General features: G+C 42.7%; 402 protein-coding genes, 2 tRNA genes, 1 other RNA gene and 1 pseudogene (2 of these 406 running past the window's edge). 218 read left to right on the forward strand and 188 right to left on the reverse strand.

Annotation, left to right across the window (positions count from 1 at the left end; all coding sequences use genetic code 11):
- A protein-coding gene (locus N6H18_RS10005; protein ID WP_262308133.1) for an AI-2E family transporter crosses the window boundary here: on the forward strand, window positions 1–833 show its 3' portion. It extends 283 nt beyond the left edge of the window; the window shows 833 of its 1,116 coding nt (coding positions 284–1,116); the start codon falls outside the window, past its left edge; it ends in the stop codon at window positions 831–833.
- Window positions 834–1,036: 203 nt separating this feature from the next.
- Here the strand turns inward: N6H18_RS10005 and N6H18_RS10010 are convergent, their stop codons facing one another.
- From N6H18_RS10010 to N6H18_RS10040, 7 genes are all read right to left on the reverse strand, one after another.
- On the reverse strand, window positions 1,037–1,561 hold the full coding sequence (locus N6H18_RS10010; RefSeq protein WP_262308134.1) for a DUF7738 domain-containing protein: 525 nt from the start codon (window positions 1,559–1,561) through the stop codon (window positions 1,037–1,039).
- Window positions 1,562–1,723: 162 nt separating this feature from the next.
- Window positions 1,724–2,461: an alpha/beta hydrolase gene (locus tag N6H18_RS10015; RefSeq protein WP_262308135.1), complete on the reverse strand. Its 738-nt coding sequence runs from the start codon at window positions 2,459–2,461 to the stop codon at window positions 1,724–1,726.
- 390 nt (window positions 2,462–2,851) lie between these two features.
- The gene (locus N6H18_RS10020) at window positions 2,852–3,613 is read right to left on the reverse strand and encodes a hypothetical protein (RefSeq protein WP_262308136.1); all 762 of its coding nucleotides are present in this window, start codon (window positions 3,611–3,613) and stop codon (window positions 2,852–2,854) included.
- Between the two features lie 46 nt (window positions 3,614–3,659).
- A complete protein-coding gene (locus N6H18_RS10025) occupies window positions 3,660–4,370 on the reverse strand; it encodes a tyrosine-type recombinase/integrase (RefSeq protein ID WP_262308137.1) in 711 nt (236 codons plus the stop codon).
- A 91-nt stretch (window positions 4,371–4,461) separates the two neighbouring features.
- On the reverse strand, window positions 4,462–5,322 hold the full coding sequence (locus N6H18_RS10030; RefSeq protein ID WP_262308138.1) for an IS3 family transposase: 861 nt from the start codon (window positions 5,320–5,322) through the stop codon (window positions 4,462–4,464).
- Window positions 5,319–5,633 (reverse strand): transposase, encoded by a 315-nt coding sequence (locus N6H18_RS10035; protein ID WP_262308139.1) that lies wholly within the window; start codon window positions 5,631–5,633, stop codon window positions 5,319–5,321. The genes N6H18_RS10030 and N6H18_RS10035 overlap by 4 nt, the downstream gene beginning before the upstream one ends.
- A gap of 266 nt (window positions 5,634–5,899) precedes the next feature.
- Window positions 5,900–6,631, reverse strand: a complete 732-nt coding sequence (locus N6H18_RS10040; protein ID WP_262308140.1) for an NUDIX hydrolase — start codon at window positions 6,629–6,631, stop codon at window positions 5,900–5,902.
- An 85-nt stretch (window positions 6,632–6,716) separates the two neighbouring features.
- Between N6H18_RS10040 and galE the strand changes: the two genes are divergently transcribed.
- From galE to N6H18_RS10060, 4 genes are read left to right on the forward strand one after another with little or no spacing between them, the layout of a single operon-like run.
- The gene (galE, locus tag N6H18_RS10045; RefSeq protein ID WP_262308141.1) at window positions 6,717–7,739 is read left to right on the forward strand and encodes a UDP-glucose 4-epimerase GalE; all 1,023 of its coding nucleotides are present in this window, start codon (window positions 6,717–6,719) and stop codon (window positions 7,737–7,739) included.
- Between the two features lie 10 nt (window positions 7,740–7,749).
- Window positions 7,750–8,916 (forward strand): galactokinase, encoded by a 1,167-nt coding sequence (gene galK, locus N6H18_RS10050; RefSeq protein WP_262308142.1) that lies wholly within the window; start codon window positions 7,750–7,752, stop codon window positions 8,914–8,916.
- 18 nt (window positions 8,917–8,934) lie between these two features.
- Window positions 8,935–10,548, forward strand: coding sequence for a sodium/sugar symporter (locus N6H18_RS10055; RefSeq protein WP_262308143.1), 1,614 nt, complete (start codon window positions 8,935–8,937; stop codon window positions 10,546–10,548).
- A 21-nt stretch (window positions 10,549–10,569) separates the two neighbouring features.
- Window positions 10,570–11,613 carry a UDP-glucose--hexose-1-phosphate uridylyltransferase gene (locus tag N6H18_RS10060; protein ID WP_262308144.1) on the forward strand — a complete coding sequence of 348 codons (1,044 nt, stop codon included), beginning with the start codon at window positions 10,570–10,572 and terminating at the stop codon, window positions 11,611–11,613.
- Between the two features lie 176 nt (window positions 11,614–11,789).
- Here N6H18_RS10060 and N6H18_RS10065 read toward each other — a convergent pair whose 3' ends face one another.
- The 4 genes from N6H18_RS10065 to N6H18_RS10080 form a co-directional block, all read right to left on the reverse strand.
- Window positions 11,790–13,937, reverse strand: coding sequence for a DUF7151 family protein (locus N6H18_RS10065; protein WP_262308145.1), 2,148 nt, complete (start codon window positions 13,935–13,937; stop codon window positions 11,790–11,792).
- A 330-nt stretch (window positions 13,938–14,267) separates the two neighbouring features.
- Window positions 14,268–14,939: a bifunctional 4-hydroxy-2-oxoglutarate aldolase/2-dehydro-3-deoxy-phosphogluconate aldolase gene (locus N6H18_RS10070; RefSeq protein ID WP_262308146.1), complete on the reverse strand. Its 672-nt coding sequence runs from the start codon at window positions 14,937–14,939 to the stop codon at window positions 14,268–14,270.
- A gap of 4 nt (window positions 14,940–14,943) precedes the next feature.
- Complete coding sequence (locus N6H18_RS10075; RefSeq protein ID WP_262308147.1) at window positions 14,944–16,161, reverse strand: 6-phosphofructokinase; 1,218 nt, start codon at window positions 16,159–16,161, stop codon at window positions 14,944–14,946.
- Window positions 16,162–16,251: 90 nt separating this feature from the next.
- Window positions 16,252–17,292: a sugar kinase gene (locus N6H18_RS10080; RefSeq protein WP_262308148.1), complete on the reverse strand. Its 1,041-nt coding sequence runs from the start codon at window positions 17,290–17,292 to the stop codon at window positions 16,252–16,254.
- 164 nt (window positions 17,293–17,456) lie between these two features.
- Here N6H18_RS10080 and N6H18_RS10085 point away from each other — a divergent pair, with 164 nt between their 5' ends.
- Window positions 17,457–18,503: a LacI family DNA-binding transcriptional regulator gene (locus tag N6H18_RS10085; RefSeq protein ID WP_262308149.1), complete on the forward strand. Its 1,047-nt coding sequence runs from the start codon at window positions 17,457–17,459 to the stop codon at window positions 18,501–18,503.
- Window positions 18,504–19,009: 506 nt separating this feature from the next.
- Window positions 19,010–20,959 (forward strand): YgiQ family radical SAM protein, encoded by a 1,950-nt coding sequence (locus N6H18_RS10090; RefSeq protein WP_323131503.1) that lies wholly within the window; start codon window positions 19,010–19,012, stop codon window positions 20,957–20,959.
- Window positions 20,960–21,032: 73 nt separating this feature from the next.
- Here N6H18_RS10090 and N6H18_RS10095 read toward each other — a convergent pair whose 3' ends face one another.
- A complete protein-coding gene (locus tag N6H18_RS10095) occupies window positions 21,033–21,671 on the reverse strand; it encodes a response regulator (protein WP_262308150.1) in 639 nt (212 codons plus the stop codon).
- The gene (locus N6H18_RS10100) at window positions 21,668–22,450 is read right to left on the reverse strand and encodes a sensor histidine kinase (RefSeq protein WP_262308151.1); all 783 of its coding nucleotides are present in this window, start codon (window positions 22,448–22,450) and stop codon (window positions 21,668–21,670) included. Before N6H18_RS10100 ends, N6H18_RS10095 begins: the two co-directional genes overlap by 4 nt.
- 268 nt (window positions 22,451–22,718) lie before the next feature.
- Here N6H18_RS10100 and N6H18_RS10105 point away from each other — a divergent pair, with 268 nt between their 5' ends.
- The 6 genes from N6H18_RS10105 to N6H18_RS10130 all read left to right on the forward strand — a co-directional run bounded on the left by N6H18_RS10105 (window position 22,719) and on the right by N6H18_RS10130 (window position 28,191).
- Entirely contained in the window at window positions 22,719–23,822 is a 1,104-nt protein-coding gene (locus N6H18_RS10105; RefSeq protein ID WP_262308152.1) for an NAD(P) transhydrogenase subunit alpha, read from the forward strand.
- A 24-nt stretch (window positions 23,823–23,846) separates the two neighbouring features.
- The gene (locus tag N6H18_RS10110) at window positions 23,847–24,152 is read left to right on the forward strand and encodes an NAD(P) transhydrogenase subunit alpha (protein WP_262308153.1); all 306 of its coding nucleotides are present in this window, start codon (window positions 23,847–23,849) and stop codon (window positions 24,150–24,152) included.
- Window position 24,153: 1 nt separating this feature from the next.
- The gene (locus N6H18_RS10115; protein WP_262308154.1) at window positions 24,154–25,530 is read left to right on the forward strand and encodes an NAD(P)(+) transhydrogenase (Re/Si-specific) subunit beta; all 1,377 of its coding nucleotides are present in this window, start codon (window positions 24,154–24,156) and stop codon (window positions 25,528–25,530) included.
- 265 nt (window positions 25,531–25,795) lie between these two features.
- Complete coding sequence (locus N6H18_RS10120; protein ID WP_262308155.1) at window positions 25,796–25,963, forward strand: DUF1328 family protein; 168 nt, start codon at window positions 25,796–25,798, stop codon at window positions 25,961–25,963.
- Window positions 25,964–26,031: 68 nt separating this feature from the next.
- On the forward strand, window positions 26,032–26,652 hold the full coding sequence (locus N6H18_RS10125; protein WP_262308156.1) for a porin family protein: 621 nt from the start codon (window positions 26,032–26,034) through the stop codon (window positions 26,650–26,652).
- A 27-nt stretch (window positions 26,653–26,679) separates the two neighbouring features.
- On the forward strand, window positions 26,680–28,191 hold the full coding sequence (locus N6H18_RS10130) for a DUF748 domain-containing protein (RefSeq protein ID WP_262308157.1): 1,512 nt from the start codon (window positions 26,680–26,682) through the stop codon (window positions 28,189–28,191).
- 108 nt (window positions 28,192–28,299) lie between these two features.
- On the opposite strand, the gene N6H18_RS10135 is transcribed toward N6H18_RS10130, so the two are convergent.
- The 6 genes from N6H18_RS10135 to N6H18_RS10160 all read right to left on the reverse strand — a co-directional run bounded on the left by N6H18_RS10135 (window position 28,300) and on the right by N6H18_RS10160 (window position 37,766).
- Window positions 28,300–29,769: a potassium/proton antiporter gene (locus N6H18_RS10135; RefSeq protein WP_262308158.1), complete on the reverse strand. Its 1,470-nt coding sequence runs from the start codon at window positions 29,767–29,769 to the stop codon at window positions 28,300–28,302.
- 228 nt (window positions 29,770–29,997) lie between these two features.
- Complete coding sequence (locus N6H18_RS10140) at window positions 29,998–31,227, reverse strand: outer membrane protein assembly factor (protein ID WP_262308159.1); 1,230 nt, start codon at window positions 31,225–31,227, stop codon at window positions 29,998–30,000.
- 20 nt (window positions 31,228–31,247) lie between these two features.
- The gene (locus N6H18_RS10145) at window positions 31,248–32,090 is read right to left on the reverse strand and encodes a hypothetical protein (protein WP_262308160.1); all 843 of its coding nucleotides are present in this window, start codon (window positions 32,088–32,090) and stop codon (window positions 31,248–31,250) included.
- Between the two features lie 112 nt (window positions 32,091–32,202).
- Window positions 32,203–33,696 (reverse strand): arylsulfatase, encoded by a 1,494-nt coding sequence (locus tag N6H18_RS10150; RefSeq protein ID WP_316044795.1) that lies wholly within the window; start codon window positions 33,694–33,696, stop codon window positions 32,203–32,205.
- An 82-nt stretch (window positions 33,697–33,778) separates the two neighbouring features.
- Window positions 33,779–35,329, reverse strand: a complete 1,551-nt coding sequence (locus N6H18_RS10155; RefSeq protein ID WP_262308161.1) for a DUF1254 domain-containing protein — start codon at window positions 35,327–35,329, stop codon at window positions 33,779–33,781.
- A 391-nt stretch (window positions 35,330–35,720) separates the two neighbouring features.
- Window positions 35,721–37,766, reverse strand: a complete 2,046-nt coding sequence (locus N6H18_RS10160; protein ID WP_262308162.1) for an OmpA family protein — start codon at window positions 37,764–37,766, stop codon at window positions 35,721–35,723.
- Between the two features lie 219 nt (window positions 37,767–37,985).
- Between N6H18_RS10160 and lon the strand changes: the two genes are divergently transcribed.
- From lon to N6H18_RS10185, 5 genes are all read left to right on the forward strand, one after another.
- Window positions 37,986–40,442 (forward strand): endopeptidase La, encoded by a 2,457-nt coding sequence (lon, locus tag N6H18_RS10165; RefSeq protein WP_262308163.1) that lies wholly within the window; start codon window positions 37,986–37,988, stop codon window positions 40,440–40,442.
- 16 nt (window positions 40,443–40,458) lie between these two features.
- On the forward strand, window positions 40,459–41,475 hold the full coding sequence (porQ, locus tag N6H18_RS10170) for a type IX secretion system protein PorQ (RefSeq protein ID WP_262308164.1): 1,017 nt from the start codon (window positions 40,459–40,461) through the stop codon (window positions 41,473–41,475).
- Window position 41,476: 1 nt separating this feature from the next.
- A complete protein-coding gene (gene hslU / locus N6H18_RS10175; RefSeq protein WP_262308165.1) occupies window positions 41,477–42,868 on the forward strand; it encodes an ATP-dependent protease ATPase subunit HslU in 1,392 nt (463 codons plus the stop codon).
- Between the two features lie 135 nt (window positions 42,869–43,003).
- On the forward strand, window positions 43,004–43,891 hold the full coding sequence (locus N6H18_RS10180; protein WP_262308166.1) for a bestrophin family protein: 888 nt from the start codon (window positions 43,004–43,006) through the stop codon (window positions 43,889–43,891).
- Between the two features lie 157 nt (window positions 43,892–44,048).
- Window positions 44,049–44,591: a dihydrofolate reductase family protein gene (locus tag N6H18_RS10185; RefSeq protein WP_262308167.1), complete on the forward strand. Its 543-nt coding sequence runs from the start codon at window positions 44,049–44,051 to the stop codon at window positions 44,589–44,591.
- 16 nt (window positions 44,592–44,607) lie between these two features.
- Here the strand turns inward: N6H18_RS10185 and rsmG are convergent, their stop codons facing one another.
- From rsmG to N6H18_RS10200, 3 genes are read right to left on the reverse strand one after another with little or no spacing between them, the layout of a single operon-like run.
- Complete coding sequence (rsmG, locus tag N6H18_RS10190) at window positions 44,608–45,234, reverse strand: 16S rRNA (guanine(527)-N(7))-methyltransferase RsmG (protein ID WP_262308168.1); 627 nt, start codon at window positions 45,232–45,234, stop codon at window positions 44,608–44,610.
- Between the two features lie 4 nt (window positions 45,235–45,238).
- A complete protein-coding gene (locus N6H18_RS10195) occupies window positions 45,239–45,847 on the reverse strand; it encodes an RNA polymerase sigma factor (protein ID WP_262308169.1) in 609 nt (202 codons plus the stop codon).
- Window positions 45,838–46,932, reverse strand: coding sequence for a glycosyltransferase (locus N6H18_RS10200; RefSeq protein ID WP_262308170.1), 1,095 nt, complete (start codon window positions 46,930–46,932; stop codon window positions 45,838–45,840). The genes N6H18_RS10195 and N6H18_RS10200 overlap by 10 nt, the downstream gene beginning before the upstream one ends.
- 81 nt (window positions 46,933–47,013) lie before the next feature.
- On the opposite strand from N6H18_RS10200, the gene tgt reads away from it, so the two are divergent.
- From tgt to N6H18_RS10215, 3 genes are read left to right on the forward strand one after another with little or no spacing between them, the layout of a single operon-like run.
- Window positions 47,014–48,144 carry a tRNA guanosine(34) transglycosylase Tgt gene (gene tgt / locus N6H18_RS10205; protein ID WP_262308171.1) on the forward strand — a complete coding sequence of 377 codons (1,131 nt, stop codon included), beginning with the start codon at window positions 47,014–47,016 and terminating at the stop codon, window positions 48,142–48,144.
- 6 nt (window positions 48,145–48,150) lie between these two features.
- Entirely contained in the window at window positions 48,151–49,233 is a 1,083-nt protein-coding gene (locus N6H18_RS10210; protein WP_316044796.1) for an LptF/LptG family permease, read from the forward strand.
- Window positions 49,233–50,156 (forward strand): DMT family transporter, encoded by a 924-nt coding sequence (locus N6H18_RS10215; protein WP_262308172.1) that lies wholly within the window; start codon window positions 49,233–49,235, stop codon window positions 50,154–50,156. The genes N6H18_RS10210 and N6H18_RS10215 overlap by 1 nt, the downstream gene beginning before the upstream one ends.
- Window positions 50,157–50,471: 315 nt before the next feature.
- On the opposite strand, the gene N6H18_RS10220 is transcribed toward N6H18_RS10215, so the two are convergent.
- The 4 genes from N6H18_RS10220 to N6H18_RS10235 all read right to left on the reverse strand — a co-directional run bounded on the left by N6H18_RS10220 (window position 50,472) and on the right by N6H18_RS10235 (window position 53,843).
- Window positions 50,472–50,633, reverse strand: a complete 162-nt coding sequence (locus tag N6H18_RS10220) for a hypothetical protein (RefSeq protein ID WP_262308173.1) — start codon at window positions 50,631–50,633, stop codon at window positions 50,472–50,474.
- Window positions 50,634–50,852: 219 nt separating this feature from the next.
- Entirely contained in the window at window positions 50,853–52,763 is a 1,911-nt protein-coding gene (locus tag N6H18_RS10225) for a CocE/NonD family hydrolase (protein ID WP_262308174.1), read from the reverse strand.
- A 55-nt stretch (window positions 52,764–52,818) separates the two neighbouring features.
- Complete coding sequence (locus N6H18_RS10230; protein ID WP_262308175.1) at window positions 52,819–53,256, reverse strand: hypothetical protein; 438 nt, start codon at window positions 53,254–53,256, stop codon at window positions 52,819–52,821.
- The gene (locus N6H18_RS10235) at window positions 53,253–53,843 is read right to left on the reverse strand and encodes an acyl carrier protein phosphodiesterase (RefSeq protein ID WP_262308176.1); all 591 of its coding nucleotides are present in this window, start codon (window positions 53,841–53,843) and stop codon (window positions 53,253–53,255) included. Before N6H18_RS10235 ends, N6H18_RS10230 begins: the two co-directional genes overlap by 4 nt.
- Before the next feature lie 67 nt (window positions 53,844–53,910).
- On the opposite strand from N6H18_RS10235, the gene N6H18_RS10240 reads away from it, so the two are divergent.
- A complete protein-coding gene (locus tag N6H18_RS10240; protein ID WP_262308177.1) occupies window positions 53,911–54,312 on the forward strand; it encodes a tellurite resistance TerB family protein in 402 nt (133 codons plus the stop codon).
- Here the strand turns inward: N6H18_RS10240 and N6H18_RS10245 are convergent.
- Both N6H18_RS10245 and N6H18_RS10250 read right to left on the reverse strand, forming a co-directional pair.
- Entirely contained in the window at window positions 54,302–56,392 is a 2,091-nt protein-coding gene (locus tag N6H18_RS10245) for a ComEC/Rec2 family competence protein (protein ID WP_262308178.1), read from the reverse strand. The two genes, N6H18_RS10240 and N6H18_RS10245, sit on opposite strands and share 11 nt — an antisense overlap.
- 54 nt (window positions 56,393–56,446) lie before the next feature.
- Window positions 56,447–57,391, reverse strand: a complete 945-nt coding sequence (locus tag N6H18_RS10250) for a PhoH family protein (RefSeq protein ID WP_262308179.1) — start codon at window positions 57,389–57,391, stop codon at window positions 56,447–56,449.
- A gap of 73 nt (window positions 57,392–57,464) precedes the next feature.
- On the opposite strand from N6H18_RS10250, the gene N6H18_RS10255 reads away from it, so the two are divergent.
- The 3 genes from N6H18_RS10255 to N6H18_RS10265 all read left to right on the forward strand — a co-directional run bounded on the left by N6H18_RS10255 (window position 57,465) and on the right by N6H18_RS10265 (window position 58,730).
- Entirely contained in the window at window positions 57,465–58,247 is a 783-nt protein-coding gene (locus N6H18_RS10255) for an SAM hydrolase/SAM-dependent halogenase family protein (protein WP_262308180.1), read from the forward strand.
- On the forward strand, window positions 58,244–58,528 hold the full coding sequence (locus N6H18_RS10260) for a putative quinol monooxygenase (RefSeq protein WP_262308181.1): 285 nt from the start codon (window positions 58,244–58,246) through the stop codon (window positions 58,526–58,528). Before N6H18_RS10255 ends, N6H18_RS10260 begins: the two co-directional genes overlap by 4 nt.
- A gap of 120 nt (window positions 58,529–58,648) precedes the next feature.
- Window positions 58,649–58,730: transfer RNA gene (locus N6H18_RS10265), tRNA-Leu, on the forward strand.
- A 130-nt stretch (window positions 58,731–58,860) separates the two neighbouring features.
- Here N6H18_RS10265 and N6H18_RS18805 read toward each other — a convergent pair.
- A pseudogene (locus N6H18_RS18805) lies at window positions 58,861–59,327 on the reverse strand (JAB domain-containing protein).
- Between the two features lie 644 nt (window positions 59,328–59,971).
- On the opposite strand from N6H18_RS18805, the gene mraZ reads away from it, so the two are divergent.
- The 14 genes from mraZ to N6H18_RS10335 all read left to right on the forward strand — a co-directional run bounded on the left by mraZ (window position 59,972) and on the right by N6H18_RS10335 (window position 76,377).
- The gene (mraZ, locus tag N6H18_RS10270) at window positions 59,972–60,415 is read left to right on the forward strand and encodes a division/cell wall cluster transcriptional repressor MraZ (protein ID WP_262308182.1); all 444 of its coding nucleotides are present in this window, start codon (window positions 59,972–59,974) and stop codon (window positions 60,413–60,415) included.
- Window positions 60,412–61,320 (forward strand): 16S rRNA (cytosine(1402)-N(4))-methyltransferase RsmH, encoded by a 909-nt coding sequence (gene rsmH / locus N6H18_RS10275; RefSeq protein WP_262308183.1) that lies wholly within the window; start codon window positions 60,412–60,414, stop codon window positions 61,318–61,320. The genes mraZ and rsmH overlap by 4 nt, the downstream gene beginning before the upstream one ends.
- A 2-nt stretch (window positions 61,321–61,322) precedes the next feature.
- A complete protein-coding gene (locus N6H18_RS10280; protein WP_262308184.1) occupies window positions 61,323–61,700 on the forward strand; it encodes an FtsL-like putative cell division protein in 378 nt (125 codons plus the stop codon).
- Complete coding sequence (locus N6H18_RS10285) at window positions 61,693–63,792, forward strand: penicillin-binding protein (protein WP_262308185.1); 2,100 nt, start codon at window positions 61,693–61,695, stop codon at window positions 63,790–63,792. The genes N6H18_RS10280 and N6H18_RS10285 overlap by 8 nt, the downstream gene beginning before the upstream one ends.
- Complete coding sequence (locus N6H18_RS10290; protein WP_262308186.1) at window positions 63,792–65,255, forward strand: UDP-N-acetylmuramoyl-L-alanyl-D-glutamate--2,6-diaminopimelate ligase; 1,464 nt, start codon at window positions 63,792–63,794, stop codon at window positions 65,253–65,255. The genes N6H18_RS10285 and N6H18_RS10290 overlap by 1 nt, the downstream gene beginning before the upstream one ends.
- A gap of 3 nt (window positions 65,256–65,258) precedes the next feature.
- Window positions 65,259–66,473 (forward strand): phospho-N-acetylmuramoyl-pentapeptide-transferase, encoded by a 1,215-nt coding sequence (gene mraY, locus N6H18_RS10295; RefSeq protein ID WP_262308187.1) that lies wholly within the window; start codon window positions 65,259–65,261, stop codon window positions 66,471–66,473.
- Entirely contained in the window at window positions 66,474–67,847 is a 1,374-nt protein-coding gene (gene murD, locus N6H18_RS10300) for a UDP-N-acetylmuramoyl-L-alanine--D-glutamate ligase (protein WP_262308188.1), read from the forward strand.
- Window positions 67,844–69,010, forward strand: coding sequence for an FtsW/RodA/SpoVE family cell cycle protein (locus tag N6H18_RS10305; RefSeq protein WP_262308189.1), 1,167 nt, complete (start codon window positions 67,844–67,846; stop codon window positions 69,008–69,010). Before murD ends, N6H18_RS10305 begins: the two co-directional genes overlap by 4 nt.
- The gene (murG, locus tag N6H18_RS10310; RefSeq protein WP_262308190.1) at window positions 69,010–70,122 is read left to right on the forward strand and encodes an undecaprenyldiphospho-muramoylpentapeptide beta-N-acetylglucosaminyltransferase; all 1,113 of its coding nucleotides are present in this window, start codon (window positions 69,010–69,012) and stop codon (window positions 70,120–70,122) included. The genes N6H18_RS10305 and murG overlap by 1 nt, the downstream gene beginning before the upstream one ends.
- Window positions 70,119–71,501: a UDP-N-acetylmuramate--L-alanine ligase gene (gene murC, locus N6H18_RS10315; RefSeq protein ID WP_262308191.1), complete on the forward strand. Its 1,383-nt coding sequence runs from the start codon at window positions 70,119–70,121 to the stop codon at window positions 71,499–71,501. The genes murG and murC overlap by 4 nt, the downstream gene beginning before the upstream one ends.
- Window positions 71,498–72,265 (forward strand): cell division protein FtsQ/DivIB, encoded by a 768-nt coding sequence (locus N6H18_RS10320; protein ID WP_262308192.1) that lies wholly within the window; start codon window positions 71,498–71,500, stop codon window positions 72,263–72,265. Before murC ends, N6H18_RS10320 begins: the two co-directional genes overlap by 4 nt.
- A gap of 5 nt (window positions 72,266–72,270) precedes the next feature.
- Window positions 72,271–73,578, forward strand: a complete 1,308-nt coding sequence (ftsA, locus tag N6H18_RS10325) for a cell division protein FtsA (protein ID WP_262308193.1) — start codon at window positions 72,271–72,273, stop codon at window positions 73,576–73,578.
- Between the two features lie 111 nt (window positions 73,579–73,689).
- On the forward strand, window positions 73,690–75,351 hold the full coding sequence (gene ftsZ, locus N6H18_RS10330) for a cell division protein FtsZ (protein WP_262308194.1): 1,662 nt from the start codon (window positions 73,690–73,692) through the stop codon (window positions 75,349–75,351).
- Between the two features lie 390 nt (window positions 75,352–75,741).
- The gene (locus N6H18_RS10335; protein WP_262308195.1) at window positions 75,742–76,377 is read left to right on the forward strand and encodes an MOSC domain-containing protein; all 636 of its coding nucleotides are present in this window, start codon (window positions 75,742–75,744) and stop codon (window positions 76,375–76,377) included.
- 83 nt (window positions 76,378–76,460) lie between these two features.
- Here N6H18_RS10335 and N6H18_RS10340 read toward each other — a convergent pair whose 3' ends face one another.
- The 5 genes from N6H18_RS10340 to N6H18_RS10360 are packed head-to-tail and all read right to left on the reverse strand — an operon-like array spanning window position 76,461 to window position 82,339.
- On the reverse strand, window positions 76,461–77,471 hold the full coding sequence (locus N6H18_RS10340; protein ID WP_262308196.1) for an esterase/lipase family protein: 1,011 nt from the start codon (window positions 77,469–77,471) through the stop codon (window positions 76,461–76,463).
- Window positions 77,472–77,483: 12 nt separating this feature from the next.
- Complete coding sequence (locus N6H18_RS10345) at window positions 77,484–79,010, reverse strand: phytoene desaturase family protein (protein WP_262308197.1); 1,527 nt, start codon at window positions 79,008–79,010, stop codon at window positions 77,484–77,486.
- Complete coding sequence (locus N6H18_RS10350; RefSeq protein ID WP_262308198.1) at window positions 79,007–80,308, reverse strand: phenylacetate--CoA ligase family protein; 1,302 nt, start codon at window positions 80,306–80,308, stop codon at window positions 79,007–79,009. The genes N6H18_RS10345 and N6H18_RS10350 overlap by 4 nt, the downstream gene beginning before the upstream one ends.
- A 7-nt stretch (window positions 80,309–80,315) precedes the next feature.
- Window positions 80,316–80,687 (reverse strand): holo-ACP synthase, encoded by a 372-nt coding sequence (gene acpS, locus N6H18_RS10355; RefSeq protein ID WP_262308199.1) that lies wholly within the window; start codon window positions 80,685–80,687, stop codon window positions 80,316–80,318.
- The gene (locus N6H18_RS10360) at window positions 80,684–82,339 is read right to left on the reverse strand and encodes a C45 family peptidase (protein WP_262308200.1); all 1,656 of its coding nucleotides are present in this window, start codon (window positions 82,337–82,339) and stop codon (window positions 80,684–80,686) included. Before N6H18_RS10360 ends, acpS begins: the two co-directional genes overlap by 4 nt.
- Before the next feature lie 170 nt (window positions 82,340–82,509).
- Here N6H18_RS10360 and N6H18_RS10365 point away from each other — a divergent pair, with 170 nt between their 5' ends.
- The 3 genes from N6H18_RS10365 to N6H18_RS10375 all read left to right on the forward strand — a co-directional run bounded on the left by N6H18_RS10365 (window position 82,510) and on the right by N6H18_RS10375 (window position 84,904).
- A complete protein-coding gene (locus N6H18_RS10365) occupies window positions 82,510–83,745 on the forward strand; it encodes an NAD(P)/FAD-dependent oxidoreductase (protein ID WP_262308201.1) in 1,236 nt (411 codons plus the stop codon).
- A gap of 137 nt (window positions 83,746–83,882) precedes the next feature.
- Window positions 83,883–84,230 (forward strand): hypothetical protein, encoded by a 348-nt coding sequence (locus N6H18_RS10370; protein ID WP_262308202.1) that lies wholly within the window; start codon window positions 83,883–83,885, stop codon window positions 84,228–84,230.
- Between the two features lie 290 nt (window positions 84,231–84,520).
- Window positions 84,521–84,904 (forward strand): hypothetical protein, encoded by a 384-nt coding sequence (locus tag N6H18_RS10375; protein ID WP_262308203.1) that lies wholly within the window; start codon window positions 84,521–84,523, stop codon window positions 84,902–84,904.
- Window positions 84,905–84,972: 68 nt separating this feature from the next.
- Here N6H18_RS10375 and N6H18_RS10380 read toward each other — a convergent pair whose 3' ends face one another.
- A complete protein-coding gene (locus tag N6H18_RS10380; RefSeq protein ID WP_262308204.1) occupies window positions 84,973–86,022 on the reverse strand; it encodes a methyltransferase in 1,050 nt (349 codons plus the stop codon).
- Window positions 86,023–86,198: 176 nt separating this feature from the next.
- On the reverse strand, window positions 86,199–90,005 hold the full coding sequence (locus N6H18_RS10385) for a trifunctional MMPL family transporter/lysophospholipid acyltransferase/class I SAM-dependent methyltransferase (protein ID WP_262308205.1): 3,807 nt from the start codon (window positions 90,003–90,005) through the stop codon (window positions 86,199–86,201).
- Window positions 90,006–90,167: 162 nt separating this feature from the next.
- Here N6H18_RS10385 and N6H18_RS10390 point away from each other — a divergent pair, with 162 nt between their 5' ends.
- The 18 genes from N6H18_RS10390 to N6H18_RS10475 all read left to right on the forward strand — a co-directional run bounded on the left by N6H18_RS10390 (window position 90,168) and on the right by N6H18_RS10475 (window position 104,913).
- Window positions 90,168–91,697, forward strand: coding sequence for an HAL/PAL/TAL family ammonia-lyase (locus N6H18_RS10390; protein WP_262308206.1), 1,530 nt, complete (start codon window positions 90,168–90,170; stop codon window positions 91,695–91,697).
- Window positions 91,694–92,428, forward strand: coding sequence for a 3-oxoacyl-ACP reductase FabG (gene fabG / locus N6H18_RS10395; RefSeq protein ID WP_262308207.1), 735 nt, complete (start codon window positions 91,694–91,696; stop codon window positions 92,426–92,428). Before N6H18_RS10390 ends, fabG begins: the two co-directional genes overlap by 4 nt.
- A gap of 5 nt (window positions 92,429–92,433) precedes the next feature.
- The gene (locus N6H18_RS10400) at window positions 92,434–93,648 is read left to right on the forward strand and encodes a beta-ketoacyl-[acyl-carrier-protein] synthase family protein (RefSeq protein ID WP_262308208.1); all 1,215 of its coding nucleotides are present in this window, start codon (window positions 92,434–92,436) and stop codon (window positions 93,646–93,648) included.
- Window positions 93,641–93,889, forward strand: a complete 249-nt coding sequence (locus N6H18_RS10405) for a phosphopantetheine-binding protein (RefSeq protein WP_262308209.1) — start codon at window positions 93,641–93,643, stop codon at window positions 93,887–93,889. Before N6H18_RS10400 ends, N6H18_RS10405 begins: the two co-directional genes overlap by 8 nt.
- The gene (locus tag N6H18_RS10410; RefSeq protein WP_262308210.1) at window positions 93,889–94,755 is read left to right on the forward strand and encodes a lysophospholipid acyltransferase family protein; all 867 of its coding nucleotides are present in this window, start codon (window positions 93,889–93,891) and stop codon (window positions 94,753–94,755) included. Before N6H18_RS10405 ends, N6H18_RS10410 begins: the two co-directional genes overlap by 1 nt.
- Window positions 94,752–95,180 carry a 3-hydroxyacyl-ACP dehydratase gene (locus tag N6H18_RS10415; protein ID WP_262308211.1) on the forward strand — a complete coding sequence of 143 codons (429 nt, stop codon included), beginning with the start codon at window positions 94,752–94,754 and terminating at the stop codon, window positions 95,178–95,180. The genes N6H18_RS10410 and N6H18_RS10415 overlap by 4 nt, the downstream gene beginning before the upstream one ends.
- 197 nt (window positions 95,181–95,377) lie before the next feature.
- Complete coding sequence (locus N6H18_RS10420) at window positions 95,378–95,806, forward strand: acyl-CoA thioesterase (protein ID WP_262308212.1); 429 nt, start codon at window positions 95,378–95,380, stop codon at window positions 95,804–95,806.
- Window positions 95,803–96,903, forward strand: a complete 1,101-nt coding sequence (locus N6H18_RS10425; RefSeq protein WP_262308213.1) for a beta-ketoacyl synthase N-terminal-like domain-containing protein — start codon at window positions 95,803–95,805, stop codon at window positions 96,901–96,903. Before N6H18_RS10420 ends, N6H18_RS10425 begins: the two co-directional genes overlap by 4 nt.
- On the forward strand, window positions 96,900–97,454 hold the full coding sequence (locus N6H18_RS10430; RefSeq protein WP_262308214.1) for a 3-oxoacyl-ACP synthase: 555 nt from the start codon (window positions 96,900–96,902) through the stop codon (window positions 97,452–97,454). The genes N6H18_RS10425 and N6H18_RS10430 overlap by 4 nt, the downstream gene beginning before the upstream one ends.
- Before the next feature lie 14 nt (window positions 97,455–97,468).
- Complete coding sequence (locus tag N6H18_RS10435) at window positions 97,469–97,720, forward strand: phosphopantetheine-binding protein (protein WP_262308215.1); 252 nt, start codon at window positions 97,469–97,471, stop codon at window positions 97,718–97,720.
- Window positions 97,720–98,904, forward strand: a complete 1,185-nt coding sequence (locus N6H18_RS10440) for a beta-ketoacyl-[acyl-carrier-protein] synthase family protein (protein WP_262308216.1) — start codon at window positions 97,720–97,722, stop codon at window positions 98,902–98,904. Before N6H18_RS10435 ends, N6H18_RS10440 begins: the two co-directional genes overlap by 1 nt.
- Window positions 98,901–99,842: a beta-ketoacyl synthase chain length factor gene (locus tag N6H18_RS10445; RefSeq protein ID WP_262308217.1), complete on the forward strand. Its 942-nt coding sequence runs from the start codon at window positions 98,901–98,903 to the stop codon at window positions 99,840–99,842. Before N6H18_RS10440 ends, N6H18_RS10445 begins: the two co-directional genes overlap by 4 nt.
- Window positions 99,799–100,593, forward strand: a complete 795-nt coding sequence (locus N6H18_RS10450) for a polysaccharide deacetylase family protein (protein ID WP_262308218.1) — start codon at window positions 99,799–99,801, stop codon at window positions 100,591–100,593. The genes N6H18_RS10445 and N6H18_RS10450 overlap by 44 nt, the downstream gene beginning before the upstream one ends.
- The gene (locus tag N6H18_RS10455) at window positions 100,590–101,204 is read left to right on the forward strand and encodes a LolA family protein (protein ID WP_262308219.1); all 615 of its coding nucleotides are present in this window, start codon (window positions 100,590–100,592) and stop codon (window positions 101,202–101,204) included. Before N6H18_RS10450 ends, N6H18_RS10455 begins: the two co-directional genes overlap by 4 nt.
- A 3-nt stretch (window positions 101,205–101,207) precedes the next feature.
- Window positions 101,208–101,588 carry a hypothetical protein gene (locus N6H18_RS10460; RefSeq protein WP_262308220.1) on the forward strand — a complete coding sequence of 127 codons (381 nt, stop codon included), beginning with the start codon at window positions 101,208–101,210 and terminating at the stop codon, window positions 101,586–101,588.
- Window positions 101,578–102,726, forward strand: coding sequence for a DUF2062 domain-containing protein (locus tag N6H18_RS10465; RefSeq protein WP_262308221.1), 1,149 nt, complete (start codon window positions 101,578–101,580; stop codon window positions 102,724–102,726). Before N6H18_RS10460 ends, N6H18_RS10465 begins: the two co-directional genes overlap by 11 nt.
- Before the next feature lie 301 nt (window positions 102,727–103,027).
- Window positions 103,028–103,612: a hypothetical protein gene (locus N6H18_RS10470; protein ID WP_262308222.1), complete on the forward strand. Its 585-nt coding sequence runs from the start codon at window positions 103,028–103,030 to the stop codon at window positions 103,610–103,612.
- A gap of 59 nt (window positions 103,613–103,671) precedes the next feature.
- Window positions 103,672–104,913, forward strand: a complete 1,242-nt coding sequence (locus N6H18_RS10475; protein ID WP_262308223.1) for a DEAD/DEAH box helicase — start codon at window positions 103,672–103,674, stop codon at window positions 104,911–104,913.
- A gap of 47 nt (window positions 104,914–104,960) precedes the next feature.
- Here the strand turns inward: N6H18_RS10475 and N6H18_RS10480 are convergent, their stop codons facing one another.
- The 3 genes from N6H18_RS10480 to N6H18_RS10490 form a co-directional block, all read right to left on the reverse strand.
- Window positions 104,961–108,239: a ligand-binding sensor domain-containing protein gene (locus N6H18_RS10480; protein ID WP_262308224.1), complete on the reverse strand. Its 3,279-nt coding sequence runs from the start codon at window positions 108,237–108,239 to the stop codon at window positions 104,961–104,963.
- 484 nt (window positions 108,240–108,723) lie between these two features.
- Window positions 108,724–109,923 (reverse strand): GTP-binding protein, encoded by a 1,200-nt coding sequence (locus N6H18_RS10485; protein WP_262308225.1) that lies wholly within the window; start codon window positions 109,921–109,923, stop codon window positions 108,724–108,726.
- Window positions 109,924–109,945: 22 nt separating this feature from the next.
- Window positions 109,946–110,347, reverse strand: coding sequence for a MerC domain-containing protein (locus N6H18_RS10490; protein ID WP_262308226.1), 402 nt, complete (start codon window positions 110,345–110,347; stop codon window positions 109,946–109,948).
- Window positions 110,348–110,455: 108 nt separating this feature from the next.
- On the opposite strand from N6H18_RS10490, the gene N6H18_RS10495 reads away from it, so the two are divergent.
- The 4 genes from N6H18_RS10495 (at window position 110,456) to N6H18_RS10510 (ending at window position 113,285) form a co-directional block, all read left to right on the forward strand.
- On the forward strand, window positions 110,456–111,082 hold the full coding sequence (locus tag N6H18_RS10495; protein ID WP_262308227.1) for an ABC transporter ATP-binding protein: 627 nt from the start codon (window positions 110,456–110,458) through the stop codon (window positions 111,080–111,082).
- Window positions 111,079–112,326, forward strand: a complete 1,248-nt coding sequence (locus N6H18_RS10500) for an ABC transporter permease (protein ID WP_262308228.1) — start codon at window positions 111,079–111,081, stop codon at window positions 112,324–112,326. Before N6H18_RS10495 ends, N6H18_RS10500 begins: the two co-directional genes overlap by 4 nt.
- Window positions 112,319–112,753, forward strand: a complete 435-nt coding sequence (locus N6H18_RS10505) for a DUF3299 domain-containing protein (protein ID WP_262308229.1) — start codon at window positions 112,319–112,321, stop codon at window positions 112,751–112,753. Before N6H18_RS10500 ends, N6H18_RS10505 begins: the two co-directional genes overlap by 8 nt.
- A gap of 94 nt (window positions 112,754–112,847) precedes the next feature.
- A complete protein-coding gene (locus N6H18_RS10510; protein WP_262308230.1) occupies window positions 112,848–113,285 on the forward strand; it encodes a Fur family transcriptional regulator in 438 nt (145 codons plus the stop codon).
- Window positions 113,286–113,371: 86 nt separating this feature from the next.
- Here the strand turns inward: N6H18_RS10510 and N6H18_RS10515 are convergent, their stop codons facing one another.
- The 6 genes from N6H18_RS10515 to N6H18_RS10540 form a co-directional block, all read right to left on the reverse strand.
- Window positions 113,372–114,379 carry a CobW family GTP-binding protein gene (locus tag N6H18_RS10515; protein ID WP_262308231.1) on the reverse strand — a complete coding sequence of 336 codons (1,008 nt, stop codon included), beginning with the start codon at window positions 114,377–114,379 and terminating at the stop codon, window positions 113,372–113,374.
- Between the two features lie 45 nt (window positions 114,380–114,424).
- A complete protein-coding gene (locus N6H18_RS10520; protein ID WP_262308232.1) occupies window positions 114,425–115,765 on the reverse strand; it encodes a DUF3526 domain-containing protein in 1,341 nt (446 codons plus the stop codon).
- Between the two features lie 2 nt (window positions 115,766–115,767).
- On the reverse strand, window positions 115,768–117,216 hold the full coding sequence (locus N6H18_RS10525) for an ABC transporter permease (protein WP_262308233.1): 1,449 nt from the start codon (window positions 117,214–117,216) through the stop codon (window positions 115,768–115,770).
- Window positions 117,217–117,221: 5 nt separating this feature from the next.
- On the reverse strand, window positions 117,222–119,729 hold the full coding sequence (locus N6H18_RS10530) for a TonB-dependent receptor (protein ID WP_262308234.1): 2,508 nt from the start codon (window positions 119,727–119,729) through the stop codon (window positions 117,222–117,224).
- A gap of 14 nt (window positions 119,730–119,743) precedes the next feature.
- Window positions 119,744–120,439, reverse strand: a complete 696-nt coding sequence (locus N6H18_RS10535; protein ID WP_262308235.1) for an ABC transporter ATP-binding protein — start codon at window positions 120,437–120,439, stop codon at window positions 119,744–119,746.
- A gap of 414 nt (window positions 120,440–120,853) precedes the next feature.
- Window positions 120,854–123,109, reverse strand: coding sequence for a TonB-dependent receptor (locus N6H18_RS10540; RefSeq protein WP_262308236.1), 2,256 nt, complete (start codon window positions 123,107–123,109; stop codon window positions 120,854–120,856).
- A 237-nt stretch (window positions 123,110–123,346) separates the two neighbouring features.
- Here N6H18_RS10540 and N6H18_RS10545 point away from each other — a divergent pair, with 237 nt between their 5' ends.
- A complete protein-coding gene (locus N6H18_RS10545; protein ID WP_262308237.1) occupies window positions 123,347–124,201 on the forward strand; it encodes a PstS family phosphate ABC transporter substrate-binding protein in 855 nt (284 codons plus the stop codon).
- A gap of 67 nt (window positions 124,202–124,268) precedes the next feature.
- On the opposite strand, the gene N6H18_RS10550 is transcribed toward N6H18_RS10545, so the two are convergent.
- From N6H18_RS10550 to N6H18_RS10570, 5 genes are all read right to left on the reverse strand, one after another.
- Window positions 124,269–126,650 carry a TonB-dependent receptor plug domain-containing protein gene (locus N6H18_RS10550; RefSeq protein ID WP_262308238.1) on the reverse strand — a complete coding sequence of 794 codons (2,382 nt, stop codon included), beginning with the start codon at window positions 126,648–126,650 and terminating at the stop codon, window positions 124,269–124,271.
- Between the two features lie 32 nt (window positions 126,651–126,682).
- On the reverse strand, window positions 126,683–127,180 hold the full coding sequence (locus tag N6H18_RS10555) for a YfiR family protein (RefSeq protein ID WP_262308239.1): 498 nt from the start codon (window positions 127,178–127,180) through the stop codon (window positions 126,683–126,685).
- A 35-nt stretch (window positions 127,181–127,215) separates the two neighbouring features.
- A complete protein-coding gene (locus N6H18_RS10560; RefSeq protein ID WP_262308240.1) occupies window positions 127,216–129,408 on the reverse strand; it encodes a HAMP domain-containing methyl-accepting chemotaxis protein in 2,193 nt (730 codons plus the stop codon).
- Window positions 129,409–129,794: 386 nt separating this feature from the next.
- Window positions 129,795–130,994: an MFS transporter gene (locus tag N6H18_RS10565; protein ID WP_262308241.1), complete on the reverse strand. Its 1,200-nt coding sequence runs from the start codon at window positions 130,992–130,994 to the stop codon at window positions 129,795–129,797.
- 23 nt (window positions 130,995–131,017) lie between these two features.
- Window positions 131,018–132,247, reverse strand: coding sequence for a 3-phosphoshikimate 1-carboxyvinyltransferase (locus N6H18_RS10570; RefSeq protein WP_262308242.1), 1,230 nt, complete (start codon window positions 132,245–132,247; stop codon window positions 131,018–131,020).
- A 319-nt stretch (window positions 132,248–132,566) separates the two neighbouring features.
- Here N6H18_RS10570 and N6H18_RS10575 point away from each other — a divergent pair, with 319 nt between their 5' ends.
- Window positions 132,567–132,734 carry a hypothetical protein gene (locus N6H18_RS10575; protein WP_262308243.1) on the forward strand — a complete coding sequence of 56 codons (168 nt, stop codon included), beginning with the start codon at window positions 132,567–132,569 and terminating at the stop codon, window positions 132,732–132,734.
- Here the strand turns inward: N6H18_RS10575 and aroB are convergent.
- On the reverse strand, window positions 132,727–133,773 hold the full coding sequence (gene aroB, locus N6H18_RS10580) for a 3-dehydroquinate synthase (RefSeq protein ID WP_262308244.1): 1,047 nt from the start codon (window positions 133,771–133,773) through the stop codon (window positions 132,727–132,729). The two genes, N6H18_RS10575 and aroB, sit on opposite strands and share 8 nt — an antisense overlap.
- 113 nt (window positions 133,774–133,886) lie before the next feature.
- Here aroB and N6H18_RS10585 point away from each other — a divergent pair, with 113 nt between their 5' ends.
- Window positions 133,887–135,128, forward strand: coding sequence for a metallophosphoesterase (locus N6H18_RS10585; RefSeq protein WP_262308245.1), 1,242 nt, complete (start codon window positions 133,887–133,889; stop codon window positions 135,126–135,128).
- 59 nt (window positions 135,129–135,187) lie between these two features.
- Here the strand turns inward: N6H18_RS10585 and N6H18_RS10590 are convergent, their stop codons facing one another.
- A complete protein-coding gene (locus tag N6H18_RS10590; RefSeq protein ID WP_262308246.1) occupies window positions 135,188–136,876 on the reverse strand; it encodes an amidohydrolase in 1,689 nt (562 codons plus the stop codon).
- A gap of 108 nt (window positions 136,877–136,984) precedes the next feature.
- Between N6H18_RS10590 and N6H18_RS10595 the strand changes: the two genes are divergently transcribed.
- Both N6H18_RS10595 and N6H18_RS10600 read left to right on the forward strand, forming a co-directional pair.
- Entirely contained in the window at window positions 136,985–137,533 is a 549-nt protein-coding gene (locus N6H18_RS10595) for a cob(I)yrinic acid a,c-diamide adenosyltransferase (RefSeq protein WP_262308247.1), read from the forward strand.
- 116 nt (window positions 137,534–137,649) lie between these two features.
- Window positions 137,650–138,711, forward strand: a complete 1,062-nt coding sequence (locus tag N6H18_RS10600) for a branched-chain amino acid aminotransferase (RefSeq protein ID WP_262308248.1) — start codon at window positions 137,650–137,652, stop codon at window positions 138,709–138,711.
- Between the two features lie 67 nt (window positions 138,712–138,778).
- Here the strand turns inward: N6H18_RS10600 and N6H18_RS10605 are convergent, their stop codons facing one another.
- Complete coding sequence (locus N6H18_RS10605; RefSeq protein WP_262308249.1) at window positions 138,779–139,234, reverse strand: hypothetical protein; 456 nt, start codon at window positions 139,232–139,234, stop codon at window positions 138,779–138,781.
- Window positions 139,235–139,439: 205 nt separating this feature from the next.
- Here N6H18_RS10605 and prfB point away from each other — a divergent pair.
- The 4 genes from prfB to N6H18_RS10625 all read left to right on the forward strand — a co-directional run bounded on the left by prfB (window position 139,440) and on the right by N6H18_RS10625 (window position 143,396).
- Window positions 139,440–140,538, forward strand: a protein-coding gene (gene prfB / locus N6H18_RS10610) for a peptide chain release factor 2 (RefSeq protein ID WP_262308250.1) whose coding sequence is annotated in 2 segments (ribosomal slippage) — window positions 139,440–139,499 and window positions 139,501–140,538 — 1,098 coding nt in all. Because the reading frame shifts where the segments join, the coding sequence is not laid out codon by codon here.
- A 10-nt stretch (window positions 140,539–140,548) separates the two neighbouring features.
- Window positions 140,549–141,448, forward strand: coding sequence for a Ppx/GppA phosphatase family protein (locus tag N6H18_RS10615; RefSeq protein WP_262308251.1), 900 nt, complete (start codon window positions 140,549–140,551; stop codon window positions 141,446–141,448).
- Between the two features lie 2 nt (window positions 141,449–141,450).
- Window positions 141,451–142,782 carry a YihY/virulence factor BrkB family protein gene (locus N6H18_RS10620; RefSeq protein WP_262308252.1) on the forward strand — a complete coding sequence of 444 codons (1,332 nt, stop codon included), beginning with the start codon at window positions 141,451–141,453 and terminating at the stop codon, window positions 142,780–142,782.
- Window positions 142,783–142,865: 83 nt separating this feature from the next.
- Window positions 142,866–143,396 (forward strand): inorganic diphosphatase, encoded by a 531-nt coding sequence (locus tag N6H18_RS10625; RefSeq protein WP_262308253.1) that lies wholly within the window; start codon window positions 142,866–142,868, stop codon window positions 143,394–143,396.
- A 6-nt stretch (window positions 143,397–143,402) separates the two neighbouring features.
- On the opposite strand, the gene N6H18_RS10630 is transcribed toward N6H18_RS10625, so the two are convergent.
- From N6H18_RS10630 to N6H18_RS10640, 3 genes are all read right to left on the reverse strand, one after another.
- The gene (locus tag N6H18_RS10630; protein WP_262308254.1) at window positions 143,403–143,915 is read right to left on the reverse strand and encodes a PaaI family thioesterase; all 513 of its coding nucleotides are present in this window, start codon (window positions 143,913–143,915) and stop codon (window positions 143,403–143,405) included.
- A gap of 120 nt (window positions 143,916–144,035) precedes the next feature.
- Window positions 144,036–144,680, reverse strand: a complete 645-nt coding sequence (locus tag N6H18_RS10635; RefSeq protein ID WP_262308255.1) for a DUF502 domain-containing protein — start codon at window positions 144,678–144,680, stop codon at window positions 144,036–144,038.
- 201 nt (window positions 144,681–144,881) lie between these two features.
- The gene (locus tag N6H18_RS10640; protein ID WP_262308256.1) at window positions 144,882–145,070 is read right to left on the reverse strand and encodes a hypothetical protein; all 189 of its coding nucleotides are present in this window, start codon (window positions 145,068–145,070) and stop codon (window positions 144,882–144,884) included.
- 209 nt (window positions 145,071–145,279) lie between these two features.
- Here N6H18_RS10640 and N6H18_RS10645 point away from each other — a divergent pair, with 209 nt between their 5' ends.
- Complete coding sequence (locus N6H18_RS10645) at window positions 145,280–145,801, forward strand: NADPH-dependent FMN reductase (protein ID WP_262308257.1); 522 nt, start codon at window positions 145,280–145,282, stop codon at window positions 145,799–145,801.
- Between the two features lie 65 nt (window positions 145,802–145,866).
- On the opposite strand, the gene N6H18_RS10650 is transcribed toward N6H18_RS10645, so the two are convergent.
- From N6H18_RS10650 to N6H18_RS10675, 6 genes are all read right to left on the reverse strand, one after another.
- Entirely contained in the window at window positions 145,867–146,316 is a 450-nt protein-coding gene (locus N6H18_RS10650; protein ID WP_262308258.1) for a GNAT family N-acetyltransferase, read from the reverse strand.
- Window positions 146,317–146,338: 22 nt separating this feature from the next.
- Window positions 146,339–149,473 (reverse strand): cytochrome c biogenesis protein CcsA, encoded by a 3,135-nt coding sequence (gene ccsA / locus N6H18_RS10655; protein WP_262308259.1) that lies wholly within the window; start codon window positions 149,471–149,473, stop codon window positions 146,339–146,341.
- A gap of 13 nt (window positions 149,474–149,486) precedes the next feature.
- Complete coding sequence (nrfA, locus tag N6H18_RS10660) at window positions 149,487–150,998, reverse strand: ammonia-forming cytochrome c nitrite reductase (protein WP_262308260.1); 1,512 nt, start codon at window positions 150,996–150,998, stop codon at window positions 149,487–149,489.
- 15 nt (window positions 150,999–151,013) lie between these two features.
- On the reverse strand, window positions 151,014–151,613 hold the full coding sequence (gene nrfH / locus N6H18_RS10665; protein WP_316044800.1) for a cytochrome c nitrite reductase small subunit: 600 nt from the start codon (window positions 151,611–151,613) through the stop codon (window positions 151,014–151,016).
- Window positions 151,614–151,628: 15 nt separating this feature from the next.
- Window positions 151,629–152,945 carry an alginate export family protein gene (locus tag N6H18_RS10670; protein WP_262308261.1) on the reverse strand — a complete coding sequence of 439 codons (1,317 nt, stop codon included), beginning with the start codon at window positions 152,943–152,945 and terminating at the stop codon, window positions 151,629–151,631.
- A gap of 263 nt (window positions 152,946–153,208) precedes the next feature.
- Window positions 153,209–154,351 carry a DUF2914 domain-containing protein gene (locus N6H18_RS10675; protein ID WP_262308262.1) on the reverse strand — a complete coding sequence of 381 codons (1,143 nt, stop codon included), beginning with the start codon at window positions 154,349–154,351 and terminating at the stop codon, window positions 153,209–153,211.
- 159 nt (window positions 154,352–154,510) lie between these two features.
- On the opposite strand from N6H18_RS10675, the gene N6H18_RS10680 reads away from it, so the two are divergent.
- Window positions 154,511–155,500 carry an alpha/beta fold hydrolase gene (locus N6H18_RS10680; RefSeq protein WP_262308263.1) on the forward strand — a complete coding sequence of 330 codons (990 nt, stop codon included), beginning with the start codon at window positions 154,511–154,513 and terminating at the stop codon, window positions 155,498–155,500.
- 200 nt (window positions 155,501–155,700) lie between these two features.
- Window positions 155,701–156,702 (forward strand): DHH family phosphoesterase, encoded by a 1,002-nt coding sequence (locus tag N6H18_RS10685; protein WP_262308264.1) that lies wholly within the window; start codon window positions 155,701–155,703, stop codon window positions 156,700–156,702.
- Window positions 156,703–156,811: 109 nt separating this feature from the next.
- On the opposite strand, the gene N6H18_RS10690 is transcribed toward N6H18_RS10685, so the two are convergent.
- Window positions 156,812–158,125, reverse strand: coding sequence for a DEAD/DEAH box helicase (locus N6H18_RS10690; protein ID WP_262308265.1), 1,314 nt, complete (start codon window positions 158,123–158,125; stop codon window positions 156,812–156,814).
- Window positions 158,126–158,252: 127 nt separating this feature from the next.
- On the opposite strand from N6H18_RS10690, the gene N6H18_RS10695 reads away from it, so the two are divergent.
- Entirely contained in the window at window positions 158,253–159,374 is a 1,122-nt protein-coding gene (locus tag N6H18_RS10695) for a DKNYY domain-containing protein (RefSeq protein WP_262308266.1), read from the forward strand.
- 35 nt (window positions 159,375–159,409) lie between these two features.
- Here the strand turns inward: N6H18_RS10695 and rlmF are convergent, their stop codons facing one another.
- The 7 genes from rlmF to N6H18_RS10730 form a co-directional block, all read right to left on the reverse strand.
- Entirely contained in the window at window positions 159,410–160,330 is a 921-nt protein-coding gene (rlmF, locus tag N6H18_RS10700; protein ID WP_262308267.1) for a 23S rRNA (adenine(1618)-N(6))-methyltransferase RlmF, read from the reverse strand.
- A 155-nt stretch (window positions 160,331–160,485) separates the two neighbouring features.
- The gene (locus N6H18_RS10705; RefSeq protein ID WP_262308268.1) at window positions 160,486–161,334 is read right to left on the reverse strand and encodes a phospholipase A; all 849 of its coding nucleotides are present in this window, start codon (window positions 161,332–161,334) and stop codon (window positions 160,486–160,488) included.
- Entirely contained in the window at window positions 161,334–161,945 is a 612-nt protein-coding gene (locus N6H18_RS10710; protein ID WP_262308269.1) for a fumarylacetoacetate hydrolase family protein, read from the reverse strand. Before N6H18_RS10710 ends, N6H18_RS10705 begins: the two co-directional genes overlap by 1 nt.
- A gap of 119 nt (window positions 161,946–162,064) precedes the next feature.
- A complete protein-coding gene (locus tag N6H18_RS10715; RefSeq protein WP_262308270.1) occupies window positions 162,065–162,238 on the reverse strand; it encodes an SPASM domain-containing protein in 174 nt (57 codons plus the stop codon).
- Between the two features lie 165 nt (window positions 162,239–162,403).
- The gene (locus N6H18_RS10720; protein WP_262308271.1) at window positions 162,404–162,844 is read right to left on the reverse strand and encodes a response regulator; all 441 of its coding nucleotides are present in this window, start codon (window positions 162,842–162,844) and stop codon (window positions 162,404–162,406) included.
- Between the two features lie 8 nt (window positions 162,845–162,852).
- A complete protein-coding gene (locus tag N6H18_RS10725) occupies window positions 162,853–164,067 on the reverse strand; it encodes a sensor histidine kinase (RefSeq protein ID WP_262308272.1) in 1,215 nt (404 codons plus the stop codon).
- A gap of 247 nt (window positions 164,068–164,314) precedes the next feature.
- Entirely contained in the window at window positions 164,315–165,193 is an 879-nt protein-coding gene (locus N6H18_RS10730) for a radical SAM/SPASM domain-containing protein (RefSeq protein ID WP_262308273.1), read from the reverse strand.
- Between the two features lie 170 nt (window positions 165,194–165,363).
- On the opposite strand from N6H18_RS10730, the gene N6H18_RS10735 reads away from it, so the two are divergent.
- From N6H18_RS10735 to N6H18_RS10745, 3 genes are all read left to right on the forward strand, one after another.
- The gene (locus N6H18_RS10735) at window positions 165,364–165,621 is read left to right on the forward strand and encodes a BPTI/Kunitz domain-containing protein (RefSeq protein WP_262308274.1); all 258 of its coding nucleotides are present in this window, start codon (window positions 165,364–165,366) and stop codon (window positions 165,619–165,621) included.
- 871 nt (window positions 165,622–166,492) lie between these two features.
- On the forward strand, window positions 166,493–166,897 hold the full coding sequence (locus N6H18_RS10740) for a hypothetical protein (RefSeq protein ID WP_262308275.1): 405 nt from the start codon (window positions 166,493–166,495) through the stop codon (window positions 166,895–166,897).
- The gene (locus N6H18_RS10745) at window positions 166,894–167,160 is read left to right on the forward strand and encodes a hypothetical protein (protein WP_262308276.1); all 267 of its coding nucleotides are present in this window, start codon (window positions 166,894–166,896) and stop codon (window positions 167,158–167,160) included. Before N6H18_RS10740 ends, N6H18_RS10745 begins: the two co-directional genes overlap by 4 nt.
- 237 nt (window positions 167,161–167,397) lie before the next feature.
- On the opposite strand, the gene N6H18_RS10750 is transcribed toward N6H18_RS10745, so the two are convergent.
- From N6H18_RS10750 to N6H18_RS10770, 5 genes are all read right to left on the reverse strand, one after another.
- On the reverse strand, window positions 167,398–167,787 hold the full coding sequence (locus N6H18_RS10750; protein WP_262308277.1) for a RidA family protein: 390 nt from the start codon (window positions 167,785–167,787) through the stop codon (window positions 167,398–167,400).
- Between the two features lie 191 nt (window positions 167,788–167,978).
- Window positions 167,979–168,545, reverse strand: coding sequence for a Crp/Fnr family transcriptional regulator (locus tag N6H18_RS10755; protein ID WP_262308278.1), 567 nt, complete (start codon window positions 168,543–168,545; stop codon window positions 167,979–167,981).
- A gap of 185 nt (window positions 168,546–168,730) precedes the next feature.
- On the reverse strand, window positions 168,731–170,653 hold the full coding sequence (locus N6H18_RS10760) for an AAA domain-containing protein (protein WP_262308279.1): 1,923 nt from the start codon (window positions 170,651–170,653) through the stop codon (window positions 168,731–168,733).
- Window positions 170,654–170,661: 8 nt separating this feature from the next.
- Window positions 170,662–171,375 carry an HAD family hydrolase gene (locus N6H18_RS10765; protein ID WP_262308280.1) on the reverse strand — a complete coding sequence of 238 codons (714 nt, stop codon included), beginning with the start codon at window positions 171,373–171,375 and terminating at the stop codon, window positions 170,662–170,664.
- A gap of 12 nt (window positions 171,376–171,387) precedes the next feature.
- Window positions 171,388–171,924: an HD domain-containing protein gene (locus tag N6H18_RS10770; RefSeq protein WP_262308281.1), complete on the reverse strand. Its 537-nt coding sequence runs from the start codon at window positions 171,922–171,924 to the stop codon at window positions 171,388–171,390.
- A 238-nt stretch (window positions 171,925–172,162) separates the two neighbouring features.
- Here N6H18_RS10770 and N6H18_RS10775 point away from each other — a divergent pair, with 238 nt between their 5' ends.
- Window positions 172,163–172,714 carry a hypothetical protein gene (locus N6H18_RS10775; RefSeq protein WP_262308282.1) on the forward strand — a complete coding sequence of 184 codons (552 nt, stop codon included), beginning with the start codon at window positions 172,163–172,165 and terminating at the stop codon, window positions 172,712–172,714.
- Between the two features lie 41 nt (window positions 172,715–172,755).
- Here N6H18_RS10775 and N6H18_RS10780 read toward each other — a convergent pair whose 3' ends face one another.
- From N6H18_RS10780 to N6H18_RS10815, 8 genes are all read right to left on the reverse strand, one after another.
- On the reverse strand, window positions 172,756–173,529 hold the full coding sequence (locus N6H18_RS10780; RefSeq protein ID WP_262308283.1) for an NAD(P)-binding domain-containing protein: 774 nt from the start codon (window positions 173,527–173,529) through the stop codon (window positions 172,756–172,758).
- A 25-nt stretch (window positions 173,530–173,554) separates the two neighbouring features.
- The gene (locus N6H18_RS10785; protein ID WP_262308284.1) at window positions 173,555–174,682 is read right to left on the reverse strand and encodes an NAD(P)/FAD-dependent oxidoreductase; all 1,128 of its coding nucleotides are present in this window, start codon (window positions 174,680–174,682) and stop codon (window positions 173,555–173,557) included.
- Between the two features lie 89 nt (window positions 174,683–174,771).
- On the reverse strand, window positions 174,772–175,992 hold the full coding sequence (locus N6H18_RS10790; protein WP_262308285.1) for a hypothetical protein: 1,221 nt from the start codon (window positions 175,990–175,992) through the stop codon (window positions 174,772–174,774).
- Window positions 175,993–176,007: 15 nt separating this feature from the next.
- The gene (locus N6H18_RS10795) at window positions 176,008–176,817 is read right to left on the reverse strand and encodes a PorT family protein (protein ID WP_262308286.1); all 810 of its coding nucleotides are present in this window, start codon (window positions 176,815–176,817) and stop codon (window positions 176,008–176,010) included.
- A 43-nt stretch (window positions 176,818–176,860) separates the two neighbouring features.
- Window positions 176,861–178,552, reverse strand: a complete 1,692-nt coding sequence (locus tag N6H18_RS10800) for a DUF1501 domain-containing protein (RefSeq protein WP_262308287.1) — start codon at window positions 178,550–178,552, stop codon at window positions 176,861–176,863.
- Between the two features lie 17 nt (window positions 178,553–178,569).
- On the reverse strand, window positions 178,570–180,375 hold the full coding sequence (locus N6H18_RS10805; protein ID WP_262308288.1) for a DUF1800 domain-containing protein: 1,806 nt from the start codon (window positions 180,373–180,375) through the stop codon (window positions 178,570–178,572).
- Between the two features lie 253 nt (window positions 180,376–180,628).
- A complete protein-coding gene (locus N6H18_RS10810; protein WP_262308289.1) occupies window positions 180,629–181,156 on the reverse strand; it encodes a hypothetical protein in 528 nt (175 codons plus the stop codon).
- 138 nt (window positions 181,157–181,294) lie between these two features.
- The gene (locus tag N6H18_RS10815; protein ID WP_262308290.1) at window positions 181,295–182,167 is read right to left on the reverse strand and encodes a sigma-70 family RNA polymerase sigma factor; all 873 of its coding nucleotides are present in this window, start codon (window positions 182,165–182,167) and stop codon (window positions 181,295–181,297) included.
- Window positions 182,168–182,496: 329 nt separating this feature from the next.
- Between N6H18_RS10815 and N6H18_RS10820 the strand changes: the two genes are divergently transcribed.
- The gene (locus N6H18_RS10820; RefSeq protein WP_262308291.1) at window positions 182,497–182,946 is read left to right on the forward strand and encodes a CBS domain-containing protein; all 450 of its coding nucleotides are present in this window, start codon (window positions 182,497–182,499) and stop codon (window positions 182,944–182,946) included.
- Here N6H18_RS10820 and ruvC read toward each other — a convergent pair whose 3' ends face one another.
- Window positions 182,947–183,498, reverse strand: coding sequence for a crossover junction endodeoxyribonuclease RuvC (ruvC, locus tag N6H18_RS10825; RefSeq protein ID WP_262308292.1), 552 nt, complete (start codon window positions 183,496–183,498; stop codon window positions 182,947–182,949). It lies immediately after the preceding gene.
- Window positions 183,499–183,562: 64 nt separating this feature from the next.
- Between ruvC and N6H18_RS10830 the strand changes: the two genes are divergently transcribed.
- The 15 genes from N6H18_RS10830 (at window position 183,563) to N6H18_RS10900 (ending at window position 194,575) form a co-directional block, all read left to right on the forward strand.
- On the forward strand, window positions 183,563–184,513 hold the full coding sequence (locus N6H18_RS10830) for a flippase-like domain-containing protein (protein ID WP_262308293.1): 951 nt from the start codon (window positions 183,563–183,565) through the stop codon (window positions 184,511–184,513).
- Window positions 184,514–184,554: 41 nt separating this feature from the next.
- Window positions 184,555–185,601 carry a glycosyltransferase gene (locus N6H18_RS10835; protein WP_262308294.1) on the forward strand — a complete coding sequence of 349 codons (1,047 nt, stop codon included), beginning with the start codon at window positions 184,555–184,557 and terminating at the stop codon, window positions 185,599–185,601.
- 18 nt (window positions 185,602–185,619) lie between these two features.
- A complete protein-coding gene (locus N6H18_RS10840) occupies window positions 185,620–185,874 on the forward strand; it encodes a hypothetical protein (RefSeq protein WP_262308295.1) in 255 nt (84 codons plus the stop codon).
- Window positions 185,871–187,094 carry a PP2C family protein-serine/threonine phosphatase gene (locus tag N6H18_RS10845; protein ID WP_262308296.1) on the forward strand — a complete coding sequence of 408 codons (1,224 nt, stop codon included), beginning with the start codon at window positions 185,871–185,873 and terminating at the stop codon, window positions 187,092–187,094. Before N6H18_RS10840 ends, N6H18_RS10845 begins: the two co-directional genes overlap by 4 nt.
- Entirely contained in the window at window positions 187,091–187,732 is a 642-nt protein-coding gene (locus N6H18_RS10850; protein WP_262308297.1) for a polysaccharide deacetylase family protein, read from the forward strand. The genes N6H18_RS10845 and N6H18_RS10850 overlap by 4 nt, the downstream gene beginning before the upstream one ends.
- A complete protein-coding gene (locus N6H18_RS10855; protein WP_262308298.1) occupies window positions 187,729–188,292 on the forward strand; it encodes a glycosyltransferase in 564 nt (187 codons plus the stop codon). The genes N6H18_RS10850 and N6H18_RS10855 overlap by 4 nt, the downstream gene beginning before the upstream one ends.
- Entirely contained in the window at window positions 188,279–188,812 is a 534-nt protein-coding gene (locus N6H18_RS10860) for a glycosyltransferase (RefSeq protein WP_262308299.1), read from the forward strand. The genes N6H18_RS10855 and N6H18_RS10860 overlap by 14 nt, the downstream gene beginning before the upstream one ends.
- A 1-nt stretch (window position 188,813) precedes the next feature.
- Window positions 188,814–189,590: a TatD family hydrolase gene (locus N6H18_RS10865; protein WP_262308300.1), complete on the forward strand. Its 777-nt coding sequence runs from the start codon at window positions 188,814–188,816 to the stop codon at window positions 189,588–189,590.
- Entirely contained in the window at window positions 189,587–190,663 is a 1,077-nt protein-coding gene (locus N6H18_RS10870; RefSeq protein ID WP_262308301.1) for an asparaginase, read from the forward strand. Before N6H18_RS10865 ends, N6H18_RS10870 begins: the two co-directional genes overlap by 4 nt.
- 82 nt (window positions 190,664–190,745) lie before the next feature.
- Window positions 190,746–190,833: transfer RNA gene (locus tag N6H18_RS10875), tRNA-Ser, on the forward strand.
- A gap of 78 nt (window positions 190,834–190,911) precedes the next feature.
- Entirely contained in the window at window positions 190,912–191,751 is an 840-nt protein-coding gene (locus N6H18_RS10880; protein ID WP_262308302.1) for a MotA/TolQ/ExbB proton channel family protein, read from the forward strand.
- A 26-nt stretch (window positions 191,752–191,777) separates the two neighbouring features.
- Window positions 191,778–192,101: a hypothetical protein gene (locus N6H18_RS10885; protein ID WP_262308303.1), complete on the forward strand. Its 324-nt coding sequence runs from the start codon at window positions 191,778–191,780 to the stop codon at window positions 192,099–192,101.
- 1 nt (window position 192,102) lies between these two features.
- On the forward strand, window positions 192,103–192,744 hold the full coding sequence (locus N6H18_RS10890) for an ExbD/TolR family protein (RefSeq protein ID WP_262308304.1): 642 nt from the start codon (window positions 192,103–192,105) through the stop codon (window positions 192,742–192,744).
- A gap of 1 nt (window position 192,745) precedes the next feature.
- On the forward strand, window positions 192,746–193,204 hold the full coding sequence (locus N6H18_RS10895) for an ExbD/TolR family protein (protein ID WP_262308305.1): 459 nt from the start codon (window positions 192,746–192,748) through the stop codon (window positions 193,202–193,204).
- A 57-nt stretch (window positions 193,205–193,261) separates the two neighbouring features.
- Complete coding sequence (locus N6H18_RS10900; protein WP_262308306.1) at window positions 193,262–194,575, forward strand: MFS transporter; 1,314 nt, start codon at window positions 193,262–193,264, stop codon at window positions 194,573–194,575.
- Window positions 194,576–194,684: 109 nt separating this feature from the next.
- On the opposite strand, the gene N6H18_RS10905 is transcribed toward N6H18_RS10900, so the two are convergent.
- Entirely contained in the window at window positions 194,685–195,458 is a 774-nt protein-coding gene (locus N6H18_RS10905; RefSeq protein ID WP_262308307.1) for an AMP nucleosidase, read from the reverse strand.
- A gap of 62 nt (window positions 195,459–195,520) precedes the next feature.
- Here N6H18_RS10905 and N6H18_RS10910 point away from each other — a divergent pair, with 62 nt between their 5' ends.
- A complete protein-coding gene (locus tag N6H18_RS10910) occupies window positions 195,521–195,967 on the forward strand; it encodes a type I restriction enzyme HsdR N-terminal domain-containing protein (RefSeq protein WP_262308308.1) in 447 nt (148 codons plus the stop codon).
- On the opposite strand, the gene ald is transcribed toward N6H18_RS10910, so the two are convergent.
- Complete coding sequence (gene ald / locus N6H18_RS10915; protein WP_262308309.1) at window positions 195,964–197,073, reverse strand: alanine dehydrogenase; 1,110 nt, start codon at window positions 197,071–197,073, stop codon at window positions 195,964–195,966. The genes N6H18_RS10910 and ald overlap by 4 nt on opposite strands.
- A gap of 329 nt (window positions 197,074–197,402) precedes the next feature.
- Between ald and N6H18_RS10920 the strand changes: the two genes are divergently transcribed.
- The gene (locus N6H18_RS10920) at window positions 197,403–199,778 is read left to right on the forward strand and encodes an alpha-ketoacid dehydrogenase subunit alpha/beta (RefSeq protein WP_262308310.1); all 2,376 of its coding nucleotides are present in this window, start codon (window positions 197,403–197,405) and stop codon (window positions 199,776–199,778) included.
- Between the two features lie 48 nt (window positions 199,779–199,826).
- Here the strand turns inward: N6H18_RS10920 and N6H18_RS10925 are convergent, their stop codons facing one another.
- Window positions 199,827–200,612, reverse strand: a complete 786-nt coding sequence (locus N6H18_RS10925) for a hypothetical protein (protein ID WP_262308311.1) — start codon at window positions 200,610–200,612, stop codon at window positions 199,827–199,829.
- A gap of 73 nt (window positions 200,613–200,685) precedes the next feature.
- Here N6H18_RS10925 and N6H18_RS10930 point away from each other — a divergent pair, with 73 nt between their 5' ends.
- Window positions 200,686–201,675 carry a long-chain-fatty-acid--protein ligase gene (locus N6H18_RS10930; protein ID WP_262308312.1) on the forward strand — a complete coding sequence of 330 codons (990 nt, stop codon included), beginning with the start codon at window positions 200,686–200,688 and terminating at the stop codon, window positions 201,673–201,675.
- Window positions 201,676–201,940: 265 nt separating this feature from the next.
- On the opposite strand, the gene N6H18_RS10935 is transcribed toward N6H18_RS10930, so the two are convergent.
- From N6H18_RS10935 to N6H18_RS10950, 4 genes are all read right to left on the reverse strand, one after another.
- On the reverse strand, window positions 201,941–203,104 hold the full coding sequence (locus N6H18_RS10935; RefSeq protein WP_262308313.1) for a sigma-54-dependent transcriptional regulator: 1,164 nt from the start codon (window positions 203,102–203,104) through the stop codon (window positions 201,941–201,943).
- A 13-nt stretch (window positions 203,105–203,117) separates the two neighbouring features.
- An RNA gene (gene rnpB / locus N6H18_RS10940) (RNase P RNA component class A) lies at window positions 203,118–203,497 on the reverse strand.
- Between the two features lie 43 nt (window positions 203,498–203,540).
- Window positions 203,541–203,909, reverse strand: a complete 369-nt coding sequence (locus N6H18_RS10945) for a YbjN domain-containing protein (protein ID WP_262308314.1) — start codon at window positions 203,907–203,909, stop codon at window positions 203,541–203,543.
- An 82-nt stretch (window positions 203,910–203,991) separates the two neighbouring features.
- On the reverse strand, window positions 203,992–208,578 hold the full coding sequence (locus N6H18_RS10950; RefSeq protein ID WP_262308315.1) for a translocation/assembly module TamB domain-containing protein: 4,587 nt from the start codon (window positions 208,576–208,578) through the stop codon (window positions 203,992–203,994).
- A 156-nt stretch (window positions 208,579–208,734) separates the two neighbouring features.
- Here N6H18_RS10950 and tsaD point away from each other — a divergent pair, with 156 nt between their 5' ends.
- From tsaD to N6H18_RS10970, 4 genes are all read left to right on the forward strand, one after another.
- Entirely contained in the window at window positions 208,735–209,739 is a 1,005-nt protein-coding gene (tsaD, locus tag N6H18_RS10955) for a tRNA (adenosine(37)-N6)-threonylcarbamoyltransferase complex transferase subunit TsaD (RefSeq protein WP_262308316.1), read from the forward strand.
- 82 nt (window positions 209,740–209,821) lie between these two features.
- Window positions 209,822–210,283 (forward strand): SsrA-binding protein SmpB, encoded by a 462-nt coding sequence (smpB, locus tag N6H18_RS10960; RefSeq protein ID WP_262308317.1) that lies wholly within the window; start codon window positions 209,822–209,824, stop codon window positions 210,281–210,283.
- Window positions 210,284–210,285: 2 nt separating this feature from the next.
- On the forward strand, window positions 210,286–211,041 hold the full coding sequence (locus tag N6H18_RS10965) for a C40 family peptidase (protein WP_262308318.1): 756 nt from the start codon (window positions 210,286–210,288) through the stop codon (window positions 211,039–211,041).
- A gap of 102 nt (window positions 211,042–211,143) precedes the next feature.
- Window positions 211,144–211,653: an HNH endonuclease gene (locus N6H18_RS10970; RefSeq protein WP_262308319.1), complete on the forward strand. Its 510-nt coding sequence runs from the start codon at window positions 211,144–211,146 to the stop codon at window positions 211,651–211,653.
- Here the strand turns inward: N6H18_RS10970 and N6H18_RS10975 are convergent.
- The 9 genes from N6H18_RS10975 to N6H18_RS11015 form a co-directional block, all read right to left on the reverse strand.
- Window positions 211,650–212,138 (reverse strand): CAP domain-containing protein, encoded by a 489-nt coding sequence (locus N6H18_RS10975; protein ID WP_262308320.1) that lies wholly within the window; start codon window positions 212,136–212,138, stop codon window positions 211,650–211,652. The genes N6H18_RS10970 and N6H18_RS10975 overlap by 4 nt on opposite strands.
- Window positions 212,139–212,212: 74 nt before the next feature.
- Window positions 212,213–212,965 carry an enoyl-CoA hydratase/isomerase family protein gene (locus N6H18_RS10980; RefSeq protein ID WP_262308321.1) on the reverse strand — a complete coding sequence of 251 codons (753 nt, stop codon included), beginning with the start codon at window positions 212,963–212,965 and terminating at the stop codon, window positions 212,213–212,215.
- The gene (locus N6H18_RS10985; protein ID WP_262308322.1) at window positions 212,949–213,542 is read right to left on the reverse strand and encodes a TetR/AcrR family transcriptional regulator; all 594 of its coding nucleotides are present in this window, start codon (window positions 213,540–213,542) and stop codon (window positions 212,949–212,951) included. Before N6H18_RS10985 ends, N6H18_RS10980 begins: the two co-directional genes overlap by 17 nt.
- Before the next feature lie 136 nt (window positions 213,543–213,678).
- The gene (locus tag N6H18_RS10990; protein WP_262308323.1) at window positions 213,679–213,975 is read right to left on the reverse strand and encodes an SCP2 sterol-binding domain-containing protein; all 297 of its coding nucleotides are present in this window, start codon (window positions 213,973–213,975) and stop codon (window positions 213,679–213,681) included.
- Window positions 213,972–215,078, reverse strand: a complete 1,107-nt coding sequence (locus N6H18_RS10995) for a glutaminyl-peptide cyclotransferase (RefSeq protein ID WP_262308324.1) — start codon at window positions 215,076–215,078, stop codon at window positions 213,972–213,974. Before N6H18_RS10995 ends, N6H18_RS10990 begins: the two co-directional genes overlap by 4 nt.
- 64 nt (window positions 215,079–215,142) lie before the next feature.
- A complete protein-coding gene (locus tag N6H18_RS11000) occupies window positions 215,143–216,429 on the reverse strand; it encodes a cation:proton antiporter (RefSeq protein ID WP_262308325.1) in 1,287 nt (428 codons plus the stop codon).
- Window positions 216,430–216,863: 434 nt separating this feature from the next.
- The gene (locus tag N6H18_RS11005; RefSeq protein WP_262308326.1) at window positions 216,864–217,283 is read right to left on the reverse strand and encodes a c-type cytochrome; all 420 of its coding nucleotides are present in this window, start codon (window positions 217,281–217,283) and stop codon (window positions 216,864–216,866) included.
- Complete coding sequence (locus tag N6H18_RS11010; protein ID WP_262308327.1) at window positions 217,264–217,890, reverse strand: SCO family protein; 627 nt, start codon at window positions 217,888–217,890, stop codon at window positions 217,264–217,266. Before N6H18_RS11010 ends, N6H18_RS11005 begins: the two co-directional genes overlap by 20 nt.
- A 16-nt stretch (window positions 217,891–217,906) precedes the next feature.
- Window positions 217,907–218,440 carry a CopD family protein gene (locus tag N6H18_RS11015; RefSeq protein ID WP_262308328.1) on the reverse strand — a complete coding sequence of 178 codons (534 nt, stop codon included), beginning with the start codon at window positions 218,438–218,440 and terminating at the stop codon, window positions 217,907–217,909.
- A 129-nt stretch (window positions 218,441–218,569) separates the two neighbouring features.
- Here N6H18_RS11015 and N6H18_RS11020 point away from each other — a divergent pair, with 129 nt between their 5' ends.
- The gene (locus N6H18_RS11020) at window positions 218,570–219,262 is read left to right on the forward strand and encodes a Crp/Fnr family transcriptional regulator (RefSeq protein ID WP_262308329.1); all 693 of its coding nucleotides are present in this window, start codon (window positions 218,570–218,572) and stop codon (window positions 219,260–219,262) included.
- Window positions 219,263–219,366: 104 nt separating this feature from the next.
- On the opposite strand, the gene N6H18_RS11025 is transcribed toward N6H18_RS11020, so the two are convergent.
- Window positions 219,367–219,564 (reverse strand): hypothetical protein, encoded by a 198-nt coding sequence (locus tag N6H18_RS11025; RefSeq protein ID WP_262308330.1) that lies wholly within the window; start codon window positions 219,562–219,564, stop codon window positions 219,367–219,369.
- Between the two features lie 829 nt (window positions 219,565–220,393).
- Between N6H18_RS11025 and N6H18_RS11030 the strand changes: the two genes are divergently transcribed.
- The 5 genes from N6H18_RS11030 to N6H18_RS11050 all read left to right on the forward strand — a co-directional run bounded on the left by N6H18_RS11030 (window position 220,394) and on the right by N6H18_RS11050 (window position 223,898).
- Entirely contained in the window at window positions 220,394–221,227 is an 834-nt protein-coding gene (locus tag N6H18_RS11030) for a hypothetical protein (RefSeq protein WP_262308331.1), read from the forward strand.
- A gap of 69 nt (window positions 221,228–221,296) precedes the next feature.
- Window positions 221,297–221,836: an RNA polymerase sigma factor gene (locus N6H18_RS11035; protein WP_262308332.1), complete on the forward strand. Its 540-nt coding sequence runs from the start codon at window positions 221,297–221,299 to the stop codon at window positions 221,834–221,836.
- 1 nt (window position 221,837) lies between these two features.
- Window positions 221,838–222,281 (forward strand): hypothetical protein, encoded by a 444-nt coding sequence (locus N6H18_RS11040; RefSeq protein WP_262308333.1) that lies wholly within the window; start codon window positions 221,838–221,840, stop codon window positions 222,279–222,281.
- Window positions 222,265–222,759, forward strand: coding sequence for a hypothetical protein (locus N6H18_RS11045; protein ID WP_262308334.1), 495 nt, complete (start codon window positions 222,265–222,267; stop codon window positions 222,757–222,759). Before N6H18_RS11040 ends, N6H18_RS11045 begins: the two co-directional genes overlap by 17 nt.
- Before the next feature lie 74 nt (window positions 222,760–222,833).
- Entirely contained in the window at window positions 222,834–223,898 is a 1,065-nt protein-coding gene (locus N6H18_RS11050; RefSeq protein ID WP_262308335.1) for a hypothetical protein, read from the forward strand.
- A gap of 5 nt (window positions 223,899–223,903) precedes the next feature.
- On the opposite strand, the gene N6H18_RS11055 is transcribed toward N6H18_RS11050, so the two are convergent.
- From N6H18_RS11055 to N6H18_RS11075, 5 genes are all read right to left on the reverse strand, one after another.
- Window positions 223,904–226,228 carry a type IA DNA topoisomerase gene (locus tag N6H18_RS11055; protein WP_262311604.1) on the reverse strand — a complete coding sequence of 775 codons (2,325 nt, stop codon included), beginning with the start codon at window positions 226,226–226,228 and terminating at the stop codon, window positions 223,904–223,906.
- A 94-nt stretch (window positions 226,229–226,322) separates the two neighbouring features.
- Complete coding sequence (locus N6H18_RS11060) at window positions 226,323–226,802, reverse strand: YchJ family protein (RefSeq protein WP_262308336.1); 480 nt, start codon at window positions 226,800–226,802, stop codon at window positions 226,323–226,325.
- Window positions 226,803–226,938: 136 nt separating this feature from the next.
- Window positions 226,939–227,217 (reverse strand): GNAT family N-acetyltransferase, encoded by a 279-nt coding sequence (locus tag N6H18_RS11065; RefSeq protein ID WP_262308337.1) that lies wholly within the window; start codon window positions 227,215–227,217, stop codon window positions 226,939–226,941.
- A 24-nt stretch (window positions 227,218–227,241) separates the two neighbouring features.
- Window positions 227,242–228,129 carry an alpha/beta hydrolase gene (locus N6H18_RS11070; protein WP_262308338.1) on the reverse strand — a complete coding sequence of 296 codons (888 nt, stop codon included), beginning with the start codon at window positions 228,127–228,129 and terminating at the stop codon, window positions 227,242–227,244.
- Between the two features lie 3 nt (window positions 228,130–228,132).
- On the reverse strand, window positions 228,133–232,308 hold the full coding sequence (locus N6H18_RS11075) for a hybrid sensor histidine kinase/response regulator transcription factor (RefSeq protein WP_262308339.1): 4,176 nt from the start codon (window positions 232,306–232,308) through the stop codon (window positions 228,133–228,135).
- 270 nt (window positions 232,309–232,578) lie between these two features.
- Here N6H18_RS11075 and N6H18_RS11080 point away from each other — a divergent pair, with 270 nt between their 5' ends.
- Together N6H18_RS11080 and N6H18_RS11085 are read left to right on the forward strand one after the other, a co-directional pair.
- On the forward strand, window positions 232,579–233,994 hold the full coding sequence (locus N6H18_RS11080; protein WP_262308340.1) for a tagaturonate reductase: 1,416 nt from the start codon (window positions 232,579–232,581) through the stop codon (window positions 233,992–233,994).
- Window positions 233,995–234,012: 18 nt separating this feature from the next.
- Window positions 234,013–235,650, forward strand: a complete 1,638-nt coding sequence (locus tag N6H18_RS11085) for a UxaA family hydrolase (protein WP_262308341.1) — start codon at window positions 234,013–234,015, stop codon at window positions 235,648–235,650.
- 388 nt (window positions 235,651–236,038) lie between these two features.
- Here the strand turns inward: N6H18_RS11085 and N6H18_RS11090 are convergent, their stop codons facing one another.
- On the reverse strand, window positions 236,039–238,186 hold the full coding sequence (locus N6H18_RS11090; protein WP_262308342.1) for a M3 family metallopeptidase: 2,148 nt from the start codon (window positions 238,184–238,186) through the stop codon (window positions 236,039–236,041).
- Between the two features lie 374 nt (window positions 238,187–238,560).
- Between N6H18_RS11090 and N6H18_RS11095 the strand changes: the two genes are divergently transcribed.
- The 4 genes from N6H18_RS11095 (at window position 238,561) to arsB (ending at window position 241,175) form a co-directional block, all read left to right on the forward strand.
- The gene (locus N6H18_RS11095) at window positions 238,561–238,896 is read left to right on the forward strand and encodes an ArsR/SmtB family transcription factor (protein WP_262308343.1); all 336 of its coding nucleotides are present in this window, start codon (window positions 238,561–238,563) and stop codon (window positions 238,894–238,896) included.
- Between the two features lie 40 nt (window positions 238,897–238,936).
- Complete coding sequence (locus N6H18_RS11100; protein WP_262308344.1) at window positions 238,937–239,404, forward strand: DUF6428 family protein; 468 nt, start codon at window positions 238,937–238,939, stop codon at window positions 239,402–239,404.
- Window positions 239,405–239,502: 98 nt separating this feature from the next.
- Window positions 239,503–240,114: a low molecular weight phosphatase family protein gene (locus N6H18_RS11105; protein ID WP_262308345.1), complete on the forward strand. Its 612-nt coding sequence runs from the start codon at window positions 239,503–239,505 to the stop codon at window positions 240,112–240,114.
- The gene (arsB, locus tag N6H18_RS11110) at window positions 240,111–241,175 is read left to right on the forward strand and encodes an ACR3 family arsenite efflux transporter (RefSeq protein ID WP_262308346.1); all 1,065 of its coding nucleotides are present in this window, start codon (window positions 240,111–240,113) and stop codon (window positions 241,173–241,175) included. Before N6H18_RS11105 ends, arsB begins: the two co-directional genes overlap by 4 nt.
- Before the next feature lie 63 nt (window positions 241,176–241,238).
- On the opposite strand, the gene N6H18_RS11115 is transcribed toward arsB, so the two are convergent.
- Window positions 241,239–242,282, reverse strand: a complete 1,044-nt coding sequence (locus N6H18_RS11115; protein WP_262308347.1) for a Gfo/Idh/MocA family oxidoreductase — start codon at window positions 242,280–242,282, stop codon at window positions 241,239–241,241.
- A gap of 307 nt (window positions 242,283–242,589) precedes the next feature.
- On the opposite strand from N6H18_RS11115, the gene N6H18_RS11120 reads away from it, so the two are divergent.
- The 4 genes from N6H18_RS11120 to N6H18_RS11135 all read left to right on the forward strand — a co-directional run bounded on the left by N6H18_RS11120 (window position 242,590) and on the right by N6H18_RS11135 (window position 244,995).
- Window positions 242,590–243,279, forward strand: a complete 690-nt coding sequence (locus tag N6H18_RS11120) for a response regulator transcription factor (RefSeq protein WP_316044803.1) — start codon at window positions 242,590–242,592, stop codon at window positions 243,277–243,279.
- A complete protein-coding gene (locus N6H18_RS11125) occupies window positions 243,279–244,634 on the forward strand; it encodes a HAMP domain-containing sensor histidine kinase (protein WP_262308348.1) in 1,356 nt (451 codons plus the stop codon). The genes N6H18_RS11120 and N6H18_RS11125 overlap by 1 nt, the downstream gene beginning before the upstream one ends.
- 80 nt (window positions 244,635–244,714) lie before the next feature.
- Entirely contained in the window at window positions 244,715–244,849 is a 135-nt protein-coding gene (locus N6H18_RS11130) for a hypothetical protein (protein ID WP_262308349.1), read from the forward strand.
- A gap of 11 nt (window positions 244,850–244,860) precedes the next feature.
- A complete protein-coding gene (locus N6H18_RS11135) occupies window positions 244,861–244,995 on the forward strand; it encodes a hypothetical protein (protein ID WP_262308350.1) in 135 nt (44 codons plus the stop codon).
- 135 nt (window positions 244,996–245,130) lie between these two features.
- Here the strand turns inward: N6H18_RS11135 and N6H18_RS11140 are convergent, their stop codons facing one another.
- Entirely contained in the window at window positions 245,131–245,763 is a 633-nt protein-coding gene (locus N6H18_RS11140) for an NAD(P)H-dependent oxidoreductase (protein WP_262308351.1), read from the reverse strand.
- Between the two features lie 113 nt (window positions 245,764–245,876).
- Between N6H18_RS11140 and N6H18_RS11145 the strand changes: the two genes are divergently transcribed.
- Complete coding sequence (locus tag N6H18_RS11145) at window positions 245,877–246,251, forward strand: winged helix-turn-helix transcriptional regulator (RefSeq protein ID WP_262308352.1); 375 nt, start codon at window positions 245,877–245,879, stop codon at window positions 246,249–246,251.
- A gap of 61 nt (window positions 246,252–246,312) precedes the next feature.
- On the opposite strand, the gene N6H18_RS11150 is transcribed toward N6H18_RS11145, so the two are convergent.
- The 5 genes from N6H18_RS11150 to N6H18_RS11170 all read right to left on the reverse strand — a co-directional run bounded on the left by N6H18_RS11150 (window position 246,313) and on the right by N6H18_RS11170 (window position 253,715).
- Window positions 246,313–248,286 carry a T9SS type A sorting domain-containing protein gene (locus N6H18_RS11150; RefSeq protein WP_262308353.1) on the reverse strand — a complete coding sequence of 658 codons (1,974 nt, stop codon included), beginning with the start codon at window positions 248,284–248,286 and terminating at the stop codon, window positions 246,313–246,315.
- Between the two features lie 292 nt (window positions 248,287–248,578).
- A complete protein-coding gene (locus N6H18_RS11155) occupies window positions 248,579–250,054 on the reverse strand; it encodes a 7TM diverse intracellular signaling domain-containing protein (RefSeq protein WP_262308354.1) in 1,476 nt (491 codons plus the stop codon).
- Window positions 250,055–250,396: 342 nt separating this feature from the next.
- Window positions 250,397–250,849: a hypothetical protein gene (locus N6H18_RS11160; protein ID WP_262308355.1), complete on the reverse strand. Its 453-nt coding sequence runs from the start codon at window positions 250,847–250,849 to the stop codon at window positions 250,397–250,399.
- An 80-nt stretch (window positions 250,850–250,929) separates the two neighbouring features.
- Window positions 250,930–252,570: a capsule assembly Wzi family protein gene (locus N6H18_RS11165; protein ID WP_262308356.1), complete on the reverse strand. Its 1,641-nt coding sequence runs from the start codon at window positions 252,568–252,570 to the stop codon at window positions 250,930–250,932.
- Complete coding sequence (locus tag N6H18_RS11170; RefSeq protein WP_262308357.1) at window positions 252,570–253,715, reverse strand: glycosyltransferase family 4 protein; 1,146 nt, start codon at window positions 253,713–253,715, stop codon at window positions 252,570–252,572. The genes N6H18_RS11165 and N6H18_RS11170 overlap by 1 nt, the downstream gene beginning before the upstream one ends.
- A 75-nt stretch (window positions 253,716–253,790) precedes the next feature.
- On the opposite strand from N6H18_RS11170, the gene N6H18_RS11175 reads away from it, so the two are divergent.
- From N6H18_RS11175 to N6H18_RS11185, 3 genes are all read left to right on the forward strand, one after another.
- The gene (locus N6H18_RS11175; RefSeq protein ID WP_262308358.1) at window positions 253,791–254,282 is read left to right on the forward strand and encodes a hypothetical protein; all 492 of its coding nucleotides are present in this window, start codon (window positions 253,791–253,793) and stop codon (window positions 254,280–254,282) included.
- 77 nt (window positions 254,283–254,359) lie between these two features.
- On the forward strand, window positions 254,360–255,256 hold the full coding sequence (locus N6H18_RS11180) for a hypothetical protein (protein WP_262308359.1): 897 nt from the start codon (window positions 254,360–254,362) through the stop codon (window positions 255,254–255,256).
- Between the two features lie 10 nt (window positions 255,257–255,266).
- Complete coding sequence (locus N6H18_RS11185; protein ID WP_262308360.1) at window positions 255,267–256,427, forward strand: glycosyltransferase family 4 protein; 1,161 nt, start codon at window positions 255,267–255,269, stop codon at window positions 256,425–256,427.
- 11 nt (window positions 256,428–256,438) lie between these two features.
- On the opposite strand, the gene N6H18_RS11190 is transcribed toward N6H18_RS11185, so the two are convergent.
- Genes N6H18_RS11190 through N6H18_RS11200 form a run of 3 tightly spaced genes read right to left on the reverse strand, consistent with a single transcriptional unit; the run spans window position 256,439 to window position 259,241 of the window.
- Entirely contained in the window at window positions 256,439–257,611 is a 1,173-nt protein-coding gene (locus tag N6H18_RS11190; protein WP_262308361.1) for a glycosyltransferase, read from the reverse strand.
- A 5-nt stretch (window positions 257,612–257,616) separates the two neighbouring features.
- Window positions 257,617–258,153: an ATP-binding cassette domain-containing protein gene (locus N6H18_RS11195; RefSeq protein ID WP_262308362.1), complete on the reverse strand. Its 537-nt coding sequence runs from the start codon at window positions 258,151–258,153 to the stop codon at window positions 257,617–257,619.
- A gap of 26 nt (window positions 258,154–258,179) precedes the next feature.
- A complete protein-coding gene (locus N6H18_RS11200) occupies window positions 258,180–259,241 on the reverse strand; it encodes an ABC transporter transmembrane domain-containing protein (RefSeq protein WP_262308363.1) in 1,062 nt (353 codons plus the stop codon).
- A 268-nt stretch (window positions 259,242–259,509) separates the two neighbouring features.
- Here N6H18_RS11200 and N6H18_RS11205 point away from each other — a divergent pair, with 268 nt between their 5' ends.
- The 4 genes from N6H18_RS11205 to N6H18_RS11220 all read left to right on the forward strand — a co-directional run bounded on the left by N6H18_RS11205 (window position 259,510) and on the right by N6H18_RS11220 (window position 264,979).
- Complete coding sequence (locus N6H18_RS11205) at window positions 259,510–260,511, forward strand: glycosyltransferase family protein (RefSeq protein ID WP_262308364.1); 1,002 nt, start codon at window positions 259,510–259,512, stop codon at window positions 260,509–260,511.
- Window positions 260,512–260,554: 43 nt separating this feature from the next.
- The gene (locus tag N6H18_RS11210; protein ID WP_262308365.1) at window positions 260,555–261,775 is read left to right on the forward strand and encodes a glycosyltransferase family 4 protein; all 1,221 of its coding nucleotides are present in this window, start codon (window positions 260,555–260,557) and stop codon (window positions 261,773–261,775) included.
- A 211-nt stretch (window positions 261,776–261,986) separates the two neighbouring features.
- The gene (locus tag N6H18_RS11215) at window positions 261,987–263,585 is read left to right on the forward strand and encodes a hypothetical protein (protein ID WP_262308366.1); all 1,599 of its coding nucleotides are present in this window, start codon (window positions 261,987–261,989) and stop codon (window positions 263,583–263,585) included.
- A complete protein-coding gene (locus tag N6H18_RS11220) occupies window positions 263,582–264,979 on the forward strand; it encodes a DUF5723 family protein (protein WP_262308367.1) in 1,398 nt (465 codons plus the stop codon). The genes N6H18_RS11215 and N6H18_RS11220 overlap by 4 nt, the downstream gene beginning before the upstream one ends.
- A 10-nt stretch (window positions 264,980–264,989) precedes the next feature.
- Here N6H18_RS11220 and abc-f read toward each other — a convergent pair whose 3' ends face one another.
- Together abc-f and N6H18_RS11230 are read right to left on the reverse strand one after the other, a co-directional pair.
- A complete protein-coding gene (gene abc-f / locus N6H18_RS11225) occupies window positions 264,990–266,897 on the reverse strand; it encodes a ribosomal protection-like ABC-F family protein (RefSeq protein ID WP_262308368.1) in 1,908 nt (635 codons plus the stop codon).
- Between the two features lie 148 nt (window positions 266,898–267,045).
- Window positions 267,046–267,387, reverse strand: coding sequence for a T9SS type A sorting domain-containing protein (locus N6H18_RS11230; protein ID WP_262308369.1), 342 nt, complete (start codon window positions 267,385–267,387; stop codon window positions 267,046–267,048).
- Window positions 267,388–267,736: 349 nt separating this feature from the next.
- Here N6H18_RS11230 and N6H18_RS11235 point away from each other — a divergent pair, with 349 nt between their 5' ends.
- The 7 genes from N6H18_RS11235 (at window position 267,737) to N6H18_RS11265 (ending at window position 276,030) form a co-directional block, all read left to right on the forward strand.
- Window positions 267,737–269,695 carry a hypothetical protein gene (locus N6H18_RS11235; RefSeq protein WP_262308370.1) on the forward strand — a complete coding sequence of 653 codons (1,959 nt, stop codon included), beginning with the start codon at window positions 267,737–267,739 and terminating at the stop codon, window positions 269,693–269,695.
- Window positions 269,696–269,852: 157 nt separating this feature from the next.
- The gene (locus tag N6H18_RS11240) at window positions 269,853–271,001 is read left to right on the forward strand and encodes a PQQ-dependent sugar dehydrogenase (protein ID WP_262308371.1); all 1,149 of its coding nucleotides are present in this window, start codon (window positions 269,853–269,855) and stop codon (window positions 270,999–271,001) included.
- Window positions 270,998–271,651, forward strand: a complete 654-nt coding sequence (locus tag N6H18_RS11245) for an alpha/beta hydrolase (RefSeq protein WP_262308372.1) — start codon at window positions 270,998–271,000, stop codon at window positions 271,649–271,651. Before N6H18_RS11240 ends, N6H18_RS11245 begins: the two co-directional genes overlap by 4 nt.
- Before the next feature lie 77 nt (window positions 271,652–271,728).
- Window positions 271,729–273,570, forward strand: coding sequence for a M1 family metallopeptidase (locus tag N6H18_RS11250; RefSeq protein WP_262308373.1), 1,842 nt, complete (start codon window positions 271,729–271,731; stop codon window positions 273,568–273,570).
- 37 nt (window positions 273,571–273,607) lie between these two features.
- Window positions 273,608–274,822, forward strand: a complete 1,215-nt coding sequence (locus N6H18_RS11255) for a DEAD/DEAH box helicase (RefSeq protein WP_262308374.1) — start codon at window positions 273,608–273,610, stop codon at window positions 274,820–274,822.
- A 114-nt stretch (window positions 274,823–274,936) separates the two neighbouring features.
- Window positions 274,937–275,218, forward strand: a complete 282-nt coding sequence (locus tag N6H18_RS11260; protein ID WP_262308375.1) for a hypothetical protein — start codon at window positions 274,937–274,939, stop codon at window positions 275,216–275,218.
- A gap of 17 nt (window positions 275,219–275,235) precedes the next feature.
- Window positions 275,236–276,030: a helix-turn-helix domain-containing protein gene (locus N6H18_RS11265; protein ID WP_262308376.1), complete on the forward strand. Its 795-nt coding sequence runs from the start codon at window positions 275,236–275,238 to the stop codon at window positions 276,028–276,030.
- A 94-nt stretch (window positions 276,031–276,124) separates the two neighbouring features.
- On the opposite strand, the gene N6H18_RS11270 is transcribed toward N6H18_RS11265, so the two are convergent.
- Together N6H18_RS11270 and N6H18_RS11275 are read right to left on the reverse strand one after the other, a co-directional pair.
- Entirely contained in the window at window positions 276,125–277,306 is a 1,182-nt protein-coding gene (locus N6H18_RS11270) for an OprO/OprP family phosphate-selective porin (RefSeq protein ID WP_262308377.1), read from the reverse strand.
- A 156-nt stretch (window positions 277,307–277,462) separates the two neighbouring features.
- Complete coding sequence (locus N6H18_RS11275; protein ID WP_262308378.1) at window positions 277,463–278,575, reverse strand: Na/Pi symporter; 1,113 nt, start codon at window positions 278,573–278,575, stop codon at window positions 277,463–277,465.
- Between the two features lie 181 nt (window positions 278,576–278,756).
- Here N6H18_RS11275 and N6H18_RS11280 point away from each other — a divergent pair, with 181 nt between their 5' ends.
- Window positions 278,757–280,457 (forward strand): Na/Pi cotransporter family protein, encoded by a 1,701-nt coding sequence (locus tag N6H18_RS11280; RefSeq protein WP_262308379.1) that lies wholly within the window; start codon window positions 278,757–278,759, stop codon window positions 280,455–280,457.
- Between the two features lie 51 nt (window positions 280,458–280,508).
- Here the strand turns inward: N6H18_RS11280 and N6H18_RS11285 are convergent, their stop codons facing one another.
- A complete protein-coding gene (locus N6H18_RS11285) occupies window positions 280,509–282,590 on the reverse strand; it encodes a helix-hairpin-helix domain-containing protein (RefSeq protein WP_262308380.1) in 2,082 nt (693 codons plus the stop codon).
- Window positions 282,587–283,417 (reverse strand): PorV/PorQ family protein, encoded by an 831-nt coding sequence (locus N6H18_RS11290; protein WP_262308381.1) that lies wholly within the window; start codon window positions 283,415–283,417, stop codon window positions 282,587–282,589. The genes N6H18_RS11285 and N6H18_RS11290 overlap by 4 nt, the downstream gene beginning before the upstream one ends.
- Before the next feature lie 86 nt (window positions 283,418–283,503).
- Here N6H18_RS11290 and N6H18_RS11295 point away from each other — a divergent pair, with 86 nt between their 5' ends.
- Together N6H18_RS11295 and N6H18_RS11300 are read left to right on the forward strand one after the other, a co-directional pair.
- Window positions 283,504–283,704, forward strand: a complete 201-nt coding sequence (locus tag N6H18_RS11295) for a hypothetical protein (protein WP_262308382.1) — start codon at window positions 283,504–283,506, stop codon at window positions 283,702–283,704.
- A 135-nt stretch (window positions 283,705–283,839) separates the two neighbouring features.
- A complete protein-coding gene (locus N6H18_RS11300) occupies window positions 283,840–284,259 on the forward strand; it encodes a hypothetical protein (protein ID WP_262308383.1) in 420 nt (139 codons plus the stop codon).
- Window positions 284,260–284,364: 105 nt separating this feature from the next.
- Here N6H18_RS11300 and N6H18_RS11305 read toward each other — a convergent pair whose 3' ends face one another.
- From N6H18_RS11305 to N6H18_RS11320, 4 genes are all read right to left on the reverse strand, one after another.
- The gene (locus N6H18_RS11305; RefSeq protein WP_262308384.1) at window positions 284,365–285,336 is read right to left on the reverse strand and encodes an SMP-30/gluconolactonase/LRE family protein; all 972 of its coding nucleotides are present in this window, start codon (window positions 285,334–285,336) and stop codon (window positions 284,365–284,367) included.
- Between the two features lie 110 nt (window positions 285,337–285,446).
- A complete protein-coding gene (gene truA / locus N6H18_RS11310) occupies window positions 285,447–286,223 on the reverse strand; it encodes a tRNA pseudouridine(38-40) synthase TruA (RefSeq protein WP_262308385.1) in 777 nt (258 codons plus the stop codon).
- Window positions 286,223–287,785, reverse strand: coding sequence for an SDR family NAD(P)-dependent oxidoreductase (locus tag N6H18_RS11315; protein WP_262308386.1), 1,563 nt, complete (start codon window positions 287,783–287,785; stop codon window positions 286,223–286,225). Before N6H18_RS11315 ends, truA begins: the two co-directional genes overlap by 1 nt.
- A 139-nt stretch (window positions 287,786–287,924) precedes the next feature.
- Window positions 287,925–288,476, reverse strand: a complete 552-nt coding sequence (locus N6H18_RS11320) for a hypothetical protein (protein ID WP_262308387.1) — start codon at window positions 288,474–288,476, stop codon at window positions 287,925–287,927.
- Between the two features lie 151 nt (window positions 288,477–288,627).
- Between N6H18_RS11320 and N6H18_RS11325 the strand changes: the two genes are divergently transcribed.
- Window positions 288,628–289,044: a gamma-glutamylcyclotransferase family protein gene (locus tag N6H18_RS11325; RefSeq protein WP_262308388.1), complete on the forward strand. Its 417-nt coding sequence runs from the start codon at window positions 288,628–288,630 to the stop codon at window positions 289,042–289,044.
- A gap of 94 nt (window positions 289,045–289,138) precedes the next feature.
- Here the strand turns inward: N6H18_RS11325 and N6H18_RS11330 are convergent, their stop codons facing one another.
- The 5 genes from N6H18_RS11330 to tyrS all read right to left on the reverse strand — a co-directional run bounded on the left by N6H18_RS11330 (window position 289,139) and on the right by tyrS (window position 295,084).
- Window positions 289,139–289,996 (reverse strand): alpha/beta fold hydrolase, encoded by an 858-nt coding sequence (locus tag N6H18_RS11330; protein WP_262308389.1) that lies wholly within the window; start codon window positions 289,994–289,996, stop codon window positions 289,139–289,141.
- A gap of 156 nt (window positions 289,997–290,152) precedes the next feature.
- A complete protein-coding gene (locus N6H18_RS11335; protein ID WP_262308390.1) occupies window positions 290,153–290,716 on the reverse strand; it encodes a TetR/AcrR family transcriptional regulator in 564 nt (187 codons plus the stop codon).
- A 563-nt stretch (window positions 290,717–291,279) separates the two neighbouring features.
- Window positions 291,280–291,459 (reverse strand): AAA family ATPase, encoded by a 180-nt coding sequence (locus N6H18_RS11340; protein ID WP_262308391.1) that lies wholly within the window; start codon window positions 291,457–291,459, stop codon window positions 291,280–291,282.
- 122 nt (window positions 291,460–291,581) lie between these two features.
- Window positions 291,582–293,666 (reverse strand): thioredoxin domain-containing protein, encoded by a 2,085-nt coding sequence (locus tag N6H18_RS11345; RefSeq protein ID WP_262308392.1) that lies wholly within the window; start codon window positions 293,664–293,666, stop codon window positions 291,582–291,584.
- 128 nt (window positions 293,667–293,794) lie between these two features.
- Window positions 293,795–295,084, reverse strand: coding sequence for a tyrosine--tRNA ligase (gene tyrS, locus N6H18_RS11350; RefSeq protein ID WP_262311606.1), 1,290 nt, complete (start codon window positions 295,082–295,084; stop codon window positions 293,795–293,797).
- A gap of 184 nt (window positions 295,085–295,268) precedes the next feature.
- Between tyrS and N6H18_RS11355 the strand changes: the two genes are divergently transcribed.
- Window positions 295,269–296,504: a tetratricopeptide repeat protein gene (locus N6H18_RS11355; RefSeq protein WP_262308393.1), complete on the forward strand. Its 1,236-nt coding sequence runs from the start codon at window positions 295,269–295,271 to the stop codon at window positions 296,502–296,504.
- A 58-nt stretch (window positions 296,505–296,562) separates the two neighbouring features.
- The gene (locus tag N6H18_RS11360; protein ID WP_262308394.1) at window positions 296,563–297,504 is read left to right on the forward strand and encodes an aldose 1-epimerase; all 942 of its coding nucleotides are present in this window, start codon (window positions 296,563–296,565) and stop codon (window positions 297,502–297,504) included.
- A 144-nt stretch (window positions 297,505–297,648) separates the two neighbouring features.
- Here the strand turns inward: N6H18_RS11360 and N6H18_RS11365 are convergent, their stop codons facing one another.
- From N6H18_RS11365 to N6H18_RS11375, 3 genes are all read right to left on the reverse strand, one after another.
- The gene (locus N6H18_RS11365) at window positions 297,649–298,275 is read right to left on the reverse strand and encodes a DUF4159 domain-containing protein (protein ID WP_262311607.1); all 627 of its coding nucleotides are present in this window, start codon (window positions 298,273–298,275) and stop codon (window positions 297,649–297,651) included.
- 31 nt (window positions 298,276–298,306) lie between these two features.
- Complete coding sequence (locus N6H18_RS11370) at window positions 298,307–299,221, reverse strand: DUF6089 family protein (RefSeq protein WP_262308395.1); 915 nt, start codon at window positions 299,219–299,221, stop codon at window positions 298,307–298,309.
- An 89-nt stretch (window positions 299,222–299,310) separates the two neighbouring features.
- The gene (locus N6H18_RS11375) at window positions 299,311–299,934 is read right to left on the reverse strand and encodes a class I SAM-dependent methyltransferase (protein ID WP_262308396.1); all 624 of its coding nucleotides are present in this window, start codon (window positions 299,932–299,934) and stop codon (window positions 299,311–299,313) included.
- A 104-nt stretch (window positions 299,935–300,038) separates the two neighbouring features.
- Between N6H18_RS11375 and N6H18_RS11380 the strand changes: the two genes are divergently transcribed.
- A complete protein-coding gene (locus N6H18_RS11380) occupies window positions 300,039–302,645 on the forward strand; it encodes a WG repeat-containing protein (protein ID WP_262308397.1) in 2,607 nt (868 codons plus the stop codon).
- Between the two features lie 99 nt (window positions 302,646–302,744).
- On the opposite strand, the gene tpx is transcribed toward N6H18_RS11380, so the two are convergent.
- Window positions 302,745–303,242 (reverse strand): thiol peroxidase, encoded by a 498-nt coding sequence (tpx, locus tag N6H18_RS11385; RefSeq protein WP_262308398.1) that lies wholly within the window; start codon window positions 303,240–303,242, stop codon window positions 302,745–302,747.
- 255 nt (window positions 303,243–303,497) lie between these two features.
- Between tpx and N6H18_RS11390 the strand changes: the two genes are divergently transcribed.
- From N6H18_RS11390 to N6H18_RS11420, 7 genes are all read left to right on the forward strand, one after another.
- Window positions 303,498–303,836 (forward strand): tRNA-binding protein, encoded by a 339-nt coding sequence (locus N6H18_RS11390; RefSeq protein ID WP_262308399.1) that lies wholly within the window; start codon window positions 303,498–303,500, stop codon window positions 303,834–303,836.
- A 129-nt stretch (window positions 303,837–303,965) separates the two neighbouring features.
- Window positions 303,966–304,556 (forward strand): hypothetical protein, encoded by a 591-nt coding sequence (locus tag N6H18_RS11395; RefSeq protein WP_262308400.1) that lies wholly within the window; start codon window positions 303,966–303,968, stop codon window positions 304,554–304,556.
- A gap of 562 nt (window positions 304,557–305,118) precedes the next feature.
- Window positions 305,119–306,579 (forward strand): circularly permuted type 2 ATP-grasp protein, encoded by a 1,461-nt coding sequence (locus tag N6H18_RS11400; RefSeq protein ID WP_262308401.1) that lies wholly within the window; start codon window positions 305,119–305,121, stop codon window positions 306,577–306,579.
- 15 nt (window positions 306,580–306,594) lie between these two features.
- Window positions 306,595–307,530 (forward strand): alpha-E domain-containing protein, encoded by a 936-nt coding sequence (locus N6H18_RS11405; protein ID WP_262308402.1) that lies wholly within the window; start codon window positions 306,595–306,597, stop codon window positions 307,528–307,530.
- 3 nt (window positions 307,531–307,533) lie between these two features.
- The gene (locus tag N6H18_RS11410) at window positions 307,534–308,379 is read left to right on the forward strand and encodes a transglutaminase-like domain-containing protein (RefSeq protein WP_262308403.1); all 846 of its coding nucleotides are present in this window, start codon (window positions 307,534–307,536) and stop codon (window positions 308,377–308,379) included.
- Window positions 308,380–308,484: 105 nt separating this feature from the next.
- The gene (locus N6H18_RS11415; RefSeq protein ID WP_262308404.1) at window positions 308,485–309,015 is read left to right on the forward strand and encodes a methylated-DNA--[protein]-cysteine S-methyltransferase; all 531 of its coding nucleotides are present in this window, start codon (window positions 308,485–308,487) and stop codon (window positions 309,013–309,015) included.
- Between the two features lie 106 nt (window positions 309,016–309,121).
- On the forward strand, window positions 309,122–311,557 hold the full coding sequence (locus N6H18_RS11420; protein WP_262308405.1) for a methyl-accepting chemotaxis protein: 2,436 nt from the start codon (window positions 309,122–309,124) through the stop codon (window positions 311,555–311,557).
- Window positions 311,558–311,603: 46 nt separating this feature from the next.
- Here N6H18_RS11420 and N6H18_RS11425 read toward each other — a convergent pair whose 3' ends face one another.
- Together N6H18_RS11425 and N6H18_RS11430 are read right to left on the reverse strand one after the other, a co-directional pair.
- The gene (locus N6H18_RS11425) at window positions 311,604–311,978 is read right to left on the reverse strand and encodes a nuclear transport factor 2 family protein (protein ID WP_262308406.1); all 375 of its coding nucleotides are present in this window, start codon (window positions 311,976–311,978) and stop codon (window positions 311,604–311,606) included.
- A 69-nt stretch (window positions 311,979–312,047) separates the two neighbouring features.
- Window positions 312,048–312,440, reverse strand: a complete 393-nt coding sequence (locus tag N6H18_RS11430; RefSeq protein ID WP_262308407.1) for a VOC family protein — start codon at window positions 312,438–312,440, stop codon at window positions 312,048–312,050.
- 114 nt (window positions 312,441–312,554) lie between these two features.
- Between N6H18_RS11430 and N6H18_RS11435 the strand changes: the two genes are divergently transcribed.
- Window positions 312,555–313,550, forward strand: coding sequence for a GlxA family transcriptional regulator (locus N6H18_RS11435; RefSeq protein ID WP_262308408.1), 996 nt, complete (start codon window positions 312,555–312,557; stop codon window positions 313,548–313,550).
- Between the two features lie 71 nt (window positions 313,551–313,621).
- On the opposite strand, the gene N6H18_RS11440 is transcribed toward N6H18_RS11435, so the two are convergent.
- Both N6H18_RS11440 and N6H18_RS11445 read right to left on the reverse strand, forming a co-directional pair.
- A complete protein-coding gene (locus tag N6H18_RS11440; RefSeq protein WP_262308409.1) occupies window positions 313,622–313,813 on the reverse strand; it encodes a cold-shock protein in 192 nt (63 codons plus the stop codon).
- A gap of 178 nt (window positions 313,814–313,991) precedes the next feature.
- Window positions 313,992–314,768: a universal stress protein gene (locus tag N6H18_RS11445; protein ID WP_262308410.1), complete on the reverse strand. Its 777-nt coding sequence runs from the start codon at window positions 314,766–314,768 to the stop codon at window positions 313,992–313,994.
- 144 nt (window positions 314,769–314,912) lie between these two features.
- Here N6H18_RS11445 and N6H18_RS11450 point away from each other — a divergent pair, with 144 nt between their 5' ends.
- Window positions 314,913–315,590, forward strand: a complete 678-nt coding sequence (locus N6H18_RS11450; RefSeq protein ID WP_262308411.1) for a YdcF family protein — start codon at window positions 314,913–314,915, stop codon at window positions 315,588–315,590.
- A gap of 21 nt (window positions 315,591–315,611) precedes the next feature.
- On the opposite strand, the gene N6H18_RS11455 is transcribed toward N6H18_RS11450, so the two are convergent.
- The 11 genes from N6H18_RS11455 to N6H18_RS11505 all read right to left on the reverse strand — a co-directional run bounded on the left by N6H18_RS11455 (window position 315,612) and on the right by N6H18_RS11505 (window position 327,388).
- On the reverse strand, window positions 315,612–318,956 hold the full coding sequence (locus tag N6H18_RS11455) for a CHAT domain-containing protein (RefSeq protein WP_262308412.1): 3,345 nt from the start codon (window positions 318,954–318,956) through the stop codon (window positions 315,612–315,614).
- 110 nt (window positions 318,957–319,066) lie between these two features.
- Complete coding sequence (locus N6H18_RS11460) at window positions 319,067–319,366, reverse strand: hypothetical protein (RefSeq protein WP_262308413.1); 300 nt, start codon at window positions 319,364–319,366, stop codon at window positions 319,067–319,069.
- Window positions 319,367–319,490: 124 nt separating this feature from the next.
- Entirely contained in the window at window positions 319,491–320,555 is a 1,065-nt protein-coding gene (gene cydB, locus N6H18_RS11465) for a cytochrome d ubiquinol oxidase subunit II (RefSeq protein WP_262308414.1), read from the reverse strand.
- 3 nt (window positions 320,556–320,558) lie between these two features.
- A complete protein-coding gene (locus tag N6H18_RS11470; protein WP_262308415.1) occupies window positions 320,559–321,890 on the reverse strand; it encodes a cytochrome ubiquinol oxidase subunit I in 1,332 nt (443 codons plus the stop codon).
- Between the two features lie 252 nt (window positions 321,891–322,142).
- A complete protein-coding gene (locus tag N6H18_RS11475; RefSeq protein WP_262308416.1) occupies window positions 322,143–322,721 on the reverse strand; it encodes a PhnA domain-containing protein in 579 nt (192 codons plus the stop codon).
- Window positions 322,722–322,821: 100 nt separating this feature from the next.
- Entirely contained in the window at window positions 322,822–323,190 is a 369-nt protein-coding gene (locus N6H18_RS11480) for a DMT family protein (RefSeq protein ID WP_262308417.1), read from the reverse strand.
- An 11-nt stretch (window positions 323,191–323,201) separates the two neighbouring features.
- Complete coding sequence (locus tag N6H18_RS11485; RefSeq protein WP_262308418.1) at window positions 323,202–323,531, reverse strand: hypothetical protein; 330 nt, start codon at window positions 323,529–323,531, stop codon at window positions 323,202–323,204.
- Window positions 323,532–323,650: 119 nt separating this feature from the next.
- Window positions 323,651–324,805 carry an FAD-dependent monooxygenase gene (locus N6H18_RS11490; RefSeq protein WP_262308419.1) on the reverse strand — a complete coding sequence of 385 codons (1,155 nt, stop codon included), beginning with the start codon at window positions 324,803–324,805 and terminating at the stop codon, window positions 323,651–323,653.
- Between the two features lie 58 nt (window positions 324,806–324,863).
- Window positions 324,864–325,430 carry a Crp/Fnr family transcriptional regulator gene (locus N6H18_RS11495; RefSeq protein WP_262308420.1) on the reverse strand — a complete coding sequence of 189 codons (567 nt, stop codon included), beginning with the start codon at window positions 325,428–325,430 and terminating at the stop codon, window positions 324,864–324,866.
- An 83-nt stretch (window positions 325,431–325,513) separates the two neighbouring features.
- A complete protein-coding gene (locus N6H18_RS11500) occupies window positions 325,514–326,701 on the reverse strand; it encodes a phosphoglycerate kinase (protein ID WP_262308421.1) in 1,188 nt (395 codons plus the stop codon).
- A 78-nt stretch (window positions 326,702–326,779) separates the two neighbouring features.
- Window positions 326,780–327,388, reverse strand: coding sequence for an L-threonylcarbamoyladenylate synthase (locus N6H18_RS11505; protein ID WP_262308422.1), 609 nt, complete (start codon window positions 327,386–327,388; stop codon window positions 326,780–326,782).
- Window positions 327,389–327,496: 108 nt separating this feature from the next.
- On the opposite strand from N6H18_RS11505, the gene N6H18_RS11510 reads away from it, so the two are divergent.
- Window positions 327,497–328,099, forward strand: coding sequence for a ribonuclease HII (locus N6H18_RS11510; protein WP_262308423.1), 603 nt, complete (start codon window positions 327,497–327,499; stop codon window positions 328,097–328,099).
- A gap of 201 nt (window positions 328,100–328,300) precedes the next feature.
- Here the strand turns inward: N6H18_RS11510 and hppD are convergent, their stop codons facing one another.
- Window positions 328,301–329,428, reverse strand: coding sequence for a 4-hydroxyphenylpyruvate dioxygenase (hppD, locus tag N6H18_RS11515; protein ID WP_262308424.1), 1,128 nt, complete (start codon window positions 329,426–329,428; stop codon window positions 328,301–328,303).
- Between the two features lie 29 nt (window positions 329,429–329,457).
- Window positions 329,458–330,708: a Glu/Leu/Phe/Val dehydrogenase dimerization domain-containing protein gene (locus N6H18_RS11520; protein ID WP_262308425.1), complete on the reverse strand. Its 1,251-nt coding sequence runs from the start codon at window positions 330,706–330,708 to the stop codon at window positions 329,458–329,460.
- Window positions 330,709–330,876: 168 nt separating this feature from the next.
- On the opposite strand from N6H18_RS11520, the gene N6H18_RS11525 reads away from it, so the two are divergent.
- The 3 genes from N6H18_RS11525 (at window position 330,877) to N6H18_RS11535 (ending at window position 333,583) form a co-directional block, all read left to right on the forward strand.
- Window positions 330,877–331,341 (forward strand): Lrp/AsnC family transcriptional regulator, encoded by a 465-nt coding sequence (locus N6H18_RS11525; protein WP_262308426.1) that lies wholly within the window; start codon window positions 330,877–330,879, stop codon window positions 331,339–331,341.
- Window position 331,342: 1 nt separating this feature from the next.
- The gene (locus tag N6H18_RS11530) at window positions 331,343–332,023 is read left to right on the forward strand and encodes a nitroreductase family protein (RefSeq protein ID WP_262308427.1); all 681 of its coding nucleotides are present in this window, start codon (window positions 331,343–331,345) and stop codon (window positions 332,021–332,023) included.
- A gap of 114 nt (window positions 332,024–332,137) precedes the next feature.
- The gene (locus N6H18_RS11535) at window positions 332,138–333,583 is read left to right on the forward strand and encodes a sensor histidine kinase (protein ID WP_262308428.1); all 1,446 of its coding nucleotides are present in this window, start codon (window positions 332,138–332,140) and stop codon (window positions 333,581–333,583) included.
- Window positions 333,584–333,962: 379 nt separating this feature from the next.
- Here the strand turns inward: N6H18_RS11535 and N6H18_RS11540 are convergent, their stop codons facing one another.
- The gene (locus N6H18_RS11540) at window positions 333,963–335,444 is read right to left on the reverse strand and encodes a tetratricopeptide repeat protein (RefSeq protein WP_262308429.1); all 1,482 of its coding nucleotides are present in this window, start codon (window positions 335,442–335,444) and stop codon (window positions 333,963–333,965) included.
- A gap of 411 nt (window positions 335,445–335,855) precedes the next feature.
- Between N6H18_RS11540 and N6H18_RS11545 the strand changes: the two genes are divergently transcribed.
- The 17 genes from N6H18_RS11545 (at window position 335,856) to N6H18_RS11625 (ending at window position 364,014) form a co-directional block, all read left to right on the forward strand.
- The gene (locus N6H18_RS11545; RefSeq protein WP_262308430.1) at window positions 335,856–338,990 is read left to right on the forward strand and encodes a SusC/RagA family TonB-linked outer membrane protein; all 3,135 of its coding nucleotides are present in this window, start codon (window positions 335,856–335,858) and stop codon (window positions 338,988–338,990) included.
- A gap of 17 nt (window positions 338,991–339,007) precedes the next feature.
- Window positions 339,008–340,735 (forward strand): RagB/SusD family nutrient uptake outer membrane protein, encoded by a 1,728-nt coding sequence (locus N6H18_RS11550; RefSeq protein ID WP_262308431.1) that lies wholly within the window; start codon window positions 339,008–339,010, stop codon window positions 340,733–340,735.
- A gap of 19 nt (window positions 340,736–340,754) precedes the next feature.
- The gene (locus N6H18_RS11555; protein WP_262308432.1) at window positions 340,755–342,347 is read left to right on the forward strand and encodes a hypothetical protein; all 1,593 of its coding nucleotides are present in this window, start codon (window positions 340,755–340,757) and stop codon (window positions 342,345–342,347) included.
- A gap of 179 nt (window positions 342,348–342,526) precedes the next feature.
- The gene (locus N6H18_RS11560) at window positions 342,527–344,731 is read left to right on the forward strand and encodes a T9SS type A sorting domain-containing protein (protein ID WP_262308433.1); all 2,205 of its coding nucleotides are present in this window, start codon (window positions 342,527–342,529) and stop codon (window positions 344,729–344,731) included.
- Window positions 344,732–344,733: 2 nt separating this feature from the next.
- Entirely contained in the window at window positions 344,734–347,286 is a 2,553-nt protein-coding gene (locus N6H18_RS11565; RefSeq protein ID WP_262308434.1) for a glycoside hydrolase family 2 TIM barrel-domain containing protein, read from the forward strand.
- 37 nt (window positions 347,287–347,323) lie between these two features.
- Window positions 347,324–348,343: a zinc-dependent alcohol dehydrogenase gene (locus N6H18_RS11570; protein ID WP_262308435.1), complete on the forward strand. Its 1,020-nt coding sequence runs from the start codon at window positions 347,324–347,326 to the stop codon at window positions 348,341–348,343.
- A gap of 45 nt (window positions 348,344–348,388) precedes the next feature.
- A complete protein-coding gene (locus N6H18_RS11575; RefSeq protein WP_262311608.1) occupies window positions 348,389–349,153 on the forward strand; it encodes an SDR family NAD(P)-dependent oxidoreductase in 765 nt (254 codons plus the stop codon).
- A 104-nt stretch (window positions 349,154–349,257) separates the two neighbouring features.
- Window positions 349,258–350,697: an aldehyde dehydrogenase gene (aldA, locus tag N6H18_RS11580; protein ID WP_262308436.1), complete on the forward strand. Its 1,440-nt coding sequence runs from the start codon at window positions 349,258–349,260 to the stop codon at window positions 350,695–350,697.
- 57 nt (window positions 350,698–350,754) lie between these two features.
- Complete coding sequence (locus tag N6H18_RS11585; protein WP_262308437.1) at window positions 350,755–351,876, forward strand: mandelate racemase/muconate lactonizing enzyme family protein; 1,122 nt, start codon at window positions 350,755–350,757, stop codon at window positions 351,874–351,876.
- A 20-nt stretch (window positions 351,877–351,896) separates the two neighbouring features.
- Window positions 351,897–352,925 (forward strand): aldose epimerase family protein, encoded by a 1,029-nt coding sequence (locus tag N6H18_RS11590; RefSeq protein WP_262308438.1) that lies wholly within the window; start codon window positions 351,897–351,899, stop codon window positions 352,923–352,925.
- A 74-nt stretch (window positions 352,926–352,999) separates the two neighbouring features.
- Window positions 353,000–354,001, forward strand: a complete 1,002-nt coding sequence (locus N6H18_RS11595) for an L-rhamnose/proton symporter RhaT (protein WP_262308439.1) — start codon at window positions 353,000–353,002, stop codon at window positions 353,999–354,001.
- Window positions 354,002–354,040: 39 nt separating this feature from the next.
- Entirely contained in the window at window positions 354,041–355,273 is a 1,233-nt protein-coding gene (locus N6H18_RS11600) for a glycoside hydrolase family 117 protein (protein ID WP_252737015.1), read from the forward strand.
- Window positions 355,274–355,346: 73 nt separating this feature from the next.
- Window positions 355,347–357,467: a beta-galactosidase gene (locus tag N6H18_RS11605; RefSeq protein WP_262308440.1), complete on the forward strand. Its 2,121-nt coding sequence runs from the start codon at window positions 355,347–355,349 to the stop codon at window positions 357,465–357,467.
- A gap of 107 nt (window positions 357,468–357,574) precedes the next feature.
- Window positions 357,575–359,113, forward strand: coding sequence for a sulfatase family protein (locus N6H18_RS11610; RefSeq protein WP_262308441.1), 1,539 nt, complete (start codon window positions 357,575–357,577; stop codon window positions 359,111–359,113).
- Window positions 359,110–360,516 carry a sulfatase gene (locus tag N6H18_RS11615; protein ID WP_262308442.1) on the forward strand — a complete coding sequence of 469 codons (1,407 nt, stop codon included), beginning with the start codon at window positions 359,110–359,112 and terminating at the stop codon, window positions 360,514–360,516. The genes N6H18_RS11610 and N6H18_RS11615 overlap by 4 nt, the downstream gene beginning before the upstream one ends.
- A gap of 166 nt (window positions 360,517–360,682) precedes the next feature.
- Window positions 360,683–363,217, forward strand: a complete 2,535-nt coding sequence (locus N6H18_RS11620) for a glycoside hydrolase family 2 protein (protein ID WP_262308443.1) — start codon at window positions 360,683–360,685, stop codon at window positions 363,215–363,217.
- A gap of 119 nt (window positions 363,218–363,336) precedes the next feature.
- On the forward strand, window positions 363,337–364,014 hold the full coding sequence (locus N6H18_RS11625; RefSeq protein ID WP_262308444.1) for a c-type cytochrome: 678 nt from the start codon (window positions 363,337–363,339) through the stop codon (window positions 364,012–364,014).
- A gap of 30 nt (window positions 364,015–364,044) precedes the next feature.
- Here the strand turns inward: N6H18_RS11625 and N6H18_RS11630 are convergent, their stop codons facing one another.
- Window positions 364,045–365,403 carry a T9SS type A sorting domain-containing protein gene (locus N6H18_RS11630; RefSeq protein WP_262308445.1) on the reverse strand — a complete coding sequence of 453 codons (1,359 nt, stop codon included), beginning with the start codon at window positions 365,401–365,403 and terminating at the stop codon, window positions 364,045–364,047.
- 176 nt (window positions 365,404–365,579) lie between these two features.
- Window positions 365,580–367,160, reverse strand: coding sequence for a tetratricopeptide repeat protein (locus N6H18_RS11635; RefSeq protein ID WP_262308446.1), 1,581 nt, complete (start codon window positions 367,158–367,160; stop codon window positions 365,580–365,582).
- 219 nt (window positions 367,161–367,379) lie between these two features.
- Here N6H18_RS11635 and N6H18_RS11640 point away from each other — a divergent pair, with 219 nt between their 5' ends.
- The 7 genes from N6H18_RS11640 to N6H18_RS11670 all read left to right on the forward strand — a co-directional run bounded on the left by N6H18_RS11640 (window position 367,380) and on the right by N6H18_RS11670 (window position 381,614).
- Window positions 367,380–370,637, forward strand: coding sequence for a DUF1553 domain-containing protein (locus N6H18_RS11640; RefSeq protein WP_262308447.1), 3,258 nt, complete (start codon window positions 367,380–367,382; stop codon window positions 370,635–370,637).
- A gap of 4 nt (window positions 370,638–370,641) precedes the next feature.
- On the forward strand, window positions 370,642–372,126 hold the full coding sequence (locus N6H18_RS11645; protein ID WP_073124369.1) for a DUF1501 domain-containing protein: 1,485 nt from the start codon (window positions 370,642–370,644) through the stop codon (window positions 372,124–372,126).
- A gap of 37 nt (window positions 372,127–372,163) precedes the next feature.
- Complete coding sequence (locus N6H18_RS11650; protein ID WP_262308448.1) at window positions 372,164–372,430, forward strand: hypothetical protein; 267 nt, start codon at window positions 372,164–372,166, stop codon at window positions 372,428–372,430.
- A complete protein-coding gene (locus N6H18_RS11655) occupies window positions 372,387–373,289 on the forward strand; it encodes an NHL repeat-containing protein (RefSeq protein WP_262308449.1) in 903 nt (300 codons plus the stop codon). The genes N6H18_RS11650 and N6H18_RS11655 overlap by 44 nt, the downstream gene beginning before the upstream one ends.
- A gap of 73 nt (window positions 373,290–373,362) precedes the next feature.
- A complete protein-coding gene (locus tag N6H18_RS11660; protein ID WP_262308450.1) occupies window positions 373,363–374,733 on the forward strand; it encodes a c-type cytochrome domain-containing protein in 1,371 nt (456 codons plus the stop codon).
- A 761-nt stretch (window positions 374,734–375,494) separates the two neighbouring features.
- Window positions 375,495–379,292: an Ig-like domain-containing protein gene (locus tag N6H18_RS11665; RefSeq protein ID WP_262308451.1), complete on the forward strand. Its 3,798-nt coding sequence runs from the start codon at window positions 375,495–375,497 to the stop codon at window positions 379,290–379,292.
- Between the two features lie 60 nt (window positions 379,293–379,352).
- Window positions 379,353–381,614: a carbohydrate-binding protein gene (locus N6H18_RS11670; RefSeq protein ID WP_262308452.1), complete on the forward strand. Its 2,262-nt coding sequence runs from the start codon at window positions 379,353–379,355 to the stop codon at window positions 381,612–381,614.
- Between the two features lie 79 nt (window positions 381,615–381,693).
- Here the strand turns inward: N6H18_RS11670 and N6H18_RS11675 are convergent, their stop codons facing one another.
- The 3 genes from N6H18_RS11675 to N6H18_RS11685 all read right to left on the reverse strand — a co-directional run bounded on the left by N6H18_RS11675 (window position 381,694) and on the right by N6H18_RS11685 (window position 384,559).
- Window positions 381,694–382,941, reverse strand: coding sequence for an NAD(P)/FAD-dependent oxidoreductase (locus N6H18_RS11675; RefSeq protein WP_262308453.1), 1,248 nt, complete (start codon window positions 382,939–382,941; stop codon window positions 381,694–381,696).
- Window positions 382,942–383,004: 63 nt separating this feature from the next.
- Window positions 383,005–383,313, reverse strand: a complete 309-nt coding sequence (locus tag N6H18_RS11680; protein ID WP_262308454.1) for a 2Fe-2S iron-sulfur cluster-binding protein — start codon at window positions 383,311–383,313, stop codon at window positions 383,005–383,007.
- Between the two features lie 85 nt (window positions 383,314–383,398).
- A complete protein-coding gene (locus N6H18_RS11685; protein WP_262308455.1) occupies window positions 383,399–384,559 on the reverse strand; it encodes a cytochrome P450 in 1,161 nt (386 codons plus the stop codon).
- A 371-nt stretch (window positions 384,560–384,930) separates the two neighbouring features.
- On the opposite strand from N6H18_RS11685, the gene N6H18_RS11690 reads away from it, so the two are divergent.
- Both N6H18_RS11690 and N6H18_RS11695 read left to right on the forward strand, forming a co-directional pair.
- Entirely contained in the window at window positions 384,931–386,319 is a 1,389-nt protein-coding gene (locus N6H18_RS11690; protein ID WP_262308456.1) for an McrB family protein, read from the forward strand.
- The gene (locus N6H18_RS11695; RefSeq protein ID WP_262308457.1) at window positions 386,316–387,728 is read left to right on the forward strand and encodes an McrC family protein; all 1,413 of its coding nucleotides are present in this window, start codon (window positions 386,316–386,318) and stop codon (window positions 387,726–387,728) included. The genes N6H18_RS11690 and N6H18_RS11695 overlap by 4 nt, the downstream gene beginning before the upstream one ends.
- Here the strand turns inward: N6H18_RS11695 and N6H18_RS11700 are convergent.
- The gene (locus tag N6H18_RS11700; protein ID WP_262308458.1) at window positions 387,703–388,545 is read right to left on the reverse strand and encodes an AraC family transcriptional regulator; all 843 of its coding nucleotides are present in this window, start codon (window positions 388,543–388,545) and stop codon (window positions 387,703–387,705) included. The genes N6H18_RS11695 and N6H18_RS11700 overlap by 26 nt on opposite strands.
- 145 nt (window positions 388,546–388,690) lie before the next feature.
- On the opposite strand from N6H18_RS11700, the gene N6H18_RS11705 reads away from it, so the two are divergent.
- The 5 genes from N6H18_RS11705 to N6H18_RS11720 all read left to right on the forward strand — a co-directional run bounded on the left by N6H18_RS11705 (window position 388,691) and on the right by N6H18_RS11720 (window position 395,074).
- Window positions 388,691–389,806, forward strand: coding sequence for a Zn-dependent alcohol dehydrogenase (locus N6H18_RS11705; RefSeq protein ID WP_262308459.1), 1,116 nt, complete (start codon window positions 388,691–388,693; stop codon window positions 389,804–389,806).
- A complete protein-coding gene (locus N6H18_RS11710; RefSeq protein WP_262308460.1) occupies window positions 389,806–390,603 on the forward strand; it encodes an alpha/beta hydrolase in 798 nt (265 codons plus the stop codon). The genes N6H18_RS11705 and N6H18_RS11710 overlap by 1 nt, the downstream gene beginning before the upstream one ends.
- A gap of 344 nt (window positions 390,604–390,947) precedes the next feature.
- A complete protein-coding gene (locus N6H18_RS18650; RefSeq protein ID WP_316044806.1) occupies window positions 390,948–391,328 on the forward strand; it encodes a hypothetical protein in 381 nt (126 codons plus the stop codon).
- The gene (locus N6H18_RS11715; protein WP_316044807.1) at window positions 391,264–393,144 is read left to right on the forward strand and encodes an FdhF/YdeP family oxidoreductase; all 1,881 of its coding nucleotides are present in this window, start codon (window positions 391,264–391,266) and stop codon (window positions 393,142–393,144) included. The genes N6H18_RS18650 and N6H18_RS11715 overlap by 65 nt, the downstream gene beginning before the upstream one ends.
- 346 nt (window positions 393,145–393,490) lie before the next feature.
- Entirely contained in the window at window positions 393,491–395,074 is a 1,584-nt protein-coding gene (locus N6H18_RS11720) for a DUF1254 domain-containing protein (protein WP_262308461.1), read from the forward strand.
- 240 nt (window positions 395,075–395,314) lie between these two features.
- Here the strand turns inward: N6H18_RS11720 and N6H18_RS11725 are convergent, their stop codons facing one another.
- Window positions 395,315–395,920, reverse strand: a complete 606-nt coding sequence (locus N6H18_RS11725; RefSeq protein WP_262308462.1) for a thioredoxin family protein — start codon at window positions 395,918–395,920, stop codon at window positions 395,315–395,317.
- A 573-nt stretch (window positions 395,921–396,493) separates the two neighbouring features.
- Between N6H18_RS11725 and N6H18_RS11730 the strand changes: the two genes are divergently transcribed.
- The 3 genes from N6H18_RS11730 to N6H18_RS11740 all read left to right on the forward strand — a co-directional run bounded on the left by N6H18_RS11730 (window position 396,494) and on the right by N6H18_RS11740 (window position 398,450).
- The gene (locus N6H18_RS11730; RefSeq protein ID WP_262308463.1) at window positions 396,494–397,069 is read left to right on the forward strand and encodes a Crp/Fnr family transcriptional regulator; all 576 of its coding nucleotides are present in this window, start codon (window positions 396,494–396,496) and stop codon (window positions 397,067–397,069) included.
- A 72-nt stretch (window positions 397,070–397,141) separates the two neighbouring features.
- Window positions 397,142–397,645 carry a RidA family protein gene (locus tag N6H18_RS11735; RefSeq protein WP_262308464.1) on the forward strand — a complete coding sequence of 168 codons (504 nt, stop codon included), beginning with the start codon at window positions 397,142–397,144 and terminating at the stop codon, window positions 397,643–397,645.
- A gap of 7 nt (window positions 397,646–397,652) precedes the next feature.
- Window positions 397,653–398,450, forward strand: a complete 798-nt coding sequence (locus N6H18_RS11740; RefSeq protein WP_262308465.1) for a DJ-1/PfpI family protein — start codon at window positions 397,653–397,655, stop codon at window positions 398,448–398,450.
- Between the two features lie 414 nt (window positions 398,451–398,864).
- On the opposite strand, the gene dnaE is transcribed toward N6H18_RS11740, so the two are convergent.
- Entirely contained in the window at window positions 398,865–403,142 is a 4,278-nt protein-coding gene (gene dnaE, locus N6H18_RS11745) for a DNA polymerase III subunit alpha (RefSeq protein WP_262308466.1), read from the reverse strand.
- Between the two features lie 44 nt (window positions 403,143–403,186).
- Between dnaE and N6H18_RS11750 the strand changes: the two genes are divergently transcribed.
- Window positions 403,187–403,342 carry a hypothetical protein gene (locus N6H18_RS11750; protein WP_262308467.1) on the forward strand — a complete coding sequence of 52 codons (156 nt, stop codon included), beginning with the start codon at window positions 403,187–403,189 and terminating at the stop codon, window positions 403,340–403,342.
- Window positions 403,343–403,346: 4 nt separating this feature from the next.
- Here N6H18_RS11750 and N6H18_RS11755 read toward each other — a convergent pair whose 3' ends face one another.
- The 4 genes from N6H18_RS11755 to N6H18_RS11770 form a co-directional block, all read right to left on the reverse strand.
- The gene (locus N6H18_RS11755) at window positions 403,347–403,646 is read right to left on the reverse strand and encodes a hypothetical protein (RefSeq protein ID WP_262308468.1); all 300 of its coding nucleotides are present in this window, start codon (window positions 403,644–403,646) and stop codon (window positions 403,347–403,349) included.
- 478 nt (window positions 403,647–404,124) lie between these two features.
- Window positions 404,125–404,877 (reverse strand): succinate dehydrogenase/fumarate reductase iron-sulfur subunit, encoded by a 753-nt coding sequence (locus N6H18_RS11760; protein ID WP_262308469.1) that lies wholly within the window; start codon window positions 404,875–404,877, stop codon window positions 404,125–404,127.
- An 8-nt stretch (window positions 404,878–404,885) separates the two neighbouring features.
- The gene (locus N6H18_RS11765; protein WP_262308470.1) at window positions 404,886–406,808 is read right to left on the reverse strand and encodes a fumarate reductase/succinate dehydrogenase flavoprotein subunit; all 1,923 of its coding nucleotides are present in this window, start codon (window positions 406,806–406,808) and stop codon (window positions 404,886–404,888) included.
- A gap of 33 nt (window positions 406,809–406,841) precedes the next feature.
- Window positions 406,842–407,522: a succinate dehydrogenase cytochrome b subunit gene (locus N6H18_RS11770; RefSeq protein WP_262308471.1), complete on the reverse strand. Its 681-nt coding sequence runs from the start codon at window positions 407,520–407,522 to the stop codon at window positions 406,842–406,844.
- 293 nt (window positions 407,523–407,815) lie between these two features.
- Between N6H18_RS11770 and N6H18_RS11775 the strand changes: the two genes are divergently transcribed.
- Genes N6H18_RS11775 through fabD form a run of 3 tightly spaced genes read left to right on the forward strand, consistent with a single transcriptional unit; the run spans window position 407,816 to window position 412,024 of the window.
- The gene (locus tag N6H18_RS11775) at window positions 407,816–410,710 is read left to right on the forward strand and encodes a gliding motility-associated C-terminal domain-containing protein (RefSeq protein ID WP_262308472.1); all 2,895 of its coding nucleotides are present in this window, start codon (window positions 407,816–407,818) and stop codon (window positions 410,708–410,710) included.
- A complete protein-coding gene (locus N6H18_RS11780) occupies window positions 410,689–411,111 on the forward strand; it encodes a thiol-disulfide oxidoreductase DCC family protein (RefSeq protein ID WP_262308473.1) in 423 nt (140 codons plus the stop codon). Before N6H18_RS11775 ends, N6H18_RS11780 begins: the two co-directional genes overlap by 22 nt.
- Before the next feature lie 43 nt (window positions 411,112–411,154).
- Window positions 411,155–412,024: an ACP S-malonyltransferase gene (gene fabD / locus N6H18_RS11785; RefSeq protein ID WP_262308474.1), complete on the forward strand. Its 870-nt coding sequence runs from the start codon at window positions 411,155–411,157 to the stop codon at window positions 412,022–412,024.
- A gap of 145 nt (window positions 412,025–412,169) precedes the next feature.
- Here the strand turns inward: fabD and N6H18_RS11790 are convergent, their stop codons facing one another.
- Complete coding sequence (locus N6H18_RS11790) at window positions 412,170–413,459, reverse strand: aminopeptidase P family protein (RefSeq protein WP_262308475.1); 1,290 nt, start codon at window positions 413,457–413,459, stop codon at window positions 412,170–412,172.
- 146 nt (window positions 413,460–413,605) lie between these two features.
- Between N6H18_RS11790 and N6H18_RS11795 the strand changes: the two genes are divergently transcribed.
- The 5 genes from N6H18_RS11795 to N6H18_RS11815 all read left to right on the forward strand — a co-directional run bounded on the left by N6H18_RS11795 (window position 413,606) and on the right by N6H18_RS11815 (window position 418,432).
- The gene (locus N6H18_RS11795) at window positions 413,606–414,838 is read left to right on the forward strand and encodes a M16 family metallopeptidase (protein WP_262308476.1); all 1,233 of its coding nucleotides are present in this window, start codon (window positions 413,606–413,608) and stop codon (window positions 414,836–414,838) included.
- Between the two features lie 82 nt (window positions 414,839–414,920).
- Window positions 414,921–415,328, forward strand: a complete 408-nt coding sequence (locus N6H18_RS11800; RefSeq protein WP_262308477.1) for an EVE domain-containing protein — start codon at window positions 414,921–414,923, stop codon at window positions 415,326–415,328.
- A 1-nt stretch (window position 415,329) separates the two neighbouring features.
- Complete coding sequence (locus N6H18_RS11805) at window positions 415,330–416,883, forward strand: hypothetical protein (protein WP_262308478.1); 1,554 nt, start codon at window positions 415,330–415,332, stop codon at window positions 416,881–416,883.
- Between the two features lie 77 nt (window positions 416,884–416,960).
- Window positions 416,961–417,506, forward strand: a complete 546-nt coding sequence (gene pyrR, locus N6H18_RS11810) for a bifunctional pyr operon transcriptional regulator/uracil phosphoribosyltransferase PyrR (RefSeq protein WP_262308479.1) — start codon at window positions 416,961–416,963, stop codon at window positions 417,504–417,506.
- Window positions 417,506–418,432 (forward strand): aspartate carbamoyltransferase catalytic subunit, encoded by a 927-nt coding sequence (locus N6H18_RS11815; protein WP_262308480.1) that lies wholly within the window; start codon window positions 417,506–417,508, stop codon window positions 418,430–418,432. The genes pyrR and N6H18_RS11815 overlap by 1 nt, the downstream gene beginning before the upstream one ends.
- 15 nt (window positions 418,433–418,447) lie before the next feature.
- On the opposite strand, the gene N6H18_RS11820 is transcribed toward N6H18_RS11815, so the two are convergent.
- From N6H18_RS11820 to N6H18_RS11830, 3 genes are all read right to left on the reverse strand, one after another.
- Window positions 418,448–419,344: a hypothetical protein gene (locus tag N6H18_RS11820; protein ID WP_262308481.1), complete on the reverse strand. Its 897-nt coding sequence runs from the start codon at window positions 419,342–419,344 to the stop codon at window positions 418,448–418,450.
- A gap of 116 nt (window positions 419,345–419,460) precedes the next feature.
- Window positions 419,461–420,384, reverse strand: a complete 924-nt coding sequence (locus N6H18_RS11825; RefSeq protein ID WP_262308482.1) for a hypothetical protein — start codon at window positions 420,382–420,384, stop codon at window positions 419,461–419,463.
- Between the two features lie 27 nt (window positions 420,385–420,411).
- Window positions 420,412–421,656, reverse strand: a complete 1,245-nt coding sequence (locus N6H18_RS11830; RefSeq protein WP_262308483.1) for a CHASE2 domain-containing protein — start codon at window positions 421,654–421,656, stop codon at window positions 420,412–420,414.
- A gap of 218 nt (window positions 421,657–421,874) precedes the next feature.
- Here N6H18_RS11830 and meaB point away from each other — a divergent pair, with 218 nt between their 5' ends.
- A complete protein-coding gene (meaB, locus tag N6H18_RS11835; protein WP_262308484.1) occupies window positions 421,875–422,855 on the forward strand; it encodes a methylmalonyl Co-A mutase-associated GTPase MeaB in 981 nt (326 codons plus the stop codon).
- Window positions 422,856–422,918: 63 nt separating this feature from the next.
- Here the strand turns inward: meaB and N6H18_RS11840 are convergent, their stop codons facing one another.
- The 7 genes from N6H18_RS11840 to N6H18_RS11870 form a co-directional block, all read right to left on the reverse strand.
- On the reverse strand, window positions 422,919–423,632 hold the full coding sequence (locus tag N6H18_RS11840) for a Dph6-related ATP pyrophosphatase (protein WP_262308485.1): 714 nt from the start codon (window positions 423,630–423,632) through the stop codon (window positions 422,919–422,921).
- On the reverse strand, window positions 423,629–424,189 hold the full coding sequence (cobC, locus tag N6H18_RS11845) for an alpha-ribazole phosphatase (protein ID WP_262308486.1): 561 nt from the start codon (window positions 424,187–424,189) through the stop codon (window positions 423,629–423,631). The genes N6H18_RS11840 and cobC overlap by 4 nt, the downstream gene beginning before the upstream one ends.
- Window positions 424,174–424,950 carry an adenosylcobinamide-GDP ribazoletransferase gene (locus N6H18_RS11850; RefSeq protein ID WP_262308487.1) on the reverse strand — a complete coding sequence of 259 codons (777 nt, stop codon included), beginning with the start codon at window positions 424,948–424,950 and terminating at the stop codon, window positions 424,174–424,176. The genes cobC and N6H18_RS11850 overlap by 16 nt, the downstream gene beginning before the upstream one ends.
- Window positions 424,947–425,987 carry a nicotinate-nucleotide--dimethylbenzimidazole phosphoribosyltransferase gene (gene cobT, locus N6H18_RS11855; protein ID WP_262308488.1) on the reverse strand — a complete coding sequence of 347 codons (1,041 nt, stop codon included), beginning with the start codon at window positions 425,985–425,987 and terminating at the stop codon, window positions 424,947–424,949. Before cobT ends, N6H18_RS11850 begins: the two co-directional genes overlap by 4 nt.
- Window positions 425,988–426,066: 79 nt before the next feature.
- Window positions 426,067–427,104 (reverse strand): vWA domain-containing protein, encoded by a 1,038-nt coding sequence (locus N6H18_RS11860; protein ID WP_262308489.1) that lies wholly within the window; start codon window positions 427,102–427,104, stop codon window positions 426,067–426,069.
- Between the two features lie 4 nt (window positions 427,105–427,108).
- Window positions 427,109–428,002 (reverse strand): hypothetical protein, encoded by an 894-nt coding sequence (locus N6H18_RS11865; protein ID WP_262308490.1) that lies wholly within the window; start codon window positions 428,000–428,002, stop codon window positions 427,109–427,111.
- Window positions 427,995–428,873, reverse strand: coding sequence for a DUF58 domain-containing protein (locus N6H18_RS11870; RefSeq protein ID WP_262308491.1), 879 nt, complete (start codon window positions 428,871–428,873; stop codon window positions 427,995–427,997). The genes N6H18_RS11865 and N6H18_RS11870 overlap by 8 nt, the downstream gene beginning before the upstream one ends.
- Before the next feature lie 47 nt (window positions 428,874–428,920).
- On the opposite strand from N6H18_RS11870, the gene N6H18_RS11875 reads away from it, so the two are divergent.
- The 6 genes from N6H18_RS11875 (at window position 428,921) to N6H18_RS11900 (ending at window position 434,709) form a co-directional block, all read left to right on the forward strand.
- The gene (locus N6H18_RS11875; protein ID WP_262308492.1) at window positions 428,921–429,595 is read left to right on the forward strand and encodes a DUF4296 domain-containing protein; all 675 of its coding nucleotides are present in this window, start codon (window positions 428,921–428,923) and stop codon (window positions 429,593–429,595) included.
- Between the two features lie 6 nt (window positions 429,596–429,601).
- Window positions 429,602–432,007 carry an endonuclease MutS2 gene (locus tag N6H18_RS11880; RefSeq protein WP_262308493.1) on the forward strand — a complete coding sequence of 802 codons (2,406 nt, stop codon included), beginning with the start codon at window positions 429,602–429,604 and terminating at the stop codon, window positions 432,005–432,007.
- A 60-nt stretch (window positions 432,008–432,067) separates the two neighbouring features.
- Entirely contained in the window at window positions 432,068–432,301 is a 234-nt protein-coding gene (locus tag N6H18_RS11885; RefSeq protein WP_262308494.1) for a cytochrome b5 domain-containing protein, read from the forward strand.
- Window positions 432,302–432,356: 55 nt separating this feature from the next.
- A complete protein-coding gene (locus tag N6H18_RS11890) occupies window positions 432,357–433,193 on the forward strand; it encodes a BadF/BadG/BcrA/BcrD ATPase family protein (protein WP_262308495.1) in 837 nt (278 codons plus the stop codon).
- Between the two features lie 136 nt (window positions 433,194–433,329).
- The gene (locus N6H18_RS11895) at window positions 433,330–434,136 is read left to right on the forward strand and encodes an N-acetylmuramic acid 6-phosphate etherase (protein WP_262308496.1); all 807 of its coding nucleotides are present in this window, start codon (window positions 433,330–433,332) and stop codon (window positions 434,134–434,136) included.
- A gap of 3 nt (window positions 434,137–434,139) precedes the next feature.
- On the forward strand, window positions 434,140–434,709 hold the full coding sequence (locus N6H18_RS11900) for a hypothetical protein (RefSeq protein WP_262308497.1): 570 nt from the start codon (window positions 434,140–434,142) through the stop codon (window positions 434,707–434,709).
- Window positions 434,710–434,914: 205 nt separating this feature from the next.
- Here N6H18_RS11900 and N6H18_RS18755 read toward each other — a convergent pair whose 3' ends face one another.
- On the reverse strand, window positions 434,915–435,289 hold the full coding sequence (locus tag N6H18_RS18755; RefSeq protein ID WP_262308498.1) for a Fur family transcriptional regulator: 375 nt from the start codon (window positions 435,287–435,289) through the stop codon (window positions 434,915–434,917).
- Window positions 435,290–435,463: 174 nt separating this feature from the next.
- On the opposite strand from N6H18_RS18755, the gene N6H18_RS11910 reads away from it, so the two are divergent.
- Window positions 435,464–436,369 carry an NAD(P)/FAD-dependent oxidoreductase gene (locus N6H18_RS11910; protein ID WP_262308499.1) on the forward strand — a complete coding sequence of 302 codons (906 nt, stop codon included), beginning with the start codon at window positions 435,464–435,466 and terminating at the stop codon, window positions 436,367–436,369.
- Window positions 436,370–436,731: 362 nt separating this feature from the next.
- The gene (locus N6H18_RS11915) at window positions 436,732–437,334 is read left to right on the forward strand and encodes a class I SAM-dependent methyltransferase (protein ID WP_262308500.1); all 603 of its coding nucleotides are present in this window, start codon (window positions 436,732–436,734) and stop codon (window positions 437,332–437,334) included.
- A 143-nt stretch (window positions 437,335–437,477) separates the two neighbouring features.
- On the opposite strand, the gene bioB is transcribed toward N6H18_RS11915, so the two are convergent.
- On the reverse strand, window positions 437,478–438,485 hold the full coding sequence (bioB, locus tag N6H18_RS11920; protein ID WP_262308501.1) for a biotin synthase BioB: 1,008 nt from the start codon (window positions 438,483–438,485) through the stop codon (window positions 437,478–437,480).
- Window positions 438,486–438,543: 58 nt separating this feature from the next.
- Window positions 438,544–440,298 carry a signal peptide peptidase SppA gene (sppA, locus tag N6H18_RS11925; RefSeq protein WP_262308502.1) on the reverse strand — a complete coding sequence of 585 codons (1,755 nt, stop codon included), beginning with the start codon at window positions 440,296–440,298 and terminating at the stop codon, window positions 438,544–438,546.
- Window positions 440,299–440,376: 78 nt separating this feature from the next.
- Between sppA and folK the strand changes: the two genes are divergently transcribed.
- The 4 genes from folK (at window position 440,377) to N6H18_RS11945 (ending at window position 445,465) form a co-directional block, all read left to right on the forward strand.
- Window positions 440,377–440,856 (forward strand): 2-amino-4-hydroxy-6-hydroxymethyldihydropteridine diphosphokinase, encoded by a 480-nt coding sequence (gene folK / locus N6H18_RS11930; RefSeq protein WP_262308503.1) that lies wholly within the window; start codon window positions 440,377–440,379, stop codon window positions 440,854–440,856.
- Between the two features lie 3 nt (window positions 440,857–440,859).
- Window positions 440,860–441,612: a sulfite exporter TauE/SafE family protein gene (locus tag N6H18_RS11935; protein ID WP_262308504.1), complete on the forward strand. Its 753-nt coding sequence runs from the start codon at window positions 440,860–440,862 to the stop codon at window positions 441,610–441,612.
- A 128-nt stretch (window positions 441,613–441,740) separates the two neighbouring features.
- Window positions 441,741–444,179 (forward strand): YfhO family protein, encoded by a 2,439-nt coding sequence (locus N6H18_RS11940; protein ID WP_262308505.1) that lies wholly within the window; start codon window positions 441,741–441,743, stop codon window positions 444,177–444,179.
- 41 nt (window positions 444,180–444,220) lie between these two features.
- Window positions 444,221–445,465, forward strand: a complete 1,245-nt coding sequence (locus N6H18_RS11945; RefSeq protein ID WP_262308506.1) for a glycosyltransferase — start codon at window positions 444,221–444,223, stop codon at window positions 445,463–445,465.
- Here the strand turns inward: N6H18_RS11945 and N6H18_RS11950 are convergent, their stop codons facing one another.
- The 3 genes from N6H18_RS11950 to N6H18_RS11960 form a co-directional block, all read right to left on the reverse strand.
- On the reverse strand, window positions 445,466–446,419 hold the full coding sequence (locus N6H18_RS11950; protein ID WP_262308507.1) for a polysaccharide pyruvyl transferase family protein: 954 nt from the start codon (window positions 446,417–446,419) through the stop codon (window positions 445,466–445,468).
- Window positions 446,420–446,439: 20 nt separating this feature from the next.
- A complete protein-coding gene (locus tag N6H18_RS11955) occupies window positions 446,440–447,147 on the reverse strand; it encodes a TylF/MycF family methyltransferase (protein ID WP_262308508.1) in 708 nt (235 codons plus the stop codon).
- A 244-nt stretch (window positions 447,148–447,391) separates the two neighbouring features.
- The gene (locus N6H18_RS11960) at window positions 447,392–448,003 is read right to left on the reverse strand and encodes an SRPBCC family protein (RefSeq protein ID WP_262308509.1); all 612 of its coding nucleotides are present in this window, start codon (window positions 448,001–448,003) and stop codon (window positions 447,392–447,394) included.
- A 102-nt stretch (window positions 448,004–448,105) separates the two neighbouring features.
- Between N6H18_RS11960 and N6H18_RS11965 the strand changes: the two genes are divergently transcribed.
- From N6H18_RS11965 to N6H18_RS11975, 3 genes are all read left to right on the forward strand, one after another.
- Entirely contained in the window at window positions 448,106–448,501 is a 396-nt protein-coding gene (locus N6H18_RS11965; protein WP_262308510.1) for an RDD family protein, read from the forward strand.
- A gap of 197 nt (window positions 448,502–448,698) precedes the next feature.
- Window positions 448,699–449,274, forward strand: coding sequence for a TIGR00645 family protein (locus tag N6H18_RS11970; RefSeq protein WP_262308511.1), 576 nt, complete (start codon window positions 448,699–448,701; stop codon window positions 449,272–449,274).
- A 57-nt stretch (window positions 449,275–449,331) separates the two neighbouring features.
- A complete protein-coding gene (locus tag N6H18_RS11975) occupies window positions 449,332–449,880 on the forward strand; it encodes an NUDIX domain-containing protein (protein ID WP_262308512.1) in 549 nt (182 codons plus the stop codon).
- Between the two features lie 11 nt (window positions 449,881–449,891).
- On the opposite strand, the gene N6H18_RS11980 is transcribed toward N6H18_RS11975, so the two are convergent.
- From N6H18_RS11980 to N6H18_RS11995, 4 genes are all read right to left on the reverse strand, one after another.
- The gene (locus N6H18_RS11980) at window positions 449,892–450,074 is read right to left on the reverse strand and encodes a hypothetical protein (RefSeq protein WP_262308513.1); all 183 of its coding nucleotides are present in this window, start codon (window positions 450,072–450,074) and stop codon (window positions 449,892–449,894) included.
- A gap of 336 nt (window positions 450,075–450,410) precedes the next feature.
- The gene (locus N6H18_RS11985) at window positions 450,411–451,169 is read right to left on the reverse strand and encodes a YdcF family protein (RefSeq protein ID WP_262308514.1); all 759 of its coding nucleotides are present in this window, start codon (window positions 451,167–451,169) and stop codon (window positions 450,411–450,413) included.
- 11 nt (window positions 451,170–451,180) lie between these two features.
- Window positions 451,181–454,204 (reverse strand): ATP-binding cassette domain-containing protein, encoded by a 3,024-nt coding sequence (locus N6H18_RS11990; protein WP_262308515.1) that lies wholly within the window; start codon window positions 454,202–454,204, stop codon window positions 451,181–451,183.
- Window positions 454,205–454,311: 107 nt separating this feature from the next.
- Entirely contained in the window at window positions 454,312–455,223 is a 912-nt protein-coding gene (locus N6H18_RS11995; protein ID WP_262308516.1) for a hypothetical protein, read from the reverse strand.
- 129 nt (window positions 455,224–455,352) lie between these two features.
- Between N6H18_RS11995 and N6H18_RS12000 the strand changes: the two genes are divergently transcribed.
- Complete coding sequence (locus tag N6H18_RS12000; RefSeq protein WP_262308517.1) at window positions 455,353–456,024, forward strand: toxin-antitoxin system YwqK family antitoxin; 672 nt, start codon at window positions 455,353–455,355, stop codon at window positions 456,022–456,024.
- On the opposite strand, the gene N6H18_RS12005 is transcribed toward N6H18_RS12000, so the two are convergent.
- Window positions 456,018–457,757 (reverse strand): tetratricopeptide repeat-containing sensor histidine kinase, encoded by a 1,740-nt coding sequence (locus N6H18_RS12005; protein ID WP_262308518.1) that lies wholly within the window; start codon window positions 457,755–457,757, stop codon window positions 456,018–456,020. The two genes, N6H18_RS12000 and N6H18_RS12005, sit on opposite strands and share 7 nt — an antisense overlap.
- Window positions 457,758–458,338: 581 nt before the next feature.
- On the opposite strand from N6H18_RS12005, the gene N6H18_RS12010 reads away from it, so the two are divergent.
- From N6H18_RS12010 to pnp, 3 genes are all read left to right on the forward strand, one after another.
- Window positions 458,339–460,108, forward strand: coding sequence for an LptF/LptG family permease (locus N6H18_RS12010; protein ID WP_262308519.1), 1,770 nt, complete (start codon window positions 458,339–458,341; stop codon window positions 460,106–460,108).
- A gap of 57 nt (window positions 460,109–460,165) precedes the next feature.
- Window positions 460,166–460,441: a 30S ribosomal protein S15 gene (gene rpsO / locus N6H18_RS12015; RefSeq protein WP_262308520.1), complete on the forward strand. Its 276-nt coding sequence runs from the start codon at window positions 460,166–460,168 to the stop codon at window positions 460,439–460,441.
- Between the two features lie 125 nt (window positions 460,442–460,566).
- On the forward strand, window positions 460,567–461,373 hold the 5' end (the start) of the coding sequence (gene pnp, locus N6H18_RS12020; protein ID WP_262308521.1) for a polyribonucleotide nucleotidyltransferase. It continues 1,335 nt past the right edge of the window; only the first 807 of its 2,142 coding nucleotides appear in the window; its start codon is at window positions 460,567–460,569; its stop codon lies off the right edge, out of view.

Here is a 461,373-nt window from a genome sequence, read left to right on the forward strand (position 1 = left end):
AGTTGCGTGAGGTGTTGGACTCTATCGTTCAATTTTTGAACGACAAAGTAGGTTTTATTCCCAATATCAATACTCAGACCATCACAGATCAGTTCTCCGAGTTTTTCACAGATAGTGGTTTGGTGATTGTCTCTGATACGATAGGGGTGACGAGTACATTTTTTTCGTATCTGTTGCTGACAGTGATCTATACATTTTTGATTCTGCTTTATCATGAGCACTTGACTAAGGCACTGACCCGTTTCAATTCCAAAAAAGATCGGCCAGCTTTTCTGAAAATGCTCAAGGAGGTGCAAGAAATCGGACAAAAATACTTGACTTCTATGTTGACCTTGGTGTTGATTTTGGGCACGCTAAATAGTCTCGGACTATGGATGATAGGTATAGATTATGCTTTGTTTTTCGGTTTTCTAGCGGCGGTATTGGCTATTGTTCCTTATGTAGGGACTACTCTGGGAGGGTTGATTCCTGCCTTGTTTGCGCTTATTACCTATGACAGCTATTGGTATCCGATTGGGGTGATTGGGATGTTTTGGTTGATTCAGTTCATTGAAGGTAACTACCTCAGCCCTAAGATTGTGGGAGGAAATCTCAACATCAATGCCTTGTTTTCTATCCTTTCTTTGATTGCTGGTGGCCTGTTTTGGGGTATCCCTGGGATGATTCTGTTTCTACCTATGGTGGCCATCTTTAAAGTGATCTGTTCCTACTACAAAGAATTGAAACCCGTAGCCTTGCTGCTCGGTGATTCGGACAAGAGCGAAACGCCAGAAGAGGGTGTCTTGAGTCGCTGGAGCAAGACGATTCAATCTAAGTTGACTGACAATTCTTAAACCTGATTTATCGGGTAGGGGGCAAAAGTATGCTGGATTACTACGCAAAAGTGAAAGTCTGATTTGATGATACTGAACACGTGAGTGTGAAAGTACCGAGCGTAGCTCTCGTACCCTGGGTGGTCGTGACCGAGCTGGTGTCCCAGAGGCGCACCGTGAGCTTATGGCTCACGGCCGTCTACTCGATTGGCAACTGTTATTTTCTATTTTATGATAAATACCACTTGAGTCAATTTTTCGTCTTTAAAAGCGGCTGTACAATTTATTTGGGCTTCTCTGTCTTTAGATGCGCACATCATCGGAATAGGGCAAATGAACTCAATTGATTTTATTGCAGCTATTGATTCACTTTTAGTATCTTTTTCAATTTCCGAATCGCCAAGGTTTAATGTTCCTGTGTATGTTTTCTCAGGAAATTTTTCGTCTCCATCCCAGTTGAAATTTATACCAAGCCCTTTTACTGTACCATCTTTAGTAAAAAACACAACTCCAATTTCTTCATAAAAGTAGCTTATCTCACCGCTTGGGTAGTCCACTTTTTTACTCGGCTCTCCAATATTCGCTATCAACTTCTTAACCTTGGTCTTACCATATAGAGGGGTGTCATTTATAAAAAGCTCCGCAGATTCAGTATAACGAATCTTTGTGTCAGACTGTCCCATTACAAAATTTGATGTTAATGCGATTAAAATAATTAATCCTAAAAGTCTAATTTTTACTGTTTTCATTTATTATGTATTTAATTGATGTCAACGGCTCCTGTATATGAAAAGTAGCGGATTTTTATGCACCAATTTTCGGTTTATAACTGACCTTTATTTTATTGATTATATTTGGTTTAAGCACTAAAAACGCTATTTTTTTTATACGGTGTTGTGCCACGTATTTATTTAGTTTCCACTCTCAATTTTATTAAAAAATTCTATTAATGCTTGTGCCGTTAAACGCTGTTGTTTGGTTAAATCAATTTCGGCTGTTTCATCTGTCAACAATTTTCCTAAATAGCCAAATTGAGAGTGATTTCCACCTTTTATTTCTATCAAGTCGGTATTTTTTGGTAACTTATTTCTATTTTCCATTACTTCTGTAACGCTTGCTAATCCGTCCAATTCTCCATAAAGTTTTACAGTCGGTAAAGTTCTTTTCGATAAATCAAAATCTCTCGGATGGGAAGTTCCTAATAAGAAAAGTCCTTTCATCAAAGCGGGATTTTCATAAACGAATTGTGATGCCATTTTTGCACCTTGTGAATGTCCGCCAATTATATACTTTCCATTTTTTAGGTCGAACATAGTCTCAATTTTTTTATAATCCCATTGAGGCATCCTCCAATCCATTTTTATGAGGTGACAGGTAAATCCATTTTCGGCAATTTCTCTGCAAAGAGGTGCATATGCTTTTGGGTCTGTCAAGCCTCCTTGAAAGAATATAATTTCGTTTTGATTTTTTGAATTGTTTGCTAAAAACGTGATTTCATCACTTGATTTTTCTACGGATACTTTATTGTCGTTTTTAAAAGTTTCTTCTGGTAAATTCCGTGATTGATAAGTTGTCCATTGCCAAATGAAAAATACAGCCACGAGGCTAAACCAAATCAACCTGAAGATATTTCGCTTTTTTATTTTCATAAGTTCACATTAGCAAAGCCATTCCTATTCCAATTAGTAATAAAGAGGCAATTAGCAATGTTTGCAATGTTTTTGTTTTTCCTTTTTTTGAAAGCCAAATTCCTAACATAATTTCGATTTTTTTAATTAATATTCCGTTTTTCTTATATGTGGCACAACGACCAGCTATCGGGCGTATGTCCGCAGCTAGTGAAAAGCACTAAAGTAGTGAAATCTGCCGAAGCTCACAACGGTTCCAAATGGCACTGCGTTCTGAAAGTCTAAAAATCCTGCAAGCAAAAAATGGTAGAAAGCACTGCCGTATCTCAGCGGCAGATTCACGGTCGAGTTACACAGAAATCTGCCAGAATGCACTAAGACATATGCCCGATCAGCGTCTGTTATGACCCGTTATTTCCGCTTGATTCGTTGTTCTATGTTAAAGTCGTTGTAGTTCGTTTTGCCCAGTTGTTCATCCTCTATGTCGGTAAAGGGTTCGATCTCAAAAATAAATTGCTTTGAGTTGCTTGAAAAGTTTCCAAATATGAATTGGCGAGTTAGGGCTCTAAAGAATGATTCGAGTTTTGAAACGAGTATGTTATTGGAAGTTTCATATAGGAAATCTAGTTTTTGTGGGTTCATCAGATGTTCGTGATAAGTCTGCTTTCCAAAATGCTTCTCCATGACAAAACTTTCAATGCGTTCCCATTCCTTCTGACAGTCAAAATCTTGATCTGTTCCTAACACAGCATCTAGGTTGAAATATCTGCCTCGTTTGCCAAATTCTGAAAGGGTTCTGCAAATTCGGTTTACAAGTTCATCCCCTGTTATGAGTTCATAATCCATGAATGCAAATGGTCGTTCAACTGGAATAACAATTTTTTCAACCTCACTTTTAAGGTATTCAAGATCGTGACCGTTTTTGTTACCTATGAGTTTCTTAAAAGTTGGAAGTTCACCAGTTCGCTCTTGATAGTTCAAGCAGAGCATCGTTTTAAAAAGGCGTTCTAGACCGTTCGCAAGAAATAGTAGTGGGGGATGGTAAAAATCGTTGGCTCCAGTTATTTTCTGGAGTTCCCCTAAGCCTGTTCGCAGGTATTTAATTGAAGTGTTAACCTCAACCACCAGTGAAATTTTTCTGTATGTCTCATTCATCTCTGCGTTTCGTGGCATGGGTCATATCATTTGAGTATGCGGACAAAAGTTCCGCATACTTGCCCTATGGCATCATCAAATCTAATGGGTTTTTTATTTTATTCATGCCCATCACTGCTACATGAGTATATATTTCTGTGGTTTTTATGGAATTGTGCCCGAGCAAGGTCTGGATTTGCCTTAAATCTACGCCATCTTCCAGTAAGTGTGTGGCCAGCGAGTGCCGCAGGGTATGAGGGTTTACTCTTTCTGCAATTTTGGCATTTTTACCTGCTCTGTGTACGATCTTCAAAACACTACTGCCACTATAAGGTTCACCTGGAGCTCCTTCAAATAGAAAAACTTTAGGTTTGTTCAGTGAATAGTATTGCCTCAAATCTTTCAAAACCTGTCCGCTGAGTAGTGTGAATCGGTCTTTTCGTCCCTTTCCCTGCTCCACTCTAATCAAGTTTCTATCACTAAGTATGTCTTTGGGCTTCAAGTTGAGCAATTCGCTTCTTCGCAGGCCTGCCGAATATAGCAGGGATACGATACAGCGATGCTTGAGATTGTGTATCGTGCCCAATAGAGCCAGTACCTGCGTTTTGCTCAGCACCTTTGGCAAGCTTTCCTTTTTGATAGGCCTCTCGATACTGTAAAACCGATTAGGCATTTCCTTGACCACTTCGTAGTAAAACTTGATGGCATTGATCGACTGGTTGATCATCGTGTCAGAATACTTTTTTTGCACCAATGTCTGTAGATATTCTCTGATCTTGACATTATGGATATTCATCAGATTTTTTTCATTCGGATAGTGATTGATAAACCTTTCGAACAGTGTCCTTACCAAGGTGTGGACTTGCAACAAAAAAGTGGACAAATAGTTAAGCGCATTTTGAATAATTATCTTCCCCAAATTCATCGGGTGTTTTATAGCCTAGATAGGCATGTTTCCTTTTTCTATTGTACCAAACTTCAATGAATTCAAATATTTGAGTTTTAGCTTGAAGGATACTGTAGTAATTGACATGGCTGACCATTTCAGACTTGAGTATTTTGAAAAAGCTTTCAGCAACAGCATTGTCCCAACAATTCCCTTTTCTGCTCATGCTCTGCTTGACTCCCTCTCGCTTGAGATGATCAGAAAAAGCATACGCAGCATATTGCACGCCTCGATCTGAATGAAATAACAAGGCTTTAGTAATAGGTCTGTTTTTGATTGCCATTTTCCATGCAGCTAATACAGTAGCCTGTGTGGTCATCGTCGTGCTTAGTGACCAACCCACGATCTTTCGGTCGTACAAATCCATGACAATAGTGAGGTACAACCATCCTTGCTTTGTGGGAATGTAGGTGATGTCAGACACCCATTTTTGCCCTGGGCCTTCCGCATGAAAATCCCTATTCAAGTGGTTTTCAGCTAATGGGAATGAATGTTTAGAATCAGTAGTAACACCTCTGAATTTCTTGACCACAATACTTCTAATGCCTTCTGCACGCATGATTCTTGCCACTCTCTGCCTGGAAACTTTCCATCCCATATCCTGCAGGTCATCTGTGACTTTAGGGCTTCCATACCTTTGTTTACTGCTAAGATGAACCTTTTTGATGTCCTCCATGAGCTGTTTCCTTTGTTTATACCTTTTGGAAGGCTTGTGATGTAACCAACGATAGTAGCCGCTCCGACTTACCTTGAATACTCGACACATCTTCTCAACGGAATGTTTATCGTGGTTTGCCTTCATGAAGAAGAAAACTTCCCGTCGTTCTTGGAGAAGATGCTCACCGCCTTTTTTAGGATATCCCTTTCTTCCTGGGCATCTAGGAGCGCTTTGCGTAGTCTGGCTATCTCTTTTTGTTCATCAGTCATATTTGTGTTTCCCTGTCCAGAAAAACTCCCTTCCTGATATTGTTCATGTTCTCGTCTCCACCGTCTGACTAGGTCTGGTTTGATCCCCAGCTCCTCGGCTACTTCTTTGGTAGGCTTTCCTGATGAAACCAGGTTAACTACCATCATTTTAAACTCCTTATCGAAGTTCCTCCTTTCTCTTTTCATATGCAATAAATTTAACTCCTACGAGCTTAACTTACTGTCTCTTCAAATGTAGCAAGTTCAGTGTTTCCCTGACTATCCGTTACTTCAGCTCCCATGTAAGCTTACATCAGGTCCCAAGATAGCTTACATGAAGGCTCAAGTAAGCTTACTTGGAGGGTCATATAAGCTATCATGAAGGCTATAGTAAGCTTACTTGCGGATACAGCTTCCTAAATGGGAGACGGTAAGTCAAGAGAACTCACGCTAGTCTCACTTGAGTAGTTTCATCAAGGCAATTGCAAAGTATAACCTTCTTTGACCAGCTCGAAGTACTTCTCTACATTGAATTGGTAGTAGTAAGCCCCTTTTTTGGAGTTGGATTTGTCCTTTTCTTCCAAGCGATCGAGGTAGCCTACAGAGAGGATTTTTTTGCGAAAGTTGCGGTCATCGAGCTGCTCCTGCATGATCTCTTGGTAGAGTTTGAGCAGCTTGGGGATGGTAAATTTTTCGGGCAGCAGGTTGAACCCTATCGGTTTGCGCTTGGAGTCCTCTTGCAACAGTCTCAGGGCATCTTGGATGATTTGGTTGTGATCAATGACCAGTTTGGGAATCTCATCGATGTGGAACCAATGCGCATGAAATGACTCCACCAGCTCTTCCTTTTGCTCGTCCAGACGGATCAAGCTGTAGTAGCCCAAGGAGATCACACGTGCGCCAGGGTCTCGATCTACTTCAGAGTAGGTTTGGAAGTGTTCTAGGAATACATCGTCCAGCCCTGTGAACTTGGTCAAGATTCTTTGTGCCGCTATATCTGCAGATTCATCTGCTTGTACGAAACTCCCGATCAGCGACCACTTGCCCGCCTCTGGGTCCACTTGTCTTTTGAATAGCAGCACTTTGAGTTTTTCTTCTTGGGGATCAAACCCAAATATTACATTGTCTACCGCCACCAAAATGGCTTTGGCATCCTTGTAGGACTCGTTATGTTTTGCCGTAGGCTTGGACGTATTCGCACTCATGACTCAAAGGTAATATATTTAAACGTTTCTTGTACGTTTAAATTAAAAACGTTAGTATTACGTTTAATTAGACTTGACGATAGACATGGTAGCAAAAAACATATTAGTGACGGGAGGATTTGGGTACATCGGTGCACATACCGTAGTGGAGCTACTCCAGGCGGGCTATGAAGTGCATGTGGTGGATGACCTGTCCAATACCGACGAAAGCGTCAGTGAGAGAATCCAAGAAATTACAGGCAAGCGACCTGCTTTTACCCTGCTGGATTTGCGAAACGCGCAGGATGTAGAAGCGTTGTTTTCCAACCACACTTTTGATGGTGTGATCCACTTTGCCGCTTCCAAGTCTGTAGGGGAGTCTGCACAGAATCCTTTGCTGTACTACCACAACAACATTTTGGGTTTAGTAAATTTGATTGCAAGTATGAAAAAACACGGTGTGCCAAACATCGTGTTTTCTTCATCCTGCACGGTCTACGGTCAGCCAGATGTGTTGCCTGTGACTGAGCAGACACCCATCAAACCCGCAGAGTCTCCCTACGGCAACACCAAAAAAATAGGAGAGGATATCCTCAGAGACAGTGCCAAGGCTTATGACAACATTCATGCGATTGCGCTGCGCTATTTCAATCCGATAGGCGCACATCCATCTGCTTTGATCGGAGAGAAACCCAAAGGAGTCCCCAACAATCTGATGCCCTACTTGATGCAAGTAGCTACTGGCGAGCGTGAGCTGTTGAGTGTGTTTGGCAATGATTACAACACGGTAGACGGGACAGCGGTCAGAGATTATATCCATGTGGTGGATTTGGCAAAGGCACATGTGATCGCCGTGCAGAGACAGTTGGATGGAAAGCAAAAGGAGGCTTATGAGTTCTTCAATCTAGGTTCTGGGTCTGGATTTTCTGTCTTAGAGATCATCGAGTCCTTTGAAAGAATCAATGGGGTGAAGGTAAACCACCAAATCACCGAGCGCAGAGCAGGTGATATCGAAAAAATATATGCCGACAATACCTACGCCAAAGAGGAGTTGGGCTGGCAGTCTGAGTTGAGTTTGGACGAGATGATGTCCTCCGCTTGGAACTGGCAATTGACATTAAAAGACTAAATACGAGGTTATGAAAGACTTAGGAGCAAAGAAAGCTGCTGTAATAGCAAGTTTTAGGGAGAATTTTGAGGGAGAGCCGATAGTAGTGAAATCACCCGGTAGAATCAACCTCATCGGGGAGCATACGGATTACAACCATGGCTATGTGATGCCAGCAGCCATTGAGCAGGCATCTTATGTAGGGATTGCCAAAAGTGGATCTGAGCAGTGCAAGTTGATCGCATTGGATCTCAATGAAAGTTATGAGTTTTCGATCGAAGGCGCGTTGCAGCCTATAGAAATAGGCTGGGTCAACTACTTCCTAGGGGTGATCGACCAGTACAAGAAAAAGAGTTTGGCATTGGAGGGCTTCCACATGGTCTTTACCAGTGATGTGCCTTTGGGAGCGGGTTTGTCTTCTTCGGCAGCTTTGGAATCGTCGTTTGGCTTTGCATTGAGTCAGTTGTTTTCACACAACGTGTCCTTGGTGGATGTAGCCTTGATGGGACAGCAGGCTGAGCACAATTTTGCAGGAGTGAAATGTGGCATCATGGATCAGTTTGCGAGTTGTCTGAGTACTGCCAATCATGCGATTGTGTTGGATTGTCGCTCGCTGGAGTACACCTCTATTCCTTGTGATATGAAGGACTACCAACTGGTGTTATTCGATACGGCCGTTAAGCACAACCTGGCGAGCTCGGAGTACAATGTACGCAGATCACAGTGCGAGAGTGGAGTAGCTGTATTGCAGACGAAGTTTGACGGCATAGGCTCGTTGCGAGACGCGACCATGGAGCAGTTGGATGCTGTCAAAGGAGAATTAGATAGCATTGTTTACGATAGATGCTCATACGTGATTGCCGAAAATGAAAGGGTGCTTCTCGCAGCAGAGGCCTTGAAAAGTGGCGATATAGAGACGCTAGGGCAGTTGATGAACGAAACGCATTTGGGTTTGAGCAAAAAATATGAAGTGAGTTGCAAGGAATTGGACCTGCTCTATGATATTGCTCAGTTGAATCCCAACATCATCGGAGCACGGATGATGGGCGGTGGTTTTGGGGGGTGCACCCTCAACATTGTGAAGAAAAGTGAGCTGGATAGTACCTTGGAATATGTGCTTGAGAGCTACAAGGATGCTACCCAAGTGGAACTAAAGCATTATATTGTCGCCCCTGGCGATGGAGCCACTTTACTTTAAGACTAATTACTATAAAACATGAATTTTTCTACATTAGACTTTATTATTTTCGGCGCGTACTGTGCCGTGATACTAGGGGTTGGGTTGTTTGTCTCTCGAGACAAAGAAGGGCACGAAAAAAGTGCCGAAGATTATTTTTTGGCGGGAAAATCCCTGCCATGGTGGGCGATCGGAGCATCACTGATTGCAGCCAATATTTCTGCTGAGCAGTTCATAGGCATGTCGGGATCTGGCTTTGCACTGGGACTGGCGATTGCATCATACGAATGGATGGCGGCCATTACGTTATTGATTGTAGGCAAGTATTTTCTTCCGATTTTCATCGAAAAGGGTCTCTACACCATTCCTGAATTTGTCGAGAAGAGATTCAGTACCAACCTAAAAACCATCTTGGCTGTCTTTTGGGTTGCCTTGTATGTGTTTGTCAACCTGAGTTCAGTTTTGTATCTCGGTTCTTTGGCTTTGGAGACCATCATGGGGATACCGATGATGTATGGCGTGGTAGGTTTGGCGCTTTTTGCGGCAGCTTATTCTCTCTACGGTGGTTTGTCTGCGGTAGCATGGACGGATGTGATCCAAGTGGTCTTTTTGGTATTGGGGGGATTGATCACTACCTACTTGGCACTGAACGTGGTGTCGGATGGACAAGGTTCTATAGCTGGCTTCATGCATTTGTTGGATGCAGCTCCGGATCGTTTTCACATGATCTTGGAGGAAACCAACTCTCAATATTCCAACCTACCAGGTATTTGGGTATTGATAGGGGGGCTATGGGTAGCCAATATCTACTACTGGGGATTCAACCAGTACATCATTCAGAGAACATTGGCAGCTAAGTCACTGGGCGAGGCGCAAAAAGGGATCGCATTGGCGGCATTCTTGAAACTGATCATCCCGTTCATTGTGGTGGTGCCTGGTATCGCTGCATATGTGATTGTCAATGATCCAGCCATGATGGAGAGGTTGGGCTCTGTGGCTCAAATGAACTTGCCAAGCACAGGTCAGGCTGATAAGGCCTACCCATGGTTGCTGCAATTGCTGCCATCAGGTTTGAAGGGGATTGCATTTGCAGCCTTGACTGCCGCCGTAGTGTCTTCTCTGGCGTCTATGCTGAACTCTACTTCGACGATCTTCACCATGGACATCTACAAGCAGTACATCAACAAAAATGCTTCGGACAAGCAAATGGTCAATACAGGTCGCTTTGCAGCAGCTGGTGCGTTGATTATCGCTTGTGTGATGGCACCACTGTTGGGAGGGATAGATCAGGCATTTCAATTTATCCAAGAGTACACAGGGATCGTGAGTCCAGGTATTTTGGCGGTATTCATTCTAGGTTTGTTCTGGAAGAAAACTACCAATGCTGCAGCGATATGGGGAGCGGTTATATCCGTGCCGATTGCGATTGCATTCAAGTTCGTACCAGGTATGCCGTTTATGAACCAGATGGGCTTGACTGCTGTCGCTACGATGATTGTCATCATGATCATTAGTCAATTGACTGGTGGAGGAAAAGACGATCCGAAAGGCATTGATTTGTCCAAAGGATTGTTCAAAACTAACCCAACTTTCAATATCTCGGCATTTGTGATCTGTTTGCTTACGGCAGTATTGTACGCGTTATTTTGGTAATATTTAAAAAGAAATAATAACATGTTTGATTCAAAGGAACATTCTCATCGACGGTTAAATATCCTCACAGGAGAATGGGTTCAGGTTAGCCCTCACAGATCCAAAAGACCGTGGCAGGGGCAAGTGGAAAAGCTAGAGCAGGAGAGACGACCCGAACATGATCCTACTTGCTACCTGTGTGCTGGAAATGAGCGCATCGGTGGGGAACGAAACCCAGATTACAAAGACATCTTTGTTTTTACCAATGACTTTGCTTCCCTCCAGGGTGATATCCCATCAGGGGGAGACAATAATGGACTCTTGCAATCTAAGAGTGAGAGAGGGCTGTGCAAAGTGATCTGTTTTTCTCCTCGACATGACCTGACTATTCCAGAGATGGATATAGATGGTATAGAGAAGGTTGTGGACCTTTGGATCAAGCAATGTGAAGAGATTGGGGCACTCGACTACATCAATCATATCCAGATATTCGAAAACAAAGGTGCGGTGATGGGCTGTTCTAATCCCCATCCACATGGTCAGATATGGGCACAGGAGTCGATTCCAGTTGAGCCGATGAAAAAGCAGTTTCAGCAGGAGAAGTACAGATTGGATCACGGCAGAGATTTGTTGGCAGACTATCTCCAGCAAGAACTGGCCGCCAAGGAGCGCATCTTGTTTGAGAATGAGCACATGGTCGTGTTGATTCCTTATTGGGCGGTTTGGCCATTTGAGGCCATGATATTGCCCAAAAGGCAGATGCCAAACATCACGGATATGACTATAGAGGAGAAGAGAGCTTTTGCGGAGGCATATCAGCATTTGACAATCAAATATGACAACCTCTTCCAGACTTCTTTTCCCTATTCGGCGGGCATACATCAGGCGCCATGTGATGGTCGAAAACACCCAGAATGGCACTGGCACATGTCTTTTTATCCGCCCCTGTTGAGATCTGCTACGGTCAAAAAATTCATGGTGGGCTATGAGATGTTTGCCAATCCCCAAAGGGACATCACGGCAGAGTCAGCAGCTCAGCGATTGAGAGAATTACCTGATCTTCATTATTTAAATATTGGTAAATAGATTTAGTAGTCGTTGATATTTAGCGAATAAGAAAAGGTAAGCCATCATGCATTGCGTGATGGCTTTTTCTTTGGGAAAATAATAGGTCGCCCTTTGGAGGCGACCTATTTGTGCTTTTCAGTTTGCTTGATCTAAGTTTTCGGAATTTAGAACAAGTACAGCACGACTACATGTTCTTAATGCTTAGGCATTTTAGCAAGTTTCTCTTCGTAGGACATTGCATCCCAATTTGCTTTGTACTCTTCATTGCTTAGAGAAAGCGTACGTTTTCCTAAGCTTCCTTCTTGGACTTTTATATACAAGACAGGGGTATAGTTAGGGTCTGTCTCGTTTTCGGAGCTATAAATATTGAGCGTATATTGAGATCCATATGAAATGGTATTGTCAACCATTTCAAGTGTAATGCCCTCATTGTTGTCAGGGTCGAGCCAGGCGGTAACTTGGGTGCGATCCAAAAGCAAAGGAATGACACCATTGAAGTCGAATCCTGAGGGGAGTTGGTACATGTCAGAGTATTCGTAACAGTCCGAGTCACTAAAATTACCCTGATCCCAAGTATCTCCTCCATTTTTACTTTCCCAATTAGCTTTTGTTTCATCAAAACTGATATCTGATGGTTGAAGTATTTTAGCTCCTATCCAGTTGTTATTGGTATTGGCGTCCTTGGAGTTAGTGAAGGCTCTGATATATAAAATAGCTTCTACGATCACAAATTCATTGGTGACAGTTTGTTTTATTTTTTCAATTTCTGGGAATCGAATCAAAGAGTTCATTTGTCTAATCACTTCTGTGTTGGCAATTCGTACTTTTAGAAGTTCACCGTCAAATACTGCCTTAGTATTGATTTGATCAATGCTGCAGTCATTGACTCCTGTATATCCGTTTAGTCCTTCACTGAAGTAAAATTCATAAACCCCATCGGATGAGCCGTTGGTACCATCATTGCCATTCGAGCCGTGGCAGATGTAATGAGTGTTATCTACTTCACTAGGTATTGCCAATGTTCCATCTCTGTTGTCGTCAATGCCTGTTCTGATGATGAGCCCCCCATTGGTACATCCATTTGACGCACCAGTGAAGGTTGCAGTACTGATGAGGCTGTTGAGTCCATTTGTGCCATTGCTGCCGTTTGACCCATCTGAGCCGTTACAGATAGGGTAGGTAGCTTGTAGCTCGCTAGGTTCATCTATCAGGTTGTTTCTATTGGCATCCAGACCTATTTTGAACGCTACTCCACCGTTGGGGCATGCCGCAGGGTTAGCACTTGTGACAATGATCGTATTGTATCCGTTGCTACCATTGCTACCATTCGTGCCATTCGTTCCTGTCTGACCATGACATATCGTGACTGTCTCTAGAATCTCATCTATTGTACCATTGCTGTCATTGTCATAGCCAAATGTCAATGCAATACCACCATTAGGACAACTTGATACATCGGTACTGCTCTTTACAATTGGAGTTTTTCCATTCGCACCATCTTTGCCATCTGTTCCATCTTTTCCATCTGTTCCATCAGCACCGTTGAGTCCATGACAAACATATTTCGGTGAACCTACCGATTCTCCTACATCCAAAGTGCCATTTCTGTTGGTGTCCAAGCCAAGAGTAATAGCCAATCCACCATTTGCACAGTTTCCACCAGAGGTTTCAGTTTCGACTTGTACCAAAGTGTTGTAGCCATTGACTCCACCATTTTCCCCATCACAGATATAGTAGGAGGATTCTATCTCATCAGTATCGAGGCTTCCATTGTTGTTTTTATCTAGTCCTATTTCCAGCTTTAGACCACCATTGTCGCAGTTGGTCCCAGGGGATTCTACATTTGCTTTGATCAAGCTTTTGAAACCATGGCTGCCATTTTCTCCATCAATGCCAGTCGAACCATTACATACATAGAATGCTGAGAGTACTTCATCAGTATCCAAACTATTGTTTTCGTTGGTATCCATCCCTATTTCTACCAGCGTTCCACCATTGGTACAGTGTGTTCCTGGGTTTTCTGGAGAGGTCTTGGTGAGCAGCTGGCTCGATTCGGTCTCAGTGCCTTGGCTGCCGTTACATACATAACTGATGGACTCTATTTCTTCTTCGTCAAGCACGTCATTTTCATTGTCATCTTGACCTACGCTGATTTTTATGCCGCCAGATGCGCAGTTGCTACCTGCGGCTTCTTGATCCACTTTGACGAGAGCATTGTAGCCATTGGCTCCTGCTTCTCCTGGGATGGGGTCGCTAGACTCTTCGATGCATCTGGTGAGGGCTAGGGAACAAAAAACAAGAAGAATGAAAATTGGTTTGGATAAGCTGTAGTAGGCTTTCATGGTGCTAGGGTTTTAGGGTGTGTTGGTTTTTTATTTAGATTCAAATATAAATTTAAGAAAAACTAAGTATTAGAATGAACTCTTTCGATTAGAACTACTTATATGTCGATTGTTTGGGATGTGTTTTCGATTGATGTGGCAATATAGTTGTCACATCATACAGGAAAACTCTGTGGAGACATGGGACTGAGGATGTTGTCCGAAAAATGAAAAGCCACTCGCAAGAGTGGCTTTTCGGAAATGATGATCTGTAAGGGCGGCAGATCAGTCAACCTATGATTAATAAAACTATTTACTTTCTTTGTTAGAATCTTTTGGTGCTCAGCCCAATTACTTCATTAGCTTTTTAGCGATAGCTAATGTTTCTTTTACTTTGGCTGTAACTGCTGCATAGTCGTAATTGCCACTAGCGTCTTTTGCAAAAAGCTTAGACCCCATACCTACACAGTGTACGCCTGCATCAAACCAGCCTTTCATGTTGTCCTCTGTTGGTTCTACACCGCCAGTTGGCATGATGCTAGACCAAGAGAATGGACCTTTGACAGCCGCTACGAAAGACGGCCCGCCTACCTGTGATCCAGGGAATATTTTGACCACCTCAGCACCTAATTCTTCGGCATAAGAGATTTCGGTCAATGAACCACAACCTGGTGACCAAGAGATTTTTCTTCTGTTGCACACTTTGGCCATCTCAGCATTCAAAATCGGAGATACAATGAAATTGGCACCTAGTTGGATATAAAGAGCCGTAGTGCCAGCATCTACAATTGATCCGATACCTAGGATCATTTCTGGGGTTTCTTTTGCAGCATATTTGTTCAACTCGCCAAAAACCTCGTGAGCATAATCACCTCTGTTGGTGAATTCAAATACTCTTGCTCCTCCATCGTAACAAGCTTTCAATATCTGCTTGCACACTTCTAAATCTTTGTGATAGAATACAGGTACAACACCTGTTTCTTTCATTTTTACTGCTACGTCTATTCTTGTAAATCGTGCCATTGTGTTACCAATTTAATATTTTGTTAAAATCATACTGTGTTGGATCCTCTGTGATCAGACCCAACTGTTCGTAATCTTCTTCTTGGATGAAATGAAGATTTTTGAAACTCAACTTAGATATTTCTGCGTCAATATCTACCAATCTTGGCGGAATTACTCCGTCACTGTTTTCGAATTCTGACAAGAACATCGGAGTGATGTCACCTCTAGAGTTAGTCGTGACGATGCATCCACTGATTCCTTCGTCAAAGAGTTTTTTGACTCCTATCGCCAGCAGCGTACAAAGTGTCAAATCATACCCAATCGGTCTGCAGCATCTCAATTCATAGCCCAATTCGATAGGCCTACTTTTGATTTGCAAGTTCATGGATTTGAGTCGCTCTTGAACGAGAATATTGAAAATATTGGATTTACTCACATTGCCCAGCTCTGGATGACCATGATCATCATAGGTGAACATAATGCCAGATGCTTTGAGCTCTTCCTCGTCGATGATGTGAAAGACACCCTCGCTGATCAGCGCAACGCCATAATTGATTCCCAACAATTTCCTTTTCAACATCGAGGAAATGATCAGAGAAACCACCTTGTCCAAAGTTGCTTTTGTCTTGTTGAACATCTCGGGGATGATCAACATGGGAAAGTGACAAGCAGATGCAATCCCAAATGCCAAGTGACCAGCCGTTCGTCCCATGGCAGACATCACAAACCAGTTGTTGCTGGTGATGGCGTCTTCATAAATGGTGTTGCCGATTTTCACTCCTTCATCCTTGGCAGAGTGGAAACCAAAAGTTGGATTCCTGTCAGGAAGTGGGAGATCATTGTCTATGGTTTTCGGAACGTGGATGTTGGCAATGGGTAAATTGTTCTTTGCCAGGTACTTTGAAATCCTGTTGGCTGTACTCGCTGTATCATCACCACCAATGGTGACGAGTAGTTTTACATTGTTTTTGACAAAGAAGTCGGTATTGAAATCGCTGTCTTTGGGTTTGAATCTACTCATCAGGATGGATGAACCACCTCTGCTGAATATCCTGTCTGCATAGTGAAAGTCAAATGAGATGACCTTTGGCTCTGGAGAGAACAAGCCCCTGTATCCATCATGTATGCCCAATACTTCATAACCATCTTTGAGGAAGATTTTGGCAACTGTACTGACGACAGTGTTGATGCCAGGAGCAGGTCCTCCACCACAAATGATAGCTACACTTTTTTGAGACATAAATGTTTTAGATTATTGTTGAGAGAAAAAATAGGGGGCCGGATTCCGTATAAACAGTGCAATCAATTACCAGCCCCCGTCTAGGAGATATTATCTAGCGACTCTGCCTGAGGCATCGCCACCCATTAATTTCATTACTTCGTCTACAGTGACCAAGTTTGCATCACCTTTGATGGTATGTTTCAAACAAGAAGCTGCTACTGCAAAATCCAAAGCATTTTGATCATCTTCTGGGTATGTTAACAATCCGTAGATCAATCCACCCATGAAAGAATCACCACCACCTACGCGATCCACAATGTCAGTGATCTGATACTGACGAGTTTGCAACATTTGTTTTCCGTCATATAAAACTCCAGCCCAAGTATTGTGCGATGCAGAGATAGAACCTCTGAGCGTAGTGATTACTTTTTTAGCTCTTGGGAATTTTTCCATCATTTGTTGACAAACAGACAAGAAAGCTTCTGCTTTTACATCATGTCCGTGAGTTTGAACTGCTGCTCCTTCTGGCTTGATACCAAAGTGCATTTCAGCATCTTCTTCGTTGCCCAAGATCACGTCACAGTATGAGGTCAATTCTGTCATGATTGCTTCACGATCTCCACCGTATTTCCAAAGCTTAGCTCTGTAGTTGAGGTCAGTAGAGATAGGAATACCCATTTCGCTAGCTACTTTTACTGCTTCCAAACAAGCGTCTGCTGCGCCTTGCGAAATGGCAGGAGTGATTCCTGTCCAGTGGAACCACCCCGCACCTTCAAACACTTTCTTCCAGTCGATCATGCCTGCTTTGATTTCAGACATTGATGAGTGCGCTCTGTCATACACGACTTTGCTACCTCTGCTTACTGCTCCAGTTTCTAGGAAATAGATACCAAGTCTATCTCCTCCAAATATGATATTTTGTGTGTTGACACCTCTTTTGCGCATTTCCATCAATGCACATTCTCCTATGTCATTTTTTGGTAATCTTGTTACGAAATCAACAGGTACTCCGTAATTGGCCAATGAGACAGCCACGTTAGATTCACCACCACCATAGACGACTTCAAAAGAATTGGCTTGAGAAAATCTCAAAAATCCTTCTGGTGCTAATCTTAGCATAATCTCGCCGAATGTTACAACTTTTTTCATAATCAATTTAAATTTTCACTTTCCGTGTACGAACACGGTATTTCTCCTAAAAAAGCCCTTGCTAAGAAGGGTAATTGCTCGTGTTCGTACACGAACGGGCACAAATGTAATATTAAAAGGGATGCTTCCAAATAAATTAATTCTTTTTTTTCATATTTGAGCCAATGAAAAGAATTACCATCAAGGAGATCGCTAGGCAGGCAGGTGTATCAGTGGGAACAGTCGATCGCGTGTTGCACAACAGAGGAGAAGTCGCCGAGGGGACTAAAAATTTGGTATTGAAAATTGCCAAAGAGGGTAATTACACCACCAACGTATTTGCACGCAATCTCAAACTGAATAAAATCTATCAGATAGCCGTGATTCTTCCGTTGGATAACGAATATTGGAAAATTCAACAGCAGGGGATTGAGCAGTCTGCAGAAGAATATGAGCCGCTTGGTATGGTTCTGAAATTTTATCCTTTCGATAGGAGCAATCAGGGGTCATTTCTGTCCAAGGCTGCTTTGGCAATTGAAGATGAACCAGATGCCGTTATCTTGGCTCCTTTGATGGAAAGGGAGGCAACAGACATATGCGCCAGACTCAAAGCAAAAAAAATACCTTTTGTATTTGTTGATTCCAATCTTGAGGAGGTTGCTCCTTTGGCATTTATAGGGCAAGATTCGGTGCAAAGTGGATACCTCGCAGCACGACTGCTCAACTATGGGTTTGAGAGGGGACATGAGGCTTGGATATTGAAATACACGGATTTTGATAGGATTAACAAAGCGATTGATGAACGTATCGAAGGTTTTAGAAATTACTATCAAGAAATGGGGTGGGAGATGTCCTTGATTCAAGAACTTGAAGTAGTGGATAAAGATAGTATTTCGGGACTTTTGGATGATGTAAAAGGAGAAGCACTCCATATCTTCGTGCCCAATTCTCGGTCATATCAGATAGTTGACATGGCAGGAGACAGGTTGATGAAGTGTAAAAGGCGGATCATAGGCTATGATTTGATTAAGCCCAACATCAAGACCCTGCAAGATGATGCAGTGGATTTCATCATTGATCAAAATCCTAACTTACAAGGCAATATGAGTGTGCAGGTACTGTACAAGACGCTAATTGCCAGTGCTGCCATCAAGCAGTATCAATTCATGCCCTTGGAGATCGTATCCAAGGAGAATTTGAAATTTGCCAATTCTTATTTTGAAGAGGTGTAAGTTTGAAGAGGTGTAAGGAAAAATCAGGGTAATAAGATTTGAGAACCAAGAACCAAGACTAAATTTCGAATCACTACACTCTAAAAGCAAAAAACTCCTATGTTATGTACATAAGAGTAGTTTTTTTGGGATTAATCCCAGTTCGGTTGGGGAGAACACTAGCTGGTTATACTAAGATCAAATAGAGCATTACTGGTAATACTTTAAGAAGAATAGTATAGAACAAAATGGATTTTTTCAAACCTTTCATAGCACAGTTGTTTAATTTTATTCTTTACAAATGTGTCGAATAAATGGCATTAAGGAAATTCGATATTTTACCTAAAAAACGCACTAGGAAAATTACTTAGAGAGGTAGAAAATGCAGGGAAAATGCTAGGCTAATTGCTGTTAGATCGGTATAGGTAGTTTTGCTGTTTCAAAATTGCAGATAATCAGTGCTTTAGGTGTTTAGTTGATTTGAGTGAATATTCTTGCTTTCGCGATTACTTCGATACCTTTGCATCATGATTACTCAACGACCCCTTACAGATTGGTTGCCCATCACAAAGAAAGAAGTTACCGAACGTGGCTGGGACGAACTAGATGTTGTTATTATATCTGGAGATGCTTATGTGGATCACCCTGCTTTTGGTGGGGCGGTAATTGGTCGTATCATCGAGAGCGAAGGATACAAGGTGGGAATCATCCCTCAACCTAACTGGAAGGATGATTTAAGAGATTTTAAAAAATTCGGGAAACCCAAAATGTTCTTTGGGGTGACCTCAGGCTGTATGGATTCGATGGTGAATCACTATACTGCCAACAAACGCCGCAGATCCAATGACGCCTATACACCTGGTGGGGAGGCGGGTTTTAGACCGGATTATGCGACCATCACCTATTCCAAGATATTGAAGGAGTTATATCCTGATGTGCCGATTGTGATCGGTGGGGTTGAGGCAAGTTTGAGACGGGTGACGCATTATGATTACTGGTCGGACAAATTGATGCCTTCGATTTTGGTGGATAGCAAGGCAGATTTGCTGGTCTATGGCATGGGAGAACAGCCCTTGCGAGACATCCTTCGACTGTTGGGTAAGGGAGTGCCTTTTGATCAGTTGAATAAAATACCACAGACGAGTGTATTGATTCCTAGAGATGCGGAGCTCCCGCACACCGATTGGAAAACCATCGAACTGAGTAGTCATGAAAAGTGTCTCCGGGACAAAAAGTCATATGCAGCGAATTTTAAACACGTAGAGCAAGAATCCAATAAACTCAATGCCAATCGAATTGTACAAGCTGCGGCAGATTACAATATCATTATCAATCCTCCTTATTATACCATGACGGAGACAGAGATTGATCAGTCGTTTGACTTGCCCTACACAAGACTTCCTCATCCTAAGTACAAAAAGCGAGGACCGATACCTGCATACGAGATGATCAAATTCTCCATCAATATGCACCGAGGATGTTTTGGAGGCTGTAGTTTTTGTACAATTTCGGCTCATCAAGGCAAGTTCATCGCGAGTCGCAGCAAGGAATCTATCATGAAGGAGGTCGATCAGGTGACCCAAATGCCAGATTTTAAAGGTTATATTTCAGATTTGGGAGGCCCATCTGCCAACATGTATGGGTTGAAAGGTAAAGTACAAGAAATATGTGATCGATGTGTAAGTCCGTCTTGTATTCACCCAGTGATTTGTAGCAATTTGGATACGGATCACTCCTCTATGACTGAATTGTACAGAAAGGTCGATGCGCATCCAAAGGTAAAAAAGGCATTTGTGGGCAGTGGTATTCGATATGATTTGTTGGTGGAGGGATACAACAAGAATGCCAACGACAGCATAGACGAGTACATGGAGCAGCTGGTGACTCGCCACGTTTCGGGTAGATTGAAAGTAGCTCCAGAACATACCGCAGATGATACTTTGCGTATCATGAGGAAGCCTTCTTTCAAGCATTTTCATGACTTCAAAAAGAAATACGACTTCTACAACAAGAAGAATGGCTTGAATCAACCTTTGATTCCCTATTTCATATCTAGCCATCCAGGTTGCAAAGAAGAAGATATGGCCAACCTAGCTGCAGAGACCAAGGAGTTAGGATTTATGCTGGAGCAGGTTCAGGATTTTACACCTACTCCTATGACAGTAGCGACGGTGATTTATTACTCTGGCTACCATCCCTACACGATGGAGCAAATGTATGTTCCTAAGACAGAGAAAGAAAAGCGTGCTCAGCACATGTTCTTCTTTTGGCACAAGAAGGAATACCAGCAGCGTATCAAGGACAAATTGATCAATAAGAATCGCCGTGACTTGGTTGAGCGATTGCTAGGTCAGCGCATTGTCAAGGACGTCTTGGACAAGCAGCCTTTTGTGGGGAAATTCCATGACAAAAAGAACGCGACGGGCAACAAGGCTTTCAGCAAGAAAGGAAAATTCAACAAAAAGGGTAGGAGCTAATTCAATCTGCTATAGTTAGATAATTCCCTATATTCAATCATAGACTATTGATGATCGACTATGGTCTTCTTTTTTAAAACTGCTCTCCAGCATAGCCTTTCTCAACTGCATATTTGATTAGCGAGGCAATGTTCTTTTGGTTGAGCTTGGTCATCAGGTTTTTGCGATGCGTGTCTACGGTATGGCTACTGATCGAGAGTTGGACAGCAATCTCACCTGTGGTCATGCCATCAGCGAGCAATCGTATGATGGCTCTTTCACGATCGGTCAAATATTCAGCACCTACATGACCTTTGGATTTTAAGCTTTCATTGATCGTGTCCTGTACTTCAGCACTGAAGTGCTCCCGACCTTCATGCACATCCTTGATCGCAGCGACGAGTTCTTCCTGAGCTGTGTTTTTTAACACATAGCCATTGGCACCTATTTCAATAAGATTCCTAATGAATTCTGGTTTATTGTACATGGATAGGATCAAAACTTTGACGTGATCGTGGTGTTCTCTGATCAATCGGGTAGTCTCTAAACCATCCAGTACTGGCATGTTGATGTCAAGGAGTATTACGTCTATATTCTGAGTTTCCAGCAGATTGATCACTTCTCGTCCATTGTTAGCATGTCCTACAATTTTGATTTCGGGGACATTGGCCAAAAGGGCTTTTAAACCTTCTACTATGACTAGGTGATCATCTGCGATTAAAACTCTTATCATGCTGCTACTGGTATCTCTATGGTGACTGTGGTTCCTCTGCCTGGAGTGGAATCTACAAAGAATTTTCCATTGATGGGGATTAAAATCTGCTCGATTCCCTTCAGACCATATCCTTTTCTGTTCATAAAGTTAATGTCTTGCGAGTCAAATCCAATACCATCGTCCTCTACCATCAAAATTAATTCCTTTTGGATTTTATTGACTTGTATGACTACATGGCTTGCTTTGGCGTGTGTGAGGACATTGGTGATGAGTTCTTGTATCATACGGAAGAGCTGGATGTTGATTTCCAATTCCAGATTTTTGTCTATGCCATGATGAAATATATCCAGTCTGATTCCTCCATCTTTTTCCAATGTTTTTTTGATTTCTTGTAGAGCCGAAATAATGTTGAAGTCGCTTACTTGCTTGTCAGCTATTCTGTATGCCAATTGACGCGTGTCATTTACTGCTTCGTTGAGGAGTACATGACCTTTTTGAAAGGGGGCTGAGTGGATGACTTCATCATGATGAATGGCACCAAATTGCATTTTGGCCGCAGCGATTTTGTTACCAATATTTTCATGCAATTCATCAATTAGGTCTTTTCTTTCTGTAGCATTTTCTTTTAGAATTTTCGATTTGGTGTAGTTTTCCAATTCCTGAAATTTGCTTCCAATATGGTATTTGTAGATGTCTTCTTGAAGTTCTTTGAGTATGGATTCATTTTTTCGTTTTTGAAACCAGTGAACTGCAATGAGTCCTAAGATACCAGCAGTGAGGATGGTAATTGTTATCATTTGTTTGGGATAGATGTATATACAGCGGAAAATTACAGGGATTATATGAGTATTGTAATCCCTAGATTTCGGGATATTTGATTGAAAAACAATCAGTTGGCGATTATTTATATGATGAAAATTATACTGGTTTGTGTTATTTATTGTAATTGTGTTAATATATTAACACAATTACTACGTAGTTTTTTTGTCAAAGCCATATCTTCGCCACAACAAAACAACGCTTCCCATTGTGATTTTAGCAATTCGCTAAACTTTTAAAACATAAATGATGATAATAGGAGTATTGAAATGTACTGAAGAAAACTTAGTGGCTATAGTTCCTAAGGTAGTGTCGAAATACACCAAAGGTGGATTCGAGATTCTCGTGGAGAGAGGTGCTGGAGAAGCTTCTCACTACACAGACGATGAGTACGAAGAGGTAGGTGCCAAGGTGGCTCCCAGAGCAGAGATTTTGGCCCAGTCAGGAATCCTTTTGACGGTAACCAGTATAGGACTCGATGAGTTAAAGTTGGTGAAGAAGGGTGCGATGATCGTGGGCAAGTTCAACGGTCGCGTAGAGTCTGACTTGCTCACTGCACTCAAAAGTGCTGATGCGCATGCATTCAGTTTGGATTTGTTGCCACGTTCTACGATTGCTCAGTCGATGGATGTTTTGTCCTCGTTGGCGTCTTTGTCGGGATACAAAGCGGTCTTGTTGGGAGCTGACAATTTTGGGGGCTATTTCCCAATGATGACGACATCAGCAGGGACAATCCCTCCTGCCAAAGTCTTGATCATTGGAGCAGGAGTAGCAGGACTTCAGGCTATCGCTACCGCGAAAAGGTTGGGTGCTGTAGTGGAGGTGTTTGATGTGCGGTCAGCCGTCAAGGAAGAAGTCGAGAGTTTGGGAGCCAAGTTTGTGGAAGTAGAAGGCGCACAGGAGAGTGCCGCTGCGGGAGGCTATGCTATTCAGCAAACGGAGGAATACATCGAAAAGCAGAAGACTTTGATTCACCAGACAGCTGCCAAAGCAGATGTGGTGATCACTACGGCCAACATACCTGGCAGAAAGGCACCACTTTTAATCGAGGAAAGAACCGTCAATGCCATGAAACCAGGCAGTGTAATTATTGATATGGCGACTGCCAGCGGTGGCAATGTGGCTCTATCCAAAGACAATGCTACGGTAGAGGTGAACGGCGTGAAAATCATCGGAGATACCAAGTTGTACAACCACATGGGGTCTCAATCTAGTTTTGTCTATAGCAATAACATTTACAATTTCCTCAATTTCCTTCTCAAAGAAGGTATCGAAAACATCCCTTACGAAAACGAAATAGTGACCAATACCTTGCTCAAAGTAGAGAAGGAAGAGACAGTATCTGCGTAAGGAAATCATATAACACCTAAAGAAATGCTAGAAATTTTAGATTATCTAAAAGATAATGTATTGACCATCAATCTATGGATCATTACGATATACTTGGGATTTGAAATCATCTCAAAAGTTCCAACCGTTTTGCACACACCGTTGATGTCTGGATCCAATGCGATCAGTGGTATCGTGATCATCGGAGCGATCATCTTGGTGAGACAGTCTTCTCCAGAGGACTATTTGTCACTGGTGATAGGCTCAGTTGGTATTGTGCTGGCGACTATTAATGTAGTAGGGGGGCACGCTGTGACCAACCGTATGTTGGAAATGTTTAAGAAGAAATAAAATGGAGTATATCAATTTACTATACATATTCTCAACCGTGCTTTTGATCATTGGTTTGAGAAAACTGAGCAGTCCATCTTCGGCTGCCAAAGGAAATATCATCGCTGCAGTAGGGATGGGCTTGGCTACTGTAGTGGCTATGTTTGAACCGATCGAAGGCGACCAAGGCAACTATGTACTGATCCTACTTTCCTTGCTGATCGGTACTGTGGTGGGGCTAGTGTTCTCCAAAAAAGTAGCTATGACAGCTGTGCCTGAGTTGGTGTCGTTGTTCAATGGGTTTGGGGGTGCTTGTGCTGTGGCGATTTCAATCATCGAGGTGATGAAGTTCGATGAGGCAGTGAGTATGGGAGCGAGAGCAACTACTTATTTGGCTATGTTCATTGGGGGAGTGGCTTTTACAGGGTCATTGATTGCCTATGGCAAGTTGAGTGGCAAGGTCAAAGATTGGAAGAGTGGGATTTCCTCTTATTTCAATTTGATTTGGTTGGCACTGTGTCTAGGATTGATGATCTATGAAGTCATGTTCATGGGGCAGGTCACTTATTTGCCGATGCTGATTTTGGTCGTGTCGTTGATTTATGGATTTACCTTCGTCTTGCCGATTGGTGGAGCTGATATGCCTGTGGTGATTTCTTTACTCAATGCCTTTACGGGTATAGCAGCGGCTTTGGCAGGTATCGTTTATGGCAACATGGTGATGCTGCTAGGTGGGATACTCGTGGGATCGTCGGGTACAATCCTGACCGTATTGATGTGCAACGCCATGAACAGATCCTTGATCAATGTGATCATTGGAGGGTTTGGCGGGTCATCGGCCTCATCTGCGGCAGGTCCACAGGGGGATGTCAAAGAAGCTACTGCTAACGACACAGCAATCATGATGCGCTATGCGAGCAATGTGATGATCATACCAGGATATGGTATGGCAGTGGCCCAAGCGCAAAAGGCTTGCAAGGAACTCGACAAGAGCTTAACGGAGCGTGGTGTGAATGTCAACTATGCGATCCATCCAGTGGCGGGTCGTATGCCGGGGCACATGAACGTATTGCTCGCTGAGGCAGATGTACCATATAACAAACTGATTGATTTGGATGATGCCAATGCGATGCTATCCGACACAGATGTGTGTCTGGTAGTGGGAGCCAATGATGTGGTCAATCCATCGGCGTTGGATGATCCGGGAAGTCCAATCTACGGTATGCCTGTCTTGGAGATATTGAAAAGTAAAAACGTAATCGTACTCAAACGCAGTATGAACAAGGGATATTCAGGAATCGAAAACCCTTTGTTCTTTCATGAAAGGACCAAGATGCTTTTTGGGGATGCCAAGGCAACCATAGAGACATTGAATAGTGAAGTCAAGTCAATGGATTAATATTGTTTGTAGTCCATAGTCCATTGATTGGGAAGAAAAGTTAAGACTGGATTAATAAAATACTGAGAAGCACCATTCGAGAGAGTGGTGTTTTTTTGTTCCATGAATTGATCAGTTGGGGAATATTTTCCACAGCCTGTGTAATAATTAGTGAGGGGCAAGTGGGACTATATTTGTATGAAACTGCATTTTTAGCTCATTTTGCAGGATTTTGAGCTTTGGCATATTCTTTTCAATCCCAGAGGCATAACCAAATAACAATGTTATGTTTAGAATAGCCATCATATTTTTTATCGTCGCTATCATCGCCGCAGTCTTTGGATTTGGCGGAATAGCAGTAGCAGCAGCTGGAGCTGCCAAAATCGTTTTTTTCGTTGCATTAGTTTTCCTAGTGATCTCGCTGTTGGCGGGGATTCTCAGAGGGGGACGTTGATCCATAAATTATAGAAGCCCACCTTGGATAAAGGTGGGTTTAATTGTCCACAAATAAATTATACCACTATGAAGAAGAAAATAACAGCCATCGCCATCGTTTTGATCGGACTCACAGCCTTGTCCGCATCAGCACAAGATGTAGAGACAGGAGTCAAAGGCGGTGTTAACTTTAGTAATTTTATCCAAGATGATATAGATGATCAAAACATGCGTGTCGGTTGGCATGTAGGTTTTTATTCCAAGATGGAATTTGCCAAGCAGTTGTTTATCATGCCAGAGTTGGCTTTTTCTACCAAAGGAACCAATATCGAATACAGTGCTTTTGGTGCCTCTGGAGAGTCTAAGCTGAATTTGTATTACATCGATTTGCCAGTCATGGTTGGCGTTGAGCTGACGGATTTTTTAGATATTTACGCCGGCCCGTACCTTTCGTATTTGATAGATTCCAATGTCAAAACCACAGGAGATTTTGGAGAGGATGATACAGAAATTGATCGGGACAACCTCGAATCTTTTGATTATGGACTTGCAGGAGGTGTAGGATTCAACTTTGATCATGTGACCATCGGAGCGAGGTATAATTATGGTTTGGCACAGATCGCTAGAAGCGATGCGGCAGACTTTTTGCTCGAAGATTCGCGTAATTCGGTAGGACAGATTTATCTTACTTATAGACTGTCTCGATAATTGCCGATAGGATCGCTACAAAACTATATGAATAGGAAAAGAACCAAAATTGTATTCTTACTGTATTTCTTCCTTGTGATCCCTGGTCTATTCTTTTTGGTAGAGCAAAACATGGGGTTTTTCATTGACAGAAGTCTGAGTAAGCAAAATATAAATGTAGAATCCACTGGAGCCGACTTTGATTTGTTTTCAAGGTCGGTTTCTTTTGATACAGTCCGATTTAGCAATCCTTCTTTTGGGGAGATTTATTGTACCAATTTGAAAGTCAATAAAATAGACCTATTGAGTGTGTTGCCATCTTTTGGCTTTCATGCTCAGTCTATTTCGGTTGATTCTCTCCTGATCACGGTAGATATGACAGCTACAGATAGTCTGGATATGGGGCGAGACAAGGGTAAGAAGAAACCAATGAAATTCGAGGTGGATCAATTGGATATCGGCTATGGTTTGGTCGATATGTATGACAAAGAAGCCAACCATTTGACCTTTAATTTTCAAGCCAAGACACTCAATTACAATTCCGTCGAAGGGATAGACCAAGGAGTCTTTACAATCCAAAATCTAGTCTATGATTTGATCCAAGATTACTCCACTATCAAAGTAGACTCACTCAGTCTGAATATAGAGGAGGACAATCTGATGATCAGTAGTGTTCAGTGGAAGTCACTATTGACCAGGCGAGAGTTTGTGAGGAAATTCCCATTCCAAAAGGATCAGATAGATTTAGAAATCCCGAGGATCAAGATGTCAGGAATGAACCTGAGTCAGATGAATTTGGAAGGGGGCGTCAGATGTAGGCTCGTGGTATTGGATAGCTGTACGCTCAAGACCTTCAGAGACAAACAACTGCCCAGACCTGAGAAGCCAGACGTCAAATTGCTGGCAGACATGATCAAAGGCACGGCTTTTAGGTTTGGAATCGACACTGTCAAGATCACCAATACCAACATCACCCACCATGAGAACTATCCGCCAAGCAATGAGTCGGGGAGTATACCCTTTACCAACCTGTATGCGACGATCTATGACCTGTCGTCGGTAGGAGAAGCGCCTATCCGACTAGATGCGCAAGCGACTGTACTGGCACAAGCGAAACTGAAGGCCAGATTTGAATTGAATGCCTCCCCTAAACCTAGTCACGTGAGAGGAACACTCTCCCCAATAGATATGGTACGAGCCAATCAGATGAGTGTCCCCGCGGCTGGTTTGGAAATCTTGACGGGGCAACTGCTACACATGGACTTTGATTTTAAGTACACAGATGATAGATCCTATGGGGTGATGAATATGCACTATGAGGACTTGCAGTTCAAGATCATCAATCCAGATACCCATGATCAAAACATAAAGCAAGGTGTAGGCACCTTCATCGCCAATACCTTCAAAGTTCGCACCAACAACACTCCAGATATGATCCTCTATCGTGAGGGTAAAATCGCATTTGAAAGAGATAAAAAGAAAGCTGTGTTTGGGTATTGGTGGCAGTCAGTCCTGAGTGGTATCAAGTCCTCCGTGGGGGTTGATAAAAAGAATGGTTAGATTCAAGATTCAAGATTCAAGATTCAAGATTCAAGATTCAGATTTTTCTTTCTAGATGACATGTCTGCCTAGACTTTGTGTCCTCACAGCTCACCAAATTGAGCGAAGCTACTTCCTAGCCTTGATCTGCAAGCTTTCATAGATTTTATCAATTCCCTCCTGATTGTCTGAGAGGATCATCAGGATGTCATTGGCCTCCAAGATTGTAGAGCCACTCGGTGTGATGAATCGGTTGTCCCGACTGATCATGGCGATGATGGTCGATTTGGGAAACTGGATTTCGACAATTCTTTTCCCTACCACAAATCCACCTCTTGGGATTTCGATTTCGGTCATGGTGGTTTTGGCATCTTCCGATAGTAGTAGGTCTACAGGCGTTTTTCTTTTGGCTTTTTGAGGCAATGCGACGTGCAGCCACTTGGCTACCACTGACAGTGTGGTGCCTTGTATGATCACAGAAGTCACTGAGATAAAAAACACCACATTGAAGATCATGTCCGCCTTGTCGATTCCTGCCAGGAGTGGATAGGTAGCGAATACAATCGGTACAGCCCCTCTTAGCCCTACCCAGGAGATGTAGAACCGTCTCCTCATTTTCATCTTGAAGGGTATCAAACTAATGAATACACTAAGCGGACGGGCGATAAAGATCAAAAACAAAGAGATCAAGATTCCAATCCCTACGAATGGCAATACGTGTGACGGGAATACCAACAATCCCAAGGTTAAGAAGAGGATGATCTGCATGAGCCACGCCAGTCCATCGAATAGCTTGATGATGGTACGCTTGTGGATGATGTTCTGATTACCCAAATAGACAGCACATAAGTAAACAGCCAAAAAACCATTGCCACCGATGGCATCAGTAGCCGAAAAGGTGATGAACATCAGTGCTATGACCAATACAGGATATAAGCCATCAAACCCTAGTTCGATCTTGTTGATGATGTATTTACTCACTTTGCCGAATAGGAACCCACAGGCACCACCGACCAGCATCTGCTGAAAGAACAACGGTATGATAGAAAACAATCCTAAGTCTTGATTGATGACTAGACTCAGAAATGCAATAGTGAGCACATAGGCCATGGGGTCGTTACTGCCACTTTCTAGTTCGAGTGTGGGGCGCAGGTTGCTTTTGAGTGCAAGATTTTTGGAGCGGAGGATGGAGAAGACCGCCGCAGCATCTGTGGAAGAGACGATGGCTCCCATCAGCAGACCTTCGTAGATTGTCAGGTCTGTGATCAACCATATGAAAGTCCCCATCGCGGTAGCAGTCAGGAAGACACCGACCGTAGAGAGAGAGATTCCTTGCCATAGGACGGGTTTGATGCTGTTCCAGTTGGTTTCCATTCCTCCAGAAAACAAAATGAAATTGAGCGCGACGATTCCGACGAACTGTGCAATCTGTGGGTCGTCAAACTCGATCCCAAACCCATCTGATCCTGCGAGCATTCCTACCACCAAAAAGAGGATCAAAGTCGGTATGCCATATTTATAGGAGGTCTTCCCCGCCAATACGCTAGCCAATAACAACAAAGAACCTATCAGGAGTATGTTTTCAATCGTAATATTCATGTGCGCCTAAGATAACAATTCAATTCTCAAACTGAAGTCCTCTTTTTTGAATAGTTTGATCCCAAAGAGAGGATTTGTAACTAGAACGCAAATTACGCCATGGCAAATCACGGGGATATAGAAAATGCTTGAATAATTGATATGCTCGTTGAGCTGACGCCTTTCTTTAACTAGTGGTAGTCCAATTATTTCGAATAATTGGACTACCATGCATCTAGCTCTTAATTCTTAGAAAGTCTCGTTCACATTCAGGTAGAATCCTTTGGCTCCATCCGCACCAAAACCATAATCAAGTGACAGGTTGGTACGGGCGTTTTTGTCAACCATGATCCTGAGTCCTACGCCATAGCCAGGTTTGATGTGGTCAAAAAGCTGAATATCTGCATCCGTATTGCTGGTGGTGGTGGCGTTGAGGAACACCACCGCACCAAAGGTCTCCTTATCGGCCTGGAGGGGTACGCGGTATTCCACTTCACCATAGACGATGTCCTCACCTCTAAAGCGACCTTGTGGATAGGCTCTGCCTGATCGTCCAAACTGATCCCAGCCGACAGCAGGCAAGTCCATGTACGGCACATCGCCGCCCACCACAAAATTGCCATAAGTCCACACACCGATCAGGTGTCTTTTGCGCGACTGGCTGAGGTTGAAATAGTCGCGGTATTCTAACCACAAGAGTGATGAACTCTGGTCACTACCCAGCCATTCTGGGTTCATGCGCAGAGAGGCAAAACCATAGCGTCCACTATAGGGGTTGATAGCATTGTCACGGCTGTCGAACAGGGCGTTGACTGAGATTCCTGACAGTACATAACCTTCAGGATCGAAACCACGATCAATTGAATAAGCATAGTGTGAAGTAAATGTCGGAGGAATCGTGTCCAAATCCAACAGCTGGTCATTGATGTTGTAGTGGTAATCCAGATGATAACCCAGACCAGCAAAAAAACGGGAGTCTCCAATTCGTTTCAAAGCAGTCTCGTGAAAACGCAGGTAATTAAACTTCATCATCTGTGCCTGATCCACACCATTGCTGAACTTGCCATCGTCGTACTCAAAACCCGTGCTGGCCAAAATGGAAGACGAAGATCCAGTACCCAGTCCGTAAGTAGGCTGTGAGGTCACAAAGTATCGCCAGTCTCCCAAAAGATTCCATTTATCTCCATCAGTAAATACGTTGGATTTTAGGGTGAATAGAAATTGTTTTTTAGTAGTATAAATAAAAGTCGACACCATCGACGAACGATGGGTCGTACTGTTAGGCCCCATCATCCAGCTGGCTGCTGGGGCAAGACCAAACATCCAACCCATAGCGGGGTTTGCAGCAATCACAGGCAGAGGAACAAACGACAACTGTTGAATCAGCTTGTTGCTTTCATCAGTTTGTGTCGTGTCGCTTTGCGCAAAAGCCCCTGTTGAGAGGCTAAACAGAAGTAGGAGTAGGACTGGTTTTTTCATGGGGATTTTTTTGTGTCTATTTAGAATATTACTTGAAATTGGGCAATTGCCTCCCATTTTCCAACTATTAATGGTCTTATTGTATTGTAAAATAGTTGCGCTGTAGCGCAGTAAAACAAACTGGATTGGCCGATCTGAAAGGTTTTGCCTCCTCCTCCGCCTGCTGGCAGTAACATTTGTTTGTCCTTGTCAGCCAGCCAGTTATTGATTACCGTAGTATTGCTTTCGAGAAACCAGCCCTTGGGCAGGTTGTAGTAGGTGAAGTATTGAAAATTGAAACTGTTGACCTGGTTGGCTCCTTCACCACCAAGAGACCAGTAGTTTTGTACCACAAAACCACCCAAAAATTTGTCTCCACCGTGGTTGAACAGCAGCGATGGTCCCACACTCACACGGTTGCTACCCAATGCCGCACTCGTGCGGGTGGGCAGTTGTACCGCTGGACCGACTCCCCAGCTGACATTTTCCTTTTTCTCTATCGAGGAAAAATAACCATTGAAGAGAATATTACCCAAACCCGAGACGCGCTGTGCGGCATCTCCCGATGAGGAGATCGTTTGCAAAGGCACTTGTGACACTCCTCCAGTGGCGGGTATTCCCTGAAAAGGGATAATGGTATACGTGATCAGCTTGAGATTCTTTCCCAAACGGACAGGCCACACGGGCTGAACAGAAAAAGATTGCGCCAAGCCATCACCCACAGGTAGGAGCACCTCTTGCAAGTAAACACTGCGCAAGCCAGCCACGGGATCCTGTCTTTTTTTGGCCATTTCCTCTATGGTCATGGTAGGTGTGCTGTCGGTCTGGGCACCAACTGATATACTCAGGCAAGTAATAAAAATACAGGTCAGTAGAATTTTCATACAGTAGGAAAATACAGACCTGACAGGTTTTTGAAAACTGTCAGGTCTGTCGTGAATGAAGAACCCTCCAAGGGTTTTACTAGCTTAATATTACTTCACGAATTCCAAATCATTATTTAGGAGTAAAACTTCCAGACTCTTGTCTTACGGGGTATTCTTTAAAAGTAGCCATGAAATTCGCTACCACATCTTTCAATGGTTCAAAAGCAAACATGCGGCGTACCACCCAGTCGTCATAGTAAGAAGAGCTTTCCATCGCAGATTCAAATGGGTCTGCATATAAATCAACCAATAGAGGTGCTTTATGTGGGGTTTGCATTTCAGTCCATGCGCCAAGTCCTTCATGGTCTTGTGTAGAGAAGTGGAACTTCCAACGTCCAATACGAACTGCTCCCAAAGTGCCATCATCTACAAAGGCAAAGAACTCATTGCGGGGACCATTTTCCTCTTTTCCTGTGAGGTAAGGCAAAAAGTTGTAACCATCCAAGTGCACCTTGAACCCTTGATACCCACTCAATAATTTGCCTTTGACATTGTCCTCACCAGCAGCAGCCACCAATGTTGGCAAACAGTCTTCTAAAGAAATGATTTCATTTGAGACTTTTCCAGCTTCAATTTTACCCGGCCACTTGATCATAAAAGGCACTCTCAGGCCACCTTCCCAAGTAGTGGCTTTTTCACCTCTAAATGGATTGGTGCCACCATCAGGCCATGAAAACTTCTCAGCACCATTGTCTGTGGTGTAAATGACAATGGTGTTGTCCGCAATCCCAAGTTCCTCAAGCTTATCCAGCAACTGGCCAACTTGTTGGTCATGCTGAGCATAACCATCTGCATTGATACCTAGACCAGTTTTTCCTTCATACTCATCAGGTAGATGCGTGAAAATGTGCATTCTGGTAGTATTGAACCAACAGAAGAAAGGTTTGTCTGCTTTGCTCTGCTCTTCTATAAAATCCATCGTTCCATTCAAAAATTCTTGGTCGATGGTCTCCATACGCTTCTTCGTCAAAGGTCCCGTATCTTGAACTTTACCATCTGCAGTTGCTTTGATCACACCTCTTGGGCCGTATTCTTTTCTAAACTTAGGGTCTTTAGGATAATCAGGGTTTTCTGGCTCTTCTTCTGCATTCAAATGGTACAAATTCCCAAAGAAAACATCAAAGCCATGGTTGGTTGGAAGAAACTTATCTAAGTCACCTAAGTGGTTTTTTCCAAACTGTCCACTGGAGTATCCAAGTGGCTTCAGCATCTCAGCGATAGTTGGGTCTTCCTTTTGTAACCCTATAGGATCTCCAGGCATTCCGATTTTGAGCAGTCCTGTTCTTTTGGGAGATTGCCCTGTAATAAATGCAGCTCTTCCGGCTGTGCAACTTTGTTGCGCATAAGCATCGGTAAAGCGCATTCCCTCTTTGGCTATGCGGTCAATGTTGGGCGTGGTATAGCCCATCATTCCATTGTTGTAGGCACTGGTATTGAACCAGCCTATGTCGTCACCCATGATCACTAGGATGTTGGGCTTTTTGTTTTTTTTCTGGGCATGGACCAGTGGCATACAAAAGATACATGCGACTATGAGCGTCCAAATTGATTTGTTTGTTCTCATGGTTTTTGGTTTAAATGAAAATCTTGAAAGAAGTTAAAAAAACTCCAAGGGTTTTAAACCCTTGGAGGGTTAATGTTCTATGTTATTTCACCTTCACAAAGTCGCCCGGCTTGTATGTACGGTCGAAGAAAGCCTGCTCTGGTCCATAGAAGCGGAACAAGCTAAACCAGCCTCTGCCAGGTACGGTTTTGATGAAGTTGGACTTGTTGTCTGGATTGTCCGGTCCTATGAAGAAGGTCACTGAACCATCTTCGTTGGCTACCAACTCGTTCATGGTATTGAGCGAAGGATAAACTTGCCCCTCGGCATCTACACCCGCTGCGGTCTCTGCGTCATACAAAGTGAGTGAGGTAAACAGCTTGGCAGGCATATCAGCAGGGAAGGTAATTTCATAGCTGTTTTCACCCATGAGGTAGTTGCCCTCGCTGTCTTTGTAAGCATTGCCATACTTGGCTCCCAAACCGACGATAGACGACATCATACCTGTACTGATCGAGTAGTGATTGATGTACATGTGCGCTTTGGCATTGACATCTGTATGCTTGGTCACTCTGTCTCTAAATTCCTCGTCTATCAAAGTATGCATAAAATCATCAAGCTCTGTATGTGCATGAGCGACCCATTTGCGGTCGTTCCACCACAGGCCGTCAGGCTCTCCGTCAAAATTAGCCGCGATGTTTTTGGCCATGCGCCAGGCCGTCTCAGCAGCCTGATCGAGTAGCTCCTTTTGGCGAGTTGTTGGATTGAATGCTGTACCTTTTTTGATACCGATAGCTGTCAACATGCCGTGCATATATGGATCGATGTTGTCCACACGATCGCTTTGGATGAAGCGGTTGAGCATTTCGAAATAAGAGAAGTCATGCGCAAACAAGGCATCTGATGGGATGTCAGAGGCATGCTGAAAATCCATCGGTATAGCCTCTCCCTCTAGCGGGTAAATCTTGATGCCCTCTACTGCATCTACACCTGGTTGTAGGTTATCTACAGACTGGAAGAAACCACGCTGGAAGATAAATACGCCATTGGTTTTGCTGGTATAGAGGTAGTAGCCTTCGGGTACTTCTCCGTCATAGCCCTCAGGTACGATCAGGTACTTGCCTCCTTTGCCGCGATCTGGTCCAGGGAAGCCAATGTCTCCCAAGAAGCGGGTGCCATCGGGGCGCTCTGGCCCTTCGAGTGGTCTGTGCCAAAAGTCATCCAACAATCCCTGTAGCATCGGAGGTACATCCAGCACCAAAGGACCTGTTTTGCTCAGATCGGCAAAACCCAGCGCATAGATCACATCCGAGTTGGGCGTAGTGATGATGGTTTGGGGTTTTAGCCTTTTCTCAAAGACCGAGATTACATTGTAGCCTTCGCCAAAGGTCTTGCCCAAGCCTTCCTTCATGGCGTACATGTTGACTGCCGGCAATGCCCATAGGTAAGTCTGTGTGGCACGTTGGAAATAAAGTTCTTCGTCCAGTGTGCGAGACACCTCCGCTGTAGGGTAACCTCCCTCAAGCGGCAGACTAGCCAAACTTTCATAGTGATTAGGTTCAGGAGCAGCACTTTGCTGCTTTTCTTGTGGCTGGCATGCAGTAAACAATACTGCAGTAGCCAGAGATAGGGTTAAGATGGATTTGTTCATCATAGTTTTTAGTGGTTAGTACTTTGTGTTTTTTGTGAGTTGCTGCTAGGCAAGCAGCCAAATTTGTCGAATCGTCTGGTTCCCTTACTAAAACTAGTGCAAATCCATAAGATATTGTAAGCAGATATGCTGATTCGTGGAAGAAATTGACATTTTTTTAGATAGGTCAGTATGGGGTATGATCACTCTAATGGTTTTGACACCTTATCTAACAAACATGATGGGCTTCATCTAAAAATATTTAATCAAATTAAAAATTGGGTTGAAGAAGGAAGTGTTAAATTTCTAATGAATGATATTGTTCTAGAAGAATGAGAAAGGAATAAGACTCGTGTCTCGCAGTGACGATTACTTGAGTGGTTAAACAACATTGAGTCCACTCCAGCAGAGCCATCTAATCAAAATCCTCTTCGGTCAGCTCATCCACGGTTTTTTCTTTTAGCGGCTTGGCTGGTCTATAGATTTCAAATTCGACTCTTCTATTGAGGTTTTGATCTCTCTCGGTGTGCTCCTCTACAATCGGTTTGTTACTCCCAAATCCTTGTGCTTCTACACGGTCACCTGCTACACCCCCAAAGGTAACAATGTAGTCACGGATGGTGTTGGCTCGATCTATCGACAAATCGAGGTTGAATTGTTCGGTACCAAACTTGTCCGTATGTCCTGAAATCCTCAAGAAGAAATCTGGGTTGTCGTACATGAAGTTGACCACTTTGTTGAGATCACCATACATTTCACCCTTCAAATCTGCCTTGCCAGGATCAAATTCGATCGATTCGAATTTGACACGACTGGCGATGTGGTTGGTGACCTCATCAAAGCGCATCGGACCATCTAGGTAGAACATTTCTTCGATTCGGAAGAATTCATCACCTTGTATGACTAGTAAGTAGTTTTTGTTATTGATCAAATCAAACTCAAACGAACCATCAGGTTTTAGGTATTTGGGAGAAACCTCCACACCATCATCGAGATCAATCACGGACACGATACCTGTAAAAGGCTTGCCAGTCAGAGAATCTGTCAGTGATCCTGCGATCTCGGTCAGTGCCTCTGGCTGTGCCTCCATGGGTAGTGGAAAGGAGTACAAATCGAGTTTGTCGAGATCATGGGTTGCGGAGCGGGCGTAGTACAGGTCTTTGGAGTGAGAATCCATCGTGAAATAAAACTCACTGCCTCGCCCGTTGACCAGCGGACCAATATTGATTGGCTCACTCCAAGCCGCATCCTTGTGGTAGGCTTTGTAGATGTCAAACTCGCCGAATTTGTAGAGTTGCCCATTGGAGCTAAAGAACAATACTTCGAACTCAGGGTGATAGAAGGGACTCACTTCGTTGTGGCGGGTGTTGATGATGGGGCCGAGGTTTTGGGCGGGCATCCATGCGCCATGTTCGTTTTTGTAGCTGAAGTAGATGTCAGACAGACCAAAGCCACCGATTCGGTCTGAGGCAAAATAAAGCGTGTCTTCGGTATGTGACAGAGAAGGATGAGAATCCCAACTGATGCTGTTGACATTGGTACCGAGGTTATGAATATCTGTCCAGACACTGTCTTCACTCAGACTCGCCATGAATATATCGCAATTACCCAAGCCATACGGAGATCCACATCTGGAGAAGTAGAGTGTCTTGCCATCCTTGCTCAGACACGCAGAACCTTCGTTGTATTGGGTGTTGATTTGTGTCAGGTCGGTACAGAGTTCCCAATAGCCATCTACGCGGCGACTGATGAACAAGTCTTCATTTTTGACATAGTCCAGATTGATCATTCTTTCGTTTCTCTTGGATGTAAAGATGAGAACTTGGTTTTGAAGCCCAATAGAAGGTCCATAGTCAGCATGGCGGGAGTTGATTTTTCTTCCCATGTTGAGCAATACGCCACGGGGTGGCCGGATGGTGTCGATGGCTTTTCGATGCTCGACGAGTTTGTAGTAGTAGTCTAGCGGAACGAAATTTTCGGTCTCCTGGGTGTTCAATGAGTCATAGTACAGTTCGAGCTCTTGGATATTGATATTGTTGTGATGATGACGCAGCACCAGCTTGTACAGAGAAGTGGCCTCTTCGTCCGTGCCGTAGATCTCTGTCAATTTGGCTAGTCTCCAGATCCAGTACGTGTCTACATAGAAATTTCTAATACCGAAGTTTTTGATGTACTGTTGGAGTGCAGGATACAGCTTTTCCCAGTCGCGATTGTGTTCCAATCTTTGGATGCGATGGAGCTCTGTTTTGTTTTGGTAGTAGTTGATTTTGTTGACGTTGGGAAATTTATAAATATTGAATTCCCACTCGCCATTGAGCGTATCTAGGTCTGCAATTGCTTGACTGTCATGCTTCTTCTTTGAGAATTGAGCCTGTACGACACTTGCCGACCCAATTGTCCAAAGGATTACAACAGCAACTACGAGAAGTATATGGTTTTTGATAGTTATGAAACTATGCACTCGATTTAAATTATGAATATTCTTTGCTTGTATAATATGTACCCTAGCTGAATTTCAAAAGTAATGCAGCTGACCTTCTAAACGAATTAAATGCTAGATTAAATATAATTACTTTGGCATAGCGATTGCAACTTATGATTATCTTTAAATTTTGACATGAAATCTAGTTTTTATGTCATAGTGACAGGCAAGTGAAGTTTATTTATGATTCAATATAACATGTTTTCTACAAGCTCCTTTTCAGATCTCAGTGATGAAGATGCAGGTGATTTGATCCCTCTAGATTTGACTGGAGACGAAACCGAAATACATCAAGACGATCTTCCAGAAGATCTCCCCATATTACCTCTCAAAAACGCAGTTTTATTTCCAGGTGTGGTGATCCCAATTACCGTAGGGAGACAAAAATCCATCAGGCTGGTCAAGAAGGCCTACCGCAGCAACAAGATCATCGGGGTGACTGCACAGAAAAACCCCTTGGCTGAAGACCCTAAAGAGGGAGAAATTTACAAGACAGGTACAGTGGCTAAAATCTTGAAAATGCTGGTGTTGCCAGATGGCAATACCACGATTATCATTCAAGGTAAAAAGCGGATGAATATTGAGCAGATTGTGCAAGAAAATCCCTACATGACTGCCAAAGTCAAGTTACTCAATGAGGATTTTGAGTCAGGAGAGGAGAGCCATACCAAAGCTATCATTCATTCCTTGAAGGATGCGGCTAAGAAGATTTTGAAGCTGAACCCAGATATTCCTAAGGAAGCACAAATTGCCTTGGAGAGTATTGACAGTTTTAGCTTTTTGACCCACTTTCTATGCTCCAACATCAATACGGATGTCAAGGACAAGCAGAAGTTGCTAGATATTAACAATGGATCCAAACGCGCCGAGCAGCTCCTTCAATACATGCTCAAGGATATTCAGGTGCTGGAACTCAGACATGAGATTCAAAACAAAGTGAATACCGATATTGATCAGCAACAGAGAGACTATTATCTCCGTCAGCAGATGAAGGTGCTGCAAGACGAGCTCGGCCAGGGTAGCCCAGAACAAGAAATAGATGATTTGAGAGCTGCTGGTGCTAAGAAAAACTGGCCAGATGAGGTTGAGGAGCATTTCAACAAGGAGATTGACAAAATCCTGAGAATGAATCCTATGGCAGCAGAATATCCGGTAGCGATGAATTATGCCGAACTGCTGGTAGAGCTGCCATGGAACGATATGTCTCATGATAATTTTGATCTGAAACGAGCCAAAAAAATCTTGGATCGTGATCATTTTGGATTGGAAAAAGTCAAAGACAGAATCATTGAGTACCTCGCCGTGAGAAAACTGAAAAATGACTTGAAAGGGCCGATTATTTGTCTTTTTGGCCCTCCTGGTGTAGGTAAGACATCACTAGGTAAGTCAATTGCCAAAGCCCTCAACCGTGAGTATGTCAGGATGTCACTCGGTGGTGTGCATGACGAGGCAGAGATTCGTGGGCATCGCAAGACCTACATTGGCGCCATGCCAGGCAAGGTGATTCAGAACATCAACAAGGCCAAATTTTCTAATCCAGTATTCGTGTTGGATGAGATAGACAAGATATCAACAGAGTTTAGAGGTGATCCATCGTCTGCCTTGTTGGAGGTTTTAGATCCCGAGCAAAACAACGCGTTCAAGGATAATTTCTTGGAGGTAGAATATGACCTGTCCAAAGTTTTGTTCATCGCGACAGCCAATTCACTCGATACGATACAGCCAGCTCTGAGAGACAGAATGGAGATCATCGAGGTGACGGGCTATACCATGGAAGAAAAAGTGGAGATCGCTAAGAAGCATTTGTTTCCTAAGCAATTGGAAGAACATGGGTTGAAAGCTACCGACCTATCTATGGATAAGAAGGCCATAGCCAAAGTGATTGATGACTACACGAGAGAGTCTGGTGTGAGAACACTGGAGCGCAAGATCGGAACCATCGTGAGGGATGCTGCCAAGTCTCTTGCTATGGAAGAATCTTATCAGAAGAAAGTAACTGTTGATGAGGTGAGACGAATCTTGGGAGCAGAAATCTACGATAAGGAGCTGTATCAAAACAACAAGATGGCTGGTGTGGTCACTGGTCTGGCTTGGACATCAGTGGGCGGAGAAATTTTGTTCATCGAATCCAGTTTGAGCAGAGGCAAAGGCAAGTTGACCTTGTCAGGTCAATTGGGAGATGTGATGAAGGAATCAGCTGTCACGGCCTTGTCATACTTGAAGTCAAACGCCGAGAAGCTAAACATTGATTACAGGACATTTGACAACTATGATTTGCACGTGCATGTGCCTGCGGGTGCTGTACCCAAGGATGGACCATCAGCAGGGATCACCATGTTGACCTCATTGGCATCGATATTTACCCAAAGAATGATCAAAGACAAGCTGGCAATGACAGGTGAGATTACTTTGAGAGGTAAAGTATTGCCAGTGGGCGGGATCAAGGAGAAAATGTTGGCCGCCAAGAGAGCAGGCATCAAGGAGATTATTCTCTGCAATAAGAACAAAAAGGATATCGAAGAGATTGATGAGCGATATGTCAAGGATCTGACCTTCCATTTTGTCGATACTGTAGACGAAGTGTTGGAGATTGCACTGTTACAGCAAAAGGTCCAGGATCCGGTGAAATTTGAGTTGACCGAAAAAAGCAATTAATCTCAGAGCAAGAAGCATGAAGAAACCTGTATTGATCCTATTGTTGATATTTCAAGCAGGTCTTTTGTGTGCGCAACTGGATGCAAGTCACTCCTATGATTTTTTAAATTTGCCTGTTGGTGCGAGAGTAGCTGGTCTGGGAGGTGTGGTGATATCTTCAACAGATCAGGATGTAAATCTATTTTTGTCCAATCCAGCATTGTTGGACTCTGTCAATCACAACCATATATCATGGAGTCATCTGAGTTATTATGCGGATGTGCAGTACAATTCTTTTGCCTATGCATGGAATCTCAAAAGGTTGGGACCTATAGGTATTGGCGTACAGCATATGGGTTATGGTGAGTTTGATAGTTATGACCTAGCTGGCAATGCTTTGGGTAAGACCTCTGCCAACGAAACAGCCGTGGTTTTGTCTCATAGCCATACCTTAGGTTTGTTCACCATGGGAGCCAATCTCAGGTTTATTTCGTCCAATATTGACAGCTATGGGTCGAGTGCGTTGACGATGGACTTAGGGGGGACATTTACCCATCCCACACATGAGCTGCAGGTAGCTTTGTTATTTAAGAACATGGGCGTGGTGTTTTCAGACTATACAGGTAGTTCTGAATCCACTCTGCCGTTTGATGTACAGATGGGTGTGACTTTCAAACCAGAGCACATGCCGTTTAGGTTTTCGGTGACGGCATACAATCTGGGTAAATCTGGGTCAGTGTATTACGATGCTGACTTTTCTGAAGACGATGAACCAGGAAAGGTGGATGAAATTTTTCGTCACATCAATTTGGGAACAGAAGTAGTCATCAGTCAAAATTTTCAATTGAGAGTCGGATACAATCACTTGATCAGAAAGGAATTGAAAATGGAGGAGAAACAAGGATTGGCTGGTATTTCGTTGGGCGCTATGGTGAGGATCAAAATGTTTGAACTATCGTACACCTTCACGACGTACCATATAGACAGTGGTAGGAGTTATTTTACCATTACCAGTAATTTGAATAAAGTTTTTAAGAAAAAATCAATCATATAAGATGTTGTCAACAGACCAATATTTAACACCCAAAGAGATCGTAGCAGAGTTAGACAAGTACATCATCGGGCAGCATGATGCCAAGAGGAATGTTGCGATCGCTTTGAGGAACCGATGGAGAAGAATGAATGTCAAGACGGATATCCAAGGAGAAATTGTTCCCAACAACATTTTGATGATTGGAGCTACGGGAGTGGGTAAGACTGAGATAGCCCGACGACTGGCAAAAATAGCAGACGCTCCCTTCGTGAAGGTTGAGGCTTCTAAGTTTACGGAAGTGGGCTATGTAGGGCGTGATGTCGAGAGCATGGTTCGTGATCTAGTAGAGCAGTCTGTAGCACTGGTAAAAAATGCCAAGAAAGAGGCCGTAAAGGAAAAGGCGGAAGAAATTGTAGAAAACATTATTCTAGATGCTTTGATACCTCCTGTCAAGAAGACTACCCCATCTGTATTGAACAATGCCGATGGAGCCAGCACGATAGTGGATGATGCAGAACTCAACGAGAAGACCCGTGTGAGATTCAGAGAGAAAATCAAAAATCGTGAGCTTGAAGATCGAAAAATTGATATTAGTATCAAGCAAAATAACACCCCTGGGATTGGAATGATTGGTGGAGGTCAGATGGATGAATCTTCCATGATGAATCTGCAAGAAATGATCGGGAACATGATTCCGCAGAAAACCAAAAAACGCAAAGTAACGATTGCGGACGCAAGGAAATTGTTGATGGAGGAGGAGTCTTCTCGATTGATAGACATGGATGAGGTCAAAGATGAGGCAATTGCTAAAGCTGAAAACACGGGTATCATCTTCATCGATGAGATTGATAAAATTGCGGTAGGGGCTTCCAAAAAGGGTGGACCCGACGTGAGTCGTGAAGGTGTGCAGAGAGACTTGCTTCCGATTGTAGAAGGCAGTGCTGTCAATACCAAATATGGGGTGATCAACACGGATCACATCTTGTTTGTAGCGGCAGGGGCTTTTCATTTCGCAAAACCATCTGATTTGATTCCTGAGTTGCAAGGTAGATTTCCGATCAGGGTTGAGCTAGAAAATTTGACCAAGGCGGATTTTGTCCGTATCCTCAGCGAGCCTAAAAATGCGTTGACCAAGCAGTATGCAGCACTGATCGCCGCTGAAGATGTAGAGATTAGTTTTGAATCCGAAGCGATAGAAGAAATTGCCAGCATGGCCTTCGAGATCAATGCTGAGATAGAAAACATTGGCGCTAGACGTCTACATACGGTGATGAGCAGGTTGCTCAACGATATCCTCTTCGATATACCAGACCTCATTGGACCCAATGCCAAAATAGTCATCAACAAAGCCATGGTCTTGGAGAAGCTGAGTGGAATGGTAGAAAACAGAGATTTGAGCCAGTATATCTTGTAAGACGCGATGCTCGGAAATGGCTTATGGATTAGGCTGATTTTTGAAATCTTGATTCTTGTTTTTATGAATGTTGAACCTTAAATTCTGAACAAATCGGGAATAACCTAGATTTGGACACCTTTAAACCATCTACCTATGCTCATCAGATACCGTATTCCTCTTAATTACTTTATCAAGTTCGCGTATGTGGATGCGATTGCAGTTATGATTGTATCTGTTGGTGTTTTCTTTCTCGTACGCAAGATCAATTTTCCTATTATTCCGATCAATATTCCTGCATTTATGGGTACAGCCATATCCTTGTTGCTGGGGTTTAAACTCAGTCAGTCGTATGATCGATGGTGGGAGGCACGCAAGATTTGGGGTGCCATTGTCAATGATTCGAGGACACTGACTCTACAGGTCCTCAACTACCACAAAGACGGAAACTGTGAGCAAACTATTCGCATTGCCAACCGACAGATGGCATGGCCGCACAGTTTGGGTCAATCCCTGCGAGGTCTGTCTCCATTGGATAAAATGGGAGATTTCTTGAGTGAGGAAGAATTTGCCAGAGTTGCCAGTCATAAAAATGTACCATTGGCGATACTCAACGAGCATTCGGTAGATTTGCGACAAATGTATCAAGACGGTAAAATCAATGATTACCAGCAAATCCAGATAGATAAAACGCTGGTTCGCCTATGTCAGAGTATGGGAATGGCAGAGCGAATCAAGAATACTGTTTTTCCCACTTCCTATCGATTGTTTTTACATTTGTTCATTTATCTTTTTATCACCTTGTTGGCCGTTGCTTTGGCAGAGGTGGATCGTCTTTGGGAAATACCCATGATGGTACTGATTTCTTTGCCTTTTTTATTGTTGGAGAAAACAGCCTTTTACCTCCAGGATCCATTTGAAAACCGACCTACGGATATTTCAGTGTCTGCAATTGCCAATACCATCGAGCATAACCTCAAACAGCTCATCGGTCAGTCAGACCTTCCTGCCCCTGTAGAGCAAGATACTTTTTATGTGATGTAATTGTGTTATTTAACATTGAGGAGTAGGCTGGGGGTATATTGTATTGTCTTTTAACCTCTCAAAAAGATAAATCGATTCTATTTCCTTTTATGCTTAGGTTACTTAACTTGGATTTTGTGGTGGTCATTGTATCATGTGAATTATTCAATGCGTTGAGATGTCTGAAAGGAAATTAATTTTGTATGTAAGTATGAGTCTAGATGGCTATTTGGCAACTGATGATGATGATTTGTCTTGGCTGGATATGGTCGAAAGAGAGGGAGAGGATTATGGTTATTCTGAATTCATGGATCGAGTGGATACTTATATTGTCGGACGCAAAACATATGATAAAATCATCGACATGGTAGGGCATCTGCCACAAGCCGAAAAGATGGAATGTTATGTGATCACCAGGCAAGAATTGCTACCAGAGAAGAATATTATCTTTTACAATGATGATATTGAAGATTTGATTTATGAACTAAAAAGAGAATCAGGTCAAAATATCATCTGTGATGGAGGGGCAGACGTAATCAAGCTACTCATGAGTAGTAGTCTCATCGATGAGTATGTGATATCGGTGATTCCTGTCATATTGGGGGATGGCAAGAGATTGTTCAAAGGAGGGGTTCCTTCTCAGGATATCGCCCTCATCAATTCTACTAGTTTTGAATCAGGATTGGTACAGTTGCATTATGTCCGATTGAATGAGAATTGATAGGGCTAGCTCCCTACTATTGTTTTTCTACGTAGACGATTTTCTTGGTTTCGAAGAAATCTTCTTTGAAATAAGTAGTCAGGTCATGGACTTTGTATCGGAGTTTGGACTCTAGCATTTCTTCGGCCAAATCTCCACCTTTCAAATATAGAATGCCATTTTTTAAAGGATGTTTGGATTCTTTTTTGAACTTGCCTTTGGTCCACTGGTAGAATGGCTTCATTCTCGTCACGGCTCTACTGACGACAAAATCAAATTGACCAGGGACAGTTTCTGCACGTCCATGGATTCCAGTTACATTTTTCAACCCAAGAGCTTGGGCGACTTCATTTACTACTTTGATCTTCTTCCCAATACTATCTACCAAGACAAACTGTGATTCTGGGTAGAGTATAGCAAGTGGTATACCTGGGAAGCCCCCACCTGTACCTATGTCCAAGATACTAGAACCTGGAAGGAAATCCATGACTTTGGCAATCCCAAGAGAGTGGAGTACATGGCGCACATTGAGTTCTTCAATGTCCTTGCGAGAGATGACATTGATTTTGCTATTCCAATCTTTGTACAGAGGTTCTAACTGGGCAAACTGTTCCTTTTGTTCAGCACTGAGCTGAGGAAAGTACTTCAAGATGATCTTAGACATGCTCCTAGATATGCTGCTTTTTGTCTTTGACCAAGTCGTACATCAACTCGCGGGCTCTGTGCAATTGAGCTTTGACAGTACCTAATGGCGCATCCAGTGTTTTGGCGATCTCATCATACGATAACTCATCAAAATATCTCAACCTAACCAGTCGCTGGTACTTTGGAGGTAGTTTGGTGACAAACATCTGTACCAACTCGATTTTTTGAGTATTGATAGCCTCTTCTTGAGGATTAAGTGTTCTGTCTTCTACATCGATATTGACGGACTCTCCATTGTCGTCTGAGAATGAAGTATTCAAACTAAAGGTGTTTAGCTTTTTCTTTCTGATAAAATCGATGGTGTTGTTGGTGGCGATTCTAAAAAGCCAAGTACTAAATGTGTAGTCTTTTTTGAATTTGTGGAGGTTTTTGAAAGCTTTGGCAAACGCCTCGATAGTCAGATCTTCTGCATCATCCGTGTTTCTGATCATCTTGAGTATCATGTGGTAGACAGGACGCTTGTAGCGATCCATCAGCTCAGCATATGCTTGCTCGTCACCTTCATTGATCGCATGATCGATTAGTTTGAAATCCTTTAGTGCCTTTTCGGAAAACTGCTTTTTTACTTCCATTTAACCTTCTTAGTGAATATCGCGATGGTTCCTGCTGTAGTTACGAACAATACGTAAAATAAATCAAGAACTGGTACTAGCCAAGTATTGATACGGTCTCCAAACTTTTTGGATGTGAAATAATTTAGATTCATGAGCATGATCCATCTAAAAAGGAGGATGCCCAATACAATCTCATATCTGTTGGTTTGTATGGCTAAAATAATCAAAGACAACCAGAAAAGCAGATTACTTAGGTTTTGTAGTCCCAAAAGAGTCTTATCCTTGAAGGAATAGTACTTGCTGACGGAGAAATGTCTCAGTTTTTGTCTGAAATATTCTCGCCAAGTTTTTTTGGGGACTGAAAGTGTGAGTGAGTCGGCTCCTAAAACCACCTGTGTATTTTTCTTATTGGCGAGTTGATTGACCAATAGGTCGTCATCTCCACCCATGATGTGTTGGAATTTATTGAATCCCTTGTTTTCAATGAATGCTGATTTTCTATAAGCCAAATTTCTACCTACTCCCATGTATGGATTACCTGCCAACGCCCATGCTGCATAGTTGACAGCTGTTTGTTGGGTTTCGTAGCGAATGTACAGATTGAGAAAACCTTTTTCTTTGATGTATTGAGATACACCCAGTGAGAATTTGGTCTGCTCTTGGATGTGGCTGGTCATTTCAGTGATCCAATTCTCTGAAGTGGGTCTACAATCGGCATCAGTGAAGAGTAGGATGTCGTTTTTGGCAGCTTTGACACCCAATGTGATGGCGTACTTTTTGGCGTTGATGTGGTCATGCACCTTGTCGACTCTCACATGCTTGAGTTTCTCAGATTTGATATCCAGCATGTAGTCAAACGTATCGTCATCTGATCTGTCATCTACAATGATGATTTCAAAATTCGGATGGTTTTGTTGTTGTAGGATGGGAATTAATTCCTTTAAATTGTCCAGTTCATTGTGTGCACATACGATGACAGAGACAGGTTGATTTTGTGAGCTTGTGTTCGTGGAGTAGCGACTTATTTTGATCCAAGCTACTGTCCAATAGATAGATAGGATGAATGTACTTCCTAATAAAACGAACAAGAAAATTTCCGACATAACAGTTGATTCGCAATTGGACGCAAATATGCGGCAGTACGCCAATTTTATAGTGGAAATCAACATATTTTTGCAACGTTTATGGATTTTAAGTTAGAAACAACAGACAGCAAGTCAAGGGCAAGGGCAGGAGTGATCACTACTGATCATGGTCAGATCGAAACGCCGATATTTATGCCTGTAGGTACCGCTGGTACTGTCAAGGCCGTACATCAGCGTGAGCTCAAGGAGGATATCAAGGCAGAGATTATTTTGGGCAACACTTATCACTTGTATTTGCGTCCAGGACTGGATGTGATAGAATCCGCTGGTGGGTTGCACAAATTCAATGGATTTGATAAACCCATGCTCACGGATAGTGGTGGGTATCAGGTGTATTCTCTCAAGCACAGAAGAAAAATCACTGAGGAGGGTGTAAAGTTTCAGTCGCACATAGATGGATCCAAACATAATTTTAGCCCAGAGCACGTCATGGATATCCAGCGCACCATTGGTGCGGATATCATCATGGCTTTTGACGAGTGTACGCCATATCCATGTGACCTAAAGTATGCCAGAGAATCCATGGAAATGACTCACCGCTGGTTGAAACGTTGTTGTGACCGTTTTGATCAGACCGAACCCAAATATGGCTATAGTCAGACTTTGTTTCCTATCGTGCAGGGGAGTACCTATCATGACCTTAGAAAAAAATCTGCAGAGACGATCGCGTCTTTTGGTCGCGAAGGCAATGCGATAGGAGGCCTATCCGTAGGTGAGCCTGCAGAAATGATGTACGAAACGACCGACTTGGTCTGCAATATTCTACCTGCGGATAAGCCACGTTACCTGATGGGAGTCGGCACACCAGAGAATATCCTCGAATGTATCGCACTGGGAGTAGATATGTTTGATTGCGTGATGCCTACTCGCAATGCACGACATGGGTTGCTCTATACTTCAGAAGGACTCATCAATATCAAGAATAAGAAATGGGAGAAGGATTTCTCACCGATAGATCCTAATTTGGGTGGCTATGTTGACATGGCTTACTCCAAAGCATATCTGAGACATTTGGTACATAGCAGCGAATCTTTAGGTGCTCAGATTGCCAGTGTACACAATTTGTCATTTTATTTGTGGTTGGTCAAAGAGGCTAGAAAACACATCAAAGCTGGAGATTTTACAGCTTGGAAAAATGCTATATTGCCAAAAATTTCATCAAGACTGTAGATACCCGTGGGCATCAAACTGATAGATAAATACATTTTTAAAAAGTTCATTACCACTTTCATCTTTGTGGTGGCGCTACTGGTTGTAGTGATCGTGGTAATTGACTTTACAGAGAAGAATGAAAAGTTCATCAAAAATGAAGTACCTACGGACTTGATCGTGTATTACTATCTGAGTTTTATGCCTTGGATTGCCAATCTGATTGCTCCCATTACGGTATTTATTTCCACTGTATTGGTCACAGCTGGCATGGCTGGTAAGACAGAGATAGTTGCCATATTAGCAGGTGGTATTAGCTTTCGTAGGATGCTGATGCCTTTTTTGGTGGGTGCTATTTTGATTGCCATGACGACATTTTATGTCAATGGATGGATGATCCCCAACTCCAATAAGTATCGGATTGCATTTGAGGTAGAATATCTGAAAAAGCCTTTTTACTTCAACGAAAGAGATATTCATTTCAAGATAGGGGAAGAGGAGTATTTGTATCTCCAGCGCTACAATAACAGATCAGAAGTAGGATACAAAGTCACCTTGGAGCAGATTGTAGGGACAGAAATGAAACAGAAGTTGACTGCTACGAAGATGACCTGGGATGATTCTTTGGGTCGCTGGCAGTTCAAAGATTGGGAGCTGCGAGAGATAGGAGAATTTGGAGAGAAATATTCTAAGGGAGATGAAATGGACACCTTGTTGAGTATCACGCCCGAAGATTTTGACAACAAATATCAACTCAATGAGACCATGAATCTCAATGAACTCAATGATCATATCGCGATGCTCAAAGATCGTGGTGCCGATGATGTCGAGGTATATGAAATCGAAAAGTACATACGTTATATGTTGCCATTTACAGCAATCATATTGACCCTGATGGGAGTGTCTGTATCTGCTGAAAAATCTACACGGGGTGGTGCTGGGTTTAAGATAGCACTGGGTTTTTTGATCGCCTTTGTGTTTATCATCCTATTCATTTTGGTCAAGGCCATCGCAGAGGCAGGGTCGATGAACCCTATTGTGGCTATATGGATTCCCAACATGATTGGAGCCGTTGTATCTTTGATTTTATATCGTTTTGTTCCTAAATAATGGAGAATGCTAATTCGCAATTGAAAGCCTACCTACAGCTGCATTTCATTGTATTGATTTGGGGTGCTACAGCTGTTTTGGGTAAGCTTATTAGTATTCCTCCTTTGGGGGTGGTTTTATACAGAACTTTGATTGCGGCAGGAGGGATATATCTGATTATCCTATTCAAGCAAATCAATTACAAACTGCCCAAAGAGGAGTTGATCAAAATCCTTTCCACTGGGATTCTTATTGCACTGCACTGGATTACTTTTTTTCTGGCTGCCAGATTGTCCAATATTTCGATTTGTTTGGCAGGGATTGCTACCACTTCTTTTTGGACAAGCTTTATTGATCCAATCGTAAACAAGCGTCCAATCAAGTTTTATGAACCACTTTTGGGTGTTTTGTCATTGGTAGGAATAGTTTTGGTATTCAATGCATCATTTGATCAATTCTTGGGTTTGTCAGTGGCGATCGCGTCAGCAATTTTGGCGTCTTTATTCACTGTCATCAATGGTCGATTGATCGCCAGACAAAATCACTACACCATCTCTATGTACGAGATGCTCGGTGCATTTGGGACGACTCTCATGATCATACCCCTGGCGAGTTGGATGAGTACAGAGCGCATGGTTGACTATGTATCTATTCAGAACTGGGATTGGGCATTTTTGCTGTTTTTGGGCGTAATATGCACGGTGTTTGCCTATTCACTGGGGGTCAAGTTGATGAAGCAATTGTCTGCTTTTTCAATCAACTTGACGATCAACTTGGAGCCAGTATACGGCATTATCATGGCGTTGATTATATTCAAAGATGATGAGCACATGGGTACGGGATTTTATGTAGGTACATCTATCATTATCTTGTCTGTTTTGCTATATCCGTTGGTGAGGAAGTTGACCAAAGACAGGTACATGAATCCAGAGGTATTGCAATGAATGTACTCGAAATATACCTATTACTGATCTAAGATTTTGACCAGTTCATCGAAGTAATTATTGTTATGTTCCAAAAAAATACGTATTTTGAAACATAATTTCCATAAGCCAGACTGACCTAAATATTGAAGAAAGCCATCCACACGGATGGCTTTTCTTTTTTGCTCAGAATTTATATTCTAACCATACAGTTATGAACCTCACAAATAATGTTGTCATCTAGGGATTAACATTTGTAAAACAAACAACCCTAGTAGCGCGGAGGCTACCAGGGAAGTATTGTTAGAATGGTTTGTCTTTGATGTCTTAATTGGGTTAAGTCAGCAAGGCTAAAATCTTGTTAAATGCTTTTTGAAGGATATATGAAAACTGTGCTGTCAACCTGATGGTCGGCACATATCGTGTGCTTCTCCATGTAGGGTATGGAGATAGTCGTTCCGTCACTAAGAACTGTGTAAATAGAGGTATATGTTTCATTAAAAATTAAAGTTAATTTTCTCGATTGCTGCTTTAATTCTAATGAGGGGCAATTCTAATTCAGAAATTCCTATTGAATTTCATTTCTTGGATGATTTATACAGTTGTGTGTAAATATTTCCAGAATTGACAAAATTGCCTTGTGAAATTTGTAATTAATTCAAGTAGGTACATGGTTTTTGAATGACTAAAATCTCATTATTGATGAACTACTACTCATCACTCTTTTGACAGAACGCCAATTTTGATGTACGACGGGTTCGAACCCGATCTGCTCACAGCATGCTTGGCGACAACAAAATCTTCAGCACTAGCCTCAAAGATGTTGTCAACATAAGTCTGAGGATTGATGTCTATCAACGGAAACCAGGTGCTTTGAATTTGCACCATGATACGGTGCCCTTTTTTGAAAGTGTGCAGTACATCTTGAAGTTCTAGTTCTATTTTTTCATCCTGTTTTGGGGTGAAAGGTTCTGGTTTCTTGTAGCTGTTTCGGAATCTGCCTCGTAGTGCTTCACTTCTGACCATTTGGTGATAGCCGCCTATCATTTTCTCGGGCTGATGTGGGTATGGAGCATGGTCATTAGGATATACGTCAATGATTTTGACTATCCAATCAGCCGCGCTTTGATTGGTTTTGACTACCAGATTGGCTATGATGGGGCCAGCCACAGTAAGATCTTCTTCCAGTTGGGCGGTTACGTAATACAGTACATCATCTCTTAAGATCACAAAGCCTTGATCTTCGACCATATACTCTTTAGGGATTTTGAGGTTTGGATATTGAGTGAAGGGCACGGGGTTGGCGGGATCACTGACAAACATATCTACCCCAAATTCATTGGCTTGGGGAGGAGTGAAAGACAATTCATTTTTTTTCTTGAAATACAGTTTTCTGTAGTCAAGGTTTTTGGGTGGCCATTCTTCGAATTTTCTCCACTGGTTGCGACCTGTTTCAAACATGATCGCTTCGGACAAGTCTGCTTCGCCTTCGCCTTTGAGGTGATAGGTAAAGAAGGGAGTCAAGACTTCATTGTTGAAGAAAGTAGAAGTTTTTTCTCCGAAATGCACATCTCCCAAGAAATCTCCTGCTGTACGTCTCCATCCTCCATGACTCCAAGGGCCCATTATAATGGTGTTGGTGGTTTTTGGGTTGTTTTTTTCTACTTCCGCATAGATATGGAGAGGGCCATAGAGGTCTTCGGCATCATACCAACCTCCTACGGTCAGTACCGCGCAATTCACATTTTTTAGATGAGGAAGGATGTTTTTGGATTGCCAATATTCATCATAATTGGGGTGAGCAACCATTTCATTCCAAAATGGAATACTATCGTGCAGATACAACTCATTGGCTTTAGAAAGAGGAGTCATGTTCTTGTAAAATTCATATCCGTCCTCTGTGCCAAAATTAAAATCAGGAGCCCACTCTGTGGTCAAACTGTCTCTCTCTACGCCAAACGAAGATAAGAAAGCAAAACTGTGAGAAGGGAAAAAAGCACCGTGGTGGTGAAAGTCATCAAAGAACCAATCAGCGATTGGGGCCTGAGGAGAAACCGCTTTCAGTGCTGGGTGCGAATCAATCATACCTGCTGCGGTATAGAATCCAGGGTAGGAAATACCCCACTGCCCTACATTGCCATTGTTTTGCGTATGAGAGAGCAACCAATCAATGGTGTCAAATGTATCAGTGCTTTCATTGACGTTTCGGCCATTGACGATGCCTTCGTGAGGGGTCATGTTGACGAAATCACCCTCTGACATGAATTTTCCCCTTACGTCTTGATAGACAAAAATGTATTTGTCTTTGGTTAGGCTCATATTGGGTCCCAAATCCTTTCGGTATTGAGATTTGTCAGTACCATATGGTGCCACAGAATAGGGTGTGCGGAACAGAATGATCGGGTATGCTTGCCCGTCATTGGGCGTATATATTGAGGTGAATAGCTGGGTGCCATCACGCATGGGTATATACACTTCCGTTTTGTCATAGTTGTTGACAATGAATAAAGAGTCACTTTCGCTACGCTGTGGTGAGTAGGCCTCTTTGTCCCTATCACAGGAAGCAAAAAGGGAAAGAGACACGATTACAGTCAAGATTAGTTTTGAGAGATTCAATGTTGTTTTCATTTTTTGAGTTGATGCGAATTCGTTCATAGTGACGGAAGTGAAAAAACCAATGGAATTATGCTTCTATTTTTTTTAACTTTTTCTTCATGTATCTGAGTACTTTGTCAAATTCTGTGTTTTCCTGTTTGCTGAGACCAAATTCTTTTCCGGATTTGAGTCTCCATGTGATTTCTTCGTACTTGCCACCCATGGTTTTGATACTACTGTGACTCCATTTTTCTAATTCTTTGGATTCAAATTTGAGTCGTTTGAATTGGAATGGCATGTTCAACTCAAACTTCTCTTTCGCGATTTTCATGATCTTAACTCCCATGAGGATTTTGAGCAAGACGACGATTCCAATAGGGCCAGAGGTATATATGAGTAGATACCATCCTATTTTACTCTCAGCATCATTGATATTCAATATACCATATACAAACAGTCCCAAGGCGATGGTAATGAAAACACTAACTGAAAAGAGTGTTGATATTTTTGGTTTTGATACGATCATTCCGCTTGTAATTGAGCGGTAAAATTATGGATATGATTGATAATCTCGCCGAAAAACTCTTCAAATTCTTTCTCAAGTAAAGGATAGTCGGTCATTAGATTTTCGGTGGCACGCTCCATACCCGACTCGTATGGTGTCCGTTGAGACATGCCTGTCAGTGCAGATTGCAGACCGTCTACAAACTGGTAGTGATACAGCCAGTCATTTTTGGCCATGTGATAGAGTAAATAATTTGCCTTTTCTGGGATTAACTTTCTGTTTTTCTCAAAGAGAAGATAATATCGATGAGTGAAGTCGCCTAGCTTTTCATCTGAGTATTGGTGCCAGTTTTTGGCTAAAAAATGATCGTAAAACATATCCATGATCACACCAGAGTAGTGTCTGTATTCGGAGAGCCTTCTTTTGCCCTGTCTGACTAGTGGATGATTATCAGTAAAGGAGTCGATTTCCCGATGGATCAGAATGCCATTTTTGATCCCAGATTCATATACTTCAAATTTATTTCCCTTGACAAAATCAGCTATGACGTTGCCTATGGCTATTTTTTCTTGGTCAAAAGAAAGGAAGATATGTGCTAGGTAATTCATTTATGGGCATAATATAAAGCTTTTCCTTTGATTGGTTATATTTGTGAAGAAGCTTAAAAACCAGATCATGTCTAATATCCATCTTAACATCCTCATTCAGCTCGCTAAAATCGATGGAGTCATCGTTCAACAGGAAATTGATTTGATCAACGAAGTGGGAAAGGCCAATGGATTGTCAAATGAAGAAATTAGGGAAGCTTATGAAGAAGCAGTTAGTTTGGATTTGGATAACCTCACAGGGTTGACCGATGATGAAAAGTATGATGTGATCTACTCAGTGGTACAGCTGATGAAAATCGATGGCAAGCTGTACAATGAGGAAATTAAATACTGCGCCAAAATGGCTTCCAGATTGGGATATGACGAGAATGTTCTTTTTGAATTGATGCTCAAAATATATGCTGATCCCGATCTTTGTGCAGACAAGGCATCATTGAAAAAACATATTCAGAAGTACCTTATATCTTGATCAGGCAGTAGGTATCCTCCATGGAGATAAGTGGGATGTCTTGTGCGATGGCATCTTTACTCATGTCTCTGATATTTCTTTTCTTGTTGGTATGAGTGAGTATGATTCTTTTGTAACTGAAATAGTCATTGATTGTTTCTAGACTGTGTACAGCATCATATCCTACTACCAAGTAGTCCGTCCTTAGTTTTAGTTTGATGCTGTTTGGATCAAATCCCTTTGATAAGAATATAAATCTAGTGCTATGCATCACTAGTGCGTGCATGCCCGTGTCGATTTGGTAAGTTTTTTGATTAATTAGCACAGCCTGATCTACTGGGGCTAGGTGTGATTGTAGCCTGTTTGGATTGATTTGATAAGCTAGCAGTTCTTGGTTTTGAATGGAATTCTGCGCGTACAGATTGACTTTCAATCCATCTACTCGATCGATGAATTGATTCTCTCTAGTGTGGTACAGAATCACCTCTGTCTTGGTGGATTGTTGATAGATACTCCAGCAGCCTAGTGTTGTGATCAAAGCAATGCAGATCGTGAAGGGCCATAAGTACCTGAATTTCCTATTGGCGATCATCACAAGTAGGAATATTATTGCTAAATACACCAAGATAGTTTGCCCACCTGAGAGATAGAGCCATTCTTTGAGGCTACCTGGTAATTGATAGATTTGATTGACTACCCAATTGAGACTCTTGATGCTATACTCCATCAAAAGACCTGGCCAGATACTAGGAAATATACTGTTGGCGATGAAGAGGAATATGCCCTCGGACATGACTATAAACGCCGCTGGAATGACGAAGAGGTTCGATCCCAAAAAGTAATTAGGAAATTGATGGAAATAGTAGATGCTAATAGGAGCTGTGGCGATCTGTGCAGCGAGGGATACAGCAGTAATTGTCCATATTTTGTCCCACAGCCATGTGGACGGACTCCACCAAGAATAAATTTTGTCAAATAAGTAAACGATGCCTATCACAGCTAAATAGGATAGTTGGAAACCCACTGAAAAAATCTGATTGGGATTGAAAAGTAGTAGGATAAAGGCAGATACAGAGATAGAATTGTAGATATTAGGAGCCCTGTCGAGAGATTGTCCATATATCAGCAAACTGAACATGGTAACGGCTCTTAGTATGGAAGGCGAAAACCCTGTCAGCATGGCATAGGTCCAGAGCATAAGGATACTGAGTATGGGTAACAGGTATTGTTTGAAGAAGGCCAGTTTGAAAGGACGAAACAAAAGTAGGAGCAGATAATGTATCACTCCGACATGTAGTCCAGAGACTGCCAATACGTGCATTGCGCCCACTGCAGCATAGGCGGATTTGATTTCACCATCTAGACGATCCTTGATTCCCAGTAGCAGAGCCAGCGCAATTCCTTGCTCTTGTGGTGAAGTAATACTACTTATAATTTGATTCTCGAAATGTTGTCTCAGCCTGTAAATGGAGGCCAAGACTGGATTACCTAGATTATGTTTTACTACTTGGATTTGGTCGGGGGAGATGAATTGCTGGAGGTGGATTTTTTGTAGAGCCATGTAGTTGGCATAATCAAACTCATGAGGATTGCTAGGTGCTGATATCTCGAAAGGAAGCCCTTGAATTTGTATGAGGTCTCCATATTGGAGCTCAATGGTCTGCGTGCTGTCCGTCTTTATGTACAGCTGGACGAGTTCGGTATGGGCAATGACTGTAGTGTCTGATTTGATATGGAGGCTTTCTACTTGGTAGATTTTGTAGTGGCCTTTGGTGACAGGATACGATTGGATGATAGCTGTGTAGTAAGAGCCTTTGCTAAATGCATTGAACCTAGCCTTAGGGTCGTCAGCATTGTGACCTATGTAGCGATAGGTGCCTGCGAGCCCTATCAGGATCAAAAGCGTGATTCCCATTCCTGTTTTCGATTTGCCTTTGATCCCAATGGAATACAAAATAACCAAAAGAAATATCAATCCAATACAAACAGGGAGATAGCCCAATTGGGAAACAAGATTGTCAGGCAATTGATGGGCTGCAAGTATTCCTATGATGAAAACTGCACAAATTCTAACAAAGGGTATCGGTGACCAAGCAAACATTTCGTCCAAATTGAAATGCTGCTGGGTTGAATTTAGCCAAAAGATTTGAAACTGCTAATCTTTGGCAGCAGAAATATCATAAGCCTCGATGATGTCTCTCACCAATCTATGTCTCACGACATCTTTTCCATCCAATGTCACAAAGCCTATTCCTTTGACATCTCTTAGGATGTGAATGGCCTCACTGAGTCCCGATTTTTGTTTGGTAGGCAGGTCGATTTGAGACATGTCTCCAGTGATGATGACTTTAGAATCAGGACCCATTCTGGTCAAAAACATTTTGATTTGCATGGGTGTAGTGTTCTGCGCTTCGTCCAACAGAATGAAGGCATGATTGAGAGTACGTCCTCGCATGTATGCAAGGGGAGCGATCTCAATGACGCCAGTTTCCATGTAGAATTTGAGCTTTTCGGCGGGCACCATATCATGGAGTGCATCGTAGATCGGTCTCAGATAGGGGTCTATTTTTTCCTTTAGGTCACCAGGTAAAAAACCTAGGTTTTCACCTGCTTCTACAGCTGGTCTGGTAATGATGATTTTTTTAACATCTCGATCTTTGAGTGCTTTGACAGCCATAGCTACAGATATGTAGGTTTTGCCAGTACCTGCTGGACCTACTGCAAACACTATGTCGTTTTTTCGAGAACTTAAAACCAACTTCTTTTGGTTGTTGGATTTGGCTGCTATTTTGATACCTCTTGTGCCAAAAACCAAGACTTCACTTTCATCCTCACCAAATACGTCTTCTTCACTATTAATGTAGGACTTGACGTTGTTTGTGCTGATTTTTCCGAATTTGTGGTAGTGATCTACCAAGGAATTAAGTACATCATTGATCTTCATGATTTCTGGAGAGGGTCCTTGGATTTTGATCTCGTTACCTCTCGAAACAATCTTTGATTTCGGAAAAGCTGCAGCCAGCTCATCGATGTTTTCATTCCCAGAGCCGAGGAACTCGACGAGTGGAATGTTCTCCAGAATTATTGTTTTTTCTACCAAATGAAATACCTAATTTGCAGTGAAATTATTTTTTTGTGTAGCCAAAATAAACAATTTTTCCCCATTAGCTTCTATGGCCATCGTAACTTTTCTTTCTGATTTCGGACTTTCGGATCATTACGTGGCTGCTGTCAAGGCAAGTATCATCAAAGCGCACCCTCAGACTACTATTGTGGATATTTCACATCAGATCGCAGTGGGTGATGTGGGGCATGCGGCACATATTCTTTCTTCGGTTTTTCGTGATTTTCCAGAGGGGACGGTACATTTGATAGCTGTCTCCAATAGCAATGCTAAAATGACAAAGGCCGTTGCTGTCAAATTGGAAGACCACTACTTTGTGGGGGATGATTCTGGGATTTTTTCACTGCTCAGTGAGCAACAACCCACGGAGGCAGTTGATTTGCACAACGAGCAATCGGCTCACTCTACATTTGTAGCACGGGATGTTTTGGGAGCAGTAGCTGCTAGATTGGCCAATGGACAAGCAATGACAGATATGGGTACAAGTGTAGATGGATTAAATGAGTTTATGCCTACCCGATCCAAAGCCACCAAGCAGCAGATTGCAGGTAATATTGTGCGAATCGATCACTATGGCAACTTGATTACCAACATCATGCTGCGTGATTTTGCTGCGATTCAGAAAATCAATGATTATTGTCCTTTTGAGGTGAATTTTAGAAGGGAAAAAATAGACAAGATCAACCAAAGTTTTTTTGAAGTTGGGCCTGGAGAATGTTTTGTGATATTTGATTCACAGGGTAGGTTGCAGATAGGTGTGTTGCAGGGGAACGGGTCTGAGTTGCTAGGGCTGATGGTACACGATCAGGTATTTATAGATTTCAAGATATGATTGTACGTTGGGTCAAGTTAACCATAGATCCCAATAGGGTAGAAGAGTTTGTAGCATTGTTTACAGCATATAGGGATGATATTGTTCGGTTTGAGGGTTGTCAGATGGTAGAGTTGCTACAGGATGTGGATGAAGCCAATGTCTTTGTGACGCACAGCCATTGGGATTCTGAGGAGGCTCTCAATAAATATAGAAATTCAGAATTGTTTGGTCAGATTTGGCCTGCAACCAAGCTGTTGTTCATAGCAATACCTGAGGTAAGTAGTTATTTTCGAAAATAGTGGAATTATTTTTTTGATTAGGTATTGACTTAGATGCAAACATTAAATATGTTTGCATCCCTTTTGAAAGGGACGATTACCAGAGCCTAGGTTTTAGAAGTAAGATCAGGTTGTATAAATGCCCAGGTGGCGGAACTGGTAGACGCGCTAGACTCAAACTCTAGTGACTTCGGTCGTACCGGTTCGATTCCGGTCTTGGGTACAAAAACCGCTGTTAATCATCTGATTTTCAGCGGTTTTTTTATTGATTGCAGTTTTGGTGGCAAAACTTCTTTATTTTTATCCATTTCTTGGGCAGGCGACAATAACACTATACTAATAATTTTTTTAGTTTATAAGACTTTCATTGCCAGGCTTAAAAAGTCATCTGCAGTGATGATAATACTATCCTGTAAAGCGAGATCTAATAATTTCTCGCATTCCGTTATTTTTTTAGTCAGTTGTATGTCATCTTGACTTGGGTTGTGTTTCCGCTTGGGTGGTTGTGAACCAGGAGAATAGATGCAGCATTACAGAGTAACGCGTGTTGAAAGATATTCTTTGGATCAACAGCTGTACCTGCTAACTCACCTGTTGAAATAATACTATATCCAATTACTTTCATACTTCGATCAAGATACAAAGCAATCATTGCCTCACGATACTCTATATCAACAGGATAGATAGATCTTATGTAGCCAACAGCTTGTGAAGACTGTATTATTTTGAAATGTTCAATTTCATTAATGCGATTTAATTTGACCTCTATTTGAAAGATGAATTTGGATTCTTGAAGTGTTGTGACAGTGTTCCTTTTGATAAAATATTATTAGTGAAACATAATTTTATTTCCTGAACGCTATGGCATTTGAGGGAAGGAGACTTGCGCAAAGTGGATGTTAAAAAAATACCCGCAAGGGAGCTTGGGGACTGAGGAAAGATTTTTTGAATCACTTTGCTAGCATGTTCTTTGGGGAACGGTTATGCTTAATTATAGCCTTGCTCTAAAGTGTTCAGTGCGGGTTTAAGGTTAGAAGCCGTATCAAGGGTAGATCTCCATTTCATCCCCCTCCCCCCGCTAAACAAACGCCCCATGAATGTGGGTGGAAAGTTTATGTAAAGCCCTGTTCTTATACTTTTATCTTAATCTATTACAGGTAGTGAGCGATTTACTCCTTGCTATTCCAAAAATCAACATTTCTAAAATCACATCTTAACAATTCTAGAGAACTAGAACATTCAACACTTTCCACTTTCTCCCACTTTTCTTTTAAGTACCCTCATTTTTGTCGATTTGCCCTAAAAATTCACGCTTGTCAGTGGTGGGAATGTGTCGTTTTTGTATCAAAATTTTACTGTTTTTGAGGTGTTTTGGGAAAAAGTGGAGAAAAGTGGTGTGATGTGGGGAATTTTAGAAAATATGTTTTAGGTTTGTAGTGGTGGTTTATATTTTTCTATAACTCTATGGCTTTTTTTACAAGCGAGTACGAGTGTAAGTTAGATGCTAAGGGTAGATTGGCCTTACCTGCGAAGATCAAGGCTAATCTACCCGAAGTGTCTAGCAATGAGCTAGTTGTCATGAAGGGGTTTGATCCTAACTTGGTGGTATACACCATGCTGGAGTTCAAAAAAATTCAGAGCAAGTTTGCCTCATTAAGTGATTTTGATACCGACCAAAGAAGATTGAAAAGAAACTTTTTCCGCAGTGTTGCCCCCGTAGAATTAGACAGTGCAGGACGTTTTTTGATACCCAAAGCATGGATCGACCATGCCAAACTGGAGAAGAACGTGATTGTCATTGGTACAGGTAGTACTGTGGAGATCTGGAACCCTGATCTGTACAACCAATATTTGATTGAAGACAGTGAGGAGTATTCAGATTTGGCTAAAAAATTCCTAGATGAATGAGTGAGTATCATAACCCTGTAATGCTGCAAGAGTGTATCGAGGGGTTGGATATTAAACCAGATGGGATTTATGTGGATGTCACTTTCGGTGGCGGTGGACACAGCCAAGAGATTCTTAAACATTTAGATGCAAACGGTAAGCTGTTTGGTTTTGATCAAGATGATGATGCCAGAGCCAATGCCGAAATCATAGAGAATCGTTCTTTCACATTTGTGCAAGCCAATTTTAGACTCCTCAAAAAATATCTCAAGCTGCATGGTGTGACCAAGGTAGATGGGATTTTGGCAGATCTTGGCGTTTCATCACATCAGTTCAATACACCGACTCGTGGATTTTCTACTCGTTTTGACGGCCCCTTGGATATGAGGATGAATACAGCTCAAGAGGTTTCAGCCAAAGAGGTGATCAATGGATATGGAGAGAAAGAGCTTCATAAAATCTTTGGTCAATATGGAGAGGTGAGAAATGCGAAAACTTTGGCTGCCGCCATCGTTGTAGCTAGGTCTCAGCGATCCATTGATACAATAGGCCAGTTTTTGGAGGTGATCAAGAAGTTTGCACCCAGAGGAAAAGAAAATAAGTACTTCGCTCAGGTTTTTCAGGGCATCCGAATAGAAGTCAACGAAGAACTAAAAGCTTTAGAGGAGTTTTTGGAGCAGAGTGCCGAAGTATTGAAAGAAAATGGAAGACTGGTCGTAATGTCCTACCACTCGCTGGAGGATAGATTGGTCAAAAATTATATTAACAAAGGGAAGTTTTATGGTGAGGTGGAGAAGGACATGTTTGGCAATCAGCTCAAGCCCCTTCAATCCATCACCAGAAAACCCGTTACAGCAAGTGAAAATGAAATAAACCAGAACAACAGGGCACGCAGTGCCAAATTGAGAATAGCAGAAAAAATTTAATCATGGCATCCAACACCTACCGAAATCCCGACACTACCAGATCCACTGGTAAGAGAAGTTTTTTTTCGCTGCTAGAGAGTTTTATCAATGTAGAAAAACTCTTTGAAAATGGTCTGCCCATACAATTCTTGATGCCAATTCTCTATGTGACTGTTTTGTGTATTATCTATATCGGCAACCTGCATTTCGCCGAAAAAAGCATCCGAAAAATCTCTAAGCTACGTGTAGAAGTAGAAGACCTCAGAGCGGACTATACCACCCTCAAGGCGGACTACATGTTTACCAGCAAGCAATCAGAAGTCGCCAAAAAAGCCAAGAAATTGGGACTTTATGAAAGCATCGATCCTCCTTACAAAATAATCCTGCATTCAGATGAGTAGCAATAGGAGAACCATATTGCTTAGAGTCAGAGTGGCCTATTTGGCTATTCTGCTATTTTCTTTTGGGGTTTTGTACAAAATCGTGAGAATACAAACCGTCGATGGAGGAAAATGGAAGAAGAAGGCCGAATCTATCGGTTTGCAATACAGAAATGTAAAAGCAACCCGAGGTAATATCTATTCGGACAACGAAAGTCTGTTGGCTACTTCATTGCCATTTTATAAACTAGCGATCGACCCGTCCGTGCCTGACGATAAAGTGTATAAAAAGGGCATAGATAGCTTGGCCTATTTGCTGTCTCGGCATTTCAAAGATGAATCGGTACTCGACTACAAGCGAAAAATCAACAATGCTAGGATAGAAGGAAGGCGCTACCTGCGTCTCAATCGCCAGAAAATTAATTACCTGGACAAGAAGGAAATGTCCAAGTGGCCCATCTTCAGAGAGGGTCGTATGCAAGGTGGGGTTTTGTTTGAGAAGGTGGATGAAAGATTTCACCCTTTTTCGTATTTAGGATATCGTACCATTGGCACGACGGATGAAGAGAATCGTGGTACAGTTGGTTTGGAATATAGCTTCAACAAGTACCTCACGGGCAGGACTGGAAAGGCACTTTATCAGAAATTTTCTGGTGGAAACTGGAAACCAGTTTTTGACGGGACAGAAGTGAAGCCTAAGAATGGCTATGACATAGTCTCTACCATCAATGTCGATCTGCAAGATGTCGCAGAATCAGCCTTGGCAAGAGCGCTTTATGCCCATGATGCGGATTATGGTTGTGTGGTTGTGATGGAAGTGGAGACCGGAGAGATCAAAGCAATCTCTAACCTAAGCAAGAACAGTCGAGGAAAATACTGGGAAAGCTACAACTACGCAGTAGGTGATCAGGGATCAAGAGAGCCTGGGTCTACCTTCAAACTAGCGAGTATGATCGCGCTTTTCGAGGAATCTCGTATCAGCCTGATTGACTCTGTGGAGACAGGTGATGGGGAGATGAAATTTTACGATCAAGTCATGAAAGACCACAAGCCTGGGGGCTATGGCAAGCTGACTGTACAAGAGATTTTTGAGAAGTCATCCAACATCGGCACTGCCAAGCTGATTGTCAAAGAATTTGGAGATGACCCTTCAAAATTTACAGATAGACTCAAGAAAATGGGCTTGACTGAGCCATTAGGTTTTCAGATGGTAGGAGAGGGCAAGCCATATATCAAAACACCCAAGGACTCTACTTGGTCAGGGGTGTCTCTGCCATGGATGGCACACGGCTATGAGTTGATGATGACACCATTGCATACCCTGACGCTCTACAATGCCATCGCTAATAACGGCAAAATGATCCAGCCACTTATTGTCAAAGAGGTAAAGAGCGCAGATCAAGTTGTTGAGCGATTCAAGTCCAAAGTCATCAATCCAAAAATCTGTTCGGATGTCACTTTGGTGAAGGTCAAAGAAATGCTGGAGGGTGTAGTACAAAGAGGAACAGCAGCCAATATCAGTGATTCCTATTATCAAATCGCGGGCAAGACTGGTACCGCCAAGCACGTAGTGAACGGTCGTTATACCAACAAATATTATACTTCTTTCGCAGGGTATTTCCCAGCGGACAAACCCAAGTACAGTGCCATAGTTGTGATTGATGATCCCAAGGGATATAGAATCTATGGTAGTGATGTGGCAGCTCCTGTGTTCAAGGAGATTGCTGACAGGATATACGCTTTGGATATGGAGTTGAACAATCCGTTCCAAGGACAGGATGTGATGGCTGGGATATTTCCAGTAGTGCGTGCTGGCAACCAAGAGGAGTTGAGGAGGATATGTAATGAATTTGGGATTTCCAATCACATGGATACAGAGTCTACATGGACGAAGGCTAGCATATCAAACAATGCCATCAAGTGGAAATCTCTGGATGTGAATGAAAACGTGGTGCCAGATGTCCGAGGGATGACCTTGAAGGATGCCTTGTTTATACTAGAAAACAAGAACATGAAGGTCAAATTTTCGGGACTGGGGAGAGTTACCGATCAGTCGGTGCTACCAGGTGTTTCTGTCAATAACAACAACAGCATAGAATTAAAACTAGGATAGTGAAAATACTAAAGGACATATTGTACAACGTCAACCTTACCTCGGTGTCTGGCAACATGAACATCGAGATAGCTGACGTGTGCTTTGACTCCAGAGCGGTCAAGGCAGGAAGTCTTTTTGTGGCTGTCAAGGGTACCCAAGTCGATGGACATGAGTACATCGAAAGGGCGATTGCGAACGGTGCTGTAGCAGTCGTGTGTCAAGAAATGCCGCTGTTGCCAGATAGGTCGGTCACTTTTGTTGAGACTGCTGAGACACATAGAGCCTTGGGCTTTATTGCTTCCAATTTCTATGGCAATCCATCCAAAAAATTAAAGCTGGTAGGAGTAACTGGCACCAATGGCAAGACTACTACAGTCACTTTGCTGTTCAGATTGTTTAGGTCTCTGGGACACAATGTGGGATTGCTCTCCACAGTCAAAAACCAAATCAATGATCGCACGATCAAGGCCAGTCATACCACACCTGATCAAGTTTCTCTCAATAGGTTGTTGAAAGAGATGGTAGATGAAGGCTGTGAATATGCCTTTATGGAAGTGAGTTCGCATGCCATTGATCAAGGGAGGATCGCAGGATTGGAGTTTGCAGGAGCAGTGTTTATGAATATCAGTCATGATCACTTGGACTATCATTTGACATTCGACAATTACATCCAAACCAAAAAGAAATTATTTGATTCGCTGCCTGCTACGGCATTTGCCTTGGTCAACCTAGATGACAAGAGAGGTCAAATCATGACACAAAATACCAAAGCTACACAGTATGCTTTTGGTCTCAAGTTTATGACGGATTACAAAGCCAAAATCATCACCAACAGCTACCAAGGTTTGGAGCTGGATATCAATGGTCAGAGCGTGTGGTTCAGATTGATTGGCAAGTTCAATGCCTACAATCTGTTGGCGGTATTTGCGGTAGCAGATCTTTTGGGAGAGGAGCAAAGCGAAGTGTTGATGATGCTCTCAGGGATCGAAACCGCTCCCGGGCGATTCGAAGCAGTGAATACGGACTCATCTGTGCGGGCGATTGTGGATTATGCACATACGCCCGATGCGCTGGAGAATGTACTGCAGACGATAGATTCGTTCCGAACAGGGAATGAAAAGGTGATTACAGTGGTAGGATGTGGTGGAGATCGCGATCGCGAAAAGCGCCCAGTGATGGCTTCTATTGCTGCCAAGTGGAGTGACAAGGTGATTTTTACCGATGACAATCCACGCAATGAGAATCCAGACATGATCATCAAAGAAATGATGGGAGGCATAGGGCCGACATTTGTCAAGAAGACCCTGATCATCAGAGACAGGAGAGAGGCGATCAAGACCGCATGTTCGCTAGCCAGTGACCATGATATTATTTTGGTAGCAGGCAAAGGACACGAAACTTACCAAGAGATCAAGGGCGTGAGACACGACTTTGATGACAGAGCGATATTAAGAGAAATGTTAGAACTATTTAAGGACTAAAGAATGCTATACTATCTATTTGATTATCTCGAAAAAGAATTCAATCTGGCAGGCGCTGGGGTGTTTCAGTACATCTCTTTTCGTGCAGGTCTAGCGATAGCTTTGTCCTTGTTGATTACCATTTTCTTTGGGAAGAAAATTATAGAAATGCTGCAGCGGCAGCAGATGGGAGAGTCTATCAGAGACCTAGGATTGCAAGGTCAGATGGAAAAGAAAGGAACGCCTACCATGGGAGGCATCATGATTATCGCAGCGATTGTCATTCCTACTTTGTTGGTGGCTAAATTGGATAACATCTACGTCATTTTGTTGATTGTGACAGCACTTTGGATGGGGGTGATTGGTTTTGTAGATGATTATCTCAAAATCAAGAAGAAGAACAAAGATGGTCTATCGGGTCGCTTCAAAATCATCGGCCAGGTGATGATCGGCTTGATCGTAGGGATTACCATGGTCATGCACAGTGATATAGATGTGAGGAATTTCCCTCATTCAAGAGATACGACACTCAGGTTTGAAGAAAGATTCTCTGATTATGAGGATCAGAAAAGTACAATTACTACCATTCCTTTCGTCAAAAACAATGAGTTTGACTATGAGTGGTTATTGCCTGATTTCTTAGATCCATACACCGATGTTTTGTATGTGTTGGTGGTGATTTTTATCGTCACGGCGGTGTCTAATGGAGCCAACATCACTGACGGACTGGATGGTTTGGCAGCAGGCACTTCGGCGATCATCGGGATTGCTTTGGCGATACTCGCTTATGTATCGGGCAACGTGATCTTCGCGGATTACCTCAACATCATGTACATCCCCGGCTCGGGCGAAACGGTGGTGTTTGCATTGGCATTTGTGGGTGCTTGCGTTGGTTTCTTGTGGTACAATTCCTATCCCGCGCAGGTTTTTATGGGTGATACAGGGAGTCTCTCTCTTGGTGGTGTGATTGCTGTGATGGCATTCCTGATTAGAAAAGAATTATTGATTCCAATACTCTGTGGAATCTTCGTGATCGAAAACCTGTCTGTGATCATACAGGTGAGTTATTTCAGATATACTAAAAAGAAATACGGTGAAGGGAGAAGGGTCTTTTTGATGGCTCCTCTGCACCACCATTATCAGAAAAAGGGAATACATGAAACCAAAATCGTGACACGATTTTGGACGACTGGGATTCTGCTAGCGATTTTGACATTGGTAACATTGAAGTTGAGATAAGTGAATACGGGCAGCAAACATAGCATAGCAATATTGGGCAGCGGCGAAAGCGGCATGGGAGCATTGCGTCTGGCTGTGAAGCAGGGATTGTCTGTGTTCTTGTCAGACGGCGGCTCAATCGCAGAAGCCAAAAAAGCAGAAATCACGGCACTTGGAGCAAACTTTGAAGAAGGAGGACATAGCATAGAACTGATCAAAAAGTACCCAGAAGTTGTCAAAAGCCCTGGTATCCCTGAGAAAGCACAGATCATCAAAGACATCAGAGCAGCAGCGATCCCAGTGATCTCTGAGATAGAATTTGCCAGCAGATACACAAGCGCCAAAATCGTGGGTATCACAGGATCTAATGGCAAAACCACGACGACCCTCTTGACTACTCATTTGCTGAAAAGCGGGGGACTCCATGTCGAGTCAGCTGGTAATGTAGGAAACAGTTTCTGTGACTTGTTGTTGAATGCTACCCCTGACGTGATCGTTTTGGAGTTGAGCAGTTTTCAGTTAGATGATATAGCAGCTTTCAAACCTGATGTGGCTATTCTGCTCAATGTGACGGCAGATCACTTGGATCGCTACAACTACAAAATGGCCAATTATGCAGCGGCCAAATTCAGAATATTCGAAAACATGACTGAAAACGGTCTTGCCATCACCAATGCAGATGATGCTTGGGTCTTTGGTCAAGTAGCCAAATTAGCTACTCGCCAAAACTTGTTTTCGGTTCAAAACCGAATCCATGGTGGGGCATACTTTGATGCGGATCATTTGATTTTTGATACGGAGAAAGACATTGAAATCATCCCAACAGATGAATTGCCCTTGATCGGCAAGCACAATTATTACAACCAGATGGCGGCTATTCTGACGGCTATCGAGTTGGGTGTTTCTTTCCATGATATTGTGAAAGGATTGAAGACCTTCGTCAATGCAGCACATCGACTGGAGAAAGTGGCCGTGATAGAGGAGGTTACTTTCATCAATGACTCCAAAGCCACAAATGTCGATGCGGTGTTTTATGCGCTGGATGCGATGAATGCAGATGTGATTTGGATCGCTGGTGGTGTGAATAAAGGAAATGATTACGCGCAAATCAAGTCTTTGGTGCAAACCAAAGTCAAAGGGTTGGTTTGTCTAGGCACAGACAATGCACACCTGATCGATGAGTTTTCGACAGATGTCGAAAAAATAGAAGAAGTACAGTCTGCGGAGGCTGCTATTCACTTGGCTTTTGAGTGGGCCAAGTCTGGAGACATCGTATTGCTCTCTCCAGCCTGCGCGAGTTTTGATTTGTTCAAAAACTACGAAGATCGTGGTGCTCAATTCAAGGCAGCGACATTGAAATTAAAAGAAAGTCAATCTAAAACATTGCGATCATGATCAAAGAATGGACTGACAAGCATATCAAAGGAGACCCAGTGATTTGGTTCATTGTGATCACCCTGTCTGTGCTCAGTATCTTGGTGGTGTATAGCGCGACGGGTACTTTGGCCTACAACAGGATGGAAGGCAATACCGAGCATTACCTGATCAAACACTCTATGCTGGTAGGGTTGAGCTGGTTTGCGATGTGGGTCGCGCATAAGATTGACTATAGATATTATTCCAAATTGTCAAGAATGGCACTATGGCTTTCGGTACCCCTGTTGTTTATCACGTGGAAATTCGGGGTAAATATCAACGAAGCATCTAGGTGGATCACTGTACCATTCATCAATCAGGCATTTCAACCATCGGATTTGGCACAATTCGCACTGATAGTGACTTTGGCATCCATGCTCGCCAAGCGTCAGGACAATATTGATGACATCAAAGAATCATTGATTCCGATGTTGCTATGGATTGGGTTGATCTGTGGATTGATTGCCATGACAAACCTGTCCACTGCTGCCTTGATTTTTGCCACTTGTATGTTGGTGATGTTCATTGGTCGAGTACCGATCAAATATTTGGCTTTGCTGCTTTTGATTGGTGGGCTGGCAGGAGCTACTGCGATGGCGATTGGTCAGAGAGGTGGGACGGCAGTGCACAGGATAGAATCATTCCTCTCAGAGGACGACCTTCCTTTCCAGGCAGAGCAGTCTTACATCGCGATTGCCAATGGCGGATTGATCCGATTCGCTCCAGGCAAAAGCCAACAAAAGAATTTTTTGCCTCATCCCTATTCGGATTTTATCTATGCGATCATCATCGAGGAATATGGGATGCTAGGTGGAGCAGTGGTGCTGTTTCTGTATTTGGCATTGCTCTATCGAGGCATGCGCATGGTGTCTACGAGTGAAAAGACTTATGGAGGGTTGCTAGCAGCTGGGCTGAGCTTCGCGCTGGTTTTGCAAGCGCTCGTCAACATGGCCGTAGCTGTGGGATTGGTGCCGATTACTGGATTGACACTGCCTTTGGTCAGCATGGGAGGTACATCGCAGCTTTTCGTGGGCGTGGCGATTGGTATCATCTTGAGCGTGAGCAGAGGAGAGTTGGAGGATATCGGGAGTACACCTGTGACAGAAAATAGAGTAAGGAAAGAAAAATTGGGCGTAGCATAATGTCAGGAGATAGAACATATCGCATCATGATCAGTGGAGGAGGTACAGGGGGACATATCTATCCTGCGATTTCTATTGCTAATGCTTTGAAGGAAAATTATCCATCGACAGAGTTTTTATTCGTAGGAGCAAAGGGAAGGATGGAGATGGAAAAAGTGCCTGAGGCAGGTTATAAGATCGTAGGCCTGTGGATCAGCGGCTTGCAGAGAAGCTTGAAACTGAGCAACCTGATGTTTCCTCTGAAAGTCGTTGTGAGCATTTTGAAGTCTTTCTATTTGTTGAGGAAATTTAGACCTGATGTGGTCGTGGGAGTTGGCGGATATGCCAGTGGTCCCATGCTTTTTGCTGCTACGAAGAGAGGGATTCCTACTTTGATCCAAGAGCAAAATGGCTATGCAGGATTGACTAATAAATTGCTGGCAAAACGGGTCGACAAGATCTGTGTGGCCTATGATGGCATGTCTCGTTTCTTTCCCAAAGACAGAATCATCTCTACAGGAAATCCTGTGAGAAATGACTTGCTGAATGTGGATGAAAAGAAGGCGCAAGGCTTGGCTCACTTTGGGTTTGACAGTGGCAAAAAGACCCTGTTGGTGATCGGTGGTAGCCTAGGCGCACGCACGATCAACAATGCATTGGCCGAAGGCGTGGAGAGGTTGCTTGCGCAGGGATTTCAAGTGCTATGGCAGACTGGCAAAATCTATATAGATGAGATGTTGGAGCGAACTGCTGCTTTGACCAGCCCATCACTGAAAGTGCTGCCTTTTATCAAAGAAATGGATTTGGCTTATGCCGCGGCAGATGTGATCATTTCAAGAGCAGGCGCTTCGTCGATCTCAGAACTGTGTTTGGTAGGCAAGCCGGTTATTTTTGTGCCATCTCCTAATGTGGCCGAAGATCATCAGACTAAAAACGCCCTTGCCATGGTGTCCAAAGAAGCCGCCGAACATGTGTCAGATCAGGTAGCCGGACAGCACTTGGTCAACGAGTCGATCTTGTTATTGATGGACGAAGACAGGCAGCATTTGCTGATTAACAACATGAAAAAACTAGGCAAACCAAACGCCGCTAAAGATATCGCAAGAGAAATCATACAATTGGTAAAAGCATGAAGCTAGAGGAAGTACATAGCGTTTATTTTTTAGGGATCGGAGGGATCGGGATGAGTGCCATCGCAAGATGGTTTCATGCCAATGGTTACTTCGTGTCTGGCTATGACAAGACTTCAACCGTGCTGACCAAGCAATTGGAAACCGAAGGGATCGTGATTCACTATACAGACGATGTGTCTTTGATTTCGGATAAAATCAAATCAGACAAGGTCGGTAGCTTGATCATATTTACGCCTGCTGTACCCAAGGATTTGAAAGAACTGGCCTACTTCAGAGCAGAAGGTTTTGAGGTATTCAAGCGCTCGCAGGTGTTGGGGATGCTCACTCAGTCCAAGTTCACGATTGCAGTAGCGGGCACACATGGCAAGACAACCACTTCGTCTATGGTGGCGCATTTGCTCAAATCTATCGGAGTGGATTGTTCGGCCTTCATCGGTGGTATCATGACCAATTACAACTCTAACCTGCTGATCGGGACCAATGACGAGGTGATGGTGGTAGAGGCGGACGAGTTTGATCGATCATTCTTGACTTTGCATCCAGACATTGCCATTATCACGGCGACTGATGCGGATCACTTGGATATCTATGGGGATAGAAATGCGCTGAAGGATTCCTTTAAGGATTTCATCAAAAACATCAAAGCCAATGGGACTTTGTTCTTGGAAGAAAAGGTAGCCAAGGATTTGGATATCCATAGCTTGGAAAATGTGTCTGTCGTGACCTATGGATTGAAAGAAGGGCAAATCAAGTCGACAAACTTGACGATTGACAATGGGGACTTTTATTTCGATTGGGTATCTGCCAATCGCGAAATCAAAAACTTGAAACTGGCCATGCCAGGCTTCCACAATGTCTCCAATGCCTTGGCAGCTCTGTCTGCAGTGTCAGGCTTTGAGGACAGTGACGAAAAGATAAAAGCAGGATTGGCGAGTTACAAAGGGGTCAAGAGACGCTTTGAGTACATCATCAAGTCTGCAGATTGTGTATTCATAGATGATTATGCACATCATCCTGAGGAGATCAGAGCCTTACTGGAGTCAGTCAGAGCGATCTATCCCGACAGAGAAATAACAGTGGTTTTTCAGCCACATTTGTTCAGCCGTACCCGAGATTTTATGGACGGTTTTGCAGAGAGCTTGTCGCTGGCGGATCACGTGGTTTTGTTGGATATCTATCCAGCCAGAGAGCTGCCGATTGAGGGGATTACCTCTGATGTGATCAAAGAGAAAATCAACACAAAATCTGTTCATTCCTATGTCAAGGATGATGTCCTAGATTATTTCGAGGCACATCAGCCTGATTTGGTATTGACAGTGGGAGCAGGAGATATAGATACTTTGGTATTGCCTATCAAACAAAAACTAGAGAAGAAATGAATACACTACTAAAAATATGGAAGTCATTTCAGTTTGGCCTTGTCTTGCTTGGTTTGGTGATCATCATTGGGTTTACCAATGCGAGACATCATGATCGCTATGTCCGTGATGTGGTTGTCTCCATTGACAATCAATACAAGAACTACTTCATCGATCAGCAGGATGTGTTGAATCTGATTAATCAAGAGGGAAAAAACTACCTATTGACTAGTGACATTGGCGCGTTGAATCTCAAAGAGTTGGAGCAGCGCATAGAGAGTCACCAGTTTGTGGAAGATGCTCAGGCCTACATGGATTTGAGTGGCAATCTCTCAGTAGATGTGAAGCAGAATAGACCTATCGCGCGCGTGATTACTCGAAAGGGAGAAGACTACTACATCGGTACCAAAGGAGACATTCTGCCAGAGTCCGCTCACTACACTGCTCGCGTGTTGTTGATCGAACTGGAAAACGAGTTTTGGCTCTCGGAGTTCAATATCAAGGATTCCAAAGGAGGAGAAGAAGTGTTTGAGTTGCTGGACTTCTTGGTGCATGACAAATTTTGGAACACACAGATCGCAGCGATGCGCATCGAAAAGGACATGGATATCCTATTGTATCCACAGGTCACCAAGCAGATCATCGAGTTTGGAAAGGCCGAAGAATTGGAAAGTAAATTCAGGAGACTGAAGACATTTTATAAAGAAATTTTGCCTTACAAAGGCTGGAACACTTACAACGCAGTGAACCTTAAATACAAAGATCAAATAGTCTGTAAACAATAAATGGTATGGAAAACAACGACATTATCGTAGGTCTGGACATAGGTACAACAAAGATTTGTGCTATCGTCGGTAGAAAAAATGAGTTCGGAAAACTTGAAGTCTTGGGCATGGGCAAGGCGGTGTCTGATGGGGTCATCAGAGGCATCGTGACCAACATCGACAAGACCATCAATGCCATCCGCAAGGCTGTGGCTGATGCAGAGGAGCAATCAGGAATCGATATCCGTGTGGTCAATGTAGGTATAGCAGGCCAGCACATCCGCAGCTCTGTGCATCATGGATCGATCATCAGACACTCGTCTGACGATGAGATCACCATAGAGGATGTGAAGAGACTCACCAACGACATGCACAAGATCGTCATCCCTCCAGGGAGTGAGATTATCCATGTGATGCCACAGGACTACATCGTAGACTATGAAGAAGGAATCAAAGATCCCGTGGGGATGTCAGGCGTGAGATTGGAAGCAGATTTCCACATCATCACAGCACAAACCAACGCGATCCAAAACATCAACAAGTGTGTGCGTCGCGCAGGCTTGGAGATAGAAAATTTGATCTTGGAGCCATTGGCATCCAGCCTTTCGGTCCTCAGTGATGAGGAGAAGGAAGCAGGCGTGTGTTTGGTAGACATTGGAGGCGGTACCACAGACATCGCTATTTTCCATGAGAGCATCATTCGACACACCTCTGTGATACCATTCGGAGGCAACATCATCACTTCAGACATCAAAGATGGCTGCAATGTGTTGAATCATCAGGCTGAAATATTGAAGACCAAGTTTGGACAGGCACTCTCTGAGATGGCCAATGATAACGAGGTAGTATCTATACCAGGATTGAAAAACCGTGATCCAAAAGAAATATCAGTGAAGAATTTGGCTCGTATCATCGAAGCGAGGATGGAAGAAATCATCGAGATGGTACACACCAAAGTCATCACCAGTGGATATGAAAACAAACTGGCAGGCGGTATTGTAATCACAGGTGGAGGCTCGCAATTGGTATCTATCAAGCAGCTGTTTGAATACATGACAGGTTTGGATGCCAGAATTGGATTCCCTAACGAACATCTCGGCAAGAGCAAGGTAGACAGCATCAAGAGTCCCATGTATGCAACCTCAGTAGGGTTGGTACTATGTGGCTTCAAGGCGCTAGATGACAGAGACAACAACAGGTTCTTTGTTGACAATGCAGCGGTCAAGAGTTATGACAAGAGAAAACAAACTGATGCAGGATCGGATAGTATTTTCAAGAAGATCTTGGAAAAAACGAAAGGAATCCTGATAGACGATTTTGAAGAAAGAAAATAATAGCTCATTCACCGAGAGGTGAGGGTGGTACTATGAGGCTCAACAGATTAGATCCACTTAAAACAGCTATTGAATAAACAATAATTAAGACAGAATTAAACTAAAACAGACATGACAGAAGGTAGTTTTAAATTTGATTTGCCTACTCACCACAAATCGATCATCAAAGTGATCGGAGTAGGCGGAGGCGGTAGCAATGCCGTCAATCACATGCACAGCCAAGGCATCACGGGTGTAGAATTCGTAGTATGCAACACAGACTCTCAAGCGCTCAACGGGAGTCCAATTCCTAACAAGCTTCAGATTGGAATGAATCTGACCGAAGGTCTCGGGGCAGGGGCAAATCCTGAAAAAGGAAAGCACGCAGCGCTAGAGAACAAAGAAGAAATTAGAAACATGCTCAATGCCGATACCCGCATGGTGTTCATCACTGCAGGTATGGGAGGCGGTACGGGTACAGGAGCTGCTCCAGTCATCGCTCAGGTCTCCAAAGAATTGGGGATTTTGACAGTAGGTATCGTGACTGTCCCATTCAAATTTGAAGGGAAGAAAAAAATGCGTCAGGCCATGGCAGGTGTTGCAGCACTCAAGGCCAACTGCGATACCGTATTGGTCATTCTCAATGACAAACTGTTGGAGACATTCGGTAACCTGTCGTTGAACCAAGCATTTGCCCAAGCAGACAATGTATTGACCACTGCCGCCAAAGGTATCGCAGAGATCATCACCGTCCCAGGCTATGTCAACGTGGATTTTGAAGATGTAAAAACGGTCATGAAGGACAGTGGAGGTGCCGTCATGGGGTCTGCTCAAACTTCTGGAGAGAATAGAGCGATTCGTGCCATCGAGGAGGCAATCAACTCGCCATTGCTCAACAACCAAAATATCCAAGGTGCAGACAAGATTTTGCTATCGATCATATCAGGCGACAAGGCCGAATTGAAGATGGACGAATTGACAGAAATCACCGATTTCATGCAAGACATCGCAGGAGATGAGGCAGAGGTGATCTTTGGTCACGGTGTGGATGCCGAGCTAGGTGACAGCATCAGAGTGACCATCATTGCGACAGGTTTTGAACAAAACGATGATATAGAGTCTGTACTGCAAGAGAGACAGCAGGCACCAGTAGCTACTGCGACAGTGACACCTGAGATAGCAGCTACTCCGCCTGTGGTGGAAACCCCAATGGCAGCACCAGAGCCTAAAAAAGAGAGAAAAGTGTATGAACTAGAAAAAGGGTCGCAAGCACAAATCGAACTTTTTGCTAGAGAGGCACAGAAGCAAAATAGAGAAGACCGATTCGAAGAAGAGTTCAGATTGAAAATGAAGTCTTTTCAGTTTGAGAAACCTGAAAGACGTCAAGAACCAGAAATTTTTCACAGATCTTTTAAGCCAGCAGCAGAAGACGAGAATCAAGATCAGTTTGAATCCGAAATGCGTGAACTCTATCTAGAATCTCAAAGAAGGCAACCAGAGCCATTGGACGAACCATTGGAAGAGCTGGATGGCATGGCACATCCTCCATCAAGGAAAATCACCCTCATGGAGCAATCAGAGGAGAGAAGACGCAAACTCAATGGCTTGAATAATCATTCTGAGCAGGGCGATGCTTCTTCATTCAAAGAGAAATTTGAAGTGCCAGCTTACCAGCGCAAGAAAGTGGATCTGAAAAATGTACCCCTTTCTTCTGAGAGCTTTGTGTCCAAATACAACCTCAATGAGGAACATCAACTGGGTAGCAACAAATTTTTGCATGACAATGTCGATTAATTAGTACATCAAGAAATAAAGCGAAAAGAAGGACTGTCATGAATCAGGAGCTCAATCTAGAACCTGATACAGGACAGCTGTCTTTGAACTTTAAACTTAAAACTTCGGTAATCGACCAGCTTGCTCATCAGGCAAGTGATGGTAGAGGTCTGAAAGTTTATTTTCTGTCAAGTTTTCTTCTATGCGGGATCGTTTGGGCTTTTGAGCGAGCACATACGTCCCGTCATAGTTGATTTGAGGAAGCTAGCCGTGCCCTTTCATCCATCACAGATTCATTTCTTTTTTGCCTGATTTACATTTGCAAAGCGATTTATGATGATTGAGCTCTATCCCAATGATCCGATTCCAGATTTCCACTTTTAAAACTACTTTTACGCAAACAACATAGTCATGAAAGTAGTTTCGACCAACATCGCCCAGCCAAGAGAGATTATCTGGAACGGCAAGCCAGAGATCACAGGAATATTCAAAGAATCAACGTCTCTACCCATACAGTTGGGTACTACAGATGTGGTCGGTGATGCGGTGATAGATCGACGCTACCACGGTGGAGTGGACAAGGCCTGCTACCTCTATGCTGCGGATCACTATGACTACTGGCGTGCCCAGTATCCTGACAAGGAATTGCCCTACGGGATGTTTGGTGAGAATCTCACGGTGGAGGGACTAGATGAGACCAAGATGATAATAGGAGATGTCTATCAATTGGGGACTGCCAAAGTCCAAGTATCTGAACCGAGACAGCCTTGCTACAAGCTGGGCATTCGGTTCGATGACCAGGGGATACTCAAGAAGTTTGTAAACTCGACCTTCTCAGGAGTATATGTCAGGGTCTTGGAAGTGGGAGAGGTAAGCGTAGGAGATACTTTTGAATTGATCGAATCCGTAGAACAGGGACTTTCGATAGCAGAAATCTATGGACTGATCTATGCCAAAACCGCCGAACCAGAGACCATGAGAACCTTGCTGTCCGATCAGTATCTCCCAACGTATCTTAAGCTCAAATTGCTAGATAAACTAAGTTAATTGCCTCGGCTTGATTCATAATATATCAGCATGTCAGTGATAGTGATTTCTTTGTCATTGCGACAGAGGAGAAATCAAAGCCATCATCGTTTAGCATCTTTCTTAAAAATTCTCTTGGTTTTCTGCCAGATTGATTCTGGTTTTTTGTTGAGGAAGTCGCTCAGAATCTTACCCATTTCTGGTGTCCTCATGTAACCGAATGACTTGTGGGCGTTTTCTGTGATCCAATCTTTGTAATCGTTGTGGACGAGCTGGTCTATAGGGCCGACTCCTTTGGAATTGGGAGCAAAAAACTCTGCCAAACAGTGGTACACTGCAAAATGGTCGTCCTTGTCAGAGAGATTGTGCCAGTTGTCGATAGACTCTGGAGTTGGCAGCATGTCACCATCTTCGTAGGTGAGACCATGTTCTTTGGCGATGTTTTCTCTCAAGATCGGCAAGCCCAGTGGTGAGCCCATCGAAACAAAGGTGTCTATATTGTAGTTGCTTGTCAATCTGTGCAGCACGTCATAGCTAATCAATGACCCCATCGAGTGTGCCACGATCATGATCCGCTTGTGGCGATTTGTATAGATTTTTTTACTGAGTCGGGCACGAAGCAGGTTTTTGACAGGGATATGGTCGAGGAGCTGCTCATCGGTTTTATCGTCATCGTAGTAGGCAGCTAGATCTTTGAATGAGTTTCGGATTACCAAATCAAAAGGAAGCCTGTAGTTGGCCAGTCCGTTTTTGCTCAAGAATATCACCTCTTTGACCCTTTCTATGCTATGTTTGACAATGTGCCAAATGTTGTTTTTTACCTTGGGTGCTTGTATGGGCTCAGGCATGTAAGGTTCATCGATGAACAGTTCGTTGTCCGAATCTTTGACATTGGGATTGAGTGGTTGCGGATACATGATGTCCGCCCAATACACCATGGCAAAGTTGAAGTTGCTAGGTGCGCCTTCGGTTTTTTTGAGTCCTTCGAGGAGTGATTTTTTCCACCATAGTTTGATTAAGGAATGAGCGGGTTTGTTACCCAAACCATGGATGCCTATCACCAGTGTCTTTGGCTCTTTGCTTTTTCGGATATTAAAAAAACCTTTTGTTGACATGTCGATGCAGTCTTAAAGCTTGGCTTTGATTTTGTTCAATAGGTACTCGCGACCCAAAATCTCCGTGCAAGTCACCACAGCACTGATGGTCGCTCCGAGTACACCATGCAATATGATGTTTTGTCCTGTAAAGAACATGTTTTTCATTTTGGTCTTGGTGTTGATCTGAGATTTGAGAGGAAAATTATGGTCACGAGAGATACCATACAGCGAACCTTCTGTTGTATTGAGGTAATCCCTCTGCGTCAGAGGGGTAGAGGTTGAGTAGCTCTTGATGTGGCGCTTGATCCCAGGCATGAACCCTTCCATTTTTTCCAACAAAAACTGTGCTTTTATTTCCTTGAAGTTTTGGTAGCTTTCGTCACGGTCACTTACCTGCGTGGTGGTGTTGAAGGTATTGATCCATGGCGTCATTTCTTCCATCTTCATGTAGGCCATCACTGTGATGACACTGGTGTATTCTGGATTTTTGTTGTCAGGCAGGAAGAACACGGCAAAGTCCTTGCCCCAGTCTTCCAATTTGTAATCAGTGAGTCCCCAAACTTTGTCTTCTCTGAAGTTGTAAAAATTGGAATTGATATATTTCACCGTTTTGGGTTTCATTACCAAATACAGTGTGAATACCGATACGGTGTTTTCCAGGCCTGAGATTCTGCTTGTATAAGATTTCCGCATCAGACTTTGATCCATCAGTTTGATGGTTTCGGTAGGGTGCACGTTGGAGATGAAGATGTCTCCTTTGATTTGGCGACCGTCTTGTAGGGTGACACTCTCTACCGATGTGTCGTTGTGATTGATGGAGGTGACTTCTGCATTGCGGACGATGGTACCACCCAGATCTTTGATTGAATAGTTGAGTGATCGACTGATCTGACTGCCCCCATGCTGAAATTTGTATGCACTCATCATATAGGAGTTGATGATCAATGCATGGACATAAAAGGGCGTCTTGTTTTCCTCACCTGCGTAGAGGAGATTAGAGCCAGCCAGTACCTGCTGTAGTTTCGGATTAGAGGTGTATTGATTGATGCGCTGGGTGGCGCCATCATACATGTACTCTAGTTCATTGACTTTTTCGGGTAGGTCATAGACGTTGTAAAGGGCAAATTTTTTGCAGAGCGCTTTGATGTCGTGGATGTACCTGTCTAGGTTGGCTTCTTCGTCAGGAAAGAATTTGAGCAATTGGTTTTTGAAGTTTTCATACCCCTGTGCATGGGGATACTGGTTATCATCCCCGCCGAATGTGATGATGTCGTAGGCATTTTCGTCCAGTTTCATGACATCTATGTCCTTGTAGATGTCCATGTATTTGAAGTATGGATAAAGAGGCTGTCCTTCATCGAGTCCACCCACATAGTGTACTCCAGTGTCAAACTTGCCACCATCTCGTTTGAAGGTTTGAAGTGTACCACCTATCTGTGCATTTTTTTCTAGGATGCAGACGGATTTTCCTTCCATGGCGAGCATCATGCCACAGGACAAACCGCCCATACCAGAACCAATGATGACTACATCGTATTTGTCTTTTATCTTTTTCAATGTACCAATTCCCTTTTGTCTACAAATCTTCTTGGTTTTCTACTGCCTTTAGGCAATATCTCACTGGAAATATATGCCTGGGTATTTTGTTCCAGAATAGGATTGACGCGCAATCGCTGCTGAAGCAACCTTTGAGTATGTGCCACCACGGCAGTATCTAGTGTGTCGGGCAAGATCACTTTGAGTTTGTCCATTCCTAGTTCGTCCAGTGACAACTCTATGATGTAGCTGTCGATCTCTGTGATCTGATTGATTACATTCTCGATCTGCTGAGGAAAAAGTGTCGTGCCTTTGAGTTTGATCATTTGACCTTTTCGCCCTTCGATAGGTCCTAGCCTTGGGGTTGTTCTACCACAGGCACAAGTGTCATTGTGCAACCTTGCTAGGTCTCCTGTTTTGTAACGCAGCAGAGGCATGCCTTCTATGTCAAAGGGGGTTACGGTGATTTCTCCCACTTCACCATGTGCAACAGGCTGATTGTTCTCATCCAGGATCTCTACATACATCAGCTCTGGCAGCAAGTGACCACCTTGCCCCGCGCTACATTCTGTAAAGGCAGTCGCCATTTCTGTACTGGCATAGGTGGAGTACAATTCCACATCCCAAACCTCTTTTAGTTTTTGGTGGAGTGTATTGGCTTTGAAACTAGCATCTTTGATAGGTTCACCGATACACACTATTTTTTTGACGGATGTCTTTTTCGGGTCAATTCCTTTGGACAGCAAATAAGTTCCGAATTTGTATGCAAAAGAAGGTACCGCGATCAATACCGTCGGTTCAAAGCGTTTGATGTTGTCCCATTGAAAATCTGGATCTCCAATCCCAGAGCGAATCACGGTAGCTCCCAAAGCAGTCGCTCCCAAATAGTAGGCCATTCCTGCCATGAATCGCTTGTCAAGCGTCGTAGTGATCTGAATGATGTCGTCCGACGTGATACCACAGAGATCCAATGACCTGCATTCGTTGAGCGCCAGTCTGGCTTGGTCTTTTTGTGTCAGGGCTATGGTAATCGGGTCTCCAAGCGTCCCTGAGGTAGTGACATATTCGATGATTCGTTTTTTGTCCACTGCTAGGAAATCTGGATTACTCTTTTCTAGTTCTTCTTTGGTCGTGACAGGAATTTTGTGAATATCGTCTAGGCTTTTGATTTCGCTAAAGTCTAGTCCCAGTGTTTCAAACTTTTCCTGATAATACTTGGATTGGCGCTGGATGACTGTCAAATGGGATAGAAAATGCTTGTTTTGCAGAGAAAGAATGCTGTCTGCTGATGAAAAATCGTACGTTGTATCTATCTCCACGATGTGCCTACTTAGTAATAATGATGTACGCCACAGCATATTCTGCGGTGTGGCTTATGGATACAAAGATGTCTTTCAGTTCTGATTTATCAAAATATCTTTTGCTTCCACCCAGCAGGGTGATGCTGGGCACTCCCTCGGTGCTGTTTTGGATTTCAATCTCCTTAAAATCAGCACCCTCAACCCACCCAGTACCTAGTGCCTTCATGTAGGCTTCTTTGGCAGCAAACCTGGCTGCAAAGTGCTGCTCAGGGTGGGCTTTGCGCTGGCAATAGTCCATTTCTAATGGGGTAAAGACCGTCTCTAGAAATTTGGTATTGTCAAGTTTCTTTTTGAATCGCAGCGTCTCGGCTATGTCCGTCCCTATTCCGTAGATCATTCGCTGAGTTCTTTGATTTGCTTGTTGATGAACTGTCGGTCCTCCAAGTAGGCAATGTCTTTTTCCAGTGCTAGGTAATAGCTGTCGATGGCTTTTTGTTTCTCTCCCAAAGCAGCATAGTAGTTGCCGACCAATCGGTGTGTCTCATAGTATTCTGGGTTGGATTGGATGAATTGCCTCACCTCCAGACTATCCATTTTGGACCTCTCTTGTGTGTAGTAGGTGATTTGCGATTTCAAGACTTTGAATTGCTTGAATTGCTGAAACGCCTCGCTGGTATAGAAAGGGTCAGCTTCTATCGAGAGAGAATCAATGGTGACAACTGTGTCTTTCAAGTCTGACCATTTGCCAAAATCATCCAGATCATAGGCATCAAATACATTCTCCTGAAAAGGATAATTGGACACCCAAACGCATTTTTCTACATTGTCAAAGATCACTGCATGATGTGCGAGTAGTTGATTGATGGCCTTTGGGTTTCCCATCCCTAGGTCTTTGCCAGCGATCCCTGCTTGGTTTCTCAATATGTCCACGATAGTATTTGGGGTGACCTCTTGGAGTCGGTTGGTCAACTCTCGTGTACGTGTCATGCGATCTACTGATTCGGAGCTGTTCATGTGCTCGGTGTTGATAGGGAGGTCTTTGAGTTCGGGACTTTGGTAGTGGTTGGTCACAATCAGCGTGTCGCTGCTAGGGTAGTAGATACCTGTGTAGGTAGGTGCTTTTTCTATCACGGCCATTTTCTGGTCTTTGAGAGATGAAATGGTGAATAGTTCGGAGACAAAGCTCTCATATTGGTTGGCAATAGATTGGGCTTCTTCTAAGGTAGAGGCATATTGCAAGATATCTCTGGCGATGATTGATACAGGGGTGCCTGACTCGGTTGGGATCTCAGATTTGGCGGAGTTGAGGGTGATGCTCAGACCGTGTTCGTTCATGCCTGATACCACTCCACAGAATCCACCCCAGGTCACAGATAGGTATTTGTATCCTTCAGTAGGGTTGCACAGCAAGACGATCTTGTTTTTGGCAAACTCATCCCCGAAATAAAAGTCAAAATTGCGACCAGACAGCATTTGCTTTGTTGAGTCGTCAAAGTTCCACACACCAAGGGATGTACAGCCCACAAGGTGCATGTTTTGTACCGCATGACCTATGTCATGTGCTGCATGGTAATTGATGATGCGGTTGTATTTTGGGCCTATGAAGTCGTACTCATCTGCAAAGAACTCTGATACGCCATAGATCTCTTGTCTGTATTCATCTGGGATATACTGATCCAAATCTCTATTGAACCATGAAATGCCCAGCATGAGGAATTTTCTCAAAAACCATGAAGGTACATGGGCATTGATTTCGTCGACGAAGACTTCCTCTTGATCTTGGATCAGCTGACGATGCAGTATTCCTATCGTCCTGCCACGGTCGTATGCGCTGCCTTCGATGTAGCTCTCCCAGTTGCCATACTTGTTTCTTTTGAGCCAGCTATTACCCAAGCGGAAGTGAGAATCGCTGATAACCACTAGCTGATCACTGTTGATTGTAGATACAGGTGTATCTGGCGCGTCATAGATGACACGAGATACAAAATACCATGAGCCTGCTAGGATGAGGATTAGGAGTATAGCTGCAACGAGATAGCGTTTTTTCAATTCTATTTTTTTAATTTTGAACCTTCAAAGAGACGAAATAATGTTTTATGTCTTTAATCAGGATACAATTTTAGTGATTAATGATGTAATGAGTAGAATCTCAAAGGATGAATGAGTAGAATCCTAAGAGATTATGCAGCGATAGGTCTCAAGACGTAATCAACAAAAAAATGAAGGATGTATTGGTAATAGGGGCAGGGCCTGCTGGCAGTGTAGCAGCTGCATATTTGGTAAATCAGGGGTACAGTGTCACAGTGGTGGAAAAATCTAAGTTCCCGAGATTCACGATTGGGGAGAGTTTGTTGCCGCTCAGTATGGAGCATTTCGAAGAGGTCGGTATGCTAGATGCCATCAAAGCAGCCAATTTTGAGGTCAAGTCTGGCGCACTTTTTATCCGAAAGGATGATGAAATTGACATCTCTTTTGATGAAAATTTCACACCAGGATGGACTTGGACCTGGCAGGTTCCCAGAGATGAGTTTGACCACATCCTGATCAAAGAAGCAGAAAAGAAAGGTGCAGAGGTCAAGTTTGAGGCTACAATAGCGAAAATTGATTTTCAAGCAGACAAGGTAGTCGCAGAGATTGAAGAAAATGGCACGAAAGCCATACATGAGTTTAAGTATGTTCTCGACTCTAGCGGAAATGCCGGAGTACTTTCCAAAATGCTCAATTTTGATATAAAGTATGCAGAGACGGGTCGTAGGTCATTGTTTACACAGGTCAAAGAGACCAACAGAGAGCGATTCAAGCGCCCTATGAGAATTACATTTGAAGTGTTGGAGCAGGATCTATGGTATTGGGTGATTCCATTTTCTAATGGCAACACATCCTTAGGTTTTGTGGGTAACAAAAAGTGGTTTGACATCCCAGCAGCTGATCAAAACGAGCTGTTCAGGAAGATGATGGAAAAGTCAGATCACTTCATCGAACGCTTCGAAGGCAAAGAGTTTCTCTACGATGTACGAGGTGCCAATGACTATACCAATAGCTCTAGTCAGTTGTATGGTCATCGTTTTGTCTTGGCGGGTAACACCACGGGGTTCATTGATCCTGTGTTCTCTTCGGGAGTGGCAATAGCTACCGAGTCTGCGATCAAAAGCGCCAAGTTGATCGAGAAGGAATTAAAAGGAGAGAAACCAGACTGGGACAAAGAGTATGTGCAACACATGAAACAAGCTACAGAGGTGTTTCATGCTGTAGTGGATACATGGTACAATGGAGAACTCCAGAGGATATTCTTTCACTCAGATATCAAGATGGAGATCAAAAAGCAATTGACCTCCATCTTGGCGGGGTATGTTTGGGATGTAACTAATCCTTTTGTCAAGAGAAATAGAAAACTAATCAAAACAGTGGCTCATGTAATAGGTATGGAAGAAGCTGCCGCAGAGGCTGCTAAATAACTTCCTAGAAAGTTCTGAAAGCAAGGGTTGTTGGTCGTAGGCTGACAACTCTTTTTTGTTTTCTACACTCAATAAATCTCAAACTCTGCCGTTGTGACAAAGCGTTCTTAAATTTACTATACCAAAACCTAATTACTATGAATGTATTAACTAAGTCCAGACTATTGTGTGCCATATTATTGAGTGCTGTATTTGCATCTTGCAACGTCGAAGACAAGCTGGAGGATAAGATAATTGGCTGTGATGCGGATGATTATGATTTTACTGAATTGTCGACTAAGATCAACGAAACGCAAAAGGCGTACCTAGATGATCCCACTCCTGCAACTTGTTCTGCCTACGTAGATGCCATGTATGCCTATGTAGATGGAGTCGATGATGCCTGGGATTGCGTCCCCAAACCTTTGAGGATCGGATTAGAATCGAGTTTGGATGCCTATGATGAGATCATCAAGGAGACAGAAGATGACTGTGATGAATTGTAGCTAACATGGTCGTGAAAACAAAAAAGGGAGTCTTTCTTTACAAAAGACTCCCTTTTTTGTTACCCAACGGTTTTATTCTTCGTAGCTAAGGGTAACGTTTGAATAAATCTATTTATTTCAAATAGTTAATTGTGGAGAAATACCCTATATTTAAGAAGGGTATAGGTTGAAGCAATCAACCATCTCATCTGTAGCATATGTGCATTTCTGTTTTTAGAAATGAATTTGTCAGACCTGTCTGATTTTGGTGACAACACTTTTGCAACCTCAAACATTGAATTCTAAATACTATGAATCCCCAAGCAATGAAAGACCCGGATGAAATTACACTTGATGTATTTGGTAAAATCCTGTATGCCTTGGCTATGGCAGATGGAGCCATCCAAGAGCAAGAAATTAAAGAATTGGAAAAAATTGTCGAACAAGACAAATGGGCACATCGAATCAAATTGTCTTTTGATCGTGCCATGCGCTTAGAAATGGATCCCAAAATTGTGTTTTTCAAGAACATGAGAATTCTACAAACACTCAAGTATGATCAACACATGCCATATTTTGTCAATCTGATGGAAAGAATGGCAAGTGCCTACAATGGTATCATACCTGCAGAACGAGACATGATTTCAAGATTTCAAGATCACTTTAGAGAAAATGCACGGTTGGCATATTTATAAGCCTGCACTTGACAATCACAATCCACGGTTGACAGTCGTCCATGATGACTGCCAACCGTGGATATAAATCACTTCAGTTTACATTTCAAGATGGTGTGGTAGCTGTCTCCGATCAGTGGGAACTCCTCGACTACCTGCAATCCAGCCTTGTCAATCAATTCTTTGAACACTTCGCATTTGTACATTTTGCTGTTGCCATTGGCAATACAGGTAAAGTACAAAGATGTAGCAACCAACGAATAAGTAGCAGCAGCATATGGCTGGTTATCTATGAAAGGCTCCATGATGAAAATGGTGGTGTCATCGCTTGCAGCTTGTACACAATTTTCGAGAATGGCCAAAATCTCTTCTTCTGAGAAGCAATCAAGAAATTGACTCATCCAAATGACATCTGCACCTTGTGGTACTTTTTGAGTTTCATCCAAAAGGTTGATCGGGTGGAACTCGATTCTGTCTTCAAGATTGTTTGCAGCGATGTTTTTCTTGGCCATTTCTATCTGACCTGGTAGGTCTAGAATTTTGATGTTGACCTCAGAATTATATCCACAGCATTTGATAGACCATTTTCCTGTATTTCCTCCGATATCAAAAAGTTTTTTGGGCTTGTCTTGAAATACAATATCCAATGCAGAATCAAAAGCATCTTGAGAATAGAAATGATCAAACTCTAACCAAGATTTGCGAACATTTGGTTCCAGTTTGGAGAGACCTTCATAGACAGTGTCCCACTCACCAAATACTTTCAATCCTGCGGGTCTGCTCTCAGCCAAAGACTCTTCGAGGTATTTTGAGCCTTCGTAGCATACATCGTTGACAAAATTCATGTTGACTTTGGTCAATTCGTCTCTGAGCAAGAAGAATCCAATCTTGGAAAGTGTGATTTTACCTTCTTCGATGGTCACGATATTCATCACCTCAGCTGTTTCTAACATGACCTCAATGGCATATTTGGATAAACCCAACTCTGCAATAAGGGATTCTTTGGTAGCAGCACCTCTGTTTTTGTAGATGCTTTCCATTACGCCAAGATTTTTCATGGCTTGGATGGCTTGAAAGGTAATGGGAGCAAATGCTATTTTTTGTGCTTCGAACTTAGCGTCTATGGCCGATATTTTCATGTGAACTGTTGTGGGTGTTACAAATATTTTAGTGGTTTCTGAATCTTTAATATTTTCAGATTTATGGTCTTAGCTTATCATATTATTACCTCAAGACATATAATCGCTCAATGATAATTAATTCAATGTTAAGAACCATATCTTGAATAGAGGTTGATTGGTTTCATATTCTTATTTTATAATGAGTCTGATTTACGCAATACAAATAGCATGTTGGAAGACTTGTCTGATTGTAGGTCAGTTTCTATTTCATAGTTGTGCTGCTTTGCCCAGTTTTCGATGTATGCTTGCGTAAAGAAATGCAACTGGCCTATGGTTTTATTGAATTTGATAAGTTGCGTAGACCATTTTTCTGATTTTTCTGTCCATTTGTGTTTTTTCTGTTGATCTGCTATGCCGTCACGTAGGAGGATGATGCCTCCTGGTTTGAGTCCTGAATCACAATTGTTGAGTGTCCTCGTTTGGGCTTCTGGACTCAAATAGTGCAATACGTCTGCGAGTACAATGGCGTCTGCATTTTCGATGACTACCTCCTCTATTTTTGCTTGTTGAAAATTGATCTGCTCATTTTTTAAATAGCTGTTTTGCGAGAGAGATATTTTTTCCTCATCATAGTCATAGCCCAATATGCTGCGTTCGTTGTTTCTCAACCACAGGAAATAACTCAAATACCCATACCCACAACCAAGATCATATATCTTCTTCGCTCCACTGCCGATCAATTGATGGTAGTTTTCATAGTTTCTTTTCTCAAAAGCCCATTTGATTCGGAAGTACCACGGTAGTATGGGGCTTTTGTAGTAGAAACTAAACATCAAAGGAGAATAGGCAGTGTCACGACATATCTCACTCTCTTCATATGACTTGTATGCTGCTTTGAAATAGGCCGAAATTTGCTTGGTTCTGGTTTTGTATCCAGAGCCATACTGTGGGTCGTCCCAGGTGATCCTAGGCAGTACGACTGTGTCACAATAGGAGTCCTTTAGGTAATATTCATTTTTGGGCATCACATACCCATGCCCGTGTAAGAAAACGGGAGTGATATCTAGCTGTAACTCCTCAGCCAACCAAAAAGCACCTTTGTGGAAACGACCCATCTTGCCGTCTTCCGAACGGCGCCCTTCTGGATAGATGGCAATGCTAAACCCCTGGGCGACCAATTCCTTGATTTTTGGGAGTTGGTCTTCCATGTTTTTGAACGAAGGAATGTAGTCTGCATAACGGATCGCCGGACCAAACAAGGGGGAATTGTAGACCCATTGATTGACCACCAAAACCAATTTGGGATGTAGTCGCACCAGTGCCAATATGTCGAAAAAGGAGGTGTGATTGGCGATGATGATCGACGGTTTGGAAAAATCTAGGTTTTCCATTCCAAAGTATCTTTTCTTGGCTTTCCAAAGTATGTCTAGTTGAAAACCAGCAATAATTTGTAAGATACGGCGCGTACCGTGTTTTTTGAATCCGCTGGATAGTGGTAGTATGCGCAACATGTATGAAGATGCTACACTAAATAGACTGCCAGCTATGAAGATCGAGTAACCGAAAAAGCTGAAAATGATGTTGAATATAGAGTATGGTGGTTTGCCTTTGTCTGTACGGTTGCTGATTAGCAATTTGAACAGGACTGGTTGGATAAAAAAGGTGATCGGTACAATGATCAATATGCCTATGACACTGAGCAGCGCGATGGATTGTAGTGCTGGGTGCTTGGCAAAAATCAATACTCCTGTCCCGATAATGGTAGAGATAGAAGAGAGAATAATGCCTGTTTTGTATTGACCAAGGACTTCTTTTTTGTACTTGTATCGATGGATGAGCCCATCAGTCACAAATATGCTAAAATCATCCCCCAGTCCAAAAATGAAGGTAGTCAGGATGATATTGATGAAGTTGAATTTGATCCCTAGCAAGGCTGCCATTCCCAATACCCAGATCCAACTCAGCGCCATAGGAATAAACGAGATCAGTGTCAATTCGATGTTGCCGTATATGAACAAAAAAGCGACAAATACGGCCAGTGCGGCATAGACAAGCAAAAAATTAAAGTCGTTTTTGACACTTTCTACGATTTTGGACATCACACTTGCACCGTCTATGAGGATGGTGCCAGGGATTTGTGACAGTGAGTTTTTGAGTTGTTCTGCGTCATCTTTGCTACAGATGAGAGTGGTGATGATTTCTTTGCCTGTCTCGTTGTTGAGAGTAAGATCGCTCAGGTTGCTGCAGCTCGCTATGAAGTTGCTTAAATCTATCGAGTCATATTCTTTTTGCACCAGCTCGTAGAATCCATCAAAGTATTGAGGCTTCCAATTGGCTTGGATTGCTGTGGATCGGAATTCGGAAATGAAATTTTCTCTTTTCCCATTCCAGAATTCATTCCAACGTTGGATTCTGATGGCTTGCTCTTCAGTAGATATCATGATAGGAGCCAGCGAGAAAAATGATTTGACATCCCCGTCTTGTTGTAAATCACGGAGCTGATCAAATAGCAGTTGGTTATTCCATTCAGTACTATGATCGATAGTATTTTTGGATAGGATAGTTATTCTTTGCTCTGTTTCTGGATTGATGTTTTGTAAGGCTACTTCTCTCTTTTGTAACTCCGCTGGGTAGTAGTTGATTTTTCGCAGGTCATCTTCAAACTGCACATCCATGCCGAAATACAACATAACTCCAGTGAGTAGAAGGAAAGCTGCCATGCTTTTGAAGCTAGGAATAGATTGGCCAATTTTGATTTTGTCCACCCATTTGTCCAATTGATTGATGGGAGGGAATTGAATTTTCTTCTCAAAAGGTCTTAAAATCAAAGGCAAACCAGTCAAGATAAAAAAGAGTGTGCCCATAAGACTCAAAGAGGTAAATAACCCAAAATCTTGCAATGCTTTGGAGTCAGCAAATAGCAGGGACATGAAGGCAACTATGGTCGTACCACCACTGATGAGTAGCGGAAACATGATGTCATTTCGACTGCCTATGGAGTCTTTCTTTTCCTTGAAGTGTGTGAAAAAATGAAAGGAATAATCTGCGACTATGCCGAATACAATGGCGCTGGCTGCCAGTGCCAAGCCAGAAATCTGCCCTTGTAGGATGTAAATTGCAGCTGCGGCACTCAAGATGCCGAATATCCCTGGCACAAGGAATAGGATCAGAATTACCAATTTACGGTAATAATAGATGAGCAGTAGAATAATCGCTATCACTGCGATAAGCACAGTTGTATGTACATCTTGCTCAATCTGCGATGCGTTGACATCCGCGACTAGGAAGGTGCCAAAGTAGTCAACACGGTTTTGCGGGTGATGTTGGTCCCAGTTGGTGACGAGCATGTCGAGTTTTTCTGCTGCATCGCGGTTGAGTTTGCTACTTGAAATGTCAAAGTTGAGACGACCTTTGAAGAGTAAATTGCTGCGATCTTGAGAGAAAAAATATCCTCCGTTTTCGATGATTTCATCAGCTATTTGCATTTTGCTAAAGGAGTCAAAGGCCAAAGCACTGAATCCAAGTGGGTCATTGAGGATTCTTTTTCGCTGGCCGATGCCTTCTGGAGAGAGCAGGGTTCTTTTGTTTTCTTCCAGTCGGAGTTGGATTTGTATAGGATCCAAAAGCTCTTCGATTTTAGCATAGTCTTGGGCTTCTAGGTAGATGGGCAGGTTGTCAGTGATCAGCGAGACAAAGGATTCTGGATCGATATCATTTTTGTATTGCACATCATCTATCAGCCCTGATTCGATAATCAGATTGGCCAGTGAGTCAGCTATAGGATCAATCTCATCCATATGACCCAGTTTTTCACTTAGATCTAAGGAGAATACGATTATGTTTTTTTGTTTGTCCATCCAATGCTGGATAGTCAAAAATTCTTCTTGGTTGGGCAAGGTTTCATCGAGATTCTCACTTATGTCGAGATGGGTTATGCTGTAAACTCCTCCAAATGAGGTGATTAGGATAAAGATAAAAATCAGGATGTGAGGAAAGCGCATGAAGTATGGTAAATCAAAATGAATGATTGATGTGCAATATTAAAGTATAGTCGTTGAAATTGATCAAATTGAGAGGGCTAAACTAGTTGCTGCGAATTAATTAATTAGATTTGCGATTTAGTGAAAATTGAAATTAGAACCTAAGAGTAAAACTTACGATCGTTGGGAAGGCTTACAATAGAAAAAATAGAGGAGATCTTCGAAAAAAAGGGAAAGTACCTGTTCGAAGCAGATCAAAAGTCTAAGGTTGAGAAATCTTATGAATTTTTGAAGGAATTTTCCAAAGACAAAGTGATATACGGAATCAACACTGGATTTGGCCCTATGGCACAATACAGGATTCCTGAGGATAAATTGGAAGAACTCCAATACAATCTAATCTACAGTCATAGTAATGGTGCGGGAGAATATATTGGTGAAGAATATGCCAAAATAGTCATGGTTTGCCGTCTCAATACTTTGGCTTTGGGTTTCTCAGGCGTGAGTCTTCAGTATCTAGAGACTTTGGAGCAATTCATACAGCATGATGTGATCTCGTGCATCCCCAAGCACGGAGGAGTAGGAGCGAGTGGTGACTTGGTGCAGCTGGCACATGTCGCTCATACGCTGATAGGACATGGCAAGGTGTATTATAAAGGGGAAATAGTAGACACAGCAGTTGCCCTCAAAGCAACGGGGATTTCTCCAGCCAAATTGATGCTAAGAGATGGTTTGGGTGCTATCAACGGTACCTCTTGCATGTCTGGTATCGCTGCGGTCAATTTGATCAAAGCAAAGAAATTGATAGGATGGGCGATTCATGCTTCCTCTATCATGAACGAATTGACTTCATCATATGATGATTCATTTTCGTCAGAACTGAATGCTTCTAAACTGCACAAAGGGCAGCAAAAAGTAGCGAGTATCATGCGTGACCTTCTCAAGGATGGTAACGTGCTGAAAGAGCGAAATGCTCACCTTTTCAATCAAGAACACATCAAAGACCAGGAATATTTTTCTGAAAAGGTGCAGGAGTATTATTCACTGAGGTGCGTACCCCAAATCATCGGGCCTATCTTGGAGACATGGCAATATTGTAAGGAAATCGTGGAGGATGAGGTGAATTCGGCCAATGACAACCCTATTATCTGCATGGATACCAAGAATGTGTATCATGGAGGTAACTTCCACGGTGACTACATCGCACTGGAGATGGATAAACTGAAAATCGCTGTGACCAAACTCAGTATGTTGATGGAGCGTCAGTTGAACTTCCTAATGAACTCAAAATTGAACCAGATTTTCCCTCCATTCTTGAATATGGAAAAGTTGGGATTCAACTTTGGTTTGCAAGGGATGCAGTTTACAGCAGTATCTACCACGGCTGAAAATCAAACACTGTCTAACCCGATGTATGTCCATAGTATACCAAACAATGGTGACAATCAAGACATTGTCAGCATGGGAACGAATGCAGCGATCATGACACAAAAAGTGATTGATAACTCTTTTGAGGTGTTGACTATATTGATGATTGCCATTTCTCAAGCGTTAGACTTGACCAACAAGATCGATTTGAAGTCTTCGGAGACAAGAAAATTTTATGATTTTGTAAGAGAGAAAGTCCCTACTTTGAGAGAAGACATAGCATTGTGTGAGCATCAAAGGGAGCTTAAGAAAAAATTGTTGAATACAGAAAAGAACTTGTTTTGAGGAAATGTGCATTGGTGACCGGAGGGTCTAGAGGTATAGGCAGAGCTGTTGCTGTGACATTGGCGGCTGATTTGGGTGTACACGTTGTGATCAACTATGCTTCCAACGATGACGCTGCAAATGAAACCAAACGTTTGATCGAAGAAAATGGAGGTACTGCTGAGCTTTTGAAATTTCAGGTTCAAAACCATGATGAAGTTCAAAGCAAATTGACAGCATGGTTGGATGCCAACAAGGAATCAAAGATTGAAATCTTGGTCAACAACGCAGGTATCACCAGAGACAATCTGATGGTGTTTATGGAAGAAAGGGATTTTGATGATGTCGTCAATACAAGTCTAAAAGGCATGTACAACGTTACCAGACATTTGTTGCAGCATTTTGTAAGAAATAGATATGGTAGAATTGTCAATGTAGCGTCGCTTTCGGGATTGAAAGGAGTGCCAGGACAGGTCAATTATTCTGCCGCAAAGGGTGGGATGATAGCCGCTACAAAGGCTCTGTCTCAAGAGATAGCCAAAAGAAAAATTACGGTAAATGCAGTCGCTCCTGGATTTATCACCAGCGACATGACGCAAGATTTAAATGAGGATGAGTTGAAAAGAATGGTTCCGATGAATCGTTTTGGTAATCCTCAAGAAGTAGCCGATTTGGTGTCGTTTTTGGCATCAGACAAAGCAGCCTATATCACAGGTGAAGTAATTAATATAAATGGGGGATTGTATTCCTAGTTAGAATGAGAGTTGTTATTACAGGTTATGGGGTTTACTCCTGCATTGGTAAGAATGTAGAGGAAGTTACAGATTCATTGCGTCAGGGTCGTAGTGGTATTGGTATTGCCGAAGACAGACGTCCATTTGGATACCGTTCTTGTTTGACAGGAATCCTCGAAGAACCTGATTTGAAAAAGGATTTGTCCAGACGTGAACGTTTGGGCATGTCCGAAGAGGCCAAATATGCCTATGTTTCTACCAAAGAAGCCTTGGATATGGCAGGTATTACACAAGATTATTTGGATCAAAACAGAGCTGGAATCTTGTTTGGCAATGATTCTACTGCTGGTGCTGTCATCGAAGCTGTAGATACAATCAGAGAAAAGAAAGACACCATGTTGGTCGGTTCGGGATCTATTTTTCAGTCCATGAACTCCACGGTCAACATGAACCTTGCTACTATATTCAGATTGAGAGGAATCAATTTTACCATCAGCGCAGCATGTGCCTCTGGATCTCACGCCATTGGTGTAGGTTTTCACATGATCAAGTCTGGATTGGAAGACATGATTATTTGTGGTGGTGCGCAAGAGGTAAATATGTATGCTTTTGGGAGTTTTGATGGCTTGGGTGTTTTTTCTATGAGAGAGGATAATCCAGCACAGTCATCACGACCATTTGATAAGGACAGAGATGGTTTGGTCACAAGTGGTGGAGCCGCAACTGTAGTCATAGAATCACTAGAGTCAGCACAACGCAGGGGAGCGACCATCCTTGGCGAGCTTACTGGATATGGCTTTTCCTCCAATGGAGACCATATTTCCAACCCAGATACTGGAGGGCAAATAGATTCCATCACAAGGGCTCTAAAAATGGCAGGAATCAAACCTGATCAAGTGGACTATGTCAATGCACACGCTACATCTACTCCGAAAGGAGATATGTATGAAGCCCAAGCAATTTTGGATGTTTTTGGAGGGAAAACTCCAGTGAGTTCAACCAAATCTATGACAGGTCATGAGTGCTGGATGGCAGGTGCAAGTGAGATTGTTTATAGTATGATTATGATGCGCAACGGTTTTATTGCTCCGAATATCAATTTTGAGAATCCTGATGAAGTTTCCCGAAATCTTAATATTATTGCAGAAGCAACTAAATGTAACTTAGATACAATAGCCTCTAATTCTTTCGGTTTTGGAGGTACGAATTCAACCCTTATTGTTAAGAAGTATGAGTAGAGAAGAAGTAGTAGAAACTGTAAATGGTTTTTTAGCGGAGGAGTTTGAAGTAGAAGTGGAATCTCTTGATCCTAATGGAATACTTCATGAAACATTAGATTTGGACAGCTTGGATTATGTAGATCTGGTTGTGGTGATCGAAAGCCACTTTGGTTTCAAGGTGACAGGTGAAGATTTTAAATCAATTTCTACACTCAACGATTTTTACGATTTTATCGTCAGTAAGTTTGAACATGCCTAATGTCAAAATGGACAGGACGTACCAAGGGTAGCCTACTAGGCTACCGCATTATTGTATGGACTCTTAAAATTGTCAATATTCATGCAGCCTACCTGCTGCTAAGGGTAGTTTCCTACTATTATTTTTTGTTTTCTTCGGCTCCTAGAGAGGCTTTGGAGGATTTTTATGCGAAAACGTTGAAACTGTCTCGCAAGGAATCCAAACCTATTATCAGACGCAACTTTTACGAGCTGGCACAATCACTTTTAGACCGAATTGCCTTTAATGTGGGCAAGAAGGACTTATATTCTTACACCAAGGAAGGTGAAGATGATATTTTGGCAATGGCGGATCAAGGACAAGGATTGATTTTGATCTCCGGACACTATGGTAATTGGGACATAGCCGGTCAGTTGCTCAGACGCTTTGATCGCAAAATCAATGTACTGATGTACGACAATGAGCACGAAAAGATCAAGGAATACCTGTCCAGCCAAGGAGTGCAAAGCTACGAAATCATCACACAGAAAAATGACCTAGCGCATCTGATCAAAATCTACAATGCCCTGAAAAACCAAGAAATCCTCTGTTTGCATGCAGATCGTTTTTTGCCAGGTGCGCCTACATTTGATTTGGATTTTTTTGATCAAAAAGCATTATTCCCTGTTGGGCCGTTTCAGTTGGTGTCCAAATTAAAAGCACCTTATGCTTTTGTGTTTGCCAACAAGGTAAGTAAGTTTAAGTATCATTTTACGGCCGAAGTGCCAGAGGTAGATAGAAAGGATACACAGGCCATTGCGCAGTGTTTCGCAGATGCGTTGGCTGCCAAAGTGAGGAAAAATCCTGATCATTGGTTTAACTATTACAATTTTTTTCATCACGAATGAAAGCGCTAGTCAGTCAAGAGAATATTACCGATTACATTCCACAGCGAGCACCAATTGTCATGATTGATGAGTTGATAGAATGTACGGATAGACTTGTTGTTTCTCAATTAAAAGTGAGAGAAGACAATATTTTTGTACTGGATGGGCAATTGACCGAATCTGGATTGATTGAAAATATAGCACAAACTGCTGCGGCCAAAGTGGGCTATGAATGCCACCTGAGGAAAATTCCAGTTCCTTTGGGATTCATTGGTGGTGTAAGTAAAGTGATAGTGAGTAATTTACCAATCGTTGGGTCGCTGATTAGTACGACAGTTCAGATAAAAAATGAAGTCATGGGAGTGACTATTATCTCAGGTACAAGTGAGGCTGCAGGTCAACCATTGGCTACTTGCGAAATGAAAATAATGATTCAGGCCGAATAAAGTTAGGGCCATATTTGAAATAAACTGAAGATGGTTATCGGTTATAAGTTTGGTTGAAATGTAGTACTACTGTGTACTTAATTTCAACCTGTGGGGATTGGTAGTATGATGAAATTTCAAGCCAGTATATCACCTAGATACTTTTAATCTTTATACTTTTAACTCCTGAATCGAATGATTCGGGTTCAATGAGATTGATGGAATATATAGAAGAAAGTATTTTGGTGAGGGCGAGATTTTCAGAGGTAGATGCCATGGGCGTCGTCTGGCATGGCAATTACTTGAAATACTTTGAAGATGGACGTGAAAACTTGGGAGAGAAATTTGGTATGTCCTATATGGAAATTGCCAACAATGGTTTTTTTGTTCCGATCGTCCATGCTGACATCAAATACAAGTCTCCCATTACCTTTGGCGAAAGTATCAAAATCACCTGTAGGTTGATAAAAACCCGAGCAGCCAAGCTGATACATGAATATGAGGTGCTCAATCTGGAAAGTGGCGCGATCAGCTGCCTAGGCAGGACAGAGCAAGTTTTTCTCAATTCTCAAACCAGAGAATTGGAGTTGGGTTATCCTGATTTTTATACCCAATGGATAGCCAATATTGAGTGGAAGGAAGGATGAGTTTTATAGGTGCTGAAAATATTATTTCCCCATTGGGAGAGACTGTGGAAGCAAACTTTTCGCAGGCAATGAAAGGAATGTCAGGTCTCAAAAGGCACCATGCTCTACCTAATACTCCAACCGCTATTCCATTTGGGATCATTGAGCATGTGAGGATGCAAGAGGGACTCAGCAAGATCGAGTCATTGTCTTTGCAAACCTGTCAAGCCAGCCTAGAGAAAGTGAAAAATACAGACGGTCGCTGGTTGTTGATTTTGTGTACGACCAAAGGTGACATTGATCGTTTGGCAGATGGTTTGAATACTGAAGTCAGACCACAGCACCTGGCTCAGGTGGTGGTAGATCGTCTTGCTGTCCAGATGGATATTGAGGTAGTTTCTAATGCTTGCATATCAGGGCTGTTGGGTGTCGTGATGGCACACGACTATGTGGAGACGGACACCTATGATCATGTGTTGGTTTTGGGTGCAGATGTGTTTTCTGATTTTACGTGCAAGGGTTTTGAGTCATTTATGGCACTAAGTGCAGATACTTGCAAGCCATTTGATGCCAACCGAACAGGACTTTCTTTGGGAGAGGCAGTAGTCAGTGCGGTAGTTTCCAAAGATGAAATGCTTTTCAATCAGCAACCCAAGATGGTTTTAGGAGGAGCTACTGCCAATGACGCCAACCATATTTCGGGGCCTTCCAGAACTGGGGAGGGACTATACAGAGCGATACAGAAGAGTCTGGCACAAGCAGGTCTACAATCACAAGATATTGATGCGATTTCTGCACATGGGACAGCTACACGATACAATGACGACATGGAGTCTATAGCTTTTCACCGAAGCAACTTGGCACAAAAACCAGTCAATAGCATGAAGGGATATTTTGGGCACACTTTGGGAGCAGCGGGCTTACTCGAATTGATTATGTCTATGAAGTCCATGGAAGAAGGGGTGATGTTGAAAAGTTTGGGCTGTGATCAGCCAGGTACAACCGAATCGATACAGGTGGTGTTGGAAAATACAGAGATGTCTATCCATACTTTGCTCAAAACTACCTCAGGTTTTGGTGGGTGCAATGCTGCTGCTATCATAGCTAAAATCAAATGAGTAAAGTCAAGCATCATATCATCCTCAACAAATCACAGATTCAGGTCGATGGCACAAACCTAGATGTGAAGCATTCCTTTGATGGATTAAAGAGTTTTTTATCCTTTTTGTACAAGTATTTGAATCTGGACTACCCCAAGTATCACAAAATGGACAATCTGTCCAAATTGGGCTTTATTGGAGTGGAGTTTTTAAAATCCAAAATTGATCTCAGTACTTACAAGGATGATGAGATTGCCATGCATTTTCAAAATGCCTCAGCAAGTCTGGATACAGACAGATTGCACCAGCAAAATATCAACGAAGGAAAGGCAGCCAGCCCCGCCAATTTTGTGTACACTTTGCCTAATATTGTGCTTGGAGAAATTGCCATTAGAAACAAGTGGTATGGGGAAAACCTCTTTCTACTCAAAGATGCGTTTGATTACAACCAATGGATGAAAACCAATGAGGTTTTGTTCCGAAGAAATAAGGCCAATTTGGTGATTGGTGGTTGGGTAGAGGTGTTAGAAGAAGATTTTGAATTACAATTGTATTTGATAGAGAAGTAGTAAAACTTAGAATAATGGATTTAAAACAAGAACTGAAGGAGAGTTTAATAGCGCAGTTGAATTTGGAGGAGGTCACTCCAGAGGACATCAAGGACGATGCACCTTTGTTTGGAGAGGGATTGGGATTGGACTCAATTGATGCCTTGGAGATTATTGTACTTTTGGACAATAATTACAAGTTGAAAATCGGCAATCCAGAGGAAGCCAAAGATATCTTTTATTCTATCAACACCTTGGCCAAATACATCGAGGAAAATAGAGCTTAATGAGTAGTAGCGTATATGTGACTGGTATTGGGGTGGTTTCTGCACTGGGTATAGGTGTAGATCAAAACTGGAGCGCCTTGAAAGAAGGGCGAACAGGAATCGTCAGTTGCGATACGAGAAAGGGTTCGGTCTTGAGAGGGAGTCTTGCTCATTCGGATGAGGATCTCAAGCAAATGTTGGGTTTGACTGCTGATCAGCAAATACCTAGGACAGCCCTGATTGCCATGTTGGCCGCAAAGGAAGCCTTAGGAAATACGACTGTAGACAGTACTTTTCGTATGGGCTTTATCAATGGCACGACTACAGGAGGGATGGATGTGTGTGAGCGATATTTTCAGGATTTGTATCTGCATAAAGACGCATCCAATATTCGATACATGTTGACACATGATTTAGGTACGGTTACTTTGCTCATCAATAGAATGTTTGGCATCAAGGATTATGTCAATACGATCTCTACGGCATGTTCCTCAGCTGCCAACGCCATCATGATGGGGTCAAGAATGATCAAGGCAGGTTTGTTAGACCGGGTTTTGGTTGGAGGGACAGATGCTTTGACTGATTTCACAGTAGATGGTTTTGGATCACTCATGATCTATGATACCGATCCTTGTAGACCTTTTGACGAAGGAAGAGTAGGACTCAATCTAGGTGAAGGAGCGGGTTTTTTACTGCTGGAGAGTGAACAAAGCGTAGAGCAATCAGGAAATAAAATACTAGGTAAGTGTGTAGGCTGGGCCAATACCAACGACGCTTACCACCAGACGGGCACCTCGCCTGAAGGCAATGGAGCTTGTTTGGCGATGAAGGAATCCTTGGCTTTGGCAGGAATGAGCCCAGCCGATATAGATTATCTCAATGCACACGGCACAGCCACCAAAAACAATGACAACTCAGAGATGAGTGCTATAGATACAGTTTTCGAGGGGCATGAATTGGATTTTAGTTCTACCAAGTCTTACACAGGGCATACACTGGCAGCAGCGGGTGGGGTAGAAGCGGTGTACTCAATTTTGAGCATCGTGAATAATTGTCTGCTCCCTAACCTCAACTGGGCGAACCAAATGGCCACTACGGATAGAAAACCTGTACTGAAGTGGAGAGAAAAAGAAATTAATGCCGTCATGTCCAACTCGTTTGGTTTCGGAGGCAATAGTACTTCATTGATATTTTCAAAAGTATGAGAAAGGTATTTGTCAAGTCGGCGGTTTCTATCACGTGTCTGGATACTTTTCTGAAGGAAAATTTAGAAGAAGTAAAGAAATCGGTCTTTGTTGAGAAAAAACTGGTAGAGCCTAATTATAAGGACTATATAGCTCCAGCAATGATTCGTCGCTCATCCAAGGTGATGAAAATGTCACTGGCATCTAGTCAGGCCTGCATGGAAGGGACTGATGCGGAAGATTTGGGAGCGATCATCGTTGGTTCTGGATTGGGATGTTTGATGGATACAGAAAAATTTCTTCATTCGTCTATTACAGCAGAATCCGATAGTCTTATTCCTCCCTTGGCTTTTATCCAGTCGGGTCACAATGCCGTCTCTGGTCAGATAGCCTTGCAGCTCAAAAATCAACAATACAACATGACCCACGTGCAGAAGGGCTTGTCGTTTGAGTACTCACTGTTGGATGCAGTGTTGCGGATCAAAGAAGGAAACAAAGCAGTCATGTTGGGCGCAGTGGACGAGTACATTGTTCATCTGGATGAATTGGCACAGCGTATGGCATGGCCTGATGAGCTGCGTGAGCAATTGTCCGAAGGCTGTTCTTTTTTCGTCTTGAGCGAGGAGGAGACAGATGCTGCCATAGAAGTGCTGGAGGTTAAAACTGTTCAGACACAAAATTTGATTGATGAGCTGGATACATTGTTGGCAGGTCATTCTTTGACTTTTGAGTCTAGTTTGTCCAATTTCGTGGGTTTCAATGAACTGCCAGTTGTAGACCTGGAGTTTCCTCACCAAGTCTATACAGAGTGGGTAGGCAGGTATTTTACGAGTTCGGCTTTTGGCTTTCACTTGGCTTATGACACTTTGAAAAATCGTGGGAAGTCTGGGGATTTTTGTACCGTACTAAATTTTAGTGACGCACAATTTAGCAGCATTGTTGTCCTCCGTCGTGTCTAGGTTTTACATCACACTCATCCTATTTCTTTCCTTCCAATTTACTTTTCTTTTTTGGGTTGATCCAGAGCATTTTTTGGCATACATCATTCTTTCGGTCCTTGTTTTCATGATATTGGTTTTTGTGATGTCTTTGCTCATACGTACCAATTTCTTTCTTCAGGCACAGCACAAGTTGGATTCTGATCACGTGATGTTGACCTTTGATGATGGCCCACATCCAATCAATACGCACCGAACCTTGGATATTTTGAAAGAAAAGGGTGTGAAGGCGATGTTCTTTTTGATAGGCAAAAATGTAGAACAATATCCCGATGTTGTGGAGAGAATAGTGCAAGAAGGCCACCTTGTAGGTGGGCACAGTTATTCGCATCAATTCTCTTTTGGATTCATAATGGGTAGAGAATTGAATAGGGAAATTTTGAGGACGCAAAAAATCCTGTCTGAGATCACAGGCCAGGAAGAAAAATATTTCAGACCGCCATTTGGTGTGACCAATGCGCACATAGCCTATGTGGTCAAAGCACACGCATTGAAGACGATCGGTTGGTCACTCCGGACCTATGATACAGCGACAGATTTTACATCAAAAAAAATCAATCAAATCATTCAAAAGACGCGACGTGGATCTATTGTCCTGTTGCATGAGCGCATGGATAGCACTTGCGATGCATTGCCACTATTGATCGATGGGATTAGAAATAAGGGTATGGAATTTGGATTGTTAACCCCCAGAAACGAAACAGCAAAATGATGATTAGAATATTTTTAATAGGTATGGTGCTTTTGCTATCAGCTCAATTGATCGCTCAACGCACGGATGAAGTGGATTTTTTGAAGAGACTAGAAGAAGTCAATAAAACCACACAATCGATAGTGAGTGACTTTAGGCAGGTTCAGGAGTTTTCGTTTTTGGATGAAAAAATGGAGTCGACGGGTAAGTTTTACTTTATGAAACCTGGAGTGATGAAATGGGATCAAACCGAACCAGAAAAGTATTCATTTGTAATCAAATCGGATGAAGCCTACAAGACTGATAGCCATGGTACTAAGAAAATTCCTTTAAACAGTCCTCAAATTATTGGCTTTCGCAAATTTATCCTAGAGACGATGGATGGATCCATTCTGACGAGTCCAGACTATGATAGCGAAGTTGTCCTCAATGCCAAGACAGCGACCATCAATCTGATCCCAAAGCAAAAGACAGTTAGGAAGATGTTTGGCAAAGTAGTATTGGTTTTTGATCAGCAATCTTTGATGTTGAGAGAATTGAGTCTCTATGAGACCGAAGATGATTACAGAACGATGTATTTTAGCAATCACAAACTCAATACCCTGACAGATCAGGCACAGTTTACCAAATAAACCATGAATACGACTTCTTTCGATCAACTCATCAAATTTGGAGCCTTGCAACAAGATGAGGCAGGATACGAACTTCCTTTCTCCATCAATCCTTTGCATGAAATTTTCAAGGGACATTTTCCACAGCAGCCTGTATTGCCTGGCGTGGCTACCATGGAGATTTTGCGTAGAGCGCTGGAACTAGCAACTGCGAAGAGAATGCAATTGAAACAAGCAGCCAATATCAAGTTTCTTGGGATGGTAGATCCTGTTGCTACCCCTGATTTGACATTGAGTTTCAACATCGCAGAAACAGACGAGGGACTCAAAGTAAGAGCCAGTATCAAGGTGACAGGTTCGGAGGATGTTTTGTACAAGCAACAAGCGACTTTTCATGCCGATTGAGACAGAGATCAATTATTGTGTACTGATCCCGACTTATAACAATGCGTCGAAGATCAGACCTGTATTGGAAAAGGTAGGTTTGTATGCCAGCAACGTCATTGTGATCAATGATGGTGCGACGGACAGTACCGCAGAGATCCTTGCTGATTTTCCTCAATATGATGTTATCATACATGAAGTCAATCAAGGTAAAGGAGTCGCACTGCGGCATGGCTTTGAGCGGGCGATCACATTGGGTTATGATTATGCGATTACCATCGATTCGGACGGGCAGCATGATGCCGCTGATATCCCCAAGATCATCGCAGCGATAGAGCAAAATCCAGGGGCGGTGGTCATGGGATCACGCAACATGGAGCAAGCGGGTGTGCCTGGCAAGAGTAGTTTTGGAAATAAATTTTCCAATTTTTGGTTTTGGGCAGAGACGGGTATCTCCCTGCCAGATACACAGACTGGGTTTAGAGCATATCCCTTGCATCCCATCAGTAAGAAGAAATGGATTACCTCCAAGTTTGAGTTTGAAATCGAGGTGATTGTACGTTTGGCTTGGTCCAATATTCCTTTTGTATCAGTGCCAATTCATGTGACATACGAGGAAGATCGCATCACACATTTTAGAATGTTTCGTGATTTTGCAAGAATCAGCGTATTGAACACCTTTTTAGTAACCTTGGCACTTTTATTTTTTTTGCCACGGTTGTTGATTATGCGTTTTTCCTTTCAGAAATCATGGGAGAAATTGAAAGTGGAGTTTGGTAAGAACAAGGATAATCCAGGTAAAATGGCTTTTTCTGTTGGTTTAGGATTGTTTTTTGGGATATTTCCTGTGTGGGGATTTCAAATGCTGATCGCCTTTGGTGTTGCGAGTGTATTCAAATTGAATCGTTTGGTGGTATTGTTTTTTTCCAACATCAGCATTCCTCCTTTTTTGCCCATCCTGATTTTTGTCAGTTTCTTATGCGGAGCGCCTTTTGTGGCAGATCCTGTCCAGTTTTCAGATTTTACCCATCTTACTTTGGACTCTGTGTATGATCAAGTCGTACAATATGCGATCGGATCAGTTTTGTTTTCGGTTGCAGCGGGCTTGATTGGGACACTTGTCGCATATATTCTGTTGAAATGGGCTAAGGCCAAGTAAAAATTGACCAATAGGAGGTTATAGGTACAGAATTTGCTAGAAAGTCGGAATTGATATTCTGACCAAACAATCTTGTCATAAATTGTCTGGTTCTAAATATTAAAGAGATTAATGCATTAATTTTGAATATGGGTTGTGCGAGTGCATGATCCATAGTTGATAGAAAATATGCGACTAGCTAATGGACAGTAGGGAGTAGATACAGACTGAATCTATGAACTATGGCATCTCAATATAATATCCATTGCATGCTGCTATTGACTATTGACTGAAGTACAGTTATCAATAAAAACCAGTAGAAATGATTAGAATTATTGCCATTGCAGGATTGTTGTTTTGTGTCACACACACTTCCAGTTTCGCCCAAGAAACTATAGACGAACAGTTTCAGGAATTTTATGATAACAATACCTCCTCATGGCAAGAATACAAACTGATCAAGAGACCCTTGCTCAAGCAGTTTTGGGATGTGGTCAGTGATACAGTCAAAGTCAAGAACGACGAAATCGTGAAGTTGAAGGGTGAAATTAAGGAATTAGATAAGCAAATTTCTGTACTGAAAGGTCAATTGTCTAAAACGGAAAAGGAATTGACCGAAAGCAATGCCGTCAATCAAAGCATTTTGTTTTTGGGCATAGAGATGAACAAAGTCAGCTACAATATCATGGTTTGGTTGATTATACTGGGGTTGGTCATTGCGGTCTTGATCATTTATTTCATGTATATACGAAGCAATAAAGTCACCACAGACTCTAGGAAATTGCACAGTCAAATAGAAGAAGAATTGCGTGACCACAAAGAGAAGGCCCGTGAAGCACAGATGAAATTGAAGCGTGAACTTCAAACCGCCCTGAATACAATTCATGAGAATCGACTGAACCACTAGTCGGACAACGAATACTGCTACTTAATCCTTAGATTTGCGATTCGATAGATAGAGATACGATGAAATTTGAGGATTATAGGATATCAGATGAAATTAAGGAGAACTTAGAAAAGATGGGCTTGAAGCGCCCAACTGATATTCAGTTCAAATCTATTCCTGCGATTATGAAGGGAGAGGATGTGTTGGCTATAGCACAGACTGGGACGGGCAAGACTGCTGCGTTTGCCATTCCGATAGTCGAGCAACTCTCTATCGCTCGTCAGAGCAGTACTCGTGCAGATGGTATCAAGTGTGTGGTCATGGTACCAACCCGCGAATTGGCCATTCAGATTGCTCAGTCGTTTGAGCGCATAGCTAAAGGAACCAAGGTCAAGATATTTAGTTTGTTTGGTGGGGTAGAGCAGGATGCACAAATCGCTAAGTTGTCCAAGCAAGTAGACGTGTTGGTTTCTACACCAGGTAGGATGTTTGATCTAGCAAGCCAAGGTTACATCAAGTTCAACAGAGTGCAAACCTTGGTGCTGGACGAGGCAGATCACATGCTGGCCTTAGGTTTTATCAAGGATATCCAAGACTTAATCCGTTTGCTGCCAAAGAAAAGACAGACCTTGTTCTTTTCAGCTACGATTGATGAAGAGATAAAGAAAGTAGCGTATTCTTTGGTCAATAAACCAATTCGAATTCAGATTTCTCCAAAAGACCCAGTAGCTAAGAGTGTGGATCACGCGGTGGCGTTTGTTCAGATGGATGACAAACGTTTCTTTCTAGAAAGATTGATTGGTGAAAATCCTGATAAAAAAATTCTCGTATTTGTACGGACAAAAGTGAGAGCAGAGAGAGTCATGGCTGCTATGCAGCGCGTAAACATTCATTCGGAGACAATACACAGTGGCAAAGAGCAGCAAGATCGCAATGCTGTGATGTCAGCTTTCCGATCTGGAAAAAACAATCTACTGATTGCTACAGATGTATCTGCTCGTGGAATAGATATTCCTAATGTAGATTTTGTTGTCAATTATGATTTGCCAGACGATCCCGAGTTTTATGTACACCGAGTAGGTAGAACAGGCAGAGGTAATCAGAAGGGAAACGCAATTTCTTTTTGTAGTGATGAAGAAAAGGAACTTCTCAAAGAGATAGAAACGTATGTGTCCAAACCGATCAAGGTACTATCGATTGATCGATATGATTATGAAGATACCATTGATTTGAGTGCTGACAAAGTGCAAGATTGGAAAAAACTGATGTCCAAAGCAGAAGAGGAACAAAAAGCCCCCCGCAGAAAGAAAAAAAAGAAGTAGTCTGGTTGTCAGTGATCTATTGATGCATGCGTGACGCTGATGATCTCTTAATCTTCAGGTCTTTTGGGTAGCTGGATGAGAAATTCGGTGCCTTGACCTAGCTGGCTATTGACAATGATTTTGCCTTTTAGTTTTTCTACCAGTGCTTTGACGATAGACAGCCCTAAACCACTAGAGCTTTCGCCAGCAGTAGGCTTGGCTGATAGTTTTTGAAACATCTCAAACATTTTTTTCTGATCTTGTTCGCTGATGCCAGGTCCCTCATCTCGGATAGATATGCTGACAGTATTTCCTTGATTTTCACAAGTCAGGTGTACTGAGGATCCCGCCTCCGAAAATTTCATGGCATTGGTGAATATATTGTCCAATACCCTTCTGAGTACCTCCTTGTCAGTGGATACAAAAAGTTCTGCTTTCGGCAAGGTTAATACTAGCTGTTGGTTCTTTTTATCCAGATTGGTTTGATAGTTGTCCAACCAAGAGTTGATATACTCTACTAGATCAAATTCTTCGTTTTTGATTTTGATGTCAAATTGTTTCATGCCATTGACATAGAGCAAATCACTGATTAGTAAATCTCCTTGATTGATTAGTCGATTGATGAGCTGGAGATACCTAGATTGTTCCTCATTGAGTTCTCCAGATTTGGTTATCAGGTTGGCTAGGCCTTTTATGTTGTTGAGAGGGGCTCGGAGATCATGTGCTACGATCCCAATCATCCCATCTTTTTCTCTGTGTAGGTCTTCGAGTAGATTGTTTTTGGTCAAAATATCCTTGTTGTAATCTGTCAACAGTTGCGCCTGCAACTCTAGTTCTTCTTTCTGACGTACTACTTCGATGGTTCTATTTCGTACCTCTTCTTCCAGCGCTCTTTTTTGATTATAGATAATTTTCATTCTGACTTGATAGGAGAAATAGATGAATGCTAAAAAGCTCACAAATAGCAGTAATCTAAACCACCAAGTCATCCACCAAGGAGGTCTGATGATGATACGCACTTGAGTAATGGAGTCCATCCATTTTCCCTCGGTATTAGTCGCTTTGATACTCAAAAGGTACGTTCCTGGAGGGATGTTGGTGTAGGTTACAAACCTGCGATCAGCGGAGGTCTGAACCCATTCCTTCTCAAAATTATAGAGCTTATACGCATATTTGATTTGATCTGGATCGATATAGTTGAGAGATGAAAACTCAAAACTAAATACAGATTGTTGGTGATTGAGTACGATGGTAGTGATGCTGTCTTCACTGGGGATTTCTACAGTAGACAGCAGGGCAGGTTTGTTGAAGATTTGGAAGCTGGTGATCCTCGTATGATTGTTTTGAACCAGTGGTTTGATGCTGTCAGGGTGAAACATATTGAAGCCATAGATACCTCCAAATAGCATTCTGCCATCCTTCATTTTGAGGCATGACTCTAGGTTGAATTGGTTGTTTTGAAATCCTGTAACAAAATTTCTGATCTCAAATGTGATCAAATTCAACTTACTTAGCCCATGGTTGGTACTTACCCAAAGGTTGCTATGATCGTCTTCCAAAATGCTGGAGACGTTGTTGTTGGCCAGCCCGTCTTTTTCTTGTATAGTCCTAAAGGAATTTTTTTCACGGTTATAGATATTTAGTCCACCGCCTTGGGTTCCTATCCATATTTGGTTTTGACTGTCTTGAAAAATGGTTTGAATCTTGTTGTTAGAGATAGAAGTGGTGTCATTGGGTGAGTATAGATACCTTCTGAATTGCATGGTTTTTCGATCCAATACATTGAGTCCCCAGCTCGTACCCAACCATACCAAGCTATCCCCATCGAGTAGAATGCTCCATACATTGTCATTGCTCAAAGCAGAAGAATCTTGGCTGTTCCAACCAAAATTTAAGAATTGATCATGGTTTCTGCTGTACATATTGAGTCCTCCACCTATAGTTCCAATCCACAGATTGGCATCTTGATCCTCTTTGATTGTCCAGATGTTGCCGTTGTTTAATTGACCCGTCTCATTGGGGTTTGCGTAATAGTGAGTGAATTTTTTGGTGGCTGGATTATAGCGGTTGAGTCCATCGTTGTAGGTGCCGATCCAGAGCAGACCTTGGGTATCTTGGTAAACCTCCATGACCGAGTTGCCGCTCAAACTATTTTGATCATCACTATTGTAGCTGAAATGTGTGTAGATGTTTTTTTCAACATCAAAGTAATCCACACCCGAATGATCCAATCCTATCCAAATGTTGTTTTTTTCATCTTCACAAAATGAGGTGACATTGTTACCATGTATGCCTTCTTCTACTAGAGGGTTGTAGATGGTGTGCCCAAAGGAGGAATAGCTGGGGTGAAAATAGTTCAAACCGCCACCGTAGGTGCCTATCCAAATCGTGCCATTGTTGTCTTCGTATGCACACCATGCTTCATCAGAACTGATGGACCAGTCATCAAATTCGTTGTGAAGAAAATGATTGAATGTGTCATTTTTTTTATCGTATAGATTGAGTCCGTTTTGGGTACCTATCCATAAGTTGCCTTTGGAATCGTGTAGTATGGCTCTAATATGTCCTTCTCCCACACTGGAACTGTTCTTTTCGTCGTTGGTGTAGTTTACGATTTCTTTGGTTTTGGTATTTAATCTGCTCAAGCCTGTTTCCGTACCGAACCACAATTCATCGCCATCGCCAGGTTCTATTTGCCATACGTTGCTATTGACTTGACCCTCATCTATGAGTCGGATGCGCTCAAATTTGCTTTCATTAGGTTTCAATTTGTTGACGTATTCTCCTACAGTAGCGACCCAGATATTGCCTTTTTTGTCTTGATACAAATCCATGACCCAATCTTGGGTTAAACTTGTTGGATTCATGGGTTCGTTGACGAAGCGGGTGATTTTTACATTGGGGAAGTCTCCGGTATTTTCTATTTTATTAAGCCCACCTCCAAAAGTACCTGCCCAGATATTGCCGTCGCTATCCTCCATAAGCGACCAAACAGAGTTGTGACTGAGTGAGTTTTGGTCTGTACCGCTGCTCATTAGTCGATCAAATTGTTCTGTTTTCTTATCAAATCTGCAAAGCCCATATGTGGTGGCTATCCACAAATAACCACGGCGATCTTCGATTATCTTGGTGATGAAATTGGAAGAAAGTGTTTTTGACTTTTTGAAATCATTTTGATAGAGCGTGAATTTATGTCCGTCGTATTTGTTGAGCCCATCAAAGGTGCCAATCCAGATGTAACCCTCACTGTCTTGAAGAATAGTGTTGATGTTGGAGTGAGATAGTCCGTCCTTGACGGATAGGTGTTTGAAGCCTAAGTCGGTGTAACTGGAACTAGCCCACGCCATACTTATTTGGATTAGAAACAATCCGATGATAAGTAAAATGGCCTTTATGTTAGATTGACTAATGTTCATCTCATTTTATGACCTACAGAGGCTCACATCCATTGGAGGATTGAAACCACATTGGGTCGTGTTAATAAGATAATACAGTGGGACATAGCTTTTGAATTACTCTAAGATAATCAAAAACTACAAATGGGATGATGTAAATATAAGGTACTTCTTATATTAATATTCTTATTTGGGATGGTATTATTTTATTATAGATTATGTAGGTTGTATTTTCTATACTTTATATGATGGACACAGTAGAAGCTATACAAGCCTCTAAACAATTTTTGGAATGTATTTCTGATTTTTTTGGATAGGTTAGTTTGATCTTCCCATTTTTTTCACTGTTCTTAAAAGTATTCAACTAGCTTCTATTTGTTTCTTTATGCAAAAGTAGAATTTGATTCGGTGTCTTTGCCCTAGTGAGAAATCAAAATCAAATTGGCCAATTATCTTCAAACTCACTACCAGCAGCCATAGTAGTCTCCTCCAATTCATTGACCAGACATTTTTTTAATGCGCCTGCAATGGCTTCTTTATCCAAATCTTGTCCAATGATGACGAGTTCATTCATGCGATCACCCCATTTCTTATCCCACTTTTTCATTATATCCTGTTGGTTTTCCATGTAGGCTTCATTAAGTGCTCGTTCTTTCAAAGGAACTGCTGCCCACCAGCGACCATAAGGCTCGGCTTTGAGTGATCCACCTGCCTGACTCCACATCAAGGCTTTGTCAGGTCGAGAAGCAATCCAAAACAATCCTTTACTACGAATAATAGTAGTAGGCCATTCATGCTGCACGTATTGCCAAAATCGCTCTGGATGAAAGGGTCTTCTCTCACGGAATACGAAGGAGGAAATTCCATATTCCTCTGTCTCTGGAGTGTGCTCGTTGTTTAGTTCTTTGATCCAACCTGCTGCCTGCTCTGCCTTGTCATAGTCAAAAAGTCCAGTGTTCAAAATTTCCCTTGGATCGATTTTGCTATGGTCTGTCCTTATGATTTTGGCTTCTGGATTGAGTTTTTTCAACGTACCTTCCAAAAGTCCCAAATGCTCCTTGGTTACCAAGTCAGTCTTATTGAGTAGGATGACGTTAGCAAATTCTACTTGATCGGTGAGCAGATTGACAATGCTACGTTGGTCTTCTTCATCGTCAGTCATACTTCTGTCCAGAATGGTATCCGAACTACCAAAATCATTGAAGAAATTGAGCGCATCTACGACAGTAACCATCGTATCCAGCCGACTGAACTTGGTGAGGTCATAGAGTTCATCCCCAGTAGCAAAAGAGAACGTTTGTGCGACAGGAATAGGCTCTGAAATACCTGTACTTTCTATCAGCAGGTAGTCAAATTTTTTCATTTTGGCCAGCCTTTCTACCTCTATCATCAAATCTTCACGCAAGGTACAACAGATGCAGCCGTTGCTCATTTCCACAAGCTTTTCGTCCGTACGGGAAAGTTTGATTTCGTTTTGCACCAACTGACTATCTACATTTACTTCGCTCATGTCATTGACGATCACGGCTACTTTCAGTCCTTGTCTGTTGTGCAGTACATGGTTGAGAAGGGTGGTTTTTCCAGCTCCTAGAAACCCGCTCAGTACCGTAACAGGTAATTTTTTTGTTCCAAACATTTTATTTTGAAGTATTTTCATATTATTGACAATCGGGAAACTCCACATTGGATTGTTTTATCTGAGTCCAGTTGACAAGGTGAGCAATCGCGACTACTGCCGCCCCACAAGATGTTAGTATGATTTCGTACCATTCGACCTGCAACCAGTGACCAAGACCAATGAGAGCAAACCCTGCTACAACAATGACCAATGCCATTGGTTTTTGATGATGCCTGAGATAACCATGGATCAATGCATAAGAAGCAATAAAACCACTCACAAGGATGATGGTGTATTCAATCCATGGATTATTGAGAAACTGAAGGCCAGTTAAGGAGGCTAGACTGAGTAAGAACGGAAGTGCCACACAATGCAGGGCACAAAGCAACGAAGCACTGAAACCGACAAAATCCAAATGAGATCCAATAAACTGATTTTTCATATTTTTCGTTAATAGCAACAGAGTTGCAAATATAACATCTAAATCAATAAATGCAATATTGTTGCGTTTATTGATTTCACTTGATAGGTTTGCGATAAAAGAGAGAAAATGTTTAAGACTCAGTCGCTATTTTTTACTTATAACAACTCTGTCGATTTTAGCTTCCCAGACATAGAGCTAGATGCAGGTGAGAATCTATTAATCCTTGGTGAATCTGGCATTGGCAAAACCACTCTGCTACATTTGATCGCTGGGTTGCTACGTCCAGTATCTGGGAGTGTAGAACTGCTCGGGACCTCAATTCATCAACTATCTTCTACCCAGCTGGATAGTTTTAGAGGTCAACATATCGGACTTGTGTTTCAACGTCCGCATTTTATTCATTCTCTTTCATTATATGAAAACCTAGCATTGGTACAATATTTAGCTGGAGAAAACCCGAATCAAAACAGGATAAATAATGTCCTTGCTAGTTTGGGGATTAGGCGTAAGCAAGGCGAAAAACCTCACCGATTGAGTCAAGGTGAACAACAGCGGGCAGCAATCGCCTTGGCGATGGTTAATAATCCTCAGCTTATTCTGGCAGATAAACCCACCTCTAGTCTGGATGATAGAAACTGCATGAAAGTAGCAATTCTATTGAAAGAACAAGCCTTAGAAACAGGGGCAAGACTTATTATCATTACCCATGATCAGCGACTAAAGAATCATTTTTCACATACAATGCAGCTATGAATATTTTTAAGTTGAGCTATCGAAACATGATAAGTCGTCCGCTGAGCACGACACTCTGTCTGGTACTCCTGACTTTAGGTGTAGGAATGATTTCTTTGCTTTTGCAAGTCAACCACCACATAGAGCAGCAAATGGGAAATAACGTGCGAGGCATTGATATGGTGGTTGGAGCAAAAGGTAGTCCGCTACAATTGATCCTTTCGGCGGTCTATCACATAGATGCTCCTACCGGTAATATTTCTATGAAGGAAGCAGAAAAGCTTAAAAGGAACCGACTGGTGGCTGCCGGCATCCCTCTTTCTTATGGTGATAGTTACAAGGGGTATAGAATTGTAGGCACGAGTTTCGACTATCCAAAGCTATATGAAGGTTCATTAGCCAGTGGCAGATTATGGCAGAAACCTAACGAAGTGACCATTGGAGCTATGGTAGCCAAAAACCTAGGGCTGAAGTTGGGCGATGCATTTGTTGGTTCTCACGGTCTCGCCGAAGGCGGTGAGGTTCACGATGAGCAGCGCTATGAGGTAGTTGGGATATTGAATTATTCCAATGCTGTGCTTGATCAACTTATCCTTACTGCTACCGAGAGCGTATGGGAAGTCCATCATCACGAAGATGAGGTGGACCATACCGCTAAGTCAGCAGAAAATCGTGAACCTGAAACACAGGAAGAAAATCACAGCGAAGAGCACATAGACGAACGTGAGATAACCGCTATGTTGATCCAGTTTAGAAATCCCATGGGCATAGTACAACTACCCCGCATGATCAATCAAAACACCAATATGCAAGCAGCTGTCCCTGCCTATGAAATCAGTCGATTGTTTAGCCTAATGGGAGTGGGTATTGACATGCTGAGCACTATTGCGCTGGTGATCATGGCCGTATCTGGCCTTAGTATCTTTATCAGTTTGTACAGTGCCTTAAAAGATCGGGAATATGAAATGGCACTTTTACGTGCTTATGGTTCTACTCGTTGGCAATTAGTTTGGCTCGTATTGCAGGAGGGCTTGTTATTGACTCTGAGTGGATTTGTGCTGGGTATTATTTCATCTAGGATAGGACTGTGGTTCATTTCTGTATTGATGGAGGCTGACTTTCATTATTCTTTTTCAGGCTGGATATGGCTCAAGGAAGAATGGGGGCTTTTGCTGACCGTTCTGATCATTGGTTTGCTGTCTTCCTTACTCCCAGCCATCCGTGTGTTTCATATTAACATCTCAAGAACATTAGCTGATGCATAAACTCTTAATCACACTATTTTTTGCTGTGAGCACACCTACATGGGCTCAAACTAAAATTACTTGGAAAACTCTGGCTGATGTAAGCTTTACTGACAAATACAGTGAAGCTGAACAAGCATATTATTATTACCCGCATTTTGGTACTTCTGTGAAAGTACTGGAAGGTAAAGAAGTGTATATAAAGGGATACATGCTTGTCATTGACCCAGACGAAGGCATCTTTATTTTGTCCAAAAGTCCATATGCCGAATGCTTTTTTTGTGGAAATGGTGGCCCAGAATCGATTGTGGAACTCAAGCTTAAGCCCGGACATCCAAAATTCAGAATGGATCAGCTGGTGACTATGAAAGGGAAGCTAAAGCTCAATCGGGATGATCTTGATCTTTGTAATTATATATTAGTAGGTGCAGAGATATATCAAGAGTAATTCTTCCTGATCGAATTGTTTAAGAATAGTACTAAACTTAATTTTTCATTGGAGCGTTCAATTGATAATAGACAAAAAATCAGTATCATCGAATATGGATAAGAAAAAAATGATTGGAGACCTACTCCATGACAATGGTTTGAAGAAAACTCCAATCCGTACAGAGATGCTCGAACTCTTTATGAATCACGATTTTGCTCTTTCGGCTAGTGATATTGTATCCAAAATGAAAGCTGGGCATGATCGTGTGACAGTTTACAGGGCATTGGCTTCTTTCGAAGAACATGGCATTCTACACAAAGCATCCGAAGATGGACAAGGTGTAAAATATGCTCTTTGTGGTCATAGCTGTCCTGATGAAACACATGCGGATCGTCACGCACATTTTATTTGTGACGAATGTCACCAGACCTATTGCCTCGAAGAAGTTGAAGTACCCGAAGTAGAGGTGTCTGAAGATTTTTCCGTAAACAAAGTCAACTACACACTCAGTGGTGTGTGTAAAGAATGTAATGTTTTCTCTCAATCATAGTCTCTTCATAACTGCTTTAAAAAAGTGATCTTACCAGTTGAGACATCATAGAGAACAGTACCACAAGGAACTTGATTAGACGTTTTCTAATTCCTTGTACTATCTCCATTTGATACTGCATGACGATTAAACATTTTTTCAAATACCTCTCGCTTTAGCCCCCTGCCGATAAACACTAACTTACCTACTCTATCGTGCCCATCCTCCCACGGCGACCCATCCGTGGCAATGAAGGTACTCCGGGCAGATTGAAGAATCACACGGTTGGGATAATTAGGAATGGCAATGAACCCTTTGACGCGATACACCTGATGTCGATAGAGATGAACTATCCTATTCAAATCCAATGATAGGTTGTTGAGATCCAAAGGATTCGGGAAAGAAATTGTAAAGGTGGTGATCTTGTGGCTATTGGTTTCCTTGGTATCATGCTCGTGATGATGAGTTGGCGCATGGGCGATAGATTCAATTGCTTTTGCCTTTGTTATGCCCAATTGAAGTAACTCATCAATGGCAAAAACACCTTGTTGGCCAGTAAATACCTTGGCTTGAGGGTTTATGCCTTCAAGTAAATTTTTGACTTCTATAAGTTCATGATTGCTTACTGTTTCCGATTTATTAATCAAGATGGCATCTGCCAAAGCAATTTGTCGCAAAGCCTCTTCGGTCTCCGAAATCCATTCCCCGACTAAACCTGCATCGGCAAGACAAATGACTTGTTCTAGGTTATAGACCTTTTCTACCGCAGGATTATCTAAAAAGGCCTGAATGATGGAGCTAGGATCAGCGATACCCGTTGTTTCTATAATCAAGCGATCATACTGATCCCTTTTCTTATATGCTGATTCCAGCACATCCAACAATCCATCCGAAAGCGAACAACAAAGGCAACCCGCGCTGAGTTCTACTACTTCTTCTACACCATCGATTATCAGCGCACCATCTACATTGGTCTCCCCACATTCGTTTTCTATCACAAGGATTCGTTCTGGGAGACGTTGATTGATAAAGTAGTTGAGAAAAGTAGTTTTACCACTTCCTAAAAAGCCAGTGATGATATGTACCGGTATCCTATGATTTGTGGCTTGCAGCATGTTCCTTTTTAATTTAACGTTGTAGTGTTTTTCCTAAATGTTGAATTATATCTTTCTTGTGTTCATCATTATACCGGCAAACATGATGGTGATAATCGAAATCAATGGCCATATTAACTTAAGCGGGTGCGAATCAGTATTTTTTGAAAAATATTTCGGTTTAAACTGACTCCAATCTTCACTCTTAACAGGGCGGTTTTCAAATATTTTTGGATAGAAATACAGCCTTGTTTTTTCATGAAACTCATTGGTTTTATCTTGAAACGCAAGATGGTCTCCCAGACTGGTGTTGGCAATATCGTTGAACAATAATTGTGTGTACATGGTAGGAATAGCCAATGCAATCAAGCGACTTGCGTGCTCGCGCTGCATTAGTTTTTCTCGCATAGCATTGCTCTGCTCCAAGGATTCATCGTCTCCCATTTGCTGCATAGCGTAATACCACATCCATCCAAATCCTTCCGTTGTATCGGTATAGTTTTTATATTGTGGGTAGTGGGCATAAAACTTCTCTATGGTTTCTTGTTTGTCCATATCCCATTTTTTGTGGTATCCATCACGCTGTTTTACCATGGTGCTCAGCGCCTCGGGAACTGGATATTTGTTCGCCAAGAAATTATTGATAGTAGCAGGCAAAAGTATGGCGAGAACCACCCACAGCGAGAGTAGTGTCAGTAGGTTAAAACTTGAATTGCGTTGAAAAGAAACGACCCAAAAACACAGTACAAACCAAAAGGTTAAATACAATACACTGAGAACGATAAATTGAGCCAGTGATCCATTTAACTCAAGAGACAGAGCCAGTATGGCAATAGCAAATAGTATCGCCAATGACGCATAGATCATTAAAGCTCTGATAGATAATTTGTACCATAAAAAACGAATCTTGGATTTGGATTGAATGGCAATAAGTCGCCATGTGCCAGTTTCATTTTCTTCGGATAGCAAATTGAAGGTAAAGGCAATAATGAGCAGCGGAAACAGGTAGATGATTACAAACCCAAAATCTAGGTTGCCAGATTGTAAATTGGCAGGATTGTTTAGATCAGTGTCATATTTTTGCCCTTCTAGGTTGCGTATCGTTACACTTTGCAGGCTTGGGTTAATGTCACGTTGACCAATAGATAAAGCCGAGAGTTTATCTGGTTTGTTGATCAAGGCAAAACGTAAGTAGTACATCAATAGACCAAATTCGTCCTCATGATAGGCCACATTTCGTTCAATGTGCTCTTCTTGCTGACGTGTCACCTGAGCTATTGTCTTCTCTTGTTTTGCCAAAAATTGTTTCCCAATTAGGATACTTGTGATACCCATGATCAGAATCAGTACAAAAATGAATATTACAGTTTTAGACCTAATGAATTGCTTTGCTATTAATGAAAACATGATTAAATCGTTTTTACTTTTTTCGAAAATATGATGATGAATCCACTAGAAGCCAGAGTCCAAATAGCCAATGCTATGATTGACGATATTTCACTTTGAACGGCTGTACTGACGGAAAAAAACTGGTATTCGAAATCGGGAAATTCCACCCAATGTTTTTTGCTGATGCTATTCGACTTGCCTGCCGAGCTAGTCGCATCGTTGCTGACGAACTCCATTTGTAACTCGTTCATTTTTTGCGCCAATTTGTATCTATACGCTTCTGCTTGCTCTTGAAAACTGACGTATGATTGAAAATCAGTGCCAGAGAGAGCCATCGAGATGTTTTTGACAGCAATGTATGGATTGATAAATGCCGTGTATCTACTCACACTATTCTGTTGACGATAGGTTTGTAGCAATTCATTCAAGTGTCGATTGTAGATTTCACTGCTATTTTTTTCTCCTTCACGCATGACAAAACCGCCATAGTTGAAAGGTAAATCTTTGACCGAACTCACGTTGTGGGCTTGCAACACAGAATCTTTTAGAGCTTTATAATGTGAATCGTCGGGATTATGGCTGTCTCCTTTTAGAACGAGTTCTTTCTCCATCTTTGAATCAAACTCAACCTTAGAAGGTGATGGATATAAATAATTGCCAAACGCTTGTGTTGTTTTGGGCAGCAAGACAACAAAGACTAACCACATAGCCAGAAGTTTGATCAATGCATCTTTGGATGTTTTGCTAGAGGCAGATACGAGGATGGAAATGGTGCATATGACTTGAAAAAAGAAGAAATAAGCTCCTACGATACCCATATATCTCCACCACTCGTCATTGGTAAAGACTATGCTATTGCTAAGCCACAGCCACAAGAATAGTATTACAAATACTGGGATGAAAAGCAATAGGCTTAGACCTAGCATGCCAAGGGATTTGCCAAATAGTATATCTTTCCAACTTGCACCTTGGGTGAGCATGATTTTCAAAGTGCCGCTTTCTCTTTCTGCAGCTATCGAGGCAAACCCAATAAAGAAAATAATCAAAGGGATAAGCGTCTGTAGCAACATGGCCATGCTTATTTCTCCAAATCGGAGCAATCCAGTAGAAAAGCTTGCTTCAGAAAAATTGACCGTATTTTGCTTGTGTGCTTCTAAAAACACCGCATTGCCTGTGAAACTCTCCATCCCAAAATCAAAGATGCTGAGTGGGTGTTTCAACCGAAATGCGAATGACCCAAAATGAGCCATCCTATGCGGATGTTTATCTGGGTTGTTTTCCCAGCTCTCTCTCGCTTGATGCTGATAGTGCGTACGAATCTCATTTTGGATGACATAGCTTTGCCAGCCACTATACATCGCATATGCAAGCAGGATACATATAACAAAGAGCATCACGTATACTGGTTTGGACTTCAATGTATATGTCCAAAACTGCTTGGCTATCAGTATTGTCAATTTTAGATTCATATCGCTTAAAAATTGTATGTGGCTGTTAACATGAAATTACGAGGCGCTCCAGGAAACAATCTCAAATAGTTTTGTGCTCCAATCCAGTAGGTAGTATCTAGCACATTGTTGACATTCAAGGCCAATTGCATGTTGGTTTTTGTAGGATTATAGTACAATGCCATATCCATAATCGTATAGCTTGGGACAGTAAAATCTCGTGTAAACCATGGGATTTTGTCCCCACTGTACTGCACTCCCAAACCAAGTCCTAAACTCTTCAAAGGACTGTTGGGAGAAAAATTGTAGCGTGTCCACAGATTTGCGCTATTTGTGGGTGTGTTTTCCTTGCGTTCACCATTTAAGCTGTTATCCTGATCTTCTACGATGCGGGCATCTATGTAACTATATGAAGCATTGACCTGCCAGTTTGGAGAGATGTAACCCGCCAATTCCCACTCGAAACCACGACTTCTGTCAGCTCCACGTTGCACCAATGAATCTGGATAACAGGGCAGATTAGCATTCATCAAGATGTTTTTCTGGTTGATTTCATAAACCGACACAGTCATCGTGATGCTGTTATTGAGAAACGACCCTTTTGCTCCAATTTCCTTTAGATCACTGATGAGTGGCTCAAACCGTGCAGGGGAATTTGGATCCCAGAAAAATGCTGAGGTACTTGGCATCAGTGACACAGTATTGGACTGGGGTTGATAGCCTTGAAGGTAGGTAGCATACGCATTGATGTTTTTGGTCACTTCGTAAGTAATGCCTACCCGAGGAATCAGAGCAGTATTGGTAAAACTTGCTTCATTGGGCGCATCAAAGTTGGTGATGTCTTCGAACCACTCCTGTCGCAAACTTAACAATGCAGCAAATTTCCCGATTTTCAATTGCTCTTGGATATAAATGGCATGAGTAGTTGTGAGAGCAGAAGGTACCGCGATCCTTGAGTTGATGACATAATCTTCTACATTCTTGATGGTGTAATTGGGGTTGTTGAGATCAAAATGCTCAACATTCGGTTTAGGCATAATGACTCCATTCACAGTCTCGGTTTGATAATTTGCCGCATTGTCAGGATCAAAGGCATTGGTTACAGTACCATCGTTCAATAAATACCCTCTTGCCGAATTTTGCCCTCCTCCTTTGGTCTTGTGCCATCGACTCAAATCATAGCCTACTAATAGTTTGTTGCTGATCGATCCAGTCTTAAAATCAATGTTGAAATAGGAGTTGAAGTTATCAACATTCCAGAACTGTTGCCTTTGTACATAGCGCATAGCTGCCATGCTTGTAATGGGCTGATTGTTAATATCTACCGCAAAACCGTTGGTCGTACGATGCTCTTGCAAGTCCTCTGTCCAAGTCTGCTTCATGTATGTGGCATTGAAACTAAGATGATCAGTAAACTTGTGAGCCAAGCTGGTCGTAATGATGAGTTGTTTTGATTTGAAATAATCATTGGTAGCACCCAAATTCAATCCAATAGGTGTACTGTTGAGGTCAGTAGTCCCTGCTGTGGCACCAAATATTGGCTGTCCACGATCTAACGTACCATCGTTATTACTATAAATCATTTCGACATTTACAGCCGTTTGATCATTGGGGATGTAACTGATGGAAGGTGAAAAAAGCAGCGCATTGTTTTCGACCAAATCCCTGTAAGATTGACCTTCCTGCATGGCTGCATTCAATCTATAAAGCAATGTTTTGGATTCGTTGAGTGGCCCTGTAAAATCAACTGTCCCTCTGATCGTACTAAAACTGCCCGCACTCATACTTACTTCTTTTCGATCCTCAATTAGAGGCTTTTTTGTCACCATATTGATACTGCCTCCTGGATCAACACTGGAAAATGTAACAGAAGCGGGTCCTTTCAACACCTCTACCCGCTCGATATTGGAGGTTATGGGCTGCAAGAAATAATACTGTCGGGTACGCATTCCATTTACTATTTGCCCTTCCTCGTTTTGGCTTATTCCTCGAATGTTGTATTGGTTGTACACACTAGAAGGAGAGACACCACTCACGATCTTCACGGCATCTGCCAATCGAAATGCTTGTCTATCAGAGATGAGTTCTTTGGTGATGGTGGATAGAGACTGGGGTAAATCTTTGTTTTTTATGGATGTTTTGGTGGCAGAAAAGGAGTAATCACTGTTATAGTCTTGCTGCATTCGCCCTATCACTTCTACGGTTTGCAACTCCTGGCTATGCTCTGTCAACAGTATGTCACCAAGGTCGTAGGTCTTGTCTTCAGCAAATTCATAGCGATTGATATAAGTTTTAAAGCCTATAAATCTGACTTCTAGTTGATACACTCCTGCTTTGACAAGGTCAATTTCAAACTCACCTGTTGAACTGGTAATTACGCCTTGTTGGTTATCTTGACTCTTTACAGAGACGGTCGCTCCCGGGATGGTGTTTTGTGACATATCTACCACCTTGCCCGTGATGATGGCTTGTCCGTTGGAGTGACGATAGAAAAGGATAATTATGGATATAGTAAGTACAAATTTTAGTTTCATGGAAATGTTTAAGATCAAATAGTTTTTAGATACAACTCTTGTAATTCATTGGCATTGATCTCAGTAGTAGAGACATCATATACCAACTCACCTTCTTTCATAATACCAATCCGAGTTCCTATCTCCACGGCATTGAAAATGTCATGTGTGGCCATAAAGATGGCCTTCCCACTCGCAGCTAGGTCTTTGCAAATAGCTGTAAATTCTGCGGTGGCTTTTGGATCCAAACCAGACGTAGGCTCGTCCATAAAAATGGCCTTTGCGTTTTTGGCCAAAGCAATCGCCACCCCTACCTTTTGTCTCATACCTTTTGAGTAGGTGGATAATTTCTTGGAATGAACCTCTGTGACCAAACCTACTCTGTTGAGGAATCCTCCTAAGTCCGTCGGGGAATAGGCGTAACCCGCCAGTCGGCTAAAGAAATCTAGGTTTTCGATTCCTGATAGATTGCCGTAGAGTTGCACGACTTCTGGTATGTAAGCAATCATCTTGTTAGTAGTTTCACTGTTGTGTTTCACTTCTACATTGTTGATCAGTGCCTTTCCGTGGGTAGCTTCTAAAAAGCCAAGGAATAGGTTGATGGTAGTTGTTTTGCCAGCACCATTTTGTCCCAGCAGACAAAAAACTTCTCCAGGTTCAATTTTTAGATTTAAACCTTTCAGAGCGGTAAATGCCCCGTATTGTTTGTTAAGATTAATTGCTTCTAGCATGATATATACATTTAACTAAATTGTTCAACATCTGAGATATAGTTTCTGTGGGTATTAGAATGTTGCCGATTTGATATTTATATGTTCAATAAATTTTATCATTCAGATCATCTCTATACTTCTCCTAATCATTACCACTTCTATAATATTCTAAAGAGTAGCAACCAGATAAGCGACAGCCTGGAGTATTCTTAAACGCAACAATGTTGCAAATATATAAATGTTTATTAAACGCACTATTATTGCGTTTAATAAACATTTATTATTTCTGAATAGATCTCTGCATAAGTGTGGAACTCTCTAAGATTTAGGAAGGACAACTAATTATCAGGGGTTGTAAAATGTTTAATTCAACATTGATTCCTAGGTGATGTTTTTCTGTTGTTTTCACTGGAGGGCAATTGGTGCGGCTCTTCAATACACGTGATATCTTAGACCGAAAAATCCTCTGATTCCTTGATTGGGAGCATATACATAGGAGGGATCGAAAGTCAATGCGTGTGGATTTTCGGCAGTGGGTATCACCTGACCATTTTGATCAGATATTACTTGTTGATCAAAGGGATCATGCGCCCTGGCTATACTGTTGGCAGGGGGAGTAAAATTGAGTAGGTTCTTGATACCTCCATAGATTTCTAAGCCATTGACGAATTTTTTGGAGATCTGAATATTTTGGATGCTGTACCATGGTGAGTATTCGGGTCTGTTGTCTCCTTCACCCAGCAGAGGTAGCCTCATGGGACCATACAGGTTACCAGTATAATCTATGGATAGGAGAGAGGCTCCAAAAGTGTAACCGATGCTCCAAACACCTGATACTCTTTCGGTCAATAGTTGCCTGACTTTTTCTCCCTCTTCTGTCAATGTGACATCCATCACAGTTAATCCTATGAGCGCCTTCAGTCCTCCGGACCATGAGATGTCAAAATTGGAAGATATGCCTTTGGACGTAGCTGATCCGTCTAGGTTGGCATAGATGATTTGATTGGGATTGCTATCATAGTCTGGCACGATGCGGTTATTGAAATAGGTGTAGAATATACTGGCATCCACTCCAATATAGGTTCCGTTTGGTGTTAAGAATTTCTTGACGAGATTGAGGTTGCTATTCCATGATTGCTCGGGTTTCAGTTCTTCCGTGAACACTACGTCTCTGGCACCTGTTAGTGCTGCATGATCCTCAGTGAATACATTGGCTACACGGTATCCGTTACCTACACTTAATCGGACGACGGTCTTTTTGTCTTGTGTATTCCACTTGTAATTCAGTCGGGGAGTGATGATGCTGCCATGTATTGAGTTGTAATCGAATCGTGAGCCGATCAAAATCTTGTTTTGATTGTTGATAGAAATTTCATCCTGAACGAATACACCTGGCAAGTGTGTGATCGACCGCTCCATAGTTGCCGTGGTGTTGTCATTGTAGTAGGTGTACCTGTAGGCTGCTCCCACTAGCACATCATGGTGATTTCCGACCGTTTTGTACCATGTCAATTGATTGAATAAAATACTTTGCTGAGCCCGAAATGATAAATCCCCGTAATAGGAATCTTGGTGGTGACCATTGGTACTAAACTGGTACTTGATGATTTCTTGAGTAGGTAATTGGTAAGTACCGAAGGCTTCCCATCGTCGGGTATAAATACTCTCTCCATAAACCTGATCTCCACCTCTGTCCTCTGGTGTCCATTGCATTTCACCACCCCATCGATCTTCGTAGACATACCTGGCAGCTACTGAAAATTGCCGCTGCTGCGCTCTGTTTATCGTCCACTTGTTGAATACCGAGACACGATTTTGCAAAGTGATGTCAGTGAAGTTATCGCCATTGTTATCAATTGGGTTCTGATAGTAGAAATAATTGATACCTAGCAAGGAGTGTACTTTGGGGGAGAGTTTAAATTTGACCCCTACATCCGTATTTAGTTCGCCCCATGTGGTAGCGAATATATCGGTTGATACCATTGGGACATTGTCTGGTTGTTTGGTGATGAGATTGATGAGTCCACCGACTGCTTCTGATCCGTACAGCGTGGAAGCTGGACCTTTGACTATTTCTATTCTTTCGATGAGTGATTGAGGTATGCCAGTGAGACCATATACAGTGGATAGACCACTTACGATAGGCATACCGTCGATGAGTACCATGGTGTAGGGACCTTCGAGACCGTTGATATGAATGTCTCCTGTATTGCAGACGTTACAGTTGATTTGAGGCCGGACACCATTCACATTTTGCATGGATTCAAAGATGGAGGGAGTTGGATTGGCTCTGAAAAACTGAGGTGAATAAACGTCTACTGGTACTGCACTTTCCATTTTACTGATTTCCTTCATGGTACCTGATATGACTACTTCATCCAGTGAGGTAGTGGCTTCTTGCAGGTGGATCTGGATGATATGAGCTCCTTGATTGAGAAGAATAGATTGACGATGGGTTTGGAATCCGATCATAGATGCGATGAGTTGGTACTGCCCATAGGGCATATCAGATATTATCAGTTGCCCGTTACTATCGGTCGCACCGCCTACGGTAGAGTTGCCTTTGAAAACAATGGACACAAAGGGCAAAGGCACTACACCATCCATCACCTGTATGACTAGCTGACTTTGCTGTGCTTGGACATATGACGAAACTACAATAAGTAAACAGACAAGACGTAAATACATGATTTGATAAATTAGTCTTGCAAATATATAAATTTAGATTAATCTAAATTTATAATAAGATTAAAATAAAAATATAATTAGATGCTATTGTTTTATATCCTGACTGTTTTTCCTTTTTGCGTAATAATTTATTCTTATTTTGATAATATGATACGAAGGGCTTTTGTGACCCTTGATTCATTGTTTTGCGTCCGGTTTCAGACAGAAACATCTACAATTTAAATTTCAAATAATAACATGGGGATAATAAAACTATTACCAGCAGTTTTAATCATTCTACTATTTTCTTGTGTCAGCAGCGAGAAGGAGAAAGCAGTATTAAAGGTCAAAGGCAGTGAATCAATGCATGAAACATTCAATGCACTGAAGAAGGATTTTGAGAAATTTCAAGACAAAATTGTTATTGAAATCGATGGAGGAGGTAGTCGAACAGGCCTCATGGGGATCAAAGATCAGCAGATTGATATTGGTCTCTCATCATACGAGTTCAATTTGGATTCTGTGTTGGGTACCAATCATGGTATCACAGATCACATTGTAGCATATGATGGTATCGTCATCATCAACAATGATAAGAACCCCATCAAGCAGCTCACCAATGAACAGATTACCAAAATATACAGTGGTGAAATTTCGGATTGGAGTGAGTTGGGAGGAGAACCTGGTAGGATACTGCCCATCATCAGAAATGAGAATTCTGGTACACAGAAGTATTTTTCAGAATTTTTCGGATTGGATACTTTGAGTCATGAGGCAGTGATTGCTTCTGAAAACAATGAAATCGTGACCAAAGTGTACGAAGACAAAAGAGGTATTGGGTTCATTGGATTCGCGTATGTGACGATGAATGTCAACGAACTTCAATTGCCTTCGGTGAGAGAAGCGGATACTTTCTTTATTTCTCCTTCATTCAAAACCATCAGAAAGGGAGAATATCCATTGAGACGTGCATTGAGGATATATTATCAAAGTAGCGGAGATGAAAAGCTGAATACCTTTTTGACTTATTTGGAATCAGAGAGGGCACAAATGATCATAGAAAGTAATGGCTTGATTTCTAACAAGAAACACGAGAACTTGAGTTCATTGTAAGAATTGATGCAAAAAACAAGGGTCGAAACTTGCGCTTCGACCCTATTCCAAACCACCTAACCTATTCTTAAAAAAGTCTGTAGTTGAGGCCTGCACCATACATGGCACCAATTTGACTTAGTGTTGTATATCTCAAATGATCAGTATCAGCAACTTTACCGCTGTTGGTAATGTCATTACCAAATACATAAATGGATAACTTCTCATCCAACAATTTCTTTTCTACTCTCAGGTTTACAATTGTGCGTGGTGCATTTTCAGCCACCAATGTGGGTAGAGGAGTAGTAGCAGGAGATAACTCATTTTCTATCAGTGTCGGGTATCTTTCTGTTTCTAGGTAATAAGCGCTCTCTGTTTTGAAAGTAGAGGTTTGAATCAAACTAGCTACTGCATTGAACCCTTGTCCAAATGAATAATCAACCTTGAACCTAAAAACGTGCTTAGGCATGAATGATGTTGCCGGAGTGGGGTTTTGCGTCACACCGCTGATGTCAAAGTCGTCGTTTTTTTGGTATTCCCAGTCTGTCTCTGTCCATGCATGAGATGCCTCTAGAATCAGTCCTTGCAAAGGGTTATATTTAATGACAGTTTCTAATCCTATGCTTTCACCACTCACATAATTGCCATAGAGGTAGTAGTCTGTGATTCGATTGTCTGTGATAGACTGCTGATCTGTCAATAGTTGCTGTCCTGGATTGACACTTACACCATCTGTAATGTACGTTTTGTAGAAGGTCGAATTGAATTGGAATTTATCTCCCCAATTGGTCTTAACACCTACTTCCCATGTTTGAAACTTGGTAGGAACTGTTTCTGTTCCATTTTTGACAGCTACGTTTGGTGCACTGTTTTCAGTAACCTGTGCATCGATCACAGCCATCCCTTCTTCTGATTGAATGTAGTTGGTAGCCTCAGATTGAGCCGCAGCATCGTCAGCTCCCATGTCAAGAGCTTGTTGGTAGGCTTGAGCATAGACTCCCTGAGTCACTTGGTCACCAATTAGTGTCGTCCAGGTAGCGTGATCGGGTGTTTGGAACAAAAACAAGTTGACATTGGTGTTGTTGAAACCAGGAGTGGTGTAAGATTGGGTGAAACCTCCCCAAACCGTGATATGTCTGTTGGCGATGAAAGCTACTTTCGCCATAGGTGACAGATAGTATTTGTCATTCACCAAGGAATAGTTTTCCGCCTTTACACCTAATGTAAAGTTCAATTTTTCATCCAATAATTTGATTTTGTCTTGTACAAAAGCCCCTTTGATTGACTCTGTAGTCTGAGGGTTGGTGTAGTTGATGTAATCGGTAGAGTTGATGTCATTTATATCAAAATTGACAATCCTGTAATTGGCTCCAATACTCAAATCATTGAACTGACCCAACGAAACATTGTCTTGTATCTCAAAATCATAGATAGAGTTGGAGATATTCATACCGCCACCTACTGGATAGAAGTCGTTTTCAATATTGGTAGATGCTCTCACGAATAAGCTATGGTTGTCACTGAAGTTATGATCAAACCGGACATTCGCAACTGTACGATTGGCGTTTACCTCATTCAGTATCAAATTGTCATCTCTGGTGAGTAGAAAATTCTGATCATAGACACTGCTGTAGATGTTTTCTCTGCGCCCATTGAAGTGGACTCTTGCCGACAATTTTGATTTTTCTGTGACGTCAAAATTCAACTTGGCACCAAGGCTGTAGTAGTTTGATTCGTCATAGTTTTCTGTGAAGTCAGTAGTTCCATTTTGAAGAGCGACATCATTTCCATCCTCATCTTTACCTGCCATGGATTCCCACCCAGAGAAATAACGGTATTTGGCATAACCAGAGACGGCTATTTTTTCTGATATTTTACCTCCTGCTCTGACAGACACTGCTGCGTAACCTGGAGCTGCGCCTTCTGCACGTACGTTGACACCATCATATTTTTCTGGGTTCTTGGTGAAGATATTCACCACGCCAGTGGCAGAGTTGGCACCATATACCGTACCACCTGACCCTTTGATCACTTCGATTCGGTCAATCTCATCTAGTGGGATGTCAAAGTTGCGGAAGGAAAATACGGATCCCATCAAATCTTGTATAGGCGTTCCATCCAACAAGTAGAGAACTGTTCCTGGATCAGTATTATCTGTAGGAGAGTTTCTCATGGAGGCATATACATTAGAGTAAGAAGTCTGTACGCCCCAGTAGCCAGGTACATTTCTCAACACTTCGTGTAGGGTAGTGGCTCCTGACTTCATGATGTCATCAGCAGTGACTACATAGATGGCTGATGCCACGTCTTGTAATCTTTCTGACTTTTTGGACACGGAGGTGACCTCCATGTTCATCAGATCTTCCAGTGACAGATCGAGGATGTCCTCGTTTTCTTGAGCCAATACTTGTCCAGAGTTTAGGATGTAAAGTGACAGGCTCAATATGAATATTGAACTTAACTTTTTCATGATATAGATTGATTTTGGTTTTTCTAAATTATTTAATTGATTGACTGTCCTAGTGCCAAGAGTTTGGAGCTAGGGATCATTTTTTTGGACTCGATGTTGTTTTTATCGATTTTGAATCTCAGTTTCCCATCTTCAAGATAGAATCCGATATCGGCGCCTTTGCCCACTTTAGAGCTATTATCTGATACAAGTAGGATGCTTTTCTTGTTTATGAAAGAGGTGTAAAGACTAAGGTTTTTTTCTTCAGACTCTGGCACATATAGCATGTGGCACTTGGCTGCATCAGAGGCAGATTTGATAGAGATTACCTCTAAACCACCTTTGGTTTCAGCAAAACTTGCCAATTTTTCTTTGACATCACTGGTACCTACAATTCCTACAGTCAAGACTGTTGGCGAAGTTGGCCACTGTACATATTCAGCAAATTTGTAGATAAACAATGCCTTAAACTTACTCTCTTGTGCAAAGGCCTGGTTGCCCAAACATGCGATAGAAAGTAGCAATGCAGATATTATAAATGTTTTTTTCATATTGATGTACACTTTAGTTGGCTGAATGATTTGGATTAAACTTTATCTTGTAATTTGAACTGGCCAGCATACTCTTTAAGAGACGCTGCCACTTTGGTTAATTGTTCGGACTTCTGATTGTAATTGGTCATACCACTAGACAATTCTGTTGCAGAAGAGGCTACTTCTTCTGTACCTGCTGCAGTTTGCTCCGCTATGACGACTACTGACTCAGTGATGGTCACTACTTGTGTGATATCTACTGATTGTAGTTTGGTAGCGTTGACAATGTCTTCAGACAAGGCAAGTGATTGGTTAGTAGATTCGGCAATTTCTCTGAAGGCAATGGAGGCCTCTGTTGATGCTTCAGAACCAGTCGTTACACTCTTGGTCATGGTTTCCATCACTTTAGAAGCTTGTTGCGTATCAGATTTTACATCATCGACCAATTTCTCGATCTCTTGAGCTGATTTTCTAGAATCCTCAGCCAATTTTCTGATTTCTTCAGCTACAACCGCAAAGCCTCGTCCTGCATCACCTGCTTGTGCAGCTTCTATCGCTGCATTGAGGGCTAGCAGGTTGGTTTGTGAAGCAATGTCGGTAATGACACCCAAGACCCGTGATATCTCTGTAGAGCGCTGTGTCAATATTTTAATGGAGTCGTATGTTTCTCTGGAGTAGGTTGCAATCTCTTTCATCGCATTTCCGATGTTTTCAATCACGATTCTACCACGTTCACTTTTTGTCACACTAGACTTTGCTGCTTCATTGATGGTTTCCGCCTTGGTACCCATTTGAGTAGCAGATGCCAAGATGTTTTCTACTAGGGTAGATGCTTCGTCTACTTTGACTACTTGATTTTGGGCGCCCGAACTCATTTGTGAGATCGCAGAGGCGATTTCATCCGTATTCGAACTCATTTCCTCACTTGCTCCTAGCATTTCGATCGAAGAACTCTCTACGATGTTGGCATTGGTAACAATATTTCGGATGAGTGTATTGAGATTTTCAGAGGCCTTGTTGAGGCTGTCTACCAATATTTTGATGTCTCCATGACTTTCTCCCGTAAACCTGTGCGTCAAGTCGCCTTCGGCAGTGGCAGCGACGATTTTGTTGACTTCCAGAATAGGTGTAGCAAAGGAAACAAGAAGGTCATTGACAGCTTGTGCCAAATCGTTCCAAGCTCCCTCTTTGTCATCGACATTGATTCTAGAACCCAGTTTACCTTCCTGACCAGCCAATCTTACTACTTCATTGGTGTCATTGATCACCAAAGAGAGATTGTCTCTCATAGATAGGAGTGCATTGCCCAAGACATCTTCATGGCTCAGCGCCGTGAATTCAGCTTTGAGGTTACCTTTTCCAATCTGGCTGGCAAACTGAGAAGATGATTTGAAACCATCGATGAGCGAGTTGATGCCCATGCTCATCACACCGATTTCATCCTTGTTTTGGATAGAAATTTTTTCTGGAATCTTACCCAACTGGATTTGTCCAATTTTATCTTGAAGGAATTTGATCGGAATCGTGATGTTCCTAGACAACCAATTCGAGATCAAAAATGCAAATACCGCTGCAATGATACCTAGTACGATGATTGTAGTTCTCAAGTCTCCAAAGGAAGACTGCATGGTTTCTTTGAGCATGTCTGATTGCTCATTTTTGATCTTGATCGTAGCATCCAGTCTATCGATCAATTCGTCACTTTGAGGGATGATGTTGCTTTCGATGAGGTCTTCGCAGATGAAAACCATCATTGGGTCTTCATAATCTAGTGCAGACTGGAGCGTTTCCATGATAGTCTTTTGATCTGTGAGTATGGCATCAAAAGAATCAATGATCGACGTGATTTCCATTCTCTCTTCCTCCAGCTCTAACTGGTCGATCATTGATAATATTTTTGTTTTCTGCTCTGGATAGACAGTGTTGTGTATCTCTTGGAGCTTTTCTTTGTCTTTTTCGTAGGTACTGATGTATACCCAGTTGGTACTGTAAGCTTTAGCATCTTTGATTAACTGATTAAAATCTCCTAATGTCTTGAGCGTAGGGTTGACATCTTGTGATATGGTATTCAGTACATTGATACTCGTACTTAGCGTCAGGGAAGTATAGATCACGTTGAATACGATCACGAGAATCAATACTAGAAAACTCAAACGAATTTTGCCGCCAATCGAAAAGTTCAAAGAAGAAATAAATTGCTTGAATTTATTCATGGTTAAGTAGGTATTGGTTTTTTGGTCTTTCATTATTCTGGATGGATGCTAAATAAATTAAAAATTGGCTTCCTACCTTGATACCTGATTCTTGTTTTGAGTCAAATACAATGCAAAAGTAGCTGTGCCTTGTTATGTAAGTCAATTGGTTAAATCACATATTTTTTATCTCAGTGTTTTTGCCTAGACAAATACATAGCTGGGTTGTATGAATGAGATGTTGCTAAATATGGTTTGAAATGAGTTCTTGGAAGGCTTTTTATGAAATATTTTTTCAAGATTCTTCAGATACTGCACTTCAATTTTAAGATAGCTTAAAAATAGGAATATAATTCAAGTGTTTGTTTCAAAGCTTTAATAAATCACATTCAAATCGACAAAATAACTCAATTTCATTCGTTCTCTTATTTTTAAGAGAATTACCTATTTTTGATACATAGATGGTTGATCAAAGCTAGAAATGGACCTATCGCTAGAAATGAAAGTGCTAATTCAAAATTTACGACTTCACTCAACCAGTTGATCATCTGAATACTTACAATGGTTAGACCAAATCCAATACAATTGACCAATGTTAAGGCACTCCCTTTGAGATCTGCAGGCGCACTGTGTGCTACCAATGTAGAAAACATGGGAGAATCTGCCACGACAAGTATACCCCAGAGGAGTAGAAATACATAGAGGATGAAGAACTCATCAACCATCAATAGCCAAGGCGTCATGATGCAACAGAGCATCGAACCAAACAAACTAAGATAGGCTATTTTTTGGGGAGCGAAGCGCTGCGAGAGTCGACCAGATAGATAGCATGCCAGTGCTCCCACTGCAATGATCAGAAATGCTAAGAAGGCTGGATTGAGTGGGAGGGTAGTTTTTGGATGTTGTATTTGGAAATGCTGGATGATCAAGGGAACGAAAGCCCAAAAAGTATAGAGCTCCCACATGTGTCCAAAATAACCTATCGCTGCGGATCTAAATTGTTTGTTTTTGAAAATATCTAAGAAACGTCCAAGTTCAATTTTTTTGGCAGGGTTTCGGTAAGGCCCATCTGGTACTAGCCAATAGATCAAAAGACCTCCTGTGGTGCATAACATGGAGGTAACGATGAACACAAGCTGCCAATCCAACGCCTGAAATGTACCCCTTAGCAGATGAGGTAGCGCAGTGCCTATGACCAACGCCCCCACCAATAGACCTAATGAATGTCCCAATCCATTTTTGAAATAATCAGCGGCAATTTTCATTCCTACTGGATAGATGCCTGCCAAAAAGAATCCGACAAAAAACCGCAACCCTGCAAATCCCAAAAGGTTAGGGTCAATGACAGTGATCATCACATTGAATAGGGCTCCCAATACAGCGCTTAGTAGGAATACTTTGCTTGGAGAGTACTGGTCTGTCAGATTGAACAGGGCGTAAGTCAAGGTTCCAACGATGAAACCAAACTGAACCGCAGAAGTCAGTACGCTGAGCGAATCATCTGCAAACCCATACACTGTTACTAGTTGGTCGATGACCGCATTGCTAGCAAACCAGATCGACGTACATAGGAACTGAGAGATGACAATGATGACAAGCACTCTCTTTTCATTGTGGGCGCTTGAGTTTGTTTCTGTCATCTTCGTCTTGATTGGTTCAAAGATTAGGAGATTTTAATCCCAGCTAGTTTCAAGTGATCCCAATATTCTGGATAGGATTTGACCACTACATCAGGTTCATGTATGATGACGTCATGATACATACATACAGGAGCCAAAGCCATTGCCATGCGGTGATCGTCATAGGTGTCAAACGCCAACGGCTCTGTGATAGAGTATCCTGCAGGAGCAGGAGTCAATATCCAAGTGCCAGGCTTGGTTTCCTCCAGTTTCGCACCCAATTTGTGTAATTCAGTTGCCATGGCGGCTGTTCTGTCGGTTTCTTTGATTCTGAGGCTTTCCAGTCCTGTCATTTCTAGGCTTACGCCTTTGATCGCAGCACATACGAATACCGTCTGTGCCAAATCTGGACAGGATTTGAAATCAATAACCAGATGATCTTTTTGATCACATTTGGTCAATAATACTGCGTTGTCTTTGAATTCGGATTTTACACCGATGCCTTCCATGATCTGGGCGATGGCACTATCTCCTTGGTTGGATTGCTCCCGCAAGCCTGTCAGCGTGACTTCTGCGTCGCTGGCTAGTGCAACCATACTGTACCAATAGCTGGCTCCTGACCAATCCGATTCGATGGTGTAGCTGTTGCTTTGGTATGGTTGGTTTTTTACTGTGATGGTTTGTCCTTCAAATTGGCCTTCTACTCCAAATCGTTTCATCAGATTCAAAGTCATTTCTATGTAAGGTCTGCTGTAGATTTCGCCTTCTAGGGTGATGGTTAGTCCGTCTGGCAAGGTAGGAGCAATCATGAGCAAAGCAGAGATGTACTGGCTGCTGATGTTGCCAGGGATGGTCAGACTAGCAGTTTTTTGTTTGGCAAAAGGCTGGAACTCCAACGGAGGAAATCCTTCTTCTCCCAGATAGGTTATCTGCGCACCGAGTTGGTTGAGTGCTTCGACCAATATCTTGATAGGTCGCAGACACATGCGAGGTGTACCAGTGATGATTTTTTTCTCCGAACCAGTAGCCAAGTAGGCAGTCATAAATCTCATCACAGTGCCTGCATCCAGTACGTCCAAGGTTTCGTCTGACGAAGAAAGTAGTCGCTCCATGGTGACGGTATCTCTCGCAGTAGATAGGTTGTCTAGTTGTGCTAGGTCTCCTCCTAGTTTTTTGATCAATAATGCTCTGTTGCTCTCGCTCTTGGAAGAGGTCAAAGGCACGGTTAATGATAGTTTGGATTGATGTTTTGCGAGATTTATCGATTCACTCATTTTGTACACGTCTATATATTCGGCAATATTAATTCGAAAATCATAGAGCACCCATCTACACCATGGGAAATTGAACAAAGAATGTTTTTGGCGAGTAGATTTTTATCCCTGCAAAACTACGCTTAAACGCCTTGAGGATAGAAATATAGGATGAAAGAAAGAAACAGTATTGCCTTTCAAATTTGATGGAAAATATTTTCGCATTTGAGAAAATAAATAGTTCAAAAGGCGCATTCTTATTCTAACAGTTCGATGAGCTTTGCGTTTAACAGGAAGCAAGCACTGGCTCAAAGGTGGTGAATGGTAAATGTTTAAGAGTATGAAAAAAAAGGACAGAAAACAGAAAAGCATCGTTCCGACGCTGATCGCAGGATTGACCGCTACGGTACTGGGATACGCGACGTACACGATGATCAGAGGCGACAAATCTGCCAAGAAGGTAGAACCGAGCGACTCTAAAAAGAAGCAAGAGCGCATGTTTATTTGATGCGTTCATTGACGTAAAACATGCTATCAATCATATCTGGTATCCCTATCGGTATGTTGATAGCACATTTTCCTATTTCGTTGAGCAAGCTGAACTGTACCACACCTCCCTCGTTTTTCTTGTCTTGCATAGTCAGTGCCAATATCTCATCAAACAATTTCGGATCAATAGCCTTGGGCTCATACACCTGGATCAAAAAATCAGTGATTTCATCCAATTGTTCTTGACTCAGCCCTGTGAATTTATACGACAGGTATGCTTCGCATATCATTCCCAAAGCGATCGCTTCTCCATGAAGCAGTCTTTCGCCTGGGATTTCCAGAAAATGAGATTCGATGGCATGACCGATGGTGTGACCAAAATTCAGGATTTTTCTTAGTCCCGATTCAAAGGGATCTTCAATCACGACTTTCTTTTTGATTGCTATCGAATGAGACACGATGGCTGTCCAATCATGATCAAATGGATCAATCGTTTTGATTTCTTCCCAATATTTGGCATCATAGATCAACCCATGTTTGATGACCTCTGCAAATCCTGACCTGATCTCCGCTTGAGGCAATGTTTTATAAAAGTCCGTGTAGATCAGTACATTCTCAGGTTGGCAGAAAATGCCGATATGATTTTTGAACCCATGAAAATCTATACCTAGTTTACCTCCCACACTAGCATCTACCTGCGAGAGTAGGGTAGTTGGGATATTAAGAAAATCAAAGCCTCTTTTATAAGTACTAGCCACAAAACCACCCATGTCTCCGATCACACCACCGCCGAGATTGATCAAGAGAGCTTTTCTGTCGAAACCTGCTTCAGTCAATGCGAGCCAGACTTGCTCGCAAGTATCTAGATTTTTGTTGTCCTCGCCACTAGGGATCGATATCAAGAAGTGCTCAGGTAGAGCATCTAGAATCTTGGGGAGGCAGTGCTTTTCTGTGTTTTCGTCGACCAGTACAGCGATTTGGCTGTATTTTCTGGTGGATAGAAAGGCAGTGATACTTTGATTGATGTCTGTGGTTACTTCGGTGTTGTGGTTTTTCATCGTCTGTAATTGAGCGGCAAAGTTAACACCGAATCCCAATTGTCAAATGGATGAGCCAAAATTGACCCAATTACTTCCAAACAACTTACAGCTTATGCCGTAAAGTGTGACTTATGAATAGATTGGTGTTTTTGTTTTTCTTGTTCTTGGCATTCGTTGCCCTCGATTATTATGTTTTTCAAGCGATTCGACTTTTGTCTCAAGGGCAGTCTACACTATTTCGAACTACCATTTATCTCTTGTATTGGTCACTGACTTTGCTGTCTATCATTGGATTGCTATCTTGGAACCTACTTGATACTTTCGAATTGGCGACCATCAGAAATTTCGTAGCTACAGGCATTGTGATGAATTTGGTGTTCAAACTCTTGGCTGGGATTGTCGTTTTCTTTGATGACATAATTCGATTTGGGAAATACACCTACCGAGGCATTGTCAACAATGGCGCAGTAACTCAAGCAGCTGAAGGGATCACGCGATCGGAATTTTTAGCCAAATCGGCAATTGTTGCCGGAGCAATTCCAGTGGCGGTGATGGGGTTTGGGATCGTGTCTGGTGCCTATGACTACAGAGTCAGGCGTAGAACCATCACTTTGAAAAACCTCCCCAAAGCATTTGATGGAATCAAAATCGCACAGTTGTCAGACATCCATAGCGGCAGTTTCTACAACAAACGAGCGGTGAAAGGAGGTGTCGATTTGATGCTGGCTGAGAAACCTGACTTGTTTCTATTCACAGGAGATCTGGTCAACAATGAGTCAAGAGAAGTAGCAGAGTACGTGGATATTTTCTCCAAAGCGAAAGCACCTTTGGGGCAATTTTCTGTATTAGGCAACCACGATTATGGAGACTACAAGCAATGGACATCACCAAGCGCCAAGCAGAAAAATCTCCAAGATTTGATTCAAACGCACAAAAATATGGGCTGGGATATTCTGCTCAACGAGCATCGCTATGTTGAAGTAGATGGTGAGCGATTGGCTTTGATTGGGATTGAAAATTGGGGAAAAGGGCGTTTTGCCAAGTACGGAGATCTGGCAAAAGCCCATCAAAATGTAGAAGCCGATACCAAGATATTGTTGTCTCACGATCCGAGTCATTGGGATGCGCAGGTGAGACCCGATTTTGGCGACATAGATTTGACATTGTCGGGACATACACACGGGTTTCAGTTTGGAGTAGAGATCGGGGATTTCAGATGGAGTCCCTCACAATACCTCTACAAGCAATGGGCGGATCTGTACCAAGAAGGCGATCAATACCTGTATGTCAACCGTGGATTTGGATTTTTGGGTTATCCCGGACGAATTGGTATCCTGCCAGAAATCACCATGCTAGAATTGAAGCGAGCTTAGGGGGTAAGGAGTTGAAGTAGAATGTCTATAAATGAGGAAAGCGATTCGTGTCAAGCGAATCAGCGCTTATACATTACTTCTCCATTTACAATGGTGTATTCGATTTGCGTTTGTAGTATTTCTTGTTCCTTGACGGTGAGAATGTCCTGGGACAGGATGGTGAAATCTGCTAGCTTCCCTATTTCTATTTTTCCTTTGATGTCTTCTTGAAACGAACCGTAAGCATTGTTGCAGGTCATAGATTTGAGTGCTTCCATTCGGGTCATTTTTTGGTCTGGTTCGTAACCGTCTTCTGGCTCTCCTTCCAAAGTTTTTCTGCTAACGGATGCGTAAAAATTAGCAATAGGATTGATAGGTTCTACTGGTGCATCGGTACCGTTGACGATGGTAGCGCCAGAGTCGATGAGTTTTCTCCACACATAGGCACCTTCGTTGATTCTTTCTTCCCCTAGGCGATCAATCGCCCATGGCCGATCAGATGACATGTGAATGGCCTGCATGGATGGGATCACTCCCAATTGACCAAATCTTGGTATGTCATCAGTAGAAATGTGCTGCGCATGTTCGATCCGGAAACGCGGATTTGCTTTGGTCGTGTCAGATTGTAGCACGATTTTGTAAATATTCAGAATTTCACGGTTGGCTCTGTCACCGATGCAGTGTGTCGCAATTTGGAATCCTTTGGCGTATGCCTCTTGAGAAACTCTCAAGATATGGTCTGATGAAGCTATTTTCAGTCCAGTTTCTCCAGGAGCATCTGTATATTCTTCGAGCAGGAGTGCACCACGTGAGCCCAATGCACCATCTGCATAGAGTTTGATTGCTCTCACCGTGAGGAACTCACTGTCAGTCTTTGGGCCGTTTTGAAACCAATGTTTGAGTAAAGCCTCATCACTACCGTCTAGCATTGCATAAATCCTTATTTTCAACATTTTGTTGGCCAAAAAGGACTCGTACAAGGTGATGGTTTTTTGACTGACACGCGCATCATGCAGTGCTGTGATGCCATTGCTAAGACATTCTTCTATGGCTAGATTTAGTGCTTCTATTTTTTTCTCATCACTTGGCTGAGGTATGATTTTGTTGATGATTCGTTGCGCTGATTCATTGAGGATTCCTGTGGGTGCTCCCTCTTCTGTTTTGATGATTTCTCCTCCAATTGGGTTTTCTGTTTTGGCAGAGATTTTGGCTCTTTTCATGGCTCGCTCATTGATCAAGCTGACGTGACCACTGGCATGCATGAGTACAACAGGGTTGTTGGGCGAGATGAGTGACAAGGAGTCGTGTACAGGGAATCCTTTCACCATAGTGCTAGGTAGACTGTCCCATTTGTCTTGGTGCCAGCCTTCACCAATAATCCACTCGCCTTTTTTGGAGGAGTCTACTTTGGATTTGACCATTTGGATGATTTCCGGGTAGCTTTTGGCCTTTGATAGATCCAGATTCAAAAAACTAAACCCCAAATCCATCATGTGAGCATGACCATCAATGAAACCTGGGACTACAGTTTTCCCTTTCAAATCAAGTACTTCTGTGCTGTCGCCTAGCCAGGTATTGGCGTTGAGATTGTTGCCTACGTAGACGATCTTTCCGTCTTTGACCGCTAGTGCCTCTGCTTTGGGTTCCTTGTCACTGAGGGTGTGAATTGTCGCATTGAAAATGATCATGTCAGCCACTGGATGTCGGTCTATGCATGATACAAACAAAGTAACCATGATAATGGCGACAAGTGGGGAAGATAATTTCATTAAGTGTGGCTTTTTGGGCACTTTAGTTTTAGCAAACGATAAGTTTACGATATTTGAAAACAATAAGCAATATAAAGGTTGACAATGAATGTTTCAACAAGAGAATAGATGAAAATTTACACAAAAGGAGGAGATAAAGGGGAAACCAGTTTGCTAGGTGGTACGCGACTACTGAAGTCCAATATCAGAATAGAATCATACGGTACCGTCGACGAGTTGAATAGCTACATCGGACTATTGCGCGATCAGGAAGTCAACACGAGCAAAAGGGCTGAACTGATTGATATTCAGAATGCTCTGTTTGTGATAGGAGCTGATTTGGCAACTGATCCCGCTAAAACCAAAGTGAAGCGGCCTCCAGTGACAGAGGAGTTTACTGTGAGACTAGAAAATATGATTGATGCGATGGATGCCCAATTGCCAGCCATGAAGTTCTTTGTATTGCCAGGAGGACATCAGTCAGTTTCGTTTGCGCATATTGCTCGTACGGTATGTAGACGAGCTGAGCGTCAGGTGATTGCGTTGGCTGAGCAGGAGTTTGTGTCAGAGGAAGTAAAGGTTTACCTCAATAGACTGTCAGACTATATTTTTGTGCTGAGCAGGTGGATGTCTCAGCAACTGTCAGCAGAGGAAATTCCCTGGCAGCCAAAATCATAACAATTGTCCATCCAATTTTGAAAATCTGAGAGAATATACGTGTCAAATTATTTAACTTAGCACCGTCCATTGTCTCTTGTGAGAGAAAATGATAACATTGAGAAAAATATAAGGAAATGAGTAGTACTACGATCGATTTTGATGTCAGACTGGTGACGGAATCCAAGCTTCCGTCGGTTGACTTTAATCACATTGAGTTTGGTAAGGTGTATTCTGATCACATGTTTGCTGCAGAATATGAAGAGGGGGAGTGGAAAAATTTTAGAATCGAGCCGTATGCTAACTTATCCATCAGTCCAGCCAATGCGACTTTGCACTATGCACAGTCTGTATTCGAGGGATTGAAAGCCTACAAAAACGATGCAGGTGAAATTGTCGTATTTCGTCCACAGGCCAATGCCAAGAGAATGATCATTAGTGCAGAGCGCATGTGCATCCCTCCGATATCTGAGGAGCTGTTTATGGAAGCGTTGACAGAGTTGCTCAAGTTGGATGCTGCTTGGATTCCAACCAAGCCAGACACCTCATTGTATATTCGTCCAGTGATTTTTGCCAATGACCCATATGTCGGCATCAGACCGTCCAACACGTATAAGTTTTTGATCTTCACAGGTCCAGTGGGGGCTTACTATTCTGAGCCTGTCAATGTGAAGATCGAGACCAAATACACCCGTGCAGTAGCAGGGGGCGTTGGTTTTGCCAAAACAGCAGGTAACTACGCAGCATCTTTGTACCCCGCACTTCAAGCACAAAAGGAAGGTTACCACCAGTTGATATGGACAGATGGCCAGGAGCATCAATACATCGAAGAAGCAGGTACGATGAATCTGATGTTTTGCATCAATGATACCTTGATCACGGCTCCAGCAGGAGGTAGCATTTTGGATGGGATTACCAAAAACTCTATTCTTACCATCGCTAGAGATTGGGGGATGAAAGTAGAAGAAAGAAAATTGCGTGTCACTGAACTAATTGAGGCTTTTGAAGCAGGTCAGGTTCAGGAGGCATTTGGAGCGGGTACAGCAGCTACCGTGTCCAAGATCAAAATGATCGGATATGAAGGCAAGCAATACAATCTACCAACCGTCACGCCCGTAGCTGACAAACTGCTTAAAGAGATGGAAGACATCAAAATGGGCCGCAAAGAAGATGTCCATGGCTGGATATACAAAGTGTAGCTTTAAATCTTAGTAGTGAGACATTAGATTTTGAGATCCAAGACATCTAATGTCTCACTACTCACTACTATTTTCTACTAAAGAATCCTTTCTTTTTCGTTTCAGGTTCTTCGGGTTTTGCGGTGAGCCAGTTGGATGCAGGGAAGGGCATGTCAAATTCCTTGAACTCAATCTTGGGATTGTGCTCGATGAGTAGATCTATGAGTACGTTGGACGAAAGTTGTGCCATGGGGTCATGTGCCACGACAGCAGCTATCTTGTCAGTTTTTTGGATGAGTTCCTTCCCGATTTTATTCACGAAATCATTTTTGACCCAGATTCTACCTCCTGGATCATAAGCTTCCAGCTGCCGCCTATCGATCATCCAATGTATGGAATCGGTAAGATAAGAAGCTTTGGCAGCCAATGAGAGTACTTTGATGATGGATGCCTCGCTTACGATACCTTTCCAGGTGAAAACGACGGTAGATTGCTCTTCGTCAAATTGTAGTACGGCATCCTCAGCCTCGTGAATAGTTTTCATGCTTTTTTGGGTTTATGAAAAGTCGGGAGCGGATGGCTTTTTGAGCCAGCGGCAAAATTAACAAAAAAGTAACACAGAAACTTACATCTCTTCTTTATAATAATGAATGGCAATTAATATGTGCTATGTCCTCTCTGCTGTCTAAATTTGAATTTTCATATTAACTCCTGAGTGAAAGGATTCAGGTTTAGATTAAAAAAAGAAGATGACAACAGATCAATTGAAAGATGTAAAGGCCCGTGTCGCAGCACTACGGGGGTATCTTTGACTATGATGTCAAAGTAAAGGAAGTAGAAGAGGAGGAGTCAATTACCACACAAGCAGATTTTTGGAATGATCCTAAGGAAGCAGAAAATTTCCTAAAGCAGATCAAAGCCAAGAAAATCTGGACCGATGGGTTCGAGCACATCAACACGCTAGCGGAGGATTTGGAGACTTTGTTGGAGTTTTACGAAGCAGACGAAGTAGAAATGTCCGAAGTGGATGTAGAATACAAGAAGACCATCAAAGCACTGGAGGAGCTGGAGTTTAAGCGCATGCTGAGTGGTGAAGAAGATCAGCTAGGTGCCGTCATGGAAATCAATCCAGGGGCAGGAGGAACAGAGAGCAATGATTGGGCAGAAATCCTACACAGAATGTACATCATGTGGGGAGAAAAGAATGGATTCAAAGTCAAGCAACTCAACTATCAAGCTGGGGAGACGGCAGGGTTGAAATCTGCAACGATCGAGTTTGATGGCCCATTTGGCTATGGATTTTTGAAATCCGAGATTGGCGTTCATCGTTTGGTGAGAATCTCACCTTTTGACTCTGGTGGAAGACGACACACCTCATTTGTATCAGTCTATGTCTACCCAATCGTAGATGACACGATAGAGATAGAAGTCAATCCTGGAGACATCGAGTGGCATACCTCTCGGTCAGGCGGAGCGGGTGGACAGAATGTCAACAAGGTCGAGACCAAAGTGCAGTTGACTCACAAACCATCAGGTATCGTAGTGATCTGTCAGATCGAAAGATCTCAGCTGGCCAACAAAGAGCACGCGATGAAAATGCTAAAATCTCGCTTGTATCAGAAGGAAGTAGAAATCAGGAATGCCAAGAGAGATGAGATCGAAAGTACCAAAATGAAAATTGATTTTGGTAGTCAGATTAGAAACTACGTCTTGCATCCCTATAAACTCATCAAAGATGCACGTACAGGAGTGGAAAGAACAGACGTGCAAAATGTGTTGGATGGTGATTTAAATGACTATATTAAGGCCTTTTTAATGGAACAGACCACTTCGTCGGAAGAGGATTAAAGATGAAAATATGAAGTTAGCTGCAATCGATATTGGATCCAATGGTGTTCGTTTTCAAGTCACCAATGTGATTCGTTATGGGGATGATACCACCTTCAAGAGACTGCATTTTATGCGATTCCCTTTGAGGTTAGGTACGGATGTGTTTGAGAAGAAACGCGTCAGCCCTGAAACGATGGATCGTTTTGTTCGATTGATGACTTCCTTCAAAATGATAGTGGATCTCTACAATGTGGATGACTGTTTTGCCTGTGCTACCTCTGCCATGCGTGAGGCAGAAAATGGTGATGAACTGATCGCTATGGTCAAAGATGCCTGTGGACTAGAGATAGAAATCATCTCTGGGGACATAGAGGCTGATATGATCAACAAGGTGATTTCCTTTCATCTGACAGACCAAAACCACATTCATATAGATGTAGGAGGTGGTAGTACCGAGTTGATCTTGTATAAAAACAAAAATCAACTCGCTGCTAAATCCTTTAGACTAGGGTCTGTCAGGACCTTGAATCCCTCGCAAGAAAAGGCTACTTGGGCAGAGGTCAATGACTGGCTGAAAGAAAACCTGCCCAATCAGGAGGAAATCATCGCTTTGGGAACGGGGGGCAATATCAAAAAACTGTCCGAACTCGCCAATGGTGTCAAAGGAGGTACAGTAGAACTCGTGCAATTAGAGCAGATGAGAAAGAAGCTCTCTACCATGAACTATGAGGAGAGGATGAACAAACTCAATCTGAATGCCGATCGTGCTGACGTGATCATCCCAGCATCCAAGATTTATATCAACGCCATGAAATTCTCAGGTGCCAAGCAAATCATCGTCCCCAATGTAGGTCTGAAAGACGGTATCATTACCTATCTATATGAAAAGAATATTTCCAAAAAGGGGAAATTCAGATACAACAATTGATTATGGAGAAGTTGAAGGCTAAATTGAATCGTGCCTCCCAGTTTCTTCATGATGATATATGGAGGGATGGTCAAGTCGGAGGGATTCGGGAGTTTTGGCACAAGGTACTGCGTGTCATGATGATTGTGGTGTCAGAGTTTAAGAGAGACCAAGTCGGTCTCAAGGCTTCTGCTACCACATATCTCTCTATCTTGTCAATTGTCCCTTTGGTGGCCATTGTTTTCGCCATTTCCAAAGGCTTTGGCCTAGAAGAACTGATAGAGGAAGAGCTAGATAAGCTATTCTTGGGACAAGAAATGGTCAAAGATTCGATCTTTCAGTATGCTCAGAATATGCTCAACAATGCCCAAGGGGGTGTGATCGTAGGAGTCAGTGTGGTTTTTTTGTTCTTCACAGTGATGAGGTTGCTCAACCATCTAGAGGAGGTGTTTAATGAAATTTGGGGCAAGCAACGTGGGCGAAATTTGGTCAGAAAATTTACAGATTACCTTGCTCTTTTGATCATCGCACCGATTTTGATTGTGCTGTCCAGTGGAGTGACTATATACATCGAAAACAAAATCAGGGCCTTTGGCAAGGGTACAGAGATCGAGGATTTACTCAGCCCTGTGGTTGCATTTTTTATGCAGCTGTCACCCTTTGTTTTGATTTGGGTGTTGTTTACACTGATTTTTATCATCATGCCCAATGTCAGGGTCTCCTTCAAAAGTGGCTTGATAGCTGGGGTGATCACAGGTACCTTGTTTCAGTTTTTGCAATGGGCATTTATCAATTTCTCCTTCTTGATGGGCAACTATGGTGCGGTGTATGGAGGTTTGGCGGTGTTGCCCTTGTTTTTCATCTTTACACAGTTGAGCTGGACCATTGTATTTGTAGGAGGGGAGCTGTCCTATGCCGTTCAGATGGTGGATGAATTTATTCCCGAGGAAAAGAACATTCGATTTAGTTATTCAGAGCGAAAAAAAATAGCTTTATCGGTCATGCAAGCCATTGTCAAAGCCTTTGAGCAGGGAGAAGCTCCCTATTCCAAGATGTCTTTGTCCAAGTATTTGGGTATCCCTCATCGTTTTGTGTCCAATGCAGTCAATCGGTTGGTCACCTGCAAAGTCCTGACCAAAAGTGTTGCTGTGCCAGGTGCACCTCATGTTTATTTGCCATCCATGGACATCAACAAACTCAGCATAGAATATATCTATACCAGACTGGACGAAACAGGGGTAGGAGGTCTTTATGATCAATCCAATGCTGTGGTCGGCTCGATCCATGAGGTAATGAAAAGCTTGAAGGAAGAAATGAAAAAGTCTCCCAACAATAAATTGCTCAAAGATTTGTGAATAGGTGATTTCCTCTCACATTTACTAACAGCTTTTCATTCTAAGTAGTAGCTTTGCGCTGCAATCAATAAAACTAAAGATATATGACAAACCCCTGGCATGACGTCCGTATAGGACAAGGAGCACCAGAAGTGGTATCTGGTATCGTAGAAATACCAACGAATACTAGAGCAAAATACGAGTTGGACAAAGAAAGTGGCCTGTTGAGATTGGATAGGGTACTGTACTCTTCGATCAATTATCCTGCAAACTACGGTTTCATCCCGCGCACTTACTGTGACGATGGTGATCCATTGGATATCTTGATCATGTCTCAGATCGAAGTAGTACCGATGTGTATCGTGCAAGCCAAAGTGATCGGTGTGATGAGAATGCTCGATGAAGGTGAAGCAGATGATAAGATCATCGCAGTAGCTCTCAACGACATGAGTGTGAATCACTATGACGATATTTCAGAACTGCCTCCTCACTTTGTGATCGAATTGAGAAGCTTCTTTGAGGACTACAAGAAACTTGAGAATAAATCTGTACATGTAGAAGACTTTCAAAGTAGAGAAATAGCGTTGGAGATCATCAATCAAAGTATTGTAGATTATCAGGCTAAGTTTGGTTGAAATAAATCAATTCAGCACCTTGAAATTCCAAGAGAAATGGAACACTGAAACCAGTGTTCCATTTTTTGTTTTACCCTCTACATGGAGAGAAACGGTAATTGGTTCTTTGCTTCGTTTGGCTTGATCCACTGCTGCCAGGACTTTCTGTCCCTCTGTGCAACTGAAGTAAATCCTTTCTTTTGCTTGCTTGACAAACTCAGCACGGTTTTCTACAATGATGGCTAGTATTTTTTTCTTTTCCCCCTGTACGGCCGTCAGTGCCAGTACACCTGTGGACAACTCTGCCGCCATGGCCTGTACGGCAAAATACATCGATCCAAATGGGTTCTGATTGAGCCAGCGATGATTGACAGTCGTGACGGCCTTTTGTTCATTGATTTCGGTGACCTTCATGCCACTCAGCCATCCCATGGGTAATTTGGTCAAGAGAAAAAGTCTAAGTTTCCATGGGCTGAGAAACTGTCTGGTAAACTTCGTCTGCGCTGCGTTAAAACCGAAATGCTGAGTTGTGTTGTTCATGTGATCAAGATAAACAAATCGGACAAAATAATCTAAGTCAGAAGGTGATGCCTATCAAGGGCAATCACATACCGTCTATTTTTTTATTAGAATCTACGGCAAGAGCCTCCTCTTCAAATGTTAGTTAGGCAATTGGTTATGCGGCTGATCAAACATGTCTGCATGTACTTTTCCTTTGAGGATTTTGCGAGAACCTTGTCCTAGTTTTTTGGAGATTTTCATGGCATTGACTTCTGTGATGTCCAGTTTTCGGAGACGTTCGTTTTTGACCAAGACGACTGAGCCAGACAGTGGACTCGGTGCGCCAGGTAAGAAAACAGTACTGATTTCATCATCTATTCTATCCATCAGAAACCCTACCTGCCAGGTTTCTTCCATGTCTACCAGCACCACTTCGTTCATGTTGTCAGATTCTAAACCTGCGAGGGTTTCTGTCATTCCTTTGATCAATGAGTAGCCAGGGATAATTGACTGTAGTTTTTGTTCGAGCCAAGTTTTCTTCTTACTGATTCTCCGAGACCGTGCCAATAGACCTGCCACAAAACATAGAAACAACAGTAGCAAGAAGGCAATGATGCGATTCAATGTGATGCCTCCGATGTGCTCGATAGGGATTTGATTGGATATAGGCGCTACGATCACTCTGAAAATCACCAATGCCTTCTCAAACAAGAAAATCAATACGCCAAAGGGTACAATCAACAAAAAACCTCCAATCAGTGTGGTCTTTACAAATGTCAAGATGTCTTTGAGGATTTGTTTCATATTGTTGATGGGGTAAGTGATTGGGGCAGTATATGCTGCAACTATATCTATGAGCAAAATAAAGCCAATCCCCTGAAAGCAACAAGTCTGTAGGGCGGAGCTGTCGTCATACTCTTGAAAAGGACACTTAGGACGGTCTTTGAGTATATCTTTAGTGGAATAAATAGTGTCTGAATGTCAATGTTTGGTTTGTGAAGCTTATCAATATGTACATATTTTCATCTCATCAAACCTCTTGACGATCTTGATGGCTGTATAGAGCTGGGCTGGTTTTAGTTGATTGAGAACCGAAATACTCCATTCGCCATAGTACACGTAATCGTCCTTTAGCTCCTGTCTCCCACCCATCTTCATTCTCTTTTCCTCTGTGTTATACCACAAATAAATCATTCCTTCTAGGTTTAGCTGATAGATGTTTCAAATCTGTCATGAATTGCCACAGGAGTAAAATTATTTCGATCATCAGCCAAAATGATCCGATGAATAACCGAAACATGGGCGATTAGCTGGTTCACTTATGTACTAGGCATTAATTCTCCTTGAGACACTGCAATTGGCAATTCGGTCTTAACTTGCAGCAGAATTATTATTTGCATGACATGATTAGCATTATCAGCGGTACAAACAGAAAAAACTCCGTTTCTAAGAAAATAGCTCACATCTATCAAACCATTCTGGAAGCAAAGGGCGAGCAGGCAACCATTATTTCTTTAGAGGATTTGCCTATCGATTTTATGGGGACCGCTCTATATGAAAATTCTGGAAAGAATGAACTGTTCAATCCCTTCAGAGAGCTGATTGCCCAGTCTCAGAAGATGATTTTTGTTGTACCCGAGTACAATGGTTCTTTCCCAGGAGTGTTGAAAGCCTTCATTGATGGGATGAAATACCCAGATTCATTTAGAGACAAGAAGGCAGCCTTGGTAGGGTTATCATCTGGAATCCAAGGGGCTGGATTGGCGCTCAGCCATTTGACCGATATATTTAATTACTGTGGCATGCACGTACTGGCTCAAAAACCCAAACTATCTCGTATCGAACAAAACTTGACCGAAAACAAGCTTTCAGAATTGTATCATAGCCTACTGGAAGAACAAGTTGATAAGTTGTTAAAATTTTAGATGAGACCTTCTCATGGCAAAACCTTACAGATGCGCCTGAGTAGAAGGTGTGGGTTGTATCGGATTTATGACAGCTGCATGTGCAGTATCGGATAGGGTTTACCCGAAGCATCCAACTCTGATCGGCCGATAGTCTTGAACCCCTCATGCTCGTAAAAGCCAATTGCTTGTTGATTTTGCTCATTGACATCTACTTTGATGATGCCTAACTCAGCTACAGCATATTGCAATAGTATTTTACCAATGCCTTGACCTCTCACGCTAGGGTGGACAAATAGCATTTCAAGGTTATCCTCAGCAGCACCAACAAAAGCGATGATTTTCCCTTCTTCGTTCCGCACACCTCTCAGCTCCACAGCATACAAATATTCATTGAGGATGAGTGGCTTAAAGTAAGCAATGTCCTCTTCCTTCAAAAAATCATGCGTAGCTCTGACGGATGCTTCCCATACATCTAGCACCACTGTGTATTCATTTTCTTGGATTGAATCAATTCTCATATCTGCCTTCCTCATAATTGTACTACAATCTATAAAACTACCTCTTCTTCCCATGCAGTTTCTGGTAGTTCCATCTCGACAGCAGTGCCAATAGTACCACACTCGCCACGATCCAGTACACGAACTGTGGGATTGGTACAGGGTCTCCTTTGGCATAGGAATGCAAACCTGCCAGGTAGTAGTTGACCCCAAATGAGGTCATGATGATGCTGAAAAAAGCCACGACACTTGAGAGGCTGTAGACGTAGAGGTCGTTGAGTTTGGGTACGAGGCGCAGGTGTAGTACGGTGGCATAGACGATCACTGAGATCAAGGCCCAGGTCTCTTTCGGATCCCAACCCCAGTAGCGTCCCCAGGATTCGTTGGCCCAGACGCCACCCAAGAATGTCCCGATGGTCAACATGAACAAGCCGATGGTCATCGACATCTCTGAGATGTAGCTCAGCTCTTTCATGCTATTGTACAACCTGTCGTTACCCTTTTTCTCTACGATCATAAACGCCAGCGTCAAGATGCCTAGCAAAGCAGATAGTGCGAGTGGTGCATAGCTACTCACGATGATCGCTACGTGGATTTTGAGCCAGTAGGATTTGAGCACGGGTACGAGATTGGTGATCTCAGGATTGAGCCAATCTAGGAAGGCTACAAACAACAGCGTCCCTGCAAACAAGGCCGCCAAGGGAACAACAAAATCAGATTTCTTATAAAAGCCAAATCCAAACAGCATCAATGCCCACGACACCAAAATGATCATCTCATAGCCATTGCTCCATGGTGGGTACTGCGCAGCATACCAGCGCAAGATCAGATTGAAAGTCAAGGCAAGGAATCCTAAGAATATCAATCCTGTGAACACTTGATTCGTACGCTTCACACCTACACTCTCTGGATAGAATACCGCGAAAATCGCTACAACCAACAGTACCAATCCTACCAGCCAGAAGAAGGAGAAAAGGTGGTTGAATAGTCTCAGTTTGTTGTAGAGCAGCTCTGCTTTTTGGATGTTCTCGCTTGGGATGACAGCTGTCCCTTTGATGTTTTGGAAAGTATGGATGTAGCTCAGTGTCTCATCCGCCATTGTCCAATCTTTGTCTCTGCTGGCTTTCAAGACACTTTGGTAATACATCGGCAGGATGCGTTTGACAAACACAGAATCCTCTCCTTTGAAAGCTTCACCTTCATATTTGTCATGAAACCAAGTGTTTTCTGGATCGCCCTCTAGTGGAAATAATTTGAGGTAATAACCAGTCAGTCCTTGAAAAAAAACATTGAATCGCTCATCTACATTGATCAGTTCTTTGTCAAGATTGGATCGTTCGGAGGGCTTCTTTCTGTTGGCTTCTTCTACCAAATCGAGTAGGAGGTAATTGCCCTGCTCGTCGAGCAGATCTGAGAATGCCAGATACTTTGTTTCGTCTTTACCGATCGTTTTGAGAATCTCTCCTCCTTTTTTAGGGTCGATTTTGATGATGGGAACTGCTTGCCAGATCAGTGGATTGATTTGCATCATCAGAAACTGCTGGTCACTGTTGAGTTTCATGTCAGGTGTCAAAGCAAACGACGAACGGCCATGTACTTTGCGCAAAAACTCCGAAGACAGGGTGTTGACAGGCTTGATCCTGCCGTCCAAATCCTGGACCAGCAACTTTCCAAAATCATTGGCTTTGTCCGCAGGAATGTAACCTGATTTGAGACTTTCGAGGAAGGGTTGAACGTCTTTTTTCTCCTGCGCCGATGCGCTGCTCCACATCCCCATGATGAGCAAAAGAAAAGCGGTGACTTTCCTGACATTGAGATCAGATAGCTTTTTGTTGATGATTTGAAATCTGGAATTCTTCCAGAACAGTGTCAAAAACATCCCAATACCCAGCAAAGTATAGCCAATATAGGTTATGTTGGTTCCCCACCAATCGCTGTTGACCGATAAGACTGTCCCCAATTCATCATTGTCATAAGATGCCTGAAAAAAGCGATACCCACGGTAATCCAAAACATTGTTCATGTAGATGTGATAAGGAAACGCTGTCTCTCCATCGATCACCGTCACACGACTGGAGTAAGACGAAGGACTCACCGAACCAGGGTAACGAATCAGTTCAAAGTCTTTGAGTGCAATTTCAAATGGCAATTTGATAGGTTTGGGACCATAAGATATATCGACATGGTAGTCTGCCATTTGGATATGTTGTGTATCACTGTAGTTGCCATCAAAGGCGGGAAGCAATACTTCATGGGTCATTTGTCCATCACTTATTTTCACAAACAACAAGTCATCGAGTTGTTTGGCATTTTTTTGATCTTCTGACTGACGATATACCACTGCACTGTTGGCAAATACCTCAGGGACAACAAAAGCCACTCCTTCGCCACGGTAGAGTGCCCTCAGGTTCAGGTCTTGCAAGGTGTCTGCTTTCAAGCTACCGCCAGACTGGGTTGCCATGATCATGAATGTCAAATCCACAGGTGATTGAATTTTCAATTCTCCTTCGATCTCATAGATATTAACCGCCCCAGTCACTGGGTTGTTGAACGTCACTGGGTAGTTATTGACCAAAATCGAACCGCCAGACTGGAGGTAGAGATTCTCTCTACCGGTAGTTCCTGCCGTGACGATTGTCAAAACGGTACCGCCATTTTCTGACTGCACCACCTTTTGCTCAGCTTGTGGTACAAAAGCTGCCGCCTTGATAGACAGCTCATCCTTTTGACCGAGTGACAAGTCAAAATCAGGTTGATTGAAAAAGGATAGATTCAGTTTCTGATCCAAGGCTTCTTTATAATCGCCCTTGGAAACTTCGATTTGCAAATAGCGATCTTGGGATACAATCTCGGACGAAGCAGCTCCTTCACGAATGTGCATCAACCCCTCGAACCCGAAATAGCGAGTTACAAACGCCCCCATCAAGGTGACGATGAAAGCGACGTGAAACAGAAAAATAGGAAATTTCTCCTTTCTCAGGAGCTTATACTTGAATATGTTGCCAGCGAAGTTCAGAACGAGTAAAAACATGATCAGCTCAAACCACCAAGACTTGTAGATCAAGGTTTGTACAGCCTGCGTCCCAAAATCATTTTCTAAAAAAGTACCATAGGCCATCGCTATGGCAAAAAGCAAAAGAAGTACTGTTGTCAACTGGTTAGAAAACAATACTTTAAAAATTCCTGACTTCATATTTTTGATTTCCTTACTTCATGGAGACGGCTTTTTTCATCCCCATATTTTCCTCACGTTTCTTAGCTTCTTCTAGCCACTTAGGAATAATGTTCTTTTTAAACTCTTCCTTCTCTTTTTCCAAGGCTGCACGATCGATACCCATCAATTGCTGCGCTTTGGCCTTTGTGGAAATATCCGGGTATGGCAGTTCCTGATTGAAACCCAAAGTTGCCAGCAATCTGGCCAATTTGAGTCTCCCTTCTTCGGCGACTTCCATCGCAGAACTTACCACCCTACCCACCTCTACTGGTGAGTGAAATGAAGCCCCATGGGACGCTACTGCATAGTCCCATCTCCACTGTGCATGACGAATATCTTGCAGGATTTCCTTCATATTTTCTTCGCTAGCACCGAGCTCCCAAGCCTTACCCGCTTCCAAATGCAAACGAACTAAAACTTTCTCCAACTTCTCCATGTTTTCACCAATCTTTTGTTGTCTTGTATAGACATCTGCTACCAAATCTTCTTTGTCCTGTCTGTGGCATACCTGACAAGAGTTGGTGACATTGTTGAGGGGTGATTGAATATGGTGATCGGTGAACTTCTGTCCACCTTCTGAGGTGTAGGGCATGTGGCAATCCGCACAGGATACACCACGCTTGGCATGGATGCCAGTGCTGTATATTTCATAGCCTGGGTGCTGAGCTTTGAGCATAGGTGCTTTGCTGACGGCATGAGTCCAATCGCTAAAGTTAATCTCATCATAGTATCCTTCCATTGCCTCCACCGTCATTCCATCTCTCCATGGGAACACCAAGTAGGGCACACCTTCTTTGCCAGGCAGGTCTTTGTTGAAATAGTACTCTACGTGGCACTGCGCACATACCAGAGACCTCATCTCTTGGTGACTAGATTCGTTGATGTCTTTGCCCATCGCTTCAAAGGCCTCTATCAATGCCGGGCGAGTGATTCGCAAACTCATCGTCTCAGGATTGTGACAGTCAGCACAACCGATGGCGTTGACTACTTCAGACCCTTTGTCGGCCCATTTACCACTATAAAATTCGTCAATGCCGATCTCATTCATCAATCGTGGGACATCTGGACTCTTGCATGTCCAGCATGTACTTGGCATTGGACCTGTCCCAGGGCCAGTAGGTGCGCCAGTTCTTAGGATATTTCGTATGTCATCTACTGCATAATAATGACCTCTAGGGGCATTGTATTCTTTGGAAAATGCATATCCAGCCCATAATATGACGAGTCTTGGGTCTTTGTCCAACATGTCAACCATTTTGCTCCCACCTTGGTAGCTCTGAAAGGTCGTATCCTTGGTTTTCAAAAAGGATTGGTACTGTCTCGGAAAATTTTCTCCCCAAACTTGGTTACGCGGTTCGTTGTCCGCCAACTGCACCATAGGTTGATAAGCAAATTTTGATTCCGTTTTTCTGCTGATAATGCTGTTGGCCAGCAAGCTCAGCAAAAAAGCCGCGACTGCAGTGGCAAAGAATAATAGGACGTGTCGTTTTTTGATAGAGGCCATGGTCAGTGGATTTGGTTATTTGGAAGATTTTAATTGTTGTTTGATCCAATCAGGCACAAACTCCTTTTGTTGCTGACGGACGGACAGGGGCTCGATAAAAGCACCGATTGCTGCTAGGCTTTTGACTCTGCCATGTGGGGTTTCTCTATGGCATTCCCAGCATGCTCTGCTGGTTCTATTTTGTTCGTGATTTTCTACCCAAGCGCTCATTTTGGCATCTGTGACTTGATCCATGTGGCATCTGATACAATTGTTTTGGACTACATGTTGGGAAGGCTCTCTCATGGTGATCGTTTGGGGTTCCATCCTCATCGTATAGATGGAGGCATGATAGAGACCATCCATGGCTTTGAAGTAGTACTTGTTTACCACGTTGTTGTGTGGTACATGACAATCGTTGCACACGGTCACACTCTGGTGTGAGCTATGATCCCAAGTGATGTACTCAGGTGTCATCACATGACAATTGATGCAGGCTTTTGGATCATCCGATAAGTAAGAAACTGCGTTGGAGACTCTGAGGACATAAAAACCCAAACCTGCCATGAGGCCACATACCAAGGTAACTGGCACAATCCATTGATCGGGTGGTGTTATTCTTTTCAGGAAGCTCACATTTAGGTCATTTGGTTAGTTGTTTTTTTCGGATTTAAAAAGTTGAGGATGAAAATCCACCATCAACCAAGCCCAGTTGTTCCAAGCAGAAGCATCTCCATTGTAGCCAGTCACGAAACCTTTGATCTGCTCCATGGATTCCGTAGCAAACATCTGAGAATACCCCAGATTGATTGTCACTGCCTTGTCCAACTTCCAGGCCATTACCAAATCTACTTCAGTGCCTAGGGTACTAGAATATTGGCGACTCACATCGTTGACATCCACGATATCCACAGGGCTCAAAAACTCATGAAGGTTAACTTTCAAAGCCCAATTCTCATTGAGTTTCCAATCACTCAACAAATAAATATCTACCAATCCTGTACCGTAAGTTTCACCCTGCAAGCGATGAGGGTTGGCCAGATAAAAATAATCCATATACCCATAAAACTTGTGATTGGAACCAAACAATGGAGTAAATGAGTGATCTGAAGTACTGCCATATCCAGTACCAGACATATAATCCACTCCCAAGGTAAATGGCGCAAAATCGGTCTTGTAGGTCAAGTATCCTCCCAACATGGTCGCCGAAACATCCGCATTCACTACATTTTTTCCTCCTTGATAATAGGCTTCTCCACCTAGCTGCAGTTTGTCATTGATTTTATAATCCAGCATCACCGCATAATTCTGTAAGTTGGCGGTGACGGAGTCCGCGGCCTGTTGGTAGCCATTGTTCACAAACATGGCATTGACAGACAGCTTGTCAAAATCCTTGGTCAGCCAGATGTACTGCATGTACTTGTAGTTGACAATACCTGTATAGAAGGTGCTTTGTACTAGGGTAGGTTCGAACCCATTTTGATTGAATGCCAAACCTAGGTCAGCCTTTAGTCCAAGGTCATTCTTGTGATACATCAGGAGCAATGCATCGTGACTTCTACCCTGTGGTTGCCAGTTGGAGGCGCCAAAGAATCGCTCATTGTGATAAGCGATTGGCATTCTCCCCATTTTGAAAGAAAAATCATCTGAAAAATGATACATCCCCCAAGCTTCAGACAAATGAACGCTGTTGTTAGGATCAGCCTTGTATGGCTGACTGGTAGTACCCCACATCCGTACATCTTGTACGGTGACTTTGATTTCATATTTGTCCTGCATAAAACCCACGTATAGTCTGGTTCTTTGCTCGGTATATAGGGCAGGCTCTACATCTGGATCGTTCAATTCTTTGGAACCATTTCTAAACTCTGTTCTTGGTCTGAGTTGAGCGTCTATGGTAAACTGGGCATGAGAAGAATGAAAGCTTAATAGAACTGTAAGCAGCAACAGGCAGTAATGTTTAGTCATGATTAGCGTTTGATCCGATTCTAACTTAAAAGTACAGCTAACCCATGTACAATAGCAAATATTAAAACCTGATAAAATTCATATTTCGGAACAAAGGAAGGGTAGAGAGGATCATGTATTGAGACAGTCTCTACGAGCTTCGTAAATAGGTTGAACCTGCTACATAGATTAGGTTGTAAGACAGAAGCCCGTGTAAGCTTAGGGAGTAAGGGTGATATTATGGTTCGGTTGCAAGGGTATTTCAGTTGAGACTTTTTGAGATGCTAAAATTTCTCCATCACCAGTCTCTTGGGTTGTAGTGTGGAGCTGAGGATGATTTCAAAATCAATCACACCTAGCACGAGTCCTTCTTCTGTGAGGACTTCTACTTGCCAGGTGCCGTTCCATAGGTTGTTTTTGTAGGTGTAGCCGCGGTAGCCACCGTCTCTACCACCCGTGATGTTGAACCCTATGTCTTCGATCAATACCCATTCTCTTGTCTCTGAGTTGTATCTTTTCCATCGATGGAAAATTGACTTTTTTAAACTAGTCGGTGCAAATATGGAGGAGAAAATGTACACGTTTTCATGGGGTTTGAGAATGAATTTTAACCTGTGCTTGCGCCAAAACAAATGCCACTCGTCGGTCTCATAGGTGACGAGGTATTGGTCGTTTTCGACTTGGATGCTGTGGGCAACTATGCCGTTGCTCAGTGCCAGAGGTACGGGTGGAATCAGTTTGAAATAGTAAAACAGGGCGATCGTACCATAGACTGCCAACACGATCCCGATCAATTTTCTCTTGCGTATCTCAGCTCGTGTGCTTGGACTCATGGCATAGATCAAACCAATTAGTACCAGTGTGCACCCCAGGCTGATGAGACCCGAATAGGCGAAGATAGCTGTACTCAATTCTTTGATGAATACAGGGATCATAAAAGCAAAAAACGTAAAACTGATGAAGGAATAGACTCCAAACTGTAGGTACTTGTTGGAGATTCTTTTTTTGAGGAACTCATTGGCAACCAGTAGTGCCACAAGAATAATGAAAAAGTAGACGGTCCTAGACAAGGAGACACTCCGAGAAAAATAAACCACATAGGCACTAGACAATGCTCCAAAGAAAAACTGAATCGCCAAGGGAAAGTAGACTTCAAACCGCTCAAGGAAGGTGTTTTTCCATTTGCCATCCTCTGCCAAATTGTACAAGTATAGCGTAGCGGTGAGGCAGGTCATGTGTGAGCACAATACAAAGAGATCATATAGTCGATCAATGCGTCCCAGTGTCAATGAATCAAAAATGAAACCACCTATAAAAAACACAACAGGAGCGTATTTTTGATGTCTGCCGATAAATCTTCGAAATGCACTATCCTTGAACCTTGCCAATGTTTTTCTCATACCGTTCTCTACATGTTGTTGCTTCACACTTACACGCTATTTGTCGTGAAGCTACTTTTTTTAGACGCTAGATTGATAGTATTTAGGTTTTAGACAATAACCTAGCATCCAAATCTAAATACTAACGTCTAATTACTAATATCCAAAAAGCATACCTTTATACATTCATCCCAATTTTAAAATTATATGAAGCAAATCGTCGTAGTGGTTCTTGTGTTGATGTTGAATAGTTGTGACTGGGGAAAGGGGAGTTCTTATGACCCAACCAAAATCCAGCAGGAGTTGGACGAAGAGTTCGGGAAATATGAGGAAGAAGTAAAATCCGAAGACAAGGAATATTACCAAGCCTATAATCAAACACTTTCACTCTGGAATACACCCTATCACGAAGTGCATGTCCCGACCAGTCATGGCAAAGCACATGTCATCGTCAGTGGTCCTAAAAGCGGAGAGCCATTGGTGCTGCTGCACGGAATGAATGCCAGCTCCACGATGTGGTATCCTAATGTAAAGGCGTTGTCTCAGCACTATAGGGTGTATGCCATAGACTATCTGCTCGAACCTGGCAAGTCTCAGATGAACAAAGAAATCGGAGACATGGACGACCTGATGAACTGGTACCATGAGGTGTTTGAAGGATTGAAACTAGAGGAGTTTAGCCTGATTGGTGCATCCGAAGGAGGATGGTTGGCTGTGAGGAATGCCCTTCGTCAGGAATCTCGGGTCAAGCGTTTGATTTTATTGAGTCCTTTGCAGACTTTCATTTGGATTCCACCAGGGTTGAAGATGAGCCACAATATTACCTACTCAATAGCACCTAAGCGAGAAGATTTGCGAGACGTCTTGTCGACCATGTCCACCCAGGTAGATGAGATGGAGCAGGCCTATATTGATCAGTATTTCATCGCGACACAGATTGCAGAAAAGCGCTTGTTGATGTTTAAGATGACACCCTTTTCGGATGATGAATTGAAATCATTGACCATGCCCATTTTGGTGTTGATAGGAGATCAGGATATCGTCAACAAAGAAAAGAGCCTAGAAAACGCCAAGGAATTGCTACCCAAAGTAGAAACAGGTACCATCAAAGATGCAGGACACTTCCTATCTATGGATCAACCCAAAATAGTCAACAAGTGGATGTTGGAGTTTTTGAAGGCGAATAGTATTGAGTAATTAGATTCAAGAACCAAGATTCAAGAACCAAGATTCAAGAACCAAGATTCAAGACTAGAAAACTAGTTGAACCAGAAAACTAGAAAACCAGTTAACTAGCTGAACCAGAAAACCAGTCCAACCAGAAAACCAGTTCACTTCATCTCAAATACTTTCGTACCTTCGTGGGCTAATAAAAACAGCACAGTTAGTACGTTATCATGAATATATATCAGCAGATTACCACCGAAATCCTCAATGCATCTCATATTGTCATCACCTCTCACAAGTCACCCGATGGGGATTCTATTGGTAGTTCGCTGGGTTTGTTGCGCTTTATCGAAAAGCTGGGTAAGAAGGCTGTGATTTGTCACCCAGATGTAGCACCTGAGTTTTTGTCTTGGTTGGATTCGTCAGCGATTTTGTTGATGACGGATCAACCAGCGGAGGTCACTGCTGCTTTTCAGCAAGCAGATTTGATATTCTGTTTGGACTATAATGGTACGGATCGGATAGGGGCAGACATGCAGGTGCTGTTAGAGGCTGCCACTTGCCAGACGATCATGATTGATCACCATCTTGATCCACAGGACTTTCCTACTTTGGCGGTTTCTGATACTACAGCATCCTCTACAGCTCAGCTGATTGTAGAATTGATTGTAGAATCAGGGCATAGAGACCTGTTGGATGAACATATCGGTACGCCTTTGTATCTCGGTATATTGACAGATACGGGGAGCTTTAGATTCCCATCTGTGCAAGCTCGAACACATGAGTTACTCGCGATGCTCTTGAGTGCAGGGGTGAAGCATCACTTGATCCATGAGGTACTCAATGATAACAATACGGCTAGCCGTTTGCGTCTGCAAGGATTCGCAATGAGCGAAAAGTTGGAAATCATGGAAGATTACCATGTAGCCATTATCCCCTTGTCGAAAGAAGAGCTGGAAAGATACCAGTACCAAAAAGGTGACACGGACAACTTGGCGAACCTAGCCTTGTCAATTAAAGGCATGAAGGCTGCCATCGTGTTTTCTGAGCGTGATGGGATGATCAAAATCTCATTCCGCTCCAAAGGCCAAGAAAACCCAGTCAATGTATTGGCAGCAGAGCATTTCGATGGAGGAGGTCATGCTAACGCTGCAGGAGGTATGAGCGAATTGTCCGTGACTGAGACCTTAGAGAAGATCAAGGGGTTGATTCCAAGCTATTTTTCTAACTAGTTTAACTGGTTTAACTGGTTTAACTGGTTTTCTGGTTCAGCTAGTTAACTGGTTTTCTAGTTTTTTAGTCTTGAATCTTGGTTCTTGGTTCTTGAACCTTGACTCTATCTTACTCTAGCAGACTAATTCTCACTTTCTTGGATTTGAGTTTGCTGTTGTTGAGGTCTTTGACGAGCTGACGTACTTTGCTGCGATGTACTGCCACGAAGGCACAGTCGGACTTGAGTTCGATGGTACCGAGTTCATCTTTTTGCAAGGCGCCTTGCTTGAAGAATAAACCTGCAATGTCTCCTTTAGAGATTTTGTCTTTTCGTCCTCCTGAGATGAACAGCGTTTCCCAGTTGCTCAAGGATGGAGTCATGTCTTTGCGGATTTCTTCTATCTCTGCACCTTGTGCGAAATCAGACAGGCTTTCTTTTTTGCCCTGTAGGATGTAAGCCGTCCCGTTGCTGTTCATACGTGCAGTTCGTCCATTTCTGTGCGTAAACTCTTCCTTTTTATAGGGCAGTTCATAGTGAATGATGAAGTCAAGCTCGGGTACATCAATGCCTCTCGCTGCTAAATCAGTAGCGATCAATAGACGATGCGTCCCGTTGCGAAACTTAATCAAGGCGCGTTCTCGATCAATCTGCTCCAATCCTCCGTAGAAGCAGGCATGCCCAATGTGTCTGTCCTCCAAGTAATCTGACACGTCCTGAATCGTGTCTTTCAGACTGCAAAAGATGATGCCGTTTTTGTCTCCAAGATGCCCAATCAACTGGATCAGTGTTTCTAGTTTGTTGGATGAAGCGGAGACTACTGTACGGATTTGTAGTTGGCTTGTGGCTTCTCCGAGGTAGTTGAGTAGTTTGGGCTCTCTGATCCCCACGAAATGCGGAATCTCTGATTTCTGGGTAGCGGAGGTCAATATTTTCTTGTCGAGGTAGCGGAGTGACTCCACGATTTCTCTCATTTCTGTTTCGAATCCCACCTCCAGCGACTTGTCAAACTCATCGAGCACGAGGGTCTTGATGCCATCGATGTTGATGGTTTCGCGTCGGAAATGATCGGCGATTCTGCCGGGCGTACCTACGAGGATGGCCGGGGCGTGTTTCAGGTCTATTTTGTCCTTGGAGCCTGCACGTCCGCCATAGACAGCATTGGTTTTGAATCCGCTGCCCATCTCACGGATCACTTGCTCGATCTGGATGGCGAGCTCTCGGGATGGAACCAAAATCAATACCTGAACCATATCAGAGGCTGGATCCAACGCAGTGATGATTGGCAGGAGAAATGCCAGAGTCTTGCCCGTACCAGTGGGAGAGAGGAGGACAACCTCTGGGTGCTGAGAGATGGCTTGATGTGCATCCTCTTGCATAGGGTTGAGTTTTTCGATCCCCAGTTTTTCTAGGATGGCTTGTTGGTCTTTGATTCTTCCTGACATGTGGCAAAGGTATTCTAAATATGTCGCTGTGGAGAAACCTTCATTATATTGATGATTAAATACTTTACTGTTCTATTTTCGAGCCATGGAATTTGTTTTCAACCATCCTTATATCAGCTTGATTGTTATGATCTTATTACTCAACGCCATGGTTCACAAAGTTTCACAAAAGGAACACTCCCCACTGGCGTATTTGTTTTTGGCTGTTTTGTCACTCATAGCACAGGCATGCAGTCCTTTTTCAGGAGTAGTCAATGAGGAACTCTCAGGCAATTACTATTACAACAAGCGTAAGAGCGACATCCAATACAGTCCGATGGGCAACTGGTTTGAACTGGGCAATACCAAGATGAATGCGGATGTCGCAAGCTTTGAGGTGCTAGAAAGGGACTTTGCCAGGGATAAGAATCACGTCTATTTTAAGGAACACGCCATCGATTCGGAATTAGATGCTGCTACGATAGAAATCAGAGATTATACGATCTTTGATCAATACCATGTGTATATCCCCGTGGATTACATGCCTTACGACCTGAGCGAACAAATCATGACGGATAAGCAGCTCTATGTAATCGAGGGAGCCGATCCTAAATCATATCAGGAACTGGACAGAGACTGGGCGAGAGATGCTCAAAACTGGTTCTACAACTATCGGATCATCGCCGTGGATTACGACAGTTTTGAAATCGTCAATGACAACTTCTGCAAGGACAAAGACAAAGTTTATCTGCGCAAGAATGACATCTTATTGCCCTCAGACATAGATGCAGCGAGCTGTAAAAAACTGGATGCTCGCTATGTGGTGGACAAAGATTTTATCTACGACTTTCAAGAGTGGAAGGACGGTGAGCAGGTGGATAGATTGAGACGCTTTTCGTACCGCAGTCTGGACAATTGCCGAATTGACCGTGAAGACTACCTGATTTTTGATGACCAAGTGATCTATGATGGAGAGCCAATCAAGGGAGTAGATCAATCCACCTTTTTCGTGATGAAGGGCGACTGGAACTCCTATGCCAAGGATGCGAATCGTGTCTATTTCTGCGGAAAAGTGATCGAAGGAGCCGATCCTGCTAGCTTTGTCTTGTACAAGTACAACCTCTATGCCCATGACAAGGATTTTGTCTACCACCGTGGTGAAAAAATGCCGATGGCTGATGTAGCCACTTTCGGCCCTGCGGACAAGGACGGGTTCATCTATAGAGACAAAAATCATCGCTATGTAGGAGGCGAGATCAGGGAGGATTAGCCCTTATTCACGAGACTTTAAGTAACCTCTTTAATTTATTCTTTTACCGCAGGAGTGCGGAAGCTCCAGGCGAGTATGCGGCTGGTTTTGTTGCCTTGTCCCATGGGGATGGTTTTGACGGTGACGGCTCCTGCTTTGTCGAGCAACCAATATGCATTCTTGAGATGAGCTTGTTTGGAGATCAGGGTGGAGAACCAACGGCAAGACTTTGCGAACTGCTTACTCTCCTCGATCATGTCTCGGACGAATCTTTCTTCACCTCCTTCGCACCAGAGTTCGTTGGATTGTCCTCCGAAGTTGAGGACGGTCTTCTTTACTTTTTTGCGCTTCAGGTTTTGGAGTTTGCGGGTCGATCCCGCTTGCGCTGCAGCTTGCGAAGCGTGAAAAGGGGGATTGCACATTGTCAAGTCAAACCTTTCATCTTTTTGGATGATCCCTGTGAATATGGAACGAGCGTTGGATTGCAGTCTTAGTTCTATTTTGCCACTTAGAACGCTGTTTTGATCAATGATCTGCTGTGCAGAACGGATCGCGAGAGAGTCTATATCTGCCCCCACGAACGACCAACCGTAGGCTTGAATCCCAATGATAGGATATACGCAATTTGCACCCACACCCACATCCAAGCAACGCACCGGAGTAGATTGCTCCCCCAACAGATCAGCAATGTGATGAATGTAATCCGCTCTACCAGGAATCGGCGGACAGAGGTAGCCATCTGGGATGTCCCAGTACTCAATCTGATAATAACTACTCAGCAAGGCTTTGTTGAGGGTCTTGACAGCCTTTGGATCAAAAAAGTCAATGGATAGATCACCATAAGGATTCGGTCTGACGAAGGCCTTCAATGCAGGACAAGCCCCGATGAGCCGATCAAAATCGTATCGCTCGCGATGTAGATTGCGAGGGTGCAGTTGGCTCTTTTCTTGGGGACGTTCTTTCTTGATTGGAGGCATCTATGCTAGTGTTGATATATTGAAACCTGACAGGTTTTTTACATTATATGGCAAATGAAGTCTTAGTCTCGTTACTTTGAAATTGAATAAACCTGTCAGGTTTAACGGTACATTGTAAAATGTAAAGGTACAGCATTAGCCATATTCAAATTTTCTTATCCCTTGAATAAAAAACTAAGGTCTTTGATCGCAAAACCAATCCTGAGCATGTTGACGTGTTCGGAATAGTTGAGCAAGGATTCTGCATAGCCGTTGTAATATTGCAGGTAGATGAACTGGTCTGCCTTTTCGGTGATGCGCCAGCTTGCTGAGAGCATCAGTTTGCCTTTCCAGTCGGGGGTAAAGGATTTTCTGATCTCGGATTGAAAGATCCATTTGGGGTGTGGCCGATAACCCAGCCCTAGTTCGAAATAGGATTTATAATCCATGAGGTCCTCGTTGCCTTTGAGGTCGTCTACACGCATCCAGGTTTTGAGGGATGCGGTCAAGTCTTGCATGGGTTTGGTGATATACATGAGGGAGATGTAGTTCCATCCTCGGGATTCATCACCTCCTCGTCCGTTGGACTCATGCTCAAAAGCGAGCCACAATCCACCGTGCAGTTTTTTGTCCTTGAATAGCATTTTGCCCAGTCCCAAACTGGGATGAAAGACATGATCCCTGAATGGATACGACTTCTCGTAGATATTCCATAGGGAAGTCTGCTGGTAGGTGAAGTATAGAAAAGTATTGCCTGGGAGAGTATGTCTGGTCAATCGCTGCTTGAATCCAAACTGCAGTTTGGCATCACTGTTTTGAGCAGTAGGGTGCTCACCTAGAGTGGTACCAGTGATCAGGTAGTTGTCTCCATAGATGGTAAATGACGGCAGGTTTTGGATGCTGTCTTTGTAGTGTCGCTCTATTGCTTCGTTGGACTGGCCCAACGAAGGTTCATAGAGACATATAAAGCTGAATATCAGCAGGAATAGGATCGTAGTGTGTTTGAAGGTGCCTTGATTGATCATCAAGCTACTTTGAAATCCAGGATGTTTTTGCCCTCAAAGCTGGCAACCAACTGATCTCCTGACTTGACGCTACCTGTACCATGTGCAGGTGTCCCAGTCAAAATGATGTCTCCTGGATTGAGGGTCATAAACTGACTCACGTATGCGATGATTTCTGGCAAGGTGTACACCATCAGTGATGAATTCCCTGTTTGCACCCTGTTGCCGTTGAGATCCAATGCGAAATTGATGTCATGGGTATCCTTGATTTCGGACAACGGAATAAAGTCTGAAATAGGTGTAGCTCCATCAAATCCTTTGGCCAATGCCCACGGACCTTTGCCTTCTCTGCTTTTGGTCAAGACGTCTTTGGCGGTGAAATCGATCGAAAGAGCAACTGCATCTACATAAGACAAAGCTGACTCTTGCGCGATCATTTTTCCTTTTTTACTCACTCTGTAGGCCAATTCTACCTCGTACACCACATCGTTGGTGACCGCTGGGATTTCGAATGGAGCATTACCAGTCAAAATCGTTGTTTCTGGTTTGGTGAAGATGATAGGATCCCACTTTGGCGTGGGCATCTCTTCCACGCTGTTGACATAATTTTTGCCGATGGCGATGATAATCATTGTAGTCTATTTTTTATGATGAGTCACAAAAATAGGACTTGCTATGTAAACTACAATTGTATTGCTGGGATTAGATTGACCGATGGGTCATTGTCTCGGCTTAATATCCTGGCTCCAACTCAGGCTTGCTTCCTGAACCGGTTGGTGAAACTACAGTGTTGACAAAATTCTTCCACTAGGACGCCATTGAGGAATCCCGTGCGCATAGCCGTAAAGCGCTCGCTGTTGATGATTTCCATCAGGGATTTTTCTTTGACGTTGCCTAGGTTGATCATGGCTTTTTGATCTAGCAACAAGATGCCACTCAGCCGAGTGCGAGTATGTCGAGCACGAGGATAGTCATTATGATGAGTCAAAAAATAGACTGCGATATGAGAATTACAACTTAATGTAGGGTTGGAAACACGGAGGTGTGAGAATAATATCTACTTACATGCCATATTGCTGATCAGGCAGTATCAATTAGGCAGTTGATTGGTCAACATCCAGTAGAGACTGATGTCTTTGGTAGCGCGCGTAAAATCTTCAAAAGAAATAGGTTTGACCACATAACTATTTGCTCCGTTTGAGTAGCATTCTTTGAGATCTACAATTTCCTCTGATGAAGTCATTATTACTATAGGAATATTTTTGATGTCAGAACTGCTTTTGATAGCTTTTAATATTTCATGACCGCTTACTTTGGGTAGCTTTAGGTCTAAAAGTACCACCTTGGGATTGATGGATAGATCTCGTTCTCTGTACTTGTTCCTGGCAAAGAAGAAATCTAGTGCTTCTTCACCATCTTTGAGCCAAAGAATGTTGTTTTGTACTTTCATTGATTTCAAAGCCCTCATGGTCAATTCTGCATCATCTGGATTGTCCTCAACTAAAACGATTTCTATATTGTCGTAGTTCATTAGTAGTATTATTTTGGTAATGCAATTGTAAATTTAGCGCCCTTGTTTATCACGCCTTTGGCAGTGATCGTGCCATGGTGTCGATCTATTATTTTTTTACATAACGACAAACCTACACCGGTTCCTTCAAATTCGGAATCGCTGTGTAGTCTTTGAAACACTTCGTATAGTTTGTTTTCATATTGCTGGTCAAAGCCTATTCCGTTATCTTCAATATGAATGATGTTGTCTTTTTTATCACTTTCTGACCAAATCTTGATTTTCGGTTCTGCCACATTCGAACTGTATTTGACGGCATTGGAGATCAGGTTTTCAAACACTTGTTTGATCATGTCCTTGTCTCCTTTTATGCTTCCCAAAGTGCCTATTTCAAATATACTTACATCCAACTTAAAATAATTATCCAGCAAAATGTTTTTGACCAGCATGTCCAATGAAAATATCTCTATGCTTTCAGTACTTCTGCTCATTCGGCTAAATGACAATAGGTCATCAATAAGCTTTCCCATTTTATTGCTGTTTCTGATGATACGTTTGAGATAATTGGTCTCTTGCTCGTCTAGTTTTGATCCTACGTCCTCTAATAGTGCGGAAGAATAGCCTTGCATGGCGCGCAAGGGTGCTCTCAAATCATGTGATACCGAATAACTGAATGATTCTAGTTCTTGGTTGGTCTCTGATAGACTGAGGGTTCGTTTTGCTATTTCTTTTTCGAGTAGTTCTTTGGATTCTAGGATTCGTAGGTAGTCGGCTTCTGTTTTCATGCTCAGCGCGATCGGTATGGCGCGAACCATGGCAAGTGCAGTAAAGAGCGAAATCACCGCGGTTAAGAACTTTACAAATCCACTCAAGCGATACACAGGCTCCCAAAACAGCACCACATCGATCAAATGCGTAAAGCCACAGGCCAATATGAATACCCCAAAGAGAATAAAAAATCGTCCAAATGGGATTTTCTTATACTTCCAGTAAAAGAATATCAGAAGCATTGGAATAGCAGAATAGGATAGAAAGATGGTGAGGTCGGATAGGATGTAGAACCAACCTTCGGTTTCTGACCATTGTCCACAACCCCATCTGGCTGGCCATGCAGAAGTATCTAGGAGGTTGGAAAAGTAATCTGAGACCGAAGACACCTGCACTACAGGTTGTGCGCTCATGGTGTTGTTGCAGGATGCAAAACTAGTATCTATCGGTACGATGTGGGTGGAAGATGGAGTCAAGTTGTGGGTGGTTATGTGTGTTTTTTAGATAGTTTAAGTAGCAGATGGCTAATAATTTATGAATTTAAGGGGACTTATAGAAAGATTAAATTGTTTATTTTGATCAGAAGGAATCAAAGGAGTCAACTGTGCAGATGTACGATCTGGGGTCTTTTGTTGTAGAGGATGGCGTCAAAAGTGGAATCCAGACCGTGATATTCACCATGACCTGGCCCTATGATTTACCAGCAGTGGATGGCTATATTTCTTATGCTATGGCCAAAGGGGGCTGCTTCTTGAATCGATTGATGAAACTACAGTGTTGACAAAATTCTTCCACCAGGACGCCATTGAGGAATCCCGTGCGCATAGCCGTAAAGCGCTCGCTGTTGATGATTTCCATCAGGGATTTTTCTTTGACGTTGCCTAGGTTGATCATGGCTTTTTGATCCAAACAACAGGGTACTACCGAACCGTCCGCATGTATGCCGATGTGGTTGAGGACACCATTGCAGCGACCTTGGGTTCCTTGGAGGGGTAGCTCCATAGAAGGCCACTCGAAACGCGAATCAAAATGTAGATAGAGTCTGTTCCAGATGTTCTTCGATTTGATCGCACCCACCTCGATGTTGCGGTTGATGCTGATCTCAAAGTATGATTCGATGGCAGTGAATAGCTCTTCGTTGTCCGAGTCGCTGCTGTCCTGATTCCATAGTCTGAAATTGGTGTAGAGAGCCGGTCTGATGTGCTGCGCCTCCTTCACAAACTCAAAAATGGGCGTGAGATAGGGTGCCAATTCCCGCTCTGGAAAATTGTCTCTAAACGCCTGCAAGGAAAAGTTGACTTGACGCACACAGCTCGAATGCAACAGGAGGTCCTTATGACGACCGATCAGGAGTCCGTTGGTCGTCAGGTCGATCTGTGTGTTGTATTGATCGCACAGTGCTAGGATTTGAGCAAATTGAGGATGGGCAAGCGGCTCGCCCAATAGGTGCAAACAGATGATCTCCGCAAGTGGCGCCACTTGCTTCAATATCTCTTCGAACTCGGCGATGTTCATGATCTTTTTGTCCTTCTCCATGACAGGACAAAACGAACATTGCACGTTGCAAATATTAGAAATCTCTAAATAGATTCTCTTAAACATGTGGTTGCATCTTTAGCCCAGACAAACGCTTTTCGGAATACAAGACCTATGCAATTTTCGGGTGCGCGAATTTAGAATAGTGGAGCAATATTTCAACTCATCGCAGATATATTTTTGTTAGCTAGTTAAGTGGTTTACAACTATTTGGGACATGGAGGTGTCTGAAGTCCATGAGCAGATTAATGATAGCTGTATTGTTGATAGGGGTCCTGTCACAATGCAAAGAGGATTGTACGCAAAGTGATAAGTGTAGTTTAGCACCAGACGCTGGGTTTTGCTATGCATACATCCCGAAGTATTATTACGACAAAGAAGAAAAACAATGCAAGTCGTTCATTTATGGTGGCTGTGGTGGAGAGGTGCCATTTGAGACCTTGGAAGCATGCGAAAACGGATGCTATTGTGATAGACAAGTAGAAGAGATGTAAATCCCTGTTGTTTTAGTTCTTCCGCAGGGTGACTCCACACCATTAAAATGAAAAGCAGAGCCCGCCTGCCGACCGTGTCAGAGACACTGCTTATCATGTCATCCTGAATCTCTCCCTGTCATGGTGAGGTTCTCGAACCATCGGACAGGCGGTGCAGAAGCCTCGGAGCTGCCTATTTACCCTTCGAGAACCTCAGGGTGACAGGGGAAATTGCTGCTCGCTGGTTTTACTCAGTTGTTTTAGTTCTTCGGCAGAGTGACTCCAAAACATCGAAATGAAAAGCAGTGTGCCTATAATGGTTGAGTTTGAAGTTATCTTTCAGAACACTTCAAACAACTAGTTCATTGCTGTTAACTCCTGCACTCTCTTGCGGATACCAATGCTCAGGGTAAAGCAACAACGGGAGTCATCTAGCCTTTGTTATACTTGCTTGATAAGGTAGAGTTGCCTTGTGTTACCGCACAAGTAGCAAAAATGATATATATCTTATTTGAAAAAGACTTATATCATTTTTGAATAAGATATATATCTAAAGTAAAAAAGATATATATCTTTTTGGTTATTCATAAGCAACCATGAACCTGATGATGCTGTAGGTGCCACCCATAGCAAGGCTCTAAGCAAGCAGATGTACCGTTACCGAGCGCAAATACACCTGTTACCTCCACGAATCTTCTCCCTATATCTGGGTATTTTTAGGATGGATCTTGATCTTTGAGACAGGCTTACTTGCCGCTATGCTGGGAAAGGGGTATTCTTGGGGGAATCAATGATAGACATCTATGATGGATATACTCGAACAGCTTGAGATGAAAGAGTAGCAATTACTTTTTGAAATGAGAATATACGAAATATATAATATTGTTTGATTATGAGTGAGTCAAGTTACGAAGATTCGATCAATAAAATACGAGACTACAGTATTGAACAATTTGATAAGAACATTGTTTTTATAGCATCTGGTGCCCTAGGCATATCGTTCGCTTTTATCAAGGACATTGTCGACTTATCTAAAGCAATATGCATCCAACAGTTGATGTGGGCATGGGGTACTTTCGCTGGAGTTATTTGTTTTAGTTTATTAGGACATTTCATTTCCATGCAAGCACACTCGTGGGCTTGGGCTAATCAAGAACTAAGTGATGATGCTTACAATAAAGTTGTTAGAAAATGGAGTCTATCCATAAGGATATTAAATGTGGCTATGATTCTCGCTATCTTTATTGGAACGTTATTACTTATCAGTTTTATCAACCAAAACTTAAACGAAACATGAGCGAAGACAAAGAAAAAAATGAGAGGGAATCTAAACAAGGTAAATCATCAGATGATGATACTCTATCATCTAAAGGGGAAGATTTATTTCACAACGTTGTTCGCTTTAAAAGAGTAGAAAAGGGTGCTAATCATTTTCCTGATCCTATTGGGGATTTTAATTTCGAGTATTTAAGAAGAGCTGCAGAGGTTAAACTAAGGCCTGTTCGTGCGAAAAAAGGTGGGGATAACGAACAACCAGAAGAAAATAAAGACAAAGATTAATTTTAATCAAGACCTATGACTAGAAATTTAAATCACCATTGGTCTTAGTATCCACTAAGACCCAAAATATAGAAGGGCGTCTGCCTGTCATGACAAGGTCGTAGTGGACGAGACGACCAGAGGTGTAGATTGACGGCAGAGCAACTACCGTAGTCCTCGCTCTCAACGAGAACCACGGTACAGCATTTGCCATGCGATCCACTGCCTATCCTAGTGGAGTTTAGTGAGATCTCACCCTTATTTCACTACAGTAGCTTCTAATTCTACTTTTAGTGTTTCATATAGTGCTTGTACTTCTAGCACGGTGCTGGCTTGTTTTATATGATGGCGATTGCACCAATTTTGAAACAAATCAAAGCAAGAAAAAAGCTCTTCTGAGGAGGTAGTATAGATATTTAATCGTACAATGTTTCCACATTCGTACCCAGCATCTTCTATGACTTTTTCTAGATTGGCTATTGCTTCACTGAGCTGGGTTCTCATATCAGCTGTACTCGAAATACCATCGTCACTGATGGCTGTTTGACCAGAGACGTATAAGGTACTCATCACATTGGTCACTTCAACTGCTTGAACATAACTACGATCATCCTGCCATTTCCATGGGTTAATTACTCTTCTTTCCATTGTTTTTTTGTTTTGCGCCTGGACACAGGCCATTGTGAATAACATGAAGGTTAAAACTGTACCTAGCTTTTTCATTTGTTTGATTGTAATATTGACTAGGCAAAGTTGTCAGAAGGGCATGAGAGTCACTTGTGACATATGTCACTATTGTGAATCTTGGTGTTTGGACAGACTTGTCCGCAATAGACTAGTTATTGGATAAACAGTCTACTCAATGTTTCTCGAGAAACCCCTAGGTAGGAAGCAAGTTGAGTTTTGGAGACTCTTTGCAGAAGAGATGGAGATTGAGTGATGAGTTGTTCATACCTTTCCTTAGCATTGGTAGTGAGTAGCGACAATACCCGCTGTTGAGCACCAATGAATCCCATGTTGGATTTTTGCAGGAGGAATCTTTCTATTTTCGGCATGCTATTACACAAACTCCAATAGTCATCGTGTGCTATACAATAGACGGAGGTTTCTTCTAGACATACCAAAGACATGGTCGCTCTAGTCTTCATAAAAAAGGCACTGAAGTCACTCTCCCACCAATCTTCCATCGCAAACGATACAATGTGCTCAGATGCGTCCTTGTCTACAAACACCAATTTTAAAAGGCCAGAGACTACATAGTAGGCGTACTCCACTTTTTGTCCTCGTTCAAAAAGGAATTCCTTTTTATGAAAATGCTTGAGTGTGAAGTAGGGCAATAGAAGATCAAACTCGTCATCAGTCAGAGTAACTGTCTTTTCTATGTGTGCTCTTAGTTTTTTGTGCATGATTCAAGGAAATAGATTCTGGTATGTTGACTAAAAAAATCTGCCTGTCATGACAAGGTCGTAGCATCTGCTGCGACCAGTGGTATCGATTGACGGCAGTACAAGTCTGTTGCCCTCTGCATTCAATATCGCCAACCCCTTGTCTAACATCTAGTATCTAAAATCTAACGTCTATCATCTAACATCTAATACATCAACTCAAAGGCACTCCTATAAGCATCGATCTCCTGTACATAGTCGAGGAATTTGTTGTAGAAGGGATGCTGTCCGATGGTGGCACTGTCGCCGATTACGACCAGTTTCTTCTTGGCGCGGGTGAGGGCGACATTCATGCGGCGGGTGTCGCCGAGGAAGCCAATCTCTCCGTTTTCGTTGGAGCGGACGAGGCTGATGTAGATCACGTCACGTTCCTGTCCTTGGAAGGAATCCACTGTGTTGACCTGAACCTTGCTGGCGACCGCTGTGTCTAAGCCACTTTCCAGTAACTTTTCGGTGAGTAGGAGGGTCTGCGCCTTGTAGGGGGAGATCACGCCGACACTTTGGAGGTCGTCTTGGTGGCCGATGGTGTCGAGTTGGCCGAGGTACTCGATCAGGTGTTTGAGGAGGATGTCCGCCTCTTCGGTGTTGAAGGAGCTACGGGTCTCTGGGTCGATTGCCTCGAAGAACCCACAACCCGCTGTGTCGATGAACTCCACGGGCGTGTCCTCAGAGAAAACCTTCCACTGGCGTACCCTATCGTCTGCTTTCAGTTCGTTTTTGTAGAACATGCGGCTGGAGAAGTTCATGATTTGCTCGTGCATCCTGTACTGGATGGACAGCATCACATCTGCTTTGTTGCGCTGGATGGCCTTTTCGAAGAGGGTCACTTCCAGTCCTTTCTTCGCCGCATCGAAGGATCGAATGGTCGGTGGCAGTTGACAGTGATCCCCTGCAAAAATTACTCGTTGTGCTCTCAGAATCGGAATCCAAGAGGCTGCCTCTAGTGCCTGTGCCGCCTCGTCGATGAACACCGTCCCAAAGCTCATGCCTTTGATGTAATTGTTGGTCGCGCCGACCAGCGTGCTCACGATCACCTGAGACTTGGAGACGATATCGTTGATGATGTAGTACTCTAGGTTGTTGGCGTCATCTTTCAGTCTCAGTGCTTCGGACTTGATGGCGCGGCGTTGGACCTTCTCGGCATGACCAAAGCTGCGTTTGTATTTGCTCGCGAGTTTGAAGTATTCTTCGGACTGCTTCCGTAGGTCTTTCAGGCTTTTGAAGTCGGCATGGTTGGCGATTTTGGCATCCAGTGTCTTGCTGAGGATGTCCTCATGTACTCTGGCGGGATGTCCCACTCGCAACACTTCTATTTTTTGCTCCCCCAATTTCTCGGCGAGTAGGTCTACGGCAGCATTGCTGGGTGCGCAGACGAGCACTTGGTTTTCCCTGTGCAGCGTCTCGATGATGGCTTGCACCAGTGTGGTGGTTTTGCCAGTGCCAGGAGGGCCATGGATGATGGCGACATCTTGGGCGTTTTTGACGAGGCGTAACGCTTCGTTTTGGCTGTCGTTGAGTCCCAGGTCTCTGATGGTATCTTGGTTGTCGAAGGATGCCTCTTTCGTCCCTAGGATCACTTGTTTCAGGTGATCGATGCGATCGTCTCCGCCTTTGATGACTTTTTGGAGCGCTTTCTCCATTTCCCGATAGGCATTCTCATCGAAGAGCAACTGGATGCCAAGTTGGGAATGTTGTGCCCACTGAGGCAGTTCATCGACGTTGATGGTGATGTGCATCTCCGTCTTGGTGACGTTGTTGACCACACCAGAGACAGCCTCGTCGGAGTTCTCGCCTCCACCGCTAGAGAAGAGGCTCACCAACTTGCCAGATTGAAAGGAGTGCGCATCGACATGTTCCTTTTGTCGGGACACCTTCACCATCAATCGCTCTCCCGCATCGAAATGTGTCTTGAGCAAATCCACGGGGTACCAGCATACGCCTGATTTTCTACGCTCCTTCAGCGAAGTGCTGGACATCTTGAGGCGGTACTGACGCAGGTCTTCTTCCTTCTCCTGATGGAGGAGTTGCAGTTGGGTTTTGAGTTCTTCCTGAATGTTGCTTTTGGACATGGATGCGGCTATAGATGCTGTAAGAGTTCTTTGATATCGGTGAGTTGGATCAGTTGGTTGTGTTCAATTTTTCGATCTACTTTTTCATGTTCCCACGTGATATGATAGGGGATATGAAAGGCATGACCACCGAGATTGAGCACGGGCAGTACGTCCGACTTGAGGGAATTCCCAATCATGGCAAACTCGTCTGCTTGGATGTCTAAGTGGCGGATCACTTTTTCGTAATCAGGTTCTTTCTTCTCCGACATGATCTCGATGTGGTGAAAGTACTTTTCCAAGCCTGACTTCTTGAGTTTGCGCTGTTGGTCGAGGAGGTCGCCTTTGGTAGCCAAGATCAGTCGGTACTTTCCTTGCAGAGTGGACAAAACATCTTCTACTTCGTCGATAAGGATGACGGGTTTTTGGAGGAGCTCTTTGCCGATGCGCAGGATCTGCTCGATGTCCGTGACGTTGAGTGTGCGGCCGGAGATTTCGATGGCACTCTCTATCAGCGACAGGACAAATGCCTTGATGCCATAGCCGTAGAGCTCCATGTTTTGCAGCTCGATGCGGTAGAGTTCCTTGGCGACACTGTGCTGTGGCATGTATGCCTCCAGCAGTTGACAAAACTCCGTCTCTGCCTCACGAAACAAGCCTTCGTTGTGCCACAGGGTATCATCCGCATCAAAGGCAATGGTTTTGATCTTCATATTGGGATTGGAAAATGAATGATTTGCCAAAGAAAGTACATTTTAGCGTCTCAGCATAGGGAAGGGACGGTTTAGATGTGTGAGGGCATAGCGTAGTACTTTCCGGATGATGTTTTTTTGGAATTCCAAGAAAGGAAATTCTTCTTTGAGGTGGGCGTATCTGGATTTGGGAAGTTTATAGTTGAAGAAACCAAAACTCAAGTCCATCTTATCTGCTTTGCGAAAAGCCTCGGCCAGCGCATTGTCCTTATGGATTCCCAGTTTGTGATGCATGATGATCAGCGAGCGGACTGCCTCATCGAGTTCTGTGCTGTTGTTTTCTCTCAGGTATTCGGAGGCCAAATCGGCACTCGGCTCCAAATAATCTAGGGTGTTGTGTGTCCAGATACCTAGGTCATGAAAGGCCGCAGCGACCGCCAAGGTCTCAGATGCTGGATAGTTCAGTTCGTCGTGATGCAGGAGTAGCGTCAAGTGATAGACCCGATAGACGTGGTTGCGGTAGGCATTGTAGTCCGCACCCAATGCCTTGGTGTAGTAGAGGAGAATGCCTTCGATGCGGGGGATGGATTTGTTGGCCATGGTGCTAACTTGTATTTGTTCACTAAGCTAAGGGATATAATACTGAGTTCCGATTTCATCTTGGCACTTTCGGAATCTTGTTTTCCTGAAAACATACCTAACTTAACCGCCATGTGGTGATTTATCTCAAAGATGAACTTCAAAAACGCTTAAATGACTACCAATGAAAATATATAAACTACTTATCCTATTTACTTTGATCTTAATTTGTGTCACTTGTTATGCTCAAGATGTTAAAATGAATAAGGAAGTAACAGCAATTGTATCTCTGGGCAAGGACTCCCTTGTGCAGATGGCCCTAGAGCTAGTGGACGAAAAGGTAGGCGTTGAGTATTTTGCCAAGATTAGGGTCATGACAGATGGGAGAGAGGTTTATGTTTCGTTTCAGAATCCAGTGAAATATCTTCCAATGAACTCAGCGTACTATTTTGATTTGAACGTGTCACTGCTCGACCAAGTAACTAGCTATGGTGCTGTCACCAATGGGATCGTTAGAGCAGAAGAAAAACCTAGATTCTATCAACAGACGCAAGAAACTAAGGAGAATATCCAGTTTGTGGTCGATGCAATTAATCGTAGTGATGCAACGGGCACAATTAATTTAGCAGATTTCAAGAATGAGATGACCATTCGAGAACAAAAACAATACTACGATATCACAGTCATTTCAGCATTTCAAGAGTCATCCTATAAAATAGAAAAGACCTCAGGAAAGTTATATAATGTAGAGCATGCTCAACTCGTCCCACCTCCATTTGAAGATGAAAGGGTATTAATGGAGATAAATTAGTGCCAAGAGTCCATATTTATCTCCTCAATATTGCGCTCACTTCAATGTTTGAACTTGTACTTAGTTGCTGCTTTGAGTTTGTCTGAATTCACGATTTTGTAATCGATGGCTATATCAGAGTAAGTGGGAGGGGCTATTTTTAGTTTTTTGCTCGACTTTTTGTAGAATTCCTCCTTGGTTGGGTGATTGGGAGAGCAGACGTTGAAGGTCTCACCCCAAAGTTCTTGCTCTAGGATCGTCTCTATCACACCTATGCAGTCATCCAAGTGAATCATATTGACAGGACTGTCTTTGCCTCCAATTTTCTTTCCAGACAAAGTCACGGCAGGGTGTCGTTCTGGTCCGTATAGTCCAGCCATGCGTAAGACTGTTGTGTTTTTTTCTTTGCTGAATATTTCTTCGGCTTTCAGTAGCGATACCCCACCTCTGGAATAGCAATCATAGCTGGCATCTGCTTCGGTCACCTCGGCATTTGGAGACGGATAGACCGCCGTTGAGCTGATGAACAGGACTTTCGTTTTGTCAAAATCTATTTGATTGGCAATGGCTTGCAACTGGTCAAGATGAAAATTGGGATCCTCTGGCGTATTGCGTGGAGGTATGTTGATCATGAAGATTTCGTTATCGAAGAAATCAGAAGAGTCAATCGTCTTTTGTCCTTTTTCACTCAGATAGGGTTCTATGCCTTCATCTTCCAATGTCTTTAGTTTGGTAGGTGTAGAGGTACTGCCTTTAACCTGATATCCTTTTTTGATCAGGTCGATCGCTAGTGGCATACCCAACCAACCACAACCCATGATACTAATTTGCTTCATAAGCGCAAGGATACACAATCCTTGGTTAACCTGTCTGCGTGAGTTGTGCGGCCTCCCGACCAATGAGGCTGCCGATGGCAATACCCATGCCTCCCAGACGTACTGCGACGATGAGGTGAGGAGACAATGTTTTCAAGATGATTTCTCGGGTTTGGCCTGTGCCCATGATTCCTGACCAGCGTTGATCGATCTCATAGGTGGTGCCAGGCAAGATTTGGTCACAGAGCAGGCGATCCAACTGATTCTGGATATGAGGATTCAAAGCCATGTCGTAGGTGGTTTCTCCTTCAAAATCCAAGTTGCGTCCTCCGCCAAGTAGCACCCTGTTTCCTACATTTCTGAAATAATAATAACCCTCATCGAGATGATAAGTGCCTTTGAATTTTAGATTAGGAATAGGCTGTGTGATGAGTACTTGGGCTCTGGCAGGTTTTACGTCGAGTTCAGGAAGGAGTTGTTTGGCAAAACCATTGGTTGCTACGATACACTTTTGGGCTGAGATAGTGCCTTGAACTGTATTGATATTGATGTTGGAGTTAGATTCTTCCATACTTTCTACTTTGATGCCATTCCATATTTGGATGTTCAATGACTGAGCCAGTTGGATGAGGTTTTTCATCATCAAGCCCGTGTTGATTTGGGCTTCTCCCTGAATCGAAATTGCGCCGATTGTATGTTGGAATCCAGAAGATGAAACAATTTGATCATCTCTATGATAGGGGTCAAAACCTAAGGTGTTTCTTAGGGTTTTGTTGAGTGTTTCGAGTCGGCTCAGGGTTGATTCAAAACTGTCTTGTTGGGTAGAGCCAAAGAGTTCGTAGCTGCCATGATTTTCATAACCAATGTTCCCTTCGCCGAGGAGACTTTTGAGATTCTCGAGACCTTTGATGCGTTTTTTAACTCTGGTGATGACCTGCTCTTCGGATTCCTGAGACAGGTCGTGGAGTAGTTCTGTTGGGCTGCCGTAGCAGGCAAAGCCTGCGTTTTTGGTGCTGGCACCAGAAGGTAAAACACCAGCTTCTAGGACGGTGATCTTGGCTTGAGGATTGGCTTTAGCGTATTCAATGGCAGCAGATAATCCCACGATTCCACTCCCTATGACCAGCAGATCAACCTTTCCTATGAAATATTCTTGTTCCCAATAGCTCCACATGAGTGCTAATTTAAGTTTAGGCTATGCTGGGTTGATTCAATCGAAAAATAAGCTCATTGTCTATTGTCCATGGACTATCGACCATTGACTCACTTCACAAGCGATCCCATTTCCTTTTCGGAGATTTTTTTGACGAACATCCTAGGGAATCGACCAGAGACCAAGGTAGTACCTAGTACGATCAAGTTGTTTTCCTCATCTACTTTGATCGAGGCGAGTGTGTATGGGTTGATGTTGCCTATCTTCAATACGCCCGTGGACTCACCAGTCGTGGCATCAAAGACGTTGATGGCAATTTGTCTAGACTGTGTCTCTGCTGCGATTACTGAATATTGAACGTCATTGTACTCGTATAGCACGATGTCCGCAGGGGTCCTTGATCTGTATTCAGAGAATGGGACAGTCATGAAATCAATGCTTGAGGTGATGCTGTTGGTTTCTAGGTTTTGAATGGGTTGGATGAAGTTGTCATTGTATTGATAGCCAAAGATGGAGAAAGTGCTTCCGCTAATGGGTAAAGCTGCTGTCAAACCACCGTCTGTACTTTGTCCTTGCACTACACCTGTCTCGGCATCACCAAAGACTGTAAAGACCACCGATAGCGTATGATTGAAAATACCATTAAAGTAGTAAGTACTGGGGTCCATTTGTCCACAAAAGAAGGGCAATCCGTATCGCTCTGGATCAGAAAAGTGATCGAATATGGCTGATGAAATATCAATATTGGTACCTATAGAAAAAGTCCTGATCTTATCGTTGTTATTGTCATCACGAATTACATTTCCATCTTTGTCATGAATACTCAAAACCATTTGATCAACACCATCAAAACTGAGTAGAATGAGGTTGAGACTGTCAGCTGTGACGTTGACTGCCAATGGCCAGCTCAAGCCATTGTTCAGCGCTATGATTTCGAGAGACGAAGCACTGTTGCCTACTTTGCACAATTGTGCACGTTTGTTGTTGTCCATCATGACGAAGTAGTGCATGTCATCGATGGTGACAAAGTCACCTACTGGTGATTCATACTCGTCGGTATTAAGTTCGGACGAAGCGCTGTAGTTCCCCTCTTCGTCGAGTTCGATGAGTTGAACACCTGCTGGTTTTTTGTTGTCCGTTGTACTACTCAATGACTGTCGTGTCAACACCAGAAAGCCAGAATCTGTAGCGACCATATCGATCGGGTAGTAGCTCTGGTCACTTCTGAAACTGTCGTAGATTTTGGTAAACGAGACCGAAGGGTCAATATCATCATCTTTGCATCCTACTAAGATGAACAAAAGGCAAAATGTATATAATAGGTTTTTCATATGAATCAGGTAGGATTATCGGGAAGAGAAAGTTTTGTCAATGTATCTCAATGGGAAGACGACACTCAGCGAGGCATTGACACCATTGATTTTTGTTTCGTCATTGGTCTCACCCAGTGTCGCCAATTGATTTTCACTGTAGCGCTGGTTGGTATCTGTGATAGAACTCAAACCATAGGAGTAGGATACTTCTAGGATCGTACGGATGTTGCCGACATCCCAGCCAAATCCTAAGCCTCCCAAAGCACCAAAGTAGTTCTGAAACTCATCCTTGACATCTACCGTCACTGTCCCTCCATCATAAGTTTGCGGAGTACCTGTGATGAAATCAGTATGTTTGATATTGGTTTCTTTTTTGGCGGATAGCGAAAAGGAATATTGCATACCTGCCATAATATAGGGTCTAAGCTTTCCTTGTTTGATCAATTCATATCTCAACGACAATGGCACTTCTATAAAACTCGCCGTTTGGGTGACTTTGTACTCAGACTGAAATGTCTCCACATCTGTATCACCTGTCCACTCTACCATGCTAGAGTAGCTATACCGAGCCATTTTGTAGACAGGTGTCATCGCTATGGAGAATCCTTTGTGATAGAATGAAAGATCCAAACCGATGTGAACACCTGGTTCACTGAAATTTTTGTAGTTCTTTTCTAGTAACTCTGTGTCGTAGTTGATCGGTACTATGGACGAATAGCGTTCTCCTGGATTGGGTTGAGTGAAATTGGTGCCAAACTTCAACCCCAACCACCACTGTGTTTTTAGGAAGTTCTGGTATTCTGATCCAGGCAGTTTTGGCTTCATGCTTCTACGCTGTGCCATTATGTTTTGGGCAGAGAGCAAAAGTAGGATTATCAATAAGACCTTACTTACGGATGAAAAGGCGTTTTGTATCATTGAGTTTTGGTGATTTGGCTTTGAAAAAATAAAATCCTGGCATCATATTGTCGAGCTGAAAAGTAACCGTGTGTTTGCCGGGAGCAATGGCTCTGCGTGCAGACCTAACCACACGTCCTGAGGAATCGATTAGCTCGAAGTTAACCTCCTGGTAGTCATTGACCACCACGTTGGCTTGTACATAATTGGTAGCAGGGTTGGGATAAATAGATTCAATCTGGAATTTAGATTGAGTGTAATTATCTGCACTAGTGACCACTTCTTTGATCAGATCCAAGGGTTCGTAATTGCCCCCAGCATGACTAGGTCCTGAAATGAAGTCACCGAAGAATATGTCTTGATCTACTACTGATTGATCCACGCCCATCCATTCGTGCAGGATGTTGGCGTATATTTGACGATAGTCAAACTGCATACCGACATTGTTTTTACTGAGATCTGGATTGGTTCCATAGATTCCAGCGTTTACACCAGCACCGAATAGCATCACAGGACCTCCAGTTCCATGGTCTGTACCATAGGAGCCATTGGATGCTATCCTACGGCCAAATTCAGACATTGTCAGAGTCAATACTCTCTCCGATAGACCTCTTGATTTCAAATCCGCATCGAAGGCATGCATAGCCGAACTAATGTGGTACAACAATGCAGCATGTCCCCCCAATGTAGGATCGTATGAGGTCGTTTGCTCGGCATGCGTATCGAAACCACCGATTTTGACCAAAAATACTTTTGTTTTAATTCCACCACTCAACAACCTGGCGATCAATTTTAACTGATTGCTTAGAGGGTTTTTGGAATTGCTGAATGGATATTTTTCAGGATAGGTGACAGAGCTCTCTTTGGTAGGGGCGTAGATCTCAGCCAGTCGTTTGATGTAAGTCTCTGACTTGTCCTCCAAACTCAAGAGCCAATCCATTTCCTTTCCATAGGGACTAGGTTTGAGAAATTCAGGTGGAATTCCTCTTGGATCTATTCCTTCATCCGTAAAGCCCTCTAGGTTTTCTATCAAATCGGCAAACCCTTGAGGATTGCCAGGGAGCGAAATGGAGGTTGGGATATTTCCTTCCTGATGAAAGAGGAGCGAAACGTCGTTACCTATTTCCAAGGCCAAAGGATCGGGCATTTCTGAATTGGGAAATTGCTCCGGATAGATCATGGGTGCGTACTCCTGATTCAGGTATCGACCTATCCAACCCGAAGAAAAATAATCATCCGAGCTGCCTCCCATCAGTTGGATGTCTCTGCCTCTAAAGTGCGATCCATTGTTGTTTTCGTAGGATACACCTTGGAATACTGCTGCCTTACCACGGTCATAGAGGTCTTTGAAACTATTCATATCAGGATGTAGGCCTACCTGATCAGCAGCTGGTACTGTACTGTCCAATGGAATCAAAGTCCTATTTCCAGACTTATAAGGGATCGCAATGTTCGCTCTGCGGCTATAGTACTCCTCGTATTTATCAATAGGAATGATGGTGTTGAGGCCATCATTGCCGCCATGCATTTGTAGCATGATGAGGACTCGGTCATTGTTGCTTTGCGCAGCGAGTTTTTGGAATTGCTGCTGCCCCGCTAGGACTTGAATGGGAATACCTTGAAATGCAATAGGTGCACCTGCCGCAAACCCTAAATTCTTTAAAAATTTTCTTCTTTGCATCGTATGAGTTTTTGGACTTACATTAATTGATATTCAGGTGTTTGCAATAATGCATTAAACAAATTGGCGAGTTGGTTGTCTGCTTTGTCAGGGTCTGTGCCATTGTCCCAATTGGTAGTCCATGCTGTCTCAGGATCAGCATCCATGCTGCCTACCAGAGCATCTAGGAAATAAGCCATGCGTTCTTGCGTCATCTCACTGCCTCCACTGCCGTCAAAAGTGACTGCATCACTCATAGGCAAGAAGTATTCTATCAGGCTTATAATCAATGCTCTTGCGTCTCTTGCAGTCGCGTTGGGGATAATGTCCTGTACGAAAAGCAAGGGTCTGATGTCTCCTATGTCTTGAAGGTCACCTGGGGTGATTCTATTTCGGATGAAATTATAACGGTTCGTTAGGTAGTTTGGGCTGATCCATGATCTGTTGTAGAGCGGGAATTGATGATAGGCAGAATAGCCTGCTACCTCAAAGGGTTCATACAGATCTAAGCCTTGTGCACTCATTTCACCGAGTATTGACAAAGTCAATTCATAGAATTTGTCAACATTGGTTTGCGCGCTTGGGATTTCAATTCCAAAATTTTTGATAAAACCCAAAGTCAAGTCTAGAGGGGATTTGATGATGCCTCCAAACGCATCATCAATGATGGCTGCAGCTCCTCCGTAAAATTCTTGACTGGTGAATAGTGCCTCTAGCACAGGAGCCAGTTTGTAGTCATTGGCAACAAATACATCTGCCATGTCTTGGATGATACCAGATTGGATTTCAGGTGTCACCTCATGGTAAACATAGAATCTGTAGAGTCTTCTGCAGATGTGTTTGGGTGTTTCGTCCTGATCATAGATCAAATCTACCAATTGGCTAATCTCGTCCAAGACACTTTCTTCTGTGGGGCTGCTACCCAATAATAGATCAGGATTTGCTTGAATCGTAGCATTACCCATTCTGTTGCTAAATGTCTTGATACTCGTGTCATGTTGGGTGGCGATGTTTCCACCTCTGATGACTCCTCTCGGTAGTCCAGTTTCTATATCCAGATTAGCAAATGGCAGACTGTCTTCATCAGTGTCCAATTCAAAGCCTGACAATACCTTGGAGGCAGCTTGGACATCTTCTTCAGTAAAGTTGATGTAGTCACCTTCGAATTCACCATCTGGGAGTTGACCTTCTAGACCTCTTCCTATGGTGTAGAGCTCCATTAGTTCACGGGCAAAATTCTCGTTGGGACTCCCTTTTACATTTTGTTTTCCATCCAAAAACTGAAGCATGGCATTTTCCACACATATTTTTTTGGTGAGTTGCTTTAGGTTGACTGGAGCAATGGTAGGGGGCAATATATCTGGCGAGTCTGGATCAGGATTGGGAGTTGCTATTTCTATGTCATGGGTATCAAATGCAAAGTGTCTAAAGAGTGCGTTTTGATAGTAGATTGATTTGGTGTTGCCTACTTTCTCTTTTTGGGTGGTAAAGAGTATGTGCATAAAAAAAACTATGCGCTCTCTAAATGAGTAAGAAAGTTTTTGTGCATCAGGGACATCAGTAGCTAGCATCTGCCCCAGTATCCATGCATTGAGGAGCGCATCTAGGTTGTCACTGTTGACATCTTTGATGACTGGAGTAGAGATCCATTCTTTTCCAGTCTTAGGATCAATCGGAGGGAGAGGGGTGGGTAGGTCATCCAATGAGAGTCTGGCAAAAGCCTCTTGAGCTGTCAGTCCAGCGAATTCATTGATTTCTGCAATAGAGCCGCCTGTGCAAGCTCTTCGCAACAGATGAGCTGCTCTTTTCTTTCCAAGTGTACCTGACAAGGCAGTTAGTGGCATAAGCGTGGGGTTGAAGATTACAACTACAAGTATAACAAGAATCAATGTTGGTTGTTATATTATTTCTTGCAATAATTATATGTTAACAAAAGAGAAATCACGAAATTGTATTCTCTTGATGCCGATAATTATTTAGTAATTAGTCTCTTCTAGGGATGCTCGATTGTGGAAGAATTCCAAACGGATTCTTCTACAATCAAGCTACATGTTTTTGAGTAACAATGGCTGGTATTAAATCTAATCGGCAAGCATTTTACTTGATCAACGATCTGATTTTATCTATTTTTTCTTGTTTGAATCTACCTCTGGTCGCCCATAGGATAGTTCCTTCTGGATCAAGGATGAAATAATAGGAAGTGTCTTTTCTTCCCAACATATCCAGGACTTCTTGGTATTTTTTCAAACCACCCTTGTGATATAGGATGTGTGGAAGCAAAAGTGGGTCAATGGACTCATTGACTTGCTGTCTCACGATTCCTTCCGCAGCAGCATTTACGCCACTAAACATGATGACGAAATAAGCATTGATACTCTCTGTGCCATCGCTGAGGAACTCTTGGTAGATAGGGACGATCCAATCCATGAGTGCTTCTTGAGATTTTTTATTGTAAGTGAGTCCAATGATGGTGTATTTCCCTTTTGAATCTTCGGGTAGATTGTAGGAAGTGTCAAAGGATTCAGCTTCTAAATTTGGAAATGTACTGCCAATAGCTGCTGATTCTTGTGCATAGCTGCTAATCGTAAGTAGTATAAATGCAATTACTAGGTAGATGGTTTTCATATGTTTTGATTTTTATAGAAAGTTCAACAAAAGCATCGAATTATAAAAATCAAATTGAAATCCTTGTTCTGATGAGAGGATAAAAAAAACCTCAGCAAAAGCTGAGGTTTCAAATGTTTTATGAGACACTTTGAGTAATTAGCTAGCGCAAAACTCTTTCAATCGTTGATTTTTGTTTGGCTCTCTCAATTTCTGAAGTGCCTTTTCTCTGATTTGTCTTACTCTTTCTCTAGTCAATCCCATGATGTCACCGATTTCTTCTAGTGTGAATGGGTTGTCAGAACCAATACCAAAGCTCATTTTGACTACTTCTCTCTCTCTGGCAGTCAAGGTAGATAGTGCTCTGATCGTTTCTACTTTCAACGAATCGTTGAATACCATCTGTCCATCAGTTGGGCCAGTAGTTTTGTTTTCTAGTACGTCAAGCAATGACCCTGATTCGTCCTCTCCAAATGGAGCATCCATAGACATTTGCTTCACTTCAGCACCCAAGGTGTTTCTGACTTCACTTGGCTTCATTTCCAAGATCTCGGCCAACTCCTCTTCGGTTGGTTCTCTTTCGTATTTTTGTTCCAACTCAGCATAAGCTCTTCTGATTTGGTTGATTGCGCCAGATTTATTCATTGGCAACCTTACTATTCTTGATTGCTCAGCCAAAGCTTGCATGATCGACTGACGAATCCACCATACGGCGTAAGAGATAAATTTAAATCCTTTTGTTTCGTCAAATTTCTTGGCTGCTTTGATCAGTCCTAGATTGCCCTCGTTGATCAAGTCATTGAGTGGTAAACTTCTGTTTTGGTATTGTTTCGCTACCGAAACCACAAACCTCAAGTTTGCTTTTACCAATTTTTCCAAAGCCAGATCATCCCCTTGTTTAATTCTTTGCGCCAATTCCACCTCTTCATCAGGTGTAATCATCGGCACACTACTAACTTCAGTAAAGTACTTTTCAAGTGTGTGACTTTCACGTCTGTTAGTGATGGATTGTGTGATCTTAAGCTGTCTCATATGATATATTTTTCCTTATTTATTAGGACTCTAAAATTCTACATAATTCTTGGTGTAGAATTATTAGCCCGCAAATTTAACCTTTTATACGATTTCTTTCAAACTGAAGATTAGTTTTCTCTGATATTTCCTAGATGTGTGGTCTCAAATGTCTGGTAGAGACATCTAGTTCATGAGTTGGTTTTTCTTCATTCCTCTGAAAGTACAAAACATAACGTAATAATCCTATGATATTGTCATTTTTATCCTAGTTCTTGATATTCAGACAAAAAAGAGTTAATATCATAGGTACTGATTGAATGTAAACCTAAATCTACTAAACTATGGTAATGAATTTTAAAGGTGCGAAGGTCGAGCAATCCAATGGCATCCAGTATGAAACAATCGCCGATTACATGGCTAAAGATCTGATCACATTTACACCAGATATGGAGATTGCCGAGGCAATTGACATTATGCTCAAAAAAAGAATCTCTGGAGGTCCAGTTCTCAATGAAAAGAGGGAACTCGTGGGGATGCTTTCTGAAAAGGATTGTCTCAAGGTACTGGTGCAGTCTTCGTATCACAACATACCCAGTGGGAAAGGCACGGTCAAAGACTATATGTCTACCAACGTGAAAACTTTGGAAATGGATATGGATGTGGTGTCCTGTGCCAATGAATTTTTGACTACCTACTTCAGACGATTCCCTGTGACACAAAATGGCGTACTCAAAGGACAGATATCTCGCAGAGACATCATGCGTGCGGCTCAAAAGATTAAATCTACAACTTGGTAATTATTTTATCCGATTAGGGTTATCCGACAAAAATGCTTTCCAGCTTTTACTGCTGGATTGCACATTTCCTCCCTGATAGTGATGAGTCAGTGCTACTGCGAGAGCATCCGTAGCGTCTAATAGTTTGGGTGCATCTTGGAATTTTAAAATTGATTTGAGCATGGCTGCCACCTGTTCTTTGGATGCGTTTCCATTGCCTGTCACGGATTGTTTTACTTTTTTGGGCGCATACTCAGTGATGGGGATGTCTCGGTTGAGTGCAGCGGCCATGGCTACACCTTGGGCTCTGCCCAATTTGAGCATGGACTGGACATTTTTGCCAAAGAATGGAGCCTCCAGCGCCACATGATCAGGAGCGAACTCATCTATGATTGAGGAGACTCGCTCATAGATTTTTTTTAGTTTCAATTCGTGATTTTCGTATTTTGATAGATGTATCACGCCAAATTGAAGGAGCTTTACAGTCGATCCCGTAATCAATATCACACCATATCCCATGACGTTAGTCCCAGGGTCAATACCTAAAATGATTTTTTCTTTAATTTTTTGCATGGATGTGAATAGCATTGCAAGATAGAAAATCATCCTACGTTTTGTCCAAGAACAAGTCTTATTTATGGAGTTTTTGCGAGTAGATCATTTGAGGCAACGAGCAGTCTGGTTTTATCCAGTCTTGCGGATACTGTGGGTATGGGTGATTCCCGTGGCAGTATTGAGCATGGTTGTCTTCAAAATCCATGAAGGTGATTTTAACTGGAGTTTCTTTCATCTCATGGACATGAGTTGGTTGCTGGTAGCTGTCTCCTTGTTGCCACTCAATTTGTTGATAGAAGCATACGCCTGGTATTATTTGATCCGAGATATGGATAATAAATCCTTTGTGGAAGTATGGAAAGTGACTTTGATAGGTAGAAGTGTCAATGTATTGACTCCTTTTGGCTTGGGAGATGCAGTGGTACGCTTGGGAGACATTGCAAGGCAAGATAGAGTCAAGGCTGTGTCTGCGCTGGCCGTAGTTCGTTTTTCTCAGATGGTGCCCACTTTTATCTTTGGGTCTGTATCAGTGTTTTTTTTGATTCTATTGGGAGCCAAACTTTTCTCTCTGACAGTGGTTTTGGGTTCGTGTTTGGGCGTGTTTCTTATGTTAGTCATTGCATACCTGTCTTTCAAGGATAAAATTCATTCCCAAATGGAAAGGTATAGATTGTCTTTTATGAATTACCAATGGAGACAATGGTTATACGTGCTCTTGCTCTCCTCCTGCCGTTACGTTATTTTCAGTCTGCAGTTTTTGATGGTCTTTTATGTGTTGAAGATCAATTTAGATGCCCACATTATTCTTTTAGGAGTGTTTTGGATTTTTTTGATCAAAACTTTCATACCCAATGTGACCGCACTGGGGGATTTGATGAACCGAGAGTTGTCTGCTGCGCTTTTCTTTTCTTTCTTCCATGTGGACATGGCTTTGATAGGGATTGCTAGTGCATTGATATGGCTCGTCAATATTATTTTACCTGCGCTGATAGGTTTATTATTCATCTCTGGTTTTAGCCGCAAGCACTTATGATATGGGTTTTGGCTAGCACTGTTGGGGTCTATTGCTTGGGAATGATAGTGATGATCTACGGAATCCATCGTACTGGTGGGAAGTCCAAAATTTCTCATTCGACCATCGCTGTGACGGTGCTATTGCCTGTTCGGAATGAGGAGAAAGGCATAGTCCAAACCGTTAAGAGTATATTGACCAATACCTACCAAGATTTTGAGTTATTGGTGCTCGATGATCATTCCACAGATCAGACCGTTCAGGCCATTGCATCTATTGCTGATCCTAGAGTAGTGGTTATACCTCTTGCTGTGCTTGAGGTGGGCAAAAAGGCTGCCATCACCAAAGGAGTTGGTTTGGCCAAAGGAGAATTAATTGTTTGTACAGACAGCGATACCTTGGTGACATCAGGGTGGATAGAAGGTCATGTCCGTGCCTTTCAGCGTGGCAATCAACTTTCTTTTGGGCCTGTGAGATATTTTGATCAAAGTTGCTTGACGAATATGCTCAATGTGGAGCTGTCAGCTCTGGTAGGGGTGGGGGCGGCTACTACTGCACTAGGCTATCCCAGCATGATCAATGGCTGCAATTATGCGTTTGCCAAAAGTGCGTTTATAACAGTGAAAGGTTTTTTGGGCAATGAGAATGTGGCATCTGGTGATGATGAGTTTTTGCTTCGAAAGATAACTAAGCGCTATCCAGGTCAGATTGCTTTTCTTGTCGATCCAGCAGTATTGGTGCAGACAGCAGCACCAGATAATCTACTGACATTTTATCATCAGCGTAAAAGATGGGCATCCAAGTGGAGACACCACCAGGACTGGTTGTCGCATGTCCTGCCTTTTTCTCTTTTCTTGATTTACGGGATATTAGTCGGTGCGAGTATCCATTTGATAGAGGAGCATCTTTGGTTGATTGGGTTCCTATTGGGAGCTAAATTTTTGGCAGATTTTATTTTTTTGAAACAGGCGATCAAAATCTGTAAAAACAAAATGAACGTATTTTCCTTCTTGTCACTTCAAATTATTTACCCTTTTTATGTGGTATTCTTTGGCATAGCTTCTAATTTTGGCAAGTTTCAGTGGAGAAACAGAACCTACCATATTTAACTTTTTGACCCATACATTATGAGCGACCATGAGTATGATGTTCTTGATGAACTCTATTTTTTGATTTCATTCGACGAGCTCAAAAACAGTGTTGGGATGGAGGATGATGAGATTCGACCTGTTTTGGACAAGTTGCACAAAAAGGGATGGCTCAAGTGTTTTGAGGAGCCTGATGTAGAAATAGATCCCAAGAATGTAGATCTCGAAATTAACTACCACAAGTACCATTATTTGGCTACCAAGGCAGGACTAAAAGCACACACCAGTACATGAATACCGAAGAACTGATCGCGTCAAATTTGAAGGAGCTGGAGCTCAATTCTCTGTTGGAAGTGACTGAGGCGATCAACAACAACCTACCAGAGGAGTCTTTGTACAAGATTTATCATTTCACTTTGTTGGCCAACCTCAAGATCAAGAAGTTGGCGCTTTTCGTCTTGGAGGATTTATGGGAAAGTAAGGTGTGTTTTGGTGTGAAGCAGGAAATCTGTGATCAGATTTCCCTTGAGGCTTTTGAGTCGCTGACCAAAACTACGGCTATTGACCGCAACCTGCCAGAAAGTGAATATTTTGAGTATGCCATCCCTGTTCTTCACAAAGAGAGGATTCTTGCATTGGTGTTTATTGCAGACGTGACGCAATCCAAAATGGGCATTTCTGGCAAGTCACCTACTACTTTTTTAGAGGCGATAACCAATATCTTGATCGTAGCAATCGAGAATAAGAAGTTGGCAAGAAAGCAACTCGAACAGGAAGCACTGACACGTGAATTGGAAATCGCTACGCAGGTACAGAAGAATTTATTCCCCAAACAGCTCCCCAATACGGATGTTTTGGAGATTGATGCGGTCTATCAACCTCATCATAATGTAGGCGGAGACTATTACGATTATGTACAGATCCATGAAGATGTTTTTATGGTGTGTATAGCAGATGTGTCAGGCAAGGGCATCCCAGCGGCCCTTATGATGTCAAATTTTCAAGCTTCATTGCGTACGCTCATCAGACAAACTGATGATCTTGAAAAGATCGTGAGAGAACTCAATTACCAACTCGTCAATACGGGTAATGCAGATATCTTTATTACATTTTTCGTGGCTTTCTACAACCACAAATCTAAGGAGTTGAGCTATGCCAATTGTGGTCATAATCCTCCCTTGATGACCAGTAGAAAAGGGGAGGTCATTGAGCTAAGCAAAGGCACGACGGTTTTGGGTATGTTTGAACCCCTGCCTTTTATCGAAACAGGTCATCTTCATGACATTGACTCATTTGATCTGTTTTGCTATACTGATGGTCTCACGGAGGCCGAAAACCAGTCGGAAGAAGAATTTGGTGAAAGTCGGGTTGAAAAATTGGTTAAGGCATATGCTAAATCATCGGCCTCTAACTTGAATAAAAAGATTTTGGCGGATGTGGAGCGGTTTAGAGATGGAAAGCCATATCGGGATGATATTACACTCGTGGCAGTCAAACTAAAATCAAACCCTTGAGTTCCTTTTATTTCAAAAGAATTCCTCATGTATTTAGGGTGCTATTCCCTTCGGTAATTTGGTCTGGAGACAAAGGAAAGCAAACATTGTATCTGACTTTTGATGATGGGCCATCTACGCATAGTACTACCCAATTGTTAGATATCCTCTCAGAAAGAGAAGTGTCTGCAACTTTCTTTTTGAGTGGTTCGGAGGTTGACCACAATCCTGATTTGGTGCAAAAAATTATAGACAATAACCATCAAATTGCCAATCACGCCTACCATCATGTTCATGGCAAATCTTTGGGGGTCAATCAGTTTGTTGATGCTGTAGACTGTACTCAGGAGCTAATCAAACAATATGTGCCTGTCTCTCCCAAGTTGTTTAGGCCACCGTATGGCGAATTATCCTTTAGGCAGTACAGAGCGATCAGAAGTGCTGGGTACAAGGTGGTGATGTGGTCTTTGATGCCAGGGGACTTTGATACTTATATTACTGATCAGGAGTGTCTGGATATCTTGACTCGACACACAAAAGCTGGAGATATCATTGTGCTTCATGACAATGAAAAATGTATAGAGAGGCTCAAGCTTATTTTGCCTCAATATCTCGAATATTGTCTGTCTCGTGGATACAGGTTTGAATTGTTAAAATGATGGGATGGGAAGTGCTTTTATGGCTTGTGGTGGGTTCTTCAGTTTTGTTGAACTTGATCCTTCTTGTTTATCATCCCAGCATCCAAATGGACGAATGGAGTGGCGAACTGCCAAAAGTGTCCATTCTCATTGCAGTCAGGAATGAGTCCTCCAATGTTGCCAGTCTCTGTCAGACTTTGGGTCAACTAGACTATCCAATCGAAAAGCTACAAATATTGATAGGGGATGATGCCTCTGAGGATGATACATGGATGTTGTTCAAGAAATATGCACCTAGTCATGTTGATATTATTCCTTTTGAGAGAGAAAAAACTGGGCAGAATGGCAAGCAGAGGGTACTGAAATCGCTTGTTGCACGAGTGACAGGTGAAGTTGTTTTGATGACTGATGCAGATATGCTCATCAATTCATCGTGGGTGAGAGCGATGGTTCAATATACCCAAGAGAATCAATTGATGACAGGTGTGACATTGGTGAAAGAGATTAATATACTGAGCAAATTTTCAAAATCTGGATTGGGTGCTCAATCAATATTTGATCAGGTACATGGCAGGGTTTAGAATTTACCTCACAGCTTGGGGTAATAACATGTCGGTCACGCAAGCTACTTTGAAAGCGATTGACTACAATACTATCAAAGAGTCTGTCATCGAAGATGTAGCCTTATTGAATACCATCAAGTCCCACGGAGGATCATTGTATGTGAATACTGACCTAGGGGCGGTTCTCACTACCCAACCTGAGAAATCTTTGTTCGATATTGTGTCGCAAAGGATGCGATGGGCAAAGGGGATGATGTTTGTGTCAAATTGGGTCAAAATCGCACTGATCTTGAAAATCATGTACCTGCCAGCCGTGTGCTTGTTGATGCATTATCATCCGATTGTTGTTTGCTTCTTTTTGATGAAAGTCGTCTGTCAATTGATTTTGATCCTAAAGATCAGAAGGGAGTTGCGGGCTAAAATTTCTGTCATATGGATATGTTTCTTTGATTGGTATGAATTTCTAGTTTATTTTTCTTCTTTTGTGGCACACGTATTATCACTGAGATTTAGATGGAAGGGACGTAACTACAGATGATATGATAGAGACACATGCGCATATATACTCTGACCAATTCAAAGGCGAAATCGATGAAGTCATAGATAGTGCCAAAGAGGCAGGAGTCACCAAAATATACATGCCCAATATCGATAGCGCCTCTATCGATGCGATGCTAGAGATGGAGCATAAGTATCCAGATTATTGTATTCCCATGATGGGACTGCATCCATGTTCGGTCAAAAAGGATTTCCAAAAGGAACTATATCTTGTAGAGGATTGGCTGTCAAAAAGACCCTTTGCTGCAGTAGGGGAGATGGGGACAGACTTGTACTGGGAGAAGGAATTTTTCGGACAACAAAAGGAGGCTTTTACAATTCAGTGCGATTGGGCGATTCAATACAAACTGCCTGTAGTCATCCATTGTAGAGAGTCGATGGAAGAGACGATTACACTGCTGGAAGATTATGCAGATACAGATTTGTTTGGGATAGTTCATTGTTTTTCTGGTACAGAAGAGCAAGCACAGCGTGTCATCGACTTGGGATTTAAAATTGGTTTAGGAGGAGTGAGTACTTTTAAGAATGGAGGATTGGAACCTGTGATTAAAAATATTGACTTGTCACACTTTGTTTTAGAAACAGATAGCCCATATTTGGCACCTGTTCCTTATAGAGGTAAAAGAAACGAGCCAGCTTATATCCAGCTCGTCGCACAAAAAATTGCTGACGATAGAAATATTGATATTCAACAGGTAATCAGTACGACAACTACTGCTGCTATGAGTATATTTGAAAATAAGGAGTTAGCACATTGAGCAAGAAATACAAAGTAATTAATATCGCCACCCACACAGAGGCCCCAAAGTCCTCAGTGTTGTTGATCTATACGGGTGGCACCTTTGGGATGGTGTTTGATGAAGATGGATCATTGAAACCTTTCAATTTTTCATTGGTTTTGGATAAAATTCCAGAGCTTCAGATGCTGGATTTGAGGTTGACTGTTATTTCTTTTCCAGAACCCGTAGATTCATCCAACGTCAGCGTAGAGCATTGGCAAGCCATGGCTCATATTGTCAAAGATCATTATTATCAGTTTGATGCTTTTGTGATCTTGCATGGTACAGATACGATGGCTTATACAGCATCGGCTCTTAGTTTTATGCTCAAGGGGCTGAATAAACCAGTGATTTTGACAGGTGCTCAAATTCCTATTGGTGCGACTCGCTCTGATGCACGTGAAAACCTCATTACCGCATTAGAGATAGCTTCTAAGAAAAATGGAAGTGGCCCGATGCTCAATGAGGTCGCCCTTTATTTTAATTATTACCTTTTGAAAGGAAATCGCTCTCAGAAAATACGAAGTAGCAACTTTGCTGCCTTCGAATCTGAAAACTTTCCCTATCTTGCTGAATCTGGTGTCGAAATCGTTTTTAACGAATCGTTCTTGCGAGCGTATGATCCACACAGTAAGCTGGAATATTATCCAGATATGGATTCCAATGTGGTGATTCTCAAGTTGTTTCCTGGTATCAGTAAGGAAGTAGTAAAGAGCATATTGGAGATCAAAGGACTCAAAGGAGTAGTGATTGAGTCTTATGGTTCTGGCAATGTGATGACTTGGAGATGGTTTACCAGATTATTGAAAGAAGCAGTATCTAGAGGAATTATTTTGTACAATGTCTCTCAGTGCATGGGGGGAAGCGTGGTACAGGGCAGATATGAAACTAGCAAGATGCTGTCAGAGATTGGGGTGGTGAGTGGCCATGATATAACCACAGAAGCTGCTTTGGCCAAACTGATGCATTTATTGGGCAATGAGAAAGATTCCGAAGTGATTAAAGAAAAGCTAAAAATGCCCTTGAGAGGAGAATTGACCGCTCAGGATTAACTGAACCAAAATTGTAAGCAGTTATTTGCATATAGCGTATTTTTATAATTTATTTGTCGCTTTGAGAAAACTAAGAGATTTTGGAGAGATGGCCGAGCGGTCGAAGGTGCTCGCTTGGAAAGCGAGTGTACCCCACAAGGGTACCGGGGGTTCGAATCCCTTTCTCTCCACGATATTTAGTCTTTGTAAAAGCAAGAATTTAAATAACTTTTAAAACCTTTATTTGAAGATTTATTAAAAATTTGACTATGAAAAGAGTAGTAATTTTATTGATGATGACAGGTGTATTCACTTTTGGACACCTTCAGTCAATGGCACAAGACGAAGTAGCAGTTTCTGATTCTACAGAACTAGTAGACAGTGACAGCACAGAGGCAGTAGTAGAAGAGGCCGTTGTAGAAGAACCAGTTGAAGAAGTGGCAGTTGTTGAAGAAGAGTATGTGGCAGATGAGCCAGGCTTCCACCAAATCGTAAAAGAGCAATTTATTGCAGGTGGATGGCAGTTTATGGGTATTGTATTGTTGTGTTTGATCCTAGGATTGGCAGTAGCAATCGAGAGAATTATTACTTTGAATTTGGCTACTACTAACACCAAAAAATTGTTGTCTCAAGTAGAGGGAGCATTGTCAGCAGGTGGAGTAGAAGCAGCTAAGGATGTTTGTAGAAATACACAAGGTCCAGTAGCATCAATCTTCGTACAAGGTTTGATGAGAATGTCAGAAGGTATCGAAATGGTAGAGAAATCAATCATTGCTTATGGTTCTGTAGAAATGGGTAAATTGGAAAAAGGTATGACTTGGATTTCTTTGTTCATCTCTTTGGCTCCTATGCTTGGTTTCATGGGTACTGTAATCGGTATGATTGGTGCATTTGATGCGATTGCTGAGGCTGGTGACGTATCTCCTGCATTGGTTGCTGGTGGTATCAAAGTCGCTCTTTTGACTACTGTTGGTGGTTTGATCGTTGCGGTTATTCTACAGTTGTTCTACAACTACCTCGTATCTAAAATTGATTCTTTAGTAAACTCTATGGAGGACGCTTCTATTTCTTTAATAGATATCTTGGTAAAGCACAGCGCTTCTAAATAAGATTTTCACATTAAACGAAAAAGAAGATGGATACTATAGATGTAGCATTATATATTTCTTATACGTTGACAATATTGGCTGCTTTGGCAGCTATTATCTTCCCTCTTATCAACTCAATCAGTGACCCAAAGTCAATGGTGAAGGCTGGTGCAGGTTTGGCAGCTCTAGTGATAGTTTTCTTGATTTCTTGGGCTATTTCTGGTTCAGAAGTTTTGCCAGCTTATGCAGAGTTTGAAGTGGGAGCTAGTCTCTCTAAATTTATCGGAGGATTGTTGACAATGATGTACATATTGACTGGTCTAGCACTAGGAGGTATTGTGTACACAGAAGTTTCAAAAGCAGTAAAATAATATGGCGAAAGGTAAAAATAGACCGGCCGCTGAGGTGAACTCGGGTTCTATGGCAGACATTGCCTTCCTCTTGTTGATTTTCTTCTTGGTGACTACCACGATAGCAAACGACAAAGGTATTGCGATGCTTTTGCCTCCAAAACCAGATCCAAATGAGCCACCTCCGGAGGTAACTAAGAATGATAGAAATATCTTCAAAATTCAGGCCAACTCATTGGACTTACTTCTAGTAGAAGATGAGCCTTTGAAGGACGTTGGAATGTTGAAGGATATGATCAAGGATTTCGTTTTGAACTTTAGAAAGCCTTCTATTGAGGGTAAAGAGCTTTATAACTCTTTGCCTGCAACATTGAGAAGTCATGTTCAGAGTAAGGGGAAGAAAGAGAATTCTTCTGACGAACCTGGAGAGGCGGTAGTTTCATTCAAAGCAGATAGAGGTACTAGCTATGAGCTTTACATCAGAGTATTGGATGAAATCAACGCTGCATACAACGAAATCTATGGCCAACGGGTAGGTATTACAGCAGAGGAGTTTCTTCAGTTGGATAAATCAGACCCACAGCAAAATGAAATGTATCAGAGAGCGCGTAAAGGGATTCCTAGAGCGATTTCTATTGCAGAACCAAATAAAATAGGAGGTTGATATGCCAAAGTTTAAGAAAAGTTCGAATACAAGCGAAGAAATACCTACAGCAGCACTTCCTGACATAATCTTCATGTTGTTGTTCTTCTTTATGGTGACAACAGTATTGAGAGAAACGTCTATCATGGTGGCGCAAACTTTACCAAAATCTACTCAGTTGAGTAAACTGGAAAGAAAGTCTTTGGTAAGCTATATATACATCGGGAAACCAAACAAAGTGGAGCTATACGGCGAACAGCCAAAGATTCAGGTGAACGATGTGTTTATTGAGCCTAAAGATGTAGTGCGATTTGTGAACGTAGAAAAGGATAAACTTTCTGAAGTAGAAAGAGACCAGATCACGATATCTATGAAAGTGGATGTAGAAGCAAAGATGGGTATTGTATCTGATGTTCAACAAGAGTTAAGAGAAGCAAACGCTAGAAAAGTACTTTACAGTTCTTTGAAGCGATTGGATTGATATTAAATCTCATATAAAGTTTAAGGCTTCCTCATTGATTGGGGAAGCCTTTTTATTATGGAAGAATCTAAGAAAATAAAGCATGCTTGGTGCATGTATGATTGGGCCAATTCGTCCTATCTGCTGGTGATAACCTCTACTTTGTTCCCTATCTATTTTAATGGAGTAACACGAAGTGTCTTTGGGGGTGAGAAAGTGATTTTTTTTGGATCGGAAATCACCAATACTGTATTGTATTCTTACTCGGTGGCAACCGCTTTTTTGATGGTAGCTTTGATTTCTCCATTGTTGTCTGGCGTGGCAGATTCTGGAGGCAGGCGATTGTTCTTTTTAAAACTGTTTACTTTCCTAGGTTCGGTATCTACATTTTCGCTGTTTTGGTTCAGAGGTGCTAACATTGAGTTTGGTATCATTATGTCGGTATTGGCGGGTATTGGGTATTCAGGGAGTTTGGTGTTTTACAATGCCTTTTTGCCAGAACTCACTACGATTGATAAGTATGATAAACTTAGTGCCCGCGGATATGCCTACGGGTATGTGGGGAGTGTGATTCTTTTGTTGATTAGCTTTCTACTTATACAATTTCATCAGGGATTAGGACTCCATGAGAAATCTACTGCGGTTAGGATTTCATTTTTACTAGTGGGTATTTGGTGGTTTTCTTTTGCACAATATAGCTTTTTTCATTTGCCAAAGGATCATGTAAAGAACACCATAGACAAAAAATGGTTGATGAGAGGCAATCAGGAGATTCTCAAAGTACTCAACTGGGTAAAGGGTATCAAAGTGATGAAGACCTATTTGGTAGCTTTCTTTTTTTATAGTACCGGTGTGCAGGCAGTTATGCATTTGGCAGCTTCTTTCGGAGAAAAGGAGTTGCACCTGGAGGCAGGACAATTGATTATTACTATCACTATCATCCAGTTGGTGGCCATTATAGGAGCCTATATGTTTGCTGCTGTATCCAAGAAGTACAACAACGGCATTTCAATTTTTATCATGTTATTGATATGGGTTGGGATTTGTTTGTTTGCGTATCAGATGCATACTGCCACAGAATTTTATGGATTGGCTTTCGTTGTTGGATTGGTGATGGGAGGGATTCAGTCTATGTCTCGTTCTACTTTTACGAAATTGATTCCAGCCAACTCAATAGACAATACATCTTTTTTTAGTTTCTATGATGTAGTTGAAAAGTTGTCCATTGTATTTGGTACATTTTCATTTGGGTTTGTAGAATACATGACTGGCTCGATGCGGAATAGTACCCTCGTATTGGCTGTATATTTCTTGATAGGAATCGTTTTGCTCCATTGGTCTGGGATGCTCAAGCGGCGCAATTACTTGAGCAAGACTGTGGTGTCTGCATGATAGATAAAAAAAACTCGATGTAGATACAAAACTGTAATAGGATCACCTGTCAATGCCCTGGCATGAAGAGCGTTTCAATTCATCCTCATGGTGTTGCTCAGCACATGAGTTAATCAAAACGCATGTGCTTGACAGAGTCTCCAGAGTTTGCCAATTCTAACAAAGAGTCTATTCCAATCTGAATGTGTTTTTCCACGAATGTACTAGTAACTTTTCTGTCCGAACTTTCTGTTTTTACCCCTTGAGGTGTCATAGGGTTGTCAGAGACTAATAAAAGTGCACCTCTTGGGATTTCATTGATAAAGCCCACCGTAAACAAAGTAGCTGTTTCCATATCAATGCCCATGGCACGAATCTGTCTGAGGTATTTTTTAAATTTTCGATCATGCTCCCATACTCTCCGGTTGGTTGTGTACACGGTTCCCGTCCAATAATCCAATTCGTGTTTTTTGATCATAGAAGATACTGCTCGCTGCAGCCTGAATGATGGCAAAGCAGGGATTTCAATGGGGAGATAATCATTGGATGTACCCTCTCCTCTGATGGCGGCAATAGGAAGAATCAAATCACCCAATTGGGTTTTCTTTTTCAATCCTCCACATTTACCTAAAAACAGCACGGCTTTGGGTTTGATGGCAGAGAGTAAATCCATGATCGTAGCAGCAACTGCACTGCCCATACCGAAATTGATTATGGTGATCCCATTGGCAGTGGCGGTTTGCATTGCTCTGTCTTTGCCAGTGATCTCTGTTCCAAATTTGTTGGCAAATATTTCGACGTAATTAGAAAAGTTGGTGAGTAGAATGTATTCTGCAAATTTATCCAATTCCAGCCCTGTGTATCTTGGTAGCCAGTTTTCTGCAATTTCTTGTTTTGTTTTCATTAGTAGGTTTTATTGTATTGATCGAGATGAAAATGTAGTAACATTGAAGTATCGTTCTGGATATGGAAATACTCAATTTACCCACATTTGAATTTAATATACGAGAATCATCAGAAGGCAGAGAAATTTGGGATGAATTTCGTAAAAAATATATTCAGCTGACACCTGAAGAATGGGTGCGTCAAAATTTTTTGAAGCATTTGAATCAAAATTTGTCCTATCCGAAATCACTCCTGAAAGTTGAAGGCAGCTTAAAATATAATAAGTTGAGCAAGCGCCCAGACATTGTTGCCTATGACTCAAACGGGAGACCCTTGATGCTGGTGGAATGCAAAGCTACTTTTGTGAAGATAGATGAAAGCACATTCAAACAAGCATCCGTGTACAATACAGTGATCAGAGCAAAGTACCTTGTTGTGACCAATGGGCTGCAACACTTCTGCTGCGAGCAAAATTTTGATTCTGGAACCTCTACATTTCTTAGAGAGATTCCAGAATACTATGTTTAGAGGTATTTCTCTACACTTTGATAAGGGAGATCAAATGCTTCTGCAACCGCTTTGTAGACTATTTCTCCTTTGATGATGTTTAGTCCTGGTTTTAGATCCAAGTTCTCTTGGCATGCCTTTTTCCATCCTTTGTTTGCCAGCTGGATGGCATACGGTAGGGTCGCATTCGTCAGTGCCAAGGTCGAAGTATAGGGTACAGCTCCCGGCATATTGGCCACACTGTAGTGCACCACATCATCCACGATGAAAATAGGGTCTTGGTGAGTGGTAGGCCTTGTCGTCTCCATGCATCCACCTTGGTCTATAGCAACATCTACCAGTACTGTGCCTGGTCTCATATCTTTGAGCATGTCTTTGGTGATCAATTTTGGTGCTTTGGCTCCAGGTACCAATACTGCCCCAATGATCAAGTCATGATCCTTGATCAGTTCTCTGATGTTGTATTCACTAGACATCAGGGTCTTGACGTTGGCAGGCATGACATCATCCAAGTAGCGCAATCTCTCAAGGCTCAAATCCAATATCGTCACATCTGCGCCTAGTCCTGCAGCCATTTTTGCGGCCTCAGTGCCTACGACTCCTCCTCCTAGAATCATGACTTTTGCAGGGTGTACACCTGGTACACCGCCTAATAGAATGCCACGACCTTTCATGGGTTTTTCAAGGTATTTAGCGCCTTGCTGGATTGACATCCTACCTGCGACTTCTGACATAGGGACGAGTAGTGGTAAACTTCTGTTTTTTTCTACAGTTTCGTAAGCAAGACAAACTGCTTTACTACTGATCATCGCTTTGGTCAATGGCTCATGCGAGGCAAAGTGAAAGTAGGTGAATAGCAATTGGTCTTCCTTGATTAGGTTATATTCAGCCTCGATAGGTTCTTTGACCTTGATGATCATCTCTGCTACCTGGTAAACATCTTCAATAGTGGGGAGTAATTTTGCACCTACGCTGACATATTCTTCGTCTGCAAACCCACTGCCTTCCCCAGCGGTGGATTGTATGAAAACTTGATGGCCATGTTTAATCAGCTCCTTGGTCCCAGAGGGAGTCAAGGCCACACGATTTTCGTTGTTTTTAATTTCTTTGGGTACCCCGATGATCATTTTTGTTGTTCTTTAAATATTTTAGATGCGTTTTCTGTTGTTTTTGATATGCACTCATATTCAGAATATTATTCTAATTTTCAGACTATAATGTTCAATTGCCTGTCATTTGTTTATTGAATCAATTATATTTTAATGTAAAAAGTAAATATTCAATATAATATTCTGATATATGTATTATATCTGCGTTAAATATAATATTATTTTGTTTGATTCTAAAATGAATTTGAAAGCTGAACTTGATTCTTTAAATTTGTCAACATTAGTATAAATTGACATATTGAACCCAAATAGATCAAGTGAAAGTTGCTGAAAAAACATCGAAGTTAATGTCTGTCAAAAAGGAGATTTTGGATGATTACCGACTTGCTGTAGAGAGTAGGGAGATCAGTTATATCGGTAGAAAGGAAGTCTTCATGGGAAAGGCTAAATTCGGGATTTTTGGTGATGGTAAGGAGTTGGCACAGATCGCCATGGCCAAAGTTTTTCGTGATGGAGATTTTAGGTCTGGTTATTATAGAGATCAGACTTTCATGATGGCTATTGGACAGATGACTTCTCAGCAGTTTTTTGCGCAACTGTATGCTCATACAGATGTAGAGGCTGAGCCCGCATCGGCTGGCCGTATGATGAATGGACACTTTGGGACACGCACTATTCAAGAAGATGGTGAATGGAAGGATTTGACCAAGATGAAAAACTCGGCATCAGATATTTCATGTACAGCAGCGCAGGTTCCGAGATTGTTGGGATTTGCTTATGCATCCAAATTATACAGAGAGAACCCTGCCTTACACGACAATAAGAAATTTTCTGTAAATGGAAATGAAGTTGCATTTGGCACCATAGGCAATGCCTCAACGGCAGAGGGGCACTTCTTTGAAATGATGAATGCGGCAGGTGTGCTGCAGGTGCCTGTTGTCATGGGAGTTTGGGATGATGAGTATGGGATTTCAGTCCCTAACAAATACCAGACTACTAAGAGCAGCATTTCCAAAGCCATGGCTGGTTTCCAAAGAGATGCCAACGACAAAGGAATAGAAATAATGACGGTCAATGGTTGGGACTATGTAGCCTTGACAGAGACCTTTCGCAAGGCGGATAAGATAGCACGAGAAGAGCATGTGCCTGTATTGGTACATGTCCTTGAAATCACCCAGCCACAGGGACATTCGACTTCAGGTTCGCATGAGCGATACAAATCCAAGGAGAGGTTGGATTGGGAGAACGAATATGACTGCAATAAGAAAATGCGTGAGTGGATACTCAGCGAAAAACTAGCTACAGACCAGGAGCTAGATATCATCGAAGATGAGTGTAGAGAGATTGCCAAAAATGCTAGAAACAATGCATGGAAAGAATACAGAGACTCACTTCAGAAAGACATAGATACGGCAGTCAGCGTAATTGATTCCATCGCTGATAGAAGTCGGTCAAGAAACAAATTGTTATCCATCGCCAAGAGTTTGAAAGAAGGACTCAATGTGAATAAATTGGATGTGACACGGGCATCCAAAAAGGCATTGAGATTGGTCAGAGAAGAACCTTCTAAGAGTAGAGATATGTTGATCTATTGGCTCAAAGAAGTAGAAAAGAAAAGGCATGACGAGTACAGCTCATCACTGTACAGCGAAACAAAGTACTCAGCCCTAAAAGTAGAAGCCATTGCTCCACAGTACAGCACCAAATCCAAAATGGTAGATGGTCGTGAAGTGATGCAAGCCTGCTTTGACGCTGCACTGACTCGTGACCCGAGGGTTTTTGCCATTGGAGAGGATGTAGGGAAAATCGGGGATGTGAATCAGGGATTTGCAGGGCTTCAAGACAAACATGGTGAACTCAGAGTCACTGATACGGGGATTCGTGAAACAACCATTATTGGTCAAGGAATAGGGTCAGCATTGAGAGGACTCAGACCAATTGTGGAGATACAATATTTGGACTATGTCCTGTACACAATACAAACCTTGTCAGACGACTTGGCATCTTTGAGTTATAGAACCAAGGGAGGCCAGAGAGCTCCGTTGATCATTCGTACCAGAGGTCACAGGTTGGAAGGTATCTGGCATTCTGGCTCACCTATGGGTATGATTATCAATGCCATCAGAGGGGTCTATGTATTGGTGCCAAGGAATATGACTCAGGCTGCCGGTATGTACAACACCATGCTACAGTCAGATGACGCGGCATTGATAGTAGAGAGTCTCAATGGCTACCGATTAAAGGAAAGAATGCCTGATAATGTAGGAGAATATACCGTACAGATAGGGCAACCAGAACTACTCAGAGAAGGGAGAGATATCACAGTAGTGACTTATGGATCGATGTGTAGAATCGTCATGGAAGCCGCCAACCAACTGGCAGAATATGGTGTCGAGTTGGAGGTCATCGATGCACAAACTTTGCTGCCTTTTGATGTGAATCACAGCATTGTAGAGTCAGTCAAGAAAACGAACAGACTTATTGTAGCAGATGAAGATGTACCTGGTGGTGCTTCTGCATTTATTTTGCAAAAAATCTTGGAAGAGCAAAAGGCGTATCAGTTTTTGGATAATCAACCAATTACCATTACGGCAAAGGAACACAGACCTGCTTATGGTTCAGATGGTGATTATTTTTCTAAGCCCAATGCAGAAGAGATATTTGACAAGGCCTATGAGATCATGAGTGAAGTGGATCCAGAGCTTTATCCATCTATCTATTAGGAGTTCTTAATATACCATGGAGAGACGGAGAGTCTAAAATTGCGGTAATTAATCTTTTTCGCTCAATAATTCATCCAATGTGAAAACAGGCGTTTCAGCCACGTTGCTTGTATTGAGTGCTCTGTCCAAAATATAAAACTGTAACTTCATAGGGTAGTTTCTGAAAACAACCCTAAACGAAGTGGATTGAATTTTGTATTTTAACACTCCTTGCAAAGATGTGCCTATATTGTCCCTGTCTAAAATCGGGAATCTACCATCAAAGGATAATCCACACTCAAAGGCATTGGCATCTTTGTAGTTGTATTCTTCGAATCCATTGCCTCTATTTCGGAAGAATTTTACGTAGATATTGTTTCTGAATTCATTTTTTAGAATGTACAAAGTATCAAGGTCTTCTATTTCATAATTTTCACAGCTAAAACTAGGCCTGTCATCTGTATCGGAATAAAATTGATAAAGCCCCCCTGATTGAGACAGAGCCAGTTGATAAAATGGTGGTAGGGCAATTTGATCTCCGTACTTCACAAACCTGAAACTGGTCATAATATTGTTGCTTGAGATAGTGGCAGAATCAACAATGTAGTAGAAATCATTGTATGGATAGGTATTGTCTTCTGATGAAAGCCCTAAGTCTCCATCACCATCTTCAAAATTAAATTCTAATGTAAGCGTATCTGTACCGTTGTCTGTTTCACTATAGGAGATGTTCTCAAAGGTAATATTGGGTGTGTTAGGAAATGGGTCAGGTTCTTTGCACGAATGGATGGAAACAACCAAAATACATAGGGTTGTTATTTCTTTAATCCATCTGGTGTACTGGCCTCTGATCATTTTATCTTTACTTTTGCTAAAATTAGCAATGCACAGTTGAAAATTCGTGCATAACTACCATTTTTTTAAACTTATGAAACTCATAAATAGTTTCAAACAGCGGCTACCTACTTTAGAAGCTTTAGGATTTGAATCTCTCGCTCTTGATATCTTCCATTTTCAGGCTCAAAATAACCAGATATATATGGAGTATTTGTCTAGGTTGGGAGTGGATCATTTGAGGATTGATTCGATTGACAAGATTCCTTTTTTGCCTATTGAGTTTTTTAAATACCATGATATAAAGACAGGAGAATGGTTAGAGGAAAAAGCCTTTTTGAGTAGTGGTACAACGGGGATGCAGCGAAGCAAGCACTTGGTGGAGGATTTACACTTCTATGAGCAAAATGCCAAAATGATTTTCGATTCTTTTTATGGTGACATGGGGAATATGACTTTTTTTGCTTTATTGCCGTCTTATCAGCAGCAGGGCAATTCGTCATTGATCGCTATGGTTGACTATTTTATGAAGGAATCCAAGAGTGAAAGAGGTGGGTACTACCTTGACAATACAGGGCAGCTTATAGAGGATTTGCAAAATGAACTCAAGCACTCTCATGACGTGGTTTTGTTTGGGGTGGGGTATGCACTTTTGGATTTTTGTGAAGGGTGCAGGTCACCTTTGGATGGGCTGACGATCATTGAAACAGGAGGTATGAAGGGCAGGAGAGAAGAGATGACCAAGGATGAATTTTATACACTCATGAAAAATAAATTGGGTGCTGTTTCCATTCATTCTGAATATGGAATGACAGAGCTCCTTTCTCAAGCTTACTCTCAAGAGAATCACCGTTTTAGCACTCCTTCCACAATGAAAATTTTAATTAGAGATATCAATGATCCATTTACAATGCTGGATGAAGGCAAAGCAGGAGGAATCAATGTGATTGATCTAGCAAATATTCACTCATGCTCATTTATTGAAACAAAAGATTTGGGAAGCGTGCATTCGGATGGTTCTTTCGATATCTTAGGTAGAATCGATAATTCAGATATTCGAGGATGCAATTTGTTGGTCGTATGACCGTTAATTATTGCAAGAAGCATCTAATTGAAAATATGCTTTTGACTAAAATGTATTTTTTTATATATATTTAAGCTTTAAATCGTCGCAGGTAATTGATAAAGAATAAAATATGAAGATCAAAGCATTAATACTGGCCTTAGCAATTTTTGCAATGAGTGCATGTACTCAAAGAACATGCCCTACATACGCAAAAGTGGATACTGAAAATTCAGAATTGTCTAAATAATCAGAGCAATTCTTTAAGATATTATGCAGACACACATTATTGTATGTCTGCATATTTTTTTACGTGCTCTTCAGTGATCTCTTGATCACTCATTATCACCAGTCGTTCAACCACGTTTCGTAATTCACGGATGTTTCCTGTCCAATCGCCTTTTTGTAGTAAAACTATGGCTTGCTCGCTGATAGTTTTGGCTGTAGTGCCATGACTAGATGCGATATCGTTAAGGAATTTATCAACCAATAGTGGAATATCTTCTGCTCTATCTTTGAGAGCTGGCACTTTGATCACGATCACACTGAGTCTATGGTACAAGTCCTCTCTGAATCTGTTTTCTGCGATTTCCTGTTTTAGATCTTTGTTGGTTGCTGCTAGGATACGGACATTGACAGAGATTTCTTTTTCACCTCCTACCCGTGTGATTTTATTCTCTTGAAGGGCTCTCAATACTTTCGCCTGAGCAGAAAGACTCATGTCTCCGATTTCGTCCAGAAACAAAGTGCCTTTATCTGCCTGTTCAAATTTCCCAATTCTTTGTTTGATTGCAGAGGTAAACGACCCTTTTTCATGGCCAAACAATTCACTTTCTATCAATTCCGAAGGGATAGCGGCACAGTTGACTTCTACCAATGGGTTTTTACTTCTGCCACTTAGCTTGTGTAGAGCATTGGCAACTAGCTCTTTTCCTGTTCCGTTTCCACCTGTGATGAGAACGCGCGCTTCGGTAGGAGCTACTTTTTGTATGGTTTCTTTGATTTCTTCGATGGCCTTGGACTCACCTACGATTTGCATCGAACCAGACACTTTTTTTCTTAGTGTTTTGGTTTCTTGAATCAAATTGGATTTGTCCAATGCATTTTTGATGGTGACTAGGAGTCTGTTGAGGTCTGGTGGTTTTTGGATGAAATCATAGGCTCCTTTTTTTGTAGCCTCCACTGCAGTTTCTATTGTGCCATGTGCAGAAATCATGATGAACTGAGGTGCATGTTCTAGTTCTTTGGCTTTTTCGAGTAATTCTAAGCCGTCCATTTCTGGCATTTTGATGTCACAAAGTGCTGCGTCATATTCAGAGTCGTTGAGCATTTTTAGTGCAATGAGGCCGTTTTCAGCTTCATCTACTTCGTAGTTTTCGTACTCTAGTATTTCTTTGAGTGTATGACGGATGCTTTTTTCATCGTCAATGATTAGGATTCTTTTTGCCATAATGATTTAAAAAAGTAAAAATAGGTCTATAAGCCGGGTTCTGTATCCCGACGAATCGAGACCCTTATCATTTATCTAGCCTTGGCATTGCTACCACGATCTATCGATCTACCCATTCTGTTTTCTCCGAAGAGAGCGAAGCGAGCAGCTCCTGAACAGAACCTATTTGATCTTTCAACTCGTAAGGTTTACCATGCGTCTTGCATCACTGCATGACCGGTGGGCTCTTACCCCACCCTTTCACCCTTACCCTTTGACTAGCTCAGGGCGGTTTGCTTTCTGTTGCACTTTCTCCTCCAGTCTAGACTGAAGACTTCCCGTTAGGAAGTACGATGCTCTGTGTTGCCCGGACTTTCCTTCCCGACGAATCGGAACGATAAGGCGACCTATTTTGACAAAAGTAGTCATATCCCAGAGGATAGCCTTAGTTAATTTTTTAGAAAATGTCTTTGCCTGTGAGATTAAGCTCCCATTTATCTGCCAGTTTGGCGACTTCTTGGATGATGGTTTTCAAGGTTGCTTCTGATGTGTCGGCTACATTGACTTTTGACTCCACTTTCAAGAAATCATTGTCAATGACAAATTTTCCGTAAATGGTGGAGTGATTTTGTTCCAATAGATTTTTGAAACGAATTTTTTCATCGGCTACACATACTTTGGATGAGAGGATGATCATGTTGGACTCTTCATCAAACTCACCTACCACAGCTTGCACTCGATCCATCTCTAGAGGAACTACTATTACAGATCTATGTTGATCATACGAGGAGAAACTACCGTTTAGCTCTTCTGCGTATGACTTCATGAAATCATTCATTTGCATATTAAAGTGCTTTTAAATGTTATGAGATTAAAACTATTAAATCTGTTTGATATGCAGTCTATTGTTATAATAATTCTTCGTCTTCCTTGAGGGCATCTTGTCCTGCGGGCAGAGTGTTTTCTGGTACTTTTTTTCTGTTTTCTTCTCTGCTGTCATACAAGATTTTTTGTAGTTCATCAAAACTCCGGACATACTGAAGACTGAAGCCAGTCTCTATGCCGTTTCCTGTTTCGGTGATGTTGTTTTGGTCTGAGCGGCTGTACATTTTGGCTCTCAATCTACCATCTGAGGTGAGTAGGTACTCTACAGTCCAATCCCCGATGATGGCTGACATTTCATTTTTGGTTTGGTCATTTGGCAATCCTCCTCCTCGTGTCACTCTGAGCCTGCCGTCTAGGAAGGTGTAAGACAATCTGAGCTGAAAGGTGTTGAAAGCATCGTCACCCAGGCTGGCAAGATTAACATCGATCACTAGGTTTTCATCTACTTGATTCGCCCAGTAACTCAACTGGTTGGATACAAACTCGCTCAAGCTACTTCCAATCGTTTCTAAACTCACCTCAAAATTGTTTTCAGGAGAAAATCTCCTTAGGATCAATAGACTGAACACCTGTCTGTTCATTTCCTGATCATTGGTTGCAATTTTTAGTTTAAAGGCATTGATGATCGATTCGAGATTGAGAGGGTCTCCAGGCGGTATGGTTATGTTGTTGGGATAGTCTTCTACATCTATGCCGAATTTGATTTGTGGTGTGAGTAGGTCTCCTTTCAATGACAGTTGTACGACAGAGTAATATTTGCGACGTGTCTCTGTAGAATTACTCTGTTCTTCGCTCAGGTAGGGAGCCAACAAGGGTGCGATAGAGGTCAACTGCCTGTATTTGGCGGTGATACCAAGTTGTGCTTCGTATGGGTTGCCATACCATGAGATGGTACTTCCTTTCTGTATATCAAACTCTTTATTGATGATATTGTATAGTGTGAAATTGTACCCTCCATTGTCGATTTCAAAATCTCCAAACATATTAAAATCCCCATCAGAATTGATCTGGAGTTTGATGTTGCCGTTGCCTCTGCCACGTATGATGTCCCCAGCCTTGATGTCAAAAATGAGCTCAAGATAAGCGTCTGTAGTCATTTCAATATCGAAGAGTAATTGAACACCCTTTATTTTGCTAACCTCTTTTTTGATAGTAGATGTGACGATTTCGTTGACTTTCTCATCCGAGAGATCGACAAATTCGATGTATTCTTGCTTTTCCAAGGTATAGTCGTTGCTGTTGGACAGAGGGATAGCAATGTGGGTGCCTCTGTTGGACTTGGCGCGAGCATTGATGTAGATATTGTCTATCGATCCACCGAAATGAATGCTACCAGAGGCATAGGCAGTGCCATAGTAAGCAGTGTTTTCGACCGAGGTTGTATTGAGCAACTTGAAATTTTTGAAGGTTCCTGTGATGTCAAAAAGGAGATTACTCACCCCATAGTGCGTAATGCTACCAGATAAGAAGGCTTTGTTTTTTTCGGTATCATTCAACTCCAGTTGGTTGGGGATGATTTTGTATTTATTGAACAGTATTTCTCCATTTAGAGCGTACCGTGTTTTAAGATATTTTATGGTTGTTTCTCCTTGGTCGATGTTGGCTCTGCCATAAATTTCAGGTTTGTCAATTGTACCTTTCAACGAAAGAATGGCATCTGCATATCCAGTCAGGTCTTCGATGCTGCTTTTAAAGATGGGCTCGAATATTTTCAGGTGGGTGTGTTCAAATTTTGCATTTAGATCTAGTTGTTGCTCTTGCTCGTAAGGATAGATATACCCATCAAGTGCTATTTTCTTTTGGTCATTTCGGATCAAATGAAAGTCGACAAACAGTCTGTCTTTGTTATTTTCCCATCTTGAAACACCAAATATATTGCCAACGAGAAAATCCTCGATCACCACGGTACGAGCGATCAAATCACTCTCTATGACGTTCTCTTCTTTTCGTCGTTTGATGATCAAACTTCCATCTAGCGTTCCTTCAATTTTGGAACTAAATAGAGATTGTAGGTTTTGAAACTCAAAATCATTGATCATGATTTTGAGTTGTTTGTCTGGAGCCAAGGAATAGAAACCATCAATAATGATGTTTTCGTGGTTGCTAAAGAGTTTTAGGTTAGAAAATTGCCATTCATCGTCGTTGTAGGAGATTAGATTTTGCTCATTCCAATACCATGGGACACCTAGTATTTTGATTCGAGATGGAGACAGATGAAAATTGATTTTGTCACTGTCAAATGTAATATCCGTATTGATTTGAAAGCTATTGGCATATTTTTCTTGATCAAGGTTGAAAAACAGTTCCATTTTTTCTTGATACCAGATGGCATCAATCATGAGATTCTCGGCACTATAATCTTTGCCCCAATTTTGATTTTTACTTGCTCCATATATAGAGGCCAACACTTCTTTGTCATAGGTTTCTTTGGATATGTTGAGGTCAATTTCATTGTGGGCGAAACTGTATCCATTGATTCTGAGCGTATCAAATTCGGTAAATAGGTTGAGCTTGGAGGTAGAGTCCTGACTAAAAACACCATCAATTTTCACTACTGGTGACAGGTAAAAATCGGGGTAAAATGGTTGTATGAATTTGTTAAGATCCCATAAATTCAGGGATATGTTGGCTAGGAGTGGAGCAACGGGTAGCTTAGATTTGGCTTTGTAATATTTTTGCATCTCTAGATTGTCAGGATTGAGATACATGGCCAGTTCATGACCGAAATTGATCAAACTCGCAAAAAGGTCGCTGTTTTGATACTCTCCTTTGATTTCTCCTGTCAGTCCATCAGTTTCAAGATGCATGATTCTTTGAGGGCCTATTTCGGTGGATAGGAATTTGATTGAGTTAATGTTAAGCTCTTTTTCCTTGAAGACAATTTGATTGTTTGAGAGACTGATATATCCTCTGAGATCATCTGTTTTTAGACCCTTCATATCTATGTCGATGATGGAGCCTATCGTCACCGCTTGTGGGCTAAATCCTAGCTCCTTGAGGTGTGCCCATGATAGTTTTGCCGTGACATCTATTTTGTTGACATCCTTATGCAAGTCAATATCCAGAGATCCATCAAAATTAAGATTGGGGTCTTGTATGACTAGCTGCCCATTGAATATTTCTTTTTCAAAATAACCCTCTGTGTAGATGTTTTTGTAGGTGTAGCCTCTGTATTGGATGGAGTCAGTTTGTGCTGTGAGTGTGAAAGTTGCATTTTTTTGTTCTAACCCAGAACCCTTCACATTTCCTTGCATGGTTATTTTTCCTAAACCCTGGTTGTCAGGTAGAATGGCTCGCAGATCAAAATTGCTGAAGGCAAGGTTTCCGGTGTAGGATGCTCTGTTGTCATCATCTATTTTAAAATTGAGGTCTGTTTCAATCTTGCCTGCATGAGAGTAAAATTTGCCATAAGTCACAAAGTCCGAAGCAAAACCCAAGAATCCTGCATCTATCTGCGTGACTCCCAGATGTTGGAGCTGGATAGATTCGTTTTGGTTGAGGTATTTTTTTAGATCTGTAGGGATAATGACGGAGTTTTTGAGATTCAAATCCATGAAGGTCTCCGAAAGTACAGGTAAACCATTGATGTTGGCTGTCCCTCTCAATCTAGACTGTGTCCCAAACTGAATGTCAAGATTGCGTCCTCGCAGACGACCTACCTTGCCAGAGATCTGTCCAGACAAGGTGATTTTTTCTTTGATTCGACTTGCACTCTTGTTGAACAGTGCAATTTCTTCAAAATCCACTTTGGCACGTTTGAAATTGCCATTGAATCGAATGCTGTCCACGAAATAGGAAAAATCCGATGGGTGATTGTACTCAAAACTAATGGAGTCTCCTATTTGACTTTTATCAGTTTTGAGTAAGAAATCATACACCGAAAGTCTGTTGCCCGTATAGCTGAATTTCCCAAAAAGAGAATTGATGTTGAGTAGATCCTGAGGGTCACGGCTTCTCAACCTGTCAATTTCAAAACCAATACTATCCTCAACGAGATTGAAATTGCTAAGTGTAGTCAGAATATTGCCAAACTGGAAATGGTAATAGTCTTTGCCATACTCCAGTGTATCTTGCCTCATGTCATTAAACGAGAAGAGTCCGTCAGTAATTTCCACCCTGTCTATAAAGGACTCTAGTTTTTTGCTGTTGACATTTTCTGATCTTAATAGTGATCCAACTTCAAAGAAAAACTGGTTGATATTTACAATTGAAGAGTCGCTTTTTTTGATGAGATGAACTTTGGGTTCATTTAACTCCAAAATTTCCGCATTGAATTGTTTTCTCAACAACAAATCAAACAGTCTGAGATCAATGTGTGCAGATGAGATCGAAATCAAGGTGCTGTCGGTACTCTTCTCAAATATCCGTACATCTTTCAACTGCATCTTGTCATACCAGGTCAGGTTGCTGTGTCCAATGGTAATTTCAAAACTGGTATGAAGAGAGACACTTTCCAAGAAGGAATTAATAGCTCTGGTTTGGATTTTGGGAATTTGAAAGAAAGCAAATGAAACGAGTAAAACTGTCAATATAACAACAGGAATCCATACCAGTACTCTTGCGACTCTGTGCAGTATGACATTGTTCTCTACATGGGGAAAAATCTTCATTTGTTAATTGCTACGCAAATGTAGCTTGAATTCATAAAACAATAATGATACCTATTTTAAGAAGTAGAAGACTTGATTACACCAATTTTATCCGCAAATTTGCCCATTCAAGTATCAACCGCGAACAGCGGAGTATCAAAGGAGTAAGAAGGTAGAATGGAAAATGTTATTTTGGCAATAGAATCATCGTGTGATGAGACTTCTGCTGCAGTTTGTATAGATGGACTGATCAAGAGCAATGTGATCGCTACTCAAGCCATACATAGCAAATATGGAGGAGTAGTGCCTGAGTTGGCCTCACGTGCACACCAGCAGGCCATCGCACCTGTGGTGATGGAGGCATTGGAGCGAGCAGGGGTGAACAAGACTGATTTGACAGCCGTGGCTTTCACGCAGGGCCCTGGTTTGTTGGGAGCATTGCTGGTAGGTGCGTCATTTGCCAAATCATTGGCTTTGGGGTTGAACATCCCCTTGTTAGGAGTGAACCACATGAAGGCGCACGTCTTGGCTCATTTTATCGAGCATCCTCGACCTAAGTTTCCGTTTCTTTGTTTGACCGTGAGTGGAGGTCATACGCAGATTGTACGAGTAGATGATTATTTGGATATGACTGTGCTAGGTCAGACCAAAGATGATGCGGTAGGAGAGGCTTTTGATAAGTGTGCCAAAATCATGGGTATTGCTTATCCAGGAGGTCCAATTATAGATCGCTTGGCAAAAGAAGGTAATCCAGATCGTTTTGAGTTTTCGAAGACTGACATGCCAGATTTAGATTATTCTTTTAGTGGTATCAAGACTTCTTTCTTGTACTTTACCCAAAATCAATCTCAGAAAGATTCGAATTTTGTAGAAAACAACAAACATGACCTTGCTGCCAGTATTCAGAAGCACCTGATCGCCATGCTCATGGATAAATTAACGAAAGCTGCCAAGCAAGAGGGGATCAACCAAATAGCCATAGCTGGGGGTGTGTCTGCCAATAGTGGCTTGCGTCAGACCTTGATAGAAGCAGGTGAAACCCATGGGTGGGAGGTTTTTATTCCGAAATTTGAGTATTGCACTGACAATGCAGCCATGATCGCCATGACCGCATATTATCAAGCGGCAAACATGGTCTTTGCCTCATTGGATAGCTCTCCTATGCCTCGAATGAAATTTTAAGACAATCCATCCAATTGTGTTTTCATTTAGGTGAAATAAGGTTGGATAAATGGTCAAATCGAATAACTTTATTATCAATAAGATGAGCAAAACTAGATTTTCTAATGCCGTAAATATCCAAAACAAAAAAGCGAGATTCGAATACGAATTTATCGACAAGTATGTAGCGGGCATTGTATTGAGGGGAACAGAAATCAAGTCTATCAAGGAGGGACTTGCGAGTTTGCAAGAGGCTTATTGCTTTGTTTCGAATGGAGAGTTATTTATCAAAGGGATGCATATCTCGGTGTATGCCCAAGGAGGAGTTTACAATCACGAACCCTTGAGAGAGAGAAAACTTCTTTTAAATAAAAGAGAAATTGAAAAAATACAGTCTAAGTCTGATGAAAAAGGCTTGACATTGATTCCGTTGAGGCTATTCATCAATCCAAGGGGATATGCCAAAATGGAAATAGCTTTGGCTAGAGGGAAAAAGATACATGATAAGCGTAGCAGCATAAAAGACAAGGATGTAAAAAGAGAGCTGGAACGAAATAGGTATTAACCATGAACCAACAACCAAAAGGGATTTGCCGTATGGCCGTAGTCCCAATGAGAAATACTGCTTCACATACTTCACCGATGATATCCCAATTGTTGTTCGGTGAGCACTACGAAGTGATCAATGAAGAAGGCGACTGGGTACAGATCGAATTGGCCTTCGATCATTCACAAGGATGGATATGCAAAAATCAACACAGTCCCATCACCGAAGAATACTATAAACAAATCAACCTGTCGGACTACAAGGTTTGCATGGATTTGAGTGGGAGTATTTTTTTTCAAAAAAAGAATGTAAACATCGTATTGGGCAGTGTACTACCCATCACTACCAATGAGCTTTTCAAGTTGGAAGAGCAGATCGCTTTCAATGGTTCGGCCAAAAGTCTTTCTCAACGACGTGATTTTGATTTCATGCGGGATGAAATTAAAAAATTTGAGCACGCACCTTATGTGATGGGTGGCAAAACACCTTTTGGGATAGATGAAGCAGGATTTATACAGCAGCTTTTCAAATTGTGTGGATACAAATTGCCGCGTACCATACTCGCTCAGTCCAAAGCAGGCAAGAAGGTAGAAAGCCTGTCTAAAATTCTAGCAGGGGATTTGGTGTATGTATTGACTGAGCAGCCACAGGGATATATTTATCTGGGTAAGGAGGTGTTTATTGGAGTGAGCAATGGAGAGGTGAGGAGAATTAATCATTCTTTCAATGAAACAGATCCTATTGCTATCAGACGAATTCTGCAAGAGAACATGTAAGACACCCATGCTCAGGGTTGATACATTTGGAATTAGAGCGCAAACCTGCTTATATTACAAATAAAGGCTTGTAAGTCAATAGTTTGTAATATGTATCAGCAGATGAAGAACAATGTACTTGTATTAAATCAGGATTACTCTCCCTTGACGATATGTACCGTCAATCGAGCTTTTTTGTTGGTTTTTTTGAACAAGGCAGAAATGCTAGAAGCTGACAGTGATGCTGCCATGCGTACTGTCAATGAAAGCTATCCAAAACCTACGGTGATCAAAGTGAATAGGTATATCAGTGTACCATACCGTGGTGTAGTATTGAGTAGACAGAACCTTTTCAAACGAGACAATCATTGTTGCCAGTATTGTGGTGCCAAGAACAATCTGACAATTGATCATTTGATTCCTAGATCCAAGGGTGGTAGATCAGTATGGAATAACCTAGTCACAGCGTGTAAATCGTGCAATGCTAAGAAAGGAGATATGAGCCTTGAAAAGGCAGGTATGCGTCTGCTTCAATTACCTTACAGGCCGACCTATTTGATGTTTTTGAGAGACTCAATGGGTGAACTGCGCAAAGAGTGGAGGAACTATCTCAAGTCAACGAAAGTGGCTTAATAGGGGGATTCCCCTACATAATTTCCAGGAGGATTATAGTTGCACACCCAGATTACATTCCCATCACAGATGCTTTTTGCACAACCTACTTCAGTGGTGTTTTCCCAAACGATCTGAGTGTAATGACCACAGACTTTGTCTTCTGCACATTTGTTTTTTGAATGACTATAATCTTTTTTTTCTGCACCCCATGAATCAACCGCGTCTCCTGCTGTGTAATAACCCACAGTTCCTTTGAATAAATTTTCTCCGTAAGAGTTTTGGCTGTGCTTGAAGGCACAATTGTCTTTTTGCAATGCAATTGCCCAAGTATTAGCTATCGAAGCTAAGGTATCAGAGTATTTGATGTTTGCCACACCCACCTCCGTTCGCCAAAAATTATGTCTTTCTATGATAAGTTGAATTTCTTCTGTGGTGGCTTTCTGACCAAAAGAAGTGTAACTGACAAGGAGGATTAATAGAAATGAACAGAGTAATCGGAGCATTTTTTTATTGAAAAGGTAAATAATTCTGGTGCAAATCACATCAATTTTGATCGATGTTGAGATTAAAATGCGTTTTATTTATTTCTAAAAGCGTTGAGAGCAGTTTGTGTAGTGGGAGAAAGTACCAGTTTACCGCTTATTTTGGCTCTTTCTTCTAGGAGCTGAGTCCAGTTTTTACAGTTGTTCCAAAGTACCTTTTTTATTTCACTTATGGCTTCTTGACTATATGTAGACAATCGACGGCTCAATTCTGTGATTCTTAAATCCATTTCACTTTGAGTCGCAAAAACTTCAAGATACATTCCCATGGACTGAGCCCATTTCGCATCTTTCCAGGTAGTGGGATTGAGAGTCAACTGTGAGAAGGCCGAAAGACCAATTCTTCTCACCACAGCGGGCTCTATCACGAACGGACCAATACCTATGGATAATTCACTTAGTTTGATGGAGGCAGAATCTAGTGCTACACAATAATCTGTGGCACACGCCAGTCCCACGCCTCCTCCTACGGCCTTTCCGTGGACTTTGGTAATGATCAATTTGCTGGAGTTACGCATGGTGTTGATTACGTTGGCAAAACCCATGAAAAAATCCTTGCCTTCAGCTTCATTGGTGATCAATAGGAGTTCATCAAAGCTAGCCCCTGCGCAGAACACATTGCCTGTGCTTTGTAAAACAATGACTTTAACCGAAGGATTATCGCTTAATTGCTCAATAGACTGTTGAAGTTGCTTCAACAAGTTTGAAGGGAGTGAATTGCTTTTTGGATGATAAAAAGTAATTGTTGCTACTCCATGATCATGTGTGTGTTCAATTTTTCCACTCATATTGATTCTCAATCATGCCTGACAGAAACAGCTCCATGATATTTTTCTTGATGTCATTGACATTGTGCTCCTGATTGGCATGATACCAATGTTGTAGCCAACGCACGGACGATAGGAGTGTATAGAGCGCAATCCTAGGGTTCATGTTTTTGATTTCTCCTTTGTCTATCCCTTGTTGAATGATGTCAATGAATTGATATTCATATTTTTTTCTCATATCAAGGAATTCGGTCTTGCACGGTTCTGTCAAATGCTTCCATTCGTCATTCATGACGGTGGCTAATGGAGAACTCATTGAATTGATCTGTATATGTAATGCAATGAGTTTTTTGATTTTGCTGATGGGAGTGTAGTCCGAGTAATAAACTTCCTGCATTTTGGAACTATAAGTCCGAGCCAAAGAGAAACATATTTCATTCAATATTTCCTCCTTTGATTTGATATGATTGTAGAGACTGGCGGCTTCCATTCCCACCTGAGCAGCCAAGTCTCGCATGGTCGTAGCGGAATAACCTTTCTCACGAAACAATCGTGCGGCTTCTTCAATGATGATATGTTTTTTGGACTTTTTGATCACTTCTTAATATTTAGATACAAAGAGCTCGTTTAAAGCTAACAATTGTTAGTTTTAAATGAAAGACTATTCACCTAAAGGTTAATCTGTTGTTTCTTACAAGTCTGGGAACATTGTCATTAGAGACCCAAATATAGGTCTAAAATAAGTTGGATAGCTTCATCGCAACACCCATTTCTCCTTCAACTTTAATTTTTCCCATCATAAAAGCTCCCATGGCATTCATTTCGCCATTCATGAGTTTGTTGAAGTTGTCTAGAGTCAGTTTGATAGTGCAATCAGCATAATCATCCTCATTGGTGACCTTTGTCGGATTGGAACTGTCGTCGAGTGAAATTACCCCCTCATCAAATTTGAATTTGATTTTTTTGCCAATAGCACCGCTTTTCTTTTCGGCTAGGGAAGCTACTTTTTTAGTTGTTTCCTCTAATGTCATATTGGCTCGTGTTGTAGGTTTATAATTTCTATCTCAAACAGCTTTGGCCACCATTTACCAGTAATATAGTATGTTTTGGTCAAATCATTAAACGCGATACCGTTTAAAACATCAATTCTTTTTTGATAATTTTTAGAATCGAAAATTCCAGACATATCTAGCACATATTCTACGCTACCAGTTTTTGGGTCTATCACATAGATTTTATCTGTTTGATATCTATTTGCAAAAATTTTCCCATTGATGTATTCTATTTCATTGAGGTAATCAATGGGGCCTCGGTGATCGTACACTTCAATTGATCCTAGGTTAGTAAAATTGATGGGGCTTTTAAAATACAGCTTGTTTGAGCCATCACTCATTACCAAGCTGTCGTTGTTTAAAGTGGTCAAGCCCCAGCCTTCTGTGTCGTAGTAAAATTCACCTAGTTTGTCAAAGGTGTTTTTATTAAAAATGAAGCCTTTGGTGGATTCCCATGTCAACATGTACAGGCTATCTCCCTTGATTGCTATTCCTTCTCCAAAAAACTGTTGGTCAATGTCTTTTTTTCTAAGTATAGTGCCTGATTGTAAATCGACCTGACGTACACTTGATTCTCCTTTCTGTCCAGTGCTTTCGTATAGTTTGTTGTCATTCACGAGGAGACCTTGTGTATATGCATTTGGGTCATGTGGGAATGTGTTTATAATCCTATAAGTAAGTTTTTCTGGTTCCTTGCCTGTCAGAAATGTCAGATTGACGATGCGTCTCTCTACGGTTTGGTTACTAAGATAAATGTTAAGAATAAGACTGCAAGAGCCTGTTTTGTGCTGATTAGTAGACCATAGATGAGTTGTGTCTTGGTGAATTTTAAACAGTGATTCTCCGTCCAATGTACAGATGACAGAATCAATTGTTATTTCCTGACTTGAGGAATGAATTTGGAAGTTGATATCCTCTCCAAGTTTGAAAGTACTGTTGTTTTGAGGAGAAATTATTTTTGTGAATTGAGTTCTGGTGGTTTTGTCTGGGGTAGACGTTTCCCTTTTAACATCGCAACAAGTCAATACGAATGATAAAGTGATTAATAAGGCACAAGTTTTAAGGATATTTATTGATTCCATGACGCAATAATAATTCCTTAGTTCTTCAAAGCAAACTCCTCTTGTAAGGAAGTCAACTGGATTGTTATGAATGACTTGATTTTGTTTTGGGCTGTTGTGGTTTCTTATCGTTGAAAGTCGTTCTCATGAGATGTGGAATGGTCAATCCTTGGTACAGAACCGAACAAACTACCACTGTATAAGTCATCGTGATGATGATTTCTTTGCCTTCAAAATCTGGCAATGACAAGGAAAGTGCGATCGGAATCCCGCCACGCAAACCACCCCATGCAAGGACATTGATCGTGTTTCCTTCAAACTTTCTAAATGTACTCATGGCGGCAATTGGTGCTCCTACACTGATATACCGTGCGGCAAGTACAATGATGTAGGCAAACAAGCCAGCTGCAAAGTAGTCATATCTGAGAGGAATGATCAACATTTCTAATCCAATCAATACGAAGAGCATAGCACTCAATGTTTCTTCAATCAAGTACCAAAACTTGAAAACGTAATCACCTGCTGCGCTGGTTACATGTCCACTTTTCCCTTCATTCCCTATGACGAGCCCCATGATCACGACCGCTTGCTTTGCTGACACATGGGTAAACTCCGCAAGTTGTGTGCCTGCCATGACCAATGCAAGTGTCATCAACACTTCCACTTCTACTTCATCATTGTCTATGTATTTGAGCAGGCGATAGCCTAAATAGCCCAAAAAGAGTCCAATAATAATTCCTCCAATAATATCGGTACCAAATACCCAAAGAATATCAACTGGTCCAATGTAATGATCTTCACCAGAGTGAGCAAGGTCTAATAGAGTCAATGCCATAACTACGGCAATACCATCATTGAACAGAGATTCACCTGCAATTCTAGTTTCGAGATTTTTAGATAGGTTGTATTTTCGGATGGTCGCAGACACGGCGATAGGATCGGTAGGTGAGATCAATGCACCAAAGACCAAACAATACATCATGTCTAGTTCCAATCCAATCCAATCCAATAGATAATATACAGAAACTCCGACTATGGCTGTGGAGATAATTACCCCTACAAATGCCAGAATAATAACTGCAGTCCGTTCTTCTGCTAATTTTTTAAAATCAATTTGGAGTGCACCTGCAAATAACAAAAAGCTCAAGACAAGCTGGTAGAGGACTTCATGATAGTCGTAGTCCTTTAATATTCGTTCAGTACCTAATTTGAATTCTGGGATTAATTCATTGAGAATCAATAACGCAAGAGACAACCCCAATGCCAAGATCATCAATCCGACTGACGAGGGGAGTTTTAAGTAGTAGGTGTTGATGTAGATAAAAACCCCTGCAAGAAATATGAACAGGGCTAGAATATCTAATATTTGCATATTGGTGAATTAAGAATTTTGATTAAGTGGCGGTTAAAATTCTTCTTTTACAATATTAATACAATTCAATTATAAAAATACGCACAATAATAAGTAAAAAAGTGCAATATCAAGTTTTTTGCCAACATGAAGCTTAGGCATATGATTGTACCCGAGGGAATGGTTAGTTTTTATGGCTGTGCTGAAAATGACTTTTAGAAAGTAGTGACTTGTACCTAATATAAGATATAGAAACTATGGCTGCTGAAAATAGGAATAATATCATGGTTACAGGTTTTTAAGTGATGAAAAAAGGCTGTATTCTTATTACTTCTTAAAACTATTGAACCAGTTGTTGAGGTTTAAATTAATTCGATTAACAGGGCAAGCTTTTAGATCAATCGATCAATACTAGTTATATGTCCATGTGTGCTTTTTTTGAGGGGATGTATGGGCTATTGACAAAGACTAAGGCTTGTTTCTACTTGTGAAATATGAATGATTCCGCTCTTTTTTCCCCATGTATTATCTATGTAGGTCACAATTTCAGCGATTTCAAGTGGTGTTAGCCGTTCATTGGCTGGCATTTGTCCGTCAAATACTTTGTCTTGTATTGTGAGGGAACCAATCATACCATGTTTGATACCACAGATCACGTGATCCATGTTGCTGGCAAGGAAAGTAGAGTCTATTGGTGGAATCAGTTGTCCCAATCCAGAGCCATCGATTTGATGGCAATTGGCGCAATGAGTAGCATACAATGACTTGCCCTCAATGCTGTATTGTTTCAACTTGATTTCGTCTTGATTGGTTGCTTTGCAAGAGAATAAGGCAAAAAGAGTAAGAAGGAGTATTCTATTTAGTAAACTCTTCATTTAGAAGTGTATTTATGTCTTTGATCAGTAGATCTACTTGTTCTTTCATGGTGCCGTCATATACACCTCGGATTCTTCTATTTCGATCTACCAGCAAAAATGCACCGCTGTGAATAAACCCTCCGGGGGCATCTGAATCAGATCCTGCTGTGACCATGTAGCTTTTTTCTCCTAACTGGTAAATGACCTCTTGATCTCCAGTGAGGAACATCCATTTGTCGCTGGATACACCTAGTGATTTGCTGTATTCAGAGAGTACACTGACATTGTCATAAACTGGATCGATGGTATGAGAGAGTATTTTTACTTTCGGGTCATCTATATACTGATCATACACCCTTAGCAATTGTTTTTTCATGACGGGACAGATCGTAGGGCAGGAGGTAAAGAAGAAATCTGCTACATATATAGAATGAGCCATGGAATCATTGTTGATCCATACACTGTCTTGATTGAGTAAGTTGAAGTCTGCTACCTGATGAGGAACTGTATCGAATGCTATTTTGCCATCAATTTCACTACTGATGATTTCTGGATTACCTAGGACGGGTAATTTTTTTGGTTCTTCACAAGAAAGATATATTCCCATACCAAGGATACTCACCATTATTAGATTCAAAGATTTAATCATCTTTTCTAAGTGTTTTATAAAGTTTAATTCCCAACATCAACAATATTCCAAGGGCAACAATGCCAGCTACACCCCAGATCCAACTAAAGGCATTTTTTAATACGACTACAAATACAATTGCAAACAAAAATAACGTAGATATTTCGTTCCAGATGCGGTATTGCTTTGAAGTGTATTTGAAGATGCCCCGAGCCATTTGCTGGTGAAGACGACCACAAATAATATGGTAGATATACAGTCCGATCACAAGGGTTAGTTTTACATGAAACCATGGTTGTTGCCAATAATTCATCAAGTAAGCCAACCATCCACCCAGAAAAAGCGTAATAATTGCCGATGGCCAAGTTATAATATACCAGAGCCTGCTTTGCATGAGCAATAGTTGTTTGCTCAAGATGCTTTTTTCAGGTTCTTGCTTTTGAACTGACTCTGTAGAGTATATAAATAACCTAACCATATAAAAAAGCCCTGCGAACCAAGTAACCACAAATACAATGTGTGTCGCTTTGAGGTATAAATATATCATAGTGTAGTAATCTATGGCAAATATATAGGTCAGTAGATAGTTCTCATACTGATGGGGTGATCAATTAACGACGAATTGAGGAATTCGTTTGGCGTAGTTTTTGTTAAGAACACAAGTAACTGGAATATTATGATTATAGAAAAAAACATTTCGGGAAGCAACGAGTTGTTGACCGGATTTAAAAGGAGTACAGCGGGGATAGTTACAGAAGATGTGCTGTCTCAGGTACCATCTATTGTTAAAGAATTCTCAAAGGATGAATTGATCTATAGTAATGGACAGGTTTCGGATTGTATCTACTTGATTGAAAAGGGAAGTGTGAAGATTGCCAAATCTGATGCTTCGGGCAAGGAAGTCGTTAAATCAATATTGAATCCAGGAAGTGTGTTTGGAGAAAAGGCACTTTCTGGAGAAGAAATCAGGACAGAGTATGCACAGGTAGTTACTTCAGATACTAAAGTGAAGGCTTTTATTGTAGAGGATGTATTAGAGGCATCTCATCACAATGCCCAGTTGAATCAGAAAGTAATTGATATACTAGCAAAGAAATTGGAAACGCTAGAAAAGCGTTTGGAGTCTATTACCTCCAAGGATTCTAGAACGAGAGTTGTTGATTTTTTGAGAGACTTGGCAATTGAAAGTGGTCAAAAAGTTGGATTTGAAACACTGATTAAGAATAATTTTACGCATAAGGATATTGCTAGTTTGACAGGTACATCACGACAAACAGTGACTACTACACTCAATCACCTGAAGGATAAAAACATTATAAATTTTGATAGACGTAGAATTTTGATAAGGGATATGGACTTGCTCGTATAACTAAAGGTTCAGATTTCTTATAAAACAAAGAGGTCAACTACCATGGTAGTTGACCTCTTTGTTTTATGTTCAAGCGTTATCATCTATATAGATGGAGAGAAATGTCACCGATGATTTTTAGCATAATGCTGATGATATGCTTTTTTAGAGCGCTTGCCTTTTTTCTGATCCAATTCACGCGCATGAGGTAAGTCCATCCACGCACTTTGAGGTTTATTGGCAACACAGGAGCTTAATCCACTGACTAAATAAATAGCAAGAACTCCCATTATCAGGCGGTTTCTAATTTTTAAAGTTCTCATAGCTGTTATTTTTTAATATGATAATATTGATATTAATTGGTACAATATTAATTAAAATTCTCGTGAGACTTCTGTAAATTCAATATTTTGTTTAAATAATACTACTTATCGAAAATAAATGAATAGTAACCTAGTGGCAGATTGGAAAATATCTTTTATGTCGATACATCCATGCTATTATTCTTGTTTGGATGACAGAATATTCTTTCGGAGTGTATTGACATAGAAGACAATAACTATAATTCATCTCCTTCCACCGTCCTAGACTGTTGTTTCTGGAGAAGCTTTTGATTTTTCCTCTTGGTTTCATATCAAAGTTGATAGGGTTGATTTTGTAGTAACATTATATGAAGATTTAAGATCGTCAATTGAATCCTATGCTTTAGCAAGTCTGCTGCAAGTTGCAGGAAGGAATCCTATGCTTTAGCAAGTCCGCTGCAAGTTGCAGGAAGGAATCCTATGCTTTAGCAAGTCCGCTGCAAGTTGCAGGAAGGAATCCTACGCTCTAGCAAGTCTGCTGCAAGTTGCAGGAAGGAATCCTACGCTCTAGCAAGTCTGCTGCAAGTTGCAGGGAGGAATCCTACACTCTAGCAAGCCTGCTACAGCACTGCGACAGACTTGCCTGAAACTTTGTTTTGAAATACAGGGGTCAACTCAACTTGCTATAGGCTTGGAAAAATGCGCTAATGCATGCATCTTGATTTGATACAGGACTCTTAGGTCATCCGTTGTTTCTATTGAATAGAAAAAATATTAGGAGCGCATTAAACATTTGGATCTCTCAGGTATCTAAGCTCTAAATCATTTAAAAAATAAACTGATGAAAAATATGAAACTAGTAACGAAATGGAGTCTGATGGTAGTGATGATGTCTACCATATTTTTTGCATGCGATAGAGCCAATGAATTAGATGATTCTCGGGATGAAGAATTAGGAGCAACGGAAGAAATATTGGATGCCGAAAATATGGTGGATGAGGATGTGTCCTTGACTGAGGATGCTTTGAATGACATATCTGCATCAGCTTCTGGTCGATCAGTGGCATCTTTGTGCGCAGAGATCACAGTAGATTCGGTAAATCATGTCATCACTCTGGATTTTGGTAGTGGCTGTGTAGGTCCATATGGTAGAAGCCGATCTGGTAAAATTGTTATGACTTATGGAGGTGAATTTAACGATGGATTGGCGAATAGAATAATCACTTTTGAAGATTATGTAGTCAACAACAAGGAGGTTACAGGCAGTATCGAGGTGGGTAATTACAACCAAACTACAGATGGTACATATACTGCCACTCGCACTATGAACAACTACACGGTGACTTTCCCGAATGGGACATCCAAAACCATATTAGGAGCTACAACATACGAGATTATCGAAGGATATGGAGACTATGACGTGTCCAACAATGTAGTACTGGTGACGGGCAGCTACAAAACGACAACTACTTTTGGCGCGACATATACTTACACGATCGTAGAACCTGTCAAGTTGAGTTATGCTTGCCTGCTAAGTGGCAATATGCTCAGAGTGGAGGGATTGATCGAGATCAAAAGAACGAATGCTGTCAGAGTAAGAACCAAAACCATCGACTATGGCGAAGGCTGTGATGATAGCTATACAGTGAGTATTGATAGTGAATTGATCGAAGTAGAGGGATAATTAAAATAACTCAACCAGATTAGATTGGTCTGGTTGAGTTATTTTTGATACCACGTATCTTTAGACCTAGTGCATACGGAAGAGCATTTCATCTCACTGATTCAAAATACCAGCACGAAGCGTGAAGGCTTTCGTCTCTTGGTCAAAGCTTTTGAAAAACCACTGTATAGTGTGATCAGAAAAATGGTGATCGATCATGACGAGACCAAGGACGTACTACAGGATACTTTTGTGAAAGTCTGGGAGAACTTGGATTCATTTAAAGCAGAGTCAAAAATATATACTTGGGTCTATAGGGTTGCGGTCAATCACTGTTTGCAATACCTGAAAAAGAAGCAGAGACGAAATCTATTCAACTCTGGAGTGAATGAAGAAATGATGATGCAGTTGGAAAGCAATGAATCCATCAGTGGGGATGAGATTCAGTTAAAACTACAAAAGGCGATATTGAAGTTGCCGGATAAACAACGCTTGGTTTTCAATCTGAAATACTATGAGGAAATGAGCTACGAGCAAATGGCAGAAATCACAGAAACGAGCAGTGGCGCTTTGCGTGCTTCTTACCATCAAGCAGTGAAAAAGATTGAAACTATGATTCAAGAGGGGTGAGATGAAAAGCAAAAAGAACATATCACTGAATGACATTCCTAAAAAGGAAGGTTTTATTGCACCAGAAGGCTTTTTTGATTCATTCATAGATGAACTAGAGCAGGTGATTGATCAACGTGAGCAAGCTAGGGAAGCCAATAAAATCCCTGCTGTGGAAAAAGATTGGTGGATGGCAGTTGCGGCTTCCATTGCTGTACTGTTGATTGCAGGGGTTGTTTTTTGGATCAATGGGAGTAAGGATGAGCAGGTGACGGATTATTGGGACGATGTGAGTTCGGAGCAGATTGCCTTTTATCTCGAAAACTCTGCCTTGGATACAGAGACCTTGCTAGAGCAAGTAGATTTGGCCTTGTTGACAACTGATCAAGATGAACTGATGGGACTCGATGAGGTCTCGGACGAAGATATGAATATGATAATAGAACAATATGAAGACATATTTTAAATCCATTATTGTCGTGCTGGGGTTGACTTGTCTGGCAACAGCGGTACAATCACAGGATCAACAGGCGCTAGATAAAATAGAGAGTGCCAAAATAGCGTTGATCACGGAGCGTCTGGGGCTGACGCCTGATCAGGCAGAGAAGTTTTGGCCGCTGTACAACGAGTACAGTGCCAAACGCATGGAGCTAAGACAGGAATACCGAAGGTTCCGAACTGATGCAGAAGGACGAACACTTAGCGAGGATGAAAGCAAAAAGCTCCTTGAAAAAGGACAGCAGCTCAAAGAAAGACAATTGCAAATCGATAAAAGCTACAGCGAACGTCTCAATACAGTCATCACCAATCGGCAGTTGCTACAGTTGCGAACGGCGGAAGAGGATTTTAGGAATATGCTGCTCCAGAGGCTAGAGCAGCGATCCAATCAAATCGACAGACGTGAAATGATGCAACAGCGCATGGACAAACGTAACAATGAATAAAATGACAGTCTAATTTGTTCATATCACAGATGATTCTTAGCAAAAGTCTTCAAAGCAGGGCTGGGTTAATCTTTATGGGGTTAACCTTTTGCTGTGTATGGCAGCCTGAGATTTCGAGAGCACAGGAGATAAAATCAGATAGTACATTGACGGTTTTGTTTGCTGAGTTGGATGATCTGTTTGCAGAAGGAGATGATACAGAGGATTTGATCGCTTTGGTCGATAGTATGTTAGTTGCTGATAAGTTGAAGATTTCTTCACTGCATGCTCGGATAGGTTACATCAGTCAGGTCACCAATGCGGGTCGGAGTTTGGATATCAATCAGTTTGGGGTCTCTCCTGGAGTGACCTACTATCATCACACAGGGGTTTTTGCGGATGTTTCGGGTTTTGTCAATAGTGAGTACGATCCGAGTTATTACATGACAGATGCCAGCATTGGCTATCTCTACACTTTTAAGAATGTCCTGACCAGTTCGGTTAGCCATGATTTTTATTTCTACAACGACACACTTGATACTCATAGCTTCAACAAGAGTCTGCAAGTCTCTACCTATTTGGATTACAAGGCTCTGAACCTGGGCGTGGATTATGCTTATCTCTATGGTAGTAATTCGGCGCATCGCTTGACTGGCAGGGTAGGATTTGATTTGAGAGCAAAGGATGTCTGGTTTTTGGATCAAATATCTATACACCCAAGTTTTTCTGTCCAGTGGGGCAATTCGGAGGTAGTTTATCTGCGGCAGACGGAGCAACCATTTCGTGATCTTTATAACATCATGGTGGCTGGAGATTACCCGGTACTAAGTTGGGAGGAAGTCTATCGATTTGGACGTTTGCTCAAAAATGAAAGGGGAATTTGGGCAACCAAATTTTTGTTGGATAGAGGATATACCGCAGATGATATCAATGAAATCATCATTCAGTACAATGAGGATCAAATTCATCAAGACAATGAGTACGGGATCATGAATTATGCAGTTTCCATTCCAGTGATTTTCTCTATCAATCGCCACTGGACGCTGATCACGAGTTATACTTATAATATGCCTGTATCACTGCCCAATGAGACTTATCAGTTAGAAAACAACGGTTTTCTTAGTCTGAGTCTAGCGTATAAATTTCTGTTTGTACAGTGATTTACTCAGTGGCTGAGTATCTGCAAGACCAGTTCTCTGGTAAGTGCCTTTCCTTGCGCTCTGGCTTTGATCTCAGTAAATGGGAAGCGAAAATCACAGCCTGCTTTCCATCTGCTGCAACCGTATGCCGTTTGGCCTTTGACAAGCACACCTTCTTTGCATTTGGGGCAAGTAGGCATTTCGTTGGATTTCTTGGGAGTATTCTTGGTTTGGTTTTCAAATTCAATCTCAAAGTCTGAATTGAATTTCAAGACTCCTTCCACTTTGTTTCCATTCAGGACGAATCCTTTGATCTTGGTAGTTACTTTCTTCTGTACTAGACGTAGTAGTTGGCTTTCTGTCAGTTTCTTCTCCATAAAGGTAAAAGGAAGCAGCATTTTGCAACCAGCTTTCCATTCGCTACATCCATAACTGTTTTTGCCTTTGAGGAGGGAGCCTTTTTTGCATTTGGGGCAAGTGCTGCCCACGAGGCTCTTTTTACTCGTCGCTTTCTTGGTCGCGGTATCCTTATCCTTGACCAGTGTGATGGGAGTAGCTGCCAAGATAGGTTTGCCTGTCTCCATGCGCACTTCATAGACCAGGTCGTCCACCATCTTTTTCATGTTGATGATGAACTGCTTGGCGCTGTATTCTCCTTGCTCGATTTCCTTGAGTTGTTTCTCCCATTGTCCGGTGAGCTCGGCTGATTTGAGTAGTTGATTTTGGACGGTATCGATCAGCTGGATGCCCATCTCGGTTGGGATTACCTGTTTCTTTCTTCGTTGGCTATACTGGCGTTTGAACAGTGTCTCGATGATGTTGGCACGGGTAGACGGCCTGCCTATACCGTTGGCTTTCATCAATTCACGGAGTTCGTCGTCTTCTACCTGTTTGCCAGCTGTCTCCATGGCACGGAGCAGGGATGCCTCGGTATAGTAGTTTGGTGCTTTGGTCGTCTTTTCGATGAATGATGGTTCGTGAGGACCTTGTTCTCCTTTCTCAAAGGTTGGCAGGATGCTTTCTTCTTCCTCTTCTTTGTTTTCCTCGTCCTCTTCTTCCTTTTTCTGTTTAGGAAAAAGCACACGCCAGCCTTCTTCGAGTATTTCCTTGCCTTTGGCTACAAAGGGAACAGTATCCACCTCTGCACTCACTTGCGTCTTGGCGACTTTACAGTCAGGATAAAACACGGCTAGGAATCTCCTGACGATGATGTCATAGACTTTTTGATCCTCGTGACTGAGGTGCTTTTGTTCACCAGTAGGGATGATGGCATGGTGATCGGTGACTTTCTTGTCGTTGAATACCTTAGCAGACTTGGGAATCTTCTTGGACAAAATAGGCTCAGTGAACGAAGCATAGTCCGTCAATCCTTTGAGGATTCCTGGAACCTTGGGGTACATGTCATTGGGAAGGAAAGTCGTGTCAACCCTAGGATAGGAAACGACTTTCATCTCGTAAAGTCTTTGGACGGCTTTGAGGGTTGCCTCGGCTGTGAAGCCAAACTTGTTGTTGCAATAGACTTGAAGGCCTGTCAGATCGAAAAGCTTGGGGGCGTATTCTTTCCCGTCTTTTCGCTCTATGTCAATGATGACTAGTTCCTTGCCACTGACCTGATTGAGCAGCTTTTCGCCATCTTCTTTGGTGAAGAACTTGCCTTCGGTGTGGTTAAAGTTGGTTTCTCGGTATTTGGTCTGCAACTCCCAATAGGGCTTGGGTTGGAAGTTGAGGATCTCATAGTGACGGTTGACCAACATGGCAAGGGTAGGAGTTTGCACCCTGCCGATGGATAGCATTTGTTTGAATCCGCCGTATTTGAGGGTATAAAGTCTGGTGGCATTCATGCCGAGCAGCCAATCACCAATCGCTCGCGAACTACCTGCATAGTAGAGGTTGTCAAACTCGGAGGAGGGTTGGAGTTTTTCAAATCCTGCTTTGATGGCCTCTGTTGTTAGCGACGAAATCCACAGTCGTTGGACTTCTCCTTTGTAGCCAGCTTGTTGGATGACCCAGCGCTGTATCAGTTCTCCTTCTTGCCCGGCATCACCACAGTTGATCACCAGCGAGGCAGCGTCGAAGAGTTTTTTGATCGTATTAAATTGTTTTTTGACGCCAGCATCATGATCCATGACCTTCGTTTCGAAACGCTCGGGCAGCATGGGTAGGGTGTTGAGATCCCATCGTTTCCAATGGGGCTTGTAATCCTCAGGAGGCAAGAGCGTACAAAAATGTCCGAAAGTCCAAGTCACCTGATAGCCATTGCCCTCATAGTAGCCATCCATACGCGTATTGGCTCCTATGACTTGGGCTATTTCTTTGGCGACACTTGGTTTCTCAGCAATACAAACTTTCATAGACATTCCCTGTACTCGTTATTTTGATCTTCGAGATTTGAAATTATTATACTCAATACTCAATACTCAATACTCAATACTCAATACCTTCTTCTCACGCACAGCATTTTTTATACTTCTTTCCACTGCCACAAGGGCAAGGGTCGTTCCTAGAGATTTTCTTCATCAAGTCGATTTCCTGTGGATTGATTTTTCCCTCAAGGTAGAACCATTGTTGGTCTTCTTTGAGGAAAATTGATTTTTCGTGATGTATCTGTACTTGTTGTCGCTCATCGGTGAAGTGCGCTTTGAACTCTACTATGCCACGGTCGTCACTGACACGTCCATGCTCTACGGTGATGATTTCTAGTTGTGTCCAAGTGTTTTCCTGAGACCACTTTTTAATCTCTTGGATGTTGTATTGGCTTCTGGTTTGACTGTGGGTTGTTTGATAGAGATAATCAGCTTTGCCGAGCGCATAGGCAGTATAGCGAGACCGCATCAGTGCCAATGCAGTTGGTGCGGATTGATTGTTGATGATTGTTTCACAGCAGGATGCGAAGGGCTTGCCAGAGCAACAAGGGCAGTCATTCATTTTTTAGTCGAAAGTTGAAAGTAAAAAGATAGAAAGTGGCAGTGTCAGAAACTCCTCAATATCCAGTGCAAATATAATTCTCAGAGCTTGGGATAAAAGGATGTCTTGTTGAATGTGCATGGGTTGCAGTCGTTTTTTACAACACGTCCCGAATGAACTTAGTTTTGTCGAATACACTGCGTGCAAACGGACAAAGAGGAACAATACGGATTCCTTTGGCTCTGGCAAATTCTACCGCTTTGAGAAGCATTTGTTTCCCTACACCCGTACCACGTAGACTGTCGTCTACAGCTGTGTGATCGATGATGATTTGATCTGGCCCTGCCCATACGTAGGTCATCTCAGCTTTTGGTTGCTGATCTATTAGGATATAAAACCTTCCTTTGCTGTCTGTTTCTTCTTGTAATATTTCCATCTTTTATTGATTTCATGAGATATTTCATAATTGTTGCAACCAATCGATCAACAAGAGGGACCAACCAGAGAGGTGAGTATTGTGTCTACCAAATCCATAGCCGTGTCCACCTTGAGGATAGAGATGCATTTCGACGGGGACTTGGTGATCGTTGAGAGCTTGGTAGAATTGAAGGCTATTTTCTACAGGAACTGCTTGGTCATCCGCACTATGCAGGATGAAAGTAGGAGGGGTGTTGTGTGTTACTTGCATTTCGTTGGAATACAAATCAACGAGTGCTTTGTCTGGATTTTCACCCAATAGATTGTTGCGAGAACCCATGTGGGTAAAATCAGATTGCATGGTAATCACTGGATAGATCAACGCCATGAAATCTGGACGATTTTCTGAATCAAAATGAGTTCCTAATGTGGACGCCAAATGTCCTCCCGCCGAAAAGCCCATCACGCCGATTTTGTCTGCATCTATGCCCCATACTGCTGCACTGTCTTTGATGATTTTCATCCCCTGCTTGGCATCCATGAGTGGTGAGAGATGAGGTGTCTTGTTTGAGTCATCCTCTGGCAATCTGTATTTGAGGACGATACCTGCTATGCCGTATCCATTGAGCCATTTGGCAAAATCAGTTCCTTCTTTGTCGTAGGCCAAGATTCCATATCCTCCTCCTGGACAAATCATCACCGCTCGTCTGACAGAATTACTATTGGAGGGGAGGTAGACTTCTATGCTTGGGTTGCGGACGTTTTTGATTCTTTGCGTGTCAGTGATAGTAGATTCCTCTTTGAGATTGGATGATTTTTCGTTGGGTATTTTGTCTTGCCAAAGAGAGATGACATGATGCTGTGCATTCATCGTCATGCAAATAGTCAGAAGTAGGAGGGTACACCCAATATTTTTGAAATAATAAGACATGGATTAGGTTTTAGGAGTTTCAAGATCGGGATTTTGAACGAATTGCGTAGGGGAAATACCAAATTCATTTTTGAAAGCACGAGTAAATGAATTGGGAAGATCATAGCCGACCATGTATCCTACTTGAGATACATTGATTTTGTTTTGGGATAGCAACTGTTTGGCTCTGGTCAATCTAAAGGACTTGAGCAGATCGACTGGCTTTTTGCCTGTGAGTTGCTTGACTTTTCGGATGAAGTGCATGTGGCTCATGTTGACCATTTCGCACATGCTGGTGACGTCAAACTGAGCGTCAGACACGTTTTCTTCCAAGAGACTGGAGAGTTTGACCAAGAATTCTTCGTCTACAGAGGTCACTTTGATGTCTTTGGGTTTGAATCTCAAGTTGTCCGCATATTTCTCTTTGAGTTTATCTCTTGATTCCAGGAGATTTTGAACTCTAGCTAGTAGCAAATCCGGCTCAAAGGGTTTGACAATGTAAGAATCCGCACCAGATTCATAACCTTGGATTCTTTTGCTATCCATAGCGAGTGCAGTCAATAATATCACTGGGATATGACTGATGGCGGTATCGGACTTGATTTTGTCACATAGTGTGATGCCATCTACCTTGGGCATCATGATGTCACTGATGACTAGGTCGATGTATTCTCTGTTGAGTACTTCGAGACCTTGTGCGCCATTGTTGGCAGAGAGGACGTTGTAGTCTTTGATCAATAAGGATTTGATGAAGGCCAGCATGTCACGGTTGTCTTCCACTACCAATAGTGTTGCTTTTTCCTTGTCCTTGATCTGGGTATTGTCATTGATGATACTGAGTTCGTGTTCCAGCTTGTACTCTTCAGAGGGGTGAGTCATCTGAGAGGTAAAATGGCTCTCAGATTGGGGATTCATATCTGATTCAGGGGCATTGAGGTTTTCGGGGATGTAAACAGTAAATTTGGTACCCTCTCCGAGTTCACTTTCTACTTTGATATTCCCTTGGTGGGCTTCTATCAGATCCTTGATATAGGATAGTCCAATGCCACTGTTTTCCTCATGCTGGACGTCATTGTGACCTACCGCAAATCGCTCAAAGAGTTTGTCCAAAATGGCTTTGTCTAGACCAGTACCATTGTCTTCCACTACCAGTCGGATAAAATCAAGCGAGCTGTCTTTCATGAGATACTTTTCGGCTTGCAACAAGCTGATTTTGATACTCCCATGTTTGGGCGTGTGCTTAAAGGCATTGGAAATCAGGTTAAACAATATTTTTTCGACTTTGTCCTGATCAAAGAAGATGGTGAGTTTTTGATAGTCAGATACAAACTGTAGTTTGATGTCCCGATCTAGTGCTTGGTTGATGAACAGATCTTTGATTCCTTTGGTGAAAGAGACTATGTCATTTTTGGATAGAACTAGATCGAGATTCCCCGCCTCGATGCGCCGTACCTCTAGCAATTGATTGATGAGTTTCTGGAGACGCAGCGCATTTTGCTTGATGAGTCTGAAATAATTGTGGTCTGAATCTTTGCTTGAATGGTCTTTGATCAGCTTGTCAATTGGCCCTAAAATCAGGCTCAGAGGTGTTCTAAACTCATGGGTGATGTTGGTGAAGAATTTGACTTTGGCTTGGGAGAGTTCGTCAATTTTTTTAACAGCCTCTTCCAAGGAATCTTTTTGCTTTTCGATCTCCAAATTGCGAGATTCTAGCTCTCCATTGCTGGATTGTAGGGACAGGTTGAGCTGTTCAAGAATCTCCTGTTTTTTCATGATGATGAACACAGAATATCCGATGACCAAGAGCAGTGATCCAATCAAAAGTATGAACCATGCCTGTTTCCATACTGGAGGAGTAACTATGAAATGAATCACAGCAGGTGTGGGATCAATGTTGCCTTCAGAATCCATTGCACGTACCTGGAAGGTGTAATCGCCATTGGCCAATCCTAGGAAGGTGTTGCTCGTGGCAGAGTTGAATTGGGACCATGGCTCGTCGTTGATCTTGTAGGAAAAGCTGAGGTTTTCAGCACTGACTTTGTTGAAAAAATGTCTCCCGGTCCATAGGATACTGGTATTGCCAGAGTTGTCAACTGTCTCTGAATAGACCTCTATAGAGGTCTGTGGAGGGATGGTGTCTTTGATGAAACGAACAGTGTTGAACTTGCTGCGGATTGCCTCGCTGGGATTTCGACCTGTATAGACTCTCCGTTTCCATTCGCGTGGAGACCTGCTTACCCAGATTTCGTTGAGCTCATTTGTTTTGATTGTTCCTCCTTCGTAGGATAAGGTGAGGTGCTCTGGGAAGATGTAATTGGTCCATACCTGCCCATTGAAATAGCTGATGTCTTTGTCAGTAGCGAGCCAGATTTCTCCTGGTTCTTGACTGGTGGTCAAACTGATGATGTTGTTGCTGGTGAGTCCATTTTTGATGGAGTAGTTGACCCATTGACCATCGTCTTGCAAGATGTACAAGCCATGGAGTCGGGACCCTACGTACAAGGTGCCATTGCGGTCAGTGTGCACGTCGTTGACGAAATCATTGAGATTCCGGTTTTCTGTATAGCTCCAGGATACTTTGTCAAAGTAGCACAAACCAGTACCGCCGATCCAGATATTGCCATTTTTGGATTGTGTGATGCCGTAGGCGTTGAGTTGGTTGAGGCCATTGAGGCGGCCTTTGTGGTAGATGACTTTGCGGAAATCACTGTGTGGATTCACGATCTGAGCCAGCCCTCCTGATTGTCCTCGATCTAGGTACACATCCGAACTGCCACCGAGCCATATTGAGCCATCATTGGACTCGAAGATGGCACGGTAGTCCACGCCCCATGAGAGCGAATCCAAGATGATTTTGTTCCATTTTCCATTTTGCAGGAAACCTGCAGCAGCTACTCCATTTTCACTCCCAATCACCCAAACATAGTCTCTCGAATCTGCATATAGACTTACAGGATTGTCAATCATACCATCCTCTTGGCCAAACTGATACCATTGTCCGTTGCTCTGTTGGATGGCGTGTCCTTCGAAATCTATGAACCAAGAGCTACCATTGGTTTGTCTACATTGGTAGTTGAGCTCGAGGTAGGTGAGCCATTTGTCATCAGAGAGATCAATACGCGAGACAGAGGATTGCTCCTCATATATCCATAGTTTGGAGTTGTCTTCGGTGTGTAGCTCGATGTGACCATGTGGGATTTTAAAATTCTCCGAATTGTATTTCATCCATTGTCCAGAGGTGTCCATGGCGTATAGATTACCGATACCACTGATCCATATTTTACCATCTTTGGTCTCGGCGATGCTTTCAGAATATTCATCATCGCCGAATATCTTGCCGTACTCGACTTTGTTCCAGCGGTTGTCGCTGAATCTCACCGCAGGGATTTTGTTGGATTTGTTGATGATCCAGATGTCGCCATTTGAGGTACGCATGATGTTGTGTTCATAGCCCATATCCATCTCGTAATAATTGCTGAATAGCCCGTAATTTTTGACTGAATTGGTGATGATTTCCTCTTCGGTAAACATCATGATGTCACCAATTTCATCCTCCAGTACATAAGTGATGGGAATCCATAATTCCCCAGGGGTGACTTCAAATACATCTGATATGTTGTCAAATCTGTTGTTTTTGAGTAGTCGATCAGGGATATCAACAATTTGAAATTCTGAATCTTCAGCGAGCATTTTTTTTGCATTGCTTTCTTGACTGAGTAAGAAATTGTCTTTGGGTGTGATGAAGATGACTCCTAGCGAAGTAGCGCAAACAATGTTGCCGCTTTTGAGCTCACGTATGGCATCTATTCTGATGTTGGATTTGGGGTTGATGGGGGCAATGTTGTGCCAATTGTCATCCTCATATAGATAGATGCCATTGACAGATGCCGCGTAGATTTTTTGATTCTCACTGACGAACATTTTTTGGACAGCTTTGCCACCTAGGCCTTCTTCCTCGCCGTAGTATTTCCAGTCATACCCATCGTAGAGCGCCACACCAGATTCTAGACCAAACCAAAAGTTGCTCTTGTCTGATTGGGAAGCGATGCATCTGACACCTCGGTCGTCAAGTTCTGGAAAAAAAGCAAAACGCCACTCTTCCAGCATTGGATCAGCAACCTTGGGTTGATACCCATTGATACCCCACACGATCATGGTATGTACCAAGAGGAACAATACCAGAATACTCTTTCTCATCATACTTGCTTTGACTATCCCGACTGTTAATTTAGCTAGAATCTGTAATGGTGCAAAATATAGAATTATTCTAGCAATGAGAATCCAGGGAATAGGGAATGGTGAAAAATGAATATCTCGAAATATCGCTCCAAACTAATTTTGACTTAAAATACGAATCACCTAGTAGTATTGTCATTATTAACTGGAGCTTGTCATCATATATAAGACTGTGGATGATAGATGGGAAATGACAACTTACAAGTATTGATCAAAATTATTTAAGAAAGGAACATGAGAGAATTGAATCGACAGCATACCGACATAGCAGCATTACCCATCAAAATCCTCCAGTTTGGAGAAGGCAACTTCTTGCGGGCATTTTCGGATTGGATGATTGACATCATGAACAAAGAAGGCGACTACCAACATGGTATCGCAGTGGTGCAGCCTATCGATCAGGGTATCGTTCACATGCTGCAAGCACAAGATGGCTTGTATCATCATGTGTTGCGTGGATTGAAAGACGGTCAACCTCACGAAGAGACGAGATTGATCTCTGCGATACAGCAGTGCATCAATCCATTCAAGGATTTGGCGGCTTACAAGGCCGTGGTATTGTTGCCTGAGTTGGAAATGGTGATTTCTAACACTACTGAAGCAGGAATTGTGTTCAATGAGGAAGATGTCTTGCCGACGGAAGGACTGCCCAAAACATTCCCAGGCAAGGTAACCCTTTTGCTGTGGGAGAGATTCCAGCATTTTGCTGCTGCTCAGGACAAAGGATTGAGTTTCATCCCAGTGGAACTGATAGATAAAAACGGTCAGAAACTGAAAGAAGCTATTTTGAAGTATGCCGAATTGTGGAGCTTGCCTGCCGAGTTCAGTTCTTGGGTAGAGAATCACAACTACTTCGCCAATACTTTGGTCGATAGAATTGTGCCGGGCTATCCAAAAGATGAAATCGAAGAGATTCAGGCTTCTATTGGATTCAAAGACAATTTGGTGGTGGCTTCTGAGATTTTTCATCTCTGGGTGATGGAAGCGCCAGAGCAGATCCAAAAGCAGTTTCCCGCGGATAAATTTGGCCTCAATGTCATCTATACCAACAACCAAGCACCCTACAGAACGAGAAAAGTACGTGTACTCAACGGAGCACACACGAGCATGGTTCCTGTGGCACTGCTACATGGACTGGAGACAGTTCGTGAGACAGTGGAGGATAATAAAGTGGGCGCATTCGTACAGCAGATCATCTTTGAAGAGATATTGCCTACGATAGACTTGCCTCAGGCGGAACTCGAAGAATTTGCCAATCAGGTGATCGAGCGATTCAAAAACCCATTCATTCGACATGAGTTGAAATCCATCGCCTTGAACTCTATACCTAAATTCAAAGTGCGTGTTTTGCCTACGATTTTGGATTACATATCCATCAAAAAGGAGTTGCCTAAAGGCTTGGTCACAGCATTGACCTATTTGATTTCACTGTACCTGTCGGATGATTTTGAAATCAAAGACGATCACAATGTGGTAGAATTTTTCCACGGATTGAAAGGAAAAGCATTGACACCTGAAGAAATAGTAGATCAAGTGTTGGGACAGACAGAGTTTTGGGATCAGGACTTGAGAGAAATCAAAGGACTAAGCGATGCAATGATCAAAGTAATGGCAACCATCGAATCTGGCATGGCAATCGATCGAATTTGAGATATTAGAAGGGAAGAAATGAAGAAGGCGATAACAATCAATCAAGAAGACAACCTAGGTGTGGCCTTGACCGACCTAAAGAAAGGGGAACAACTCACTGTCAATGGATACACTGTGACGCTCACAGTAGATATCTCGGCCAAGCATAAATTTGCACTAGAGAATCTCAAGACTGGAGATGAGATGTATATGTACGGTCTCGTGGTGGGGACTGCCAATGGCCCAATAGCTGCAGGAGAACCGATCACAGTGAGCAATACGACGCACAAAGCGACCCAGTTTTCGGAGGAAAAGACCAGTGAGTTTACATGGAAGGCACCAGATATCTCCAAGTTCGAAGGGCGGACATTCAATGGTTATCATCGTGCCGATGGTCAGGTAGGTACGGCCAACAATTGGTTGGTGTTCCCGATGGTTTTCTGTGAAAACAGAAACATCAACGTCATCAAAAAGGCATTTGAAAAAGCTTTGGGTTATGAGCAGGAAGATCCATACACTCAGTTCTTGGAAAACATCGTTCACAACCATGCCACAGGCAAGGGTATTGACGAACTCACATTGGAAAAGCAAGAAAAAACAGCGAGCAAAAGCCCTTTCGAAAATGTAAAAATCAAATTTATCACACATCAGGCGGGTTGTGGAGGCACAAGACAGGACAGCGATACTTTGTGTCGATTGTTGGCGGGCTATCTCAACAATCCGAATGTCGCAGGAGCTACAGTACTTAGCTTGGGTTGTCAGAATGCACAGACGCATATCTTGGATACAGCCATCAAAGCTCTGAATCCAGACTTTAGCAAACCTGTGCTGTACTTTGATCAGCAAGCGACGGGCAGCGAAACAGAATTGTTGGAAAATGCCATCAAGGCGACTTTCAAAGCACTGGTAGAGGCCAACAAACTGACCAGAACACCAGCACCTTTGTCTAAGTTGGCGATCGGTTTGGAATGTGGAGGCTCTGACGGGTTCTCTGGGATATCGGCCAACCCAGCCTTGGGACATGTCTCTGATCTGATGGCGGCCTTGGGAGGAAAGGCGATCTTATCCGAATTTCCCGAGCTATGCGGCGTGGAGCAAGTACTGATCAATAGAATGTCTGAACCTCAGTTGGCACCTAAGTTTGCCAACCTGATGCGCAGTTATTCCAATGCCGCAGTAGCGGTGGGCTCAGGTTTTGACATGAATCCATCACCTGGCAACATCAAGGATGGTCTGATCACAGATGCGATGAAAAGCGCCGGTGCAGCCAAAAAAGGAGGGAACTCAGCAGTCAACGATATTTTGGATTACACAGAGTACGTCAAAAAGGACGGTCTCAGCTTGCTATGTACTCCAGGCAACGATGTAGAGTCCACTACAGGTTTGGTAGGCTCAGGTGCCAATGTCGTGCTGTTCACAACGGGGCTAGGTACGCCAACAGGCAATCCCGTAGCTCCAGTGATTAAGGTGTCGTCCAACACCAAAATGGCAGAGCGTATGTCGGACATCATCGACATCAATACTGGGTCAGTGATCGAAGGAACCAAGACCATCGAGGAAATGGGAGACGATATATTGGAGTATGTGATCAGTGTAGCCAGTGGCGAGACAGAGGCCAAGGCAGACGCTTTGCGACAAGAGGATTTCATACCTTGGAAGCGAGGGATTTCCTTGTAAAGGAACGATTGAAAAGGAGAGGCTAGATGGCTTCTCCTTTTTTGTTCATAGAGGTATTCTTGAATTTTTCAGTTGTAATACGACTGTTGCTAAGCTCTGATTTGAGGTTATGTTAGGCTATGAATTTGTTGTCTGAACGTATCAGTATAGAGTTAGTATTTAGCATTTTCTTAATTCTGATATTTCGGTTTTACATTACCTGAAGTAGTTGTTGGATTCATTGGTTCACTATTTAGAGTGAAACCTCATTGTGTTGACTTACAGATTTCCACCATATAAATCAAATAGGCCACAAGTTGCAATAGCTTGTGGCCTATGATGAATAGTAGCGGAAAGTTTACAAAGATTATCTCTGTGGTCATACCACTACTTTCTTAGTTGGTATTGTCTACTCCTCTACAGTAATGGGAAACCCTCTATCTCTCATGAGAGCTTCGATATTGGCATCCCGTCCTCTGAAGAGTCGATAGGCCGCCGCTGGATCCATAGAGTTTCTTGGAGCAAACAAATACTTGACAAGTTTGCTAGCCACCTCTTCGTCATAAAAACCTCCTGGAGCTTCTGTAAATGCTTCGGCTGCATCAGCTGTTAATACATCTGCCCACAGATATCCGTAGTAGGCTGTAGCATAACCTTCTCCAGAAAAAACATGACCGAAATGTGGTGTTCGATGACGCATTGGTAGTTCTTTAGGCATTTTCAATTCTGCCAATGTTTCTCGTTCAAATCGGTCTACATCTATGCTGTCAGGATTTGCCAAGTGGAGTTTCATATCCATGATAGCTGAAGCCAAATACTCTGTTGTGGAGAATCCTTGATTAAAAGTATCTGCATTCTTGATTTTAGCCACCAAGGATGCTGGTATTGGTTCCCCTGTTTTATTGTGGACCAAAAAGTTGTTGATCACATCATCAGTAGACAACCAACGCTCCAGCAACTGTGATTGGAACTCGGTGTAATCTCTGACTCCACCATTCAAGGTAGGGTACTTTACATTGGACGAGAAAAAGTGAAGGGCGTGACCAAACTCATGAAAGAAAGTTGTCGCATCATCCCATGATACCAACAGTGCTTCTCCAGGTGCTGGCTTTACAAAGTTGGAATTGTTAGATGCCAATACGTTCCTCTCACCGTCAAAAGTCGTATAGTTCCTGTAAGTAGTGGCCCATGCTCCTGACCTCTTGCCTTGTCTGGCATATGGATCCAAATACCACAACCCAATATTGTCACCAGAGTCTATATCTGTGACTTCCCAGACTTTTACATCTTCGTTAAATACAGGCACTGAACCATCTTGTACGGGTGTGAATTTATAATTGAACAACCTACCTGCTACATAGTGCATTGCTTCCGTCAGTTTATCAAGTTGCAGGTATTGTTTTACTTCATCAGAGTCCAAATCATATTTTACCTTTCTTACCTTCTCAGCATAAAATCTATAATCCCAAGGTTCTATCACAATATTGTCTCCATTTTGGTCAGCTACAGCTTGCATATCTGCGACTTCTTCGGCCACTCTGGCAATAGCGGCTGGCCACACAGCTTCCATCAGTGCCATTGCATTTTCAGGTGTCTTGGCCATCCTGTCTTGCAAACGCCATTCAGCATAATTTGTGTATCCTAATAACTCTACACGTTCTCTTCGCAGTTTCAAAATATCAGCAATCAATTGATTGTTGTCATACTCGTCTCCGTTGTCCCCTCTAGCATAGTAATTGACCCAGACTTGCTGGCGCAATTCTCTATCTGTAGAGTACGTCAAAAAAGGGTCTATAGAAGATCGGGTATTGGTAATGGCATATTTCCCCTCTTGTCCTTTGTCTGTCGCTATTTTTGCCGCTGATTTGATAAAACTACCTGATAGTCCCCCCAATTGTTCCTCTGTGAGGTAGGTAACATAATTTTCTTCATCATGCAAAACGTTGTTTGAAAACTTAGTGTATAGACTAGAAAGCTCCTTATTTATCTCTGCATAACGAAGTTTTTTCTCAGGGCTGAGTGCTGCTCCATTCATAGCAAATCTATTGTATGTCAAATCTAACACCCGCTGTTGATCTGCTACTAATGGTGATTCTAAAGAAGCTTGATAGACTGCTTTGATTCTCTGAAACAACTGCTCATTTTGTGTGATTTTGGATTGAAACTCGGAGATTAAGGGTGCTAATTCTGTCTGAATTGTTCTGAACTCAGGAGTAGAAAGATTGCTACTTAAAATATTGTAATAGGTAAAGACTCTACCCAATTCTGCACCAGCACGTTCCATCTCTTCTATCGTGTTTTCAAAGGTAGGAGCCTCTGTGCTACTTGCTATGATGTCAATCTCTTCTAGATTCAACTCCATGCCTTTTAGCATGGCAGGTTTGACATCTTCAATTTTTATCTTGTCAAATGCTGGGACACCACCAAAAGGGCCCTTCCACTCTTGTAACAATATGTTATCTACCTCAGGCTCTTTCTTTTCTTGCATACAACCAGAAAATACAGCCGTAGCTAGCAATAGCACGAGCAAGTGCTTAATTCTTATTTGATTTATCATTGTATTTGGGTTAATAATTATACGTACCATAAAATGGCTACAATGCTACAAACTTAACTTATTATCATATATTAATTTCCTTCTATTCTAGACCTAACTGTATGTCAAAACACATAATAATAGAATAAAATTACCCTTGGAGAATAGGAAGCAAAATCCTCTGTCCTCGTATGGTGCAGCACAGCGAGGGGCAATAGGCAGAGCGTTTTCAACGCGACTTTCCAGCTTGATGTAGCTGGATTTTTATAGTACTGCTTGCATATTTTCGACGGGACTAAGAATAACAAGGGATTATTTCTGGTAATAAAAAATGGCACATTTCCTAGATATATTTTGGTCAGTAGAGATATTTATCGTAATATTGCGATTAAACAATGGGAGTTACTAAGACAAATCTTTTTTCGGAAGTACAGAATGATCTGGCGACAGCAGCAAAGGCCTTTGCGCACCCTGCTCGCGTAGCGATTATTCAGCATTTGCTCAAGACCAATGCTTGTGTCAATGGGGATTTGGTATTGGAATTAGGTTTGGCTCAGGCAACTATCAGTCAGCACCTCAGAGAATTGAAAGATATCGGTATCATCCAAGGAACCATCGAAGGTTCGCGAATCAGCTACTGTATCAATCCAGTTCGGTGGGAAGGGATCAAAGAGCAGTTCAACGACATCTTTGATCAATTTGCGTCTTCTAAATCAGGAGATTGTTGTTAAAAAAAATTGTTTATACATATCGTAATATTGCAATAACATTATGAAGCTATCAGAAATTAAAACACATCTAGCCAAAGTAGAGCAAATCAATTTTGTTTTGCCTAGTGGCGAACAAGTACCCTCTCACTTTCATGTGACTGAAGTAGGAAGCATACAAAAGCATTTTATTGATTGTGGTGGTACTGTACGCAAGGAATCAGTTATCAACTTTCAGTTGTTTACCGCGGAGGATTATGATCACCGTTTGAGTGCAGAAAAACTCCGTGCTATCATTGAGTTGTCGGAGCGAAAATTGGCTCTGGACGATTTAGAAATTGAAGTAGAATACCAAGGCAATACCATTGGAAAATATGGGTTGGAGTTTCAAAATGGTGATTTTTACCTCACGGCTACACAAACAGATTGTTTGGCAAAAGATCAGTGTGGAATTCCATCACAAAAGCCAAGAATCAGACTGTCTACATTGAAGGAAGCTGAGTCTTGTGCTCCAGGATCAGGCTGTTGCTAATCTGTCAAATGATCTATTGCGTGTAGCGCAATAGATCATTAGGCTACCTAAATAAAACGATCAAAGTATTAAAATCATACAAAACCTATTATACAATTATGTTATCAGGGCTTTCGAAAACCATTGACAAAGTAAGAGGTCTAAGTATCTCAGCCGAGCGAAAGGAAGTACTAAAAGTGCTCATCGATTACGTTCAAAGCAAAGTGGATGCGGGACAAGAGGTCAACCTCAATTTTATTTGTACACACAATTCCCGCAGAAGCCAGTTTTCTCAAATCTGGGCTCAAACAGCGGCAGATTTCTTTGGTGTACCTGCGCATTGTTATTCTGGCGGGGTAGAGGTGACGGCATTCAACGAGCGTGCAGTGGACTCTATCAAGAGGAGTGGTTTTGGTGTTGCTGCGACAGGAGAGATCAATCCTGTGTATCAAGTTTTGCATTCAGAAGATGCTCAGGCAATTCAGGCATTTTCCAAACTTTTTGATGATCCTATCAACCAAGCTGCTCAATTTGCAGCTGTAATGACTTGCTCTCATGCTGATGACAACTGTCCGTTTATCCCAGGTACAGAGCAGCGCATCCCTGTTCGCTATGAGGACCCAAAGGCATTTGATGATACGCCTCAGGAGGCCGAAAAGTATGATGAGCGATCGATGCAGATTGCTTCTGAAATGTTCTATGTATTCTCTGAAATCAAATTGCCCTCATGACACAATCTAAGAAAAAATTAAGCTTTTTGGACAGCTACCTGACGCTTTGGATATTCCTAGCGATGGGGTTGGGAGTTGGGATTGGCTACTTTTTCCCCTCCAGTTCGGAGGTTATCAATTCATTTAGCAGCGGGAGCACGAATATCCCCATTGCTATTGGTTTGATCCTGATGATGTATCCGCCATTGGCCAAGGTCGACTACAAGTTGTTGCCCAAGGTGTTCAAGAATGTAAAGGTTTTGTCCATTTCTCTGGTGTTGAACTGGATAATAGGGCCAGTACTTATGTTTGTTTTGGCTTTGATTTTCCTCCATGATTACCCTGAGTATATGGTTGGACTGATTCTGATAGGCTTGGCACGCTGTATTGCTATGGTATTGGTTTGGAATGATTTGGCCGAAGGAAGCAGTGAGTATGGAGCAGGTTTAGTGGCGCTCAATAGTGTTTTTCAGGTGTTTGGTTATAGTTTTTATGCCTGGTTATTTATCACTGTATTGCCGCCTTATTTTGGGTTTGAAGGTGCCATTGTGGATATCTCGATTGTGACTATTGCAGAGAGTGTTGCCATTTATTTGGGTATTCCGTTCGTGATGGGGATGTTGAGCAGGTGGTGTTTGGTGAAGTGGAAAGGTGAAGAATGGTACAAGACCAAATTCATACCTACGATTTCACCTATGACACTGATTGCTTTGCTTTTTACGATCATCGTGATGTTCTCGCTCAAAGGAGAATTGATCGTACAAATACCGATGGATGTACTCAGGATTGCTGTACCGCTGATGATTTACTTCATCATCATGTTCCTCATCGGGTTTTTCATGAGCAAAGCCATGGGTGCGGAGTATGACAAAAATGCTTCGATAGCATTTACTGCTGCGGGCAACAATTTTGAATTGGCGATTGCTGTTGCGATTGCCGTCTTCGGACTCAATTCAGGACAGGCTTTCACAGGAGTCATAGGCCCTTTGGTAGAGGTTCCTGCCTTGATTCTGCTTGTAAAGGTAGCATTTTGGTTAAAGAAGAAATATTATACTGATGAGCTAAAGGTTAAAAGTTCATAAAGTTGAAAGAGGAAAAAGTTCATCGGCTATGGTCTATGGACTTTTTTCAATTGACTATTGACTTTAAAAACTAACTCTAATACCTTCTTTGTCGCTTTTGATGGCTGCTTCGATGATGCGAAGTACGTCTAAGGATTGTTTGGGGTGGACGATAAGGTCTACCTCTCCTCGGATGACTGCTGCGAGGTTGTCGTAGTAGGCATTGTAGTTGCCAGGGAGGGATGCTAGTCTGCCAGTGAAGTGCAGATCATTGATCTCAGTATTGAGTTTGCCCCAAATTTTTTGTGGCTCAATACCCCAATCTGGATTGCTGGGTGATTTGCCCGCTTTGAGATCGTCTTCTTGTCGATCCATGCCCCACTTGAGGAAGGAACCAAGCGTGCCATGAAGTGCATAACGTGGACCTTCTTCTCTGACGAGGTAGCTCGCTTTGAGGTTTACAGAGAGATTTTCATATTTGAGGTTGAGGTTGTAGTAGTCGTCTGCTTTGCCACCGCTGCGTTGGATACCAATCTCTGCAAAGACACTTTGGGGCATCCCAAACAAATCATAGGCTTGGTCTACCATGTGTGCACCGAGGTTGTACAGAATCTCGGCACCTGTGAGGGATTCTTCTTTCCAGGTATCTGGTTTGAGGAAATTGCGGTAGCGATCAAAATGTGATTCAAAGCTCACCAATCGACCCAACATTTTGTTTTGCACGACTTTTTTTACCGTTAGGTAATCACTGTCCCAGCGTCTGTTTTGAAATACACTCAGTGTGAGTTGCCTCTCTTCTGCCAGTGACATGAGGGTTTCTGCTTCGTGGCTATGGACTGTAAATGGCTTTTCTACCACGACATGTTTGCCAGCGTCGAGTGCCATGCGGCAAAATTCAAAATGGGTGGTATCGGGTGTATTGACGATGACCAATTCGATGTCCGGGTCTGCCAACAGTGCATCGAAACTCGCGACAATGTTAACGTCGGGGTAGATGTCTTTGGAGCCTTTGGGGCTTCTTTCCACGATGCTGTGTAACTCGAACTGGGGATTGGCATGTAGGAGAGGAGCGTGAAAAACGAGACCCGACATGCCGAAGGAGGCGATTCCTGTTTTGATTTTTTCCATTGGGGTAAAGGTAAAAAAGCTGCCTCAGAAATGCCTTATATCCTAGGGGTGGTATTCTGACACTCAAACTGATAATGCTTAGAATAAGAAATATTGAATGGTTGAAAACAGGCTTACGGGTAAAATTCTTGGAGATGAGCTGATTGACTTCATGATTTTTTATTACTCAATGAGGTAATCCATTGTTTTCAAGTTTAGGTTGATTTTGTGAATTGTATTGTCTTTTAACTCTAATTGGATTCTAATCGTAATTCGTATGAATAACAGGTAAAATTCAGCAGCTTTACTTGATTATTGTTTTTGTATCATGAAAATATTGCTCGTTGAAGATGAGGTTCAGGTGGTTTCATTTTTGAAACAAGGATTGGAAGAACATGGGCATGCTGTTTCGGTGGCATTGGATGGACAGTCTGGGTTTCAGATGCTCACCAAGCATAATTATGATGTGGCCATTTTAGATATCATGCTGCCTCACATCAATGGGATTGACTTGCTTCGCGCAGTACGTGAACAGGCTGTTCAGATTCCTATTATCATGCTGACCGCACTGGGTACTACCGAAAATATTATTTCTGGTTTGCAATCAGGAGCAGACGATTATTTGGTCAAGCCTTTCAAGTTTGAAGAACTGCTGGCGCGAATCAGTGCTGTCACACGTAGGGTGGTTGCTATCGAAAACCCCATAAAGGGAAATCATATATTGAGTTTTCATGATATTGTGGTGGATGATCATCTCAAATCTGTGAAACGTGGGGGTGAGAAAATCAACCTTACCAATACAGAGTATAGATTGTTGTGTTGTTTGATCCATAACAAAAACCGTGTACTTACCCGTCAGCAACTGCTCAACAAAGTCTGGGGCATTGATTTCGAACTCAGCACCAATGTAGTGGATGTCTATGTCAACTACCTGAGGAAAAAAATTGAATTTTCGAATTTGGATCGAGTAATCCATACTGTGGTAGGAATAGGCTATGTACTTAAAAAGGACGAGTGATGATCAGACTAAGGGTTGCTCTTTTGTTTTCTTTTCTGACGGGTTTGGCGTTGTTGTTTTTTATGTCTTTGGTATATTTTACATCCAAGGACAGTATGGAGGACAACTTCTTTGATGATCTCATGGATAAGGCCAAACTGGAGGGAGAAATACTCCTTGAGAAGGATGAATTGGCAGCAGAGATTTACCAGGAAATCATCAGCAATCATTTGGTAAGACTGAATCAGGAGCAGCTCTATGTGATTCCATTATATGATGTGACCAGATCTATAGCTGATGGAATACTGGATCAATACACCTTGGATTTGACGCTGAGTACGGGTGAGCGTCGCTTTTATAAAGACCAAGAGCAATGGGTGAGTTTGTTTTATTCAGACAATGAGGGAGATTTTATCATTTTATTGACTGCTATCGATGATGAAAGCGAGGGTGAACTCAATGACTTGATCAGCAGCATGTTTTCTGGATTGGTGGTGACGATGATAGTTCAGTTTTTTGTAGGATGGTTTTTTGCGAAAGAGATTACTTTTCCGATCATCAACATCGCTACGCAGCTCAAAGAGATCAATACCAGTAAACTGTCTAGTCGTGTGGTGGTGAGTAAAAAGAAAGATGAGGTACAGCAATTGGAACTCACGCTCAACGAGATGTTGGACAGGCTGGAAAAGGGTTTTGATTTACAAAAAAAGTTTTTGGCGAATGCCTCTCATGAACTCAAGACACCTCTGACGATCATCAGTGGCGAGTCTGATGTGGCGCTACATCGTACACGAACTGAGGCGGAGTATCAACACTCACTGAGGGTGATTTTGACAGAGGCAGACAAGCTGACTCACATCATAGCGGATCTGATCCAGTTGACTGAGGTGAGCATGGGAGGGAGTAAATATTTTGAGAAGACGGAGTTTGGGATAGAAGATCTTGTGTTGGACTTGCAGGCGACCATGTTTCGGTATTTTGGAGAGGATTTGCTCCGTGTGCAGTATATCCATGAGGAGACATCGTATGCGTTGCTTGGAAATAAAAACTGGCTCTTGATTGCCTTTATCAATATCACCAAAAACGCGTTGAAATTCTCAGACAAGCAGCCAGTAACTGTACGTATTGAGTACAAAACACAGGAGCAATCTGTGGTGGTGGAGTTTGTAGATCAGGGAATAGGGATACCTGCTGATGATTTGCCCCTGATTGTTAACCCGTTTTTTAGAGCCAGCAATGTAGGTAATATCTCAGGATCGGGAGTGGGTCTATCCATTGTACAGGAGATTATCAAACTGCACCAGGGCGAGATGCAAATCACATCGCAGGTAGATCAAGGCACCACTGTCAGGTTGATTTTGCCCATAGTCAGCTAAATTCTAATCACTTTCTAATTCCATTCTCAGGAGTTTATCAGACGAAAGTGCCTATTTCACATCATAAAGTAATGGCGCTGATGATGAATAAATATTTCTTCAACTACAATAAAGACGGCATCCAATCATCTGATGATCATTGGGTGCTTAGGATATTGGTTCTAGTGGAGACGATTGTCATAGTATGTGCGATTATTTCTTTGATCAAATCATAAAAAATAAAATCATGAATACAGAATATAAAATTTATAGCAAGAGAAGCATGGTGTATTCTATTCTTACGGATATGCTAAAGGTCATCAAGGACATTTTCTCAAAGAAGAAAGTGGTTAAGAAAAAGAACAACAAGAAGTTTTATTAAACAAGTGGCGGTCTAAATGACCAAATGAAAGGAGATATACTGAGGATAGGGCTCAGTATTCTCCTTTTTTAGCACAGGAGAAGTGTAGTCTCATATTGCATGTTCAAAATAAAATATGAGACTACTTCATGTGTATTAGCTCAACTCTGTAATGAATTCTTCTTTGGGAGTTCTTACTTTTTTCATGTTGACCAACCAGTCATTGGCCTCATCTCTGTATCCTAATGCCAGTATCAACACGCTTTTCAGTCCTTTTTCATTCAATCCCAAAATCTCATCTACTTTGTCAGGAACAAAACCTTCCATAGGAGTGGCATCTACTTTTTGTTCGGCAGCAGCTGCAATAGCCATTCCAAATGAAATGTAGGCTTGTTTAGCGGCATGTTGTGCCTGCCAATCTTGACCTAGCGGCTCATACATACCCCAAATGGTGTTTTTGTAATCTGTCATGGTGGTATGAGGCAGGCCTCTCTGATCCATGGTTTTGTTGAAGACTGTGTCGATTCGTTCTTCTGAATAGCCGTCCCATGCCGCAAAGACCAGTACGTGTGATGCATCTATGATCTGACTCTGATTCCACGCTACAGCTTTTAACTTTTCTTGAACCCCCTTATTGGCAATCACAAAGACTTGGTAAGGTTGTAATCCAGAAGACGAAGGAGCCAGTCTTGCCGCTTCTAGTATGTAATCCAATTTTTTTTGTGGAACTGTGTTTCCATTCATTTTTTTCGTAGCGTATCGCCATTGTAGATCCTCTATTAAACTCATTGTCTGTGTTTTTATTTGTGAATAAACTTAGTTCATTGTACTATACATTAGTAAGTATAGTACAATATTATAGTACTATACTTTGATATAGTTTGTTTCATTATCTTTGAAAAATGAGCACAGAAAATGCAAATGATAAATCTGTAGAAGGTAAGGAGAAAAGGCATGGTGCCTGTCTCGGTATCATACAGCCCGTACAGGACGCATTGTATGTCCTGAGTGGCAAGTGGAAGTTGCCTATTATTATTTCATTGACTTTTGGCAACAAGCGCTTTAGCGAGATGGCAAAGGAGATTCCCAAAATCACCGACAGGATGCTGTCCAAAGAATTGAGAGAGTTGGAAATGAATCAACTCATCAAGCGTACAGTGTACGATTCGATCCCTGTCATCGTAGAATACTCGTTGACCGATCATGGCAAATCACTCAGCCCAGTCATAGATGTACTCTACCAATGGGGAAAGGAACATCGTCAAAAGATCATCTAATGGCCCCAAAGTTCACTACGCGAATTCTTTTTTGTAGAATGAACTTCGGGACAGTTGGAGGTTATGGATTGATGATTAGTTTTCGAGTGTAATTCCAGCCATTGGTCTGGATCAACACGATGTAGAGTCCTGATTCTAGCGGCAGGTTTACCTGCATATTGGATTGGTCGTTTCCTATACTGTGGAGCATCACCTGACCTGAGTGGTTGATGATATTGACCGAGTATATCTTTTCTTTAGCACTGACCTGTATATTCAATTCTGATCCGTTGAGTGGATTGGGATAGACAGAGACCTTGTTTGATTGATCTGTAGCATTCAAGACGATCTTAGCCACGGTGATGGTGCCTGAGATGCTGTCGTTGGCGGTGTTACCTACGGTGGTTACCCAATAGTTGAAAGCTCCTTCTTCTGTAGGTGTGCCGCTGATAATTACAGTTTTGTCAGTGGTGTTGGTCGTGCCAGTTACGCCAGCCGGCAATCCAGTGACTGTGACGTCAGTGGCATTTTCCCATGTGAGCTGAATGTCGGAGATGCTCTCACCCAAATCCAGAGTCTGTGTGGTGTCACCTTCCGCAGCTACCATCAGCCGGCCAGGCGTTTCGTTGTTTTCATAGTTTGTATCGCCACCATCTAGTTGCTCTTCGGTTAGGGTGGCGACCAGACTGTTGATGTACATTTCTACGTTGGTGTAGAAGTGGCTCATGTCGTAGGAGATGTTGTCACTCGCGTCATCTTTGTTGAGCCCATTGGTAGTTTCCCAATCATCTGGCATGCCATCTAGATCCGTGTCCAATGGTGCTGCAGTAGCCTCATAGGTATCCCATCCACCTACGTCAGCTTGTGTGTCGATGAGTCCTGGTTTGCTATCACCAGTAGTAGAACCCAAGTAAGTAGTTGTACCAGTGCGGGTTTCTTCAGTGACTCTGGTGTCGTGGACATCACGTGCTAAGCATGCCCCAGCATAAGCCAATACGCGATCAAAGGCTATTTCTGCAGTGTGTGTTGTAATTTGGCCGTACTCAAACTCCACTTCAGATTTGACATCTGCGTCTCTGAGGTTACCGCTTGGATTGATGCCTTGCCAGTTGTCATTGGTGACTGTCTCACTGCCATACATGTAGTTGCCTGCGACATAGAAGTAGCCGTGTGTGCCTTGGATGTTGTTGTTGCTGCCATTGTCTGCATCTGGTTGAAAGATCTGGTACTTTTTGTTGCTGTCTGGGGTGGCAGGACCAGATTTGTAGTAGTTGTTGACGAAATTGAAACTCCCGCCTTCGCCAGCATAGCCGCTGTTGGCTCCCCAGTTGTAGATGACGTTGTTTCGAAAATCGACCAATTCTATCGCTGGGTTGCCTGTGTACCGGCTGCCATTCATACGAGGGTTTCTGCTGTCATGATGTGCGAGCAGGTTGTGGTGAAACGATGCGCCCTGTCCTCCCCAGATACCACCGTATCCATGTGTTCCCTTGCCATGGACAGAAATTCGCAAGCTCTCTGACAAGATGCACCATTGCATGGTGAAGTTTTCATTGTCGTAGAACGAACCGCACTCATCTGTACTCCAGCTCATCGAGCAGTGATCGATGATGATGTTTTTTTGCTCGCGTCCCCACATGGCATCACCTTCGTAGGCTTTTTCGTCTCCCATTCGGGTGCTAATGTATCTGATGATCACATTGTTTGCGTCGATTTGCATGCTGTAGTTTTTGAGGCAAATCCCCGCTCCTGGAGCAGTTTGTCCAGCGATGGTGATGTCGTCATTCGCAATTTTCAAGACACTGTTGAGTTCGATGATGCCTGACACGGCAAATACGATGATTCTTGGGCCGCTTTGCTTGATGGCTTCTCTCAGGCTGCCCTCGCCAGAGTCATTGAGGTTGGTGACATAGATCACTTGCCCCCCACGGCCTCCGGTAGTGAACCTACCATGACCCTCTGCTCCTGGAAAGGCCGGGGCTTCTATATTCACGATTTGACCCAATGCTGTGCTGACTGCACATGCAAGGATAGAAATTAGTAACAATGCTCTCATCTGCTATTCTCGTTTAATCTGTTAATTTCAGTTTCGTTCGTTTAGACGCCAATCTATTCGCTTCACTTTGATCTGTATATTCCAGTCTCTTGACCAGCGATACAGATGGCGTTTGGTTGGGTATATTAGGAGAGGTTTCTTAATTGCTAAACTAGTGAATTGAGTTTGGGAGCATGTGAGATTGGACTATCCAATATTTTGGAAAGTCTATTCATTTTTGAACATGAAGATTGAATAGTTCTGAAAAGCAGATGAAATGGATTGCTTTGTACTCCCGATTAATATGCTAATCTTATGATTTAGAACCCCTTTTCTCTTCTTCTAGATCTTGATAAATGCTTTTTCTTACCTCGTTGAATTCGTTTTCATATTGGTCGAGGTAGCCTTCATTTTCGAGCATGGCAGACATACGTTTGGCGACATAGTCCATCTCGGTGGTGGAGTCTTCTATATGTTTCAGGTATTCATTGCTTTCTTCTTGGCTATTGCTGTAGTGCAGGATATTCAGCAATCCGATGATACGAGAGAGTGGTGCACGAAGCAAGTGCGAATTCATAAAGGATTGCTTGGCCAGCAACCAGTTTTGTTCCTTGGTGTAATCCAAGTACTCTACTTCTAAAGCGCGTTTTTCCTTTTTGAGTACATTCATTCGATCACCGATTGCGAAAGCAAAGAGGACAGCTTCGATGGCAAAACCATAGTAGAATGATTCTTCGACAAAATCATTGTAAGGGATGATGCCATTGGTGGAGAGGATGAATAGAACCATACCCGAGATGGCAAACAACCAACCGAGCACGTAGTAGTGCGCATGGCTCACGCCTTTGATCCAGATATATACTCCCGCAGACCAGAGACTCAGGTTGAACAGCAGGGAAGAAACCGAAACAATCACCGCCATGATGCCGACATGTAGCCAGCCTGACACATCCAAGAGCGGTACTATCACTACCAATACAGTCATCAGCAGCATTATCCAATAGCGTAATTGGGGGGCATTCTTTTTGAGATCCAAATAGATGATAGCAAACCAACCTCCAGTCAGGTAACCAATGCTCGTCCAGACTGTATAGAATGGATTTCCCTGCCACATCCATTCTTCACTGAATAGCACATAGCCATTGTGAAAAGGTACTGCATAAGTCACAAACAGTAAATAGATCAGATAAGGAATGAAAATAATATCTCGCGTGGAGAATAATAGAAAGACATTGTAGATGAAGATGCAGAGCATAAAACCGATGAAGGCCAGAGGGATGCTTTCTTTGTGTAGCAAGTAGTTGGTGATCTGCGTCAGGTCGCCGGTTTTCAAGATATAGTTGCGGTGGCGCCTAGCTGCTATTCGGAGGAGGAAGTAGTCACTTTGGTGAGCAGGTAGTGGGATGGCTACTGTTCTATATGGAAAGCCTGCGATTCGCGTTTCAGGATTGAGATGGTCGTAATGATAGGTCATTTGATACTGTCCTACCGTATCTGGTGCGAACAAAGTCGCACGCCAAACGATAGATTCACTTCCAGGACTGAGGTATTCGAGTGCATTACTTGGGTGCTTGAAGCCCAACCAGATTACCGAATCTTTGATGCCACAATTGATGATATCGTTGCTGAGGGTTTGGAAATGATCATTTTCCCATAGTGTAGCTACTTGATCTACAGTAAGAACTCCTGTGGTATCGACCAACTGATACACACCTTGAATGAGAGGAAACTGATGATTATTTTGAGCAATGGAGTCATGAATGGACACCAGCACCCACATGTATCCCATTAGTGAAAGTATTGATAAGCGTCTCAAAATGCTAACTAGTTTCGTCCGTGATAAAATAGTTGGATACAGGTGGACAAACGATGGAAGGACAAAGTTAGTGAATCCTAAATTCTATAATTGAGGAGTTGATAGATATTTGAACAGTCGTTGGTTAGATTGAATTATAGAAATTTTGAACATACCTATTCACTCCCAGATTTGATTGTCATTGCATGATTATGAATCACAAGAACTTATGAAGTTGAAAAGTTCTATTTAGCGATCATACTTAGTTGGTGGTTACCGGTTATAACCTATTTCTTTATTGGACACTTCAAGGTTTTCAAGTCTGGAAATAGTGACTTAATAACTAGCTAGTTTATGAAATTGTGTAAATTTTAATCCAGGAGTATCATGCTTGTCATTAGAGTCTTTATTTACATAGTCTACACTTTCTCCATTTTTGTATAGTTCGTAAACAATTTCCCACCTGTTTTCTGCACACATCTCACATTTATCATTATATCCTTCAACTTTGAGTTCCTGTTTGTTGTTCTTTATATACATGTTTAGATTTAACAAAACCTCATGATTGGTTTGGGTGGTAGAGGTTCTAGTATCGAAAACCATCTCTCCATCGACATAGACCAAAGCGTAGTTGTCAAGATTGAAGAATATGATCGAATAACCCTGAGCCAATGGAGCTAGTTCTGATTCAGATTTTGCATTTTCAAGCTTTTTAGGGCTAGGGACACAAGATGTAAATAATAAAGCAATTACTAGGGTGGTGAAAAAATAGTTTTTGATTGATATCATATGATAGGAATTTTTATAATTGAGTAGACGAAATGTAGGTATTAAAGTTATCAAATAGTATTGCGTGATTGTTTTTAGAATCATTTCAGCTGCTTGCTTATACTTAGACCTAATTGCAGGTTGTTTTGATCATTTTTGGCCATGTAATACATATTTTTTCTCAAACTGAGCAGACATTCACTACTGAGCAAAAAACCATTGACAAATATGGATAACCTTGATCCAATAGTCCATTCGAAATCGTGTAGGTCATTATTTAAAATGTTGTCTATAAAATAGTCATCATTGAAACGAACTCTTTCACCATAGAGTTGAATTAAGCCCTTTTTGAAAAATAACTCAGTGCCAATGTAATCTGTTGTTGCACCAGGTCCCACACTCGCCCCCATGACTTGCCCATTATTGGTATAACCTTGAGTGACTATGTGATGAGTGTACCAAGTATTGTACCCACGGTACAAACCAGATTTTGCCTTATCTACAGAGCAATGTTCATAGGTGAGTTTGATGACGTTGGTATTGTTTAAATCAATATATTTGCTCATACCTATAGTGTATCCTCTGGCATGATCAGGTTCCGATCCGAATAGACTACCTCCAAAATCATTTTTGCCGAATTCAAGGTAGGTATCAAAACCTACTTCTTTAAATACCCAACGTACTGTGGCAGAAGCAATTTGATCATATTCATCATTTTGTCCTACTGTCTCATTTTTATTTTCAAACCACCAGAAGGTTTTATATAAATCTTTCGCTGTAAACTCCTCTCCTCGTTTGTAAAGAGCTCGATTAAAGCCAATGGATAAGCTTGGGATAAAACTTGGACTATAGGATATAGACATTCCTGTCCAATACCTATAGTTGTTGTCATTATTGTCATCAAAATACTCTGACTCATTCAATACACCCCAATATACTTTCGCTTCTATCGAGCCTATCTTGGTTTGAATAGGCGTATGTGTACCTAGATCCACATGCGGAATTCCTTCTGCATTGCTGCTCAAAATCAACGGATTTCTTTGTGCAGGACCCCATACGATGTTTTGTGTAGAAGCTCCAAGCGTGAAGTTTTTATATGCCATACGAACATCTGTCTGACCCCAATCAAACTCAATAAAGTTCTCATCACCGTAGCGCTGTACCCAATCAATCCTTCGATCCGTAAACTGGTAATTATAGGGGGAATTGTTACCTCTTTGTGATGCCAAATCATAGGAGACATTTTGGGAATAGTAAACTACTGGTGCGAAGGTGAACTCTAGTATTCCATACCTTCCACTTATTCCTCCTTGTAATACCGAAGTGAATCCCTTGCCTTTCCATACGGCTCCATCGTTATATCCTTTAGGGTATTTGGAGTTGTAATAGTTAGAGAATCTAAAAGACATTAGTTTAATTGATTTGTCAGGAATACCATTAAACTGGAGTTGATCAGCCCAAATATTCCACGCAAGTGAGTCTTTCTTGTATTGACTGACAATAGAAGGAAAAATGCCTAGGCGATCTTGTATATCGTTATTTTTCATTTCAATAACTCGATAGTATTCTAAAATCTCACTGTTGGGATATAAAATCTGTCCGAACGAAAAGAAATGAAATAAAAGAATCAGTATCAAAGTGATGAGATGTTTCATTCGTAGGTATTGGGTGTTATTCATAGCTCCTGCAGCTGTTCGCATGTAAGGTAAGAGGTCAGTTTTGTAAAACATCCAATTCTTCATTACAATATATTTGAATAAAGTGAAATCCATTTTTCTGCGATGCTATTCCATCGATAGTCACCAGCCGTTATTTTGGCAGCTTGGGCCAGTTCCTCTGCTCTGTCAGGTGTATCCAAAATGTTTTGTAGACAGGCTGCCAATGCTTGTACATTTCCAGGTTCAGTGAGGTATCCATTTTTTTCGTTTGTAATTAACTCTGGAATAGACCCAGCAGTCGTTGTAACAATAGGTGCTCCAGCTGCCATGGCCTCTGCAATAGAATTCCCAAAACTCTCTTCTAGGGATGGCAAGCAAACAATCGCACTTTCTGATATTAATTTGGCAATATCTTGATGATTGAGCCAGTCTATATGCTTTACCCTCTTACCAAGACCTAACTGCTCTATTCGGTTCTTAAATTCAGAAAAGTATAATCCAGAACCAGCTGTTGTCAAAGTAGTGTAGTCTGAAAGTTGAGCAAAAGCTTCTAGCAAAATATCGACACCTTTGGTTTTTTCCAATCGACCAAAGAAGAAGATGGATCCAGGGACAGGCCGTCGTTTTGGTCCATCAAAAACATCGTCAATGATTCCATTGGGTATAACTTTTATTTTGCTGTCAGCTATTTGATAGGTTTGTTGTATGGTTTCGGCGGCAAACTGACTGGTAGGGGCGATGATGTCGGCGTGTGAGATAGTGTGAGCCAGCAGCTGGTACTTGTTGAGAGACAACACATCATACCAACTGGGAGGGGTTAGTGTGTTGGGGGATTTTATCTCAGGATAAAGTGGGTAACGAGGTGTACATACTAGTCTAAAATTACTTGTAGGCTTGAAATAGCCTAATAATGCCGATTCCTCACCGTTGGAATGTACAACTGTCGACTTAGTGATCAATCTATCTACTTGTTTCTTTACAGAATAGATACTGGCATTTCTGAGTATTGCTGTTCTTTTAGATTTTAGGGCAGGCAATACACCCCACACTATATTATAGTTGACAGGCTCTGTGATATGAATATTTTCAAAAGGGGACTTTGTGTAAATCACATGTACATCAACACCAGCATTAGCGAGATGAGTAGCAATACTATGAGTAGATCTTTGTCCTCCTCCACTATAGGCCGACCAAGGAGAGAAATTGCAAGTGAGTATGACGCGCATCATGCAAATTTACCCTTGAAATTTGGTACCGCCAATTTCAATTGTTCTTATCTTTGGCACAAATAGTGAACAATAATTATGGATCTTAAAAAGAAGACTTCTCAATTATTAATAGGTAGTTTTTTGGTTTATGCTTTATTGGTAGCAACTCATTTGGGGGAGTTTTGGCCATTTAGTGTTTATCCTATGTTTTCGCAGGCAGGGAGACCTTGGAATCGCTCATTGGTCAGAGATGTAGATGCTAATATGATTAGCTCTGATGATTTATGGAAGGAAGTTAAGCTAGGTGATTTACCAGGTGAACCAGTACCTATGGTACCACTAGGGATTAGCCAAAATGATATGGCTAATATGGTTTCTAAAACAAAAGTGTGGGATTCAGATCGGGTCTTAGGGCTGAGGAAGCTCTTTGATAAATATTTGGACGAGAAGATTTTTCTGGTATTCAAAGCACATGGCGAAAAAGTAGATAATGAAGAGGAGCCCGTTTCTGTGAAATTTACGCCATTCATTTTGTTATCTGCTGACACCACTATTTTTAATCCGAATTTAGATATCCAATTTAAATAAGGGGGCTTTAATGGCTCAATATTAAATATTCAGAAATACTGTCAATCTGAGTATGTCACAAATCAAATTATAGAATTATGGCATTTTTGCAAAATGTACGTCTTCCTCAGTGGCTCTACAGTAACCTTTTTGATTACGAGGCGGAGGAAACTAAAGGGGACTTCTATGCTTTTAAGTTTTTCGAGTTAGTCGTTCTCGTTTATGTTATTCAGTTTGCATGGGACTGGGGTTTTTATATTCAAAAAATCAGCGATGTAGTACTGCCGTTGGGAATGGCCAATTATATAGATGTTTCATTCATGTTTCATCACAATATTTCCTTGGTCAATGCTGCAATTATGGTTGTAGCTGGACTTGTTGGCTTTTTTCGATTGAATAAATATGGCTATGCGGTGTGTTTAGTCAGTTTTCATTTGCATTATATCTCAAGGTATTGCCTCGGTGAGATTTCACATGGATCCAATCTGGTAGGTATGGCCGTTCTGCTTTTGGCATTGGCTCAATGGAGCTTTGGTAATACTAAAAACATGCGAGTGTTCGCATTGGGGATGACTTATTTCTATTTTGGTTTTGGTTATACTTCAGCGGGGATTTGCAAGTTGATCGCTACAGGGTATACATGGGTAGATGGTAGCAACCTTTGGATGTGGATTTACGAACGAAGTGTAGATGTGACTTCAAAGCAAGGTTTTTTCGAACCTAATTTATTACAAGAGTGGGCTTTGTCGAGTCACTTGTTTGCAACCCTTACACTTCTTTTCGGAATATTAGCTGAATTAACGGCCTTTTTGATTTGGTTCAAAAAAACACGGACTTTTAGTGTCTTGATTTTGCTAGGAATGCACATCGGAATTTCTATTTCTATGAATATCATGTTTATGGAAAATATAATTATTATGTTTTCGGTCATGTATCCATGGGGACGGATCATTGATCGGTTTCTGCCTTCGCAAGCGATGGGTACACATAAATAGCTGATTCTATATGAATGTTGATTTTATTACGCAAGATTTTCCCCCTGCCTTGGGAGGAATTCAAACGTATAGCGCAGAGTTAGTTACTAGACTCAATCAAATGGGCATGTCGGTTACCGTACATGCACCCAATCATGAAGGTGCGCAGACATTAGATCAAAGTTTGGATTATAAAGTGTGTAGATACAACGTGCCTAATCCCTACTTAGGTGCTAGGCTATTGTTTGGCTACAAATCACACCTTGAGAAAAACCATGTTGATGTGGTTTTTCATGCTCAATGGCAAACGACAATAGCTTCAATCCGCGCAAAGCGCAATGGTGCAAAAATTAGAATATTTTGTGCAGCTCATGCCAGAGAACTGTTTTTGAATCCCTTGTCCCTGTCCAAGTCAGGGCAATTATCGGCTAGGTTTGTCGAAAGAAGAAAAAGATTATTCCAGCAAGTAGATCATTTTTTTCCCGTGAGCAATTATACAGCTAGTTTGCTCATTGATGCAGGAGTAAAGACAGAGAAGATAACTGTGATCCCAAATGGTACGAATCCACAAAGGTTTTTTCCGTCAGATGGTGATGGAAAGGAATTGAGAAAGAAATTAGGTTTTGGAGCAAGAAAGATCATTTATTCAATTTCAAGACTAGTACCTACCAAGGGAATAGATACCATTCTCGATGCTATGCCTCTAGTGATAAAAAAGCATTCAGATGCTTTGTATGTAATAGGAGGTACAGGTCCAGATGAGCAAAGGTTGAAAACCAAGGTGATGGCTCTAGGGTTGTCAAATCACGTTTTTTTTACAGGAAGAATAGCTGATGATCAGTTGAATGCGTACTACAACATGGCAGATGTCTTCGTGATGGTCTCACGGCAAGAAAAAGTAAATGTAGAGGGTTTTGGTATTGTGTTTTTGGAAGCCAACGCTTGTGAAAAACCAGTGATTGGATCCTACACTGGGGGTATTCCAGATGCTGTACTGGAAGGAGAAACGGGGTTTCTAGTAGGATCTGATGACACACAAACACTTTCAGAAAGAATAAATCAACTTATGAGCAATGAAGAGTTGAGCTTGTCCATGGGTAAGAAGGGTCGAGATAGAGTGTTGTCTCAATTCAATTGGGATACAGTAGCTAATAGACTGTATACTAGAATGAAAGAATTGATGGAGGAGTGAGTGCTGTAGTCTTAGCTCAGAGCCTGTTGGTATATTTCAACCTGCTTACTAAAGCAATTTTCCCAACTGAGGTTTTGACCATAGGCTCTTGCCTTGGCTTTCAATTCATCCTTGTTGGTCATGAGGGCATATTTCACAATTGCATTTGCTAAAACTTCGGGTGTCAATGAGTCAATGATCAGTCCTGCTTCAGATCTTTGTATGTGTTCCATGGCTGCACCGTCATTTGCGGCAATGAGTGGTAGCCCTGAGCTCAATGCTTCTACCAGTGACAAGCCAAAGGTTTCCCACGCACTGAGAGCAAAACCTAAATCTGCACAGGCAAAATATTTAGCCATCATTTCCTTCTCTTTGATGAAACCTATGAAATGAACGTGTGGATATTGCTTTGCTGCTTTTTCGACCGCAGGCTGGTAGGGGCCAGTTCCTGCCAATACCAATACAGGATCATGATCTAGCTGTGCACAGGCAAGTGGATAGGCTTCTAGCAATAGGTTGAGGCCTTTTTCATTGCTGAATCGGTGTGGAAAGAACAAGAAAAGTCTGTCAGATACACCTGCTTTCATTTCGTCGATCAAATTTTGATCCTTTTTGTTTGGATGAAAAAGAACCTCATTGACTCCCAGCGGGACAAAATGGACATTGTTGAGACCGTTTTTTTGCATGCGCTGGATGATTACTTCGCTAGAAGCGAGCACGCCAGCCATTTTGTTGTAATGCTTTCTGGCAAATGCCCATGCCTTGTTCTCTCCCTTTTGTGCCAGATCGAACGGCCAATTGGATAGAAATCTTTTGACGTAGGTCACCGGGAAATCTGCATGCCAAAACCCAAATACCTTGGCTTTGAGCTGTTCTTCTTCCACAATCTTGTTGACCATGGACGGCATGAAGTAAGGTGAACCCACCTCGATCACATCGGGATTGATGCGTTTGAGTATAGGGGCGAGTAAACTTCTCTTTCTTAAATACCTGTACTCCCAGTTGCCCATCACTTTGGGTACGCGGAGATGCTCGATGTAAGCATTCTCACCGATTTGCTCAGTATAGGTCTCCTCATCATGCATGACAAAGACGTACTTGATGTCTGGTCTGCCTTTGAAGTACTCCATTTTTTCGAGGTGGTAGCGTCTGACACCACCACCTGAAGGACTCCAAAAATTGTTGCAATCTACGAGACAGAACATAAGCGTTAGTTTTTGACTTCTGTCAATACTCCTTCGGCCATTTTGACCACTCTATCAGCATTTTCGAAGTACTTTTCATCGTGAGAAATTGCGACAATTGTTTTGCCTTTGGCTTTGAGCTGAGGTAGGATTCTGACATAAAAAATCTCTTTGAAATAGGGATCTTGGTTGGCTGCCCATTCATCAAAGATGTAAACCTCTTTGTCTTCCAAGATAGAAACCATCATGGCTAACCTCTTTTTTTGTCCATAAGACAGAGAAGTTGTCGAGATATGTTTGTCCAGAATTTTGACCTTATGATCAATCTCCAACTCTTTGAGCAAATTGCCAGCTTCACGGTCAATAACAGTGCTATCGATATGCATCAAATCATCAAATAGATAATAATCTGTGAATACCCCTGCAAAATGTTTGCGGTAGTTATCCATCTGTTTTTCATCAATTACTTGACCCTTAAATTTGATTTCACCTTTGATGGGTGAGTAGAGTCCAGTCAGCATTTTGATAAAAGTGGTTTTACCTGATCCATTGCCACCAATCACGTAAATGATGTCTTGGTGTTTGACATCTAGATTGATTGGTCCAATGGAGAATTTTTATCCTCGTTGTTGGTGTCGTACGAGAAATATACGTCTTTGAATGAAAACAATGGGTCTGAGTCTGAATTCCAACCACTTATATCCAAATCCTCTTCTATAAAGTCTGGTTCGATCACTAGATTTACACCTATGTCGTCAATTTTCTTCAATGAGACCTGTGTTCTTTTGATGTGCTTGAGGAATCCGCTGACAGTTGCCAGTGGCGCTACGGTAAAGAGCAGTACTAATAAATAATTCCCAAATTCATCTTTGTTCATCCATGAGATACTAGTCATATTGATAATGAACAGACCTATTCCCATGAGCAAGATCATTTCTACGATTCTGGATGAAACAGCATAGAGAACTTCTTCTTTGACTCTGTATTTATTTTCTTCTAGGCAATTGGGGCCAATACTGGTTTCTATGAAGTTTTCTCTGTGCTGTTTATTCAGTTTGAGTTCTTTCATTCCATAGACCACTCCTTCAAAATTCTTGTGAATTTTGTCCCAAACATCGCGTGCGGCCTCACTGTATTTTTTGAGGTAGGGTAGTGCCACATAGTTGATTAAAAATGCGATCCCAAACAGACCCATGCTCCCGAGTGTCATTTCCCACGAGAGATAGAACATATAAAAAATACAGCCTACAGCAGTTGCAAGACCAGTCACAACTGGAGGCAGTCGGTTCATACTGGCAGAGACAAAGTTGATGTCTGCTGTCAGTACAGGCAATATTTTGTCTAAGTTTCTTTCTGTCTTTTGGAAGGACGCATTGAGGATTTTGCTGGATAAATCGGTTCGGAGTTTATAAATCATTCTTTGGGTGAGAACAGAAATAAAGTAGGAAGACAGTACTCCTGTGATACCGAAAAGCACAACAGCTCCCATGAATTTGGGAGTGAAATAAGGGTCTGTTTCGATCCCGACTTCAGCAAACTGATGAACCATTTTGATCACGTAAGTAGAACTTACCCCAGAGACCACACTTACCACTAAGGCGTAAAAGAACATTGCAGGAGAAGTACTGCGTAGGAGTGCTAAGAATTTCATTTAGGAGTGTAGTTTTTTGGGGAAGATACTTGTACACACGAGGTGAAGAAATATTTTAACTGATAGATTGATGTATATCATTTATTCGAGCTTTCATAGTAGGAATTCCCACATTAATTTATGACAAAGTTTTATGATTAATATCTCACCACAATTAAAGGTGTGTTTTTTACCATATCCTGAAAAAACATATCTTTAGAGTGATACAGAAGACCTCCAGAAGTCTAACTTTGAGCGACAAAACTAATTCAATTCGCAAATTGCAAGTATGAGAATCGCATATTTTATTCATGGTAGAGGTAGAGGTCACTCATCTAGGGCTTTGACTTTGCTGCCTAGGTTGCGAGCAGAAGGGTGCGAATGTATGGTGTATGCAGGAGATACTGCATATGAAGTTTTGAAGGGTTTTGACTCAGTGAAAAGAATCAAATCTATTGTGCCAGGTAGCTCATTTTTTTTATTTGTCTATCGAATCTGGCAGGATTACAGGGTTTTGAAACAACAGAGACCACATTTGTTGATTTCTGATGGTGACGCTCCTTGCACTTATGCTGCCAAATTTTTGGGAATCAAGGTGCTATCAATAGGGCATGCACTAATCTTCCCTTATTGCGAAAACCCAATTGAGTTGCCCAAGGTTGGATTGCGAAAGGAGAATTTTAAAGTACGAGTGGCTACTCTATGTTCGCATTATAAGGTTGCCGTACATTTTACGAATATTCAACCTAAGAATGAAAATACCTTTGTTGTTCGTCCTGATATATTTTTTGATTCCACAGCGATTTCTGATCAAGGATATCTTTTATCCTATTTCAGAGATGGCAATGGACAGGAGTTGATTGTTGAGTTAATTAACCGTGGATTGAAAATCAAAAATTTCGGTAATCCTATTGATTTGCACGGAGTTGAAAATTTTGCACCTGATAACCTTGCGTTTCGTAAGTGCCTGATGGGAGCAACGGGTGTGGTTGGGTCTGCAGGTTCCAATTTGATATTTGAGTCCATAGCGATGAACAAACCGTTGTTGCTCCAGTACCGAGAGGATGATTTTGAACAAGCAGCTAATGTGAAATACGTGGAGCACGAAGGGTTGGGTTTAGGTCTGATTTCCAATAGATTGAGTACAGATCGCGTGCAGGACTATTTGTTGCTTTTGAATAAATCAAAAAAAAGTACAAATTCTTTAGGGGTGATTCCTGCTTTGAGTGACATAGTAGTAAGAATCTTGAAAGAAGAATTCAATTCTCAAGGTTTTGAAAAAATGGTTTGATATTTGTCAATCCTTTTATAATGTGTTACCATATAGAAGTGCCATGCAGAATATTAGAAAAAAGGTAGTGCTATTTGCCGACGTGTTGGAAGAAGACTTTGATGGTGTGAGTGTCACTTTGAATAAGATAATTGCCAATTTTCCTAAAGATAGATTTGACCTTTTAATAGTTACACCACATCCTCCAAAGGACGTAAGTAGTATCGATTTTAAAATATTGATATGTCCCTACGTTGGACTACCTTTTCAAGAAGGATATAGATTGGGATTGCCTAATAGAATGAAGGGGTTGAGAGCTGAGTTGGATCAGTTTAAGCCAGATGTCCTTCACTTCACCTCTCCATCACTCCTAGGACGGTATGCTATCAAATATGCAAGACGTAATAGTTTGCCTGTGATGACGATCTATCACACACATTATCCTACTTATTTCAAGTATTATTTGGGGAAAGTGGGAGATTTTCTTTTTGGTGGATTGTTTAATCAGGGTATGGCATGGTATTATAAAAATGCCGATTTGACCTTGGTACCGACCGAGCCAGTTCGTAAGGATTTAGAAAAGCTGGGCATCAAAAGAGATACTATGGCTATTTGGGGGCGAGCCATTCACGCCAATCGATTTAACCCTCATTTTCGCAAGGAAGACTTTTTTAAGGGAAGAATTCCTGAAGGGAACAAGACTGTACTGTTTGTGAGTCGGTTAATCAAAGAAAAGAATGTGTCTGTCCTAGCAGATATGTATGAATTGTTTGAAAGAAAGAACAAGAAGATTACAATGGTCATAACTGGTGATGGTCCCGAAAAGGAATGGCTTGAGGAAAAAATGCCTAGCGCGCTTTTTACAGGCAAGTTGAGAGGTGAAGAATTATCAAGGACTTACGCTTCTGCTGATCTGTTTTTCTTTCCGTCTGATTCAGAGACATTTGGCAATGTAGTGTTAGAAGCAATGGCATCTGGTACTCCTGTAGTAGCTGCTGATGCGGGTGGCCCATCGGATATTGTAATAAATGGTGAAACTGGGTATTTGTCTGCTCCTGGTTCATTAAGAGGTTTTTACAAACGCATATTGACCATTTTGGGAGATGATTATTTAAGAACACGCATGGGTAAAAAGGCTTTTGAATATGCAAATACCAAGACAATAGATAATTTGCATGCTGAGCTATGGCAACACTATGAGCGCGTTATCAAAGGGTATCAATTGCGACAACAAAGAAAAGATGAGCCAATTGCTGAGGCAGCATTTAGTTATAAAGAACTTTAAACAAAAAACTCTCCATAGAAATGGAGAGTTTTTTGTTTAAAGTTCAATCAATATTGTTCATGTTATTTCGTTCTTTCATCAAGCAGATTTCCTGTGGTGTCGTAGTTGAGGATTTGGTAAAAAAAGGAATATCTTCGTTTACATTATCATAAGTTTTGGAAATCAAATCTCATCACAAGATGTATTTGACCATTGTATTAATTGTTGCTTTATGAAGATTTTGGGTCGATTCAGTGCGTGTATAATAGCCCTTCTTTTTGGTTCTTGTCATGTCAATGACCTGAATTTTGATAAAATAAAACCCATAGAGCTATCTCCCCAAATAGCAGTTAAGATTGGGAGCAAATCCTATACAATCAAGGAAATCTTAGAGGATTTGGAAGATCAGAAATTGGAAATTCACGAGGATGGAGACTTGTTAGTAACTATGGTCTATCGAGAGCAGTCAGTTTTCAACAAGAGTGGTGAGATAATTAATGTTAATACCATTTCCAATCATGCAGTGTTTTCACTTCCTACAGATGTACCTGCTCTCCCTACATCACAAATCATTCCGTTTAGTACAGTATTGGACTTTGATTTCATAGCAGAAAATGGAGAAACGATAGATTCTGTATTCTATGCAGGAGGATATCTCGAATATCAGATGTATTCTACTTTTCCAGCAGGTCTTGATTATAGTTGGACAGTTGTGGGATTCAGGAAAATGGATACCAATATGGATTTGGTTCAATCCCAATCCATTCCCTATTCTGGTGAGCAGATAGAGGATTTCTTCTTGACCGAACTCAATGAATACAAGTCAGTTTTGCGACTAGAAGGTGATTTAAATAAATTGGATGTAAGCGTTTCAGGAGACTTGTTGCTGGCAGCTGGAGAGGAGTTGACTACTAATCAAAGTCTGAACTTTGACATGGTTATTGGAAACCCTGATTTTAGTAGTTTGTTTGGGTACTTTGGGGATGATCATGTAGAGATTGAAGTGATAGAGTTTTCGTTGGATGCCCTGTCTAGTATAGACAGCGATGGCTTTTTTTTTGCTGAACCAAGATTTAGTCTAGAAGTCGAAAACTCCTACGGGATAGAATTTTCTCTTGATATGTCTAAAACAAGAGCCATTTTATCAGATAGTTCAGTGGTTGAATTGCAAGAAACATCAAGTGTTCAGAAATTAGTGGCAGCCCCTCGAATAGCAGGAGGTGTTGAAACAACCCTCATTCAACTCAATGCGAGCAATAGCAATGTAGCTGATATTTTTAGTGCCATTCCTAGTAAAATAATCTTGCCTATTCGTGCAGAAGCAAACCCATCTATTTCATCTTTGACAAGTAATTTTCTTACAGATTCTAGTTATATCAATGTCAATGCAATAATTGAACTCCCTTTGGTACTAAGGATGAATGAATTTGTGACAGATTTTGACCTAGATTTCAGTGAAAATTTAGATTTGGATTTTGCGGATTCCATTATTTTGATTGCCAATATAGATAATCAAATGCCGTTTGAAGGCGACATCTCATTGGAATTACTGAACAGCAAAGGTGAGTTGCTCTCTCAGATACCAGGTACACTCCACTTTGGAGCACCTCCTGTAGGGAATGATGGACGAACTAAAGGTATTGATAGTACTGAGTCTAAACTTATTTTGGGATACGACGCACTTGAAAAAATGAAATTGGCCTCTAAGTTGAGAGCAAAAACCAAGTTTTCGACTTATGACAAGGAATCCAATCGCAATGTGAAGTTGTTCTCGGATTACGTGTTGGATATTCAAATATCAGCCATCGCAGCAATCACAGTAGAGCTATGAAAAAAATAAGTATCGTACTCTTGCTGTTGGGCATTGGCTGTATGACAGGGTTTTCACAAAAGGACTTGTCTTTTTATCATCTTTATTCTGTCACCCCACAATCACAATCCTTTAACCCCGCTTTTGTTCCCGATGCGCGGGTATCTCTGTCTTTGCCTGCTATATCTGGTATTTATATCAATGCAAACACAGGTCTATCATACAATGACATTTTTTCCAAAGTCCCCATGTCTGATTCTATCCGTGTAGACACAGACAAAGTGATGAAGAATCTTAGTGACAAGGATAAGATCAATGCTAGTGGTAGCATTACTCTCTTTCAATTGGGAGTGAAGATTGGAAACTCACACTCTTTTAGTCTCTATGCGAATGAGCGCTTTAGAACCATGACCAATTATCCAACCAAGCTCATGAAATATATCGTGGATGGAAATGCAAACTACATCAATGTGCCAGTGGAGGAGAGCAATTTTTTTAGTGATGCTGTTCATTACAGAGAGTATGGAGTAGGCTATGCTTATAGGTTTAAAGTCCCAGCTGTACAGTCTATCACCGTGGGATCGAGACTGAAGTATTTGATGGGTTTTTTTAGTCTGGAAACGAGTAAAAAGGGAGATATATTGATGAATACTAATCTGGATAAGTCCATCGTGGTACAACTGAATGATCCAAGAGTTAGGTCTGCTGGTTTTGATAGTGAGAGCTTAGGCACCTATTTAGTAGACAATAACAATACAGGATTTGGATTTGATTTTGGGGTGGATGTTCAGGTAGATGATAAACTATCCGTGTCTTTCGCAGTAAATGACATTGGCGCTATTAGTTGGAAAGAAGAGGTAAAGAATTATAACCTGAAAGGAAGAGAGATACTTATTGAAGGGGGAGATTTGACAGATTTGGATAATGCTATTGAAGTCATCAAAGACTCTTTGGAGGCTTTTGTGGAACATGAAACAGATGTCAAATCTTATCAGACCAGGTTAACGACTCGCTACATAGGATCTGCTCGCTACCAAGTGACCAAGAAGGGATTTACGACTGCAACGATTATGCTGAGTCAGGATTATAGGGAATTGCATCCAAGTTTGGGGTTGGGCTATACGCACCAGTTTGGTAAAATACTGAACCTGTCATCGAGTCTTTCATACCATGAGGAGCGAGGGGTTGGCGTAGGAGCTGGGATGGCTGCCAGATTTGGCATAGTTCAGCTCTACACTTCATTTGACAATCTGTTAGGTCTAGTTGATGTCAGGAATACAGATGATTTTCAAGCACGATTTGGAATTAATTTCATGTTTGGTCGGGGCGATGTAGCTCCGAAAGAGCCCAAAGCTCCCAAGGAAAAAAAGGTTAAACTCAGTCCTTTTCCAGACGAGTACAATATTGAGTTATAAATTAGGGAACCTACGATTCAATTTCTTCTATCTCCATGACGAGAGATTCCCACCTTTCATTTTTATCGTCTAGGTCTGCTTGTAGTTTCTTATAGCTCTGATCGAGTGCGCTGAGTTTTTCTAGGTCATTGAAGTGGTCAGGGTTTGCCAAATCTGCTTCTAGTTGTTTCTTTTCTGCTTCCAGTTTTTCGATGTTAGATTCTACATTGTTCAACTCTTTTTTGAGTTTGGAGAGCTGAACTTGGTCTATGTTTTTTTCTTTCTTGACCTTTTCTTTGGGTGCTTCTTTTTTGACCTCAGGTTCTTTCTTTGCGGGTGTTTTTGTGTTGTTGCTTAGCCAATATTTGTACTCCTCATAGGTACCGGGGTATTCTTTGATCTGCTGGTCTTCGATCCACCAGATTTTATTCGCCACATTCGTGACAAAGTGCCTATCATGAGACACGAGTATAAAAGTCCCTTCATATTGCTGCAAAGCCTGAATCAAAATATTGACCGACATGATATCCAAGTGGTTGGTGGGCTCATCTAACAGAAGAAAATTGGCCTCAGAAATCAAGGTTTTGGCCAAAGCCACTCTTGATTTTTCACCTCCAGACAGTACTTTTATCTTCTTGAATACATCTTCATCTGAGAATAAAAAACACCCCAAGACGCTTCTCAGTTCTTGCTCGGTCTTGCCTGATCCAAACTGCTTGAGTTCTTCTAGTATTTCGTTGTCTATGTTGAGGGATTCTAGTTGATGCTGCGCATAGAATGCTGGAATTACATTGAATCCAATTTTGGTTTCTCCCTCTTTGTCATCGTCACCATCTATGATTCTGAGTAGCGTAGATTTTCCTTTACCATTTGCACCGATTACTGCGATTTTGTCACCCCGCTCGATGTGGGCGTTGGCTTTGGTCAGGATATTGATACCTGGGTAAGACTTGGTAATATCCTCCATCATCACCACGTGTCTACCTGATTGCTTACCAAAGTTGAACTTGAAGTTGATGGCGGCATTGTCATCGATCACATCCTCCACTCTTTCCATTCGCTCTAGGGCTTTGACCCTGGATTGTACCTGACGGGCTTTGGTGGCTTTGGATCGGAATCGCTCCACAAACTTTTCGGTTTGTTTGATGGCTTGTTGCTGATTGAGGAAGGCGTTTTTTTGCAGTTCGTTGCGCAGTTCCTTTTCTTCCAGATAGTTGGTGTAGTTGCCGGGGTAGGGGTTGAGCTTTTGCTGACTAACTTCGACAATCATGTTGACGGTATTGTTGAGGAATTCCCGGTCGTGAGAGACGACGATCACGGCTCCTTCATAGCTTTTGAGGTAATTCTCAATCCACTGAATGGACGGTAGATCTAGGTGGTTGGTCGGCTCATCTAGCATGAGCAGAGAAGGAGATTCCAATAGCAATTTGGCCAAAATCACACGCATTCTCCATCCTCCCGAAAATTCCTTGAGGGGTCTCTGAAGGTCTTCGGTTTTGAATCCAATCCCTTCTAGTACTTCTTCTGCCTTGCTTTGGAGGGTGTAGCCATCCTTGGCTTCATATTCTTCTTGTAGGCGAGCCAGCTTCTCCACCAATTTGTCTTCGTAGTTGGTTTCCATCTGATGGAGAGTTTTTTCGATGGCGTGTTGGATGTCGATTACCTCCTGAAAAGCCTCCATCACCACAGAGAGTATCGAGTCTTCGGATTGGAAAGACAGCATGTCTTGATTCAAAAATCCTATGGTGCAATCTTTGGCTTTGCTGATGTCTCCACCATCTTTTTGCAGCTGGTTGGTGATCAATTTCAACAAAGTAGATTTACCAGTACCATTGAGCCCGATCAGACCAATTTTGTCTTTTGGTTTGATGTGTAGAGAAGCTTCTTCGAAGAGGGCACGGCTACCGAGGTAGTAGGATAAATTATTAATTGAAATCATTCTGCAAATATGAAAAACATGATGAAGCTTTTAGGAGTCTTTTGGCTTTGATTTTATTTTTTTGGGAGATACAGGTCTAGGATACAAAAAAAAAACCTTGACGGTATCGCCAAGGTTTTTCATTGAAGTTGTTTTTTTGAGGTCGAGATTATTTCTTCTCTACCGTTTTAGTTACGCTGTACACGTCATTGGATACAGAGTAAGAATATTTTCCAGCTGGGTAAGCTGACAAGTCAAATGCTTTCGCATATTTTGAGCTGTTTACGTCTTTGTCAGCGTAGATCAATGCACCGTAAGCGTCATAGATTTTTACTTTGACCAATTCTCCCTCCAACTTGTTGAAAGTAACGGCTACTTTAGAACCAGCCAATGGAGAGATTTGTACTTTAAGCTCTGGGCTTATCATTTTTTCAGTCTTTTCACCTGCAACAGCAAGAGTAGACATAGCGATCATCAAAGAAAGTGCGATTGTTTTTAGCGTCGTTTTCATGTTCGTAGTGTTTTGTTTGTGTGTTGATTACGATGCAATGATAACGCGACTATCTAGGCTGAGAAATCCAATTTCGGTGAGCTTTAATAAAATTCTGGTGAAATGAAGGAAATTATCTTTTAATCATATCAATCCAAGCAATGTATTGACTGTTTACTGTGGTAATTTGCAGAGGAAGAGAAGATTAGTGTTCAGGGTTGGATTGTCTAAAGTGCTTTTAATTAGGAGATTAACGTAGTTCTTATGCTTAAATATGGAGCTGTCTGGTGATAGAGTTTGTGTATATAAAGATTGATGAATACTATTGCTATAGTAAATCCTTTGTTCATTCAAAATAATACCAGCCATTATGGAAAGCAGCTATCAAGAGAAAGTAAGTGTGCGGACTCGTTTCCGATCATTCTTATTAAGACAGTCTCAATTTTTTACTCCAAAAGCATTCTCAAATGTTACACTGCTATTTGCATTGTTTTCTATCCTGTTGTATGCAGGATGTCAAGATGATGATGGTGGAGATGTGAAACCAGAGGAGGTAGTTGAATACTCACTGCTCAAGCCTCCGGTTGTAAATAAAGTATATAATGGTAGCCAGTTTTTGATTCCCGAAATTGCATTTAACTATCCCATTGATTCCCCATTTAGGATTGAAACAGACACTACAGTTGTTGATTATTTGTTTGAGTTGGATTCTGTTTATTTGACCTCCAATGGCGTGGTAGGTCGTATAAATGCCAGTGCTATGAGTTGGAATCCTACCAAAGATACCTTATCAACTCTATTTTATTTCCCTTTTGAGGGTCTAGTAGGATACAATATTAATATTGAATTGAAGCTATCAACCATGGTTGATGGAGAGTGGGTTGCTATGAAGTTCGAGAATGAAGAAGGAAATTATAAAGCAGTGCTTTATTGTAATATTTCAACTATAGACGATGTGCATTGGGTGAAAGGGATACAAATGGAGGAAGGAGAGCAATTAAATCCATATAGACCTGTCGTATTTGACCTGAAATTTATTCCAAAGGACGAATTTATGTGGGTGGATTCATTGAATAGAGATATAAAATACGTGTATGATATCAACTTGCAACGTGATGGGCAGTCTATAGAGTTTGAATATGAAATACATTCGGATACAAGAGAGTTAGAGATTTTACCTAAAGAGATATTATGTGAATCATGTGAGTACAGCTTGATGGTTGAGGGGAAGTATTTAACCATTGTTTTTGGTGAAGAGCAGGAGTTGGCCGATGCAGATGGAGTCATTGAGGAAAGGAGTGTTTTCACCTTTGCCAGTAGTGGACATTCAACAGCTGAAGGTATAGCATTAGGTAATATTGATTATAGCTATCCTGTAGATAGACAGTATCATTTTTTGGTCAAAGAATACCCAAAGGGATACATGAAGGTATATCATGAACAAGAAGGTTTATTCAAATCAACAACCAATTCGACTTGGACTAAGCATGTGCGTTTTTCTGATCTTGCTGGAGTTTACAGCCAGGAGGTAGCACTGTCCTACTCGAATCTATTTTTTGAATATGACATGCCTGAGGATTTTGCAAAAGAGACCATATACAAAGGGGAGTTTTTGGAGAAGTCGGACACAGGAGAAGAGTCGATATTTTATACTTTTTATTTCAGAACCAGTCTCTACGATACTTTCATGGAGAAAATACAGGAAAATGGCCCGAGTAATTTTTATTGGAGAGATCCAATTCATGAAAGATTACCTCCACGGTATATATGCGGTAATTTTCTTCCTAATAACAAGGAAGCATTTGGAGAAATTGAAATTAATGGAGTTCCCGATAAGCATATTGAGCCTATGCTAGTGCTTTACAATGATTTTGCAAACAATGAGTTTTATCAAACTGAGATATACTCTAGGATATATGAGGCAGTAGATAAAGGACTTTTGACTATAGAGAGTTATTTGGGGTATGGCGTGCCACCAATAAATAGTGTGTTTTGGAGGCAGAACCCATCTAACATTCAAATGAGCGATGATCAGATAGAAGCGAATGATGCTCCTAATGCTTTTAAAGGTTTTAATCCTATTGGTATAGGTTCAGGTAAAGTGGAAATTCGGGCTCATACCACTTTTGTTGATCATCATATAGAAATTGTAAAGAAGGCCAAAGCTTATAAGGGAGAGCCAAATGACTTAATTCAGGAAATAATAAACAATGAGTCTGTTTTTCTGATTCTAGAAAATGGGGAAGTTAATTTTCCATATTATATAGAATATAGACTTCCAGGTAATCAGCATACGAGTAAGTATTATCACACTTATGTGTCGAATTAGTGTCTGAATAAGGTTAAGAGGAAATAAAACAAGGTCTGTGATCAATTCTCAGACCTTGTTTGTCTTCACCTGTTCGATTTCTCGATTTTTCGCCTTAATCATTCTGTCTTTCTGTTTCGGTTCTTAACTTGTACATTCAATTAATCAAACCATCAAAATGAGAACATATCTGATCCTGCTGAGCATAATTGTTTCTATGAATTCTTGCTCTACCCCAGACAATCCTACTGAAACCAAAGAAGAACCAGAAGTAATAGAGCCAACAGACTCATTGTCGTCTCTCAAGCTGCCAGATGGTTTCAAGATCGAAATATATGCTGAAGGTGTCGAGAATGCTCGCTCCATGGCGATGAGTGACGAGGGAGTACTCTATGTGGGTACCAAAGATGCCGGTAACCTGTATGCACTAGTCGACACGGATGGCGATTTCAAATCAGACAAGAAATATACGCTCGCCAAAGACCTAAACATGCCTAATGGTGTGGCGATCAAAGACGGAAATCTCTACGTGGCAGAAGTCAGTAAATTGACCAGATATGATGGCATAGATCAGAAACTCGAAAACTTAGGAGAAGGAACTGTGATCTATGAAAATTACCCTACCGAAAAACATCATGGTTGGAAGTATATTGCATTTGGGCCAGATGGCAAGTTGTATATCCCAGTTGGTGCACCTTGCAACATCTGCGAAAGCAAAGATGAAATCTATGCCAGCATCACTCGTATCAACCCCGATGGCAGTGACAGAGAGATTTATGTCCACGGTGTTCGCAATTCAGTAGGTTTTACCTGGGACGAAGAGGGGACACTCTGGTTTACAGACAATGGCAGAGACATGCTAGGCGATGATATGCCTCCTTGTGAGTTGAACAAGGCCACTGAGATGGGGCAGCATTTTGGTTATCCCTATTGTCATGGAGGAGATATTGCAGACCCCGAGTTTGGATCAAAATTCCCTTGTTCTGATTTTGTCGTGCCTGCCTACAAGTTGGGAGCACATGTGGCACCCTTGGGAGTGAAGTTTTATACGGGTACAATGTTTCCCGCGTCTTACTCAGGCTCTTTAATCATCGCCGAGCATGGGTCTTGGAACAGAACTAGGAAATCTGGCTACCGTCTGATGCAAGTCAAAGTAGAGAATGGTAAAGCTGTGTCCTACGATGTGTTTGTAGAGGGCTGGCTGGATCAGGAGGAACAAGAAGCTTGGGGGCGACCTGTGGATGTACTGATGCTCAAAGACGGCTCGCTCTTGGTGTCAGACGACAAAGCTGGGATGATATACCGAATCAGTTACAGTGCTGCATGATCGAGAAGCATAGGGTCACGATCACCACACAAGCTACCTTTCATACGCTGAATCAACTGACGGATACAACACAGCGTATCTGGATTGTCTGTCATGGACATGGACAGTTGGCGGAGGATTTTGTCCTGCCATTTCAGTTTTTGGATTCCAAAACTAATTTTGTGATTGCCTTAGAAGGCTTGTCCAAGTTCTACCTGAGAGGAAATCAAAAAGTAGGAGCGAGTTGGATGACCAAGGAAAACCGTGATATGGAGATCAAGAATCAAACAGCGTATGCCCGTACTGTTCTTGAGACCTTATTGGGTGATCGTAGAATCGATCAATTTGAGATGGTGTTGTTGGGCTTTTCGCAGGGGGCATCAGCTATTTGGAGGTTGGCAGTGCACCTACAGATTCCCTTTAGTCATTTGATTCATTGGGCGGGTAGTTTTCCTCCTGAGTTGGATTACGATGATTTTGATTTCCTATCTAGGGATGCCAAAGTCCATGGTGTCCTAGGAGATCAAGACAATTACTATGACGAGGAAGTATTCGGATTGGAAATAAACAAGATCGAAAAGGCCACAGGGATCAAACCTGTGTTGTTTTCTTATGCAGGAAAGCATACCGTGGAACAAGAAGCCTTGGAATCCCTAGTCCTTACATTTTAATATGACCGCCTATCACAATATGATATGCCTCCATCTGGAGGCTTTGTAATTTGCTATTGATTAAACAATTCAATAAGATGAAGTATATAAAAGCACTGATCATTCTGTTGCTGCCTGTCATGGCTACAGCACAGGAAAGATGGCAACAAAGAGTAGAGTACAAAATGGAAATTGACATGAATGCTGAGGCCAATCAGTTCACAGGCGTTCAGAAGCTGAAATATTTCAACAACTCTCCAGATACGTTGAGCCGTGTTTACTTTCATCTGTATTACAATGCTTTCCAGCCTGGTAGCATGATGGACGTGCGTAGCAGGACTTTGCCTGATCCAGATCGACGCGTAGGAGATAGGATTTACAAATTGAAGGATGATGAAATTGGTTACCAGAAGATTCAATCTCTGAAACAGGACGGTAAGAAATTGAGCTACACCATAGATGGTACCATCATGATTGTTGATCTCAAAAAGCCGATTTTACCGAACTCTACCACAGAGTTTGATATGAGTTTTGAGGCGCAAGTACCCCTTCAAGTCAGAAGAACCGGTAGAGACAACAGTGAGGGCATCCGTCTATCTATGGCGCAGTGGTATCCCAAAATGGCCGAGTATGACCGCAGTGGCTGGCATACACACCCTTATATAGCGAGAGAATTTTATGCTCCGTGGGGAGATTTTGATGTGAAGATCAGTATTGATAGTGCCTACACTGTCGCAGCAACAGGCTTGCTGCAAAATGCAGATCAAATTGGCAAAGGGTATTCTGATGCTAAATCCTCTGCCAAAAAACTGACTTATCATTTCAAAGCAGAGAATGTACATGATTTTGTATGGGCAGCGGATCAGGATTATGCTCACGACATAGTCAAGATGAGAGATGGTTTGGAGTTCCACTATTTCTATCAGAAGGATACTTTAGTAGAAACTTGGAAAGAGATGCAGACCTACATCCAAAAGGCACTTCCTTTCATTGAGAAGAATTTTGGAGCGTATGCCTATCCGACTTACTCAGTAATCCAAGGTGGTGATGGAGGCATGGAGTATCCCATGGCTACTTTGATTACAGGACATAGAAAGTTGGGTAGTTTGGTAGGTGTGACGGTACATGAGATGATGCACAGTTGGTACCAGATGATGTTGGCTACCAATGAAAGCTATTATGCATGGATGGATGAGGGATTCACGACTTATGCTTCCAACTTGACTGAAGATTATTTGTTTAATCCCCAGTATCCTGCGATGAATCCACATGCAGCTAATATGAAGGGGTATCAACGTTTGGTAGAGGCAGGCAAAGAAGAGCCTATGACTACCCATTCGGATTATTTTAGTACCAACTGGGCTTATGGTACAGCTGCTTATTCTAAAGGAGCAATTACCTTGAGACAATTGGAGTATATAGTAGGCGTGGACAACTTGAAAGCGGGCCTGTTGAGCTACTACAATCAATGGAGATTCAAGCATCCCGACATGTTGGATTTTCAAAAGGTGATCGAAAGGCAAAGTGGAATTGAGTTAGATTGGTATTTTGATTTTTGGGTGAATACCACCAAAACGATCGATTACGGTATCAGTCAAGTGTATGCTAAGGGTGCTAAGACTTTTGTGCAACTAGAGAGAGTAGGAGAGATGCCTATGCCAGTAGATGTCAGGGTTACAATGAAGGACGGAAAGGAGAAATGGTATCATATCTCATTGGGATTGATGAGAGGATCCAAGCCCATCGCGAAAGACGCCAAGCAATTGACCAATTGGCCTTGGGTGTATCCATACTATTCTTTCGAGCTGGATGTTCCATTGTCTGACATTGCAAGCATAGCCATTGACCCAGAAGAGTTTACTGCAGATATGGATCGTGAAAATAATGTTTATCCAATGCAGTCATCAAGCTTAGAATTAAAAGGTGTAATTCAAGAATAAGCACTAGATTTGGGCTTTACCAAATCAGAGAAAAAAATTGAAATTTAAAGAAGTTGGCATCCATAGTCCCGTCCTTGAAGGGGTCGAGGCTATGGGTTTTGAGAACACTACGCCTATCCAAGCACAGGCCATCCCAGTTATATTAGAGAACAAAGACCTTATTGCCTGTGCCCAGACAGGTACAGGAAAGACCGCAGCGTTCCTCTTGCCGACTATTCAGCAAATCTATGACCAAGAAACACATGGGTCCATAGATGCTTTGGTGATCGTGCCTACACGTGAGTTGGCGATACAGATCGATCAACAGATGCAAGGTTTAGGGTATTTTGTGAACATCAGTTCTTTGGCCATTTATGGTGGCGGGGATGGCGCATCATGGGATGTCCAAAAGAAAGCACTGGTCAATGGTGCCAACATGATCATTGCTACACCCGGTCGATTGATCGCTCACATGAACCAAGGGTATGTGGATTTTTCTAAAGTCAAACATTTTATTCTGGACGAGGCAGATCGTATGCTTGACATGGGGTTTTATGATGATATCAAGAAAATCATGGAGCAGTTGCCTGCCAAACGTCAAAACCTCATGTTCTCCGCAACCATGGCGCCTAAGATGCGAAAGATGGCCAAGGAGGTACTCAATGAGAATGCAGTTGAGATCAACATAGCCATATCCAAACCTAGTGAAGCCATCGTCCAGGCAGCATTCATGGTGCATGATCACCAAAAGCTGGATTTGATCAAGCATTTGCTCAAAGCAAAAAAACTGGATAGTGTATTCGTCTTCCTATCCAAAAAAGCAGAAGTAGACAGGGCAGCTGCTGAGATCAAAAAATTGGGGATCAATGCAGAAGCAATTCACTCTGGACTAGAACAAACGAAAAGAGAAGAAGTACTCAGAGAGTTTGTCAACAAGAAGATTAATGTGCTGGTAGCTACAGACGTGATGAGCCGTGGGATTGATATCAAAGGCATTGATATGGTGGTGAACTACAATGTACCAGGAGATGCAGAGGATTATGTACACCGTATCGGTCGTACGGGTAGAGCAGAAGCCAAAGGAATAGCCTTTACCTTCGTCAATGAAGAAGATATGTTTAAGTTCAGCAAGATCGAGGAACTTATAGAAAAAGATATCCGAAAAGTGCCACTCCCAGCCTATATAGGAGAAGGTCCAGAATACAATCCAAAAGCCGCGTATAAGTCCAAAGGTGGAGGAGGAAACAAGCGCCGCTTCGCTAAGAAGAAGTGATTAGCTAAAAAAATTAGTATTATTATTGGATTGCTAAAATTTATAGCCTAGTTTTATTGTTATTATTAGCTGGTAGTACGATTTACGTATCATTAATTGACAATATTATTAGTAATGGAAGAATATCATATCGGAGGTGATTACAAGCTAAGGCTATCCTCAAAAAAGCTAAAGTCAGGCAAGTGCCAAGTCAAGTTTCATGCTTCTCTCGAAAAGAAAAAGAACATGTATGGATATGTGTTGGCAGATTCGGGGGAGACACTTAGAAATGTGGTGGAGAAAATCTACATTCGCCTAGACCAAATCAAGAACAAATCCAATGTGCATCATATCAACTTGTATTCGATAGGTAAAGCCTGTAATAATGACAATGGGATTGTTATGTTTGATGCCTAAATTGAAATATGGATAACATGGAAGTAGCTAAGCTCAATGAGAACATCAAGTTTCTTAGAAAGAAGTTTGGATATACACAGGAGACCTTTGCCGAAGCGATTGGTATCAAACGATCCTTGGTAGGGGCCTACGAAGAGGGCAGGGCTGATCCTCGACTCAACAATCTGTTGCGCATGTCTGAATTATTCAATGTGAGCGTTCATACCTTGATTAGCAAGGATGTGAGTCAATTGACAGATGAAGATTTGCATATGAGTAGTGAGGATGGAGCGAGGATATTGTCCATCACAGTAGATAGCCAGGATAGGGAGAATATAGAGTTGATTCCTCAAAAGGCATCTGCGGGTTATCTTAATGGCTATGCCGATCCTGATTACATAGAGAGCATGCCGCGTTTTCAACTGCCAATGCTGCCACAGAACGCCACCTATCGGGCATTTGAGATTTCTGGCGATTCTATGTTGCCGTTGCAATCTGGTACGATTATCATTGGCAAGTACATAGATAATGTCTCAGATATAAAAAATGGAAAGACTTATGTGCTCCTGAGTAAAGAAGAAGGAGTGGTCTACAAACGAGTCTTCAATTATGTGGGAGAAAATGGGATGTTGTTTCTCGTGTCGGATAACAAAGCATACTCTCCCTATCAAGTAGATGCCAAGCACATCATTGAAGTATGGGAATCTAAGGCTTATATCAGTATCAATTTTCCAGACGCCACTGGCAATAGCTCAGATATGAATATCAGCGAGCTGACTGCCATAGTCGCCAATCTACAAAATGAGATTGTCAAATTGAAGGAGAGTAAATAGCTGGTTTTCTGGTTTGGCTGGTTAACTGGTTTGGTTGGAATGTGATTTGGGTCGTGATTCTTATGATCTTCTTTCTCAAAATCTTGAATCTTTCTCAAAACCCTAACTCCAGTTGTGCAAAATAGAGCATTTGATCATGGCTGGTGAGACGGTCTCTATACACGACGTTGGCTTGTAGCTTGACAGTGTGACCTGCTATGTATTTTGAGAAGCCAATTTCGTAACGGTTTTCGGCTTCATCTACATATTTGTCTGGCTTGTTGACTGTATATCGAGCATCTATGCTCCAGTTGTTCTTAAACAGGTATCCGCCTTGTACATTGTGCGCGTGACCAGTGTAGAAGTAGATGGTGCTACCATCTGTGCCTATTCCAGACAATTCTCCATTAGCGACACGTTTGTTGGCATACTCATAGGCGAGACTGATGCCATTGTATTTAAAGAATGCATCAGCAAATAGGGTCGCCAAGGTGCTGTGCTGAGGATCTCCATTGTTGTCAAATATGAAGTAACCTAGCTGGCCTCTTTCTCTATTGGTACCTACGTTGTAATCATAGCTAGCAGCCAAGGATAATTTTGGGGTCTTTTCTCTCATCAAATCCTCTCCAAAGTAATCTCCATTGGCAGTGAATTTGCCAAATGGAAGGAATTCAAATCTGGTTGTGTAATCATAGCCTGATTTATTAGAGATGGTTACGTTTCTACCTTCTCCTGATGAGATAGAGCCGATTTCTCTGAGGACGACTTGTCCTATTTTGTGCTCGTGACGCAATTGAAGCCCTTGATCTCTGTCTATGTTGTATCTGCTATTGAGTCTGCTACGGTCTACCATCTGTAGGGTACCAGACGAAATGACCCTTTCTCTATTGCCAGGGAGTTTGGTTTGGCCTATCCATAGTTGCCAGTTGGGGAGAAATCTCCATTTGATGACAGCATCGAGTACGATATTGGCTGCACCATTGTTTTCTGCGAAAAAATCACCTTGATCTCGGTTGGCAAGTGCCAACTCTATTTTGTAACCAAATCTTGGATCAACCAAAAAACCCTTGAATTTGATTCGAAACCTCCTAATCGTAAAGGCATCACTGTAATCATTGCTTTCTAAATCCTGAACACCCACATATTCTGTCTGAAACCTTGTATTCCATTGGATGCTAAAGGAGGAGTCCTTAGGTACGAAGCGAATCCCATTGCCAATTTTGCTACCTTCAAAAGATTGGGCATAGGGGATGTAGCTCATACATAGCAGAGCTACGAGCAATATGTAATAACGCATTTTCTGAATTTGTTAAAGGCGCAAGGTTAGCCAATGTTGTTAACATTAACTTAATCTTGAAAGCTTGGTAATACCAACTTAACAATTTGGTAACATTAAGAAAATGTAAATTATTGTTCTAGGAGCATGAATATGCTAATTGTTAAAAAAGCTCAACTATAAAAGCCTATCAAGAAAGATCAATGAAAGAGGGAGAACGAAGAAAATAAACAATACATAAAAAAAGCCTATGATCTTGTACTGCATAGTCATGTTTCCAAATTTTTTGGCGTAGATAATAGGCAGTCTATTCACGCCAGGGATCAATAAAAATACAAATGCACCAATTAGATTGAATAGAAAATGAACCAAGGCAATGTTCATGGCAGCTTCGGATTTGTTGAGTGCTGCGATGAGTGCGGTGATGGTAGTGCCTACATTGGCACCTATGATGTATGGATAGAGTTTGGGTAGTTTTATTTTGCCTGTTGCGCCAAGAGGAACGATGATCGTCGTGGAGATGGAGCTAGACTGTATTGCTCCTGTCAAGATTGCACCTAGGCTGAAGGCACTGAATTTATTCTTGAAAAATACCAGCTCAAATTTCTCCTGTGTGGTACCTATCAGTCGGTTGGAAATGGTTTTAGAAATGATTTTGATAGACCCCAATAGACAAGCTGTAGAGAGCAAGATAAGTATCGGTTTGAAGGCTGTGATACTCAGGATGTAGTTGTTTAACCTTCTAAAATAGCCTGTATTGACTGTATTTGTCAATGTTGACTTGGGTGATTCAAATCCGAAAAAGTTGGTTATGTCTATGGATAGATTGGATAATATTTGGTACTTCCACTCTAGAGGAAAAAGTATCAAGACGGTCATGATGTTAAAAAAATCGTGCATGACCCCCGTAGCGATTGCATTTTTGAATTCCTTGTTGTTGGTGATGTAGCTGAGTGATACGATGGTACTGGTCAAGGTAGTACCAATATTTGCGCCCATGATCATCGGGACGGCATTTTGTAAGGACAGGCTGCCTGATGCTACAATCGCTACGATCAGGGAAGTACTTGTCGAGCTGCTCTGTATGACTGCAGTGATAAACAATCCAATAAACAGACTGACAAAAGGATTGGCAATAATATCTAACAAACTGGTGACAGTTTGATTTCCGATGAATTGAAATGTAGTGGTCATTAGATCCAATGACCATAAAAAAATCAAGAGCGAAAATCCAAGACTTAAGACGAACTTGATAATACCGATTGATTTTTTTTCCTTTTGATCTCCCATAGTGGAAGCGCAAAATTAAAGGATATATACTTCTTTCGTGTTATGCAATTATTAAGAAAATAAATGTATTGATGTGTTTTTAAGGGTATATGTTAATGTTTAATTAAAATTGAGCACGTGAATAATTCTTACATTTGCAGGCATTTGAAATCAGATACAGTTTTTATTTAAAAGAGAAGAGGTGGAATACGGTTTATTTGACGTTTTGAAATTGGTGGGAGCACTTGGATTCTTTATCTACGGGATGAAAGTGATGAGTGAATCGATCCAAAAAGTAGCAGGAGACAAGTTGAGAGGAGTGATGAGTTTGATCACGTCCAACAGAGTGAGTGGGGTATTTACCGGTTTTTTGACAACAGCCATTATTCAATCTTCATCAGCCACTACCGTGATGGTAGTGAGTTTTGTCAATGCAGGGTTGCTGAAATTGCGCCAAGCCATCAGTGTGATCATGGGAGCCAATATTGGTACTACGATTACTGCCATATTGATACTTTTTTTAGGTTTTTCCAAGTTTAGCATTTCTAATTATGCCTTGGTAATCATAGGTTTTGGATTTCCTTTGATGTTTGCCAAAAAGGCAAATCTCAAATATTGGGGGGAGTTTATGATTGGTTTTGCTTTGCTATTCATGGGCTTGGACGAATTGAAGCATTCTGTCCCAGATTTGAAAAACAACCCTGAGATCCTAGCGTGGATTTCTTCACTCAATGAGTGGGGGTTTCTAGCAATTGTTACCGCTGTATTGATAGGTACTGTATTAACGGTGGTGGTTCAGTCGTCAAGTGCAGCTATGGCCATCACTTTGATTATGTGTGACAATGGATGGATTCCATTTGATATGGCAGCGGCCATCGTACTAGGAGAAAATATTGGCACTACGATCACAGCCAATTTGGCCGCTTTGGTTGGGAATGTACATGCCAAACGAGCAGCTAGGGCTCACCTAGTTTTCAATTTACTAGGAGTAGTCTGGATGTTGTTGGTTTTTCATTTTTATATTAATACCATAGACTCGATGATGGTGGCGTTGAGCGATCATGGCTCACCTCTCAATGATACTTCGGCAGTCAAGTGGGGTTTGACTTACTTTCATATTAGTTTCAACATCATCAATACATTGATCATGATATGGTTTGTTCCATATATAGAAAAACTGGTGATCAAAATGGTGCCTTCTCGTGATGAGGAAGATGATGAATTCCGTCTTGAATTTATCGGTACTAGTTTGATGAGTACAACGGAGATTGCGCTGTTGGAGGCAAGGAAGGAATTGGCACTTTTTGGAGAGATGATTCGCAAAATGCATGATTTTTCAGTGGAACTGGTCAACTCTGACAATCCAAAGAGAATTGAAAAATTACTCAAGAAGATTGAAAAATATGAACAGCATACCGATGAGTTGGAAGTAGAAATTGATGATTACTTGGTCAAAGTAGCAGAAGGTAGGCTTTCGTCCGAATCTTCTGAAGAAATCAGAGCTATGTTGAGCATCACCAGTGATTTGGAGAGAGTTGCAGATATCATGATGCGAATGTCCAAAGATGCTAGCAAGAAGACCAAATACAAGTTTGACTTCAACAAGGAGCAAACCAAGAACCTGAATGCTTTGGTAGGCTTGGTAGGTCAGGCTATCGATCAGGTGGTGATCAATTTGAACAAGAGTTATTCAGATGTTACACCTGATAATGCCAAGGATATTGAAAGGCAAATCAATGCTAAGACAAAGGAGTTGAACAAAGATTACTTTAAGAAAATTAAAGAAAAGGACTTTGATATTCGTACAGGAGTAGCCTATAGAGATTGGATTTTTGCTTGTGAGAAAATCGGAGACCATTTGATCAATGTCACCGAAAGTCTGTCTGAGTTGAACGAAGATTGAACCTTTTGACAGGTGTCGAACTATAAATCTCCTTCGGTCTTCGAGGGAGATTTATAATTTATAGCGGATTTGAAATTTAATTTCGGATTTGATGTTCCCATCAATACGCTCGTTGCTAGAGCCGATGGATTCGATTTGCTCGTCATAATGATACCTGCCATACTTTGTCCAGAGCGTCAGTTTTCGTGTAGGGTTGTATTGCAGCATAACGTAGCTGCGTGTACCTATACCTGAATAGGCGGGAATTGAAAATGCATAGAGCAGGTCTTTCTCGTACACATATTGTCTGTTGTCATAATCCTCAGTGTCAAAGATTGCAAATCGGGTGCTTATCCTGAATTTTGAGATTCTGACATTGACGTCTTGGATGATCGCAATCCCTGAGGTTGAATTTGCGTCCAAGTCGTAGCTGCTATACTGTACCCTAGACTTGAGAGCAAGGGCGGGGTTGAGATGATAATCCAAATTGGCAGCAAGTGATCGTTTGATTCCTGCTACCAGTCTTTTGATATTTTCATTCTCTTGTGCAATCGTTCTTTCTTTGGATTGCTCTCGGTATTGCAGGTAGAGGTTGACACTACGCGAGGGTCTGTATTCAGTTTTTAGCAGGTATTCATAGCCAGAAGACGGGGCTTCTGCTCGGTATCTCAGCCAAGGAAAACTAAAGTAATCATAAAATGCTGCAAAGACCCAACGCTTGGAAGGTGTGATTTTCAATCCCCAATACATACCTTTTTCATTGATTGTCCGAGACCCCTCGCTGAATGAGTTGCCGTAGAACGAATGAAAATCCTTGTCATAATCTCTATATACGAAACTGAGCGAGACGATTGGAGACAGACTACTCATGAACCCTGCGACATAGGCTCGCCCACCAGACCTAGATTGGGCAGCCTCACCAAACAGCAGGATGTTGTGCCAGTTGTAGTTGGCAAACAGCCCTACGTTGTAATTGTATTTCCCTTTGAATTCATACTGGTTGTAATTGTTGGGAGTTTTTTGTATCGTGTGAGAGTAATGACTGGCCATGTAGGTGATTCCTCCCTGAAAATTGCGGGAGTGAGTATCATTGTAGGTCAGGTTGACTCCATAGCTGTCTTCGGTGATTTTGTTTCTATTCTCCAGTTCTGTATACGTGCGATGAAACCCCGTCTCTAGGATACTAGAGACATATTCTTCATAACTTTCACTGTCTGTTGCGGTTTGGATGTTGCCATCTTGTCTGATGTGAGAATAAAAGGGGCTGATGTCAATTCGTTTGGCAACAGTGTAGGTAAATGCGGCTCCTCGCATAAAACCCGATTCCAGTACCGAACTATAGGGTCGTATACCAGAATTGCCGCGTTTGACGGTGGTGATGGTTTCGGTTCCTTTGCCAGGATTGAAACCAGAGCCGAGAATCAGCCCTTGACCAAACTGCATTTGATAGTCTCCGATGCTGATCTTTTTGAACGAACCTTTGTTCTCCAAAAACAAGTGATACGAGTAGTAGTCGAACCCATATTGTTTTTGTTTCGAATCCCAAATCACCTGTTCCCCAGGATCCTTCTCGAAAGTGAACCCCACACTGAAATCTTTGGAATGGCGCGATTGGAAACGACCATATAATTTATACGGAGAGCCTACATAGCCTCCTGAGTCTATTCTGGTGTATCCATGCTTGTCCTCTAGGTTGCGTTCTGCCCTGAGGATAAAATAGCTGTTTTCTTCGTGCGTGATCCGTTGGAGTAGGTTGCCTTGCATTTGGTAATCGTCTTTTCCTCTCACCACCACAAAAGGCAGGATGTTTTCTATTGTGATGACATCAAAACCTTCGATGACTTGCAGCTCGTAGATAGAAGTCATAGGGCCGTGTTGATCCAAATAGTCGATGAGGTTGTTGATTTGTAGGATGTTGAGTTGGTAGAGACTATTGAGTTCAGACTTGTTGGTGCGGTTGAGATCAATGGGGTTGAGGTAGAGTTGGTACAGCGACTCATAGAGGTCATCGTAGTTGATGTCTTCGTCAGGCACCTGAAACATACCTTCTATGAAAGTCTGTATATCGATCTGGGGTCTGTCTGGTTCTGGGTATTGAGCAAATATGGCAGTTGGCCACAGTACCATCGACAATATTTGTACCCAGCGATTCATTCTAGGGATTTTTTGGATCCAAAATAGTAGGCAAATGAAACTTGATTGATGCCACCTAGATCGGGATGAATGCTATAGGCGTAATCTATACTCAGGTTTTTGGGATTCAACCCGATCCCGAAGTTGCTGATAAATGGCTCTGTCTTGAAACCCAAACGCAGTGCCACCCATTCTATGATTTGGTATTCCATTCCGATTTTGAAGGAGAGAGGGTCGTCTAGGTTCTTTTCTACCTCGGTATTGAGCATCAGATCAGAATTGGGTCGGTAGCTCAGGCCCGTTTTCATGTATGTAGGTACTAGTTCGCCTGTTTGTTTGGAGAGTTTGGCTTGGTTGATGTTGGACACATGCGCGCCAAAGTACAGGTGCTTGGTGAGCTCGGCACGTCCTCCAAAATCAATCATGAGGTTGCCAGTGGAGCCACCATTTTCGATGTTTAGTTGGTAGTAACCAAGATTTAGTCCCAGGCTGACTATGCCTAAGCGGTGACTATATCCCATGTGAGCCCGTTGTTCGTTGAGTAGATCGCCACCGTAGCGGAAGACCCCTACACCGAATACACCATTCCAAATGGGTAGGGTTGCGCCTGCTGCTATGCTGGACAACTCAGGAATACCATAGAGATTGCGGTAAGAACCAAAGACGGCTATTTTTTCGGCATCCGCCAAAGCCCCAATGTTGTTGAATAGTGCCCATCCGTCCGAAATAGTGACGCTAGTACCTGCAATGGCACTCGATCTGGCTCCCATGGCATAGTCGCCATTTTGACCAAAGAGGTCAAGTTGGATCGCAAGAGTTCCAAGTAGGATGAAAAGGTTGGTTTTCATTTACTTCTAATTTACCTCATTATATCTATTTATTCAAAGTATCGTATGGGGATATTCATTAACCTTGCCCTCAAATAGAATCATCAATGAGTATCGCTTTAAACAACATTCGGACACACAAAGAGTATGTTTTGGTCAACTACGGAGAGAAGTATGAGTTTCGCGTAGTAGAGATTGTCTCTGACGAAGAGTTCATTTTGCAGGATGTCCACATCATGGAGCAATACCGAATGTCAGAGTTGATTGGACGTGGTAGAGGCAAGGATTTTAGTATTTGGGAACGATAAAAGGCTGTTTTGGGTACTGTTTTGATTGCGGATCACCATTTATGGTGATTTTTTCTTTTACCACATTATGGTGATGTATAGCAGTATTTTCGATTTCATATTTGCAATCGAAATAAACCAAAAAATAAAACTAAAATGATCTACGGTATTACATTAATTATCTTGGGGATATTGGCAGCTCCCTCTCTTTTGCTAGCAAAAAAACCAAATGCACAAGAGTTGTTGGACAAAATCACGCCTTATCAAGGTTGGATTGGTCTTGCCTTTTGTTTTTGGGGTATCTGGGGCGTAATCCAAGCGGTACTTAACATGAGCATGTTGACCACATGGCCTATCTGGTGGATCACTTGGTTGGCATCTAGTGCAGTAGAGGCAGTGTTGGGTTTTATCCTAGGATATGGAATGATCAGTCGATTGATCTTATCTAAAAACGAAGAAGCTAAAAAGAAAGGGGAAGCACTTTTGGCAAAGCTGGCTCCTATGCAAGGAAAACTGGGGTTAGTTGGTATTTGTGTAGGTGCTTGGGTCATTGTTGCCAGCATTTTATTCTACTAAACCTTTCGCACTTCATGACGTTAAGCAAGAAGTCATAGCAGTTCAATCAGAAAAGCCCATCAAGTTCATCTCGATGGGCTTTTTCTTGTATGGTAGTTGATAGGTCTAGTTGGCAAAGAAGGACGCCTTTACGCCCTTTACACCAGGTACAGCGACAAAGACACTGCCCGATAGTGGCATAGCATCCAGTTCGCTCGCTCTCATATCCACACGTGCCGATGTGATGAACAGCGAGTCTAGGTTTTTACCTCCAAAAGCACAAGAAGTAATGTTGTGAGCAGGGACATGGATTTGTCCTGAGATCGTTCCTGTTTTGGTGTCTATTCTCAGTACTTTGCCTCCATTCCAGAGACACACCCAGAGATTGTCTTCTGCGTCGATGGTGCTTCCGTCAGGATAGCCATATTCAGAGAAATCCATCATGTAGCGCTCGTTGGAAATAGTACCCGTGGCATCATCATAGTCGAAAACTCTGACCTTGCCATCAGGCGTGTCTATGTAAAACATGGTTTTTTTATCCGCGCTCCATGCGATCCCATTGGAAATGGTGACGCTGTCTAGCATCTGAATGGAGTTGCCGCTTGAATCGATTTTGTAAAGTGCGGCTGCATCATCTATCTGGTCGAGGTGCATGGATCCTACCCACAATCGCCCTGAAGGGTCGCATTTGCCGTCATTGAAGCGCATGTTGGAGATCTCAGCCTCGGGACTGACTATCAAGTCCAATTTACTACTGTCCAAGTCATAGTAGTAGATACCGTCTTGTAGTGCCAATACTGCTCTGCCATCGGTCGCTGGTACGATGGTACCGATTCTTTGCTCCAGCTGGTGTACGGCTCTTTTTTTGGTAGATACATTGAGTCGAAAAAACTTCTTGCCTTCTATATCAATTGACCACAACTCGTTGGTCATATGATTCCAGATTGCTCCCTCACCCAGTTCGTTTTGATCTTCATAGAACAATGCAGCATTCCATTCATTGGCCGCAAGCTTTGGGGCTTCACTGTCTTTGGTGTTTTTTTCTCCACAAGATATGAGACCAGCCACAGCCAACACTAGTATTGATTTTTTCATCATGATTGTTAGTTTGGATGTAAAATAACAGGCAAATAATAAGACTCCTACTAGGTGAATCTCACTTTTATGGTAGTATTTACCTTGTCTTGCTTGTTTTTTGGAGAGTAAATCTAATAGGTAACCGAATTGAGTACCAAACCAGTCGCGGGAGCGATGTAGGTATAGGGTTCCTTTCGTTTTTCGATCAAAGACAATTTGAACTCTTCCAGATCTATTTCTCCTTTGCCAAGGCTGAATAGTGCCCCGACCATCATCCTGACCTGATACCTCATGAATCCTGGGCCAGATACCCGAAAAATGTAGCTTTGCTCTGGAAAGAAGTTGGCTGTATAGATGTCATTGATGACGATTTCACTATGCAGGATTTCTCGTTCGAATACCGTCTTTTCTGATGGTTTGTGGACGAAATTCTGAAAGTTGTGTTTGCCTTGGTACAAACTGGCAGCCTCGGTCATCAGTGGGATATCGAGGGGTTCTCTGATGTGACAGATATATGGCGCTGCAAAGGGGTGGTTCTTGGCTCCAAAAGAAAACAGATACAAATACTCTTTGATTTTGGAGTGCTGTATGATGTTGAATTTTTCATCTACCTGCTTGATGCTTAAGGCTCGAATATCTGATGGTAGATTTTTGTTTAGTTCTTGAAAAAACTCCTGCGTATGGAGTTCTTCTTGGACGAACAGTTCGAAATAAGATTGATTGACAGAGACCATGGCGTCTGTTCTGCCTGCGGCTAGTGTTTTGTGCTCTTTGTGTCCTAGTACGTGGTTGAGCGTTTTTTCTAGCCTGAGCTGGATCGTTTTCACGTTGGGTTGTTTTTGGAATCCATGGTAGCGGTATCCCAAATATTGAAATTCTATGAGGTAGAAAAAGTATTTCCGCTTCATTACCAGTCTATTGGAAAGTAGTCTTTGAGGAATTTGCCGCACCAATGCTTGCCAGTATTGATTCCATCCAACAATGGATCGACCACTCTGGCGGCTCCATCGACTATATCTAGTGGAGGCTGAAAATCGTGCAGCTCTTCTTTCTTTTTAGCTAGTTCGATGGGATCCTCATCGGTCACCCAGCCCGTATCGACGGCATTCATGTAGATGCCATCCTTGGCAAAGTCACTCGCAGAGGTGTGTGTCATCATGTTCAAGGCCGCCTTGGCCATGTTGGTGTGCGGGTGTCGGTCTTCTTTCTTGAACCGGTGAAATTTGCCCTCCATGGCTGAGACATTGATGATGTGTTTTTGCCCTGTATAGTCCTTGCGCATCAATCCGATCAGACTGTTGATCAGCACGAAAGGAGCCACGGCATTGACCAATTGTACCTCTAGCATTTCGGCAGTTTGTATCTCGCCGAGTCTGAGTCGCCAGCTGTTGGTTTTGCGCAGATCTACTTGTTGCAAATCTGCATCTAGTTCTCCTTCTGGGAATATCTCTGCTGCCTCCAGTGAATTGTCAAAGCGATATGGAATCTGCGATAGCTTGGCGGATGCTCTTATCCCTACGCCTGGTTCCTGACCGTGCCATGTGACGGGCATAGCGCCATCGTTGTTTTCCAGTGATTTGCCATAGTCAGTGAGGTCACGGACACAGGCGTGATGGTCTTTGAGCAAGATTTTGGCTCTGTCGGATTGTTGTGCATAGGGTAGCAATTCCTTCTCCATCATATGGGCATAGAACCCTGGCGGTCTTCGCACTGTCTGGGCAGCATTGTTGATGATTACATCGAGACGGTCAAAATTCTGCTCGACATAGCTGGCAAATAGCTCCACACTGGGGATGTGTCTCAGATCCAAACCATGGATGTGCAGGCGATCTTTCCACAGCTCAAAATCCTCTTCTTTGGAGAAGCGATTGGCCGAATCCACTGGGAATCGTGTCGTGGCGATCACTGTAGCACCAGAGCGCAGCATCATCAGGCAGATGTGGTAGCCGATTTTTAATCGGGAGCCTGTGATCAATACGACCTGTCCCGTCATGTCAGCACGCTGAAAGCGCTTCAGATAGTTGAGGTCACCACACTCCTGGCACATGGCATCATAGAAGTGGTGGAGAGTGGTATATTCCTTCTTGCAGACGTAGCAGTTGCGGGGAGAAGACAGTACTCGGTCGTCGGTAGGAGGGATATGCGCTGCCTGCAATTGCTTGGGCGCTTCAAATATTGGCGTCTCACGTGCTGATCTGATACCAGACAGGGCCCTTGCTTTGCGATCGTTGGAGACTTTTTGAATCCGTTTTTCCTTTTTGATTTGGCGCTTTCTTAGCCGGTATTCGTCTCTGTTTGGTCGGGAGAGCTTACCAGCAGCTTTGAGCAGTTCGACACGGATATCTTCAGGCATAGCATCTAGCATTTCACCCTGCTCGGAGAGTGCTTGGAGCAATTCCACCGCTTTCTGTATTTCGTTTTGATCTATTTGCTTGCCTTTTTTGCTATCTCCCATGTCTGTTGCCTTCAAAATGCAATATTAGCCTGAGTTCAGGGATAAAAAAAGAATCTAACACCCGTGGCATTAGATTCTCAGTTTTTTAGAGGATTGAAAGGATAAGCAAATGAGCACTTTTGTCTACCTCTATTTGTGCTTTTTGCCAAGCGACCTAATCCCAGGTGATTTCATAGGAGGTATATGGGTCTCCTTTGGACAAGGAATTTTTGATGTCGAATTGTAGATTCTGACAGCCGCAGATTTCCAAAGCCTTTTCCATCCATCCTCCGATACGGTATTCAATCAATTCGTTGTTGATAGGGAGCTCAGTCAAGTGCAACAGCATAGATTTGTCCGTGGTAGCTATCACTTCGATGTTGGTCGGTGAGTAGAAGGTCGTCATGACCCTACTGGCGCGCTTGAGCATAAAAGCTGGCGTACTGACCAATACGAAGATTTTAAAGACACCTTTTAGTGCAGCTTCGGCACTGTACCTACCCGATTCCCAGGCTCCTTTTTTGGCATCTGGGTAGAAGAGTTTGCACAGCTGAATGGTAGGTTCAATGACTCCTTCATTGACAGGATACCACTTTTGTGCTCCGACATTGCCGAGGAGTTTTTGTGTGTCGGCTGATAAATTGTCTTTCCAATCCGAATACTGCCCAGCATGTCTTTGCTTTACGAATTCATCAATACTCATCAATACTGATCCTCTTACCTCCATAATTTGCTCTAAGTTTTAAATAGTGGTTTCTCAGCTGCTGTTTCTGTTTGCCAATAGTTTCGACTAAAATACGGAAAAATATCTAATCCAAAAATCAAGGGGTAAATTGAAAATATGACTGTACATTTAGTGGATATTTACAATGATTGAGGTGAGTCCAAAAGAATATTTGTTTGTGTACGGGACTTTGATGCAGTCTTTTGACAATCCCTATGCCCAACTGCTGCGCAGCAATTCCACTCTGATAGGAGAGGGATACATGCTGGGTAGACTGTATTTAATTGAGCATTATCCTGGCGTCATAGTCTCGACGGTGTCTGAGGAAAGGGTCTATGGTCAATTGTTTGAGTTGAGTGACAATCATCAGGAAGTCTTGGATCAGCTAGATCCCTATGAAGGTATCGGAGCTCAATTCTCAGCGCCACAAGAATATGTGCGAGAGAAAGTCTCGATTCATTGCGCACAAGGCACAATTCAATCTTGGGTCTATATCTACAATAGACCAATCAAGGAAGAAAATTACCTGGTTTCGGGAGTATTTACCCATATACCAGATCGACTGTTGTGAAGTTAAATCACTTGTTTCAGGTGGGGGAGCCCTTCTATATTTTAGGTCTTAGTGGACGTGAGATTATGGGGAAGGCTACACACCTTTAGAATAATTATAAAGCATTCATAAAATCCCGTATTTTGGATATTATTTCATCCCCATTTTCCTCAAGGGCAAAATGTCCGGTATTATAAATATTATAATCTATTTTCTTGATATCCTTTTTGAATGCTTCTGCACCGCTTTCTGGAAAGTATTCATCATTTTTACCCCACACAACTAGGGTTGGTGGTTGATTATCCCTTAAATACTGTTGCCATTTAGGATACAACTTTAAATTACTTTGGTAATCGTACCATAAATCTAAATTTACTTTATGTGCATTAGGACGTGACATTCTTAAATAATCTAAATGCCACGTATCAGGATTGATATTTTCAGGATTTCTAGTGCCATGAGTATATTGCCATTTTAAACCTTCAAGCGTAAATGCTGGCAGCAACGCTTTTTCGGTACTTTCATTTCGGTTTTTCCAAAATTCCTTAATGCCTGACCAAGCTTCGCCCATACCTTCCTCATAAGCGTTCCCATTTTGAGTAATAATCGCGGTTACTTTTTCTGGGTTCGCAGTTGCTATCCTGAAACCGATAGGAGCTCCATAATCTTGCATCATAATGGCATAGGAGTCTAATCCCTTTAATTTAATAAATGACTGCATGGTGTGAGCTATATTATCAAAGGTGTATTCATATATGTCAGGAGATGGAAAATCACTATTACCAAAACCTGGATAATCTGGTGCTATTAAGTGAAATTCACTCCCCAAATGATTAAGCACTTTTCTGTATTGATGTGACGATGATGGGTAACCGTGCAACAATAAAATTGTGGGTTTACTTGGAACCCCAACTTCCCGATAAGCAATTGACACACCGTCAACTACTGCATTTTTGTATTTAATTTGATTCATTTTATTATCCTTTCTGTTTCGATTATATTGTCTGTACGGCCAATAAACAGTGTTACATACATTATGTAAATCCATTTCTTTTTTCTCCTATCATATACAATTGCAGTCCTATTATTATAATACCGAACGTTCGGTAAATTGTTAATTCAAATTTTTTTACTCTTTAGTATATAGGGTTTCAATATTATTTAAGGTATTAATAAAAATTTTTGGATTATTAAAACCTCTTGAAACAATCAAGCTACCTTGAATTTCAATAAGTACCTGAGTAGCTTTTTCTTTTGCTACAGATTGGTTTAAACCAAATGCTAATCCAATATTTGTAAAAGCATCCACCCAATATGACATAGAGTCATTTATAAGTTGGCTAAATATGTTTATCCCAGATTGCATTGAAAAGGCTTGTAAAAGACAAGGAGCGTTACCCTCTTCGTACAGTTTTTTAATGAACTGCAATCCATTTTTAAGTCGCTCTGCTGGAGAAAGCAACTGATTGGTAAGGGTATTGAAGACGTGTTCTTCTACCCAATTATTAATATTTAGCAATACAGCTTTTGCCATTTCTTCTTTTCCTTGGGGAAACCGATGATACAAGCTTGCTTTTTTTAATCCAGTGACCAGAGCTAATTCAGCCAAGCTTGTCCCCTCATAGCCCTTCTCTTTAAAAAGTTTTGCAAAGCCATTAAGCATTTCCTGTTCCTCTATCTTTTGTGGTCTCATAAGACAAATGTATAAACCATATAGTATTTTACCAAACGTTCGGTAATTTTAATTTCTTCTGATGGTTTGTATGTTGGAATGTTTCTGGTTCCTCAATAGCATAAATGAGACTAGATACATTTTCTTATACTTTTCATCTCTCTGCTTTGGTCTTGAAAAAATTCAATAGAATAAGTCGCTCCACTCCGCTACGTCTTTTGTTAATTGGGATGTTTTCATCATCTGTAATTGAAGTACTTTTAAAAGCGTCCGCTTATTTTAAACTTGCTGTGTTTGGTAATACTGGGTTTAGGTTATTTGCAATATCAGGATTGTTATGTTGCCAAATAACTGCTCTCATTACAGTATTTATTGTTTGATGCATGTAATGGCATTATCTCTAATTATTTTTTGAAGCTCAGTATTTTTTTGTAATAAATCTTTACAGTTGCTTTCTGTTGGATGATTTGCTTTTACATATACTTTGTCTTTATCTCCATTTGTATATTTTTTTAGTATTTCAAGTTGATTGTGGGAGTTTAATGGATACTCTGTTTGCAACGTGGTGTCATTGGTGCTATCAATTACAATAATTCTTCAAAGGGTACCGAAATGATAGTTTCTGTGTCATCTTCGGCAAGAGCTTGCTTATTAACATCATCTTTATCCAGTTTGATTACGCCCTTTCCTTCATTGATGAAAATGTCCAATGCTTCTAAAGATGTTGATTTTTCAATATTATTTTTCCCAACAATGATGGTCAAATCACCAATCCGATCTTAACTTCTTCTTTATTACTTATGAAGTTTTTGATTTTTACTGTCTTTACTTTTATCTGTAAATTTTCGGTTTGGTGTCCGGTAGGCACACTGTTCGGCACTTGCCTCTATCTGATCTGTTTCAATGCCTGAGCGACCTCTTGTGTAGGGAGCTGACAAGACTTGTTTTGACAGACGTAGATGAAGGTGTTGCCCTCGGAGCGTTTGCCCTCTAGTAGGTCTAGTGTGCCCTCGTTTTTACCGCCTAGTAGGATTTTGTTGGGGATGTATCCTTTGGCCAATTCATTTCTTTTGGTTGCTGCCTCTGGACCTACGATGGCTACCTCATAGAGCGTCTCACCCATCATTGAGTACAGTCTGGCCATGTTGCTGTAGTAGTAGGGGTGTTCACTGAAGTTGGCTTGGCTGTTGGCAATCATTTGTTGGGCGTGCTTCAGGTCATTTTCATCATAGAAGTACTGTCCCAAGAGGAAGAGAGCCTGTGCCATGGCAGAGTTGGAGCCAGGGATGACGTTGTCAGATAGTTCCATCTTTCTGGCGATGAGCTTTTCGTCCGTGTCTGAGGTGTAGTAGTACATCTGGGTTTTGTCATCTAAGAAATGCGCAGAGGCAAATTCTTTCAGCTCCTTGGCTTTGTAGAGCCATTTTTCATCAAAGGTCGCTTCGTACAGTTTGACAAAGGCCAAGATACTGAATGCATAATCATCTAAGAATCCATGAATGCTTGACTTGCCATCTTTGAAGTTGCGGTGAATCCTGTTGCCGTCGAATACCTGCTTGCCGAGCAAGAACTCACCTGTCTCTAGGGCATCTGCGAGGTACTGCTCATTGCCCAGTGCGAAATAGGCATCTACCAATCCCATGATCATCAATCCATTCCATGAGGTCAATATTTTGTCATCTAGTGCGGGTCTGATTCGCTGACTTCTGGCGTGGAACAAGGTTGCTTTGGCTTCAGCGATGATACCTTCGGCCTTGGCTTCAGTCATACCATACTCTTTGGCCATTTGAGCAAGAGATCCTTTTCGTTCCAGTATGTTTTTACCTTCAAAGTTGCCTTTGACAGATATGCCGTAGTAGGTCTTGAAAAACTGAGCTTTCTCTCCCAAGAGGCTGTCAATTTCTGCGACTCCCCAAACATAGAATTTGCCTTCTTCTCCCTCACTATCCGCATCGAGGGAGGAGTAGTAGCCACCTAGTGAGTCTTTCAATTCCCGCTTGCAAAACGCGATGGTCTCGACGATTGTTTGTTGGTAAGCCGCTGTACCGTAGCGTTGGTAGGCATGACTGTAGAGACTGATCAACTGGGCATTGTCATAGAGCATTTTCTCAAAGTGAGGCACGGTCCAAGTACCGTCTACTGAGTACCTAGAGAAACCACCACCGAGGTGATCATAGATGCCACCAGCTGACATTTTGTTGAGTGTCACTTGGATGGCTTGATCTATCGCGGGATTGTTGCGGTAGTAGCTTTCGGCCATTAGGTATTCATAGATGACTGGCATAGGGAACTTGGGCGCGCCAGACTTGCCGCCATTGACAGTGTCCAGTTCACTGAGCAGTTGGTTGGCTATGTGCTGGGCGGTATCTGCACTGTAGTTGAGGGCCGACTGATTAAATGTAGGCATTTCGTTTTCGGCGATGCCTTCTGTGACCTTTTCTGCTTGATCCAGCATTTTTTGTGGGTCGCTCTTGTACATGGCGTGGAAGTAATCCAAGATTTTATCCCAATCTTCTTTGGAAAAGTAGGTGCCAGCAAAGACAGGTCTGCCATCAGGCAATGCGACGATGTTGAGCGGCCAGCCACCGCGTCCAGTGAGGAGTTGTGCAGCATTCATGTAGACTTGGTCTATGTCGGGTCTTTCCTCTCGGTCTACCTTGATGGAGACATAGTTTTCGTTCATTTTTTCGGCAATGAGCAGGTCTTCAAACGACTCGTGCTCCATGACATGACACCAGTGGCAAGCGGCATATCCTATGCTGACGATGATCAATTTGTTTTCTTTTTTGGCTTGGTTGAGGGCTTTGTTGCCCCAAGGTTGCCAGTCGACAGGGTTGTGGGCGTGTTGGAGGAGGTAGGGGCTGCTCTCGTTGATCAGGGCATTGGTGTAGGGGTGCTTTCCTTTGTTCATGTCACATGCGTGTAAAAACAGAAGGGAAACTATCCCTACCAGTGTTAGATATTTCATCATGATATTCTTTCTGTAATCAATAGAAAACCCGCCCCATAGGACAGGTGGTTAGAAGTCAATGGTCAAGGAACAAGGTCTCTTGGATGATGCACTTTTAACCTTTAACTATTATACTTTTACCTACCTGATTACTCTACAGTAATCAGGTAGTAATTTTTTTTACCCTTTTGTGCCAACAGGTATTTGTTGTTGAGCAGATCAAAACTGACTGGCTGATCGGGAGATTCTACTTTTGTCTTATTGATGCTCACACCTCCACCTTGGATCATTCTTCTTGCTTCGCCTTTGGAGGAGAATACCACTCCATTGCTGGCTTCTGAGAGCAGGTCTGTGACGTTTTCTGCAGCATCGTACACTGCTCTGCTCACGGTAGTTTGTGGAACACCCTCAAACACAGAGAGCAGCGTGCTTTCATTGAGTGAAACCAGGTCTTCGGCAGTAGACTTACCAAAGAGAATTCCAGATGCTTTGATCGCCATCTCTAGATCTTCTTGAGAGTGCACACGTACAGTGATGTCATCTGCGATGGTTTTTTGTAGTTTTCGCTCGTGTGGTGCAGCTTTGTGTTCGGCGATGATTTGCTCAATTTCTTCCTTGCCCAAGAGTGTAAAAATCTTGATGTAGTTCTCAGAGTCTTCGTCGCTGGAGTTCAACCAATATTGGTAGAATTTGTAAGGAGAGGTGAGGTCTTTATCCAACCATACGTTTCCTCCTTCACTCTTGCCAAATTTGGTGCCATCTGCTTTTTTGATCAGAGGCGTGGTGATTGCCCATGCTTCTGCTTCACCTTGGGACTTGCGTCTGATGAGTTCTGTTCCTGTGACGATGTTACCCCATTGGTCTGATCCACCGAGTTGTACTTTGCAGTTTTTGTTTTGGTTGAGCCAGTAGAAATCATAGCCCTGGATCAATTGGTAGCTAAATTCGGTAAAAGACATACCTGTCTCTAGTCTGGTCTTGACCGAGTCTTTGGCCATCATGTAGTTGATTGACATGTGCTTGCCTACATCTCTGATGAAGTCTAGGAAGTTGAAGTTTTTGAACCAATCATAGTTGTTGACTACCTCGGCAGAGTTGTCCCCACAGTCAAAATCCAAGAATTGCTCTAGTTGTTTTCTGATACCACTGAGGTTTTTTTGGAGGACGTCCTCAGATAGTAGATTTCGTTCTGCTGATTTGCCTGATGGATCACCCACCATACCTGTAGCACCTCCGACCAAAGCGAAGGGCTTGTGACCAGCTCTTTGTAGATGCACGAGCGTCATGATCTGCACCAAGCTACCGATATGTAGCGAGTCTGCCGTAGGATCAAACCCTATATAAGCAGCGGTCATTTCTTTGTTCATTTGCTCTTGTACCCCAGGCATCATGTCGTGAATCATGCCTCTCCATTTCAGTTCTTCTACAAAGTCTTTTATCATTATTTCAATAATATTCTGTAACTATTCTTGAGTTTTTTGAGCCAGCAAAGATAGAAGTAAAAAATATGTTTGGATAGGGATTTTTAATTAAGCTAAAAAATTAAATTCCAGATGAGAATCACTATTTTTCGACTTTTAAACCTGTGTCCAACTAGCTAGAAAAAACATAAAATCATATGGTATGCAGAAGACTATTACGTTAATTATTATCATTTCTATCTGGCTAAACAGCTCTCTAATCGCACAAGAGAGTGGGGAATATTCAAACAAAAAAGAAAAGAATGACCTTGCCGATCAGTATTATGAAAAAGGCAACCGGTCTGTGACCAATACCCAATATGCACTGGCAGAAGTGTATTATGACAGTGCGATTCGTCTCAGCTCTACCCGAGCCGACTACTACATCGCCAGAGGTCAAGCCAAAGAACTAGAAGGGGATGAAATGGGGGCGTTGGTAGACTATGAAGCTGCCAACAAAATGGATGGTACCAACAACGTGGCAATTTTTAAGCGGGCTTTGATCTACTATAAGCGCGAGAATTACAAACAAGCGGCTCAGGATTTCACCTATTTGATCACCAATGTGGAAAAGTTGGAGACCAAGGCGATTGTATTCAAAGGGGTGTCCTATGATGAAGATGGTGAGGTGCTCCTGTCTGGTATCTCGACCGTAGAAGAAATGAAGGCTGACATCTTTGTGCATCGAGCCATGACGTATGAAAAATTGGGCTATAGTACTCCTGCGATGTTGGACTATGACAAGGCCATTGAATTGAACGAATTGGATCCTAACTACTACGTCTATCGTGGGATGTTTAGATTGGACAGAGGGGACAAAGAGGGTGCGATCACAGACTATCGCAAAGCCTTGAAGATCAATCCTCATCACAGAAACGCACTCTATAACTTGAGCTTTTTGGTGGATGATGATGAACGAGATGAAATCAATAAAATTCTCTTTGGAAAGGGAGATTTTGCCAAGGCTTATTCCAAAAGAGCATTTGAGAGTTTTCAGAAGGGGAATTATGAGCAGGCATTGTTGGATTATGACTCTGCTCTCCTGATCAAAGCAGACAACGCCAGTGACCTGATGAATCGCGGAATTGTCAAATCCAAATTGGGTCAATACACAGATGCCGTCAAAGATTTTAATTCATCCGTCTATACGGACAACTCTTTGGTGAGAAACTATGTGCTGATCGGAAATGCCTACCAAGAAATGGCCGACTACAATTCATCCATCAAGTATTATGAGCGATACATCAACAATGCTGGGCCAGACGCATCTGTCTATTACAACCTAGGGTTGGCGTACATGAAATACAAAAAGGATACGGAGGCTTGTACTCAGTTTAGAAAGGCAATCGAGCTAGGAGAGGAGCGCGCTGAGAAACCAATGGACAAAGTTTGTTTTTAATCTTAAACTTCTGGTATATTTTCGCTTAGAGAATAAACGTAAATATTACATTTTTAGCATGTACGAAGTTAAGAACCACCCCATCGGTCGATTTGAGGCCTATAGATTAATCAATTCATCCACAGGCGAATACCTAGAGATTGTGTCAGGATTCGGAGCAGGAATCAATGATCTCGTTGTGAAAAATGGAGCAGGCAATCTGATTTCTATCATTGACGGTTATAGGACGGAGGACGAAATCATGCAGAAGCATCATTCGGCATTCAAGGGATCAAAGCTCTCACCATTTCCTAACAGGCTGAAGGCAGGAAAATACCAGTTTGAGGGGCAGAGATATCAAATGATCATCAATGAAATCAGTAGGAACAACAATCTACATGCTTTGTTGCACTGCAGACCCTTCGAAGTGATAGATGTGGTGGAGGGCGAAACTGAATGCAAGTTGTTTTTGGGATACGATTATCTAGGAACGGATCAAGGCTATCCTTTTGCTTACCAATTGATTATAGAAGTAATCTACGGTAAGGATGGTATCACGATTGATACGCAAATAGAAAACACAGGTACAAGCAACCTACCGATAGGCGATGGTTGGCATCCCTATTTTCAGTTTGACAATGGTATAGGGCAAGTGACCCTGCAAATGGGTGCTGCCAAGAGAGTGTCTTCATTTGGAAAAAAATCAGTGTCTAAGACACATGGCTATGAGAATGGAAAGGATTTGGCTAATGCTGAGCTGGATGATTGTTTTATGATTACCGATGATGCACAGCCATTTGTGATATCGATGAAGGATCCATCTACTCAACTGGACATCCAACTCTGGCAAACAGGGCAATATGCCTATTATCAAATTTATTCTCCTCCTAGCCGCAAACAATTGGCAGTAGAACCTGTGACCTGTCCTCCCAATGCATTCAATACTGGCGAAGGATTGATCGTTTTGAAACCCTCAGAAAGGACCCAATTGAAGTGCGGGATCAAAGTAGTGAAGATATAATACTGTCTATTTGGGTAAAAAATGCAATTGGTTGGGACACTAAACCAAAATTATTATACATTTTGCTAGGTGATTTGTAGCCTTACTTTAGGATGGGTTACTTTGGGTGCACGCAAGATTTTTCACAAATGGTTTGAAATCAATTCACTCCGAAAAAGCGTAACTGATGATGTTTGCACCCATTTTGAGTGCTTCTTGTCTTTTGCTTTCTGGGTCGTTGTAGATGCTTTGGTCTTCCCATCCATTGCCTAGGTCGGATTCATAGGAGTAGAAGCAGACGAGTCGGCCTTCGTAGATCAGTCCAAAACCTTGGGCAGGTTGTCCGTCGTGCTCGTGGATTTTGGGTAGTCCGTTGGGGAATTTGAATTTCTGTCTGTAGATAGGGTGATCAAAGGGCAGTTCTACAAAGTCCAGTTCAGGAAATACCTTTTTCATCTCTAGTCGGATGAACTGATCCAATCCATAGTTGTCATCGATGTGTAAGAAACCACCTGCTACCAGATAGTTTCTGAGGTTTTCTGCATCGTTGGGAGAGAAGACCACATTGCCGTGACCTGTGAGATAGATGTAGGGGTAGAGAAACAAATCAGGGCTACCGACTTCTACTATTTCGTCATCCGTGTCGAGATTGGTGCGTAGGGTTTGGTTGCAATAGGCGGCCAGATTGGGAAGTGCTGTTTTGTTGCCATACCAGTCGCCACCACCATCATATTTGAGTTTGGCGATCTGTATTTGTGTCTGAGCCAGTCCTATGTGTTGCAGCCCAGTCATGATTGTCAACAAGATGATTAGTGGCAATCGATCAATCATACGCGCCAGGTTTGCTGAATATTTTTCCTTTTCGTCCTCTGCCTTTTTTAGACCTAAAGACATCCTTGGGTAGATAGACTTCCAGATTCATATTGAGCAGAAAGTAGCCGTCATTTTTTCCATTGCCTCGTTTGTTGCCAGGGACGAGTTGGTCAAATGCATCTTGGTTGACGATGTACACATCATCCTCAAATTTTCGGTTGCTCAATTTTGCCTCTACGGTGCCATCAGGATAGCCAGTACCATCACCATTGGGGTCTGCATAATTGCCATAAACGTCATCAAGATGCCCAGTAAAGGCAAAGCGATACCCTAGGTCTACGCCTAGGTTGATGAATTCTGTGACAGCCAATTTAACTCCTAAATTGACAGGCAAGATCAATGCGGAATTACCATAGCTGGATGTTTCGGTATGATAGTCCCTGAGGACATAGGTTTTGGGTTCACCCAGCGTGGAGACATTTGCTTTGGGGTTGTAAAACGTTTGCCCCAGTCCTAGGGCGAAATAGGGCTCGTAGGCTCTTCTTTTGTGATACTTCCCACCGTATTTGAAAAAATAGTACACCAGTTGCGCCTGCCATTCATGGTTTTGAGAGTGAAAAGACAGGTTGCGCTGTCTGTTGAATGAACTGTCGGCAGCATGGGAATCAGAGCCTTCGATCTTGTAGGTCGCATATTGGACTCTGGCGGCTATTTTGGTGTAGAGCCGAACCTCAGCTCCAATGTTGAAATGGGAGATCCCTTTGGTAAAGGGTGATCCGTTGGTCAAGTCACCTACATAGCCTGTCCATCCTGTACCTGCATAAACCGAAAAATAGCGGTCATGGTATCGCCAATCAAAGAAGTTTTGGGAACTTCCCACCAGCGAGGATAGCACAAGGACTGAAATAAGGATGATTCGACGCATATCTATCTTTTACCTTTTCAAAAGTATGGAATACCTATGATAAACCTGTTTTGATAGGCTGGTAATATTACGAATTATTGGAGCGAACATTACGCTTGGATTTGGTTTTTTCTCAAAACTAAGGTGGTCATGCTACGCATTTTGTCCACCACGACACTTTTGATAGGTTCTATGGGAGTAAAAGCAAAATCTGTTAGTAACTGAGAAATCAGTTCCTCGGTGATCAAGAATCGATAACTCCCGTCTGGCAAATTGTACTTTCCGTTTTCCGTTTCGGGCATTTCATCCAGACCTATGTCAGAGGTCATTCGGACGAACAGCACCCCGTTGGTTTTTAGTACACGGGTCATTTCTTTGATTCCTGCCCAAAAATCTTCTTGATTCTGTGCAAAATGCAACACAGCACTGCTAATAATCCAGTCAAATGTTTCGTTAGGATAGGGGATTTGATCAATCGTGCCGATGTGGAAGTTGCCTTTGTTGATCTGTGGATAGTTGGCTCCAAGGATAAATTGAAGCATACGGATGGCGTCTGGATTTTGGTCTATCCCGTGTACTTCATAGTGGTTGTTGAGAAAGTAGATGAGATTTCGACCCTCACCACAACCGGCATCCAAAATTTTGGCATTAGTATCTATATTACCCTTTAGTATTTGATCCAATAGATATAAATCTATGTTGCCGAGTTCTTTGTTGAGTTGCTGGATTGTCATAGTATGCTATTGAGCCTCAAAAGTAACAGAGTATTCGTTGCTAGAACTTATTAGACAGAGTAAAAATGAAATGATTAAATTCGCTCTTAAACCAGTTGTAATCATTGAATAAAGTACGATACATAAGTCTTTTGCTGATTCTATTTGTGCACATGGTGCATGCAGATAGATCCAAACAAGCATTGCGTGCCATAGAAAAGGAGGATTATGACAAGGCCAAGGAATACCTCCAGCGCTCCTATGACAAAGACAGTCTCAATCCTTTGGTTTCCTATAGCTATGCGAAGCTCTACGTCGCTCAGACCTACGAAGGTCAAGATTTGGATATTGCCAATGATTACATTTTACATGCATTTTTACTGTTGCCCAATCGGACGGAGGCGCATACCAATGAGATCGAAAAGGCTGATTTGACTTTGCAGAGCTTTGACCAGCTCAAGGACGAGATCGATAGCTTGGCTTATATGAGAGCTGATACGCTACATGATGTGGCTCAGCTGGAACATTTCATTCTCCATCATGGGACAGCGGCACAAGTCCCTGCTGCAATAGCGCAGAGAGACTCCATCAGATTCAAGGAGGCGGAGGTTGACGGGACTTGGCAGGCTTATCAAGCCTTTATGAATGCTTATCCTGATGCCAATCAATTCCCTATCGCAAAGATTAGGTTTGACAAGCTCATCTATGAGTCCACTCTGTTCTCAGACAAATTGAGTGAATTGGAAGAGTTTTTGGTCAAATACCCCCAGACACCCTTTAGGGGAAAAATTGAAAAAAGAATCTATGACAAGAAAGTAGCCGGTCTACAGGAGGAGGATATTCTTTCTTTTATTCATACCTATCACAATGATCAATTGATCAGACGCGCATTGGGACTTTTGTATCACTCCGTAGGGATAAAGAAAGATAAATTGAAGAACTACAACCAGCAGGTGTACAAACAGTTTATGGATTCAGTGGCATACCTGGAGCAGTTGAACGCAGCAGTACTATTTCCCATGTATTTGGATCACCAGTATTCCTTTTATGGATTAGCAGGAGACGAGTTTTTGAAGGGGCCTTATGATGAGATCAGTAGAAAATACTTGTGTGGCAATGTGACTGAGGAGATCCTAGAGGTAAAGCAAAATGGGGAGCAGTTGTTGCTCAACAGAGCAGGTACAGTGATATACCAAGGGCAGTTGGATGGCTATGAAGACTTGGGAGCGGGTGTGTTGGCTTTGACTTTGGACTCGCAAGTAGGAGCGATTACCATGACGGGAGATGTGATTTTGCCCATCGAGTATGAGGAAATCAAGGTGCTGGACGGTCATTTGATTTCATTTAGGGAAAAAGGAAAAATTGGGTTGGCAGGTATCACGGGTAAGGTTTTTCTCGAACCTGCCTATGACGATATTTTCTTGGAAGGTGGTTTTTGGGTTGTGGAGTTGGACGGTGTGTTTGGAGTAACCAATCTTCGTGAAATCCTGTCCGATGAGAAAGAAATTGCCATCAAATATGAGGAAGTAGAACTGATCAATCAAGACTACATAGTGGGCTATACAGAGGAATTGGAATCATTGATCTCGGCAGACCTCAAGGTCGTGTCTCCAGACTCTACCCTCAGTATCAACACCATGCATGCCATTTGGGTTTTTAGAACGCCGGAGGGGTACAGGGTGTATGACAAAGAAAAGGCTAGCAGCGAAGAGGCGATCTACCATGACGTCCTTCAAAACGATGATTGGCTTGGACTCAGAAAGTATGGTAAATGGTCAGTGTATAGTCAAAACATTGAGAGTGAGCCTATTCTCAATGTGGATTCACTCAAACTGCTGGGGGATGACATAGCGATTGTATTTATGGGTAGTCAGGGGATGGCGATTTTCCCCAATCGTCAGGTGGTCAATGTCAATAAAGGGGAGTACTTGCAGGCTTTGAGTTCTAGCAGACGTACCCTTACTCACTATTTGGTGATCAAAAGAGGAGAAGAATTGGAACTTTACCGCGATGGAAAACTGCAATTCCGTTCTGCCTATGATGAACTCGGATTTATCAGTGAAGGGTTCTTTTCAGTAAAGAAGGATGGTAAATATGGCGCGGTGGATGAAAAAGGGCGTTTGATCATGAAAGTACGATACAATGCGATCGGAGAGGCCAAAAAGGGGATTGCTGATGTGCTCGTAGATGGAAAGTTCGGGGCGTTCAATTTCGATGACAAAGTACTCTTGCGAACTAATTATTTTGAAAAGCTGAAGCCATACAATGACAACATTTTGGTTGTCAAGGAAGAAAATGGATATGGGCTCTTGGATAGAATGAATCAAGAATGGGTGCGAGGGAGTTATGAAAAAATCGAATATTGGAGCGACAGCACATTTTTAGGGCGCAAAAATGGAAAGTGGGAGCTTCGAGCAATCTATACCGATGAGGTATTGATCGGGGACATAGATCTATTTCAATACCTGAGCAACTCGCAAGACAAAAAGGTAATAGAGATCAGTGTCAATAGTCTGTATGGTGTGTACCATTCGGAGAGGGGATTGATTATACCTGCCGAATACAACGATATATACAATCTAGGGAGTGCAGAGCAGAATCTCTATTATGCAGAGAAGGCATTTCCAGAAGCTGACTACTATGTGGTGGTTTACTATGATGATCGAGGAGAAAAAATCAAGTCAGAAGCTTATCGTAGTGATGAGTATGAATCGATCGTCTGTGACGAATGACCTGATAGGAAATCAAAAACCCGCCTGATATCAGACGGGTTTTCATTTTTTTGATTCCCCTACATGGGTAAATCAATCTCAAATCTTGAATTTCTGATCTCAAAGTGCCGCTAGTGCCTTGTCGTAGTTGGGTTCTTCGGTAGTTTCTGCGACCTGTTCAGTATAGATTACTTTTCCATCTGTATCCAAAACCACAATGCATCGAGAGTGAAGTCCTTTGAGAGGGCCGTCGATGATGTCTAGTCCATAGGCTTTGCCAAAAGACCCATCCACAAAATCTGAAAGCGTATCTACATTGGCGATCCCTTCAGCACCACAGAATCTGCCCTGCGCAAAAGGCAAGTCCCTAGAAATGCACAATACTTTCGTGTTTTCTAATCCTGCGGCTTTTTCATTGAATTTCCTCACAGAGGTGGCACATGTTCCCGTATCAATACTTGGGAAAATGTTCAAAATAACTTTCTGTCCTGCATAATCTGCCAAACTGGCTGTTGACAAGTCTGATTTGACCAATTTGAAATCTGCGGCTTTTGTGCCTACAGCTGGTAGTTGACTTGAGGTATGGATTTCGTTTCCTTTTAGTGTAATAGTCGACATATTGATTGTTCTTGAATGATAATAGTAAATATAGTTAAGCATACTCGTTTGGCGAATGATATGTTATGACTTATCGCAGTTTTATCTTGATTGACGCTAAATCAGGATACAGGAATCAAGACAAATGCAGGAGTCACAGAAGGGTTTTATCAAACTGAAGAGAGAGTAATCAATTTCTAATTTATCTCTAGCAGACAGAAATTCACGCTATTAAACTTTCTATTTTTATGCTTTCTGACTTTTAACTTCATATACATGAAAAACGATTTGACCTGGAAAGAATTTGAACGAGTGGATATTCGGGTTGGGACAGTTGTCAGTGCTGAGGTTTTTGCAGAGGCGATCAAGCCTGCCTACCGATTGCAAATTGACTTTGGAGAACTGGGTGTCCGCAAGACTTCTGCCCAAATCACGAAATTGTATGAACCTGAACAATTGGTAGGAAGACAAGTACTGGCTGTTGTCAATTTTCCACCCAAGCAGATTGCCAACTTGATGAGTGAGTGTCTGGTGCTAGGTGCGGTAGGGACAGACGGGGAGGTGACCTTGATTCGTCCCGATAGCACAGTCATGAATGGACTGAAAATCGGGTGAGTTAGATTATCAATAAGTTAAGTTTTTGGCAGAGAAGATGGTCTCAGATTAACCTTTGATTAAGGTCTCGTGTCGAGGTGTTTTTTCTTATCAATGCATGTTTGATTTGTGTGATTGACAAATGCAGCCATGAAAAGAAAACTCCTATTTAGCATCCTATCTCTAATGTTATCCATCGGTATTTGTGCCCAGTCTGATGCTGTATTGACTAGCGGACATGTGGTGACTCACAATGACACGATACTTGGTGAGGTGAGTTTGAACATGGAAAGAAATGATCTGATGATTAGATCTGGAAGAAACATCTACAACTGGACTGCTGACAAAGTGAAAAGTGCAACTACTTTGGATCAGCAAACTGGACTATCAGCTAAATACCTTACGGGAGCTTTTGGGATGAATAGCAACAGTTTCTTTTTTGAGGTACTCTCTGAGGGCAAAATGACACTGATTTACAGAGAGGGATTGAAATTCGCAGAACATGACGAAATGGTGTATCCGCCATTTTATACTTATGACAATGGGGTCATACATTCACTCCCGATCAACAAAAAGGAGTTTCTTAATTTGTTTGAGGAGGAGTACGCTGCACAAATGGCTGAGTATTTTAAATTCCATCAAGTGGATTTGAGTGACAAAGAAGACATTAGAAAGATAGTCGAATTCTACAATTCAAAATTTACGGGAGGAGCTAGCATGTTTGTGACGAATAAGAAGTGAATGTTCTTTATGTCAGGACTTTTAGATCAAGTAGGACGAAAAGTCCGAATAGTTTCGTAAGCTCAATCCTGCTCACACATTTCTTAGATGGGAGGATCATCATAGGTAGACTGTAGAAGAAGACAGTAACTGCTGACCCTGTTGGTTGAATCGCAGTTAGAATCCTAGAGCAATGACAGTTCCACTGGAGCAGACCAGCTATTGTATAATTTCAATGGTGCGTAGTTGGTGACAAGAGAGAAAAAAAGGGATTTGTCTCTCACATGAAATCAAATCATCTACAGACATCTAGCAAGCCAATACCAAATTCGTTGTGATTTTTTCAATATATCTGCTATTTATAGTAGATAATTCCCTATTAATTCTCAATTTACTAGGAGACGCTGGTGTTTGTGTAGTGTGATTTGCTAGTAGAATTTCTAGCTTTTTACAATATGACAACACGCAGGTTTTTAACTGACTAAAGAGCTGGTTTTGATACGTATAAGCCATAACTATTTAGGTGGTCGCAGACTACTTTTGTCGAATAACGAAACGAGACAGGCACGAAAAGCTTAGGTGTATGGAGGAAAAAATATTACAGTCATATCGGGTCAAAGAACACCTCTTGGATGAGGTTTTTGACCATAACGGAACGATCAAAAAACCCTATAAAAAACTTTACAGTCACTTTAATAAGTACAATTCGGAGGACTTCAGGAAAGTCAATGACGCGACCAAATTATCCTTCTTGATGCAAGGGATCACGTTTGCGACCTATGCGGAAAACCCCAAGGGTACGGAGAGGATTTTTCCGTTTGACCTGATGCCACGAATCATCACGAGTACAGAATGGGCAGAGTTGGAAAAGGGATTGATTCAGAGAAATTTGGCGATCAACCTGTTTTTGAAGGATATCTATAACGATAAGAAAATTCTCAAGGATAAGGTCGTCCCTTCGGAGTTGATATTTTCCTCTGTGAATTACAACAAGTACATGGTAGATTTTGAGCCTCCAGGAGGAATCTATAACCATATCTCGGGTACGGATTTGATCAAACACAGCGATGGCAAATTTTATGTCCTAGAGGATAATGTCAGATGTCCCTCTGGAGTGAGCTATGTATTGAGCAATCGCGACGCACTCAAAAAGGCTTTGTCCCTTTTGTTTAAGGAGCTCCGTGTTGGGACGGTCTTTGATTATGCAGAGGCATTGTCTACCTGTCTTCATTCTGTAGCGCCAGAGGGCGTAGATAGTGCCACATGTGCGGTATTGACGCCAGGTATGTACAATGCCGCTTACTTCGAACATAGCTTCTTGGCGCAAAGCATGGGATTACAGCTAGTCGAGGGGCGAGATTTGTTTGTGGATCATGGCTTTTTGTACATGAAGACCATCTATGGCAAGAAGAAACTGGATGTACTCTATCGTCGAGTGGATGATGAGTTTTTGGATCCATTGGTGTACCGTGCTGATTCTATGCTCGGCGTACCAGGATTGATGGATGTCTATAGACAGGGCAATGTCAGTATCATCAATGCTCCTGGTACAGGTGCATCTGATGACAAGGCGGTTTATTCTTTCATTCCTCAAATCATCAAGTATTACTTGGACGAAGATCCGATTCTCAACAATGTACATACCTATCAGTGCGAAATCCCTGCTGAGATGGATCACGTCCTCAACAACATGGAGAATCTGGTGATCAAGCCCGTGGATCAAAGTGGCGGTTATGGTATTTTCATCGGGAGTGGTGCCAGCAAGGCCGAAATCGAAGAGATGAAACAAAAGATTAAAAGCGACCCAAGAGAGTATGTAGCGCAACCGATCATGAATCTATCGACACATTCGACCTTCATCGAGGAGTCCAATTGTTTCGAACCGAGACACGTCGATTTGAGAGCTTTCACCCTATTGGGGCATGATTACCAATACATCCTCAAGGGAGGTCTGACACGAGTCGCACTCAAGAAGGATAGCTTGATCGTGAACTCCTCGCAAGGTGGAGGGTCCAAGGATACATGGGTAGCGGATGTTGAATAATAAAATTGAAAAGTTATGTTGGCAAGAGTAGCAGACAACCTTTATTGGTTGGGTAGATATATAGAAAGAACGGAACACCTGAGCAGGTATTTGAATATCCAATATTTTTCGGCCTTGGATACCACTTCCGATTACCAGAGAGATTTGGCACTGAAGAGCATCGCCAACATGGTGGGCATAGATAGTGAAGGTGAGGGCTATGCCTTTGAGGAGGAGATTCTAGTAGCTGTGGCGATGGATGAGTCCAACCAGGCATCAATCAAGTCTTGTATGCATTTTGCAAGAGAAAATGCCCGTGGTGCAAGAGATTTGATTTCCCGAGAAGTATGGAATGCAATCAACAAGTTTTACAGGTTTATCAATGACTATCCTGAGGATTATTACAAGACACAGGGCCTCTTTGATTTTACACACACCACGATCGAAAACTGCGCCATCATCAAGAACCGTATCCAATCTACGATGCTGCACGACGAGGTGTGGGCATTCGCCAAAATGGGACTTCATATAGAACGTGCAACACAAATCACCCGAATCTTGATTAGCAAGTTTGAAGACATTAAGCGAGTCAAGGAGAGGGACAACAAATCTGTTGAAAGTTTTCAGCTGGTCACTCTGCTCAAATCAGCAGAAGGACTGGATATGTATCATCGAGAGTATTCTATCTTGCCACAGCAAAAGGAGACTTTGGAATTTATGGTGTTGAATGCCCGGTTTCCACGATCTATCACCTACAATGTGAGCTCGTTGCGCAAGCACATCCTACAAGTAGCTCCCAATAAGGGTATCGAAAAAGATAGCATAGAGTGGAATATTGGGCGCATGAGCGAATATTTGAAATACCTGACCGTAGAAGAATTTGCTGACGACCCGTTGAGTTTTTTGAACAAAACACTCGTATATCTCAATGATTTGAATAGTTTGCTAAGCAAAGAATATTTGAATCATTGACCCATGTCCAAATACAAACTGACGTATCAGACAACCAACTCGTACGAGAATATCGTCAAAGAGGCGTTGTTCGCTTTGAAGGTCATTCCTATCTCTAACGAGCAACAACAACTGTTGTCGTATTCTGCCAAAAACAACCTGTGTGAGGATTTTTATCTGCAGCCCAATTTGTTCGGATTTAATCAGTTGATGCTTCGGATTGCCAAGCGTTTTGATCAACTGGATGTCACAGTGGTTTGTCACGTGGAGGTCGCACCGATCAATCCGTACCAGTCTTTGGATGTGGCTGTGGAGGAAGAAAAGGATTTAATTCATTCGTTAGATTTCAAGATAGATCATCATACATTTTTGGATATGACGCCAAGTACTTTTATAGATTTGGCCAGCTTACCCAAAGATTTGGTCAAATCCCATGATCAAACATGCGAATCCTATCTCAAGGATTTGAATGCCTATATCTATACACAGTTTCAGTTCAATGACGATGTGAATAGTTTTTCCAATACACCTCAAGACACATTTCAGCAAAAAAATGGCGTATGTCAGGATTTTGCTCAAGTATTCATTGCTTCGTGCAGGGCCAACGGCATCCCAGCTCGTTATGTCTCTGGTTATTTGAATCAGGGGGCGGGCTATGTAGGATCCGCCATGATGCATGCATGGGTAGAGGCTTTCATTCCAGGCAAAGGTTGGCAAGGCTATGATCCAACCAACAACTTGTTGCGTGATAGCAACTATGTCAAGGTCTGTCATGGGGTTGACTATGACGACTGTGCACCGATCAAAGGAATTTTGAATACACATGGAGAGAACCAGACTGCCTACAAAGTGGAGGTCGTTCAGCAGTGAGTTACCTTCGCAGATACTTAGTTTTGTCACTGGACGAACAGTGGCTTCAAATGTAACGTATAGGATCAATATGCTGTTTTGAGCATATGAACACTGATACAAACCATGCAAAACTTTATTTCTATTCAGTATTATCATAGTCCAGTAGGCGAGCTGTTGTTGGGTGCTTATGAAAATCAACTTTGTATATGTGACTGGCGATACCGCAAAATGCGCCCAACTGTTGACAAGCGTATTCAGGCTGCTGTGAATGCTGTTTACGTGGAGCAAGAGGATCAGGTGATCTCTCAATGTATCACGCAGCTAGAGGAATATTTCCGAAAGGAGCGAAGAACATTTGATATCCCACTTTTAATGCTAGGGTCTGATTTTCAAAAGCACGTATGGAACGAACTGATACTGATACCGTTTGGTGAAACTCAATCCTATATGGGACTCGCACAAAAACTAAACAATGTGGGAGCGATCCGCGCAGTGGCCTCTGCCAATGGAGCCAATGCACTTTCAATATTGGTGCCTTGTCATCGCATCATCGGCTCTGATGGAGATTTGACTGGATATGCGGGAGGCTTGTCTGCCAAAAAAAGGCTTTTGGAGTTAGAAGGAAGTCTGTCGCAGCAGATGACACTATTCTAGTCAGCCAACTGTTTTTTTACACAATGTTAATATTAGAATGAATCAACAATCATTCTAATCACCTAGTCTTGTAGCGCAGTTAATTCATGAAAAATTAGGTTCAGCTATGCAGATTTTCAAAGGCCTCTCAGGGAAATTCATCATTTCCTATTTACTCACTTTGCTGTTTGGGGTATGGACTTATTTTGCCCTTCAGAATATTTCCAATTATGAATCATTGAAGGACAGTCTTCAGGATATGCACTTGTCACTGCTACAGGCTCGACAATTTGAACATGAGTTTTTGACCAGGGATTTTAGGGAAGTTGATTTCTTGGAGACTGGTTATTCTATCAACCTGACCAACAATCAATCAATCATAGACAGTCTCAGGGCTTTCAATTTCCAGTTGAGGGAAGAAGAAATAATTGCAGCGGATGAGTTAGATTCTACTGCAGCCCTCTTACATAGTTATTCAGAGATTATGTCACAGTTGGCGCTACAGTTGCACCAGCGTGGATTCAAGGATCATGGCATGGAAGGCAGGCTACGTCGAGCCATACATGAGGTGGAAAACGCCGATTACGAATACGATAAAGTACTGATGCTGATGCTAAGAAGGCATGAAAAGGACTTTTTTCTGAGACATGATTTGAAGTACTTAGACAAGTTCAACGAGGGTATAATTGATTTGAAAAACAACATCATGGAGGTAGGAAAGCAAGATTTGGATAAACGAGATCAGATTTTGGCACGCATCGATTCCTATCAGAAGAATTTCAATCAAATCGTAGAAATGAATCAAGTGATCGGACTGGACGAGAACGATGGACTTTTGGGGGAACTTAATGTGGTTTCTATGGCTCTTTCTGCCGCAGTAGACGACCTCATTTTAAAGGTGGGGATACATGCGGATCGAAAGGTCAGGTACAATATATATGCTGTGGTTGTATTGATGATTATCATCCTAGCCATAGGAGTGGTGATCTTATATACCCATATATTTAAAATCACCAGAAATATCAATGTTATCAATAGCAGTGCAACCAAATTGGCAAATGGTCGATTTCCGACCTTGGCCAAGGTGAATTCTCGGGATGAACTGGGTAAAGCTCACAGCGCACTCAATGTATTGATTGAAGGTTTGAGAGCCAAAACGCAGTTTGCTTTGGAGGTAGGGCAAGGTAAACTAGATACACAACTGGATGTACTAGGTAAAAAGGATCAACTGGGTAGTTCGCTCATAGAGCTAAAAGTTAACCTCAAACGTGCCTTGTTGGAAATCCATCATGTGGTGAGAGAAGCGGGTAAAAATGGTGAGTTAAAAACTCGTGTTTCACTGGATGACAAATTGGGAGTTTGGGAAGATTTTAGCAAGGCTATCAATAAGCTGTTGGAGTCACTGACGCTTCCTTTCGAACAGGTCAATCAAATCGTGCAGGATATGTCCAACGGAGATTTTACGACTAGGTACCAAGGAGAGACCAAAGGCGAGATAGCCCTCTTGGCACAAAACCTCAACAGTTCACTAGACAAGTTGAATGAATTGCTGATCAATATATCTGAACATGCAGATCAAATCAATGATTCTTCGTCAGCTATGTTGGTACTCAATGCCGAAATGGGAAACAGTACCTCAGAGATCGCCTCAGCTACCTCTCAAATGAGTGCAGGAGCTCAAAATCAGGTAATCAAAGTAGATGAATCTTCTACACTGGTAGAAGCAATTCTAAACTCATCTGATGAAATGGCGAAGCGGTCCGAGTCTATCAATTTGGCAGCCAAAACAGGCTATGAAGACAGTGAGCATGGAGCCAAGATGTCGCGTGAGATGGTCAATAGCATCACACAAATTGCGAACTACACAGAGGAAGCCAATCAATCCATGGATGTACTCACCGAGCGATCCAAGGAAATCAACAGAGTGCTACGGGTTATGAATGATATCTCATCTCAAACCAATCTGCTGGCACTCAATGCCGCAATAGAGGCGGCGCAGGCGGGGGATTCTGGAAGAGGATTTGCGGTAGTAGCAGAAGAAATCAGAAAATTGGCAGAAGATTCTAAGAAGGCTGCCAAAGAAATAGAGATACTGGTTTCGGATGTACAGAAAGATACCTCGTCCGCATCCCAAGTAATAGACTTGATGCGCTCTGCCGTAGATTCAGGAGAAAAAATCTCTAAAGAGGCAGAAGAGGTGTTTTACAGAATATCCAAGTCATCAGCCAATACACTATCCCTGTCTCAGGATATTTTGGATGCCTCAGCGACACAAAAGGGAGACATTACCCAGATCGTGAGTATCACAGAAAGTATCGTGGTGATCGCTGAGCAAACCGCCGCAGGTACAGAGCAAGTAGCGACTTCTGCCGTAGAACTAGCGCAGGGCATGAAGGATTATAATTCTCGTTCACGCGCCCTATCGGATATTGCTCATGACTTGAAGTTGATTTTGTCGAGATTCAAAACCAAAGTCGGTGTTGAGGAAGCTGTTCAAACTCAGGTAGATCTATACGAACCACAACCGATGAAACAACCGCCCCTTGCGCAGGAATTGGCTTAGTCTACAGTGAATCATCGATCGTGGGCTTGATCCAGAATAGGACTGTTTAGGTTTTGATCACGTATGAGTGCATTTCTTTGATGATGGAGCTGCCTGCACTGGCAAAATGATATACATCACAAAAGGCGTACGTTTTATCTCCCATTTTCATCTCCCCATTGAGTGAAGCTTCTTTGCCGTGCGTAATGATAGTATGTATGACTACTTCGTCTGCTACATAGCTTTTCATGGCATTGATTTCCAAGGAAAACTGTTCTTTTCCTTGGATGGATTGGTCTCCGTAGATCTCCCATAGGATATCATCGCTGACATGCTTGATGATAAAATCCACATCTCCTGTTGCAAAGGCAATGTTAAAATCTTTGAGGAAGCTTTTTCTGGGGGCGTTTCCACAATCGGGTATGACAGTTATTTTGGTCATTGTATTGATACAATTTATATGGTGGTAGACAAGGTTTTGAAGTCATTGTGCAAATGATGTTTAGTCATTTTACATTTTGTGATGATCCATATACAAGAGATTCCATCGGTGACCATCTAGGTCTGCAAAGGCACAGCCATACATCCACCCTTGAATGTCAGCGGGTGATGAAAACACCTTACCTCCAGCTGCTTCTACTTTCAAGACCATATCATCGATATATGCCCTATCAGGCGCACCTATCGAAATGAGTACTTCTGTACTCTTAGTAGTATCTGTGATTGTTTGTAAGGCATATTTTTCAAACTGTGTTTTGGTCACCATCATGACAGGAACTCCTCCGATTTTAAATCCAATCATTTCTGGAGCATCACGCAAGGCCTCAAAGCCTAATGCACTGAAAAATGCCTTTGTTTTTGTTAAATCTCTTACGGGCAGATTGAGCCACAACTCTTGTTTCATAGTTTTGTTTGTTTTTGTTTTATCAAAAATCCGAAAAATGATTGTCAATTATACTGTGCTGATACGACATTGTGAGGGGTTGATCGCGACACGATTAGTTTGTAGCTTGCTTGTATGAAGCACATCTCTATTCTTGTACCAGAAGGTGACACCAGTCTCAGCAATCTAGAGGCTACATACAAAATGTTTACCATGACCAATGGTCATTTAGCACGCGTCGGTCAATCGCAACGCTTCGATGTACATCTGGTAGGCCTCACCAAACGAAACCAACTGAGCAACGGTATATTTAGGATCCATCCAGATACGACTATTGATGAAGTGAGCAAGACAGATCTTATCATTATTCCTGCTATTCATGGAGACATTCATACGGTTTTGAAACTCAACCAGGCATTTATTCCATGGATTGTAGGTCAATATGCGAAGGGAGCTGAAGTGGCTAGCCTATGCATAGGCGCTTTTTTGCTGGCCAAAACGGGTCTACTAGATGGAAAGAACTGTGCGACACATTGGTTGATGACCAAGGAGTTTCGAGATATGTATCCAGACGTCAACCTAGTGGATGACAAAATCATCACTGACGAACAAGGTATCTACACGAGTGGGGGTGCTTATTCCTCTTTGAACCTCAACCTGTACCTCATCGAGAAATTTGTTAACAGAGACATGGCCATACTTTCTTCAAAAATCTTTGAAATCGACATCAACCGACACAGTCAATCTCCCTTCATCATTTTTAAGGGACAGAAAGATCATGAGGATGAGGTCGTAGTACAAGCTCAGGAATATATCGAAACCCATTTTGCTGAAAAAATCAGTATCGATGAACTTTGTGATCGCTTTTCTACTGGTAGACGGACCTTTGAACGGAGGTTCAAAAAGGCCACTTCAAACACCATTGTGGAATATTTACAGCGAGTAAGGGTCGAAGCAGCCAAAAAATTGTTAGAATCTGACCGAGCAGGTGTCAATCAAGTCATGTATGAAGTAGGCTATACAGATACGAAGGCATTTAGGGAGCTATTCAAAAAGATTGCTGGCATGTCACCTTTGGATTATCGCAATCGGTATTGCAAGCAGGCGGTCATGAATCCTACCATCGGGTAGTGGGCTAAAAAAGAAAAAGCCCCGACTTGATCAGGGCTCAGTAATGAAAAAAAAGTTTGTATATCTTAAAATTAAATCGCTCGTACACTCACAGCGTTCAATCCCTTTTTACCTTCCTTTAATTCAAATTCGACATGGTCGCCTTCTTTTACATCGTCAACCAAACCTGAGACATGTACGAAGTACTCTTTTTTTGTGTCACTATCAATAACAAAACCATATCCCTTGGATTCGTTAAAGAACTTTACTGTACCGTTATTCATTGTATTAGTTATAAAATTAGATTAGAAAGGTAAACTTATTTTTTTACTATCCATAAAATATGAAAATAATTCCTGTCTAAAAGACTATAATTTAACATCAATTTTACTCGGAATGGCGGTTATTAAACTATTTTATAAACTTGATTAAGAGACTACTAATGAGGTTATCTCATGATCATTAATCAATGACTAGTAATGGAATTTTGCTGTGTAATGCTAAAACTTTGGTTAATTTCCCTTTAGAAGGAGGGTTGTGTACAGCATGTATTCTTGGAATGATCGCCAAGGTATCAATTTGATGAGCTAATACATAGGTGTTGATTCCGTCTTCAATGTCACTGTTTTTTGGAAAGGAATAGTGATAATCCAAATTATCTAAATAGTATTCCATCGTACTTTCCTTTTTGAGCGACGCAGGACCTTGAATTTGATTTTCAGTGTCAATTTTGAGTAAGTGTACTTTGGCATTGTACCATTTGGCTATGTCATGAAAAAATCGAAGTCCTGCAGGACTATCCCATTCATTTTCGTCTAATGCCATAGCTATGTTGCGTAATTGAAAACCATGAGTGTTTTCTGGGATGATCCAAACAGGACAATTTACTTTTTCCAAAATTTCTACTGTGTGAGTTTTATTGTTTGTGTTTTCACTGCCACCAGTACCCATGATGATTAAATCTACTTTCAATTTTTCTTTGAGTTGGATAATGTTATCTGCCAATAGACCTGTAGTGACAAGAACTTCGCATGGGATACCAAAGGGCTCAAATAGATCTGAAGCTATTTGATCAAGTTTATATTCCACTTCTGTCAATTGATTTTTGTCAGAAGACACATTGAGTAAAGTGTATTTTATCTTTCGATCTCCTTTGGACATACCGATGGCATATTGTATTGCAGACATTGCACTATTTGAAAAATCAATTGGAATCAGAATGTGATTAATAATGTTCATGGCATTTAGGTTTTGTACAGCACAAATATCCGATCAAAAAGAAAGATTGTTTGTGATCTAAATCATGAGACCATGTGATATATATTATTTGAGGTTTTTACAACAGAATATCGTGATTTATAGAAACCAATTTATATTGTGAGTATGAAAAATGTTCTCTTTTTAGTACTACTGCTATTCAGTATGTCGGGCTGCATGGTGTCTCAAGACAATTGTTGCAAACTATTGATCGAAGCTGAGTCTCAGACTTTTGATGTGATAGTGGTGCCAGGCATCCCGTACGAAAATGGAGATTGGGACATGGTTATGAGAGGCAGAGTGTACTGGAGCAAATATCTGTATGATCGAGGGATTGCCAAAAATATCATGTACTCGGGCAGTTCTGTGTATTCTCCCTATTATGAGGCAAAAATCATGGCATTGTATGCTCAGAAACTGGGTGTGCCTGATAGTGTGATTTATACTGAAATTCGAGCAGAGCACAGCACAGAGAATATTTATTATTCGTATAAAAAATCGAAGAACCTGGGATTTGATAAAATCGCACTGGCAACAGATCCGTTTCAAACCAAAATGTTGAGGAGTTTTATCAAGAAAAAAGTAGACCCCTCGATCGCTTTGATTCCTTTTGTGATCGATACGTTGCGCAAACTCAATACAGACTCCTTGACCATAACCATCAATGATTCATCGGCATTCAATCCAAACTTTGTCTCCATCAAGGAGAGAGAGTCCTTTTGGAAGAGACTGAGCGGAACTAGAGGACACAATCTCAATGAATCCTATTACAGCGATGGGAAGTTGGAGGATGAGGGAATCTAGTAGCGCATCACTGGTGTTTTGTTACTTCCCTACAATATTGAATGCCCCCCAATATTTGGGACTAGGATGGAGTTCTTTGAGTGCCAGTTGCGCTTCTCGGAATGTTACATGCTTGTCTCTGGCGGTTTCGAGTCTTGCATAGAAGTCGCTCATCAACTCCATCGTGGTTTGATCATTGACTTTCCACATACTCATGATCACGGATTTGGATCCAGCGATGAGAAAGGCTCTTTGCAGACCATAAACGCCTTCTCCATTTTCGATTCTACCCATGCCTGTTTCACAGGCTGATAGCACGACCATTTGGGTCTGTGAGAGATTGAGATGCATGGCTTCATAGGCAGTCAAGATTCCATCTTCACCTTCTTGTTTTTTCAATCGGTAGTTGCTCGTGGCACCTGATAGGAACAGTCCAGAGTAGAGCAATGGATTGTCTCTATCCGAAGATTCCTCGAAATAGCCATGCGTAGCTATGTGCAGGATCGTAGGGCTGGAGACTGCTTTGATGGTTCCTTCCAGTGCAGCGTTTCCTGTCAGTACCTTGGTTTTCCATTTCGAGCTTTTGAGCAAAGTGGCGATTTTGTTGACCTCTGAGTAGGTGCCAGGGAGTGGAGTCAGGTACTCCAAGCTAGTAAATGCCCTCGTACCCATCATGTCAATGTTTTCATCAACATCAATCTTAGAATTGGGTTCACTGTCCATCTCAAAACTTGGGAAACCTACCAAAAGCACGTCTCCTCTTTTGGGCAGTTCTGGAGTGGTTTTGAGGAGGTCTCTTGTACTGGTGATCAACCTGATATCCAGCTGATCGATCACGTATTGGTTAGATTGACTGTGGTAGAGGGTGTTGAGATTGATCTTGTGGTAGATGCCATCACCAGCGAAATACGCTTTTTGGATTTGGGCGAGTTTTTCTTTGATCGGAGACCAAAATAAGTCATGGGAGACGCGATCCTCTAGTTCATACTCGATGGCATTGACATAGGCCAAGTAGTGGCGGTTTTCAAGTTCGTTGCCTTGGTCGAGCATCACATAGTCGATCATGTCACGATCACCACGCAGGATCAGGGCGAGGTATTGAACCTGGTCGGTAAAGGAACCTCCCTTGGCAAAGTCATAATTTCTGAATCTCACAATTTCGATGGCTGCTTCATTGGGTTTGAGTTGACCTTTGACCTTCTTCACTAGGTTTTCTTCGTATACCTGATTGGTAGATAGGTTTATATCTGAGCGCAGGAGTTGGGTTTCCAAGCTGTCTATTTGCAGCTGTATTTTATCGACGTTGATGTTTCGAGAGCTTCTTTCTTCTTCGTCAAATGTGATGGATCTGGCCAATAGGTTCTTTTTGGTAATGAGCTGTGTGTATAGCTTTTTTAGGTTTTGATCATCCGAATTCAGAACACTCCTTTGGATTTTGATTGCGTTGTTGAAGAGCAGACCCTTGATCATGAGTTGGTTTTCATACATCTGAGTCAATACTTCTTGATTCATGTTGGTATGATTCACAGCAAAGGAGTTGAAGGATTCGAAATACTGTTTTACCTCCCTGTAGAACAGCAGTTTTCCGTTTTCGTTCATCGCCGGGAAAAAATCCTTGATCTGACCAATGAGGTTGAAATTCAGGGCGACATAGTTGTGATAAGCCAGGTCAATTTGATCGAGATTGACGGTGATGCCTATGTAGTTTTGGATGAAGGGTGTGAGACTCAAATGAATAGGGTTGGACTCTTGTAAACTCTGGAAATAAGGGAAGGACTTTTCTATATATTCATTTGCTTCGTTGTACATCCCCGCCTGATAGTACACTTGTGCGGATCCAAAATCTAGTGCGGATTCCTGGCCCTTCATGTCATGATTTTTTTGTAGGTCAAGCATTTCTTCAAGTGCTTTTTGTGCCTTGTCATATTGGAGGTCTGCAGAGTAAGACAGTGCCAATTCTTTTTTGGCCAATGCCAAAAGATCATTTTGTGCTTTGTCAACATGAGTCAGCGCCTTTTGGTGATAATAGACAGCACTGTCAGACAGTCCCCACTTGCGATAGTAAACACCGAGGTTGGTATAGGCATCGTACAACTTGTCCTCTTGGTGATATGCCAATAGGTATTGGATAGACAATCGACCGGTTTTTAGTGCGTTGGGGTAATCTCCCCATGCATAGTAGATCATGGATAAATTGGCTGCTAAACTGGCTTGATCTGTTGTCAGGTTGTGTTGTACAGCGAGATTGAGCGCCTGCTGTGAAGTATGGACAGCATCGGCATATGCGCCAGTCTCACGATAACAGTGAGTCAACCAAGCAAGGATAGAAACTGTCCATGCGGGCTCGTTGTATTCCAATCTGCTATAGACATCGTGACACTGATGAAATTTTTCTATGGCTGCATAAAAGTCAAATGATTGTGCCAAAGTAACCGCCTCTTGGTAATATTTGGGGTAGCCTTTGTTGTCGTAAGGTGAGTCTGAGACGACCGTTTCTCGGAAGTTGTAGCTGGCCAGATCAGGAAAATTCTCAATGTACATGTCGAGGTAAGCATCCGTTGCGGGGTTGATTTTGAGGGCTGATCGGATCAGAGGTACCGAGGCAGTGAGGTTGCCACTCATCAGCTCTACACCTGCCAAGGCCATCTGTGCATAGGCAAAATCAGGGAAGTAACGAAGACTATTTTCGAAATGAATGCGCATCTGATCTAAGTCACCGAGTGCCCAATAAATCTGTCCCAGGGCAAAGTTGGCCTTGTAGTTTTTGGGAGAAATCTCCAAGGCATGGTTGTAGTGCTCAATGGCTTCATCTGCCATGTCCATGGCAGCATAGTATGAACCCAGCTCCTGATGCAGTTCGAAAAGCTTGGGGTCTATTTCAAGTGCTTTTTGGACGTAAAAGTGTTCTGTTTTAGCCAGTCCTTCGACGGGTTCTTGTGTCCAGAGGTAGTAGTATGCACGGCCATTGTCAGGAAAACGAAGGTTGACATATTGAAAGTCTGTCTTGGCATTTTCTCGTTGCTCGTTGTAGAGGTACATCAGACCACGGAGCAGAAGATTGTCTGCTCGGTCAGGGTATTGTTTGTCCAGTGTTTTGGCTAGGCCAAGCGCCTGATTGTAATTAGTCTTGGCAGCTCCTGTATTGCCGTTGAATTGTAACTGATTGCCTAACTCGAATAACGAACGAACCATTCCTTGCAGTGCTGTTTCACTGTTGGCCTTTTCATTGGATTTTTGGAATGCTTTGAACGCCTCCTCATAAACCAAGTCTTCGTACAAAGCTTGGGCTTGGGATAGCATGCTTTGTGCATCGTTTTTTTGTGCCCAAAGGGAAGTGTTAGCAGATAGAATGAATAGGATGAGGAGATAAGGCCGTAGGTTTTTCACAGGTGTCTGGTTTTGCTTGCAAGATTACTTCAAATTCAATTGTTTAAAAAAAGTTATAAAGTTCAAAAGTTGAAAGTGGGAAAGTTTGCTTGCAAATAAGCCCCTTAGGGTCACGAGTCCCCCATCTTGTCCTTTAGTAGTTTCAAGACCAATGCGCCAAGCACGCCACCTAGGATTGATACCAAGAGATTGATCACAAGTAGGAGAAGATTGAGTTCACCGCCATCGACTATGCTAGTAGGATCAAAGCCCATTCGTCCCAAGGACTTGATCAAGAAGATGCTCCCAAATACACCTGCGATGCTGTTGCTCGTCATTCCGAATTGGAAGCGAGGCATCAGCCAGCCCAAGCCATTCGCTCCCGCAATGCCACAGATGATGCTCAGTAAGGAAATGGAGGTTTCGGTCACAATGGGTTGAAAGTTTGAAAGTTAAAAGTTTGAAAGTCGTCGATGGTCAATAGTCCATGGTTGTCTTGATTCTTAATTCTTGTTTTCTTGATTCAAGTCAGTCGACTGTAGCGCCAAGCGACAATCAATGTCCATAATCCATGTCGTCAATCTTACCTGCTGTGAGTCTCTTTTGGATGAACATATAGACAGCTCCTAGTAGTACACCTACGATGATCCAATTCACTGCTACTGACATGCCGTATTCGGTTGTGCTGGTATTGTAGATGGTGAGAGATTCGTTCACATCATTGGTGGAGGGCAGGATCATAGGGAAAATAGAGGCCAAGGAAGAGGTGATTCCTCCTACGATGACCAAAGACGAACTCCCAAACTTCATGCGGTCGCTTTTAGTGAAGAACAAGCCTGCTATCCCTGCAAGGTAAATGAGCGGAAATACGATCAACAGGGGCTTATCTGCAAAGTTCCCGAAAGGTTGGGGATGAATGACATGCCATACGATCAGAGAGAAGATCGTCAGTGCTACCAGTACCAAGCTCAATCGGAAGATGACTGTTTTGAGTTTTTCGTTGATGGAGGAGTTGGTTTTGAGGCGAATCCAGTTGGCGCCATGGATGGCTAGGGTCACCACGGCGATCACTCCGATGATGACGGTGAACCAGTCGATCACTCCGGGGTGCGTCCGCTCGGGACTAAAGTGCGCATTCCATAGTGGGAGGAAAAAATAATGAGCCTCATAGGCAGATATGTCGTTTTCGACTCCACCGAGATTGACACCACGCACGACATTGCCCAATGCTATGCCAAAAAATAGTGCCAAGAGCAAACTCGATACGCCGAATGATTTGTCCCAGATACTTTTCCACATCGGATAGTCAAATTGACCTCTCAGTTCCAGTCCAATGGCTCTGAATATCATCAGCCACAGCACCAGAATCAGCGGCAAGTAAAAACCACTGAACACCGAGGCATAAAAGGTAGGGAACGCCATGAACAACAAGCCTCCCCCTGCAACGAGCCAGACCTCGTTGGAGTCCCAAAACAAACCTGCCGCTTTCGCGATGACTGCTTTGTCTTTTTCTTCCTTGGCCATGAACAAATGAATGATACCTGTGCCAAAATCATAGCCATCCAGTATGAAAAATACAGTCAGTACGATAGCGATAATGATATACCAAAAGATCTCCATGATTTAGTGTGTTTGAGGTTTAGGGCCAGCGTAGATCGCTTTTCCGACTAGGAGTAAAAACAACAGACCGAGTAAGAGGTACAAGCCCACAAAGCCTAGTAGCGTGAACAGTGTATTGCCTGATGATACGGTAGGAGAGATGCCGTCAATTGTACGGAGCAATCCATAGACTAAATAAGGTTGACGACCCAGCTCTGCGACATACCATCCCGTGATGTTGGCGATGTAGGGGAAGGGAAACAGGAACATAATCACCCACAGCAGCGGGGCAAAGCTGTACAGTTTTTTCCTCCAAAGCAGGAAGGCTGCCAAGGCCATCACGCCGATGAAGATCGTGCCCAGCCCCACCATCATGTGGTAGGAATAGTAGAGTGCGGGGATGTTTTGTGGGAGTTCTGATTTGTCAAACTCCTCCATGCCCTTGACCTGCTTGTCCCATTCTTGGTAGGTGAGGAAGCTAAGGATGTTGGGTACGGCGATTTTGTTGTCGAGCTTCTTCTCGACCATGTTGGGCTGGCCGATCAGGACGATCTCTGCGCCTCCGTCTTCGGTATGGAAGATGCCCTCCATCGCGGCAAAGGCTGCGGGCTGATACTTGACGACATTCTTGGCATTCCAGTCACCAGTCGGGAAGGCCACCAATAGACTGGACACCAAACCGAAGAGGATGCCTGTCTTGAGGAAGAGTTTGCCATACTCCTCGTTCTTTTGACTCAAGAGGTAGAAAGCGCCGATGCTCGCCACGACAAAGGAAGAGGTCACCACAGAGGCCATCTGGTTGTGCAAGAAGGCAGGAAGCAACCAAGGGTTGCTAAATAATGCCGTGAAGTGCGTCAGCACGAATTGGCCATTGGCGAGGATCTCGTAACCTACGGGGTGCTGCATCCAAGCGTTGGTGGCGAGGATGAAGTAGCCACTCGCCCATGAACCCAGAAAGACCAGAAAGCCCGTCAGTAGGTGCAGCTTTTGCCCCATCAGCTTCTCTCCAAAAATGAAGAGTGCTAGAAATGAGGACTCCAGAAAAAAAGAAAATGTACCCTCCATCGCCAAGGTCTGTCCGATGATGTTGCCTGTGAGTTCGGAGAACTTGGCCCAGTTGGTACCGAACTGAAACTCCATGGGGATGCCTGTGATGACACCCATTGTGAAGTTGATGGCAAAGATCTTCATGAAGAACTTGGCGGCATCATTGTAGGTCTCGGTTTTAGTCCTCAGGTACTGCCATTTGAAGTAGACGATGATCAGCGACAGTCCCATGGTCAGCTGAGGAAATAGGTAGTGAAAGGTGATAGTGAATGCAAACTGCAGCCTATCATAGAATATCATATCTTCCATGGTAGTGGGTTAGAATCTGAGGTCAAAGCTAGCATCAAAGTCCAGATTAGAGAAGCATCACCGCTGGAAGTTTTCATGTTCTTTGTCATGGCCAAAACAACCTGGGCTTTTACTCTTCTGTCTGGAGATAGTTCGGGATGGAAGTGTTTAGTTTTTTAGGTGAATCCCACATCTTCATTTCCGAACCAATAGGAGTTTGCTATTGTACAATTTGGGATTCAAAATGAATAAGATATTAGCTAGAGCTGTGAATTAGTTTTTCTTCACAAACTTGGTAAGGATGACGATGTGCTGACCATTGACTTTGCCTTCAATGTGTTCTGCATTGTCGTAGGTCAAGGTGATGTTTCGGACAGCAGTACCACGCTTGGCAGTGAAGTTGGCTCCCTTTACATTGAGATCCTTGATCAGCGTCACAGTGTCTCCAGCTGACAGCAGAGCGCCGTTGCTATCTACATGCTTGAGAGCGGTTGATTCCCCGTTTTCTGTCAAGCCATCTTTGGCCCATGTCAGGGTTTCCTCATCAAGGTAGAGCATTTCTAGTAGGTTTTGAGCCCAGCCCTCGTTGATCAGTTGCGTGAGAGTCCTCCATGCCAATACCTGTACGGCGGGTACTTCGCTCCACATGCTTTCGTTGAGGCAGTGCCAATGTTGTGTTTGTAATTTTTCAGGATTTAATACCTGATCCAGACAAGTGTCGCATAGTAGTGCGTTTTCAGAGATGTCCTGCCCTGTTTTGGGTGTGACAATGTGTACCGACAGATCGCCAGTTGCATTACATAGTTCACATTTGGATCCACTTCTGTTATGCAATTTTTGTTCAATATTCATGTTTTGTCCTGGACTGATGTTCGATTTTGACAGGCTGGCAAATATAGTCAGACTCTGTAGAAGAAGCTTTCAATCCCCAGAAGTCAAAACATGATCTGCGTCACTTTTTGAACATGAAGTAAACGGCCAACACGAGTAGAACAAAGGCTATGATGTGATTGAAGCGAAAAGTTTCTGTTTTGAAAACTACCAAGGTAAAAATGGCAAAGACGATCAAAGTGATTACCTCTTGTATGACTTTGAGTTGGATGAGAGAAAAAGGTCCGCCATTGTTTTGAAACCCGATCTTGTTGGCAGGGACTTGAAATAGGTACTCAAATAGTGCAATGCCCCAGCTGATCAGGATGATAGAAAGCAACCCCAGTTTGCTAAACCATTTCCATTCAGCAAATTTTAGATGACCGTACCATGCAAAAGTCATAAAACTGTTGGATAGGATCAAAAGGACAATGGTGTAAAAGCCTTTCATCGTTTACTCATTTATTGAGCCGTGCCACTGCCAAAAAGTTCGAGATACAAAATCCATAACCCCAGAAGTGTGAATAGGATACCCCAGTATTGCATAGGAATCCAGAATATGCTGTGGTTGGTTTTAAGATTAATCTTCTCACCAGTGTTTTTGTCAATAATGATTCTGCCGGGGTGGTTGTTCCACCTTTTACCCAAAAACCAACTGAATATACCTGTAATCAACAGCGCATAAGAAACTGCGTGAAGCTCGTATCCTTTGGGCAATACGATGATAAAACCAACAAATGAAAGCAATAAAACCAATACTGAGAGGATACCTCTACCTGACCAAACGACCATTTTCTAAATTTTAAAGTTGTACTTTCTTCTTTTGCGAAGACCTATGCGCCAATGAGGGTAGAAAGTTAGAGCATAGATCGGATGAACAAAAGCAGCTCGTAGAAATTTCTACGATAGATTTAGTTTATCAATGCTGTCGGGCTAAAACTAACAGCTTCTATTTTTTTCATTTGGCGGTGATCCAAGAATTTAGGCATCCTTTTGAAAGCTGCATTGCGTAGCTTGATGAGCAGCGGATTTTCTATTTGAGCCAATTGCCCTAGCTTGAGGGAAGTGTCGGTGATCCATTGTGTGCGAGACAGTCGGAGTTGCTCGAATGATTTGAATACCAGCTCAAAGTGCTGGTGCTGTTTCATGCATTGAGCCAGAACTACGGCATCTTCTACGGCTTGACCAGCTCCTTGCCCTAGGTTTGGGGTGCTAGCATGTGCGGCGTCTCCGATGAGCACGATTCGATCAAAGGCAAAATTTTGGAGAGGTTTGATGTCAAATAGATCATTCCATAAGAGGTTTTTGTCATCACTGTGTTGGATGATCTTGAGGATTGGGTCGTGGTAGTTTTGGAAATGAGTGATCAAATCTTGCGTGCCAAAATGCTTGAAATGAGGATCGTTTTGACTCGCATTGATGCAGGCGTACCAATAGGTTCTGTGATCTCTGAGGGGTACGATCCCAAAGCGCCCTGCCGATCCCCATGTTTCTGTGGCTTGTGTGATGTGCATCGGATGGTCGAGGACCGAGCGCCAACAGGTATATCCTGCATAGCGGGGCAGTGACTGGGGGATCAGTTTTTTTCTGACCGCAGAATGAATCCCATCTGCTACGATCAAATAGTCAGTATCATATCGACTACCATCCTCAAAGTTCAATGTTGTTTTATTTGGTTCAATGTCAACATCTGTAAGTTTTTTGCCTAACAGGACAGTGGATGAATCTAATTGGGAGAGCAAAAATTGCTGCAAGTCTGCTCGATGAATGGTGCAGAGTGATGAGAATCGGCCTTGACTATTGTCTGTCTGTTTGATCGGGTTGCCCTTATGGTCAAGAATGGCAAAACCTGGTAATAAATTGCCTCTTTGACAGATCTCATCATGGATACCCAATACCTCAAATGCCATCAGGGCATTTTTGCTCAGTCCCAAACCTGCTCCGATGGGTTTTATTTCTGGACTGCTTTCAAAAATGGTCGCTTGGATACCTATTTGTTGGAGCGCAAGGGCAGTAGTCAATCCTGCTATTCCTCCTCCTAAGATGCTTACGGTCTTGTGTTTCATAGTGAAGGCAAAATTCTTTATTGACCACTACAATTGCCTTTACATATGTTAAATAATGCTACTGGACTCCTGCACGGATTCTGCTGATACTCACTTGTGTAGTCCCTAGATAGGATGCGATGTAGTGCAAAGGACATCTGTTGGTGATTCCTGGATATTTTTTCTCCATGAGATCGTATCTTTCTTTTACAGAGTAAAAACGTAGACTTTCGATTCTCTCCTGTTCGTCGAGCAAGGCATAGGAGGTGATGATTCTGGTGGCATGTTCTAGAGAGTGGTGTTTGGCACAGCATGCTTCAAACGCTGCGGCATCAAAGTGGTATATGTCGGATGCTTCGATGAGGTGGATTCCTTTGTGGCTGGGTTGTCCTGTGAATAGGCTGGGTACCGCTCCGATGAACTGCCCATCTATGGCGAAATAATCAGTCACATCCTTGCCGTCATGGTAGTAATAGGCTCTTGCCAGCCCTTTGTGGATGTAAAACATGGATTTGGCCTTTTTGCCAATTTCTAGCAGTGTGGTGTTTTTGGAGAAATGATCGAAGCGAATGATCTGGGAGAAATCAGTCAATGCTTTGTCGTCAAGCGCTGCGATTTGTCCAAATAGGGTTAGGATTGGATTCATAGGTTAGAAGATTGGAATCTGCATGATTCAAAAAAAGCGTCCCATGATTGAGACGCTTTTAGTATTTTTAGAACTTGAAGGTATTAAGACTGCAAAGCTGCTACGCCTGGCAATACTTTTCCTTCCATGTACTCTAGCAAAGCACCACCGCCTGTTGAGACATAAGATACCTTGTCACCATACCCGAGGTTGTTGATCGCAGAGGCAGAATCACCGCCACCGATCAAGGAGAAGCCATCGTTCATCGTGGCTTCTACTACTGCCTCAGCGATAGCCTCTGTGCCCACTGCAAATGTTGGGAACTCGAATACACCCATTGGGCCGTTCCAAAGCACAGTTTTTGAATTAGAAACAACTTCGGAGAAAAGCTTGACAGTCTCTGGTCCGATATCTAATCCTTCCCATCCGTCAGGAATTTCACCTCTGCCAACCACTTTCGTATTGGCGTCATTGTTGAAGTCATCAGCGATCATGTTGTCAACTGGCAGGTACAATTTTACCCCTTTGGCTTCTGCTTTTTTAACCAATTCTTTGGTCAACTCCATTTTGTCATCTTCACACAGTGAGTTACCGATTTTGCCGCCATTGGCTTTGGAGAAAGTATATGACATCCCACCACCGATGATCAAATTGTCCACTTTGTCGAGCAATTTTTCGATGATCATGATTTTGTCGGATACTTTGGCTCCACCCATGATCGCTGTGAATGGTCTCACAGGAGCATTCAATACTTTTTCAGCATTGTCTAGCTCTGCTTGCATCACATAGCCACAGATTTTGTCTTTGAAGTATTTAGCCACGATGGTAGTAGAGGCGTGTGCTCTGTGTGCTGTACCGAAGGCATCATTCACATAGACGTCACCAAGCTTAGAAAGCTTCTCAGCGAACGCTTCGTCACCTTTTTCTTCTTCTTTGTAGAATCTGAGGTTGTTGAGCAACAACACTTCGCCGGCTTGTAGACCAGCTGCTAGATCTACTGCATCTTGTCCGATACAATCCTCGGCGAATTTGACAGTCGTGCCAAATGCTTTGGACAAGGTAGGTACCAAGTGCTTCAAAGATGATTTCTCTTCAGGTCCATTTTTTGGTCGTCCCAAGTGACTCATCAAGATGGCAGAACCACCGTCTTTCAAGATTTTTTTGATGGTCGGGGTTGCCGCTTTGATTCTTGTCAAATCAGTAATTGCAAATTTGTCATTCAACGGTACGTTGAAATCTACTCTGATCAAGGCTTTTTTGCCTTTGAAATTGTATTGGTCTAAGGTTATCATCTCCTATATATAGATTTTAAATATAATTTTATGCTTGATTGCAAATGTCACATTGTGGGTCAATATTGAGTGTTGCGGTCAAGATTCCAATGTATTGAGAATGTCTGCTTCTGCAATGGCACCTTGTCGCAAAATAAGGGGTTTTTCCCCGTTAAACCCAACAATAGTTGATTCAAATCCAATTTGACATTCGCCACCGTCTAGGATGTATTCTATGAGGTCGCCGAGTTGGCTATTGACTTGTGCTGCAGTGACAGGACTGGGCTGTCCGTGGAGGTTGGCACTGGGCAGAGCTACTGGGAAGTCTAATAGCTCCAATAGCTCTAATGTCAGCGGATGGTCGCAAATACGCACGCCTACCGTACGGCCATTTGCCAGCATTTCCGTGGGTATCTTTTCATTGGCATCCAAAATCAAAGTCAGTGCACCAGGCCAATATTTGCTGGCTAGGCTTTCAGCATTCGCTGGAAAACTAGTCACAAAGCCTTTGATCTTTTCGATGGAATTGGTTTGTGCGATGAATGCCTTGCTTTTGGGTCTCCCTTTGACTTGGTAAATCTGCTCAATGGCATTTGTGTCAAATGCATTGCCTGCCAGTCCATAGACCGTATCAGTTGGGATGGCAACCAGCTTTCCTTCTTTGAGTAGTTGTGCTGCTTTGTGTATGTCTTTTCCTATTTCAGCCATGAAAAAAATCAAGATTAGAATTTCAAGATTCAAGGTTAATCGAAATAAGTCAAATATGTTAAATCTCTAATTTCAAATTTATAATTTCGAATCAAACTTTGATTGATCATGCCCTTACTATCCTTTCATCAACCCAATACCATCGAAGCAGGCTGTGACGAGGCAGGCAGAGGTTGTCTGGCTGGCCCTGTGGTAGCTGCCGCGGTGATATTACCAGTGGATTTTAGTCATCACGTATTGAACGACTCCAAGAAATTGAGTGCCAAGCAGCGGGAGGACTTGGTCGATGAGATCAAGTCTCGTGCGATCGCTTGGGGCATCGGAGTGGTGGACAATCATGAGATTGACGAGATCAACATTCTGAATGCTTCTTTTCTGGCGATGCATCGTGCTTTGGATCAATTGCAGGTTACACCAGAACTGTTGCTCATCGATGGCAATCGCTTTACCGCCTACGAGCAAATTCCGCATGAAACGATGATCAAAGGAGATGGTAGATTTTACTCTATAGCGGCAGCATCTGTCTTGGCAAAAACCTACCGAGACGAGCTCATGACTGAGCATGCCATTCAATACCCTCATTATGCTTGGGAGCGAAATGCGGGCTACCCTACCAAAGCCCATCGACAGGCTATCCGAGAATATGGCACCACACCACTCCATCGAATGAGTTTCAGATTGCTGCCTGAGCAGCTCGAATTATTTGTTTGATCCCCAGATATGGGTATATTCATCGTTTATCTGATGTCTTTTGGCTAAAGAGTTATAAAAGTTTGATGTCTGTGAGTAACTTCGTCTTAACCTTATGAACGTAGAATCCTCATAAAGCTATTGTATGATCGGGTTGCCAAAGCTCGATTCTGAAAAAGAAGCCAGCATCCGTTGGCTTCTTTTATTTGGGACAACCAGAGTTTAAAGTGTCCCCCGCAGCTCTTGCTCCCTCTCGATGGCTTCAAAGAGTGCTTTGAAGTTACCTTTGCCAAATGACTGGGCACCTTTTCTTTGGATGATTTCAAAGAAGACGGTAGGCCGTGACTCTACGGGTTTGGTGAATATCTGTAGCAAGTAGCCTTCGTCATCTCTATCTATCAAGATCCCGAGTTGTTTCAAGGGTTCGAGGTCTTCGTCGATGCTGCCGACTCGATCCAGTACCGTGTCATAGTAGGAAGAGGGTACATTGAGGAACTCCACACCTCTGCTCTGCATGGCGGTGACAGTCTCGATGATGTTGTCCGTGGCAACTGCGATGTGCTGGACACCTGGCCCACCGTAGAAGTCTAGGTACTCTTCGATCTGCGATTTTTTCTTGCCTTCTGCAGGTTCGTTGATGGGGAATTTGATTCTGCCATTGCCGTTGCTCATGACCTTGCTCATCAGAGCGGTGTAATCTGTCGAGATATCCTTGTCATCAAAGGAAATCAACTGTGCAAATCCCATCACGCGGGCATAGAAGTCGACCCACTGGTTCATCTCTCCCCAGCCGACATTGCCGACCATGTGATCCACATATTTGAGCCCAGTGGGTGCAGGCTGATAGCTAGTTTCCCATCTTTCATAGCCAGGCAGGAAGACGCCTTGATAGTTCTTTCTCTCGATGAAATAATGAATGGTTTCGCCGTAGGTGTGAATGGCCGCTACCACCACTTCGCCATGCTTGTCTTTTCGGGTCTCAGGCTTGAGGTAGGATTTTGCGCCACGCTTGACAGTTTCTTGGTAAGAGTAGGTCGCATCATCCACCCATAGCGCAATGGCTTTGACCCCATCTCCATGTTGGTCGATGTGCTTGCCTACAGGCGTGCCAGCTTTGAGGGGAGAGGTCAGTACCAGTCTGATTTTGTCCTGTACCAAGACATAGGAATCATAGTTCTGATTGCCTGTCTCCAATCCTGAGTGGGCGAGGGATTGAAATCCAAAAGCTGTTTTGTAGTAGTGTGCTGCTTGCTTGGCATTGCCCACATACAGCTCGATGAAATCTGTGCCGTTGATGGGCAGGAAGTCTTCCGCTGCAGCGAATATTTTTTTAATTTCTTTCGTTTCCATTGTCTTGTTTGTTATGCTGTCTTTCGTTTCTAAATCACCGCTATTTGTTCGCTGGGCAGCAATTGCGCCAGTGAATTTTCGAAGGCTGTCTTGGTCAAGAGGGTTTTACCAGGGTTTTGATCGTGAATTCGCAGGAGTGCCTTTCTGATAGTTTTGGCAGTGTCATTGAATATCGCTTCGTCCGACATGTCCGCTTTTCCTTCCATGAAATAGGCAAATACCCGTGCCATGCCGCAGTTGGCGATGAAGTCTGGGATCACGGCTGCTTGTCGGTCGGCATACTCACTGATCGGTCCATAGAATATCTCCTTGTCGGCAAAGGGCACATTGGCTCCACAGCTGATCAATTCTAATCCACCTGTGAGCATTCTATCGATTTGTTCACGGGTTACCAGTCTGGAAGCAGCCGCTGGGATGAAAATCTGTGTACCCAAGTCCCAGACTTTGTTGTCCATTTCTTCAAAGGGAATCAAATCGGGATGTATCAAAGTGTTGCCTTTTTTGTGAATAAAAAGTTCTGTAATGTCTTCTTTGGTGAATCCCATTTCGTTGATCAAGCCACCTTCTTTGTCGATGATGGCGACAATCTGCGCACCATAGGATGCTAGGTAAAATGCTGCCGCAGCACCGACATTGCCCCAACCCTGGATAGTTACTTTTTTGCCTGCGAGATCACCACCCCATATATTGTAGTATTGGAGAACACTCTGCGCCACCCCAAAACCCGTGATCATGTCTGCTATGCTGTATTTTCTTTTAGGATCGGGAGAGTATATGGATTCTTCGATGACTTTGATTACGCCGAGGCGGAGTTGACCGATTCGGTTGATTTTGTCCGCCTGATTGGGTTGGAAGTGGCCATTGAAGACGCCCTCTTGTGGATGCCACAGTCCGTTGATTTCCGTGATAGGAATTACTTCATGGATTTCGTCCACATTGAGGTCTCCACCTGTGCCGTAATAGTGCTTGAGTAGAGGTTTGACGGCTGCAAACCAACGCTGCAATACTTCGTGTTTTCGAGGATCGGAGGGGTCAAAATTGATGCCTGACTTGGCGCCACCGATAGGAGGGCCAGAGATGCTAAATTTGATTTCCATGGTTTTGGCGAGTGACTCTACTTCGTTGCGGTTGAGACCTTTCCTCATCCTTGTGCCACCACCTGCCGCTCCACCTCTGAGAGAATTGATCACAATCCAGCCTTCAGCATCTGTCTCTGCGTCATGCCATTCAATTACCACCTCGGGTCTTTTGGCCTCAAACTGTTTTAATAATTCTTTCAATGTGTAGGATGTTTTTAAAGGATAAAAGTATTTATTTGTACGTCTATAAAGTGATAAATTCTATGCAAGTTTTTATTTGTAGAATAATCAAATTTATATTCATTGATTTGACTGGATTATTCCTTTTTTGGGATCAAAGAATGGAGAAGAGGTAATAATTTTCTAAAAATGGCGCTGTTAGACGAAGTAGATATCAAAATACTGGACATACTCCAGGTAGAGGGTAGGATTACCAACAAGGCATTGGCGGATAGGTTGGGATTGTCCACCACGCCGATTTTTGAGCGAATGAAACGACTCGAAAGGGATGGTGTAATCAGGCAGTACGCCGCACTATTGGATCAACGGAAAATTGATCAGAAGATCACAGTCTTTGTTTTTATCTCGCTCAAGAACCATACTCGGTCTTATCTGGACAAGTTTATCGGAGAAATGAATGATTATCCTGAGGTACAGGAGTGCTACCACATCGCTGGTGATTTTGATTACATGCTCAAGATCGTGAGTCGAGACATTGATACGTATCAGGCCTTCATCCTCGCCAAGCTTTCTGTCAATTCCAATATTGCGCATGTGAAGAGCCAATTTGTTCTATCCAAAAACAAACACACGACAGCCTTTAAATTGAAGTAAGATGAAGACAAAAGAAATCAATGGCTTTACTCATGTAGCCTACGAGGGAGTGACTTTCTCGGAGGCAGAAATGCTCCAACGTAGCAAGGAATATCATGAGTGGAATGACAAGCGCAGGAGTGTCAGGGATATTTCGGCTAGGGAATTTCCTAGAAAAATCTTGGATCAAATCATTATGACGGCATCTACCGCACCATCTGGTGCGCACAAACAGCCCTGGATATTTTGTGTGGTCAGTGATGCTGAGATCAAATCCAAGATCAGAACTGCTGCCGAAAAAGAAGAGTACGATAGCTATCATGGACGCATGAGCGAGCGATGGCTGGATGATTTGAAACCGATAGGTACGGATTGGCAGAAGCCATTTTTGGAGCAAGCGCCCTATCTGGTAGTCCTTTTCAAAAAAGTGTATGATAAAGATGCGAATGGTGGAAAAGTCAACAATTACTACGTCAACGAGTCTGTAGGAATCGCTGCGGGGATGTTTATCTCAGCAGTGCATCATGCGGGGTTGGTGACATTGACGCACACGCCGAGCCCCATGAACTTCCTGTCTGAAATACTGGAGCGTCCCGACAATGAAAGAGCTTTTTTGGTGCTGCCAGTGGGGTATGCTGCCGATGATGTGTACGTCCCTGATTTACGACGCAAAGAGCTAGAGGAAGTGGCAGTTTACTACTGAGTAAACTAGGTAATCCCCCTTTTGATTACGTAGGCTTAGTTGATTTGAAAGAGAACAATTTTGAAATTAGAGAGATTTGCGCTCTATTTAACAATAGCAGCAGCCTAGTCTTACGTGAAAAACTTAATTAACTTAATCAATTATACTGATGACAGATTGTGGTCATATGATCACAATTTGATTTGCACATGCTCCAATGAACAAGCCAAAATAGATTATTTAAACGCTTTCGGTGTAGAACTAGTGCCAGGGGTGAGTGTGTTGGAAGGTGTGCCAGAACCGATTCGTACGGAATGGAAGCAAGTTTATCTAAGAGGGTTGCAGGGTAAAAAAATCAGTTTCATTCACAGTTTTGGTCTTGAAGAATTACCAGCCTATCTAAAAATCACTTTGGTTCCAATATTAGAAAAGGATGAAGTAGTAGGTGTTGCATGCACATCACATGATATCACCGAATTGAAGATAGTCGAGCGACAGATGCTACAAAATGAAGCTTATCTAACCGCTCAGATCGAAAATACCAAAGACGCTATCTGGTCTGTTGACCGTGATTATAAACTATTGATCGTGAATACAGCGATGATTCACGGTTATATGGCAGCATATGGCAGGCAGTTGAAGGTAGGCGAAAACATGATAGAAAGTGCACCTGAAGAGATGCGCGAAGTATGGATTGAAAGATACGAACGTGCGCTCAAAGGAGAGGTGTTTAGTGTATTGGAGGAGTTTAATTTTGGAGAGCAAACACAATACATAGAGCTATCTCTGAACCCTATTCGCGTCAAAAATGCAGTAGTGGGAGTGGCGTGTTTTGGCAAGGATATCACACCAGTAAAGAGTTCGGAAATAGCACTGCAAAAAAGTGTAGAACTAAAGGATCGCTTCTTTTCTATCATCGCACATGATCTCAAAGGACCAGTGGGTAACATCCGAGAATTGGTCAAGATGCTGGCGTCAACTTCGCTAAAACTGTCACAAGATCAACAAAATGAAATTGTGTCACATCTCAGCAATGCAACCCATGGCGTGTATGAATTGTTGGACAATCTGCTTGCTTGGGCGATGTCTCAGCAGAATTTTGTGAAAGTGAAAAAGGAACGGTTGAACGTCAACAAACTAATAGAAGACAGTATCAAAGCCTACAGAACCAGTGCAGAATCCAAAAATATTACTACTACAATAAAGGTAGATCACCAGACAGAAGTCTTTGCTGATAAAAGAGCTTTGTCTAGCACAATCGCCAATCTCTACAACAATGCCATCAAGTTTACAAACGAATCAGGTACCATCACTCTATCGGCAAAGAATCTTGTCCAACATCTGGAATTTTGTGTCAGTGATACAGGTGTGGGTATGGACGAAGAAGTACTCTCTTCTCTTTTTGATGAAACCAAGGTGCTGACCAAAGCAGGCACCAGAAAGGAACGCGGCACAGGCTTAGGCTTGCTACTCTGCAAGGAATTTGTGATGCTCAATGGAGGAGAATTATGGGTAAAAAGTAAACTCGGAGAAGGCAGTGCATTTTGCTTCACAGTTCCTTTGGTCGAGGTTAATATTTAGACAAAAGTTCATCAAGTCTTTCCGATCACGTCAGGTGTACGTCTCTCCCTATATGACCACATGAAGAACCTATTTTGTACATTAACTATTAAAGTCCCCTGCGGAAGATTTAATCTAACAGGGAGAAATTACGCTGGGCTGCAGGGACTATTAGCCGTAGAAATAAAGATGCAGTAACCAGAGTTCGATTCTTAAAGAAGGCTCATGAACCACAATAGGGTAAAAAAAATGGCCTTTGATAAAAAGTGCATAAAAACCCTTCAAGGGTTCTCTTCCAGATCATAGACAAAACGAATGATATACCAAACCCTGCCCTAACTATTGGGGTATGATCACCTTGTAAATCAATGATTTGCAAGGCTTTTTTTGTTGTAAGATTTTATTCAATACTGGCAATGATGTCTTCTAGATTTTCACTTCTCTCTAGATTCATTTTCTTTCGCAAGCGATAGCGTGTTGTGTGCACACTTTCGACTGATATACCGAGGAGTTTGGCCATGTCCTTGCTCGAAAAATTAAGTTTTACCAAGGCGCATATTTTTTTATCACTTTGTGATAAATCTGGATATCTGTTGTGCAATTCTTTGTAGAACCTTTTGTTGACAGAGATAAACCTTGCCTCAAATTCCTTCCAGTCATTACTGGTTGTTGTATTGATGCTTTTTGCGAGTTTGCTCAATTTGCTTTTGTCGGGATTTTCTTTTTGCTCATTGAGCTGACGCTTTAGATCTCCTAGCGTTTCTTCTCTTTGAATGACCTGTAGGGCAGATGCAGTCAGTTCTTTGTTTTTGACTTCCAATACCTCTCGCATCTTTTGTCTTTCTAGCTGACGCTTTTCGTCCAGCAGATGTTTTTTTGCTTTGTATTTGGATCTAAAGAAGCGATAGGTAAGAAAAATGAGTGTGATCAAAAAACCAATCGTTCCATATAGGATGTAAGACCTTAAGACCCAAATTTTTTCCTCTTGTTCCAAATCTCTTATTTTTTGCTCTTTCAGTATAGCTGCTTGTTTTTCTTTGGATATCCTAAATTCATCTTTTATTTCCAATAGAAATTTGTTGTTCTTGCTGCGACTGCCGAATTGCATTTCAGTTTGTTCTTTGGCTTTTTTGAGCATTTCGTATGCTTTCTGAGCCTTTCCTTGGCTCATCAGGAGTTCGGAATAATGCTCATATACGTCTGGTAGCAAATCCGCATGACTTTTATGTAATTGCCCTGCTTTGATAGCACTGTTGAAATACAAATCACTCAATTGATACTCATTCAGGTTTTGGTAAATCATGGCTAGAAAATAATGATACATGACCAAGTAACTATGAAATTGAGTACTGAGGTGATCATTTAGTGGTAGCAACATTCTGAGTGCTTCATTGCTTTTCCCTTCATAATACAGGATGTATCCTCTTTCGGCTGTGATAAATGCCGAGCCAAAGGGTTCCTCACTAATAATTGTTTTCACATAGGTACAACTGTCCAAATAGGTTTTGGCCATTTCATACTGACCTCTTTTTCTATACAAGGAGGCTAGTGCGTAATATTCTGGAATGAAAATCTCTCTGTTATCCCCCAGCTCCTTAATGTGTTTTCTTTTTAAGTCAAGGGAGTGGTTGAAATACAATATGGCCTGCTCGTCTCTTTGATACAAAATGTATAGCCAACCCAAACCCTGATACACTTTTGATTTGCTCAATATATCACTCGTGTGTTCGGCGAGCAGCAGAGCTTCCCAATACCCATCATAGGAGCTGCTAAAATTTCCATTGTGTGCATATAAATCCGAAAGTTCTGTAAGACAATCGATGACCATTAGCGTGTCTTGCTTTTTCAGAAACTTGTTTTGACTTAACTTAAATAGAAGCATTGAACTATCGGGGTTTTCAAACTTTAATAGTTTGGCTTTTTCTAGTAATCTATAGGGGAGAGAATCTGTAGGTATTGATTGACTTTGAGCAATGACTGGACAAATACCAATAGTGAGGGCTGTAATTACTAGTATTATTTGTCTAGTTGTGAATATTCGGATATCTGAATATGTTTTTGATGTAAATGATAGATATACAGCTGTTTGATTATTATTTCTGTGCTTCATGTCTAGTTGTATTTTTGGTATTTTTTCTGAATGTACAGTTTGTGTATAGTGTCAAAATAAGGATAAAATTATGACATCAACCATATTTGACTTACGAATTGTTTCAGAGAAGTCTAAGAAATAGATGTCTTGGATGGTCATCAAACATTCGGATTACTATTGTTTAACATAAAGCATAATTGAATGAAAAGACTATTTACATTATTAAAATGTTCGGTCATTTTGATCTTACTAATTTGCCTGAGTATGCCTGTATTGGCTCAGACCAAAGTAGTAGGTAAGGTGATTGATGACAATGATGCCCAAGGTATTCCTGGTGTCAATGTTCTAATCAAAGGAAGTGCTGTAGGTACTGTTACGGACTTAAATGGTATCTATAGTATTGAAGTTCCTGCAGATGCAGAAGCTCTTGTTTTTAGCTACATCGGATACCTCAAGCAGGAGGTAGTTATCTCTGGTCGTTCTACGATTGACGTAGCTATGCAGACAGATATTGAGCAGCTGGACGAGGTAGTGGTAGTGGGTTACGGTGTTCAGAAAAAGAAAGAGTTGACTGGTGCAGTGGGCTCTATTAAATCTGAAGAATTGCTCAAAAACGCCACTTCTGATATCGGAGATGCAATGCAAGGTCAGATTGCTGGTGTAAACGTTCAAGCCTCAAGTGGAAGACCAGGTTCTAAATCCAACATTCAAATCAGAGGAATAGGCTCAGTGAACTCTGGTGCCCTGGGACCCTTGTATGTCGTAGATGGTGTTCCATTTCAGAATGATCCAAACATTGCGCCTGAACAGATAGAATCAATGGAGATTTTGAAAGATGGTGCTGCTGCTGCGATCTATGGTGTACGTGCATCGAATGGTGTGATTTTGATCACAACCAAAAGAGGTAAAGCTGGTAGAATGCAAGTTGACTTTTCAGCATATGGCGGAGTACAAGAGATTTATTCGGGTACCCCACTGATGAATACACAGGAGCAGATGTATGTGGAAGATGTAAAATTAGATGCCGTAGGCAAAGAGCCACTTATTTTTGTTTTTAATCCTGATGCACTGGATTATGATACGGACTTTGTTGATGAAGTACAAAATGACAATGCCAAAATGCAGAGCTACAATATCAACGTGTCAGGTGGTCAAGAGAATTTGACTTTGAACTTGAGCGCCAATTATTTTCAGCAAGATGGTGTTTTGATCAATTCAGGATTTGATCGTTTTACCACTCGACTCAATGGAGAATATAATCTTGGCAAATTCAGGGCATTTGCCTCTCTGGGCATGACTGAGGAAAATACCCAACAAGAGCCTTGGGCACTGTACGAATATGCTATTATTCAAAAACCTTGGCAGAGAGGGTTGAACGATCTGGAGACCAATGGGCAGAATGAAGTAATCGTACCTTCTGACAACCCTATTCAGTATGGATACCTGTCTAGACAACTCAACAACGAGGACAATAGAAAAGTAAGAAGCAACAACATAGCAATCAACCTTGAGTATGAGTTCATTGATGGCTTGAGTTTTCAGGTCAACTTGGGTAGAAACGACTGGAACTATCAGCGTACATTCTTTCAGCCACAGTATTTGGCATATACTGCAGACGGTGACTTGCAGCCAGGTGGATCTAATCTGGATGCCATGTTAAATGAAGACTATATTTTCACAACTAAGAATACCCTGGAGAATATTTTGAAATTCCGAAGAGATTTTGGGAAGCACAATGTAGGCGCTACTTTGGTTTTGTCTTATGAAAACTATGACTACAAAACCACCGGAGTAGGAGTAATCGGACTGTTGAGCAACGATACTGATGTGTTGAGCGCTGGGGTCAAAGGTGCTGCACCTACAGGTGTGAGAAACACTCAGAATATTGTCGGTAAGATGGCAAGAGTGCAGTATGGTTATGACGAGAGATATTTATTGTCTGCGAGTATCCGATATGACGGCTCTTCGATTTTTGGTGAAGAGAATCGTTACAATCCTTTTTATGGTATTTCTGCTGGTTGGAACATCAGCGAGGAAGGATTCTTTAAGAATGCAGCTGGGTTAGATTTTATCAGCAATTTGAAACTGAGAGGTAGTTATGCAGAATTGGGTAATCAAAGTGTAGCACCTTATCAATACGCTGCAAGTATTGAGGGTGGTGTCAATTATCCATTTGGTACCGAAGGCAGTGAGTACTTAGGCGTAGGAAATATTCAAAGAAGGTATGCCAACCCATTTATTCAGTGGGAGACGACCATCTCTAGAAATATTGGTTTGGACCTGAGTATGTTCGATGGCAGATTGAATTTCTCTGCAGACGTGTACCGCAATAACAAAGAGGACATGCTTTTGTCCGAGAGATTGGCTCCTTCATCTGGAACTTGGCAGACCAGAGCAACAGAAACTTACAACTCTAGAACCATCAATGCAGGTAACATGCAAAACCAAGGTATTGAACTGGCTTTGGGGTATAGAGATGAGACCAATTTTGGTTTGAACTGGAGTGTCAACGGGACATTTACTAAAAATGTCAATGAAATAACGGATTTGAATGGTGTAGAGGGAATAGCCTATGCAGGCGGTCGCCCGATCACTTCGAGAGGAGAAAGTACAGATTATACCACTTACCTATCACAAGGCTATGAAGGCGGTGCATTCTTCCTCCTAAAGCACGAAGGGGTAATTAAAACTGCTGAACAACTATCAGACTATCAGGCCTTGGATCCAAGTGCTATGATGGGAGACATGATGTACAAAGATCAATTGACCGTAGATACAGATGGTGACGGTGTCCCTGATGCAGGTGACGGTGTGATCAATGACAATGACCGTGTTTATGCAGGTTCGGGACAGCCAGCATTCGAGGCGGGCTTGATGCTAAACGGTGCTTACAAGGGATTCGATCTGTTTGTGCAGGCATACTGCTCTTATGGAGCGGAAATCTACAATGGATCTAAATTGTTTGCCTATGGCGCTGGACGTCACAAAGATTTATACTATGCTTGGTCTCCACAGAATCCTGATTCGGATATTCCAGCCGTTCGAACTTCACAAGAGCACAACAATACAAGAGCTAGATCTGACTACTTCTTAGAAGACGGTTCTTACTTGAGAATCAGAAACATCACCTTGGGTTACACTATTCCAAACAGTGTTTTGAAAAACAAAGTGAGCAAGTTGAGATTCTATTTGACAGGTCAAAACTTGTTCACATTCACAAAGTATGAAGGTTATGACCCTGAGGTAGGAGGGGATGGTCTATCTACTCGTGGTGTAGATCAAGGTAACTATCCAGTGACTCGCAAGTTTTTGGCTGGTGTGCAACTTCAGTTTTAATCCTAAAACATAGCAAGATGAAAAAGAAACTTTTATATATATTAATGATACCTGTCTTCATGTTTACAACTAGTTGCAACGAAGACGAGTTTTTGACGCAGGTCAACCCCAATTCTATCACTACAGATGTGTATTGGGAGACAAGTGATGATTTTGAGAAAGGATTGTACACGGTCTATGGCGCCTTGCAATTTCCTTCAATCTCTGGAGCCCAATTTACCAACAACTGGGTAATGGGTGATTTGGCTGGAGCCGAATCTTGGATGAAGACATTCGAGTTTGTGACGCTCAATTTCAATGATGCATCTGAGCATGTAAAGAACAAATGGAATGAGCTGTATGTAGGTATATTCAGAGCCAATCAGGTGATTGAATATATTCAAGATGCAGAAATCTCAAGCAGTGAAAAGGCACTGATTGTAGCACAAGCTAGATTCCTGAGAGCTTTTTTCTATTTCGAATTGGCACATAGCTATGGTGGAGCAGTCATTCATACCGTAGTCCCTGTGACAGACGAAGACTTTCAAAAGGCCTTTGATTCGATTGATAAAGTCACCACAGATGTAATCATACCTGACTTGGAGTTTGCCAAGGCAAATTTAGAAGGTGTGGAGTGGACTGGTGATGATTTGGGACGTGCGACATGGGGTGCTGCTACTGCCCTTATGGGTAAAGTATATCTGTACAACAAGGATTGGGTCAATGCTGCGGATGAATTTAAGAAAATCATCGACTCAGGTATATACAGCTTGACTCCTGATTTTATGGATAATTTCACTGATGAGAACGAATTCAACAGTGAGTCTATTTTCGAAGTAGCGTATTCTGCAGTAGCTGGTGATACAGGTGCCAATGGCAACAACATTGATACCACACCCAACGAAATAGGATCAGAGGCAAATACCATTGATGCAAAAGTCGGCCAGTTAAATTCTGGAGGATACAATGAGGTCTTGGGATCATATTATTTGCATGAGCTATTGTACAATGATGAAATAGATCCAACCAAAGGCATCAACAATGGTTTTACACAGTCACAAAGAATGTATGCAAGTGTACTCACCAAGGATGGAGATGGTAGTTATTTTAGCGTACCAGTGACTGAGCTGAAAGGATTTGGATTTGCTCAGACTGCATATGTGAAAAAATACACCAACTGGTATCAGTATGATTTGATCAATACAACCAATCCACGATCAGGGATCAATATCAGACATATTCGATACTCAGATGTACTATTGATGTATGCCGAGGCGATACTCAACGCCCAAGGTGATGCCGCTGCTGCAGAGGCCCTTACCTATATCGACAGAATACGTGCGAGAGCAGGTGTCGTGACTCTTCAGGATTATTTGAACAACAATGCCAATACTTTTCCTGCTATGCACGTGAGCAAAGTAGTGAATGGTGCTTACAATTTGGTCGCACCTACTGCTGACAACTTGTTGACACACATCATGATGGTAGAGAGACCGATTGAGTTGTGTTTTGAAGGTCACAGATGGAAAGATTTGACTAGATGGGGTATTGTGAAGGAGGTTTTGACGGCCCGTCGTGCTGATGAGCTATGGTTGCTAGCCAATTGGGATGCAATCATGAATACAGCTCCTTTCTACTTTGTGGACGAAGCTCAGAAGGTAAGAACAGACTATGCAGTATGTGCAGCTAGTTACACCCCTTCAGCACATGATTATTTACCAATTCCCACAGATGAAAGACAAATCAATTCAGCGCTGGGTAATTAATAAATTAAAAAAGAAAGAGATGAAAAATATTCTAAAATATATAATGGTTCTGACCCTGTTGACATGGGTAGTCAGTGCATGTGAAGAAGAATATCAAGCACCAAATGATGGCGCTAAACACAGCGTGATTTATGCTTCGGAGTTGAGTGCTGGGAATCAAGTACAGGTGTTTGGAGACATATCCTTTGGAGATGCTTCTGCAGGTGTGAAACACCGTGAGTGGATAGTACCTGAGGGTATTGGCTATATCATTTCGGATGATAGTGCTTCTAGTTCTGATTTGGCGAATATTAAAGTGATATTTAATCAAGCGGGTACATTTGAAGTCAAACTACACCAAGAATTTGATGGTGATTTTTATGTTGGAAACAATGTGCACAATGCGACTTATGATACCACTATGATGGTGACGGTTTTGGATTCTGTCAAGATGGGATTCACAGCAAACTACCTCAATGATGATGGCTCCCTAGGTGCAGCTTTGGTAATTGCAGATGGTGCCAAGAACCAGTTGACGGCCAGCAAGTCTGTTCGATTTACCTACCATTCCGAAGGCGTTCCACAGGAGCTAGTTTGGACATACGAAGGGGGTGATCCAGAAACTATTGATTATGACGGGGTTGAAATCGCTGATGGTACGGCTGACGAAACAGACGTAAAGTTCAAAAAAATTGGTGTATTTGATGTGAGTTTGATTGGTTCCAGAGAGAGACCATTTGGAGCAGATACCATCAGTTTCACAGACATTATTGAAGTGATTCCATCCACAGAACCAGTTGTGTTGGATCAATTGATCAATGATGGCAACAACATAATTTTGAATTATAGCAGAGAGATAGATCCTAATTCTGTCAACTCAAATGATTTTGCGGTCAGAATCGAAAACGGTACTGTCATCAATCCATCAATTAGCTCTGTGTCTGTAGATACAAAGTCAGGTAATCTTGTAATTGTGAAATTATCAAACGAGAGTCTCTATGATGATGATACGGTGTATGTGAGCTACACTCCAGGTGCTATGCAGACCACTGATTTGGTCAAGGCGGATGCAATCTCTGAGATGGTCATGGAACACAAGAAGGGCACCAATGCCATGGCAGTCAATGGATATGATGTAGGTATGGAAAAATCAACTTCTGCCAATTGGCCATACTTGTTTTGGGGTCCTCCATACGATGGATTCACGACTAGCTTCCCGACTGTTCAACCTCATTCGGGGTCTAAAAGTATGCTCATGAGCTGGACTGCTGGAGGAGGATGTATCGTAGATCACAAGGACAACCTCGGTACTCAATATACCTTCGCACTAGAAGCTAATAAGGCATATGAGTTTGGATTCTGGATCTATATTGAGAATTTGGGAGATAACACAACAGGTGATGGTTTGGTACCGGATCTAAGATTCTATCCAGATGATTGGTCTGCTGAGTTGGCTTTCTTTTTTGATGCGGCTTTCCCTACGGGTCAGTGGGTGTATCAATCAACCCGATGGACTCCTAGTAATTCTAGAGATTTCTTCTTCATGATGAGAGGATATAATGCGAGTAGTTCAGTACTAATGAACTTCTACCTAGATGATTTGGGTATCTACGAATTAAACTTGAGACCATAATCAGATCATAAGTAAAACTGGGGAGGATATGATGATCCACCCCAGTTTTTTATCTCATTTAGGAAGTAATTCACTCCTAAAAAGTGAGAGTATAATGTCTAGTATTTGTTCAGTTATCTCTGTACAAAGCACTGGGGCTATGTTATAGTTTATAACCGTGATTTAACTCAATACAAATAATGAAAGTGAAATATTTACATATTGCCTGTGGAATGCTATGCCTCGCGATAGGTGCCAAGGCACAGGTACGCGTAGATATCAACCTCGACCTCAAACACCAAGTCGGCCAAATTGACCAGTTTGACCGAAACAAATTCGTTGCGATTCACGCCAATACAACGGAGCGAGAATGGGACGGAGACAATTTTACAACAGACCTAAGAAACGACTTTTTGAACGGGTACGATGTGTACCTAGGACGTGATACAGGAGGCATCTCCTGGGCACTCAATAGCAATACCAACGAAGACCCTGCTCGTCCTGGATTCGCAGACCCTGCGGGTATCGAGAGCTACGGTACGACAGTCAAAAATAATTATGCTGCACAGACCAGTTGGCATCCATATGAGGATAGAAATGACCAAATCCTGGCGGCACAGCTACACCCTTTTTGGCCTGATGGTCAAGAGACCAACCGAGGATGGGCGTTTTCAGAAGCAGATACTGAGGCAGAGCCTTTTGGGACAGCTACTGGGGAGTACATGGGGCGCTATATACGAGATAGCTATGGTACGGGAGGTACAACAGGCGCCAAAAAGCCACTTTATGTAGAGGTGATCAACGAACCACTTTGGCATCTTGTTGATTTTGGGACAGATGAACCAGAGAAGATCTTCAGGTTTCACAATGCAGTCGCCGACCAAATCCGAATATACAATGACGATGTCTTGATCGGTGGTTTTTGTACTGCATTTCCTGACCATGAAAATCGAGGGTTCGCGCAATGGAATGAAAGGTGGAAGCTTTTCATGGATATGTCTGGCGATAAAATGGATTATTGGACGATCCATCTCTATGATTTTCCCTCGATCAACAATGGTAAGCAACGCTACCGAAAGGGCAGCAACATGGAGGCAACCTTCGATTTGATGGAACAATACAGTTATATGCAATTTGGAGAAGTGAAGCCATTTATGATCTCCGAATATGGGGCTCAGATGCACGATTATTTCGGTGCTTGGTCTCCCTACAGAGATTGGTTGCATCTCAAATCCGTCAATTCCATGATGATGCAGTTCATGGAGCGTGCAAACATCATCAACAAGACCCTCAATTTTTTGCCTGTCAAGGCAGAATGGGGTACCAATGGGGTGGACGATACTTACAACCACCGGTTGATGCGAAAGGCAGACGAACCACAGGCCTATACAGGAGAGTGGGTCTATTCGGACATGGTCAAGACCTATCAGCTATGGTCTGAAGTCAAGGGGACACGTGTGGACAGCTATGCCACCTCACTAGACCTATTGGTGGATGCCTATGTTGATGGCAAGACAGCTTACGTGATTCTCAACAACCTCAAGTTCGAAGCAGTCCAAATCGAGCTGAACGCGCTAGGGCTGTCGACTGCTGTAGTGGAAGAGATAGACCTCAAGCACCTCTACCTAGAGGGACAGGTGCCTGTACTTGAGCAATCCAATCAACAGGGGCTACCTGAGGCTGTGAGCTTGGAGAGTGAAGCCACGATGATACTCAAACTGACGCTGAGCGAGGCACCGAGTATTGACCAAACTTCAGTGGAGACGAAATACTATGCGACGGATTACCTCCAAGAGATCCATGCCAATGAGCCACTTACTTTTACGATTTCGGGAGTGCAGTTGGGGGATCATGGTGAGGCCATGCTGCGTCTAGGCATGGGCAGAGCACATGGAAAGTCTCTCGTGCCGACCGTTCTAGTCAACGGGTTCGCACTAGATGTGCCGGTAGATTTTCGAGGAGATGATCAGGCGGACAGAGACAGTTTTTTTGGAGTGATAGAAATCCCTGTGCCCTACCAACAGCTGCAAAGTAGCAACGAAGTGAAAGTGACTTTCGCAGATGAAGGTGGACATCTGAGCAGTGTCGCCATGCAGGTGTATGGGTTTAGTCGTGAGGTCGATCGCTCGAATCCTGTGCTGGGACTTGAGGACAAAATAGCCTCAACCAGCCTACAAATGAAAGTATATCCCAACCCAAGTTTTGATAGTGTCCGTCTCGAAGTGGCCCCTGATTTTGTCGGTGGACAGTGGCAAATCATGACACTATCGGGACAAGTAGCACAAGAAGCAAGGATTGATCAGGAGGTGATGCTCGTGGATGCTTCTGTACTCCCTAGCGGTGTGTACCTGATTCGGGTGAGCAACTACGGGGAAGTTTTAACAAGGAAATTAGTATTGAAATAAGGATGAAAAGGACAATAAATAGGGTACTCGGATTGGCGCTTGGTTTGGCTATATCTTGGGGAGCAAAAGCGACTGAAGCCGTTGATTTTAATTTTGATTGGCAGTTTAGACTGACACAAGACTCTGTCATGGGCGGGGATTACACGCACAATCTCCAAACGGATGATGGATGGACAGAGGTCAGACTACCGCACGATTGGGTCATCGGTGGGACTTACGATCAGGCCAATGCACAGTTTGCGCCAGCGACAGGCTACATCTATGGAGGTGGATACGGTTGGTACCAGAAAACCTTTGACCTCCATGTCAGCGAGGACAGCTTGCACCATATTTTGTTTGACGGGGTGTACAATCACTCCGAAGTATGGATCAACGGTCATTCTCTCGGAGAGCATCCCTACGGTTATTCGCCCTTCTACTATGACTTGACTCCCTATCTCAATGCAGATGGAAAAGACAACCTATTGGTCGTCAAGATCGATCATACGCGCTATGCGGATAGCAGATGGTACACGGGGGCGGGAATCTACCGCAACGTCAAGTTGGTGTCCAGCCACAAACTGCGTGTACCGATATGGGGCACCTTCGTCCAAACACCCGAAGTGACGACCGAGCAAGCGCTCGTCAGCATGGAGTTTACCTTGGACAATGGACTAGACAAGAATACCAAAGCATCCTACACCGTGGAGATTGTAGATCCTATGGGAATTGTCGTGGCGACTCAAACCGAAAAGATCAAGCTGGCACAGTCTAGTCAGCAAAAGGTTAAAGTGAATCTGACCGTGGATCACCCTCAACTATGGGGAATAGATGATCCGAAGCTTTACCAGGCAGTCACGACCGTTTATGTCAAGGATACCCCAGTGGATCAGCAGAAAACTCGTTTTGGCATTCGTACGATCCGCTTCGATGCGAACGAGGGTTTTTTCCTCAATGGAGAAAACATGAAAATCAAAGGGGTCTGCTTGCATCATGATGGTGGACTTGTGGGTACTGCAGTACCTCGTGGCGTGTGGGCGCGTAGGTTTAAGGTATTGAAAGAGGCGGGGTGCAACGCGATTCGCATTTCACACAATCCAGGTTCTGAGGAGTTTTTGCAATTGTGCGACGAGATGGGGTTTTTGGTACAGGATGAGTTTTTTGACGAGTGGGACAACCCCAAAGACAAACGTTGGAACACCAAAGAGAAAGAAGTTCACTACGAGACTCAAGGGGCGTCACAGTATTTTCAGGAGTGGGCTGAGAGTGACCTGAAGTCAGTCATGTTGGCACATAGAAACCATCCGAGTATCATCCAATGGAGCATCGGTAACGAGATCGAATGGACTTATCCACGGACTGCAGAGGCCACAGGATTTTTCAACAACATGGATTGGAATGGTAACTATTTTTGGTCAGAGCCACCTTACAATACGGAGCAGATTGCTCAGAGATTGGACACTCTTCCTAGAGGCAAGTACGATATCGGAGAGACGGCACAAAAGCTCGCAGCATGGACCAGAGAGATGGATACGTCTCGACCTGTAGTGGCCAATTGTATCCTGCCCTCGGCCAGCCATCTGACTGGGTATGGACAGACCTTGGACATAGTTGGGTACAGCTACCGTCGTATTCTTTATGATTATGGACATGAAAACTACCCTGACAAAGTCATCATGGGGACAGAGAATCTGGCGCAATACCATGAATGGAAGGCGATCATGGAGCGACCGTTTATTTCAGGTACCTATTTGTGGACAGGGATTGATTACTTGGGAGAGATCAGGGGACCATGGCCCAAAAAAGGCACGGGAAGTGGGATAGTGGATTTTGCGGGGTTCGCCAAGCCGTCTTACTACATGATGAAGTCCCTCTGGAACGAGGAACCAAGCATCTACATCGCTACGCAGACACTTGATCGATCCATCAACGCGATAGACGAAGCTACTGGCCTCATGGTGGCCAAGGATCCAGAGGCTTGGCAGCATGCACTTTGGGAGTGGCATGATGTCAACAACTACTGGGAGTACAAAGAGGGAGAAATGATCAGTGTCGAACTGTACTCCAACTGTGATGAGATTGAGTTGTTTTTGAATGACAGCAGCTTGGGCAAACGTATTTTGTCGGAGTTTGAAGATCATATCTACAAGTGGGCCGTGCCTTTTGCTCAAGGAGAACTCAAAGCGGTCGGTACGCTGGATGGTACTCAGATAGAGGAGGTGCTTTACAGTACCACGGCTCCATATGCAGTAGAGCTCAAGGTAGATCAGCAGCAGATCGATGCAGATGGGTACGATGTGGTACATGTCGTAGCACAGCTAGTGGATAGAAGCGGTCACCCTGTCAAAGACCAAAACAGAAAAATCACATTCGATATCGCTGGAGAAGCGAGACTGCTGGGTGTAGACACAGGGTCGGTGTACAATGTGCAACAGCACAGTACCAATGCGCTGGTCACTGATCAGGGCAGGGCTTTGATGATTTTTCAATCCATCAAAGGGAAAACAGGAGAAGTCAAAGTGACCGTCTCGGCAGACGGATTGGAAGCTGGCGTAGCGAAGGTCACAATCAAATAAGTGGGTTTTAAAACAATGAATAATAAGAGACAAAACGATGAAGGCAGCATTTTATAAAGAAAAAGGGAAGTTCGAAATTGGTGAAGGTCAGCAGATCAAACCTGGAGCGGGCGAAGTAAGATTAGATGTGGCGTACTGCGGCGTATGCGGGACAGATGTACACATCTATCACGGGGTGATGGATGCGAGAGTGAAGCCGCCGATGACCGTAGGACACGAAGCATCTGCTACGGTAGCTGAATTGGGCGAAGGAGTATCCAACGTCAAAGTGGGAGACAAAGTAGCAGTTCGTCCGTTGCACTTTGGTGCACCGCATGCTTTTGACAAAGGCTTTGCGCATGTAGGCAAAAACTTGAAGTTTATCGGAATCGATAGCCAGGGAGCTTTTCAAAATAGCTGGACGGTGCCTGCCTATACTTTGCACAAGTTGCCCGAGAGCTTGTCGCTCAAGCATGGTGCATTTATCGAACCATTGGCAGTGGCGTGTCACGATGTGAAAATCGGACGTGTAGTCGCTGGTGAGCATACGCTGGTGATTGGAGGTGGTCCTATTGGGACTTTGATCGCGTATGTATTGGAAGAAAAGGGAGCGCATGTCATCATCTCTGAAGTCAACGAAAACAGACTGAAGATGCTCAATGACCTAGGGTTCACAACGATCAATCCTGCCAAAGAAAGTCTGACAGAGCGCATCAGTGAGCTCACCAACGAAAAAATGATTGACTGTGCATTTGAAGTGTCGGGTTCTGCACCTGGAGTAGAGGCGATGACGCAGGTAGTCAATGTGAGAGGTCGCATCGTGATGGTGGCCATCCACGGGGGAGAGAAGAAACCCGTCGATTTGTTCAAATTCTTCTGGTCAGAGATCGAGCTATTGGGCGCGAGATTGTACGAGGAGGAGGATTATGAGGAGGCCATCCGTATCGCAGATTCAGGGCAAGTGCCTTTCGAAAAACTCATCACACAAGTGGATACTTTGGACAATATCCAGTCGATTTTCGAAACGATCGACAACAATCCTGCAGGTATGAAATACTTGATTGACTGTCAACAGTAAACAGAACTACCAATAGAAATTCACACAACATAAGATACAATGAGCATATTAGATACATTCAAATTAGAAGGAAAAGTAGCCCTAGTGACGGGGTGCAAGAGAGGAATCGGCAAAGCCATGGCGGTAGGTTTGGCAGAGGCAGGGGCAGACATCATCGGGGTGAGTGCTTCTTTGGAAAAATCTGGATCAGAAGTCGAAAAGGCAGTGACTGCTTTGGGCAGAAAGTTCAAGGCTTACACATGTGATTTTTCGGATAGAAACGCTTTGTATGAGTTCATCAAAGAAGTGAAAGGAGACTTTCCAGTGATCGATATTTTGGTCAACAATGCGGGAACCATCCTCAGGACACCAGCTGCTGAGCATCCAGATGAAATGTGGGACAAGGTCATCGAAGTGAATCAAAATGCGCAATTCATTTTGACACGAGAGATTGGGAAAGAAATGGTTGCTAGAGGCAGTGGCAAAGTGATTTTTACGGCTTCTCTATTGACTTTCCAAGGCGGCATCACCGTACCTGGTTATGCTGCGAGCAAGGGAGCAATCGGTCAGATGACGATGGCTTTTGCCAACGAATGGGCAGGCAAAGGGGTCAATGTCAATGCAGTTGCACCAGGCTACATCAGCACTGACAATACCGAGGCATTGAGAAACGATGCGGACAGATCTGCGTCGATTCTCTCTAGAATTCCCGCAGGACGGTGGGGCGAAGCGACGGATTTTGCAGGACCTACAGTGTTCCTCGCATCTGCGGCATCTAGCTACATGCACGGCAGCATCATGCTAGTCGACGGAGGCTGGATGGGACGTTAATGAGTGCTCAGTACTTGGTACTATAGACTAAGTACTGAATCTCTTTTACCTATAAAATATTAAGAGTCTTTGTGCTCTCTACTTAGTACTAAATACTTGAAAAAATGAAGGATTACAAATTGTTTATCAACGGAGAGTGGGTAGAATCCACGACTGGAGACAGAGATACCGTATATAGCCCGATCGACGAGAGCAGTGTAGCTACTACGGCGATGGGAGTAGAAGCAGATGCTGTTCTCGCCCTCCAAGCGGCAGAAGCAGCGCAGAAGGAATGGAAAAAATGGCCAGCCAAAAAGAGAGCAGACTTATTGAGGAAGTTTGCAGCTGAGATTCGTGCCAACCGAGATAGACTCGGTGAGTTGCTCACCAGAGAGCAAGGCAAATTGCTGTCGTTGGCCAAGTTCGAAGTAGATGTGACGGCCAGTTTCATCGAGTATGCCTGTGATGGTGCCAGAGCCATAGAAGGAGATATCGTCCAGTCGGACAACCCTGATGAGCACATTTGGATTCACAAAATCCCGAGAGGAGTGGTCGTAGCGATCACGGCATGGAACTTCCCACTGGCACTGGCTGGTCGCAAGATCGGACCAGCATTGGTGGCGGGCAATGCCATCGTGGTGAAGCCTACGCAGGAGACTCCTTTGGCGACTCTGGAGCTAGGAGATATTGCCAACAAAGTTGGCTTGCCAAAGGGACTATTGAATATCGTCACTGGTTCAGGTCGTGTATTGGGCGAAGCATTGGTAGCCAATCCAATCACCAAGATGGTGACCATGACGGGTAGTACGCCCGCAGGTCAGTCGATCTTCAAGACTGCTGCGCAGAATTTGACACATGTACAGTTGGAGTTGGGAGGCAAAGCACCATCAATAGTTTTCGCGGATGCGGACATAGATCAGGCGGTAGAGGCGACTTTTCACTCACGATGGGACAACTGCGGACAGGTATGCACCTGCAATGAACGCATGTATGTGCACGAGGATATCTACGACGTATTTATGGAGAAGTTTCTCGCCAAGACGCGCGCAATCAAAGTGGGCAATCCGATGGAAGAGGGCATAGATATGGGGCCAAAAGTCAACGCCAACGAGCTCAAAAACATGGAGCATCTGGTAGCGAAAAGTATCGAAGAAGGCGCGAAGATCGCATTTGGAGGCAAGAAACCTACCGGCAAGGGATTTGACAAAGGGTACTGGTTCGAACCGACCGTGATCACGGATGTGACCCAAGACATGACGATCGTACACGAGGAGGCTTTTGGACCGATTTTGCCCGTTATCAAGTTCAAGGATTTTGATCAAGTGATCGCTTGGGCCAACGACTGTGCGTACGGATTGGCTGCTATGGTGTTCACGACTGACATGAAGAAAATCCTCAGACTCAACGACGAGTTGGAGTTCGGGGAGATCTATGTCAACAGAGGACATGGCGAACAGCACCAAGGATTCCACAACGGCTACAAACTCAGCGGTAGCGGAGGAGAAGACGGTAAATATGGTTTCGAACAGTACATGGAGAAGAAAACGTTTTACGTGAAATATTAAAATAGTCGGGAGTCCATGATATATGGGCTCCTGATTATTGCCTATAGATTTTTCAAAATGAGCAAAATAAAAAATATCAAAGTACGGCTTTTTAATGTCCCACTATCGGAGGTGCTGTCGGATGCCAAGCATGGTGATCATACACACTTCGAGTTGGTGACTACTACGATCACACTAGAGGATGGTAGTGAAGGTACGGGCTATACCTATACAGGTGGCAAAGGAGGGCACAGCATCAAGGCGATGCTAGAGCATGACATAGCACCTGCTCTGCTAGGCAAGGATGGTACTGCCATCGACGAGATTTATGATTTCATGGAGTGGCACATTCACTACGTGGGCAGAGGTGGGATTGCTTCGTTTGCGATCTCTACGGTGGACATAGCACTATGGGATATCAAGGGCAAAAAGACAGGCCAGCCCCTCTGGAAAATGGCTGGCGGTGCGGGGCATACGTGCAAGGCATATTGTGGCGGGATCGACTTGATGTTTCCCCTCGAAAAGCTATTGAACAACATGAAGGGCTACCTCGCAGCAGGTTTCAATGCCGTCAAAATCAAGATAGGAAGAGAAAATCTCGACGAAGATATCGCGCGCATCAAGGCAGTACGCGAATACATCGGTCCAGACGTGACCTTCATGGTGGATGCCAACTACTCGATGAGCGTAGACAAGGCCATCGAGTGCTCCAAGAGGATGGAGGAGTGTGATATCACGTGGTTCGAAGAACCGACGATTCCGGATGACTATTTGGGCTTTGCCAAAATTGCAGAGGCAACCAATGTGCCTTTGGCGATGGGAGAAAACCTACATACCATCCATGAGTTCGAATATGCATTTGAGCAAGCCAAACTAGGTTTCATTCAGCCAGATGCATCCAACTGTGGAGGCATCACAGGATGGCTCAAAGCGGCCGAACTGTCCAGAAAATACAACACACCTGTTTGTTCGCATGGGATGCAGGAACTACACGTGAGCTTGGTGTCTGCACAGCCCAACAGTGGGTGGCTGGAGGTACACAGCTTCCCAATAGATGAGTACACCACTCGTCCATTGGTAGTAGAAAACCACAGAGCTGTAGCTCCAGATGAGCCAGGGATAGGAGTCACTTTTGAGTGGAACAAGTTGGAACCATACGAAGTGAAGAGTGCGCCCGTGGCTTATTCGGGGCATGTGTAGACATTGAAACAAAGCATGATATGAAAGTAGAGAAAAGAGCATTTGGGAAATATGAAGGTGAGGACATCGAGCAATATGTCTTGTCCAACGACCAAGGGATGAAGGTAAAGATCATTACCTACGGTGCAACGATCAGTTCGATCGAGCTGCCTACAGCGGATGGTCATGTCGATGTGGTGTGTGGATTCAATTCGATGGAAGGATACCAGTCTGAAGCCTATTTGGCGAATGCCCCTTATTTTGGGTGTACGGTGGGTCGATTTGCTTCGCGTATCAAGGATGGTAGATTCTCTGTGGATGGAATAGAGTATAGCGTCGCGACCAATGATGGCTCCAATCATTTGCATGGAGGTGTCAAGGCTTTCAACAAACGAATATGGAAAGGGGAAGTCATCGATGGAGGTGTAGCGATGAGCCTCTTTAGCCCTCACATGGAAGAGGGATTTCCTGGCAATGTGCAAGTCACCGTGCAGTTCGTGCTCAATGAGGCCAACGAGCTGTCCATTAGTTACCATGCTGCGACGGACCAAAAGACACCACTTTCACTCACCAATCATTCGTATTTCAACCTGTCGGGATTTCAAAAAACGATTGAAGATACCCAAGCAACCATTTTGGCAGATTGCTACCTGAAACCAGACACAACCAATGTACCCAACGGGGAACTGGCGTCTGTGGTAGGGGATCCGTCGGATTTGCGTGAAGGAAAAAGGTTCAGCGAGGCACTTGCTCAGATGGAGACTGGATTCGAGCATTATTATGTGTTTGATGAAAATACGGAGCTACGTAAGGTGGCGATTTTTGACGAACCAGCCACTGACCGCAAGTTGGAGATATTGACGACCGAGCCAGGCATGTTATTTTATTCTGGTTATTTCACCTCCGATGCGCTGCATCGTGAATCGGGAGAGCAGTACGGTAGATACCGTGGCTTTTGCTGCGAGACCCACCGCTATCCCAACGGCCCGAATATAGCAGGAGCTCCAGAAGTATTTGCGACAGCAGGAGCACCATACAAGAGCCAGACGGTGTACAGATTTGATTTTTAATAAATGAGAACCATGAGCCATAGAAGCAAGAGAGAATCTTGACTCTTGATTTTTGACTCTAAAATCTAAAGAACATGATAGAAGGAATACTATGGGCCGTATTGGCCGGACTGATGCTAGGGCTGTATGCCTTGCCAGAGAAATTTACCAAGGATTTCGAATTTGAAAACACTTGGAGTTTGTTTTTTGCCATCAACACTTTCGTGGTACCCAATGTAGCGGCATTTCTACTGATCGATGGGTTCAGTGAAGTGCTGGCAGCCATCCCTTCGGGCATACTGATCGGCATGGTCGTAGCGAGTTTGCTATGGGGTATTGGTGTGATGATGTGGGGCAAGGCCATCAACCATATCGGTTTGTCACTCGGTTTCTCTCTTTTCATAGGGACGATCATATTGGTGGGGTCATTGATACCATTCGTGATCAATGGACTGCCAGAGAGGCCAGTCTTTGCGACGATCATGGGAGGGATATTCGTGGTACTCGTAGGGGTAGTGGCCAATGGCAAAGCGGGTATTATGCGCCAAGCCGATGAACAAGGAACCCAGGAGAAAAAGGGCTCGATGGCTACAGGTATTTTGATTGCTGTGGTGGGCGGATTGCTCGCTACAGGATTCAGCTATGCCAATACCGTCGGAGGAGCTGTCATTCATGAGGCGGTCATCACGCAGGGCAATCCCGAATGGATGAGTGCTGTAGCGGTGATGTATGTGATCTACATGGCTGGAGGAGTAGCCATCGCAGTTTATTTCATCCAGCAGTTGACTGCCAAGAAGCTGTGGTCAAAATTCAACTCACCGAGTTTTGGTAGAAACGCAGGGTTGGCGACCGTGATGGGGATACTCAACTTCGCGGCATCTGCCGGATTTGCGTATGCAGCTTTCAAACTCGGTAGTACAGGGGGGACAGTAGGATACGCTATATTTAATACCGTATCGGTAGCCGTGGCGATCGTCAGTGGCTTGATCACCAAAGAGTGGATCAATGCCTCTTCCAAATCAAAAAATGCCCTGTATTTGGGATTGACCTGCATGATCTTGGGTATTGTGATCGTAGCGATTGGCAATGGTCTGTAGGCATAAGAGATGTAATTAGGGAAGATAAATTAGAACAAAATGAGCAAAAAAATGGGATTACAAAAGATAGCAGTAGCGCTGATGGTAGCAGCAGGGTTGAATGCCTGTCAGCCACCGGTGGCCGAAAAAGATTGTGACAAGATTGTCATCACTCCAGAAAAGGTAGACTTCTTGGGGATCACAGACACGACACACCTGAGTGCAGCATCCAAGCGTGCACTGAGGTGGCCCGATGAGTTGACCAATGAGTGGTTTGGTGAGTTTGAGCAGTTCTATCTCCAAGGAGACTTAGCCTATGAAGAAGGAGTGGTTCGTAGAGACCCAAGTGCCTTGATCAAGGTCGATGGCAAATATTTCGTATGGTATAGCAAGAGTGTCGGTCCGACAGACGGTTTTGCCGGAGATATCGAAACCGAAAAGGTGTTCCCATGGGATAGATGTGATATCTGGTATGCAACGTCCGAAGACGGCATCACCTGGAAAGAAGAAGGAATGGCCGTCGCTCGTGGCGAAAAAGGAGCCTATGACGATCGTTCAGTATTCACCGTCGAGATCATGGAGTGGGAGGGGATGTACTACCTCAGCTACCAGACCGTCAAATCCCCCTACAACGTACGGGTAAAAAATCAAGTCGGTCTGGCATGGTCTGATTCTCCTCATGGTCCCTGGACGAAAAGCAAAGAACCAATCCTCAGCCCTGCTGACAATGGCGTCTGGGCAGGTACCGAAGACAACCGATTCAAAGTGGAGAAAAAAGGGGATTTTGATAGTCACAAAGTTCATGATCCATGCATCTTGCCATACAAGGGCAAGTTCTATCTCTACTACAAAGGAGAGCAAATGGGAGAACAAATTACTTTTGGCGGACGCCAAATCAGACATGGTGTCGCCATCGCGGACAACCCAAAAGGACCCTATGTCAAGTCGCCGTACAATCCGATCTCCAACAGTGGACACGAAATCTGCGTATGGCCGCACAAGGGAGGGATTGCTTCGCTGATCACCACTGACGGCCCAGAAAAGAACACCGTACAGTGGTCTCCTGATGGGATCAATTTTGACATCATCGCTTCCATCCCTGCTCCACCACATGCAATAGGACTGGATAGAACCAAAGATACCGAAGAGCCATTTGCAATTTTCGGTTTTGGTCTCACACACGAGTATGTGTCCTATGACTACCAGTGCATCAAAGGGTTCAGAGGCAAAAGAAAAACGACCCATGTAGGCAAAGGAGAGGCTGGCTCTACGAAAGGGAGTGACGAGAAATAAGTAGTTTGATTTAGTAATTGTTGCTGCCTCACTCGAGGTAGCAACATTTTCCAATCCGTATAAAAGCACTCAAGTGTATTTTCATAAAACCATTTCAATACCCAAACTATTTTTGGTAGCAGCCATGCTGTGGTCATCGTGCGCTGATCAACGTATGACAAATAGTGACCGTACCAGTTTGTTGTTTGACGCACAGGGCAGCCTAGATACCTCACGTCTGCAAGTGTCGGGACTAGACTATCAGTTGATCAATACAGACGGTGGAGTGGGTTTGCGCATCCGTACCAACGAAGAAGTAAAAGGGCAATTTTTGACACTACGCAGTGCGGCAAACCAACCATGGGAGTTGGGGGATACATGGCAAGTCCAGGCCGTGGTTTCCAACATCGGCAGTGAGCTCATGCAGGCAGAGATGTTTGTAGGCAATGATCCCGATGGTCTTGTACGCTGGTACTGTTCGGACTATATCGACTTGGTGCCAGGCCAAACGGACATGATCACGGTCAATCTAGCTTGGACGCCATGGATCAACGAACCCGCAGTTCCTCTTGTCGGGATGCGTGGAGCTCCAGGCATGACCAAAACCGATTTGGCTAAAATTCAATCGATACAGTTCAGGCCTAGGTATGCGACTCGTGAGACCGTATTTGTGCTGCACGATGTGTGGGCTGTAGGGTCACTACAGTGGCATTCCTCCGAATCATTTTTACCTTTCATTGATTCATTTGGTCAATACAAGCATCAAGATTGGCCAGGCAAAACGCACAGCACACAAGAGTTGAAAGACAACTACACCCAAGAGATCGAGACAATGAGTGCCTCGAAATCAGGATGGATATTTGATCCATACGGGGGCTATGCTCAAGGGCCACTACGCAAAGCTACAGGCTTTTTTAGAGTGGAAAAGTATGAAGGGAAATGGTGGATGGTAGACCCAGAGGGACGTTTGTTTTGGAGCAATGGACTCAACTGTGTCAATGCCAACATGACATTGACAGGTATAGATGGGAGAGAGAACTATTTTGAAGGATTACCCACCGAACTTGAGCCTTTGGGGCAGTTTTACAGAGCCGGTACTTGGGCCTCCCATGGTTTTTACAAGGACAAAATACCTTTCCAAGCTTACAGCTTTTTGGAGGCCAACCTATACCGAACATTCGGTGATACATGGAAAGAAGAGTTCCTTGATTTGACACACAGACGTATGCGATACTGGGGGATGAATACGCTCGGCAATGTGTCCGATGCACAACTCAAAGCACAACAACGAACACCCTACGTCGGTACTGTCTGGATTCGCAATACTCCCAAAATCGAAGGGTCTGAGGGGTTTTGGGGCAAGTTTCACGATGTGTTTGATCCTGCGTTTAGGCTCGCAGTGCGTGACAACATGGCTTCACAGCGACAGGGTGCAGGTGATCCATGGTGTATGGGCTTTTTCGTGGACAATGAAATGTCATGGGGATTGAAAGGTTCTTTGGCTATCGCTGCGCTCCATAGCCCAGCTACTCAAGCTTCCAAAATTGAATTTGTCAAGGATCTTCAAGAAAAATACATCGACATCAAAGCATTGAATGGCGCATGGAAGACGGATTATGCCTCATGGCAGGATTTGCTAATTCGCCAAGAGCATGAGGAATTGGAAAATGCACAATCCGATTTGAATGCGTTTTATGGGAAGATCGCTGAAACCTATTTTCGAATAGTGAGCGAAGAGCTTCATCGTATCGCTCCCAATCAGATGTACCTAGGCTGTCGTTTTGCCTGGGCCAACAATGACCTAACGGTGGCTGCTGCTGCGGAGTACTGCGACATAGTGAGTTTCAACAAGTACGAGTACAGCATCGCCAATTTGAGCCTGCCGACTGGGATAGATCGCCCCATCATGATCGGAGAGTATCACTTCGGAGCGACTGATCGCGGACATACGCATCCTGGCGTGAAGGTGGCCAAAAACCAAGCCGATAGAGGACACAAGTATGCCGAGTACATCCGTGGTGCGCTAGCCAATCCACAGATTGTAGGGGCACATTGGTTTCAGTACACGGATCAAGCGGTGACTGGACGTGAGGACGGAGAAAACTACAATGTAGGGTTTGTAACCATCACGAATACGCCCTACCAAGAGTTGGTGGATTCGGTGCGGATGGTCAATCATCAGATGTACCAGAGACGATTGAGAGAAATTGAATAAGAAAAATAGTTGCAAGCGATTTGTTACGCAACGAGATAGGCTGTGCTTTCTGGTGATCGGAAAGCATCTACCACAGAAAATTAAGATTGGATATTAAATTGAGAAGGATGCAATACAGATACATCAAAACATTTATTCTACTCGCCGTGGTTGGGGGCTTGGTTTCCTGTCAAGAGCAAGTACAAAAAAGAACGATAGTGGAAAAACCCAACATCGTCATCTTCTATGTAGATGACTTGGGCTATGGAGATGTTGGCTGCTATGGAGCCAAGGGGGTGCAAACACCCGTAGTGGATCGGCTGGCTGCACAGGGCTTGCGCATGACAGATGCTCATAGTGGGGCGTCTACTTGTACTCCATCCCGTTATTCGCTGTTGACGGGACGATATGCCTTTCGCAATCAAGCTGCCGTGTTGCCCGGTGATGCGCCATTGTTGATCGATACGGCTCAGATGACCTTGCCTAAGTTGCTTGGGCGTGCAGGCTATCGCAGTGCAGTAGTTGGCAAGTGGCACTTGGGCTTGGGCAATGGCAATATCGACTGGAATGGGTCGGTATCGCCGGGTCCGTTGGAGATAGGTTTTGATTACAGCTATTTGTTGCCTGCCACGGGTGATCGAGTACCCACGGTGTACCTCGAAAATCATGAAGTGGTGAATTTGGATCCAAATGATCCGATCAGTGTGTCCTATGGAGCGCCAATCGGCGACCGACCGCTAGGATACGAGCATCCGGAGTTGCTGCGCTATGGCGCGGATCGTCAGCATGGCGAAACCATCGTCAACGGCATCAGCCGCATAGGCTACATGGCCGGTGGCGAAGAGGCACTTTGGGTAGACGAAGAGTTTCCAGAGGTGCTCAATCAAAAGGCGATTAATTTCATCCAGGAGAGCAAGGATGATCCTTTCTTTTTGTTCTATTCATTTCATGACATCCACGTGCCCCGCTTACCCAATGAACAGTTTCAAGGTGCCTCTACCATGGGTGTGAGAGGGGACGCGATCGCGCAAATGGACTGGACAGTAGGTCAGATATTGAATGAAATCGAGCGTTTGGGATTGGCTGAGAATACCTTGGTGATTTTTACCAGCGACAATGGCCCAGTGCTCAATGATGGCTATGATGATCAGGCCGTCGAATTGCTCGGTGATCATCTGCCTGGCGGCATATACAGAGGGGGCAAGTATTCTGCTTTCGAAGCGGGCACGCGTGTACCGACGATCGTTTACTGGCCTGGACAGGTGCAGCCTGCCGTGTCAGAGGCGCTTTTTACGCAAGTGGATCTCATGGCTTCTTTGAGTGCGCTGGCTGGTGTACAGGCTACAGACAGCGAACTGAGCGACAGTCGAAACCAACTGGAGGCCATGCTTGGGCGCTCGGCGCAAGGGCGAAAGTACATGCTCGAAGAGGCGTACACCATGGCAATTCGCAGCAAGGATTGGAAATACATCGCGCCAGTGCCTGCTGACAAAGCCTATCCTGCATGGCTAAAGGATAAGGACGTGGAAGGGGGAATGGATACCATCCCACAACTCTACCATGTAGCCAATGACCCTAGCGAACAGGTAAACGTCGCGGCACAAAACCCTGAAGTAGTAGCCGAATTGACAAATGAATTGAATGAGATATTGAAAGACAATATATGAAATCGCTAAAGCGAATAATGGTAGCCTATGGCCTGCTCGGGTTTTTATGTTTCACTTACCCGACGGTACATGCACAGCCCAATGTGCTGCTGATATTTTCAGACGATGCAGGCTATGCGGATTTTGGATTTCAGGGTAGCGAAGAGATCAAGACGCCAAATCTGGATCAATTGGCCACCGAAGGTATGCGTTTTGAACAGGCATACGTGTCTGCTGCTGTCTGTGGGCCGTCTAGGGCTGGGCTGCTGACGGGGCGATACCAGCAGCGATTTGGCTATGAGGAAAATAACGTGCCGGGGTATATGAGTACGTCTTGTTTGCCTGATGACATGATGGGGCTGCCCTTAGACCAAGTGACTGTTGCCAATTATCTGAAGGAACAGGGGTATCGTACTGGACTGTTTGGCAAATGGCATTTGGGCAATGACGATCAGTTTCACCCCACCAAGCGTGGTTTTGATGAGTTTTATGGTTTTCGAGGAGGTGCGAGGAGCTACTTCGAATACGATGATGAGCATCCCAATCATCGCCAAGAGGATTATTTGGAGCGTGGTTTTGGCAATTTTGAAGAGTCTGAAAAGTACTTGACGGACGCCCTGGCTGATGAAACCATCGCTTTTATGAAACGCAATCAGGATCAGCCATTCTTTGCCATGTTGTCATTCAATGCGGTGCATACACCGATGGAAGCCGACCCCAAGGATTTGAAGGAGTTCCCAGAACTTACGGGCAAACGACAGCAACTGGCAGCCATGACTTTGTCGATGGATCGTGCTTGTGGTCGCGTGCTCAAAGCGCTCAAAAAACTCGGATTGGAAGACAATACCCTCGTGGTTTTTACCAATGACAATGGCGGCCCATCTGACGCTAACGCTTCCAATAATGCTCCGTTGAGTGGTACGAAAGCCAACCACTTGGAGGGAGGCATCCGTGTTCCGATGCTGATGCGCTGGCCGGGTGTGATTTCTGCCCATACGACTTATCCTTTTCCGGTGAGTACCCTTGATTTGTTGCCGACGTTTGTGCAGTTAGCAGGAGGCAATGTGGATGAATTGAAGCAGTTGGATGGGGTAGATTTAAAGCCCTATGTCAGTGGAGAAAATCAAGAGCGCCCCCACGAGGTACTGTATTGGAAGAAGGAAAATAGAGGAGCCATTCGCATGGGTGACTGGAAGCTGTTGCGCTATCCAGATCGTCCCGCCGAACTGTATGATCTTTCTAAAGATGAAAGCGAAGTGTACGATTTGGCCAATCAATACCCTGACAAAGTACGCGACATGTACAAGCAATTGTTCGACTGGGAATGCACGCTAGATAGACCTAAATGGCAACTGAAGCGCAAATATGAAAAGGATGCGATGGAAAGGATGGATGCTTATAGACAGGCCAAAACAAAGGATTAAGGCTATATCGATTGCCTCAGTCTATAGAGAGTTAGGCTACTGTACATATCAAGTCTATAGAGAAAATCAGCCTGAGACGGTAGGCATAAGTACTATTGTAACATAGTATAATGTTGAGGGGCTGTAAAATAGTTCCTAGTTGGTTTTTCCCTAAAACACAATTGATATGAAAGTGATTATGTATTTGACGTTCTTGTTGGTGCCCATGGCTGTATGGGCTCAACCTAACACCACCATTACTCATGAGGAGAGTAGTCAGCAGATCAGAGATTTGTCTGGTTTTCGGTGGAGAATGAAGATGATGTTGCCCGGTGAAGGAGTCAAAAGGGGGCTGCATAAGTTGCCCTCAGAAGATATAGAAACGCTGGTATGGAACAATGCTCAGGTGCCTGGGGATGTATACACTGACCTGTGGAAAGCAGGGGTAATTGATGACCCATACTTTGGAAGAAATAGTGTCAGAGCACAGTGGGTGCAGGGTTATGAGTGGTGGTATGCTTTACAATTCCAGGTGACTGAAGATATTACCGATCAGGTGGTCGATTTGTTATTTGAGGGGGTTGATTATAGCTGTGAGGTCTGGTTGAACGGAAACTATTTGGGCAAACATGAAGGGGTCTTTTCCAAATTTTCATTCAATGTCAATGAGTTTTTGCGGATCAGTAAGCACGATTACCTCAAAGGACAAAACATGCTCATGGTTAAGATTGACCCAGCACCACAGGTGAATGCGCTAGTTGCAGGTAAGAAAACCCCTTGGTTTGGAGATTATTGGCGTGATTTGGCTCCTATGGGGATTTGGCGTCCTGTCAAAATAGTACGAACAGGTAAAGTACGTTTTACGGATGTTTATGCCAATAATAAATTGAATGAGGATGGTTCTGCGAATGTCAGTCTTGAGCTAACTATCTATAACACCTCAGATCAACCTAGGGAAATGAGTTTTGTAGCGACATTAGAAGGTAAGAACTTCCAGATGGAGCCCTTGGAGGCACGCTTTGATACCACGATTAAGCCTGGGACACAAAAGGTGACAAAAACTGTCCATCTAAAAGATCCTCAACTTTGGTGGCCTTGGGATTTAGGAAAACCTAATCTTTATGTAGCTCGCATTTCACTCAAAGAAGGGAATATCAATCATGATTTCAACGAGACTGTGTTTGGCATACGAGAGGTTACCTCTCAATGGAACCCAGGTTTTGTAAAAGATGTAGACGTTAGCTTTCCTAGATCAACTTACATTAATGGCAAATTTCATTTTATTCGTTCAGCTTGCTGGGGAGGGCCGCCAGATATTTTGACGGGACGTACCTCAAAAGAAGAATATTTCGAGTTGATACGCCTGGCTAAGGATATGAATATGAACAATATTCGGATTTTTGGATGGCACCCACCAGAAATCCCAGAGTTCTATCAATACGCAGATGAGATGGGTATGACGATCTGGCAAGATATGATTCCATTGGGTACAGGCAATATACCGATGGATGAAAAAAACCTTGCGGAAATATTTAATGAAGGAGTAAATGTAGTCAAGGAGCGTAGAAATCACCCATCGTTAATCATGATGGAGGGAGGTGAGGAAATGATGTTTAGGACACGTGACCCTCAGGCGGGTCGAGCATTTTTGGAGCGTTTGGGTGATTCCTTGCAGGCCTATGTGAATCTACCTTACGTTCCGGATTCTCCAATGACAGATCATGTGGCACAGGAGGCAGGATTCAAACCCAAGGAAGCGGTGCATGCCCTGCGCTATTTTTACGATATGGGTGAGTGGTTGCATGAGGATTGGTATCAGACCAAGGCGGACGGTTATCCGATTGTTCCTGAGTTTGCGATCACTTCGGTACCCTCAGTAGAAAGCTTGAAGAAGTTTATTCCTGAAGACGAAATGTGGCCTCCAGGTTTGAGTTGGGGCCATCACTGGGGAGATTTGACAAGATTGAGAATGCAAAATTGGGATGTGTTTGGCAGTGAGATGAAGAGCTCACTCGAAGAGTTTGTCAATGCTACACAGGATGCTCAGGGTGTTATTTTTCAGAATGGCATAGAACATTTCAGAAGGGACAAGCCGAGTTTGAGCGGTATTTCTTTGTGTCACTTTATTACCTATTGGCCTGATATGAAATGGGGGATCGTTGATAATTATCAACAACCTAAACGATCCTACTACTTTGTTCAAAAGGCTTACCAGCCCTTATTGGTCAATTTTGAATTTAAAAAGCGCCGCTGGGCAAAAAACGAACCTTTTACAGGAAGTATTTGGGTGATCAATGATTTTTACGAGTCATTCGAGGATTGCATCGCAACCTTGGTTATTAAAAATGAAGCTGGAAAAGTATTAAAGCGAGAGCAATTTGAATTGGGTACGGTGACTGGCAATAGTGCCAAGAAATTTGTGGATATATCAGCTGATGTTTTGGCTAAAGTAGATGAGAAATTTTTTGTGGAGCTATTGCTTACGGACAAGACCGGAGCGGTGGTGTCTGCTAACGATTACTTCTTTTTGATGGGTGACCAGGTGCAGGCCACTGCGACATTCAACGCTTGGAAGAAGGAAAGATTGGCTTTGGAAAATAAATACGGATCATATGGCTCGTACTATTACTACTTCGATGAGATGACCGGTGAGAATGGTAAGAAATACGAGAGTGAAACGCAAACACCGAGAGCAGTAGGGTTTCCAGAAAACAAGAAATGAATAAGTGTATTTTAAAGATTTCAAAAAATCTGCTTTACGGGTGCCTGTTGATTTGTTTGAGTGATTGTGGCAATAAGCCTCGATCAGTAATTGAAAGTCGGCCTAAAACGCTGCAAGTCATGCTTAGAAATGACTGTTTCGCCTGTCACAGTGTAGTGGATCGTGTAGCTGGGCCTCCTTATTTGGATGTGTCGCGTCGCTATCTCAGTCCAGATGCAGTGCTGAAAAAACGTCTCGCCAATAAGATCGCCGAGGGAGGAGGAGGATTGTGGTATGGTGGATACATGTCACCACACCCACTGCTCAAACTTGAGCAAATTGATGCCATGGTGGATTGGGTTTTGGCAATCCACAGCATGGAACAGATATGGTTTCAGCAGTGTACTCCTCAGCAAGTCTCCGATTGGGATCTAATGGAGAGAGGGAGATTTCGAATGGAAGTATCGACGAATGGAAACTCCGAGGTGCTTCGCTCTGGTCATGGCGATCAAGTCTGCTTTTGGGGTGCGAGGGCTTTTGCATCCTTGGAGGGGAAGATGGTTCAGGTCAGTGGACAGGTAGAAGTCAAGGTGCCTGGCAAGTACCTCTTTCGCTTGCACAAAACAGGTGTTGGATCTCTCAAAATCAACGACCAAGTCGTCATTCGAGAAGATGTCACAGATCATGAGTACATCAAGGAATTGTCAGAGGGAAGTTATTCCTTGGTACTCAACTATCAACCAGTCAGTGCTAGCGATACTCTGATTTTGAGTTGGATGACCCCAAGTGCTGAGTACTTTACAGTGATCGGACAGTAGCAGATGGACAGTTGGTCTTTGGTCCAAACGTCACCTTTTGACAAAGGTCTCCGTGGTGCTCTGACCGTCAGCAGTCCAAATTCGCAAGAGGTAGGTTCCCTGTTGTAATCCGGACAAGGGAATGTCGGTTTTTTGGGAGTTTGGAGTGATTTGTAGTTGTACTCTACCACTCAGGTCATAGATTGTCGCCTTACGGATGACTTGACCATCAGCAGATAGGTAGAGGTTGCTGTCGGCAGGGTTTGGGTAGACTTGGTAGCCCAGTCCTTCGTCCTTGTTGGACAATACAAAATCAGGGTCTTCTATGGGTTTGTAGACTCTGATCCAATCTACTTTCATCGTGTTTTTGTCTGGATCACTGAGGTCATCATCATTCGGTGTTCGTCCAGCTTCTACGTGCCAATCTTGAGATTCGACATTGATGATGATGTCCAGTTCTTTGGTGAACCCCTGTCCATTTTGATAGTCGTAGGGGTCGATGACGCTGGTGTTGGAGAGCGCACTTGCTTCACTCAGTGTAGCAAAAGAATAGCTGCTTCCCGTGGCATATTCAGTTACTTTTTGATAGCCGTTTTCAAAATCCAATTGACCGTCCGTCATGCTAGGGTAGGTATAGTGCCAAGTACCATTGATGTTACTAGCAAAGGCTTTGTCATATAGCACACGGACCAATACTCCGTCGATGTAGTACTCGAAATGTTTGGGTCCTATCCAGTTAACTCCTACGCGCACATAGGTACGGTTCCCTTCATTCCAGCAGTATTCTCCCCAGCTGGTGACTCCATCGGTTCCCCACCAGCTGTTGCGGTCTCGGGGTTGGTAGTCTTGAAAGGGGTTGCGTATGAAAGAATGGTGACTCAGGTGAATGTATTGCGCAAAGAAGTCGTTGTTGCTCTGGGCACCTCCATAACACTCGATGATATCGATCTCTTGCGTGTCATCTGGGCTCAATAGCCAAACATCCGAAGCGAGCGTGATGTTGGCCACACTGATATTTGATTCGACAAAGACGGGGTATTTGACGCGGTGATTGGATGTGATGCAACCTGCATTGACACCAGGTACACCCATTTTGGAGGTGCTGGGATTGCGAGACGATCGAATGACCAAATCATGTCCGTCGACTGAGACATGGTTGTATTGCCAGTAGGTAGTGCCTGGTCCATCCCAATGGTTGTGGTAGAAGTTGTACCACTTGTTATCTCCAAAATTCGTTTGCTGGTTTGCCTCTTCAAAGGTGTAATTGAAATCATCCGAAGCGTCGGACTGTAAAACCCACTTGTTGCCTAGACCAGCTTCGGCAGGAACAGGGATACTTGCCCAGTCTTGAGCGGATAGTAGCGAAGTGGATAGTGTAATTAAGGTAAGCGCGATTAAATATTTTCTCATTTTTCTACGAGTACTGTGATCTTTCGTTTTTTTAAATTTAGGTGTCAGGTTTTGATACAGTAAAAGTATGGTGTTTAGTGTTGCTCTTGTTTTTTGACCACTAGACAAATACTCGACAAGGGTCATTTTTATGCGTCAATTGAGGGGTCAACTCAAAGCATGCTTGGGTGAAAAATCTAAACTTTGTCGATAAACTCCTTCAGATTATCACCCTTTTCTAGTCCCAGTCGCTTGCGCAGGCGATAGCGGGAGGTGTTGGCACTTTCTGCTGAGATTCCGAGGAGTTGTGCCATTTCCTTGCCAGAAAAATCCAGTTTGATCAAGGCACAAATCTTATGGTCGTAGGGTTTGAGTTCAGGAAACTGCGCTCGCAGTTTGTCAAAGAAGTCGTTATTGACAGCTGCAAATTGCTTCTCGAAGGCAAGCCAACTTTGGTCTTTGTTGAGTTGGATGGTTTGGATGAGTTTACGTATTTCTGGCGAATGCCCTTCTTTTTGGAGAGTGGTGAGTTGGGTTTTGACCTCCGAAAGTAGTTCGTCTTTGGCGATGATTTGCAGGGTAGTATTGGTGAGTTCCTTGTTTTTGACTTCCAAAATGGCCTGGTTCTTTTCTTGTTCCTGCTGTTGTCGCAGGTGCAGAGCGGTGCGCTCCAGTTTGTGCTTTCTTCTGATTTTTCGGGTCCAAACGATCGCCGCAAAACCCACGAGCACGAGGGTCACTACGAGCACGACGGTTTTCAATATCCAGATATACTCTTCTTGTTCCAATTGTCGGAGGCGTTGTTCTTGTATGATTTGTGCTTGGCGCTCTTGCTCTTCGCGGTATTTGTCTTTGATTTCCAATAGGAAGTGATTGTTGGGACTTTTGGCACTGTAGAGCCATTGGTCGAGTGCATACGCTGTCTGCATGTAGGTGTTGGCTGCTGTGGGTTTTTGCAGGACGGTCATGACCTTGGACAATTTGAAATAGGTGTCGGGGACAAAATTAAGGTGTGCCAAATGGGTTTTGGCGGAGTTGAGTGCCAGCTGGTAGTGCGTCTGTGCTTTGGCGAAAGCCTCCCACGCAACGTACAAGTCGCCAAGTAGTGAGTGATAGATCACCAGATAGGAAGGAAGGAAGTCTGTGAGCTCTGCTTGGAGAGGAAGCAACAGTGCTTCTGCTTCTGGATAGTGGTGCGATTGGATCAGGAGGTAGGCCCGTTCGGCTTTGACTAGGGTATTGGCATAAGGACTTTTTAGAGGGATACTTTCACAACTGTCAAGGTAGGCATTGGCAAGAGACACTTCGTTTTGATATCTAAAATGGATCGCTAGAGCGAAATAGTTGTCTCGCAATTTGAGAGAGTCAATTTCACCCGCAGCGAGTAATCGCTTGTTGATGGTGAGGGATTGGAGGTAGCTGTCCAGAGCGGCGTCTCTTCGTTCGTAGAGACTGTAGAGGATTCCCAGTCCGTTGTAGGAGTCTGCTTGGGCACGTTTGTCACCGACCTGTTCTGCCAGCAGGAGCGCTTGCCAGTAGCAGTCATAGGCCTGACTGTAGTCTACACGGTTACTATAGCGCATGGCGAGCTTATTGAGAGCAGGTATGGCTTGCAGGGTATCCCCTTTTTTTAGCCATTCACGTATCTGGTTTTCTTGTTGGGTAGTGGTGCTGTCTCCCATTTGACTTTGAATGAATCTGGGCGTGATCAGAAAGGGCAGATCCGAAGCAGTTGTACTGCTGCTGGACTGTGCAGACCTACATCCTATTGCTAACAAAAAAATCAAGCAGAGTCTATGTGTTATTTGTCTTATCATTTGGTCTTTTCGAGTGAAAACCTTTTCAAAACTGCATGAAATGCATTTTTGAAGCAATATAGATAGATTAAAATTTGCTTCTGTCTATATGGAGTCTATATCGAATATTAGGCTTGGTAGGCTGATGATGTCATCTTTGGGATAGTCAAATTGTAAAAGTGAAAAGTGAATTTTCAAAGCATGAAGAGGACAAATACATTACAAAACCTATGGCGTACGATGTGTGGGTATATCTTGGTGATCATCGGGTTGTCAGCTTGTCAGCCAGACTTGCCCGAAGAAGTCGCCGTAGCTTATCAAAGCCTGCCCCAAGAGTTGGATTTTAACGTTCATGTCAAGCCTATTTTGTCGGACAAGTGTTTTGCTTGTCACGGACCAGACAAGGGGAAGATAGTAGCAGGGCTACAATTGCATGAAGCAGCTACAGCCTATGCGGAACTCCCAGAGTCACCAGGCAAGTATGCTATCGTGCCAAGGAATTTGGCCAAGAGTGAGGTGGCTCATCGTATTTTGAGTTCAGATCCAGAAGTGATCATGCCCAACCCCGAATCTAACCTAAAACTGACGGCTTATGAAAAGGCAATTTTGGTCAAATGGATAGAAGAGGGTGCAGTGTACAAACCACATTGGGCATTTGAGGCACCGAAGGAAGTAGCGTTACCTGCCACGGGACAACAGTGGGCGACCAATGCCATCGATCGTTTCATCAGTGCTAGATTGGAGCAGGAAGGCTTGACCCCTTCTCCGCAAGCGGACAAGGAGTTGCTCTTGCGCAGAGTATCGCTTGATTTGACAGGTTTACCACCTACACCACAAGAGATAAAGGCATTTTTGAGCGATGAGCGACCCGATGCTTATGAAAAACAAGTCGATAGGTTGTTGGCCTCTCCGCACTATGGTGAGAAGATGGCAGTGGACTGGCTTGATTTGGCTCGCTATGCAGATACACATGGCTACCAGATCGACCGATACCGTGACATGAGTCCGTGGCGTGATTGGGTGATCGAGTCATTCAATACCAACATGCCTTACGATCAGTTCTTGACTTGGCAGTTGGCTGGGGACTTGCTCCCTGATGCATCGCGCGAACAGATTATCGCGACGGGTTTCAACCGTCTGCATCCTCAAAATGCCGAAGGAGGTATCGTGGATGAGGAGTTTCGAGTGGAGTATGTGGCGGATCGTACTGCCGTATTGAGTACTGGCGTGATGGGACTCACCGTGGCTTGTGCCAGGTGCCATGATCACAAGTACGATCCGATTTCCCAAAAGAACCATTACGAATTGTTTGCCTTCTTCAACAATATCAATGAAACGGGACAAATCTCGTGGGACGCTGATGATATTCCTGTACCCAATATACTTGTACCTACCAAAGAACAAGAAGAGATCATTAGTTACGTAGAGTCATTGATTGACCAATCCGAAGAGGGTTTGGCAGAGGCCAAAGAAAAGGAACTTGGAGAGGTCAACGCTTGGATAGCGGAAGGGAAATACACTCAGCTGAGCAAGAAGGAGTTGCTAAAAGGAGCAGTGGCCAAGTTTGATTTGGATCAAAACCTGATGGATCAAATCAGTGGACAGTCGGGCAAGATGGGATTGATGTATCAGCAGGCAGGGCCAGCAACATTCGCAGCGGGCAAGCGAGGCAAGGCCATCTATCTGGATGGAGACACTTGGTTGGATCTGAAACCCGCAGGCATCTATGACCGCAGCGAACCTTTTAGCATTGGGTTGTGGGTATATGTGCCAGACTCTGTGAAGGAGGGCGTGATTTTTCACAAAAACATCGCCGTGATGCTGCACAGCAAGAAAGGCTATCATTTGTATCTCAAAGACAACAAACTTGAAATGGTGATGGCACATACATGGCCAGACAATGCCATCGAGGAAGTAAGTCAAGTAGAGCTGCCCAAGGAGGAGTGGGTACAATTGACCATGACTTACGATGGATCGAGTCAGGCGGAGGGATTGCGTCTCTATATGAATGGGAGGGAGTTGGTCACCCAGGTGAACATTGATAATCTCTACAAGGACATCCTGTTTCATGACTATGAAGACCAAATCTATGCTGAGCCGATGGAGCCAGGCTTGATGATCGGTGCACGTTGGCGGGGGATTGGGTTGAGAAAGGGTCGTGCAGATGAAGTGACCGTATTTGACCGTACGCTTTCTGCTTTGGAAGTAGCGGCACTGGCGGAGAGCGATCAGTTGGATCAAATACTGAGCAAGGCTCCTGCAGACCTGTTGGCGGAGGAAAAGACCATCCTACAAGAATATTACTTTTATAGAAAGTCAAAGGCATATCGAGCCAAACAGACGGAATTGATGGCTCAGCGTAGCAGACTCAATGAGGAGGTAGAACCCGTCAAGCAGGTTATGGTGATGAAGGAAATGGAAACACCTCGTCAAGCCTATGTCCTAGAGCGGGGACAGTACAGTGCGTATGGTGAGGAGGTATTTCCCAATACACCCGAGAGTATCTTGCCGTTCCCAGATAGTCTGCCGCGCAACCGTCTGGGCTTGGCCAAGTGGCTTTTCTTGCCCGAGCATCCACTGACGGCACGCGTAGCTGTCAACCGTTATTGGCAGAACTACTTTGGGCGAGGAATTGTCCGTACGACGGAGGATTTTGGCAATCAAGGTGAGATGCCGAGTCACATGGAACTGCTGGATTGGTTGGCTTTGGATTTTATGCACAGTGGGTGGGATGTCAAGGCGTTGCAAAAGAAAATCGTGATGTCGTCCACTTACCGCCAGAGTTCCTACTGTGATGCCCAGCTACGTGAGCGAGACCCGTCCAATGTCCTCTTGGCTCGCGGGCCTAATGCGAGGCTGACTAGCGAAATGATGCGGGACAATGCCCTACTGGCGAGTGCTCTACTCAACGATACGATAGGTGGCCCGAGTGTCAAACCCTATCAGCCAGAGGGACTCTGGCAAATGAATGCCAATACCTATGTGCCTGACAGTGGTAGTGACATGTACAGGCGAAGTTTGTACACCTTCTGGAAGCGTAGTGTGCCGCTTCCGACCCAGGGGACGTTTGATCAGCCCGATCGAAACGAATGCACGGTGAGACGACAAAAAACCAATACGCCACTGCAGGCTTTGGTGCTGCTCAACGATCCGGCTTATGTAGAAATGTCTAAAAAAATAGGTGCAGAGATATCTCAAGCAGACAGTGCAGAGCAGGGAATACGATCCGCTTTTGTCTCGTTGACGGGACGAGAAATCAAGGAAGAAGAACTCGCCATTTTGCTCCGTCTCCGGGAGCACGAATTGGAGAAGTTTTCTCAGAACCCAGACAAGATGAAAGGTTGGTTGGAAGCAGGGCAATATGTCGTGCAGACCGATTTGGATCAGCCTACAGTGGTTGCCAATGCGGTGGTAGCCAGTGCGATTATTAATTCAGATGCAGCGATAACAAAAAGATAAAACCATGTGTGATCATAAACCAATACGATCCAATAACAAGGATTTACAGAAAGTAGAAAGAAAAATGGACCGTCGCAATTTCCTGACCAAGACCTCCATGGGATTGGGAGCAGCGGCACTCGGGTCATTGTTGGGAGCTGAAAGGCTTTTTGCCAATGCTACATCCCCTACTTTTGATGGGGGATTAGGCGATTTGCCACATTTCTTTCCCAAAGCCAAGCGAGTGGTTTACCTCTTTCAGAGTGGAGGTCCCTCGCAGTTTGAGACTTTCGATTACAAGCCCAAATTGGTCGATATGTTTGGCAAAGAACTCCCTGCATCCGTACGCCAGGGTCAGCGATTGACAGCCATGAGTGCGCAACAGTCGTCTTTGCCTATTGCTCCGTCAGCCTACAAGTTTGATCAATATGGGGAGTCTCGTGCTTGGGTCAGTGAGTTGATGCCACATACCGCAGAAGTGGTCGATGATCTTTGTTTCATCAAATCGATGTACACCGAGCAGATCAATCATGACCCTGCGATTACGTTTTTTCAAACGGGCCATCAATTGCCTGGGCGACCATCGATTGGTTCGTGGATGAGTTATGGATTGGGTTCGGACAACAAGAACCTGCCTTCGTTCATCGTGTTGGTGTCCAAAAATAGTGGAGGGCAGCCGCTCTACTCTCGCCTTTGGGGCAATGGGTTTCTCCCTACAGAGCATCAAGGGGTGCAATTTCGCTCAGGCAAAGACCCTGTGCTCTACTTGACCAACCCTGAAAACTATGACCAACAGGATCGCGGGGAGATGCTCAAGTACCTCAAAGAACTCAACGAAGTGCAACATTCGGCGTATGCCGATCCAGAAATTAGCGCACGTATCGCACAGTACGAGATGGCCTTCCGCATGCAGACTTCTGTGCCCGAAGTGACGGACATGTCGGACGAACCAGATCATATCTTTGAGATGTATGGCAAAGACAGTCGTGATCCTGGGACCTATGCCGCCAATTGTCTGATGGCGCGTCGCTTGCTAGAGAAGGACGTCAAATTTGTACAACTCTATCACAGAGGGTGGGACCAGCACCTCAATCTGCCCGGTGGAATCAAACATCAGTGTCAGACCACAGATCAAGCGACAGCAGCCCTGATCAAAGACCTCAAGCAACGGGGAATGTTAGAGGATACGCTAGTGGTATGGGGAGGCGAGTTTGGTCGTACGGTTTATTCTCAGGGACAGCTGACTCCCAACAATTATGGACGTGACCACCACCCAAAGTGCTTTACCATGTGGATGGCTGGAGCAGGAGTCAAAGCAGGATATACGCATGGAGAGACAGATGACTTCAGCTACAACGTAGTGAAAGACCCAGTACATGTACACGATTTTCATGCGACGATGATGCATCTGATGGGAGTGGATCACGAGCGATTGACCTACAAGCATCAGGGTCGCCGCTTCCGCTTGACGGATGTGCACGGCCATGTGGTCAAAGATATTTTGAGTTAGATAACTAATCCTCCAAGGGTTTTGAACCCTTGGAGGGATGCTGATACATATACATGAAAACAAGACGAAACTTCATCAAGAAGACTTCACTGGTGGCAGGACTGGCAGCAGCTCTGCCGTCGATGAGCTTCAACGTGATCACCAAGCGCGCCGAACCGGAGCTGATCTTGGGGCACGGAGATTACCAATACAAACTCGTACGCGATTGGGCGCAGCTCAGTGCCGTGCGCAATCCTCTGCTCAACTGCCACGAGATGGTGATGGACAGCAAGGGCCGATTGATCATGATGGGCGATCATCCTAAGAACAACATCCTGATCTTTGACAAGTCGGGCAAACTGCTGGATTACTGGGGCACGGCCTATCCAGGAGGGCATGGACTCACTTTGTCACAGGAGGGTGAGGAGGATTTTCTCTACCTGACGGACTCAGGCTGGTTTCTCAACAAGGAGGGGCAGTGGACGCCTCACAATGGTCGGGTAGCCAAGACGACTGTCGATGGCAAAGTCATCTTCGATATCGGGCATCCGCAGACGATCGGGGTTTACAAGGAAGGAGATCCATTCCGTCCCACGGAGGTGGCCGTCGCTCCCAATGGCGACATCTATGTGGCCGACGGCTATGGCATGGACTACATCATCCAGTACAACAGCCGTGGCGAGTACATCCGCCACTGGGGTGGGCATGACAATGAAGACTCCAACTACAACCTCAAGAATGCCCACGGGGTGACCCTCGACCTACGCGACCCCAAGCAGCCCATGGTGGTGTGCTCGTCACGCAACGAAAGCACCTACAAGTGGTACAGCCTTGACGGAAAATTCGTGAAGAAGGTCTATCTCAACAATATGTTTATGTGCCGAGCCGTGATCGATGACGACAACCTGTACGCTGGCGTCTGCTGGTCGTCACCAGAGGCCAATGGCTATTACAATTGGCTCCTACACACGGGATTTGTGACGGTACTGGAGGGTGACAAGGTAGTGTCCAATCCCGGCGGTACCGCACCGGAGTACAAAAGGGGAGAACTACAGCCTAGTTACCAGTTGCCCGAAAAGCCAATATTGCATGGCCATGACGTGTGCCTCGATGAGGACAAAAACCTCTACATCTGCCAATGGAATGCGAATAAATCTGCACCGCTAAAACTAGAGCGGGTGTAGTTGGGAAAAACCCTCCAAGGGTTCTAAACCCTTGGAGGGTTGGTTGGATGAAGTAAGCAAAGCATAAAGAACAATGGAAGAATCAAACTTAATACTCTTTTTCGGGCGGTTTCACCCGCTGATCGTACACCTGCCGATTGGTTTTTTGATGATCGCAGCACTGATGGAGGTCGCTGAGCGACTCGGCTGGCTGTCCAACGTCCGCCCCGCCATCATATTCTCCCTGCTGCTCGGGGTAGCCAGTGCGGTAGCGGCCAGTGTGCTGGGCTACATGCTCGGCACCAGCGGTGACTATGCGCCCGATATGCTCGACGCGCACATGTGGGCGGGGATCATCACTACGGTGGTTGCTGCAGCGGCACTGCTGCTCAAGACGCGTTGGGTGGATTTTACCAAAGTGCAGACTCAGCTCTACCTCGGCCTGCTGGCGGTGATGATGATCGCCATGAGTGCCACCGGGCATCTGGGCGGAAACATGACCCACGGCTCGGACTATCTGACCAAATATGCGCCTTTCATCCCTAAGCCAGTAGATCCACTGGCCAGACCGAAGGTGACCGACATCCAACAAGCACAAATTTTTGGTGATGTAGTGCATCCAATCATACGGGATCGTTGCATGAGTTGCCACAGCAGCGAAAAGCAGAAGGGCAAACTTTCTTTTTCCTCCATAGAGGAATACCTAAAAGGCGGAGAAAGCGGTGACTTGATAGTAGCAGGAGATGCCTCAGCCAGCGAGCTGTTCAGGCGGATCAGCCTGCCTGCGGGTCATGACGACATCATGCCGCCAGAGGGCAAAGAGCCCTTGACCGAGGAGCAACAGCTATTGATCAAATTTTGGATCGATGGAGCAGGAGGGAGTTTTGATACCCTGATCTCACAGGTCGAAGTACCAGAGGAGGTGATGACGGCTGCCAGTCACTACCTGGGCTTATCGGGTGATGGGGAACAAATGTTGGCTTTGGATTCCATTGCGCCCAAGGACTTGGAGCAACTGCGCTTGATGGGGTTTGAGGTGCGCGAACTGGCGGCTGGTAGTTATGCGCTAGATGTGACTTTGCCTGCTGGTACGGCCAACCCTTCTGATATCATGCGCTATCTCGATGCGCTAGATAAGGTCAGGGAGCATGTCATTTGGCTAGCTATGGACGACAGTGGACTCAGCGATGAATATTTGGTGCACTTTGCGGGGTACCCGAATTTGCGAAGTTTAAAATTGAGTAACAATGCAATCACTGATGCAGGAATAAAACAACTCTCAGGGCTCCCTGTTTTGGAGAAACTCAATCTATATGGTACGGGAGTCACGGTGAGTAGTATGGATCACTTGCGCAGACTACCTGCACTTCAGGTCGTGTACGTATGGCAGACGGGTATAGACGAAGAGGCAATTCACGAGTGGCATTCGGAACATGAAAAACCAAGATTGGTGGCAGGATCATAAATACAGACGCAAGCAATTCACCTCAATTAGACAACTAGCCCAGTTTTAGTTTTATATATTGTTGTTTATCACCTACTGGATTTCTTGATTCTATGAATTGTTAAATCTATAGACGGAATATTTATATTTAGTAGAATGTTTCTTGTTGTCTAGTTGCCTGTCTGTCAGTGTGGTATGAATGTACTTGCTGCAAGTTGCTTTTTTTTGCATATAGCCATGATTTTGATCTGATTCGGAAAAGTCCAAGTAGCAAATCTGTCGTGTCATATTCTTGTTGTCCAGTTGTAGCTATTCAGTTTTTGTCTAGTGTGTTTGTTAGGAAATGGGGCAGAGATAGATCAATTTGACTTTGATTATTTTGAGAAAGACTAACATGACTGTACCCCTCATACCGTATGCCCTATGGTGTCCTTTGGACACGGGCTATCAGGAGACTTTGGATCATGCGTCTCTCTTTTCACTAATCTGTAAAAAACATAAGGCCCACCAAGTAATGACCGGAAAATCAAAATCATTGGTAGACCTATGTCTAGAAATTAACTGTAACTTCTAAACCGCGAATATCTATGATTCTATAATTACTCACGCACACTTTCTGCTTTAATCTCTTGAAGTAGTCAAAGACCATCTGTCCCCTCAAGTCCAAATAAAATGTGGGTTGGTTTGCACACATAGGAACATCCTGTTCCTAGCTATCACTGGTATGCCCTTTTGGGTAGCCTGTTGCATGAAAAATGATTATAAAAACTAAATGACTAAACATGAAATATTCATACTGGAAGAAGTGTGCGCTTCTTCTACTTACAATACCTATACTGGAGCAGTTGTCTGCTCAAAACGTTGAAGTAGATGTCAACGTCAACATCAAACATGAAGTAGGTGGTGTCTCTGATTTTGGGCGAGACCGCCATATTACCTTGCACGCAGCATTGTCAGAGAGTGACTGGGCTGGAGAAGAAGAAAAAATGGAATACCTTCTCAATGACTTGGATGTCTACCTCGGTAGGGACAACGGTTCCTCTACTTGGAAGTTTCAGTATTCCGCCGAAGACCCTGACAACAGGAGTCATCATGACCCGGATAGTTTGTCGAGTTTTGCAGGTTGGTGGTTAGAAGAGTACGAAAACATCATAGAGACCAACGGTACCAAGCAGTACGAAAACCGATCTACAGGAAAGATTTGTGGAACCAACCCGCACCCGACCTATCCGACCTTGTCGTACTGGCACATGTGTGGATCTGAGTGGGGTAGAGCCAATGGATACGCTTGGCTGCCTCAGGATATCGAGACGTCTGCCGACTGGGTGACTCAGTATTTGGATGAGTTTTTTGTAGATGATCTGGCCTCAGAGGGTGAGTTGATGCCAGAGTATTGGGAAGTGATCAATGAGCCTGATATGCTCATGAATACTGGTGCTTTCATGGTGACGAGCTGGGAGGATATCTGGGAGTATCACAATCTCGTCGCAGAGGGAGTACGAAACCGACTCGGCAATCGGGCTCCTAAAATTGGCGGGATGACTTGGGGACTCCATGACTTTTTTGCCGATGATCTACACCGGTCACGTACGGTAGGGTATTCGGATGCCTACTACGGCAATACTCCTGGTGATGAAATCGCCAAGGCCTATGCTCGTGAGCAAACAGAGTCTGCTTACCTCAATCAAACGGGTCCTTGGACACAATGGGATGTCCTTTGGAAAGGCTTCATGGACAATGCGGGAGACAACATGGATTTTTACTCTGTTCATATGTACGATTGGCCGACCTATGGATCAAGCGGTGGAGCGACACGTTCTGGAGGTCATGTAGAAGCTATGCTGGAGATGATCGAGTGGTATGATGTTACAAAAAATGGAGTGAACAACCGCAAGCCTTTGGTCATCTCCGAATATGGAGCGGTACAGGGTGCGTGGACTTACCTCCCTCATGATGCGAGATATGACTGGGAGAGCTTGAAGCCCTTCAACGCCATGATGATGCAGTTTCTGGAGCGACCAGATTACATCGAAAAGACGATGCCTTTTACTCCTATCAAAGCCCAATGGGGAGATGTAGATCAAAACGGTGACGGTACGCCAGAGTATATCTACCAGTACAAGATGATGCGAGATGATGACCATGACGGCAACTGGGAGTGGAGTGACTACATCAAGTGGTTTGAGCTATGGGCAGAAGTCAAAGGAACAAGAGTGGACACCAAGTCAAGTGATCCTGATATTCAGGTGGATTCTTATATCGATGGCAGAGACATGTACCTCATCCTCAACAACCTCGAAGGTGTAGCGAAGAGCATCAACTTGAATATGTTTGGCAACAGACCGACTCTTCAAAATGTCAACACCAAGCACTTGTATCTGCAAGGAACTAGCACGGTGAAGCTGGATGATACCAATGCCAGTTCGGCTCCTTCTGCTGTACAATTGGCGGCTGATGGTACCATGATATTGAAATACACGTATGCCAACAACGTCACAATCAACCAACAGTCTGTGGAGAAGAAGTTCTACGGAGAAGCAGTCAGCAGCAACGAGCGAGTAGATATCCAGTCGGGTATGAATACGTTCTATGTCAACGATGTAGCAGTACCTCAGGATGCCAGCAAGGCAGAAGCCATGCTACGCATCACGGTCAATTTGTTTGACGCTGAGGATGACCAAGTGGGCTTCTTATCGATCGATGAACTTAGAGTCAACGGGGTGGCAGTAGAAGCGCCACTTGATTGGAGAGGAGGGAGCCAAAACAGAAGCCGATGGTTTGGAACCTTGGAAATTCCCGTTCCAGTCAATTTGCTTCAAGCCAACAACCAAATCGATGTGGATTTTCATCATTCGGGAGAAGTGTGCGTCGTGAACCTCTCTACGTGGGAATTCACAACTGCCCCTGGTCGTACGATCGGTACAGACCCAGGTCCGTCTGTCGCTGTGACGGGAGTCAGTGTATCTCCGACTCAGGCTACCCTGACGAGTGTGGGAGCTACGCAGGCATTTACTGCCACGGTCGCACCGACCAACGCCACCAACAAATCGGTAAATTGGTCATCTAGCAACAGCAACGTCGCTACTGTCAATGCCAACGGTGTGGTCACTGCAGTAGCCAACGGGACGGCCACCATCACGGCGACTACCGTCGATGGTGCCAAGATCGCAACAAGTCAAGTGACGGTAAATACTTCTAGTCAGATGATTGCAGTCACGGGAGTATCTGTTTCGCCTACCTCACTTTCTCTCAATGTTGGGCAGAGTACGGACTTGTCCGAGACGGTGAGTCCTGCCAATGCGAGCAACAAGACTGTTTCTTGGGCATCAAGCAATTCCAATGTCGCTACTGTCAATGCCAACGGGTTGGTGTCAGCTGTGGGAGCAGGGAATGCGACCGTTACAGTGACTACTGCGGATGGCAACAAAACAGCCACTGCTGCAGTGACGGTATCTGCGGGTACGCCATCGGGTACTACGATCGTGATCGAAGCAGAGTCGTTTGCCAGCACTGGAGGCACGTACAACGACGGTCATGTGCCCAATGGTGTGAATGTAGCACCAGGGCTGGGCATCAACTATGTGAATGCAGGCGATTGGGCAGAGTATAGCATCAATGTAGGGGAGGCCGGAGTGTATAGTATCGTGTACCAAATCTCTACTCCTATGACCAATGCGCAGATTCAGATAGCCATAGATGGCAACAATGTCTCGACAGACAATGTCGCCAACAATGGGCAGTGGGATAGCTATCAGGGACTCACTGCGTCCAACAATGCTACACTGACAGCAGGTGTACATACCGTGCGAATTACAGCTTCGGGAACCAATGCTTGGCAGTGGAACCTGGATAAAATTACTTTGACGAAAGTCGGAGAGTTGCCAAGTACTGGAGGAGGAAACCCTGTTTCCTTGACTATCCAAGCCGAGGATTTTGCAACGACAGGAGGGACATACTCTGGCTTCTTGACCTATACTGTCGGGAGCGTGATGGCTATCAACTACAACCAGACGGGTGATTGGGCAGATTACAATGTCAATATCCCCGAGACTGGAGATTACAATGTCGAGTATTTCATGGGTACGACTGTCAACGGCGCAGCGGTAGAGCTGTCAGTGGACGGGGTAGCTCAGCGCACCGATGCTGTGCCTAGCAATGGCAATTGGGATGCATTTGCCTCTGTCGTAGCAGGGGGGACGATTCATCTGAGTGCAGGATCACATACGATTCGCCTCAAAGGAGCCGGTATCCATGGCTGGGAATGGAACATGGACCGCTTCATCTTGTCCAAAGGCGGAGCAAGTGCTAGAACTATTGCGTCAAATCTGACTTCACAGCAAGAGTCTTTGGCACTACAGGTTTATCCAAATCCAGCGGCCGATCAACTTAACCTGAAGGGATTGACGCCTGGGCACTATCAAGTCGTGTTGTACAACTTGACTGGTGGAGTGGTGATGGATCAGCAAATAGATTTTGGTTACAACCATCAGGTCAATGTAGCCTCACTTCAGTCTGGTCTTTACCTCTTGCGAGTAAAGGGAGAAGGAGTGGATGAAAAAGTAAAAGTGAAAATACAATAAACAAAGGGGGAGGCTGTCTTTGCAAACAGCTTCCCCTTTATTCTATAAAATACTACAAGCATGATGAAAAAAGTACTATACAGCGTATTGGCCAACATGGTCTGTTTTGTGGCCGTATGCCAGGAATGGAGCGGAGTGGCTATCCCTGCCAATGCAGGATCAGGAAAAGAATGGCAGCTACAAACGGCACCTTCAGATGATTTCAATTATACCTTCAATGCGACCAACCAACTGTCCAATTTTGGCAACAACAAGTGGTACAATTTTTACCACAATTCTTGGAATGGCCCTGGATCAACCTACTGGCAGTACAATCACACCGCGGTGGACGGTGACAACTTGGTGATTCGTGCTTCGAGAAATCCGAGCACTTCCAAAATGGGGGTGCCAGGCATCAATTCGGGCTGTATCACTTCCAACAACAAAGTGAAATATCCCGTGTTCATCGAAGCAGCAGTGAGTGTAGCCAATATTTCCTTGGCATCTGACGTGTGGTTGTTGAGCCCAGACGATACGCAGGAAATCGACATGATTGAGTGCTACGGTGGGGCAGATAATGGCAATGCTTTTTTTGCCAAGGACATCCACTTGAGTCATCACTCTTTCGTGAGAAATCCGTTTCAGGACTACCAACCACGAGGACACAACAGCTGGTGGACACGCAGCGACATCACGACTTCTTGGGGGGATTATTGTTGGAACAACGACAACCGAAAGTATGTAAGAATTGGTGTGAACTGGATCGGTCCCAAGCATTTTGAATACTACGTTGACGGAGAACTGGTGCGGGTACTGTACGACAAGGCATGTGCCACCAAGAATGGAAACACGTGGTACTATACCTATCCTAGCATGACCAATGGTCAGTTGGATTTTGATAGTGATGGCTATCAGACCGAAAATGCCTTTGCGACCAGCGCAAATTACACGTTTGCGACCTTGCAAAATGCCAGCAATACATCGAGCGTCAGCGTGATCGACCCGTACAATTTTCAGGGCGGAGTGGGATTCACCAAAGAACTAGACATCATCATCAATGTCGAATCACAGGACTGGCATGTGGCAGCTGGACGTACACCTGGAGATGCTGAACTCAACGATGCTACTAAAAATCAGATGAAAGTGGATTGGATTCGTGTGTACAAGCCAGTAGCTACAGGCGATACAGGAGGAGGTAGCACTGGAGGCGGAACGTCTACAGGTGGGGCTGAGATCATCATCGAGGCGGAGAGTTTTGGCAGCACAGGCGGGACATACAACGACAGCTTGGTTCCCTATGGATTCAACAATGCGGGTACGATCGTCAATTATGTCAATACGGGTGACTGGGCCGAATATGCCATCAATGCAACGGAAGCAGGGGAGTTTGAGATCAAATATAGCATCGCCACGCCTTCGGACAATGCACAAGTACGCATCAAAGTAGACGGGCAAACGGTATCGACCGACAATGTTCCCAACAATGGGTCTTGGGGTGGTTTTGCAACACTCAGTGGATCACAAAATGTGTCGCTTACAGCGGGTAGCCATACCGTACGTATCGAAGCTTCTGGAACGAATGCATGGCAATGGAATCTAGACAAGGTGATCTTGACCAAAGTCATTTCGAGCGGAGGAGGCACAGGTAGCGATGTGTCTGTTGTCGTGCAAGCCGAAAATTTCACCACGACAGGAGGAACCTACAACGACGCTTTGTCTGGAGGTCCAGGTTTAGGAGCCAATACATCAGGTACGATCATTAACTTCGTCAACGGAGGAGACTACATGGACTATGTGGTATCGATCCCCGAAGCAGGGGCTTACGAAGTAGTGTACAACTATGCGACTCCATTGTCTGGTACATCGGTAGATATTGCGGTGTCTGGGACCTACTATTTCAGTACCAACTTTGTCAGTACGGGTGGATGGGGGACTTATCAAAGCCAATCTGCCACTCAGACCGCCAACTTCACTGTAGGAAATCATACGATCCGATTGACTGCAGGAGCGGCAGATTGGCAGTGGAATTTGGATCACATCACCTTGACACGTGTTGGCAACCAATCGTCACGCACCCGAACCGAGGTGGATGAAAAGTTGTCCTCCGAGTCTATCGTGGCTTATCCTGTGCCGGCGAGTACACAAGTACGATTTGCGGGGTTGACAGAGGAGGCTTACCAGGTGTCAGTATATGATATGCGTGGCAAAAAAGTCGTCAGGGGTATGGTTCATGCATCCGAGGACTATGTAATGGATGTGAGACACCTAGAAGCAGGGATTTATGTCACAAGGCTGTATGCTCAAGGACAAATACAGACGATGAAAATCAATGTGAGAAGATAACACGAATTTGCTCATGTATCTTTAGGCCAAGAGGTGTGGTGCCTCTTGGTTTTTTTGTACAAACAAAGTGTGTTTCTGTTTACGATGGAGCGAGCAGATGGACTGGTTTCAAGTCGGTTGATAGCTCTACGAGTTTTTGTTTGTCGACTTTTACGCTTTCCTTGATAAACTTCGTGCCGATCACATACGCTTTGGCGTTGTTGACTGCATCGACAGCCAGTAGTTGATCACCACGAAAGTACCAGGCAGAGAACTTGCGTTCACCTTCTTCCTCACGGATCAAAAGCTCGTCGTACCCTTCGGACAATCCTACCATTTGCAGTTTGACATCAAACTGATCCGACCAAAACCACGGGAGACTGTTGTAGCTGGCGTCCTTGCCAGCGATCACTGCAGCGGCTACTTTGGCCTGATCCACAGCATTTTGTACCGACTCCAGACGCACCCAACGGTCGTAAAGCGGATTGTGGTGAAAGCTACAATCGCCTATTGCGTAAATGGCAGGATCACTGGTTTGTGTCTGCGCATTGACTTTGATGCCGTTTTCAATCTCCAACCCCGCATCCTTGGCCAGCTCCAGATTGACACGAATGCCAACCCCTACCACGATCAGGTCTGCTGGGTATTGACTGCCATCTGAGCAATGTACGATGTTGCTTTCGTCAGCTTTTGCGATGGATACCACATTTTTATTCGTCAGTACATTCACATCCTGCTCCGCATGCAATTGCTGAAAGAATGCGGACATCTCAGGTGCCGTCACACGTGCCAGTACGCGCGCTTCGCGCTCGAGTACGGTGACATCAGTGCCGACTTTTTTCATCGATGCGGCAATTTCCAGTCCGATGTATCCACCGCCGATGATCACCGCACGTTTGCCCTTACCGTCGCCCAGTGCAGCTTTGATTTGCTGCACATCATGAGCGGTTCTTAACGGATACAGCTGATGTGCTGTGTCCATGCCTGGGATCGGTGGGATGAGTGGTCGTGCTCCTGTCGCCAAAACCAGCTGATCGTACACCTGAGTTTCACCAGTATCTAGTGTGATGGTTTTGGTGTCACGGTTGATGGAGCTGATGCCTACACCCAGGCATAGTTCGATATGCTCTTTTTCGTAGCTTTCCGCTGACTTGAGTGAGTGCTTTTCGATCAAATCGTCGCTGGTCAGGTAGGCCTTGGAGAGCGGTGGGCGGTGATAGGGCAGTACTGGGTCTTTGTCGAAGAGCACGATGCGGCCTTCCCAGCCTTCTTTGCGCAGCGCAAAGGCAAAGTTGACGCCCGCATGGCTCGCGCCGATCACGAGACAGGTTTTATCTTTTGTAGACATAGTTTGAGAGACGATCCCTCTAGGGTTTAAAACCCTTGGAGGGTTGTTATGTTAATATAAATTTTAATTCACTACATGGAGCGTCACCCCATCGATCGCATCGCTGATGTCGATCTGACAGCAGAGGCGACTGTGCTCGTTGTAGTTGTCTTCGAGCTCCAGCATGTCTGCCTCGATCTCTCCGGGAGCTCCCACTTTGTCAAAATCCCCTGCCGCAACATGCACATGACAGGTCGCACAGGAGCAAACGCCCCCACAGTCCCCGTCTATGCCGGTGACGTTGTTATCCTTGGCCAGCTCCATCACAGAGCCGCTGCTTGCTTCTGCTACGATCGTTTCGTTATCGCTGGTGATAAATGTAATTTTTGCCATTGTTGTATTTTTTAATGTTGATTGAATTTCCTTCCCCTATCCCCCATCCTGAGGAGGATAGGATTATACCTTTGGCTAAGGAAGGTTAGTCCTTTCCATGAAATTTTACCTGAATACTGTCGTACCCCACTTTTCGTTGGAATTCGCCCCAGTCCTCGATATTGTCCTTTTGCTCTAGGATGTCGATAGATTTCACTTTTTGCGCAAGCACACCGAGTAAAACTCTCAATACCTGACGGGCGTGGGTAGCGCCTAGGCATTTGTGTATCCCAAAACCAAAGCCCACATGAGGATTCATTTTGCGATCGATGACTATTTCGTTAGGGTTTTCAAACGTCGAGGCATCTCTATTGGCGGAAGCCCAGCAAAGCGATACTCTGGTATCTGCTTTGGCGGCATGTTCGCAGACCTGGGTGTCTTCGGTCACCACTCGACCCATGTGGGTGAGCGGCGAGAAATAGCGCACGAGTTCCTCCACGGCGTGAGCAGTGATCTCAGGCTCATTGTCCAGTCGGCAGAGCGATTCAGGATGCTCTGCGAAGTAGGCAATGGAGTTGGTCACCGCATTGATGACGGTGTCTCTGCCACCCGCAAAGGTCAGGATCATCACGCCTTTGACTTCTTCTTTGGTCAGCTTTCGACCTTCAATTTCGGAATCTAGCAGCACTGAGTAAAGGTCATCTCCCGGGTGTTCGATGGCCTTGTCGATTTGCGCATCGATGTAGTCGTAGAGAATGGCCGCCTTGTCTCCGTCTAGCGCGGATTCTTCACTTCTGAATACGTGCATCCCCCAACCAATCCAGGTATCAGATTCTTCGTAGGGGATGTTGAGTAGCAGTGTGAGCGCACGTGACTGTAGCTTTAGGGCAAATTGCTCCATCACTTCGAGGCTGTCCGTTTGCAGCGCTTCGTCTACCAATTCAGTGATGATCTCTTCCAAACTCTCGCGATAATCTGGCTGCTCTGGTCGCTTGAACCAGTCTTCCAACAAAGCCCGGTACTCACCGTGCATCGGTGGATCTACCTCAAAGGGAATCTGTCGGGTATCGCGTATGCTCACCTCCGACGGCACCACGATACGCCCCGGAGCAGCACCAGACTGAAATGTCTTCGTGTCCTTGGCTGTCTTGCGGACGTCTTTGAGACGGAGTAGCATGGTGACGGGATCGTTTTGATCCTCTATTGTGCCATAGCCTTTGGCTTCTCGGGCTTGTGCGAATGGATCGGGCAGTGCGCTTTTTTTCATGTCAGCTCTTGTTTACTCAGTTGTGTAGATCAGTGCCTTCTATACACCTTCTATCTTACTAGCAAAGTACGCGAGCGGCCCTTGATTAATCTTCCTTTATTTTGATGGATTCATATGCTATTGTGTTGTATAAATAAAGATTTATAATAAATATGTGCTCAAATAGATCAGTAATCTCGCTGTGTTTAAACTTTTGGTTTCAAAGAATAATTAGCAGACCTATTTGCATAAATAAGTATATTTGATTTATCCATATTGAGTAATTTCAACCTGAAAGAACTGAATAAGTCGAACTAACATATCAATAATGACGAGCAAGACAAGTAAATGTAAGATTCAGTTGGGAACACAATAAATCAAATACAACTAATATGATAGAAGAGATTCGACAGTTTATCACAAATCAGGCGATAGCGTTTGGCGCAAAACCTGAAGCAGAATTCCATAAACCGTACATCGAAAGAAACAACACAGGGCAGGAGGCTCTTAAAGATAATGGGGCTTACTTCGGGTTTATTCACCCTGATGAAGATGTATCAGGACCATTTCATGATTTTTCATTAACCATATTCCCAAATGATCAAGGGAAACCCTGGCTGGTTTGTTTAGGCATTGGTTCAAGTGGTTTTAAGAATGATTACGAGCTTGCTACTTACCCTGGGTTGAGACGACTTTTTTCTCAACTTGTAGATCACAAAGGGTTTTGCAAATCGGATTTTTCAGATATAGAAACAAGTTTACCTAAGACAATCTCAGGTCATCGGGATTTACAGCATATTAAGAACACCGTCAAGACATATACCAAAGTACTTCCTGTGTGTCAAATTGTTGATAATCCAGAAAGCGAAGTAGGTAAGCAAACGATAGCAGCCTTCGTTGCTGGGTACGCGAAACTAAGAGATTGGCCTTCAAACAGCAGCCATCGCAAATCCCTATCAGCTGCATTATCACCTTTTCTCCAAATGAAAGAAGCTATTGACGAAACAGAAGAGATAATAAATCTTTTGACGGAGAGAAAATATATAGTACTCCAAGGACCTCCAGGCACGGGGAAAACAAGATCAGCGAAAGAGGTAGCTGAAAAAATGAAAGCCATTGTGTTTTTTACTCAATTCCATGCTGAAACAAGCTTTTCCGATTTTATATATGGTATTCGACCTGATTTAGGCAATAATGAACTTAGCTACATTGAAAGTTTAGGGATTTTTACCCAAGCCCTTAAATATGCTCTTGAACACGGAAAGGAAAAAGTAGTCTTGGTCATTGACGAAATCAACAGAGCTAATCTTTCTAACGTCCTTGGGCCGATATTTTACTTATTTGAACACAAAATGGATTCGTCGAATGTAGAAATAGAAATAACTCCCGGTTTCAAGGTTAAAGTGCTTCCTGATAATTTTCACGTTATAGCAACGATGAATACAGCTGACCGAAGCCTAGCCGTTGTTGATTTTGCATTGAGAAGAAGATTTGCCTGGTACTCGCTAAAACCAAAAGCAATAAATATTAAACAATTTTTCAAAGATGATTTTGCTCGCATTGAAGATATCTTTAATTGGTACGCGTCGAGCAATGAGCTCTCACTGCAACCTGGTCAAGGTTATTTTATTGCCGACAGTGAAAATGAGATGAAAAACCGCATTAGGTATGAAGTTTTCCCGTTGATTCAGGAGTATTTGCAAGAAGGCTTAATGAAAAACTCAAAGGAAGAATTCAATAATTACTTTTCAACTCGAATAGGTCAATCACTTTTTGAATGAAACAGCCCGTTGATGTTTTTTGCGAAATACCCTGTTTGACCGAGCGCTCCAAGCAATTAAGCGGAATCACACTACAAAAAAAATGGTTTAAAGCTGCGGACAAAAGAATAATAGGTCAATACTTGCAAAAGTTCATTGACTATAATTCCAGCCTATTTAGATTCTTAGGCATTGAACCATACATCATTGGTACTGACCAAAGCACTTCATTATCCTTTCGTTCATCAGAGTTTATCGGGACCGTTCCATTAAGAGCTCCGGATACTGGGAAGCAAATTGGTGACTTTGTTGTAATGCCTAGGTTCATTGGTCAAGACCGATTTGAGGACTACATTGAAATACTAAACATTCTGGGGCCCGACATTAGTCCGCAAACGATAGATAGTCTACCGCTGGCTTCAGGGAAAAATTTCAGACCTCCATTATATCTCGAGGCATTAAAGTTCATCACTAGTGTCGAGTCACTATTAAAAAAATCATGGAAGAAATTTGATAATATCGAAAAAGAATCAACTCAACCCAATGGACAAATCAACTGGAATAAGTACATATCCTCTCATTACAAAGTCGAAAAACAGCTTAAATTTCCTATCAAAAAAAACATTCTTAGTGAGTTTCATACAGAGTATGAAGAAGTGCGGTATGTTTATGATATTTGTAAGGCAGAACTGCTTTCATCGAAAACTCCACAAAGAATTAAAAGCAGCATTCGAACTCAACTGGGTTTTATTGACGAAAAGTTGTATTTCCATCGACCTAAAACAACGAGTAAAATTGCAATCAGGGCTGCAGACAGCCCGACAGTAAAATCTTGTAAAAATCAAGCAAATAGAATCCTTAATTTCAAATTGACAGATAGTACTGCGTGGAGAGTTGATTTTTCAGAAGTTTTTGAAAAATTCATCCAATATATTTTCACAGAGGTGGCCAAAGAAACAGGTGGGAAGTTGCTCCCCAATTTTAAATTTCAATCCAGGACTTTAAGGCACTACGCTTGGGAAATGAAGCATATTGAACCTGATGCCATTTATCATAAGGATGGGTTTCTTGTTTTTATTGATGCTAAGTACAAGTCAAATCTTTACAACAAATTTGACAGAAGTGATTCGCTAAAAGAAGATCATAGGCATGACTTACATCAAATCTTGGCATACTCTTCGTTTAGCAACTCTGAAGATAAATTTGGTTTTCTATGCTACCCTTCCTCCCATTTAGAATTAAAGACAATTAATTACTCAAATCGAATAAACAATGTAAAGAACACCGTTATAATACTAGGCATACCCTTAAAAAAGGACAGCATTTATGAAGCAAAAAAACTTTTGTCTCAAAAATTACATGATCTAGAAAAGCATAACGAACATAACATCATGCATTCCAATTTCAAATCCTCCGATACATCTTCCTAAACTCCAGTGGCGTGTAGCCTTTGAATTTTTTGAATTGCTTGTAGAAGAAAGGCAGGCTTTCATAGCCGCATTGGTAGGCGATCTCGGCCATCTGTAGGTCGGTCTCTAGGATGAGTCGGCTGGAGATATTCACCCGGTATTCGTTGAGGAAGACGAAGAAGGGCTTGCTCATCGTCTTGCTGAAAAAGCGCGAAAAGGACTGCTCACTCATGCTTAGCTTATCGGCAATATCAGCCAACTTAATTTTCTCTTTGAAGTGTGTTTTGACGTAAGATTGCACCACTTCGAGGCGGTTCGTAGTGGCGCTGGTACCGTCGTACGAATAGGAGGCGCCAGCGATATAGTCGTAGTGCGCATGGCGTGCGATGTAGTCCAGGAGCTCCACAAAACCAAGATATTGCTCAATCCCCGTACTGTCGGTCAACGCATGCATACGACTTGCGATTTCAGGCCGATCTTTGGGGTGAATGAACAAGCCTCTCTGCGCACGATGCATCAGTTCATGGATTTGGTCGAAAATCGGCAGATCGCTGATGATCTCCTGGCGCCACTGAATCACCAGCGATTCGCTAGGGCCGGTTTTATCATCGATGTTTTTCCAACAATGCGGCAGGTTACTGCCCAGCAACACCAAATCACCTTCGTTGAAATCTGAAATATTGTTGCCCACGTAGCGGATGCCAGCACTTCGGAGGATGAGGGTCAATTCATACTCGGGATGAAAATGCCAAGGCGCATCAAAAACCTTTTTGGAATAACGAAAGGCACGAATACTGTCCTGTTCGGCAATGGCTACTTGCTCTAGCACGGCTTTCATTTGTATTCTATTTTCTTATGCATTGAATTCATTTGAATAAATTGATTACAAAATAGCATATTTTTCAATCAAAATAAGCAACTAAGGCGGCGCTGATTCTCGTCATATTTGTACTCTGTACTATTTAAGTCAATAAGTAAGAGATATGGCCATTCAATCCAAAGCGGCAATAGCCAAGGGAGACGGGAGTTTCGTCATCGATACGGTAACGGTCGCTGATCCCCAAGCTGATGAAATACTAATAAGAGTGAAAGCAGCGGGACTCTGCCACACCGATCATGATTCGCTCAACTGGGGCAAGCCCATCGTCATGGGGCACGAAGGTGCAGGAATCATCGAGAAATTGGGAAGTGAAGTCTCGGACTTCCAAGTCGGAGACCAAGTCATCCTCAACTGGGCGACACCTTGTATGCGATGCTTTCAGTGTGAGGAGGGCAACCAGCACATCTGCGAAAACAACTCACCCGTGACAGCAGGAGGCAATGGCTATACGCCTGGTCACGCGCACCTCGACGGTACGAAGTGGAATGACAAAGCCATCGAACGCTCCTTCAATATCGGGACGCTTTCAGAGTACACGTTGGTCAAAGCCTCTGCCTGTGTGAAACTGTCCAGCGACATGCCCATGCCCTCGGCGAGTATCATCAGCTGCGGCGTGATGACGGGCTACGGCTCGGTCGTCAACTCCGCCAAACTCTCTGCTGGCAGTTCGGCTGTGGTACTCGGTACTGGTGGAGTAGGTCTCAACGTCATCCAAGGAGCTCGCATCTCGGGTGCAGCCATGATCATCGCGATCGACATCAATCCCGAGCGACTGGAAATGGCCAAGGCCTTTGGGGCAACCCAAACGATACTGGCTGATAAGGAAGACAAAGGGCTGATGAAAGCCGCCGAACAAGTCAAAGCCATGACCAAGGGACGCGGGGCGGACTATGCCTTTGAGTGTACAGCCATCCCTGCTTTGGGTGCAGCTCCGCTGGCGATGATCCGCAATGCCGGTACTGCCGTGCAGGTCAGTGGGATCGAAGAAGAAATAACTATCGATATGCGGCTCTTCGAATGGGACAAGATTTACATCAATCCTCTTTACGGAAAATGCCGTCCGCAGATAGATTTCCCTAAATTGGTGAGTCTGTATGACAAGGGCGACTTGATGCTCGATCAGATGATCACCCGCACCTATCCGCTCGATGACCTGCAGCAGGCCTTCGACGACATGCTGGGCGGTCGCAATGCCAAAGGCGTAATTGTATTCGACTGATGAGTAAATTCAAAACAACCGAACTATCCGATCCGCAGTTTGAGATTGGAGGCCTACGCTTCATTACCGTGAAGACACCGAACCTAAAGGGGCGCGGCGATATCTGCGTTTTTGTCCCTGAGGGTGAAGACCTCCATGACCTACCCATTGTCACGTTGATGCACGGTGTGTACGGCAGTGCTTGGATCTGGGCGATGAAGGGCGGTGCAGCACAGACCGCCGAGCGACTGATCCGCGAGAACCAAATCCGAGCGATGGTACTGGCCATGCCTTCTGATGGATTGTGGGGCGACGGCTCGGCCTATATGGCGCACGATGGCTATGATTTTGAAAAATGGATTGCCGAGGATGTGACAGCTGCCGTGCGAGAACTGATCCCCCAGACTTCTGACCAATCACCGCTGTTCATCTCGGGGTTGTCGATGGGTGGATTTGGCGCTTTGCGAGTAGGTGCCAAGTATGCGAAGCAATACGCGGGTATCTCGGCACATAGCTCCATCACAGAGATCCGACAGATGAAACTGTTTGTCGTGGAGCCTCTGGATCACTACCAGCAGACGGCGCGCCTCGATGAGGATGCCTTTACTGCTATGGTGGAAAATCGAAACGACCTGCCCCCGCTTCGCTTTGACTGTGGCAGCAGCGACTTGTTGATCGATTACAATCGCCAGTTGCATGCTGACCTGGACAAGGCAGGCATTGCCCATACCTATGAAGAATTTGAAGGTGGCCACCAGTGGGAATATTGGCAGGAGCATTTGGTGGATACATTGCTGTTTTTTGATCGACAGATTTAGGATAAGATTAACAAATTGTTTGGCCTTGAAGAAAAGGCGTCAAGAAACTGGATTCCTTGGAGAAAAAGAAAATTATACTGTTTGAGAAGTGAAGTACGAGCTTCGAGTTTATAATTTCCCCGACAAGGGAGTAAGTTTTAGTTATTTTCTTCACAGCCTTGATTTCTTTGCTTACTTTCTTCCTTAATGAAGAAAGTAAGGCTCTGCCGGCGAGGCAAAAAGAACTTGACAAGCGGAAACAGAATATCATGACCAAAAAACAAACCATATCCATCATCGGCCCCAAAAATCTCAGCGACCTCCGGCTGACAGCTCCACAGCAATACGCCGCAGGCATCCCCGCCGTGAAAGTGGCCCTCGATCACGCCATGAAGGAAGTGGGACTCACTCGCTCCTTTGCCACCCTATCCAAGCTCAATCAGGAGGAAGGTATTGACTGCCCGGGCTGTGCCTGGCCTGATCCCAAGAAGCGCTCTTCGCTCGGGGAGTATTGTGAAAATGGCGTCAAGGCCATTGCCGAAGAGGCTACTACCCATCGGGTGACGCCTGACTTTTTTGCACAGCATACGGTAGCCGAGATGTCACATTGGACGGACTACAAGATTGGCAAAAGCGGTCGACTCACGCACCCAATGGTGCTGCGAGAAGGCAGCGAACATTATGAAAAGATCTTCTTGGGAAGAGGCATTTGCTATGATTGGAAAGCAATTACAGGCGTTGGATGATCCTAACGAAGCGATCTTTTATACCTCGGGTCGGTCGAGCAACGAAGCGGCTTTTCTCTATGGACTCTTCATCCGCGCCTTTGGCACCAACAACATGCCTGACTGCTCCAACATGTGCCATGAGTCGAGTGGAATCGCTCTAGGCGAAACCCTGGGGATCGGCAAGGGGTCCGTCACATTGGAGGATTTTGGGGATGCAGAAGCGGTCATGGTCATCGGTCAAAACCCGGGTACCAATCACCCGCGCATGCTCTCTGCGCTGGAGAAATGCAAAAGCCATGGCGGCAAAGTCATTGCGATCAATCCGCTCGAAGAAGCGGGATTGATCCGTTTCAAAAATCCGCAGGAGATCAAAGGCATCATGGGCGGTACTGAGCTCACCGACATTCACCTACAAGTCAAAATCAACCAGGATGTGGCATTGCTCAAGCTCATCATGAAGCGACTCGCCGAGCGAGAAGAGCGTGAAAGTGGTGTTTTTGATTGGGAATTCATCAACCAAAAAACAAACGGAGTAGAAGCGCTATTGGCAGATTTGAAGCGACAAGACGAAGCAAGGCTTTTGGCGCAATGCGGCATCTCTGAAGTGAAAATCAACGAAACCGTGGAGCTGCTCGCTCAGCGTAAACGAATCATCATCTGCTGGGCGATGGGACTCACCCAACACAAAAACGGCGTAGAAAATATCAAAGAATGCGTCAACCTACTCCTGCTCAAAGGCAGCCTCGGCATCAAAGGAGGCGGCACCTGTCCCGTCCGTGGACACAGCAACGTACAGGGAGACCGAACCGTGGGCATCATGCACCATGTATCACCCAAACTCAATGCCTCCTTGGAACGAGTATTTGGCTTTACCCCGCCTGATCAAGAAGGGTTGGATACGGTGCATGCCATCCAAGCCATGCACGAGGGACGTGCCAAGGTCTTCATTGCTTTGGGGGGCAACTTCCTATCGGCGGCATCTGATACTGCCTATACAGGTGAGGCCTTGCAGCGATGCGACTTGACGGTATCCATCAGTACCAAGCTCAACCGTACCCATTTGATCACTGGCAAGACGGCGTTGATATTGCCGACTTTGGGACGTACCGAGAAAGACCACAAAGCAGGAAAAGACCGATTCGTAACGGTAGAAAATAGCATGGGAAGGGTTCATCAATCACATGGGAGATTGGCGCCTGCCTCGGATCAGCTCATGAGTGAGCCCGAGATCGTGGCGCGCATGGCGCAAGCCTATTTTGGAGAGAATGCCAAGATTCCATGGCAGCAGCTAGGTACCGATTACGACCTGGTGCGTCAAAAAATATCAGAGGTATTCGACGGTTTTGACAACTACACTAAGCGATCTCAGCAAGCAGGTTTTGATCTGCCCAACCACACACGTGTGTGGGACGAATCCAAATTGCCAGGAGGCAAGGCACAGTTCACCGTGTGTGGACTGCCACAGCACGACTTGGCCGCAGATGAGTTTCTATTGATGACGATCCGATCACATGATCAGTTCAACACCACGATCTATGGCATGGACGATCGCTACCGCGGCATCTACAACGAGCGCCGAGTGGTACTGATCAACGCCAAGGATGCTGAAATGATGGGATTAGAAAAGTTTGACAAAGTAGACTTAGTCAGTAGATACGGTGGGATTGAGCGCAAGGCAGAAAACTTCCTCATTATCCCCTACAACATCCCTAGGGGCAATCTGGCGGCTTACTTTCCAGAAACCAATGTGCTGATCCCTCACGATCAATACGCAGACAAAAGCCACACGCCGATCAGCAAGTCGGTGAGGGTAAGGATTGATGTGAAGCGCTAATTTTTGGCATATCTAGTTTTTGTCTATGATGATTCTGTCGTTTCGCGAAGTACAACTAGGAGTTTTACGCCTACAATAATCTACCTGTAGTTTCTTGATGAACAGTCAAACGAACCTATTTATTAATTGATCTGTCTAAACTGGGTTTTAAACCTCATCACTGTTAGTATAGATGAATGGTAAAAACTTCTTGTGGAATCAATAATAAAAAACATGCTTAGTGGCAGGATATTGTGCGTGTTTATGTGTCAGCAAAACATAAAGTAGATTACCTTAGGTGGTAGTATGTGATTTTGGCCTGTCCTAAAAAAATAAATCACAACTTAATCACCTAAACGCAATTTTCATGATTCCAAAACACAAATTACCAATCGCTGTTAGCATTATTTCAATCTTAACTATAGGCTGTCAACGTACCACTCAAGAAAATCAAACAGAGGAGAAATTAGTAGAAACTAGTTTGATTGATCATATAAAAGATAAATACAACACAGAAATACCGACAAAAATATTGACATCTGATGTCATTGAGACCAGAATAGGGTCGTTAAATTTCTTTGATGGACTCCCCTCAGAATCGACTGTAGAAAAAGTCTATGACAACCTTGATTTTATGAGAGGGGTCGAAACATTCTTGAATGGAATCCCTGCCACATCAATAGAAGGTCTTCGGCTTGGCTTTCAAGATGCAGGTGCCAATAATTCCAATCAGATAGCTATTTTCGATGATTTACTAGACTCAAATCCTTTGTTCTTAACAGGTAACACCAGTACAGTATATGCCTCAACCTTTATGAATCTGCACGAGAGTGGACCCGTAGTGGTAGAAGTACCCGCAGGCTGTGGTCCTGGTACAGTTAATGACGCATATTTCAGGTTTGTGGTTGATATGGGGGCTCCTGGGCCTGATAGAGGGCAAGGAGGTAAGTACCTGATTTTACCTCCAGACTATGATGGAGAGACACCTGATGGCTACTTTGTAGCAAAATCAACGAGCTATGTCAACTGGCTGATTTTAAGAGGGTTTTTGGTCGAGGGGAAACCTGATACGTCATCTAAAATGTATCGTGATGGGCTAAAAGTTTATCCTCTAAAAGATAAAGACAATCCTCCAAACATGGAGTTTATCAATGTTTCGACCAAAGATTTTAATACTATTCATGCCAACAATTATGACTTTTACCACGAATTGAATGATGTCATTCAGCGCGAACCAGTATCGTTTTTGGATCCAGAACTTCGGGGCTTGTTTGCAAGTATTGGTATAGAAAAGGGAAAGACTTTTGACCCGGATGAAAGAATGAAAGAAATCTTAGAAGATGCAGTAAAAGTTGGAAACGCAACTGCAAGAGCTATTTCATTTAGAACTCGTGAAGAAGAAGCTTCAATTTTTAAAAATGGACATTGGGAATCTGGATTTCTAGGTGGAAGTTATGAATGGTTGAAAAATGAAGGGAAGGGAGGACGCTATTTGGATGCACGTACACGCTTTTTCTATGTCGCGACTGTAAACACACCTGCTATGGTGCTCAAAATGGTGGGCTTAGGTTCTCAGTATGCGCTAGGGGTCTTGGATTCCAAAGGGAATTATCTAGACGGTAGTAAAAAGTACACCTTAAATATCCCTGCCAATGTTCCCGCAAAGAATTTTTGGTCTATAGTCATGTATGATCCACAAACACGCTCTATGCTCCAAACAAGTCAGGCACTTCCCAGTGTGAGTAGTCAAAGAACCCCATTGGTAGAGAATGAAGATGGGTCTGTTACCTTGTATTTTGGATCCAAGAACCACGCTCCCGAGGGAAAAGAGGCCAATTGGCTTCAGTCTGTAGATGGAAAAGGGTTCTTCGTATTGTTTAGACTCTATGGGCCACTTCAACCTTGGTTTGACAAAACATGGCAACCTGGTGATTTCGAACTGGTCCAATGATCTTAAATGACGAGGTACTAGTCCTCGCCACCAGCAAGGAGATTCCTTCGTAGTAATCTCCTTGCTGGTCTATTACTCCTCTAGCGTTCATATCTTGTGGGTGACTTGTATATTAAAGAAGCAGAAATGATAGAGATATGTAGTCTCGGTTCTGGAGTCACGAAAATAGAAACCAGTGCAGCTAAGTAACTCTAAGTCAATGGTTATCTATTTTAGAGTACTAACTTTGTTAAAAGATTACTAGATCAGTCGCATAGCTATTTCATTTTGCGTAGATAGCCCTTTATCAGCATTGTACCATTTCTGTATTTCTGTGGACAACACTTCGTAGGCAGGTCGTTCCGCTTCGGGCATGGCTTTGTACTCCATGACTTTTTGTTGGGCAACTGCTGGTCTTGGGCCCCATACGGTGATCTCTGACCAATTTTCGTTCAGTATCACTAGGATAGGGATAGACGTAGCACCGTTGGTTTTGTAGTAAGCCATAAGCTCAGGGTTGGAGTCTCGTAGTACGATATGCAGTGTAATGTTGGGATTTTGCTCTGCTATCTTAGCAATCACAGGGACGGTCTGCGAGGCATCTCCACACCAAGATTCGCTGATCAAAACCCAGTGCTGTGGAGACGAGATGGCTTTTATTCTATCAATGATCTCAGAATTGAGTTCAACTTTTTTGTACACGCGCTTCATGCGAGACAAGCCTAAAACAGAATAGTCGTAGTAGGATTTATTGTCAGGAAAACTGGTTGCTTTCTCCTCGGTGTGTAGCTGCTCGATGAGAGTGATATACTCCTCGAAAGTATAGGCAGTGGCTACTGCTGCTTGGATTGTTTCTTCTTTGGTCACGATTATTTATTTAATTCTGTTTACAACACTCCTCTGTTGAGCTTAGTTCCATTGGGAGGCATAAACAGATTGAATAGTTGATGGAGTAAGTAGGAGCTGCATATTAATAATAATGGTTGGGTAGGGATACTTCCTCTCAAGGACAAATCTCATACACTCCTACTTACATTTTGTGACAGACTTGTCTATCAAAGAAGCAGAAAAGTACAGGTATGTTGTCTTGCTGCAGTTGCTAAATAAGTCCGAGAGAAACACACTGTTGAGTACCCGAATACAGCCGGAACGGCAGCAGTTCACGCACTCACAGTAGGCGTAGGATAGTACACTTACATGTATTTTACCGTTCTGAGCTAGCTGATTAGCTCCTAATATGTGGGTGTTTATTAGCTTGAAATCTAATATTCAGAATTGGGATGTTTGTATCGATGGGAGGAAAGGAGTATTCTTGGGAAATATAATCACCTGAATAGAATGTTAAATTTTTGGCAATCAATCTACTCTGAGTCAAAATAATAAGAAATGATTTAGAATTGGCTTTAAGCATTGTTCAAATTCAAAAACAGATGAGAAAAAATGGAAGACCTATACAATTTTTTTAATGCTATTTCACCTATTCAAGAGGACACTTGGAAAGTAGTAAAAAATATTTTTAGTGAACATTCATTGAAAAAAGGTGAATACTTTATTGAGGGAGGTAAAATTGCTAAAAAATTCGGGTTCCTTAGACAAGGTGTAATTAGAGCCTTTTATCGCAATCATGAAGGCGTAGAATACAATAAACATTTCTTTACAAAAAACAATATGGTCGGCGGCTATTCCTCTTTGGTAACTCAATTGCCCAATACTATAAATCAACAAGCTTTGACAGATTGTGAATTGCTGATAGGGAACTATAAAAAGCTAACTGATTTATTAGATAAACATCAAGATTTAGAAAGACTTTTAAGAAAGATTGCCGAAGGGTATTTCGTTAACAAGGAGCAACGCGAAGTAGAAATTGTATTATTAGAAGCGAATAAACGGTACGCAATTTTTCAGAAAGAATACCCTCAATTAGAACAACTGATTCCACAATACCATATTGCCTCCTACCTTGGTATAACTCCAACACAACTCAGCAGAATTAGAAAACAAAATAGTAAGAGCTAGTTTTCTTTACATATGTAAATGTACACAATCCGAATGTGCACTTTTTTTGTCAAATAATTTAAACATTAAAATATGACAGGAAGAATAATAGCACTCGGTATGCTAACATTATTATTAGCATGTACAGAAAAAGAAAATTTAAACTCTCCAAGAAATACTACGATGACACAACAAAAAATCAGCTTTCTCAATCCTAAAGATTTATTTAATCCAAAACAAAATGGATTTTCACACATTGTAAAAGTCCCAGAGGGAAAAGCACTTTATTATTTTTCAGGCCAATGGGCTTCAGATACTAGCGGTAAATTAGTTTCAGAAGATTTTAAAGAACAAGTAAGTAAAACTGTTTCCAACGTTAAGGCGGCCTTAGCAGCTTCAGGGTTATCAATTAATGATGTAGTGAAACAAACTGTTTATATCGTAGATTTCACAATGGAAAAAAAGCAAATTCTTATTGATGTTGCATCTAAAGAATGGAGAGTGGAAAATTTCCCTGCCAGCACTATTGTTCCGCTACCACTACTCGCAACTGCTCCAAACTGCTTAATAGAAATTGAAATTATTGCTACTAAATAATCTAATAATGAAAAGCATAATTTTAATTATCGCATTAACTATGATGGCTAGCATTTCTCTTTCCGCACAAAACAAAAAAATACTGTTTGTAATGAGTGCGGCAGATACTTTAGAACTAAATAAGGGGCAAAAGTTACGACAAACAGGTGTTTTTTTGAATGAGTTTTACCTGGCTTTTAAAGCACTTACTGAAAATGGATATATTGTTGATTTTGCCACGCCAAACGGAATGGTGTCAACAATTGATGAAGAAAGCATTAATGACAACTATTGGGAAGACCTTTTTGAAGTGAAGAAAGAAGCTGTAGAGTTTATAAACAAAGACAGTTCTTTTAGAAATCCAATTACACTTGAAAAAGCGATTGAAAATCAAGATGATTATATTGGTTTAATTATTCCAGGAGGACAGGGTTTAATGATAGATTTGAAGCAAGACAAAAACATCCCTGTGTTGTTAAAATATTTTGCGGCAAAAGACAAACCAACAGGACTAATATGTCATGCACCAAGCCTTCTTCTAACCATGCCAGAAGAAGAGAACCCCTACATTGGGTATAAAGTTAATTCTGTTTCACCTTTGGAAGAATTTGTTATTGAAAAATTTATAATGAAAGGCAGACCAAGTGATAGAAAAATAGCTAAAAAATTAAAGAAACTAGGACTGAAATATAGAAGTGGTTTACCAAAAGCAAACTTTGCATTAAAAGACAGGAACTTGGTGACAAGTCAGAATCCATTTTCGAGCAGCTCTTTTAATGCTTTGTATTTAAAGGCGTTGGAAGAATATTTAGGTAGAAAAAATTAATATGTGAGGTGACATTAGCTATCTCTTCAGGGTAGTAATGGTTGGAGTTGCGTGTGGTGGTTTCTACTAGCACCAGAAAATCTTCGATTTACCTCACATGGTTAGTGATATGAATCGAAGGTTTTTCTGTTTTTGTACTTGAAATTTTGAATATTCCTGCAGTAGAATTGACTTAGTTTTTCCAGTAGAATTTATATAATTTGATCACAGCGTTTTGAAAACACCAATGCAGCAAAACCTGTTGTCAATAGGGATGACAGCCTGTCTGATGGATCGAAAAGCTCACTATGACAGGGATATTTGAATAGTCACTTTATCATCTTCAATACAGATATGCTCACACAGGAAATGGTAATGTGTACTTGACTCTTGCTATATCTCGATCCAAAATGATCACTGTCTTTTGCCCTTCAATCACACGATCACATCATAGTGGATGGCATCATATTTTTCTAGCTTTTTCAAGAGTTCGTCATCGGTACTGATTTTGATGGTGCGAGACATTAGGTTGACCTTGAGGTTGTCTTCAGGATCTATGATGTTGACTTTGAGGATTCCTTCCCCACCGTGTGCAGTGGTGAGGGCATAGATGTCCTGAATAAAAGTCTCTGAGATATCCTGTAGTCTGACATTGAGCGTGATGCCTTTGGTTTTTTCCTCCCTGATATCAGTCAGTAGAGATATCGTGTTGATTTTAAACTCCATGTCTGGCCCCTGCCACTTCATTTTGACAGCTCCCTGGATGTAGAGGAACCAACCTACTTCAAAAAATTCTTTGAATTTGATATAGTCATCGGAGAACAAGAAAAAAGTGTAGGTATCCGAATAATCTTGAATCTCCAGTGTTCCAAAGGGCTTTCCGTTCTTGGTTTGTCTGTGAGCGATGGCGGTCACCATACCTGCAAGACGGATATTGGGACCTTTTTTTTGCAGTTCAGCGAGATTGTTGAGTTCGCCTAATCCAGTGTTACAGAAGTTGTCGATTTCAAACCTGAACTGATCCAAAGGATGACCTGAGATATAGAGTCCCACGACCTCTTTTTCCAATCGGAGTTGCTCTAGATCGCTAAATCGCTCGACATTGCCCACCGTAGGGATCGGCTCAGATACACCAGTATCACCACCGAAGAGTGAGGCCTGTGCACTAGATGCCTGTGCCTCCATACGGTTGGCGTATTTGATGACTTTTTCGATGAGGTTGGCTTCTCCATCATCGGTAGCGAGGTATTGTCTCCTGTGGTAGTCTTTGAAGCAGTCAAAAGCACCTGCCTGTGCCATCACTTCGAAGGTCTTTTTGTTGACTTGTCTCAGGTTGACACGGGTCGCTAGATTGAAGATGTCGGAGTAGGGGCCATTGGCTTCACGCTCTTCGATCAGCGCTTTGACAGCAGCATCACCTGCACCCTTCATTGCTGCGAGTCCAAATCGTACCTGTCCTTGTTCGTTGACATTGAATTTCATGATGGATTCGTTCACATCAGGACCCAATACGTCGAGTCCCATGCGCTGGCACTCTTCCATGAAGAAACTGACCTGCTTGATGTCGTTCATGTTGTTGCTCAGTACGGCCGCCATGTATTCGGCAGGATAGTTGGCCTTGAGGTAGGCAGTTTGGTATGCCACCCAAGCGTAACAGGTCGAGTGTGATTTGTTGAAGGCATAGGATGCAAAGGCTTCCCAATCTTTCCATACTTTCTCCAGTATCTTGGCATCATGTCCTTTGGCAGAGGCCTGCTCAATGAACTTTGGCTTCATTTTGTCCAAAACCGCCATTTGCTTCTTACCCATCGCCTTACGAAGTACATCGGCCTCACCTTTGGTGAAGTCCGCGAGCTTCTGAGACAAACGCATGACCTGCTCCTGATAGACCGTGATACCGTAAGTCTCCTCTAGGTACTCTTGCATGTCTGCCAAATCGTACTGAATCTCCTCATCTCCATGCTTACGCTTGATAAATGAAGGGATGTACTCGATAGGTCCCGGACGATAGAGTGCATTCATGGCAATCAAATCAGCAAATACGGTGGGTTTCAGTTCCCGCATGTATTTCTGCATACCAGGAGATTCGTATTGGAATATCCCTACCGTTTCACCGCGCTGGAAGAGTTCATAGGTCTTTTGATCATCAATAGGGAAGTTGTCTGGATCGAGATCCAAACCATGTCTTTGTTTGACCAGACGACAAGCATCTTTGATCAGTGTCAGAGTTTTTAGACCCAAAAAATCCATTTTGAGCAAGCCAGCATCTTCTACGACCGAGTTGTCAAACTGGGTACAGTACATGTCAGAGTCTTTGGCAAGTGCCACTGGGACGAACTTGGTGATGTCGTCAGGCGTGATGATGACTCCACAGGCGTGAATGCCCGTGTTTCGGACAGAGCCTTCCAAGACTCTGGCTTGGTTCAAAACTTTGGACTCGTCGCTACTGTCACCTATGCCTAAGATTCTCTTGAGTTCGTTGGCTTGGGTGATGGCTTCTGCGTTGTTTTTGAGTGCATCTGCCAGTTCTTTGTCACTAAAACCAAAGAGCTTTTTAAGTTTGATATCAGGGACGAGTTTGGCGAGTTTGTCTGCTTCGGAGAGGTTTAGTTCTAGTACCCGAGCTGTGTCTCGGATGGCAGACTTGGCAGCCATCGTACCGTAGGTGATGATTTGAGCTACCTGATTCGCTCCGTATTTGTTGATTACATAGTCGATGACCCGCTGACGACCCTCGTCATCAAAGTCAATATCAATATCGGGCATGGACACCCTTTCTGGATTCAAGAAACGCTCAAAAAGTAGGTCATACTTGATCGGGTCTACATTGGTGATCCCCGTACAATAGGCAACAGCTGATCCAGCAGCTGATCCACGACCTGGACCTACAGAGACGCCCATGTCTCTGGCTGCCTGACAAAAATCCTGTACAATCAGGAAGTACCCTGGGTAGCCAGTGTTTCGGATGACTTCTAGCTCAAAATCCAATCGCTCTTCGATCTCAGGAGTGATTTCTGGATATCGTTTTTTGGCTCCTTCGTAGGTGAGGTGGCGCAGCAGGTTGTTTTCTCCTAGTTTGAGTTTAGGGTCGTCTTTGTCTCTTTCGTCTCGAAACTCCTCTGGGATGCTATAGGCAGGGAGGAGGATGTCTCGTTCGAGTGCATAGCTTTCGATTTTTTCTACGATCTCTGCTGTGGTACTGATGGCCTCAGGCAGATCCGCAAAGAGTTTTTTCATTTCGTCTTGGGACTTGATGTAAAACTCGTCATTGGGGAAGCCATAGCGGTATTCTCTGCCACGCTTGCCTATGTACATTTTGGGCTTGCTCTGTTGCTCTCCGTCCTTTACACAGAGCAGAATGTCGTGAGCATTGGCTTGCTTCTTTTCTGTGTAGTAGGTGTTGTTGGAGGCAAAATATTTTACTCCATGCTTCTTGGCAAAGTCCAGCAAAACCTGATTCACAATGTTTTCTTCTTCTACACCGTGACGTGTGAGTTCGACATAAAAATCCTCACCGAATTGCTCTTTGTACCAGATGAAAACCTCTTCGGCTTGTTCTACGCCATAGTTGAGGATGGTAAAAGGAATCTCTCCCCAAAGTCCACCCGTGGTAGCAATGATGTCACTCTTGTACTGAACCAATACTTCTTTGTCAATCCTAGGTACATAGTAAAAACCTTCGATGAAGGCAATGGAAGCCATTTTTGCTAAGTTGTGATAGCCAGCTTTGTTCTTGGCGATCAGTACTTGCTGGTAGCCGTTGTTTTGCTTGCTTTTTGATTTTCGGTCGTCTGTAATGTTGAATTCACAGCCTAGGATAGGTTTGATCTCAGCTTTGTGAGCGGCTCGTACGAAATGAAAGGCTGCCATCATGTTGCCATGATCCGTCAGCGCAATCGCGGGCATATCCATGGCCTTGGCAGTGTCCACAATGGATTGCACCTCTGATACCGCCTGCAGTACTGAGAACTGCGAGTGTACATGTAGATGGGAGAAGCTGACATCTTCCATGGCTTTGATATCAGCTGTTGTGCCTTTGGGAGGAGTCTCTACTGTCACTTCTTCTGCCACAGCAAAGTTGGCAGCATCTAATTTGGGAGCTTCATAGATAACTTCCTTTCTGTCTCTACCATCCAGTGGTGGGATGATCCCCTCTGTGATCAAACCAAAGAAACATTTGGCAGTAGCGTCTACATCGTATGCTGCATCGTGAGCATCTGCAAAGCCCGTCCCGAATAGCTTGGTGTGTAGTTCTGTCAGTGTCGGCCATTTGAACTTGCCACCACGACCTGGGATAGCCACATAGTCTGTGGATTCATCCTTGGTGTCTATGGCTTTGATTGTAGAGAGGTCGTTGTTTCTTTCTTTTCTCAGGTACTCTGCCCCGACGATGTTGAGGTCAAACTCTACGTTGTGACCTACGACAGATTGGGTTTTGAGCAGATCTGCTGAGAATATATCCAGTACTTCGTTGAGATCGTGACCTTCTGCTTCTGCACGCTCTGTTGAGATACCATGGACTTTCTGCGCATTGAAAGGGATGGTATAGCCATCTGGTTTGACGATGAAGTTTTGCGCTCTGATGAGAGAACCGTCACTGGCATGGAGTTGCCAAGCGAGTTGCACCAGTCTAGGCCAGTTGTCCAAATCCTCCAAAGGAGCATTGTAATTCTTGGGTAAACCAGTGGTCTCGGTATCAAATATCAGGTACATGGGCGTGAATTAGAGATTCAAAATTCAAGATTCGAAATTCCCGATTGGGAAGCGCGAAACAGGCCTTAAAAGTAGTGATTTATGAAATCGGAAAGGAGAGGGTAGAAGGGAAGTTTTCCACAGGAGAGGAAATAATAGGAGGGGTATGGATAAATAGAAAGAGCAGCTATATAGCTGCTCTTTCTTATGAATTACAATAATGTTTTATTCACCAGCACAAGCAAAATAGAAAGTGAATAGTTTAGCTGCATCATCATCATCAGCTCCATCTTCATCTTCAGTGAATTCTTTGTATTCTTTATAGCTGAATTCGTCACTTACTTTTGATATAAAACAATCACAAGTAGCTTCGTCATCTCCATCAGCAACACAAGAAGCGTTTGCTTCAGCAATTTCAGCATCTGTCCAACTTGATCCCCCGTCATCGTCTTTGCTACAAGAAGACACAAATACTGCTGATCCTAGAAGAGCAATCATTAAAGCTGTTTTTGAAAAACTTTTCATAAAATGGTTAGTTAAAATGTTAAGCGCTTAGCGCGGTTGAAAATTATTGAGTCGCTAAACTATTAGAAAAGTTCAGTAATATGTTAAAATAGTCAATAAAAAGACAATTTTTAAGTGTTTCACTTAATGAGTAAGCTGGTTTACCTACCAGATTGATAGAAAACTGCAGGAAACGGCTGTCCTACGATTCTGGAAGGTCGAAAACTGTAGGAAACGGCTATCCTAGGCTCTAGGAAGATAGAAAACTGTAGGAAATGGCTATCCTACGATTCCGGAAGGTAGAAAACTGTAGGAAACAGCAATCCTAGGTTCTAAGATGATAGAAAACTGTAGGAAGCAAGTAATCTCTGTCACTAGCTCAATTTGCTAAGACTGATCCTGTACAGCGTGGACACGAGCTGCAAGCTCGAGAAGGATTGAAATAAAAAAGCGAGACTGAATACTCAAATCCAGTCTCGCTTTTATGATTAATTATTTCTTATACGTTGTTAGACGAGACTTTTGCACCTAAGAACTCACGGTTCATTCTAGCAATGTGCTCTTGTCCGATTTCTTTTGGACATACTGCAGAACAAGCGCCAGTGTTGGTACAGTGACCAAAACCTTCTTCTTCCATCTGTGCAACCATTCTTTCCACACGTGTTTGCTTCTCTACTTGTCCCTGTGGTAGCAGTGCTAGCTGAGAAACCTTCGCCGCAGTAAATAGCATCGCAGAAGCATTCTTACAAGCAGCGACACACGCACCACAACCTATACACTGTGCAGCATCCATGGCTTGATCGGCTATGGTTTTTGGTATTGGGATGATGTTAGCATCTGGTACACCGCCTGTGTTGACGTTGACGTATCCACCTGCCTGGATGATTCTGTCAAAAGAGCTACGGTCTACCACCAAATCCTTTTGGACAGGGAAAGCAGAGGCTCTCCAAGGTTCGATGACGATGATCTCTCCGTCTTTGAATGATCTCATGTGCAACTGGCAAGTCGTCACTGCATCCTTAGGTCCGTGAGGTTTGCCATTGATGTATAGTGAACACATGCCACAAATTCCTTCTCTACAATCGTGATCGAAGTGTACAGGGTCTTTGTCTTCTCTCGAAAGGTTCTCGTTTAACACGTCAAGCATTTCTAGGAATGACATGTCCGGCGATACATCAGAAACTTTGTAAGTTTCAAACCCACCCTTATCAGCAGGGTTTTTTTGTCTCCATACTTTTAATGTAATATTCATGTCAATTCTTATTTATAACTACGTTGTGTCAATTTAACATTTTCGAATTCTAATTTTTCTTGGTGAAGTTTCTCTTCCAAATCCTCTCCTAGGTATTCCCAAGCTGCAACGTATGCATACTCGTCATCCATTCTGAGTGCTTCTCCTTCTGGCGTTTGAGATTCTTCTCTGAAGTGGCCCCCACAAGATTCTTTCCTGTTTTGTGCATCGTCGACCATGAGTTCACCTAGTTCGATGAAGTCAGCTACTCTGTTGGCTTTTTCTAGAGACATGTTCATCTCTTCGTTTTCACCGAGTACCTTGACATTAGTCCAGAATTCAGCTTTCAGAGCTTTGATTTTAGCTTTGGCAGTTTTGAGGCCTTCCTCGTTTCTAGCCATACCGCAGTATTCCCACATGATATGTCCTAGTTCCTTGTGGAAGTCATCTACCGTTTTGCTGCCCTTGATACTGAGTAGTTTTTGAATCCTGTCTTTGACTGCTTTTTCAGCTTTCTGGAATTCTTCGTGATCCGTTGGGATTTTGTCATAAGGTACATTCGCCAAATAATCACCAATTGTATATGGCAATACGAAGTATCCATCTGCCAAACCTTGCATCAAGGCACTAGCACCCAGTCTGTTTGCACCGTGATCAGAGAAGTTGGCTTCACCTGCGGCATACAATCCTGGCACAGTTGTCATCAAGTTGTAATCCACCCACAGTCCACCCATGGTATAGTGCACCGCTGGATAGATCATCATTGGCATCTCGTATGGATTGTCTCCTGTGATCTGCTGATACATGTCAAACAAGTTGCCGTACTTTCCTTTAATAGTTTCTAGTCCGTCTCTTTTGATCGCATCCGCAAAATCCAAGAATACAGCCAGGCCAGTATTGCCTACACCCAAACCTGCATCACACATTTGTTTGGCGTTTCTAGAAGCCACGTCTCTAGGGACGAGGTTACCAAATGCGGGGTATTTTCTTTCCAAGTAGTAATCTCTGTCTGCTTCAGCAATCTTGGCGGCATCAGCGGCTTTCAATCCTTTGACAGCTACTTTAGGCACCCAGATTCGCCCATCATTTCTCAATGACTCTGACATCAATGTCAATTTGGACTGGTGATCACCTGATACTGGGATACAAGTCGGGTGAATCTGTGTGTAACATGGGTTGCCGAAGAATGCACCTTTTTTGTGTGCTCTCCATGCAGCAGTTACATTCGATCCCATCGCATTGGTAGATAGGAAGAATACGTTACCGTATCCGCCTGTTGCCAATACTACGGCGTGTGCTGAGTGTGATTCGATTTCGCCAGTGATTAGATTTCTGGTGACGATACCTCTTGCTTGACCATTGACGATCACTACGTCTAGCATTTCAGTTCTGGCGTACAGCTTCACCTTACCAGTAGCTACTTGTCTGCTGAGTGCAGAGTAGGCTCCCAAAAGCAATTGCTGTCCAGTTTGGCCTCTGGCATAGAATGTACGTGATACTTGTGCTCCACCAAATGATCTGTTGTCTAGCAATCCTCCATATTCTCTGGCGAAAGGTACACCTTGTGCCACACACTGGTCGATGATGTCGACCGATACTTCTGCGAGTCTGTGGATGTTGGCTTCTCTACCTCTGTAGTCACCGCCTTTGATGGTATCATAGAAGAGACGGAAAACTGAGTCGCCATCGTTCTGATAATTTTTTGCTGCGTTGATTCCACCTTGTGCCGCGATACTGTGCGCTCTACGCGGGCTGTCTTGGAAACAAAACGATTTGACATTGTAGCCAAGTTCACCAAACGATGCAGCAGCTGATGCGCCTGCTAGTCCAGTACCCACTACGATGATGTCGTATTTTCTTTTATTCGCTGGGTTGACCAGTTTGCTCTTGAACTTGTGGTTAGTCCACTTTTGTGCCAACGGTCCCTCAGGTATTTTTGAATCTAAAGCCATTTCTTTAATTTCTAAATTTTCTAATTCTTTATATTATCCTCTCAGGAACATGACAATCGGAATGATTGCGAACCCAGCAGCTACCAAGATAGAGTAGAGTAGACCTAGTTTTTTGATGAAAGGAGTGTATTTCTTGTGATTCAAACCCAAAGTCTGGAAAGCACTAGAAAAACCATGTGACAAGTGGAATCCTAAGAAGATCATGCAGATCACATAAAACGCCACATACAGCGGTTGAGAAAAAGCATAAGCGACTACCTCATATCCGTTGGGATAGCTTACGCCATCATAGACTACATCGGAGAGAGAGCCATTTTTGAATTGGTACCAGAATCCTTTCAAATGTGCGATGATGAAGATAAGAATAATGATCCCTAGTAGAGCCATGTTTTTAGAAGCCCAGCTACTTTTAGAATCCTTGGTAGGTACCGCGTACCTGACTTTTCTTGCGGCTCTGTTTTGTCTAGTCAAGATGATCCCGTCGATGATGTGGATCAGGATAAACAAGAAGTTGCCATAAGAAACTGCTTTGATCAAAGGGTTATGAGCCATGTTGTACGCATACATATTGAATGCTTGACCCTCGTCACCTTTGAGCAACTGAAGATTTCCGGCCAAGTGAATCACCAGAAATAGAATTAGAAATAATCCAGTCAGCGACATGAGCAATTTTTTGCCTATCGTGCTAGAAATCGATTGTGTAAACCAACTCATGATTTAGTTTTTGAATAAGTAGAATAAATTTTCGTAAAGATATATTCGCAAGGCTAATCTGACAATGACAACAAGTATTTATACTGTGTATAAATAGTGTGATTTGTCATAAAACATTCTACTTCAAGAAGGTACATTTAGTAAAAGTTAAACTTCTTGACAAATACTGAAAATAATGTCCGATCTGAAATGCGACTCACGCAATCGGTTTATATTTGGTGTTGACTTGTATAAATATGGCAAAAGAGGTCATTTTGATCTATTTTGTTATGTTTTGTTTAAAGCAGTATGGAATGATCAATCTTCTTAGAATCAAAATCTTCAGTGTATTGGCGTTGCTCTTGTTGGTGAGTCAAGCTTCGTGGGCTACCCATATTCGGGCAGGAGAGATTATTGCTCAGCGAATCTCTACCTCTACGTTGACCTATCGTTTTTCTGTCATAGGCTATACAGATACAGGGTCTACTGTGATATTCGGGAGTGGAAATATTGATTTTGGCGATGGTGTATCGGTCAATCTTGGTGAAAACGCAGAGAGCAACCAGACGATCTTGCTGGAAGACGAGGTTGCCTACAATATTTTCACGATCATCCATACTTTCCAAGGACCAGGTAGGTATGTGATTCGCTACGACGAGCAAAATAGAAATGCCGGTGTGGTGAATATGTCCAATTCGGTAGATACGCCGTTTTACATTGAAACTGAAATGTTGATAGATCCACTGTTTGGCATCAACAATACTCCCGTATTTCTTGTACCGCCTGTGGATAAAGGAGCCGTTGGGGCTACATTCTTGCACAATCCTGGTGCCTATGATCCAGATGGCGATAGCCTTTCGTACCACATGACAATCCCTCAACAGTTCATAGACAGAAATGTCAATGATTACAAAGATCCCAATGACCCTGGTTTTTATACCAATTACCTAGAAGGAAATCAAGAAGGAGATGGCCCTCCAATTTTTAAAATAGATTCTATCAATGGCGATTTGGTATGGGATGCACCTGGCTTGATGGGGGAGTACAACATTGCTTTTATTGTGAAAGAATGGAGGATTTTGGAAGGCAAAGCGTACAGCCTGGGCTATGTTACCAGAGACATGCAGATCATCATAGAAGAGACGGAAAACAATCCGCCAGAGATTGTACAGCCGATGGAGTTGTGTGTCGAAGCAGGTACATTGATCACAGAGACATTGGTAGCTACTGATCCAGATGGTGATCCAGTGATATTTGAGGCCTTTGGAGGTCCTTTCGAAATGACTATCAATCCGGCGACTTATGAACCGAGCCCTCCAGTGTCCCAGCCAGTTCCTGCCAATCTGCAATTTACATGGCAGACTGACTGTGCTCATGTCAGAGAGCGCCCCTATGAAATTCAACTCAAGGCCAAAGATCAGCCCCCAATTGGTGCTAAATTGGTGGATTTCAAAACTTGGTTGATACGCGTGGTAGCACCAGCACCCACGGGTTTGACAGCTACCAAGCTGTCAGGACGTAGGGTAGAGCTCAATTGGGATAAATACACCTGTGGCAATGCCGATAAAATTGAGATTTGGAGAAGGGTGGATAGTTTTGATTTTACCGCAGAAGATTGTGTGGTGGGCATGCCTGCCAACGCAGGCTATGAGTTGATTGATTTGGTGAACAATAGCACTTTGGCGGGAGAGCAAATTACCAATTATATCGATGACAATGAAGGTATGGGCTTGGCGCCTGGGGCACTGTACTGCTACCGTATCGTGGCGAAATTTCCAGATCCAGCTGGAGGGGAGAGTTATGCGTCGGATGAGGCATGCGCACAAATAGACGTGGTGGCTCCTGTCGTCCTTAATGTAGATGTAGTGGCTACTGACAAGGTCGCTGGTCAAATTTATGTGCGTTGGGAAGAGCCGTTTGATTTGGATCCAGTTCTATTTCCTGGGCCTTATACTTATGATGTGGTACGATTTGAAGGGCTTTCTGGTCAAATCAATGGAGATACCATTTCACTCAAACAAACTGCTTTGGACATCACCGATACTGGATTGGATACGGATAGTAAGCCTTACCATTACTTGGTATATGTCTATGATAATAGCGGTAGTTACATTGATTCTTCTTTTCCAGCCTCATCAGTTTGGTTGGATGCTTTATCAGACGTGAAGACAATTACACTTAGCTGGGAGGCTTTGGTTCCTTGGTCCAATGTCATGGACTCGTTACCATATCACCGCGTGTACAGGGATAATGTGGACGAATTTTTTCCTGATGATTTGTATTTAATTGATTCCGCAAAAGTGACAGAGTCTGGATTTAGGTATGTAGATGATGGGTCACACAATGGAGTGGAACTCAATGACGAAATCATTTACAGATATTACGTAGAAACCAAGGGTAGCTATGGCAATCCAGTATTTAAACCCTACGATCCTTTGTTGAATAAGTCCCAAATACTGTCTGCTCAACCCAATGATACCATTCCACCATGTGGTGTGGTTAATTTTAGGTTTGATGATACCTTTGACTGCAGTGTATTCCTGTCTACGAGAGGTTGTGATTTCAATGACTATTCCAACTTGTTAGAATGGGAAGAGAACGGCGATTCACAATGCGACAATGACATCAGTAGCTATAATATCTACTTTTCGGATGAAGATATAGATGGTGAATTGCCATTGTTAGAAAATGTCCAAGGGACTCAATTCTTACACGATGGACTTAGTTCGTTCAAAGGGTGTTATCAAATCACCTCCGTAGATCGTTCTGGAAATGAAAGCGAGCGATCTGAAAGAATATGTCATGACAATTGTCCATTCATCAAGATGCCAAATGCTTTCACACCCAATGGGGATGGTAAGAATGATTTTTTTACACCATTTTACAATCAGATAGGAGGAGGCACTGAAGGCGGCGGTACCGGTATCCCTGGATTCAACAATGCAGATTGTCCAAGGTTTGTGTTGGAGGTTACGTTTACCGTGTTTGATAGAACAGGCGGCACTTTGTTTACATACAATTCTGCAGATCAAATAGAAAACATAGGAGAAGAGGGCAATGCGATCTTGATCAATTGGGATGGCAAATCTGATAACGGCACACAGCTCGAATCTGGAGTGTATTACTATAGTTTGGAAGTCATCTATGATTTGCTAAATCCCAAAGATCAAAAGAAGAAATACAAAGGATGGGTGAATATCTTGAGGTAGAAGAGCTGAATGATGTGCTCCTCTATGATGGGGTATGTAAGTTTTGTAACAGCTCAGTGAGTTTTGTATTGGAGCATGAGAAAAATGATCAACTGAAATTCACGCCTCTTCAATCTGATTTAGGAGTAAGGATATTGACTCATTTTGGTTATCCCAAGGATTATACGGATGGTATTCTATTCTTATCCAATGGGAAGTTGGCCTCCAAATCCAGGGCCGCACTCTACATTTCGAAATTCCTGAAAAGGCCTTGGTCATGGTTGCAAGTCTTTTGGATTGTTCCTTTATTTATTTCAGACTTTGTTTACAACATCATCGCTCGCAATCGCTACAAGTGGTTTGGGATGACTGATGCCTGCATGCTCCCCCCACGCAATCACAAGGAGAGGTTTTTAGAATGAAGGAATTGCTGTAAGTTTGCGCTTTGAAATTTAAAAAAGGTAAATGAAAGCATACGTATTCCCTGGGCAAGGCGCTCAATTTACAGGAATGGGCAAGGACTTGTACGATAGTTCTGCTCAAGCAAAAGCATACTTTGATCAAGCGAATGAGATACTTGGATTTGACATTGCCAAAATTATGTTTGAAGGTTCTGCAGAAGAGCTAAAGGAAACGAAAGTAACTCAACCTGCAGTATTTATTCATTCTGTAGTATCTGCATTGGTGCAGGATAGTTTTCACCCTGATATGGTTGCTGGTCATTCATTGGGTGAATTCTCTGCTTTGGTGGCCAACAAGACTTTGGGATTTGAAGATGCTTTGAAGTTGGTTTCCCAACGTGCACTTGCGATGCAAAGGGCGTGTGAAATGAACCCCTCAACCATGGCTGCCATACTAGGATTAGATGATCATATAGTGGAAGAAATTTGCGCTACAGTGAATGGAGTAGTGGCAGCCAACTACAATTGCCCTAGTCAGCTGGTGATTTCTGGAACCAACGAAGGAATTGCCATTGCTTGTGAAAAAATGAAAGAAGCAGGTGCAAAACGTGCTTTGCCATTGCCAGTAGGAGGTGCATTTCATAGCCCATTGATGGAGCCAGCCAGAGAAGAATTGGCAGCAGCTATCGAGGCAACCAATTTTAGCAATCCGATCTGCCCAGTCTACCAAAATTTTGACGCTCAAGCGCACAGTGATGTGGCCGAAATCAAGAAGAACTTAATTTTGCAATTGACCGCTCCAGTACGATGGACACAGTCAGTACAACAAATGGTCGCTGATGGTGCTCTTGATTTTATAGAGTGTGGACCAGGCAAAGTATTGCAAGGGTTAGTTAAGAAAATACACAAAGAAGCTGAGGTAAGCAGCCTTTGATTAGAGGTTCAAGACTTTTAGACTCAAGATTTAAGACAAAAAAAGGTGATTCAGTTGAGTCACCTTTTTTTGTCTTTGTACTTTATACGCGTTGCAGCGGAACTAGCGCAATCCATGATTTTCAAAGCGTACAGCGTTTAGCGTGCTACTTATTCATCAGACTTTCAATCTCATCGGCGTGAATAGGAATGTTTCTCATCAAATTGATGTGCCCCTTTTCAGTGATGACAATGTTGTCTTCTAGTCTGATACCAATTCCTTCTTCTCTGATATATATGCCTGGTTCTACTGTCAGTACCATGCCTGGTTCAAATTTTTTGTAGATGCTGGCTACATCATGGACATTGATTCCTAAATGATGCGACGTGCCGTGCATGAAATACCTCTTGTATGCTGGATTATTTGGGTCTTGTTTTTCGATATCTGATTTTCTAAGCAAACCTAACGCAAGCAGTTCACCTTCCATGATTTTGCCAACTTCTTTGTGGTATTCTGGGATGGCATTGCCAGGGGTTAGCATTTCGGTGGCGGCATTTTTCACTCTTAGTACTGCATTGTACACGTCCTTTTGGCGTTTGGTAAATTTGCCATTGACTGGAATGGTTCTAGTCATGTCGGCATTGTAATTGGCGTACTCAGCCCCTACATCGAATAGGATCAAATCATCGTCTTGGCATTGTTTGTTGTTCTCTATGTAGTGCAATACACAAGAGTTGGCGCCCGAAGCAATGATGGGCTGATAGCCAAACCCTGTGGCTCGGTTGCGCAGAAATTCATAGATGAATTCTGCCTCCAGTTCATATTCCCAGACACCTGGTTTGGTAAACTCTAGTATTCGTCTAAAGCCTTTTTCTGTGATATCACAGGCGTGTTGCAGTTGCTTGATTTCTTCTGGCTCTTTGATGCATCTGAGGTCTGTCAAAATAGGGGCAATGCGTTCATATTTGTGGAGTTTGTAAACGGTCTGACACCACTTGTTGAATCGCTCGGTTCTTGTCTCGACCACAGATGCATTTCTGATGTGTTCATTGCTGTCCAGATAGATGTATTCAGTCTCTGCCAGTATAGTGTTGAAGACGGATTCGAATGATTCCAGCCACATTATATTTTTTATACCAGAAGCTTCTTGTGCTTCTTCTTGGGTGTATTTGTGTCCTTCCCAAATTGCAATTTCTTCATTGGTTCTTCTCAGAAAGAGAATTTCTCTCATGGATTCATTTGGGAAGTCCGGAGCAATCAATAGAATAGATTCTTCTTGGTCGATCCCAGATAAATAGATCAGATTAGCGTCTTGTTTGAACGGCAAAGTGCCATCTGCCGAAGTGGGCATGATATCACTGGAGTTCAATACAGCAACCGAATTTGGTTTTAGTCTTTTGCCGAACTTAGCCCTGTTTTTCAAAAACAGCTCCTTGTTTATGGGGTGGTATTTCATCTTTTGATTGTCGTTTGTTGTCAAAGGTAAAAGTAAATTGAAATCGAATGATTTGATAGCTAAAATGATTTTAATGATGTCTCTGTCGAATCGGTCACGGGAGACTATTTTTAGCTAATTTTGCCGACTTAAATAATGGATCAAGCGTGGAATACGAACTCGTAGAATTGCCCAATAAAATAAGAGTAGTGCACAAGCAGGTGCCTCATACTAAGGTGTCGCACTGTGCGATCATGCTCGATATAGGGAGCCGTGACGAAAAAGAAGGGCAGCAAGGTATAGCACACTTTTGGGAGCACATGGCTTTCAAAGGTACCAAAAAGCGAAAGGCCTATCATATCATCAATCGTTTAGAATCTTTGGGTGGAGAATTGAATGCTTATACGACTAAGGAGAAAATATGCTTTTATGCGACCATTTTGGACAAGCATTTAGACAAGTCTGTTGAGTTGTTGACTGATATTACTTTCAACTCGGTGTTTCCAGAGCAGCAAATCATCAAGGAAAGGCAGGTGATATTGGAAGAGATGTCAATGTACCTCGATGATCCAGAAGATGCTATTCAAGATCAGCTGGATAGCCAGGTATTTAAGGGCCACGCATTGGGTGAGAATATTCTAGGTACCAATGAAAGTGTGAGTGGATTCACCACTCAAGACTTTCATTCTTTTCTGGGAGCAAACCTGGATACATCACGTGTAGTTTTGGCGTCTATGGGGAATTACTCAATGAATCAACTGTTGAAATCCGTCAACCGCTATTTGTCACAAGTACCCAAAATAGAGAAAGAAAGGAAACGTACATCAGTCAATGGCTATGCACCAGCTCGATTGACTGAGTCAAAGGATATTTTGCAGGCTCATGTGGGGATTGGTACACGGGCATTTGACATTCATTCTGAGCAGAGAGTGCCATTCTTTGTGCTCAACAATGTGTTGGGAGGCAACAGTATGACATCCAAATTGAACCTTTCACTCAGAGAAAAACTGGGTTTAGTCTATCATGTAGAAAGTAACTATCATGCTTTTTCGGATACAGGTTTGTTCTCATTGTTTTACGCCACAGAACCAAAGAAAATCAAGAAATCACTGGATGCAGTGGTCAAGGAATTTGACAAACTAAAGGCGGGTCAAATGACTATAAGACAACTGCAAACTGCCAAGGATCAAATCAAAGGACAATTGGCGATCTCAGAAGAGAACAATCAGAATTACATGTTGATGATGGCAAAGAGCATCTTGAATTATGATAAAATTGAATCTTTGGAGTCTGTATTTGAAAGAATCGATGAGGTCACCGCTGAGCAGTTGCAGCAATTGGCCATCGAGGTGTTGGATATGGATAATATGTGCCTGCTCACTTACATTCCTAACAAATAGCCTACTTGTCTGAGATTCATTTTTCTATCTCATGTTTTTTTTGCAACTTAAGACATAGACGAATTACAAAATATTACCTGCTATGAATTACTGGTTGATGAAGACTGAACCCAACACTTTTTCATGGGATGATTTGGTCAACAAAGGAAGGGATCATTGGGATGGTGTAAGAAATTATGCGGCACGCAAACACATGATGGAAATGAAAGCCGATGATTTGGCTTTGTTTTATCATAGTGTGAATGAAAAGTCAATTGTTGGTATTGCAAAAATAGTAAAGGAGCATTATCCTGATCCCACCACAGATGATGATCGTTGGGTAGTGGTGGATTTGGCTCCAGAGCGAAAACTGACAAACCCAGTTACATTGGATGTGGTCAAAGCGGATTCTAGATTGACCAACATGGTGCTCGTCAATAACTCTCGACTTTCGGTTCAGCCCGTGACCGAGCAAGAGTTCAAGATAATTTTAGAATTGTCCGCTCAATAATATGCTTAGAATTTTTCTGCTCACTTGGTTGATGATAGGAATCCCCTTATGGGTGTTTTCTCAAGCTATATCTGATAGTGATTCATCTATATTGATGCAAACCAAGCGAGTAGAGTACGAAGTGAGCAACGAGGATATTCGTTTTGAACTGGTACAAGGGGATGACGAAGGTATCTTGATGATCAGAGAGACACGCCGCAGAACATCCTCAGGTTTTATATGGACGTTGAATTACCTAGATACTTCACTCAATGAAAATTGGACTGTAGACATCAATGTGCTTTTTGGGATGTCATTTATGGGACATGATTTCAATGGGGAGTCATTTTTTTTATTGTTTGCCAAAGATGAATACAAATTGGAGGAGTTGTATGTGATCAAGGTGGACAAAGCAGATGGAGCACTTTCGGATTATCATGTCAACACAGTACTCCCGATGACCTTGAGTCATTTTGAGGTTTTGAATCATTCATTGATATTTGGAGGAAGCTCCAACAATCGACCCGTTGTGCTGTTTTATCAGTTGGAGGAGAAAAAGGCCAAAGTACTTCCAGGCATTTACAACAATAAAAGTGAGATTGTCGACATACTCGTCAATGACGAAAGAGGTGTTTTTACTGTAGTGCTAAACGAACGCTCTCATAGCAAAGATTTTATCGTGTCATTGAAAATCTTCTCAGGTGAAGGAAAGACACTGCATACGAGTGCTCTGAAAACGATCTACGAAAAGAGTTTGATTGATGGAGTGCCTACAGATTTTGATTTTGGTATCCAGTATGTAGCTGGCGCTTATTCTAACCGAAACTCCGATGTGTCGAGAGGGTTGTATCTGGCCAAACTGGTCAATGGCGAGCAGGAGTTTATCAAATACCACAGCTATGGTGATTTGGATAATTTCTTTTCCTATTTGGGGGACAATAGAGAGGTCAAGATGAAACGTAAAATTAACAAGAGACGTGAATCGGGTAAGAACCTGAAGTTTAACTATCGTCTCTTGGTGCATGACATTGTAAAGCGTGGAGAAGAGTATATTTTGATAGGGGAGGCATACTATCCCAAATATTCCAGCAATACCAGTGTGCAAGGTAGCATGATCAATCCGTATGATCAGCTGAATCAGCAACAAGCAGTCTATGCACAGCCCAAACTACTAGGGTACAATTATACACATGCCGTAGTGGTTGGGTTCAGTGCTGATGGAGAAATCCTATGGGACAACAGTTTTGAGATCAATGATGTGCTGGTGTTTCCATTGATCGAAAATGTGCAGGTCAGTGTCAATCATGATAAAATAATACTGATGTATGCGCACGACAACATGCTCAAAACGAAGATCATACAAGGAGATAGTGTACTGGAGGGCAAAACCATAGAAAACATCGAACTCAGCTATGAGGGCGATCAAGTGAAAGAAAGCATTCCTGGGATGGAGGGAATCAAGTGGTGGTATGACAAGTCTTTTTATGCATACGGGATGCAAAAAATCAAGAATATGACCCAAGAGGGGGTAAAGATGAATAGAAAGGTGTTTTATATCAACAAAGTTGAATTCTAAAAATATAGATGGAATCTTATCTCCAAATGCTTTTCAAAATGTAGCAGGTCTCTCTATATTTGCCTAATATCAAGCTCATGCAGAAAAGACTCCTACTTAATAGCAAACATTTAAGTATAACCATTTCCCGCCTTTGTCATCAGCTCATCGAAAATCACCTCGTTTTTGAAAATACCGTGCTTATTGGTCTGCAACCAAAAGGTGTTTTTCTGGCTGAAAGAATCAAATCCAAACTAGAAGAGATCATCAAAAAACCAATTCAATTGGGTTATTTGGATATCACGTTCTACAGAGATGATTTTCGCAGACGTGACGAACCACTGACTCCTAACGAGACAAAAGTCCCGTTCATCATAGAAGACAAAAACGTAATATTGATTGACGATGTACTCTACACGGGTCGTTCTGTCAAATCTGCTATGGATGCCATGAGTGCATTTGGACGCCCTGCCAAGGTAGAATTTTTGACCCTTATAGATAGGATTCATACGAGACACCTACCTGTAGAGGCCAATTATGTAGGCAAGCAAGTCAATACGGTCTTTTCACAAAAAGTTTTGGTGGAATTGACAGAGCAAGGTAAGAAAGAGGATAAAATTTGGTTGATTGATAAATCGAAATAATGAGTCAGTTAAGTAGCAAACATTTATTGGGTATCAAGGATTTGACAAAGGATGATATCCAATTGATATTCGAGACTGCGGATAATTTTAAAGATGTAATCAATCGTCCGATCAAAAAAGTACCCTCTCTGCGTGATATTACGATTGCCAATGTATTCTTTGAAAACTCTACGCGTACCAAACTCTCATTTGAGTTGGCAGAGAAGAGACTTTCGGCTGATGTAATCAATTTTTCTTCGTCTGGAAGTTCTGTCAAAAAGGGGGAGACTTTGTTGGATACTGTCAACAACATCCTTGCGATGAAGGTAGACATGATTGTGATGAGACATAGTTCGCCAGGAGCTCCTCATTTCTTGTCCAAGCATATCAAGGCCAACATAGTAAATGCAGGAGATGGTACACATGAGCATCCTACACAAGCGCTCTTAGACGCATATTCGATGAGAGAAAGAGTGGGAGATTTGGAAGGAAAGAATATTGCCATCATCGGAGATATTATTCACTCAAGAGTCGCATTGTCCAATATTTTTGCTTTACAAAAATTGGGGGCTAATATTATGATTTGTGGCCCTGCGACTTTGGTGCCGAAGTATATGTCTTCTTTCGGGGTAAAAGTGGTGTCTGATGTACGTCAAGCTTTGGAATGGTGTGATGTGGCAAACATCCTTCGCATCCAATTGGAGCGGCAACAGATCAAATATTTTCCTTCCTTGAGAGAGTATTCTTTGTATTTTGGTGTAAACAAAGCTTTGTTGGATAGTTTGAACAAGGAGATTGTAATCATGCACCCAGGCCCTATCAACAGAGGTGTAGAAATCACCAGTGATGTGGCGGATTCTCACCATTCGATTATTCTCGATCAGGTAGAAAATGGTGTGGCGACTCGTATGGCAGTTTTGTACCTGCTCGCAGGCACAAAACCTTGATATCTTTGGATAATATTATAACTTGCTCAACCCGTTGTTGATCAAGAACTCACCGTACAATACTTGAAAGTCTTCGATCTCAGGAGATCCCTCAATGATGTCTTCGTATTGTTTGATGGCGTCAAGTATCAGGTTGTTTTCTTCAAAGAAAGAGGCAAGTATAAGTTTGCTCAAAGGAGAATCATATGGAATTTCAGCTTTGACCGCATCCAATTCGTTTTGTATTCTTGCTTGTTCTTCCGATGGTAGTCTTTCGATCCCGTAGCTCGGAGAGAAGAGTTCAGGGTTGTCTTTGACGATTACTTTGACTGTGATCAATTCTTCATTAGCCAAGTTCTCATCATTTAGATTGATATTCAAATGAGTCTTTTCAGTTTCTGCGCTGTATATCTCTTCATCAAATATGTTCTTAACCGAGATGATGTAGTAGGCTTGGTCACCGACAGAGTTCCATCTTAAAACCACATCTGGATTAAATACCTGTACGGTCTGTGGAATCATAAGCGTGATGGCAGTGCTGTTGGAGCGGTGAACCGCCTCTCTGTAGTTGCCGTTGACATCTTGACTGCCAGTTGTGCTTTTGGTGAGTACTGCTTTGGCGTATCTATTAGAGGCAGTGTTGTCAGATTTAGCCAATCTACTTTGTAGGTCTGCTACTGTCACATTACCCATGTTTTTGATCTCCAGTGTTTGCCCTGATTTGTGCATCAATCCGATGTAGGCATTGGTACCAACAATCAATGCGTCACCTTCATTCATTTTGATACCTGTTCGCAAGAAGGTGGGGGCTGAGTTGTCGGACTTCTGAAGCTTGTTTACCCCTTTGTTTGCCAACACTCTAAACTCGAAAGTTTGCGCAAGAGTAGCCAAGGAAATCAGACAAGTAGTGAGGGTCAAAAGGTATTTTTTCATAGCGATAAAGTTGATGCACTTGATGTAAATGCGTTTAAAAATAGCCTACAATCTGTAAAGTGCAAAAAAAACCGCATCATATGATGCGGTCTAATTCATTAATTTTTCTCTAGTTTTTATTGAAGACCGTTCTTCATTAAGAAGTCGTCGTACAACATTTTGAAATCATCTACTTCTGGAGAAAGCTGGATGGCTTGCTCGTATTGTGTGATGGCATCTAGGATCAAATTGTTTTCTTCATAGAAGGAAGCGTAAATCAATTTGTTCAAAGCAGAGTTATTTGGAACTTCGGTTTTCAAGACATCTAGACTCTCGTTGATTGCAGATGCATCATCTGCAGAGATTCTTTTGATACCATAATCACCAGAGACAATGTCTTTTTGCCCTTTGACAGTTACTGTCAAGATGACCAATCTCTCATTAGATAGATTCTCATCATCAAAATTGATTGGCATGCTTGTTTTATCTGTTTCACCTTTAAAAATTTCTTCGTCGAAGATGTTTTTGATGCTTACCACATATTTTGGGTTTTCTACCTCTGGTGCTGCAGACCATCTGATGATCGCATCTGGGTTAAGAATATCCACAGAGCTTGGGAGCATTACTTTGAGAGCGTTGCTGCTGCTTGCTCTTGTTACCGCTCCAGTCGCCTTCATGTTTTGGCGATAGTTGCTGTTGATGTCACCGTCTCCTTCGTTCATTTTGTTCATCACAAACTGAGCATACTTATTAGCCACGTCATTTTGCGTTTTTGCTAATTTTGATTCCAAATCTGTGATTTTGGTGATGCCAGAGTTTCTGACTTCAATCGTTCTCCCAGTTTTGTGCATTAATCCAATGTAGGCTCCGTTGGCGGCAATGAGTTCATCTCCGCTCATTAGGGTAGCCCCTGTTTTTAGAGGAACTGTTTCCCCGTTTGCACCTTTTTTTACTTGATTGGCACCCTTACTCGCCAATACTCTAAACACAAATCCTTGTCCAAAGCTGGTATTGACTAGAAAGAATATCAAAAGAGTTGAAAATATTAGTTTAGTTCTCATGATATAATTATTAATGAATTTACAAAATTACAATTTATTTAATTCAGTTAGTTCTCTTCTTCCTTCTTTAGTAAAAAGATTCTTAACCACTCCAAAATACACCTCTAAGGCATCTCCTGCTATCAGAACCCCCAAAATCATCCATGTCGTATCGATTTTATAATTATAGACATTGAATATGATGAGTCCTAAGCTAAATAACGAAAAAGCTTCTATTAATTGTATAAGTTTTGTCAAACCGTCATACCATTTTGGTAAGGAATGATAAATGAAGGCAAACAAAGCAACATTCAAGTAAAGTAGCACGATCGCAATGATGGTTTCAATATTGTCATTCATCTCATCAATGTAGTCTTCTGCTAAGATCATAGAGATGATGTTGGCATGTATCACACCCCCAAACATGTCCGCATGGCCTTTGCCAGCATAGTGTGTGTTGAGCGGAGTGAAATATTTATCCTCAAGTGCTTGTCTATCACCGAGTTCTTTTCCTAGGAAACAGAAAAGAACACATTTGTCTTTGATCAATTCAGGGTCAAATTGACCATCAAATACCTGGTACCAATCTAATGCAAAATAAGTTATGGGAGCCTGCGTGGCTCCATAATCGAAGATGTTGCCCCGGTAGTTGATGACCTCTACATCTTTGTTTCTATCTAGAAAGTTGAGGGTCTTTACAGAGTCCATGTAGTAGGCCAATTTGATCGATAATGAATATTCTAATTCACCTTTTGCATATTCTTTGGGAGCGAAAGTCCTACAAACTTTGATGTCATCCTGATCGGCGGCACCTGTGATAAAATTGGCATAGGCAGTTTCGGCATATTGATTGAACAGTTCGTTGGAGACTGCCAGAGAGTCAAAGGATTCATTCTCATTAGGTAGTTCTAGTTTGCTCACCAATACCAAGTTCTCAACTTGTGAAAAAGCATAAGCGAGTGCCAAATCTCCTAAAGTATCTGGTTTAAGGTCAGGAAAAAACATATCCATGCCGATTACTCTGGGCTCTGAAGCAGATATAATGTTGACCAAGTCAGCGATTCCTTGGCGGTTGAGGTTACCGACGTTGACAATGACGATTTCTTCTTCACCCAAGGGGTCTTCTCTCAATTGTGAGAACACAATGTCTGTACTCTCCATATCAGCAAATGCGTCACCAATAGGGTCAAAAACATCAAATATCTTGAAGGCAAAGGCTTGGGTTACAACAAATCCTAAGAGTAGGATGAATACTAATGCGTAAATTGTGTCTAACCAGAATTTTTTAAACATTCAGATTTTCTTTAAGGTCAAGTTCGATTATTTATCAGGCTAAGTGCTTAATTGTAACCTATGATTGTAAAATTAGATGAAATAGAATTACTTGAACTAACATCCGTCTATTACTCGATGAATGCCCCGATACAAAGTATAAACATAAGCATTCTGTAGAGAAGATACCTAATTATTACCTAGGAAGACAGGTAGATTTATAGTAACAAGGATTGAAAATGAATAGAAAAGACGCTACATATTATGTGGATGCAATTAGAAGTGGTGATAGAAAAGTCTTGTCTAGGGCGATTTCTATTGTAGAAAGTACTCGCAGTAGTGATATGGAACTGTCTCAGCGGATATTGACTCAGCTCGGACACGTGGATTCTACATCCCTTAGGATTGGAATCACAGGTTCACCAGGGGTGGGGAAGAGTACTTTTATCGAGTCGATCGGTCAAATCATGACGAAAGAGCATCAATTGGCCATCTTGGCGATAGATCCTAGTAGTCCTGAGACTGGCGGGAGTATTCTGGGTGACAAGACCCGGATGAATGAATTGAGTAGGAATCCTAAAGTGTACATAAGACCCAGTGCCACCTACAATTACTATGGTGGTGTGAATCAAAGTACCTACAAAACAATCCTGTTGTGCGAGGCTGCGGGTTTTGATCGTGTCATCATCGAAACAGTGGGTGTTGGACAATCGGAATACATGGTCAGGGGAATGGTAGATTTTTTTCTGTTACTGGCTCAACCTGCAGCTGGTGATGAGTTGCAGGGAATCAAAAAGGGAGTGATGGAAATGGTGGATGGTATAGTAGTCAATAAATGTGACGGGGAGCTGGTGCAAAAGGCGATGACCACCCAATCACAATTGAAAGAGGCGCTGCATTATTCTCAAGACAAAGGGAAACAAGCACCTGTACTATGCTGCTCGGCAGTGACGGGAGAGAAAATCCATGATGTGTACCAAATGATAGAAAAGGCTTGTGCAGCGCAAAAGTATTCAGGTTTGTTTGATCAAAATCGAACCAGTCAGCGCAGCAATTATTTTGTTAAATCAATAGAAGTAGTCATGCTGAAACGATTGCTCAATAATCCCGAAATCTCTGCTGAGCGAACTGAACTTTTAGAGAAGTTGGCTGAGGGAACTTTGGATACATTTACTGCTGTGGATGAATTTATGCGTTGGTTTGAGAACCGCTATTTGTAGTCTGGAGAAAAGTACGAAGTAGATAATACAAAGTATTGAGGTAGAGATAACGATCAATTATCCTCATTTGACTTGTGCAAGCACTAAATCAGCAAATTCAAATACGACTTCTAGATTTTGGTTATCTACTTGGTATTGGTAGGACCTTTCGATTGTGGGGAGTTGATTGCATACGATGGCCTTTTTGAATATCGGACCATCGAACGCAAAGGTATGGAACTCACCATTTTCACCACAAGGATCGACTGTAGGAGGGAGATTTAATACAAAGTCTCTGTTCATGACTTTGCCACATATCGATGACTCATACAATTCTTTCTTGGCGGCACAGATCATCGTTTGGAATCCCAAATCCAAAAATTGATTGACCAACTCAGTCGTATCTTTCTGCCATAGGGGATAGATACCTGAGATTTCAGATTGTGTCAGCAATTTGTCTCTATAGATTTTTAAATCCTCCAAGAAGATATCTCCATAGGCTACATGGTAGATATTTCTGCTTCGTATGTCAGAGAAGTATGCTGTTAGCTTTGTCTCGTAGCTCAGGTTGGAACTGTCCGCTGGAATCTCAATAAACACCAGCGGAATACCGATAGATTGTGCCTGTGCTGCAATGAGTTCACGAGAGATGCCATGGAGTGAAACGCGACCTGTCTCTTCTGAGATACCCGTGTGCAGCTCTACTACTTCGTAGCGATTGTCTTGCAACAAGTGATAGAGCATGAGGGATGAGTCTTTGCCTCCACTCCAACTCACAGATATGGGGATTTTGGTCATGTCTTGTTGATGTATTTTATGCTGAAATGCCCTTGATTAATATCGACTCGACTGACACTACCGTAGTCTAGTACGAGTTTGAAACTATCTTGTAAGTCCAAATTGAGCACATGGGCTAATAGAGCACGAATAGGACCAGCATGGCACACGATGGCTATTTGCTCGTGCTGCGTTTGGATGGTCTCATTCCAAAAACTCAGGACTCTCTCTGCGAGTGCCTTGTAGGACTCTCCTTTGGGGGGAGCTGAATCCACATAGTTTTCCATCCAGTGATCTAAGTCATTTTGCGCGATGTTTTTCCACTCTATCAGTTCCCAATCACCAAAGTTTAGCTCCAATAATCGCTGATCTACGATGTTGTTTTCGGACAATTCGAAAGCGAAGGTACGGCACCTCACGAGCGGGCTGGTATATACAGCGTCCAGTTTTTGGGGAAGTAAATCCATGGTGACAGCCATTTCTTTTTGGTAGCCTTTGGCCAGAGGTAGATTGCTTTGTCCATAGCAAATTCCCTTGCCGATCGAGGGAGTAGTATGTCTGACTAGATATATTTCCATATCACGAATATGCTGAGGTAAATGCTCAATTCGGCGACTTGTTGTACTGCGCCGAGACAATCGCCCGTATAGCCACCGATCCATTTTTTGAAGTAGCGAGAAAAATAGATTTTGACTAAGAGCAAAACAGGTACAATAAGCATAATTTTGAAATCCCATAGAAATACCAGAGGTACAAAACCAAAAATATTGGCTGTGATGAAACTACCAAGTGTCATTTTTTTGGCAATGGGTTTGGCTTTGGCGTCCTCGTTTTCTCTCACATATTGATCGGTGAAAATCATCCAGACTGAAGTGGTTCTGCTCATTGCATGAGCGATCACGAGCATCATACACACCGTCAATAGATCAAATTGCTGTGTGAGTTGAGAAATACTGAGGTATTTGAGTAGGAGCAGAAGCATGATGCCAATCACACCATATGCGCCTAATACCGAATCTTTCATGATCGTTAGGATTTTCTCTTTGGTCCATCCCCCACCAAAACCATCACATACATCTGCAAATCCATCTTCATGAAAAGCTCCTGTCAGTAATATCCCCACTACCATGGAAAGGACTACTGAGATGCTGATGGGTAAAATCATGCTGAACCCATACAAAAAGGCAGCACTGACTCCACCTACTATCCATCCAATAAATGGAAAGTAGCGTGTGGCCTTGTTGAGATTGTCTGCTGCGTGATCGATCCAAGATGGGCACGGGATGCGTGTGTAGAACATGAGTGCCGTGAAGAAAATCTGAAGTTCTTTTTTGATCATGATTTTTGAGATACTGCAGCACTTTCGAAGCTTGCCATGTCGTTGATGAAGGCCACACTAGACTGGATCAGGGGATAGGCTAGGGCACAGCCTGTGCCTTCACCCAACCTCAGGTCAAGATGTAAAATAGAGTTGGCAGAGACAGATTCCAGCATTTTGCTATGTCCTTGTTCGTTGGATTGGTGGCAGAATATCGCGTAAGCCTCTATGGCAGGATACAGTCGATGGGCCATCAGGTACACCGAACTGGCAATGAAACCATCCACCAGCAGTATCATCTTGCTCTCGGCTGCCTGAAGCATTGCACCGAGCATCATCGCCATCTCGTATCCGGCCACACTTCTGAAAAATGCCATTGGGTCTGAGGTTTTGTCTTGGTGATGGTCATACACGGCTTGGAGTATTTTGACTTTGTGCGCGAGACCCTTTTCGTCTACGCCTGTTCCTCGACCGATGCAGTCGTTGATACTGATACCAGTGAGTGCCGCCATAAGTAGGCTGGCCGCCGAGGTGTTGCCGATACCCATTTCGCCAAAGCCAATGATGTTGCATCCTGATTCACGTTGTTGCAGGACTAGTTGAGTTCCAGCCTGGATTGCTTGTTCCAGTTCTTGGGGAGTCATGGCTTCTTCGGTCAAGGAATTTTTGGTGCCATATCCCACTTTTTTATTGATCAGGTTAGGGAGAGTCTCAAAAGTATAATTGACACCTGCGTCGATGATTTGCAAATTCAACTGATGGAGTTTGCAAAAAACGCTAATAGCAGCACCTCCTGCTAGGAAGTTCATGACCATTTGGTGAGTGACTTCTTGAGGAAAAGCACTGACACCTTCTCGTGCCAATCCATGATCACCTGCAAAAACCAAGATTGTAGGGTGAGTCAACTCAGGAGTGGTGGTCTGCTGAATGAGGCATATTTTTTTGGAGAGATCTTCCAGTCTGCCTAGGGCACCTAAAGGTTTGGTTTTGAAATCAATCTTGTGTTTGATGGCCTCCAAGAGGGAAGAGTCAGGTTGGTGGATATGGAAGTCTAGCATTTTTTTGGTTTTGCTGGTTTCTTGTTGACCAGTATTCTATTTTATCTTGGTTCTAAAAATCTAGAATCTAAAATCTAGATCAATCCTGTAGGATATTGCTGATGAAGGTCGACTTCAATAGCAACCAGAGCAGAAACAGTATCATTCCCCAGATGAGGTAGACGGTGTAAAAATCTGTGGTGTCTTTGAATCTGTTTTCTTTGATTTCGGCTTTTTCGTATTTGTCGATTAGCTCAAATACTTGCTCCAAGGCTTGATTGTCTGATACTCTAAAGAATCGTCCATGGCCTATTTCTGCGATTTTGCGAAGCGTGGTTTCGTTGAGGGTGTTTTCTACATAGCGTGTGCGTCCGAAAAAATCCTGTCCGAATGGTACTTTCCCTTCCTTGCCGATGGCGATTGTGTAGATTTTGATATCGTAGGCATCAGCCAGTTCTGCGGCAATGATTGGGTCGATGTTTCCTGCAGTGTTGTCTCCATCACTAAGTAGGATCATGACTTTGGTCTTCGATTCTGATTCCCTCATGCGATTGGTCCCTACCGCAATGGCTGAGCCGATGGCAGTACCGCTCTTTTCGATCAAGTCGAAGTTGATGTCGTCAATGTAAGTATTGAGCAGCTCATAGTCTGAGGTGAGCGGTGAGCGAGAGTAGGCCTCACCTGAAAATACGACCAAACCGATTCTATCTTGGAATCGCCCCATGACGAAGTTGCGTGCTACGTCTTTGGCAGCCTCCAATCTGTTGGGTCTGAAATCTTCGATTTGCATGGACTCAGAGATGTCGATCAGCATCATGATATCGATCCCTTCTGTCCATTGTTCCACTTTTTCGTTGGTTTTTTGTGGTCTGGCTAGTGCCAAGAGCAACAATGTAAATGTTAACAACAAGATGATGTTGGGCACATGACGCAGGATACTAATTGGACTCCATTTGATGTCTTTCTCCGTCAGTGCTATGGCGAGACTTTGTCTTTTCAATCGATCGATGAGTATCCATACCAAGAGGATCAAAGGAAAAGCATAGAAGGCATAAAAAACGATAGGAAACTCCCATTGGAAGCTTTGCAGCGTTTCCCATGTAAACCATTTTAGGGACAACCATTGCGTTTCTGCCATTTGTTTAAGCATGCTTTACCTCCTCTCTTTTGAGTTCGTATCTTTCTGCCGTGTAGTGGTTCAATGCCTCTAGGTTGCTGTGTATGTCATCAATGGCTACTTTACCATAAATGGACTGATCAATTTTCTTTAATACATCTTTAAGTCCATCGCCATATCCTGCCAATAGGATTTCTTTGGAAGTATATTTGGTGAAGGGACGATCCTCTAATCTCTCCATAAATTTTTTCCACAAGAGAACTGCCGCTTCGATGGTGTGTGTGTTGTCATGATTGGCTTTGACCTGATTGACGGCATTTTCAAATTGTAGCACGAATCGCTCATAGTCCTTTTTGAGCAAGTACAGTCTGTATTTTGCACGTAGGTTTTTCCCGAATAGGAAATAACTGCCTACCAATAAAATCAACAAAATGGCTGCACCAATACCTATATACAAGTAGTTCCAGTCATAATGCAGGGCTTGAAAATCAAGGTTGTTTCGGAGTATGATGCTATCTGGCAGTACCGCAACCATCTCTTGCAAGTACACCGAATCAAAATTGGACAGGATTTCGATGCTGTCATTTTGTTGGATGATGTACATGGGCAATTGTAGTCGTTGAATCAGGTCGATTTCAAAACTACTGATGGTGTAGATAACACTGTCATAAGCCAAAGTACTGTCTGCGTGCGTGGGGCTGTATTTTTTCTTGCTGAACTCAAAAGGTGAGAAGTCGAAAGTAGAATCTGGGAAGATTACCTGCCAGTTTTTGGGGTATTGCACAGCCAGGCTGAATTGGATTTCTTCGCCAATTTTTAGACTGTCTTGCAGGAATTGTCCTCTTGGTTGGATGTCTTGACTATGTACAGCCTGTCCTAGCATCACTGCTGTCCACAATAAGATGATACGCTTACCCACTCTTTCTCATTTTATTTCTGACTTTAAACATTTTGATCAATTGGGGGACATAATCCTCATCTGTTCTGATCTTGAGGTAGTTGGCTTGATTCTTTCTGCAAAATTGTTCCAATTCGATCTGCTTTTCTCCAAACGTCTGGTTGAGAATGTTGCGAAACTCGGCAGAAGAGGTGTTTCTCCAAAGTGTTTTGCCAGATTCTTGGTCTTTGAGCGGTATGATGCCAAGATTAGGAAAAGTCGTCTCTCTGATGTCGGTGATGTGTATCACGACCAAGTCATGCAATCTAGCCAAACCTTTGAGATCATGGTGGTAATTTTCATCAATGAAATCTGAAATGAGGATCACCACACTCTTTCTTTTGAGGAGGTCGAGAGTGAATCTAAAGGCTTTGCTCAGGTTGGTTCTAACCGAAACAGGCACCAATTTGAAAATCTCAGTGACCAAATGAAAGGAATGTTTCATGCCTTTGCCTGGCTTTACATATTTTTCTTTCTGATCTGAAAAACAAATAAGACCTACTTGGTTATTTTCTTTGATGGCTGACATGGCCAAAAGGGCACAAATTTCTTTACTGATGTCAATTTTTTGTTGGCCCTCATTGCCTATTTTTTGTGAAGCACTGACGTCTAGGATCAAAAATATACTTTGCTCTTTTTCTTCCTTAAACGTCTTGATAAAGGTGCCGTGACCCTTGGCGGACACATTCCAGTCGATGGTACGCACGTCATCCCCATACTGATATGACCTGACGTCATCGTATTCTAGGCCCGACCCCTTGAAGATCGAATGAAAATCTCCCTGCATTTGGGAGTTTAAGGCCTTCCTAATTCTAATCTCGTATTTCCTTAGCTTTTTGAGGATGTCCTTCATTCATTGTACTTTTGGAAGCCTAAAATTAAGCGAATCTTAAAATTTATATGAGACACAAAATTATTTTTTTCCTAGCAGTGGGAACATTAACATTTCTTAACGCTTGTAAGCGCTCTGATAGTGAAAACCTGATCTCAAAAAGTAAGATGACAGAAATCTTGATTGACCAGCATGTCTTGGAAGCCAAAGTACTCATGCTCAAACTAAAGTCCGACTCGGCTACCAAAGTGTACAATTCGCTAGAAAAGGAACTCCTGGAGTCTCATGGTGTGAATAAAAAAATGTTTGAGAAGAGTTTTGGGTACTACATGGCTAGACCAGAGCTGCTGGACAAAATCTACGAAGTAGTGGTAGACAGTCTCAATGTGTACGATCAAAATGCGACCTTGGCAGAGGAAGAGTATGAAAAGGCACTGGCAGCTGAGAAAGAAAGAAAAAAGGCCGAGGCAGATTCAATTGCCAAAGCGCTAAGTGATACTTTGACTACAGCAGCACGTGATTCATTGATCCTGTTGTTGCAGACGGATTCTTTGGGGTTGTTGAATGGGGATTCATTGTATCAGCTACTGAGTAGGGACTCCTTGCTCAAAGCGAGCCATATGGATACGACAAAAACCGTCAGTGAACAGCCTGCCAAAACCAAGGCGAAGACAAATAGTGCAAAGATTGGAGACTTGAAGAAGAGAGCTGCGCTAGACAAGAAATTACAACCCAAGAATTAATATCCTTTGAATTTATATCCGAAAGAAATCGAACTCAAACTGAGTTTTGACAAGGTAAAAGAAATCATCTCTTCCTATTGTCTCGGACCTCTAGGGGAGGATTTTGTGTACAAACTGAGTTTTAGTACGCAAGTAGACAAGATCAACGAATGGCTGGGGCAGACGAGGGAGTTTATTTATATACTGACCAGTGGAGCTGGTTTCCCGTCAGCGGTATATAGTGACATCAGTCCAGATCTCAAACAGGCAGAGGTGCCAGGTAGTTTCTTGGATATAGACCAGCTGTATGAGATCAAAGCAGTCATTGAGACTCTGGGCAAGATTCATAACTTTTTCATCAGTCATCCCGAAGATTTCCCTGTATTGTATCAGCGCTTTGGAGGAGTCGAAGTTGATGGCAAGTTGTTGGCAGCTTTGGAATCCAAAATCGATGAAAAGGGAGAGTTGAGAGACAACGCCAGTCCAGAGCTCATGCGCATCCGCTCTGCGATCTCCAAGAGTCAGATCAGAGCGAGGACTGCCGTCAACAAGATATTGAAGCAAGCAGGGGATCATGGCTATACGCCTGAAGGCGCATCCTTGACTATTAGAGATGGACGTCTAGTGATCCCAGTTTTGGCGGAGCACAAGCGACATGTGAGAGGTTTTGTGCATGACGAGTCTGCTACAGGACAGACAGTCTATTTGGAACCTGCCGAAGCATTGGAGATCAACAATGAGCTGCGAGAGTTGAAGTACGCAGAGCGCCGTGAGATCATCAGGATTCTGACGGAGTTGACCAACCTGGTGCGTCTCAACCGAGAGGATATCGAGCGCGGCTTGCGCATGTTGGGCGTATTGGATTTTATCCAAGCCAAGGCGAGGTTTGCACAGGATTTTGATTGTTTATGTCCTGTGGTGGAGAAGACGCAGAAGATAGAATGGAAGCAAGCACGACATCCGATCCTCGAACAAGCCCTCAAAGAGCAAGGAAGAAAGATCAAGCCTTTGGATATAGTACTGTCCCCATCTGACAGGATACTGTTGGTGTCGGGTCCCAATGCAGGAGGGAAATCTGTGTGTCTCAAAACTATCGGCTTGATCCAATACATGATCCAATGTGGTGTGCCAGTCGCGGTGGATGAAGAGTCCAAATTTGGTGTCTTTCATTCCATCTTGATAGATATCGGCGATGAACAGTCGATAGAGAACGATCTGAGTACATACAGTTCGCATTTGACGAACATGAAGTTTTTTCTCGAAAATACGAATGGGAAAACGCTCTTTTTGATAGACGAATTTGGTACGGGTACCGAGCCGCAATTTGGTGGAGCGATTGCCGAGGTGGTGTTGATCGAATTGGCCAAAACCAAGGCCTTTGGTGCAATTACCACCCACTATGGGAATTTGAAAAAGTTGGCTGACAATGTCAATGGAATCGTCAACGCAGCGATGAAATATGATGTGAAAATTCTTGAACCACTTTACGAACTGGAGATTGGCAAACCAGGAAGTTCCTTTGCGCTGGAGATAGCAGGAAAAATCGGTTTGGACAAGCAAATGCTCGAAAGAGCCAAGAAAAAGGCCGGTGTATCACATGTGCAGTTTGATCGATTGCTGAGTGAACTAGAGTCTGAGAAAAACACCATCCTCAAGGAGAAAAAGGAGATAGAGGCCAAGAACAAGCGACTCAATGATGTCATCAAGGACTATGAGGAACTAAAAGCTCACTTGGAGAAAAAGAAGACCGAGGTACTCAATGAAGCTAAAAAGGAGGCGGCTCGTGTCATTGAGGCCTCCAACAAAAAAGTAGAATCTACCATCAAGCAAATCCAAGAGTCTAAAGCTGATAAAAAGCGTGTGCAGTTGGCACGGGAGCAGCTCAAAACTCACAAAGACCACCTTACTGATGCGGTCAAGAAGGAGGAAAAAAAGCAGGTGGTAAAAATCACTGAGCCTATCGATCCAGTATTGAGAGTAGGTGACAAGGTCAAGATTGTCACGTCGGGTGCAGCAGGAGAGGTGGTGTCCATCAAAGGCAACCAGGTGGAACTGACTCTAGGTGGCTTGACCTCTCGTGTCAAGCTGAAAGACATTGAAAAAATATCGAGTAAATCGTTTAAGCAAACCACAGATGACCGTGTCAAACAAATGACAGGCATTGATCTCAATTCCAAGATGGCCAATTTCAACATCACTCTTGATATCAGAGGCGTGAGAGCAGAAGAGGCAATCGGCAAAGTGGAAGACTATATTGACGAGGCGATACTACTGGGATACAATGAAGTAAGAATCTTGCACGGCAAGGGGCATGGGGTGCTCCGCGACTTGGTCAGGAATGTCCTCAGACAAAACCGAAAGATTATCAAAGCAGCAGACGAGCATATCGAAAGAGGCGGTGCGGGGATTACCGTCGTGACGCTGGAGGATTGATTTGTTAATAGCCGACGGTCTACAGTTCATGGCTAAATCGAAATTTGAGTGAATAACGAAATGAAAATATATACTCGCCAACAATTGGCCTTGCGCAATGGTCAGGACAGAGATGAAATATGGGTGGCTTTCAAGGGAGATATCTATGATGTAGGCAGTTCTAGGCTTTGGCGAGATGGCAAGCATTATGAACATTGGGCGGGACAAGATTTGACGCCAGAACTCAAAGATGCGCCACATACTGACAAAGTTTTTGATAAATTCACCATCATTGGACGTTTAGAAACTGATTAAAGTATCGGGCAATTATCAGTATCGAAATTTGGACAAGAACAAGAACTAAAAAATCATGATGCTAATCGCTGACAGTGGATCAACCAAAACTGCTTGGAGAATAATAGATCCAAAAGGAAAAATCTCACAGGCCGTATCCAAGGGAATCAATCCCTATTATATGAAAAGTGCCGACATAGCAGCTTCTATTCAGGAGGGTTTGAGTGAGTATTTGGATGCAAAGATCACCGAAGTATTCTTCTACGGGGCAGGTTGTTCGTCTGACAAAAACAAAGAAACAATCTCCGATGCGATCTCCAGATTATATTCTGATGCTACGATTACCATCAATCACGATCTAATGGCAGCTGCGCGTGCGCTTTGTGGCCATCAGAAAGGCATCGCATGTATCCTAGGCACTGGGTCTAACTCCTGTCTCTATGATGGAGAGTCGATAGTGGAGAATGTCACTTCGATGGGTTACTTGTTGGGAGATGAAGGGAGTGGCAACATGCTTGGTAGGATGCTCATCAAGCGCTACTTCAAACAGCAATTGCCCGATGAACTCAAAGCTAAGTTTGATGAACGATTTCAATTGTCCAAGAGTGAAATACTAGAACGTATCTATCAGGGGGAAATGCCGATTCGTTTTCTGGCGAGCTTTGCCAAATTCATCTTTCAGCACATCCAACATCCCTATTTCTATCAAATGGTCTACGATTGTTTTCAAGAATTCTTCGAAGAGAACGTATGCAAATACACTGGATACAAGGAAGTACCAGTGCATTTTACGGGTTCGGTAGCTTTTTATTTCTCTAATATTCTTCGCAAAGTGGGTGCTGAATTGGGAATCACAGTTGGAATCATCAGTGAAGACCCAATTGCTGGTTTGGCGTTGTATCATAGCAAGTGATATTAAACCGTCGATGGTCGACAGATTATGGATCATGGACTACCTCGTATGAATGAAAGGTTAAATAATGTCATTTTGCATGATATTTATAGGACGATTATTTTCTATAATCAGCGAATAAGATAACCTTTGAATCATGACTACTACCGAAGCTACCTCCCATTACGACAATCTCCAGGAGATGAGTGTGGAAGCCCTATTGACCTCCATCAACAAAGAAGATCAAACAGTACCTATGGCAGTTGCTAAGGCCATCCCATCGATCATTCCGCTCGTCGAAGAGATCGTGGCTAAGATGAGTGCAGGAGGTCGATTGTTCTATATAGGAGCAGGTACCAGTGGACGGCTCGGTGTGGTAGACGCGTCAGAGATTCCTCCTACCTATGGCGTGGCTTTTGATCAGGTGATCGGCATCATGGCAGGGGGAGATGGAGCCATCCGAAAGGCAGTTGAAAATGCCGAAGATGATCAGAATCAAGCCTGGAAAGATATGGAAGCTTTTGGTGCAAACGAAGGTGATGCCTTGATTGGTATTGCAGCTTCTGGCAGGACGCCTTATGTCTTGGGAGGAGTACAGGCAGCCATGGCAAAGGGGCTGACCACTGGCTGTATCGTATGCAACCAAGCTTCGCCAATCGCCCATTCGGTCAAGTACCCAATAGAGGTGGTGGTAGGACCAGAGTTTGTCACAGGAAGTACTCGTATGAAAGCAGGTACCGCCAGCAAATTGGTCTTGAACATGATTTCCACATCTGTGATGATCAAACTAGGACATGTCAAAGGCAATAAAATGATCGATATGAAACTCAGCAATGCCAAGCTAGTAGAGCGAGCCATCAATATGCTGATGTCTGAGATGGAAATAGATCGTAAAGTAGCTGAGCGTATGATTCAGGAGCATGGATCTGTCCGTCAAGCCATTGACCACTTTCAAGCACACTGATGCATGCACAATATTGAGCCCTTCTATGGTTGGTTGAAGTATTATGATTCGTCTCAGGATGAATACTCACCCTTTCATGGCAAGGAATACAACTATGATCTCTACTCAGAGACTATCTATGGCTACTACATAGACCCAGGGTGGGATTTTATCGGCTCGGAGACACTCTACATCAAAATCCTCTATCTCGACTATGAACAGGGCTATGCTGTGATTGAGTTCATCGGAGAGTGGAATGATGCCTTGCACAATGACGTGATGCATCTGAAGCGCAACATTGTCGACGAACTGTTGGCAGCAGGATTTACCAAATACATATTGATCGGGGAGAATGTGCTCAACTTTCATGGATCTGATGATAGCTACTACGAAGAGTGGTTTGAGGATGTAGAAGACGGTTGGGTGACTGCTATCGGATTCCGCGATTTTGTACTCAGTGAGATGAACCTCTACAACATCGATACCTATGTCAACTCTGGCGGTAACCTAGAGATCATCAACTGGCGCACCATGAAACCTGATATTTTCTGTCAACTAGTTGATAGCTTGATTCAGAAGAGACTAGGGATGTGAAATCACCTACGGGGCATGGCTACACAAATAGAGTTTCAAAAAAGGAATTGAACTGCTAGATTTGGTAAAAGGTATATGATGCTAACCATATTCCCAATCTAAATGATCATGAAAATTTCAGAGGAATCTGTATCCTAGCAGGACTCAAATTCAGTTAGAAAGAATAGCAAATAATCCAGATAATTTACAGCTCTGGATAGTAAAATTACAAACACTCATTACATGTTCCAGTCAGAAGACAATTTGCATTGTGAACTTCGTATCCATTTGGGACAGAATAATGAACGGGGGTTTCTAGACATTCAATCGTGTCACATGATAAGCAGCGAAAGTGAAAGTGATACTGCATTGCTTTGGGTTTCTCGCATTTTTTGCAGAGGGCAAAATATTGCTTACCATCTTCAGCTATAATCTTATGAACTAACTCATCTTCACAAAACCTATTCAGTACTCTATAAATCGTTGCTCTATTGATATCAATGTCCAACTGCCGTTCGATAGCGTCTTGACTCAAAGCTTTCTTTGAATGTAAAAGTAGGTTTAAGACAGCTTCCTTGGTAGGTGTATTTCTTCTTTGCATTCTTTATTGCGATTGTTTCGCAATAATATAAAAAATCATTTACATTTACTCATAAATGCGATTATGTCGCATTTATGAGTAGCAATGACGGGAAGAGAAATAATTAAACTATTTGAAGTGGTAGGACTGGTACTAGTAAGACCTTTGCCGCCCTTCGCTAAATACAATGAGAAAATGGATAAGAATGAATTTGAAGTAATCATCATAGGCGGAAGCTATGCAGGACTTTCCGCTGCCTTAACTTTAGGGCGTTCACTCCGAAAAACTTTGGTCATAGATGGAGGTGAGCCTTGCAACCGTCAGACTCCACATTCTCATAATTTTCTTACCCAAGATGGAAGTACGCCAAGTCAAATTTCACATGTCGCCAAAAGCCAAGTAGCCAAATATGACAGTGTGAAATTTTATGAAGGGCTAGCTATAGATGGGATGAGGATTTCGGAGGGTTTTGAAATCACTACCTCAAATGGAGATGTGTTTACCACCAAAAAGTTGGTTCTTGCCACAGGAATTAAAGATATAATGCCAGATATAAAGGGCTTTTCTGAATGCTGGGGGATTTCGGTAGTGCATTGTCCATATTGCCACGGTTATGAAATACGAAACAAAAAGACAGCCATTATTGCGAATGGAGATAGAGCATATCACCTTGTGTCTTTGGTAAATAACTTGAGCAAAGACATTACCTTATTGACTTCAGGGATAAAGGAATTTGAAGAAAACCAATTTGAAAAATTACAACGACACAAGATTCACATCATTGAGAAGAAAATTGTAGCGATTGAACACAGTAATGGTCAAGTGGAAAGGGTAGTTTTTAAAGATGGTAGTGTGGAAAATTATGAATGTGTGTACGCTTCAATTCCATTCGAACAAAATTCGGCTTTGCCCAAAAAACTGGGTTGTAAACTCACCGAGCATGGACATATTGAAGTGAATCTGATGCAAAAAACCTCGGAAGAAGGAATTTTTTCCTGTGGAGACAACAGTTCAATGATGCGTTCGGTTGCTACTGCGGTGTATGGAGGAACTATAACAGGTGCAATGATTAACAATGAACTTACACAAGAATATTTTTGATATAGTCAAAGTATGTTTGGATCTACATCCTTCAAATCATTCCTTACATCGTCCTCTGTATTTTGTTAAGCAATTTGTCTGCCGTGATCACATTTTGTACCAATAAGTTGTAAGAGCCTAATTATTCTAAGGGTTAATAGGGACGCAAAGCTTGATTGCAGTAGTTGGCTTGTGGCACACAAACCAAGTTGAGGAAGATGAGGGATTACATCCAATAAGAATGGGAAAGGAAGTTAAAGACATGGACATGACAATAGCAGGTCTGTTTTAGGAGTTTGATTGGCAAGACAGACTCTGTTACCGAGTTATTACTTGGCAGAGGGAAAAACGTGAGATACTAGAGGATAAAATATGTAAGTAGAATGGCAGAATTTTGGGAAGAAGCATTTAGCAATAAAAAGGAAATGTGGGGCATGGCTCCTGCAAAGTCGGCTTGGTTGACAAAAGATTTCTTTATTAAAAACTCCATAAAGAAGGTCCTCATTCCAGGGATTGGGTATGGGCGAAATGCCCAGCCATTTTTAGAAACTGGAATGACAATAACTGGGATTGAGATTTCCAAAACAGCTATTGAGCTCGCGCAAAATCATTATGGAACTGAAATGACCATTTATCACGGTTCGGTAACTGATATGCCTTTTGATAGCGAAAAGTATGAAGGGGTTTATTGTTATGCACTTATACATTTATTGGACAATAAAGAAAGGAAAAAACTCATCCTCAACTGCTATAACCAACTCACTGAAAATGGATGTATGGTTTTTACGGCGATAACTAAGAAAGCACCGAATTTTAGAAAAGGCGAATTTATCAGTAAAGATCGATATGAATTTCATAAAGGAGTTCAAATATTCTATTACGACGAGGAATCGGTAAAAGAAGAATTTGAAAAGTATGGACTTATCGAAATGACAGAAATTGATGAAAATCAGCCAATGTATCTGATCAAATGTCAAAAAGTATAAAAGCATGCTGGACACAACGCAGTATGATTCATATAGCATGTACCACCAGCTTAGTTTTACACATGGGCAAAAGTCAGATCAATCTACAAGACAAAAAAAGGGTCAGCTTGTGCTGACCCTTTCAATATTGTAAATGCTATGGATTAAGCTTCCTCGTGCTGAGGGATTTGCTTGAATTCTACGGGTGCTTCTTTGTCTTTGAATGACGCTCTCGGCTTCAAGTTCAAAGTCTGGAACATTTGTTTGTCGCTGTCTACTTCTGGGTTGGGGGTAGTCAGGAGTTTGTCTCCAGCGAAGATAGAGTTTGCCCCTGCCAGAAAACACAGTGCTTGTTCTTCGATGGTCATCTTGACACGACCAGCAGACAATCTCACCATGGCATTGGGCATGATGATCCTAGCTGTAGCGATCATTCGGAGCATTTCCCAGATAGATACCCTAGGCTGATCTTCTAGTGGTGTGCCTTCTACTGGTACCAGCGCATTGACAGGGACAGATTCAGGATGCTCCTCCATAGTCGCAAGGGTATGTAGCATACCGACTCTGTCGTCGTGATTTTCTCCCAATCCGATGATTCCACCTGAGCAAACCGATATTTTGGCTTTTCTTACGTTTTTGATCGTATCCAATCTGTCGTCGTAGGTACGTGTAGAGATGATCTCTTCGTAGTGTTCCTCTGAGGTGTCCAGGTTGTGGTTGTAGGCATATAGACCTGCGTCTTTGAGTTTTTCTGCTTGATCTTCGGTCAGCATCCCTAGTGTACAGCAGACTTCCATACCCATGCTATTGACTCCTTTGACCATGTCGAGCACTTTGTCAAAATCTCTGTTGTCACGCACTTCTCTCCAAGCCGCACCCATACAAAACCTTGTGCTACCCGCTTCTTTGGCATCCAAAGCTGCTTTGAGTACCGTATCTACTTCCATCAGTTTCTCAACTTTTACATCCGTGTGGTACCTGGCAGCTTGTGGGCAGTAGGCACAATCTTCAGGACAGCCACCTGTCTTGACAGACAGCAAAGTACACACTTGCACTTCATTGGGATCATGGTAGGCTCTGTGTACGGTGGCAGCACGGTATATGAGATCCATGACAGGTGTATTGTATATTTCAGTGATTTCTTCTCTCGTCCAGTTGTTTCTTGCGATCATTAGTATTGAAATTTTATGCTTGGACCCCAAAAGGGTAAAACGCTTTCTGGTTGTAAAACTATTTAATTTCTAAATCAAATGGCATTCTCGCCTGAATACCTTTGTAAGATTCCAGTTCTTTTATCTTGTCAATGTAGTCGGCCATGATGCCGTACTTATTGTGTAGGATTCTACTTTCTGCTTCATTGGCCATTGATCCGAGCAATTCTTCCCACTTGTTTTTGAGCTCTGGGTAGTAGGTCACCATGTAGTCACCATCTAGATGGGCGGCTGTGGCAGCTATTTCTATTGCATCGTTGTAGCTACCTAGTACATCTACCAAGCCTTTTTCTTTGGCTTGCGTACCTGTCCAAACTCTACCAGAAGCTACTGCTTTGAGGTCGTCGATGTTCATGTTTCGACCTTGTGCAGCTTTGGAGGTAAAGGTTTCATAGCCTTGCTCTACCATGGATTGGATGATGTGCTTTTCTTTTTCGTTGAGTGGACTGGATACTCTGTATAGATCAGAGAATTCACCAGTGGATACACCATCATTGGTGATCCCGAGTTTGTTTTCTAGAAATCCTTCCATGTTAGGGATCATACCAAAGATACCAATGGAGCCAGTGATGGTCATGGGCTGTGCGACGATGGTGTCGCAGGGCATCGCCATGTAGTAGCCCCCAGAGGCAGCGACTGTGGACATACTGGCAATCACAGGTTTTACTGCTTTGGTCAGCATGATTTCGTTCCACATCACGTCAGATGCCAATGCTGATCCTCCTGGAGAGTTGATTCGTATCACGATGGCTTTGACTCGGTCACTTTTGCGGGCATCACGGATGGCTTTGACGAATTTGTCAGAACCCACATTGTCCGTGCCGCCATTGCCAGAGACAATTTCGCCTTCTGCTACGATGACTGCTATTCTGTTGGATGAATAGGTCGAGCTGATAGATTTGGAATAGCCTGATAGGCTTACACTGTTGATTTTGTCGTCTTCACCCAGTCCAAGAGCTTCCTTTATTCTGTCTTGCATGTTGTTTTCGTATCCTACAGCGGTGACGAGTTTCATGACAAGTGCGTCCTCTGGTTCTCTGGCTTCCATCTGGTCTGAGATAGTTCTGAGTTCCTCCAGTTCTATGCCTCTCGACTGGCTGACGTTCACTAGGTAATTGTCATAGATGTCATTGACGAAAGAGGTCATTTGCTCTCTGTTGGCCTCACTGAGGTCTTTTCTGATGAATGGCTCTATGGCACTTTTGTAGGTTCCTACACGGAAAATTTGGGCTTCTATTTCTAGTTTATCCAATAGACCTTTGAAGAAAGAAACATTGGCACTCAAGCCATTTAACTCCATCGCACCAGCAGGATTGAGGAAGATCTCGTCTGCAACCGACGCAATGTAATAGTTAGCCTCTGTCATGTATTCCGCATAGCTGTAGACAAATTTTCCGCTCTCTTTAAAATCCTCAAGGGCTGTTCTGAGTTCGTGAAACGAAGAATACCCACCTGATATACTGCCATGCTTGAGATAAATACCTTTGATGTTGTCATCTACTTTGGCAGCAGCTATTGCTTCTATGGCTGACAGTAGCGCCAATTTGTTGTCGGCAGCTTCTGGAAATAGCTCTGCAAAGGGGTCTTCTGCCAGGCGCTCAAAGATTTGTCCATTTAGATTGATGGAGAGGACAGAGTTAGGTTTTACCTCAGGTGTTTGTTCAGAACTCAATGCTATGATTCCAACAATGGTGAAGAAGAAAAACAGTCCTGCAATCAGACTAAAAACGAAGAGTCCGACGATGGTCGAGAGTACAGATTTAAAAAAATTCATATGTTTGATTCAATAATTTCTGATATTGCAAAGCTATTCATTTCGGCTTCACACGATTAAAAATACAAAATAATATTCATGAGTGTATGCTTCTTGCTGCTAGGTACCAATATGGGTGATAAAGTTACCAATTTGCGCCTTGCATCTGATCACATCAGTAGCCAAATTGGTCCTGTTATTACAAGTTCATCGGTTTATACTACATCTGCTTGGGGAAAGGAGGATCAAGATGATTTCCTCAATCAGGTATTGAAGGTCTATACTGACAAAACCCCCGCTCAATTGCTGCAATGCTGTCTGTCCATAGAAAGGGATCTGGGCAGGGTGCGTTTCGAGAAATGGGGACAGCGTCTTATTGATATAGATGTGTTGTATTATGATGATTTGATACTTGATGACGAAGATTTGAAAATCCCGCATCCTGAGATTCAAAATAGAAGGTTTACTTTGGTTCCTTTGGTGGAGATAGCCGCAGATTGGGTGCATCCTGAAATAGGGAAATCTCAAAGAGAGTTGCTCGATGTGTGTGGTGACAGTTTGGAAGTTAAAGTTTGTTAGTCAATGGAGGTTTATCATTATTTATTGGTTTTTGGGGTTGGTGTTTTGTGTGGGTTTATCAATGTCGTAGCAGGAGGGGGCTCTTTGCTGACACTGCCTGTTTTGATCTTCATGGGGTTGCCTCCGTCAGTCGCCAATGGTACCAATCGTGTAGGTATTTTTATGCAAAATGTCTTTGCGGTGAAGGGATTCAAGAGCAAAGGTGTTTCTGCTTTCCCTTTTGCGATATGGCTGTCGATCACTTCGGTGATCGGTGCGATCATTGGTGCCAAAGTCGCCATAGATATCAGTGCAGAATTATTCAATAGAATATTGGCTATTGTGATGGTGGTCGTACTGCTGATGACTTTTTTTGGGACAGCCAAATCCAGAGAAGGAATAGAAGAGGATATGTCCAAAAAGAAGCGAATCACCAGCATCATTCTATTCTTCTTTATTGGCATATATGGAGGTTTTATCCATGCAGGAATAGGTTTTGTGATCATGGCGGTACTCAGCATGGTCAACAAAATGAGCCTCGTCAAAGTCAATAGTATCAAAGTATTTGTCGCCTTGGTTTATACTTTCTTTTCACTGATTGTTTTTATCTGGGAGGGACAAATTGATTGGATCATTGGTTTGACGCTAGGGGCTGGGTCAGCTTTGGGAGGATGGTCCGCGAGTCAGTGGAGTGTCGCCAAGGGAGACAAGTGGATTCGCTATTTTCTAATCGTCGCTGTATCTGGTATGGCTATCAAGCTTTGGTTCTTTTCATAAATAGTTCTCTGGGTTGCTAGTTTTTTGGTTTGGCTTGTAATCATGTTAGATAATTGAAAACAAAGAAATGATTCAGCCTCAATTTGTATAATATTACGACCTGAAAAATTTCAATTCCTATTCAGTCCATGAAGAATTTTGAACCCAAAAAGGATTTATACCCTCATCTGATCGCTGTATTCGTTTTTTTGATCGTCACAGTTGTATTTTACTCACCGGTATTTTTTGAGAACAAGGAGCTGCCGCAGCATGATATCCTACAGTGGAAAGGTAGCGCACAGGAACTCGCTGCTCATCGTGAACAGACAGGAGAGGAGGGGCTTTGGACCAATTCCATGTTTGGGGGTATGCCAGGTTATTTAGTCAATGTGGAGTTTTCTGGCGAGTTGACCAAGAATATCCAGCGCTTGCTTTCGCTCTATTTGCCACATCCTACGGGTATTATATTGGTGGCATTTATATCCTGCTACATCATGTTGCTATCCTTTGGTGTCAGATCATGGATCGCTATAGCAGGAGCCTTGGCCTTTGGCTTGACTTCTTTCAATATTATTTCGATCGGAGCGGGACACAATGCAAAAGTATCTGCTGTGGCCTACATGCCATTGGTATTGGCAGGTGTTCATGCTGCATTCACGAATAGAAAATTTTTAGGGTTTATCTTGACCGCTTTGGGTTTGGCACTACAGCTCAGAGTCAATCACTTGCAGATCACATATTACCTGCTGTTGATGGTGCTGGTGTATGGCTTGTTTGAATTGATTCAAAGTATCAAAGCTAAAACACTTCCTGAGTTTGCCAAGACTGTGAGTGTACTGGTCGCAGCTGTACTCATTGCTGTGGGCGCCAACTTTGGCAAACTCTGGACTACTATCGAATACGGAACTTATACCATGCGTGGCAAATCTGAGCTGACTGTAGATGGGGTAGATGCAAAAAGTGGGTTGGAAAAGGATTATGCCTTTCAATACAGCAATGGTATTTTTGAGCCATTGGTAATGTTCATTCCCAATTTCTTTGGTGGTACCTCGCAACAGAACTTGGGAAAGAATTCCAACCTAGAACAAGCCTTGAAAAAACAAGGAGCTAACCGCCAGCAAATCCAACAACAAGTGCAAGCAGCCCCTGCCTATTGGGGAGACCAGCCATTGACAGCACCTTATTACGCAGGAGCGATCGTGGTATTTTTGTTTGTATTGAGTCTTTTGGTTTTGGATCGAAAATACACGATGTGGCTTTGGGTGTTGGTTTTGGTCTCTATTGTTTTGAGTTGGGGCAAGAATTTCGAGAGCTTCAATTACTTGGTTTTCGATTATTTACCAGGTTACAACAAGTTTAGATCCGTGACCTTTGTGATTATCATCGCAGTGTTTTCAATGATCTTGTCTGGGTTTGTCGGATTGGAAAAAGTGTTGTCCAGCACTTGGGACAAGACCTTGCAGAAGAAATTCATGATTGCCATAGGGATCGTAGGAGGTTTTGCACTGTTGGCTGCAGTGTTGGCAGGAATGGGTTCGTATCGAGGAGCGATTGATGAGCGGTTGGCTTCTTACCCCGCTTGGTTCTTGGATGCTTTGAGAGCAGATAGGGCTTCATTGTTGAGAGTGGATGCTTTTAGGTCGCTATTTTTTGTGTTGGCTGCTGCAGCAGTGATATGGTTCTTTGCCAAGAATAAACTATCCAAGCCCCTGGCTTACACACTGATTATTGCATTGGTATTGATCGATATGTTTGGAGTGGACAAGCGCTATCTCAATGGTGATAATTTTGTCGCAGCAACAAGAAGTGATTTTATTGCGTCAGATGCAGACAAAAGAATACTGAAGGATACAGATCCTAATTACAGAGTACTCAATCTCATGAATCCATTCAATGATGCGGAAACTTCATATTTTCACAAATCTGTCGGTGGCTACCATGGAGCCAAGATGAGAAGGTATCAAGACCTGATCGAAGCGTCAATTTCACCAGAGATCGCAGGAGTCATTGAAAATTTGCAAGCAGGTGAATTTGACTTCAAAGATGCAGAGGTGCTGAATATGCTCAATACCAAATACCTAAAAGCAGGTGAAACGGCCAATGCCGTGATCCCTAATCCAGCTGCCAATGGCAATGCATGGTTTGTAAGGGATGTTGTGGAGGTCAATAATACAGACGATGAATTGATGGCAATGGCGTCCATTGATAGCAAGTTGGAAGCTGTCGTCAATGTCGAAGAGTTCGTGCTGGGAGAATTGGGTTATGACTCGACAGCACAGGTGAACCTCACTTCTTATGCTCCTAACAAATTGACGTATCAATCCAATTCGGATCAGTCAGGATTGGTGGTCTTTTCAGAGATTTATTATCCGAAGGGCTGGTCAGCGACCATCGACGGACAAGCATCAGAAATCTTGCGCGCCAATTATGTGCTGAGGGCTTTGAAAGTTCCTTCGGGTAGCCACGAGATTGTTTTCGAGTTCAGACCCCAATCATATTACACTGGCAACACTGTTACTTGGATTTTTAATGTGATTTTGGTACTAAGCTGTGTGGCATATGTGGTGGTGAGTGTCAGAAGACAGTAAATGTAAGATTAACAATGGCAGCTTGATAGCGTGCTCCATGTATGAGTAGACAGAATACAGTTGTTTTATTTACTTTGAGTTTTCCATACGGCAAAGGGGAAGCTTTTTTGGAATCGGAGCTGCCAGTTTTGCTGCAAAGTTTCCAAAGGGTTGTCATTGTGCCTAGAGATGCGGTTGGGACGCTTAGACCAATACCAGATCAGGTAGAGGTCGATGCGAGTTTTTCTGAGCGGATACCCTCTGGCCTTGGGATGGTTTTTTCTGTGTCCAAACGACTCAGTTGGGATAAAGTCATCCATCGTGAGCTGCGTCACAATAAACAGGTACGGTTTCATTTCAAATCACTCAAACTGTTGATTTATTACCGCATCATTCGTGATGTAATCAAGCTTTGGTACGAAACAAAGCATTTTGATTCTCACACCATTTTTTACACTTATTGGCTTGAGTCGTTTACCTATGGACTCGGTAGTCTCAAGACAGAACATCCGCTTACATTGGTTTCAAGAGCACATCGCTATGATTTGTATGAGGAGCCTTATAATAGACCCTATTTTCCCTTTCGGAAAACAATGTTTGATAGCATTGATCAGGTCTTTCCTATCTCCAAACATGGTGAGCAATATTTACATTCTAAATATGCTTTGGGAGAAGACAAGGTGACTTTGTCACGCCTCGGAGTGAAGGATGGCAGATTTACCACACTAAACTCCAGAGACGGTGTGTTTAGGGTGGTTTCTTGCTCCAGTTTCATGAAGCAGAAACGTGTCGATCTGATTCTAAACAGTATAGCCCAAATGGCAGATAGGTATGACAAGCCCATCGAATGGACGCATATTGGCGATGGGGAGTTTCGTCAGGAGGTACAGCAACTAGGAGAAAGACTATTGCCCGACCATGTCAAATGGACCTTTTTGGGTAGTATAGACAATTCATCGGTCATCGCATATTACCAAAGCAACTACGTAGATGTTTTTGTGAACCTCAGTAGCAGTGAGGGGTTGCCTGTTTCTATGATGGAGGTGTTGGGGTGTGGTATCCCGATAGTTGCCACAGATGTCGGTGGGGTAGACGAAATAGTCAACAATCATACGGGTGTTCTTTTGGATCAAAATGTACTGCCTCAAGAGGTTGCAACCCAATTGCTCAGGTTTGCTCCTGATAGTACACCCGATCTTGGGTTAAAAGCTAGCGCAAGAGCGTATTGGGAATCAGCTTTTAGATCTGACTACAATTATGAGCACTTTGTTAGCGTACTGCAATCCATGATTTCAGACCAGCTATGATCAGTTAAGTCCAAATTCATCTGAAACTCTCTTCTTTATTTTATCGGCTATTTGTTGATACTCCGTTGGGTTTTGCAGCGGGTTCTCCCAATCAATCTTTAGTTTTTTGATGAAAGGAAAAAACAGTCGGTGCAGTCCGAAAAACTTAACTATTTTTTCTAGTCTGGTGTTTTCGTGAAAGGGGATCGTAGGTCTCACCACATGCATTAAATCCAAAATACCATCAAACCTGTCTCTGTTGGATTTTCTTACATAGCCAAAGTCTAAAAAGTAAACTGGCGTACCCAATGCCAAACAAGGCAAAGCACAGTGGATTCTAGAAGTGACCACCAATTTGGCCTGCGCATATTCATCCAGCAATGCTTGAGAATCTTTTAATCTATCCGCTACAGAGACATTTCCATGCGGTCTCACATGGGTTCTCAGTTTGACATATTTGTGGTATTTTTCAGGGATCAATTTGTAGGAGACTTTTTTTGCATAGTCGCCAGTGAGTATGTCGTTGATGAACAGATCGGTGATGATGATGTCGTTGGATCGTTTTTTTTCGCTCTTGGGCAAGGTGAGTGTGAGACAGCCTGAAAAGTAGGTGTTTATCCCAATGTTGTTGAACAAAGTGACCGTCTCGTGATCCCTACAGCCGATTGGTTCGAATTGTTGGTAGTAGGGCACCAGCTTGGGATCCAGCATCAGTTTTCTGATTTTGGGGTATTTGGCCACATGAAAGGAGATGAAATAAGGATGCACATTTTTGGCTGGAGGCCAATTTTCAGCATAATCCATGAACCATCCATTGCATAGCAATTTTAAGTCTTCTGTTTCTTCGGGTTGAGAGAGGTTTTCTCGGTCGAGAATGACTGTTTCAGGGTCGTTGAGCAGGGTCAAAGCAGCCAAACCTTGAATGTCATCACCAATATTTTTGCTTTTCTTGTATAGAAGGACTGCCTTTTTCATAAATCGGGATAATACTTGGTTTAGCTGTTTTTGGTGATGATGAGTTTGCTGTTTTTTTCTGCGAAGGTGAAATCGCTTTTTTTGTCTCTGAAATAGTCATCAATGGCTTTTCGACATCCTGACCAATCATAATAATCGTCAATGACCAATATGCCCTGCGGAACCAGGTGTGGTACTATTTGATTGAGGCAGGTCATGACAGAATCATACCAATCACAGTCTATATGCGCGAATGCAACAGGTTCATTGATACGGAGGGTGTTTTCATACAATCCTTCGACCAGTTCGATATTGTCCTGATCAGGTGATAGCCCGAAGGTAGCGAGATTGTTTACCACGACCTGCTTCAAGTCCTTTTTGTAGCCATAATACTCATCGCCTCTGATGCCTTTGGATTTCCCTTCTTTGATCGTATCGAATCGTTCGATGATGTCTTGATCATCCCGCTCAGACGGAGGAGGGATCATGCCAAACACATCGTAGGCTTTGAATTTGCGTTCTTTTTGTTTGACCAAGCCAATCTGAATGGTGCTACCACCCAACGCACAACCTGTTTCGATGAATAGACCGGGGATGTTTTTTTTGTCTAGCTGGATTACGGCATCTCTGAGATTGTTGAGAGCGCCTATTCTGAGATAGGTGAGTTTTAGTTTGATGATTTTCCATCCATCCATGTTGGATAGCAACTGGAAGGATTCTTTTATTTTTTGCACAAAAGGATTTTTCATTGACTCTGATTTCCGCTTGGCCGTTTCATTTTTAGAAAGCAACCTTTTTTCTGATCGACCGCAAGTTATGCTATCCAGTTATTCATATTTTATAAAAATGTAAACTTTTTAGCGTGGACGGGGATAAGAAATGAAGTAATCGTGCCAGATGATTTCGACACTCCTATGAAGCTAAGATTCCTAGTAATCTTGTTATAAAGGAGGAAAGAGAACTAGGAGAAGGGTATTTCTCCTATTATCGTGTCTACATAGTCTGAGTACTGTCTACAGCTATCGAATCCTTGTCTATCGACATGTCTAGCTCTTCGGCTTCTATGGGCATGGATTCTACGGTTTGTTTGAGATTGGCTAGGCCTTCTTCAAATGTAGATCCCAACATGCTATCCATAAATAAAGAAAAGTAGTGAAAAAACGGATTGGATCCGTAGTCTGTTTCAAACACCCATTTTACTTCAGTATTTCCTTCAAATTCATTGAGAATGAAGGTAGCGTAACTAGGTGCGTCAAAGCCTCCAAACATCATTTTGGTTTTGACATAAGAAGGAAATCTGGTTTCTATGATCTCTTGACTGCCCGTGCCCACCTCTTTGTGTTCGCTCGCCCAATTCATTTTTGATCCTATACCAGCTGCTGGTCCTTCGAAGGTGTAGGTGGTGCCATCGGGATCTATTTTGTGCCAAGGAGACCAACTGTTCATTTGAGTCATATCATTGACTACAGCATAGACTTGTTCCATGGGAGCATGGATGGTGGTTTCTCGGTAGACTTCTACCTCACGGGGTAGAAACCAACCTACGATAGCTATCAACAGTGTCAAGATCACGATTGTTTGAATAATAATCTTCAGTATTTTCATCAGGTGTAGATTTTGTTTGGATGAAGATAGAGAATATGATCTTTTCAATCAATAAATTTGAAATCTTATCCAATCAGCGGATCCCGAGTCAACCATACATTTATGCTTTTATCAGATCATCAGCGTGCTGGTTTTTCCAAAAGACTGTTTGCCTACAATCTAGACATCACAGTGATGTTGCTCGTGATTTGGCCAGTTTCACTATTTATTCCTCAGAATGAATTTTTTTATCCATTGGCGGTAGCCTTGGTATCTTTGTATCATGCTTTGATGGAGAGTTCTTCATGGCAGGGGACATTGGGCAAGCGCTACGCCCAATTGGTAGTGACAGACGAACATGGAGCTCCCATCGGCTTTGGACAGGCACTGCTGCGAATAGTTGCCAAATTTCTGTCCTTGGCAGTGTTGTTCATTGGTTTTTTTATGATTTACTTTCGCAAAGACCGAAAGGGCTTGCATGATATGATCGCAAAGACCAAGGTGCTAATTAGAAATTGAGTTCATAAACCAAATAGTTGTGTCAATTCTAAGGTTTTTATTTTCTCCCCAGTTTGTTTCATGATTCTCAAAATCTTGTTTCAAAATTGAGTTAACAGAATCAAAATATAAAATTGAAGGCTACATGTGTTGAAAAATGAAAATTAGTCTTAATTTTAGCCTTATATTGAAAACAGATAATCTGCAATTAAGAAATTATGGCACGAAAGGTTAAAGCGTTTGGTTGGTTCGAAAATACGTTTGAGGGGATCATATTTTGGAGTAGATGGGTACAAGCACCTATGTACGGAGGTTTGATCGTAGGAGCCTTCCTTTATTTGGGTAAATTCTTCCAAGAATTGGCTCACATGTATCATGATCTTTTTGACAAGCCAGAGACAGCTGTGATGTTGGGTTTATTGAGTTTAGTAGATATTACAATGGTGATGAACCTTGTCGTCATGGTTGCGATTGGAGGTTATTCGATTTTTACCAGTAGAATAGACGTAGATATGCACGATGACAAGCCTCTATGGTTAGAAGGTCTGGATGCTGGTATGTTGAAGATCAAATTGGCGACTTCTTTGGCTTCTATCTCTGGGGTTCAATTGTTGAAAACCTTTGTCGATTATCGAGAGGCAGCAGACAAAGCAGGAGCTGAGGGGATTATCATAGAGATTGTGATTCACATGGTGTTCATTTTCTCTGCTTTGCTATTGGCTGTGACAGAAAAAACAATCCACTCGTATGGTCATCATGGACCAAAGCCATTGGAAATAATAGAAGAACATTAAGACTTTGAAAATATATACATTCAAGGCGCCTTTAGGTGCCTTTTTTTTTGACTGAATATGAGAAACCCTTGGACTAAACTCAATAGCAGAGAAATATATTCAAATCCATGGATTCATGTAGAGGAGCATGAGGTGATTAATCCCCGAGGAGGAAAGGGGATTTATGGAAAGGTTCATTTTAAGAACAAAGCTATTGCCATTATCCCCATCGATGAAGAAGGAAATACTTGGTTGGTAGGACAGTATCGCTACACGTTGGATGAATACTCGTGGGAGATTCCTATGGGGGGAGGACCTTTGCATGAAGATGTCTTGGATGCTGCCAAACGAGAGCTCAAAGAGGAAACAGGGCTGACTGCTAAGGAATGGATCAGAATTGCTAGAATTCATACTTCTAATTCCGTAACGGATGAAGAGGGATTCATCTTTGTGGCCAGAGACTTGACTTTCGGTTCTACAGAATTTGACGAAACGGAAGACCTGGCTATCAAAAAAATTCCCTTGACAACTGCCGTCGAGATGGTGATGTCAGGGGAAATAACAGATAGCTTGAGTATGGCGGGACTGCTCAAAGCCAATATGATGCTGTCATCTGGTCAACTTTGAGCGTACATGATTTAGAAGTTCATGGTGTTTTGGAATTGTGAAATGATTTTCTTAGCCAAATTGACTTCTGAGTAATCTAGAATATGGAGTACAGAAATATCCTGCTGGTCATGTGTTTTGTATTCCTCTTTCAACATATCTCTATGTCCCATTTTTATCTCCTTCTTCTCGCTATTGTGCCACAAATAGATCATTTCCTTCTTGTTTTAGTTAATATGCTATACAGTACTTTATGGGGTTTTTAGATGAGTATGAGTCTAGAGTATATGAAATAGCTTCGATGATACTTTTGACTTACCGCCACATAGTATAGATGAGTTGAATGATGGTCTTTTGAGTTGCAATGATTGGGATTTGACAAAAGTTGTACCAATATCAAATGTTTGGATTACTTAGTCCTTTTGGATGCTACCAATGTCGCATAGCGTACATATCAAGGCCAGTCAAACTGAGAGATGAATGACCTAGACGAACGGTTTTGTTGGATTAAATTAAGCAAAGAAAATTAGCATATTGTGTGTGACATATAGCTAGATGTACCCAACTATCTTGTATGTCACCAATCCCACCCATTCCTTGATCAGAATCGACCAGAGTTGCAAACTGTATAGTTTCGGAATAAGTAGATCGTCTGGGGTTGCTTGCAAAGGTCCCCCATAGTAGTCAGTTGGGAAAATATCTACTGGCATCCCTGTTTTTTCAAAGCATGAAGCAGCTCGCTTTGTGTGAAAGGCAGAGGTGAATAGGATACAATGGGTTTGATTACCCAGTGCTTTTTGGGAGAAAAGGGCATTTTCATGGGTGTTTCGAGATTGATCTTCGATCTGAACATCCTCTGGTTTTACGCCGCAGAGCAATGCAAAATCTCTCAGGGCGTGACTTTCTTTTTTTCCTTCGAAAGTCAGAATGCCAGATCCTCCTGAGACCAATATTTTTTTAACTTTCCCCAGTTTGTACATTTCTATGGCATGGATGATGCGGTCTGCACCTTTGTTGAAATGTACCCGGTCAAAAGGTGGACGGTTGGGTTCTGTGATGCCAGCAAGTACAATCCCCCAATCGTAATCCGATGACAAAGCGTTGTATGGTACGGCATCTGGTTCCCAGAGATTCATCGTCCATCTCGCAATGAGGGGATTGGAAAAGAATAGGAGTAACCCAATACCTGCGTAGCGCAGCAATTTTTTGGCTTTTGATTGCTTCACCACGAGAGAAGCAAGCAGAAGTAGCACGATCATATTGATAGGCATGATCAGCCAGTAGAGGATTTTGGATGCGATAAAAAACATAGTAGCTATCCTCAGAAACTCCTGACCAGTTTTTTCATCCAATCAAAATACAATGCTATGAAGAGAAATAGTGACATGATCCAAATGATAATCACGTTGAACCCTAAAGTCTCATAATATTCTCCTAAAAAGTGCTTTTGAGGAGCATAGAAATGTGACCGTATATCCCATGCGCTACTAGGTACAGGATTGTTGTAGATGGGGTAGATTTTTTGAATCATTTCATCTTCTGTTATCAACAGTCGATTTTTGGTGGTTGTGTTTTTTAAGAAAAATGAAATGGCCTCATTTTCATGCTCATCACGCAGTTTGAGCAATTCTTTTGATTTTTCTGGTGTGTCAGACATGGACTGTGCGAGCTGATCTCTTTCATTTGACGCAGCTTTCATCTTGCCGTTCTGCACATGCTTCATGATCTTGATGAATTTAACTGTTTCATCATATACATTTTGATTGAATTTGTCTAGGGTCAATTCAGAGAGTACCGTGTATTTTCCATCTGGCACGTGATTAGATTTTATCTCTTGAGCCAAGGTGTTTTGAACCAATCGAAGTGCTGTAGCAGCGTCTTTTTGGATTTCTGGATTGGTGGATTGATAATGTTTGATTGCAAAATCAATGGAGTTTTGTACGTTGGGGTATAAATAGATGGTTTTAAATTCTGAATTGGCTAAGACTTGGTCGTACTCAAAAAAGTTTCTTTCATATGCGTTGTTCTTAAACTGATCCACTACCAGAGCCTCATATCCCCATTTGGAAGCCATCATTTCACCGATGACAGGTACTTTGCTCGAATTACTCAGCACAGGATTTAGTTTATCAAAATCCACCACCACACCGCTGAGTATCAACTGAGGGATGATTAGCAGAGGAATCAGAATATAAATAGTCACTGCGGAATTGAAGGCAGAAGAGATGTTGAGTCCTAGGATGTTGGCAAAGCATGAGATAGAAAATAGGACTAACCAAAAAGAGAAAGTCATTCCTTTGATCTCTAAAATCAAATCACCTATCAATACGAACATCAAAGTCTGAACAGCAGAAAGTGTAAAGAGGATCAGCATTTTGGAAATCAAATAGCTGTATCGACTCAGGTTGAGAAAGGATTCTCGCTTGAGGATTTTTCTATCCTTGAATATCTCCTCGGCACTGACTGTCAGTCCCATGAATAGCGCCACAATAATGGACATAAAAAAGAAAGCAGGGATGTTAGGATTCTGACTGAAGGAATAATCCTGATCAGCGGTAGAGTAACGAATGATAAAAGCCAACAATCCCGCCAATACGGGAGCTTCGAGTAGATTGATAAATAAGTATTGCTTGTTGCTTAGTTTTGCAGATAAATCTCGTTTAGAAAAGATCAATAGTTGCTTGATCTTGTTGGGTATTTTGAGTGTTTTTTCAGGTTTGTCAGTAGCTTCTTCTACGGGGGGGATTTTTATTTTGACATTGAAGAGCATGTTCCAATCCTTGGGGCTCAATTTTCGAGTGTCAGTCAGTTGTCCATATTCATCTACTATTTTGGTTTCGATGATGTTGAAAATTTGTTCGGAATTCACATTGCCACATTCGATACAGGATCCTCCATCTTTGTCAATCAACTTGACGATATTTTTGAAATAGATCACACCCTCAACTGGATTGCCATAATAAATTTGATAACCTCCCACATCCAAGATGACCAGTTTGTCAAACATCTTGAAAATCTCAGAAGAGGGTTGGTGAATGACCACAAAGATCATTTTTCCCCTCAGAGACAATTCTTTGAGTAGATCCATGATGTTTTCGGAATCTCGTGACGAAAGCCCAGAAGTAGGTTCATCTACGAACATTACCGATGGTTCTCTTAGCAATTCCAAACCAATATTTAAGCGTTTTCTTTGACCACCGCTGATGGTTTTTTCCATCACAGAGCCGACCTTTAGGTTTTTGGTAGCCATCAATCCCAATGATGAGAGCGTGCCTTCTACCAGTTCGTTGAGCTGTTGCGCATTTTGGTCTTTGAAGCACAATTGCGCCGCAAAATAGAGATTTTCGTAGACCGTGAGTTCCTCGATCAATAGGTCATCTTGTGGTACATAGCCGATGATACCTTCGATTTTGTCTTTATCCTTATGAATATCAATTCCATTGATACGAACTGACCCAGATGAAGGTGTATCGTTTCCATTGAGTACATTGAGTAGTGTAGATTTGCCTGCGCCACTGCCTCCCATCAATCCGATGAGCTTGCCAGAGCTTTCGGCAATGTCTATTCCCCTGAGTCCTAGATGGCCATTGGGGAATGCGAATTCTACTTTCTCTGCGACGAAGGATATTTTGGTTTCATTGGTTTCTTTTCTATAATGAGAAATGATGTCACTGTAGAAAACCGGTTTGATTTTAGGACCTCTGATAGAGCTGCCAGCAGAGAAGACGATGATTTTATTTTCTCTGAAAGGGGCACCATTGTAGGTCAAGTGGTCTTGTCCTATGTATTTGGCAAAATAAATATCTAGATTGGTGACTCTGTAGAATGCAATCAAATCAGGCAAACTCTCTCTTTGCAAATGCTTGGCATGAGTGAGCCCCTCTTTGGTTCCCTCATCTATGATGAGGATGTGATCATAGTCCAATGCACGTCTGTCACGACTCATGACAAAGGCTTTGATGTCGGCAATCAAATCTGCTGTAAAGTGAAACGCTTCGCCTATTTGGTTGAGTATGATGGTTTCTCTATCTGATACTTCCCCATCTGCCACTATCAGTTCGATGACCTTGAGAATCACCACAATTTTTTGTTGTTGTGTCAATTCTTGGTTGACTTGCTGAGCCAGTATGCTGATTTCTTTTTCTTCACTGAAAGTGACATTGCGACCATTGGCCATGTTGGTCGTCATTTCATCAAACAACTTCAAGTACCTGGCAGAGTCGTCTTTGTTGAGGTTTTCCAATAGGAATTCATGGATGGCTCTTCTTTCATCTTCGGTCACGTCATCTTCTTTTGCTACGATAGCTAATAGATGAATGATGGCTCTTAGTAGTTGTTCACTCATGGGTTTAGGTCAATTAGATTTTTGAATAAATATAGGACATTGGGCTGCATATAAAAAAAGCATTGAGTAAGAATACCCAATGCTTTTGTGAGGTGAGAGGTGGAGGACTATTCTACCATTTCACTTCTGATTCTTTTTACTTCTTTGATGATATCAACCAACAATGCTTTGTTGAGCTTCAAAGTAGGGTCTTGATCAGCGATTCTTTGATGTACATTGGCCAAGTCTTGTTTGTACAATACATTCAGAATGTCAAATTCAGAGATAACTTCTGCAATGATTGGATCACTGTCGAGATCTTTTAGCATTATGATTACATCTTCCAAAGATTTGCTTTGATCAATGATCAATCTGACGATAGGCTCAAGGATCAAGTCTCTGCTAGCTGCTGGTAGCAAATCCTCAGGATAAGTATCCAACACCATTACTGAAAGATACAGACCTTCGATATAGCTGCCAGAGAGAACCAAAGCCACCATTTGCAATCTGTCAGTTTCTTCTAGTTTCTTCTCGGCCACTTTCATGGCGTAGTTGATCAAATTGGCTAGAGAATCCTTGTTGCCAAGGTTGCTTTCGAATCTTTCCATCAACTCCAACTCGAATGCAGAAGAGATACCTATTTGATCAGCTAGTTTTTGACTAGTTTCCATGTATTTCAATGCATCCTGCACTTTGTCATAGGATGACAAGTATGCAATGTCAGAGGCATACGCTCCCAAGTTCATTGCAGCTTTGTCTGCAGAGTTGTAGTATTTTGACGCATTGTCTATTGGATTGATGATGCTGCCGTTGAAGTCAGCTCCAGTTGCCATCAGTAAATAAGGGATTTCTGACGGAGGAGGCATGTCATGTACGACTTTGTCTATCTCAGCTATTACCTTGTTTTCTGCTTCTTGGTAAACTTCTGCTTCTGCGGCTAGCTCACCTTTCGATTTCTTTTTGTCATCTCCACATGCAAATGCCAAAAAAGCGATGGCAACTACAGCGAAAAGGTTCAATGTATGTCTTACGTTGATCATTGTTTAGTTATGAATTTTCCTAACATCAATTTTAACGTATTTTTATAAAGTAATAAAACTCTCACTGTTTTATTTGGGCTTTAAATTGGCCTTTTTTGCTTTTGATCGAATTCAAAATAGAAACCTGATATGATTCACAAACGAGATTGCTTTGGAGCTGAGACTGCATGTTTGGCGACCACCATCAAATGGACAGGACTGATGGGGTTAATGTTGTTTTGTAGTGAGGTTCAGTCGCAGCGGGTGGAGCAACTTTATGCTGACGGTGGACTAAAAATCACGGGAGTGATGGATGAAGAGGGTAAACAGGGTAGGTGGGAATTTTTTTATCCTCATGGACAATTGAATGCATCCGAAATATACCAAAACGACCAATTGGAAGGTGAATCTCTTACTTACTATCCGAATGGGAAATTGCAGAGTAGAGAGTCTTATCATGCTGATATCCCATCAGACAGTGGTTTCTATTATTTCTCAAATGGAAATTTGAAAAGGAAGGGGCTGTATGAAAATGGATTGTATGCAGGGATTTGGTTGTCATACTATGAAAGTGGCGCTTTGAAGAGCGAAGGAACATACCATGATGGTTTGCCTCATGGGAAGTGGGTAGTGTATCATGACAATGGAATTGTGTCTCAAAAAGGGGAATATTACCAAGGAGTAGAAGATGGTTTTTGGCAATTCTACAATGATGAGGGGAAGTTGAATTATGAAGGGCAGTATGAGCGGGGAAAAGAAATTGGGGTTTGGTATGAGTACACCAAAAAGGGGAAAAAGAAAGTGTACAAGAATTATCAGTAAGGTAAAATAATTTTGAAGGTAGTGCCAACACCAATCTCACTCTCAAAAGCAATTTGACCCTCTAGCTTTTCTACGGCGGACTTCAATAGGTACAGTCCCAGCCCTGTTCCTTTGGTGTCATTGTGTGCCCTAAAGAACATGTCGAAAATTTTGTTTTGGTTGCGTTCTTCGATACCAATACCCGTGTCATGTACCAAGACGATGATGTCACGTTTTCTACCATATATCTTGATATTGATTACTCCTTTCTCATCTGGTTTTGAATACTTGATAGCATTTTCAATGAGGTTTTGGATAATGGTAGTAATTGTGCTTTCGTCTGTGTAGAAATCTAGTGTTTTGTCTATTTTGATTCTGAATTCCAAGTGCTCAAATTTGTCCATGTACCGGTACGAGTTGATGATTTCGTCCACCAGAGGCTCAAAGGAGATTTGGGTCTTTTCTAGTTTCTTTTCTTTGATTTGGGTGAGGCTGATAAAATCGAGAACAATGTTATTGAGTCTATTGATTTCTTTGTTGTAGATGTCAAAATACCCTAGCGATTTTTCTTCGGATATTTCATGCTCTACAATGGAGTACAATCCCATCAGAGAGGAAATAGGACCTCTCAGGTCATGCGCCACTTTGTACACAAAAGTGTCTAATTCTTTGTTTTTTCTTTCTACACTTTCATTGATTGCTTTTTGCCAAATTGCTTCTTTTTCGAGAAGTTCCATTTCGGACAAAGACTTGATACTGCTGATTACATTTTGGGTTTCTTTGTTGTCAACGATTGTTTTGTAATGAGTGTAAGATTCTAAGTATTGTAGTGCCTCTTCAGCTCTGCCTTCGGATTTGGCTATTTGGTACAGGACGTTGTAGGCCTTGTACATGATCAGGTAGTGCTTGGATAATTCGCCGATGATGAGACTCTCGTGTAGTGAGATTTTTGCTTTCCTGATTTCGTTGTTGCGGAAATAGAGTACACCCAATTTATTGAGAGCCATCATTTGGCCTATTTGGTCACCTTTTTCCGTGTGTATGTTTTTGCTGAGATTGAATAGCTGCTCGGCACGATCATATTCTTCTCTAGCCAAGGCAACTTTTGCCTCTCCATAATAGGCGTATGCTAACCCTCGCTTGTCTTTGGTTTGCTTTTTGAGCTCAATACTCTTGAGTATGGTTGCTTCAGCCAGTTCTATCTCTCCTCTTTTGAGATAGATGCCAGACAGAGGGTTGTAGGCATTGGATATGCCGTTGATGTCTTCATTGCTCTCTGCGATTTCGATACACTTGAGGTAAGTTTCCTCTGCTTTGGAGTAGTCATTGAATACCTCGTAGATAGAAGCAATGGATTTGAGTGACCTGGCCTGTCCAAACAAGTCTTCGCTGTTTTTGAACAGTTCAAGACTTTCGAGTAGGTATTTTAGCGCCTTGTGGTAATTGTCTGTTTTGTAAAGAATACTACCCAAGGTATAATAACACATCCCAAGTCCAGAGTCTATTCTGTGATGCTCAAAATAATGAATGGCTTTGTTGGTGTATAACTCACTTTGAGCAGTATCGCTCAATATCATGTAGTAGTAGCCTAGGTAGCAGTTGGCATAGGCTTGATGGTAATCATCGTAGTTGAGAGCACATCGATTGATGACTTTTCTCGCAATATTGATAGCATCAGGAAGATCACTCACCCGCTTTGCAAAAGATTTTTTGAGCAGAGTGCCTAGTTTCCTATTGGATGATATGGAAGTCATTCAGGTAGATGTAATTAATTTTTCTCAAATTAGTGCTGCTTGCAATCCCAAATATAATCAGCTATTTGAATTATGCACTATTTTCTCTAAAGTCGACTGATATTTTCAAAGTTTTATTAAAATGATTAAACAAAATAAGGTTCGTGGTTCTTATTAAGTCGTCAGAATCAGAGAGGTGGGAGACTGTGGTGGGTGGTTAAATGAATTGAAAATCAATTGTTTATAACTTGCGGAATTGTGGTTGTGTGGATGAATTAGGTATAAATGGCTTCTATTTAAGTTCCTTTCGTAAGATCAATTATGGTTTACTTATCTGTTATTTTTGTTAAATCCCCTGATTTGTCAGGGTATAATTTTGGTTTGAGCATTAGATCAATTGATGTTTCATTTTTCGATTAATAAATGAGAGATTTGCCTGCAAATTCATAGAAGTTGGAATGAATCGCTCAAAAAAAATATTTTTAATTATCGCTATTCTGTTTTTGATTGTCCTTCTCTTTTTTGTCATGGATTTTGCCAAAAGGACAACTTTTAGAAAGCACACAGGTATGATATCTGTGGTACAATAAGACTGATTATCGATGAAAAAGCTGGATAAGCTCATACTCCAATCCTTTATTGGACCTTTCATTCTTACATTTCTGGTCGCAGTATTTATACTTTTGATCCAGTACATGCTCAAGTATTTCGATGATTTTATCGGAAAGGATCTTGGTTTGGGGGTTTTTGGAGAGTTGATGATGTACTTTAGTCTCAACATGGTGCCTATGGCATTGCCACTGGCTATTCTGATTTCTTCCTTGATGACTTATGGCAAGCTAGGGGAGCATTTTGAGTTGACAGCAATCAAAAGCGCGGGGATTTCATTGCCTAGGGTTCTGCTTCCTACTTTTGTCTTTGTGTTCTTCCTTGCCATAGGAGCATTCTTCTTTAACAATTATTTGGTGCCATACGCCAATCTTAGGGCTTATAGCCTACTGTATGATATCAAGCAGCAGAAACCAGCGCTTGACTTGAAAGAGGGTCAGTTTTATGCTGGGATTCCCAACTTTAGTATCAAAATCAGGAAAAAGCACAAGGACGGCATTGCCATGTCTGATATTGTGATTTATGATCATACCAACTCGAATGGAAACAAAAAGGTGATTTTAGCAGATTCTTGTCGGATGTACACTTTTATCAATGATCGCTACCTGATGATGGAGTTGTACCGTGGCAATTATTATGTAGAAGAGGAAAACCCCTCTACTGGTAAGCAGGATATCCCTCAGTTTGTACGGACCAATTTCAGTAGGATGGACTTGGTTTTTAGTTTGTCTTCATTTGATTTGGACAGAACTGACATGGATTTGTTTTCTGGGAATCGCTACATGAAAAGTGTCCATGAGTTGACTGAGAGTGTAGATTCTATGCGGATGGAGAGGTCGGAGGTGCATTTCAAATTGTACAATTCAGTTGCATCTAGTTATCGTATGATTTTGGGAGGTTTCGTGCCCCCTACGGATGATTTGCTGCAAGCCCAATATAGAATTGATTCCATTCGTGAAGCCAAGGCACAAAGGGATAGTGCAGTGATGAACAATAGGCGTAGGGTAGTGGAAGATACTTTGGTCGCGGATAATGCAGAGGACAGAGCTAGGAGCAATAGAGAGTTGGGTCAGGGCAGGGTAAGATCGGATTCAACTCCTTCGATGCTTCAAAAACCAAATTTGTTTGGCAGTGCAAATAGCCAATCTTTCAAAAGCACGCTGAATCTCTTAGAATCTAAGAAAAAAGAAAAAATTGAGAATGATACTTTGTTCGTGTCCTCACTGATGTTGGATTCACTGAAGACCGAAGTAGATAGTTTTTTTGTGGATTTGAAAAAAAGCAAGCAAGTGTTTACCAAAGCACTGGGCAATGCTCGCGGAATCAAATCGACGTTGAATAGCGCGATCAATCGTCAGACCTATTTTGATCGATCGATTGATTCTCATGTGGTAGAGAAGTATAAAAAATATGCGCAGGCCTTTGCCTGTATCATTATGTTTTTGATCGGAGCGCCATTAGGCGCCATCATCAAAAGAGGAGGATTGGGCATGCCAGTGATAGTAGGGGTGATATTCTTTATTATTTTCTATGTATTCACCAGTGCGAGTGATAAATGGGCGAAGGGAGGATTGGTCGATGGTATGTTGGCAGCATGGATAGCCAATATGGTTTTATTGCCCTTTGGTGTGTTTTTCATGATCCAAGCCTGGAAGGATGCCAAGCTTTTTGATACTGATTTTTACAATGTAATACTGGAGAGAGCCAAAAAGATGTGGGAGAACAGAAAGGATTTGCTCGTGAAATTACCATTCTCTAAGTAGGTAGTTGTTCAATATTTGTATAGCTTTGCAGCTCATTTAATAAATTATTTACTAGTCATGTATTTAGAAACAGAAAAAAAACAGTCTTTGTTCGAAAATCATGGTCGGTTAAAGTCTAAAGCAGATACGGGATCACCAGAGTCTCAAATCGCACTTTTTTCTTTCCGTATCAGCCATTTGACAGAGCATTTGAAGCAACACAAACAAGATCACTCTACAAGATTGGGTCTTTTGAAGTTGGTAGGTAAGAGAAGAAAATTGTTGGATTACCTATACAAAAACGATATCGAACGCTATAGAGCAGTAATTGCTGATCTTGGTTTAAGAAAATAAAATATGCGCAAAAAGGGAATTCATAAAAGATGGGTTCCCTTTCTTGTTACTTTCTCACTCCTTTTATTACAAATTTTGACATTCACTCACACTCAATCATTTAGTCAAAATTTAAAACTTTATTTATGTCACTAAACGTAGTAAGTAAATCCGTCAAACTAAGTGATGGAAGAGAGATTACTATTGAAACCGGTAAATTGGCCAAGCAGGCAGACGGATCAGTAGTATTGAAAATGGGCAACACCATGTTGCTAGCAACGATTGTATCTGCAACAGATGCAAAGGAAGATGTAGATTTCTTGCCTCTTTCTGTAGACTACCAAGAGAAATTCGCTTCAGCAGGTAAGATTCCTGGTGGCTTTTTGAAAAGAGAAGGCAGACTTTCGGATCAGGAAGTACTGATTTCTAGATTAGTAGATAGAGCTTTGAGACCTTTGTTTCCAGAGGATTATCACGCAGACACACAGGTATTCATTCAGTTGATTTCTTTGGGTGACGATGATTTGCCAGATGCATTGGCAGCATTTGCTGCTTCTGCTGCATTGGCAGTGTCTGATATTCCATTCAATGGACCTATCTCAGAGGTAAGAGTTATCTATAAGGAAGGTCAATATTTGATCAATCCTACCAAGACACAATTGGTAGGTGCAGATTTGGATATGATTATTGCTGGTACATCTACTGACATCATGATGGTAGAGGGTGAGCTTCAAGAAGTGTCCGAAGAAGTAATGATCGGAGCGATCAAAGCGGCACACACTGCTATCATTGAGCAATGTGCGCTACAAGTAGAGTTGGCTGCTGCTGTAGGGTCAACTGTAAAAAGAGAATACTCTCATGAAGATCATGACGAGGCATTGGCTGCTGATATCAAAGCAAAAACTTATGATCAAGTTTATGCGGTTGCCAAAGAAGGTCTTGCTGACAAGAAC

Source organism: Reichenbachiella agarivorans (assembly GCF_025502585.1).
Classification (GTDB): domain Bacteria; phylum Bacteroidota; class Bacteroidia; order Cytophagales; family Cyclobacteriaceae; genus Reichenbachiella; species Reichenbachiella agarivorans.

What these genes read in the sequence shown, in the direction of transcription:
- N6H18_RS11815 (WP_262308480.1), top strand. Translation starts at nt 417,506, where the DNA reads ATGAGTCAGTTAAGTAGCAAACATTTATTGGGTATCAAGGATTTGACA.
- bioB (WP_262308501.1), bottom strand. Translation starts at nt 438,485, where the DNA reads ATGATCGCAAGAAACAACTGGACGAGAGAAGAAATCACTGAAATATAC.
- N6H18_RS10840 (WP_262308295.1), top strand. Translation starts at nt 185,620, where the DNA reads ATGAGCGACCATGAGTATGATGTTCTTGATGAACTCTATTTTTTGATT.
- N6H18_RS10645 (WP_262308257.1), top strand. Translation starts at nt 145,280, where the DNA reads ATGATTAGCATTATCAGCGGTACAAACAGAAAAAACTCCGTTTCTAAG.
- N6H18_RS10015 (WP_262308135.1), bottom strand. Translation starts at nt 2,461, where the DNA reads ATGAAAATAAAAAAGCGAAATATCTTCAGGTTGATTTGGTTTAGCCTC.
- N6H18_RS10810 (WP_262308289.1), bottom strand. Translation starts at nt 181,156, where the DNA reads ATGAAAACCATCTACCTAGTAATTGCATTTATACTACTTACGATTAGC.
- N6H18_RS11630 (WP_262308445.1), bottom strand. Translation starts at nt 365,403, where the DNA reads ATGAGAAAATATTTAATCGCGCTTACCTTAATTACACTATCCACTTCG.
- N6H18_RS10215 (WP_262308172.1), top strand. Translation starts at nt 49,233, where the DNA reads ATGGAGAATGCTAATTCGCAATTGAAAGCCTACCTACAGCTGCATTTC.
- N6H18_RS11450 (WP_262308411.1), top strand. Translation starts at nt 314,913, where the DNA reads ATGAAAAATGTTCTCTTTTTAGTACTACTGCTATTCAGTATGTCGGGC.
- N6H18_RS11130 (WP_262308349.1), top strand. Translation starts at nt 244,715, where the DNA reads ATGATGAATAAATATTTCTTCAACTACAATAAAGACGGCATCCAATCA.
- N6H18_RS11215 (WP_262308366.1), top strand. Translation starts at nt 261,987, where the DNA reads ATGAAGATTTTGGGTCGATTCAGTGCGTGTATAATAGCCCTTCTTTTT.
- N6H18_RS11235 (WP_262308370.1), top strand. Translation starts at nt 267,737, where the DNA reads ATGGAAAGCAGCTATCAAGAGAAAGTAAGTGTGCGGACTCGTTTCCGA.
- N6H18_RS11890 (WP_262308495.1), top strand. Translation starts at nt 432,357, where the DNA reads ATGATGCTAATCGCTGACAGTGGATCAACCAAAACTGCTTGGAGAATA.
- N6H18_RS11770 (WP_262308471.1), bottom strand. Translation starts at nt 407,522, where the DNA reads ATGAGTTGGTTTACACAATCGATTTCTAGCACGATAGGCAAAAAATTG.
- N6H18_RS11335 (WP_262308390.1), bottom strand. Translation starts at nt 290,716, where the DNA reads ATGAGACCACAAAAGATAGAGGAACAGGAAATGCTTAATGGCTTTGCA.
- aroB (WP_262308244.1), bottom strand. Translation starts at nt 133,773, where the DNA reads ATGAAAAACCACAACACCGAAGTAACCACAGACATCAATCAAAGTATC.
- N6H18_RS10120 (WP_262308155.1), top strand. Translation starts at nt 25,796, where the DNA reads ATGTTTAGAATAGCCATCATATTTTTTATCGTCGCTATCATCGCCGCA.
- N6H18_RS11290 (WP_262308381.1), bottom strand. Translation starts at nt 283,417, where the DNA reads ATGAAAACCAACCTTTTCATCCTACTTGGAACTCTTGCGATCCAACTT.
- N6H18_RS11040 (WP_262308333.1), top strand. Translation starts at nt 221,838, where the DNA reads ATGAAAAGCAAAAAGAACATATCACTGAATGACATTCCTAAAAAGGAA.
- N6H18_RS10540 (WP_262308236.1), bottom strand. Translation starts at nt 123,109, where the DNA reads ATGTATTTACGTCTTGTCTGTTTACTTATTGTAGTTTCGTCATATGTC.
- N6H18_RS11885 (WP_262308494.1), top strand. Translation starts at nt 432,068, where the DNA reads ATGAAAATATATACTCGCCAACAATTGGCCTTGCGCAATGGTCAGGAC.
- N6H18_RS11555 (WP_262308432.1), top strand. Translation starts at nt 340,755, where the DNA reads ATGAAAAATATTCTAAAATATATAATGGTTCTGACCCTGTTGACATGG.
- N6H18_RS10925 (WP_262308311.1), bottom strand. Translation starts at nt 200,612, where the DNA reads ATGATCAGAGGCCAGTACACCAGATGGATTAAAGAAATAACAACCCTA.
- N6H18_RS10720 (WP_262308271.1), bottom strand. Translation starts at nt 162,844, where the DNA reads ATGAACTACGACAATATAGAAATCGTTTTAGTTGAGGACAATCCAGAT.
- N6H18_RS11250 (WP_262308373.1), top strand. Translation starts at nt 271,729, where the DNA reads ATGAAGTATATAAAAGCACTGATCATTCTGTTGCTGCCTGTCATGGCT.
- N6H18_RS11080 (WP_262308340.1), top strand. Translation starts at nt 232,579, where the DNA reads ATGAGAGAATTGAATCGACAGCATACCGACATAGCAGCATTACCCATC.
- ftsA (WP_262308193.1), top strand. Translation starts at nt 72,271, where the DNA reads ATGGAAAACAACGACATTATCGTAGGTCTGGACATAGGTACAACAAAG.
- N6H18_RS10910 (WP_262308308.1), top strand. Translation starts at nt 195,521, where the DNA reads ATGGAAATACTCAATTTACCCACATTTGAATTTAATATACGAGAATCA.
- rpsO (WP_262308520.1), top strand. Translation starts at nt 460,166, where the DNA reads ATGTATTTAGAAACAGAAAAAAAACAGTCTTTGTTCGAAAATCATGGT.
- N6H18_RS11085 (WP_262308341.1), top strand. Translation starts at nt 234,013, where the DNA reads ATGAAGAAGGCGATAACAATCAATCAAGAAGACAACCTAGGTGTGGCC.
- N6H18_RS11265 (WP_262308376.1), top strand. Translation starts at nt 275,236, where the DNA reads ATGGAAGTAGCTAAGCTCAATGAGAACATCAAGTTTCTTAGAAAGAAG.
- N6H18_RS12010 (WP_262308519.1), top strand. Translation starts at nt 458,339, where the DNA reads ATGAAAAAGCTGGATAAGCTCATACTCCAATCCTTTATTGGACCTTTC.
- N6H18_RS11065 (WP_262308337.1), bottom strand. Translation starts at nt 227,217, where the DNA reads ATGGAAATATTACAAGAAGAAACAGACAGCAAAGGAAGGTTTTATATC.
- N6H18_RS10755 (WP_262308278.1), bottom strand. Translation starts at nt 168,545, where the DNA reads ATGCACAAAAAACTAAGAGCACACATAGAAAAGACAGTTACTCTGACT.
- N6H18_RS11060 (WP_262308336.1), bottom strand. Translation starts at nt 226,802, where the DNA reads ATGAATGACTGCCCTTGTTGCTCTGGCAAGCCCTTCGCATCCTGCTGT.
- N6H18_RS10020 (WP_262308136.1), bottom strand. Translation starts at nt 3,613, where the DNA reads ATGCCACGAAACGCAGAGATGAATGAGACATACAGAAAAATTTCACTG.
- N6H18_RS10200 (WP_262308170.1), bottom strand. Translation starts at nt 46,932, where the DNA reads ATGTCGGAAATTTTCTTGTTCGTTTTATTAGGAAGTACATTCATCCTA.
- N6H18_RS10855 (WP_262308298.1), top strand. Translation starts at nt 187,729, where the DNA reads ATGATGGGATGGGAAGTGCTTTTATGGCTTGTGGTGGGTTCTTCAGTT.
- N6H18_RS11710 (WP_262308460.1), top strand. Translation starts at nt 389,806, where the DNA reads ATGAGTAAATTCAAAACAACCGAACTATCCGATCCGCAGTTTGAGATT.
- ftsZ (WP_262308194.1), top strand. Translation starts at nt 73,690, where the DNA reads ATGACAGAAGGTAGTTTTAAATTTGATTTGCCTACTCACCACAAATCG.
- N6H18_RS10995 (WP_262308324.1), bottom strand. Translation starts at nt 215,078, where the DNA reads ATGGAATCAATAAATATCCTTAAAACTTGTGCCTTATTAATCACTTTA.
- N6H18_RS10340 (WP_262308196.1), bottom strand. Translation starts at nt 77,471, where the DNA reads ATGTCAACAAAAGGTTTTTTTAATATCCGAAAAAGCAAAGAGCCAAAG.
- N6H18_RS11735 (WP_262308464.1), top strand. Translation starts at nt 397,142, where the DNA reads ATGACAGGAAGAATAATAGCACTCGGTATGCTAACATTATTATTAGCA.
- N6H18_RS11825 (WP_262308482.1), bottom strand. Translation starts at nt 420,384, where the DNA reads ATGAGAACTAAACTAATATTTTCAACTCTTTTGATATTCTTTCTAGTC.
- N6H18_RS11445 (WP_262308410.1), bottom strand. Translation starts at nt 314,768, where the DNA reads ATGAACATTATTAATCACATTCTGATTCCAATTGATTTTTCAAATAGT.
- N6H18_RS10620 (WP_262308252.1), top strand. Translation starts at nt 141,451, where the DNA reads ATGGAGAAGTTGAAGGCTAAATTGAATCGTGCCTCCCAGTTTCTTCAT.
- N6H18_RS11025 (WP_262308330.1), bottom strand. Translation starts at nt 219,564, where the DNA reads ATGAGAACTTTAAAAATTAGAAACCGCCTGATAATGGGAGTTCTTGCT.
- N6H18_RS11370 (WP_262308395.1), bottom strand. Translation starts at nt 299,221, where the DNA reads ATGCGTCGAATCATCCTTATTTCAGTCCTTGTGCTATCCTCGCTGGTG.
- folK (WP_262308503.1), top strand. Translation starts at nt 440,377, where the DNA reads ATGAGTGTATGCTTCTTGCTGCTAGGTACCAATATGGGTGATAAAGTT.
- N6H18_RS11180 (WP_262308359.1), top strand. Translation starts at nt 254,360, where the DNA reads ATGGCATTTTTGCAAAATGTACGTCTTCCTCAGTGGCTCTACAGTAAC.
- N6H18_RS11395 (WP_262308400.1), top strand. Translation starts at nt 303,966, where the DNA reads ATGAAAAGAAAACTCCTATTTAGCATCCTATCTCTAATGTTATCCATC.
- N6H18_RS11985 (WP_262308514.1), bottom strand. Translation starts at nt 451,169, where the DNA reads ATGTTTTTTATCGCATCCAAAATCCTCTACTGGCTGATCATGCCTATC.
- N6H18_RS10640 (WP_262308256.1), bottom strand. Translation starts at nt 145,070, where the DNA reads ATGATTTATTTGTGGTATAACACAGAGGAAAAGAGAATGAAGATGGGT.
- N6H18_RS11075 (WP_262308339.1), bottom strand. Translation starts at nt 232,308, where the DNA reads ATGATGAGAAAGAGTATTCTGGTATTGTTCCTCTTGGTACATACCATG.
- N6H18_RS10535 (WP_262308235.1), bottom strand. Translation starts at nt 120,439, where the DNA reads ATGCTAGAAGCAATTAATCTTAACAAACAATACGGGGCATTTACCGCT.
- N6H18_RS10885 (WP_262308303.1), top strand. Translation starts at nt 191,778, where the DNA reads ATGGATACTATAGATGTAGCATTATATATTTCTTATACGTTGACAATA.
- N6H18_RS11375 (WP_262308396.1), bottom strand. Translation starts at nt 299,934, where the DNA reads ATGACAATCCAGCAACTCAACAAAGAACTCGGCAACATAGATTTATAT.
- N6H18_RS10065 (WP_262308145.1), bottom strand. Translation starts at nt 13,937, where the DNA reads ATGAAAGCCTACTACAGCTTATCCAAACCAATTTTCATTCTTCTTGTT.
- N6H18_RS11660 (WP_262308450.1), top strand. Translation starts at nt 373,363, where the DNA reads ATGGAAGAATCAAACTTAATACTCTTTTTCGGGCGGTTTCACCCGCTG.
- rlmF (WP_262308267.1), bottom strand. Translation starts at nt 160,330, where the DNA reads ATGCCTCCAATCAAGAAAGAACGTCCCCAAGAAAAGAGCCAACTGCAC.
- N6H18_RS11015 (WP_262308328.1), bottom strand. Translation starts at nt 218,440, where the DNA reads ATGATATATTTATACCTCAAAGCGACACACATTGTATTTGTGGTTACT.
- N6H18_RS11145 (WP_262308352.1), top strand. Translation starts at nt 245,877, where the DNA reads ATGAGCACAGAAAATGCAAATGATAAATCTGTAGAAGGTAAGGAGAAA.
- N6H18_RS11665 (WP_262308451.1), top strand. Translation starts at nt 375,495, where the DNA reads ATGAAATATTCATACTGGAAGAAGTGTGCGCTTCTTCTACTTACAATA.
- N6H18_RS11205 (WP_262308364.1), top strand. Translation starts at nt 259,510, where the DNA reads ATGAGAATCGCATATTTTATTCATGGTAGAGGTAGAGGTCACTCATCT.
- galK (WP_262308142.1), top strand. Translation starts at nt 7,750, where the DNA reads ATGAAAGACTTAGGAGCAAAGAAAGCTGCTGTAATAGCAAGTTTTAGG.
- N6H18_RS10115 (WP_262308154.1), top strand. Translation starts at nt 24,154, where the DNA reads ATGGAGTATATCAATTTACTATACATATTCTCAACCGTGCTTTTGATC.
- acpS (WP_262308199.1), bottom strand. Translation starts at nt 80,687, where the DNA reads ATGATCTACGGAATAGGGACGGACATAGCCGAGACGCTGCGATTCAAA.
- N6H18_RS11700 (WP_262308458.1), bottom strand. Translation starts at nt 388,545, where the DNA reads ATGAAAGCCGTGCTAGAGCAAGTAGCCATTGCCGAACAGGACAGTATT.
- N6H18_RS10560 (WP_262308240.1), bottom strand. Translation starts at nt 129,408, where the DNA reads ATGAAAGACCAAAAAACCAATACCTACTTAACCATGAATAAATTCAAG.
- N6H18_RS10780 (WP_262308283.1), bottom strand. Translation starts at nt 173,529, where the DNA reads ATGAAGCAAATTAGTATCATGGGTTGTGGTTGGTTGGGTATGCCACTA.
- N6H18_RS11220 (WP_262308367.1), top strand. Translation starts at nt 263,582, where the DNA reads ATGAAAAAAATAAGTATCGTACTCTTGCTGTTGGGCATTGGCTGTATG.
- N6H18_RS11320 (WP_262308387.1), bottom strand. Translation starts at nt 288,476, where the DNA reads ATGGAGGTAAGAGGATCAGTATTGATGAGTATTGATGAATTCGTAAAG.
- N6H18_RS10230 (WP_262308175.1), bottom strand. Translation starts at nt 53,256, where the DNA reads ATGATCGTATCAAAACCAAAAATATCAACACTCTTTTCAGTTAGTGTT.
- N6H18_RS10895 (WP_262308305.1), top strand. Translation starts at nt 192,746, where the DNA reads ATGCCAAAGTTTAAGAAAAGTTCGAATACAAGCGAAGAAATACCTACA.
- N6H18_RS11510 (WP_262308423.1), top strand. Translation starts at nt 327,497, where the DNA reads ATGCCCTTACTATCCTTTCATCAACCCAATACCATCGAAGCAGGCTGT.
- N6H18_RS10880 (WP_262308302.1), top strand. Translation starts at nt 190,912, where the DNA reads ATGAAAAGAGTAGTAATTTTATTGATGATGACAGGTGTATTCACTTTT.
- N6H18_RS11410 (WP_262308403.1), top strand. Translation starts at nt 307,534, where the DNA reads ATGTCCAAATACAAACTGACGTATCAGACAACCAACTCGTACGAGAAT.
- N6H18_RS10830 (WP_262308293.1), top strand. Translation starts at nt 183,563, where the DNA reads ATGGAGTTTTTGCGAGTAGATCATTTGAGGCAACGAGCAGTCTGGTTT.
- N6H18_RS11050 (WP_262308335.1), top strand. Translation starts at nt 222,834, where the DNA reads ATGGGGTTAACCTTTTGCTGTGTATGGCAGCCTGAGATTTCGAGAGCA.
- N6H18_RS11970 (WP_262308511.1), top strand. Translation starts at nt 448,699, where the DNA reads ATGGCACGAAAGGTTAAAGCGTTTGGTTGGTTCGAAAATACGTTTGAG.
- N6H18_RS11165 (WP_262308356.1), bottom strand. Translation starts at nt 252,570, where the DNA reads ATGAAGAATTGGATGTTTTACAAAACTGACCTCTTACCTTACATGCGA.
- aldA (WP_262308436.1), top strand. Translation starts at nt 349,258, where the DNA reads ATGAAGGATTACAAATTGTTTATCAACGGAGAGTGGGTAGAATCCACG.
- N6H18_RS10930 (WP_262308312.1), top strand. Translation starts at nt 200,686, where the DNA reads ATGAAACTCATAAATAGTTTCAAACAGCGGCTACCTACTTTAGAAGCT.
- tsaD (WP_262308316.1), top strand. Translation starts at nt 208,735, where the DNA reads ATGGAAAATGTTATTTTGGCAATAGAATCATCGTGTGATGAGACTTCT.
- N6H18_RS10770 (WP_262308281.1), bottom strand. Translation starts at nt 171,924, where the DNA reads ATGGCCAACAAATCCATCCCCCGCATCGAAGGCATTCTCCTCTACTAC.
- N6H18_RS10990 (WP_262308323.1), bottom strand. Translation starts at nt 213,975, where the DNA reads ATGACATTAGAGGAAACAACTAAAAAAGTAGCTTCCCTAGCCGAAAAG.
- N6H18_RS11820 (WP_262308481.1), bottom strand. Translation starts at nt 419,344, where the DNA reads ATGAAAAAATACCTTTTGACCCTCACTACTTGTCTGATTTCCTTGGCT.
- N6H18_RS11115 (WP_262308347.1), bottom strand. Translation starts at nt 242,282, where the DNA reads ATGGAAAAAATCAAAACAGGAATCGCCTCCTTCGGCATGTCGGGTCTC.
- N6H18_RS11285 (WP_262308380.1), bottom strand. Translation starts at nt 282,590, where the DNA reads ATGAATCGCTGGGTACAAATATTGTCGATGGTACTGTGGCCAACTGCC.
- sppA (WP_262308502.1), bottom strand. Translation starts at nt 440,298, where the DNA reads ATGAATTTTTTTAAATCTGTACTCTCGACCATCGTCGGACTCTTCGTT.
- N6H18_RS11945 (WP_262308506.1), top strand. Translation starts at nt 444,221, where the DNA reads ATGAGTAGACAGAATACAGTTGTTTTATTTACTTTGAGTTTTCCATAC.
- N6H18_RS10095 (WP_262308150.1), bottom strand. Translation starts at nt 21,671, where the DNA reads ATGATAAGAGTTTTAATCGCAGATGATCACCTAGTCATAGTAGAAGGT.
- N6H18_RS11915 (WP_262308500.1), top strand. Translation starts at nt 436,732, where the DNA reads ATGGCAGAATTTTGGGAAGAAGCATTTAGCAATAAAAAGGAAATGTGG.
- N6H18_RS11125 (WP_262308348.1), top strand. Translation starts at nt 243,279, where the DNA reads ATGATCAGACTAAGGGTTGCTCTTTTGTTTTCTTTTCTGACGGGTTTG.
- N6H18_RS10435 (WP_262308215.1), top strand. Translation starts at nt 97,469, where the DNA reads ATGGATTTAAAACAAGAACTGAAGGAGAGTTTAATAGCGCAGTTGAAT.
- N6H18_RS11720 (WP_262308461.1), top strand. Translation starts at nt 393,491, where the DNA reads ATGATTCCAAAACACAAATTACCAATCGCTGTTAGCATTATTTCAATC.
- N6H18_RS10950 (WP_262308315.1), bottom strand. Translation starts at nt 208,578, where the DNA reads ATGAAGATTTTTCCCCATGTAGAGAACAATGTCATACTGCACAGAGTC.
- N6H18_RS10420 (WP_262308212.1), top strand. Translation starts at nt 95,378, where the DNA reads ATGGAATATATAGAAGAAAGTATTTTGGTGAGGGCGAGATTTTCAGAG.
- N6H18_RS11675 (WP_262308453.1), bottom strand. Translation starts at nt 382,941, where the DNA reads ATGTCTACAAAAGATAAAACCTGTCTCGTGATCGGCGCGAGCCATGCG.
- N6H18_RS11365 (WP_262311607.1), bottom strand. Translation starts at nt 298,275, where the DNA reads ATGACTGGGCTGCAACACATAGGACTGGCTCAGACACAAATACAGATC.
- N6H18_RS11990 (WP_262308515.1), bottom strand. Translation starts at nt 454,204, where the DNA reads ATGAGTGAACAACTACTAAGAGCCATCATTCATCTATTAGCTATCGTA.
- N6H18_RS10585 (WP_262308245.1), top strand. Translation starts at nt 133,887, where the DNA reads ATGAATAGATTGGTGTTTTTGTTTTTCTTGTTCTTGGCATTCGTTGCC.
- N6H18_RS11680 (WP_262308454.1), bottom strand. Translation starts at nt 383,313, where the DNA reads ATGGCAAAAATTACATTTATCACCAGCGATAACGAAACGATCGTAGCA.
- N6H18_RS11715 (WP_316044807.1), top strand. Translation starts at nt 391,264, where the DNA reads ATGAAAAGATCTTCTTGGGAAGAGGCATTTGCTATGATTGGAAAGCAA.
- N6H18_RS10480 (WP_262308224.1), bottom strand. Translation starts at nt 108,239, where the DNA reads ATGGCGTGGGCTAGTTCCAGTTACACCGACTTAGGCTTCAAACACCTA.
- N6H18_RS10565 (WP_262308241.1), bottom strand. Translation starts at nt 130,994, where the DNA reads ATGACAGAAACAAACTCAAGCGCCCACAATGAAAAGAGAGTGCTTGTC.
- N6H18_RS10385 (WP_262308205.1), bottom strand. Translation starts at nt 90,005, where the DNA reads ATGCGCTTTCCTCACATCCTGATTTTTATCTTTATCCTAATCACCTCA.
- N6H18_RS10495 (WP_262308227.1), top strand. Translation starts at nt 110,456, where the DNA reads ATGTTTAAGACTCAGTCGCTATTTTTTACTTATAACAACTCTGTCGAT.
- N6H18_RS10670 (WP_262308261.1), bottom strand. Translation starts at nt 152,945, where the DNA reads ATGACTAAACATTACTGCCTGTTGCTGCTTACAGTTCTATTAAGCTTT.
- N6H18_RS10820 (WP_262308291.1), top strand. Translation starts at nt 182,497, where the DNA reads ATGAATTTTAAAGGTGCGAAGGTCGAGCAATCCAATGGCATCCAGTAT.
- N6H18_RS11045 (WP_262308334.1), top strand. Translation starts at nt 222,265, where the DNA reads ATGAAGACATATTTTAAATCCATTATTGTCGTGCTGGGGTTGACTTGT.
- cobT (WP_262308488.1), bottom strand. Translation starts at nt 425,987, where the DNA reads ATGCTAGACTTCCATATCCACCAACCTGACTCTTCCCTCTTGGAGGCC.
- abc-f (WP_262308368.1), bottom strand. Translation starts at nt 266,897, where the DNA reads ATGATTTCAATTAATAATTTATCCTACTACCTCGGTAGCCGTGCCCTC.
- N6H18_RS11500 (WP_262308421.1), bottom strand. Translation starts at nt 326,701, where the DNA reads ATGATAACCTTAGACCAATACAATTTCAAAGGCAAAAAAGCCTTGATC.
- N6H18_RS11670 (WP_262308452.1), top strand. Translation starts at nt 379,353, where the DNA reads ATGATGAAAAAAGTACTATACAGCGTATTGGCCAACATGGTCTGTTTT.
- N6H18_RS11470 (WP_262308415.1), bottom strand. Translation starts at nt 321,890, where the DNA reads ATGGAAGATATGATATTCTATGATAGGCTGCAGTTTGCATTCACTATC.
- N6H18_RS10970 (WP_262308319.1), top strand. Translation starts at nt 211,144, where the DNA reads ATGAAGAACAATGTACTTGTATTAAATCAGGATTACTCTCCCTTGACG.
- N6H18_RS11765 (WP_262308470.1), bottom strand. Translation starts at nt 406,808, where the DNA reads ATGGCTTTAGATTCAAAAATACCTGAGGGACCGTTGGCACAAAAGTGG.
- N6H18_RS11875 (WP_262308492.1), top strand. Translation starts at nt 428,921, where the DNA reads ATGAGACACAAAATTATTTTTTTCCTAGCAGTGGGAACATTAACATTT.
- N6H18_RS10515 (WP_262308231.1), bottom strand. Translation starts at nt 114,379, where the DNA reads ATGCTGCAAGCCACAAATCATAGGATACCGGTACATATCATCACTGGC.
- N6H18_RS11705 (WP_262308459.1), top strand. Translation starts at nt 388,691, where the DNA reads ATGGCCATTCAATCCAAAGCGGCAATAGCCAAGGGAGACGGGAGTTTC.
- N6H18_RS10185 (WP_262308167.1), top strand. Translation starts at nt 44,049, where the DNA reads ATGTCTGAAAGGAAATTAATTTTGTATGTAAGTATGAGTCTAGATGGC.
- N6H18_RS10060 (WP_262308144.1), top strand. Translation starts at nt 10,570, where the DNA reads ATGTTTGATTCAAAGGAACATTCTCATCGACGGTTAAATATCCTCACA.
- N6H18_RS10815 (WP_262308290.1), bottom strand. Translation starts at nt 182,167, where the DNA reads ATGAGACAGCTTAAGATCACACAATCCATCACTAACAGACGTGAAAGT.
- N6H18_RS10235 (WP_262308176.1), bottom strand. Translation starts at nt 53,843, where the DNA reads ATGAATTACCTAGCACATATCTTCCTTTCTTTTGACCAAGAAAAAATA.
- N6H18_RS10010 (WP_262308134.1), bottom strand. Translation starts at nt 1,561, where the DNA reads ATGAAAACAGTAAAAATTAGACTTTTAGGATTAATTATTTTAATCGCA.
- N6H18_RS10740 (WP_262308275.1), top strand. Translation starts at nt 166,493, where the DNA reads ATGAGTGAGTCAAGTTACGAAGATTCGATCAATAAAATACGAGACTAC.
- N6H18_RS12000 (WP_262308517.1), top strand. Translation starts at nt 455,353, where the DNA reads ATGATTCACAAACGAGATTGCTTTGGAGCTGAGACTGCATGTTTGGCG.
- N6H18_RS10080 (WP_262308148.1), bottom strand. Translation starts at nt 17,292, where the DNA reads ATGAAAAAAGTTGTAACATTCGGCGAGATTATGCTAAGATTAGCACCA.
- cobC (WP_262308486.1), bottom strand. Translation starts at nt 424,189, where the DNA reads ATGGAAATATATCTAGTCAGACATACTACTCCCTCGATCGGCAAGGGA.
- N6H18_RS10285 (WP_262308185.1), top strand. Translation starts at nt 61,693, where the DNA reads ATGAGTAGCAATAGGAGAACCATATTGCTTAGAGTCAGAGTGGCCTAT.
- N6H18_RS11525 (WP_262308426.1), top strand. Translation starts at nt 330,877, where the DNA reads ATGGCGCTGTTAGACGAAGTAGATATCAAAATACTGGACATACTCCAG.
- N6H18_RS11425 (WP_262308406.1), bottom strand. Translation starts at nt 311,978, where the DNA reads ATGACCAAAATAACTGTCATACCCGATTGTGGAAACGCCCCCAGAAAA.
- N6H18_RS10410 (WP_262308210.1), top strand. Translation starts at nt 93,889, where the DNA reads ATGTCAAAATGGACAGGACGTACCAAGGGTAGCCTACTAGGCTACCGC.
- N6H18_RS11935 (WP_262308504.1), top strand. Translation starts at nt 440,860, where the DNA reads ATGGAGGTTTATCATTATTTATTGGTTTTTGGGGTTGGTGTTTTGTGT.
- N6H18_RS10760 (WP_262308279.1), bottom strand. Translation starts at nt 170,653, where the DNA reads ATGTCCAAAAGCAACATTCAGGAAGAACTCAAAACCCAACTGCAACTC.
- N6H18_RS10305 (WP_262308189.1), top strand. Translation starts at nt 67,844, where the DNA reads ATGATCAAAGAATGGACTGACAAGCATATCAAAGGAGACCCAGTGATT.
- N6H18_RS11005 (WP_262308326.1), bottom strand. Translation starts at nt 217,283, where the DNA reads ATGAAGAGTTTACTAAATAGAATACTCCTTCTTACTCTTTTTGCCTTA.
- N6H18_RS11565 (WP_262308434.1), top strand. Translation starts at nt 344,734, where the DNA reads ATGAAAAGGACAATAAATAGGGTACTCGGATTGGCGCTTGGTTTGGCT.
- N6H18_RS10745 (WP_262308276.1), top strand. Translation starts at nt 166,894, where the DNA reads ATGAGCGAAGACAAAGAAAAAAATGAGAGGGAATCTAAACAAGGTAAA.
- dnaE (WP_262308466.1), bottom strand. Translation starts at nt 403,142, where the DNA reads ATGTACCTGATATTTGATACCGAGACCACTGGTTTACCCAAGAATTAC.
- N6H18_RS10195 (WP_262308169.1), bottom strand. Translation starts at nt 45,847, where the DNA reads ATGGAAGTAAAAAAGCAGTTTTCCGAAAAGGCACTAAAGGATTTCAAA.
- N6H18_RS11505 (WP_262308422.1), bottom strand. Translation starts at nt 327,388, where the DNA reads ATGGCTGAAATAGGAAAAGACATACACAAAGCAGCACAACTACTCAAA.
- N6H18_RS11625 (WP_262308444.1), top strand. Translation starts at nt 363,337, where the DNA reads ATGCTTAGAAATGACTGTTTCGCCTGTCACAGTGTAGTGGATCGTGTA.
- N6H18_RS11175 (WP_262308358.1), top strand. Translation starts at nt 253,791, where the DNA reads ATGGATCTTAAAAAGAAGACTTCTCAATTATTAATAGGTAGTTTTTTG.
- N6H18_RS10650 (WP_262308258.1), bottom strand. Translation starts at nt 146,316, where the DNA reads ATGAGGAAGGCAGATATGAGAATTGATTCAATCCAAGAAAATGAATAC.
- N6H18_RS11355 (WP_262308393.1), top strand. Translation starts at nt 295,269, where the DNA reads ATGCAGAAGACTATTACGTTAATTATTATCATTTCTATCTGGCTAAAC.
- N6H18_RS11895 (WP_262308496.1), top strand. Translation starts at nt 433,330, where the DNA reads ATGACTACTACCGAAGCTACCTCCCATTACGACAATCTCCAGGAGATG.
- ruvC (WP_262308292.1), bottom strand. Translation starts at nt 183,498, where the DNA reads ATGCAAAAAATTAAAGAAAAAATCATTTTAGGTATTGACCCTGGGACT.
- N6H18_RS11170 (WP_262308357.1), bottom strand. Translation starts at nt 253,715, where the DNA reads ATGATGCGCGTCATACTCACTTGCAATTTCTCTCCTTGGTCGGCCTAT.
- N6H18_RS11405 (WP_262308402.1), top strand. Translation starts at nt 306,595, where the DNA reads ATGTTGGCAAGAGTAGCAGACAACCTTTATTGGTTGGGTAGATATATA.
- nrfA (WP_262308260.1), bottom strand. Translation starts at nt 150,998, where the DNA reads ATGGCCTCTATCAAAAAACGACACGTCCTATTATTCTTTGCCACTGCA.
- N6H18_RS10335 (WP_262308195.1), top strand. Translation starts at nt 75,742, where the DNA reads ATGAAAGTAGTTTCGACCAACATCGCCCAGCCAAGAGAGATTATCTGG.
- N6H18_RS10180 (WP_262308166.1), top strand. Translation starts at nt 43,004, where the DNA reads ATGCTCATCAGATACCGTATTCCTCTTAATTACTTTATCAAGTTCGCG.
- murC (WP_262308191.1), top strand. Translation starts at nt 70,119, where the DNA reads ATGAAGCTAGAGGAAGTACATAGCGTTTATTTTTTAGGGATCGGAGGG.
- N6H18_RS11480 (WP_262308417.1), bottom strand. Translation starts at nt 323,190, where the DNA reads ATGAAAGGCTTTTACACCATTGTCCTTTTGATCCTATCCAACAGTTTT.
- truA (WP_262308385.1), bottom strand. Translation starts at nt 286,223, where the DNA reads ATGAAGCGGAAATACTTTTTCTACCTCATAGAATTTCAATATTTGGGA.
- N6H18_RS10935 (WP_262308313.1), bottom strand. Translation starts at nt 203,104, where the DNA reads ATGGCAAAAAGAATCCTAATCATTGACGATGAAAAAAGCATCCGTCAT.
- N6H18_RS10375 (WP_262308203.1), top strand. Translation starts at nt 84,521, where the DNA reads ATGAATCCCCAAGCAATGAAAGACCCGGATGAAATTACACTTGATGTA.
- N6H18_RS10320 (WP_262308192.1), top strand. Translation starts at nt 71,498, where the DNA reads ATGAATACACTACTAAAAATATGGAAGTCATTTCAGTTTGGCCTTGTC.
- N6H18_RS10555 (WP_262308239.1), bottom strand. Translation starts at nt 127,180, where the DNA reads ATGAAAAAAACATTTATAATATCTGCATTGCTACTTTCTATCGCATGT.
- N6H18_RS10455 (WP_262308219.1), top strand. Translation starts at nt 100,590, where the DNA reads ATGATGATTAGAATATTTTTAATAGGTATGGTGCTTTTGCTATCAGCT.
- mraY (WP_262308187.1), top strand. Translation starts at nt 65,259, where the DNA reads ATGCTATACTATCTATTTGATTATCTCGAAAAAGAATTCAATCTGGCA.
- N6H18_RS11070 (WP_262308338.1), bottom strand. Translation starts at nt 228,129, where the DNA reads ATGTCTTATTATTTCAAAAATATTGGGTGTACCCTCCTACTTCTGACT.
- N6H18_RS11645 (WP_073124369.1), top strand. Translation starts at nt 370,642, where the DNA reads ATGTGTGATCATAAACCAATACGATCCAATAACAAGGATTTACAGAAA.
- N6H18_RS11210 (WP_262308365.1), top strand. Translation starts at nt 260,555, where the DNA reads ATGCAGAATATTAGAAAAAAGGTAGTGCTATTTGCCGACGTGTTGGAA.
- N6H18_RS10570 (WP_262308242.1), bottom strand. Translation starts at nt 132,247, where the DNA reads ATGAGTGAATCGATAAATCTCGCAAAACATCAATCCAAACTATCATTA.
- N6H18_RS11840 (WP_262308485.1), bottom strand. Translation starts at nt 423,632, where the DNA reads ATGACCAAAATCCCCATATCTGTGAGTTGGAGTGGAGGCAAAGACTCA.
- N6H18_RS10805 (WP_262308288.1), bottom strand. Translation starts at nt 180,375, where the DNA reads ATGCCACTAACTGCCTTGTCAGGTACACTTGGAAAGAAAAGAGCAGCT.
- N6H18_RS11270 (WP_262308377.1), bottom strand. Translation starts at nt 277,306, where the DNA reads ATGCGTTATTACATATTGCTCGTAGCTCTGCTATGTATGAGCTACATC.
- N6H18_RS10070 (WP_262308146.1), bottom strand. Translation starts at nt 14,939, where the DNA reads ATGGCACGATTTACAAGAATAGACGTAGCAGTAAAAATGAAAGAAACA.
- N6H18_RS11570 (WP_262308435.1), top strand. Translation starts at nt 347,324, where the DNA reads ATGAAGGCAGCATTTTATAAAGAAAAAGGGAAGTTCGAAATTGGTGAA.
- N6H18_RS11550 (WP_262308431.1), top strand. Translation starts at nt 339,008, where the DNA reads ATGAAAAAGAAACTTTTATATATATTAATGATACCTGTCTTCATGTTT.
- rsmH (WP_262308183.1), top strand. Translation starts at nt 60,412, where the DNA reads ATGAGTGAGTATCATAACCCTGTAATGCTGCAAGAGTGTATCGAGGGG.
- N6H18_RS10055 (WP_262308143.1), top strand. Translation starts at nt 8,935, where the DNA reads ATGAATTTTTCTACATTAGACTTTATTATTTTCGGCGCGTACTGTGCC.
- N6H18_RS11790 (WP_262308475.1), bottom strand. Translation starts at nt 413,459, where the DNA reads ATGAAATACCACCCCATAAACAAGGAGCTGTTTTTGAAAAACAGGGCT.
- N6H18_RS11900 (WP_262308497.1), top strand. Translation starts at nt 434,140, where the DNA reads ATGCACAATATTGAGCCCTTCTATGGTTGGTTGAAGTATTATGATTCG.
- N6H18_RS10520 (WP_262308232.1), bottom strand. Translation starts at nt 115,765, where the DNA reads ATGTTTTCATTAATAGCAAAGCAATTCATTAGGTCTAAAACTGTAATA.
- N6H18_RS10225 (WP_262308174.1), bottom strand. Translation starts at nt 52,763, where the DNA reads ATGAAAACAACATTGAATCTCTCAAAACTAATCTTGACTGTAATCGTG.
- N6H18_RS11360 (WP_262308394.1), top strand. Translation starts at nt 296,563, where the DNA reads ATGTACGAAGTTAAGAACCACCCCATCGGTCGATTTGAGGCCTATAGA.
- N6H18_RS11430 (WP_262308407.1), bottom strand. Translation starts at nt 312,440, where the DNA reads ATGAAACAAGAGTTGTGGCTCAATCTGCCCGTAAGAGATTTAACAAAA.
- N6H18_RS11780 (WP_262308473.1), top strand. Translation starts at nt 410,689, where the DNA reads ATGGGTGAATATCTTGAGGTAGAAGAGCTGAATGATGTGCTCCTCTAT.
- N6H18_RS11390 (WP_262308399.1), top strand. Translation starts at nt 303,498, where the DNA reads ATGAAAAACGATTTGACCTGGAAAGAATTTGAACGAGTGGATATTCGG.
- N6H18_RS11860 (WP_262308489.1), bottom strand. Translation starts at nt 427,104, where the DNA reads ATGGCAGAAACGCAATGGTTGTCCCTAAAATGGTTTACATGGGAAACG.
- N6H18_RS11685 (WP_262308455.1), bottom strand. Translation starts at nt 384,559, where the DNA reads ATGAAAAAAAGCGCACTGCCCGATCCATTCGCACAAGCCCGAGAAGCC.
- N6H18_RS10615 (WP_262308251.1), top strand. Translation starts at nt 140,549, where the DNA reads ATGAAGTTAGCTGCAATCGATATTGGATCCAATGGTGTTCGTTTTCAA.
- N6H18_RS11440 (WP_262308409.1), bottom strand. Translation starts at nt 313,813, where the DNA reads ATGAATAACGGTACAGTAAAGTTCTTTAACGAATCCAAGGGATATGGT.
- N6H18_RS11135 (WP_262308350.1), top strand. Translation starts at nt 244,861, where the DNA reads ATGAATACAGAATATAAAATTTATAGCAAGAGAAGCATGGTGTATTCT.
- N6H18_RS10695 (WP_262308266.1), top strand. Translation starts at nt 158,253, where the DNA reads ATGATCTTATTACTCAACGCCATGGTTCACAAAGTTTCACAAAAGGAA.
- tgt (WP_262308171.1), top strand. Translation starts at nt 47,014, where the DNA reads ATGGATTTTAAGTTAGAAACAACAGACAGCAAGTCAAGGGCAAGGGCA.
- N6H18_RS12005 (WP_262308518.1), bottom strand. Translation starts at nt 457,757, where the DNA reads ATGACTTCCATATCATCCAATAGGAAACTAGGCACTCTGCTCAAAAAA.
- N6H18_RS11615 (WP_262308442.1), top strand. Translation starts at nt 359,110, where the DNA reads ATGAAATCGCTAAAGCGAATAATGGTAGCCTATGGCCTGCTCGGGTTT.
- N6H18_RS10845 (WP_262308296.1), top strand. Translation starts at nt 185,871, where the DNA reads ATGAATACCGAAGAACTGATCGCGTCAAATTTGAAGGAGCTGGAGCTC.
- N6H18_RS11490 (WP_262308419.1), bottom strand. Translation starts at nt 324,805, where the DNA reads ATGAAACACAAGACCGTAAGCATCTTAGGAGGAGGAATAGCAGGATTG.
- N6H18_RS11830 (WP_262308483.1), bottom strand. Translation starts at nt 421,656, where the DNA reads ATGTTTAAAAAATTCTGGTTAGACACAATTTACGCATTAGTATTCATC.
- N6H18_RS11055 (WP_262311604.1), bottom strand. Translation starts at nt 226,228, where the DNA reads ATGAAAGTTTGTATTGCTGAGAAACCAAGTGTCGCCAAAGAAATAGCC.
- N6H18_RS10100 (WP_262308151.1), bottom strand. Translation starts at nt 22,450, where the DNA reads ATGATAACAATTACCATCCTCACTGCTGGTATCTTAGGACTCATTGCA.
- N6H18_RS10415 (WP_262308211.1), top strand. Translation starts at nt 94,752, where the DNA reads ATGAAAGCGCTAGTCAGTCAAGAGAATATTACCGATTACATTCCACAG.
- porQ (WP_262308164.1), top strand. Translation starts at nt 40,459, where the DNA reads ATGAAGAAACCTGTATTGATCCTATTGTTGATATTTCAAGCAGGTCTT.
- N6H18_RS11105 (WP_262308345.1), top strand. Translation starts at nt 239,503, where the DNA reads ATGTTATCAGGGCTTTCGAAAACCATTGACAAAGTAAGAGGTCTAAGT.
- N6H18_RS11995 (WP_262308516.1), bottom strand. Translation starts at nt 455,223, where the DNA reads ATGATCAACGTAAGACATACATTGAACCTTTTCGCTGTAGTTGCCATC.
- N6H18_RS10920 (WP_262308310.1), top strand. Translation starts at nt 197,403, where the DNA reads ATGTCTGTCAAAAAGGAGATTTTGGATGATTACCGACTTGCTGTAGAG.
- N6H18_RS10905 (WP_262308307.1), bottom strand. Translation starts at nt 195,458, where the DNA reads ATGAAAACAAAACAAGAAATTGCAGAAAACTGGCTACCAAGATACACA.
- murG (WP_262308190.1), top strand. Translation starts at nt 69,010, where the DNA reads ATGTCAGGAGATAGAACATATCGCATCATGATCAGTGGAGGAGGTACA.
- N6H18_RS10795 (WP_262308286.1), bottom strand. Translation starts at nt 176,817, where the DNA reads ATGGCACAGCGTAGAAGCATGAAGCCAAAACTGCCTGGATCAGAATAC.
- N6H18_RS10440 (WP_262308216.1), top strand. Translation starts at nt 97,720, where the DNA reads ATGAGTAGTAGCGTATATGTGACTGGTATTGGGGTGGTTTCTGCACTG.
- N6H18_RS10785 (WP_262308284.1), bottom strand. Translation starts at nt 174,682, where the DNA reads ATGTGGAGCTATTGGGAACAAGAATATTTCATAGGAAAGGTTGATCTG.
- N6H18_RS10500 (WP_262308228.1), top strand. Translation starts at nt 111,079, where the DNA reads ATGAATATTTTTAAGTTGAGCTATCGAAACATGATAAGTCGTCCGCTG.
- N6H18_RS10590 (WP_262308246.1), bottom strand. Translation starts at nt 136,876, where the DNA reads ATGAAATTATCTTCCCCACTTGTCGCCATTATCATGGTTACTTTGTTT.
- smpB (WP_262308317.1), top strand. Translation starts at nt 209,822, where the DNA reads ATGAGCAAAACTAGATTTTCTAATGCCGTAAATATCCAAAACAAAAAA.
- N6H18_RS11150 (WP_262308353.1), bottom strand. Translation starts at nt 248,286, where the DNA reads ATGAGAGCATTGTTACTAATTTCTATCCTTGCATGTGCAGTCAGCACA.
- N6H18_RS10705 (WP_262308268.1), bottom strand. Translation starts at nt 161,334, where the DNA reads ATGATCAATCAAGGCACCTTCAAACACACTACGATCCTATTCCTGCTG.
- N6H18_RS11655 (WP_262308449.1), top strand. Translation starts at nt 372,387, where the DNA reads ATGGACAGCAAGGGCCGATTGATCATGATGGGCGATCATCCTAAGAAC.
- N6H18_RS11495 (WP_262308420.1), bottom strand. Translation starts at nt 325,430, where the DNA reads ATGAATCCAATCCTAACCCTATTTGGACAAATCGCAGCGCTTGACGAC.
- N6H18_RS11960 (WP_262308509.1), bottom strand. Translation starts at nt 448,003, where the DNA reads ATGAAAATACTGAAGATTATTATTCAAACAATCGTGATCTTGACACTG.
- N6H18_RS10575 (WP_262308243.1), top strand. Translation starts at nt 132,567, where the DNA reads ATGAAAAAAAAGGACAGAAAACAGAAAAGCATCGTTCCGACGCTGATC.
- N6H18_RS11600 (WP_252737015.1), top strand. Translation starts at nt 354,041, where the DNA reads ATGAGCAAAAAAATGGGATTACAAAAGATAGCAGTAGCGCTGATGGTA.
- N6H18_RS10865 (WP_262308300.1), top strand. Translation starts at nt 188,814, where the DNA reads ATGATAGAGACACATGCGCATATATACTCTGACCAATTCAAAGGCGAA.
- N6H18_RS11095 (WP_262308343.1), top strand. Translation starts at nt 238,561, where the DNA reads ATGGGAGTTACTAAGACAAATCTTTTTTCGGAAGTACAGAATGATCTG.
- N6H18_RS10685 (WP_262308264.1), top strand. Translation starts at nt 155,701, where the DNA reads ATGAATATATATCAGCAGATTACCACCGAAATCCTCAATGCATCTCAT.
- N6H18_RS10430 (WP_262308214.1), top strand. Translation starts at nt 96,900, where the DNA reads ATGAGTAAAGTCAAGCATCATATCATCCTCAACAAATCACAGATTCAG.
- N6H18_RS10025 (WP_262308137.1), bottom strand. Translation starts at nt 4,370, where the DNA reads ATGAATATCCATAATGTCAAGATCAGAGAATATCTACAGACATTGGTG.
- N6H18_RS10110 (WP_262308153.1), top strand. Translation starts at nt 23,847, where the DNA reads ATGCTAGAAATTTTAGATTATCTAAAAGATAATGTATTGACCATCAAT.
- N6H18_RS11850 (WP_262308487.1), bottom strand. Translation starts at nt 424,950, where the DNA reads ATGATCAAAAAAGAACTTCAGATTTTCTTCACGGCACTCATGTTCTAC.
- N6H18_RS10255 (WP_262308180.1), top strand. Translation starts at nt 57,465, where the DNA reads ATGGCCATCGTAACTTTTCTTTCTGATTTCGGACTTTCGGATCATTAC.
- N6H18_RS10140 (WP_262308159.1), bottom strand. Translation starts at nt 31,227, where the DNA reads ATGAAAAAACCAGTCCTACTCCTACTTCTGTTTAGCCTCTCAACAGGG.
- N6H18_RS10635 (WP_262308255.1), bottom strand. Translation starts at nt 144,680, where the DNA reads ATGAAACAAATCCTCAAAGACATCTTGACATTTGTAAAGACCACACTG.
- N6H18_RS10730 (WP_262308273.1), bottom strand. Translation starts at nt 165,193, where the DNA reads ATGTTTAAGAGAATCTATTTAGAGATTTCTAATATTTGCAACGTGCAA.
- N6H18_RS10405 (WP_262308209.1), top strand. Translation starts at nt 93,641, where the DNA reads ATGAGTAGAGAAGAAGTAGTAGAAACTGTAAATGGTTTTTTAGCGGAG.
- N6H18_RS11190 (WP_262308361.1), bottom strand. Translation starts at nt 257,611, where the DNA reads ATGTTCTGTCTCGTAGATTGCAACAATTTTTGGAGTCCTTCAGGTGGT.
- N6H18_RS11585 (WP_262308437.1), top strand. Translation starts at nt 350,755, where the DNA reads ATGAGCAAAATAAAAAATATCAAAGTACGGCTTTTTAATGTCCCACTA.
- N6H18_RS11595 (WP_262308439.1), top strand. Translation starts at nt 353,000, where the DNA reads ATGATAGAAGGAATACTATGGGCCGTATTGGCCGGACTGATGCTAGGG.
- N6H18_RS11800 (WP_262308477.1), top strand. Translation starts at nt 414,921, where the DNA reads ATGAATTACTGGTTGATGAAGACTGAACCCAACACTTTTTCATGGGAT.
- N6H18_RS10790 (WP_262308285.1), bottom strand. Translation starts at nt 175,992, where the DNA reads ATGAAAAACCTATTATATACATTTTGCCTTTTGTTCATCTTAGTAGGA.
- N6H18_RS11545 (WP_262308430.1), top strand. Translation starts at nt 335,856, where the DNA reads ATGAAAAGACTATTTACATTATTAAAATGTTCGGTCATTTTGATCTTA.
- N6H18_RS10600 (WP_262308248.1), top strand. Translation starts at nt 137,650, where the DNA reads ATGAGTAGTACTACGATCGATTTTGATGTCAGACTGGTGACGGAATCC.
- N6H18_RS10605 (WP_262308249.1), bottom strand. Translation starts at nt 139,234, where the DNA reads ATGAAAACTATTCACGAGGCTGAGGATGCCGTACTACAATTTGACGAA.
- N6H18_RS10475 (WP_262308223.1), top strand. Translation starts at nt 103,672, where the DNA reads ATGAAATTTGAGGATTATAGGATATCAGATGAAATTAAGGAGAACTTA.
- N6H18_RS10030 (WP_262308138.1), bottom strand. Translation starts at nt 5,322, where the DNA reads ATGAAGGCAAACCACGATAAACATTCCGTTGAGAAGATGTGTCGAGTA.
- lon (WP_262308163.1), top strand. Translation starts at nt 37,986, where the DNA reads ATGTTTTCTACAAGCTCCTTTTCAGATCTCAGTGATGAAGATGCAGGT.
- N6H18_RS10125 (WP_262308156.1), top strand. Translation starts at nt 26,032, where the DNA reads ATGAAGAAGAAAATAACAGCCATCGCCATCGTTTTGATCGGACTCACA.
- N6H18_RS11590 (WP_262308438.1), top strand. Translation starts at nt 351,897, where the DNA reads ATGAAAGTAGAGAAAAGAGCATTTGGGAAATATGAAGGTGAGGACATC.
- N6H18_RS10240 (WP_262308177.1), top strand. Translation starts at nt 53,911, where the DNA reads ATGTCTAATATCCATCTTAACATCCTCATTCAGCTCGCTAAAATCGAT.
- hppD (WP_262308424.1), bottom strand. Translation starts at nt 329,428, where the DNA reads ATGGAAACGAAAGAAATTAAAAAAATATTCGCTGCAGCGGAAGACTTC.
- N6H18_RS11775 (WP_262308472.1), top strand. Translation starts at nt 407,816, where the DNA reads ATGATCAATCTTCTTAGAATCAAAATCTTCAGTGTATTGGCGTTGCTC.
- N6H18_RS10145 (WP_262308160.1), bottom strand. Translation starts at nt 32,090, where the DNA reads ATGAAAATTCTACTGACCTGTATTTTTATTACTTGCCTGAGTATATCA.
- N6H18_RS11140 (WP_262308351.1), bottom strand. Translation starts at nt 245,763, where the DNA reads ATGAGTTTAATAGAGGATCTACAATGGCGATACGCTACGAAAAAAATG.
- N6H18_RS10690 (WP_262308265.1), bottom strand. Translation starts at nt 158,125, where the DNA reads ATGTCAGGAAGAATCAAAGACCAACAAGCCATCCTAGAAAAACTGGGG.
- N6H18_RS11020 (WP_262308329.1), top strand. Translation starts at nt 218,570, where the DNA reads ATGATTATAGAAAAAAACATTTCGGGAAGCAACGAGTTGTTGACCGGA.
- N6H18_RS10595 (WP_262308247.1), top strand. Translation starts at nt 136,985, where the DNA reads ATGAAAATTTACACAAAAGGAGGAGATAAAGGGGAAACCAGTTTGCTA.
- N6H18_RS11950 (WP_262308507.1), bottom strand. Translation starts at nt 446,419, where the DNA reads ATGAAAAAGGCAGTCCTTCTATACAAGAAAAGCAAAAATATTGGTGAT.
- mraZ (WP_262308182.1), top strand. Translation starts at nt 59,972, where the DNA reads ATGGCTTTTTTTACAAGCGAGTACGAGTGTAAGTTAGATGCTAAGGGT.
- N6H18_RS10370 (WP_262308202.1), top strand. Translation starts at nt 83,883, where the DNA reads ATGAATGTATTAACTAAGTCCAGACTATTGTGTGCCATATTATTGAGT.
- N6H18_RS11275 (WP_262308378.1), bottom strand. Translation starts at nt 278,575, where the DNA reads ATGGGAGATCAAAAGGAAAAAAAATCAATCGGTATTATCAAGTTCGTC.
- N6H18_RS10365 (WP_262308201.1), top strand. Translation starts at nt 82,510, where the DNA reads ATGAAGGATGTATTGGTAATAGGGGCAGGGCCTGCTGGCAGTGTAGCA.
- N6H18_RS11155 (WP_262308354.1), bottom strand. Translation starts at nt 250,054, where the DNA reads ATGGGATACATGTGGGTGCTGGTGTCCATTCATGACTCCATTGCTCAA.
- N6H18_RS11530 (WP_262308427.1), top strand. Translation starts at nt 331,343, where the DNA reads ATGAAGACAAAAGAAATCAATGGCTTTACTCATGTAGCCTACGAGGGA.
- N6H18_RS10155 (WP_262308161.1), bottom strand. Translation starts at nt 35,329, where the DNA reads ATGATGAACAAATCCATCTTAACCCTATCTCTGGCTACTGCAGTATTG.
- N6H18_RS10220 (WP_262308173.1), bottom strand. Translation starts at nt 50,633, where the DNA reads ATGAAACATATACCTCTATTTACACAGTTCTTAGTGACGGAACGACTA.
- N6H18_RS11980 (WP_262308513.1), bottom strand. Translation starts at nt 450,074, where the DNA reads ATGATCTATTTGTGGCACAATAGCGAGAAGAAGGAGATAAAAATGGGA.
- N6H18_RS10710 (WP_262308269.1), bottom strand. Translation starts at nt 161,945, where the DNA reads ATGATTATCATCGCCATCGGCAAAAATTATGTCAACAGCGTGGAAGAG.
- N6H18_RS10085 (WP_262308149.1), top strand. Translation starts at nt 17,457, where the DNA reads ATGAAAAGAATTACCATCAAGGAGATCGCTAGGCAGGCAGGTGTATCA.
- N6H18_RS11100 (WP_262308344.1), top strand. Translation starts at nt 238,937, where the DNA reads ATGAAGCTATCAGAAATTAAAACACATCTAGCCAAAGTAGAGCAAATC.
- N6H18_RS10750 (WP_262308277.1), bottom strand. Translation starts at nt 167,787, where the DNA reads ATGGAAAGAAGAGTAATTAACCCATGGAAATGGCAGGATGATCGTAGT.
- arsB (WP_262308346.1), top strand. Translation starts at nt 240,111, where the DNA reads ATGACACAATCTAAGAAAAAATTAAGCTTTTTGGACAGCTACCTGACG.
- N6H18_RS11965 (WP_262308510.1), top strand. Translation starts at nt 448,106, where the DNA reads ATGCTTTTATCAGATCATCAGCGTGCTGGTTTTTCCAAAAGACTGTTT.
- N6H18_RS11910 (WP_262308499.1), top strand. Translation starts at nt 435,464, where the DNA reads ATGGATAAGAATGAATTTGAAGTAATCATCATAGGCGGAAGCTATGCA.
- N6H18_RS10735 (WP_262308274.1), top strand. Translation starts at nt 165,364, where the DNA reads ATGAGCAGATTAATGATAGCTGTATTGTTGATAGGGGTCCTGTCACAA.
- N6H18_RS11760 (WP_262308469.1), bottom strand. Translation starts at nt 404,877, where the DNA reads ATGAATATTACATTAAAAGTATGGAGACAAAAAAACCCTGCTGATAAG.
- N6H18_RS11230 (WP_262308369.1), bottom strand. Translation starts at nt 267,387, where the DNA reads ATGAAAACGACGCTAAAAACAATCGCACTTTCTTTGATGATCGCTATG.
- N6H18_RS10775 (WP_262308282.1), top strand. Translation starts at nt 172,163, where the DNA reads ATGAATAAGGAAGTAACAGCAATTGTATCTCTGGGCAAGGACTCCCTT.
- N6H18_RS10400 (WP_262308208.1), top strand. Translation starts at nt 92,434, where the DNA reads ATGAGAGTTGTTATTACAGGTTATGGGGTTTACTCCTGCATTGGTAAG.
- N6H18_RS11435 (WP_262308408.1), top strand. Translation starts at nt 312,555, where the DNA reads ATGAAGCACATCTCTATTCTTGTACCAGAAGGTGACACCAGTCTCAGC.
- rsmG (WP_262308168.1), bottom strand. Translation starts at nt 45,234, where the DNA reads ATGTCTAAGATCATCTTGAAGTACTTTCCTCAGCTCAGTGCTGAACAA.
- N6H18_RS11975 (WP_262308512.1), top strand. Translation starts at nt 449,332, where the DNA reads ATGAGAAACCCTTGGACTAAACTCAATAGCAGAGAAATATATTCAAAT.
- N6H18_RS10900 (WP_262308306.1), top strand. Translation starts at nt 193,262, where the DNA reads ATGGAAGAATCTAAGAAAATAAAGCATGCTTGGTGCATGTATGATTGG.
- N6H18_RS11420 (WP_262308405.1), top strand. Translation starts at nt 309,122, where the DNA reads ATGCAGATTTTCAAAGGCCTCTCAGGGAAATTCATCATTTCCTATTTA.
- N6H18_RS10280 (WP_262308184.1), top strand. Translation starts at nt 61,323, where the DNA reads ATGGCATCCAACACCTACCGAAATCCCGACACTACCAGATCCACTGGT.
- N6H18_RS11485 (WP_262308418.1), bottom strand. Translation starts at nt 323,531, where the DNA reads ATGGTCGTTTGGTCAGGTAGAGGTATCCTCTCAGTATTGGTTTTATTG.
- N6H18_RS11300 (WP_262308383.1), top strand. Translation starts at nt 283,840, where the DNA reads ATGATCTACGGTATTACATTAATTATCTTGGGGATATTGGCAGCTCCC.
- N6H18_RS11690 (WP_262308456.1), top strand. Translation starts at nt 384,931, where the DNA reads ATGATAGAAGAGATTCGACAGTTTATCACAAATCAGGCGATAGCGTTT.
- N6H18_RS10075 (WP_262308147.1), bottom strand. Translation starts at nt 16,161, where the DNA reads ATGTCTCAAAAAAGTGTAGCTATCATTTGTGGTGGAGGACCTGCTCCT.
- N6H18_RS11415 (WP_262308404.1), top strand. Translation starts at nt 308,485, where the DNA reads ATGCAAAACTTTATTTCTATTCAGTATTATCATAGTCCAGTAGGCGAG.
- N6H18_RS10380 (WP_262308204.1), bottom strand. Translation starts at nt 86,022, where the DNA reads ATGAAAATATCGGCCATAGACGCTAAGTTCGAAGCACAAAAAATAGCA.
- N6H18_RS11000 (WP_262308325.1), bottom strand. Translation starts at nt 216,429, where the DNA reads ATGCAAATATTAGATATTCTAGCCCTGTTCATATTTCTTGCAGGGGTT.
- N6H18_RS11185 (WP_262308360.1), top strand. Translation starts at nt 255,267, where the DNA reads ATGAATGTTGATTTTATTACGCAAGATTTTCCCCCTGCCTTGGGAGGA.
- N6H18_RS10465 (WP_262308221.1), top strand. Translation starts at nt 101,578, where the DNA reads ATGCCGATTGAGACAGAGATCAATTATTGTGTACTGATCCCGACTTAT.
- N6H18_RS10975 (WP_262308320.1), bottom strand. Translation starts at nt 212,138, where the DNA reads ATGCTCCGATTACTCTGTTCATTTCTATTAATCCTCCTTGTCAGTTAC.
- N6H18_RS11295 (WP_262308382.1), top strand. Translation starts at nt 283,504, where the DNA reads ATGAGTATCGCTTTAAACAACATTCGGACACACAAAGAGTATGTTTTG.
- N6H18_RS10445 (WP_262308217.1), top strand. Translation starts at nt 98,901, where the DNA reads ATGAGAAAGGTATTTGTCAAGTCGGCGGTTTCTATCACGTGTCTGGAT.
- N6H18_RS10860 (WP_262308299.1), top strand. Translation starts at nt 188,279, where the DNA reads ATGGCAGGGTTTAGAATTTACCTCACAGCTTGGGGTAATAACATGTCG.
- N6H18_RS10425 (WP_262308213.1), top strand. Translation starts at nt 95,803, where the DNA reads ATGAGTTTTATAGGTGCTGAAAATATTATTTCCCCATTGGGAGAGACT.
- N6H18_RS11475 (WP_262308416.1), bottom strand. Translation starts at nt 322,721, where the DNA reads ATGAATATTGAACAAAAATTGCATAACAGAAGTGGATCCAAATGTGAA.
- N6H18_RS10835 (WP_262308294.1), top strand. Translation starts at nt 184,555, where the DNA reads ATGATAGTGATGATCTACGGAATCCATCGTACTGGTGGGAAGTCCAAA.
- N6H18_RS11160 (WP_262308355.1), bottom strand. Translation starts at nt 250,849, where the DNA reads ATGATATCAATCAAAAACTATTTTTTCACCACCCTAGTAATTGCTTTA.
- fabD (WP_262308474.1), top strand. Translation starts at nt 411,155, where the DNA reads ATGAAAGCATACGTATTCCCTGGGCAAGGCGCTCAATTTACAGGAATG.
- N6H18_RS11940 (WP_262308505.1), top strand. Translation starts at nt 441,741, where the DNA reads ATGAAGAATTTTGAACCCAAAAAGGATTTATACCCTCATCTGATCGCT.
- N6H18_RS11640 (WP_262308447.1), top strand. Translation starts at nt 367,380, where the DNA reads ATGAAGAGGACAAATACATTACAAAACCTATGGCGTACGATGTGTGGG.
- N6H18_RS11730 (WP_262308463.1), top strand. Translation starts at nt 396,494, where the DNA reads ATGGAAGACCTATACAATTTTTTTAATGCTATTTCACCTATTCAAGAG.
- N6H18_RS10545 (WP_262308237.1), top strand. Translation starts at nt 123,347, where the DNA reads ATGGGGATAATAAAACTATTACCAGCAGTTTTAATCATTCTACTATTT.
- N6H18_RS11345 (WP_262308392.1), bottom strand. Translation starts at nt 293,666, where the DNA reads ATGATGAAATATCTAACACTGGTAGGGATAGTTTCCCTTCTGTTTTTA.
- N6H18_RS11610 (WP_262308441.1), top strand. Translation starts at nt 357,575, where the DNA reads ATGCAATACAGATACATCAAAACATTTATTCTACTCGCCGTGGTTGGG.
- N6H18_RS11695 (WP_262308457.1), top strand. Translation starts at nt 386,316, where the DNA reads ATGAAACAGCCCGTTGATGTTTTTTGCGAAATACCCTGTTTGACCGAG.
- N6H18_RS11120 (WP_316044803.1), top strand. Translation starts at nt 242,590, where the DNA reads ATGAAAATATTGCTCGTTGAAGATGAGGTTCAGGTGGTTTCATTTTTG.
- N6H18_RS10470 (WP_262308222.1), top strand. Translation starts at nt 103,028, where the DNA reads ATGATTAGAATTATTGCCATTGCAGGATTGTTGTTTTGTGTCACACAC.
- meaB (WP_262308484.1), top strand. Translation starts at nt 421,875, where the DNA reads ATGAATAGAAAAGACGCTACATATTATGTGGATGCAATTAGAAGTGGT.
- ald (WP_262308309.1), bottom strand. Translation starts at nt 197,073, where the DNA reads ATGATCATCGGGGTACCCAAAGAAATTAAAAACAACGAAAATCGTGTG.
- cydB (WP_262308414.1), bottom strand. Translation starts at nt 320,555, where the DNA reads ATGGAGATCTTTTGGTATATCATTATCGCTATCGTACTGACTGTATTT.
- N6H18_RS11540 (WP_262308429.1), bottom strand. Translation starts at nt 335,444, where the DNA reads ATGCTTCTATTTAAGTTAAGTCAAAACAAGTTTCTGAAAAAGCAAGAC.
- N6H18_RS11260 (WP_262308375.1), top strand. Translation starts at nt 274,937, where the DNA reads ATGGAAGAATATCATATCGGAGGTGATTACAAGCTAAGGCTATCCTCA.
- N6H18_RS11010 (WP_262308327.1), bottom strand. Translation starts at nt 217,890, where the DNA reads ATGGTGAGTATCCTTGGTATGGGAATATATCTTTCTTGTGAAGAACCA.
- N6H18_RS10490 (WP_262308226.1), bottom strand. Translation starts at nt 110,347, where the DNA reads ATGAAAAATCAGTTTATTGGATCTCATTTGGATTTTGTCGGTTTCAGT.
- N6H18_RS10945 (WP_262308314.1), bottom strand. Translation starts at nt 203,909, where the DNA reads ATGAAGTCATACGCAGAAGAGCTAAACGGTAGTTTCTCCTCGTATGAT.
- N6H18_RS11400 (WP_262308401.1), top strand. Translation starts at nt 305,119, where the DNA reads ATGGAGGAAAAAATATTACAGTCATATCGGGTCAAAGAACACCTCTTG.
- N6H18_RS10980 (WP_262308321.1), bottom strand. Translation starts at nt 212,965, where the DNA reads ATGAGTGGAAAAATTGAACACACACATGATCATGGAGTAGCAACAATT.
- N6H18_RS10625 (WP_262308253.1), top strand. Translation starts at nt 142,866, where the DNA reads ATGACAAACCCCTGGCATGACGTCCGTATAGGACAAGGAGCACCAGAA.
- tpx (WP_262308398.1), bottom strand. Translation starts at nt 303,242, where the DNA reads ATGTCGACTATTACACTAAAAGGAAACGAAATCCATACCTCAAGTCAA.
- N6H18_RS10630 (WP_262308254.1), bottom strand. Translation starts at nt 143,915, where the DNA reads ATGAACAACACAACTCAGCATTTCGGTTTTAACGCAGCGCAGACGAAG.
- N6H18_RS10530 (WP_262308234.1), bottom strand. Translation starts at nt 119,729, where the DNA reads ATGAAACTAAAATTTGTACTTACTATATCCATAATTATCCTTTTCTAT.
- N6H18_RS10035 (WP_262308139.1), bottom strand. Translation starts at nt 5,633, where the DNA reads ATGAAAAGAGAAAGGAGGAACTTCGATAAGGAGTTTAAAATGATGGTA.
- N6H18_RS10485 (WP_262308225.1), bottom strand. Translation starts at nt 109,923, where the DNA reads ATGTTTGGAACAAAAAAATTACCTGTTACGGTACTGAGCGGGTTTCTA.
- N6H18_RS10245 (WP_262308178.1), bottom strand. Translation starts at nt 56,392, where the DNA reads ATGTTTGCTTGGTCACCGATACCCTTTGTTAGAATTTGTGCAGTTTTC.
- N6H18_RS11330 (WP_262308389.1), bottom strand. Translation starts at nt 289,996, where the DNA reads ATGAATCAAATTAAATACAAAAATGCAGTAGTTGACGGTGTGTCAATT.
- N6H18_RS10965 (WP_262308318.1), top strand. Translation starts at nt 210,286, where the DNA reads ATGAACCAACAACCAAAAGGGATTTGCCGTATGGCCGTAGTCCCAATG.
- galE (WP_262308141.1), top strand. Translation starts at nt 6,717, where the DNA reads ATGGTAGCAAAAAACATATTAGTGACGGGAGGATTTGGGTACATCGGT.
- N6H18_RS10510 (WP_262308230.1), top strand. Translation starts at nt 112,848, where the DNA reads ATGGATAAGAAAAAAATGATTGGAGACCTACTCCATGACAATGGTTTG.
- N6H18_RS11650 (WP_262308448.1), top strand. Translation starts at nt 372,164, where the DNA reads ATGCTGATACATATACATGAAAACAAGACGAAACTTCATCAAGAAGAC.
- N6H18_RS10040 (WP_262308140.1), bottom strand. Translation starts at nt 6,631, where the DNA reads ATGAGTGCGAATACGTCCAAGCCTACGGCAAAACATAACGAGTCCTAC.
- N6H18_RS10550 (WP_262308238.1), bottom strand. Translation starts at nt 126,650, where the DNA reads ATGAAAAAGTTAAGTTCAATATTCATATTGAGCCTGTCACTTTACATC.
- N6H18_RS10260 (WP_262308181.1), top strand. Translation starts at nt 58,244, where the DNA reads ATGATTGTACGTTGGGTCAAGTTAACCATAGATCCCAATAGGGTAGAA.
- N6H18_RS11200 (WP_262308363.1), bottom strand. Translation starts at nt 259,241, where the DNA reads ATGAAATTCTTAGCACTCCTACGCAGTACTTCTCCTGCAATGTTCTTT.
- N6H18_RS11870 (WP_262308491.1), bottom strand. Translation starts at nt 428,873, where the DNA reads ATGAAGGACATCCTCAAAAAGCTAAGGAAATACGAGATTAGAATTAGG.
- N6H18_RS10460 (WP_262308220.1), top strand. Translation starts at nt 101,208, where the DNA reads ATGAATACGACTTCTTTCGATCAACTCATCAAATTTGGAGCCTTGCAA.
- N6H18_RS18755 (WP_262308498.1), bottom strand. Translation starts at nt 435,289, where the DNA reads ATGCAAAGAAGAAATACACCTACCAAGGAAGCTGTCTTAAACCTACTT.
- ccsA (WP_262308259.1), bottom strand. Translation starts at nt 149,473, where the DNA reads ATGAAGTCAGGAATTTTTAAAGTATTGTTTTCTAACCAGTTGACAACA.
- N6H18_RS11755 (WP_262308468.1), bottom strand. Translation starts at nt 403,646, where the DNA reads ATGAAAAGTTTTTCAAAAACAGCTTTAATGATTGCTCTTCTAGGATCA.
- N6H18_RS10680 (WP_262308263.1), top strand. Translation starts at nt 154,511, where the DNA reads ATGAAGCAAATCGTCGTAGTGGTTCTTGTGTTGATGTTGAATAGTTGT.
- N6H18_RS10150 (WP_316044795.1), bottom strand. Translation starts at nt 33,696, where the DNA reads ATGAGAACAAACAAATCAATTTGGACGCTCATAGTCGCATGTATCTTT.
- N6H18_RS10800 (WP_262308287.1), bottom strand. Translation starts at nt 178,552, where the DNA reads ATGCAAAGAAGAAAATTTTTAAAGAATTTAGGGTTTGCGGCAGGTGCA.
- N6H18_RS10130 (WP_262308157.1), top strand. Translation starts at nt 26,680, where the DNA reads ATGAATAGGAAAAGAACCAAAATTGTATTCTTACTGTATTTCTTCCTT.
- N6H18_RS10135 (WP_262308158.1), bottom strand. Translation starts at nt 29,769, where the DNA reads ATGAATATTACGATTGAAAACATACTCCTGATAGGTTCTTTGTTGTTA.
- hslU (WP_262308165.1), top strand. Translation starts at nt 41,477, where the DNA reads ATGTTGTCAACAGACCAATATTTAACACCCAAAGAGATCGTAGCAGAG.
- N6H18_RS11305 (WP_262308384.1), bottom strand. Translation starts at nt 285,336, where the DNA reads ATGATGAAAAAATCAATACTAGTGTTGGCTGTGGCTGGTCTCATATCT.
- N6H18_RS11560 (WP_262308433.1), top strand. Translation starts at nt 342,527, where the DNA reads ATGAAAGTGAAATATTTACATATTGCCTGTGGAATGCTATGCCTCGCG.
- N6H18_RS11090 (WP_262308342.1), bottom strand. Translation starts at nt 238,186, where the DNA reads ATGATAAATCAAATAAGAATTAAGCACTTGCTCGTGCTATTGCTAGCT.
- N6H18_RS10505 (WP_262308229.1), top strand. Translation starts at nt 112,319, where the DNA reads ATGCATAAACTCTTAATCACACTATTTTTTGCTGTGAGCACACCTACA.
- N6H18_RS11240 (WP_262308371.1), top strand. Translation starts at nt 269,853, where the DNA reads ATGAGAACATATCTGATCCTGCTGAGCATAATTGTTTCTATGAATTCT.
- N6H18_RS11245 (WP_262308372.1), top strand. Translation starts at nt 270,998, where the DNA reads ATGATCGAGAAGCATAGGGTCACGATCACCACACAAGCTACCTTTCAT.
- N6H18_RS11805 (WP_262308478.1), top strand. Translation starts at nt 415,330, where the DNA reads ATGCTTAGAATTTTTCTGCTCACTTGGTTGATGATAGGAATCCCCTTA.
- N6H18_RS11030 (WP_262308331.1), top strand. Translation starts at nt 220,394, where the DNA reads ATGAAACTAGTAACGAAATGGAGTCTGATGGTAGTGATGATGTCTACC.
- pyrR (WP_262308479.1), top strand. Translation starts at nt 416,961, where the DNA reads ATGCAGAAAAGACTCCTACTTAATAGCAAACATTTAAGTATAACCATT.
- N6H18_RS10890 (WP_262308304.1), top strand. Translation starts at nt 192,103, where the DNA reads ATGGCGAAAGGTAAAAATAGACCGGCCGCTGAGGTGAACTCGGGTTCT.
- N6H18_RS10525 (WP_262308233.1), bottom strand. Translation starts at nt 117,216, where the DNA reads ATGAATCTAAAATTGACAATACTGATAGCCAAGCAGTTTTGGACATAT.
- N6H18_RS11955 (WP_262308508.1), bottom strand. Translation starts at nt 447,147, where the DNA reads ATGAAAAATCCTTTTGTGCAAAAAATAAAAGAATCCTTCCAGTTGCTA.
- N6H18_RS11620 (WP_262308443.1), top strand. Translation starts at nt 360,683, where the DNA reads ATGAAAGTGATTATGTATTTGACGTTCTTGTTGGTGCCCATGGCTGTA.
- N6H18_RS10105 (WP_262308152.1), top strand. Translation starts at nt 22,719, where the DNA reads ATGATGATAATAGGAGTATTGAAATGTACTGAAGAAAACTTAGTGGCT.
- N6H18_RS10090 (WP_323131503.1), top strand. Translation starts at nt 19,010, where the DNA reads ATGATTACTCAACGACCCCTTACAGATTGGTTGCCCATCACAAAGAAA.
- N6H18_RS11740 (WP_262308465.1), top strand. Translation starts at nt 397,653, where the DNA reads ATGAAAAGCATAATTTTAATTATCGCATTAACTATGATGGCTAGCATT.